The sequence below is a fragment of the Streptomyces sp. NBC_00259 genome (assembly GCF_036181745.1).
Classification (GTDB): Bacteria; Actinomycetota; Actinomycetes; order Streptomycetales; family Streptomycetaceae; genus Streptomyces; species Streptomyces pratisoli.
The window spans coordinates 4,920,503-5,376,575 of the sequence record NZ_CP108080.1; the positions used below are offsets into that span (position 1 = coordinate 4,920,503).

General features: G+C 70.8%; 403 protein-coding genes, 3 tRNA genes, 6 pseudogenes and 1 riboswitch (1 of these 413 only partly in view). Of the genes and pseudogenes, 237 read left to right on the plus strand and 175 right to left on the minus strand.

Features of this window, described 5'->3' with window-relative positions:
• Both OG766_RS22405 and OG766_RS22410 read right to left on the minus strand, forming a co-directional pair.
• Nucleotides 1–149, minus strand: the start of a protein-coding gene (locus tag OG766_RS22405) for a DUF4097 family beta strand repeat-containing protein (RefSeq protein ID WP_328726051.1). 523 nt of this gene lie to the left of the window's left edge; only the first 149 of its 672 coding nucleotides appear in the window; the start codon lies at nucleotides 147–149; the stop codon falls past the left edge of the window.
• A 445-nt stretch (nucleotides 150–594) separates the two neighbouring features.
• Complete coding sequence (locus tag OG766_RS22410) at nucleotides 595–1,248, minus strand: DUF4291 domain-containing protein (RefSeq protein WP_266382130.1); 654 nt, start codon at nucleotides 1,246–1,248, stop codon at nucleotides 595–597.
• A 191-nt stretch (nucleotides 1,249–1,439) separates the two neighbouring features.
• Between OG766_RS22410 and msrA (OG766_RS22415) the strand changes: the two genes are divergently transcribed.
• Nucleotides 1,440–1,952 carry a peptide-methionine (S)-S-oxide reductase MsrA gene (msrA, locus tag OG766_RS22415; protein ID WP_328726052.1) on the plus strand — a complete coding sequence of 171 codons (513 nt, stop codon included), beginning with the start codon at nucleotides 1,440–1,442 and terminating at the stop codon, nucleotides 1,950–1,952.
• A 144-nt stretch (nucleotides 1,953–2,096) separates the two neighbouring features.
• On the opposite strand, the gene OG766_RS22420 is transcribed toward msrA (OG766_RS22415), so the two are convergent.
• The 6 genes from OG766_RS22420 to OG766_RS22445 form a co-directional block, all read right to left on the minus strand.
• The gene (locus tag OG766_RS22420) at nucleotides 2,097–2,525 is read right to left on the minus strand and encodes a VOC family protein (RefSeq protein ID WP_328726053.1); all 429 of its coding nucleotides are present in this window, start codon (nucleotides 2,523–2,525) and stop codon (nucleotides 2,097–2,099) included.
• 129 nt (nucleotides 2,526–2,654) lie between these two features.
• On the minus strand, nucleotides 2,655–2,867 hold the full coding sequence (locus OG766_RS22425; protein ID WP_328726054.1) for a DUF6584 family protein: 213 nt from the start codon (nucleotides 2,865–2,867) through the stop codon (nucleotides 2,655–2,657).
• Between the two features lie 679 nt (nucleotides 2,868–3,546).
• Nucleotides 3,547–3,813 (minus strand): DUF6959 family protein, encoded by a 267-nt coding sequence (locus tag OG766_RS22430; protein ID WP_266382142.1) that lies wholly within the window; start codon nucleotides 3,811–3,813, stop codon nucleotides 3,547–3,549.
• Between the two features lie 443 nt (nucleotides 3,814–4,256).
• Nucleotides 4,257–4,763 carry a DUF6584 family protein gene (locus OG766_RS22435; protein WP_266382144.1) on the minus strand — a complete coding sequence of 169 codons (507 nt, stop codon included), beginning with the start codon at nucleotides 4,761–4,763 and terminating at the stop codon, nucleotides 4,257–4,259.
• 308 nt (nucleotides 4,764–5,071) lie between these two features.
• Nucleotides 5,072–5,749 carry a peptide-methionine (S)-S-oxide reductase MsrA gene (msrA, locus tag OG766_RS22440; protein WP_328726055.1) on the minus strand — a complete coding sequence of 226 codons (678 nt, stop codon included), beginning with the start codon at nucleotides 5,747–5,749 and terminating at the stop codon, nucleotides 5,072–5,074.
• Between the two features lie 119 nt (nucleotides 5,750–5,868).
• Nucleotides 5,869–6,975, minus strand: coding sequence for a hypothetical protein (locus OG766_RS22445; protein ID WP_266382189.1), 1,107 nt, complete (start codon nucleotides 6,973–6,975; stop codon nucleotides 5,869–5,871).
• A gap of 95 nt (nucleotides 6,976–7,070) precedes the next feature.
• Here OG766_RS22445 and OG766_RS22450 point away from each other — a divergent pair, with 95 nt between their 5' ends.
• Nucleotides 7,071–8,216: a cystathionine gamma-synthase gene (locus tag OG766_RS22450; protein WP_266382192.1), complete on the plus strand. Its 1,146-nt coding sequence runs from the start codon at nucleotides 7,071–7,073 to the stop codon at nucleotides 8,214–8,216.
• 197 nt (nucleotides 8,217–8,413) lie between these two features.
• Here the strand turns inward: OG766_RS22450 and OG766_RS22455 are convergent, their stop codons facing one another.
• The 4 genes from OG766_RS22455 to OG766_RS22470 all read right to left on the minus strand — a co-directional run bounded on the left by OG766_RS22455 (nucleotide 8,414) and on the right by OG766_RS22470 (nucleotide 10,030).
• Nucleotides 8,414–8,605: a DUF1059 domain-containing protein gene (locus OG766_RS22455; RefSeq protein WP_266382195.1), complete on the minus strand. Its 192-nt coding sequence runs from the start codon at nucleotides 8,603–8,605 to the stop codon at nucleotides 8,414–8,416.
• A gap of 126 nt (nucleotides 8,606–8,731) precedes the next feature.
• The gene (locus OG766_RS22460; RefSeq protein WP_266382198.1) at nucleotides 8,732–8,986 is read right to left on the minus strand and encodes a hypothetical protein; all 255 of its coding nucleotides are present in this window, start codon (nucleotides 8,984–8,986) and stop codon (nucleotides 8,732–8,734) included.
• Complete coding sequence (locus OG766_RS22465) at nucleotides 8,983–9,486, minus strand: sigma factor-like helix-turn-helix DNA-binding protein (protein WP_328726056.1); 504 nt, start codon at nucleotides 9,484–9,486, stop codon at nucleotides 8,983–8,985. The genes OG766_RS22460 and OG766_RS22465 overlap by 4 nt, the downstream gene beginning before the upstream one ends.
• A gap of 31 nt (nucleotides 9,487–9,517) precedes the next feature.
• Nucleotides 9,518–10,030, minus strand: a complete 513-nt coding sequence (locus OG766_RS22470; RefSeq protein ID WP_328726057.1) for a MarR family winged helix-turn-helix transcriptional regulator — start codon at nucleotides 10,028–10,030, stop codon at nucleotides 9,518–9,520.
• 145 nt (nucleotides 10,031–10,175) lie between these two features.
• Here OG766_RS22470 and ilvA point away from each other — a divergent pair, with 145 nt between their 5' ends.
• From ilvA to OG766_RS22485, 3 genes are all read left to right on the plus strand, one after another.
• Nucleotides 10,176–11,405 (plus strand): threonine ammonia-lyase, encoded by a 1,230-nt coding sequence (gene ilvA / locus OG766_RS22475; protein ID WP_266382208.1) that lies wholly within the window; start codon nucleotides 10,176–10,178, stop codon nucleotides 11,403–11,405.
• A gap of 269 nt (nucleotides 11,406–11,674) precedes the next feature.
• Entirely contained in the window at nucleotides 11,675–12,718 is a 1,044-nt protein-coding gene (locus OG766_RS22480; protein ID WP_266382211.1) for an ATP-binding cassette domain-containing protein, read from the plus strand.
• Complete coding sequence (locus OG766_RS22485; RefSeq protein ID WP_266382214.1) at nucleotides 12,715–13,575, plus strand: ABC transporter permease; 861 nt, start codon at nucleotides 12,715–12,717, stop codon at nucleotides 13,573–13,575. Before OG766_RS22480 ends, OG766_RS22485 begins: the two co-directional genes overlap by 4 nt.
• A gap of 172 nt (nucleotides 13,576–13,747) precedes the next feature.
• Here OG766_RS22485 and greA read toward each other — a convergent pair whose 3' ends face one another.
• A complete protein-coding gene (gene greA / locus OG766_RS22490; protein WP_266382217.1) occupies nucleotides 13,748–14,245 on the minus strand; it encodes a transcription elongation factor GreA in 498 nt (165 codons plus the stop codon).
• Between the two features lie 169 nt (nucleotides 14,246–14,414).
• Complete coding sequence (locus tag OG766_RS22495) at nucleotides 14,415–14,831, minus strand: DUF4307 domain-containing protein (RefSeq protein ID WP_328726058.1); 417 nt, start codon at nucleotides 14,829–14,831, stop codon at nucleotides 14,415–14,417.
• Nucleotides 14,832–14,952: 121 nt separating this feature from the next.
• On the opposite strand from OG766_RS22495, the gene mca reads away from it, so the two are divergent.
• Nucleotides 14,953–15,840 carry a mycothiol conjugate amidase Mca gene (mca, locus tag OG766_RS22500; protein WP_266382222.1) on the plus strand — a complete coding sequence of 296 codons (888 nt, stop codon included), beginning with the start codon at nucleotides 14,953–14,955 and terminating at the stop codon, nucleotides 15,838–15,840.
• Nucleotides 15,841–15,948: 108 nt separating this feature from the next.
• The gene (locus OG766_RS22505) at nucleotides 15,949–16,191 is read left to right on the plus strand and encodes a hypothetical protein (protein WP_266382225.1); all 243 of its coding nucleotides are present in this window, start codon (nucleotides 15,949–15,951) and stop codon (nucleotides 16,189–16,191) included.
• Between the two features lie 441 nt (nucleotides 16,192–16,632).
• Here OG766_RS22505 and OG766_RS22510 read toward each other — a convergent pair whose 3' ends face one another.
• Entirely contained in the window at nucleotides 16,633–19,854 is a 3,222-nt protein-coding gene (locus OG766_RS22510) for a tetratricopeptide repeat protein (RefSeq protein ID WP_266382228.1), read from the minus strand.
• Nucleotides 19,855–20,430: 576 nt separating this feature from the next.
• Here OG766_RS22510 and OG766_RS22515 point away from each other — a divergent pair.
• The gene (locus OG766_RS22515; protein ID WP_328726059.1) at nucleotides 20,431–22,464 is read left to right on the plus strand and encodes a thioredoxin domain-containing protein; all 2,034 of its coding nucleotides are present in this window, start codon (nucleotides 20,431–20,433) and stop codon (nucleotides 22,462–22,464) included.
• 66 nt (nucleotides 22,465–22,530) lie between these two features.
• On the opposite strand, the gene OG766_RS22520 is transcribed toward OG766_RS22515, so the two are convergent.
• Together OG766_RS22520 and trhA are read right to left on the minus strand one after the other, a co-directional pair.
• Nucleotides 22,531–23,160, minus strand: coding sequence for a TetR/AcrR family transcriptional regulator (locus OG766_RS22520; protein WP_443045523.1), 630 nt, complete (start codon nucleotides 23,158–23,160; stop codon nucleotides 22,531–22,533).
• 161 nt (nucleotides 23,161–23,321) lie between these two features.
• Nucleotides 23,322–23,999, minus strand: coding sequence for a PAQR family membrane homeostasis protein TrhA (gene trhA, locus OG766_RS22525; RefSeq protein ID WP_266382237.1), 678 nt, complete (start codon nucleotides 23,997–23,999; stop codon nucleotides 23,322–23,324).
• Nucleotides 24,000–24,207: 208 nt separating this feature from the next.
• On the opposite strand from trhA, the gene OG766_RS22530 reads away from it, so the two are divergent.
• Complete coding sequence (locus tag OG766_RS22530; protein WP_266382240.1) at nucleotides 24,208–26,031, plus strand: phosphoenolpyruvate carboxykinase (GTP); 1,824 nt, start codon at nucleotides 24,208–24,210, stop codon at nucleotides 26,029–26,031.
• Between the two features lie 185 nt (nucleotides 26,032–26,216).
• Here the strand turns inward: OG766_RS22530 and OG766_RS22535 are convergent, their stop codons facing one another.
• The 6 genes from OG766_RS22535 to OG766_RS22560 all read right to left on the minus strand — a co-directional run bounded on the left by OG766_RS22535 (nucleotide 26,217) and on the right by OG766_RS22560 (nucleotide 32,545).
• The gene (locus OG766_RS22535) at nucleotides 26,217–26,837 is read right to left on the minus strand and encodes a hypothetical protein (protein ID WP_266382243.1); all 621 of its coding nucleotides are present in this window, start codon (nucleotides 26,835–26,837) and stop codon (nucleotides 26,217–26,219) included.
• Nucleotides 26,824–28,380, minus strand: coding sequence for a substrate-binding and vWA domain-containing protein (locus OG766_RS22540; RefSeq protein WP_266382246.1), 1,557 nt, complete (start codon nucleotides 28,378–28,380; stop codon nucleotides 26,824–26,826). Before OG766_RS22540 ends, OG766_RS22535 begins: the two co-directional genes overlap by 14 nt.
• The gene (locus OG766_RS22545) at nucleotides 28,377–29,561 is read right to left on the minus strand and encodes a toxic anion resistance protein (protein WP_266382249.1); all 1,185 of its coding nucleotides are present in this window, start codon (nucleotides 29,559–29,561) and stop codon (nucleotides 28,377–28,379) included. The genes OG766_RS22540 and OG766_RS22545 overlap by 4 nt, the downstream gene beginning before the upstream one ends.
• Before the next feature lie 13 nt (nucleotides 29,562–29,574).
• On the minus strand, nucleotides 29,575–30,678 hold the full coding sequence (locus tag OG766_RS22550; RefSeq protein WP_266382251.1) for a hypothetical protein: 1,104 nt from the start codon (nucleotides 30,676–30,678) through the stop codon (nucleotides 29,575–29,577).
• 173 nt (nucleotides 30,679–30,851) lie between these two features.
• Nucleotides 30,852–31,238 carry an SCO4983 family protein gene (locus OG766_RS22555; protein WP_266382254.1) on the minus strand — a complete coding sequence of 129 codons (387 nt, stop codon included), beginning with the start codon at nucleotides 31,236–31,238 and terminating at the stop codon, nucleotides 30,852–30,854.
• A 95-nt stretch (nucleotides 31,239–31,333) separates the two neighbouring features.
• The gene (locus tag OG766_RS22560; protein WP_266382256.1) at nucleotides 31,334–32,545 is read right to left on the minus strand and encodes a pyridoxal phosphate-dependent aminotransferase; all 1,212 of its coding nucleotides are present in this window, start codon (nucleotides 32,543–32,545) and stop codon (nucleotides 31,334–31,336) included.
• Nucleotides 32,546–32,657: 112 nt separating this feature from the next.
• On the opposite strand from OG766_RS22560, the gene OG766_RS22565 reads away from it, so the two are divergent.
• Together OG766_RS22565 and OG766_RS22570 are read left to right on the plus strand one after the other, a co-directional pair.
• Nucleotides 32,658–33,287, plus strand: a complete 630-nt coding sequence (locus OG766_RS22565; RefSeq protein ID WP_266382258.1) for an alpha-ketoglutarate-dependent dioxygenase AlkB — start codon at nucleotides 32,658–32,660, stop codon at nucleotides 33,285–33,287.
• A 178-nt stretch (nucleotides 33,288–33,465) separates the two neighbouring features.
• A complete protein-coding gene (locus tag OG766_RS22570) occupies nucleotides 33,466–34,695 on the plus strand; it encodes a cation:proton antiporter (RefSeq protein WP_266382261.1) in 1,230 nt (409 codons plus the stop codon).
• Nucleotides 34,696–34,699: 4 nt separating this feature from the next.
• On the opposite strand, the gene OG766_RS22575 is transcribed toward OG766_RS22570, so the two are convergent.
• From OG766_RS22575 to OG766_RS22585, 3 genes are read right to left on the minus strand one after another with little or no spacing between them, the layout of a single operon-like run.
• Nucleotides 34,700–36,070, minus strand: a complete 1,371-nt coding sequence (locus OG766_RS22575) for a cytochrome P450 (RefSeq protein ID WP_328726061.1) — start codon at nucleotides 36,068–36,070, stop codon at nucleotides 34,700–34,702.
• Nucleotides 36,067–36,309: a DUF397 domain-containing protein gene (locus OG766_RS22580; RefSeq protein ID WP_266382265.1), complete on the minus strand. Its 243-nt coding sequence runs from the start codon at nucleotides 36,307–36,309 to the stop codon at nucleotides 36,067–36,069. The genes OG766_RS22575 and OG766_RS22580 overlap by 4 nt, the downstream gene beginning before the upstream one ends.
• Nucleotides 36,306–37,100, minus strand: coding sequence for a helix-turn-helix domain-containing protein (locus OG766_RS22585; RefSeq protein ID WP_266382267.1), 795 nt, complete (start codon nucleotides 37,098–37,100; stop codon nucleotides 36,306–36,308). Before OG766_RS22585 ends, OG766_RS22580 begins: the two co-directional genes overlap by 4 nt.
• 100 nt (nucleotides 37,101–37,200) lie before the next feature.
• Here OG766_RS22585 and OG766_RS22590 point away from each other — a divergent pair, with 100 nt between their 5' ends.
• Nucleotides 37,201–38,340, plus strand: a complete 1,140-nt coding sequence (locus OG766_RS22590) for an ATP-binding protein (RefSeq protein WP_328726062.1) — start codon at nucleotides 37,201–37,203, stop codon at nucleotides 38,338–38,340.
• A 49-nt stretch (nucleotides 38,341–38,389) separates the two neighbouring features.
• Nucleotides 38,390–39,871: a polyprenol phosphomannose-dependent alpha 1,6 mannosyltransferase MptB gene (gene mptB, locus OG766_RS22595; RefSeq protein WP_328726063.1), complete on the plus strand. Its 1,482-nt coding sequence runs from the start codon at nucleotides 38,390–38,392 to the stop codon at nucleotides 39,869–39,871.
• Here the strand turns inward: mptB and OG766_RS22600 are convergent.
• Nucleotides 39,795–41,426, minus strand: coding sequence for an N-acyl-D-amino-acid deacylase family protein (locus OG766_RS22600; RefSeq protein ID WP_328726064.1), 1,632 nt, complete (start codon nucleotides 41,424–41,426; stop codon nucleotides 39,795–39,797). The genes mptB and OG766_RS22600 overlap by 77 nt on opposite strands.
• An 87-nt stretch (nucleotides 41,427–41,513) precedes the next feature.
• On the minus strand, nucleotides 41,514–42,806 hold the full coding sequence (locus tag OG766_RS22605; RefSeq protein WP_328726065.1) for an alanine racemase: 1,293 nt from the start codon (nucleotides 42,804–42,806) through the stop codon (nucleotides 41,514–41,516).
• Nucleotides 42,807–42,990: 184 nt separating this feature from the next.
• On the opposite strand from OG766_RS22605, the gene OG766_RS22610 reads away from it, so the two are divergent.
• From OG766_RS22610 to OG766_RS22625, 4 genes are all read left to right on the plus strand, one after another.
• Nucleotides 42,991–44,013 carry a sugar kinase gene (locus OG766_RS22610; protein ID WP_443045614.1) on the plus strand — a complete coding sequence of 341 codons (1,023 nt, stop codon included), beginning with the start codon at nucleotides 42,991–42,993 and terminating at the stop codon, nucleotides 44,011–44,013.
• Nucleotides 44,010–44,759 carry an IclR family transcriptional regulator gene (locus OG766_RS22615; RefSeq protein WP_266382282.1) on the plus strand — a complete coding sequence of 250 codons (750 nt, stop codon included), beginning with the start codon at nucleotides 44,010–44,012 and terminating at the stop codon, nucleotides 44,757–44,759. Before OG766_RS22610 ends, OG766_RS22615 begins: the two co-directional genes overlap by 4 nt.
• Nucleotides 44,756–45,166, plus strand: coding sequence for a RidA family protein (locus OG766_RS22620; RefSeq protein ID WP_266382285.1), 411 nt, complete (start codon nucleotides 44,756–44,758; stop codon nucleotides 45,164–45,166). The genes OG766_RS22615 and OG766_RS22620 overlap by 4 nt, the downstream gene beginning before the upstream one ends.
• 131 nt (nucleotides 45,167–45,297) lie before the next feature.
• On the plus strand, nucleotides 45,298–46,758 hold the full coding sequence (locus tag OG766_RS22625) for a GntP family permease (protein ID WP_328726066.1): 1,461 nt from the start codon (nucleotides 45,298–45,300) through the stop codon (nucleotides 46,756–46,758).
• A gap of 83 nt (nucleotides 46,759–46,841) precedes the next feature.
• Here the strand turns inward: OG766_RS22625 and OG766_RS22630 are convergent, their stop codons facing one another.
• Nucleotides 46,842–47,711: a TIGR04222 domain-containing membrane protein gene (locus OG766_RS22630; protein WP_328726067.1), complete on the minus strand. Its 870-nt coding sequence runs from the start codon at nucleotides 47,709–47,711 to the stop codon at nucleotides 46,842–46,844.
• Nucleotides 47,712–47,822: 111 nt separating this feature from the next.
• The gene (locus OG766_RS22635; protein WP_328726068.1) at nucleotides 47,823–49,166 is read right to left on the minus strand and encodes a M14 family metallopeptidase; all 1,344 of its coding nucleotides are present in this window, start codon (nucleotides 49,164–49,166) and stop codon (nucleotides 47,823–47,825) included.
• A gap of 161 nt (nucleotides 49,167–49,327) precedes the next feature.
• Here OG766_RS22635 and OG766_RS22640 point away from each other — a divergent pair, with 161 nt between their 5' ends.
• Nucleotides 49,328–50,647: an Nramp family divalent metal transporter gene (locus OG766_RS22640; protein WP_328726069.1), complete on the plus strand. Its 1,320-nt coding sequence runs from the start codon at nucleotides 49,328–49,330 to the stop codon at nucleotides 50,645–50,647.
• A gap of 22 nt (nucleotides 50,648–50,669) precedes the next feature.
• Entirely contained in the window at nucleotides 50,670–51,134 is a 465-nt protein-coding gene (locus OG766_RS22645; RefSeq protein ID WP_328726070.1) for a hypothetical protein, read from the plus strand.
• An 84-nt stretch (nucleotides 51,135–51,218) separates the two neighbouring features.
• Here the strand turns inward: OG766_RS22645 and OG766_RS22650 are convergent, their stop codons facing one another.
• The 4 genes from OG766_RS22650 to OG766_RS22665 form a co-directional block, all read right to left on the minus strand.
• Nucleotides 51,219–52,916: a chitinase gene (locus OG766_RS22650; protein WP_266382302.1), complete on the minus strand. Its 1,698-nt coding sequence runs from the start codon at nucleotides 52,914–52,916 to the stop codon at nucleotides 51,219–51,221.
• Between the two features lie 190 nt (nucleotides 52,917–53,106).
• Nucleotides 53,107–53,553 (minus strand): hypothetical protein, encoded by a 447-nt coding sequence (locus OG766_RS22655; protein WP_328726071.1) that lies wholly within the window; start codon nucleotides 53,551–53,553, stop codon nucleotides 53,107–53,109.
• Entirely contained in the window at nucleotides 53,550–54,215 is a 666-nt protein-coding gene (locus OG766_RS22660; protein ID WP_328726072.1) for a hypothetical protein, read from the minus strand. Before OG766_RS22660 ends, OG766_RS22655 begins: the two co-directional genes overlap by 4 nt.
• Nucleotides 54,216–54,240: 25 nt before the next feature.
• Nucleotides 54,241–55,782 carry a hypothetical protein gene (locus OG766_RS22665; RefSeq protein ID WP_328726073.1) on the minus strand — a complete coding sequence of 514 codons (1,542 nt, stop codon included), beginning with the start codon at nucleotides 55,780–55,782 and terminating at the stop codon, nucleotides 54,241–54,243.
• Nucleotides 55,783–56,205: 423 nt separating this feature from the next.
• On the opposite strand from OG766_RS22665, the gene OG766_RS22670 reads away from it, so the two are divergent.
• The 15 genes from OG766_RS22670 to OG766_RS22740 all read left to right on the plus strand — a co-directional run bounded on the left by OG766_RS22670 (nucleotide 56,206) and on the right by OG766_RS22740 (nucleotide 69,279).
• Nucleotides 56,206–57,084 (plus strand): hypothetical protein, encoded by an 879-nt coding sequence (locus OG766_RS22670; RefSeq protein ID WP_328726074.1) that lies wholly within the window; start codon nucleotides 56,206–56,208, stop codon nucleotides 57,082–57,084.
• Nucleotides 57,085–57,233: 149 nt separating this feature from the next.
• On the plus strand, nucleotides 57,234–57,944 hold the full coding sequence (gene cpaB, locus OG766_RS22675) for a Flp pilus assembly protein CpaB (protein ID WP_266382317.1): 711 nt from the start codon (nucleotides 57,234–57,236) through the stop codon (nucleotides 57,942–57,944).
• Between the two features lie 7 nt (nucleotides 57,945–57,951).
• Complete coding sequence (locus tag OG766_RS22680; RefSeq protein ID WP_328726075.1) at nucleotides 57,952–59,193, plus strand: AAA family ATPase; 1,242 nt, start codon at nucleotides 57,952–57,954, stop codon at nucleotides 59,191–59,193.
• A 29-nt stretch (nucleotides 59,194–59,222) separates the two neighbouring features.
• The gene (locus tag OG766_RS22685; protein ID WP_266382323.1) at nucleotides 59,223–59,609 is read left to right on the plus strand and encodes a TadE/TadG family type IV pilus assembly protein; all 387 of its coding nucleotides are present in this window, start codon (nucleotides 59,223–59,225) and stop codon (nucleotides 59,607–59,609) included.
• 3 nt (nucleotides 59,610–59,612) lie between these two features.
• Nucleotides 59,613–59,987 (plus strand): TadE family protein, encoded by a 375-nt coding sequence (locus OG766_RS22690; RefSeq protein WP_266382325.1) that lies wholly within the window; start codon nucleotides 59,613–59,615, stop codon nucleotides 59,985–59,987.
• 32 nt (nucleotides 59,988–60,019) lie between these two features.
• Nucleotides 60,020–61,360, plus strand: a complete 1,341-nt coding sequence (locus OG766_RS22695; RefSeq protein ID WP_266382328.1) for a CpaF family protein — start codon at nucleotides 60,020–60,022, stop codon at nucleotides 61,358–61,360.
• A 198-nt stretch (nucleotides 61,361–61,558) separates the two neighbouring features.
• On the plus strand, nucleotides 61,559–62,500 hold the full coding sequence (locus OG766_RS22700) for a type II secretion system F family protein (protein WP_266382330.1): 942 nt from the start codon (nucleotides 61,559–61,561) through the stop codon (nucleotides 62,498–62,500).
• A gap of 24 nt (nucleotides 62,501–62,524) precedes the next feature.
• Entirely contained in the window at nucleotides 62,525–63,415 is an 891-nt protein-coding gene (locus OG766_RS22705; RefSeq protein ID WP_266384396.1) for a DUF5936 domain-containing protein, read from the plus strand.
• Nucleotides 63,416–63,530: 115 nt separating this feature from the next.
• On the plus strand, nucleotides 63,531–64,913 hold the full coding sequence (locus OG766_RS22710) for a sensor histidine kinase (protein ID WP_443045525.1): 1,383 nt from the start codon (nucleotides 63,531–63,533) through the stop codon (nucleotides 64,911–64,913).
• Nucleotides 64,914–65,022: 109 nt separating this feature from the next.
• Complete coding sequence (locus tag OG766_RS22715) at nucleotides 65,023–66,141, plus strand: response regulator transcription factor (protein WP_328726076.1); 1,119 nt, start codon at nucleotides 65,023–65,025, stop codon at nucleotides 66,139–66,141.
• 200 nt (nucleotides 66,142–66,341) lie between these two features.
• A complete protein-coding gene (locus OG766_RS22720) occupies nucleotides 66,342–66,581 on the plus strand; it encodes a hypothetical protein (RefSeq protein WP_328726077.1) in 240 nt (79 codons plus the stop codon).
• The gene (locus OG766_RS22725) at nucleotides 66,581–67,183 is read left to right on the plus strand and encodes a pilus assembly protein TadG-related protein (RefSeq protein ID WP_328726078.1); all 603 of its coding nucleotides are present in this window, start codon (nucleotides 66,581–66,583) and stop codon (nucleotides 67,181–67,183) included. Before OG766_RS22720 ends, OG766_RS22725 begins: the two co-directional genes overlap by 1 nt.
• A 64-nt stretch (nucleotides 67,184–67,247) precedes the next feature.
• The gene (locus OG766_RS22730) at nucleotides 67,248–67,817 is read left to right on the plus strand and encodes a hypothetical protein (protein ID WP_328726079.1); all 570 of its coding nucleotides are present in this window, start codon (nucleotides 67,248–67,250) and stop codon (nucleotides 67,815–67,817) included.
• Complete coding sequence (locus tag OG766_RS22735) at nucleotides 67,817–68,485, plus strand: OmpA family protein (protein ID WP_328726080.1); 669 nt, start codon at nucleotides 67,817–67,819, stop codon at nucleotides 68,483–68,485. Before OG766_RS22730 ends, OG766_RS22735 begins: the two co-directional genes overlap by 1 nt.
• A 164-nt stretch (nucleotides 68,486–68,649) precedes the next feature.
• Nucleotides 68,650–69,279: a hypothetical protein gene (locus tag OG766_RS22740; protein ID WP_328726081.1), complete on the plus strand. Its 630-nt coding sequence runs from the start codon at nucleotides 68,650–68,652 to the stop codon at nucleotides 69,277–69,279.
• A 21-nt stretch (nucleotides 69,280–69,300) separates the two neighbouring features.
• Here OG766_RS22740 and OG766_RS22745 read toward each other — a convergent pair whose 3' ends face one another.
• The 3 genes from OG766_RS22745 to OG766_RS22755 all read right to left on the minus strand — a co-directional run bounded on the left by OG766_RS22745 (nucleotide 69,301) and on the right by OG766_RS22755 (nucleotide 72,840).
• Nucleotides 69,301–70,539, minus strand: coding sequence for a S1 RNA-binding domain-containing protein (locus OG766_RS22745; RefSeq protein ID WP_266382350.1), 1,239 nt, complete (start codon nucleotides 70,537–70,539; stop codon nucleotides 69,301–69,303).
• A 168-nt stretch (nucleotides 70,540–70,707) separates the two neighbouring features.
• The gene (locus OG766_RS22750) at nucleotides 70,708–72,030 is read right to left on the minus strand and encodes an MFS transporter (protein ID WP_328726082.1); all 1,323 of its coding nucleotides are present in this window, start codon (nucleotides 72,028–72,030) and stop codon (nucleotides 70,708–70,710) included.
• Between the two features lie 267 nt (nucleotides 72,031–72,297).
• The gene (locus OG766_RS22755; protein ID WP_328726083.1) at nucleotides 72,298–72,840 is read right to left on the minus strand and encodes an ATP/GTP-binding protein; all 543 of its coding nucleotides are present in this window, start codon (nucleotides 72,838–72,840) and stop codon (nucleotides 72,298–72,300) included.
• A 256-nt stretch (nucleotides 72,841–73,096) separates the two neighbouring features.
• Between OG766_RS22755 and OG766_RS22760 the strand changes: the two genes are divergently transcribed.
• The 7 genes from OG766_RS22760 (at nucleotide 73,097) to OG766_RS22790 (ending at nucleotide 81,560) form a co-directional block, all read left to right on the plus strand.
• Nucleotides 73,097–73,453, plus strand: coding sequence for a hypothetical protein (locus OG766_RS22760; RefSeq protein WP_328726084.1), 357 nt, complete (start codon nucleotides 73,097–73,099; stop codon nucleotides 73,451–73,453).
• Between the two features lie 216 nt (nucleotides 73,454–73,669).
• Complete coding sequence (locus OG766_RS22765; protein ID WP_328726085.1) at nucleotides 73,670–75,889, plus strand: Tox-REase-5 domain-containing protein; 2,220 nt, start codon at nucleotides 73,670–73,672, stop codon at nucleotides 75,887–75,889.
• An 81-nt stretch (nucleotides 75,890–75,970) separates the two neighbouring features.
• Nucleotides 75,971–76,699 carry an Imm52 family immunity protein gene (locus tag OG766_RS22770; RefSeq protein ID WP_328726086.1) on the plus strand — a complete coding sequence of 243 codons (729 nt, stop codon included), beginning with the start codon at nucleotides 75,971–75,973 and terminating at the stop codon, nucleotides 76,697–76,699.
• Between the two features lie 176 nt (nucleotides 76,700–76,875).
• Complete coding sequence (locus tag OG766_RS22775; protein ID WP_266382366.1) at nucleotides 76,876–78,594, plus strand: Hint domain-containing protein; 1,719 nt, start codon at nucleotides 76,876–76,878, stop codon at nucleotides 78,592–78,594.
• Entirely contained in the window at nucleotides 78,591–79,466 is an 876-nt protein-coding gene (locus OG766_RS22780) for a hypothetical protein (RefSeq protein ID WP_266382368.1), read from the plus strand. Before OG766_RS22775 ends, OG766_RS22780 begins: the two co-directional genes overlap by 4 nt.
• A 61-nt stretch (nucleotides 79,467–79,527) precedes the next feature.
• On the plus strand, nucleotides 79,528–80,652 hold the full coding sequence (locus tag OG766_RS22785) for a hypothetical protein (RefSeq protein ID WP_266382370.1): 1,125 nt from the start codon (nucleotides 79,528–79,530) through the stop codon (nucleotides 80,650–80,652).
• An 89-nt stretch (nucleotides 80,653–80,741) separates the two neighbouring features.
• On the plus strand, nucleotides 80,742–81,560 hold the full coding sequence (locus tag OG766_RS22790; protein ID WP_328726087.1) for a hypothetical protein: 819 nt from the start codon (nucleotides 80,742–80,744) through the stop codon (nucleotides 81,558–81,560).
• 62 nt (nucleotides 81,561–81,622) lie between these two features.
• Here OG766_RS22790 and OG766_RS22795 read toward each other — a convergent pair whose 3' ends face one another.
• Complete coding sequence (locus OG766_RS22795; protein ID WP_328726088.1) at nucleotides 81,623–81,997, minus strand: DUF192 domain-containing protein; 375 nt, start codon at nucleotides 81,995–81,997, stop codon at nucleotides 81,623–81,625.
• A 103-nt stretch (nucleotides 81,998–82,100) separates the two neighbouring features.
• On the opposite strand from OG766_RS22795, the gene OG766_RS22800 reads away from it, so the two are divergent.
• The 3 genes from OG766_RS22800 to OG766_RS22810 are packed head-to-tail and all read left to right on the plus strand — an operon-like array spanning nucleotide 82,101 to nucleotide 84,953.
• Nucleotides 82,101–82,949 carry an A24 family peptidase gene (locus tag OG766_RS22800; protein WP_328726089.1) on the plus strand — a complete coding sequence of 283 codons (849 nt, stop codon included), beginning with the start codon at nucleotides 82,101–82,103 and terminating at the stop codon, nucleotides 82,947–82,949.
• Nucleotides 82,950–82,974: 25 nt separating this feature from the next.
• Nucleotides 82,975–83,367 carry a cupin domain-containing protein gene (locus OG766_RS22805; RefSeq protein ID WP_266382380.1) on the plus strand — a complete coding sequence of 131 codons (393 nt, stop codon included), beginning with the start codon at nucleotides 82,975–82,977 and terminating at the stop codon, nucleotides 83,365–83,367.
• Between the two features lie 11 nt (nucleotides 83,368–83,378).
• Nucleotides 83,379–84,953, plus strand: a complete 1,575-nt coding sequence (locus OG766_RS22810) for a DUF2079 domain-containing protein (RefSeq protein WP_328726090.1) — start codon at nucleotides 83,379–83,381, stop codon at nucleotides 84,951–84,953.
• A gap of 58 nt (nucleotides 84,954–85,011) precedes the next feature.
• Here OG766_RS22810 and OG766_RS22815 read toward each other — a convergent pair whose 3' ends face one another.
• Nucleotides 85,012–86,190 carry a winged helix DNA-binding domain-containing protein gene (locus OG766_RS22815; RefSeq protein WP_266382385.1) on the minus strand — a complete coding sequence of 393 codons (1,179 nt, stop codon included), beginning with the start codon at nucleotides 86,188–86,190 and terminating at the stop codon, nucleotides 85,012–85,014.
• A 98-nt stretch (nucleotides 86,191–86,288) separates the two neighbouring features.
• Here OG766_RS22815 and OG766_RS22820 point away from each other — a divergent pair, with 98 nt between their 5' ends.
• Nucleotides 86,289–86,678 carry a winged helix-turn-helix transcriptional regulator gene (locus tag OG766_RS22820; RefSeq protein ID WP_328726091.1) on the plus strand — a complete coding sequence of 130 codons (390 nt, stop codon included), beginning with the start codon at nucleotides 86,289–86,291 and terminating at the stop codon, nucleotides 86,676–86,678.
• Nucleotides 86,679–86,968: 290 nt separating this feature from the next.
• Here OG766_RS22820 and mgrA read toward each other — a convergent pair whose 3' ends face one another.
• Nucleotides 86,969–88,006 carry an L-glyceraldehyde 3-phosphate reductase gene (gene mgrA, locus OG766_RS22825; RefSeq protein WP_266382390.1) on the minus strand — a complete coding sequence of 346 codons (1,038 nt, stop codon included), beginning with the start codon at nucleotides 88,004–88,006 and terminating at the stop codon, nucleotides 86,969–86,971.
• A gap of 110 nt (nucleotides 88,007–88,116) precedes the next feature.
• On the opposite strand from mgrA, the gene OG766_RS22830 reads away from it, so the two are divergent.
• The 5 genes from OG766_RS22830 (at nucleotide 88,117) to OG766_RS22850 (ending at nucleotide 93,966) form a co-directional block, all read left to right on the plus strand.
• On the plus strand, nucleotides 88,117–88,878 hold the full coding sequence (locus OG766_RS22830) for an isoprenyl transferase (protein ID WP_266382391.1): 762 nt from the start codon (nucleotides 88,117–88,119) through the stop codon (nucleotides 88,876–88,878).
• A gap of 452 nt (nucleotides 88,879–89,330) precedes the next feature.
• The gene (locus OG766_RS22835) at nucleotides 89,331–90,653 is read left to right on the plus strand and encodes a PhoH family protein (RefSeq protein ID WP_266382393.1); all 1,323 of its coding nucleotides are present in this window, start codon (nucleotides 89,331–89,333) and stop codon (nucleotides 90,651–90,653) included.
• A gap of 393 nt (nucleotides 90,654–91,046) precedes the next feature.
• Entirely contained in the window at nucleotides 91,047–91,742 is a 696-nt protein-coding gene (locus tag OG766_RS22840; RefSeq protein ID WP_266382396.1) for a transglycosylase SLT domain-containing protein, read from the plus strand.
• 125 nt (nucleotides 91,743–91,867) lie between these two features.
• A complete protein-coding gene (locus tag OG766_RS22845) occupies nucleotides 91,868–93,232 on the plus strand; it encodes an AI-2E family transporter (protein WP_266382399.1) in 1,365 nt (454 codons plus the stop codon).
• A complete protein-coding gene (locus OG766_RS22850) occupies nucleotides 93,229–93,966 on the plus strand; it encodes a hypothetical protein (protein ID WP_266382402.1) in 738 nt (245 codons plus the stop codon). Before OG766_RS22845 ends, OG766_RS22850 begins: the two co-directional genes overlap by 4 nt.
• A gap of 120 nt (nucleotides 93,967–94,086) precedes the next feature.
• On the opposite strand, the gene OG766_RS22855 is transcribed toward OG766_RS22850, so the two are convergent.
• Together OG766_RS22855 and OG766_RS22860 are read right to left on the minus strand one after the other, a co-directional pair.
• Nucleotides 94,087–94,620, minus strand: a complete 534-nt coding sequence (locus OG766_RS22855) for an alkyl hydroperoxide reductase (protein ID WP_266382404.1) — start codon at nucleotides 94,618–94,620, stop codon at nucleotides 94,087–94,089.
• A gap of 2 nt (nucleotides 94,621–94,622) precedes the next feature.
• Nucleotides 94,623–95,177: a peroxiredoxin gene (locus OG766_RS22860; RefSeq protein ID WP_266382406.1), complete on the minus strand. Its 555-nt coding sequence runs from the start codon at nucleotides 95,175–95,177 to the stop codon at nucleotides 94,623–94,625.
• Between the two features lie 131 nt (nucleotides 95,178–95,308).
• Here OG766_RS22860 and OG766_RS22865 point away from each other — a divergent pair, with 131 nt between their 5' ends.
• Nucleotides 95,309–96,265, plus strand: coding sequence for a LysR substrate-binding domain-containing protein (locus tag OG766_RS22865; protein ID WP_266382409.1), 957 nt, complete (start codon nucleotides 95,309–95,311; stop codon nucleotides 96,263–96,265).
• A 47-nt stretch (nucleotides 96,266–96,312) separates the two neighbouring features.
• Here OG766_RS22865 and OG766_RS22870 read toward each other — a convergent pair whose 3' ends face one another.
• Together OG766_RS22870 and OG766_RS22875 are read right to left on the minus strand one after the other, a co-directional pair.
• Nucleotides 96,313–96,582, minus strand: a complete 270-nt coding sequence (locus OG766_RS22870; RefSeq protein WP_266382412.1) for a hypothetical protein — start codon at nucleotides 96,580–96,582, stop codon at nucleotides 96,313–96,315.
• A complete protein-coding gene (locus OG766_RS22875) occupies nucleotides 96,528–97,466 on the minus strand; it encodes an SPFH domain-containing protein (RefSeq protein WP_266382415.1) in 939 nt (312 codons plus the stop codon). The genes OG766_RS22870 and OG766_RS22875 overlap by 55 nt, the downstream gene beginning before the upstream one ends.
• Before the next feature lie 300 nt (nucleotides 97,467–97,766).
• On the opposite strand from OG766_RS22875, the gene OG766_RS22880 reads away from it, so the two are divergent.
• Nucleotides 97,767–100,070, plus strand: coding sequence for a transglycosylase domain-containing protein (locus OG766_RS22880; RefSeq protein ID WP_266382418.1), 2,304 nt, complete (start codon nucleotides 97,767–97,769; stop codon nucleotides 100,068–100,070).
• A gap of 87 nt (nucleotides 100,071–100,157) precedes the next feature.
• Here OG766_RS22880 and OG766_RS22885 read toward each other — a convergent pair whose 3' ends face one another.
• The 4 genes from OG766_RS22885 to OG766_RS22900 all read right to left on the minus strand — a co-directional run bounded on the left by OG766_RS22885 (nucleotide 100,158) and on the right by OG766_RS22900 (nucleotide 106,170).
• Nucleotides 100,158–101,621, minus strand: a complete 1,464-nt coding sequence (locus OG766_RS22885) for a catalase (RefSeq protein WP_266382421.1) — start codon at nucleotides 101,619–101,621, stop codon at nucleotides 100,158–100,160.
• A 135-nt stretch (nucleotides 101,622–101,756) separates the two neighbouring features.
• Nucleotides 101,757–103,667, minus strand: coding sequence for a SpoIIE family protein phosphatase (locus OG766_RS22890; RefSeq protein ID WP_266382423.1), 1,911 nt, complete (start codon nucleotides 103,665–103,667; stop codon nucleotides 101,757–101,759).
• A gap of 356 nt (nucleotides 103,668–104,023) precedes the next feature.
• Nucleotides 104,024–104,689 (minus strand): cytidylyl-2-hydroxypropylphosphonate hydrolase, encoded by a 666-nt coding sequence (gene fomD, locus OG766_RS22895; RefSeq protein WP_328726092.1) that lies wholly within the window; start codon nucleotides 104,687–104,689, stop codon nucleotides 104,024–104,026.
• 74 nt (nucleotides 104,690–104,763) lie between these two features.
• Nucleotides 104,764–106,170 carry a class II fumarate hydratase gene (locus tag OG766_RS22900; RefSeq protein WP_266382428.1) on the minus strand — a complete coding sequence of 469 codons (1,407 nt, stop codon included), beginning with the start codon at nucleotides 106,168–106,170 and terminating at the stop codon, nucleotides 104,764–104,766.
• Between the two features lie 103 nt (nucleotides 106,171–106,273).
• Here OG766_RS22900 and OG766_RS22905 point away from each other — a divergent pair, with 103 nt between their 5' ends.
• Nucleotides 106,274–107,806, plus strand: a complete 1,533-nt coding sequence (locus OG766_RS22905; protein WP_266382430.1) for a ricin-type beta-trefoil lectin domain protein — start codon at nucleotides 106,274–106,276, stop codon at nucleotides 107,804–107,806.
• A 115-nt stretch (nucleotides 107,807–107,921) separates the two neighbouring features.
• On the opposite strand, the gene OG766_RS22910 is transcribed toward OG766_RS22905, so the two are convergent.
• Nucleotides 107,922–109,604, minus strand: a complete 1,683-nt coding sequence (locus tag OG766_RS22910; RefSeq protein WP_328726093.1) for a fumarate hydratase — start codon at nucleotides 109,602–109,604, stop codon at nucleotides 107,922–107,924.
• Nucleotides 109,605–109,867: 263 nt separating this feature from the next.
• Here OG766_RS22910 and OG766_RS22915 point away from each other — a divergent pair, with 263 nt between their 5' ends.
• Nucleotides 109,868–110,566, plus strand: coding sequence for a DUF1707 SHOCT-like domain-containing protein (locus OG766_RS22915; RefSeq protein WP_443045615.1), 699 nt, complete (start codon nucleotides 109,868–109,870; stop codon nucleotides 110,564–110,566).
• 222 nt (nucleotides 110,567–110,788) lie between these two features.
• Complete coding sequence (locus OG766_RS22920; protein WP_266382435.1) at nucleotides 110,789–111,142, plus strand: WhiB family transcriptional regulator; 354 nt, start codon at nucleotides 110,789–110,791, stop codon at nucleotides 111,140–111,142.
• Nucleotides 111,143–111,277: 135 nt separating this feature from the next.
• Here OG766_RS22920 and glpX read toward each other — a convergent pair whose 3' ends face one another.
• Nucleotides 111,278–112,309, minus strand: a complete 1,032-nt coding sequence (glpX, locus tag OG766_RS22925; RefSeq protein WP_266382438.1) for a class II fructose-bisphosphatase — start codon at nucleotides 112,307–112,309, stop codon at nucleotides 111,278–111,280.
• A gap of 124 nt (nucleotides 112,310–112,433) precedes the next feature.
• Here glpX and OG766_RS22930 point away from each other — a divergent pair, with 124 nt between their 5' ends.
• Nucleotides 112,434–113,006 carry a DUF4245 domain-containing protein gene (locus OG766_RS22930; protein ID WP_443045526.1) on the plus strand — a complete coding sequence of 191 codons (573 nt, stop codon included), beginning with the start codon at nucleotides 112,434–112,436 and terminating at the stop codon, nucleotides 113,004–113,006.
• Between the two features lie 150 nt (nucleotides 113,007–113,156).
• Here the strand turns inward: OG766_RS22930 and OG766_RS22935 are convergent, their stop codons facing one another.
• The 4 genes from OG766_RS22935 to OG766_RS22950 form a co-directional block, all read right to left on the minus strand.
• On the minus strand, nucleotides 113,157–113,747 hold the full coding sequence (locus OG766_RS22935) for a malonic semialdehyde reductase (RefSeq protein ID WP_266382441.1): 591 nt from the start codon (nucleotides 113,745–113,747) through the stop codon (nucleotides 113,157–113,159).
• Nucleotides 113,748–113,917: 170 nt separating this feature from the next.
• On the minus strand, nucleotides 113,918–114,217 hold the full coding sequence (locus tag OG766_RS22940; protein ID WP_328726094.1) for an exodeoxyribonuclease VII small subunit: 300 nt from the start codon (nucleotides 114,215–114,217) through the stop codon (nucleotides 113,918–113,920).
• A gap of 108 nt (nucleotides 114,218–114,325) precedes the next feature.
• Nucleotides 114,326–115,537: an exodeoxyribonuclease VII large subunit gene (gene xseA / locus OG766_RS22945; protein ID WP_328726095.1), complete on the minus strand. Its 1,212-nt coding sequence runs from the start codon at nucleotides 115,535–115,537 to the stop codon at nucleotides 114,326–114,328.
• A gap of 184 nt (nucleotides 115,538–115,721) precedes the next feature.
• Nucleotides 115,722–117,113, minus strand: a complete 1,392-nt coding sequence (locus OG766_RS22950) for an APC family permease (protein ID WP_328726096.1) — start codon at nucleotides 117,111–117,113, stop codon at nucleotides 115,722–115,724.
• Nucleotides 117,114–117,207: 94 nt separating this feature from the next.
• Between OG766_RS22950 and OG766_RS22955 the strand changes: the two genes are divergently transcribed.
• Nucleotides 117,208–118,200, plus strand: a complete 993-nt coding sequence (locus OG766_RS22955; RefSeq protein WP_266382453.1) for a 4-hydroxy-3-methylbut-2-enyl diphosphate reductase — start codon at nucleotides 117,208–117,210, stop codon at nucleotides 118,198–118,200.
• Between the two features lie 50 nt (nucleotides 118,201–118,250).
• Nucleotides 118,251–118,988 (plus strand): polyphosphate--glucose phosphotransferase, encoded by a 738-nt coding sequence (gene ppgK, locus OG766_RS22960; RefSeq protein WP_328726097.1) that lies wholly within the window; start codon nucleotides 118,251–118,253, stop codon nucleotides 118,986–118,988.
• A gap of 58 nt (nucleotides 118,989–119,046) precedes the next feature.
• Here ppgK and OG766_RS22965 read toward each other — a convergent pair whose 3' ends face one another.
• Nucleotides 119,047–119,697, minus strand: a complete 651-nt coding sequence (locus OG766_RS22965) for a DUF6542 domain-containing protein (protein WP_266382459.1) — start codon at nucleotides 119,695–119,697, stop codon at nucleotides 119,047–119,049.
• Nucleotides 119,698–119,880: 183 nt separating this feature from the next.
• Between OG766_RS22965 and ychF the strand changes: the two genes are divergently transcribed.
• Nucleotides 119,881–120,969, plus strand: a complete 1,089-nt coding sequence (gene ychF / locus OG766_RS22970) for a redox-regulated ATPase YchF (protein WP_266382462.1) — start codon at nucleotides 119,881–119,883, stop codon at nucleotides 120,967–120,969.
• Nucleotides 120,970–121,053: 84 nt separating this feature from the next.
• Here the strand turns inward: ychF and OG766_RS22975 are convergent, their stop codons facing one another.
• Nucleotides 121,054–121,317, minus strand: coding sequence for a type II toxin-antitoxin system RelE family toxin (locus OG766_RS22975; protein ID WP_266382464.1), 264 nt, complete (start codon nucleotides 121,315–121,317; stop codon nucleotides 121,054–121,056).
• Nucleotides 121,310–121,579 (minus strand): type II toxin-antitoxin system Phd/YefM family antitoxin, encoded by a 270-nt coding sequence (locus OG766_RS22980; protein ID WP_328726098.1) that lies wholly within the window; start codon nucleotides 121,577–121,579, stop codon nucleotides 121,310–121,312. The genes OG766_RS22975 and OG766_RS22980 overlap by 8 nt, the downstream gene beginning before the upstream one ends.
• A 112-nt stretch (nucleotides 121,580–121,691) precedes the next feature.
• Between OG766_RS22980 and OG766_RS22985 the strand changes: the two genes are divergently transcribed.
• A complete protein-coding gene (locus tag OG766_RS22985; RefSeq protein ID WP_328726099.1) occupies nucleotides 121,692–123,875 on the plus strand; it encodes a DEAD/DEAH box helicase in 2,184 nt (727 codons plus the stop codon).
• A gap of 224 nt (nucleotides 123,876–124,099) precedes the next feature.
• On the opposite strand, the gene OG766_RS22990 is transcribed toward OG766_RS22985, so the two are convergent.
• On the minus strand, nucleotides 124,100–124,681 hold the full coding sequence (locus OG766_RS22990) for a Uma2 family endonuclease (RefSeq protein ID WP_266382474.1): 582 nt from the start codon (nucleotides 124,679–124,681) through the stop codon (nucleotides 124,100–124,102).
• Between the two features lie 204 nt (nucleotides 124,682–124,885).
• Here OG766_RS22990 and OG766_RS22995 point away from each other — a divergent pair, with 204 nt between their 5' ends.
• Nucleotides 124,886–126,325, plus strand: coding sequence for an ATP-binding protein (locus tag OG766_RS22995; RefSeq protein ID WP_328726100.1), 1,440 nt, complete (start codon nucleotides 124,886–124,888; stop codon nucleotides 126,323–126,325).
• Nucleotides 126,326–126,382: 57 nt separating this feature from the next.
• Here OG766_RS22995 and OG766_RS23000 read toward each other — a convergent pair whose 3' ends face one another.
• From OG766_RS23000 to OG766_RS23010, 3 genes are all read right to left on the minus strand, one after another.
• Complete coding sequence (locus OG766_RS23000) at nucleotides 126,383–127,552, minus strand: hypothetical protein (RefSeq protein ID WP_328726101.1); 1,170 nt, start codon at nucleotides 127,550–127,552, stop codon at nucleotides 126,383–126,385.
• A gap of 124 nt (nucleotides 127,553–127,676) precedes the next feature.
• Entirely contained in the window at nucleotides 127,677–128,195 is a 519-nt protein-coding gene (locus OG766_RS23005) for a hypothetical protein (protein WP_328726102.1), read from the minus strand.
• A gap of 199 nt (nucleotides 128,196–128,394) precedes the next feature.
• Nucleotides 128,395–129,516: a threonine synthase gene (locus OG766_RS23010; protein WP_328726103.1), complete on the minus strand. Its 1,122-nt coding sequence runs from the start codon at nucleotides 129,514–129,516 to the stop codon at nucleotides 128,395–128,397.
• Between the two features lie 188 nt (nucleotides 129,517–129,704).
• Here OG766_RS23010 and OG766_RS23015 point away from each other — a divergent pair, with 188 nt between their 5' ends.
• Nucleotides 129,705–131,279, plus strand: a complete 1,575-nt coding sequence (locus tag OG766_RS23015) for a S8 family peptidase (protein WP_266382488.1) — start codon at nucleotides 129,705–129,707, stop codon at nucleotides 131,277–131,279.
• A gap of 78 nt (nucleotides 131,280–131,357) precedes the next feature.
• Here the strand turns inward: OG766_RS23015 and OG766_RS23020 are convergent, their stop codons facing one another.
• The gene (locus OG766_RS23020; RefSeq protein WP_328726104.1) at nucleotides 131,358–132,812 is read right to left on the minus strand and encodes a translation initiation factor 2; all 1,455 of its coding nucleotides are present in this window, start codon (nucleotides 132,810–132,812) and stop codon (nucleotides 131,358–131,360) included.
• The gene (locus OG766_RS23025; protein WP_328726105.1) at nucleotides 132,809–133,609 is read right to left on the minus strand and encodes a serpin family protein; all 801 of its coding nucleotides are present in this window, start codon (nucleotides 133,607–133,609) and stop codon (nucleotides 132,809–132,811) included. The genes OG766_RS23020 and OG766_RS23025 overlap by 4 nt, the downstream gene beginning before the upstream one ends.
• A 660-nt stretch (nucleotides 133,610–134,269) precedes the next feature.
• Between OG766_RS23025 and OG766_RS23030 the strand changes: the two genes are divergently transcribed.
• Nucleotides 134,270–135,361 carry a DUF4190 domain-containing protein gene (locus tag OG766_RS23030; RefSeq protein ID WP_328726106.1) on the plus strand — a complete coding sequence of 364 codons (1,092 nt, stop codon included), beginning with the start codon at nucleotides 134,270–134,272 and terminating at the stop codon, nucleotides 135,359–135,361.
• Nucleotides 135,362–135,462: 101 nt separating this feature from the next.
• Here OG766_RS23030 and OG766_RS23035 read toward each other — a convergent pair whose 3' ends face one another.
• Nucleotides 135,463–136,794 (minus strand): glycoside hydrolase family 18 protein, encoded by a 1,332-nt coding sequence (locus OG766_RS23035; protein ID WP_328726107.1) that lies wholly within the window; start codon nucleotides 136,792–136,794, stop codon nucleotides 135,463–135,465.
• 295 nt (nucleotides 136,795–137,089) lie between these two features.
• Between OG766_RS23035 and OG766_RS23040 the strand changes: the two genes are divergently transcribed.
• From OG766_RS23040 to OG766_RS23065, 6 genes are all read left to right on the plus strand, one after another.
• Nucleotides 137,090–137,842, plus strand: a complete 753-nt coding sequence (locus OG766_RS23040) for a GntR family transcriptional regulator (protein WP_266382497.1) — start codon at nucleotides 137,090–137,092, stop codon at nucleotides 137,840–137,842.
• Between the two features lie 216 nt (nucleotides 137,843–138,058).
• Complete coding sequence (locus OG766_RS23045; RefSeq protein ID WP_328726108.1) at nucleotides 138,059–139,780, plus strand: purine-cytosine permease family protein; 1,722 nt, start codon at nucleotides 138,059–138,061, stop codon at nucleotides 139,778–139,780.
• Between the two features lie 260 nt (nucleotides 139,781–140,040).
• The gene (locus OG766_RS23050; RefSeq protein WP_266382501.1) at nucleotides 140,041–140,223 is read left to right on the plus strand and encodes an SPOR domain-containing protein; all 183 of its coding nucleotides are present in this window, start codon (nucleotides 140,041–140,043) and stop codon (nucleotides 140,221–140,223) included.
• An 84-nt stretch (nucleotides 140,224–140,307) separates the two neighbouring features.
• A complete protein-coding gene (locus tag OG766_RS23055; protein WP_266382502.1) occupies nucleotides 140,308–140,736 on the plus strand; it encodes a (deoxy)nucleoside triphosphate pyrophosphohydrolase in 429 nt (142 codons plus the stop codon).
• A gap of 114 nt (nucleotides 140,737–140,850) precedes the next feature.
• Complete coding sequence (locus OG766_RS23060; RefSeq protein ID WP_266382504.1) at nucleotides 140,851–141,279, plus strand: ATP-binding protein; 429 nt, start codon at nucleotides 140,851–140,853, stop codon at nucleotides 141,277–141,279.
• A gap of 147 nt (nucleotides 141,280–141,426) precedes the next feature.
• Nucleotides 141,427–144,006 (plus strand): SpoIIE family protein phosphatase, encoded by a 2,580-nt coding sequence (locus OG766_RS23065; RefSeq protein ID WP_266382506.1) that lies wholly within the window; start codon nucleotides 141,427–141,429, stop codon nucleotides 144,004–144,006.
• 32 nt (nucleotides 144,007–144,038) lie between these two features.
• Here OG766_RS23065 and OG766_RS23070 read toward each other — a convergent pair whose 3' ends face one another.
• From OG766_RS23070 to OG766_RS23095, 6 genes are all read right to left on the minus strand, one after another.
• Complete coding sequence (locus OG766_RS23070; protein ID WP_328726109.1) at nucleotides 144,039–144,749, minus strand: PspA/IM30 family protein; 711 nt, start codon at nucleotides 144,747–144,749, stop codon at nucleotides 144,039–144,041.
• Nucleotides 144,750–144,781: 32 nt separating this feature from the next.
• On the minus strand, nucleotides 144,782–146,896 hold the full coding sequence (locus OG766_RS23075; RefSeq protein WP_328726110.1) for a TPM domain-containing protein: 2,115 nt from the start codon (nucleotides 146,894–146,896) through the stop codon (nucleotides 144,782–144,784).
• 353 nt (nucleotides 146,897–147,249) lie between these two features.
• Nucleotides 147,250–148,023 carry a succinate dehydrogenase/fumarate reductase iron-sulfur subunit gene (locus OG766_RS23080; RefSeq protein ID WP_266382511.1) on the minus strand — a complete coding sequence of 258 codons (774 nt, stop codon included), beginning with the start codon at nucleotides 148,021–148,023 and terminating at the stop codon, nucleotides 147,250–147,252.
• Nucleotides 148,020–149,990: a fumarate reductase/succinate dehydrogenase flavoprotein subunit gene (locus OG766_RS23085; protein ID WP_328726111.1), complete on the minus strand. Its 1,971-nt coding sequence runs from the start codon at nucleotides 149,988–149,990 to the stop codon at nucleotides 148,020–148,022. Before OG766_RS23085 ends, OG766_RS23080 begins: the two co-directional genes overlap by 4 nt.
• Nucleotides 149,991–150,009: 19 nt before the next feature.
• Nucleotides 150,010–150,828, minus strand: a complete 819-nt coding sequence (locus tag OG766_RS23090; RefSeq protein ID WP_266382515.1) for a hypothetical protein — start codon at nucleotides 150,826–150,828, stop codon at nucleotides 150,010–150,012.
• An 8-nt stretch (nucleotides 150,829–150,836) separates the two neighbouring features.
• Nucleotides 150,837–151,067 (minus strand): hypothetical protein, encoded by a 231-nt coding sequence (locus tag OG766_RS23095; protein WP_266382518.1) that lies wholly within the window; start codon nucleotides 151,065–151,067, stop codon nucleotides 150,837–150,839.
• Between the two features lie 301 nt (nucleotides 151,068–151,368).
• On the opposite strand from OG766_RS23095, the gene OG766_RS23100 reads away from it, so the two are divergent.
• The 12 genes from OG766_RS23100 (at nucleotide 151,369) to OG766_RS23155 (ending at nucleotide 168,975) form a co-directional block, all read left to right on the plus strand.
• A complete protein-coding gene (locus OG766_RS23100) occupies nucleotides 151,369–153,840 on the plus strand; it encodes an ABC transporter family substrate-binding protein (RefSeq protein ID WP_328726112.1) in 2,472 nt (823 codons plus the stop codon).
• Between the two features lie 293 nt (nucleotides 153,841–154,133).
• Nucleotides 154,134–156,035, plus strand: a complete 1,902-nt coding sequence (gene typA / locus OG766_RS23105; RefSeq protein ID WP_328726113.1) for a translational GTPase TypA — start codon at nucleotides 154,134–154,136, stop codon at nucleotides 156,033–156,035.
• 885 nt (nucleotides 156,036–156,920) lie between these two features.
• Nucleotides 156,921–157,958, plus strand: a complete 1,038-nt coding sequence (locus OG766_RS23110; RefSeq protein ID WP_266382524.1) for an ABC transporter permease — start codon at nucleotides 156,921–156,923, stop codon at nucleotides 157,956–157,958.
• Nucleotides 157,959–158,055: 97 nt separating this feature from the next.
• Complete coding sequence (locus OG766_RS23115) at nucleotides 158,056–159,852, plus strand: ABC transporter substrate-binding protein (RefSeq protein WP_266382527.1); 1,797 nt, start codon at nucleotides 158,056–158,058, stop codon at nucleotides 159,850–159,852.
• Between the two features lie 106 nt (nucleotides 159,853–159,958).
• Complete coding sequence (locus OG766_RS23120; RefSeq protein ID WP_266382530.1) at nucleotides 159,959–160,936, plus strand: ABC transporter permease; 978 nt, start codon at nucleotides 159,959–159,961, stop codon at nucleotides 160,934–160,936.
• A 10-nt stretch (nucleotides 160,937–160,946) separates the two neighbouring features.
• On the plus strand, nucleotides 160,947–162,008 hold the full coding sequence (locus tag OG766_RS23125; RefSeq protein ID WP_266382532.1) for an ABC transporter ATP-binding protein: 1,062 nt from the start codon (nucleotides 160,947–160,949) through the stop codon (nucleotides 162,006–162,008).
• A 14-nt stretch (nucleotides 162,009–162,022) separates the two neighbouring features.
• Nucleotides 162,023–163,138: an ABC transporter ATP-binding protein gene (locus tag OG766_RS23130; protein WP_266382534.1), complete on the plus strand. Its 1,116-nt coding sequence runs from the start codon at nucleotides 162,023–162,025 to the stop codon at nucleotides 163,136–163,138.
• A 216-nt stretch (nucleotides 163,139–163,354) separates the two neighbouring features.
• Nucleotides 163,355–164,986, plus strand: coding sequence for a peptide ABC transporter substrate-binding protein (locus OG766_RS23135; RefSeq protein WP_328726114.1), 1,632 nt, complete (start codon nucleotides 163,355–163,357; stop codon nucleotides 164,984–164,986).
• Between the two features lie 43 nt (nucleotides 164,987–165,029).
• Nucleotides 165,030–165,953 carry an ABC transporter permease gene (locus tag OG766_RS23140; RefSeq protein ID WP_266382542.1) on the plus strand — a complete coding sequence of 308 codons (924 nt, stop codon included), beginning with the start codon at nucleotides 165,030–165,032 and terminating at the stop codon, nucleotides 165,951–165,953.
• Nucleotides 165,946–166,926 carry an ABC transporter permease gene (locus OG766_RS23145; RefSeq protein ID WP_328726115.1) on the plus strand — a complete coding sequence of 327 codons (981 nt, stop codon included), beginning with the start codon at nucleotides 165,946–165,948 and terminating at the stop codon, nucleotides 166,924–166,926. The genes OG766_RS23140 and OG766_RS23145 overlap by 8 nt, the downstream gene beginning before the upstream one ends.
• Nucleotides 166,927–166,937: 11 nt before the next feature.
• Nucleotides 166,938–167,924, plus strand: coding sequence for an ABC transporter ATP-binding protein (locus OG766_RS23150; RefSeq protein WP_328726116.1), 987 nt, complete (start codon nucleotides 166,938–166,940; stop codon nucleotides 167,922–167,924).
• On the plus strand, nucleotides 167,917–168,975 hold the full coding sequence (locus tag OG766_RS23155) for an ABC transporter ATP-binding protein (RefSeq protein WP_266382568.1): 1,059 nt from the start codon (nucleotides 167,917–167,919) through the stop codon (nucleotides 168,973–168,975). Before OG766_RS23150 ends, OG766_RS23155 begins: the two co-directional genes overlap by 8 nt.
• A gap of 46 nt (nucleotides 168,976–169,021) precedes the next feature.
• On the opposite strand, the gene OG766_RS23160 is transcribed toward OG766_RS23155, so the two are convergent.
• A complete protein-coding gene (locus OG766_RS23160) occupies nucleotides 169,022–169,633 on the minus strand; it encodes a GNAT family N-acetyltransferase (protein WP_328726117.1) in 612 nt (203 codons plus the stop codon).
• Nucleotides 169,623–171,707 carry a penicillin acylase family protein gene (locus tag OG766_RS23165; protein ID WP_266382574.1) on the minus strand — a complete coding sequence of 695 codons (2,085 nt, stop codon included), beginning with the start codon at nucleotides 171,705–171,707 and terminating at the stop codon, nucleotides 169,623–169,625. Before OG766_RS23165 ends, OG766_RS23160 begins: the two co-directional genes overlap by 11 nt.
• Nucleotides 171,708–171,786: 79 nt before the next feature.
• On the opposite strand from OG766_RS23165, the gene OG766_RS23170 reads away from it, so the two are divergent.
• Both OG766_RS23170 and OG766_RS23175 read left to right on the plus strand, forming a co-directional pair.
• Nucleotides 171,787–172,527 (plus strand): siderophore-interacting protein, encoded by a 741-nt coding sequence (locus OG766_RS23170; protein ID WP_266382577.1) that lies wholly within the window; start codon nucleotides 171,787–171,789, stop codon nucleotides 172,525–172,527.
• A gap of 268 nt (nucleotides 172,528–172,795) precedes the next feature.
• A pseudogene (locus tag OG766_RS23175) lies at nucleotides 172,796–174,328 on the plus strand (alpha/beta hydrolase); the annotation flags it as partial.
• A 93-nt stretch (nucleotides 174,329–174,421) separates the two neighbouring features.
• On the opposite strand, the gene OG766_RS23180 reads toward OG766_RS23175, so the two are convergent.
• Entirely contained in the window at nucleotides 174,422–176,551 is a 2,130-nt protein-coding gene (locus OG766_RS23180; protein ID WP_328726118.1) for a S9 family peptidase, read from the minus strand.
• Between the two features lie 201 nt (nucleotides 176,552–176,752).
• On the opposite strand from OG766_RS23180, the gene OG766_RS23185 reads away from it, so the two are divergent.
• The 4 genes from OG766_RS23185 to OG766_RS23200 all read left to right on the plus strand — a co-directional run bounded on the left by OG766_RS23185 (nucleotide 176,753) and on the right by OG766_RS23200 (nucleotide 180,611).
• Nucleotides 176,753–176,947 carry a hypothetical protein gene (locus OG766_RS23185; RefSeq protein WP_266382581.1) on the plus strand — a complete coding sequence of 65 codons (195 nt, stop codon included), beginning with the start codon at nucleotides 176,753–176,755 and terminating at the stop codon, nucleotides 176,945–176,947.
• A 24-nt stretch (nucleotides 176,948–176,971) separates the two neighbouring features.
• Nucleotides 176,972–177,910: an N-acetyl-1-D-myo-inositol-2-amino-2-deoxy-alpha-D-glucopyranoside deacetylase gene (mshB, locus tag OG766_RS23190; RefSeq protein ID WP_328726119.1), complete on the plus strand. Its 939-nt coding sequence runs from the start codon at nucleotides 176,972–176,974 to the stop codon at nucleotides 177,908–177,910.
• The gene (locus OG766_RS23195) at nucleotides 177,910–178,299 is read left to right on the plus strand and encodes a DUF6113 family protein (protein WP_328726120.1); all 390 of its coding nucleotides are present in this window, start codon (nucleotides 177,910–177,912) and stop codon (nucleotides 178,297–178,299) included. The genes mshB and OG766_RS23195 overlap by 1 nt, the downstream gene beginning before the upstream one ends.
• Nucleotides 178,300–178,487: 188 nt before the next feature.
• Complete coding sequence (locus tag OG766_RS23200) at nucleotides 178,488–180,611, plus strand: hypothetical protein (protein WP_443045528.1); 2,124 nt, start codon at nucleotides 178,488–178,490, stop codon at nucleotides 180,609–180,611.
• Nucleotides 180,612–180,788: 177 nt separating this feature from the next.
• Here the strand turns inward: OG766_RS23200 and OG766_RS23205 are convergent, their stop codons facing one another.
• Nucleotides 180,789–181,628: a transglutaminase-like domain-containing protein gene (locus OG766_RS23205; protein ID WP_266382613.1), complete on the minus strand. Its 840-nt coding sequence runs from the start codon at nucleotides 181,626–181,628 to the stop codon at nucleotides 180,789–180,791.
• A gap of 17 nt (nucleotides 181,629–181,645) precedes the next feature.
• On the minus strand, nucleotides 181,646–182,653 hold the full coding sequence (locus OG766_RS23210) for a GNAT family N-acetyltransferase (protein ID WP_328726122.1): 1,008 nt from the start codon (nucleotides 182,651–182,653) through the stop codon (nucleotides 181,646–181,648).
• A gap of 139 nt (nucleotides 182,654–182,792) precedes the next feature.
• Here OG766_RS23210 and fdxA point away from each other — a divergent pair, with 139 nt between their 5' ends.
• Together fdxA and dapC are read left to right on the plus strand one after the other, a co-directional pair.
• Entirely contained in the window at nucleotides 182,793–183,113 is a 321-nt protein-coding gene (fdxA, locus tag OG766_RS23215) for a ferredoxin (protein ID WP_003985062.1), read from the plus strand.
• 115 nt (nucleotides 183,114–183,228) lie between these two features.
• Nucleotides 183,229–184,326 (plus strand): succinyldiaminopimelate transaminase, encoded by a 1,098-nt coding sequence (dapC, locus tag OG766_RS23220; RefSeq protein WP_328726123.1) that lies wholly within the window; start codon nucleotides 183,229–183,231, stop codon nucleotides 184,324–184,326.
• 152 nt (nucleotides 184,327–184,478) lie between these two features.
• On the opposite strand, the gene OG766_RS23225 is transcribed toward dapC, so the two are convergent.
• Nucleotides 184,479–184,991, minus strand: coding sequence for an ATP-binding protein (locus OG766_RS23225; RefSeq protein ID WP_266382621.1), 513 nt, complete (start codon nucleotides 184,989–184,991; stop codon nucleotides 184,479–184,481).
• 323 nt (nucleotides 184,992–185,314) lie between these two features.
• Nucleotides 185,315–186,253 (minus strand): hypothetical protein, encoded by a 939-nt coding sequence (locus tag OG766_RS23230; RefSeq protein ID WP_443045529.1) that lies wholly within the window; start codon nucleotides 186,251–186,253, stop codon nucleotides 185,315–185,317.
• A gap of 94 nt (nucleotides 186,254–186,347) precedes the next feature.
• Between OG766_RS23230 and dapE the strand changes: the two genes are divergently transcribed.
• Complete coding sequence (gene dapE / locus OG766_RS23235; RefSeq protein ID WP_266382623.1) at nucleotides 186,348–187,427, plus strand: succinyl-diaminopimelate desuccinylase; 1,080 nt, start codon at nucleotides 186,348–186,350, stop codon at nucleotides 187,425–187,427.
• A gap of 108 nt (nucleotides 187,428–187,535) precedes the next feature.
• A complete protein-coding gene (locus tag OG766_RS23240) occupies nucleotides 187,536–188,318 on the plus strand; it encodes a TIGR00730 family Rossman fold protein (protein ID WP_266382626.1) in 783 nt (260 codons plus the stop codon).
• Between the two features lie 70 nt (nucleotides 188,319–188,388).
• Here OG766_RS23240 and folP read toward each other — a convergent pair whose 3' ends face one another.
• A complete protein-coding gene (gene folP, locus OG766_RS23245) occupies nucleotides 188,389–189,261 on the minus strand; it encodes a dihydropteroate synthase (RefSeq protein WP_266384413.1) in 873 nt (290 codons plus the stop codon).
• A 62-nt stretch (nucleotides 189,262–189,323) separates the two neighbouring features.
• Between folP and OG766_RS23250 the strand changes: the two genes are divergently transcribed.
• Both OG766_RS23250 and OG766_RS23255 read left to right on the plus strand, forming a co-directional pair.
• Complete coding sequence (locus OG766_RS23250) at nucleotides 189,324–189,782, plus strand: hypothetical protein (protein WP_266382629.1); 459 nt, start codon at nucleotides 189,324–189,326, stop codon at nucleotides 189,780–189,782.
• A complete protein-coding gene (locus OG766_RS23255) occupies nucleotides 189,779–190,372 on the plus strand; it encodes a DNA-3-methyladenine glycosylase I (RefSeq protein WP_266382631.1) in 594 nt (197 codons plus the stop codon). Before OG766_RS23250 ends, OG766_RS23255 begins: the two co-directional genes overlap by 4 nt.
• A 393-nt stretch (nucleotides 190,373–190,765) precedes the next feature.
• Here the strand turns inward: OG766_RS23255 and OG766_RS23260 are convergent, their stop codons facing one another.
• The gene (locus tag OG766_RS23260; RefSeq protein WP_266382634.1) at nucleotides 190,766–191,566 is read right to left on the minus strand and encodes an enoyl-CoA hydratase/isomerase family protein; all 801 of its coding nucleotides are present in this window, start codon (nucleotides 191,564–191,566) and stop codon (nucleotides 190,766–190,768) included.
• Nucleotides 191,567–191,902: 336 nt separating this feature from the next.
• Here OG766_RS23260 and OG766_RS23265 point away from each other — a divergent pair, with 336 nt between their 5' ends.
• Nucleotides 191,903–192,070: a DUF3117 domain-containing protein gene (locus OG766_RS23265; protein ID WP_003966491.1), complete on the plus strand. Its 168-nt coding sequence runs from the start codon at nucleotides 191,903–191,905 to the stop codon at nucleotides 192,068–192,070.
• Between the two features lie 113 nt (nucleotides 192,071–192,183).
• Here OG766_RS23265 and OG766_RS23270 read toward each other — a convergent pair whose 3' ends face one another.
• Complete coding sequence (locus OG766_RS23270) at nucleotides 192,184–192,849, minus strand: O-methyltransferase (protein ID WP_266382635.1); 666 nt, start codon at nucleotides 192,847–192,849, stop codon at nucleotides 192,184–192,186.
• 212 nt (nucleotides 192,850–193,061) lie between these two features.
• On the opposite strand from OG766_RS23270, the gene sigE reads away from it, so the two are divergent.
• From sigE to OG766_RS23295, 5 genes are all read left to right on the plus strand, one after another.
• The gene (sigE, locus tag OG766_RS23275) at nucleotides 193,062–193,751 is read left to right on the plus strand and encodes an RNA polymerase sigma factor SigE (protein WP_385479595.1); all 690 of its coding nucleotides are present in this window, start codon (nucleotides 193,062–193,064) and stop codon (nucleotides 193,749–193,751) included.
• A complete protein-coding gene (locus OG766_RS23280; protein WP_328726124.1) occupies nucleotides 193,748–194,599 on the plus strand; it encodes an anti-sigma factor family protein in 852 nt (283 codons plus the stop codon). Before sigE ends, OG766_RS23280 begins: the two co-directional genes overlap by 4 nt.
• Nucleotides 194,600–194,716: 117 nt before the next feature.
• A complete protein-coding gene (locus tag OG766_RS23285; protein ID WP_328726125.1) occupies nucleotides 194,717–196,492 on the plus strand; it encodes a trypsin-like peptidase domain-containing protein in 1,776 nt (591 codons plus the stop codon).
• A 102-nt stretch (nucleotides 196,493–196,594) separates the two neighbouring features.
• On the plus strand, nucleotides 196,595–197,041 hold the full coding sequence (locus OG766_RS23290; protein ID WP_266382647.1) for a sec-independent translocase: 447 nt from the start codon (nucleotides 196,595–196,597) through the stop codon (nucleotides 197,039–197,041).
• A gap of 128 nt (nucleotides 197,042–197,169) precedes the next feature.
• Nucleotides 197,170–197,832, plus strand: coding sequence for a hypothetical protein (locus OG766_RS23295; RefSeq protein WP_266382650.1), 663 nt, complete (start codon nucleotides 197,170–197,172; stop codon nucleotides 197,830–197,832).
• Nucleotides 197,833–197,996: 164 nt separating this feature from the next.
• Here the strand turns inward: OG766_RS23295 and OG766_RS23300 are convergent, their stop codons facing one another.
• Nucleotides 197,997–199,130, minus strand: a complete 1,134-nt coding sequence (locus OG766_RS23300) for an Mrp/NBP35 family ATP-binding protein (protein WP_266382653.1) — start codon at nucleotides 199,128–199,130, stop codon at nucleotides 197,997–197,999.
• 375 nt (nucleotides 199,131–199,505) lie between these two features.
• Here OG766_RS23300 and OG766_RS23305 point away from each other — a divergent pair, with 375 nt between their 5' ends.
• Complete coding sequence (locus OG766_RS23305; protein WP_328726126.1) at nucleotides 199,506–200,291, plus strand: hypothetical protein; 786 nt, start codon at nucleotides 199,506–199,508, stop codon at nucleotides 200,289–200,291.
• 32 nt (nucleotides 200,292–200,323) lie between these two features.
• Here OG766_RS23305 and OG766_RS23310 read toward each other — a convergent pair whose 3' ends face one another.
• Together OG766_RS23310 and OG766_RS23315 are read right to left on the minus strand one after the other, a co-directional pair.
• The gene (locus OG766_RS23310; protein WP_328726127.1) at nucleotides 200,324–200,869 is read right to left on the minus strand and encodes a hypothetical protein; all 546 of its coding nucleotides are present in this window, start codon (nucleotides 200,867–200,869) and stop codon (nucleotides 200,324–200,326) included.
• Between the two features lie 12 nt (nucleotides 200,870–200,881).
• Nucleotides 200,882–202,006 carry a magnesium and cobalt transport protein CorA gene (locus OG766_RS23315; RefSeq protein ID WP_266382660.1) on the minus strand — a complete coding sequence of 375 codons (1,125 nt, stop codon included), beginning with the start codon at nucleotides 202,004–202,006 and terminating at the stop codon, nucleotides 200,882–200,884.
• 423 nt (nucleotides 202,007–202,429) lie between these two features.
• Between OG766_RS23315 and OG766_RS23320 the strand changes: the two genes are divergently transcribed.
• Nucleotides 202,430–203,014, plus strand: coding sequence for a suppressor of fused domain protein (locus OG766_RS23320; RefSeq protein WP_328726128.1), 585 nt, complete (start codon nucleotides 202,430–202,432; stop codon nucleotides 203,012–203,014).
• 81 nt (nucleotides 203,015–203,095) lie between these two features.
• On the opposite strand, the gene OG766_RS23325 is transcribed toward OG766_RS23320, so the two are convergent.
• Complete coding sequence (locus OG766_RS23325) at nucleotides 203,096–204,382, minus strand: MFS transporter (RefSeq protein WP_328726129.1); 1,287 nt, start codon at nucleotides 204,380–204,382, stop codon at nucleotides 203,096–203,098.
• A gap of 171 nt (nucleotides 204,383–204,553) precedes the next feature.
• Here OG766_RS23325 and OG766_RS23330 point away from each other — a divergent pair, with 171 nt between their 5' ends.
• The 3 genes from OG766_RS23330 to OG766_RS23340 all read left to right on the plus strand — a co-directional run bounded on the left by OG766_RS23330 (nucleotide 204,554) and on the right by OG766_RS23340 (nucleotide 207,004).
• Nucleotides 204,554–205,192, plus strand: coding sequence for a DUF6758 family protein (locus tag OG766_RS23330; protein WP_266382668.1), 639 nt, complete (start codon nucleotides 204,554–204,556; stop codon nucleotides 205,190–205,192).
• Between the two features lie 184 nt (nucleotides 205,193–205,376).
• Entirely contained in the window at nucleotides 205,377–206,240 is an 864-nt protein-coding gene (locus tag OG766_RS23335; protein WP_266382671.1) for a PHP domain-containing protein, read from the plus strand.
• A 158-nt stretch (nucleotides 206,241–206,398) separates the two neighbouring features.
• A complete protein-coding gene (locus OG766_RS23340; RefSeq protein ID WP_266382674.1) occupies nucleotides 206,399–207,004 on the plus strand; it encodes a MarC family protein in 606 nt (201 codons plus the stop codon).
• A gap of 100 nt (nucleotides 207,005–207,104) precedes the next feature.
• On the opposite strand, the gene OG766_RS23345 is transcribed toward OG766_RS23340, so the two are convergent.
• Nucleotides 207,105–207,257: a hypothetical protein gene (locus tag OG766_RS23345; protein ID WP_266382677.1), complete on the minus strand. Its 153-nt coding sequence runs from the start codon at nucleotides 207,255–207,257 to the stop codon at nucleotides 207,105–207,107.
• A 159-nt stretch (nucleotides 207,258–207,416) separates the two neighbouring features.
• On the opposite strand from OG766_RS23345, the gene OG766_RS23350 reads away from it, so the two are divergent.
• A complete protein-coding gene (locus OG766_RS23350; RefSeq protein WP_385479597.1) occupies nucleotides 207,417–208,289 on the plus strand; it encodes an NYN domain-containing protein in 873 nt (290 codons plus the stop codon).
• On the opposite strand, the gene OG766_RS23355 is transcribed toward OG766_RS23350, so the two are convergent.
• Nucleotides 208,280–209,122, minus strand: coding sequence for an alpha/beta fold hydrolase (locus OG766_RS23355; protein WP_266382683.1), 843 nt, complete (start codon nucleotides 209,120–209,122; stop codon nucleotides 208,280–208,282). The genes OG766_RS23350 and OG766_RS23355 overlap by 10 nt on opposite strands.
• Nucleotides 209,123–209,258: 136 nt before the next feature.
• Nucleotides 209,259–210,881 (minus strand): DEAD/DEAH box helicase, encoded by a 1,623-nt coding sequence (locus OG766_RS23360; protein ID WP_328726130.1) that lies wholly within the window; start codon nucleotides 210,879–210,881, stop codon nucleotides 209,259–209,261.
• 464 nt (nucleotides 210,882–211,345) lie between these two features.
• Here OG766_RS23360 and OG766_RS23365 point away from each other — a divergent pair, with 464 nt between their 5' ends.
• The gene (locus OG766_RS23365) at nucleotides 211,346–212,095 is read left to right on the plus strand and encodes a ferritin-like fold-containing protein (RefSeq protein WP_266382688.1); all 750 of its coding nucleotides are present in this window, start codon (nucleotides 211,346–211,348) and stop codon (nucleotides 212,093–212,095) included.
• A gap of 52 nt (nucleotides 212,096–212,147) precedes the next feature.
• Here OG766_RS23365 and OG766_RS23370 read toward each other — a convergent pair whose 3' ends face one another.
• The 4 genes from OG766_RS23370 to OG766_RS23385 form a co-directional block, all read right to left on the minus strand.
• On the minus strand, nucleotides 212,148–212,417 hold the full coding sequence (locus tag OG766_RS23370; protein WP_266382690.1) for a hypothetical protein: 270 nt from the start codon (nucleotides 212,415–212,417) through the stop codon (nucleotides 212,148–212,150).
• A gap of 174 nt (nucleotides 212,418–212,591) precedes the next feature.
• Nucleotides 212,592–212,819 carry a DUF3107 domain-containing protein gene (locus tag OG766_RS23375; protein WP_266382692.1) on the minus strand — a complete coding sequence of 76 codons (228 nt, stop codon included), beginning with the start codon at nucleotides 212,817–212,819 and terminating at the stop codon, nucleotides 212,592–212,594.
• A 129-nt stretch (nucleotides 212,820–212,948) separates the two neighbouring features.
• Entirely contained in the window at nucleotides 212,949–213,602 is a 654-nt protein-coding gene (locus OG766_RS23380) for a TetR/AcrR family transcriptional regulator (RefSeq protein ID WP_266382694.1), read from the minus strand.
• A 164-nt stretch (nucleotides 213,603–213,766) separates the two neighbouring features.
• Entirely contained in the window at nucleotides 213,767–214,009 is a 243-nt protein-coding gene (locus OG766_RS23385) for a hypothetical protein (protein ID WP_328726131.1), read from the minus strand.
• 139 nt (nucleotides 214,010–214,148) lie between these two features.
• Between OG766_RS23385 and OG766_RS23390 the strand changes: the two genes are divergently transcribed.
• The 7 genes from OG766_RS23390 (at nucleotide 214,149) to moeZ (ending at nucleotide 222,779) form a co-directional block, all read left to right on the plus strand.
• On the plus strand, nucleotides 214,149–215,108 hold the full coding sequence (locus tag OG766_RS23390) for an alpha/beta fold hydrolase (RefSeq protein ID WP_266382698.1): 960 nt from the start codon (nucleotides 214,149–214,151) through the stop codon (nucleotides 215,106–215,108).
• A 7-nt stretch (nucleotides 215,109–215,115) separates the two neighbouring features.
• Entirely contained in the window at nucleotides 215,116–216,450 is a 1,335-nt protein-coding gene (locus OG766_RS23395) for a DUF3152 domain-containing protein (protein ID WP_328726132.1), read from the plus strand.
• Between the two features lie 342 nt (nucleotides 216,451–216,792).
• Nucleotides 216,793–218,454, plus strand: coding sequence for a DUF3492 domain-containing protein (locus tag OG766_RS23400; protein ID WP_266382702.1), 1,662 nt, complete (start codon nucleotides 216,793–216,795; stop codon nucleotides 218,452–218,454).
• Nucleotides 218,447–219,682 (plus strand): hypothetical protein, encoded by a 1,236-nt coding sequence (locus OG766_RS23405; protein ID WP_328726133.1) that lies wholly within the window; start codon nucleotides 218,447–218,449, stop codon nucleotides 219,680–219,682. The genes OG766_RS23400 and OG766_RS23405 overlap by 8 nt, the downstream gene beginning before the upstream one ends.
• 139 nt (nucleotides 219,683–219,821) lie before the next feature.
• Nucleotides 219,822–220,793: an NAD-dependent epimerase/dehydratase family protein gene (locus OG766_RS23410; protein ID WP_266382704.1), complete on the plus strand. Its 972-nt coding sequence runs from the start codon at nucleotides 219,822–219,824 to the stop codon at nucleotides 220,791–220,793.
• Nucleotides 220,781–221,536 (plus strand): spherulation-specific family 4 protein, encoded by a 756-nt coding sequence (locus OG766_RS23415; RefSeq protein WP_266382706.1) that lies wholly within the window; start codon nucleotides 220,781–220,783, stop codon nucleotides 221,534–221,536. The genes OG766_RS23410 and OG766_RS23415 overlap by 13 nt, the downstream gene beginning before the upstream one ends.
• Nucleotides 221,537–221,600: 64 nt before the next feature.
• Nucleotides 221,601–222,779 carry an adenylyltransferase/sulfurtransferase MoeZ gene (gene moeZ / locus OG766_RS23420; RefSeq protein WP_266382708.1) on the plus strand — a complete coding sequence of 393 codons (1,179 nt, stop codon included), beginning with the start codon at nucleotides 221,601–221,603 and terminating at the stop codon, nucleotides 222,777–222,779.
• A gap of 94 nt (nucleotides 222,780–222,873) precedes the next feature.
• On the opposite strand, the gene OG766_RS23425 is transcribed toward moeZ, so the two are convergent.
• The 3 genes from OG766_RS23425 to OG766_RS23435 form a co-directional block, all read right to left on the minus strand.
• Nucleotides 222,874–224,418 carry an alpha/beta hydrolase gene (locus OG766_RS23425; protein ID WP_423247091.1) on the minus strand — a complete coding sequence of 515 codons (1,545 nt, stop codon included), beginning with the start codon at nucleotides 224,416–224,418 and terminating at the stop codon, nucleotides 222,874–222,876.
• Nucleotides 224,419–224,513: 95 nt separating this feature from the next.
• Nucleotides 224,514–226,157, minus strand: coding sequence for an alpha/beta hydrolase (locus OG766_RS23430; RefSeq protein ID WP_423247092.1), 1,644 nt, complete (start codon nucleotides 226,155–226,157; stop codon nucleotides 224,514–224,516).
• Nucleotides 226,158–226,275: 118 nt separating this feature from the next.
• Nucleotides 226,276–229,113, minus strand: coding sequence for a lysylphosphatidylglycerol synthase domain-containing protein (locus tag OG766_RS23435; RefSeq protein WP_423247196.1), 2,838 nt, complete (start codon nucleotides 229,111–229,113; stop codon nucleotides 226,276–226,278).
• Between the two features lie 197 nt (nucleotides 229,114–229,310).
• Between OG766_RS23435 and OG766_RS23440 the strand changes: the two genes are divergently transcribed.
• From OG766_RS23440 to OG766_RS23470, 7 genes are all read left to right on the plus strand, one after another.
• The gene (locus OG766_RS23440) at nucleotides 229,311–229,694 is read left to right on the plus strand and encodes an MGMT family protein (protein ID WP_423247197.1); all 384 of its coding nucleotides are present in this window, start codon (nucleotides 229,311–229,313) and stop codon (nucleotides 229,692–229,694) included.
• A gap of 251 nt (nucleotides 229,695–229,945) precedes the next feature.
• Nucleotides 229,946–233,548, plus strand: coding sequence for an ATP-dependent helicase (locus tag OG766_RS23445; protein ID WP_328726135.1), 3,603 nt, complete (start codon nucleotides 229,946–229,948; stop codon nucleotides 233,546–233,548).
• A gap of 159 nt (nucleotides 233,549–233,707) precedes the next feature.
• Nucleotides 233,708–234,493, plus strand: a complete 786-nt coding sequence (locus tag OG766_RS23450; RefSeq protein WP_328726136.1) for a hypothetical protein — start codon at nucleotides 233,708–233,710, stop codon at nucleotides 234,491–234,493.
• Nucleotides 234,494–234,564: 71 nt separating this feature from the next.
• A complete protein-coding gene (locus tag OG766_RS23455) occupies nucleotides 234,565–238,137 on the plus strand; it encodes an ATP-dependent DNA helicase (RefSeq protein WP_328726137.1) in 3,573 nt (1,190 codons plus the stop codon).
• 10 nt (nucleotides 238,138–238,147) lie between these two features.
• Nucleotides 238,148–239,545: a dipeptidase gene (locus tag OG766_RS23460; RefSeq protein WP_328726138.1), complete on the plus strand. Its 1,398-nt coding sequence runs from the start codon at nucleotides 238,148–238,150 to the stop codon at nucleotides 239,543–239,545.
• A 91-nt stretch (nucleotides 239,546–239,636) separates the two neighbouring features.
• The gene (nudC, locus tag OG766_RS23465; protein ID WP_266382719.1) at nucleotides 239,637–240,584 is read left to right on the plus strand and encodes an NAD(+) diphosphatase; all 948 of its coding nucleotides are present in this window, start codon (nucleotides 239,637–239,639) and stop codon (nucleotides 240,582–240,584) included.
• 148 nt (nucleotides 240,585–240,732) lie between these two features.
• Nucleotides 240,733–241,512 carry an oxidoreductase gene (locus OG766_RS23470; RefSeq protein WP_266382721.1) on the plus strand — a complete coding sequence of 260 codons (780 nt, stop codon included), beginning with the start codon at nucleotides 240,733–240,735 and terminating at the stop codon, nucleotides 241,510–241,512.
• A gap of 104 nt (nucleotides 241,513–241,616) precedes the next feature.
• Here the strand turns inward: OG766_RS23470 and OG766_RS23475 are convergent, their stop codons facing one another.
• The gene (locus OG766_RS23475; protein ID WP_266384426.1) at nucleotides 241,617–241,874 is read right to left on the minus strand and encodes a mycoredoxin; all 258 of its coding nucleotides are present in this window, start codon (nucleotides 241,872–241,874) and stop codon (nucleotides 241,617–241,619) included.
• 163 nt (nucleotides 241,875–242,037) lie between these two features.
• Here OG766_RS23475 and OG766_RS23480 point away from each other — a divergent pair, with 163 nt between their 5' ends.
• The 5 genes from OG766_RS23480 to OG766_RS23500 all read left to right on the plus strand — a co-directional run bounded on the left by OG766_RS23480 (nucleotide 242,038) and on the right by OG766_RS23500 (nucleotide 245,922).
• The gene (locus OG766_RS23480; RefSeq protein ID WP_266382723.1) at nucleotides 242,038–244,215 is read left to right on the plus strand and encodes an ATP-dependent DNA helicase UvrD2; all 2,178 of its coding nucleotides are present in this window, start codon (nucleotides 242,038–242,040) and stop codon (nucleotides 244,213–244,215) included.
• Between the two features lie 165 nt (nucleotides 244,216–244,380).
• Nucleotides 244,381–244,713 (plus strand): hypothetical protein, encoded by a 333-nt coding sequence (locus tag OG766_RS23485; RefSeq protein ID WP_266382726.1) that lies wholly within the window; start codon nucleotides 244,381–244,383, stop codon nucleotides 244,711–244,713.
• Between the two features lie 170 nt (nucleotides 244,714–244,883).
• The gene (locus tag OG766_RS23490; protein WP_093652527.1) at nucleotides 244,884–245,252 is read left to right on the plus strand and encodes a WhiB family transcriptional regulator; all 369 of its coding nucleotides are present in this window, start codon (nucleotides 244,884–244,886) and stop codon (nucleotides 245,250–245,252) included.
• Nucleotides 245,249–245,608, plus strand: a complete 360-nt coding sequence (locus tag OG766_RS23495; protein ID WP_266382729.1) for a hypothetical protein — start codon at nucleotides 245,249–245,251, stop codon at nucleotides 245,606–245,608. The genes OG766_RS23490 and OG766_RS23495 overlap by 4 nt, the downstream gene beginning before the upstream one ends.
• Before the next feature lie 116 nt (nucleotides 245,609–245,724).
• Complete coding sequence (locus tag OG766_RS23500; protein WP_266382732.1) at nucleotides 245,725–245,922, plus strand: hypothetical protein; 198 nt, start codon at nucleotides 245,725–245,727, stop codon at nucleotides 245,920–245,922.
• Between the two features lie 12 nt (nucleotides 245,923–245,934).
• Here the strand turns inward: OG766_RS23500 and OG766_RS23505 are convergent, their stop codons facing one another.
• Nucleotides 245,935–247,308, minus strand: a complete 1,374-nt coding sequence (locus tag OG766_RS23505; RefSeq protein WP_266382735.1) for an ABC1 kinase family protein — start codon at nucleotides 247,306–247,308, stop codon at nucleotides 245,935–245,937.
• On the minus strand, nucleotides 247,301–248,527 hold the full coding sequence (locus OG766_RS23510; RefSeq protein ID WP_328726139.1) for a ThiF family adenylyltransferase: 1,227 nt from the start codon (nucleotides 248,525–248,527) through the stop codon (nucleotides 247,301–247,303). The genes OG766_RS23505 and OG766_RS23510 overlap by 8 nt, the downstream gene beginning before the upstream one ends.
• A 235-nt stretch (nucleotides 248,528–248,762) precedes the next feature.
• On the opposite strand from OG766_RS23510, the gene OG766_RS23515 reads away from it, so the two are divergent.
• The 4 genes from OG766_RS23515 to OG766_RS23530 all read left to right on the plus strand — a co-directional run bounded on the left by OG766_RS23515 (nucleotide 248,763) and on the right by OG766_RS23530 (nucleotide 252,534).
• A complete protein-coding gene (locus OG766_RS23515) occupies nucleotides 248,763–249,359 on the plus strand; it encodes a M48 metallopeptidase family protein (protein WP_423247093.1) in 597 nt (198 codons plus the stop codon).
• A gap of 113 nt (nucleotides 249,360–249,472) precedes the next feature.
• Complete coding sequence (locus tag OG766_RS23520) at nucleotides 249,473–251,065, plus strand: TerD family protein (protein WP_266382740.1); 1,593 nt, start codon at nucleotides 249,473–249,475, stop codon at nucleotides 251,063–251,065.
• A 13-nt stretch (nucleotides 251,066–251,078) separates the two neighbouring features.
• Nucleotides 251,079–251,759: an AIM24 family protein gene (locus OG766_RS23525; protein ID WP_266382743.1), complete on the plus strand. Its 681-nt coding sequence runs from the start codon at nucleotides 251,079–251,081 to the stop codon at nucleotides 251,757–251,759.
• Between the two features lie 19 nt (nucleotides 251,760–251,778).
• On the plus strand, nucleotides 251,779–252,534 hold the full coding sequence (locus OG766_RS23530) for an AIM24 family protein (RefSeq protein WP_266382745.1): 756 nt from the start codon (nucleotides 251,779–251,781) through the stop codon (nucleotides 252,532–252,534).
• Nucleotides 252,535–252,626: 92 nt separating this feature from the next.
• On the opposite strand, the gene OG766_RS23535 is transcribed toward OG766_RS23530, so the two are convergent.
• Nucleotides 252,627–253,169: an NUDIX hydrolase gene (locus OG766_RS23535; protein ID WP_266382748.1), complete on the minus strand. Its 543-nt coding sequence runs from the start codon at nucleotides 253,167–253,169 to the stop codon at nucleotides 252,627–252,629.
• A complete protein-coding gene (locus tag OG766_RS23540; protein ID WP_266382751.1) occupies nucleotides 253,166–254,587 on the minus strand; it encodes a zinc-dependent metalloprotease in 1,422 nt (473 codons plus the stop codon). The genes OG766_RS23535 and OG766_RS23540 overlap by 4 nt, the downstream gene beginning before the upstream one ends.
• A gap of 222 nt (nucleotides 254,588–254,809) precedes the next feature.
• On the opposite strand from OG766_RS23540, the gene OG766_RS23545 reads away from it, so the two are divergent.
• From OG766_RS23545 to OG766_RS23560, 4 genes are all read left to right on the plus strand, one after another.
• The gene (locus OG766_RS23545) at nucleotides 254,810–255,922 is read left to right on the plus strand and encodes an SDR family oxidoreductase (protein ID WP_266382754.1); all 1,113 of its coding nucleotides are present in this window, start codon (nucleotides 254,810–254,812) and stop codon (nucleotides 255,920–255,922) included.
• Between the two features lie 78 nt (nucleotides 255,923–256,000).
• Nucleotides 256,001–256,462, plus strand: a complete 462-nt coding sequence (locus OG766_RS23550; protein WP_266382757.1) for a molybdenum cofactor biosynthesis protein MoaE — start codon at nucleotides 256,001–256,003, stop codon at nucleotides 256,460–256,462.
• A gap of 84 nt (nucleotides 256,463–256,546) precedes the next feature.
• Complete coding sequence (locus OG766_RS23555) at nucleotides 256,547–256,783, plus strand: hypothetical protein (protein WP_266384519.1); 237 nt, start codon at nucleotides 256,547–256,549, stop codon at nucleotides 256,781–256,783.
• A gap of 73 nt (nucleotides 256,784–256,856) precedes the next feature.
• Nucleotides 256,857–257,945 (plus strand): YlbL family protein, encoded by a 1,089-nt coding sequence (locus tag OG766_RS23560; RefSeq protein ID WP_266382761.1) that lies wholly within the window; start codon nucleotides 256,857–256,859, stop codon nucleotides 257,943–257,945.
• A 111-nt stretch (nucleotides 257,946–258,056) separates the two neighbouring features.
• Here OG766_RS23560 and OG766_RS23565 read toward each other — a convergent pair whose 3' ends face one another.
• Complete coding sequence (locus OG766_RS23565) at nucleotides 258,057–258,614, minus strand: PPA1309 family protein (RefSeq protein ID WP_266382763.1); 558 nt, start codon at nucleotides 258,612–258,614, stop codon at nucleotides 258,057–258,059.
• A 200-nt stretch (nucleotides 258,615–258,814) separates the two neighbouring features.
• Between OG766_RS23565 and OG766_RS23570 the strand changes: the two genes are divergently transcribed.
• The 4 genes from OG766_RS23570 (at nucleotide 258,815) to OG766_RS23585 (ending at nucleotide 264,274) form a co-directional block, all read left to right on the plus strand.
• On the plus strand, nucleotides 258,815–261,694 hold the full coding sequence (locus OG766_RS23570; protein ID WP_266384432.1) for a UPF0182 family membrane protein: 2,880 nt from the start codon (nucleotides 258,815–258,817) through the stop codon (nucleotides 261,692–261,694).
• Between the two features lie 58 nt (nucleotides 261,695–261,752).
• A tRNA-Met gene (locus tag OG766_RS23575) sits at nucleotides 261,753–261,826 on the plus strand.
• A gap of 215 nt (nucleotides 261,827–262,041) precedes the next feature.
• Nucleotides 262,042–264,078: a tetratricopeptide repeat protein gene (locus tag OG766_RS23580; RefSeq protein ID WP_328726140.1), complete on the plus strand. Its 2,037-nt coding sequence runs from the start codon at nucleotides 262,042–262,044 to the stop codon at nucleotides 264,076–264,078.
• Nucleotides 264,079–264,197: 119 nt separating this feature from the next.
• Nucleotides 264,198–264,274: transfer RNA gene (locus OG766_RS23585), tRNA-Met, on the plus strand.
• A 130-nt stretch (nucleotides 264,275–264,404) separates the two neighbouring features.
• On the opposite strand, the gene OG766_RS23590 is transcribed toward OG766_RS23585, so the two are convergent.
• Nucleotides 264,405–264,821, minus strand: coding sequence for a Fur family transcriptional regulator (locus tag OG766_RS23590; RefSeq protein ID WP_266382767.1), 417 nt, complete (start codon nucleotides 264,819–264,821; stop codon nucleotides 264,405–264,407).
• A 125-nt stretch (nucleotides 264,822–264,946) separates the two neighbouring features.
• Between OG766_RS23590 and OG766_RS23595 the strand changes: the two genes are divergently transcribed.
• Entirely contained in the window at nucleotides 264,947–266,425 is a 1,479-nt protein-coding gene (locus OG766_RS23595; RefSeq protein ID WP_266382770.1) for a catalase, read from the plus strand.
• Nucleotides 266,426–266,592: 167 nt separating this feature from the next.
• Here OG766_RS23595 and OG766_RS23600 read toward each other — a convergent pair whose 3' ends face one another.
• Nucleotides 266,593–267,000: a CBS domain-containing protein gene (locus OG766_RS23600; RefSeq protein WP_266382773.1), complete on the minus strand. Its 408-nt coding sequence runs from the start codon at nucleotides 266,998–267,000 to the stop codon at nucleotides 266,593–266,595.
• A 294-nt stretch (nucleotides 267,001–267,294) separates the two neighbouring features.
• On the opposite strand from OG766_RS23600, the gene OG766_RS23605 reads away from it, so the two are divergent.
• Nucleotides 267,295–268,155, plus strand: coding sequence for a LysR family transcriptional regulator (locus OG766_RS23605; RefSeq protein WP_328726141.1), 861 nt, complete (start codon nucleotides 267,295–267,297; stop codon nucleotides 268,153–268,155).
• 114 nt (nucleotides 268,156–268,269) lie between these two features.
• Complete coding sequence (locus OG766_RS23610; RefSeq protein WP_328726142.1) at nucleotides 268,270–269,136, plus strand: NAD-dependent epimerase/dehydratase family protein; 867 nt, start codon at nucleotides 268,270–268,272, stop codon at nucleotides 269,134–269,136.
• 73 nt (nucleotides 269,137–269,209) lie between these two features.
• Here the strand turns inward: OG766_RS23610 and hisN are convergent, their stop codons facing one another.
• Entirely contained in the window at nucleotides 269,210–270,010 is an 801-nt protein-coding gene (gene hisN, locus OG766_RS23615; protein WP_266382782.1) for a histidinol-phosphatase, read from the minus strand.
• Nucleotides 270,011–270,155: 145 nt separating this feature from the next.
• Here hisN and OG766_RS23620 point away from each other — a divergent pair, with 145 nt between their 5' ends.
• Nucleotides 270,156–270,782, plus strand: coding sequence for a TetR/AcrR family transcriptional regulator (locus OG766_RS23620; RefSeq protein WP_328726143.1), 627 nt, complete (start codon nucleotides 270,156–270,158; stop codon nucleotides 270,780–270,782).
• Here OG766_RS23620 and OG766_RS23625 read toward each other — a convergent pair.
• The 4 genes from OG766_RS23625 to OG766_RS23640 all read right to left on the minus strand — a co-directional run bounded on the left by OG766_RS23625 (nucleotide 270,748) and on the right by OG766_RS23640 (nucleotide 274,315).
• Nucleotides 270,748–271,071, minus strand: coding sequence for a DMT family transporter (locus tag OG766_RS23625; RefSeq protein ID WP_266382788.1), 324 nt, complete (start codon nucleotides 271,069–271,071; stop codon nucleotides 270,748–270,750). The two genes, OG766_RS23620 and OG766_RS23625, sit on opposite strands and share 35 nt — an antisense overlap.
• Before the next feature lie 116 nt (nucleotides 271,072–271,187).
• Nucleotides 271,188–272,198 (minus strand): ribosome small subunit-dependent GTPase A, encoded by a 1,011-nt coding sequence (gene rsgA, locus OG766_RS23630; RefSeq protein ID WP_266382791.1) that lies wholly within the window; start codon nucleotides 272,196–272,198, stop codon nucleotides 271,188–271,190.
• 15 nt (nucleotides 272,199–272,213) lie between these two features.
• The gene (gene aroA, locus OG766_RS23635; protein WP_266382794.1) at nucleotides 272,214–273,554 is read right to left on the minus strand and encodes a 3-phosphoshikimate 1-carboxyvinyltransferase; all 1,341 of its coding nucleotides are present in this window, start codon (nucleotides 273,552–273,554) and stop codon (nucleotides 272,214–272,216) included.
• A 68-nt stretch (nucleotides 273,555–273,622) separates the two neighbouring features.
• Nucleotides 273,623–274,315, minus strand: a complete 693-nt coding sequence (locus tag OG766_RS23640) for a M50 family metallopeptidase (RefSeq protein ID WP_328726144.1) — start codon at nucleotides 274,313–274,315, stop codon at nucleotides 273,623–273,625.
• Between the two features lie 49 nt (nucleotides 274,316–274,364).
• On the opposite strand from OG766_RS23640, the gene OG766_RS23645 reads away from it, so the two are divergent.
• The 9 genes from OG766_RS23645 (at nucleotide 274,365) to OG766_RS23685 (ending at nucleotide 282,892) form a co-directional block, all read left to right on the plus strand.
• Complete coding sequence (locus tag OG766_RS23645; protein ID WP_266382800.1) at nucleotides 274,365–275,180, plus strand: SOS response-associated peptidase; 816 nt, start codon at nucleotides 274,365–274,367, stop codon at nucleotides 275,178–275,180.
• 33 nt (nucleotides 275,181–275,213) lie between these two features.
• Complete coding sequence (locus tag OG766_RS23650; protein ID WP_328726145.1) at nucleotides 275,214–275,849, plus strand: alpha/beta hydrolase family protein; 636 nt, start codon at nucleotides 275,214–275,216, stop codon at nucleotides 275,847–275,849.
• Between the two features lie 342 nt (nucleotides 275,850–276,191).
• A complete protein-coding gene (locus OG766_RS23655) occupies nucleotides 276,192–276,839 on the plus strand; it encodes a sigma-70 family RNA polymerase sigma factor (protein ID WP_423247198.1) in 648 nt (215 codons plus the stop codon).
• Nucleotides 276,836–277,153 (plus strand): mycothiol system anti-sigma-R factor, encoded by a 318-nt coding sequence (gene rsrA, locus OG766_RS23660; protein WP_266382810.1) that lies wholly within the window; start codon nucleotides 276,836–276,838, stop codon nucleotides 277,151–277,153. Before OG766_RS23655 ends, rsrA begins: the two co-directional genes overlap by 4 nt.
• A 277-nt stretch (nucleotides 277,154–277,430) precedes the next feature.
• A complete protein-coding gene (locus OG766_RS23665; RefSeq protein ID WP_266382815.1) occupies nucleotides 277,431–278,816 on the plus strand; it encodes an HD-GYP domain-containing protein in 1,386 nt (461 codons plus the stop codon).
• Nucleotides 278,813–280,084 (plus strand): HD-GYP domain-containing protein, encoded by a 1,272-nt coding sequence (locus OG766_RS23670; protein ID WP_266382819.1) that lies wholly within the window; start codon nucleotides 278,813–278,815, stop codon nucleotides 280,082–280,084. Before OG766_RS23665 ends, OG766_RS23670 begins: the two co-directional genes overlap by 4 nt.
• A 132-nt stretch (nucleotides 280,085–280,216) precedes the next feature.
• Nucleotides 280,217–281,221 (plus strand): tetratricopeptide repeat protein, encoded by a 1,005-nt coding sequence (locus OG766_RS23675; RefSeq protein ID WP_266384434.1) that lies wholly within the window; start codon nucleotides 280,217–280,219, stop codon nucleotides 281,219–281,221.
• Between the two features lie 66 nt (nucleotides 281,222–281,287).
• Nucleotides 281,288–281,917: a peptide deformylase gene (def, locus tag OG766_RS23680; protein ID WP_328726146.1), complete on the plus strand. Its 630-nt coding sequence runs from the start codon at nucleotides 281,288–281,290 to the stop codon at nucleotides 281,915–281,917.
• Between the two features lie 237 nt (nucleotides 281,918–282,154).
• Entirely contained in the window at nucleotides 282,155–282,892 is a 738-nt protein-coding gene (locus tag OG766_RS23685) for a D-Ala-D-Ala carboxypeptidase family metallohydrolase (RefSeq protein ID WP_328726147.1), read from the plus strand.
• A gap of 80 nt (nucleotides 282,893–282,972) precedes the next feature.
• On the opposite strand, the gene OG766_RS23690 is transcribed toward OG766_RS23685, so the two are convergent.
• The 6 genes and pseudogenes from OG766_RS23690 to OG766_RS23715 form a co-directional block, all read right to left on the minus strand.
• Complete coding sequence (locus OG766_RS23690) at nucleotides 282,973–283,986, minus strand: ribonucleotide-diphosphate reductase subunit beta (RefSeq protein WP_266382828.1); 1,014 nt, start codon at nucleotides 283,984–283,986, stop codon at nucleotides 282,973–282,975.
• Nucleotides 283,987–284,042: 56 nt separating this feature from the next.
• Entirely contained in the window at nucleotides 284,043–286,397 is a 2,355-nt protein-coding gene (locus OG766_RS23695; RefSeq protein WP_328726148.1) for a ribonucleoside-diphosphate reductase subunit alpha, read from the minus strand.
• Nucleotides 286,398–286,527: 130 nt separating this feature from the next.
• Nucleotides 286,528–286,661, minus strand: a riboswitch (cobalamin riboswitch).
• A 63-nt stretch (nucleotides 286,662–286,724) separates the two neighbouring features.
• Nucleotides 286,725–287,224: pseudogene (locus OG766_RS23700) on the minus strand (GNAT family N-acetyltransferase).
• 85 nt (nucleotides 287,225–287,309) lie between these two features.
• On the minus strand, nucleotides 287,310–287,516 hold the full coding sequence (locus OG766_RS23705; protein ID WP_328726149.1) for a YbdD/YjiX family protein: 207 nt from the start codon (nucleotides 287,514–287,516) through the stop codon (nucleotides 287,310–287,312).
• 14 nt (nucleotides 287,517–287,530) lie between these two features.
• On the minus strand, nucleotides 287,531–289,762 hold the full coding sequence (locus OG766_RS23710) for a carbon starvation CstA family protein (RefSeq protein WP_266382838.1): 2,232 nt from the start codon (nucleotides 289,760–289,762) through the stop codon (nucleotides 287,531–287,533).
• Between the two features lie 202 nt (nucleotides 289,763–289,964).
• Nucleotides 289,965–290,732 (minus strand): GntR family transcriptional regulator, encoded by a 768-nt coding sequence (locus OG766_RS23715; RefSeq protein ID WP_266384437.1) that lies wholly within the window; start codon nucleotides 290,730–290,732, stop codon nucleotides 289,965–289,967.
• 294 nt (nucleotides 290,733–291,026) lie between these two features.
• On the opposite strand from OG766_RS23715, the gene OG766_RS23720 reads away from it, so the two are divergent.
• The 4 genes from OG766_RS23720 to OG766_RS23735 all read left to right on the plus strand — a co-directional run bounded on the left by OG766_RS23720 (nucleotide 291,027) and on the right by OG766_RS23735 (nucleotide 295,734).
• Nucleotides 291,027–292,310, plus strand: a complete 1,284-nt coding sequence (locus OG766_RS23720) for an extracellular solute-binding protein (RefSeq protein WP_266382841.1) — start codon at nucleotides 291,027–291,029, stop codon at nucleotides 292,308–292,310.
• A 72-nt stretch (nucleotides 292,311–292,382) separates the two neighbouring features.
• Nucleotides 292,383–293,384: a carbohydrate ABC transporter permease gene (locus OG766_RS23725; RefSeq protein WP_266382844.1), complete on the plus strand. Its 1,002-nt coding sequence runs from the start codon at nucleotides 292,383–292,385 to the stop codon at nucleotides 293,382–293,384.
• Nucleotides 293,381–294,214: a carbohydrate ABC transporter permease gene (locus tag OG766_RS23730; RefSeq protein WP_266382847.1), complete on the plus strand. Its 834-nt coding sequence runs from the start codon at nucleotides 293,381–293,383 to the stop codon at nucleotides 294,212–294,214. The genes OG766_RS23725 and OG766_RS23730 overlap by 4 nt, the downstream gene beginning before the upstream one ends.
• Nucleotides 294,215–294,222: 8 nt before the next feature.
• Entirely contained in the window at nucleotides 294,223–295,734 is a 1,512-nt protein-coding gene (locus tag OG766_RS23735) for a glycoside hydrolase family 3 protein (RefSeq protein WP_328726150.1), read from the plus strand.
• Between the two features lie 293 nt (nucleotides 295,735–296,027).
• Here the strand turns inward: OG766_RS23735 and nagB are convergent, their stop codons facing one another.
• On the minus strand, nucleotides 296,028–296,813 hold the full coding sequence (gene nagB, locus OG766_RS23740; RefSeq protein WP_266384440.1) for a glucosamine-6-phosphate deaminase: 786 nt from the start codon (nucleotides 296,811–296,813) through the stop codon (nucleotides 296,028–296,030).
• Between the two features lie 151 nt (nucleotides 296,814–296,964).
• On the opposite strand from nagB, the gene OG766_RS23745 reads away from it, so the two are divergent.
• The gene (locus tag OG766_RS23745) at nucleotides 296,965–298,044 is read left to right on the plus strand and encodes an SIS domain-containing protein (RefSeq protein WP_266382853.1); all 1,080 of its coding nucleotides are present in this window, start codon (nucleotides 296,965–296,967) and stop codon (nucleotides 298,042–298,044) included.
• Between the two features lie 352 nt (nucleotides 298,045–298,396).
• A complete protein-coding gene (locus OG766_RS23750; protein ID WP_266384443.1) occupies nucleotides 298,397–299,863 on the plus strand; it encodes a sensor histidine kinase in 1,467 nt (488 codons plus the stop codon).
• 146 nt (nucleotides 299,864–300,009) lie between these two features.
• Here the strand turns inward: OG766_RS23750 and OG766_RS23755 are convergent, their stop codons facing one another.
• The gene (locus OG766_RS23755; RefSeq protein ID WP_003953983.1) at nucleotides 300,010–300,267 is read right to left on the minus strand and encodes a WhiB family transcriptional regulator; all 258 of its coding nucleotides are present in this window, start codon (nucleotides 300,265–300,267) and stop codon (nucleotides 300,010–300,012) included.
• A 317-nt stretch (nucleotides 300,268–300,584) separates the two neighbouring features.
• The gene (locus OG766_RS23760) at nucleotides 300,585–301,553 is read right to left on the minus strand and encodes a diacylglycerol/lipid kinase family protein (protein ID WP_328726151.1); all 969 of its coding nucleotides are present in this window, start codon (nucleotides 301,551–301,553) and stop codon (nucleotides 300,585–300,587) included.
• A 71-nt stretch (nucleotides 301,554–301,624) separates the two neighbouring features.
• Here OG766_RS23760 and OG766_RS23765 point away from each other — a divergent pair, with 71 nt between their 5' ends.
• The gene (locus OG766_RS23765; protein WP_266382859.1) at nucleotides 301,625–302,056 is read left to right on the plus strand and encodes a hypothetical protein; all 432 of its coding nucleotides are present in this window, start codon (nucleotides 301,625–301,627) and stop codon (nucleotides 302,054–302,056) included.
• 31 nt (nucleotides 302,057–302,087) lie between these two features.
• Here the strand turns inward: OG766_RS23765 and OG766_RS23770 are convergent, their stop codons facing one another.
• The 3 genes from OG766_RS23770 to OG766_RS23780 form a co-directional block, all read right to left on the minus strand.
• Nucleotides 302,088–303,107, minus strand: a complete 1,020-nt coding sequence (locus OG766_RS23770) for a SigB/SigF/SigG family RNA polymerase sigma factor (protein WP_423247094.1) — start codon at nucleotides 303,105–303,107, stop codon at nucleotides 302,088–302,090.
• Entirely contained in the window at nucleotides 303,104–303,517 is a 414-nt protein-coding gene (locus tag OG766_RS23775; protein WP_254375657.1) for an anti-sigma regulatory factor, read from the minus strand. The genes OG766_RS23770 and OG766_RS23775 overlap by 4 nt, the downstream gene beginning before the upstream one ends.
• A 242-nt stretch (nucleotides 303,518–303,759) precedes the next feature.
• Nucleotides 303,760–304,020 carry a UBP-type zinc finger domain-containing protein gene (locus OG766_RS23780; protein ID WP_266382861.1) on the minus strand — a complete coding sequence of 87 codons (261 nt, stop codon included), beginning with the start codon at nucleotides 304,018–304,020 and terminating at the stop codon, nucleotides 303,760–303,762.
• Between the two features lie 43 nt (nucleotides 304,021–304,063).
• On the opposite strand from OG766_RS23780, the gene OG766_RS23785 reads away from it, so the two are divergent.
• Nucleotides 304,064–305,662, plus strand: a complete 1,599-nt coding sequence (locus tag OG766_RS23785; RefSeq protein ID WP_266382864.1) for a Na+/H+ antiporter — start codon at nucleotides 304,064–304,066, stop codon at nucleotides 305,660–305,662.
• Here OG766_RS23785 and OG766_RS23790 read toward each other — a convergent pair.
• Together OG766_RS23790 and OG766_RS23795 are read right to left on the minus strand one after the other, a co-directional pair.
• On the minus strand, nucleotides 305,641–306,555 hold the full coding sequence (locus OG766_RS23790) for a 1-aminocyclopropane-1-carboxylate deaminase/D-cysteine desulfhydrase (protein WP_266382867.1): 915 nt from the start codon (nucleotides 306,553–306,555) through the stop codon (nucleotides 305,641–305,643). The two genes, OG766_RS23785 and OG766_RS23790, sit on opposite strands and share 22 nt — an antisense overlap.
• Before the next feature lie 28 nt (nucleotides 306,556–306,583).
• Nucleotides 306,584–307,174, minus strand: coding sequence for an N-acetylmuramoyl-L-alanine amidase (locus tag OG766_RS23795; RefSeq protein WP_266382870.1), 591 nt, complete (start codon nucleotides 307,172–307,174; stop codon nucleotides 306,584–306,586).
• 239 nt (nucleotides 307,175–307,413) lie between these two features.
• Here OG766_RS23795 and OG766_RS23800 point away from each other — a divergent pair, with 239 nt between their 5' ends.
• From OG766_RS23800 to OG766_RS23825, 6 genes are all read left to right on the plus strand, one after another.
• On the plus strand, nucleotides 307,414–308,829 hold the full coding sequence (locus OG766_RS23800; RefSeq protein WP_266382873.1) for a family 2B encapsulin nanocompartment shell protein: 1,416 nt from the start codon (nucleotides 307,414–307,416) through the stop codon (nucleotides 308,827–308,829).
• Between the two features lie 101 nt (nucleotides 308,830–308,930).
• A complete protein-coding gene (locus tag OG766_RS23805; RefSeq protein ID WP_266384448.1) occupies nucleotides 308,931–309,974 on the plus strand; it encodes a family 2 encapsulin nanocompartment cargo protein polyprenyl transferase in 1,044 nt (347 codons plus the stop codon).
• Between the two features lie 120 nt (nucleotides 309,975–310,094).
• The gene (locus OG766_RS23810) at nucleotides 310,095–310,703 is read left to right on the plus strand and encodes a GNAT family N-acetyltransferase (RefSeq protein ID WP_266382875.1); all 609 of its coding nucleotides are present in this window, start codon (nucleotides 310,095–310,097) and stop codon (nucleotides 310,701–310,703) included.
• 138 nt (nucleotides 310,704–310,841) lie between these two features.
• The gene (locus OG766_RS23815; protein WP_328726152.1) at nucleotides 310,842–311,426 is read left to right on the plus strand and encodes a dihydrofolate reductase family protein; all 585 of its coding nucleotides are present in this window, start codon (nucleotides 310,842–310,844) and stop codon (nucleotides 311,424–311,426) included.
• 124 nt (nucleotides 311,427–311,550) lie between these two features.
• Nucleotides 311,551–311,829, plus strand: coding sequence for a hypothetical protein (locus OG766_RS23820; protein ID WP_328726153.1), 279 nt, complete (start codon nucleotides 311,551–311,553; stop codon nucleotides 311,827–311,829).
• Nucleotides 311,830–311,914: 85 nt separating this feature from the next.
• Complete coding sequence (locus tag OG766_RS23825) at nucleotides 311,915–312,361, plus strand: DUF6304 family protein (protein ID WP_266382884.1); 447 nt, start codon at nucleotides 311,915–311,917, stop codon at nucleotides 312,359–312,361.
• Nucleotides 312,362–312,374: 13 nt separating this feature from the next.
• Here the strand turns inward: OG766_RS23825 and OG766_RS23830 are convergent, their stop codons facing one another.
• Together OG766_RS23830 and snpA are read right to left on the minus strand one after the other, a co-directional pair.
• On the minus strand, nucleotides 312,375–313,115 hold the full coding sequence (locus OG766_RS23830; RefSeq protein ID WP_328726154.1) for a hypothetical protein: 741 nt from the start codon (nucleotides 313,113–313,115) through the stop codon (nucleotides 312,375–312,377).
• A 90-nt stretch (nucleotides 313,116–313,205) separates the two neighbouring features.
• The gene (gene snpA / locus OG766_RS23835) at nucleotides 313,206–313,901 is read right to left on the minus strand and encodes a snapalysin (protein ID WP_328726155.1); all 696 of its coding nucleotides are present in this window, start codon (nucleotides 313,899–313,901) and stop codon (nucleotides 313,206–313,208) included.
• A 194-nt stretch (nucleotides 313,902–314,095) separates the two neighbouring features.
• Here snpA and OG766_RS23840 point away from each other — a divergent pair, with 194 nt between their 5' ends.
• Nucleotides 314,096–315,064 carry a LysR family transcriptional regulator gene (locus OG766_RS23840; protein ID WP_328726156.1) on the plus strand — a complete coding sequence of 323 codons (969 nt, stop codon included), beginning with the start codon at nucleotides 314,096–314,098 and terminating at the stop codon, nucleotides 315,062–315,064.
• Nucleotides 315,065–315,186: 122 nt separating this feature from the next.
• On the opposite strand, the gene OG766_RS23845 is transcribed toward OG766_RS23840, so the two are convergent.
• Nucleotides 315,187–316,257 (minus strand): amidohydrolase family protein, encoded by a 1,071-nt coding sequence (locus tag OG766_RS23845; RefSeq protein WP_328726157.1) that lies wholly within the window; start codon nucleotides 316,255–316,257, stop codon nucleotides 315,187–315,189.
• Nucleotides 316,258–316,766: 509 nt separating this feature from the next.
• Nucleotides 316,767–317,156, minus strand: a complete 390-nt coding sequence (locus tag OG766_RS23850) for a DUF302 domain-containing protein (RefSeq protein WP_328726158.1) — start codon at nucleotides 317,154–317,156, stop codon at nucleotides 316,767–316,769.
• Between the two features lie 181 nt (nucleotides 317,157–317,337).
• On the opposite strand from OG766_RS23850, the gene OG766_RS23855 reads away from it, so the two are divergent.
• The 3 genes from OG766_RS23855 to OG766_RS23865 are packed head-to-tail and all read left to right on the plus strand — an operon-like array spanning nucleotide 317,338 to nucleotide 319,865.
• On the plus strand, nucleotides 317,338–318,714 hold the full coding sequence (locus tag OG766_RS23855; protein ID WP_328726159.1) for an MBL fold metallo-hydrolase: 1,377 nt from the start codon (nucleotides 317,338–317,340) through the stop codon (nucleotides 318,712–318,714).
• 39 nt (nucleotides 318,715–318,753) lie between these two features.
• Nucleotides 318,754–319,116 (plus strand): rhodanese-like domain-containing protein, encoded by a 363-nt coding sequence (locus OG766_RS23860; protein WP_328726160.1) that lies wholly within the window; start codon nucleotides 318,754–318,756, stop codon nucleotides 319,114–319,116.
• On the plus strand, nucleotides 319,113–319,865 hold the full coding sequence (locus OG766_RS23865; RefSeq protein WP_328726161.1) for a sulfite exporter TauE/SafE family protein: 753 nt from the start codon (nucleotides 319,113–319,115) through the stop codon (nucleotides 319,863–319,865). The genes OG766_RS23860 and OG766_RS23865 overlap by 4 nt, the downstream gene beginning before the upstream one ends.
• 37 nt (nucleotides 319,866–319,902) lie before the next feature.
• Here the strand turns inward: OG766_RS23865 and OG766_RS23870 are convergent, their stop codons facing one another.
• Entirely contained in the window at nucleotides 319,903–320,184 is a 282-nt protein-coding gene (locus tag OG766_RS23870; protein WP_010358257.1) for a metal-sensitive transcriptional regulator, read from the minus strand.
• Nucleotides 320,185–320,261: 77 nt separating this feature from the next.
• On the opposite strand from OG766_RS23870, the gene OG766_RS23875 reads away from it, so the two are divergent.
• The 6 genes and pseudogenes from OG766_RS23875 to OG766_RS23900 all read left to right on the plus strand — a co-directional run.
• Nucleotides 320,262–320,828: a rhodanese-like domain-containing protein gene (locus OG766_RS23875; protein WP_328726162.1), complete on the plus strand. Its 567-nt coding sequence runs from the start codon at nucleotides 320,262–320,264 to the stop codon at nucleotides 320,826–320,828.
• Between the two features lie 257 nt (nucleotides 320,829–321,085).
• Entirely contained in the window at nucleotides 321,086–321,319 is a 234-nt protein-coding gene (locus OG766_RS23880; RefSeq protein WP_328726163.1) for an SHOCT domain-containing protein, read from the plus strand.
• Entirely contained in the window at nucleotides 321,316–322,773 is a 1,458-nt protein-coding gene (locus OG766_RS23885; RefSeq protein WP_328726164.1) for a multicopper oxidase family protein, read from the plus strand. Before OG766_RS23880 ends, OG766_RS23885 begins: the two co-directional genes overlap by 4 nt.
• Before the next feature lie 375 nt (nucleotides 322,774–323,148).
• Nucleotides 323,149–323,397, plus strand: coding sequence for a DUF6153 family protein (locus tag OG766_RS23890; protein WP_328727521.1), 249 nt, complete (start codon nucleotides 323,149–323,151; stop codon nucleotides 323,395–323,397).
• 25 nt (nucleotides 323,398–323,422) lie between these two features.
• Nucleotides 323,423–323,530: pseudogene (locus OG766_RS23895) on the plus strand (rhodanese-like domain-containing protein); the annotation flags it as partial.
• A gap of 64 nt (nucleotides 323,531–323,594) precedes the next feature.
• Nucleotides 323,595–324,411 (plus strand): annotated as a pseudogene (locus OG766_RS23900) (tyrosine-type recombinase/integrase); the annotation flags it as partial.
• Nucleotides 324,412–324,418: 7 nt separating this feature from the next.
• On the opposite strand, the gene sodN reads toward OG766_RS23900, so the two are convergent.
• Nucleotides 324,419–324,814: a superoxide dismutase, Ni gene (gene sodN, locus OG766_RS23905; RefSeq protein ID WP_266382899.1), complete on the minus strand. Its 396-nt coding sequence runs from the start codon at nucleotides 324,812–324,814 to the stop codon at nucleotides 324,419–324,421.
• A gap of 150 nt (nucleotides 324,815–324,964) precedes the next feature.
• On the opposite strand from sodN, the gene sodX reads away from it, so the two are divergent.
• Nucleotides 324,965–325,384 (plus strand): nickel-type superoxide dismutase maturation protease, encoded by a 420-nt coding sequence (sodX, locus tag OG766_RS23910; protein ID WP_266382903.1) that lies wholly within the window; start codon nucleotides 324,965–324,967, stop codon nucleotides 325,382–325,384.
• On the opposite strand, the gene OG766_RS23915 is transcribed toward sodX, so the two are convergent.
• Nucleotides 325,288–325,917, minus strand: a complete 630-nt coding sequence (locus OG766_RS23915) for a CGNR zinc finger domain-containing protein (protein ID WP_266382906.1) — start codon at nucleotides 325,915–325,917, stop codon at nucleotides 325,288–325,290. The genes sodX and OG766_RS23915 overlap by 97 nt on opposite strands.
• A gap of 91 nt (nucleotides 325,918–326,008) precedes the next feature.
• Between OG766_RS23915 and OG766_RS23920 the strand changes: the two genes are divergently transcribed.
• Nucleotides 326,009–326,776 (plus strand): class I SAM-dependent methyltransferase, encoded by a 768-nt coding sequence (locus OG766_RS23920; protein WP_328726165.1) that lies wholly within the window; start codon nucleotides 326,009–326,011, stop codon nucleotides 326,774–326,776.
• 78 nt (nucleotides 326,777–326,854) lie between these two features.
• Here the strand turns inward: OG766_RS23920 and OG766_RS23925 are convergent, their stop codons facing one another.
• Genes OG766_RS23925 through OG766_RS23935 form a run of 3 tightly spaced genes read right to left on the minus strand, consistent with a single transcriptional unit; the run spans nucleotide 326,855 to nucleotide 329,578 of the window.
• Complete coding sequence (locus OG766_RS23925) at nucleotides 326,855–327,616, minus strand: amino acid ABC transporter ATP-binding protein (RefSeq protein WP_323137264.1); 762 nt, start codon at nucleotides 327,614–327,616, stop codon at nucleotides 326,855–326,857.
• Nucleotides 327,613–328,557 (minus strand): amino acid ABC transporter permease, encoded by a 945-nt coding sequence (locus OG766_RS23930; protein ID WP_328726166.1) that lies wholly within the window; start codon nucleotides 328,555–328,557, stop codon nucleotides 327,613–327,615. Before OG766_RS23930 ends, OG766_RS23925 begins: the two co-directional genes overlap by 4 nt.
• Before the next feature lie 49 nt (nucleotides 328,558–328,606).
• Nucleotides 328,607–329,578 carry an ABC transporter substrate-binding protein gene (locus OG766_RS23935; RefSeq protein WP_328726167.1) on the minus strand — a complete coding sequence of 324 codons (972 nt, stop codon included), beginning with the start codon at nucleotides 329,576–329,578 and terminating at the stop codon, nucleotides 328,607–328,609.
• Nucleotides 329,579–330,130: 552 nt separating this feature from the next.
• On the opposite strand from OG766_RS23935, the gene OG766_RS23940 reads away from it, so the two are divergent.
• The 7 genes from OG766_RS23940 to OG766_RS23970 all read left to right on the plus strand — a co-directional run bounded on the left by OG766_RS23940 (nucleotide 330,131) and on the right by OG766_RS23970 (nucleotide 337,084).
• Nucleotides 330,131–331,351 (plus strand): NAD(P)-dependent malic enzyme, encoded by a 1,221-nt coding sequence (locus tag OG766_RS23940; protein WP_266382920.1) that lies wholly within the window; start codon nucleotides 330,131–330,133, stop codon nucleotides 331,349–331,351.
• Between the two features lie 307 nt (nucleotides 331,352–331,658).
• A complete protein-coding gene (locus OG766_RS23945; protein ID WP_266382922.1) occupies nucleotides 331,659–332,249 on the plus strand; it encodes a phosphoesterase in 591 nt (196 codons plus the stop codon).
• A complete protein-coding gene (locus tag OG766_RS23950) occupies nucleotides 332,246–333,811 on the plus strand; it encodes an alkaline phosphatase D family protein (RefSeq protein ID WP_328726168.1) in 1,566 nt (521 codons plus the stop codon). Before OG766_RS23945 ends, OG766_RS23950 begins: the two co-directional genes overlap by 4 nt.
• Before the next feature lie 96 nt (nucleotides 333,812–333,907).
• Complete coding sequence (locus tag OG766_RS23955) at nucleotides 333,908–334,873, plus strand: zinc-binding dehydrogenase (protein ID WP_328726169.1); 966 nt, start codon at nucleotides 333,908–333,910, stop codon at nucleotides 334,871–334,873.
• Nucleotides 334,874–334,938: 65 nt separating this feature from the next.
• Complete coding sequence (locus tag OG766_RS23960; protein WP_328726170.1) at nucleotides 334,939–336,285, plus strand: cellulase family glycosylhydrolase; 1,347 nt, start codon at nucleotides 334,939–334,941, stop codon at nucleotides 336,283–336,285.
• A 32-nt stretch (nucleotides 336,286–336,317) separates the two neighbouring features.
• Complete coding sequence (locus OG766_RS23965; RefSeq protein WP_018571396.1) at nucleotides 336,318–336,527, plus strand: helix-turn-helix domain-containing protein; 210 nt, start codon at nucleotides 336,318–336,320, stop codon at nucleotides 336,525–336,527.
• The gene (locus OG766_RS23970; RefSeq protein WP_328726171.1) at nucleotides 336,527–337,084 is read left to right on the plus strand and encodes a Clp protease N-terminal domain-containing protein; all 558 of its coding nucleotides are present in this window, start codon (nucleotides 336,527–336,529) and stop codon (nucleotides 337,082–337,084) included. The genes OG766_RS23965 and OG766_RS23970 overlap by 1 nt, the downstream gene beginning before the upstream one ends.
• A gap of 165 nt (nucleotides 337,085–337,249) precedes the next feature.
• Here OG766_RS23970 and OG766_RS23975 read toward each other — a convergent pair whose 3' ends face one another.
• Both OG766_RS23975 and OG766_RS23980 read right to left on the minus strand, forming a co-directional pair.
• Nucleotides 337,250–338,173, minus strand: a complete 924-nt coding sequence (locus OG766_RS23975; protein WP_328726172.1) for a PadR family transcriptional regulator — start codon at nucleotides 338,171–338,173, stop codon at nucleotides 337,250–337,252.
• 1 nt (nucleotide 338,174) lies between these two features.
• Nucleotides 338,175–339,023 carry a DUF4097 family beta strand repeat-containing protein gene (locus OG766_RS23980; RefSeq protein WP_266382941.1) on the minus strand — a complete coding sequence of 283 codons (849 nt, stop codon included), beginning with the start codon at nucleotides 339,021–339,023 and terminating at the stop codon, nucleotides 338,175–338,177.
• 140 nt (nucleotides 339,024–339,163) lie between these two features.
• Here OG766_RS23980 and OG766_RS23985 point away from each other — a divergent pair, with 140 nt between their 5' ends.
• Nucleotides 339,164–340,027: a hypothetical protein gene (locus OG766_RS23985; protein ID WP_328726173.1), complete on the plus strand. Its 864-nt coding sequence runs from the start codon at nucleotides 339,164–339,166 to the stop codon at nucleotides 340,025–340,027.
• A gap of 18 nt (nucleotides 340,028–340,045) precedes the next feature.
• On the opposite strand, the gene OG766_RS23990 is transcribed toward OG766_RS23985, so the two are convergent.
• On the minus strand, nucleotides 340,046–340,231 hold the full coding sequence (locus OG766_RS23990) for a DUF6104 family protein (protein WP_266382947.1): 186 nt from the start codon (nucleotides 340,229–340,231) through the stop codon (nucleotides 340,046–340,048).
• Between the two features lie 227 nt (nucleotides 340,232–340,458).
• Here OG766_RS23990 and OG766_RS23995 point away from each other — a divergent pair, with 227 nt between their 5' ends.
• The 9 genes from OG766_RS23995 to OG766_RS24035 all read left to right on the plus strand — a co-directional run bounded on the left by OG766_RS23995 (nucleotide 340,459) and on the right by OG766_RS24035 (nucleotide 354,051).
• Entirely contained in the window at nucleotides 340,459–341,001 is a 543-nt protein-coding gene (locus OG766_RS23995) for a CU044_2847 family protein (protein ID WP_266382950.1), read from the plus strand.
• Between the two features lie 68 nt (nucleotides 341,002–341,069).
• Nucleotides 341,070–343,163, plus strand: a complete 2,094-nt coding sequence (locus OG766_RS24000) for a VMAP-C domain-containing protein (protein WP_328726174.1) — start codon at nucleotides 341,070–341,072, stop codon at nucleotides 343,161–343,163.
• A gap of 109 nt (nucleotides 343,164–343,272) precedes the next feature.
• Nucleotides 343,273–344,304, plus strand: coding sequence for an AAA family ATPase (locus OG766_RS24005; RefSeq protein WP_266382953.1), 1,032 nt, complete (start codon nucleotides 343,273–343,275; stop codon nucleotides 344,302–344,304).
• Nucleotides 344,305–344,311: 7 nt separating this feature from the next.
• Complete coding sequence (locus OG766_RS24010; RefSeq protein WP_328726175.1) at nucleotides 344,312–347,713, plus strand: SAV_2336 N-terminal domain-related protein; 3,402 nt, start codon at nucleotides 344,312–344,314, stop codon at nucleotides 347,711–347,713.
• A 27-nt stretch (nucleotides 347,714–347,740) separates the two neighbouring features.
• A complete protein-coding gene (fxsA, locus tag OG766_RS24015) occupies nucleotides 347,741–347,956 on the plus strand; it encodes an FxSxx-COOH cyclophane-containing RiPP peptide (RefSeq protein ID WP_266382958.1) in 216 nt (71 codons plus the stop codon).
• Nucleotides 347,957–348,104: 148 nt separating this feature from the next.
• Nucleotides 348,105–349,271, plus strand: a complete 1,167-nt coding sequence (locus OG766_RS24020; RefSeq protein ID WP_328726176.1) for an FxsB family cyclophane-forming radical SAM/SPASM peptide maturase — start codon at nucleotides 348,105–348,107, stop codon at nucleotides 349,269–349,271.
• On the plus strand, nucleotides 349,268–350,602 hold the full coding sequence (locus OG766_RS24025; RefSeq protein WP_266382963.1) for an aKG-HExxH-type peptide beta-hydroxylase: 1,335 nt from the start codon (nucleotides 349,268–349,270) through the stop codon (nucleotides 350,600–350,602). Before OG766_RS24020 ends, OG766_RS24025 begins: the two co-directional genes overlap by 4 nt.
• Before the next feature lie 55 nt (nucleotides 350,603–350,657).
• Nucleotides 350,658–353,654, plus strand: coding sequence for an FxSxx-COOH system tetratricopeptide repeat protein (gene fxsT, locus OG766_RS24030; protein WP_328726177.1), 2,997 nt, complete (start codon nucleotides 350,658–350,660; stop codon nucleotides 353,652–353,654).
• A 190-nt stretch (nucleotides 353,655–353,844) separates the two neighbouring features.
• Nucleotides 353,845–354,051, plus strand: coding sequence for a DUF6191 domain-containing protein (locus OG766_RS24035; protein ID WP_328726178.1), 207 nt, complete (start codon nucleotides 353,845–353,847; stop codon nucleotides 354,049–354,051).
• 77 nt (nucleotides 354,052–354,128) lie between these two features.
• Here OG766_RS24035 and OG766_RS24040 read toward each other — a convergent pair whose 3' ends face one another.
• The 4 genes from OG766_RS24040 to OG766_RS24055 form a co-directional block, all read right to left on the minus strand.
• Nucleotides 354,129–357,977, minus strand: a complete 3,849-nt coding sequence (locus tag OG766_RS24040) for a multifunctional oxoglutarate decarboxylase/oxoglutarate dehydrogenase thiamine pyrophosphate-binding subunit/dihydrolipoyllysine-residue succinyltransferase subunit (RefSeq protein ID WP_328726179.1) — start codon at nucleotides 357,975–357,977, stop codon at nucleotides 354,129–354,131.
• A gap of 280 nt (nucleotides 357,978–358,257) precedes the next feature.
• The gene (locus tag OG766_RS24045; RefSeq protein ID WP_266382974.1) at nucleotides 358,258–359,349 is read right to left on the minus strand and encodes a HAMP domain-containing sensor histidine kinase; all 1,092 of its coding nucleotides are present in this window, start codon (nucleotides 359,347–359,349) and stop codon (nucleotides 358,258–358,260) included.
• Nucleotides 359,346–360,089, minus strand: a complete 744-nt coding sequence (locus OG766_RS24050; protein WP_266382976.1) for a response regulator transcription factor — start codon at nucleotides 360,087–360,089, stop codon at nucleotides 359,346–359,348. Before OG766_RS24050 ends, OG766_RS24045 begins: the two co-directional genes overlap by 4 nt.
• A gap of 83 nt (nucleotides 360,090–360,172) precedes the next feature.
• Nucleotides 360,173–360,868 (minus strand): spermidine synthase, encoded by a 696-nt coding sequence (locus tag OG766_RS24055; protein ID WP_266382980.1) that lies wholly within the window; start codon nucleotides 360,866–360,868, stop codon nucleotides 360,173–360,175.
• Between the two features lie 130 nt (nucleotides 360,869–360,998).
• Between OG766_RS24055 and OG766_RS24060 the strand changes: the two genes are divergently transcribed.
• Nucleotides 360,999–361,748 (plus strand): rhomboid-like protein, encoded by a 750-nt coding sequence (locus tag OG766_RS24060; RefSeq protein WP_328726180.1) that lies wholly within the window; start codon nucleotides 360,999–361,001, stop codon nucleotides 361,746–361,748.
• Here OG766_RS24060 and OG766_RS24065 read toward each other — a convergent pair.
• Nucleotides 361,721–362,374 (minus strand): GNAT family N-acetyltransferase, encoded by a 654-nt coding sequence (locus tag OG766_RS24065; RefSeq protein WP_266382986.1) that lies wholly within the window; start codon nucleotides 362,372–362,374, stop codon nucleotides 361,721–361,723. The genes OG766_RS24060 and OG766_RS24065 overlap by 28 nt on opposite strands.
• A 132-nt stretch (nucleotides 362,375–362,506) precedes the next feature.
• On the opposite strand from OG766_RS24065, the gene lon reads away from it, so the two are divergent.
• Nucleotides 362,507–364,909 carry an endopeptidase La gene (lon, locus tag OG766_RS24070; RefSeq protein WP_266382987.1) on the plus strand — a complete coding sequence of 801 codons (2,403 nt, stop codon included), beginning with the start codon at nucleotides 362,507–362,509 and terminating at the stop codon, nucleotides 364,907–364,909.
• A gap of 151 nt (nucleotides 364,910–365,060) precedes the next feature.
• Here lon and OG766_RS24075 read toward each other — a convergent pair whose 3' ends face one another.
• Entirely contained in the window at nucleotides 365,061–365,885 is an 825-nt protein-coding gene (locus OG766_RS24075) for a trypsin-like serine peptidase (RefSeq protein ID WP_266382989.1), read from the minus strand.
• An 18-nt stretch (nucleotides 365,886–365,903) separates the two neighbouring features.
• Nucleotides 365,904–366,908, minus strand: a complete 1,005-nt coding sequence (locus OG766_RS24080; RefSeq protein WP_266382993.1) for a helix-turn-helix domain-containing protein — start codon at nucleotides 366,906–366,908, stop codon at nucleotides 365,904–365,906.
• 153 nt (nucleotides 366,909–367,061) lie between these two features.
• On the opposite strand from OG766_RS24080, the gene OG766_RS24085 reads away from it, so the two are divergent.
• Entirely contained in the window at nucleotides 367,062–369,944 is a 2,883-nt protein-coding gene (locus OG766_RS24085; RefSeq protein ID WP_328726181.1) for a M4 family metallopeptidase, read from the plus strand.
• Between the two features lie 313 nt (nucleotides 369,945–370,257).
• On the opposite strand, the gene OG766_RS24090 is transcribed toward OG766_RS24085, so the two are convergent.
• The gene (locus OG766_RS24090) at nucleotides 370,258–371,097 is read right to left on the minus strand and encodes a lysozyme (RefSeq protein WP_328726182.1); all 840 of its coding nucleotides are present in this window, start codon (nucleotides 371,095–371,097) and stop codon (nucleotides 370,258–370,260) included.
• A gap of 202 nt (nucleotides 371,098–371,299) precedes the next feature.
• Between OG766_RS24090 and OG766_RS24095 the strand changes: the two genes are divergently transcribed.
• The gene (locus OG766_RS24095; protein ID WP_385481511.1) at nucleotides 371,300–371,791 is read left to right on the plus strand and encodes a MarR family winged helix-turn-helix transcriptional regulator; all 492 of its coding nucleotides are present in this window, start codon (nucleotides 371,300–371,302) and stop codon (nucleotides 371,789–371,791) included.
• Between the two features lie 37 nt (nucleotides 371,792–371,828).
• Here the strand turns inward: OG766_RS24095 and OG766_RS24100 are convergent, their stop codons facing one another.
• Nucleotides 371,829–372,728, minus strand: coding sequence for a hypothetical protein (locus OG766_RS24100; protein ID WP_328726183.1), 900 nt, complete (start codon nucleotides 372,726–372,728; stop codon nucleotides 371,829–371,831).
• Nucleotides 372,729–373,101: 373 nt separating this feature from the next.
• Here OG766_RS24100 and OG766_RS24105 point away from each other — a divergent pair, with 373 nt between their 5' ends.
• The 5 genes from OG766_RS24105 to OG766_RS24125 are packed head-to-tail and all read left to right on the plus strand — an operon-like array spanning nucleotide 373,102 to nucleotide 379,119.
• Nucleotides 373,102–376,341 (plus strand): nitrate- and nitrite sensing domain-containing protein, encoded by a 3,240-nt coding sequence (locus OG766_RS24105; RefSeq protein ID WP_443045616.1) that lies wholly within the window; start codon nucleotides 373,102–373,104, stop codon nucleotides 376,339–376,341.
• Nucleotides 376,338–376,820 carry a roadblock/LC7 domain-containing protein gene (locus OG766_RS24110; RefSeq protein WP_266383010.1) on the plus strand — a complete coding sequence of 161 codons (483 nt, stop codon included), beginning with the start codon at nucleotides 376,338–376,340 and terminating at the stop codon, nucleotides 376,818–376,820. The genes OG766_RS24105 and OG766_RS24110 overlap by 4 nt, the downstream gene beginning before the upstream one ends.
• Nucleotides 376,817–377,230 (plus strand): DUF742 domain-containing protein, encoded by a 414-nt coding sequence (locus OG766_RS24115; RefSeq protein ID WP_266383012.1) that lies wholly within the window; start codon nucleotides 376,817–376,819, stop codon nucleotides 377,228–377,230. Before OG766_RS24110 ends, OG766_RS24115 begins: the two co-directional genes overlap by 4 nt.
• Nucleotides 377,211–377,834, plus strand: a complete 624-nt coding sequence (locus OG766_RS24120; RefSeq protein WP_266383015.1) for a GTP-binding protein — start codon at nucleotides 377,211–377,213, stop codon at nucleotides 377,832–377,834. The genes OG766_RS24115 and OG766_RS24120 overlap by 20 nt, the downstream gene beginning before the upstream one ends.
• Nucleotides 377,835–377,883: 49 nt before the next feature.
• On the plus strand, nucleotides 377,884–379,119 hold the full coding sequence (locus OG766_RS24125) for a styrene monooxygenase/indole monooxygenase family protein (protein ID WP_266383017.1): 1,236 nt from the start codon (nucleotides 377,884–377,886) through the stop codon (nucleotides 379,117–379,119).
• 201 nt (nucleotides 379,120–379,320) lie between these two features.
• On the opposite strand, the gene OG766_RS24130 is transcribed toward OG766_RS24125, so the two are convergent.
• Nucleotides 379,321–380,265, minus strand: a complete 945-nt coding sequence (locus tag OG766_RS24130; RefSeq protein ID WP_328726185.1) for an AraC family transcriptional regulator — start codon at nucleotides 380,263–380,265, stop codon at nucleotides 379,321–379,323.
• Nucleotides 380,266–380,411: 146 nt separating this feature from the next.
• Here OG766_RS24130 and OG766_RS24135 point away from each other — a divergent pair, with 146 nt between their 5' ends.
• Both OG766_RS24135 and OG766_RS24140 read left to right on the plus strand, forming a co-directional pair.
• Entirely contained in the window at nucleotides 380,412–380,696 is a 285-nt protein-coding gene (locus OG766_RS24135) for an SDR family oxidoreductase (protein ID WP_328727522.1), read from the plus strand.
• Between the two features lie 27 nt (nucleotides 380,697–380,723).
• On the plus strand, nucleotides 380,724–381,050 hold the full coding sequence (locus OG766_RS24140; protein WP_266383023.1) for a nuclear transport factor 2 family protein: 327 nt from the start codon (nucleotides 380,724–380,726) through the stop codon (nucleotides 381,048–381,050).
• 105 nt (nucleotides 381,051–381,155) lie between these two features.
• On the opposite strand, the gene OG766_RS24145 is transcribed toward OG766_RS24140, so the two are convergent.
• From OG766_RS24145 to OG766_RS24170, 6 genes are all read right to left on the minus strand, one after another.
• Nucleotides 381,156–382,271, minus strand: coding sequence for a hypothetical protein (locus tag OG766_RS24145; RefSeq protein ID WP_328726186.1), 1,116 nt, complete (start codon nucleotides 382,269–382,271; stop codon nucleotides 381,156–381,158).
• 195 nt (nucleotides 382,272–382,466) lie between these two features.
• Complete coding sequence (locus tag OG766_RS24150) at nucleotides 382,467–383,147, minus strand: hypothetical protein (RefSeq protein ID WP_266383029.1); 681 nt, start codon at nucleotides 383,145–383,147, stop codon at nucleotides 382,467–382,469.
• A gap of 221 nt (nucleotides 383,148–383,368) precedes the next feature.
• Nucleotides 383,369–386,194 carry an outer membrane protein assembly factor BamB family protein gene (locus OG766_RS24155; RefSeq protein ID WP_328726187.1) on the minus strand — a complete coding sequence of 942 codons (2,826 nt, stop codon included), beginning with the start codon at nucleotides 386,192–386,194 and terminating at the stop codon, nucleotides 383,369–383,371.
• A gap of 40 nt (nucleotides 386,195–386,234) precedes the next feature.
• Nucleotides 386,235–386,510, minus strand: a complete 276-nt coding sequence (locus tag OG766_RS24160) for a hypothetical protein (RefSeq protein ID WP_328726188.1) — start codon at nucleotides 386,508–386,510, stop codon at nucleotides 386,235–386,237.
• A gap of 31 nt (nucleotides 386,511–386,541) precedes the next feature.
• Nucleotides 386,542–387,273, minus strand: a complete 732-nt coding sequence (locus OG766_RS24165) for a TetR/AcrR family transcriptional regulator (protein WP_328726189.1) — start codon at nucleotides 387,271–387,273, stop codon at nucleotides 386,542–386,544.
• Between the two features lie 82 nt (nucleotides 387,274–387,355).
• Complete coding sequence (locus OG766_RS24170) at nucleotides 387,356–388,291, minus strand: AurF N-oxygenase family protein (protein ID WP_266383041.1); 936 nt, start codon at nucleotides 388,289–388,291, stop codon at nucleotides 387,356–387,358.
• Between the two features lie 129 nt (nucleotides 388,292–388,420).
• Here OG766_RS24170 and OG766_RS24175 point away from each other — a divergent pair, with 129 nt between their 5' ends.
• A complete protein-coding gene (locus OG766_RS24175) occupies nucleotides 388,421–389,527 on the plus strand; it encodes a ferritin-like domain-containing protein (protein WP_266383045.1) in 1,107 nt (368 codons plus the stop codon).
• Between the two features lie 61 nt (nucleotides 389,528–389,588).
• Here the strand turns inward: OG766_RS24175 and OG766_RS24180 are convergent, their stop codons facing one another.
• The 5 genes from OG766_RS24180 to OG766_RS24200 form a co-directional block, all read right to left on the minus strand.
• Nucleotides 389,589–391,061 (minus strand): penicillin-binding transpeptidase domain-containing protein, encoded by a 1,473-nt coding sequence (locus OG766_RS24180; RefSeq protein ID WP_266383047.1) that lies wholly within the window; start codon nucleotides 391,059–391,061, stop codon nucleotides 389,589–389,591.
• The gene (locus tag OG766_RS24185) at nucleotides 391,058–392,461 is read right to left on the minus strand and encodes an FtsW/RodA/SpoVE family cell cycle protein (RefSeq protein WP_266383050.1); all 1,404 of its coding nucleotides are present in this window, start codon (nucleotides 392,459–392,461) and stop codon (nucleotides 391,058–391,060) included. The genes OG766_RS24180 and OG766_RS24185 overlap by 4 nt, the downstream gene beginning before the upstream one ends.
• Before the next feature lie 26 nt (nucleotides 392,462–392,487).
• On the minus strand, nucleotides 392,488–393,933 hold the full coding sequence (locus OG766_RS24190) for a HAMP domain-containing sensor histidine kinase (RefSeq protein ID WP_328726190.1): 1,446 nt from the start codon (nucleotides 393,931–393,933) through the stop codon (nucleotides 392,488–392,490).
• Nucleotides 393,930–394,637, minus strand: coding sequence for a hypothetical protein (locus OG766_RS24195; RefSeq protein ID WP_328726191.1), 708 nt, complete (start codon nucleotides 394,635–394,637; stop codon nucleotides 393,930–393,932). Before OG766_RS24195 ends, OG766_RS24190 begins: the two co-directional genes overlap by 4 nt.
• Nucleotides 394,638–395,011: 374 nt before the next feature.
• A complete protein-coding gene (locus tag OG766_RS24200) occupies nucleotides 395,012–396,985 on the minus strand; it encodes a HEAT repeat domain-containing protein (RefSeq protein ID WP_328726192.1) in 1,974 nt (657 codons plus the stop codon).
• Nucleotides 396,986–397,510: 525 nt separating this feature from the next.
• Here OG766_RS24200 and OG766_RS24205 point away from each other — a divergent pair.
• A complete protein-coding gene (locus OG766_RS24205; RefSeq protein WP_328726193.1) occupies nucleotides 397,511–397,909 on the plus strand; it encodes a hypothetical protein in 399 nt (132 codons plus the stop codon).
• A gap of 43 nt (nucleotides 397,910–397,952) precedes the next feature.
• Here the strand turns inward: OG766_RS24205 and OG766_RS24210 are convergent.
• From OG766_RS24210 to ligD, 3 genes and pseudogenes are all read right to left on the minus strand, one after another.
• Nucleotides 397,953–398,382 (minus strand): annotated as a pseudogene (locus OG766_RS24210) (nuclear transport factor 2 family protein).
• Nucleotides 398,383–398,448: 66 nt separating this feature from the next.
• Entirely contained in the window at nucleotides 398,449–399,393 is a 945-nt protein-coding gene (locus OG766_RS24215) for an ATP-dependent DNA ligase (RefSeq protein ID WP_266383067.1), read from the minus strand.
• On the minus strand, nucleotides 399,390–400,274 hold the full coding sequence (gene ligD / locus OG766_RS24220; protein ID WP_266383070.1) for a non-homologous end-joining DNA ligase: 885 nt from the start codon (nucleotides 400,272–400,274) through the stop codon (nucleotides 399,390–399,392). Before ligD ends, OG766_RS24215 begins: the two co-directional genes overlap by 4 nt.
• A 49-nt stretch (nucleotides 400,275–400,323) precedes the next feature.
• On the opposite strand from ligD, the gene ku reads away from it, so the two are divergent.
• From ku to OG766_RS24255, 7 genes are all read left to right on the plus strand, one after another.
• On the plus strand, nucleotides 400,324–401,352 hold the full coding sequence (gene ku / locus OG766_RS24225) for a non-homologous end joining protein Ku (RefSeq protein WP_266383073.1): 1,029 nt from the start codon (nucleotides 400,324–400,326) through the stop codon (nucleotides 401,350–401,352).
• A 225-nt stretch (nucleotides 401,353–401,577) separates the two neighbouring features.
• The gene (locus OG766_RS24230) at nucleotides 401,578–402,843 is read left to right on the plus strand and encodes an ABC transporter substrate-binding protein (RefSeq protein ID WP_266383075.1); all 1,266 of its coding nucleotides are present in this window, start codon (nucleotides 401,578–401,580) and stop codon (nucleotides 402,841–402,843) included.
• Nucleotides 402,840–403,817, plus strand: coding sequence for a carbohydrate ABC transporter permease (locus OG766_RS24235; RefSeq protein ID WP_323137323.1), 978 nt, complete (start codon nucleotides 402,840–402,842; stop codon nucleotides 403,815–403,817). Before OG766_RS24230 ends, OG766_RS24235 begins: the two co-directional genes overlap by 4 nt.
• Complete coding sequence (locus OG766_RS24240) at nucleotides 403,817–404,650, plus strand: carbohydrate ABC transporter permease (RefSeq protein WP_266383078.1); 834 nt, start codon at nucleotides 403,817–403,819, stop codon at nucleotides 404,648–404,650. The genes OG766_RS24235 and OG766_RS24240 overlap by 1 nt, the downstream gene beginning before the upstream one ends.
• Nucleotides 404,647–405,396 (plus strand): amidohydrolase family protein, encoded by a 750-nt coding sequence (locus OG766_RS24245; RefSeq protein WP_328726194.1) that lies wholly within the window; start codon nucleotides 404,647–404,649, stop codon nucleotides 405,394–405,396. Before OG766_RS24240 ends, OG766_RS24245 begins: the two co-directional genes overlap by 4 nt.
• Entirely contained in the window at nucleotides 405,393–406,193 is an 801-nt protein-coding gene (locus OG766_RS24250; RefSeq protein ID WP_328726195.1) for an amidohydrolase family protein, read from the plus strand. The genes OG766_RS24245 and OG766_RS24250 overlap by 4 nt, the downstream gene beginning before the upstream one ends.
• A 37-nt stretch (nucleotides 406,194–406,230) precedes the next feature.
• Complete coding sequence (locus tag OG766_RS24255) at nucleotides 406,231–407,352, plus strand: DegT/DnrJ/EryC1/StrS family aminotransferase (RefSeq protein WP_328726196.1); 1,122 nt, start codon at nucleotides 406,231–406,233, stop codon at nucleotides 407,350–407,352.
• Here OG766_RS24255 and OG766_RS24260 read toward each other — a convergent pair.
• Entirely contained in the window at nucleotides 407,342–408,310 is a 969-nt protein-coding gene (locus OG766_RS24260) for an LLM class flavin-dependent oxidoreductase (RefSeq protein WP_328726197.1), read from the minus strand. The two genes, OG766_RS24255 and OG766_RS24260, sit on opposite strands and share 11 nt — an antisense overlap.
• A 94-nt stretch (nucleotides 408,311–408,404) precedes the next feature.
• Between OG766_RS24260 and OG766_RS24265 the strand changes: the two genes are divergently transcribed.
• Complete coding sequence (locus OG766_RS24265; RefSeq protein ID WP_328726198.1) at nucleotides 408,405–409,370, plus strand: dihydrodipicolinate synthase family protein; 966 nt, start codon at nucleotides 408,405–408,407, stop codon at nucleotides 409,368–409,370.
• Nucleotides 409,371–409,404: 34 nt separating this feature from the next.
• Here the strand turns inward: OG766_RS24265 and OG766_RS24270 are convergent, their stop codons facing one another.
• The 3 genes from OG766_RS24270 to OG766_RS24280 are packed head-to-tail and all read right to left on the minus strand — an operon-like array spanning nucleotide 409,405 to nucleotide 412,045.
• Nucleotides 409,405–410,139, minus strand: coding sequence for an amidohydrolase family protein (locus OG766_RS24270; RefSeq protein WP_266383099.1), 735 nt, complete (start codon nucleotides 410,137–410,139; stop codon nucleotides 409,405–409,407).
• Complete coding sequence (locus OG766_RS24275) at nucleotides 410,139–410,915, minus strand: hypothetical protein (RefSeq protein WP_328726199.1); 777 nt, start codon at nucleotides 410,913–410,915, stop codon at nucleotides 410,139–410,141. The genes OG766_RS24270 and OG766_RS24275 overlap by 1 nt, the downstream gene beginning before the upstream one ends.
• Nucleotides 410,912–412,045: a DegT/DnrJ/EryC1/StrS family aminotransferase gene (locus OG766_RS24280; protein WP_328726200.1), complete on the minus strand. Its 1,134-nt coding sequence runs from the start codon at nucleotides 412,043–412,045 to the stop codon at nucleotides 410,912–410,914. The genes OG766_RS24275 and OG766_RS24280 overlap by 4 nt, the downstream gene beginning before the upstream one ends.
• Nucleotides 412,046–412,217: 172 nt before the next feature.
• Here OG766_RS24280 and OG766_RS24285 point away from each other — a divergent pair, with 172 nt between their 5' ends.
• Both OG766_RS24285 and OG766_RS24290 read left to right on the plus strand, forming a co-directional pair.
• The gene (locus tag OG766_RS24285; protein WP_328726201.1) at nucleotides 412,218–413,468 is read left to right on the plus strand and encodes a hypothetical protein; all 1,251 of its coding nucleotides are present in this window, start codon (nucleotides 412,218–412,220) and stop codon (nucleotides 413,466–413,468) included.
• 153 nt (nucleotides 413,469–413,621) lie between these two features.
• On the plus strand, nucleotides 413,622–414,707 hold the full coding sequence (locus OG766_RS24290; RefSeq protein WP_266383108.1) for a mandelate racemase/muconate lactonizing enzyme family protein: 1,086 nt from the start codon (nucleotides 413,622–413,624) through the stop codon (nucleotides 414,705–414,707).
• A 107-nt stretch (nucleotides 414,708–414,814) separates the two neighbouring features.
• Here OG766_RS24290 and sbnA read toward each other — a convergent pair whose 3' ends face one another.
• The 10 genes from sbnA to OG766_RS24340 form a co-directional block, all read right to left on the minus strand.
• Entirely contained in the window at nucleotides 414,815–415,933 is a 1,119-nt protein-coding gene (gene sbnA / locus OG766_RS24295; protein WP_266383111.1) for a 2,3-diaminopropionate biosynthesis protein SbnA, read from the minus strand.
• 125 nt (nucleotides 415,934–416,058) lie between these two features.
• Entirely contained in the window at nucleotides 416,059–417,132 is a 1,074-nt protein-coding gene (gene sbnB / locus OG766_RS24300) for a 2,3-diaminopropionate biosynthesis protein SbnB (RefSeq protein ID WP_328726202.1), read from the minus strand.
• Nucleotides 417,129–418,136, minus strand: a complete 1,008-nt coding sequence (locus OG766_RS24305; protein WP_266383117.1) for a TauD/TfdA family dioxygenase — start codon at nucleotides 418,134–418,136, stop codon at nucleotides 417,129–417,131. Before OG766_RS24305 ends, sbnB begins: the two co-directional genes overlap by 4 nt.
• A gap of 30 nt (nucleotides 418,137–418,166) precedes the next feature.
• A complete protein-coding gene (locus tag OG766_RS24310) occupies nucleotides 418,167–421,505 on the minus strand; it encodes a non-ribosomal peptide synthetase (protein WP_328726203.1) in 3,339 nt (1,112 codons plus the stop codon).
• Between the two features lie 18 nt (nucleotides 421,506–421,523).
• Nucleotides 421,524–424,100, minus strand: coding sequence for a Pls/PosA family non-ribosomal peptide synthetase (locus OG766_RS24315; RefSeq protein ID WP_328726204.1), 2,577 nt, complete (start codon nucleotides 424,098–424,100; stop codon nucleotides 421,524–421,526).
• A 677-nt stretch (nucleotides 424,101–424,777) separates the two neighbouring features.
• Nucleotides 424,778–425,194, minus strand: coding sequence for a PIN domain-containing protein (locus OG766_RS24320; RefSeq protein WP_328726205.1), 417 nt, complete (start codon nucleotides 425,192–425,194; stop codon nucleotides 424,778–424,780).
• Nucleotides 425,191–425,484 carry a CopG family transcriptional regulator gene (locus OG766_RS24325; protein WP_328726206.1) on the minus strand — a complete coding sequence of 98 codons (294 nt, stop codon included), beginning with the start codon at nucleotides 425,482–425,484 and terminating at the stop codon, nucleotides 425,191–425,193. The genes OG766_RS24320 and OG766_RS24325 overlap by 4 nt, the downstream gene beginning before the upstream one ends.
• A 51-nt stretch (nucleotides 425,485–425,535) precedes the next feature.
• On the minus strand, nucleotides 425,536–425,766 hold the full coding sequence (locus tag OG766_RS24330; RefSeq protein WP_266383133.1) for a response regulator transcription factor: 231 nt from the start codon (nucleotides 425,764–425,766) through the stop codon (nucleotides 425,536–425,538).
• Between the two features lie 340 nt (nucleotides 425,767–426,106).
• The gene (locus OG766_RS24335) at nucleotides 426,107–426,523 is read right to left on the minus strand and encodes a VOC family protein (RefSeq protein ID WP_266383135.1); all 417 of its coding nucleotides are present in this window, start codon (nucleotides 426,521–426,523) and stop codon (nucleotides 426,107–426,109) included.
• Between the two features lie 5 nt (nucleotides 426,524–426,528).
• On the minus strand, nucleotides 426,529–426,954 hold the full coding sequence (locus OG766_RS24340; RefSeq protein WP_266383138.1) for a helix-turn-helix transcriptional regulator: 426 nt from the start codon (nucleotides 426,952–426,954) through the stop codon (nucleotides 426,529–426,531).
• Between the two features lie 299 nt (nucleotides 426,955–427,253).
• On the opposite strand from OG766_RS24340, the gene OG766_RS24345 reads away from it, so the two are divergent.
• A complete protein-coding gene (locus OG766_RS24345) occupies nucleotides 427,254–428,144 on the plus strand; it encodes a CorA family divalent cation transporter (protein WP_328726207.1) in 891 nt (296 codons plus the stop codon).
• A gap of 88 nt (nucleotides 428,145–428,232) precedes the next feature.
• Here OG766_RS24345 and OG766_RS24350 read toward each other — a convergent pair whose 3' ends face one another.
• Nucleotides 428,233–430,710, minus strand: coding sequence for a SpoIIE family protein phosphatase (locus OG766_RS24350; protein WP_328726208.1), 2,478 nt, complete (start codon nucleotides 430,708–430,710; stop codon nucleotides 428,233–428,235).
• 824 nt (nucleotides 430,711–431,534) lie between these two features.
• Between OG766_RS24350 and OG766_RS24355 the strand changes: the two genes are divergently transcribed.
• From OG766_RS24355 to OG766_RS24365, 3 genes are all read left to right on the plus strand, one after another.
• Entirely contained in the window at nucleotides 431,535–432,017 is a 483-nt protein-coding gene (locus tag OG766_RS24355; protein ID WP_328726209.1) for a hypothetical protein, read from the plus strand.
• A 239-nt stretch (nucleotides 432,018–432,256) separates the two neighbouring features.
• The gene (locus OG766_RS24360) at nucleotides 432,257–433,087 is read left to right on the plus strand and encodes a hypothetical protein (protein WP_328726210.1); all 831 of its coding nucleotides are present in this window, start codon (nucleotides 432,257–432,259) and stop codon (nucleotides 433,085–433,087) included.
• Nucleotides 433,084–435,309, plus strand: coding sequence for a UvrD-helicase domain-containing protein (locus OG766_RS24365; protein WP_328726211.1), 2,226 nt, complete (start codon nucleotides 433,084–433,086; stop codon nucleotides 435,307–435,309). The genes OG766_RS24360 and OG766_RS24365 overlap by 4 nt, the downstream gene beginning before the upstream one ends.
• Nucleotides 435,310–435,336: 27 nt before the next feature.
• Here the strand turns inward: OG766_RS24365 and OG766_RS24370 are convergent.
• Nucleotides 435,337–435,474 (minus strand): annotated as a pseudogene (locus OG766_RS24370) (NAD-dependent deacetylase); the annotation flags it as partial.
• A 492-nt stretch (nucleotides 435,475–435,966) separates the two neighbouring features.
• Between OG766_RS24370 and OG766_RS36760 the strand changes: the two are divergent.
• On the plus strand, nucleotides 435,967–436,335 hold the full coding sequence (locus OG766_RS36760; RefSeq protein WP_443045532.1) for a DUF6959 family protein: 369 nt from the start codon (nucleotides 435,967–435,969) through the stop codon (nucleotides 436,333–436,335).
• A 100-nt stretch (nucleotides 436,336–436,435) separates the two neighbouring features.
• Here OG766_RS36760 and OG766_RS24375 read toward each other — a convergent pair.
• A tRNA-Arg gene (locus tag OG766_RS24375) sits at nucleotides 436,436–436,507 on the minus strand.
• 297 nt (nucleotides 436,508–436,804) lie between these two features.
• On the opposite strand from OG766_RS24375, the gene OG766_RS24380 reads away from it, so the two are divergent.
• From OG766_RS24380 to OG766_RS24455, 16 genes are all read left to right on the plus strand, one after another.
• A complete protein-coding gene (locus OG766_RS24380; protein ID WP_266384459.1) occupies nucleotides 436,805–437,230 on the plus strand; it encodes a response regulator in 426 nt (141 codons plus the stop codon).
• Between the two features lie 55 nt (nucleotides 437,231–437,285).
• Entirely contained in the window at nucleotides 437,286–438,413 is a 1,128-nt protein-coding gene (nrtL, locus tag OG766_RS24385) for an ArgS-related anticodon-binding protein NrtL (RefSeq protein WP_328726212.1), read from the plus strand.
• A gap of 13 nt (nucleotides 438,414–438,426) precedes the next feature.
• Nucleotides 438,427–439,818 carry a diaminopimelate decarboxylase gene (gene lysA, locus OG766_RS24390; protein ID WP_328726213.1) on the plus strand — a complete coding sequence of 464 codons (1,392 nt, stop codon included), beginning with the start codon at nucleotides 438,427–438,429 and terminating at the stop codon, nucleotides 439,816–439,818.
• Nucleotides 439,819–439,915: 97 nt separating this feature from the next.
• Nucleotides 439,916–441,205 (plus strand): homoserine dehydrogenase, encoded by a 1,290-nt coding sequence (locus OG766_RS24395; protein WP_266384462.1) that lies wholly within the window; start codon nucleotides 439,916–439,918, stop codon nucleotides 441,203–441,205.
• Nucleotides 441,206–441,211: 6 nt separating this feature from the next.
• Entirely contained in the window at nucleotides 441,212–442,279 is a 1,068-nt protein-coding gene (thrC, locus tag OG766_RS24400) for a threonine synthase (protein ID WP_266383220.1), read from the plus strand.
• Nucleotides 442,280–442,590: 311 nt separating this feature from the next.
• A complete protein-coding gene (thrB, locus tag OG766_RS24405; protein ID WP_328726214.1) occupies nucleotides 442,591–443,508 on the plus strand; it encodes a homoserine kinase in 918 nt (305 codons plus the stop codon).
• 394 nt (nucleotides 443,509–443,902) lie between these two features.
• A complete protein-coding gene (gene rho, locus OG766_RS24410; protein WP_328726215.1) occupies nucleotides 443,903–445,918 on the plus strand; it encodes a transcription termination factor Rho in 2,016 nt (671 codons plus the stop codon).
• 323 nt (nucleotides 445,919–446,241) lie between these two features.
• Entirely contained in the window at nucleotides 446,242–448,023 is a 1,782-nt protein-coding gene (locus OG766_RS24415; protein ID WP_266383229.1) for a trypsin-like serine protease, read from the plus strand.
• Between the two features lie 225 nt (nucleotides 448,024–448,248).
• The gene (locus OG766_RS24420; protein WP_266383232.1) at nucleotides 448,249–449,337 is read left to right on the plus strand and encodes an LCP family protein; all 1,089 of its coding nucleotides are present in this window, start codon (nucleotides 448,249–448,251) and stop codon (nucleotides 449,335–449,337) included.
• 156 nt (nucleotides 449,338–449,493) lie between these two features.
• Nucleotides 449,494–449,718: a 50S ribosomal protein L31 gene (rpmE, locus tag OG766_RS24425; protein WP_138053108.1), complete on the plus strand. Its 225-nt coding sequence runs from the start codon at nucleotides 449,494–449,496 to the stop codon at nucleotides 449,716–449,718.
• 106 nt (nucleotides 449,719–449,824) lie between these two features.
• Nucleotides 449,825–450,901, plus strand: coding sequence for a peptide chain release factor 1 (gene prfA / locus OG766_RS24430; protein ID WP_266383235.1), 1,077 nt, complete (start codon nucleotides 449,825–449,827; stop codon nucleotides 450,899–450,901).
• A gap of 42 nt (nucleotides 450,902–450,943) precedes the next feature.
• Nucleotides 450,944–451,825: a peptide chain release factor N(5)-glutamine methyltransferase gene (gene prmC, locus OG766_RS24435; protein ID WP_266383238.1), complete on the plus strand. Its 882-nt coding sequence runs from the start codon at nucleotides 450,944–450,946 to the stop codon at nucleotides 451,823–451,825.
• Between the two features lie 43 nt (nucleotides 451,826–451,868).
• Nucleotides 451,869–452,516, plus strand: coding sequence for an L-threonylcarbamoyladenylate synthase (locus OG766_RS24440; RefSeq protein WP_266383243.1), 648 nt, complete (start codon nucleotides 451,869–451,871; stop codon nucleotides 452,514–452,516).
• A complete protein-coding gene (locus OG766_RS24445; RefSeq protein WP_266383245.1) occupies nucleotides 452,513–453,154 on the plus strand; it encodes an arsenate reductase/protein-tyrosine-phosphatase family protein in 642 nt (213 codons plus the stop codon). The genes OG766_RS24440 and OG766_RS24445 overlap by 4 nt, the downstream gene beginning before the upstream one ends.
• 114 nt (nucleotides 453,155–453,268) lie before the next feature.
• Nucleotides 453,269–454,552, plus strand: a complete 1,284-nt coding sequence (glyA, locus tag OG766_RS24450) for a serine hydroxymethyltransferase (RefSeq protein ID WP_266383248.1) — start codon at nucleotides 453,269–453,271, stop codon at nucleotides 454,550–454,552.
• A gap of 123 nt (nucleotides 454,553–454,675) precedes the next feature.
• Nucleotides 454,676–456,010, plus strand: coding sequence for an MraY family glycosyltransferase (locus OG766_RS24455; protein WP_266383251.1), 1,335 nt, complete (start codon nucleotides 454,676–454,678; stop codon nucleotides 456,008–456,010).
• Nucleotides 456,011–456,073 lie beyond the last annotated feature (63 nt).

Consider the following 456,073-nt stretch of genomic DNA (forward strand, 5'->3'; position numbering starts at 1 on the left):
TCCGCCGCCGCCACGTCGCGGCTCTCGGCGGCGTCCGCGGGCAGGACCTCGACCGTGGTGTCGGCCCGCTCGGCGGCGATGAACCGGATGCGCCCCGCGGGGATGTCGAGGACGGCGGAGACCGGGGCGGGGGTGTCGAACTTCTGCATCGTGCTCTCCTTCTTCAGTAGCGGGCGCTCCTTCGGCCCGCTGTTTCTGATGAAGGAAAAGCTACGTTGCGTTCATGAATCTGGCAACAGAGTCGTTGCGCATGATTGCTGTTATTGCAGCTAGAAGCCGCTAAATCATTGCAATGGTTTCGCGCGTAATGCAACGACCCTCATCTCGTGCGTTGCAATGGATGGAGGTGAACGCTATGCCGGACACACCACCGACCACGAAGGAGACCGTGATGTCCGGGCCCGCGGACCAGGCCCGCGGAGTCGTCCATGCGAAACCCGAAACGACCTCGGGCGGCACTGCCGGGCCGAGTTCAGACCACTGACGGACAGCCGTCCCCGTCCCGTCCTCGTCAATGTCGCGGTCCGGGTACCGCTGTGACTGGCTGCTCCCGCTCTGCGGGGCAGGTGTTCATGGCCAGGTGTTCGTGGCTGTTCAGCCAGCGGTCTCGGCCACACCGATCGGACGCGAGTCATCCGGGCTGCCGGGCCGTTGGGCGCCGAGCCGGTGGGCGAGGTCTTCGTCCCCAAGGGGGTACGGGCGTTCCTGGGGCAGCAGTCGGGCGGCGGAGTCCAGGTCACCACCGCTCACGAGGGCGTGGATCTCGTGGGCCAGTGGGGTCACGTCGCGGATGGAGACCGTCCACTCGTCGGCGTAGCGTCGTACGGCCTCACCGGAGAGGCCGAGTTGCAGGGACCGGTACGGCAGGGGCTGCAGGCGCAGGTCCCGCTCGGGGTCCCACTGTGCGCGAGTGGGTGCACGCTTCAACTGACGTTGCCAGGTGGCCCGGTCGGGATGCACCCCGCGGACGTAGCCCGACAGGCACGCGTGGCGCAGCGCCCACTCGAAGCCGTCACGGCCGATCTCGACGGCGAGGACGGTCTCCTGCCCCGCTTTCGTGCCCCAGCCGCAGCGGTACATCATCCACAGGAACGACGGCTTGATCCACGTCATCCTGTCCCGTTTCCACGCGGCAGGGAAACGGCCCTCCCGGGCGGCGGGCTGACCGATTTCCGGGCGGTACGCCTGGTAGACGGTGATCGTGGAGTCCGAGTAGGCCGCACGGATCCCGCGCTGCGGTTCTTCCATGGCGTACAGCGTGGGGTCGGCCGGTTCAGGCGGCCACTGATTTTCGACCGCCGACCACTGCGACGCAGAGCACCCCGCCCGTGCGGAATCGCGTGGCAGCCTCTCGTGTTGCAGCAGGTGCGTGAGGGATGCCGGTGGTGTGTGAACCGAGCAGCCCGAGCGACCGAGCCGACACATATTGGAGGGCTGTAATGGCGTCGCAGACGCAGAGGGCCGTGCTCGCGGGCGGATGCTTCTGGGGGATGCAGGACCTGATCCGCCGGCTCCCGGGGGTGACGGCGACCCGGGTCGGATACACCGGGGGTGATGTGCCGAACGCGACGTACCGTAACCACGGCACGCACGCGGAGGCCATCGAGATCCTTTTCGACCCCGAGAAGACCGACTTCCGCGCGATCCTGGAGCTCTTCTTCCAGATCCACGACCCGAGCACCAAGAACCGCCAGGGCAACGACATGGGCCTCAGCTACCGCTCGGCGATCTACTACGTGGACGACGAGCAGAAGCGGGTCGCCGAGGACACGATCGCGGATGTGGACGCCTCCGGACTGTGGCCGGGCAAGGTCGTCACCGAGGTCGAGCCGGTCGGCCCCTTCTGGGAGGCCGAACCCGAGCACCAGGACTACCTGGAGCGTTACCCGGACGGATACACCTGCCACTTCCCGCGTCCGGGATGGCGGCTGCCTGCCCGCACGGAGGGCTGACCGGCGCGACGCGGCCCGGCCGCGGGCGCAGGCCGGCCCGGCGGGGTCCGCGCCGGTCCGTGCTTGCGCTCCGCGGGGCCGGTGGTGCCCCGCGGTGGATGACGGGTCTCAGCCGCCGGCTCTGGTTCGCCGACTCGGGGATGCTCAGTCGAGACAGAACTCGTTGCCCTCGATGTCCTGCATCGGGATGCACGCGTCATTGCCGTCATACAGCGTTCGCACGTGTACCGCGCCGAGCGGGACCAGTCGTGCGCATTCGGCCTCAAGTGCGGCGAGGCGCTCTTCACCCACGAGTCCGGTGGCGACCCGCACGTCGAGATGCAGCCGGTTCTTGGCGGCTTTCCCTTCGGGGACGCGCTGGAAGTACAGTCGCGGGCCCACACCCGACGGATCACTGCAGGCGAACCATGAATCCCGCTGCTCAGGTGGCTGCGAGCACGTGAAGTCGTCCCAAGTGGCAAACCCCTCCGGTGGCGGCGGCACGACGTACCCCAACACCTCGCACCAGAAACGAGCGAGGCGCTCAGGTTCTGCGCAGTCGAAGGTGACTTGGAACTGCTTGATCGCGGACATCGGCGCACCCTAGCAGGGGCTCTGTTGCTCATTTCCCGGTGTGGAACCACATGTTGTCGGGAGGACGGCCCTTGCGAGCGATGCATTGGCTGGGCGCTGCCATCGTAGGGATGTCTCACGTGACCTGAGTCAGTCGAAGAGGGCGATGAGTCCGTTGACCCAGATCGCGAGGAACGCAAGGACTGTTACCAGGCATCCAGCCCCTGCCAGACAGCCGGGGAACGAGCTTCCTCTGCTGTCTTCCTTCGAGCCGGACGGCACCGTGTCCCAGTCGACGGGGCGTCCCACGGCTTCCGAGCGGGCCGGCGCCCCGGACCAGGCAGGAGACCAACCCCTCTCCACCGCCCTGAGTTGATCCTCAGTGCTGGACCACGACGCAGGTGAGCGTCGTGCTGCCTGACTTGACGACGAATTGGGACCCGCTGAGGCCGCCGATGTCAAACCTGCCCCCTTCGTCCGTTGGGACGGTGTCCGAACTGGACCCCGAGTAGGTCACCTTCGTGCCGCCAGGGAATCCCTCACCCCAGAGGTGATACTTGCCGTTCGACTCTCTTTCGACATTGCACGTCGCGCTGGGTGCGGCGCCGGGCGCTGTGGTGGTCGACGCGTATGCGGCGACCGCAGGGCCCAGCGCGAGCGCGGGGACGATCAGGGATGCGAATGCTGCGAGACGACGATTTCGGTTCATCGTTCTACCTCCCTTGGGGCGACCAGATGGGCCGGTCGAGGGTGACAGCACCGTCACCGGCGGTATCGGTCGCACAGGACGCCGATGAGTAAAGCCTCACTCCGCTCCACGGTGGGTACATCACCCCGCATGGGCGATATGTCCGGCTTGTTCATCGACGTGTTTTCCGTGGGGATGCGAGCCACCGTGTCGTCCTTGAGTCGGGCAGCCGGTCCGCCGCTGTACAGCAACGAAATACAGCAACCCCAGTAACCGCCCGGGTCGGGAGCACCTCTCCAGAGCCTTGACGCCACCGGAGCGACCATCGCCGAGCGATCCGGCTTGAGCTACGGATCAGAAGGGTCGAGGGACCCCGTGAGCTCCGAGCGCATCGATGTAACGCTGAAGCTTCGAGCTCAGCTCAGCCTGAAGGAGGCTTGCCGCGTGTCGAGCTGCCTCCAGGTCGCCGGCGGTGCACAGGTCGACCAGCTCGGCCACGTCCGACCGGAGAATGCTGAGAGTGTCGCCCTGGATCAAGACTCCGGGGAAGCGGCGACCTGGAAGGCGGACCATCGCGTCGTTGCCGCCGTCGGTGAACAGCTCGGCCTCTACCCGTTCCATCGGAGCCCCTCGTCTCAGTTTCCGTCTCATTCAGCGTGGTTCACGACGGTTCAGGCCAGGACCGGAGAAGGTACCCCACGGGCTGCGAGCCGCCGCAGCCTGCCCTACCCAATCGAGCAACCGCCCGTACCAGTGTTGCCACGTCATGAGCCGCTGCCGCCGGCAGCACCACGCGCAGACTCCCGCCGTCCGCAGCTGTACTTGCCTGACTCCTCGGTCGGGTCCGGGTCCGGGTCCAGCCCGGTCGGGCAGGACGCTCCCGAGTTGGTTTCGATTAGCTTGACGCCCGTCCCGGCAAACCTGCGCTGCCATGTGCCTCGTCCCGGGAGGGCGGTTGGTCGTCGAGCATCACCAGGCGGTGGGTGAAGAACGACTGTCTCCACCGTGGCGGCTACCTCCGGGCCTTAGCCGCCCACTCGATGTCCTGTCTCGCGTGACCTGAGTCAGTCGAAGAGGGCGATGAGTCCGTTGACCCAGATCGCGAGGAACGCAAGGACTGTTACCAGGCATCCAGCCCCTGCCAGACAGCCGGGGAACGAGCTTCCTCTGCTGTCTTCCTTCGAGCCGGACGGCACCGTGTCCCAGTCGACGGGGCGTCCCACGGCTTCCGAGCAGGCTGCTCGTACTGCTGCTAGTTGCTCTCTGGCGAATGCCGTTCGGGCAAGCGACTCAGGACCACGCCAGGCAAGTGCGTGCATGCGCTGCTGAGCCGTGCGGTACCTCGCCTCGAAGGCCTCGGTCTCAGCTGCGTTTTGGTCCTCTTCGAGGTACGTCCAACGGCCGGCTTCCGCGTGCTCTCCGTACAGGCGGTAGACCTCGGCCAGGCGGCGACGAAGCATCAGGTCGTTCGGGAAGGACGACACCAGTCCACGCAGACGCTGGCGCGCGACGGGAACCCGGCCGGCAGTCAGATCTGCATCGACTCGGGCAAGGGTGTCTCTCAACGGCATGGGTGCATGATCGGGTACTGCAGCCACTGCCGTCGACCTGGTTTCCTCGCTCAGTAAGTCGCCTGTTGTGGTTGCCCAGGATCGCGCTGGGCGTCGGTGTACGGCGTGCTTGCGAGCGGCCGCGTGTCGTGGCCGCAGACCGGAGAATCCCTCTTCCTCCTGCGTTGTAGCCGTTCAGGTACGACACGTAGTCGCCGCAGGAGGTGTCCAAGCCGTACGTGCCGGGCCGTGTCCGGATCAGCCCCGAGTGCTCTCTGAAGCCGAACTCGCCGATACGGCGATCTCCGAACACGGACACCGGCGTGTGGTCAGCCTTCCCTGGGATCCGGGGCCGGAGCGACGCCGATCGGGCAGGACACACCCGTCCCGCCGATGCCGCAGTAGCCCGCGGGGTTCTTGTCCAGGTACTGCTGGTGGTAGTCCTCCGCCGGGTAGAAGGGGCGGCCATCCGCCGGGAGGAGTTCCGTGGTGATCGTGCCGTGGCCCGAGCCCGTCAGGGCCCGCTGGTAGGACTCGCGGGAGGACTGGGCCGTGGTGGCCTGGGACGGGGTGTGGGTGTGGAGCGCCGAGCGGTACTGGGTGCCGACGTCGTTGCCCTGGCGGAAGCCCTGGGTGGGGTCGTGGGACTCCCAGAAGACCTTCAGGAGCTGTTCGTAGGTGACGACGGACGGGTCGAAGACGACGCGGACGGCCTCGGTGTGGCCCGTCAGGCCGGAGCAGACCTCTTCGTAGGTGGGGTTCTCCGTGTAGCCGCCCTGGTAGCCGACGAGGGTGGTCCAGACGCCCTTCGTCTGCCAGAACTTGCGCTCCGCGCCCCAGAAGCAGCCCAGCGCGAAGTCGGCGACCTCGAGGCCCTCGGGATAAGGGCCGAGGAGGGCGTTGCCGAGGACCGTGTGGTGGGCGGGGACGTCGAAGGCCGGGGTTTCGCGGCCGCGCAGCGCCTGGGTGGCGGTGGGCAGCTCGGGGACGCGGCGGTTCAGGAACATGCGGGGGACTCCTCCTGGAGTGAAGGGTGCAGTGTCCAGAACGCGGACGGGGCCCGCGGGATTCCCCCGCGGGCCCCGTCCGGAGCGCCTGTCGGTACTGCGGCATCGGTGCGCCGGCGTCAGTGCGACAGCGTCGCCGGGCTGCCGCCGTTCGCCTCGTAGCCCGCCACCGCGAGCGCCCGGTAGACCGCGTACTCCGCCGCCGGGTCGCCGCCGTGCGTCCACGGCAGGGCACCGACGTGGCCGTCCACCCGCAGCAGCTGGTGCATGGCCTCGGCCCAGCGCTCGGACCTGACCAGGAAGAAGACGAGCAGATGGCGGACGTGGGGGAGCACCGGGTCGTCGGCCCTCGCGGTGTGCGCCGCGTGCAGTGCGCCCTCCACCGCCTTGGTGACCACCGCGCTCTGGTAGAAGCCGGTCACCAGATTGACCTCGGGCAGGTGCTCGAACACCGCGAACAGCGGCAGTGCGGCCAGCAGCGAGCCCTGGGGTGCGCGGGCCGCCGAGGTGGTCGCGAAGTGGTCGGCCTCCTCGCGTGAGCCGTGCCACTTCTCGCACCAGTAGTGCAGCGCGGCGAGATGGGCGCCCATGTGCGTGGGGGCGCGGTCGATCACCTTCGCCCAGAGCTGGTCGAACTGCTCGTGGGAGTAGCCGAGTCCGCGGGCCACGGCCAGTTCGACGATGTACGGGACGGGGTCGCCGGGTGCCAGCAGGGCCGCCTCGCCGCAGACCGTACGGGCCTCCTCCAGGATGATCCGGAAGTCGTCGCTGCCGACGCCGCCGGAGGACCGCCACGCCTGCTGCACCAGGAACTCCGCGTGCACGGCCGCGCCGCCCGCGTCCTTCGGGGACTCCGCGCGCCAGGTGCGCAGCCACGAGCCTCCGGTCCCGGGCTGCTGCTGCAGCTCCAGCGATGCCGCGCCCGCGAACGCCTGCACCCGCTGCCAGCGTCGCTCGCCCTCCTTCTCGGTGCCGGAGAGCAGCTGGGACGCGGCCCGCCAGTCCTGGGTGCGCTGCACCAGGTCGAGCACGTCGAGGAGGTCCTGGTCGGGCCCGGGCAGCCGCAGGTCGAGCTCCTCCTGGCGTACGAAGCCGTACGCGGCGGGGTCGGCGGCGTCCGGTGATCCGGGTGCGACCTGACGGACGGCGTGGCGGCGGCGCAGCATGTACGGGCCGATCGCCGCGGCCAGCAGGCCCAGCGCGAGCAGGAACCAGAGAATCTCCATACGGCCATTGTCCCGGACGGCCCAGTGACGGGAACCGGTCAGGGGGCCGGGTACGAGGCCGGGTAAGCGCCGGGTGGGGACTACGCTCGGGTCGCATGAGCGACCAGCACAGCTTCGAGACCATCGCGATCCACGCGGGCAACAGCGCCGACCCGCTGACCGGCGCGGTCGTCCCGCCCATCTACCAGGTGTCCACCTACAAGCAGGACGGTGTGGGCGGACTGCGCGGCGGCTACGAGTACAGCCGCAGCGCCAACCCGACCCGTACCGCGCTGGAGGAGAACCTCGCGGCGCTGGAGGGCGGCCGCCGGGGCCTCGCCTTCGCCTCCGGCCTCGCCGCCGAGGACTGCCTGCTGCGTACGCTGCTGGTGCCCGGCGATCACGTGGTGATCCCGAACGACGCGTACGGCGGCACCTTCCGGCTCTTCGCCAAGGTGGTGCAGCGGTGGGGTGTGGAGTACTCCGTCGCCGACACCTCGGACCCGGCGTCGGTCAGGGCCGCCCTGACCGACCGTACGAAGGTGATCTGGGTCGAGACGCCGTCCAACCCGCTGCTCGGCATCACCGACATCGCCGCCGTCGCGGACATCGCCCGCACCGCCGGGGCGAAGCTCGTCGTCGACAACACCTTCGCCAGCCCCTATCTGCAGCAGCCGCTCGCGCTGGGCGCGGACATCGTCGTGCACTCGCTGACCAAGTACATGGGCGGCCACTCGGACGTGGTCGGCGGTGCGCTGATCACCGGCGACGCCGGTCTCGGTGAGGAGCTGGCGTACCACCAGAACGCGATGGGCGCGGTCGCCGGTCCCTTCGACTCGTGGATCGTGCTGCGGGGCATCAAGACGCTGCCGGTCCGTATGGACCGGCACAGCGAGAACGCGACGCGGGTCGCGGAGATGCTGACCAGCCACCCGAAGGTCACGCGGGTCCTGTACCCGGGGCTGGAGGAGCACCCGGGGCACGAGGTCGCGGCGAAGCAGATGAAGAGCTTCGGCGGGATGGTGTCGTTCCAGGTCCAGGGTGGCGAGGAGGCGGCGGTCGAGGTCTGCAACCGCGCGAAGCTCTTCACCCTCGGTGAGTCGCTGGGTGGTGTCGAGTCCCTGATCGAGCACCCTGGCCGGATGACGCACGCGAGCGTCGCCGGGTCCGCGCTGGAGGTTCCGGCGGATCTGGTGCGGCTGTCCGTCGGGATCGAGTCGGTGGACGATCTCCTCGCGGACCTGCAGCAGGCGCTGGGCTGACCTTCGTGGGGCGCTGCCCCGGGCCCCGGTACCGCCGCCCGGCGGGCCGGGGCCCGTTGTCGTACGGGCTGTGCGGGCAGTTCGGACGGGCTGTGCGGGGCGTGCGGGCAGTTCGTACGGGCCGGCCGGGTCGTACGCGGGCGGGGGCAGGGGCGTGCGGGCGGGGGCGAGCAGATCGCAGCGAGCGGACGGGCCGGTCAGGTGCTGACCTTCTCGTCCTCCAGCATGCTGTGTATCTGTTCGCGGAGTTCCGCGGTGTCGGTGTGGCCGTGGACGGATACGGCGTGTTCCGTGGCGGCCTGGAGGACTTCCTCCTCCTGGCCGGAGATGGTGAGCGTGCAACCCGTCTCGCTCGGGAACCTGCGGCAATCGGCAACTTTTCTGGTCATGACGACCTCCTGTCTGATGCGTTGCGCCGCTCGTTCCAGGATAGGTCCGGCCTCACGAGCTCTCACCAGCCGGCCGTGTCACCGACCGACCGTGTGTCAGCAGCCCTCGTGTCAGCAGCCCTCGTGTCACCAGCCCTCGACCTCCGGCGTCGTCGTCGACGGCGGTACGACCCACGGTTCGGCGGCCGCCGCCCACACCGCGAACGCGATCGCGGCCGCGAGCAGCAGCGCACAGCCCACGCGGTGCAGTGCCCTGCGGCGGCGTCGCAGCCGGGCGCCCCGGTGGGCCGCGCGCAGGTGCAGGTCGCCGGGGACCAGCGGATGCGGGGCGTCGAGCATCCGCCGTACTTCTTCCTCCTTGCGGCCGCCCTGCCGGGTCATGACGCATCCCTCCAGGTCGGGGCGCGCAGCCGCGGCGGGCGGGTGCTGCGCAGGACGGAGACGGCACGGGTGCCGATCGCCCGGACCCGTTCCACCGGCAGTCCGAGCAGCGCCGCGGTCTGTTCCTCGGGCACGCCCTCGTACAGGCGCAGTACGACGACGAGCCGCTCCTGCGGGACGAGCCGGACCAGTACCCCGGCGTCCGCGCCGGCGTCCCAGGTCCTGGCCCGTCGCCGCAGCCGCCAGGCGCTCCGGGCGAAGCGGGTGACGAGTTCCTGGCGGGTGCGGTCGTACGGGTCCTCGTCGTGGCGCCGGTCCCACTCCGCGTACATCTCGGCCAGCGCGCCGACCAGCAGCCGCTGTGCCTCGGGGCTGTGCCCGGGCGACTCCGCCGTCAGCAGCGTCGCGACATGGAGCAGCCGGCCACCCGCGCCCGCGACGAATGCCTCGAATTCCCGGGCGCGGCGGTCGGCGAGCGTGGACTCTCGCCTCTCGCGCACGTCCTCATATCAGAGCAGGCGGCGGCTGCGGTCAAGAGGTCGGGGACGGCTCCGTCGCTTCACCGGGGAGCCCGGCCTGCCGGGCGGAGAGCGCCGAGTTGAAACGCGTGAGCAGCGTGCAGAACGATTCCCGCTCCTCGGGCGTCCAGCCGTCGGTCACCTGGGCCATCAACTCGCGCCGCGAGGAGCGCACTTCCTCCAGTCGGGACTGGCCGCGCGGCGACAGCTGCAGGACGACGGCACGGCCGTCCTCCGGGTGCGAGGTGCGCTTCACCAGGCCCGTGTCGACGAGCGGCGCGACCTGGCGGGTGACGGTCGAGGAGTCGATGCCCATTCCGGCCGCGAGGGCCTTCACGCCCATCGGGCCTTCCTGGTCGAGCCGGTTGAGCAGCAGATAGGCGGCACGATCCATCGAGTTGCGGACCTGACCGACGCCGCCGAGCCGGGTCTGCTCGGCTCTGCGCGCGAAGAGGGCCACCTGGTGCTGGAGGGCATCGAGGAGACCGGGGTCTAGATCAGTCGTCATGTCCTGAGATGTGGGCATGGCTGCGGGCTCTCTCGTGCGGTGGTCAGTTGGTGGGGGACAGAGTACGCGGAGCCGGGCGAGTGCGTACGGGCCCTGCGAAATCCTGTGGACAACTGTGTGACCGGGGCGGCCGTCACCCCGCTGAGCTGCGAGACTTGCTGTCATGAGCTTCCGCACGCCTGGCCCCTTTCACCCGCTCATCCTCGACGACGTCCGAGGGGCCCAGAAGATGCTCGCCGGTGTGGCCCGCATGACGCCGATGGAGGGCAGTCGGTATCTGTCGGGCCTGGTCGGAGCCCCGGTGCACCTCAAGTGCGAGAACCTCCAGCGGACGGGCTCGTTCAAGCTGCGCGGCGCGTACGTACGGATCTCCGGGCTGCGTCCCGAGGAGCGCGCGGCGGGCGTCGTCGCGGCGTCGGCGGGCAATCACGCGCAGGGCGTGGCCCTGGCGTCCTCGCTCCTCGGCGTGCACTCCACGGTGTTCATGCCCCAGGGGGCGCCGCTGCCGAAGATCGCGGCGACCCGGGACTACGGCGCCGATGTGCGGCTGCACGGCCAGGTCGTCGACGAGAGCTTGGCCGCGGCGCAGGAGTACGCGTACGAGACCGGCGCGGTCTTCATCCACCCCTTCGACCACCCGGACATCATCGCGGGTCAGGGCACTGTGGGTCTGGAGATCCTGGAGCAGTGCCCGGAGGTGCGGACGATCGTCGTCGGGGTCGGGGGTGGTGGTCTGGCGGCGGGTATCGCGGTCGCGGTGAAGGCGCTGCGTCCCGATGTGAAGGTGATCGGGGTCCAGGCGGAGGGCGCGGCGGCGTTTCCGCCGTCGCTGGCCGCGGGCCGGCCGGTGGCCGTCGAGGCGCCGGTGACCATGGCGGACGGCATCAAGGTGGGCTGCCCCGGCGATGTGACGTACACGATCGTCGAGGAGCTGGTGGACGAGGTGCGCACGGTGTCGGAGGACGCGCTCTCCTCGGCGCTGCTGCTGTGCCTGGAGCGGGCGAAGCAGGTCGTCGAACCGGCGGGGGCGAGTCCCGTCGCCGCGCTGCTCAGCGAGCCCCGGGCCTTCCAGGGGCCGGTCGTGGCCGTGCTGTCGGGCGGCAATGTGGACCCGCTGCTGATGCAGCGCATCCTGCGGCACGGCATGGCGGCGGCGGGCCGCTATCTGTCGCTGCGGCTGAGGCTGGCGGACCGGCCCGGGGCGCTCGCGACGCTGCTGGGGGTGTTGTCAGTGGTGGATGCGAATGTTCTGGACGTGGGGCATGTGCGGACCGATCCGCGGCTCGGCCTGACGGAGGTCGAGGTGGAGCTCCAGCTGGAGACGAAGGGGCCGGAGCACTGTGCGGAGGTCGGTGCGGCGTTGGAGGAGGCGGGGTACCGGGTCATCGGCTGAGGCCGAGCCGCCCACGACACTGCCCGCGGCACTGCGGACGACACCGCCCGCGGCACTGCCCGCGGCACCACTCACGACACTGCCCGCAGAACTGCTGACGACAGCCTTACGGCAGGGCTTGTGTATCGCGATGTATCGCGTTACCTTGTGGCCCGCGCCGCTATTTTCGGATGCGTCGGTCGACGGCAATACCTAAGCTTGCGCGGCAATCGCCTGAAGTAAGCGGTCCATAAGTCATGACCTCATCCTCTGCCACTGGGAGTACCCACATGCCAGGCGCCATTTACGCCGAAGGTCTGGTGAAGACCTTCGGCGAGGTAAGGGCTCTGGACGGAGTTGATCTCGACGTTCCCGAGGGCACCGTCCTCGGGCTCCTCGGCCCGAACGGCGCGGGCAAGACCACCGCCGTGCGCGTCCTGACCACCCTGCTCCAGCCCGACAGCGGCAAGGCGGTCGTGGCGGGCATCGACGTCCTCAAGAATCCCAACGAAGTCCGGCGGTCGATCGGGCTCTCCGGCCAGTTCGCCGCCGTCGACGAGTATCTGACGGGGCGCGAGAACCTGCAGATGGTCGGGCGGCTGTACCAGATGAACGCGAAGGCGGCGAAGGTCCGGGCCGGCGAGCTGCTGGAGCGGTTCAACCTCGCCGACGCGGCCGACCGCCCGGCCAAGACATACTCCGGCGGTATGCGCCGCCGTCTCGACCTCGCGGCCGCGCTGGTCGTCTCCCCGCCCGTGATGTTCATGGACGAGCCGACGACCGGTCTCGACCCGCGAAACCGTCAGGCGCTGTGGGAGGTCATCAAGGAGCTCGTCGGCGGCGGTACGACCCTGCTCCTCACCACCCAGTACCTGGAGGAGGCCGACCACCTCGCCGACGCCATCTGCGTCATCGACCACGGCAAGGTCATCGCCCGTGGCACGTCGGACGAGCTCAAGGCCCGTACCGGCGGCGAGCGCGTCGAGGTCGTCGTCCACCGGCCCGAGGAGATCGCCCCGGCCCGTGACGTCCTCCTCCGCTTCGGCATGGACGGCGCCGAGGCCGCCGACGTCGCCGTGGACGCGCACACCCGCAGGCTCACCGTCCCGGTCGCGGGAGGCGCCAAGCTGCTCGCCGAGGTCATCCGCGAGCTGGACACCATCGGCATCGAGATCGACGACATCGGTCTGCGCCGGCCGACCCTCGACGACGTCTTCATCTCCCTGACCGGCCACCACGCCGAGGCGGCCGCGGAGGACAACGGCGAGGTGCCGGCGGCCCGGCAGTCGAAAGAGCGCAAGGACCGCAAGGCCGGAAAGGAGGCCGTGAAGTGACCACCGTCCAGGAAGCGGCGGACCGCGTCGCGGCCCCCCGTCCGCGCGGCGGCATCGCACAGTCGGTGAGCGATTCGCTCGTCGTCGCCAAGCGCAATCTGATCCGTATGACGCGGATCCCGGAGATGATCATCTTCGGCATGATCCAGCCGATCATGTTCGTGGTGCTGTTCACGTACGTCTTCGGCGGCTCCATCCAGGTCGGCGGGTCCACCTCGACGCAGGCCTACCGCGAGTTCCTGATGGCCGGCATCTTCGCCCAGACCGTGACGTTCGCCACGGCGGGTGCCGGTGCGGGCATCGCCGACGACATGCACAAGGGCCTCATCGACCGCTTCCGGTCGCTGCCCATGGCGCGCGGTGCGGTCCTCACCGGCCGTACGCTCGCCGACCTGGTGCAGACGGCGCTCACGCTCGTCGTCCTCGCCGTCGTGGCACTGATCGTCGGCTGGCGCGTCCACGAGAACATCGGCAAGGTGCTGCTCGGCTTCATGCTGCTGCTCCTGCTCGGGTACGCGTTCTCCTGGATCGGCGCGCTGATCGGCCTCTCCGTGCGTACGCCCGAGGCGGCCACCTCCGGCGGACTGATCTGGCTGTTCCCGCTGACGTTCATCTCGAACGCCTTCGTGGACGCCAACCAGATGCCGACGTTCCTGCGGACGATCGCCGAGTGGAACCCGTTCAGCGCGACCGTGCAGGCGTGCCGTGAGCTGTTCGGCAATCTGCCGCCCGGCTTCAAGGCGCCCGAGGCATGGCCCATGCAGCACCCGATCCTGGCCTCGGTGCTCTGGTCGGTGCTGATCCTGCTCGTCTTCCGCACCCTGGCGGTCCGCAAGTACCGCTCGGCGACGGTCTGAGCCCGCGGGCTCACATCAGTCGCTCACATCAGTCGCTCACACTGGGCGCTCACATCAGTCGCTCACACCGGGCGCTCGCGCACACAGCAGGCGCTCACACAGACAGAAGGTCCCCGGCACCACACGGTGCCGGGGACCTTCCGTATACGGCCTGCTGGCGGGGACGGGCGGCTCAGCCCTGGTACGGCTTGGCCTCGACGATCCTGACCATGGCGGTCTTGCCGTTGGGCAGCTCGTACTCCGCGTCCTCGCCGATCTTCTTGCCGTTGACGCCCGCGCCGAGCGGGGACTGGGGCGAGTACGTCGAGATGTCGCCCGACGCGTACTCGCGGGAGGCGAGCAGGAAGGTCTCGGTGTCGCTCTCGTCACCGTCGAAGGCGACGGTCACGACCATGCCGGGGGCCACCGTGCCGTTGTCCGCCGGGGCCTCACCGACCTTCGCCTTCTCCAGGAGCTGGGTCAGCTGGCGCACACGGAGCTCCTGCTTGCCCTGCTCCTCCTTGGCCGCGTGGTACCCGCCGTTCTCCCGCAGGTCGCCCTCCTCACGGGCCGCCTCGATCTTCTTCGCGATCTCGACGCGTGCGGGACCAGACAGGTACTCCAGCTCGGCCTTGAGCTGGTTGTACGCCTCCTGGGTGAGCCAGGTGACGTTCTCACTGGTCTGGGTCACAGGTGCTCCTCGTAGGTACTGGGGATACAAAGCATCGCCCTACCCAGAAGGATGTGCCTTCACGAGTGGGCGAAACCACGAGCCTAACAATTGGCGAAGGAAAGGGGGAGGACCAAAAGCCATCAAAAATCTGTCAACGCAGGTCAGCGCCGACGCGGCGGAGAAAACGTCAGCCCTTCGGCCCGTCGTCCGCGACACAGCCCGCCAGCTCGGCACTGGTCGCCCTCTCCGTGGTACGCACGGTGACGACCTCGTCGATCCGGCTCTCACGGGCATCGAAGCGGACGTCGCGCCTGCCGACCTCGCTGCCGTCCTCCGCGCGCGAACGCAGGGTGCAGGAGCCCTGGGCGTCCGCGTCCTTGCGGACCTCGAGATGGACCTGGACCCGGTCGTCCGCCGTGACGTCGAACTTGATGATCTCGGCGCTGATCCGCTGGCCGCTCACGTAGTCGTAGCCGAACCAGCCGATCATGGCGATCAGGCCCGCACCCAGCACCGCGCCCACGATCTTGAGCTTGCGGTCGGCGCGCTCGTCCGCCGAGCGGCCGTAGCGGCCCTCGGGAAGCTCTTCGCGCACCGCGCTCATGATCGTCCTCTCACGGTCGGAGACGCCGGAATTTTCGGCCCGCCGATTCCGTCACTATAGAAGCCGCCCGATGCCCTACACCGCTGAGGGCCCGATGCCCTACATCACTGAGGATCGAGTCTTGACTGAGCAGCTGCGACTGATGGCCGTTCACGCCCACCCCGACGACGAGTCGAGCAAGGGCGCGGCCACGATGGCGAAGTACGTGTCCGAGGGGGTGGACGTGCTGGTCGTGACCTGCACGGGAGGCGAGCGCGGCTCCATCCTCAACCCCAAGCTCCAGGGCGACAGATACATCGAGGAGAACATCCACGAGGTCCGCCGCAAGGAGATGGACGAGGCCCGGGAGATCCTCGGCGTGAAGCAGGAATGGCTCGGCTTCGTCGACTCCGGCCTGCCGGAGGGCGACCCGCTGCCCCCGCTCCCCGAGGGCTGCTTCGCCCTGGAGGACGTCGACAAGGCGGCGGGCGAGCTGGTGCGGAAGATCCGCTCCTTCCGCCCGCAGGTCATCACGACGTACGACGAGAACGGCGGGTATCCGCACCCGGACCACATCATGACCCACAAGATCACGATGGTGGCCTTCGACGGTGCGGCCGACACCGAGAAGTACCCCGAGTCCGAGTACGGGCCGGCCTGGCAGTCGCAGAAGCTCTACTACAACCAGGGCTTCAACAAGCCGCGTACGGTCGCCCTCCACGAGGCGCTGCTCGCGCGTGGCCTGGAGTCTCCGTACGGCGAGTGGCTGGAGCGCTGGAAGGAGTTCGAGCGCGCCGAGCGGACGCTCACGACGCATGTGCCGTGCGCCGACTTCTTCGAGACCCGCGACAAGGCGCTGATCGCTCACGCGACGCAGATCGATCCGGACGGCGGCTGGTTCCGCGTGCCGATGGACATCCAGAGGGAGGTCTGGCCGACGGAGGAGTACGAGCTGGCCAAGTCCCTCGTCGACACCTCCCTGCCGGAGGACGACCTCTTCGCCGGTGTGCGGAGCGTCGTCACCGTCTGACCGGCCCCGTTCGCGCTGTTCTCCCGGCCCCGGGCGGCCCCGGGTGGGCCGGGAGAACGCGTTCGGAGCGCCCGGGTATGGTCGGTACATCCACACAAGGAGCGTTCGATGAGCAGCACTGGCCTGGCGATGACGCATCTCGTCCCTCTCGCCGCGGAGCTCGACAAGAACAAGGTGACGCCCGGCGTCCTCGGGTTCGTCGTCTTCGCGGTGATGGCGGCTGGGGTATGGCTGCTGATGAAGTCGATGAACCGGCACATGGGCCGCGTGAACTTCGAGGAGTCGCCGACGGCGACGGGCACGAAGGGCACCGCGGGCGCGGAGGCGTCCGGGCCGACGAAGGGCGCGTAACCCTTCGGCCCGCCCCGCCCGCGGGGCGGGGCGCACCCGAGCGGCGGGCCCGCCCGTGCTCGTGGGCCGGCGGCCCGGTGCCACGCCGCGCGAACCGCGACCGTGGCCCGTACCGCACGTTTCCGGTGCCGGACGGGCTCGGAAGGCGCCTGCGCCTGCCGGGGCCTGTGCCGGACCTTCGTCTTCGGCCCGGCGTTGCTGCGGCCGTTGGCCGCGCCGGGACGTAGCGCTGCGACCATGGCCGCTACCGGACGCGGCCCGTATCTGACGGGGCCGGTACTGACCAGGCCACCGGGCCTGTACCGACATGGCCACGGGGCCTCTGCCGACCGGCCCGTGCCGGACGGGCTCCGAACGTCTCCCGTGCCGGACGAGCTGCGACCGTGGCCCGTGCCGGACGGGCTGCACCCTGGCCCGTACCGAGCCTGTCCCCCCGCGGTGTCAGGTCACCGGGACCCCCATCACCTCGCGTGCGTGGCGGCCCGGCGTCATCCCCAGCTGCCAGGCCTGCCAGCCGTCCTCCAGGCGTACTCCGCGCTCCAGGACCAGGGCGAAGGCCTCCGCGCAGTCCTCCAGCTTTCCGTCGCGGGCCGGGTGGGGGCCGCCGCGCAGGCCGGTCAGTTCCTCCTGGGCGACGACCGTGCCGATGTCCACACCTCCCGGTGAGGCGTACGGCAGCAGCGTGCAGCGCAGGAAACCGGCCCAGTCGCCGCCGCGGCGGTCGCCGTAGGAGGCGAACAGCGCGGCCGCCTCGTCACACAGGCCCAGTGCCTGGGCCGGGCGGTTGTTGCCGGCGTCGATGACGGCGAGTTCCAGGCAGGTCCAGGCCTCGCCGTGGGCCACGCCGATGCGCTGGAAGTCGGCGCGGGCGTCGACGAGGAGCTGACGGGCGAAGCCGGAGTTGCGGAGGTTGCCGGTCTGGGCCGCACGCTGGTCGCGGGTGGCGCGGCCCGAGTGGTGGCGGGCGCAGGCCAGCCCGTACACGTCCCGCATCCGGGAGAACATCGTGCGGGCCCGCTCCAGTTCACGCACCGCCTGGTCGCGGTCGCCCTGCTCCTCCAGCGCCTGGCCCAGGTAGTACAGGGTCCACGCCTCGCCGCGCGCGTCCTCGTTGTCGCGGTGCCGGGACAGGGCCTGGCGCAGCTCGTCGACCGCGGGTGACGGGTCGCCGTCCACCAGCCGGGCCCGGGCCAGCTGGGTCAGCGCCCACGCCTCGCCGCGCTCGTCCTGGGTGCGGCCGTACAGGTCGAGCGCCTCGCGCAGCGCGGACTCGGCGTCCGGCACCTGGCCCAGGCGCAGGTACACCTGGCCGAACTGGAAGCGGGACCAGGCCTCGCCGTGCAGCGACTCGCTGTCCTGGTGGAGCCGGACCGCGGTCGTCAGCAGGGTCATGGCCTCGGCGATGTTCGCCCGGTCCCGCTCCACCGCGGCCAGCGCGTGCAGGGTCCAGGCCCGGTCGGCGGCCAGTTCCTCGGACGACTGCAGCTCGATCGCCTCGCGCAGCTTCGCCGACGCCTCCGCGAGATTGCCCTGGTGGTGCAGCGTGATGCCGAGCGAGCACAGCGCACGGGCGGCACCCGCGTCGTGCTGTGCCTCGCGGTAGAGGTCCACCACGGACGACAGGGTGGTCCGCGCCTTGTCCAGCTCGCCGAGCTGGCGGGCGGCGATACCGGTGCGCCACTGGACCGAGCGGACCAGCAGGCCATGGTCGACGGCCTGTGTCAGCTCGTTGATCTCGCCGAGCCGGTAGAGGTCACCGCGCAGCAGGCAGTAGTCGCACAGCGCGCCCAGCAGATTCAGCACGGCCTGCTGGTCGACGCCCTCCGCGTGCCGCAGCGCCGCCGTGATGAAGCTCGACTCGTCGTCCAGCCAGCGCAGCGCCGCGTCCAGCGAGGTGAAGCCATGACCTCCGGCCGGGCCCTTCGCGAACGTGTCGGCGCGCGTCGACGTCTTCCCGTCGACCAGCCGGATCACCGAGTCGGCCAGTTCCGCGTAGCCGATGATCAGCCGCTCCTGCGCGGCCGTACGCTCCGACGGCTCCTCCTCGTCCAGCAGCCGCGCCAGCGCGAAGGCCCGTACGGCGTCGTGCAACCGGTAGCGCTCTCCACGCACATGGACCAGCAGCCCGGCCCGGGACAGCTCCAGCAGCAGTCGCAGGGCCTCCGTCTCGTCGGTGGCCAGCAGCGCCGAGGCCGCCGCCGCGCCGAGCGATGCCCGCCCCGCGAGCGCCAGCCGGCGCAACAGCCGGCGGGCCTGCTCGGGCTGGTCCGTGTAGCGCAGCCACAACACCCGCTCGACCGGCGCCACCGGCCCGTACGCGCCGAGGTCCAAGGCCAGGCCCTGGGGGGTCCGGGCGCCGAGCGAGGAGCCCGCGATGCGCAGCGCCAGCGGCAGCCCGCCGCACAGTTCGCGCACGTCGTCCATCGAGCGGGAGTCGTACGGGCCCTCCAGAGGTTCCTGCGCGGCCGCCGCGAGCAGCTCCTCCGCGCCCGCCCCGTCCAGCGCGTCCACCGGCAGCTGGTGCACCCACGCCGGAACGTCGTCCGGCAGGGTCAGCGGCTCGCGCGCGGTCACCAGCACCAGACTGTCCGAGCGCTCCGGGATCAGCGTCCGCACCTGCTCGGGGTCGCTCGCGTCGTCCAGGACGACCGTGACCGGCAGCCCGGTCAGGTACTGGTGGTACAGCTCGCCGAGCCGCCGCACCTGCTGTTCCGCCGACGACCGCTCGCGGAACAGCAGCTGCTCACGGGGTGCGCCGAGGCGGTTCAGCAGATGCAGCAGCGCGTCCCGGGTGGGCAGCGGCTGCTCGTCCGCCGAGCCGCCGCGCAGATCCACCAGGCATGCGCCCCGGAACTGGTCCTTCAGATGGTGCGCGGCCCGCACCGCGAGCGTTGTACGCCCCGACCCCGGCGCGCCGTGCAGCACCACCACCGTCGGCCTCGTCTCCGTCGAGGCCCGCGCCGCGTGCACCCACTGCGCGATCTGCGTCATCGCCTCCCGGCGGCCCGCGAACGGCCCAGCGGGCTCCGGCAGATGGCCGAACGACTGCTCCAGCACACTGCGCCGGCGCGCCGCCTGACTGCGGTCCGCCCCGCGCAGCGGCGGCCCCGACGGGGACTTCTTCACCGGGCGCGCCGTGGAGGCCGTCAGCATCCGCTGCTGGTCCAGGAACGGCCGGATGCCCCGTACCTCCACTGCCGTCAGCCACTGCAGTCGCAGCTGCTCGGGCCCGCCCGGCTGACCGAGCGCCCCGGCCCTGCGGTGTGCCGCCGGCCAGTGCGCCGCGGTCACCTTGAGCACGGTCGCGGCGGCCCCGGCCACGGCGACCACCGCACCGGCGCCGAGCGCCGTGCCGGTCGCCGTGCCCAGCGCCATGTCCGCACCGATCGCAGCCGCAGCCGCAACGGCAGCGACGAGCATCGGAGTGGACATGTCCTGCCGGCTGAACCGCTGGGCCAGCGACAGTCGTCCGGCCTCGGCCTCCTCCAGCGCGTGGAGGTAGGTCGTGTACTCCTCGTCCGCACTCGCCGCCAGCGTCTCCAGCGCCGCCCGCCCGCGCGCCAGCAGCGCCGCGGAGTCACTGCGCCCTCCCGAGCGGCGCACCTCCTCCTCGACGGCACGTACCAACAGCCGCTCGGCTTCCGCCCGATGGCTGTCCCGCATGTGGTCCCCCTCCGAGAGCTTCCGCTTCCGTGTCGGCGTCAAGTGTCCTGCGAGACGCGCGTGGACGCGAGGGAGTCCGGCGATCAAGCCCGTCCGGTATCGAGGGCGGGACGGCACCGCAGGAGGAGCCCGCTCACAGCATCACCCGAAAAGAGGGCGTTTGTCGGGAATGGCGGTGGGCAGTCGGTCGATAGCGGAGACAACGACAGGGAAGGGAGGTGTCGCTGCGACTCGCCGAAGTTCCCGTCGACGACTGGGAGGAGAGGACCTGGACCGTCATCTGCGGGGCGGCGGAGGGTGGTTGTTCCCGAATCGCCTGCTACGCCTCTTCCTGCCGGAACGCCACCCGGAAGCCGCCCGTCCCCCGACCGCCGGACCACGAGGGAGGTGACGATGCGCTGAACCAGTGAGCTGTCCGAAGTCCCGGAGCGGGGAGAGACCGTGTCTCTCCCCGCTCCGCCGTGCGGGGACCGTGTCGCCGAAGACCTGCCCGCCGCCGGCCCGCGGACCGTCGCCACGGCCGCCGCACGCGGGTGTGCGCGCGGCTTACGGGGCCGGGTGCGCGAGGATGGGGGCATGCCGAACCGCCTGGCCCAAGAGACGTCCCCCTATCTCCTCCAGCACGCCGACAACCCCGTCGCCTGGTGGCCCTGGTCCGCCGAGGCGTTCGAGGAGGCGCGCAAGCGCGGGGTGCCCGTGCTGCTCAGCGTCGGGTACAGCAGCTGCCACTGGTGTCATGTGATGGCGCACGAGTCCTTCGAGGACGACGACACCGCCGCGTATCTGAACGAGCACTTCGTCAACGTCAAGGTCGACCGCGAAGAGCGCCCCGACGTGGACGCCGTCTACATGGAGGCCGTGCAGGCCGCCACCGGGCAGGGCGGCTGGCCCATGACCGTGTTCCTGACGCCGGACGCCGAGCCGTTCTACTTCGGTACGTACTTCCCGCCGGCTCCGCGGCACGGCATGCCCTCGTTCCGGCAGGTCCTGGAGGGCGTCGCCGCCGCCTGGAGCGGGCGGCGTGACGAGGTCGCCGAGGTCGCGGGGAACATCGTCCGGGATCTGGCGGGGCGGTCGCTGGCCCTCGAGGGGCAGGGGCAGCCGGGCGAGGAGGAGCTCGCGCAGGCGCTGCTGGGGCTGACCAGGGAGTACGACGCGCGGCACGGCGGGTTCGGCGGGGCGCCGAAGTTCCCGCCGTCGATGGTCGTCGAGTTCCTGCTGCGGCACCACGCGCGCACCGGGGCCGAAGGGGCGCTGCAGATGGCCGCCGACACCTGTGAGGCGATGGCCAGGGGCGGGATCTACGACCAGCTCGGCGGCGGTTTCGCGCGGTACTCGGTGGACCGTGAGTGGGTGGTGCCGCACTTCGAGAAGATGCTGTACGACAACGCCCTGCTGTGCCGGGTGTACGCGCATGTGTGGCGGGTGACCGGCAGCGATCTGGCCCGCCGGGTCGCCCTGGAGACCGCGGACTTCATGGTGCGGGAGCTGCGCACGCCGGAGGGCGGGTTCGCCTCCGCGCTGGACGCGGACAGCGACGACGGCGCGGGGAAGCACGTGGAGGGCGCCTACTACGTGTGGACGCCGGCCCAGCTCACCGACGTGCTGGGCGAACAGGACGCGGAGTTCGCCGCGCGGTACTTCGGGGTGACCGAGGAGGGCACCTTCGAGGAGGGGGCCTCCGTGCTCCAACTGCCGCAGGACGCGGGAGTGGTGGACGCGGCCCGGGTCGCGTCCGTACGGGAGCGGCTGCTCGCCGCGCGGGAGCAGCGGCCGCGGCCTGGCCGGGACGACAAGATCGTCGCGGCGTGGAACGGGCTGGCGGTCGCCGCGCTCGCCGAGGTGGGCGGGTACTTCGACCGGCCGGATCTGGTCGAGCGGGCCACGGAGGCCGCCGATCTGCTCGTACGGCTGCACATGGACGCGGGCGCACGGCTGGCCCGCACCTCCAAGGACGGGCACACGGGCGCGAACGCCGGGGTGCTGGAGGACTACGCGAATGTCGCGGAGGGGTTCCTCGCGCTGGCGGCCGTCAGCGGCGAGGGCGCGTGGCTGGAGTTCGCGGGCTTCCTGCTGGACATCGTGCTGGATCAGTTCACCGGTCCCGAGGGGCAGTTGTACGACACCGCCCATGACGCCGAGCAGCTGATCAGGCGCCCGCAGGACCCGACCGACAACGCCGCGCCCTCCGGCTGGACGGCCGCCGCCGGCGCCCTGCTCTCGTATGCCGCGCACACCGGTTCCGAGGCCCATCGCACGGCCGCCGAGGGCGCGCTGGGTGTGGTGAAGGCGCTCGGCCCGCGTGCGCCGCGGTTCATCGGGTGGGGGCTGGCCGTGGCCGAGGCGCTGCTCGACGGTCCCCGGGAGGTGGCCGTGGTCGGGGCACCGGACGATCCGGAGACGCGGAAGCTGCACCGGGCCGCGCTGCTGGGGGCGGCGCCCGGGGCCGTGGTCGCCGCGGGGGAGCCGGACGGCGGTGAGTTTCCGCTGCTCGTGGACCGTCCGCTGGTGGACGGGCGGCCCGCGGCGTACGTCTGCCGGCACTTCGTCTGTGCCGCGCCCGTCACCGAGGTGGAGGATCTGCGGCGGGAGCTGACGCCGGGGCGGTGAGGAGACCGGTGAGGAAACCGGTGAGGAGACCGATGAGGAAAGCCGGGCGGCGCCGACGGGGCCTCGTCAGAGGCCCGGTCCGCCCTTGAGCGTGTCGAGGGTGCGGTTGACGAGCGCGACCAGATCGTCCTGCTGGTCGTGCTCGGCCCAGTAGAGCAGCGCCTCACGCAGCGCGCCCATGACCGAGGCGGCGAAGACCCGCACCTCCAGGTCGTCGGGGTCGCGTCCGGCGCGGTCGGCGAGCGGGCGGGCGAGCGACTGCGAGGTCTCGGCCATGGTCTCGGTCATCCGCGCCCGGAGGGCGGGGACTTCGGCCATGAGCTTCGTGCGCAGGTGCATCTCCTGCGGCTCGTTCTCGAGCATCCGGGAGACGGCGGCCGTGAGGATGGCGCGCAGGGAGTCCAGCGGCGGCTCGTCGACGGGCCTGGTCCGCAGCGCCCGCTCGATGGCCTCGTCGTACTCGTCGGCCAGGACGATGTCTTCCTTGCTGGGGAAGTAGCGGAAGACGGTGGAGGGGGAGACCTCTGCCGCCGCGGCGATCTGCTCGATGGTGGTCGCCTCGTAGCTCTGCTCGGCGATCAGCCGGTACATGGCACGGCGGATCGCTGTGCGTGTCTTGAGTTTCTTGCGCTCGCGCAGCCCCAGCGGGGGCCTGCGCTCTTCGAGCGGGGTGTGTGCGGCGGCCATGCGGCTCATTGTCGCCCGGATCGCCGTGGCCGTACGGTCCGCTGCGTCCTCTTCGTAAGAGTGGGTCTCAAATGAGAGTGACTCTCAAAAGCCATCGCGTGTCGATACGGCGGTCGTCGCGGCGAGAAGGCCCGTGGCGGCTGCCACGGGCCTTTTCGAGGGCGTGCGGGTCAGGCGTGCTGGTAGGCGACCAGCGAGATCCCGACGTAGTGGACGACGAAGGCCGCCAGCGTGAAGGAGTGGAAGACCTCGTGGAAGCCGAACCAGCGCGGTGACGGGTTCGGCTTCTTCATGCCGTAGATCACACCGCCCGCGCTGTAGAGCAGTCCGCCGATGATCACCAGCACGAGCACCGCGATGCCGCCGGTGCGCATGAAGTCGGGCAGGAAGAAGACCGCCGCCCAGCCCATCGCGATGTAGCACGGGGTGTAGAGCCAGCGCGGAGCGCCGACCCAGAACACCCGGAACGCTATTCCCGCAACCGCTGCCGCCCAGACCGCCCACAACAGCACTCGCCCGGTGGAGTCCGGGAGGAGCAGCAGGGTCAGCGGGGTATACGTACCGGCGATGATCAGGAAGATGTTCGCGTGATCGAGCCGACGGAGCACGGCTGTTGCGCGGGGTCCCCAGTTGCCCCGGTGGTAGAGCGCGCTCACGCCGAAGAGCAGGCAGGCGGTGAGTACGTAGATGCCGCACGCGATCCGGCCGCGCGTCGAGTCCGCGAGTGCCGTCAGAACGATTCCCGCGACGAGCACGGCGGGAAACATCCCCGCGTGCAGCCACCCCCGCAACCGCGGCTTCACCGGCGGTGGGTCGATCTCGGTCACGTCGGGCGAAGGTGCAGTCATGGCGGCATGCTACCTACGCGACCGTAGGTCGGGGTCCTGAGTGGCCATGCTCACGTGAGGGGTCCTCTGGACATATGGGCGGAGTGCACGGATGATCAGATGAGTGCGGTCGGCACCGGATGAGCGCCAACGAGATCGAAGCTGTGAAGCATCCGGGTCGCAGCCCCCACGGGGCAACCAATTACAAACCCCTCACTTAGGAGCAATCGTGGCGCGCGACATCGCGGCTCCCAGCACCGTCCCGACCAATCACCAGGAACTGATCGCCTGGGTCGACGAGATCGCAGCTCTGACGCAGCCGGACAGGGTGGTCTGGTGCGACGGGTCCGAGGCGGAGTACGAGCGGCTGTGCGAGGAGCTCGTCGCCAAGGGCACGTTCAGGAAGCTGGACCCGATCAAGCGCCCGAACTCGTACTACGCCGCGTCCGACCCGACCGATGTCGCCCGGGTCGAGGACCGCACCTTCATCTGCTCCGAGAAGGAGGAGGACGCCGGCCCGACGAACCACTGGAAGGCCCCCGCCGAGATGCGGGAGATCTTCTCCGGTGAGAAGGGAGTCTTCCGCGGCTCGATGAAGGGCCGGACGATGTACGTCGTCCCGTTCTGCATGGGCCCGCTCGGCTCGGACCTCTCCGCGATCGGCGTCGAGATCACCGACTCCGCCTACGTCGCGGTCTCCATGCGGACGATGACCCGCATGGGACAGCCCGTCCTCGACGAGCTGGGCAGCGACGGCTTCTTCGTGAAGGCCGTCCACACCCTGGGTGCGCCGCTGGAGCCCGGCCAGGAGGACGTGCCGTGGCCCTGCAACAGCACCAAGTACATCTCGCACTTCCCGGAGTCCCGCGAGATCTGGTCGTACGGCTCCGGCTACGGCGGCAACGCCCTCCTCGGCAAGAAGTGCTACGCCCTGCGCATCGCCTCCGTCATGGCCCGTGACGAGGGCTGGCTCGCCGAGCACATGCTCATCCTGAAGCTGACCCCGCCGCAGGGCGAGTCCAAGTACGTCGCCGCCGCCTTCCCCTCCGCCTGCGGCAAGACCAACCTCGCCATGCTGGAGCCCACCATCTCGGGCTGGACCGTCGAGACCATCGGCGACGACATCGCGTGGATGCGCTTCGGCGAGGACGGCCGGCTGTACGCGATCAACCCCGAGGCCGGTTTCTTCGGCGTCGCGCCCGGCACCGGTGAGCACACCAACGCCAACGCCATGAAGACCCTGTGGGGCAACGCGGTCTTCACCAACGTCGCCCTCACCGACGACAACGACATCTGGTGGGAGGGCATGACGGAGGAGACCCCCGCCCACCTGACCGACTGGAAGGGCAACGACTGGACCCCGGAGTCCGGCACCCCGGCGGCCCACCCGAACGCCCGCTTCACCGTCCCGGCCGCGCAGTGCCCGATCGCCGCGCCGGAGTGGGAGGACCCGAAGGGCGTGCCGATCTCGGCGATCCTCTTCGGCGGCCGCCGCGCCTCCGCCGTCCCGCTGGTCACCGAGTCCTTCACCTGGCAGCACGGTGTCTTCCTCGGCGCGAACGTCGCGTCCGAGAAGACCGCCGCCGCCGAGGGCAAGGTCGGCGAGCTGCGCCGCGACCCGTTCGCGATGCTGCCGTTCTGCGGCTACAACATGGGCGACTACATGGCCCACTGGATCAAGGTCGGCGCGAACGCGGACGCGGAGAAGCTGCCGAAGATCTACTACGTGAACTGGTTCCGCAAGAACGACGCGGGCAAGTTCGTGTGGCCGGGCTTCGGTGAGAACAGCCGCGTCCTGAAGTGGATCGTGGAGCGTCTGGAGGGCAAGGCCGAGGGCGTCGAGACCCCGATCGGCATCCTGCCGACGCGCGAGGCGCTCGACACCGACGGCCTGGAACTGGCCGACGAGGACCTGGACTTCCTGCTCAAGGTCGACGCGGACGTCTGGCGCGAGGAGGCCGCTCTGGTCCCCGAGCACCTCAACACCTTCGGTGACCACACCCCGAAGGAGCTGTGGGACGAGTACCGCTCGCTGGTGGCCCGACTGGGCTGAGCCGCGCCCGGTTTCCCGGCCGGGGCCCGCACCGTACAACGGCGTACGGAGCGGGCCCCGGCGCCCTTTCGCGTTCGGCCCTTTTCGCGTTCGCCCCTTCCTCGCGGTCGGCCCCTTCTTCGCCTTCGGCCCCCTCTTCGCGTTCCGCGAGGGAACGGCCGAGGAGCCCCCGGCGGGCGGCGCGGTCAGCGTCCCCGGTCCTCCAGGTACCGCGTGTGGGTCTGCTGCCGGCGCGCCTCCGCCTCCCGCAGCGCGGAGGCGATCGCCTCCGCCTCCCCGTGCAGCAGCCCCAACTGCCGATCCAGTTCACGCTCCGGCGGTGCCGCGCCCGGGTTGAGGCGGGTCCACCAGCGGGTGCGGGTGTAGGTGTCGACCGACTCGGGGATGTCCTGGCGGACCGTACGGGACAACGCGTGCACCGCCTCCGGGTCCAGGGCCAGAGCCTCCGCGACCCATCCGGGTTCCAGCAGCGCCGCCAGCAGGGCGTCCAGCTCGGTGAGCCGGCCGGCCGCGGCGGGCGGCAGGTCGACCGCCGCCAGATACTCCCGCAGCCGGCCGAAGTCGCCGCGGAGTTCGTCGAGCTGCTCGGCGGGCTCCGCGAAGCCGGGCGCCCGCGGCCGCTCGGGCGGCGCGATCAGCGCGCCCGCGGCGTACAGCCCGGCGACGACGACCGGCCAGTAGGCGCCCGCGACACCCGCGAAGGTCAGCCCGAGACCGGCCAGCCCGCAGGCGCTGCCCGTCAGGTTCTTCCTGGACTCGAGGAAGCCGAGCACCCTGCCGGGCGCCCCGCTGTCACTGGTAGCCACGGATCTCCTCGAAAGCACCGTCCAGGGACCCCTTCTGCGCGTCGAACAGCCGCCCGCCCGTCAGTTCCGCGATCCGGGTCAGCTCCCCGCGGTCGGAGTCGCCGAAGAGAATCGGGAACACGGGCGTGTGCCGCTGCGCGGCCGGCAGGGCCCGGTAGTAGGACTCGAACATCCCGGCCGAGGCACCCGTCGTGTTCTCGCCGTCCGTCATCAGCACAACGGAGGTGAACGTGTCACCGGAGGGCCCGCGGCCCAGATACGCGTACGCGTCCCGCAGACTGCTGAAGATCGCCGTCTCGCCGTCCGCCGAGAGCCCTTCCGCGTCCTTGCGGATCGCGTTGCGGCCCGTGTCCGGGTCCGCCGGGTCGAGCGTGTGCGTCAGCTGCGCCTTGACCTGGGAGCCGAACGGCATCAGCGTCACCTCCTCCCGGTTCCGGAAGTCCCCGGTCAGCTCCGTGAGCGCCTTCTTCAGCCTCTCGATCCGGTCACCGGCCATGGACCCGGAGGTGTCGAGGACGTACACCGTGCGCGAGGGCCTGCGGAGCGTGTTCTCGTACGCCTCCAGGAGTCCGTCCGCGACGGACCGGCTGCCGGGGAAGGGGAGTTCGCGCCGCTGGTCGGTGGCGAGGCCGGCCGCCGGCCGTACGGACGGGACGACCGGCCGCCGGAACGTCTTCTCGGTGATGGCCCGCTGCGCCTTCGGCCCGCGCAGGTACTCGGTCAGCCTCCGGCCCGACTCCCGGGCCTCGCGCGGCGCGGAGGTGAGCAGCGTCAAGGGATAGTCCGCCGTCACCACCCCGTCCTTGGGCCGGATCACGGTCAGTCCGGTGGACATCAGCACCGACTCGTAGTTGACGATCGCGTCGACCGTCCCGCGCCGCTTGTACGCGGAGGCCAGCCAGCCGGAGGAACCGGAGGTCAGCTTCTGCCCGGCGAAGAACTCCTTGAGCCTCGGCGTCGCCTCGGCGACATCGGCGTCGCTGAGCGCGGACTGGGCTCCGGACAGCCCCGAGGCCACCGAGACCAGCGCGGAGAAGCCCGAGTTGGACCGCTCCGGGTCGGTCATGCCGTACGTCAGTTTCCCGTCGGCGACGGCCCGGTGCAGCTGGGACCAGGTGACGGAGGCCGGCTGCCAGCCGAGCCGGCGGACCGTCTGCGGCTTCACGCCGATCGCGACCGGCGACGTCATGATGGGCGTCTCGCTGCTGATCCGCCCCGCGCTCCCGGGCCGCAGCCGCAGATAGTCGTTGGACGAGAGCCAGACGGCGTCGTAACGCCCGTCCGTACGGCCCGACATGATCTGCTCGACGGCGTCCAGCGTCCCGGTCCAGGTCGGGCGCACGGTCACCCCGGTCTCCTTCGCGGCGGCGTCGAGCACGGGCTTCATGTCGCTCAGCTCGCTGCTGGCGAGCACCCGGAGCGTGCCGGTGCGGTACGCGTCGTCCGGGCCCGCGGCGGGCTTCGCGCCCGGCTCGGTGCACCCGGCGGCGCCGGCCACGAGGAGGGCGGCGAGCGCGGCCCCGATCACGGTGCGCGGTCTCATGCCTGCCCGCCTTCCAGCGCGTTCGCCGAGCGCGTGCGCGCCAGGTGCGCGCTCGCCGCCTGGAGTTCCGTCGTCAGGGACTCCACCGTCGCCGCCATCGACTCGGTCGCCTGGACCTTGTACGTGTCGATCGCGTCCAGCGTCCGGTAGATCTGCTGGAAAGCGGCCCGGAGGGTCTCGGCGCCGACCGCGGGGTCCGCGGCGATGCGCTGGATCTCGCCGCTCTGGCCGGCGAGCATCTCGGCGTTGCCGCGGATCAGGTCCTCCGTGGTCGCGCGCAGCGTGTTGACCTGCTCGGTCACCTTGCGCTGGTTCTCCAGCGCGGAGGACAGCATCACCGCGATCCGCAGCGCGGACACGGTCGTCGTCGCGGCCCGGTCGACGCCCTTGATGAGCTCCTCGTTGTTGCGGCGGACGACGTCCATCGCGAGGTAGCCCTGTGCGCACACCGCGAGCTGGGTGAGCAGGTCCTGGTGCTTCTGTCGGACGGGGAAGAGGACGTCGGCGCGCAGCGCGTCCGCCTGGGCCGGGTCGGCGGTCGCGCCGATGCGCTGTTCGACGGCCGCGTCGAGGGCCTCGGTGAGGACCGCGTACTCCTGGAGCTTGCCCATCGTCTCCCAGAGCCGCGTGCGTTCGGTGTGCAGGGCCGCGTTGTCGCGGCGCAGTTCGTCCTGGCCGCCGCGCAGGGCGCCCACGATCCTGTTCAGCGTGGCCTGTGAGGAGGCGTACTTGGCGACGTGGTCGCGGAACCTGTTCCCGCCGGGCAGCCGGGACAGGAACTTCCGCGCCCCCTTGCCCGGCGTCTCGCGCGGGTCCAGGTCCTCCACGGTCCGCCGCAGTTCGACGAGCGAGGAGGCGACCCGTGCCTGGGCGTCCTGGCCGCCGCCGGCGTCGGTGAGCGAGCGGACCGTGCGGTCGAGCATCCGGTTGGACTGCTGGGCCGCGCCGCGGATCTCCCCGGCGCCGAGCCCCGCGATCTCGCCGATGCGGTGCGCGAACTCGGGGGAGCGGGCGTCGAGCCCGGACAGCGACCCCACGTACTCGCCCGCGCGGCGGGTCATCTCCTCCCGTACGGAGTCGTCGAGCGGTACGAGCCCTGCCGCCTGCTCGCTGCGCACCGGCGCCACGGACTCCGGCGGGGTCAGGACCAGCGCGTCACCGCTGTTGCTGTTGTCGGTCATCTGTGAACTCCCCCTACGACCGGGCCCGCTGCGCCATCGCGTGCAGCACCGCGGAGGTGGGCACGGGCGCCTGGCGGACCCCGGTCAGCTTCTGGTTGAGGTACGCGGTGTGCGGCGCGGTGGCCGAGACGAACTCGGCCGCGGCGCCCTGCGGCCGGAAGCCGTGGCGTACCGCCAGCTCCCGCAGCCGCCTGTCGGTGCCGAGCAGTTCGCCCAGCCGCCGTCCCTCCGTGGTGAGGGGTACGAGCGTGTGGTCGCTGGAGACGGTGGTGTCCGGGTACAGCACCACCAGGTCCCCGACGTCCTGCTTCTGCAGCAGCAGCGAGGCGACCTGTGACTCGTAGACGAGCACCAGAGGGTTGCCGACACCGCTGATGAAGTCGCGGAAGGGCGCGTCGGAGTTGGTCTGCTGGGCGCCCTGTACGGCGATGAGCTTCTTCATCAGCGGCGCGGTGCGCGCGACGGCGGCGTCGTCGGTGGCGACCTTTCCGCCGTCGGCCACGTACGAGGCCGCGGCCAGATACAGCGCGCCCGAGCTGGACGCGACCGGATCGGTGCTGGTGATGAACACCGTCCCGCCCAGCTCGGCGTGGGCCGTGGCCCCCTTGAGCTGCTGCCAGGTCCGGTCGGCCTTCGCCGCGTCCAGATACGGGCCCATGCGCAGGGTCCCGGAGGACTTCCCGCCGAGGGTGGCCAGTCCGTTGCCGGCGAGCACCTCGGCGGCGCCCCGGTGCGCGACCACGACGAGCGGCGAGTAGAAGGGCCGTGGCGGCGCGCCCTGGATCGTCGACTTCTTCCGCAGCCCGTCGGCGGGTGCCTTGGCGGAGGGGAAGGCGAAGTCGTAGTCCGCCAGCGGAAGGTGCTCCATGTCCCAGGAGCCGGACGTTTCCGTCTTCACGGTGAGGCCCTTGGCAGCCAGGGCCTTCACCACCTCGGGATCGGCGAAGAACTCCGCCTTCTCCGATCCGATCACTCCTCGCACGGTCTTCGTTGCCGTGCCCGGGTCCTGACTGTCTCGGCCTGCGACGACGGCGACTGCCACACCGCCGATCAGCAGCACCGCCAGGACGATTCCCACGATGCGTCTCACGGCTGCAGCGTGCTCGCGGAATCCCACATTCCAGGCGGAGTTGGGTGTACGTGGAGTGAAGCGCCGGTCGCAGTACGCCGACGGGCCCGAGGTGTGCCCACGGGCGGGGGACCCCCGGGACGGGTGTGTCCCAAAGGGCCGGGGGTTTCAGAAGGTGGCACCCGGGCCGCGCGCCTCCTCGGCACGCGGACCGGGGCCGGTCAGGAGGCGCCGACCAGCTGCGTGTCGCGCAGGGCGGCGGTGTGGGCGTCCATGCACTGGGCGGCGAGGATCGCGGCCGCGGTGTCGGCGCGCGAGGCGGCGACGACCAGGGCGCGTCCGGCGAGGGCGAGGGCGCGGCGGTGCAGGGCGGCCGGATCGGCGCCGCTCAGTCCTGCGTGGCGCACGGGCGGGGCACCGCGCAGCCGGGCGACCTGCTCGGCGATGCGCCGGGCCTGGGCGTCGAGCCCCAGCTCGTCGGTCGTGGCGAGCAGCGCGGCGAGATGGCCGGCGAGCTGGATGTCCAGCTCCTCCTCGCGGCTGCGGTGCGGGAAGTCGGTCTCGCATGCCGACGAGTGCACCGACTTGGAGCGGATCGGTTCGTACATGGGACGGCCTCCTGCAGTAGCTCTGCGGCCATCCTAGCTTAGATCCGGTCTAAAGTTGAGTGGAGTCCGAAAGTCTGGGGTCCGGGCCCCGTGGATCATGGCTGGCTGTAGCCGTCCAGGAAGTTCCCGATCCGTGTCACCGCGTCCGCCAGGTCCTTCGCGTTGGGCAGCGTGACGATCCGGAAGTGATCCGGCTCGTGCCAGTTGAAGCCCGTCCCGTGCACCACCATGATCTTCTCGGCCCGCAGCAGGTCCAGCACCATCTGCCGGTCGTCCTTGATCTTGTAGACGTCCGGGTCGAGGCGCGGGAAGAGGTACAGCGCCCCCTTCGGCTTCACGCACGTCACGCCCGGGATCTGCGTCAGCAGGTCGTACGCCGTGTCCCGCTGCTCCAGCAGTCGCCCGCCAGGCAGCACCAGGTCCTCGATCGACTGGCGCCCCTGGAGCGCGGCGGCGACCGCGTGCTGCGCCGGCATGTTCGCGCACAGCCGCATGTTCGCCAGGATCGTCAGGCCCTCGATGTACGAGGAGGCGTGCGCCTTCGGGCCGCAGACCGCGAGCCAGCCGCTGCGGTAGCCGGCCACCCGGTAGTTCTTCGACATCCCGTTGAACGTCAGCACCAGCAGGTCCGGCGCGATCGAGGCGGTCGGGGTGTGCGTGGCGCCGTCGTAGAGGATCCTGTCGTAGATCTCGTCGGAGCAGACCACCAGACGGTGCCGGCGGGCGATCTCCGTGAGGCCGCGCAGGACCTCGTCGTCGTAGACCGCGCCCGTCGGGTTGTTCGGGTTGATGATCACGATCGCCTTGGTCCGATCGGTGATCTTCCGCTCGATGTCCGCGAGGTCCGGCATCCAGTCGGACTGCTCGTCGCACCGGTAGTGCACGGCCGTCCCGCCCGAGAGCGACACGGACGCCGTCCACAGCGGATAGTCCGGCGCCGGTACGAGCACCTCGTCGCCGTCGTCGAGCAGCGCCTGCATCGACATCTGGATCAGCTCGGATACGCCGTTGCCGAGGTAGATGTCCTCGACCGAGAGCGGAACGCCCTTGGTCTCGTAGTGGCTCATGATCGCGCGCCGTGCGCTCAGCAGGCCCTTCGCGTCCCCGTAGCCGTGCGCGTCGCCGACGTTGCGGAGGATGTCCTCGAGGATGGCCGGCGGGCACTCGAAGCCGAACGCGGCCGGGTTTCCGGTGTTCAGCTTGAGGATGCGATGACCGGCAGCCTCCAGCCGCATCGCCTCCTCGAGCACCGGGCCCCGGATCTCGTAACAGACGTTGGCGAGCTTCGTCGACTGGATCACCTGCATGACGTGAGCTTACGGGCCCTCCGGAATGCGCGCTTCGTGTTTTGGGCCACGCCGGACCCCCGCGGAATCACTCAATCGTTCATACGTTCGGTTTCGTGGGTACTCTGGAGGCATGGCAGGCCATCTGCAGGGTTCGCTCTTCGACCAGACCGACGAGATCCGTCCCGGTCCGCTGACGGGCATCCGCCGCACCGTGCTCGGGCAGGGCGCCTGGCTCGACGTCCTGCCGGGCTGGCTCAGCGGCGCCGACGCGCTGTTCGAGGAGCTCGCCGAAGTCGTCCCCTGGCGCGCCGAACGCCGCCAGATGTACGAGCGCGAGGTCGACGTGCCCCGCCTGCTCGCCTACTACGGCGACGGCGACCCGCTGCCGCACCCCGTCCTCACCGAGGCCCGGGACGCACTCTCCGCGCACTATGCCGCCGAACTCGGCGAACCCTTCGTGACCGCCGGGCTCTGCTACTACCGGGACGGCCACGACAGCGTCGCCTGGCACGGCGACCGCATCGGGCGCGGGGCACGCGAGGACACGATGGTGGCCATCCTCTCCGTCGGCACCCCGCGCGACCTCGTCCTGCGCCCGCGGAGCGGCGGCCGCGAACCGGTCCGCAAGGCCCTCGGCCACGGCGACCTCGTCGTCATGGGCGGCTCCTGCCAGCGCACCTGGGAGCACGCCGTGCCGAAGACGACGCGGGCGGTGGGAGCGCGGATCAGCATCCAGTACCGCCCGCGCGGCGTGAACTGACGGACGTACCGCTGTGAACTGACGGACGTACCGCGCCCGGAGCGATGCTGCCGGGATCACGGCAATGGGCGACTCGCGGCGCTGTCGACGCGGCCCCGCGAGGCGTCCGCCCTAGGCTCTGTGCGATCCGGGCGATCCGGGCGATCCGGGCGATGCGCGAAGCGGAGAGCGGGGTTGCATGCTTGCCGTCACGGTCATCGCGGGAGTTCTGTTCGTCTGGGCGCTGCTGGCCCACAGGCTTTCACGCTGGAGCATCACCGCGCCCATCGCGATGATGGGCGCCGGCATCGCGCTGACCGCCGGGTCGGGACCCCCGCTCCATTTCGAGCTGGAGACCTCCGTCTTCGAGCACGCCGTCGAGGTCATTCTGGCCCTGCTGTTGTTCGTGGACGCCATCGAGCTGCCCGGCGGTGCTCTCGGACGTGAGAAGGGTCCCGTCACCCGTCTGCTCGCCGGCGGCCTGCCGCTGACCCTGTGCGCCGCGTTCCTGACCGGCTTGCTCCTCTTCCCCGGCCAGTCGGGATGGCTGCTGGCGGTCCTGGCGACCATCGTCGTACCGCTGGACCTGGCCCCCACCGCCGCCGTCGTCCGTGACCGCAGGATCCCGGCCCGGCTACGGGAGCTCCTCAACGTCGAAGGCGGCCTCAACGACGGCATCGTCTCGCCGGTCTTCCTCCTCTGCCTCGCCGCGGCCGTCGAATCGCACGGCGCCCACGCCGACTACGGCCAGGCGGTGCTGGAGGCGGTCGGGGCGGCCGGCTGGGCCCTCGGGGCCGGTCTCGCCGTCGGATGGGTGGCCGGCCGTCTGCTGCGCCTGTCGTGGTCGCGCGGGTGGACCGAGCTGTCGGCGATGAGGCTGGGCGTCCTCGCCGTGCCGCTGGCGGCGTACACCCTCTCCAGCGCCCTGGGAGGAAACGGATTCGTCGCTTCCTTCGTGGCCGGCGTGGTGATCGGCCCGGCGGTGAGGCAACTTCCCAAGGGCGTGGCGGAGCTGACCGACGATCTGGTCGTCCTCCTCTGCCTCGGGCTGTGGTTCCTCTTCGGACAGATCGTCAACGACGCCTTCGGCGACAGCTTCCAGGTCTCGGTGATCCTCTACGCGCTGCTCGCCGTCACGCTGTTCCGCATGCTGCCCGTCCTGCTCGTCCTCATGAGGACGGACATCGCGCCGGCGGACAGGCTGTTCCTGGGCTGGATGGGCCCGCGAGGCATCACATCCATCGTCTTCGGATCGCTGGCGGTCATCGAGCTCCCGGACGCCAACGCGGACTTCATCGCGCGCGTCATGGTGATCACCGTGATGCTCAGCATCGTCCTCCACGGGCTGAGCGCCGAGCCGATCGCCCGCTTCTACGCCCGGCGCTCCACCGCCCGGCAGGCCGAGAGCCCACCGGCGACGGTGGAGTGATCCGCTAGGAGGCGCCGACGGGCCGCAGCAGACAGCGCGCGGGGGCGTCCGCGCGCAGCGTGATGCCCGCGTGGACGGGGACCTCCTGGTGCACGGCCTCCAGCTCGTACTCCCGAAGGATCATGGAGAGCGCCAGCACCGACTCCAGCATCGAGAAGTGCTGCCCGATACACGCGCGCGGGCCGCCGCCGAACGGGAACCAGGCGTACCGCGGACGTTCCTTCTCCGGCTCGGGCAGGAACCGCTCAGGATCGAAGCGCTCCGGCTCCTCCCAGTACCGGGGATGCCGGTGCGTCACCCACGGCGCCACGACCACATCCGCACCGGCCGGAATCGCGAACCCGCCGATCTCCGTGGCCTCGACCGCTCGCCGCCCGATCGCCGGCGCCGCCGGATACAGCCGCATGGCCTCCTTCAGCACCCTGGTCAGGTACGGCAGCGCGTCGAGGTCGTACGCCTCGGGGGTGCGCCCCGCCAGTACGCGCTCGGCCTCCGCCCGCGCCCGCGCCTGCTGTTCGGGATGGCGGGCGAGGAGATGGAGAGCGAAGGCGAGCGACGTGGCCGTCGTCTCGTGCCCCGCGAGGAGGAAGATCAGCACCTGGTCCCTGATCTCGGTGGCGTCCAGGCTGCCGTCCTCCGCGCTCTGCGCCTGCGCGAGCAGAGTCAGCAGATCGTCGCCCTTCGCCGCGTCCCCCTCCGCGCGCCGCTCCTCGACGATCCGGTCGCAGACGGCGTACAGCTCGTCCATGGCGGACGCGGCCCTGCGGTTGTCCGGAATCGGCCAGTGGCGGGGCGGGTTGACGGGCGAGAGTCCGCGCCGGAGCGTATAGCTCCCGATGACGGGGAAGCACCGCTCCACGACGAAGATCGCGTCCTCGACGCCCGTACCGAACAGGATCCGGGCCACGGCGCGCAGAGCGAGCCCCGTCATCTCGTCGATGACGTCCACGGTGCCGCCCGGGGCGCTGCCCCAGCGGGTGAGGAGAGCGGAGGTCTCGTCGGTGACGGCGGAGGCGTAGCCGTCCACGCGCTTGCGGGTGAAGAGCGGCTGCACCAGCCGCCGCTGCCGGAGGTAGTCGTCGTCCTGGCTGGTCAGCAGACCGTTCCCGAACGACTCCCGGACCTCCTGGTAGAACGCGTTGTCCTTGCGGAAGTTGGCCGATTCCGTCGCCAGGACCTGCTGGGCGCCCTCCGCCGAGAACACCCCGTACAGCTCCATCCGCAGCCCTGGCGGGCCCGCGGTGAACCGGACGACGTCTCCGTGCTCCCGCTGACCGGCGAGGAACGTGCCGAGCGAGTCCCGCTTGAGGTCGAACATCGAGCCCAGTAAGGGCAGTCCGGCGGGTCCGGGTACGCGTGTGCCGGCAGACGTCATGCGGTGACGCCTCCCAGGAACGCGGTCCACGCGTCGCCGGCGACGGCGAAGCGGGGGCTGGTGTCGCCGAGCTTGGAGTCACGGACGTGAACGGTGTGGGGGCAGGTGGCGACCTCGACGCAGGCGCCGCCTTCGTCATCGCTGTAGGTGGACTTGTGCCAGTCGAGGGCGACTTCTATGCAGGCACTGCCCTGGTCGTCGCTGTAGCTGGACTTGAACCACGTGAGTCTGTCGCTCATAGCTCTTCGGCCACCTTTCTGAGGGACCCGGCTGAGTCCTCGACGCAGAGGGCGTGCCTGCGGATCATGTCATGGCGCTGAGTTAGTTCACTGACCTTGGCTGGTTCAGCGTAAAGCGCACTGGTCGTCTGCCCTTCGGCGAAGGCGTAGTGCTCATGGTCAGGAGTCTCCAGCAGAACGATCGAGCCCGCCAGCGCGAGGCCGCTGCAACGGCCCATAGGCAGCACCTGGACGGATACGTTCCGCAACTCGGCTGCTTCAAGGAGGGTTTGTAGCTGGCGCTTCATTGCTTCACGTCCGCCGACCATGGTGCGCAGTGACGCCTCGTACAGCACGAAGCTGAACAGAGTGCTCGCCCTGCGTGTCAGTGCATCTTGCCGCTGCAATCGTGCACTTACGCGCTCATCCACCGTCTCGTCGTCCAGCGGAGGGCAGCTCTCGCTGATCAGTGCTCGCGCGTACTCCTCGGTCTGGAGCAGCCCAGGGATCAGCAACGGCTCGTACCAGTGCAGCGCGATCGCTTCCGCCTCGATCGCCATGTACTCCTGCGATCGTGCTGGAAACGGCTCCGGCTTCAAGAACTCCTGCGCCGCCAGTAACTTCCCCTGCGCCCCGCACATCTGGTCCGCCACCTGAAGCAGCCGCACGCTGGGCTTGCGGCGGCCCTGCTCCATGGACTTGACCGTCTCGTACTCGTAGTTCGCCTCCTTGCCCAGCTCCTCCCTGCTGATTCCCGCTTCCGTCCGCCAGAGCTTGATCTGGTTGCCGCAGTACCGCCAGGTCTCCGTCACGGGTCCGCCCTCCCCGGTACAGGTACGCGTGGGGTACAACCACCGTGCGTACTCAGGTCGTTACTTCATGAGGCTAGGGCGCGCCAGCAGCGTAGGAGCCATGAATCAGCACATCGAGTGGCGGCTGCCCCGCAGCCCACGCAGTGCGGGCCGCGCCCGCGCGTATCTGGTCGGGCAGGCGCGGGAGTGGAAGCTCCCGGACGACACGACGGAGACCGCCGTACTGCTGCTCAGTGAGCTGGTCACGAACGCCTGCCGGCACGCGCGGGTGTCGCCGGGCCGTGAGGTGTGGACGCGGTGCGTGCTGCGGGACGGGGTGCTGCGGATCGAGGTCTCGGACGCGAGCGACGTGCTCCCGTGCCCGCGGTCGGCCGCGCCCGACGACGAGTCGGGGCGCGGGCTCGCGCTCGTGGAGGCGCTCGCCGACGCGTGGGGTGCGTATCCGCGGGAGTGCGGGATCGGGAAGACGGTGTGGTTCGAGGTGGGGGCGGGTGTCACCGGGGACGGGGTGCGTGTTCACCGTGGGTGTGCTGCGCTTGGGGGTGTGGACGGTGTGGACGAACCGCGAGGAGGCGCCATGACCCACACGACGAAGCCGACGCGGGAATCCCGGCACCTGGAGGGAATGCGGGGCCGGCGTTACGGCGAGGTCCTGCTCATCTCGCCCACCGAGGACGGCGGACTCAAGGGGGCCGTCTACAACACCTTCGGGCTCAACGACTGCCCGCTCGACAAGTGGAACGCCCTCGACGGGGTCGCCCTGGCGGAGCGCTTCCAGGTGCCGATGGTCTTTCTGAACGGCCCGCGCTTCTGGACGATCGACGAGGTCACGACCTACGCGTGGGGAGACGTCGAGAAGTTCGACGGACTGGAGGCCCGCTGGGCCGCCGACGTGCGTATCCCCACGGAGATCGACGTGTCCGGCGCCACGCCCAGGAAGTTCTACGTCGACACCACGGTGGAGCGGGACACCGAGTACGTCCTGGACGCCGGGAAGCCCGTGTACGCGCTGGTCGGCCCGGGCGGGCGGACGTACATCCTCCAGGCGTACTCGCACACCGTGGACGACAGCCAGACCATCGATTCCCTGTCCACGCTCGGCGAGCGCCTGGAGCTGCCGCAGGGGTGGCGCTTCCGGGTGCACACACCCGACGAGGACATGCACGTACGGACGGCGGACAACAAGGCCACCGTCCTGCAGGACGAGCTGGAGAACACGTACATGCTCAACATCCCCTGAGGTCAGGTCCCCCCCAGGGCCCGGGGCCGGGCGCTGTAGGCTCGGCCGGGTGCAGAGTGTGACCGGGGTGCGCCGGCTGGGGGCGAGCGGAGCGCTGGCGATCGCCGCCGGAGGCACGGTCGCAGGGGCCCTGCCGGTTCGCGATCCGTGGGGGCTGTGGGTTCCGCACGGGTCCGTGGTCACCGTCGCGGGCGCCGTTCTCGCGTACGCCGGGCTGACGCTGCTGGTCCTCGCCTGGTGGGCGTACGGAAGGCTCCTGGCCAAGGGGGAGGGGCCCGGGGTGCGGGACACCCTCGTCACCCTCGGCTGGTGGGCCGCGCCCCTCGTCCTCGCGCCGTCGCTCTACAGCGCGGACGTCTACAGCTACATCGCCCAGGGCGCGATGGTCCTCGACGGCCACGATGTCTACACGCACGGGCCGTCGGTCCTCGCCGCGGACTCGCGGGGCGCCGACGCGGCGGCGAGCGTGGGCGGCCACTGGACGGACACCCCGGCGCCGTACGGGCCGGTGTTCCTCGTCCTGGCGAAGGGCGTCGTGTGGGTCACGGGCGGGACCCTCGTCCCCGCCGTCCTCGGAATGCGGCTGATCGCCGTCGCCGCGCTCGTCCTGATCGCCTGGGCGGTGCGGCGGCTCGCGGTGGAGTGCGGGGCGGACGAGAGCCGCGCGCTGTGGCTGGCGGCCCTCAACCCGCTCCTGCTGATGCATGTCGTGGGAGGGGCGCACAACGACGGGCTGATGATCGGCCTCATGCTCACCGGGCTCGTTCTCGCCCTGCGCGGACGCTGGGTCGTGGGCAGTGCGGTCGTCGCCCTCGCCGTGCTGATCAAGTCGCCGGCGGCGCTGGCCCTGCTCTTCATCGGCGTGATCGTCGTACGGCGCGGCGAGGGCTCCCTGGCGCAGCGCCTGCCGAAGGCGCTGCTCGGTCCCGGGCTCGTCGCCGCGGCCGTCGCGGTCGCCGCGACCCTGCTCGGCGGCACCGGATTCGGCTGGCTGCGGACGCAGAGCGTCGCCGGGACCATACACACGCCGCTGTCGCTCTCCAGCGATCTCGGTCAGGGACTGGGCGCGCTGGCCCACGCTCTGACGGGAGCCGAACTCCTCACCGTGAAGGAGGCGGTGCAGAGCCTCGGCCTCGCCGTCGCGGTCGCCGCGATCGCCTTCTTCGCCCTCGGTGCGCTGCGCGGGCGGCTGCACCCCGTGCGCGGTCTCGGCCTGTCGCTGCTGGTGCTGGTCGCGCTCTCGCCGATGGTGCAGCCGTGGTACCTGCTGTGGGGGACGGCGGTGGTGGCGGCGACCGTGTCCGCGTGGGACGACCGGATCGTCCCGGTGCTGATGGTGCTGTCCGCGGCGCTGGTGTACGAGACCGCGCCCTCGGGGCACACGCCGCTCTACGGATTCGTCCTCGCCGCCGTCGCGTGTGCGACGGCGGTCGTGGTGGTCCGGCGCGGGCCGCTTACGGAGCCGGGCGGACCGGGGTCCGGCGGACCGCCCGCCCCGCCAGCACGTCCGTACGCTTCCCGTCCTCGATGACGAACCTGCCGTCGATCAGGACGTGCGGGATGCCCGTCGGGAGCGTGCGCGGGGCGTCGAACGTGGAGCCCGCCGCGACCGTGTCCGGGTCGAACAGCACCAGGTCCGCGCGGTAGCCCTCGCGCACCAGGCCGCGGTCGGGCAGGCGGAGCCGGGCGGCCGGGCGGGAGGTGAGATGGGCGACCGTCTCCTCCAGGGACAGGACGCCGAGGTCGCGGGCGTACCGGCCGAGGTACTGCGGGAACGTGCCGTAGGCACGCGGGTGGGGCTTGAAGCCCTGGAGGATGCCGTCGCTGCCGCCGGTGTGGACGCGGTGGCGCATGATCTCGCGGACGTTCTCCTCGTGTCCGACGTGCTGGAGGATCGTCGAGCCGAGCCGGTCGGCGAGCAGCAGCCGGCGTGCGGTGACCCACGGCTCCTCGCCGCGCGCGGTCGCGCTCTGCGCGATCGTCCTGCCGACGCAGGACGCCAGGCCGGGGTCGGAGACGCCCGAGATCTCGATCGTGTCCCACTCGATGGGCACACCGTGGCAGCCGTCCGAGCCGACGACCTCCAGATGGTGGCGGATCCGCTCGGCGGTGGCGTCGTCGGCGAGGCGCGCCAGGGTCGCCTCCGGGCCGCCCTCGCTCGCCCAGCTGGGCAGGGTGGCGACGAGCGTCGTGCAGCCGGGGGTGTACGGATAGGTGTCGAGGGAGATGTCGGCGCCCGTGTCGAGGGCCTCGTCGAGCAGGGCGAGCAGTTCGGGGGCGCGGCCCTTGTTCACGCCGAAGTTCATGGTGGCGTGGGCGAGATGGAGGGCGCAGCCGGCGTCGCGGGTGAGGCCGACCATCTCCTCGTACGCCCGCAGGGCGCCGGCGCCGTAGCTGCGGTGGTGGGGGCAGTAGTAGCCGTCGTAGCGGGCCACGACCCGGCACAGCTCGGTGAGTTCGGCGTCGTTCGCGTACATGCCGGGGGTGTAGGTGAGGCCGGAGGACATGCCGACGGCGCCCTGCTCCAGGCCCTCGGCGACGAGCTGCTTCATGCGCACGAGCTCGGCGTCGGTGGCGGGGCGGTCGTCCCAGCCGACGGCGTACATGCGGACGGTGCCCTGGGGGACGAGGTAGGCGGCGTTGACGGCGATGCCCTGGCCGCCGTGGGAGCGGTCGAGGCGGTCCAGGTACTCGCCGACCGTGCGCCAGTCGAAGTCGATGTCGGAGCCGTCGCCGTTCCAGCCGGTGATGGACCTGCGGACCTCGGCGAGCGTGCGGTCGTCGACGGGCGCGTACGACAGGCCGTCCTGGCCGAGGACTTCGAGGGTCACGCCCTGGGCGGCCTTGGCGCCGTGGTCGGGGTCGCGAAGCAGCGCGAGGTCGCTGTGCGCGTGCATGTCGATGAAGCCGGGGGCGAGGGCGAGGCCGTCGGCGTCGATCGTGCGCCGGGCCGTGGGGCGGGGGCCGCCGCCCTCGCGCTCCCGGGTGATGGTGGTGATCCGGCCGTCCTCGACGCCGACGTCGGCGCGGTAGGAGGCACCGCCGGTGCCGTCGATGACGCGTACGTCGCGAATGACGAGGTCCATCGGGGTGCCTTTCTGGCTGCGTCGGGGTGTCGGACGTGGGGAGGCCGGGTTGTCGGGCAGCCGGGAGGCCGGGCTGCCCGACGTCGGTCAGAAGAACGTGCGGATGTAGTCCGTGACCGTGCCGTCCGACTCGGCCACGGGGATCAGCTGCCACTTGTCGAACGACGTGCACGGATGCGACAGCCCCATGCCGACCCAGTCCCCGACCTCCAGGTCCGCGTCCTCCTCCGTGCGGATCCAGGCGTGCTGGTCGGACAGCCCGGTCACCGTGATGCCCGCGGCCGGCCGGACCGACCCGTCCCGGGCGTCGCGGACGACCTGGGCCTGCGGCAGGTCGAGGTCGTACGCGGCGTCGCGCTTGCCCGCGTTGGCGAAGGCCTGCTCCCGGGTCGGCCGGGAGACGACCTGGGCCCAGAGGCGGAACGCCGGTTCCAGGGCGCCCTCCTCGGGGACGCGGTTGAACGGCGTGAGGTGCTTGTAGTGGCCGTCGTCGTGGGACACGTACGCCCCGGAGCGCAGCAGTTTCAGCACCGGACGGGACAGTTCCGGGATCTCCGCGAAGACCTCGGCGACGGAGTCGAACCAGGCGCTGCCGCCCGCGCTGACCACGACCTCCTCCGCGTCCGCGAACCGGCCGTCCTTGTCGAAGGAGGCGGCGAGCGCGACGAGTCGGCGCAGCCAGTCGCGGACCCGCTCGGGCGTCGCGTCCGGGACCTCGCCCTCGTAGCCCGCGACGCCGACCAGCCGCAGCGTGGGTGCCGCGGCGACCGCGTCGGCGACGGCGGCGCAGTCGGCGTCGGTGCGGGCGCCGGTGCGGGCGCCCTCGCCCGCGCCGAGCTCGACCACGACGTCCACCGGCCGGGTCTCGCGGCCCGAACTCCGCAGCGCCTCGTCCATCAGCTCCACGCCGCGCACGGAGTCGACGTAACAGACGAACCGGAAGTCGGGGTCGCGCTCCAGCTCGCCGGCGAGCCAGCGCAGCGCGACCGCGTCGACGAGTTCGTTCGCGAGGAAGATGCGCTTGATCGCGTGCGCGCGGTAGACGCGGACCTGGTGGGGGACCGCGGCGGTGATGCCCCACGCGCCGCGCTCCAGCTGGCGCGCGAAGAGCTGCGGCGACATGGAGGTCTTGCCGTGCGGGGCGAACGCGAGGCCGTGGCGCTCGGCGTAGGTCTCCAGCAGGGCGAGATTGTGCTCCAGGGACTCCGCGGAGAGCGCGAGTACGGGTGTGGTGAAGCCACCGGTGAAGAGGTTGCGCCGCTGGGCGGCCAGCTCGCCGACGGTGAGGCCCTCGGCGTCCGGAGGGAGCGCCTTGAAGCGATGGTCGACGGTCTCGCGGTCCAGCTCCGCGAGCCCTTCGACGGCGTTGTCGGCGGGCATGGTGTGCCTCCTCCAGCTGTGGTTGCAGCATGTGCAATGGTCGTTGCGTATAACGCTTAACGCTGTCTAACATCCGAGCCGACACCGGGTCAATGGACCCGTACGACCAGCGAGGAGCGCCAGGGTGACCGGAACCGCAGCAGTGGACGGTGACGTCGTGGACGTCGTCTGCCTCGGCGAGTCCATGGTCACGTTCCTGCCCTCCCGGCCGGGCCGCCTCGCCGACGTACCGTCCTTCGCCCGCACCATCGGCGGCGCGGAGTCGAACGTCGCGTGCGCGCTGGCCGCGGCGGGGCACGCGGTGAAGTGGGTCAGCCGGGTCGGCGCCGACGGCTTCGGCGACCATCTGATCGCGGCGGTCGCGGCCTACGGCGTCGACACGAGCGGTGTGCGGCGGGACGCGAACCGGCCGACCGGCATCTACTTCCGCACGGCGACCGACCGGGCGACGGACGCGCACGAGGTGCTCTACTACCGGGCCGGGTCCGCGGCGTCCGCGATGTCTCCCACGAACGTTCCCCACGAGGACCTCGACGGTGCGAGGGTGCTCCATCTGTCCGGCATCACCGCGGCGTTGTCGCCGGAGTGCCTGGGGCTGATGCGGGTGCTCACCGCTCGGCGGGCCGGGCGTCCCCTGGTCTCCTTCGACGTGAACCACCGGCCCGGACTGTGGCGCGAGGACCCGGCGGTGCTGCTGGACCTGGCACGCGGGGCGGACGTCGTGTTCGTGGGCGAGGACGAGGCGGAGGAGGCGTGGGGGCTGCGCGGCGCCGCCGCGATCCGGAGCGCGCTGCCGGAGCCGGCGGTGCTCGTGGTCAAGCAGGGGGCGCGGGGCGCCGTGGCGTACACCCGCCCCGCCCGGACCCCTTGTGCCTCCGAGGCCGACGAGGCCGGGCACCCCGAGGACACCGTCACTCACGTTCCCGCGCCGCGGGTCGATGTCGTCGCCGCCGTCGGGGCCGGTGACGCCTTCGCCGCCGGCTTCCTGTCGGCGAGCCTGCGCGGACTGCCCGTGGAGGCGCGGTTGCGGCACGGGCACCTGACGGCCGCCGCCACGCTCACCGTCGCCGGTGACCTCGGCACGCCGCCGCCCACCGCGTACGCGGACCGTCTCGCCGCCCTGGACGACGAGCGCTGGGGGACACTTCACCTCGGCCCCGGCTGGACCGCAGCCGACCAGGCCATGGAGGAGGTACGTACGTCATGAGCCAGACCGTCGACCGCGCCCTCAGCATCCTGCCGCTGCTCGCGCAGGGCCCCGCGGACCTCGGACAGGTCGCCGAGCGGCTCGGCGTCCACAAGTCCACCGCGCTGCGTCTGCTCCGTACGCTCCACGAGCACGGGCTCGTCTACCGCCAGCAGGACCAGCGCTACCGCCTCGGCGCCCGGCTCTTCGCCCTCGCGCAGGAGGCCGTCGAGAACCTCGACATCCGCGAGATCGCCCACCCCCACCTCGTCGCCCTCAACGAGCAGTGCGGGCACACGGTCCACCTCGCCGTCCACGAGGAGAACGAGGTCCTCTACATCGACAAGGTGGAGAGCCGCTACCCGGTCCGGATGTACTCCCGGATCGGCAAGCCCGTCGCGATCACCGTCGCCGCCGTGGCCAAGCTGCTCCTCGCCGACCTGCCCGAAGCCGAACGCCGCGCGATCGCCGAGCGCCTCGACTTCCCCATGTACACGCCCCGTTCGATCCCGAACGCCGTCGCCTTCCTCAGGGAGCTGGCGACCGTACGCGAACAGGGCTGGGCCACCGACCTCGGTGGCCACGAGGAGTCCATCAACTGCATCGGGGCCCCGATCCGCGGTGCGGACGGCCGTGTCGTCGCCGCCATGTCGGTCTCCGCGCCGAACGTGGTCGTCACCGCCGAGGAACTCCTCACCCTGCTCCCGCTGGTGCGCCGCACCGCCGACGCCATCACCCGTGACTACTCAGGCAAGGACACCGTATGACCGAGAAGACCGCGATCACCCCCGCCACCCACACCACCCCGCCCGCCAAGTTCTCCCACGGCGTGCGCAAGGGCAACATCCTCCAGGTCGCCGGACAGGTCGGCTTCCTCCCGGCCGTCGAGGGCCAGGCGCCCACCGTCGTCGGGCCGGCCCTGCGCGAGCAGACCCTCCAGACCCTCGCCAACGTCAAGGCGATCCTGGAGGAGGGCGGCGCGAGCTGGGACGACGTGATGATGATCCGTGTCTACCTCACCGACGTGGACCACTTCGCGGAGATGAACGCGATCTACAACGCGTACTTCGAGGAGCAGGGCCTCAAGGAGGCCCCCGCCGCCCGTACGACCGTGTACGTCGGCCTGCCCGCCGGACTGCTCGTCGAGATCGACGCCCTGGCGGTCCTGAGCTGAGCCGGGCCGAGCTGATCCCGTTAGCGCTTCCCCACGAGCTGATCCCGCTGCACCAGCCGCTCCACGGCACGGCGCCCTCCGCACGGCGCCGTGCCGCGCTCCCCCCTACCCGAAAACGAGGTCCCCCTGCCATGCTGCTCGCCGCAGACGCCCCACCACCGCCCACACCCCACACGGGCGGACTGCTCCTCCTCATACCCGGGACCGCCGGGCTGCTGACCGTCGCCGCACTCGGTATCGCCCTCCTCCTCGTCCTGATCATCAAGATCAGGCTGCAGCCGTTCGTCGCGCTGCTCGCCGTCTCCATATCCGTCGGCCTCGCCGCCGGGCTCTCCGTCACCGAACTCTTCGGCACCATCCAGAAGTCCGCCGCCGTCTCCGTCATCGAGACCGGCATGGGCGGCATCCTCGGCCATGTGGCGATCATCATCGGCCTCGGCACGATGCTCGGCGCGATCCTCGAAGTGTCCGGCGGCGCCGAGGTGCTGAGCAGCCGTCTGCTGAACCTCTTCGGCGAGAAGCGCGCCCCGCTCGCCATGGGCCTCACCGGCCTCATCTTCGGTATCCCCGTCTTCTTCGACGTCGGCATCTTCGTCCTCGCGCCGATCGTCTACGCGGCCGCCAAGCGCTCCGGCAAGTCGATCCTGCTGTACGCGATGCCGCTGCTCGCGGGCCTGTCCATGACCCACGCCTTCCTGCCGCCCCACCCCGGCCCGGTCGCCGCCGCCGGTCTGCTGCACGTCTCGCTCGGCTGGGTCATCCTCATGGGCATCGTCGTCGGCATCCCGGCCGTCCTCGCCGCCTGGGTCTACGCCTCCTGGATCGGCAAGCGCATCTTCGTCCCCGTACCGGAGGACATGGTCGAGGCCGCGGAGGACGCCAAGGCCGCGGTGGCGGCCGACCGCAAGGGCGCCGACGAAGCCCCCGTCCCGCTCGGCACGGTCCTGGCCATCATCGGTACGCCGCTGGTCCTCATCCTCGCCGCGACGTTCTCCTCCATCGCGCTGGAGGAGTCCACGCTGCGCTCGGTCATCGAGTTCTTCGGCAACCCCTTCGTCGCCCTGACGATCGCCCTGTTCCTGGCGTACTACCTGCTGGGCATCCGGCGCGGCTGGTCCCGCAGGTCGCTGGAATCGGTGTCCACCCAGTCCCTCAAGCCGGTCGGCAACATCCTGCTCGTCGTCGGCGCGGGCGGCGTCTTCGGCGCCGTCCTGAAGGCCAGCGGCGTCGCCCAGGCGCTCTCCGACACCTTCAACGACGTCGGTCTGCCGGTCATCGTCCTCGCCTATCTGATCTCGCTCGTGCTGCGCGTCGCCCAGGGCTCCGCGACGGTCGCGATCGTGACGACCGCGGGCATCGTCCTCCCGCTCGTCGAGGGCGGCGGCCACTCGCAGGCCTTCCTGGCCCTCGTCATCATGGCGATCTCGGCCGGCTCGATCTTCGCCTCGCACGTCAACGACGGCGGGTTCTGGATCGTTTCCAAGTACTTCGGCATCTCGGAGCGGGACACGCTGAAGTCCTGGACGGTGCTGGAGTCGGTGCTCTCGGTGGCGGGCTTCGCGGTGGCGGCGGCACTCAGCCTCGCGGTGTAGCGGCCGGCCGTCGCGCGGCAGGCTCGTACGGACCCGCTTCCGGCTCCCGGTTCCCGGTTCCCGGCTTCCGGTTCCCGTACGGGTCAGCCGCCGCAGCCCCCGCCACAGCCGCCCCCGCAACCGCCCCCGCCTCCGCACCCGGAACCCTTCGTACCGTCGGGGGCGATGCGGCGCCGTATCTTGGCGTCCGCGATGGCCTTCGTGCCGAGGAGGGCGACGCCCAGGCCGTTCGCCTCCGTACCCAGGTGCAGTCCGGGCCGGTCCAGGTTCGCCCAGTGCGAGCCGGACCGGCCCTCCTGCTCGTCCCGGCTCTTGTACTCCGCATGCAGTTGGCGCAGGGCCGCCTGCCCCGCCGGGGTGAGCCGGTCCAGGCGTACGACGCACAGCCTCAGGGCGATCCCGGTGCCGGCGACGATGCCCAGGGCCGCGGCGGACGGCTCGAACAGGCCGCCCGACGCCGTGAGCGCGATGCCCAGGGCCGCGATGCAGAGGACGGTGTGCGCCACGGACCACGCGTTCCAGCGGCGGGTCGTCCCCGTGTCCCAGAGGAAGGCGTCCTTCACCAGCCGCGAGGTCAGTTGGTCCACCGGCCCGGCGGTGGCGAGCGCCTGCCGGGCCTCGGCGGAGGTGATCCTGAGGCCGAGGCCCTTGGCCAGGAGGATCCCGTCCACCGCCGTCGACGCCGCGGCGCCGTCCGCCGCGGGCTGGATCGTATGGCCGCGCTTCGTGGACCGGATCCGGCCGGCGGCGTGCAGCCGGAACAGGACGGTGTGGGTGAGCCGCGGCACGCCGCCCGCGAGGACGGCGACGGTCAGCGGATCGTGAGGCAACGGCGCGGGCGGCCGTTGCGCGTTCTCCCGAACGGCCCGGCGCCGGAAGCGGATCAGTACGGTCAGCGAGGCGCCGATCAGCAGCGCCGCCGTCACCGTGGCCAGGGTCATGATGACCGTCATGTGGCACTCCCCCCGTCGTGGCACACGATGGTGTTGTGCCACGACGGGAGAAGATTCAACCACCTTCTCGGTCATCTGTTTCCGGACAGATTCAGGTGGGCTCGGAGCGGCTCAGGAGCAGTACTGCTGCTCCTTGCCGATCGACCGGTACATGCAGTCCGAGTTCTCCAGCAGCTGCAGCACCGCGTCGCGGTTACGGCTCGTCTCGCGCTCGATCACCTCGTCGGGCGGGTAGAAGCCGCCGCCGCCGAAGCCCGTCGGGTACATCTCGAAGGTGTACGCGAAGATCTTCTGGTTGCCCCACAGCCAGTCGTCGATCGACCCGTCCGTGATGTACAGGTCGCTGGACTGCTCGGGCGTGTAGCCGTTGCTCGCCGCCATCTTCTGGCCGACGGTGGCGAAGGCGTCCCGGTCGTCCTGGGTCAGGCCCGGGGCGGTGTTCGCCGTCGTGTAGCCGTACGGCCAGAGCACCAGCTCGCTGTAGGTGTGGAAGTCGATGCCGGTCTTGATCTGCTGCTTGCCGCCGACCACGCGGGAGCGCACGAAGTCGGCGACGACCTTCACCTCGGGCGCGGACTCGGCGGCCCGGCCGCGGTAGGTCTCGGAACCCGTGGAGCCCGAGGAGCCGCCGCAGCAGCCCCACTTGTAGTTCCAGTTGCGGTTCATGTCCGTACCGACCGACGAGGAACCGGAGTTGGGCTGCCGGTTCTTGCGCCAGCTGCGGTAGGAGCCGGTGGCGATGTCGTACTCGCCGCCGTCCGGGTTGAGGTCCGGCACGATCCAGATCTCGCGGCCGTTGACCGCGTTGGTGATGCGCGAGTCGCTGCCGTAGTCGTCGCCGAGCTCACGCAGCAGGTACAGCGCCATCTCGACCGTGAGGTGCTCGCGCGCGTGCTGGTGGTGGGTGAAGAGGACCTCGGGCTCGTTCTCGTCCGTGCCGACGTTGTCGCTGATCTTGATGGCGACGATGTCCCGGCCCTGGTACGACTTGCCGATCACCCGCTTGCTCATGATGCTCGGGTGGGCGGCGATGCGCTGGTCGATCTCCGTGGTCATCTCCGCGTAGTTGTGGTAGCGGGCGTCCGCCGACGGGAAGTCGAACGGTTCGGCCGCCGCGCCCGCGGCCTTGCGCGCCGGCGGTGCGGGCAGGGCTTCGAGGACATGGCCGAGGGCGCGGAGCCGCTTGGCCTGGGCGGCGTCCGCGCTGATGACGACCGTGTGGTCATGGGCCTCGTCGATCGAGACACCGGTGGCGGCGATGGCGGTGCGCTCGGCGACCGTGGACGGGCCGTGGATCTCGTACTGCCTCGTCTGCTCCTCGGCAGGGGCCTGGGCGGTCGGGGCGTTGTCCGGCGCGGGCGAGGCGGTGGCCGTGAACGGGACCGCGACGGCGAGCGCCAGCAGAGCCGCGAGGGTGACCGACCTTCCGCCGCTGCCGCGAATACGAAGTCGCATGCTGTCTCCTGGGTAGGGAGTGTGGGGGTGGCTGAATGCGACGTGCGGGTGATGCGGGTGTGACGGGCACATGGTCGGGGTATGGCATGGCCCGGTCAAGAGCGAGCTTCGGCCACGAGTTCTGATGACGCTCAACGTTGAGCGGAAAGGCGGCGGCAACCATGGCGGACACGGCAGGCACAGTAGACCCGGGAGGCGCGGTGGGCGCAGGAGGCACGGCGGCGGACGGGGCGGGCACACCGGCCACTCCCCTCCGCAAGGCGAGTTGGCGCCACATCGGCCCCGGCATCGTCGTCGCCGCGACCGGCGTCGGCGCCGGTGACCTCGTCGCCACGCTGATCGCGGGCAGCAAGTTCGGCTACACCCTGCTGTGGGCCGCGGTCATCGGCTGTCTCGTCAAGATCTCCCTCGCGGAGGCCGCGGGCCGGTGGCATCTCGCCACCGGCCGCACCCTCTTCGACGGCTGGCGCAGCCTCGGCTCATGGACCACGGTCTACTTCGCCGGGTACGTCGTCGTCTGGGGCTTCGTCTACGGCGCGGCCGCGATGTCCTCCAGCGCCCTCCCGCTCGGCGCCCTCTTCCCCGACGTCATGGACCTCAAGTTGTGGGCCGTCGCGTGCGGTCTCGTCGGACTGGTCTTCGTCTGGTTCAACCGGTACGCCGTGTTCGAGAAGGTCATGACGGTACTGGTGGGCGTGATGTTCGTCGTCACCGTCTATCTGGCCGTCCGTGTCACCCCGCACCTGGGCGACGCGTTCGCCGGCCTCGTGCCGGTCCTCCCGGACGGTTCCCTCATCTACACGCTGGGGCTCATCGGCGGCGTCGGCGGCACCATCACGCTGGCCGCGTACGGCTACTGGGTCAATGCCAAGGGCTGGAAGGACGCCGGCTGGATGAAGGTGATGCGGCTCGACAACCGTGTCGCCTACCTCACCACCGGCATCTTCGTGGTGGCGATGCTCTTCGTCGGTGCCGAACTGCTGCACTCCTCGGGGGTCGCACTCGCCAAGGGCGACAAGGGCCTGCTGGACCTCGGCACCGTCCTGGAGGACCGCTACGGCGCCACCACCGCCAAGGTCTTCCTGATCGGCTTCTTCGCCACGTCCTTCACCTCGCTGATCGGGGTCTGGCACGGCGTCAGCCTGATGTTCGCGGACTTCGTCGCCCACTACCGTCCGTCACTCGTACCGTCCGGCACCCCCCGTGAGAGGTCCCTCCCGTTCCGCGCGTACCTGCTGTGGCTCACCTTCCCGCCGATCGCGCTGCTCTTCCTCAACCAGCCCTTCGGCCTGGTGATCGTCTACGGCGTGATCGGGGCCTTCTTCATGCCGTTCCTCGCGCTGACCCTGGTCTGGCTGCTCAACTCCTCCCGCACACCGAGGGAATGGCGCAACGGCTGGCTCAGCAACGGCATGCTGGCCACAGCCGGGCTGCTTTTCATCGTGCTGTGCGTGCAGCAGGTGCGGGAACTCCCGTGGTGAACCGCCCGCCATACTGGCGTACATGACATACGGCCCGCCGCCGCCGTCGTACGGGCCGCAGCCCGGCTTCGGCCCTCCGATACCGGTGCCCGCGCAGCCTCCGTACGGGCCGCCGCAGCCCTCGTACGGTCCGCCCCAGGTCCCGTACGGGGCGCCCCAGCCTCCGTACGGTCCGCCGCCCCCCGCGGTGGACCCCGAGTTCGTCGCCCACGACCGGCACAACTCGGTCATCGTCGACGGGTCGGGTGTGGCCCTGGAGATCCAGGGCCACGCCCTGGAGTTCCCCTGGGCCCAGATCGCGACCGTGCACTACGCCCCCGCCCCGTACGGCACCGTGCTCATGGTCGCCGTCGCCCACGCCGGCGGCATGCTCTACGAGTGCCGGGTCACCGCCCGCCGCAAGACCGTGCTCCGGGAGTGGCTCGAGGAGATCGCTCCCGTCGTCCACTTCTACCTCACCCTCCCCGGCCGTCCGCAGACGTACTGACCGGCCGCACGCAAGCGGCAGCGCCGCCGGTGGGGACGACGGCGCTGCCTGTCGCGGGGAGGGTGAGGGGTGGGGCAGGTCGGGTTACGGCAGGTTGTGGACGTGCGGTCCGACCGCGTTGGACCAGGCGTTTCCGGCCGTCGCGTCCCAGTTCGTCGACCAGGTCATCGCACCGCGCAGCGACGGGTACGTCCGCGAGGGCTTGAACGAACCGCAGTTGGTGCCGCGGGTCAGGCAGTCCAGCGCGTTCTTCACGATCTGCGGATCGACGTACCCGCTGCCCGCGCCTCGGGTGGACGCCGGGACACCGAGGCCGACCTGCGACGGGTCGAGACCGCCCTCGAGCTGGATGCAGGCGAGCGCGGTGAGGAAGTCCACCGAGCCCTGGGAGTAGACCTTCTGGTCGCAGCCGAGCATCGAACCGCTGTTGTAGTACTGCATGTTGACGACCGTGAGGATGTCCTTCACCGCGAGCGCGGTCTTGAAGTACTCCGTGCCGGTGTTCTGCATGTCGATGGTCTGCGGCGCCATCGTCAGGACGAGCGAGGAGCCCGCCTTCTGCGACAGCTGGCGCAGCGCCTTCGTCAGATAGGTGGAGTTGATGCCGTGCTCGAGGTCGATGTCGACACCGGTGAAGCCGTACTGCTGCATCAGTGACCAGGCGCTGTTGGCGAAGGCGGTCGCGGAGGCGTCACTGTTGATGGTGACGTTGCCCTTCTCGCCGCCGACCGAGATGATCACCGACTTGCCGGCGCTCTTCTTCGCGCTGATGTCGCTCTTGAACTCGTCCACCGAGCCGTAGCCGACGGCCGGGTCCAGATTGAAGGTGATCTCACCGGGCGTCGCCGTCGAGTCGGCGAACGACACCGCGATGATGTCGTACTGCGACTGCACGTCGCGCAGCTTCTGCACGGTGGCGCCGTTGTTGAAGTTCTGCCAGTAGCCGGTCAGCGCGTGCCTCGGCACGGCCGGGTTGCCCGTGCCGCCGCCGTTGGTCGTCGTCCCGGTCACCGCCGCGGACTTCGGTGACTCCCCGGCGGCGTTCGTCGCGCTCACCTGGAACTGGTACGACGTCGACGCCGCCAGCCCCGTCACGGTGGACGAGGTCCCGGTCACCGACTGGACCTTGGCGCCGTTGCGGTACACGTTGTAGCCGGTCGCGCCGGAGGCGCCGTTCCAGCTCAGCGCCACGGACGACGAGGTCACCGCACCGACGGCCAGCCCACCGGGGGTCGGCGGCACCACCGGGTCGGGGTCACCGCCGCCGCCCCCGTCCGGCCCGAACACCGAGACGTCGTCGGCGTAGTAGGCCGCCTGTCCGTACCAGCCGTGGGTGTAGACGGTCACCGACGTCGTGCTCGCGCCCGTCGTGAAGCTGGTGCTCAGCTGCGACCAGCCGGAGCCGCCAGGTGTCCAGGTCGACACGTCGGACGTCCCGGTCCCGCTCGCGCCGAGGTACACGTACGAGCCCTGGACCCAGGCGCTCAGCTGGTACGTCGAGTTGGGCTTCACCGTCACGGTCTGCGAACACTTCGCGTGGTCCTGGCCGCTGGGCGTGCCCCTGAGCGCCGAAGTCCCGCTGCGCACGGGCGAGGACACCGCGGCCCCGCTCCCGGCGGAACAGGTCCAGTTGGCGAGTCCCGACTCGAACCCGGCGTTCTTCGCGTTGTTCACATCGGCGGCCACCGCGGTGCCCGCGCCGCCGGCCAGCCCGAGTCCGGCGCCCACGGCCAGCGCCAGGACTCCGCCGAGCCATCTCCGTCTGCGTGTGGTGCGTTCCACTTTGCTGCCTCCGTGGGGGAGTTGGGGGAGAGGAGAGAGGGGAGGGAGGACGTACGGGAACGGTGGCCACCGCTTGGCGTAAAGCTGGTCCAGACCAATCCGGTTGTCAAGACCTCTGGCGGAAGGTCGTATACGAAAGGGCCCGGTCCCCACCGGACCGAGCCCTGCCCGTCGAGCGTCCCTGCGGCGCTCAGCCGTCCTCCTGCAAACGGTCCGCCGCGCACCCCACCACACACCCCACGACCAGCACCGCGTTCGACATCAGCAGCCCCTCGAACGCCAGTTGCTCCCACTGCACCGCCATGTTCAGCAGCTGCGCCGCCACCGGCACGGTGAGCGCCGCCGTCAGATGCCGCGGCGTGGAGTACCGGTACGGGTCCCCGTGGATGCGGGCCGCGGCCCAGGCGGCGAGTGCGATGCACACGGCGTTCGGCAGATGGATCAACAGCAGACGGCCGCCGAACGTCTCCATCCGCGATGCCGTCGCCACGTGCTCGTACACGACCGTGGCCTGTACGTACTCGGTGAACACCAGAACGACGACTCCGGCCGCCCAGGCGCGCACGAGCGCGAGCACTCCCGCTCCGCGCCCCTCGTCCCGCCGGGCCGGTGCCCCGGGATAGCCGTACCTCGTCATCCGCGCACCGTGACCGACTCGATGATCCTCTTCAGGTCGTCGTCCCCGAGCCGCCCCTGCACCGCGTCGACACGGACCGCGTACGCCTTCCTGTCCGCGTCGAGACCCGCGACGATCACGCCGCCGACCCGGTCCCCCTTCACCGTGAACGCGAAGTCGATCCGCCGGGCCTGAGACCTCCCGCCCTCCGGGCCGGCGACCGTGATCTCCTTCTGGCCCTTGAGCGTGGAGCCCAGCGCGATCCCGGCCTCGGCGCCGATCGCCGCCTCCTCGGCCGAGTCGGCCTCGGTGAAGCCCAGCTGCACGGTGATCGTGCCGACCACCCGGCCGCCCTCGCTCAGAGTGGCCGCCGCCGCGTTGAACCTGCTGCGGCCGGCGTCGCCCTGCTCCTTGAACGCGGGCGGATGGGCGACCGTGACGGCGGCGGTCTCCAGGACCCCCCAGCCCTCGGGTGCCGTCCCGGCCCGCGCCCCCGACCCGCACGCGGCGGTGCCCAGCAGGGCCACGGTCAGGGATGCGGTCAGGGACGCGGCCGAGAGCAGCCGCCCGGCGGTTCTTCTCGCGGTGCTCAGGGCCCCGGCGTTCGTGGCGTGGGTGCTCGTCGCGCCGGGGTTCGTGGCGCGGGTGCTCGTCGCGTCGGCGCTCATGGCGTCGGTACCCATGGCCTCGGTGCTCCTGTCGCCGGGATCAGCTCGCACAGTAGCTGTACGGGACATAGCTGCGGCCACCTCCCTGTGGCGCGCCCAGGAACTCCGCGTCATCGAGGATCTCCTCCCTCTTCTCGGTGGAGACCGAGAAGCCGAGACTCAGTCCCAGGTTGAGCTCGAAGCCGTACTCCGCCGCATCGGTCAGGCCCGTGTACGTCGTCCGGCTCGACAGCCCCTCGTCGAAGAGCAGCTGTCCGAACGGGTCGTCGTTCCCGGGCCGCTTCGTCGGCGAGTGGTCGCCGAACATGTAGCTGAAGGGCGCCGCGTACTGCCCGTTCCCGTCCAGCCACTGCTGGGCGATCGCGCGCTGCTTCGCGCCCTCGGCGCCCGGCGGGAGGACGACGGAGTCGGTGACGACCTCGATGCCCGTCTCCTGGTCGCTGCCCTTGGCCGAGCCGCTTCCGCCGCGTTTGTCGGAGCCCTCCTTGCCGTTGTCTCCGCCGACCTTCACCCCGTCCTTGGTGGCACCCTTCTCGACCGTCCGCGTCATGTCGATCCGCAGCAGCTCGCCGGTCCTCTTGTCGTGGGTGACGGTGATGGTCCCCGTCCGGGTCGTCGTCGCGGACGCCTCTCCGCCGAGGGGGCCTGCCTCGTACCCGGCCTTGGTGCCGTACTCGACCGACGCGCTGTAGGTGTACGACTTGGTGCCCTTGAACTCGTTGTCGGTCCAGGTCGCCTCGGGGGAGAACCTGAAGTTCCCGCCGAGCGTGGCGCTGAGCTTCCGTTCGTCGCCGGCCGACAGCTTGAGCCCGCCGGCCGCACCGGCCTCGATGCCGACCTTGCCGTAGCTGATGTGCCGGTTGCCGAGCTGCTCGTCGATGCGGTTGCGCAGCTTCTCCTCCTCGGCCATCGGGCCCTTGCCGAAGAGGTAGAGGATGCTGTTCCCGAGCCCGCCGCCCCGGGCGCCCGCGTGCCGGTTGGTCAGCTCGTAGGTCTTCAGGCTCTCGATGTCGTCGCGGAAGGACTTCGCGTCCGCCTCGCTGTCGAACACCCAGGTGTCCCCGTTGGTGACCTTGATCCCGGCGCCCAGCTCGACCTTGTCGGAGCCGAACCTGCCGACCTTGGCGCCCGGCTTCCAGTCCTTCTTGGCGGCGATCGAGGCGGCGTCGGTGAACGTCATCAGGACCTGCTGGTCGTTCTCGTCGACCGTTCCGTCCCTGTTGACGTCGGTCTTGGCCCGGTACGTCTGCTGCTGGAAGCCGTACTCCTCGCCCCACTCGATGAACAGCAGCTTGCCCTTGGCGCCGGCCTTGTCGCTGACCGACGAGATCTGGCACAGCGCGGGCTCGTAGTCGGCGTCGGTCCTCGGGGCCGCCTCGTCCTGGCCGCTGCCGTCGCCGGTGCCGCAGGAGCCGCCGAAGGTGACCAGGCAGCGCAGCTTCTCGGCGATGGTCCCGTCGATCCCGGTGCCGACGAGTGCACCGATCACGGCGGCGGAGACGACGATGACGCCCACGTACTCCGTGGCCGTGGCGCCCCGGTCGCGTCTCGGGTGGCGTCTGCGGGCGGACCCCTGCTCCATGCCGTACCCCCTCGGACCGTCGAGCCCGTTCCTGTCACCGATGCCGCTTTCGGCACCGACCGGATTCGGACGCTACGGAAGGCCGGCGGCAGCGGCGTGGGTCCTGGGGCCCCATTCCGGGCCCAGAGGGCCTGTTGGGCCCTTGTGAGGGTGAACCCGGGAGGAATTCGCAGAATCGAAGGAACGATTCCTGAAATCCCTTCCCTGATACGGGAGTTAACCTCTGGCCGCTTCGTCCGGTTTGGCCGGTGAGTATTGCGTGAGGGTTGGGGCACTGCGTCTCGAAAGCTGTTCTCTGCCCTGTAGGACGTGGATAAAGTGCTGGTGCAGGAGGAGTACGCAGACCAGTCACGGAGCAGTACGGAGCAGTAGGGATCTGCGGTCGCCGTCACGACGGCGACCGAAGCTGAACGGGGAATCAGCGTGCCGACCGCAATTGCTGTGACCAGCGCCGATCTGGTGCTACCGCCGACCGACCGCCAGACGCCCACCGCGGCGCTGCTGCACTCGCCGGACGCCCAGCCGCTCGATGCCGCGCTCGCCGACATGCAGGTCCTGGTGGAGCAGAACGGCTATGTGATCGCCCTCTACCCCGCCTCCATCCCCGCCGCCCACGAGCGCAGACTGCACACCGTCCGCTCGGTCCTGGAGAGCGACCGCATCGCGCTCCTCAAACTCGATCTGCCGCCGCTCGGGGTGTCCGTCCTGGTCCGCCAGCTCAGGCAGCTGTCCATCTGTGACTTCAGTGCGGGGGTCGTCGCCTCCGCCGCACGGCTCCTGTCGCACTACATCTACGCGGGCGCGCTGCTCAACTCGGTCACCAAGCTCGACCGTGTACCGGTGAGCCTCAAGTCGCACGCCAAGTCCTGGGTGCCGGGCTCGCAGTTCGGGGTCGTGGCCAACCCCACCCCACAGCTGATCAGAATCGGCAACGGAGACCTCACCGGGCCCGAGTTCGCCACACAGCTTCTGGTGGCAAAAGGGCATCTGCAGTCGGAATGGGTGAAATCCACCCTGGCTCCCGCGTGGCAGGTCCAGGGAATGCAGGAGACGGCGTTGCCGGCCGATTCACCGCGCTGGTGGGGAACGCCCCGGATGGTCGAATTCGCCGCCTTTCTCCCTGATATCTCCGTCATCTATCAGCTGGTTTCCTCGGTACGACGGGAGGTGTGCACCTGGTGCGGCATCGAACTCATCGGTGACCGCTGCGGATTCTGCTCGGCACCGCTCGCGGCAGTCGAGAACCGAACGCACGCCACGGGTGTCCTAGGCCAAGGAACACCGATGAACCACGGGTCGTAAGGCGCCGCCGGGGCGGTACGCACGGACCGATGGCGGCCCGGCTGCCCCGGCCGTACGCGCCCGCACCGCACCGCACCTACCGGTCCGCCCGCCAGTCCGCGTATCCGTCCGCTCGTCAGCCCACGTCTCCCAACGAGGTTGCCCCGCTCATGAATTCACGCCAACGCCGCGGCATCATCCTTCTGCTCCTCTCGGTCCTGTGCGCCTTCGGCGCGTTCGCCGGTGTGCTCTCGGTGATCAGCGACGTGAATTCCAAGGTCGGGCCCGAGGTGGACGCCTACCGGGTCAAGTCGGATGTCGCCCCGTACCAGGCCCTGCAGCCCGGCCAGTTCGAGAAGATAAAGATCCCCAAGCGCTGGCTCTCCAAGAACGCGGTGACCGATGTGTCGGTCGTCGGCGGCAAGGTGGCGGTCACCCAGCTCAAGAAGGGCTCGCTGCTCCAGGACGACATGTTCGTCAAGCGGCCCGAACTCGACCGGGACGAGCAGGAGATCGCCATCATGATCGATGCCGCGACCGGTGTCGCGGGCAAGATCAGAGCGGGTGACGCCGTCAACATCTACGCCACGTTCCCGGCCGACGACCAGGGTGGGGTCAAGGCCCAGTCGCGCGTCATCGTCCCCAACGCCCGGGTGCTCGACGTCGGCCGGCTCACCGCGCTCGAGCCCAAGGAGGACGACCGCCGCGGCACCCTGCGCGAGGCCGTCCCGATCACCTTCGCTCTGACGACCAAGGATGCCCAACGTGTGGCGTACGCCGAATCGTTCGCGGTGAACGTGCGGCTCGCGCTGCTCGCCGCCGGCGGTTCGACGCAGCTGCGCCCGGGAGAGGGCACCTACACCCTCGAAGGGGACAAGTGAGAGCCGGATGACGACCAGAATCCTCCCGGCCGTCGGTGACGCCGACGCCGTCCGATCCATCACCACCCTGCTCGGCCAGCTCCCCGAGGCGGAGCCGGCCGGGCCGGTCGGTGACTCCACCTCGCTGATCGACACCCTGGCGCGGCTCGCCACCGAGTCGATCGACGAGCTCCCGGAGGTCGTCCTCGTCCACGAGCGGATCGGACCGGTACCGGCACTCGAACTGATCCGGGAGGTGGCCCTCCGCTTCCCTGCCGTCGGCGTCATCCTCGTCACCGCGGACGCGAGCCCCGGCCTGTACTCGGCCGCGATGGACTCCGGGGCACGGGGCCTCGTCGGCCTGCCGATCTCCTACGAGGAGCTGGTCCAGCGCGTACAGGCCGCAGCCGCCTGGTCCGTCGGCGTGCGACGCCATCTGGGCTCCGGCGGCGACGTGTTCACCGGCCCGGGCGGCACCGTCGTCACCGTCAGCGGCGCCAAGGGCGGCGTCGGCACCACCGTCACCGCCGTACAGCTCGCCCTCGCCGCCAGGGCCTCGGGCAGGACCGTCGCCCTGGCCGACCTCGACCTGCAGTCCGGCGACGTCGCCTCGTACCTGGACGTGCAGTTCCGCCGCTCGATCGTCGATCTGTCCGGCATCCAGGACCTCTCGCCACGGGTCCTCCAGGACGCGGTCTACGCCCATGAGAGCGGGATAGGGCTGCTGCTGGCACCGGGGGAGGGCGAACGCGGCGAGGAGGTCACCGACCGGTCGGTGCGGCAGATCGTCAGCGCCCTGCGCAACCGCTACGAAGTGGTGATCGTCGACTGCGGCAGCTACATGAACGGCGCCAACGCGGCGGCGATCGAAATGGCCGACACGACGCTGCTCGTCACGACCCCGGACGTGGTCGCGGTGCGGGCGGCCAAGCGCATGGTCCGGCTCTGGGACCGCCTCCAGATCCGCAAGGCGGAGGAGACGGTGACCGTCGTCAACCGGTACGTACGCAACACGGAGATACAGCCGGCACTGGTCGAGAGGATCACCTCGACCCGGGTGTCCAAGGTCGTGATCCCCGCCAACTTCAAGGAACTGCAGGCCCTCGTCGACGCGGGCCGGATGCAGGACCTGGAGGCCAAGTCCACGGTCAAGCAGGCGCTGTGGGGGCTGGCGGGAGAACTGGGACTCGTGAAGACGAGTGAAGCACCGCAGAAACAGGGCAAGTTGAGGAGCGACCGGGGTGCGCTGGGCATCCGGCGCCGGACCTGAACGACGAAACGAGGGGGCGAGTTGAAGCGATGCGCATCGCGGTGGTTACCGACTGGCGAGATGACCGCGGGCAGACCGCGGTGGAGTTCACCGGGATGGTGCCGATCATCCTGGCGACCCTGATCCTGCTGTGGCAGGCGGCCCTCGTCGGGTACACGTTCTCGCTGGCGGGCAACGCGGCGGACGAAGGCGCGCGGGCCGGCGCCGTGGCGGGCTTGGGCTCGGGCCCGGCGTGCGAGGCGGCGGCGCGGAAGAAGCTTCCCGACGCGTGGCAGGCCGGCGATACCGAATGCCAGAGGAAGGGCAACGGCCTCTTCGAGGCCCGGGTGGACCTCAAAGCGCCCTTCCTCTTCCCCGGCTTCGTCGACATCCCGATCCCTGTCGATGGGCGGGCCTCCGCCGTGTGGGAGGACTGAGCCATGCGGAAGCGCATACTCCGGCTTCGTAAGGAAGGCGACCGGGGCCAGACCGCCCTCGAGTACGTCGGCTGGATCCCCTTCCTTCTCCTGATCGCGCTCGCGGCCATCCAGCTCGGCCTCGCCGCGTACGCCGTTCAGCAGGCGGGTACGGGGGCGCGGGCGGCGGCTCGCAGCGAATCGATCGGGAACGGTGGCGGCGGGCAGGCGGGCAAGGAGGCGATGAGCGACTGGGTGGCCGGTAGAACCCAGATCGACCGCAGTGGTTGGGGTGAGGAAGTCACCATGACCGCCCGCGTCACCATCCCGTCCATCATCCCCGGCATCGACGACTTCGGCGAGGCCACTCGTTCCGCGACCATGCCCGTCACCGACTGACCACCCGAGCACATCCGTAAGGAGTCGAGCACATGAGCCTCCGGGCGCGCATCAGCAATCCCGAACCGAGCAACGGGCAGGGCTCCGACAACCAGCTCGTCGGGATCTACCGCGCCAAGCTCCTGGAGGAGATCGACCTCGCGGAGATGTCCGCCCTTCAGGCCGCCGAACGCCGTGCCCGCCTCGAACGCGTGCTGGGCCACATCATCAGCCGCGAGGGACCGGTCCTCTCGTCGATCGAGCGCTCGCAGCTCATCCGCCGCGTCGTCGACGAAGCCCTCGGCCTCGGCATCCTGGAGCCCCTGCTCGAAGACGCCTCCATCAGCGAGATCATGGTCAACGGCCCCGAGCAGGTCTTCGTCGAGCGGCGCGGCCGGCTGGAGAAGCTGCCGATGCGCTTCAGCTCCCACGAACAGCTGATGCAGACCATCGAGCGCATCGTCTCCACGGTGAACCGCCGGGTGGACGAGGCCACTCCCATGGTCGACGCCCGGCTTCCCAGCGGCGAGCGCGTCAACGTGATCATCCCGCCGCTCTCCCTCTCCGGACCGATCCTCACGATCCGACGCTTCCCGCGGGCCTTCACGCTGCGCGAGATGATCGAGCTCGGTTCGCTCGACGAGCAGATGACGGTGCTGCTGTCCGGGCTCGTCCGCGCCAAGTTCAACGTGATCGTCTCCGGCGCCACCGGTACGGGAAAGACCACCCTGCTCAACGCGCTCTCCGGGCTGATCCCGGACGGGGAGCGCATCGTCACCATCGAGGACTCGGCAGAGCTCCAGCTCCAGCAGAGCCATGTCATCACCCTGGAGAGCCGCCCGGCGAACGTCGAGGGCAAGGGCCAGATCACCATCCGCGACCTGGTCCGCAACTCGCTGCGAATGCGCCCCGACCGCATCATCGTCGGTGAGGTCCGAGGCGGCGAGACGCTTGACATGCTCCAGGCAATGTCGACCGGTCACGACGGCTCCCTCGCCACGGTCCACGCCAACAGTGCCGAGGACGCGCTGATGAGGCTCCAGACCCTGGGCTCCATGTCGGACGTCGAGATCCCGTTCGTGGCGATCAAGGACCAGATCAACAGCGCCGTCGACGTCATCGTCCAACTGACCCGCCACGCCGACGGCTCCCGACGGATCACGGAGATCGCCATCGTCGACTCCCATGGAAGGGAGGAGTACCGGATCGTCACCGTCTGCCGGTTCGACGCCCAGCCCATGTCCGCCGACGGCCGGATCCACGGCGTCTTCGAGTACCTCCCGCTGCCGCGCCGGGTCGCCGAACGCCTGTACATGAAGAACGAGCCGATCCCACCGGCCTTCGGCGTCGCCGAGTCGGAGGAACAACTGGCGTTGCGCGAGGCGGTGGCATGAGCGCGATGGCCCCCGTGACCCCTGTGAGCCCTGTGAACTCTGTTGGTCCCGTGGATCTCGGCAGTCGAAGTCCCGCGAGTCCTGTGCGTTCTGTGAGTCCCGTGCGTTCTGTGAGTCCCGTGAGTCCTGTGCGTTCCGTAAGCCCCGTAGGCCGTAAGGCGGAGGCAGTGTCCCCGACCGCGACAGAAGGTTCAGCCCGTGGCTAATCTCCCGCTCCTGACGATCGGCGTCACCCTGCTCGCCTGCGTCCTCGGCGTCGTCGGCGTCCACATCTACTCCTCGGGCAAGGCCCAACGGCAGGCGATCGTCGACCGGATGTCCCAGACCGGCCAGATCGCGCTCCCCAGCAGCCGCCGGCGCCGCTTCCGTGGCGTGGACCGACGCCTGCGCGGGACGGGGATCGGCAAGCGGATCGAGCGGAAGATCGCCACGACCGGGCTCGACCTCACCCCGGGCGAGTACCTCGTGTACGTGATCGGCGCACTGCTCGCCATCTACTTCACCGTCGGCGCGATCTTCGCACCCTTCTTCGGCGTCCTCGCGGCATTCGTCGGACTGTGGGGAGCCAACGCCTTCCTCAACTGGCAGCGCGCCAAGCGGACCGAGGCGTTCATCAACCAGCTCCCCGAGTTCACCCGCGTCCTCGCCAACGCCACTCACGCCGGACTCGCCATGCGCACCGCACTGGCCATGGCGGCCGAGGAACTCGACGACCCGGCAGGCGAGGAACTGCTGCGCGTGGCCGACCAGCTCTCCGTCGGCCACTCCCTCGACGTCGCCCTCGGCGAACTCGCCGACCGTCTGCCGTCCCGCGAACTCGTCGTCCTCGTCTCCACGCTCGTCCTCTCCAACCGGGCCGGCGGCCAGGTCGTCACCTCGCTGCGCAACCTGACCGAGACCCTGGAGGAGCGCAAGGAGACGCGGCGAGAAGTGACCACGATGCTCTCGCAGGTGAAGGTGACCGCCTTCGCCGTCCCGCTCCTCGGCCTCGGCTTCCTCCTGATGATCAACGCCATGACCCCCGGGGCCCTGGACAAGATGACCGGCTCGGTGATCGGCCAGCTGGCCGTGGTCGTCGCCTTCGGCCTGTACGCCGTCGGCTTCTTCCTGATCCGCGGCATGTCCCGGATCCGGGTCTGAACGGGAAGGACACGAGGACACATGATGGGACTTCTGCTCGCGGTCGCCTTCGGTCTCGCCGTGTACGGCGTGTTCCACGGCATCCGGATGTACCGCGCCGAGGCCAAGCTCCCCAGCGACCTCGCGATCGCCCTCGAAGTGGGCTCCACGCGCACCACCGCGGTCGGCTCCGGCGTCGACCGCATGGGCATGCGGTACGCCCCGACCGTGCTCTCGATGATGGGGCCCAAGCGCGTCGACGCCCTGCGCCGCAGGCTCGACATGGCGGGCAACCCCGGCGGTATCACCGTCGACCGCTACGCCGCGCGCCGCGCCGTCTACACGATCCTCGGCGTGGCCGCCGCCCTGGCCCTCCTCGCTCGGGGACAGGCGGTGATCGCCGTCATCGCCCTCGTGTACGGACTCGTGTGGACCGACTTCCTGATCCGGGTCGCCATCACCCGCCGCCGCCAGGACATCGAGCGCACCCTCCCCGACTTCCTCGACGTCCTCGCCGTCGTCGTCTCGGCCGGCCTCGGCTTCCGCCAGGCACTGGAGCGGGTCGCCGAGAAGTACAAGGGACCGTGGTCGGACGAGCTACGGATCACCCTGCGCCAGATGGACATGGGCGTCAGCCGCCGCGAGGCCTTCGAGCAACTGCGGAAGCGGAACGCGTCGGAACAGGTGTCGATGTTCGTCACCGCCCTCCAGCAGGGCGAGGAACTGGGTGCCCCGATCGTCGACACCCTGATCCAGATCGCCACCGACATGCGCCGTGCGGACGCTCAGAACGCCCGTCGTACGGCGGCCAAGGCCGTTCCCAAGACCACGCTCGTCGTGACCATGGTCATGCTCCCCGCGACCCTGATCCTCATCGTCGTGAGCTTCTACTACGGCTCCGGCGTCGACTTCACCAACGTCCTCAACGGCGGCTGAGACCTGGAAGGAAGCGCAACCGGAACAGGAGCGAAACGCGAACGCGAACGGGAACCGGACCGGAACCGGAACTGGGACTGGAGCTGGAACCGAACTCGGACAGGAGGTGACCACCATGGCCCAGCAAATCGCCGCCCTCGGCGGCGGAGCCGGCGCCGGCATCACCGGCGGCATCGGCGGCGGTATGAACGGTGAACTGCCCCCGCAGGCGACAGCCACCGCCTCCCAGCACGTGCCCTCGCTCCCGATCCAGGTCAACGCCCTGCAGGCGCTCTGCCGGCAGGTGTTCGGCTTCCGGCTGGCGGTGATCGGCCTGGCCACGCCGTTCGCCCTGGACAACACCGCACCGGGGCTGGCCGTATGGCTCGTCGGCGCCGCCGTGATCGTCACGGTCATGGTGTCGTACATCCCCCTGCGCGACTGGGAGCGCTTCGGGCCCATCCTGCTGCGGCACCCGACGCTGCTCGCCGTCGACTCCCTCTTCGGCGCACTGCTGCTGGCCGTCGCCTCTCCCGAGTCCCTCCTGGCCTACGTCACCATCTGCACACCCCTGCTCGCCGGGCTGGTCTACAGCTGGCGCGGGGCCGCGGTCTTCGCCGTGCTCCAGTCGCTCATCCTCGCGGGCGCGTACGCCGTGAACCCCACCGTGGAGGCGGGAGTCAGCGATCTGCTCCTGCCGGGCCTGTGCGTCATCGCGGGAGCCGTCGGCAGCACCCTGCGCAACCTGATGCTCGGCTTCGGCGCGGCGAGCCAGGCCCTCACCGAGGCCCGCGCCCGGCTCGCCGTCAACGAGGCCGTGGAGGAGGAGCGCGCCCGCCTCGCCCGGGAGATGCACGACTCGGTCGCCAAGACCCTGCACGGGCTGGCGCTGGCCGCGGACGGACTGGCCGGCACGGCCGACCGCATGGACCCGCTCACCATCAAGCACCAGGCGGACCTCGTCGCCCGCTCCGCGCGCCGTGCCGCCGCCGAGTCGCGGGAGCTGCTGTCGGACCTGCGCCGTGAGTCGGGGCTCGACGGCGGAATCGACGTCCTCGACGAACTCACCGCCCGCACCGAGGACTTCGCTCGGCGGCACGAGGTCCGGGCCACCTTCCGACGGCTCAACCAGGCCCCCGTACCGGCCGTGCCGCAGGTCGTCGCACGCCAGGCCCTGACCATCGCCTCGGAGGCCATGGAGAACGCCCACCGCCACGGCCGACCGAGCTACTTGGACGTCTCCGCCGGCGTCGTCGGTGACGTCCTCCGTATCAGCGTGTACGACGACGGAACGGGCCTGCCGCCCGGCACCACCCTGGACGACCTCCGCCGCGCGGGCCACTTCGGTCTCGTCGGCATGGTCGAACGGGCCGCGTCCATCGGCGCCCGCATCCGCATCGGCCGCGGCCGCCACGCGCGGGGTACGGAGGTCCGGCTCGAACTGCCGCTGATGGCGATCGCGCCGCCGCCGCTGGGCGCGGTGCCGCGACAGCAGCGAACGGCGCCGCTCCTGAACTGACCGCCGCGTCCCCGACCCGATCCCCACCCGTCTCCCGTCCCCACCCCGTCCCCCACCACCCCGTCCCCCACCATCCCGTCCCCCACCATCCCGAGAGGAGGCCGCATCCATGCCGGACGACATCTCCCGTAGCTCAGGGCAGCAGTGGACACAGCATCCCCACGTGTCCCAGCACACGTCCTCGCATGCCACACCGCTCACTTCCGACCATTCCTCCGGATCGTCCGCCTTCCCCGCTCCCCAAGGGCCGGCGGCAGCGGCATCCGGCGAATTCCCCGCCCTCCCCGGCTCCATGGCACCCGCCCCGACGCTCCGGGTCGTGATCGCCGACGACAACCCGGTCGTACGAGCGGGCCTGACCGTGCTGCTCCAGGGCCGTCAGGACATCCACGTCGTCGCGGAGGCAGCCGACGGCCGCCAGGCCTACGACGCGGCGGTCCAGCACCGGCCGGACGTCATCCTGCTGGACGTACGCATGCCCGGGGTCGACGGCATCTCCGCTCTGCCGCACCTCGTCCGGCTCGCGCCGGTGCTGATGATGACGTACAGCCGGGAGAGTGAAATCGTCCACGAGGCCCTGCGGCGCGGAGCGGGCGGCTACCTGGTCCATGGCGAGTTCACCGCGGACCAGCTCGTCGCCGCCGTGAGGGACATCAAGGAGGGTCGTGCCTCCTTCACCGCCTCGGCATCCAGCGCGCTCCTCGCGACCGTACGGGGCACTGGTCAGGCGCACCCCGAGCCGACGGGTCCACCGCTGCCGGAGGGTCTCGGGACGGCCTTCCACGGTCCCGGATACCAGCCCGGAGCATCTGCAACCGCACACGACACGAGCGTCGGTCGTGTCAACTCATCGTCAACAAATCAGCAGGTGGGCCCAGTTAGGGCGGAGACTCCTCCGCAACAATTCGATGCGCCCTCTTCGCTTTCGCAAGCGAATATGGCACATTCTTCAGCAGAGTCGGTCACGCCAGGGGCCAACCCTGGCGCCAGCGGTGCCGGAGGGCTGCTGACGGAGCTGAGCCAACGGGAGGTGGAAGTGATGGACCTGATCGCGTCGGGCATGACGAATCAGCAGATCGCCGCCACCTGCTTCATCAGCCAGAAGACCGTCAAGAACCACATCAACCGCATCTTCGCCAAGCTCAACGCCGGCAGCCGAGGCGAGGCCATCGCCCTCTGGCACAGCCTGAGGCGAGGTTCCCGAGGGGGGCCGACGAGTCATGGCTGACATGTCCGGACAGGAACGGGCCCAATCCGTGGAATGGGCCCGGAGTTGGGCCCTGAGGCCCATGCCGAGGGGTGTTCTCCCCCCGTACGTTTCTCATGTCGCCAGCGAGACCGGCCAGGAGGAAGCCGGAAGCGCGAGCGACACCAAAGACTCGTACGAGTCGGCCGGCACGCGGCCGGCCGGACCTGGAGGGGAACACCATGTCGAACATCACGCTGAAGGCCGCGTCCAACGCCCGCGTCTACATCGGTTCCTGGGCGAAGACGACCGTCGAGGCGATCCAGCGCCGCAGCGACAAGGGCCAGGGTGCCGTCGAGTACGTGGGTGTGATCGTCCTGGTTGCGCTGATCATCGTGGCGGTCGTCGGGACGGACATCGACACCACCATCGCAGACGCCCTGACCACCCGGGTCGGCGAGATTCTGCGTGGCGACGGCTAGTGATCACCTCGTTCGCTCGCGAGAAAGGGCAGGCCTCTCCCGCCTATGTCACGGTGGTAGCGGGCCTGCTCTTTCTCGCGCTCGCGTTCTTCGCGGTCGGCCAGGCCGGTGCCACACGCAACGGTACGCAGACAGCGGCCGACGCCGCCGCACTCGCGGCGGCGAAGGAATCTCGGGACAAGTTCAGGCTGGAACTTCTTGCTGTGCCCAACCCTGCGATCCTGGCAGCAGTCTTCAACCTGGGCCAGATCGGATCCTGGTGGGGGTGTCACGCGGCTTTCCCCATGGCTCAGAAGAACAATGCCGTGGTGGATATGACGAAGGGCGGCGGCTGCTCTCCGGCCTTCAACGGGCGTTGGGGCTTCACCGTCCACACCAAGTCGCAGAAACCGGTGGGTGACACGGTCCTGCCGGGGACCGAGGGCGAGAAAGGCAAGGGTACGGCACAGGCGACGGCCGAGCTCGAATCACGGTGCGTCTACACGCCGGTACCCAAGCCCTTGGGGACGTTGACCTGCAAGGGGGTCGCCCCCTGGCTGGTGGGCGAAGGCCCGCCGCCGGACGGGCCGGACCTCTTCGACATCCGGCTGGCCGAGAACTGACCGAGAACGAATGCGAAGGAATTCACCAATCATGCATGTCCGGTACGGAGTGACGACTCGCAGGGTGGCCACCGCCGCTCTCCTCGCGACAACGCTGACTCTGTCGCTCACCGCATGTGGCGGTGACGGCGAGGGGGCGGCCAAGGATCAGGGGAGCAGCTCCGCCCCCGCCGCTTCGGGAAACAGCAAGCCCAAAGAAGAAGAGGGCGGCGGTAACACCGTGCCGGACACCAGCCAGACTCTGGCAACGATCAACGGCAGTAACGGATTCCAGTTCGTCATCCACAGCGCAGTCCGGGACGACGGCGGTTTCCTCACTGTGACGGGCACCGTCAAGAACACGTCGGGCAAGGTGGCTTATCCACCTGTCGCGTGGAACGGCCAGGAGAGCAATGTCAAGCGTGCTGGGCGCTCCTTCGCAGGGATCACTCTCGTCGACAAGGCGGAGAAGAAGCGTTACTACGTGCTGCGCGACACTGAAGGTTATCCGCTGACCACGACAGGCGTCACGAGCATCGAGGCAGGCGACGCTGGGGTCCCCTTCTTCGCTCAGTTCCCGGCTCCTCCCGACACGACGTCACAGGTCGCCATCCAGATTCCCCTGATGCCCACCGCCATGATTGAGATCTCCTGATGAGGGCCGCCACGACACCCCGCTCCCGCCGGGCCGCGGCGTCGGTCTTCACCGCCGCCGCGCTCGTCGTGAGCCTGCAGTTCACCGTCGTCGGGGGCGCATGGGCCGACGAAACCCCGAGCCCCGGCACGCCACCGGGCACGGAGTCGACCTCCCCACCACCTGAGGTCGACGGGAACGCGCCCGGTCTCAAGCTCCGCGACGGCGCGACGCTCGCCCCCGCCCGGGTGCTCGACATCGTTTCCGTCGTCGAGTCCGAGGGTGGTGAGGAGCGCCGCGAGGAGACCAGCTCGAACCTGAAGTTCGCGCTCCAGGCGGAGGTGCTCTTCGGCAAGGACAGCGCCAAGCTGTCCGGCGCCGCCAACGCGCGGATCGCCGAGATCGCGGCGGAGATCACGAAGCAGGGCGCCAAGAAGGTCCGCGTCTTCGGCTTCACCGACAACCTCGGGTCCTCCGCACACGGTGACGTCCTCTCCAAGCAGCGGGCCGACGCCGTGCACGGCGTGCTGTCGAAGCAGCTCTCCGGCGCCGGGATCAGCTACGAGATCCGCGGCTACGGCGAGCAGTACCCGATCGCCGACAACGGCAGCGAGGAAGGCCGCAAGAAGAACCGCCGGGTGGAGGTCTCCTTCCCGCGCGGCGAGAAGGGCGGCGGCTCCCAGAGCTGACGCCGCTCCACGCGGAGTCTCAGATCGCGCCGCATGGTCTCAGCAGAGATGGCGGACGGCGGCGGCATCCATGCCGCCGCCGTGACACTCGAAGGCCAGAGCCGTCACACCGGTGATCGGAACCGCTGTCCAAACCGATTGACGCCGGGTGCAGAATCTCTGCCATGGGGACGGACGCCAGCGGCTTTGTCGAATGCCGAGCTTGGCACCTCCACCAGGACGGCCGGGAGTCGGTTTGGCGAGCCGCGATCGACCTCTTCCTCCTGAACATCACCCGGAACTATGACGCGTTCGGCTGCCTCTTCGGTGTCCGCAACTACGCCAACTTCCGACCGCTTGCCGCAGATCGTGGGTTGCCGGCCGATGCGTCCGAGACTGTGCGTGGCGAACTCGACAAGCTCGCCCAGTGGCCGGATCAGGCGTACGGCACCACGTGGATCACCTGGGCCGAGCTGAAGGCAGTCGACTGGGACGAGCCTGCGGAGAAGACCGACAGCCGACTCCATGAGTACCGGCAGACCTCGGACGGACTCAGGTTGACGGGGAAGTCCTCCTGGAGCCCTCGGTTCGCGCAGGCCGTCGGCCTTTCCGAACTAGGGCCGGACCATGCTCAGGAGTGGCCCGAAGGAAGCGAATGGCTGATCGACGACACTCTCTACAGATCCGTGAAACTCCACCGCCGGGAGGCTGTTCCGGATGACGGCGAGTGGAAGCCGGTCTGGACTGTCATGGAGGCACTCGCCTCGCAGCACGGTGACGACAACGTCCGACTCGTGGTCTGGTTCGACAACTGAGCAGACCCTGCGGTGAGTCGATCAAAGGTCGCGCAGGGCCCTGAGGGACAGCGACAGGTGTTCGCGGACCGGGTCGACATCGACGATCTCGGCGCTGATCTCCTGACCGACACAGACGACGTCGGACGGGTGGTTGATGGGGCGCCACGACAGCTCGGGGATATTGATCATCGTCTCAAAGCCGCCGACGTCCACGAAGGTGACGCCGGAACCGGCGATGCGGGTCACGGTGCCGGTGACGACCTCACCTCGGTGAAGGGTCTTGAGGAAGGCCCAGATCCGGTCACTCGGCGTCGACTCGGTCCGCCAGCGAGCCCGCACCACTCCGTCGCTGTCGGGCATGACAGCGGTGAACAGAGGCACACGCTCATCGGCGTACACGGACAGGAGCGCTGCGGCGCCGGCACCGGAGATTCTCGCGGCCAGCTCCGGGAGCTCCTCCTCGTCGGCGACAACGCTATGGAGCCGACCGTCCCCGTCCTGCCAGACACACTCGACGAGGCCCTCGGCGGGGAGGGTACCGAGGACCGCGTCGATGTCGGAGGACAGGTCCGGCCAGACGGCCAGCCGGGCGCGGGGAGCGATCCCGGCGCGCACCGTATGAATGGTGTCGCAGGTGAGGCGGTGCCACCGAGAGGCGCCCTCGGCGTACAGCTCCTCCAGGACTCCGGCGCGGCACGAGGCGACGGCCCAGTGGACTCCAGCCCAGAAGTCGTCGTCACCGGGCCGTTGGACGTCTTCCCCTTCGGTCTCCATGTCGTAGGGAGATGCGTCCAGGCGTTCCGGGAACAGCCCGATCGCGCGAGTCCGGGCCAGCGCCTCCTCGCAGGGCGAGTTGCTGCCGATGTAGAGGTACTGGTCCCATCCCACGTGCACTGTGAAGGTGTCCTCCACCTCCAACCGGCACCAGGCGCCACTTTCGCGCAGCATGACCCGCACCAGTTCCAGACCGATGCCGAGGGGTACCTCTGCTCCGTCGTGGAAGCCTGTCAGGCCGGCCGGGAAGAGTCCGTCCAGTCCGAATCCGTCCAGTGCCTGCTCGACGCCGAAGTGTGCGAGGGACGTGACGTGCGGCTCGCGTACGACCAGGTGGTCGACGCTGGTGTCCGCCGCGAAGGCCTCGACCGCCTGAAGACAGGCAGCCTCCACCCGTCCGTGATCGCTGACTGTGTCCTCGGAGCCGGTGTAGTGGCCGTGCTCGTCGCGGTCGGCGGGGTCGTACTTGGTGACGCGGTAGACGTAGGGCAGCACGTCGCTCATCCTCCCGTGCGCATGTCAGTCGGCGCGCGGAGGATTCCCGTCCGTTCGACGAGGAGTCGTCGATGGCGACGCTCGAGATCGGTCGCGGACTTGCATGGCCCGCGACCTTGAACCGGTCCATGCCGGTCCGGCTCGGGGACCTGCCCGTCGACCGGTGAGGCATGGTGCTCAGCGTTCCGCTCCGGTGTCTTGATTGCCGTCCCCAGATCCCAGTGCGGCCGGAAGTATCCGGCCCAGGCGTGCGAGCGGGGACAGCGTCATCAGCAGTGGGGAGAGCATCATGCCCGCGGCTGTCACCAGGAGGCTGGTGCGCAGCCCCCACTCCTGTGCGAGGAATCCGCCGAGCAGTGAGCCGAGTGGGGTCAGTCCCATACCGACGAACGTGATCGTCGCGGCCGCGCGGCCTTGCATCCCGTCCGGAGTGACGGCCTGCCGGACGGCCATGACCGTGACGTTCACCAGCTGCCCGCCCGCCCCGAACACGAAGTTGACCGCCAGCAGCACGGGAAGGGTCGTCGCGGGGGAGCCGTGCAGCGCGGGCACGCACAGGAACACGCCGTCGGCCAGTGCCGCCGCGGACACGAGTACCGCGCCATGGCCGAACCGGCCCGGCAGGCGGGCCGCCAGCATCGAGCCCAGGAGCGCGCCCGGGCCCGTCGCGGCGAGCGCAAGCCCGACGGCGGTGCCCGACAGATGCAGTTCACGCGGCAGGAAGAGCAGGTAGACGGTCATCATGGCCGCGAAGGAGGACTGGAACGCAGCCGAGGCGAGGCACACGGTCCGCAGAGAGGTCTCCATGACGACGAAACGGACGCCGTCATGGATCCGCCGCCACACCCGGGAGGGACGTTCCGAGTGCTCCGGCATCGATTCGCGCCGGCGGATCCGCCGGATCGACAGGAACGACAGCGCGAAGAACAGCGCGCTGGAGGCGGCAGCGGCAGCCGCCGACAGCAGGGACACCAACGCACCGCCGAGGGCGGGACCGACGATCTGCGCGGCGGACCGGCTGCCCTCGAGCGCGCTGTTGCCTCGCACCAGTTGATCGCGTTGCACCAGCCTTACGAGAGACGCCTGGTAAGCCACGTCGAAGAACACGGACAGGGCTCCGACGGCGAAGGCGACCACGAGCAGCGCGGGCAGGCCGAGCCAACCGAGGAGACCGGCCACCGCGGCGGCGCCCAGGGCCAGGGTCCGGCCGATGTCCGTCACCACCATCACCGTGCGGGCCCGCCACCTGTCCACCCACGCACCGACGAAGAGCGAGAGCAGCAGGATCGGCGCCTGTCCGACCGCACGGAGGACACCCAACTCGCCGGCACCGGCGTGGAGCGTCAGGACGGCGAAGAGCGGCAGGACCACCAGAGACGCGTGTTCGCCGAGTTGGGAAGCCGTCTGGCCCACCCAGAGGCTGCGGAAGTCACCGTCCCGCCACAGGCTTGACGGAACAGGCCGGCCGGAATCGGATACGGCAGAGGCAGCGGACGGCACGAAGACCCCTTGGGTTGCCGACGACGAGGGCCCGCCAACCGGCGCACAAGGGCGCACCTACGGTGCAGGCGGGGAAGGCTCGCTGTGCCGCAACATCAAGGCAGCACGCGATGACAGGCCGATACGGCCTACGACGTCAACGCGCGCTCGGACGACCGACGATCATGTCTCAGCTCCTCGTGGGCTCCTTGCTGCACCCGGACCCTAGACCTCGTCGTCCCGGCGCGAAAGCCGATTTCGAACCCATGGCCAAGCGCGACCCGCTCACTAGGCGGGGCCTGCGATCACTGAGCTGACCGCGGCGACACGGCGGGCCAGGTCGTCAGCAGGAATGTCGATGAGCTCATAGCCGAACGCACGGTAGCTCTGCTCATGGATCCTCTCGAACACCAGCGACTCCTCGAAACTGATCCGTCGGGCCGCGGTGGGCTCACAGAAGCCCAGATTGCGAACGAAGAACACCTGCCGCTCGTAGATCCCCTCGGAGGTGATCCGTTCGAGCTCCATGATCAGCGACCGGGACACCGGCCACCCCAAGTAGGTGGCGAGCGCGTGGGTGCAGACCGGCGATCTGTCGAAGACGTGGACAGGGGCTGCCGCAGACGCCTCCAACTGTCGCTGCCGCTGCAGAACCACGATGTCGTCGATGAAGGACGTCCGCGTCCATGGCTCGTCCTCGCCCCGGGCCTGAGCGTGTGCGATGACCGCTGTCGCCGCCTCCTCGACGACCCCGTAGCCGAGATCATCCAGGCACCGCAGGATCGATGTCTTGCCGGCACCCGGAGTGCCGGTCAGAACGTACCGTCGCATGATCGCAAACCTTTCGTGCATGTCGGACACGCTGGCCGGCCGGGACCGGCTCAGCGCAGCTCAGCGAGGCGTACAGGGAATGGTGCACATCGCACGGCACATCACCACGTGCAGATCGGGAGCGCCGAGGGCGGATACGGGGTCATCCCATCGCGCAACCGTTGTGAACAGCCCTAGCCTTACGGGGCTTACGTCCTGGAGCGTTCGAGGGCGATCCAACTGCAGGCAATCACAGTTCCCGACGGGAGGAGGCCGGGTGACGCTGAACAAGAAGGGCTCGCGTCGCATCGTCGTCGACGGGATCGCGTACCGCTGGCGGATTCGCCGGAAGCCCTCCTGCACGCAGGGGCTGTGCTGGACGCCGTTGGTCTACGCAGTGGGGATCACGGACTCCGATCGTCCGGGCAGAGCCTTGGTCGTCACCACGGGACTGCCGCACCCCGGCAACTGGGTGGGCGTAGAGGCTGAGCCTGTTCCGCCTGCTCATGTCGCCGCCGCCATCAAGGAGGCGCGAGCGCAAGGCTGGGATCCGAGCGCTCCCGGGTCGCCCTTCCTGCTCAACCAGGCTGCAGGATTCGTGCGGCTGGGACTCGGGGCGGAGGCCGGTGGATAACCCCTGAACGGCATCACCTCCAGGGCCCAGTCCAGGGGCCCGCCCGCCCCCTGTGGACATTGGGCCCAGGGGCCCATGACCTCCTGCCCCAGGGCGCCTAGCCTCCGAAGTATGGCTGCAACGGGTGGGGGATTCGCGGGAGTTGAGCCGCAGAACGCGGCCGGTGGCACAGGTGCGGGGACGCTGCCACCCGTGCCGGGACCTGGCAGGCAGCCCATGCCGCGACCGCTTCAGGCGGTCCTCGTACTGCTGCATCTGCTGTTCGGCCTCACCGTCCTCGGGGCGCTGGGACTGCTCATCGTCGCCTCGGCCGTGGGCGGTGCGGACGGCGAGCTGTTCGGGCTGCTGCTGTACGCCGCGGCCCCGGGCATCGCCGGGTTCGTGCTGGCGCTGCGGGTGTGGACCGGCGGAGTGTGGGTACGCCGTGCGCTGCTGGCCGTTCAAGCCTGGTTGCTGCTCGGCGCGTTGCACTCGCTGACCGACGGCAACGGCCGCGGCGTCACCCAGATGGTCGTCCCGATCGCCGTCATCGTGCTGCTGTGCCGTCCCGCGACGCGCGCCTGGTTCCTGCTGCCCGCGTCCGAGCGGGTCGCGCGCCGGCCGTTCCGCGCGGCGCGCCTGATCAAGTGGCGCAGGGACGGCGGGCAGACGGCCACGGAGTACGTCGGCCTCATCGTTCTCGTGGCGGCCATCGTGGTCGGGCTCGTCGCGACCGGGGTCGGAAGCCAGATCGCGGGCGGGCTCAGCTCCGCCGTCTGCGAGATCACCGGCAGTTCCTGCCCCGCAGGTGACGGGGACGGCGACGGATCGACGGACGTCGAGGCCGGTGACGGTACGGACGGCGGTACGGACAACGCCCCCGACACGGGTACTGCCGCGGGCACCGACGCGGGCACCGACACCACCGGCGGCGCCGACGACCCCAGCACCGGCACGAGCACGGGCACGGGCACCGAGGACACCACCGCCGCCGACGAAGCCGTCTACGACGAGGACGACGAGACCGATGAGACCGGCCGGCCGGGCGTCCCGGACGACGGCCTCGACGAGGACGACGACGTCGATGACGGCGACGGCGAGGACGGGAGCGGCGACGACGGCGAGAGCTGCACCTCCGGCATCGGCGCCTTCCTGTCCTGCGGGGCCAGTCAGGTCGGCGGCTTCTTCGAAGGCGTCGTCGTCGACGGCCTGTGGGGCGACATCACCGGAACCTTCGAGACGATCTTCCACCCCATCAAGGCGTGGGAAGGCATCAAGGACTACGGATCGACCCTCGGCGACCAGTGGCTCAAGGACTCCGAGGGCGCCGGGGACAAGTGGTCCAAGGGCGACTACCTGGGCGCGATCTGGGACTGGGGTTCGGCATCCGTCAACACCGGTGTGACCGTCCTCGACGACGTCTTCGTCGGCGACGACGTCCGCGACATGTGGAACCGGGGCGACGAGGGCCAGGCCATCGGCACCGTCGCCTGGAACATCGGCTCGCTCTTCATCCCCGGCTACGGCGAGGCGAAGCTCGTCGGAAAGCTCGGCAAACTCGGAAAGCTCGGGAAGCTGGGCAAGGTCGGCGAGCTCGCGCAGAAGGCCTCCGAGGCGGCCGCGAAGGCCCGTAAGGCGGCCAAGGCGGGCGATGTCGAAGGCGCCGAGCGGGCTGCCAAGGAAGCCCAGCAGCACGCCGACGACGCCGCGAAGGACGCGGGTCTCACGGGCTGCACCATCGGGATGGGCGGCCGGGTCCGTGTCCCGTACGGCGGCGGGCCGGCCGTGTCCGGCAGCGGTACCGGTGTCGTCGCGGGGCCGCGTGCCGTCGTACCGGTCCAGTTGTTCGCCGACAATTGCGACGAGGTCGATCCCGAGAAGAAGCAGGCCGCGGAGGACGCGGCGAAGCAGGCCGAGGAGGCGAGGAAGGCCGCCGAGGCGGCGAAGCGGAAGGCCGGTCTGGAGCGGGCGCAGCAGCAGCCGAAGCCTGCCTGGTACGAAGACCTGACCAACCCGCGCGCGGGCACGAAGGACGGCGGCGCCGGCAAGTGGGAGCGCATCAAGCCCGCGCTCTTCAGCTACGAGTCCGAGATGGGCGCGCGCTACCAGGAGCAGATCTCGGGCGTGAACCGGGGCAAAGAGTACCAGGTCCCGCTCGACAAGCTCGACGGCAAGCCGGTGAACTTCGACGGCTGGGACGCCGCGTCGGGCAAGTACCTCGAAGCGAAGTACGGCTACCGGAGCCCGAAGTACTACGACGCCGACGCCGGGGCGCTGAAGCCCGACATCGCCGACCGCTGGGCCAAGCAGGCGCAGCGACAGGTCGACGCGGCCCGGGGCAAGCCCGTCGTGTGGCACTTCTCCGATCCCGACGTGGCCGAAGCGGCCCAGGAGATGTTCGAGACCAGGGGTATCGAGGTTACGGTGGAGAAGACCGCGAGTGACGTTGTCGGCTGAGGCCAGGACCGGGAGCATGACCCACGGCCAGGGACACGACCGTGACCAGGCGCCGGAGCCAGAGGGCGGAGGGAGCACGTCGTGCTGAACGTCGTTGTCAACGGATTCTGGGGGCGACGGCAGGAGAGTGCCGCGCAGGTCGCCGGGCGCTGGGCCGACAGCCTGAACGCCCTGGAGGCGCTGGACCGCGCGGCGTTCAGCGGATGGCGCGAGGCGACCGGTGACGTCGCGTCCGCCCCGGAGCTGCCGGCCTCGGCCGCCGCGCTGACCGACTACATCGAGCGGACGAACCAGGAGCCCGACGCCGGGCGGATCGGGTTCACGACGTCCGTTCTGACGAACAACCCCGGGATGCCCCGGGTGACCGTCGCGATCCACGCGGGCGGAACGTCGGAGTACGTGACGAACTCCGTCGCCGTGTCGTTCCGTTCACGAGAACTCGACGAGTCCGTGGCGGTGATCCGCCGCACCGCCGACATCCTGCGGATCGTCGCCGAGGCGTGGGACATCGACGCGGGCCAGGCCGCCGGCCGTACCCAGTTCACCGCCGTGAAGGACGCGTTCGGCCTACCGAACTCCGCGCCCCGCTGCGGCCGCTCCGTCTACCTGTCCGCGAAGCGCGCGGCCCTCGCCCCCGAGGGGCTGCCGGGTACGTACACGCGTACCGCACATGACGGACTGGTCATCGATCTCACCCGGGGAGGGTCGGAGGACCCCTCCGTCGAGACGATCATCGCGGCCCATCGGGCACTTGGCTCGGCCGGAGCCCTGGAAGCACTTCCCGTGCCGTTCGACCGCCCCACGTGGTGACGTCCTCACGCACGCCGTGAACGGCCCGCCCCGCACTTCGTGAACGGCCCGCCCGGCACGCCTTGAACGGCCCACCTCGCATGCCGTGAACGGCCGGTCCCGCACGGCGCTTTGAGCCCGGCTTTGGGTCCATGGGCCCACGACGCCCGGCCCGCACCCGCCTTAGCGTCGCAAGCATGTCAGCATCGGGGGTTGCGCGCCGAGTTCGCCGTTGGGCGCGGAGGGTCGTACCGGGCACCGACGCACGGCTGCTGGGACTGCGCGCGTCGCAGTCCGGACAGTCGGCGCTCGAGTACGTCGGTCTGGTCGTCGTGGTCGCGGCGATCGTCGGTGCCCTGGTGGGTACGGGCATCGGCCCGACGCTCGCCGAGGGGCTCAGCACGCAGGTCTGCCGCATCACGGGAGGCGGCGACTGCGGAGGCGGTGACGGGACCCAGGCGCAGGACGGCGCCGGCGGCCAGGACGCGGGCGGCTCGGACGGCACGGGCGGGGAGCAGAACGCCTCCGACGACGGCGACACCCCCAAGTCCCAGGAGCAGCTCGACTACGAGAAGGCCCTCAAGGAGCTCCAGGACGCCCAGGCCGCCGAGCAGAGCGACTCCGACAAGGCGAAGGAGGCCGCCAAGGAGCTGGCCAAGATCCTCGCCGAGGAACTCGGCATCACCGACGCGCTGGACTGCATCACCAAGGGCGACATGGGCGCCTGCACCGAGACGCTCGTCAACATCCTGCTGAGCCTGGTCGGCGGCGCGGTCGGCAAACTCGCCGCGAAGTACGGGGCGCCGTGGAAGTGGAAGAAGGCGTACGAGCTCATCCAGAAGCTCAAGAAGCACGGCGGTGACCTGTACGACGGACTGACCGGGCTGCTGAAGAACCGCAAACGGGTCAAGGACGCGGAGAAGGCGCTCGACGACGCCAGGAAGAAGTACGACCCGGAGAAACAGAAGAAACCCGACGAGAAACCCGGCGACAAGGATCCGGACGAGAAGAAGCCGGACGACACGCCGACGAACTGCCCGGTCGCCCACAGCTTCCCGCCGGGGACGCGGGTGCTGCTCGCCGGCGGCTGGAGCATCCCGATCGAGTCGGTGCGCCTCGGGGACCAGGTCGTCGCCACCGACCCGGCGAGCGGGCTGACCACGGTGCGCCAGGTGGTCCGTACGTTCGTCACGCACGACGACAAGGACTTCACCCGGCTGGGCACGACCGCGGGACCGGTCACCGCCACCGACACGCACCCCTTCTGGCTCACCGGTGAACGGCGCTGGGCGGAGGCCGGTGACATCGGGACCGGTGACACGCTGCGGCTGCCGGACGGCGGCTCGCTCCAGGTCACGTCCGTCACCCGCTACGCGCAGCGGCAGACGACGTACGACCTGGCGGTCGACGGCCTCCACTCGTACTACGTGGGGATCGGCAGCGCCCACGCGCTCGTCCACAACACCAACGGGTGCAAGGAGTTCGAGACCGATCCGAGCGTCAAGGGACCCGCGGCCGGCAAGAAGCTCAAGCCGCCGCACGACCGCCACACCGTCGCCGGGGCCAAGCACGGGCAGGTCAAGGAGAAGAACACGGTCATCCTGAAGGGGCGCGAGGCCGAGGTCGAGGCCGATATCAAGGGCATCGCCGAGGGCAAGGGCAAGCTCGTCGACAACGGCAGCGCCTACGAGATCAACGGCCGCAAGTACGGTGTCGAGGAGAATGGACGGACGTACCCGATCTCCGGCAAGGGACTCGTGGACATGAACCGCACCGAGTACGCGGCGCTCAAGGAGATCGCCAGGGCCGGCGGCGATCCGTCCAAGGTCAAGGCCTTCCAGTTCGACCCCAAGTTCAAGAACAACCCCGCGGCCGTCGAGAAGGCCAAGCAGGTGTACGACGGGACCTACCAGTGATCTACAACTTCCTTACGGTGCACCGGCCGGCGCCGGACGCCATGGCGGCGGCGCTGGCGAAGGTGCTCGGCGTGCCGGTGCCGGCGGTCGACGTCGCCGACCGGGACGGCGAGCAGGACGGCCGTGACTGGGAGGCGCCCGTGCTGTGCGGTTACGAGGCGACGGCCGGCGATCTGGCTCTCTCCTGGGACGTGTGGGTGTCCGAGGACGTGCCGCAGCCGCCGGACGAGGCGACGGCGGCCCTGCGGCTCGCGGCCGCCACCGGCACGACCGTGCTGTATCCGGCGCCGGACCTCCAGGCGCCGTCCGCGTACTGTGCCGCCACGCCCGGGGGGACGCTCGCCCGCGCCCGGGTGTACGTGTCCGACGACGGCGACGTACCGGTCCACACCGTCGACGCCGTCGACACGCCGGTCCCGCAGCTGCCCGGGGCCCGGGTGGAGCCGCTGCCCGAGGTCTTCCGGGCGGAGCACATCGACCTTCCCGCCACCGAGACCTTCGTGGCCGCCACGGATCCGGACGGGACCGCGCCGGCCCGGGGCGCGGCCAACCGGGCCCGGGAGGAGCTGCTGCTGTGGGAGCGGCTGGTGCGCCGGGTCGCCGCGGACTGGGCGCCGACCGGCCGCTATCCACAGCAGTCGTACGTGGAGGACCTGTGCGCCCGTGACGCCCTGGCCGAGCGGCTGGAGACCGCTCCGGCGGCGGTCCGCGAGCCGCTGGCCCGCGCGGCCGACGGGCTCGACGAGCTGTTCCGCAGCCATTCGCGGGACGACGACGGGGAGCTGCTGGGGCGGTTGACCAGATCGGGGTCGGCGGTGCGGGAGCGCGGCTGGTGGTGGCGGCGCCGGCCTGACCGGCTGCCGTGGGACTGAGCGGCCTGAGCGGGGATTCCCGCTTCGGGTGATCGTCGGCGGTACCGCCATAATCGACCGCATGTCCCAGCCCCACACCGCCCACCTGCGCGGACTCCACCCCGCGGCCCCCGCTCTCCTCGGGTACGCGGCGGTACGGCTGCTGGGGATGGCGATCCTCGCGCTCGTCGCCGTCGTCCAGGGGAAGGACGGGCTGCACCGCCTCAGCGGGCGCTGGGACTCCGTCTGGTACGTCCGGATCGCGGAGAACGGCTACGGGTACGAGACGACGCTCCCCGACGGCAGCGTCCACTCCGATCTCGCCTTCTTCCCGCTGCTGCCCGCGCTGGAGCGAGGTGTCTCGGAGGTCCTGCCCGTCAGCCCCGCCACGGCGGGGCTGGTGATCGGCTGGGTCGCGGCGTTCGCCGCCGCGTGGGGCATCTACGCGGTCGGGACGCGGGTGGCGGGACAGCGGGCAGGGGTGCTGCTGGCGGTGCTGTGGGGCGTGTACCCGACCGCGTTCGTGCAGTCGATGGCGTACACGGAGACGCTGTTCACGGCGCTCGCCGCCTGGTCGTTGTACGCCGTGCTCACCGACCGCTGGATCGTCGCAGGAGCGCTGTGCGCGGCGGCCGGGCTCACCAGGCCCTCGGCGGCGGCGCTCGTCGCGGCCCTCGGGATCACGGCGCTCGTCCGCGTCTTCCGCGGCGGTCTGACGTGGCGGACGGCCGTGGGGGTGGTGCTCGCGCCGCTGGGCTGGCTGGGCTACGTGATCTTCGTGGCGGTACGGCAGGGCAGCCCGACCGCGTACTTCGAGGTCCAGGCCGCCTGGGGCAACAACATCGACGGCGGGGTCGCCCTCGCCCGCTTCGTCGGTGGGCACCTCACCGGGCCGAACCCGCTCGCCGGGATCGGGCTGATCGCCGCGCTCGGGCTGCTGTTCTGGGTGGTGTGGCTGTGTGTGAAGCAGCGTCAGCCGCTGCCCGTGCTGGTGTACGGCATCGGGATCGTCGTCATCTCCCTGATCGGCGCCGCGTACTTCGGCTCCCGACCGCGGCTGATCATGCCGGCCTTCCCGCTGCTGCTGCCCCCCGCCGTGGCGCTGGCACGGCTGCGGCGGCGGACGCTGGTCCCGGTCGTGGGTCTGCTCGCCGTCGCGTCAGGGGTGTACGGGGCGTTCACGCTGCTCGGGTCGGGGCCGCCCTGACCGGTGCGGAATGGGTCCGTGGGCCCATGCGTCGTGCCGGACGGCGTTGTTAGCGTGCCGTGGACGACACGATCGAGGTGGGGGACGGCATGACCACGCGCACCGCGGGTACGGCACGGCGCATCGCGATCGCCGCGGTCGCGGCAGCCCTGACGACGGTGCTCGCGACCGGGTGCGAGGGGGACGACAAGGGCGGGAAGGCTGGGAGGGACGGGAAGGACGACGCGAGGAAGGCGTCCGCCGCGCCCTCTCCGGGGACAGCGGCACCGTCCGCCCCGACCGAGCCCACTCCGGCCGAGCCCACTCCGGCCGATTCCGCTCCCAGCAGCGGCAGGACGCTCACCAAGGCCGAGTTGGCCAAGGTCGCGCTCGTGACCGGGGACGTGCCTGACTTCGTCGTCTCGCCCATGCAGGGCGGCGAGGAGACCGGCACCGAGCAGGCCGACGAGCAGGAGTGCCGGCCGCTCGCCGCCATGATCAACGGAGCGCCCGAACCGGCGGCCACGGCCACCGTCTTCCGCACGCTCGTCGACGCGTCCGAGGAGGGCAAGGAGACCCAGACGGTCGTCACCGAGATCCTCACCTCCCACGCGAACGGCTCCGCGGCGGGCGTGCTCAGAGCGCTGCGTACCGCCGTGGAGGCGTGCGCCGGCGGCTTCAGCACCCATGGTGGCGAGGGCCCTTCCACCTACTCGGCGGTGAAGCGGCTCCCGGCGCCGCGGGCCGGTGACGACGCCTTCGCCTACCAGGTCACGGGAGCGGTGGGCGCGGCGAAGGTGCCGCTCGTCTTCCACGTCGTACGCCGAGGGGCGAGCGTCGCGACCTTCTACGCCGCCAACTTCGTCGACGCCAGGACGCCCGAGGTCCCGGCCGCCCTGGTCACCGAGCAGGCGGCGAAGATGCCGTGACCGCGTAGCCGACGCAACCGGTGGCTACGTCCCGTCGACAGACGCCCCTTCGATCGACCCGATCAGGCCCCGTCGATCGACCGGATCGACCCGATCGACAGCTGTACGCCCGGACGCACACCCCACCGCGCCATCGCCCCCACCTCCGCCTCCAGCACGTGGCGGCTCCGCAGCCGCGGCAGACCGAGCCTGCCCGGCGGCAGCGTATGGACGTGCAGAACCCGCAACTCCCTGTCGAGGTAGGCCACATCGATGGTGAAGCGCATCCTGAAGGTGTGCACGCTGGTGCACGGGGTCAGCATGATCGCGCCGTCGAGCCCGTCACGGCCCAGCAGCCCGCGGGCCCGTGTCCGGTACGACGCGGCGATCAGGAGATCCACCGGCTCGTCCCGGCCGGGGACCGTCAGCGTGCCCTGTCCGTCCTGCCATCCGCCCATGGGACAGGACCGTAGCGGGAGTTGACCCCCCGTGGGCCCCTGATGGCGCGGAGTGGGCCCGTGGGCCCATGACCCGGAGACCCGCCGGCCCTAGGGTCGGAGCGTGGAGTACGGGTACGTCACGCTGATCGCCGTCGCCGCCCTGTGGGGGGCCGCCGCCGGGGTGCTCGTGCCGCGCCCCGCGTACCGGCTGTCCGTCGAGCCGGAGCAGGGGTGGCGGGACGTGTGCCCGGCCGGGCATCCGTTCACCGGGCGGGCGGGCGGCTGGCTCGGGGCCGCGCGGTGTCCGAGCTGTGCGGTCGCCGCTCCGGCACCGGCGCCCGTGGCGGCCACCACGGGCCCCGCGTCGCCGGACGCCCCCGAGGACGCCGCGCCCGGGACACCGGGCGATGCCGGCCGTGCGCCCGTGCCGTACCGGCCCTCGCTCGTCGTGGCCGCGGTCACCGCGCTCGCCTGCGCCGCGCTCGCCGCGGCCGTCGGGCCCCGGCCGGAGCTCGCCGTATGGGTACTGCTCGCCCCCGTCGCCGTGCTGCTCGCGATCGTCGACCGCAACGTCCACCGGCTCCCGGACCGACTGACCCTGCCGCTCGCCGTCGCGGCCGCGGTCCTGCTCGCCGTCGCGGCGCTGCTTCCCGAGGCCGCCGGATCGTGGCGGACGGCGCTGCTCGGCGGGCCGGCCCTCGGTGCCGCGTACCTCGTGCTCTTCCTGATCAACCCGAACGGCCTGGGGTTCGGTGATGTGAAGCTCGCGCTCTCGCTCGGGGTGGCGCTGGGCTGGTACGGCTGGCCGGTGCTGTTCGTGGGCGCCTTCGCCGGATTCGCGCTGGGGGCGGTGTACGGGCTCGGGCTCGTCGTGCTGCGCGGGGCGGGCCGCAAGACGGCCATCCCGTTCGGGCCGTTCATGATCTCGGGGGCGCTGATCGGGCTGCTGCTGGGCGGCCTCGCGGCATAGCGCGGACGCGCGGCAGACTCGGTGCATGGACACCAAGCCCGTCAATCTCGCTGAAGCGCTCGCCTCCTTCGACGACATCTACAGCCCGCGCATCGTGGCCAGGATGAACGACTACGACGTCCGTGTGGCACACGCCGCCGGGGACCACGTCTGGCACGTTCATGAGGACACCGACGAGTTCTTCCTCGTTCTCGACGGCCGTTTCGACATCGCGATGCGCGACGCCGACGGTACGGAGACGACCGTCGAGCTCCACAAGGGGGACACGTTCGTGGTGCCGAAGGGCATCGAGCACAAGCCGTCGTCGCCGGGCGGCTCGATCCTGATGTTCGAACCGAGCGGCACGAAATCGACCGGGGACCGCCACGAGGGGGAGATCCCCGCTCATGTGGACAGCACCACCGGTCACGCCCTCTAGCATGCGGACGCATGGGGACATTCTCTGACAATTCGACGGTCTCGCGTGCGCAGACGAGGACGATTCCGGCTCCCACCGTCGCCCGGCCGGCGGATGGCCTTCCCGCCGCCCTCCTCCCCTGGGGGTGGGCGGCGGTGCTGTTCCTCCTCTACGCGACCGTCGCCGTGCGCCGCCATCAACTGCTGCGCACCACGGGCTACGACCTCGGCATCTTCGAGCAGGCCGTACGCGCCTACGCCCAACTCCAGGCGCCGGTCGTCCCGTTGCGCGGTGAGGGCTTCAACCTGCTCGGCGACCACTTCCATCCGCTCGTCGCCGTCCTCGCCCCGCTCTACGGGCTCTGGCCCTCCCCGCTCTGCCTGCTGCTGGCCCAGTCCGCGCTCCTCGCGCTCGCCGTCGTGCCGCTCGCCCGCTGGGCCGTGCGCTCACTCGGCCGTCGTGCCGCGCACGTCGTCGCCTTCGGATACGGCGCGAGCTGGGGCATCGCCTCGGCCGCCGCCTTCGACTTCCACGAGGTCGCCCTCGCCGTACCGCTGCTCGCCTTCGCCCTCGAAGCACTCGGCCGGCAGCGCTGGCGACAGGCGGTCGCCTGGGCCGCGCCGCTGCTGCTGGTCAAGGAGGACCTGGGGCTGACCCTCGCCGCGCTCGGCGGGTACGTCGCGTGGAAGGGGCCGCGCAAGCTGGGGCTCGTGACCGCCGCCGCGGGGCTGATCGGCAGCGCGATCGAGATCAAACTGCTGCTGCCCGCGTTCAACCCGGGCGGCGGATACGCGCACGGCGGCAACCTCGCCGAAGCCCACGGCTCGCTGCTCGCCACCATCGCGTTCGCGCCGCTCGACTCGCTCCGCCCGGACGTCAAGGCCATGACCCTCGTCCTCGTCTTCGCTCCGAGCGCGCTCCTCGCCCTGCGCTCACCGCTCTCGCTGATCGCCGTACCGACACTCGCCTGGCGGATGCTGTCGGACAACGGCTTCCACTGGGGCACCGCGTTCCACTACAGCGCCGTCCTGATGCCGGTCGTCTTCGCCGGGCTCATCGACGTCCTCGCCCGCCACCGGCAGTCGGACCACCCGCTCATGGCGCGCCACGTCCGTGCCTCGCTGCTGATCGTCCTCGCCGTGACGGTGGTGATGCTGCCGTCCTTCCCGCTCGCCCAGCTGGCGCAGCGGGCCACCTGGCGCACCACCCCGCACATCGAGGCGGCACGCGACCTGCTGCGACGCATCCCGGACGGGGCGACGGTCGCCGCGTCCAACCGGCTCGTTCCCCAGCTCACTTCACGCTGCGACGTCGTGCTCTTCCCGACGTGGCCGGTCGAGGGCCATCTGTACGAGTACGACAGGAAGCGGCTGCCAGGGCCCACCGCGGAGTGGATCATCCACGACAGCCGGGCCCCGGAGGCCTGGCCCTACAAGACCGGCCACTGGCCCTATCCCCCGGAGCAGCAGCAGGCCGAGCTGGACGCGGCGCGGCGGACGTACGGCTACCGGCTCGTCGCCGCACGCGACGGCATCACCCTGCTGAGGCGCGACGGTCGAGAGGGGGAGGGCCGAGGCGCCAAGGCCGAGGGGCGAGGGCTGCGGTGAGAAGGGTGAGCCGGCCGAGGAGGAGGGTGAGAGGGCCGGCTGAAGCGTCCCGGAGGGCTCACGCGTGGGGGCCCACCGTCACCTCTCCCACCGTCAGCTCCGCCCGGCCCTCCAGCACCTCGCCCACCCGCTCCGCCTGTTCCTCCAGCGCCCGCAGGCGGGCGGGCGTCAGGGTTGCGGGCGCGATCGGCTCGACCGTGACCGCGATCCGGCGGCCCGAGCGGCGCTGGTGCCAGACACCCGCGACGGTGCCGTCCACGAGCAGCACCGGGAAGTTCCCCGCCTGCCCGCCGGCCAGCGCACGCTCCTCGGCGCGACCCGGGAACAGCAGGTCGCGGGGCTGCGAGGCGATCGCGAACGCGTCGAAGTAGGGGAGCAGCCGCACACCCCGGACAGGGCCGTCCGCGAAGTCGGTGTCGCCCGCCACGACCCATCCCGGTGCATCCTCGAACAGCACGTCCTCGATCTCCCCCTGCTCCGCCAGCGAGGCGAACAGCTCGGCCGCCCAGGTCCCGGGCGCCGCGAGCCACCGCGCGAAGTGCTGCGGGGTGGCGGGACCGTAGGCGTGCAGATAGCGGCGTACGAGTTCGGTGTGCGCGGCGGCGCCGTCCATCGGGGTGAACCCGGGCAGGGCGTGGTGGGGATTGGTGTACGTGACCTTGCGGCCGCGGTTGGGGCCGAAGCACAGCACGCCCCGGTGCGCGGCCCGGTGCGTCACCTGCCGCCAGCGCGGCCACAGGTCCTGGAACGCCTCCATGACCCGCTCCCCGGCCCAGGGGCCCGTCCGCTCCACGATCGCGTCGGTCAGCTCGTCGACGGTCAGCGCGGTCTCCGCGAGCACGTCCCCGATGGCCGTGAGCACCTCCTCCGTCTGCTCGTCCGTCATCCGGGACGCGGGCGGCATCGGGTTCGGCCCGGCCGGGATCGCGGAGAGCGCCCCCGTCCACAGCGGAAGATCGACAGCCGGCAGCAGATGAACGGTGCCACGCGGCCCGTACGTCTTCACCAGCGTGCCGTCCGTCCACAGCGCCTCGCGTACGTCCGCTCGGGTCGAGCCCGCCAGACGCAGCGCGATCGACAGCTCGGCGGCGGACAGCACCTGGGCGTGCGCGCCGAGGATGGCGCCCGTGATCGCGGCGGGGGAGGAGCCCTTGGCGGAGGCCGGAGCGGCGAGATGCTGCCGGCCGATGCGGCGGGCGTTGGCTTCGGCCCAGGTCACACGGCGCGTCGTCGTCATACGGGCGACCCTAGGTGGCCATCAGGCCGGAAACTGTCCGCTTTCATCCCGCTTTCACGCGCGGCGCATGCAGTACTGTCGAATCGGAAAGTGACCAAATGTCGGGACGGAACGGGGAGTTGACGGTGGCGAAGGACAAGATCTCCTACACCTGCGGTCTCGACGCGGCCGTGGACGTCGTCGGCGGCAAGTGGAAGCCGATGATCCTCTGGGCCCTGCACGTCGCCGGGACACGGCGCTTCGGGGAGCTCAGGCGGGACGTGCAGGGGGTGAGCGAGAAGATGCTGATCCAGCAGCTCCGTGAGCTGGAGGCGGACGGGATCGTGCACCGCGAGGTGTACCGGGAGGTCCCGCCGCGTGTCGAGTACTCGCTGACCGAGCTCGGCAAGGCGCTGAACACGGCGCTGCTGCCGCTGGGGCAGTGGGGCGACGACTTCATGAGCCAGATCCTGCGGAACAAGGAGCACCCGAAGGGCAGCGCCGCCTGACCCGGGCGGCCCGCCGCACCGATGGCGTGTGCGTCAACCGGGTGCCCGGCGCCGTGCGTCCCCCGTGCGGAGTAAGGGGCCGGATCGGCCTTCGAGGCCCCGTTCTCCCGGGAATCCCGGGAGTTTCCGCCTCCGCGCCGCAGTCCGGCGAATTCGGAGAGTAGTTATGGCATGGCGTGGCACGCGCCGGCCCTTACGAAGGGTTATGGTGGAAACCCCCCCTCGGGCCGGTCCGTATCCCCCCCACGGACCGGCCCGTTTTCTTTGCCCGGCCGGGACCGGGCGAGGGTTCAGCCGCGGCCCGCCCAGATGTTCGTCCCCGCGGTGTCCACCGCGAAGGTGTCGATCTCCTTCAACTCCTCGTCGGAGAGCGGCGGTCCGGCCAGCGCCGCCACGTTCTCCTCCAGCTGCTTCACGCTGCTCGCGCCGATCAGCGCGGAGGTCATCCGCTCGTCGCGCAGCACCCACGTCAGCGCCAGCTGGGCGAGCGACTGCCCGCGCCGCTGCGCGATCTCGTTCAGCCCGCGCAACCGGCGGAGCACCTCGTCGGAGAGCAGACCGGGGTCGAGGGACTTGCCCTGCGTGGCCCGCGAGCCCTCCGGGATGCCGGTCAGATACTTGTTCGTGAGCAGCCCCTGGGCGAGCGGCACGAAGGAGATGCAGCCCATCCCGGCCGACTCGAGGGTGTCGAGGAGCGCGTCGTCCTCGATCCAGCGGTTGATCATCGAGTACGACGGCTGGTGGATGAGCGCCGGGACACCCATCTCCTTCAGCAGCCGGGCCGCCTCGGCGGTCTGCTCCGCCTTGTAGGAGGACACGCCCACGTACAGCGCCTTGCCCTGCTGGACGGCGGACGCCAGCGCGCCCATCGTCTCCTCCAGCGGGGTGTGCGGGTCGAAACGGTGCGAGTAGAAGATGTCGACGTAGTCGACGCCCATCCGCTTCAGGGACGCGTCGAGCGACGACATCAGGTACTTGCGGGAGCCCCACTCGCCGTAAGGGCCGGGGTGCATCAGATAGCCGGCCTTGGTGGAAAGGATCAGCTCGTCCCGGTACGGGGCGAAGTCCTGGGCGAAGAGCTTCCCGAAGTTCAGCTCGGCGGAGCCGGGGGGCGGCCCGTAGTTGTTCGCCAGGTCGAAATGCGTCACGCCGAGATCGAAGGCGCGGCGCAGGATCGCGCGCTGCGAGTCGAGCGTGCGGTCGTCACCGAAGTTGTGCCAGAGGCCGAGGGAGACGGCGGGAAGCCTGAGTCCGCTGCGGCCGGTGCGGCGGTACTCCATCGAGTCGTAGCGGCCCTCGGCTGCGCGGTAATAGGGGGAATCAGTCACGCTTCCCTCCTTATCACGGACTTGTGACAGGCCGGGTTGGGTGCCCGTGGCCCGACCGCAGTAGTGTGACGGACTCGGGGGTCAGCCACGCACACGGAGGGGTTAGTACGGTGAACCTGCGCGACCTGGTGTACGGGCTCTACGCCCGCCGCGTGGAAGGCCGCCTCGACCACGCCCAGGTGCCCAAGCACATCGGTGTCGTCCTCGACGGCAACCGCCGCTGGGCGAGGGCATCGGGCGGCACGGCGGCCGAGGGTCACCAGGCCGGGGCCGACAAGATCTCCGAGCTGCTGGGCTGGTGCGCCGAGACGGACGTCGAGGTGGTCACGCTGTGGCTGCTGTCCACGGACAACTTCGACCGCCCGGAGGAGGAGCTGCGACCGCTCCTCGGCATCATCGAGAACACCGTGCGCAATCTGGCGGCCGACGGCCGCTGGCGGGTGCACCACGTGGGCACCCTGGACCTGCTGCCGCCGCAGACCCAGTCCGTCCTCAAGGAGGCGGAGCAGGCGACGGACGGCAACGACGGGATACTCGTCAATGTCGCCGTCGGCTACGGCGGCCGCCAGGAGATCGCGGACGCGGTGCGCTCGCTGCTGCTCGAGCACGCCTCCAAGGGAACGACGTTCGAGGAGCTCGCGGAGATCGTCGACACGGACATGATCGCGTCGCACCTCTACACGCGCGGTCAGCCCGATCCGGACCTGGTGATCCGTACGAGCGGTGAGCAGCGGCTGTCGGGCTTCATGCTCTGGCAGAGCGCGCACTCCGAGTACTACTTCTGCGAGGTCTTCTGGCCGGCCTTCCGCAAGGTCGACTTCCTTCGGGCCCTGCGCGACTACGCGGCCCGCCACCGCCGCTACGGCTCCTGAACCGAGGCCGGCACCCCCGCCACCTCCGCGACCCCCGCCTTCAGGGGACTTCGCCCCGGGCCCGCGTCTTGCGGGTCCGCCCGTCACCCGGGTGGCGGAATCGCGTTGATCCGTCCCGGGGCCGCTGTGCGCCGGGGCGCGGGCCCACCGCGGCCTTCCCGGGCGTGGTCATCGGGTGTTCATCGACGCGTCGTCATATGCCATGGCATGGCCTCGCTTGTTCGAGGGAATATCCCTGACAGGTCGACATCCGGACACCCGCTCCGGATGCCGTTCTACAGCGCGCGGCACCGAGCCGCTCGCCCGGGAGGCCCTTTGCGCCAGGACGACCGTGCGATCAGCACGGAAGGAACGGAGGGCCGGTGCCCGGCCCGTGCATCGTGGCCGGAGACCGGTCCTTCCGCCCGCGACGTCGTCGCACCCCGATCTCAGCCGAGGGGGTACGTCCTTCCGTGGTGAACAGCACAAAGCGCCGCATGCCCGACAGGCGCACCTACGTTCTCGACACCAGCGTCCTGCTGGCCGACCCGAACGCCGTGACACGCTTCGACGAGCACGAGGTCGTGCTCCCGATCGTCGTGGTCACGGAGCTGGAGGCCAAAAGGCATCATCCGGAGCTCGGTTACTTCGCCCGGCAGGCGCTGCGCCTGCTGGACGACTACCGCGTCCGGTACGGCCGTCTGGATGCACCCATTCCGATGGGCGACCTCGGCGGCACCCTCCGCGTCGAGCTCAACCACTCGGACCCCGGGGTGCTTCCCGCCGGCTACCGGCTGGGTGACAACGACTCACGGATCCTCGCGGTGGCGCGCAATCTGCAGGCGGAGGGGTACGACGTCACCGTCGTCTCCAAGGACCTGCCGCTGCGCATCAAGGCCTCCTCGGTCGGCCTCCTCGCCGAGGAGTACCGGGCGGAGCTCGCCATCACGGACTCCGGCTGGACCGGAATGTCCGAACTGGCCCTCGCCGGGGAACAGGTGGACATCCTCTATGAAGAGGAGAGCCTGTACGTTCCGGAAGCCGCCGAGATGCCCGTCCACACCGGGCTCGTCCTCCAGTCCGAGCGGGGTAAGGCGCTCGGCAGGGTCACGGCCGAGGGAAATGTCCGGCTCATCCGTGGTGACCGCGAGGCCTTCGGCATCCGCGGCCGCAGCGCCGAGCAGCGCATCGCCCTCGATCTGCTGCTCGACCCGGACATCGGCATCATCTCCATGGGCGGCAGAGCCGGCACCGGAAAGTCCGCGCTCGCGCTCTGCGCCGGCCTGGAGGCGGTGCTGGAGCGCAGGCAGCACCAGAAGGTGATGGTCTTCCGGCCGCTGTACGCCGTGGGCGGGCAGGAGCTCGGCTATCTGCCGGGCACCGAGGCCGAGAAGATGAGTCCGTGGGCGCAGGCGGTCTTCGACACGCTGTCCGCGGTGGCCGGCCGTGAGGTCATCGAGGAGGTGCTCGGCCGCGGCATGCTGGAGGTGCTGCCGCTCACCCACATCCGTGGGCGGTCGCTGCACGACGCGTTCGTCATCGTCGACGAGGCCCAGTCCCTGGAACGGAATGTCCTTCTGACCGTTCTGTCCCGTATCGGGGCCAACTCGCGGGTCGTTCTGACCCATGATGTGGCGCAAAGGGATAATTTGCGGGTCGGCCGGTACGACGGAGTCGTCGCCGTCGTCGAGAAGTTGAAGGGCCATCCGCTCTTCGCGCATGTCACGCTCACCCGCTCCGAGCGCTCGCAGATCGCCGCGCTGGTGACCGAAATGCTGGAGGACGGTCCGATCTGACGTCCGTTGTCCGGCTCGAGAGTTGGCGCCGCCCGGCGAAGCGCAGGAGCCTAGCCGGGCGGCGTCGTGCTGCGCGCCTCTTTCCGTAAAACTGCCGAGACAAACGAGGTGTGAGCTTTCACACGCAGCGATGAATTGCCTTGCGGTGTCGGCATCCGGCAGAGTCTGGGTTCCGTCAGGCCCCGCATGCGGCACATGCGCACCTCCAGAGGTGCGGCACCACACAACTCCACAGATGCCGCCGTATGCCGCCCGAGCACCACGCGGCACTCCCGCAAGGGAGTTGCCCACCGGGCCCGTGCCTCCCGTGACCTAGTAATGGGGAGTGCCAGTGCCAGGGGCACGATTGCGTCCGCGAGGTCACCTGTGCGGGCGATGCTGGAAGGAAACCGTGTGAGCCGGATCTCGGTCCGGGGATTCGCAGTGGCGTCCGCCACCGCAGTCACCACAGTCGGCGCTGTCGTGGGCGTTGCCTCGGGCAACCCCGTCAACGGCGACAACCTGGAGACGACCGCGGCAGACGCGACGCTCCTCGCAGACATCCCCGTCGGTGAGCAGGCCCAGGTTCAGGTCGCATCCCTGACCCAGCAGGCCGACGCGCAGGCGGCTGCCGCCGACGCGGCCGCGAGGAAGTCCGCCGAGGAGGCGGCTCGGGTCCAGGCCGCCAAGGACGCCCAGGCCAAGAAGGAAGCCGCTGACGAGAAGGCCGAGCGTGAGGCCGAGGCGAAGGAGGCGGAGGAGCGGGCCAGCCGTTCCGCCGTCCGTGACGCCTCCAGCTTCGCGACCCAGGCCTCCTACAGCGTCTCCGAGGTCCAGGCGATGGCACGCCAGATGATCCCGGGCGACCAGTTCCAGTGCTTCAGCAACATCGTGGACCACGAGTCCAGCTGGAACTACCGGGCCCAGAACCCGTCCTCGGGTGCCTATGGTCTGGTGCAGGCCCTTCCCGGCTCCAAGATGTCCTCGGCGGGTGCCGACTGGCAGACCAACCCGGCCACCCAGATCAAGTGGGGCCTCAACTACATGAACGACCGCTACGGCAGCCCCTGCGGCGCCTGGTCGTTCTGGCAGGCCAACCACTGGTACTAGTACCGGGCCCCCGGGTCCCGGAACGTTCCGGGCGCTCAACTCCGCGCAGCCCCTCACCGTCCTACGGTGAGGGGCTGCGTGCGTGTACGGTCGTGGCGGACCCGGGGGGAGAGGAAGAAAGCACCATGTCGAACATGCCAGGGTGGCTCGGCCGGCTCGGGGCCCGACTGACCCGGATGGAGGAGCGGTTGGCGCAGCGCCGGGCCGAGGCCGCCGGCAACGGCAACGGCGACGAGGAGTCGCCGGCCGGCCGGCAGCCCGGCACCGTCCCCCTGCCGCCCTCGTACGCTCCCGCCGTCCCGGCCGTCGTCGACAGACCCGACCCCGCCTCCGCGGTCCCGTGGGGGATGCGCGTCGCGGCCGAGGCCGGCTGGCGGCTGCTCGTCCTCGCCGGCACCCTCTGGGTGCTGATGAAGGCGATCAGCGCGGTGCAGCTCGTCGTTCTCGCCTTCGTCGCCGCCCTGTTGATCACGGCCCTGCTCCAGCCCACCGTGGCCCGGCTCAGGAGGCTCGGGCTGCCGCGCGGGCTCGCCACCGCCGTGACCGCGATCCTGGGCTTCGTCATCATGGGCCTGGTCGGCTGGTTCGTCGTGTGGCAGGTTCTGGACAACCTGGACAATCTCGCGGACCGGGTCAAGGACGGCATCGAGGAGCTCAAACGCTGGCTCCTGGACAGCCCGTTCCATGTCACCGAGCAGCAGATCAACGACATCGCCAAGAACCTGAGCGACACGATCGGCACCAACACCGAGGAGATCACCTCGGCCGGTCTGCAGGGCGTGACCGTCATGGTCGAGATCCTCACCGGCATACTGCTCACGATGTTCTCCACGCTCTTCCTGCTGTACGACGGCAAGCGGATCTGGCAGTGGACGCTGAAGCTGGTGCCGGCTCACGCCAGGCCAGGCGTGGCAGGCGCGGGGCCGCGGGCGTGGCGGACACTGACCGCGTATGTGCGGGGCACGGTGGTGGTGGCCCTCATCGACGCGATCTTCATCGGTCTCGGGGTCTACATCCTCGACGTCCCACTGGCCGTGCCGCTGGCCGTCTTCATCTTCCTCTTCTCCTTCATCCCGCTCGTCGGCGCGGTCGTGTCGGGAGCCCTCGCGGTCGTCGTCGCGCTGGTGACCCAGGGCGTGTTCACGGCGCTGATGGTGCTGGTCGTGGTGCTCGCCGTACAGCAGCTCGAGGGCCATGTGCTGCAGCCGTTCATCCTCGGCCGCGCGGTACGGGTCCATCCCCTGGCGGTGGTCCTCGCGGTCGCCGCGGGCGGCCTGACGGCGGGCATCGGCGGTGCCGTCGTCGCCGTACCGCTGGTGGCGGTGACCAACACCGTGGTCGGCTATCTGCGCGCGTACGGACAGCGGTACCCCGTGCACATGGGCCCCGCGCCGCACGGCGTGACAGCGATCGAGGTGGCGCCCAGCGCGCCGCCTCCGCCCCTGCCCTCGCCCCCGGCCTCGCCCCCCGAGGGAGACGAGCCGAAGTGATATCCGAGCCGGAGCTGGTGGGCGGCACCGTCGTCCCGGCGCCGCGCACCGGTGACGTCGTGGCGGGCGGAGCCGGATCGTCCGACAGGCCGCCGCCGACCGCGCCCGCGCGGTCCCGGCGCCCCTGGCTGTGGGCGCTCGGCGGAGCGGTGGCCGCCTCGGCGGTGTGGGCCGGGGGACTGTACGCGTACGAGCACCGGGCCGCCGACCTCGGGGGCTACCGCGTCAGCCGGAATCTGTGCCTGGACGCGGAGTTCACGGCCCTCGGCGGGGCGCTCGGCAGCAAGAACAAGAAGGAGATCACGACGTCGGTCGCCGAGCACGTCACGCTCGACCGTTCGTACTGCGACTTCCAGCTCGGCCGGAAGAGCGACGGCCTCGACTACGGGGTCTCGATCACGTACAAGCTGCACAAGGAGACCGACCCCGAGGCGGAGTTCGACGCCCTGCACCTTCCGGCCGCGGGTGACGGCGACCTCCGCAGGGCCGAGCGCGTCGAGGGCATCGGAGAGCGTGCCTATGTGCTGGTCCCCGCCGAGGAGTTCCCGGTGCTCGAACTCGTGGTGCTCGACGGCCGCGCCGTGTTCCGGGTCGACGTCAGCTTCCCGTACGACGACACGACGATCGAGAACGGTGAGGAGCGGCAGCGGGGCGTCCAGGCACTCCTGTCGCTCAAGGACCATGTCATGGCGGACACGCAGGCGCTGATGGACGAGCTCCGGCGCCCCGTGTGAGCGGTGAACGGACACGCCCCGTGCGAGCGGTGAACGGACATACGGACATACGGGCATGACGAAGGCGCCCGCGCCCGGCACGGAGCCGGGCGCGGGCGCCTTCGTCATACGTGTGCGGCGTCAGCCGCCCAGGGCGGCCTCGGCCTCGAGCGTCGTACCGACCGCCTGGATCACCGAAGCGATCTTGAAGGCCTCCTGGATGACGTCGCGCTCGACGCCCGCCTTGCGGAGGACCTGCTCGTGCGAGTCCAGGCACTGACCGCAGCCGTTGATCGCGGAGACGGCCAGCGACCACAGCTCGAAGTCGATCTTCTCGACGCCCGGGTTGCCGATCACGTTCATCCGCAGACCCGCGCGCAGCGTCCCGTACTCCGGGTCCGACAGCAGGTGCCGGGTCCGGTAGAAGACGTTGTTCATGGCCATGATGGCGGCGGCCGACTTGGCGGCCGTGTACGCCTCGGCGGACAGGTTGGCCTTGGCCTCCGGCTCCAGCTCGCGCAGCACGATCGGCGAGCGGGAGGCGATCGCGCAGGACAGGACCGTGCCCCACAGCTGCTGCTGCGGGAGGTCGCTGTTGCCGATCACCGAACCGAGATTCAGCTTCAGGTCCTTGGCGTAGTCCGGGAGCGCGGACTTCAGCTCATCGAGAGCCATGCTCACTCACCGGCCAGCAGCTTGACCGGGTCGAGGGTCGTCTCGCCCTTGGTCCAGTTGCAGGGGCAGAGCTCGTCGGTCTGCAGGGCGTCGAGGACCCGCAGGACCTCCTTGGGGTTACGGCCGACGGAGCCGGCGGTCACCATCGTGAACTGGATCTCGTTGTTCGGGTCCACGATGAAGACGGCGCGCTGGGCGAAGCCGTCCTCGCCCTCGATGCCGAGGTCGCGCATGAGCTCGTGCTTCGAGTCGGCCATCATCGGGAAGGGCAGGTCACGCAGGTCGTCGTGGTCCTTGCGCCAGGCGTGGTGGACGAACTCGGAGTCGCCGGAGAAGCCGAGGATCTGGGCGTCACGGTCGGCGAACTCCTCGTTCAGCTTGCCGAACGCGGCGATCTCGGTGGGGCAGACGAAGGTGAAGTCCTTGGGCCACGCGAAGACGACCTTCCACTTGCCCTCGTAGGACTTGTGGGTGATCTCCTCGAACTCCTTGCCGCTCTCCAGCGAGACGCAGGCGGTCAGTTCGAAGGTGGGGAACTGGTCACCGACAGTGAGCACACGCTCTCCTTGCAGGGGGGAACGCCCCTTGTGGGGGCTTCCGGGGGGTTGGACGGATCTCCACCCTGGCACAGAGTGCATTGATCACAGAAATAGCTAGACTTGGTCGCCGTGATCGGAGGAGGTTATCAGTGGCCGTGACGAATGCGGTGAACCGGGGCAAGCAGCCCAGCCTGGCGCAGCTGCGTGCCTTCGCGGCCGTGGCCGAGCATCTGCACTTCCGGGACGCGGCATCCGCAATCGGGATGAGTCAGCCCGCGCTCTCCGGCGCCGTGTCGGCGCTGGAAGAGGCACTGGGTGTCCAGCTCCTGGAGCGTACGACCCGCAAGGTGCTCCTGTCGCCCGCCGGTGAGCGGCTCGCGGTCCGGGCGAAGGCGGTCCTCGACGCGGTCGGCGAGCTGCTGGAGGAGGCCGAGGCCGTACGGGCGCCGTTCACCGGGGTGCTGCGGCTGGGTGTGATCCCGACCGTGGCGCCGTATCTGCTGCCGATCGTGCTCCGGCTGGTTCACGAGCGCTATCCGGAGCTGGACCTCCAGGTACACGAGGAGCAGACGTCGTCCCTGCTGGAGGGGCTCGCGGCGGGCCGGCTGGATCTGCTGCTGCTCGCCGTGCCGCTCGGCGTGCCGGGAGTGACCGAACTGTCCCTCTTCGACGAGGACTTCGTGCTCGTCACCCACGGCGACCACTGGCTGGGCGGTCGCCAGGACATTCCGCGCGACGCGCTCAAGGAACTCCCGTTGCTGCTGCTCGACGAGGGTCACTGCCTGCGTGACCAGGCCCTCGACATCTGCCGGGAGGCGGGCCGCACCGACGGGACGCCGGTGACGACCACCGCCGCCGGGCTCTCCACGCTGGTGCAGCTGGTCGCGGGCGGCCTCGGGGTGACGCTGCTGCCGCGCACCGCCGTCGAGGTCGAGACCGGCCGCAGTCCCGTCCTGGCGACCGGGTACTTCGCGGATCCCGCCCCGGCACGGCGGATCGCCCTGGCGATGCGCACGGGCGCGGCCCGCCAGGGCGAGTTCGAGGAGTTCGCGGTCGCGCTCCGGGAGGCCCTGGCGGACCTTCCGGTACGCGTCCTGGCCGGCTGACCCACTCCGTCCGCAGGTCGTGCCGGGGCTCCGTGCCGAAGCCGCGGTCAGGAGTCGCCCGGCGGCGGGGTCTTCGGGGGCCGGCCGCGCCGGGGGATCGGGTTGACGCCCCCCGGCAGGCGCCCCGTCTCCGACAGGGCCCGCCGCAGCACGAACTCGATCTGCGCGTTGGTGCTGCGCAGCTCGTCGGAGGCCCAGCGCGCGAGCGCCTCGTACACCGCCGGATCGAGCCGCAGCAGCACCTGCTTCCGTTCGGGACGGGTCACTGGTAGAGCGTGCCCGTGTTGAGCACCGGCTGTGCGGCGCGGTCCCCGCACAGCACCACCATCAGGTTGGACACCATCGCCGCCTTGCGCTCGTTGTCCAGTTCCACGAAGCCCTCCTCCGAGATCCGCGCCAGTGCCGCCTCCACCATGCCGACCGCACCGTCCACGATCTGCCGGCGGGCCGCGACGACGGCCCCCGCCTGCTGGCGCTGGAGCATCGCGGAGGCGATCTCCGGAGCGTATGCGAGATGCGTGAAGCGGGACTCGATGATCTGGACACCCGCGGCCGCCACCCGGGCGTGCAGTTCCGTCGCGAGCTTCTCGGTGATCTCCTCGGCGTTGCCGCGCAGCGACAGCCCGTCCTCCTCGTGGGCGTCGTACGGGTACTCGATCGCGATGTGCCGTACGGCCGCCTCGGTCTGGGTGGAGACGAACTCGCGGAAGTCGTTCACCTCGAACATGGCCTGCGCGGTGTCCTCGACCTTCCACACGACCACCGCTGCGAGTTCGATCGGGTTGCCGTACGCGTCGTTGACCTTGAGGACGGCCGTCTCGTGGTTACGGACCCGGGTCGAGATCTTCTCGCGCGTGGTCAGCGGGTTCACCCAGCGCAGGCCGTCCGTGCGGATCGTGCCGCGGTAGCGGCCGAAGAGCTGCACGACGCGGGCCTCGCCCGGCGCGATCATGTTCAGTCCGGTCATGGCGATGCCCGCGGCTATCACCGTGAGCAGTCCGACCACGATCAGAGCCGTCTTCGCGGCCGCCGAATCCAATGTGCCGCCCGTCACGCCCAGGGCGGCGCCGAGTGCCACGCCCGCCAGTCCCATCAGCAGGGCCGGGCCGCCGCCGATGCTGCCGGCCGCGAACTCCCGGATCCCCGTCCCGTACGTCCCGTCCGTGTCCTCGTGATGAAGGGATGTGCTGGTCGCAGGCATGATGCCTCCCCCGTTCCGCGGGTCGCCCGCTGCGACCCGATGGCTATCAATGTGATTACACATTATCGCGGCTGGCAACCCTCCGCACCTCTCGTGAGTCGGTTCCTTTTGAGACGGGTGCTGATTGTCACGTCCGGAAAAGACCGGATCAGTTGTCCTTTGTCTGTACGAGCGGTGTTAGTTTGCTGAGCTGATCTGGCGACGACCGCCGGCGCACGAACCACGACGAACCCCGAACGACGTACGACGAACGACGACGAACGACGACGAGCGCGGAACACAGAGCGGAGCAACGGAGCGATGGGCCGAGCGGAAGCGCGACGAGCCCGGCAGCGCGGTGCGCGCCGGGCGGGCAAAGCCGGAGGCGGAGGCATACGGCGCTTCTTCACCTGGAAGAAGCTGCTGGGTGCGTTCTTCACCTTCTGCCTGCTGGTGATGGGCGCGTTCTTCATCATCTATCTGCTCGTGCCGGTGCCCTCGGCCAACGCACAGGCCGAGATGGAGAGCAACGTCTACAAGTACAGCGACGGCACCGTGCTCACCCGTTCCGGCAAGATCAACCGTGAGATCGTCGGCCTGGACAAGATCCCCACAGAGGTCCAGAACACGTTCGTCGCCGCCGAGAACAAGACCTTCTACAAGGACTCCGGCGTCGACCTGAAGGGCACGGCCCGCGGTGTCCTCAACACCCTGACCGGCAAGGGCAAGCAGGGTGGTTCGACCATCACCCAGCAGTACGTCAAGAACTACTACCTGAACCAGGAACAGACGGTCACCCGCAAGCTCAAGGAGCTGGTGATCTCCCTGAAGGTGGATCAGGAGAAGGAAAAGACCGAGATCCTCGCCGGGTACATCAACACCAGCTACTACGGACGCGGCGCGTACGGCATCCAGGCCGCCGCCCAGGCGTACTACCGCACGGACGCGCAGAAACTGACCGTGGCTCAGGGCGCCTATCTCGCCGCGCTGCTCCAGGCCCCGAACCAGTACGACTGGGCGATCGCCTCGCCGACCAGCAAGAAGCTGGTGACCGAGCGCTGGCACTACGTGCTGAACAACATGGTCGAGGAGGGCTGGCTGGACGCCTCCGAGCGCGCGAAGCTCACGTTCCCCGAGCCCAAGCCCCCGAAGGCCGCACCCGGCATGGAGGGCCAGACCGGCTACATCGTCGAGGCGGCCAACGCCGAGCTGGCGCGCAGGGGCGTCAGCGAGGACCAGATCAAGGCCGGCGGCTGGACCATCACGCTGAACATCGACAGCAAGCGGCAGAAGGCGCTGGTCAAGGCCGTCGACGAGCAGCTGGAGAAGAAGCTCGACCGCGAGGGCGACAAGCGGGACGCGACCGTCCAGGCGGGCGCGACCTCCATCGACCCGAAGACCGGCAAGGTCGTCGCGCTGTACGGCGGTGTCGGAGCGACCGAGCACTGGCTGTCCAACGCCACCCGGCGGGACTACCAGCCCGCCTCCACCTTCAAGCCCATCGTCCTCGCCTCGGCCCTGGAGAACAGGTCGGTGACCCAGGACGAGCGGCCGATCGGCCTGGGCACCGTCTACGACGGCACGAGCAAGCGTCCGGTCGAGGGCAGCGACGTCGCCTTCGCGCCGGAGAACGAGGACGACCGCAGCTACGGCCCGGTCACCGTCCAGCGCGCCACCAACAGCTCGATCAACTCGGTGTACGCCCAGATGATCGTGGACGTCGGCCCCGACAAGGTGAAGAAGACCGCGCTCGCCCTCGGCATGCACGACGGCGAGGGCTGGCCGGTCCGGCCCGCGATGTCGCTCGGCACGATGGGCGCCTCGCCCTGGGACATGGCCAGGGTGTACGCGACCCTCGACAACCACGGCAAGGAGGTCGTGCCGTCGATCGTGAAGTCGGCCGAGCACCGGACCCGTTCCGCGGAGCCCGCTGAGGAGGGCGGCGACCAGGTGATCAGCCGTGAGGCGGCGGACACGGTGACCCAGGCCATGACGGGCGTCGTGAAGAACGGCTCGGGCCAGAACGCCCGTGGCGACTACTTCGCGGCGGGCAAGACCGGCACGTCGGAGAACAACCGCTCCGCGTGGTTCGTCGGCTACACGCCCCAGCTCGTCACCGCCGTCGGACTCTTCGGCGAGGACCCCAAGGGCAAGCAGGTCACGCTGACGGACACGATCAACGAGGGCCGTGCCAACGGTGGCGGCGTACCCGCCCAGATCTGGCAGCACTACACCACCGGTGCGCTCGGCGGTGGTTCCGACGAGGAGTTCGACCTGGAGGCCGCCGAGCCCGTGGTCGAGGAGACCCCGTCGACCCCGACCGGGACGCCGTCGGAGACCGAGAAGCCCGACAAGCCGGACGACAAGCCGACGAAGACGAAGGACCCGGACGACCGTCCGAGCCGTCCGACGGACCCGACCCCGTCGGACGACCCGCCGACCAAGCCGGGCGACAGCTCCGGCACCGACAACGGCGGTACGGACAACGGGGGCACCGACAACGGCGGTACGGACAGCGGTGGCACCGACAGCGGCGGTACGGACAGCGGTGGCACCGACGACGGTGGCACCACGGACGGCACGACGAGCGGCACGACGGCAGGCATCCGGCCACCGCAGTCGTAACCTCCCGGCACCCCCGGGGTGGACGTGGGAAGGGCCCGGCGCCTCGGCGCCGGGCCCTTCCGCGTGTCGGCCGCCGGCCTCAGGCCGTCAGCCTCCGTTGACCTCCTTGGAGATCCGGTCGCCGATCTCCTTGTCGATGTTGCGCCAGTACTGCACCGCCCGGTCCAGCACGGGGCGCGACACGCCCTGCTTCAGGTGACCGCTGACGTTGGACACGAGCCGGTCGCGGGCCGCGTCGTCGAGGACCTTGCGGACCATCGTGCCCGGCTGGCCCCAGTCGTCGTCCTCGCTGTGCGGCTTGTACGCCTCGCGCACCATCTCGCCCGCCGCGGCCCAGCCCGCCGGGTCGCCGAACTGTCCGAAGTCCGCGGCCGGGCCGCCGTAGGAGTTCGGGGCGTACGGCACCGACGCGTTCGACGGCGTGTACCGCATGGGGCCGTCCTTCGCATACGAGTTGACCGCCGCGCGCGGCCGGTTGGGCGGCAGCTGCGCGTAGTTGGGGCCGATCCGGTAGCGGTGGGTGTCCGGGTACGAGAAGAGCCTGCCGAGCAGCATCTTGTCCGGCGAGGGGCCGATGCCCGGCACCATGTTCGACGGCTCGAAGGCGGCCTGCTCGATGTGGATGAAGTAGTCCTCCGGATTCCGGTTCAGGGTCATCCGGCCGACGTCGATCAGCGGGTAGTCGCCGTGCGGCCACACCTTGGTCAGGTCGAACGGGTTGAACCGGTAGTCCGCCGCGTCCTCGAAGGGCATGATCTGGACCTTCAGGGTCCACGACGGCGCGTTCCCGGACTCGATGGACTCGTACAGATCACGGCGGTGCTTGTCCCCGTCGGAACCGGCCAGCTCGTCGGCCTCGGCCTGGGTGAGGAAGTCGATGCCCTGGTCGGTCTTGAAGTGGTACTTCACCCAGAACCGCTCACCCGCGCCGTTGATCCACATGTACGTGTGCGATCCGTACCCGTTCATGTGCCGGTACGTCTTCGGGATGCCCCGGTCGCCCATCAGCCAGGTGACCTGGTGCGCGGACTCGGGGGACAGGGTCCAGAAGTCCCACTGCATGTCGTTGTTGCGCAGCCCGGTGGCCGGGTGGCGCTTCTGCGACCGGATGAAGTCCTGGAACTTGATCGTGTCACGGACGAAGAAGACCGGCGTGTTGTTGCCCACCAGATCGTAGTTGCCGTGCTCGGTGTAGAACTTGAGTGCGAAGCCGCGGGGGTCGCGCCAGGTGTCGGGGGAGCCCTGCTCACCCGCGACCGTCGAGAAGCGGGCCAGCATCTCGGTGCGCCTGCCCGGCTGGAAGAGGTCGGCCTTGGTGAACTGGCTGACGTCATTGGTGACTTCGAAGGTGCCGTACGCTCCCGACCCCTTGGCGTGCACCACCCGCTCGGGGACCCGTTCACGGTTGAACTGGGCCATCTTCTCGATCAGGTAGTGGTCCTGGAGCAGGATCGGGCCGTCGGATCCCACGGTGAGCGAGTGTTCGTCGCTCTCCACGGGGATGCCGGCGTTGTTCGTCGTGTACGGAGCCTTGGGGCGTGACTCGGTCACGAGCGTCCTCCCATCGATCGAGGGGAAATCTGGTCGCTTCGGCCGTGTACCCCAGTCAACGCCGCAGATGCGAAGTCGGCAACTTTCGGACTGGGTCCAGACTCGGACTCCCCATGGGCCGATGGTCACATAGGGTCACGCGTGGGTGGGCAGTTCGAACCAGACGACCTTGCCCGTCGACAGCCGCGTGGCGCCCCACCTTCTGGCCAGCCGGTTCACCAGGAACAGCCCACGGCCGCCCTCGTCGGTGTCGCGAGCCCGCCGCTGCCGGGGCAACTGAGGAGAGTCGTCACCGACCTCGCAGCGCAGGACGTCGGTACGCAGCAGCCGCAGCGTCACCGGCCGCTCCGCGTACCGCACGGCATTGGTCACCACCTCGCTGACCAGGAGCTCCACCGAGTCCGACAGCTCCTCCAGGCCCCAGCGGGCCAGTGCCCTGCGGGCCAGCCTCCGGGCCCGGCCCGGTGCCGCGTCCTCCGGCTCCAGGAACCAGTACGCGACATCGCTCGGAGCGATCCCGTCGAAACGGGCCGCGAGCAGGGCGATGTCGTCGTCCCGGTCACCCGGGCCGAGCACGTCCAGCACGTCGTCGCAGAGGGCCTCCAGCGGCGGAGGGTGATCGGGCCCGGTGAGCTGCGCGGTCGCGGCCAGCCGCTCGCGCAGCTGCTCGATGCCGGTCCACACGTCCCGCAGCCGCGATTCCACCAGCCCGTCGGTGTACAGGAGAAGCGTCGCCCCGGCGGGCGCGTCCAGCTCGACGGCCTCGAAGTCCACCCCGCCGACGCCGATCGGGGCGCCCGGCGGAACCCGCAGCACCTCCGCCCGGCCGCCGAGATGGAGGAGTATCGGCGGCGGGTGGCCGGCGTTCGCGATCGTGATGCGGTGCGAGACCGGGTCGTAGACGGCGTACAGGCAGGTCGCCATGCGGTCGCTGCCGAGCCGCTGCGCCTGCTCGTCGAGATGGTGCAGCACTTCCTGCGGCGGCAGATCCAGCCCCGCCAGGGTCTGGGCCGTCGTCCGCAGCTGGCCCATGATCGCGGCCGAGGTCATGGAGTGGCCCATGACATCGCCGACGACGAGCGCGACCCGGCTGCCCGGCAGCGGGATCGCGTCGTACCAGTCGCCGCCGACCCGGGCCGTCTCCGCGGCCGGGAGATAGCGCGAGGCGAGCCGCACACCGGTCGGCTGCGGCAGGCCCTCAGGGAGCATCGTGCGCTGCAGCTCGTCCGCGATGTACGCCTCACGGCCGTACAGCACGGCCTTGTCGATGCCGAGCGCGGTGTGCGTGGCCAGCTGGGCCGCGACCAGCAGATCGTTCGGCTCGAAGGCGGGCCGGTCCGGGCGGCGCAGGAAGATCGCGGCACCGATGACCCGCCGGCGGCCGCGGAGCGGAGCCAGGATCGAGCGGTGTCCCGTCGGCAGCGTCTTGCCGTCGCCGAGCAGCTCGGGCAGGGCGGCGCGGGCGGCGGCGGAGTCGCCGAAGACGGGACGTACGCCCCGCAGCACCTCGGCCAGCGCCCCTCCCGTCACCACCTCGCACAGCTCCGCGGCCGGCGCCACGTCGGCCGGAGTGCTGAGCACCGGCACTTGGAGGGCCCCGCTCATGAAGGCGCCCTCGGAGTCCTCGTCGGTTAAACGCAGCCGGTCGGTACGGCGCAGCCGCAACACGAACGGCGCGACCGGCCGTTCGTCGCCGACCGGCAGCGGATCGCGCAGATAGACCAGGATCGCGTCCGAGAACGTGGGCACCGTGGCCCGGCACAGCCCGAGCACGATCTCGTCCAGGTCTATCCCGCGCGCGATCCTGCGGGTCGCCGCCCCGACGAAACGGAGCCGGTCGCCCTCGCGCCGCGCCACCCCCGCGGGGTCCTGCGGCGGCCCCGGGGGACCGGGCGGCTGTGGCGGGACCGCGCCGCCCGCCGCCGGCACCGGGGTATGGGCGGCGGCCTCCTCGCGCGGCCGCGTGCGTTCCTGCGGCCGGGTGCGTTCCTGCGGCCGGGCAGCCACGGGCTGCCGGCCTTCGTGGGAGGTGGGATGCTCCGTCACGCCTGGGATTCCGTCCGTCCGGGCCGGTGGTGCGAGGCGATTGCCTCGGGTGCCGCTGTACGCGTCCGGGGGCGGTGACGATCGTGGCTGCGCCGCGGTTCCCCGGGCCGCCGGGCGGAGCCGCCCGGTGTCCGGGACGGCAACGCCCCTGGATGGTCGATATAGCCCATACCCAATCCGGGCGAGCCGTCGACAGAACGAGGGCGATCCGGGCGCACATTCGGCACGGTTCAGTCCCCCTCGTGATGACTTACGGTCAGTTCCTGCGCTGTGCTCATTCGTTGATGCGAAGCAGCCTTGCGGAGGACGATCCTACGTTTGAACCCCGGGGGCGCATCAAGGGTCTCACGGCGTCGTCATGCGGACGTGCGCTCCGGAGTGCGATTCCAGTCGACGGGCAGCTGCGGTACTGGCCAGCGGGGATCGGGCCGCCAGTCCTCCCAGCCGTCCGAGTACGGGGCGCCCCAGGCGCTGATCACGTCGACCGCGTCACGCCCGGCCGCCCGTACCCGCCGGGCCAGGCCCGCGTCCATCAGACCGGCCGCCCGGGCCTGGGCGAACTCGTCCTCGTCCAGCCAGCGCCAGCTGCGGTCCGGCTGCACCGCGATGTCCAGAAAGTGATCCTCGGAGTCGACGCCGCCGGACCAACGGAACTGCGGCTCCTCCAGGTTGACGTACCAGTTCCTGAACTGCCAGCCCGGCTCCCAGAACAGCCACACCGACCAGGGCTCGCCGGGTCTGGCCAGCTTCAGCACCCCCGTGCCCGACCAGTGGGCCCGCACGGTGGTGCGGGGCACGGTGTACCGGGTCTCGAGCGGCTCATGGTGCACGGGCGTGCCGTCGGCGAGCACCGGCTTCACGCACTCGGTGCCGGGTGCCATCCACACCGCGAGCAGTTCCTCGGTGTCCCGCACCACGGTCACCGGCCTGCAGATGTGCACATCGGCGGAGCCGTTGCCGCGATACCGCCAGAGAATCTGCTCCCCCGGCGCCCAGTGCCGAAAGCCCGCCGATGCTGTCATGCGCAGATCTTAGGCGCGGGGGAGTCCCGGCGCTGCGGTGCAGATCACGGCGGGGCGTGACCTCGCCGAACCGTTCAGGGGCGGGTCATCCGGAGCACGTCGAGCGCCTCGTCGAGCTGTTCCAGGGTCAGCGCGCCGCGCTCCACGTAGCCGCCCTCCAGCACCACCTCACGGATCGTCTTGCGCTCGGCCAGGGACCTCTTCGCGACCTTGGCGGCCTCCTCGTACCCGATGTACTTGTTCAGCGGGGTGACGACGGACGGCGACGACTCGGCGTACTCACGTGCCCGCTCCACATCGGCCGTGATCCCGTCCACCGTCCGGTCCGCCAGCAGCCGGGAGACGTTCGCGAGCAGCCGCACCGACTCCAGCAGGTTCTTCCCGATCACCGGCAGCATGACGTTCAGTTCGAAGTTCCCGGCCGCGCCGGCCACCGCGACCGTCGTGTCATTGCCCGTGACCTGCGCGGCGACCATCAGGACCGCCTCCGGGACGACCGGATTGACCTTGCCCGGCATGATCGACGAACCGGGCTGCAGATCGGGCAGCGCGATCTCGGCGAGCCCGGTGCGCGGGCCGCTCGCCATCCAGCGCAGATCGTTGGAGATCTTGGTGAGCGAGATCGCGATCGTACGGAGCTGACCGCTGGTCTCCACCAGCCCGTCGCGCGCGCCCTGTGCCTCGAAGTGGTTCCGCGCCTCGGTCAGCGGCAGTCCGGTCGCCCGTGCCACCTCCGCGATGACCGCCGCCGGGAAGCCGGGCGGTGTGTTGATGCCGGTGCCCACCGCCGTACCGCCGAGGGGGAGTTCCGCGAGCCGTGGCAGCGAGGCGTTCAGCCGCTCGATCCCGTAGCGGATCTGCGCCGCGTAACCGCCGAACTCCTGGCCGAGCGTGACCGGGGTCGCGTCCATCAGATGGGTGCGGCCGGACTTCACCACGTCGGCGAACTCGTCCGCCTTGCGTTCCAGCGCCGCGGCGAGGTGATCGAGCGCGGGGATCAGGTCCCTGGTCACGGCAGCCGTCGCCGCGATGTGGATCGACGACGGAAAGACGTCGTTGGACGACTGCGACGCGTTGACATGGTCATTGGGGTGGACGTCGCGGCCGAGGCGTTCACCGGCCAGGGTCGCCAGGACCTCGTTCGTGTTCATGTTGGAGGACGTCCCCGAGCCCGTCTGGAAGACGTCGACCGGGAAGTGCTCGTCCCAGCGGCCCAGGGCGACCTCCTCCGCCGCGTCCTGGACGGCCCGCGCGATGTCCTCGTCGAGGACGCCCAGCTCCGCGTTGACCTTGGCGGCGGCCGCCTTGATCCGGGCCAGGGCCTCGATATGGGCGCGTTCCAGCCGTTCTCCGGAGATCGGGAAGTTCTCCACGGCGCGTTGGGTCTGGGCACGCCATTTGGCGTGTTCCGGCACCTTCACCTCGCCCATGGAGTCGTGCTCGATCCGGTACCGGCCTGCGTTGTCGCTCGTGTCGGACATCTCCAAACCTCCTGCAAAGGTGAGCACTTGTCTTGTTCTGCGTATTCCCAAGTGCGCTACCGGCCAGTAGAAACCGTCGGTAACACCGAACCGGGGAGGCGCAATGAGGCGCACTGGACGAAGACTTCGCCGCACGGTCGCGGCCGCCGCGGCCCTGGCGGCGACTCTCGGCACCATGGCAGCCACGACCCCCGAGCGTGCGCACGACACGGCCCGCTCGGCCGCATCCGCACCGTCGGTACCCCTTCCGCCGGAGCTGGAGAGGATCCGGGCCGCCGAGGCGACGGCCCTCTACGGCGACCCCGCGGAGCGCCCGTTCGACCAGCGCAGGACCGGCCTGATCTCGCTGGGCGACAGCGAGATCTCCGGCGAGGGCGTCGGCACCTACGAACCCGGCACCGACGGCCCCGGCAACTGGTGCCACCGCTCACCCGACGCCGCCATCCACCGCACGGGCATCGCCGCCGACGTCACGTACAACGTCTCCTGCTCGGGCGGATACAGCGGAAACATCGTCATCGGCGGATCGAAGCAGTACCCCGACGAACTGGTGCAGAGCGACAACCTCGCCGTCAAGGCCCGCAACACCCGTATCAAGATGGTGCTGCTCGTCGCGGGCGCCAACGACGACCTGCAGTTCGGGCCCGTGATGACCGACTGCGTGGTGCGCTGGTTCACCTTCCAGGGGCCCTGCGAGACGAAGTACGCGAGCGGCTGGCAGGCCCGTGTCGACGGACTCGTCCCCAAGGTCGAGCGGACCGTACGCGATCTGCGGACGGTGATGCGCGACGCCGGGTACGCCGACGGCGACTACAAGCTCGTCGTGATGGGCTACCCCAGCCCCATCGGTCCCGACTTCCCCGACAACCCGAACTTCCCCGGCAAGCTGATCTGCGGCGGCACCGGCTACGACTCCGACACCGTCTGGGGCCGCAACACCGCCGTCCCCGCCTTCGAACGCGGCATGCGTCGGGTCGCCCGCGCCACGGGCGCCGTGTACCTCGACAACTCCCGGCTCTTCCACGGCCACGAGGTCTGCATGGAGGACACCTGGGCGCGCGGGCTGTCCATCGATCTGTCCAACCCCTTCCCGCCGGACTCCAACTCGGTCCGCCAGTCCTTCCACCCCAACGCCCGGGGGCACGCCGCCTTCGCCTCCTGCCTCACCCAGCTCTACGATTCCGGGCTGAACGAGGCCGGTTGCGCCGACCCCGCGTCCACGGGCAGGCCGGTGCTCTACCCGTTCGCCTGGGACGACGTCTACAAGCCGCTGAAGAACGAGGCCACCGGCAGCTGCCTCGACGCCGAGGCGGCGAAGTCGTCCAACGGCACCGGGGTGCTGGGCTGGGACTGCCACGGCGGCCGCAACCAGGGCTGGTGGTACGACACCACCCGTGGCTCCCTCCACACCGAGCTCACCCAGGACCGCTGCCTGGACGTCCCCCGGGGCGACTACCGGGCCGGCGCGCCGCTCACCCTGTGGAACTGCCACGGCGCCGCGAACCAGCGCTTCGTCCGTGACGCCGGCACGCTCCGGCCCACGTCCGCGCCGCACCTGTGCGCGACCCTGTCCGCGGCGAAGGACCCGCTGCGGCTCCAGCCGTGCGACGGGTCCGCGAAGCAGCGCTTCGCGTAGCCGGACGCGCGGCACGTTTCGTGTGACCGGGCGCAACATGAGCGGGGCCCCGCCGCTGGGGAGCGGCGGGGCCTTTCGCCCGTGTCCCGGGCCGGGACGACTGTGCGTCCGGTGCCTAGGCGAGCCCGGGCCCGCGCACCGGGATGCTGGTGAAGGTCGGGGCCGGGGCCGGGTCCTGGAAGAAGTCGTTGCCCTTGTCGTCCACGACGATGAACGCGGGGAAGTCCTCGACCTCGATCTTCCAGACCGCCTCCATGCCGAGTTCCTCGTACTCGACGACCTCGACCTTCTTGATGCAGTCCTGGGCCAGACGCGCCGCCGGGCCGCCGATCGAGCCGAGGTAGAAGCCACCGTGCGTGCCGCAGGCGTCCGTGACCTGCTTGCTGCGGTTGCCCTTGGCCAGCATGACCTTGGAGCCGCCCGCCGCCTGGAACTGCTCGACGTAGCTGTCCATGCGGCCGGCCGTGGTCGGGCCGAAGGAACCGGAGGCGTAGCCCTCCGGGGTCTTCGCCGGGCCGGCGTAGTAGACAGGGTGGTCCTTCAGGTACTGCGGCATCTCCTCGCCCGCGTCCAGCCGCTCCTTGATCTTGGCGTGCGCGATGTCGCGCGCCACGACGAGCGGGCCGTTGAGCGACAGCCGGGTCTTGACCGGGTAGCGGGTCAGCTCCGCCAGGATCTCGTCCATCGGCTGGTTGAGGTCGATCTTGACGACGTCGTCCTGGCCCTCGGACTCCAGGTGCTCGTCCGTGGTCTCCGGCAGGAAGCGCGCCGGGTCCGTCTCCAGCTGCTCGAGGAAGACACCCTCGGCCGTGATCTTCGCGACGGCCTGGCGGTCGGCCGAGCAGGACACGGCGATCGCGACCGGGCAGGAGGCGCCGTGCCGCGGCAGGCGCACCACGCGGACGTCGTGGCAGAAGTACTTGCCGCCGAACTGCGCGCCGATGCCGATCCGCTGCGTCAGCTCGAAGACCTTCTCCTCCAGCTCCTTGTCCCGGAAGCCGTGACCGAGGGCCGAGCCCTCCTCCGGCAGCTCGTCCAGGTAGTGCGCGGAGGCGTACTTCGCGGTCTTCAGCGCGTACTCCGCCGACGTGCCGCCGACGACGATCGCCAGGTGGTACGGCGGGCAGGCGGCCGTGCCCAGCGAGCGGATCTTCTCCTCCAGGAACTTCATCATGGAGGCCTCGTTCAGGACCGCCTTGGTCTCCTGGTAGAGGAAGGACTTGTTGGCGGAGCCGCCGCCCTTCGCCATGAAGAGGAACTTGTACGCGCCGCCGTCGGTCGCGTACAGCTCGATCTGCGCGGGCAGGTTCGAGCCGGTGTTCTTCTCCTCCCACATGGTGAGCGGAGCCATCTGCGAGTAGCGCAGGTTCAGCCTGGTGTACGCGTCGTAGATGCCGTGGCTCAGGGCCTCTTCGTCGCCGCCCTCCGTCAGCACGTTCTGCCCGCGCTTGCCCATGACGATCGCCGTGCCGGTGTCCTGGCACATGGGCAGGACGCCCGCGGCGGCGATGTTCGCGTTCTTGAGCAGGTCCAGCGCCACGAACTTGTCGTTCGACGACGCCTCGGGGTCGTCGATGATCTTGCGCAGCTGGGCGAGGTGCGCCGGGCGGAGGTAGTGCTGGATGTCGTGGATCGCCTCCTCCGCCAGCTTGCGCAGCGCCTCCGGCTCGACCTTGAGGAACGTACGGCCGTCGGCCTCGAAGGTGGTGACACCCTCGGCGGTCACCAGGCGGTAGGGCGTGGTGTCCTCTCCCAGCGGGAGCAGATCGGTGTACGAGAATTCCGGCATTACGGCCATTCCTCACTCGGCAGACGGCGGCTGGCATCCATTGGCAGCGCGCCCATAAGCGTAAGACGCCCTCCGTCGTCCGAGCTTGTGAGGTAAGGCTCAGTTGGAGGCGGGCCGTCGGGCGCGGACGGACGGGTGGCCGACGGGCGTGCCGCCACTAGTCGCGATCTATCGCGTTTCGCTACGCTGGGTCCGTGGACCTCGACAAGCATGATTCAGCCGACTCCGGCCGCGGACGGCCCCAGCAGCCGGTCGCCTCCGCCGCACCCGTCGTGCCCGCGGAACCCGCCGTGCCCGCGGAACCCGCCGTGCCCGCCGCACCGGCCGTGCCCGCGGACCCCGCCGGCGCGATCCGCGCCTCCGACGCCGATCGCGACAGGATCGCCGACATCCTCAGGGAAGCCCTGGCCGAGGGCCGGCTCGACGCCGAGGAGCACTCCGACCGTATCGACGCGGTCTACCGCGCGAAGACCGTCGGCGAGCTGGAGCCGATCGTGCGCGACCTGCCCGCCGGCGCGTCCGACGCGCGCCCGCCCCGGCGGCAGCCGGCGTCGTACACGTACGGCCCGGAGCTGCCCGACGGCCCCACCGAGAACCTCGTCGCCGTCTTCTCCAGCTCCACCCGCAAGGGCCGCTGGCGCGTGGGTGGGCGGACGCAGGCGTTCTCCCTCTTCGGGAACATCGAGATCGACCTGACAGAGGCGATGTTCGGCCAACGTCTCACCGTCATCAACGCGACATCGATCTTCGGCAACGTCGAGGTCCGCGTGCCGGAGAACATCTCGCTGCGCGGAAGCGGCACCGGAATCTTCGGCAACTTCGAGGTCGACACGCTGGAGGCCGCAGACCCGGAGGCCCCGGTCGTCGTGGTCAACGGGTACTCCGTGTTCGGCAACGTGGAGGCCAAGCCGAAGCGGGGCAAGCGCATCGCCGACCTTCACGACCGGCTGCGCAAGCACCTGGGGCGCTGAGCGGGGTGCGGAACCGGGGCACTGGCCGGGGCGTGGGATCGGGGCGTGGGCAGCGGCGCTGACCGGGGCACTGGCCGGGGCGCGGATCGAGGCGTCCCGGGCGTGGCCGACCGTAGTTCCGTCCTCCGGAACTCAGTGCCACTCAGTGCATAGGCACGCGCACAGCGGGTAGGGCTTGCTGCATCGTCTCTCGCTCGCGAAAGCCGTCGTCAGGAGTAGACCGTGCTGCAACTGCCGCATCAGTCCCTGCAGGTAGCCGCCGTTCCGGCCCAGCGCACCGCCGCTCGGGAAGATCAGGACGGACCCTGGCACACGGAGGCGGTGTGCCGCCGCGACGAAGCCGGACTCTTCTTCGCGCCATCCAAGGAACCGACGGCGGCGCGGCTCTCCAGGGAGGACGCCGCCAAGCGCGTCTGCGCCCGCTGCCCGGTCATGGTGGAGTGCCGGGAGCACGCCCTGCTCCAGCCCGAGCCGTACGGCGTGTGGGGCGGGCTCACCGCGGCCGAGCGCCGTGTCGTCCTGGCCCGGCGCAGGCGGCGTGAGATGGAGCTGAAGAAGTCGGCGTCGGCGGCCTGACGTTCCGCGGCACGCGGCACTCCGGGCTCGTACGGACGGACGTACGGAGAGGGGCGCTCCCACCGCACATGGGAGCGCCCCTCTCCGTATGGCGTCAGGCCGTATGCCGTGAGGCCGCGTGCCGACGTCTGCGGGCTACTGCGCGCGGTCGAAGTCGACGGCGCTGTAGGCGCGCAGCTTCGACAGACGGTGGGTCGAGTCGATCTGCCGGATCGTGCCCGACTTGGAGCGCATCACGAGCGACTGCGTGGTCGCCGTCTCCGCGCGGTAGCGCACACCGCGCAGCAGTTCGCCGTCCGTGATGCCGGTCGCGACGAAGAACACGTTGTCCCCGCTGACCAGGTCGTCCATGAAGAGCACCCGGTCCAGGTCGTGGCCGGCGTCGAGCGCGCGCTGCCGCTCCTCGTCGTCCTTCGGCCACAGCTTGCCCTGGATCGTGCCGCCCAGGCACTTGATCGCGCACGCGGTGATGATGCCCTCCGGCGTACCGCCGATGCCCATCAGCATGTCGACGCCGGTGCCCTCGCGCACGGCCATGATCGCGCCCGCGACGTCGCCGTCCGAGATGAACTTGATGCGCGCGCCGGTCTCGCGGATCTCCTTGACGATGCCCTCGTGCCGGGGACGGTCCAGGATGACGACGGTGACGTCCTCGGGCGAGGAGTTCTTCGCCTTGGCGACCCGGCGGATGTTCACCGGGACCGGGGCGTTGATGTCGACGAAGTCGGCGGCCTCGGGGCCGGTGACCAGCTTGTCCATGTAGAAGACCGCGGACGGGTCGAACATGGTGCCGCGGTCGGCGGCCGCGAGCACCGCGATCGCGTTCGGCATGCCCTTGGCGGTGAGCGTCGTTCCGTCGATGGGGTCCACGGCGATGTCGCACTCCGCGCCGGTCCCGTCGCCGATGCGCTCCCCGTTGAACAGCATCGGGGCTTCGTCCTTCTCGCCTTCGCCGATGACGACGACGCCGTTCATCGACACGGTGCTGACCAGCGCGCGCATGGCCTTGACGGCCGCGCCGTCCGCGCCGTTCTTGTCGCCGCGGCCCACCCAGCGGCCGGCGGCCATCGCGGCGGCCTCGGTGACCCGGACGAGCTCCAGGGCGAGGTTGCGGTCGGGAGCTTCGGGAGAGACCTCGAGCTGTGACGGCAAGTTGTGCTCGGTCATCGGAGCGCACCTTTCTGTACGACGACGGCCGGATGAAGAGGGTGCTGTGACTCTATCGGTACGTCGACAAAATGAGCAGAGGGGCCCACGTTTGAGCAAACAACCTTGATGCGACCATAGTGCGGTGGCAGGTATGCGAGGCAAGCAGACAGTGCGCGGAATGATCCAGTCGATGGCGGTCATCTGCGCATTCGCAGGCGTGATGTACATCTTCGTTCCGCACGACGACTCGGCGGACCCGACCAAGGCCGTGGACTACCGCGTCGAACTGTTGACGGCACGGCGGGCGGCTCCGTACCCGGTGGCGGCCCCGACCGGCCTGTCCGCGGAATGGAAGCCCACGTCCGTCACGTACAAGCGCCAGGACGCCCATGCCTGGCACATCGGCTTCCTCGACCCGGACGGCCAGTACATCGCGGTCGAGCAGTCCACGGCGCCGCCCGGGAAGTACGTCCCGCAGGTCACCCAGCGGGCGACTCCGACCGAGCAGACCCAGCGGGTGGGCGAGGAGACCTGGCAGCGCTGGGAGGGCCCGAAGTACGACGCGCTGGTGCGTACGGACAAGGGCTCGACGACGGTCGTGACGGGCACGGCCTCGTACGAGCGGCTGGCTCAGATGGCGGCGGCGCTGGAAGCCGCGTCCGACTCCGCCTCGACGCCGAGCCCCGCCGTGACGCCGCCCCCGGCCACGTCCTGACCTTCCGCGAGCCGGCCGTGGTCCCGATCCCGGCCGGCGCGGACAGCACGCCGGCAGCACAAGGCCGCCGCACCCGGAACGAAACGGGTGCGGCGGCCTTTGTCGTGCCTGTGTGCCTGTGTGAGCCCTGCGACTCGGCGGGACTGGGACTCAGACGGTGGTGACGACCTCGTCGTACGACAGGCGCGGCGAGCGCGGGAACCACGCGTTCTCGCCCGGCTTGCCGATGTTGATCACCATCAGCGGCGTGTGGTCGTCGTCCAGGAACTCCTTCTGCACGCCGGCGTAGTCGAGCCCGGTCATCGGGCCCGCGGCCAGACCGGCGGCGCGGATGCCGACGATGAAGTAGGCGGCCTGCAGCGCGGCATTGAGCGTGGCCGACTGCTCGCGGACCGGACGCTCGCCGAAGAACGCGTCCTTCGCCTGCGGGAAGTGCGGGAACAGCTCCGGGAGCTCCTCGTGGAACTCGTTGTCGGCGGCGAGGATCGCGACCAGGGGGGCGGTGGCGGTCTTCGGCTGGTTGCCCTCTGACATGTGCTGCACCAGACGCTGCCGGGCCTCGGCGGAGCGGACGAGGACCACGCGCAGGGGCGTCTGGTTGAAGGCGGTCGGGCCGTACTTGACCAGGTCGTAGATCGCCTGCACCTGCTCGTCCGACACCGGCTCGTCGGTGAAGGTGTTGGCGGTACGGGCCTCGCGGAACAGGAGGTCCTGGGCGGCGGTGTCGAGAACGAGGGACATGCTGTGCCTTCCGGGTGGAACAGGGGGATCAAGCTGTGACCTCACGGTACGACCAGAGTGTGTGAACGTTCAACCAAATCCGGCCACTCGTGAGCTAAGTCACGCAACTTTCAACTAATCAACTTTCAACTAAACGGTACGTCCGTTTAGTCCGCCCCTGCTCCGGCGTCTCACAGAGCCCTGCCGCCCCTGTCCTCGACCTCGTCGTCCGAGTCGTTCGAGCCGTTCGTGGCCTTCGCGCCTGCGTCCCCGCCCTCGGCCGCGTCGCGGCCCGACAGTGCCGCGTCCAGCCGGGCCCGGGCGCCGTCCAGCCAGCGGCGGCACACCTTCGCCAGCTCCTCGCCGCGCTCCCACAGCGCGAGGGACTCCTCCAGCGTCGTGCCGCCCGCCTCCAGCCGGCGCACGACCTCGATCAGCTCGTCCCGCGCCTGCTCGTAGCCGAGCGCGCCCTCGTCCGTCTTGGCTGTCATCTGATCCACCCTAAGTTCGCCTGTTGTCAGTGGGGCCGGAGGCCTCGGCGGGCCGGGCCCCGGAGCCCGGGAAGTGAGCCCGGACATCGCCCCCGGGACCGAGCCGTGTCAGTCGCCCGCCACCCGCACCGTGAATTCGCCCTCCGCGACACGCGCCCGCAGCTCCTCGTCCACGGTGACCTCGCCGGCTGCGCGCACCACCGCGCCGTCCGCGCGCTGCAGCACGGCGTACCCCCGCTCCAGCGTCGCCGCGGGCGACAGCGCGACGACCCGCGCACGCGTGTGGGACAGCTCGGAGTCCGCGCGGTCCAGCAGATGCCCCAGCACCCGCCGGCTCCGGGCGACCAACGCGTCGGTCTCGTGCTCGCGCTCCTCCACCATCCGGTGCGGATGCTCCATGACGCGCCGGTGCAGGGCGTGCGCGAGCCCGCGCTCCTCGCGCTCCAGCACTCCCCGTACGGTCCTGAGGGCCCGGTCCCGCAGCGCCTGCACCCGGTCCAGCTCCTCGCCCACGTCCGGGACGACCTTCTTCGCCGCGTCGGTCGGCGTCGAGGCACGCAGATCCGCCACCAGATCGAGCAGGGGGGAGTCCGGCTCGTGACCGATCGCGGACACCACCGGCGTACGGCAGTCGGCGACGGCACGCACCAGCTGTTCGTCCGAGAACGGCAGCAGGTCCTCCACGCTGCCGCCGCCCCGCGCCACGATGATCACGTCCACGTCCGCGTGGTCGTCCAGCTCCTTCACGGCCTGGAGGACCTGCGGCACCGCGCGCACGCCCTGCACGGCCACGTTGCGCACCTCGAACCGGACGGCGGGCCACCGTCGCCGCGCGTTCTCCAGCACATCGCGCTCGGCCGCCGACGCGCGGCCGCAGACCAGACCGATCAGCTGCGGCAGAAACGGCAGCGGCTTCTTGCGGGCGGGTGCGAAGAGCCCCTCCGCGCCCAGCGACCGCTTGAGCTGCTCCAGCCGGGCGAGCAGCTCGCCGATGCCGACCGGCCTTATCTCGGCGGCCCTGAGCGAGAGCTGCCCGCGCGGGGCGTACCACTCCGGCTTGGCGTGCACGACGACCCGCGCGCCCTCGGACACGGCGTCGGCGACCGCGTCGAACACCTGGCGGTAGCAGGTGACGCTCACCGAGATGTCGTACGAAGGGTCGCGCAGCGTCAGGAAGACCACGCCCGCGCCCGGCCGACGTGACAGCTGGGTGATCTGCCCCTCCACCCACACCGCGCCGAGGCGGTCGATCCATCCCCCGATGAGCCGTGACACCTCGCCGACGGGCAGGGGAGCTTCGGCAGACGTAGTGAGACCCATGCCCGCGAGCGTATCGGCACCCTCCGACAACCCCGGGCCGACGGGACGGCAGCACCAGGCGCGCAACGGCAGGCCGGGCTGTATCCGGCTCAGCTGCAACGGACCCGCGATCCCGGCCCGGGAGTGCCGTACTACGAGCACCGGAGCGGCATCACCGGCCCGGCATCACCGGCCCGCCGCGTCGTCACGAAGCGGGCGGTGCCTGCGCCTCGTGCCGCTCCCGCCGCCCTCGCTGCACCGTCAGCACCACCAGCCCCACCGCCAGCCAGATCACGCCCACCACCTGCGCGGCGCGGGAGGCCTCCAGAAGCACCGCGACCGTCACCGCCGCGCCCAGCACCGGGATCAGCACATGCCGCCACCAGCTCGGCGGACCGCCCGCCCGCCGCACCACGAACCAGCCCACCACGCTCGCGTGCAGCAGCGTGAACGCCGTCAGCGCCCCGACGTCGACGACGGAGACGAGATGCTCCAGCCCGTCGTCACGCCGCGCCGCCCACAACGCCGCGATCATCGTCACCGTCGCCGCGACGACCAGCGCCACGCGCGGAACACCCCCGTCCGTACGGGACAGCGCACGCGGCAGCCGCCGGTCCCGGCCCATGGCGAAGAGGAGCCGCCCCGCCGCCGCCTGCCCCGCCAGCGCCGCGAACGCCGCCCCGATCGCCTTGCCGGCGGCGACCAGATCGTGCAGCCAGGTCCCGACGGACGCGTCCACGGCGTCGTAGAACGCCGTCCCCTGCCCCTTCGGATCCGCCGCCAACTGCGCCGACGAGACCGGCTCCAACAGGGCCACCAGATAGGTCTGCGCCACGAACAGCGCCCCCGCGACGCCCAGACAGAACAGCACCGCCCGCGCCACCTGCCGGGAACCCCCCGTGACCTCCTCCGCGAACGACGCGATCGCGTCGAAGCCGAGATACGACAGCACCGCCACCGACACCGCCCCGAGCACCGCGCTCAGGGCGAAGTCCCCGTCCCCGGTCAGCGGCGACGCCCAGTCGCGGCGCGGCCCGTCCTGCGCCAGCACTGACACGGCCGCGACCAGGAAGACCGCCAGCACCACGATCTCCATCGCCAGGACCGCGAACCCGACCCTGGCCGCCGCCCGTACGCCCCAGAGGTTCAGCAGCGTGGTCACGACGACCGCGATCCCGGTCCACACCCACCGGTCCACCTGCGGAACCAGGGCTTCCATGGCGATCCCGGAGAAGAGGTACGCGACGGCGGGGATCAGCAGGTAGTCGAGCATCGCCATCCACCCGGCGATGAAGCCGGGCCCCTCGCCGAGCCCCTTGCGTGCGTACGCGAAGACCGATCCGGCCAGCGGCGCGACCCGCACCATCTGGGCGTAGCTGAACGCCGTCAACGCCATCGCGACCGTCGCGACGACGTAGACGAGGGCGACCGCGCCGTGCGACCTCGCGTCCAGGGTGCCGAAGACACCGACCGGGGCCATGGGGGCGATGAAGAGCAGCCCGTACACGACGAGGTCCCGGAATCCGAGGCTCCGGCGCAGCCGGGCGTGCGCATCCATACCGGTCCCCGGCCCGGTCCCGGTGCCGGTGCCCGTCATGGGCCCTCCGTCCTCGTACGTACGACGTTGATCACATACGAGCACCAGTCTCAGTCCTGTGGGCGATCGTTGGGCCGTCCGGCGCGCCTTTACGATGGGTGCCATGACTGCAACGAACGCCCGCCGCGTCCTGCTCGCCGCTCCCCGTGGCTACTGCGCGGGCGTGGACCGCGCCGTGATCGCCGTCGAGAAGGCTCTCGAGCAGTACGGCGCGCCCATCTACGTCCGTCACGAGATCGTCCACAACAAGTACGTCGTACAGACCCTGGAGAAGAAGGGTGCGATCTTCGTCGAGGCGACGGCGGAGGTCCCCGAGGGGTCCATCGTCATGTTCTCGGCCCACGGTGTCGCGCCGATCGTGCACGACGAGGCCGCCGAGCGGAAGCTCGCCACCATCGATGCGACCTGCCCCCTGGTGACCAAGGTCCACAAGGAAGCCATCCGGTACGCGAACGAGGACTTCGACATCCTCCTCATCGGCCACGAGGGCCACGAGGAGGTCATCGGCACCACCGGCGAGGCCCCCGACCACATCACCCTGGTCGACGGCCCGGACGACGTCGAGAAGGTCGAGGTCCGCGACCCGTCGAGGGTCGTCTGGCTCTCCCAGACCACGCTGTCCGTCGACGAGACCATGGAGACCGTCGACAAGCTCAAGACCAAGTTCCCGCTGCTGGTCTCGCCGCCGAGCGACGACATCTGCTACGCCACCCAGAACCGCCAGATCGCGGTCAAGCAGATGGGGGCCGAGGCGGATCTGGTCATCGTCGTCGGCTCGCAGAACTCCTCGAACTCCAAGCGCCTCGTCGAGGTCGCCCTGGGCGCCGGCGCCCGCGCCGCCCACCTGGTGGACTACGCGAGCGAGATCGACGAGGCCTGGCTGGAGGGGGGCGTCTCGACCGTCGGCGTCACCTCGGGTGCCTCGGTGCCCGAGGTGCTGGTCGAGGAGGTCCTGGAGTGGCTGACGCAGCGTGGCTTCGAGGACGTCGAGATCGTCAAGGCGGCCGAGGAGTCGATCACGTTCTCACTGCCGAAGGAGCTCCGCCGGGACCTGCGTGCCGAGGCGACGTCGCTCGTCGAGGACTGAGAGCGGCCTTCAGGGAGTGACGGTGAGCAGTTCCTCGTAACGTTGTGTCCATGAACGTCTTCGGAGTGGACATCGGCGGATCGGGGATCAAGGGCGCTCCCGTGGACCTGGACCGCGGCGACCTCGCAGAGCCCCGCCACAAGGTACTCACACCGCATCCGGCCGCGCCCGACGGCGTGGCCGACTGCGTCGGCGAGGTGGTGGAGCACTTCGGCTGGTCGGGCCCGGTCGGAATCACCTTCCCCGGGGTGGTCACCGGCTCGGTCGTGCGGACGGCGGCCAACGTGGACAAGAGCTGGATCGACCTGGACGCGGGCAAGCTGCTCGGCGACCGGCTGAACATGCCCGTGACCGTGCTGAACGACGCGGACGCGGCGGGTGTGGCCGAAATGACCTTTGGTGCCGGCCGCGGCCGCAAGGGCGTGGTGATGCTGCTGACGTTCGGTACGGGCATCGGGAGCGCGGTCTTCATCGACGGCAAGCTCGTGCCGAACACGGAGCTCGGGCATCTGGAGCTGAACGGCCACGAGGCGGAGAAGCACGCGTCGACCAAGGTCAAGGACGACGAAGAGCTGAGCTGGGAGCACTGGGCCCACCGGGTCCAGAAGTACCTGGCCCATGTGGAGATGCTGTTCTCGCCCGAGCTCTTCATCATCGGGGGCGGGGTGAGCCGCAAGGCGGACAAGTTCATTCCGCTGATCAAGCACATCCGCGCGGAGATCGTCCCTGCGGAGCTGCAGAACAACGCGGGGATCGTCGGCGCGGCGATGGCCACGGCGGAGCACTGAGCGACACCCTCCCTCGACCTTCCTCGGCCCGGTGCCGGGGGAGGGCGCTACGAGGGCGTCAGGCGCGGCGGGGCGGGGCGGAGGGCCGGCGGGAGCGGCGGCGGGTCATCAGCCGGATCTTCCGGACGCTCGCGATGACGCCGGCGATGAGCGTGCCGCCGTACAGCCAGCCCGCATGCACGGCCAGCGCGGTGACGAGCGCCATGATCTGGACGCCGATCCCCCCGCTGCCACCGGTCCCGGTCGCACCGCCCGAGATGGGGACGAGCCCGGTGGCGAAGGCGATCGGCACACTGATCGGCGCGGTGACCAGATCGGCGTCGCGTACCCAGAACGCGGTCAGGGCGCTCAGCGGCAGGAACAGCACGCCGTACACGATCGCCGAGCCGTCGAACAACAGCTCGTCGAGCGAGCCGAGGACCAGCATCACGGAGCACGCGAACAGCCCGGCGCCGAGTCCGGTCAGCCGGGGATTGGGCAGCCGCCGCAGGGCGGCCAGCACCGGTGGCCCCGGGCGGACCGGCCGCAGGGTGGGCCGCTTCCCGGGCCGCGCCGGGGCGTCCACCTGACCGGGCCGCCCGGGCCGGGCGGTGACCCGGTACACCGCGGCGCCCTCGATCAGCGAACCCTGCGAGACAGGGGCCTGCGGTGAAAGAGGGGCCTGCGGCCGCGGCCGCCTCGACGGGGTACCAGTCCTTTGCTGCTCCACGTGACCAACGTAGGTCGCCATGTGCGACGAGTACGTCACAGGACACGCCCTTTGGGTGACCTTGGTCGTGAGTTCGAGACATCGCACGCGTGACGTACTGCGGCGGGCCGCCCGTAAACTGGGGGATCGGCCCACTCCCGGGCCCCGGCCACCAGCCAGCCCTCACTCCAGGAAGTCGCCAACGTGTCGCTCACGATCGGAATCGTCGGTCTGCCGAATGTCGGCAAGTCGACCCTGTTCAACGCCCTGACCAAGAACGACGTGCTGGCGGCCAACTACCCGTTCGCCACCATCGAGCCCAATGTGGGCGTGGTCGGCGTTCCCGACGCCCGGCTCACCAAGCTGGCCGAGATCTTCAGCTCCCAGCGGATCCTCCCCGCGACGGTCGACTTCGTCGACATCGCCGGCATCGTCCGCGGCGCGAGCGAGGGCGAGGGGCTCGGCAACAAGTTCCTGGCGAACATCCGGGAGTCCGACGCGATCTGTCAGGTCATCCGGGCCTTCAAGGACGAGAACGTCGTCCACGTCGACGGCAAGGTCTCGCCGAAGGACGACATCGAGACGATCAACACCGAGCTGATCCTCGCGGACCTCCAGACCATCGAGAAGGTCCTTCCGCGCCTCCAGAAGGAGTCCCGGATCAAGAAGGACGTGGCGCCCAAGGTCGCGGCCGTCGAGGCAGCCCAGGCCATCCTCGAGGAGGGCAACACCCTCTTCTCCGCCGGCATCCTCCAGGGCAGCGAGAAGGCCGAGCTGCTGCACGACCTGCACCTGCTCACCACCAAGCCGTTCCTGTACGTCTTCAACGTCGACGAGGACGAGCTGGTCGACGACGACTTCAAGAACGAGCAGCGCGCCCTGGTCGCCCCGGCCGAGGCGATCTTCCTCAACGCCAAGCTGGAGCAGGACCTCGCCGAGCTCGACGAGGAGGACGCCATGGAGCTCCTCCAGTCCGTCGGCGCCCAGGAGCCGGGCCTGGCCACCCTCGCCCGCGTCGGCTTCGACACCCTCGGCCTGCAGACCTACCTCACGGCCGGCCCCAAGGAGTCCCGCGCCTGGACGATCAAGAAGGGCGCCACGGCCCCCGAGGCGGCCGGTGTGATCCACACCGACTTCCAGAAGGGCTTCATCAAGGCCGAGGTCATCTCCTTCGCCGACCTCGTCGCCACGGGCTCGGTCGCCGACGCCCGCTCGGCGGGCAAGGCGCGCATGGAGGGCAAGGAGTACGTGATGCAGGACGGCGACGTGGTGGAGTTCCGCTTCAACGTCTGAGTGGACGTGGACAAACGGCCTGACCTGCGAGAAAGCAGGTCGGGCCGTTGTGCTGTCCGCAGCAGTCCGCAGAACCTGGAGCAGCTACGTGTCGTAGACCGTGGAGCGGTGTCCGACGTGTACGACCCACACCACCAGCTCCCCGTTGTCGATCGTGTAGACGACGCGGTAGTCGCCGACCCGTAGGCGGCGGCGCTCAGGCTGGGATACGAGTGCGGTGGTGTTGAAGCCGAAGGGGTCGCTCTCCAGCTCTGCCAGTTTGGCCAGGATGCGAAGCGCCATGTCACGCGGGATCTTGCGCAGCTCGGCCTGGGCCTCGGGCCGGAATACCGTGCGGTAGTCACTCACTGCGTGCCAGCGTCTCCTTCATCACGTCCTCGATCGGGACGCCGGCGGCCGGGCTCGCCATGCGCTCGTCGATGATGCGGTTGATCTCGCGTTCTTCCCATTCCTGGTACCTGCGCAGCACCTCGATCGAGACCACGGCGGCGACCTGCTTGCCGCGACGGGTGATGACAGTGGGCACGTCGTCGCGGTCGGCCCGTTCGACGACTTCGGCCAAGTGAGCGCGTACGTCGCGGATGGACTCTATGGGCAGCGGCTGAGTCATGCTTCAAGGGTACCGAGTGTGCCATGTGTACACAACGCCTGTGGGTGCCGGTCGGTGCCCGAGGGTCAGCGGTGGCACTATGCGGGGACACAGCGAGAGGGGCCGGGGCGGGATGGGGCGCAGGGAGCGGGAGGCGGTTGCCGCGGGCGCGCGGCTGTACGAGGCGGCGCAGGCGGTGGCCGGTGACCACGGGCGGGCTGTCGAGGCGGTTCGGGCGGCGCTGAAGCCGATCTGCGATACGGCGGCGGAACAGGCGCTGGACGCCATCCCAGTGGCCCGGTTGAAGGAGGTCACCGAGGGTCGGCTGAGGCTCGGGGAAGTCGAGGGGTGCGGGCTTCGGTCGGTCCGGCAGGTACTCGATGCCGGTTCCTACCGGTTGCGACAGATTCCTGGCGTGGGGCAGCGGACCGCCGATCAGGCCATCGCGGCGGCACGTCAGATATCTGATGCCGTTCGGGAGACCATCGCCGTCCACATCGACGTCGATCGGCCGGAGCCGCGAACCACCTCACTCGTCATGGCCCTACACGTGCTGGTGGAAGCGGGCCCGGATGTGCGGCGAGCCGTCGACATGGCCGTGGCTCTCTCGAAGCGGCTCGGTCCGCTGCTGGCCGAGGCCAAGCCCGCCGCTGGGCGGCTACGGATGCTGCTGGTGGGTCAGGCCAAACGAGCTCGGGCGCTGGAGGCCGTTGCAGAGGTCCGCAGGCTGACCGAGGAAGCAGCGCAGGGCGGTGTGCCGGAGCTGCTTGCACAGGCCTCGGTGGATCTGCTGCGCGGTACCTCGACCGAGGTTGCGGCCTGGGTCGACTTCGAGCTGCGTTCCGCCGAGTACTACAGCCTGCTCGCGGAGATCTCCGGCCGCAGACCCGACACTGCCGCTGCCGAGGGGTTCCTGCCCGACGAAGTCGCCGAGCGGGTCCGCGACCAGATGCTTGATGAAACTCACCGGCGAGTGTCGCTGCGCGGCTATCAAACCTTCGGGGCGCGCTTCGCCCTGGCGCAACGCAAGGTGATTCTTGGAGACGAGATGGGGCTCGGCAAGACCATCCAGGCCATCGCTGCTCTGGCTCATCTCGCTGCCGAGGGGCACAGCCACTTCATGGTCGTCTGCCCGGCCAGCGTCCTGATCAACTGGACACGCGAGATCGAGGCCCGCAGCAAGCTGCGCGTGATGCCTCTTCACGGCCCCGACAGGCAGGAAGCGTTCGCCGATTGGAAGGGCCGGGGCGGCGTAGGTGTGACTACCTTCGACGCCTTGCGTGGTTTCCCGTCCCCCGGAGGCGGCGAGCTGGGGATGCTGGTCGTGGACGAGGCGCACTACGTGAAGAATCCGAAGACGCGTCGCTCCCAGGCCGTGACTGAATGGTCCGGGCGCTGCGAACGCGTTCTCTTCATGACCGGCACGCCCATGGAGAACCGAGTCGCCGAATTTCGCAGCCTTGTGCACATTCTCCAGCCGAGCCTGGCAGGGGCTGTCGATGACCGTGACGGAGTGGCCGGTTCCAAGGCCTTCCGGAAGGCTGTCGCCCCGGTCTATCTGCGACGCAACCAACAGGATGTTCTGACCGAACTGCCCGCGCTCCAGCAGACGGACGAGTGGGAGGAGCTGAGCGCGTCGGATGAAGATGCCTACCGCGAGGCCGTGCGCGCCGGCAACTTTATGGCGATGCGCAGAGCGGCGTACGCGCGCCCCGAGAAGTCAGCCAAGCTGAACCGGCTGCGCGAGATCGTCGAGGACGCCGCCGAGAACGGGTTGAAGGTGGTGGTGTTCTCCAACTTCAGGGATGTCCTTGGAGCGGTGAAGAACACGCTGGATGGTGCGCGGAGCAATGGTGGCGGTCAGGTGTTCGGTCCGATCTCGGGAAGTGTGCCGCCCGCGCGCCGTCAGCAGCTGGTGGACGAGTTTGCTGCCGCGCCGGGTCATGCGGTGCTGGTGGCGCAGATCGAGGCGGCGGGCGTGGGGCTCAACATGCAGGCCGCGTCCGTCGTGATCATCTGCGAGCCTCAGATCAAACCGACCATTGAACACCAGGCGGTGGCGCGGGCCCACCGCATGGGGCAGGTGCGTTCGGTCCGGGTGCACCGGCTGCTCACCACCCGCGGGGTGGACGAGCGGATGGTGGAGATGCTGAAGAACAAGACCCGCCTGTTCGACGCATACGCACGTCGCAGCGCTGTCGCCGAGTCGACGCCGGAGGCGGTCGACGTTTCGGACACGGCGATGGCCCGCCAGATCGTCGAGGAGGAGCAGGCGCGGCTGGGAGCGGTCCGCGGAGAGTCCGCAGGACACCCGTAAACAGCCGTCGGGACCCAACGCACACAAACGGAGAAATGCCTGGCCAGGGCGGCACATGCGGTTCCGCCGCAGGTCAGGATCGGTCCGCAGGCATTCCGCTTCAACGTGTAGCCGCCTCGTTGCTGCATGTTAGGCATCCCTCGTCAAGTGTGCAGGTCAGAAGGGGTCGGACTCTGACGAGTCCGACCCCTTCTGCATTCCCGTACTGACTTGGGGCCGACTCTTCAGCTGCTTCGCGGCGGCGTGAGCTTGTCGAGGTCCAGGCTGACCTCGAAGGGCACCGGACGCTCGAGGGTTCCCCGGAAGATCCCGGCGGGCGCGTACGCACCGGTGGGTTCGTCGAGCTCGTAGACGTGGACGACGGGTGCCCCGTCCTCGTCCTCGATGCACCAGTAGTGCGGGATGCCGGCCTCTGCGTACTTGCGAAGCTTTACGTTGCGATCGCGGTGGGCGGACTCGGGGGAGACGACCTCGACGACGAGTCGGACTTCGTCCGGCGAGAACCAGGTGCGGTCGTCGTTGTAGGCGGCAGTGGTCACCAGGAGGTCGGGCTCGGGGCGGTTGCGCGGGTCCAGCTTGATGGTCATCTCGCGGCCGACTCTGGCATCGGCGGGCACCTGATCCATGAGCGCGACGGTCAGCATGGTGACGAGGTGGCCGTGCCACCACCTCTGGGGCGACATCATGAAGACGAGGGCTCCATCGATCAACTCGGTATGGCGGGGTGCCTCGGGGAGGCGGTCGAGGTCCTCCGCGAACCAGCCTTCCGCGCGCGGCGGGCGCATCCAGTCGGGCAGTGCGGTCATGGCTTCACGGTAGCGGCTGCAGTCACCCCAGGTGAGGTGCTCTTGGGCGTCCCGATGGTTCGGATCGGGTGCGACCTCTTCTGAGGCGGGCCCCTGGCTTTGTGCCCGTGGGATCGAGTAGCCGCGCCGCCAGGCCGCCCGAGATGAAGTAAGATTCAATCTACGTAAGAATCTATCTACGTTAATTGCCCTGGGGGGTGTGCCGTGGAGTTCCAAGGTCGGGTCGGAGATCTTGAACTGCTGGCCGAGCAGTACCGGACCGTGGCAGACGGCGCTGGTGCCACGCGAGGGCGGGCCGTGATCATGACGGGTCGGCGCCGAGTGGGGAAGTCGCGACTGGTCCAGGAGTTCTGCGATCGGTCGGGAGCGCCGTACGTGGTGTTCCAGGCCACCCGGGGGCGTAACCCTGTGGCTGAGCGTGCCGACTTCGCCGCGACCCTCGCGCAGTCGCCACTGCCGGGCGTGGAGCTCGTCGCCGGCCTCCAGGCACAGGACTGGAACCAGGCCCTGCGCTCGTTGGCGCTCGCGGTGCCCGATGACGCACCCAGCATCGCGGTGATCGACGAGGTGCCCTGGCTGGTCGAGCAGGATCAGGAGTTCGAGGGCGCCCTCCAGACCGTCTGGGACCGTCACCTGTCTTCCAAGCCCGTGCTTCTGCTGCTGGTCGGCAGCGATGCGTCGGTGATGGAGGCGCTCCAGTCGTACGGGCGCCCGTTCTACGGCCGGGCGGCGAAGATGACCGTCCATCCCCTGAACCTGGCCGACGTGCAGGCGATGACCGAACTCGATGCCGCCGAGGCCGTCGACGCCCAGTTGATCACTGGAGGGTTCCCCGAGATCGTGCAGTCATGGCGGCCCGGGATGGGGCGTACGGCCTTCCTGCAGGCTTCGGTCGCCAATCCTCTCTCGCCCCTGCTGGTGGCCGGCGAGCTGTCTCTGCTGGGCGAGTTTCCGGAGGCTTCGCACTCACGGGCGGTACTGGAGGCGGTGGGCAGCGGTGAGCGCACGTTCAGCGCGATCGCTGCCCGGGCCGGCGGCGCCGGCTCGCTGCCGTCCGGCACGCTCTCCCCTCTGCTGGCCACTCTGCAGTCCAAGCGAGTCCTGGCCGCTGATCTCCCTCTGTCCGTGAAGCCGGACAGCAAGAACAAGCGCTACCGGATCGACGACCCGTATCTGCGGTTCTGGCTGGCGTTCCTGGCACGCTCGATCCCCCTCATCGAGCGCGGCCGCGGCGACTTGGCACTGGAACGGATCGAGCGGTCATGGGCCACCTGGCGCGGGCGAGCGGTCGAGCCACTGATCCGTGACTCCTTGCTGCGTCTGATGCCCAATGACGAGTGGCCCGAGACCGACGCCATCGGCGGTTGGTGGAACCGTCAGAACAACCCCGAGATCGACCTCGTTGGCGCAGACCGCGAGCCGGTGGCCCGGCAGGTGCACTTCGTCGGGTCGGTCAAGTGGCTGGAGACCCAGCCCTTCGGCCGTCATGACTACGACGCCTTGGTACGCGACATGCTCGCTGTCCCCGGAACCGCCCCGGACACTCCGTTGGTCGCGGTCTCTCGCTGTGGGGTGGCTGATGATCTGCCACTGACCGCCCACTGGGGGCCGGAGGACCTCGTACGGGTGTGGCAGCCCCGATAGCCGCGGAGGGCTGGGACGGCCCCCGTGCCGGGTTCTCTTCAGGGGTTCGCGGGAGCCCTACTCGTCACGTGGTTCGAGCATCGGTTGGAAGGCGGAGTCCTCCTCATCGGGAACGTGCGGGAGGAAGCCGTCGGGGACGGTGCGGGCGGCGGTGGCGAGGAGGCGGTCCAGGACTTCCCGGTCGGTGGCCGAGGGGAGCCGAAGGGCGGAGAGCAGGCGGTCGCGGACGGCGGGGTGGTCCGGGTGGTCGTCGAGGTAATCGGAGTTGAGGGCCGGGGGACGGAAGCCGGCCAGGGCGTCGTGCCACGATGGGAGGACGACGGCGAGGGTCAGGGCCTCGGCGAGGGACTCGGCGATCAAGGAAGCCTGGCCCTCGGAGTCGGTGTAGAGGACGGGGCGAGAGCCGCCGGGGACGGCCGGCCCGCAGAGATAGTGGGTGCCGCCCGCGTTGCAGCCGGCAATGGGCTCCACCGGGAGGCCGTTGGGCAGGGCGATCGATTCGATCGGGTCGGTGCGGGCGAGGTCGAACTCGCCGTCGCAGGCCAGGTAGGAGGCGACCTCGGGATGCTCGGCGATCCTGCGGAGGAGGGCGCTGTCCGAGAGGGCGGCCGGGTTGAGGGCTGCGGCGATCGCCGGGGTGAGGGTGCGCCCGGCCAGGACGTGGCGGATGGCGTCGAGCGGGACGGGGCGCTCGTAGTAGTCCTCGAAGTAGGCCTGGACGGCCTCGGGGGAGCGGTCGGTGAGGAGAGGGAAGAGGAAACCGGAGCCGTCCGGGTCCTCGCTGCCGGAGGGGAAGGCGATGGCCGAGCCGGTGCGCCAGGCGGTGTCGCCGGTCTCCCGCCACAGGCAGGTGGTGACACGAGGGGCGTCGATGCCCTCGTCACAGAAGGCGGGTTCGTCCAGGAGCGGGCGCAACGCGGCGGGCACTTCGTCGATGACACCGGGCCAGACCTGCTCGTCGTCCGTCGCGTACGGGCTCATCTCCGACTCGTGGTCGAAGCCGCGTATGAGCACGCCGGCGGAGGTGAAAACGACGGAGAAGTCGTCCCCCGAGCCGTTCTCCATCAGCGCGGCCTCCTCGCCCGGGCCCCAAGCCGCGTCGAAGGTGTAGCAACAGAACCGTGGATCGCTGCCGATCGCGGCGTCCAGGACGGCCAGCGCGCGCAGATGGGCGCGGAGTTCGGCGGGCTCAGGGAGGAGGGCGGCGGTCTCGTGCACAGTGCTCATGGCGATATGGAAGCAGCGGCCACTGACAATCCGGCCGGCTGGTCCCGACGAAGGCGCCGTGCCTCAGCGGCCCGGCAAGCGGCTCGATCTGCTGCTGCAGTGCACAGGACTCTCGGGCGACGGGTCAGCGACATGCCCTGCGCAAGGAGTGGCAGGCGTAACGAGGGTCGGGCGTCGTGAAGGACAGGCCGTTCTCGTCGAGTGCGTTGAAGACAGTGACCCGGCCGTGGGGAAAGACGAATCCGACGGCCACCATTCCGCGTGCCAGATCGTCGCCACGCCACTCCAGCAGCTCGACTTCGTGCAGTACCTGGCCGTGGAGTGAGCTCAAGGCCGGCACCCCGTCGTCACGCCAGCGGACGTCGAACTCCAGCCGGTGGGCGGGCCCGCGGGGGTTGAGGGAGTTCCAGCTCACCGAGAGGTCGTCGAATTTGTGGTGCTGGATCTCGACCTGCTCCCCGTCGAAGTCGAGCAGAACGGGGCCGTTGGCGAACCACGTGTCGTCTGCGACATCCCACAGCAGCCATGCCCGTGTCAGCGTCTTGCCGACGAGCGCGCGCAGGCGATCGCCATGGCAGGCGGTGATCGCGGTATGGCTACGCAGCCACACGGGGGCGTAGGTCTCGATGTTGAAGTCGGACACCTGGGCATTGTGCCGGGTGGGTGGCCGGCAGCTCAGCGGGCCGGGCACTCGGTGGTTGGACGGATCGGCGTCGAGTGCCTCATCTTCGGATCCGCATCAGGAGCAGTTGGTCGGACATGGAAGGCACTGGGGGTCTGCGACGGCAAGTGCCATCGCGCGCCTCTTTCGTCCGGCCGACCGCGACTGTCGAGCGCGCCCGTCACTCGCGCAGTGCCAGTCCCGTCTTCGCTCCCGCCCCGCACAGCGGTACGACGGTGGTGCGGTCGTCCAGGCCGTGGGCGCCGATCGCCGCCCAGCAGGCGACGCCTGTGGGCTCGACGAAGAGGCCGCGGCCCGCGAGGTCCAGTTGTGCGGCCCGGATCTGGTCCTCCGTCACCGTGAGGATGGTGCCGCCGGTGGCGCGTACGGCGGTGAGGATCTGGCGGGCGCGCGGTGGGTTCGGGATCGCGATGCCCTCGGCGAGGGTGGGGGTGGTGGCCGCGGGGGCGAGGATGTCGTCCGCGCCGGCCCGGAAGGCGAAGGCGAGCGGGGCGACCGCCGACGCCTGTACGGCGATGAGGGCGGGACGCTCGGCGATCAGCCCGTGGGAGTGGAGCTCCTCGATGGCCAGAGAGGCGCCGAGCAGCAGCGTCCCGTTGCCGGCGGGCACGACGAGCGTCTCGGGAAGCCGGCCGCCGAGGTCCTCCCAGATCTCGTACACATAGGTCTTCGTGCCGTGCAGGAAGTACGGGTTGTAGACATGCGAGGCGTAGAAGACGCCGTCCTCGTCGGCGGCGGCGCGGGCTGCCAGTGCCGCCTCCTCGCGGCCGCCCGGCACGATGTCGAGACGGGCGCCGTGCGCCGAGATCTGTTCGACCTTCTTCTGCGAGGTCGTGGCGGGCACGTACACCGTGCAGTCCAGCCCGGCCCGGGCGCAGTACGCCGCGATCGAGGTGCCGGCGTTGCCGCTGCTGTCGGCGATGACGCGCCGCGGCTTCAGATGCCGGGCCAGTTCCGCGAGCATGACCGCGCCGCGGTCCTTGAAGGACAGGGTCGGCATCAGGAAGTCGAGCTTCGCGGTGACGGTCTCGGTGAGCGGCACGAGCGGGGTCCTGCCCTCGCCGAGCGAGACGGCCTGCGGGCCGCGCGAGGCGTCCGCGGCCGCGAGGGGGAGGGCCTCCTCGTAACGCCAGAGTGAATTGGTCCGTCCGGACAGGGAGTTGCGGGGGACGGGGCCGGCGGCGAAGTCGAGATCCCAGGGACCTCTGCATTGTGGACAGCACCAGGTGAGCGTCTCGACAGGGGACCGCACCTCGCACATCGCGCACTGATAGTCCGTCATGTGATCCACCATGGCAGTTGTGTGGCGCACGTGTTACGGGATGTCCCGGACTCTTGTGGGATTCCTATGGATCGGTCAATCTTTCGGACGGCAGCGGCACGGCAATCGCGCGGACATCCCCTCCGCGTCATTGTCATGCCCCTGTCGAAACCCCCACAGAATGCACCACCAATGAGGAGGATCCTCACATGTCCGTGATGCGTAATTCGCGGCGAAGACTGTCCGCGGCCAGCGCCATAGCCGTCGCCGCCCTGGCGCTCGGCGCCGCGTCCGCCCTTCCGGCCACCGCGGCCGAGTCCGCCCCGGTAGGCGTCATCCAGAACGCGGGCGCCCCCGGCGCCATCGCCGGCAGCTACATCGTCACCCTTGACGAATCGGCCGCCGACGCCGGCTCCAAGGCGGGCAAGGACCTCGCCGCGGAGTACGGAGCCAAGATCAAGAAGACGTACAACGCCGCTCTCAACGGATACGCCGTCGAACTGTCCGAGGCGCAGGCCAAGAAGTTCGCCGCGGACCCGGCCGTCGAGTCCGTCGTGCAGAACCGTGTCTTCACGATCTCCGGCACCCAGCCGAACCCGCCCTCCTGGGGCCTGGACCGCATCGACCAGAGGGCACTGCCCCTCAACCAGAGCTACACCTACCCCGACTCGGCCGGTGAGGGCGTCACCGCGTACGTCATCGACACCGGTGTACGGATCACCCACAGCGACTTCGGTGGCCGGGCCTCGTACGGCTACGACGCCATCGACAACGACAACACGGCGCAGGACGGCAACGGCCACGGCACGCACGTCGCCGCCACCGTCGCCGGATCCTCGTATGGTGTCGCCAAGAAGGCCAAGGTCGTCGGCGTCCGGGTGCTCAACAACGCCGGCTCCGGCACCACCGCGCAGGTCGTCGCGGGCATCGACTGGGTGACGCAGAACGCCGTCAAGCCGGCCGTCGCCAACATGAGCCTCGGCGGCGGCGTGGACACGGCGCTGGACACCGCCGTACGCAACTCCATCGCCTCCGGCGTCACCTACGCCATCGCGGCGGGCAACGACGGCGCCAACGCGTCCAGCACCTCGCCGGCCCGGGTGACCGAGGCCATCACGGTCGGCTCCACCACCAGCACCGACGCGCGCTCCAGCTTCTCCAACTACGGCAGCGTCCTGGACATCTTCGCCCCGGGCTCCTCCATCACCTCGGCCTGGAACACCAGCGACAGCGCCACCAACACCATCTCCGGCACGTCGATGGCCACCCCGCACGTCGCCGGTGCCGCCGCGCTCTACCTCGCGGACAACCGCACCGCGACCCCCGCACAGGTGTCCTCGGCCCTGACCACCGCCGCGACCCCGAACGTCGTCGGCAACCCCGGCTCCGGCTCGCCCAACCGGCTCCTTTACGTCGGCGGCGGCTCGACCACGCCGCCCGGACCGAGGTTCGAGAACACCGCCGACTTCGCGATCAACGACAACACCACCGTGGAGTCGCCCGTCACCGTCAGCGGTGTCACCGGCAGTGCCCCGGCCGCCCTGCAGGTGCCCGTGAGCATCGTTCACACCTACATCGGTGACCTCCAGGTCCAGCTCGTCGCCCCGGACGGCACCGCGTACACGCTGAAGTCCTACGGCACGGGCGGCAGCTCCGACAACATCAACACCACGTACACGGTGAACGCCTCTTCGGAGACCGCGAACGGTACGTGGAAGCTGCGCGTGAGCGACAACGCCAACTACGACACCGGCAGGATCGACTCCTGGGCGCTGCAGTTCTGAGGCCTCGTACGCCCATGAGTCGGGCACCTGACGAGCAGTGACAACGAGGGGCGGTCGCGCCGAGCGGCCGCCCCTTCCTCATGCGTCGAGCAATCCGTACATCACGGCGAGCGGAAGCACGGGATTCGCCGCACCGTCCCCAGCCAGTTCCTCGTCGTCGAGCAGGGCGAGCAGCCGCCGCGGCGGAAGCCGGGGGTGACGCGCCGCGGCTGCCCGTACGCCCGGGTCCGGATCGCGGGTGAGCGCATCCGCACACGCCGGCTGCAGCTCCGGATCGAGAGTGGCGAGCCGGCGCACCGAGGGGTCCTCCGCGTCGGCGAAACGGGCGGCGAGCCCGGTGACCGGAAAGCCGGGCCGCGTCGTCAGACGGTCACGTTCCCGCCCCGTGTACTCCAGATGGCAACGCAGCAGCAGTTCCGGCGGCGGGGCGGGGTGGTTCTGGGCCAGCAGCACCCGTACGCCGAGGTCGTCGTCCTCCGCGAGGAGTGCGACCAGAGCGGCGGGGAGTGCCGGGTCGGTGGCGGCGTGGCGGCGCAGGAGCGGGTGCGCGGAGTTCGCTCGCGACGTGGTCACCGCGGGGTCGCGCGGGGGACGGGTGTGGTGCGGAATGGGCAAGAAGTCCTCGTCCTGGTCCACGACGTAGTCGATCGCGGCGCGCTCGGCCTCGGTCAGCTCGGGGCGTACGGAGACGGCGGTCCGTACGCCGGGGTCGCGGTCGTGGGCCAGGAGTTCCACCACCTCCCGCGCGAGGACGGCACGGCCGGCGACCTCCAGTCGGACCCCGGTGTCCGGTGACGCGGCCATCAGCGCGACGACATCGGGCGGGGTGCTGTGGTTGTGGGCGAGCACCCAGTGGTCTTCCTCGTCGGTGCCGTGCAGGAGGGAGTCGACGACCGCCCGGGTGAGGGGGCGGTTCACCAGGATGTGGCTGCGGGCGTGCGAATTGTGCGGGGGCAAACGGTTCAGCTGCCGCTCGTTCTCCTCCGCGTCCTCCTCCCGCATCCGCCGCTCGAACGCCGCGCGGACGGCCGGGTGGGGATCGGCCGGCAGGGCGGCGCGCCTCTCCTCCGACAGACCGGCCCACATCTGCACCGCGGTCGACCGGATCGACGCCATCGGATGGGCCGCGTGACCGAGAAGGGTGCGGTAAGGCACCTGTCGGGACGTGATGAGCTGCCCCAGCTCCTCGTTCCCGTACGTCGTGTACATCCGGTCGACGACCCAGTCCGGAAGCGGCTGTGGAAGCCATTCATGCCCCGGCCCGCCGGCGAAATGGGCTCGTACGATCCATTCCGGATCGTCCACCAGCCGCCCGCGCACCTCACCGTCCACGTAGGGGTTGCGGACGAAATCCGCCCGGACCCGTGGCTCGGGATGGGTGACGATCGCGTCGACGACGGCGTCGGGGAAGTCTCGCCTCTGGCGGCACAGCGGGCTCCACGCCTCCTTGTGGCGAGATGTCAGCAGCCGTAGGAGGACGTCTGTGGGCGCGGCGGGGTTCACCGCGACGCCATGGAGCAAGGGCGCCGTCATGAGGCGGGCTCGCTGTCGAACTCCGGACACGGCGTCGGCTCGGCGACCCAGCCCGCCGACAGGACCAGGCGTGAGGTGCGGTGGACGGCCAGGAAGCCGAAAGGGCGGTCGAATTCGGCCTCGATGTACTTGGTCGTGTGACGCGGTGGCGGGCCGAGCCCGGCCGCCATGGCACCGATCGCGGTCACGGATGCCGCCTCGAAGCCCTCAGCGTCGAAGACGGCCGTCGCCGACTGCCGGGCGGAGGCGACGGCCAGCGGGGCGGCGCTCATCCGGGGGAAGTGTCCATGGCTGCCGTCCATGGCCGTCGACAGACCGAAGAGCGCGGGCCGGTGCAGCAGATCGTGGTCTGCCGACAGGCGAAAGGGACTGGTGAGGACGGCCAGTGTGGGATCGGGAGTACGGCTTCCGACCGTCCCGACGGTCAGACCGGGCCCCGGTCCGCCGAAGGGAAGGCGGTCTCCCGGGACGATCCGGTACGTACCCGTGAGCGTCCCGATGCCGGCCTGGAGGACGTCGCCGGGGGCCATGTCGGGGGCGCCCAGCAGCAGGTGGACATCGACGCCGGTGTCGCCGAGGACCTTGAGGACGGTCAGCGGGCCGTGGTCCGTCCCGGCCACGCCGATCCGGTCCAGCAGCGAGGTCGACCGGCACAGAGCGAGGAGTTCACGCCCTTGCCAGGGACCGGTTTCGGGAGTCATCCCGCTGTCCCGGAAGGGCCGAAGCCACTTCAGTCGCACGACCTGCGCGGCAGCCAGGACCAGAAGGACGGCGTCGTCGTCAAGGTCGATCGGCATCGAACGGATCAGTCCGTCCGTGTTCTCCGACGCCCAGGTGTCCAGCGTCCTGCGGTCGGAATCGGAGTCCCCGCTGAGCGAGCACGCTCAGGCAGTCCGCGGGCACTCCGGCCGTCCACTCCGGTCGCAAAGGCAGTACACGCCTGACCCACAGGCCGACGGCGGATCGTGAGCCGCGTACGGTCGCGAGCGCCGCGAGCAAACGCCGTGCGGCGTCGGCGGCGTGGTCGCCGCGCATGCCCACGGCGTCTTCGAGCTCGGCGCGGGCTGGGCCGTCCGCCGCGTCCGCCGGGAGGGCGAGAAGGGGCCAGACGCCGGTGGCCGAGAAGACCGTGTCGTCCGGTCCGGCGGTCGCCGCCCACCGGCTGGTGAGGCGGTTGACCGCACGTACGGAATCAGCTGTTGCTCGCATGGCGCCCCCCGTATGATCCGCTGATCGCCGATCCGCGCACATGTTCGCATGATCTCTGCTCATCCCCGCTGATCCCCACCGATTCTTCCGAGGAGCACGCACCCGTGGAACCGTCGTCGCAGGGCTGGACGCCTCCGGGCGCGTCCGGCCCGGCGCAGCCGCCTTCGCAGCCTTCGTCCTCGTCCCCACAGCCGTACCCGTATCCGTATCCGACACCCACGGGGTCGCCGACGGGGATGCCGGCAGGGATGCCGTATCCGGCCTACGGGATGCCTCCCCGCCCCGCGACCAACGGCTTCGCCGTCGCCTCCCTCATCACGGGAATCGTGTGCTGTCTGCCGCCGCTCGGGCTCGTCCTCGGACTGATCGCCCTTGCGCAGATCAAGAAGAAGGGGCAGGACGGGCGCGGGCTGGCGATCGCCGGGACCGCGCTCTCCGTCGTCAGCACGATCCTCATGACCGTCGCGTTCGCCACCGGCGGCGCCGCCGCGTTCTGGGACGGCCTCCGCGACGCCGCGGACGAGAGTGCCAGGTCGCGCTCCACGCTCGATCTGCGCACCGGGCAGTGCTTCGACACGCCCCATGGGGTCGAGGACGAGAAGGAAACCGCGTCCGTCGCGGTCGTCGACTGCGAGAAGCCGCACGACGGTGAGGTCTCCGGCGCCTTCCCGCTGCACAAGTTCGACAGGTGGCCGGGAGATCCGGCCATCGAGTCCGAGGCGGAGACCCGCTGCGAGGACATCAACAGCGCGTACGCGCTGGACCGGTGGGCCGTTCCAGAGGCGGCCGAGACGTACTACTACATGCCGACCAGGGACAGCTGGCGGCTCGGGGACCGGACCGTCGTCTGCACGTTCGCGGCCACCGAGGCGAAGCTGAAGTCCTCCGTCCGCAGTGACCGGACCACCCTGAACCCGGCGCAGCTCGCGTATCTGGAGAGCGAGCAGGCGATCGAAGAGACGCGGTGGGAGGAGCCGGAGGACCTCTTCGAGGACGATCCGGACGCCAACCGCGTCTGGGCCGCGCAGATGTCGTTGACGCTGGAGGAACAGGCCCGCGCGCTGCGTGCCGCGGACTGGCCCGCGGTCGCCCGGAAGGACGCCCTGGCGCGTGCGAAGGAGTACGACGCCGCCCGCAAGCACTACGACCGGGTGACCGGGGCGCTGGAGGAGGACGAGTTCTGGGAGGGCTGCGGCAAGGCCGAGGAGGCGTTCCGGCAGGAGACGGAGATCGCCGTTCGCTCCGCCCTCGGGCTCTCGACGAAGCCTCCCGCGGAGCCCGGGGACGAGGGAACCGGGGACCCGGACGCCGAGGAGACGCAGCCGGGCGAAGCCGTGTGACTGTGAGCGGGCCGCTGCGCCCGGCGGGGCTCCGGCATCCTCGCCGGGGCCCCGCCGGCCCGTCTTCCGACCGCTGACCGCCCGGATGCTCCGGCAGTCGCTCAGCGGCCCTTCAGGCCCTTGTCGATCGCCATGATCAGCTCCCCGTCCGGGGTGTCCCCGTCCAGGGACCAGAACATCGCGCCGCCGAGCCCGCGGTCGCGGATGTACGACGTCTTGGTCCGCAGCACATGGGGATCGTCGTACGTCCAGAGCGTGGTGCCGTCGAAGAGCCACGCGTGGCCGTTGTGCCGGTCGCGGTGAACGGTGTACGTGCCCGAAGCGGCGAGCTTCTTCAGGGCCTTGTAGTCCTCGTACCCGGCGGCCCAGGTGGCCGGTGCGGGTCCGCCCGCCGGCTGCCCGAGGCCGTCGCCGCCGCCGGTGACACCCGTCCAGCCCTGGCCGTAGAACGGCACGCCCAGCACCAGCTTGCGGGCGGGCGCGCCGCGCCGCAGCCAGTCCCGCACCGTCTGGTCGCCGCTGAAGTCGTCGCGGGCGAACAGCGCGGACTGCTGGGCGGTGGTCTTCTCGCCGGAGACGTGGAAGTCGTAGCCCTGGAGGGTCACGAAGTCCAGGTCGCGCATGATCTTTCGGACGTCGAAGCCGGCGTCGATCTTGGCGGGCGCGGCCGGGACGAAGGCCGTCAGCTCGTAGTGCTTGCGCTTCTTCAGCGTTCTGGCGTACGCGTCGAGCTGGGTGCGGAACTCCCGTACCAGCGCGGTGAAGTTCTGCTTGTCCTCGGGACGGAAGACGGTGTCGGTGTCGCCCTCGGAGCCGGGCCATTCCCAGTCGAGGTCGATGCCGTCGAAGAGCCCGGCCGCCGCTCCGGCGCCGCCGCGGGTGCCGTCCTCGGGCAGATTGCCCTTGATGTAGAGATCGAGGCAGGAGGCGACGAAGGCCTTGCGCGAGGCGGGGGTGCGGGCGGCGTCGGAGAAGTGGGTCGACCAGCTCCAGCCGCCGAGGGAGATCAGCACCTTGAGGCCGGGGTGCTTGGCCTTGAGCTCGCGCAGCTGGTTGAAGTTGCCGGCGAGCGGCTGCCCGTCCGTGTCGGCGACGCCGTCGACCGAACCGGCGGCGTCCAGCGGACGGACGTAGTCCGCCCAGGCGTCGGCCTCTCCCGGGACGTTGCCGGTGAAACACTTCCCGTCCGGACCGACGTTGCCGAAGGCGTAGTTGATGTGCGTGAGCTTGTCGGCCGTGCCGCTGGTGTCCAGATCCTTGACCTGGAAGTCGCGTCCGTAGACGCCCCATTGGGTGAAGTAGCCGACGCGTTTGTACGCGTGGTGGCCGCCGCCGTCCGCCGTGGCGGCCGGTGCGAGCGCGGCGGGAAGCGCCGCGAGGAGCGAGAGCGAGGTGGCGGCGATGGTCAGCCGGGCAAGGGTTCTTCGGCGCATGAGGCTCATTCCTGTGCGTGTGCCGGGCGAGTGACTGAGCGGGTGCCGGGACGTGTGCCGGAGGTCTTCCATGAGCGGTGCTTGCTGCCGTGCGTGGTACGGATAGGAAGGTATTGGTCTGGACCATTGTGGTCAAGGATTCGGTGAACGCCTGCACGAAGCGCGAGTCCATACCTGGGGTAACTGCCTGCGTAAAGAGCGGTCATCACTTCGGGTGAAACCCTGGCCCATGCTTGCGGCGCGCAACCGTCGGTTGCCACGCTGTAGCTGTCTGTCAACCTGTTGGGAGTGGCCAGTGACATTCGGTGAGCAGCCCGCCTATCTGCGCGTGGCGAGCGATCTTCGCCAGAAAATCGTCAATGGTTCGCTCCCGCCGCACACCCGCCTTCCCTCGCAGGCCAGGATCCGCGAGGAGTACGGCGTCTCGGACACCGTCGCGCTGGAGGCGCGGAAGGTGCTGATGGCGGAGGGCCTGGTCGAGGGCCGATCCGGCTCCGGGACGTATGTGCGCGAGCGGCCGGTGCCGCGGCGCATCGCCCGCTCGGGGTACCGCCCGCCGACCGGTGCCAATCCGTTCCGGCAGGAGCAGGCGTCGGAAGACGCCCGCGGCACCTGGGAGTCCAGCAGTCAGCAGGAGCCGGCGAGCGTGGCGATCGCCGGACGGCTGGGTGTCGCCCCCGGCGAGCGCGTGATGCGTACGCGGTACGTGTTCCGGGACGCCGGCGAGGCGATGATGCTCTCCACCTCCTGGGAGCCCCTCGTGATCACGGGACGGACCCCGGTGATGCTGCCCGAGGAGGGGCCGCTCGGCGGCTGCGGCGTCGTCGAGCGGATGGGCGCGATCGATGTCGTCGTGGACAACGTGGTGGAGGAGGTCGGCGCGCGGCCGGGTCTGGCGGAGGAGCTCCTGACCCTCGGTGGAGTCCCCGGCCATGTGGTCATGGTCATCCAGCGGACGTACTACGCGTCGGGGCGCGCGGTGGAGACGGCGGACGTCGTGGTCCCGGCCGATCGCTACCGCATCGCCTACCACCTTCCCGTACGGTGACGGCCGGGTCGCCGTGCCCTCGGGGGCGCCTGACGCACCGTCGGGCGCCCGGCGCGGTGACCGCTGGGCGGACAGTCCGTCCGCTTGTCGTGATCACGAGTTAACGCCCACCCCGGACCCGTAACGCGCGGGCAATCGCGTGCGGTGCCGAGTCGTCATGGCCCGCTTCTACTTTGCTCGTCCCTCCCGCAATCCGGTCGGACGACAGGAAGCCTCATGACGGACACGGTCAGTCGTGACACGCAGGCGGTGACACCGCCGCCAGAGCGCAGTTACGCGAAGCTCGCCGCCGACGAGAGCCGCGAGGACTACTCGCTGCGCTACGCCCCCCACTCGTTCCGGCGCTGGTCGCCCTCCATGGTCGCGGGCACCGCGCTCGGCGGGATCGCCTATCTGGCCGACTTCGCGATCGGCGCCTCGATCGTCTTCACCTACGGCTTCACCAGCGGTCTCGCCTCCATCCTCACCGCCGCGGTGATCATCTTTCTGACCGGCATCCCGATCGCCCGGGCCTGCGCCACCTACGGCCTGGACATGGACCTCGTCACGCGCGGCGCGGGCTTCGGCTACTTCGGCTCGACGCTGACCTCCCTCATCTACGCCTCCTTCACCTTCATCTTCTTCGCGCTCGAAGGCTCGATCATGGCGCAGGCCATGCACCAGGCGGTGGGACTGCCTCTGGAGATCGGCTATCTGGTCACCACGCTGATCGTCATCCCGATCGTCTTCAAGGGCATGGGCGCGCTGGCCAAGGTCCAGGCGTGGACCCAGCCGGTCTGGATCATCGGCCTGGTCCTGCCGTTCCTGGTGCTCGCCTTCGAAGCCCCCGACGCCTGGGGCGCGTTCGCGTCCTTCGGCGGCACGGAGGGGGCCGGCTCGGGCTTCTCGTGGATCGGCTTCGGGCTCGGCACGGGCGTCGCTCTCTCGCTGATCGCCCAGATCGGCGAACAGGCCGACTACCTACGCTTCATGCCGGCCAGGACGGAGCAGAACAAGCGGCGCTGGAATCTCGCGGTGCTGGCCGCCGGACCCGGCTGGGTGATCATCGGCGCGGCCAAACAGCTCGGCGGTGCCTTCCTCGCCTTCGTCGCGCTGGAGGCCGTCGGCAAGACACACGCCCTGGAGCCGATCGCTCCGCAGATCGAAGCGCTCAAGCCCTGGCTCGGATCGGTGGCCCTGCCCGCCGCGGCGCTCTTCGTGATCGTCTCCCAGATCAAGATCAATGTGACCAACGCCTACAGCGGCTCGCTCTCCTGGTCCAACTTCTTCTCACGGATCACCCACAGGCACCCCGGCCGGGTCTGGTACATCTTCCTCAACCTCGCCATCGCGCTGACGCTGATGGAGATGAACATGTTCGCCGCGCTCGGCAAGCTGCTGGGCTTCTACTCGAACGTGGGCATCGCCTGGATCGCCGCCGTGGCCGCCGACCTCGTCATCAACAAGCGGATCGGACTCAGCCCTCCGCACATCGAGTTCAAGCGCGCCTATCTCCACGCCGTCAACCCGGCCGGCTTCGGTGCGATGGTCATCGCCTCGACCGTCTCCATCCTGGCCTTCTTCGGGCTGTTCGGGGCGTACGCGGAGGCCTTCTCGACCTTCATCGCGGCCGGACTCGCCCTGCTGCTCTGCCCGTTGATCGCCTGGGCGACGAAGGGCAGGTACTACCTGGCCCGCCCGAATCCGGTATGGGGCTACACCCGGGCGGAAGGCTCCGGGGGAGGTGCTGACGCCGTCGGGGACATCACCGCCACCCACACCTGCGCCGTCTGCGAGACCGCGTACGAACTCCCCGACATCGCCGACTGCCCGGTCCGGTCGGGCCCCATCTGCTCGCTGTGCTGCTCGCTGGACGCCGAATGCGGCGATGTCTGCCGCAAGGATCCCTCGGCCTCCGTCCCGGTCCCCCTGCCGCTGCCGACGGTGCGTACGGACTGAACGCACCGTCCGATCCTGCCGGTCCCCCACAGGGCTCGTTCCCGGGAGGACCTCGGTCTCCGGCGGAGCCCGGACTCCGGTGAAGGGGGCGCACTCGGCCGTGTGCGCTCCCTTCGCCTGCCGCCCTCCTGGCCGGATCCGTCTCTCTTTGTGAAAACACGGATCCGCTGAGTAAAGGTCAGGCGTAAGCTCGGGCATATGCAGACTGCGGTTTCCTGGGGATCGTTAGAGATGTGCAGGCCGGCGGAGGGGGAGGCGCGATGAGCGACGGTGGCGGGGTGCTGCCCTGGCTGGTGATCCGCCAGGACGACAACGGCAATCGCTATCGCGTCGGAAGGTACGCCACACGGGACGAGGCGCAGACGGTCGCCGACGGCCTCGGTGACCGCGGCAACGAGCAGCTCTACTGGGTGGAGCACGTCGGACAGACCGCGCCGTCCTGACATGCTCCGGTCGCGGCCATCCGGGCGAACGCGCGGACGGCCGCGCGCGCGGAGCGCCCCGCCTCGCGGGTTACGCTCCGGCGCATGACAGATCGCGTGACCGCTCGGGTCGTGGTGGCCGGGGCGCTCTATGACCAGGGGCGCTTGCTCGCCGCGCGCCGCAGCGCACCACCCGAGTTCGCCGGCCGCTGGGAGCTGCCCGGCGGAAAGCTCGAACCCGGCGAGACCCCGGAGCAGGCCCTCGTTCGCGAACTGCGCGAGGAACTCGGCGTGGAGGTCGAGCCGATCGAGCGCGTCCCCGGCGAGTGGCCTCTTGGGCCCGGTTATGTGCTCCAGGTCTGGACTGCGCGGCTGATCTCCGGCCTGCCCCTTCCGCTGGAGGATCACGACGAGCTGCGCTGGCTGGCCGTCGACGAACTGGACTCGGTGGACTGGCTGCCCCAGGACCGCCCCGCCGTCGAGGAGGCGGTGCGCCGGTTGCCCCCGCATCACTCGGGAAGCGCACGCGGCTGACGCTCTACGCCGTTCGTGCCACCGTGCGCCCCTTCTGGAGATAGCCCGCCTTGATATCGGGTATGGGGTGGTTAACCGTCCCAAAGTGGACAGGTTCTGTGGCTGGTCTGGGAAGTGGTCGGCGTGATCGACACCGACGGCGCATGCGTCGAGTGGACCTTCCCTGCCGAGCCGGACGCCGTACGCTCCGCCCGTCATGCGGTCCGTGACGCCCTGCGCGGCTGGGGTCTGGACTCCGTGGTCGGTGATGTGACGGTGCTCCTGGTCAGCGAGCTGGTGACCAATTCCCTTCGGTACGCCTCCGGCCCCATCGGGGTCCGGCTGGTCCGGCCGACCGTCGACGGATCGGCTCCACCACGACTGCCCGCTCTGCTGGTGGAGGTCTCCGATCCGCTTCCGGAGCCACCGCACGAACGCCCCGCGGGACCCGATGACGAGGGTGGACGCGGACTGCAGCTGGTGGCATGCACCGCCCGGCGCTGGGGGACACGGCGCGGAAGAACGGGTAAGACCGTGTGGTTCGAGCTGCCCCTGCCGGGTTAGGAGTGTGGGGGGAGAACGATCATTACGTGCTCGGCTCAAAACGAACGAGACCGTGCTGTGATCGTGAACGCCGTGCCGCCAGGGCCCGTAGTGCTGAATACTGCGGGCATGGCCGGTCCGGTGCGGTGAGCTGGAGGGGACGGTCGCGTGAGCGAGATACCTGAGACGGCGAGCGGCGTGGTCTGGCAGAGCAGCCCGCCCGGCTCCATCTACGACTACATCAAAGTGGCGTCGTTCTCGATCGGCCCGGACGGGCTGGTCGACCAGTGGAGCCGACGTGCCGCCGAGCAGTTCGGTATCGAGGCCGACGAGGTCAGGGGCAAGGACCCGGTCGAGGTCTTCATCCCGGCCGATATGCGCACGCGAGGTCATCGCAAGGTCGCCGAGATCCTGGACGGCAAGGAGTGGACGGGCCTCGTGCCCTTCCGGCTGCCCGGAGAGGGCGGCGCACACGGGCTGGCCGAGGTCTATGTGATGCCGAGTGAGACGGAGCGCGGCGAGCGCGCCGCGCTCTGTATCGTCGTCGATGTCCGTGCCCTGCGACAGATCGAGACGGATCTTGCCGCGTCGCAGGCGATTTTCGGCCAATCTCCTTTTGGCTTCCTCCTGTTCGGAACCGACCTCACCGTGCTGCGCGCCAACCAGCGCTTCGCGACCGTCTTCGGGGGCGTGGCGGAGGACCACCGCGGACGCACCGTGCACGACTACCTGTCCCGGCCCGAGGCGGAGCGGATGACCGCCGCCCTTCAGCGCGTCCTGGAGACCGGGGAGTCCGTCACCGATCTGCAGCTCGTCGGCGTGGTCCCCGGCGGCACCGAACGCCGTCACTGGTCCATCAACCTCTACCGCGTGCACAGCGGGTCCGGCCGGCCGGTCGGGGTGGCAGGGCTCGGCACCGATGTCACCCGTCGCCAGATAGCCGCCCGAGAGGCGGCCAGCGCCCGCCGCAATCTCGCCCTGCTGAACGAGGCCAGCGCCCGGATCGGCAACTCCCTGGATCTGGAGACCACCGCCCGGGAACTCCTCGACGTCGCCGTCCCGGGCTTCTGCGACCTCGCCTCCGTCGACCTCTACCAGGGGCTGCTCACCGGAGACGAGGCCCCGCCCGGACACTGGGGCTCCGGGCGGTCCGAGGGCTACGGCGGCAGCGCCGAGCTGCGCCGGGTCGCCTTCGCCAGCACCGTCTCCGAGGACCTGCTCGGTGCCTCCGGCGCGGGGACGCCGGCCACTCCCCAGGTCGGCGCCGTCCACCGGTACCCCTTCAGCTCGGCCTGCGCCGACGCGCTGCGCACCGCGCGCGTCCGCGCCATCCCGGGCGAGGACGGCACCCTGCTCCAGTCCACCCTCGCCGTGCCGATGGTCGCCCACGACACCGTCGTCGGACTCGTCCAGTTCTCCCGGGCGAAGGGGAGCGAGCCCTTCGGGGAACGGGACCGGGCGCTCGCCATCGAGCTCGCCGCCCGCGCCGCGGTCTGCATCGACAACGCCCGTCTCTACCGCCGCGAGCACGAGCGCGCCCTGATCCTCCAGCGCAGCCTCCTGCCGCCCGGGGACCCGGAGGCCGCGGGCCTCGACATCGCCTGCCGCTATTTGCCGGGCAACACCGCCACCGAGGTGGGCGGTGACTGGTTCGACGTCATCGAACTCCCCGGACACCGCACCGCACTTGTCGTCGGCGACGTCATGGGCCGCGGCCTTCGGGCCGCCGTCGCCATGGGCGAACTGCGCACCGCAGTACGCACCCTGGCCCTGCTGGACCTGGAGCCGGCGGAGGTGCTCTCCGCGCTCGACGAGATCGCCCGCGGACTGGGCACCCCCAGCGGTGCCCAGCAGGCGTCCCGGGTCGCCCACAAGTCCCGCGGCCCCGAGCTCTCCGAGGTCTATCTGGCGACCTGCGTCTACGCCGTGTACGACCCGGTGACCAGACGCTGCACCTTCGCCAACGCCGGCCATCTGCCGCCCGTCCTCGTCGAGCCCGGCGAGGAGGCCCTGATGCTCGACGTGCCGCCCGGGATGCCGCTCGGAGTGGGCGGCGAGCCGTTCGAGGAGGTCCAGGTCGAGCTGCCGGAGGGCGCCCTGCTCGCCCTCTACACCGACGGGCTCGTCGAGTCCCGTGACCATCCCCTCGACGAGGGGCTCGGCGCCTTCCGCAGGGCACTCACCGAACCGGCCCCCGCTCCCGCCGAGGGCGGAACTCCCGCCCGCTCGCTCGAGGACGTCTGCGACCACGTCCTGGCCACCCTCGACACCCGGCACGGCGAGGACGACATCGCCCTGCTGATGGCCCGCATCCAGGGGCTGACGACCGAGGCCGTGGGGGACTGGCGGCTGCCCAGGGAACCCCGCTCCGTGGGCCGCGCCCGGGAGCTGGCCCGGGCCCAGCTGGTCGCCTGGGAACTCGATGCGCTCGTGGACACGGTCGAACTGCTCGTCAGCGAACTCGTCACCAACGCCCTGCGCTATGGCGAGGGCGAGATCCGGCTGCGGCTGCTGCGCGACCGCACCCTCGTCTGCGAGGTGTGGGACGCCGGCCTGGTCCAGCCTCGCCGGCGGCGGGCCAAGGACACCGACGAAGGCGGCCGCGGGCTCCAGTTGGTCGGTCTGCTGAGCGCGGCCTGGGGCTCGCGCCGCACCCACCGGGGCAAGACCGTCTGGTTCGAACTCGCCCTGCCCGACGGGGACTCGACGGCCGAGCCCAGTGTGGAGCAGCTGCTCAGCATGTTCTGACCGAGGCTCAGGCGCCCGCCCGCCACGAGCAGCTACGCGGCCTTCAGCGCGGCGAGCCGTGCCTCGATCTCCGCGCTGTCGCCCATCGCGTCCAGCTGCTCGAACTGGGCGTCCAGCGAGGAGGCCGCGAGCTCCTGCTTGCCCATCGCCTTCGCCTCCTCGCGGCGCACCTTGTCCTCGAAGCGGTTGAGCTCGCTCGTCGGGTCGAGCACATTGACGTTCTTGACCGCGTCCATCATCTGGTTCTGCGCCTGCGCCGACTTGGCCCGCGCCACCAGTTCGTCGCGCTTGGCCTGAAGCTCCGAGAGCTTCCCCTTCATCTGGTCGAGACCGGTCTTGAGCTTGTCCACGACCTCCGTCTGGGCGGCGATCGTCGGCTCGGCGGTCTTCGCCTCCCGCTCGGACTGCAGCTGCCGCTGCAGCGCCACCTTGGCGAGGCCGTCGAACCTGTCGGCGTCCGCGCTCTGCCCGGACCCTCTCAGCTCGTCCGCCTTCCTGCTCGCCGCCAGGGCCTTTCCGCCCCACTCCTCGGCCGCGCGCACGTCCTCCTGATGATCCTGCTCCATCAGGCGCAGATTGCCGATGATGCTCGCCACGGCCTGCTCGGCCTCCGAGATGTTGTTCGTGTAATCCCGGATGAGCTGGTCGAGCATCTTCTGCGGATCCTCGGCCTGGTCCAGGAGCGCGTTGATGTTGGCCTTCGCCAGCTGGGCGACACGGCCGACAATCGTCTGCTTGGTCATGGCACTTCTCCTTGCGTAGGAAGACAACCGCGTCAGAAACGGCCACCGCCGCCCAGGCGGCCACGCGTGCCCCCACCGCCGAAACTGCCCGGACCACCGCCGAAGCCACCGCCCCCATGACCCCCGCCCCCATGACCCCGCCCAAAGCCCCCGCCTCCTCCATATCCGCCTCCGCCGCCGAACAGGCCGCCGAGGATGATCCCGCCGAGCACGGCACCGCCGAGCCCGCCTCCTGCTCCTTGTACACCGCCCGGCCCGAACGGGTTCCGGTACGCACCCACCTCCTGCTCGGCGATGCTCTGCGCCTCCCGGGCCAGGGCGTCCGCCTGCTGCGCCTCGACCAGCGCGCCCTGCGCGTCGTCCGACTCCGCCAGCACCCCCGACCGTTCGAGCCGCCGCTGCGCCTCGGCGAGCCGGGTACGGGCCCGCGCCCCCACCGCGCCGCGGTGTGTGGTGATGAAGTCCGAAGCCGCCCCGACCGAGGAACGCGCCGTGAGAGTCGCCTGATCGAGCAGCGTGCGGGCCCGCCGTGTGCCCTCCTCGCGCTGGCGGGCGCCCGCCAGCGCCTCGTCCAGCGCCGCATCCGCCTCCTCGACCCGGCGCAGCGCGTCGATCGGGTCGTACGGGCCCGCCTCCGTCGCCTGTCGCACATCGGCGAGCACCGACTCGGCCCGGGCGATCCGGCCCTGGAGGTCGGCGGTCGAGACCCCCTCCGCCGTCCCCTTCAGCAGTCCGCGGGCATCGGCCAGGTCGGCCTCCGTCTCGGTGAGCGCGCCGGGCAGCTTCCCGGCCGCCTCCGCGAGTTCCTGGGCCCGCCGGTCCACGGCGTCGATCAGCCGCGCCGCCTGGTCGACCGCGCCCTCCGCGGCTCGGATGTGCACGGCCGCGGCCGCGTTGTCGCCGGCGCCGATCGCCTCCCGGGCCTGGTCCAGGGCGGTCGTCGTGAACAGCAACCGGTCCTTGGCCTGGTCGACGTCGCTCACGACGGGCGCGGCCGCCGACTCGGCGTACCGCTGCCGCATGACGGTGAGCGTGGCCTCCGCCGTGCCGACCCGACCGGTGAGCTCCTGGTGAGCGGACCCGGCCGTGGCCAGGGCCTGGGGCGCGTTCTGTTCCAGGGCGCGCAACTGGTCGAAGTCCTCCGACTCCTCGTCCAGGCGCCGATTGGCCTCCGCACACCGGGAGATGATCTCGTCCAGCATCCGCCGTCGGGTCGCGTCGTCCTCCGGAAAGGCGTCGTCGAGCGCCTGTCGCAGCCGGAAAGCGGCCGTCAGCTCGCTCTTGGCGTAGGCAACGGCCTCCGTGAAGGGCTTCGCGGCCTCGTCACCGAACTCCGCGGTGGCGAAGCCGAGTTCCTCCTGGCTGGTACGCAGGGCGTCGTCGGTCGCGACGAGTGTCCGCTTGGCCTGGGCGTCCAGCTCTGGCAGCGGGGTCGGCGCCGGCTCCGGCGTCTCCTCCGGCGTGCCCCAGCCCTGCCGGCCGCCGCCCGGAGTGGTCCGGTTCGCGGTCCGGCTCCTGCGCTTGCGATACGTGTACGCGGCGAGGGCGCCCGCTCCGCCGAGCACCGCCAGCGGCAGGACCAGGTCGGTGGCGGAGGCGCCGTCCCCGCCTCCGCCGCCGGGGTCGGCCGGGCCGGGAGTGATCACCGGCGTGGGCACGGGCTGCCCGCCGAGCACCGCGGCGTAGCCGTTGGCCGCCCCGATCGCGGCGCCGGCCCAGTCGTTCTGCCTGAGCGCGGGCTCGACGGCGGTTCGTGCGACCTCGTCGAGCTGGGTCTGGTTGAGCGGTGAGTCCGCGTCCGCGGAGTAGGCGTACTGGCGGTCGTGCGTCGCGACGGCGAGCAGGACGTCGTCCTGCCTCAGCCCGTTCTTCGCCGCCGTCTCGTCGGCCCAGCTCTGCGCAGGACGCCCGGAGAAGTCGCGTACATACACGACGAAGAGCTGGACGCGCCGTTCGTCGTACAGCCGGTCCAGGGCCTGCGCCACCTGGGGCTCCTGGGCGCCGAGCGCCCCGACACGGTCGGTGATCTGGCCCTGGCGCGACAGTTGCACCGGCTCCTCGGCGAGGGCGTTGCCGGCGGCGGGCACGATCAGCCACCACGCCGTCACCAGCACGGCGAGGAGAGCCCGGATGGCTATTCGTGTCACGTTTGGGAGGCTATGTCCGGCCTTCGGTCCGCGCGACCGGACGCCCGCCTGCCCAGATGCCCGACGGGCGGCGCGCCCTCACGAGCCGTGCGTCACGGTCCGTAGCCGTCACTGTCAGTGGCGTCACCTAGAGTCAGGACGCACATGGGAAGTGGCGCTGTAGGGGGGTGGACGTCGTGAGCGGGATCCGGGACGGGGCACGTGAGCGGGTACGTGGGCGCGTAGGCGCACCGAGGCAGGCATCGAACCGGCAGGGAGCGTCCGGGGCGGGGGACGGCCCTGGCCCGGGACCTGTACTGGCTGGACAGGGCCGAGCGCACGGCCCTGTCCACCCTTGTACCGGACCGCGTCGTCTAGTCCGCCGACCGCCGCCGGATCTTGCTGCCCAGCCACACCAGCGGGTCGTACTTCCGGTCCACCGCGCGCTCCTTGAGCGGGATCAGCGCGTTGTCCGTGATGTGGATGCCCTCGGGGCACACCTCGGTGCAGCACTTGGTGATGTTGCAGTAGCCGAGACCGTGCTCGTCCTGGGCCGTGCGCTTGCGGTCCAGACCGGCCTCGGCGGCCGCGTCCAGCGGGTGCATGTCCAGCTCGGCCACGCGCATCAGGAAGCGGGGCCCGGCGAAGGCCGGCTTGTTCTCCTCGTGGTCACGCACCACATGGCAGGTGTCCTGGCACAGGAAGCACTCGATGCACTTGCGGAACTCCTGCGAGCGGTCCACATCGACCTGCTGCATGCGGTACTCACCCGCCGCGACCCCCGGGGGCGGGACGAAAGCCGGGACTTCCCGGGCCTTGGCGTAGTTGAAGGTGACGTCCGTGACGAGATCACGCACCACCGGAAAGGCCCGCAGCGGGGTCACGGTGATGGTTTCGCTCCGGTCGAAGACCGACATCCGGGTCATGCACAGCAGCCGTGGACGGCCGTTGATCTCCGCGCTGCACGAGCCGCATTTGCCCGCCTTGCAGTTCCACCGCACCGCCAGATCGGGCGCCTGGGTGGCCTGCAGCCGGTGGATGATGTCGAGGACGACCTCACCGTCGTTGACCTCGACCGTGAAGTCCGTCAGGCCCCCGCCGTCCTGGTCTCCCCGCCAGACCCTGAACCGAGCGTCGTACGTGCTCATTCGTACAGCTCCTCTTCGGCGAGGTACTTGACCAGCTCCTCCTTCTCGAAGAGAGCGAGCAGGTCGTGGCGGATGGGTTCGGTGGTCTTGCGTGCGAGGTCGATCTGGCCGCGCACGGGGTCGGTCGGCGCGGGTCCGCCCGAGTCCCCGAGACCGAAGGCCAGGGCGCGGTCGGCGAGCCGGCACAGCAGATTGATGCGGCGCCACTCGCGTTCCATGGTGGGAAAGTCCTCGCGGGTGTGGCCGCCGCGGCTCTCGGTGCGCTCCAGGGCCGAGCGGGCGATGCACTCGCTGACCAGCAGCATGTTCCGCAGGTCGAGGGCGAGATGCCAGCCCGGGTTGAACTGCCGGTGGCCCTCGACTCCCGCCCGCCGGGCCCGGGCCCGGAGGTCGCCGAGCTTCTTCAGGGCCTGCGCCATCTCGGCCTCCCGCCGGATGATGCCGACCAGGTCGTTCATCGTCTGCTGGAGTTCCTGGTGCAGGGTGTACGGATTCTCCGGAGCCGCGCCGGGTTCGGGAGACTCCGCGCTGAACGGACGCAGTGCCTCCGCCGCGGCCGCGTCGATCTGGACCTCGTCGATGAGGGGCCGTTCACCGGCGAGCCCCGCGGAGTACTCGGCGGCGTGCAGACCGGCGCGCCGCCCGAAGACGAGCAGATCGGAGAGAGAGTTGCCGCCGAGCCGGTTGGAGCCGTGCATACCGCCGGCGACCTCGCCCGCGGCGAACAGGCCGGGGACGCCGACCGCGGAGGCGGTGTCCGAGTCGACCGCGATGCCACCCATCACGTAGTGGCAGGTCGGTCCGACCTCCATCGCCTCCGCCGTGATGTCCACGTCCGCCAGCTCCTTGAACTGGTGGTACATGGACGGCAGTCGGCGCTTGATCACCTCGGCCGGCATCCGGGTCGACACATCGAGGAACACCCCGCCGTGCGGCGAGCCCCGGCCGGCCTTCACCTCGGAGTTGATCGCCCGGGCGACCTCGTCACGGGGCAGCAGCTCGGGAGGACGCCGGTTGTTGTCCGGGTCCTCGTACCAGCGGTCGCCCTCCGCCTCCGTCTCGGCGTACTTCTCCTTGAAGACGTCCGGGATGTAGTCGAACATGAACCGCTTGCCGTCGGAGTTGCGCAGCACCCCTCCGTCGCCGCGCACCGACTCGGTGACGAGAATGCCCTTCACGGACGGCGGCCAGACCATGCCGGTCGGATGGAACTGCACGAACTCCATGTTGATCAGCGGTGCCCCGGCGAGCAGCGCCAGAGCGTGCCCGTCGCCCGTGTACTCCCAGGAGTTGGACGTCACCTTGAAGGACTTGCCGATGCCGCCGGTGGCGAGGACGACCGCGGGCGCCTCCAGGACGAAGAAGCGCCCGGACTCGCGCTCGTAGCAGAAGGCGCCAGAGACGCGGTCGCCGTCCTTGGAGCCCTGTTCCTTGAGGACACGGGTCACCGTGCACTCCTGGAAGACCTTCAGTCGTGCCTCGTAGTCGCCGAACTCGCGCTTGTCCTCCTGCTGCAGTGCGACGATCTTCTGCTGGAGGGTCCGGATCAGCTCCAGGCCCGTCCGGTCGCCGACGTGTGCCAGCCGCGGATACTCATGGCCGCCGAAGTTGCGCTGGGAGATCTTCCCGTCCTTGGTGCGGTCGAAGAGCGCACCCCAGGTCTCCAGTTCCCAGACCCGGTCGGGTGCCTCCTGGGCGTGCAGCTCCGCCATCCGCCACTGGTTGAGGAACTTCCCGCCGCGCATCGTGTCGCGGAAGTGGACCTGCCAGTTGTCGTGGGAGTTCACATTCGCCATGGAGGCGGCGATTCCGCCCTCGGCCATCACCGTGTGGGCCTTGCCGAAGAGCGACTTGCAGATCACGGCCGTACGGGCGCCCCGCTCACGCGCCTCGATGGCGGCCCGCAGTCCCGCGCCGCCCGCGCCCACGACGACAACATCCCACTGCTGCCGTTCGAGCTCAGTCATCTCTGAGCACCTTTCCTCTCTAGAAGAAGCGCGGATCCTCGAAGGCGCCGGTGGCGAGCAGATAGACGTAGAAGTCCGCGAGCGCGACGCTGATCAGCGACGACCAGGCGAGCAGCATGTGACGGTCATTCAGCTTGCCGACGAGGCCCCAGAGCCGGTAGCGCACGGGGTGCTTGGAGAAGTGCCGCAGCCGGCCGCCGATGATGTGCCGGCAGGAGTGGCAGGACAGGGTGTACGCCCAGATCAGCCCGATGTTGACGAGGAAGACCAGCGTGCCGAGGCCCATGTGGCCCCAGGCGTAGGTCTCGTCGCGGAAGGCGAGCACCGTGTCGTAGGTGAGGATGCCCGCGACCGGCAGCGCCGCGTAGAAGAAGTAGCGGTGCATGTTCTGCAGGATCAGCGGGAAGCGGGTCTCGCCCGTGTACTTCGCGTGCGGCTCGGCGACCGCGCAGGCCGGGGGCGAGGCCCAGAAGCCCCGGTAGTAGGCCTTGCGGTAGTAGTAGCAGGTCAGCCGGAAGCCCAGCGGGAAGATCAGGATCAGCAAGGCGGGGGAGAGGCCCCACCAGCTGCCGAAGATCTCCCAGTTGGGGCCGCCCTTCATCGGGGCGCAGTTCTCCGCGAGGCAGGGCGAGTAGAACGGCGACACATACGGTGCCGCGTAGTAGTCGCTGTTCGCGAAGGCCCGCCAGGTCGAATAGACGATGAAGGCGAGCAGTCCGCCGGCGGTCGCGGCCGGCGCGAGCCACCAGCGGTCCGTCCTGAGATGGCGGGGGGCGATGGCGGCGCGCGAGGCGCCGCGTACGCCTGTGTCGGTATGAGGTTCGGTGCCAGTGGCCAACGAAGCTCCTAGGGCGCGTGCCGGTCGCGCGCACCCAGGCCTTCGTCGTCCGAGTCCGTCCACAGCGAGCTGTCGTACGGGGTGTCGGGAATGGTGACCAGGTCTTCGGGGCGGCCGGCCGGCTGGGTCCGGGATGCGTCCTCACGCTTGTGCGTGAGGCTCCGCTCCAGCCGTTCGACCGTTCGGGCCAGGTCGTCGAGACGGCGCTTGACGTCCGTCAACTCGTCCTGCAGGGACATGAACTGCCCTCACTTCCGCGGTCGCGGTGGCATGCGGGTGTCTGGGGCTGTCCCCCAGAGGGCTCTGTGTGCGCCTGCGAGTGTCGCGCGTCACATCCCTGCTTGTGAAGGCGTGTGCACCGATTCGCGGTACGCGCCACCCGTTAGGGGCTCCTCAATGGGCCGTATGGGTGGGGTTTACGGGCCGCTGCGTCGTGTCGGCGTCACACCCCGCCCTCCGTCCTTTTCAGTGTGGCGCAATAGGTGTGATCATCTCTAAAGATCATCAAATGGCTAACTGAAGGACGAAGGGGTACAAGTCATGTCCAATGTCGACGCCCCAAGCGGGAGGACATGCTCCCGTACACCTTGCTTCCGCACGACCCGCCTCCGGACGTCCGTCGCACTCCTGACCAGCGGTGTGCTCGTCCTGCCCGTGCTGGCCGGCTGCACCTCGGAGGAGACCGGCACCGAGGCCGTGGTGGTTCCCATGGACATCGGCCACGCCGCGCGCAACAAGATCGAGCAGGGGGGCACGCTGCGCTGGGCCGTCGACGCCGTACCCGCGACGCTCAACACCTTCCAGGCCGACGCCGACGTCGCCACCTCGCGCATCGCCGGAGCCGTGCTCCCCTCCCTCTTCCGCCTCGACGAGCGTGGGCGCCCCCAGCACAACCCCGACTATCTGGAATCGGCCGAGATCGTCGACCGCGAGCCCAGGCAGGTCGTCCTCTACAAGCTCAACCAGGAGGCGGTCTGGACCGACGGCCGGGAGATCGGCGCGGCCGACTTCCTCGCCCAGTGGCGGGCGCTGAGCGGCAAGGACTCGGCGTACTGGACCGCGCGCAACGCCGGCTACGACCGGATCGAGAAGATCGAACGCGGAAAGAGCGACCTGGAGGTCAGGGTCACCTTCGCCAAGCCGTACGCCGACTGGCGATCGCTGTTCACCCCGCTCTACCCGAAGGAGACGATGGGCAGCCCGGCCGCCTTCAACGACGGCGCCCGCTCGGAGCTGGCACAGACCGCCGGGCCCTTCACCCTCCAGAGCGTCGACCGCGAGGAGGACACCGCCACCCTGGTCCGCAATCCGCGCTGGTGGGGAGAGCCGGCCAAGCTCGACTCGCTCGTGCTCCGGGCCGTGCCGCGCGACCGGCGTGCCGCCGCGCTGGCCACGGGCGCGGTCGATCTGGCCGAGATCGACCGCAGCGTCGCGGACCGTATCGCCGTGGCCTCGCGGGAGACGGGAAACCAGAACGGGGACAGCGGTCCGGGCACCGCGCTGGAGGACTCCGGCGAGGAGCAGGAGCAGGAGCAGGCCGAAGAGCAGGGTGAGGAGCAGGCGCAGGCGCAGGACGAGGACGAGCTGCTCGCCGGTGAGCGGAACGACGCCGGCTTCGCGCGGTTCGCCAGTGAGCAGACGGCACTGCGCGGGTTCGTGGTCCGCAAGTCCCTGGAGCCCGCCTACACCCAGCTCGCGCTCAACGGTGAGTCCGGGCCGCTGGCGGACGAGCGGGTACGGCGTGCCGTGGCCAGGGCGCTGGACCGCGAGGAGCTCGCGGAGGCCGTGCTGAAGCCGCTCGGTCTGCCCGCCGAGCCGGTCGGCAGTCATCTCGCCCTCGCGGGGCAGCCGGCGTACGTCGACAGCAGCGGTGCGCTCGGCGATCAGGACACCCAGGAGGCCCAGGCGCTGCTCGCCGACGCGGGCTGGACCCGGGAGGGCGCCACCGCGAAGCAGCCCGGGACGAAGGCGGGGCCCGAGAAGAGTGCGGCGGCCGGCAGCCCCGGGGTACAGAGCCCGTCGGCCGGTGGCCCGGCCGCGAGCAGCCCGGCAGCCGCCGGACCGGCCGCGAAGAGTTCCGCGCCCAGCGGCGCGGTCCCGAGCAGCCCGGCCGTGAAGAGCCCCGCGCCGGGCAGCCCGGCCGCGAGCAGCCCGGCAGCCGCCGGACCAGCCGTGAAGAGCCCCGCCCCGGGCGGCCCGGCCGTCGGGAACGGGCCACGAGCGGGCGCGCCGGCGCACGGCGCCGCAGGTGAGGGCCGCTCCATCGCCGGAGACGACAAGCCCGGCCGCGACGGCCTGGCCGGCGGCGAAGGGGACAAGGCGATGCCGAAGGCACAGAAGAGGGAGGGCGGTGTCGCCGGGGCCTACGCGCCGGTGGGCACCAGGGCTCCGCTGGCCCCCAAGGCTCCCGCCGGCAGCAAGGCCCCGGTCGCCGGCCCGCTGGGCAAGGACGGCAAGGCGCTCACCCTGCGCTTCGTCCTCCCCTCGGGCCCGGGTTCCGAGCCGCTGCGCACCGTCGGGGACCGGATCCGCCGGATGCTGGACAAGATCGGCATCCGTACGGAGATCACCAAGGTCGCCGAGGACAGCTTCTTCAAGGACCACATCGCCTCCGGCCACTACGACCTCGCCCTCTACTCCTGGCCGGCCTCGGCCTACCCGGCGACCGACGCGCGGCCGATCTACGCCAAGCCCGAGCCGGCCACCGACGGCTCGCTGCTGGTCGAGCAGAACTACACCCGGGTCGGTACGGACCGCATCGACCAGCTCTTCGACCAGGCACTCTCCGAGCTGGACGAAGGAGCGGCCCGCGAGCTGATGAAGCAGGCCGACGCCCGGATCTGGGCCGCCGCCGCGTCCATCCCGCTCTACCAGCGGCCCGAGCTGGTGGCGGCCAAGCGTGAACTCGTCAACGCGGGCGCCTTCGGGTTCTCGACGCCGCGCTACCAGGACATCGGTTTCGTGAAGGCGAAGGCGCCGGCACATGGCGCAGGGACGAACGAAAGGGACTGATCCCGGAAGGGATGCCGGCCCCGGAGGGGACCGGCCGCGGGACCGAACCGGCCACGGAAGGAAGCCGCCCCCGGAAACCACCAGCTCCTGAGGCCCTCGGACCTCAGAATCAGCTCAAGTCACTTGCCCGCCGTCGCCCACGGCGGGCAAGGTCGTTCCAGGCCTCCGATCGGGCCGGGAAGCCGCTGTCGCGACAGCCCCGTACCATAGGACACAGCCGTGGCGCGTCCGCCCGGCGGGCGTACGAGGAAACAGACGCCGCACCCACGATCCGAGAGAAGCGCAAGCAACCCATGCCCACGCGCCACGACATCCGTAACGTCGCCATCGTCGCCCACGTCGACCACGGCAAGACCACCCTGGTCGACGCCATGCTGAAGCAGGCCGGAGCCTTCGCCGCCCACCAGCAGCTCGACGACCGCATGATGGACTCGAACGACCTGGAGCGTGAGAAGGGCATCACGATCCTCGCCAAGAACACCGCGGTGAAGTACCACCCGAAGGACGGCGGGGACCCGATCACGATCAACATCATCGACACCCCCGGCCACGCCGACTTCGGCGGCGAGGTCGAGCGCGGTCTGTCCATGGTCGACGCGGTCGTCCTGCTCGTCGACGCCTCCGAGGGCCCGCTCCCGCAGACCCGCTTCGTGCTCCGCAAGGCCCTCCAGGCCCGGATGCCGGTCATCCTCTGCATCAACAAGACGGACCGCCCGGACTCCCGCATCGACGAGGTCGTCAACGAGACGTACGACCTCTTCCTCGACCTGGACGCCGACGAGGACCAGATCGAGTTCCCCATCGTCTACGCCTGTGCCCGTGACGGCGTCGCCTCGCTGACCAAGCCGCAGGACGGCACCGTCCCGGCCGACAGCGACAGCCTGGAGCCCTTCTTCTCCACCCTCCTGGAGACCGTCCCCGCCCCGGAGTACGACGAGAGCGCCCCGCTGCAGGCCCACGTCACCAACCTGGACGCCGACAACTTCCTCGGCCGTATCGCGCTGCTCCGCGTCGAGCAGGGCGAGCTGCGCAAGGGCCAGACCGTCGCCTGGATCAAGCGCGACGGTTCGATCTCGAACGTCCGCATCACCGAGCTGATGATGACCGAGGCGCTCACCCGCAAGCCGGCCGAGGTGGCCGGCCCCGGTGACATCTGCGCGGTCGCCGGTATCCCCGACATCATGATCGGCGAGACGCTGGCCGACCCGGAGAACCCGGTCGCCCTCCCGCTGATCTCGGTCGACGAGCCGGCGATCTCCATGACCATCGGTACGAACACCTCCCCGCTGGTCGGCCGCGGCGGCACCGGAAAGGGCGCGGACGCCAAGTCCGCGGTCAAGGACCGCAAGGTCACCGCCCGCCAGGTCAAGGACCGCCTCGACCGCGAGCTGATCGGTAACGTCTCGCTGCGCGTCCTGGACACCGAGCGCCCGGACGCCTGGGAGGTGCAGGGCCGCGGTGAGCTGGCGCTGGCGATCCTGGTCGAGCAGATGCGCCGTGAGGGCTTCGAGCTGACCATCGGCAAGCCGCAGGTGGTCACCCAGATCGTCGACGGCAAGGTGCACGAGCCGGTCGAGCGCATGACGATCGACGTGCCCGAGGAGCACATGGGCGCGGTCACGCAGCTCATGGGCGTCCGCAAGGGCCGCATGGACAACATGTCGAACCACGGCTCCGGCTGGGTCCGCATGGAGTTCGTCGTTCCGTCCCGTGGCCTCATCGGGTTCCGTACGGAGTTCCTGACGAACACCCGCGGTACCGGTATCGCCCACTCGATCCACGAGGGCCACGAGCCGTGGTTCGGCCCGCTGGTGACGCGCAACAACGGCTCCCTGGTCGCCGACCGCTCGGGTGCGGTCACGCCGTTCGCGATGATCAACCTGCAGGAGCGCGGCGTCCTGTTCACCGAGCCCGGCACCGAGGTGTACGAGGGCATGATCGTCGGCGAGAACTCGCGCTCCGACGACATGGACGTGAACATCACCAAGGAGAAGAAGCTCACCAACATGCGTGCGGCTTCCGCGGACAACACCGAGAACGTGGTGCCGCCGCGGAGGCTCTCGCTGGAGCAGTCGCTGGAGTTCTGCCGCGACGACGAGTGCGTCGAGGTCACGCCCGAGGCGGTTCGTATCCGCAAGGTGAACCTGGACGCCCGCGAGCGCGCCCGCGCCGCGTCCCGCGCCAAGCACGGCTGAGCCGAGTGCGGCTGAAAAGCGCCTACTACGGCTGAGCCGCCCGGCATACGCGAACGGCCCGGACAGTCCCCCTCCGCGGGGACCGTCCGGGCCGTTCGCGTATGCCGTTCGCGTCGTTCGGCAGCCTCGAGGGCTGCCGTGACGGGGCCCACACGCTCCTCGTGACGGCTGCCACACGTCCCTCGTGACGGCTTGTCCGTCAACAGGATTTCGTACCCCGAAGGTTCGACTATCGGACGTAGCGCACCGGAAACCTGTATTAACAGTCCGTTTCGGGGGTGTCTGTCTGCGATCCCTTTGTCCGAATTTTGGGCCTCTGGGGTGGAGTGATGTTGCCAAAACGAGATGCTTTAAGTGTGGTTTACAGCCCGAACTTACCTAATAGTTGGCTTCACTGAGCTCGGGTCAACGGGTCACGCGCTGTGGGGAGCGCCGACTCACGAGCACACGGGACACGGATCTTCGCCGTCAGGGGTGTCGGCGTCGTCATGTGTTCAGCCTTGCAGTGAATACGTGGACTCATGAGGAGGAACCCATGCGCGGTGCCACGAGCGCCAGTGGGGTCGGGTCGTCACAGATGGCTCGTGCGGCCATTTTTCAGCGCACATCATCCGGTCCGGTCGCCGGCAGCGGCCGGCACTTCTGAGACCCGGTCAACCGCTCGGCTCGCGTTCCTCGGGAGGAATCCTCCCGAATGACGTCTTTCCGGTCGTAGCGCCTACGGGGTGATCCCGTCAGGCGTGCGGTTGCGCCGCCGTACCCGTCCAGGGCGACGGCAGGCACCGGAGGATCGTCAGGCAGCCGTGGTGGAACGGACGTGAACCGTCCGGACCGTCGCAGGATGCAGGATCGCGGGTCACCCGACACCCGTGAATGGACACCATCATGACCAGTCCAATTGAGATCGAGGACGAGAAGGCCTCTGTCGCCTTGGACAAAGACACCGCGGCGAAGAACGTCGGCGCGGACGGCAAATCCCTCACCGGCCGATCGCCCGGCCAGCTGATGTGGGCGCGCTTCAAGCGCGACCGTACGGGCGTGATCTCCGCCTGTGTGGTGCTCTTCTTCTTCGCCGTCGCCGCGCTCGCCCCGGTGATCTCGGCCGTGTACGGCAAGAATCCCTACACGCTGTACGCGCAGGAGCCGGACTACCCGTTCCTCCTCGACGACTTCGCGATGCCCAACGGTCCCTTCGGCGGTGTCTCGAGCGACTTCTGGTTCGGCGTCGAGCCCAACCTGGGCCGCGACGTGTTCACGATGCTGCTCTACGGCATGCGCACCTCGCTCTTCATGGCGCTGGTCCTGACGTTCCTCTGCGTGCTGACCGGCGTGATCATCGGCATGATCGGTGGCTACTTCGGCGGGCGGGTCGACTACTGGCTGGGCAGGATCACGGACTTCTTCCTGTCCTTCCCCAACCAGCTGTTCTTCATCGCGTTCATGCCCATCGTGACCGCGCTGTTCGTCTCCCCGACGGATGAGACGCCGACGTACCTGCGTGCGGTTGCGATCATCCTGGTGTCGTGGTTCCTCGGCTGGATGGGCATGGCCCGTCTGGTGCGCAGTTCGGTACTGTCCCTGCGCGAGCGTGAGTTCGTCGAGGCGGCCAAGGTCTCGGGCGCCTCCCGGGGCAGGATCGTGCGCAAGGAGGTCCTGCCGAACATCGTCACGCCGATCCTGGTGCAGGGCACCTACATGCTGCCCAGCGCCATCCTCAACATCGCGTTCCTCTCCTACGTGGGTGTCGGTTTCGTCGAGCCCACCCCCGACTGGGGCCGCATGTTCGCCATCGGCGCCAAGCTCTACGAGCAGGACCCGGCCTTCATGGTCTTCCCAGGTGTCGCGATGGTCGTCTTCGTCCTCGCCTTCAACCTCCTGGGTGACTCGGTCCGCGACGCGTTCGACCCCAAGACCGGACGGTGACGTCCATGTGCGAGGGCAGCTGCCGCCCTCGCGCCGGGCAACCGGACGGCCAGGCAGCTCTTCTGGATAACAACCGACAGGTAGGTGCACGAGCATCATGAAGCCCACCCGAGCGCGCGCCGCACGCGCCATAGTCGTCGCCACGGCGGCCGGCTCACTGGCGCTTACCGGCTGCTCCAACGACAGCGGCAAGAACTCCAAGGACCAGTCGAAGTCCCAGGCGGACGCAGCGACTCAGTCCAAGCCGGTTGTCTACGGTGACGCTGCCGCGTCCAACGGTCCGGCGGCCGAGATCCCGGGCGCCAAGCCCGGCGGCACCATCAACGTCTACGCGCAGTCGGACATGACCCACATGGACCCGGGTCAGATCTACGTCAGCGACGCCGGCCAGTTCGCCAACCTGATCCACCGTGGTCTGACGAACTACCAGGAGGACGAGAAGGGCAACCTGACCGTCGTCGGTGACATCGCCACCGACTCCGGCAAGTCGTCCAACGGCGGCAAGACCTGGACCTTCACGCTGAAGGACGGCATCAAGGACGAGGATGGCAACGCCATCACGTCCGCCGACGTGCGCCACACCATCGAGCGCATGTACGCGAAGCACATCTTCGACGGTCCGTCGTTCGTCCAGTCGTGGCTCTCGGGCAACGACTACCGCAAGGCGCTGCCGGACGGCGGGTACGGCACCAAGCACCTGCCGGACAGCGTTCTCGCGACCCCGGACGCCAAGACGGTCGTCTTCAACTTCAGCCAGCCGCGCCCGGACCTGCCGCAGGCCCTCTCCATGGCCGGTTACGCCATCGTTCCGGAGAAGGCGGACACCAAGGAGAAGTACGACAAGGCCCCCAAGGCCCTCGGCCCGTACAAGATCTCCGACTACAAGGCCGGCAAGTCCCTGACCCTGGTGAAGAACACCAACTGGGACCCGAAGACGGACGCGGTTCGCCACCAGTACGTCGACGGCTACAACTTCACCACGACCATCGACCCGGTCAACCAGACCAAGCGTCTGATCGCCGACCAGGGCGAGGCCAAGAACGCCATCCAGTTCTCGGACCAGGTCGACACGGACCAGATGCAGGCCGTCATCACCAACGCGAAGGTGAACGCGCGGACGATCAAGGGCTACCAGCCCTACGTCTGGCAGCTGACCTTCAACCTGGACCGCGTCAAGGACAAGAAGGTCCGTGACGCGATCGCGTACGCCATGCCGAGCGCGGCCATGGTCCAGGCCGACGGTGGCAAGTACGGCGGTGAGGTCGCCGGTGGTCTGTTCGCCCCGACCCTGCCGGGCTTCGACAAGAGCTACGACCCGTTCGGCAAGCTGAAGAAGCCCAACGGTGACATCGAGAAGGCCAAGCAGCTGCTGAAGGAGGCGGGTGTCAAGGAGGGCACGAAGCTCACCTACGCCTACTCCAACACCCCGCGTGGGCAGAAGCAGCAGGTCATCATCAAGGACGCGCTCGCCAAGATCGGCTTCGACGTCCAGGCCAAGGAGATCGAACGGGCCGCGTTCTACGAGACCATCGGCAAGATCAAGAACCCGTTCGACCTGTACATGACCGGTTGGGGCCAGGACTGGCCGTCCCAGTCCACGGTCGTGACCCCGGTCTACGACGGCAAGCTGATCTCCGACGGTGCCTCGAACTACTCCCACATCAACGACGCCAAGGTCAACTCCCTCATCCAGGAGGCGCTGACGCTGGAGCCCGAGGCCGCGTCCAAGAAGTGGGAAGAGGCTCACCACCGGATCGTGGAGGAGATCAACCCGGCCGTCCCGGTCTACTACTCCAAGGTCGTGCAGCTGTTCGGTTCGAACATCGGTGGCGCGAAGTACAGCACCGAGTCGAGCTACATCGACATCAACGACCTGTTCCTGAAGCAGCCGTAACACCGGCTCACGGCTGACCCGTGGGGGTGCGCGCCAGGCGGAGCGCACCCCCACGGGCACTCAACCCCTCACTTCCCGCCGCTTCCGAAGAGAGCAGCTTCCCGCCATGCTTCAGTTCCTCATTCGCAGGCTGACCGGCGCCGTCGTCATCATGTTCCTGATCGGCGCGTTCACGTTCTTCCTGTTCTACACAATCCCCCAGGACTTCGCCGCGCTCTCCTGCGGCAAGAACTGCAGCCCGGAGAACCTCGCGGTGATCCGGGAGAACCTCGGCCTCGACAAGCCGATCTTCGCGCAGTTCTGGGACTTCATGGCCGGAATCGTGACCGGCCGGGACTTCCCCGTCGGACACTGCGACGCTCCCTGCCTCGGGGTCTCCTTCCACACCGGCGACTTCGTGTGGGACTCCATCATCGACCGCTTCCCGCTGACGCTCTCGCTGACCGTCGGTGGTCTGGTCATCTTCCTGGTGCTGGGTCTCGGCTCGGGTCTGCTCGCCGCCTGGAAGCGCGGCACCCCGCTCGACAAGGCCGTCAGTGGCGCCTCCATGGTTCTCAGCTCGTTCCAGATCTACTTCCTGGGGCCGATCGTTCTTGGCATCTTCGTCTACAGCACAGGCTGGCTGGAGAGCCCCAAGTACGTTCCGTTCACGGACGATCCGGCCGGCTGGTTCATGGGTCTGGTGATCCCCTGGGCCGTCATGGCGACGATCTTCACCGCCCAGTACACGCGTATGGCGCGCTCCACCATGATCGAGCAGCTCCAGGAGGAGCATGTCCGCACCGCGCGCGCCAAGGGCATGCGCCAGCGGTACGTCTTCTTCCGCTACGCCTGGCGCGGCTCGCTCACCCCGATCGTGACGATCCTCGGTATGGACCTCAGTGGCCTGCTCGCAGGCGCGGTGGTCACCGAGTTCACCTTCGACCTGGCGGGCATCGGCCGTCTCGCGGTGGATTCGTCGCTGAGCAAGGACCTGCCGCAGACGATGGGCGTGATGCTGTTCGGAGCCTTCTTCATCCTGCTCCTGAACATCCTCGTGGACCTCGCCTACGCCTACATCGACCCGCGCGTGCGCCTCGCCTAGGAGAACGACCGTGACCACACAGACCAAGACCGAAGACACGCCGGCCCCGACCGGGCCGGAGGCCTTCCTCTCGGTCCGCGACCTGCGGGTGCGGTTCTCCACCGAGGACGGCATCGTCAAGGCGGTCGACGGCCTTTCCTTCGACGTCGAGCGTGGCAAGACGCTGGGCATCGTGGGCGAGTCGGGATCCGGCAAGTCCGTCACCAACCTGACCGTGCTCGGCCTGCACAGCCGCAAGCACACCGAGATCGACGGCGAGATCATCCTGGACGGCCAGGAGCTGACCGGTGCGTCGGAACGGGAGCTGGAGAAGATCCGTGGCAACAAGGCCGCGATGATCTTCCAGGACCCGCTGACCGCGCTCTCGCCGTACTACACGGTGGGCAGGCAGCTGTCCGAGCCGTTCATGAAGCACCGTGGCGCCTCGAAGAAGGAGGCGAAGGCCCGGGCCATCCATATGCTCGACAAGGTGGGCATCCCGCAGCCCGCCCTGCGCTTCGACGACTACCCGCACCAGTTCTCCGGCGGTATGCGCCAGCGTGCCATGATCGCCATGGCGCTGATGTGCGACCCCGACCTGCTGATCGCGGACGAGCCGACCACCGCGCTCGACGTGACCGTGCAGGCCCAGATTCTCGACCTGCTCAAGGACCTCCAGCAGGAGTTCGGGTCGGCGATCGTCTTCATCACCCACGACCTGGGCGTCATCGCCAACATGGCGGACGATCTGCTGGTGATGTACGCGGGGCGGGCGGTCGAGCGCGGTAGCGTCCGAGAGGTGCTCCAGGCGCCGCAGCACCCCTACACCTGGGGTCTGTTGAGCTCCATGCCGCGTCTTGGCGGCGACACGAGCGAGGCACTGGTGCCGATCCCCGGATCCCCGCCCAGCCTGCTGAACCCGCCCTCGGGCTGCCCGTTCCATCCACGCTGTGCCTTCGTCGACGAAGTCAGCGGCTCGCGGTGCTCCGGTGAGCGCCCGAGCCTGGGCACCGGGCGCGCTGCCGCGTGCCACCTCACGGGGGATCAGAAGCAGACCATCTTCATCGATCAGATCAAGCCCCGGCTGGGCTAGGGAGACGCAGAGACATGAGCGAGAACGTCACTCTGCCTGAACAGCAGGGTTCAACCGACAGGGTCGGCGGAGAGCCTTTGCTCACCGTCGAGGGCCTGACGAAACACTTTCCGATCTACGGCGGCTTTCCGTTCAAGCGCCAGGTCGGTGCCGTCAAGGCGGTGGACGGGGTCGACCTGACCGTGCACGCCGGTGAGGCCCTCGGTCTCGTGGGCGAGTCCGGTTGTGGCAAGTCGACCACCGGTCGGCTGATCACCCGGCTGATGGAGCCCAGCGGCGGCAGGATCACCTACGCCGGGCAGGACATCACCCGGGCCAGCCGCAAGCAGCTGGCGCCGGTCAGGTCCGAGATCCAGATGATCTTCCAGGACCCGTACTCGTCGCTGAACCCGCGGCAGACGGTCGGCACGATCATCAAGAGCCCGATGGAGGTCAACGGCATCAACCCGCCCGGGGGCCGCGAGAAGCGGGTCCGGGAGCTGCTGGAGACCGTGGGTCTCAACCCGGAGCACTACAACCGCTTCCCGCACGAGTTCTCCGGCGGACAGCGGCAGCGCATCGGTGTGGCCCGGGCCCTGGCCCTGGAGCCGAAGCTGATCATCGCGGACGAGCCGGTCTCCGCGCTGGACGTGTCGATCCAGGCGCAGGTCGTCAACCTGTTGCAGAAGGTCCAGGAAGAGCTGGGCATCGCCTTCCTCTTCATCGCCCACGACCTCGCGGTCGTCCGGCACTTCTCGCAGCGCGTGGCCGTCATGTACCTGGGCAAGGTGGTGGAGGTCGCGGACCGCGACTCGCTGTACAACCGGCCCCGCCACCCGTACACGCACGCCCTGCTCTCGGCGGTGCCCGAGGCGGACGTGGACTCCCACAAGAAGGAGCGGATCCGTCTCTCCGGGGACGTGCCCTCTCCGGTGAACCCGCCGTCCGGCTGCCGCTTCCGCACCCGCTGCTGGAAGGCACAGGACAAGTGCGCCACGGAGGAGCCGCCGCTGGTGCAGATCTCGGGGAACCGTGCCGGCCACCTGACGGCCTGCCACTTCCCGGAGGACCCGACGACCGAGGCGCGTGCCGAGGACGTCGTGCTCGACCCGGCGCTCGCGGCGCTGGAGGACGCGCACGCCGACGACTGAGATCGTCCGGCGCTTTCGTACGCAGACGCCCCGGCGTCGCGGCCACCTCATGGTGGCCGCGACGCCGGGGCGTCTGCTGTCTGCCGTCCCTGGCCTGACGCCTCCGCCGGTGTTCCCCCGGGCCTCGTCCGGGGCCTCCCGGGCGTTGCTCATATGTGTAATGCGTCTTATGTGGTGATATGGGGCCAAGCTGAACTGGACCCCGGGAGGCACTCCATGCACGGAGCCACTCACCTCACCCGGTCCGCGTGCGTGTGCGCGGTCGCCGTCGTCCTCGCGGCCACCGGCTGCGGTGGCGGAGGAGGCGCCGCCGGTGGCCCCGACGGGATCGTGACGTCCTCCTGGGGCGATCCGCAGAACCCGCTGGAGCCGGCGAACACCAACGAGGTCCAGGGCGGCAAGGTCCTCGACATGATCTTCCGGGGCCTCAAGCGCTACGACCCGAGGACCGGCGAGGCCGAGGACATGCTCGCCGAGCGGATCGAGACCGGCGACTCCACCAACTTCACCGTCACGATCAAGAACGGCTGGACCTTCTCCAACGGCGAGCCGGTCACCGCGAAGTCCTTCGTCGATGCCTGGAACTACGGCGCCCACCTCAAGAACAACCAGCGCAACGCCTACTTCTTCGGCTACATCGACGGCTACGACGACGTCCACCCGGAGTCCGGGCAGCCCACGGCCCGGACCATGTCCGGCCTCAAGGTCACGGGCGACCGCACCTTCACGGTCAAGCTGACGCAGAAGTTCTCCACCTGGCCCGAGACCCTCGGCTACGCCGCGTTCTCGCCGCTGCCCAGCACCTTCTTCTCCGACCACGCCGCCTGGCTGGCCAAGCCCGTCGGGAACGGCCCGTACGCGGTCGACTCGTACGCCAGGGGCTCGCAGATGTCCCTGCGCCGCTGGGACGGCTACCCGGGGGACGACAAGGCGCGCAACGGCGGCGTCGACCTGACGGTCTACACCGACAACAACACCGCCTACACCGATCTGACGGCCGGCAATCTGGACCTCGTCGACGACGTACCCGCGGCTCAGCTCAGGAACGTCACGGCCGATCTCGGCGACCGGTACATCAACACCCCGGCCGGCATCATCCAGACCCTGGCCTTCCCCTACTACGACCCGGACTGGAACAAGCCCGGCCAGGAGAAGGTCCGCAAGGGCCTGTCCAAGGCGATCAACCGGCAGCAGATCACCGACACCATCTTCCAGAAGACCCGTACCCCCGCCAAGGACTGGACCTCCCCGGTCCTCGGGCCGGACGGCGGCTACGACGACGGGCTCTGCGGCGAGGCCTGTACGTACGACCCCGCCGCGGCGAAGAAGCTGGTCGCCGAGGGCGGCGGCATCCCGGGTGGCCAGGTCAGGATCGCGTACAACGCCGACAGCGGCTCCCACAAGGAGTGGGTCGACGCGGTCTGCAACTCCATCAACAACGCGCTCGGCAACGACAAGGCCTGCGTCGGCAACCCCGTCGGCACCTTCGCCGACTACCGCAACCAGATCACCGCGTCCAAGATGACCGGCCCCTTCCGGGCCGGCTGGCAGATGGACTACCCCCTCATCCAGAACTTCCTCCAGCCGCTCTACTACACCAACGCCTCCTCCAACGACGGCAAGTGGAACAACGAGGAGTTCGACCGGCTCATCGACCAGGCCAACGCGGAGACCGACCCGGCCAGGGCGATCGACACCTTCAAACGCGCCGAGGGGGTCGTACGGGACCAGATGGCGGCGATCCCGCTCTGGTACCAGAACGGCAGCGCCGGCTACTCGGACCGGATCGCCAACGTCTCGCTGAACCAGTTCAGCGTCCCCGTCTACGAAGAGATCACGGTCAACTGACGCCCGCGGCCGAGCACCGGCCCCACGCCCCCAGGAGCCCTCCATGGGACGTTATGTGATCCGGCGTCTGCTCCAGATGATCCCGGTCTTCATCGGCGCCACGCTGCTGATCTTCCTCATGGTGAACGTCATGGGCGATCCCATCGCGGGGCTGTGCGGCCAGCGCGAATGCGACCCGGCCACCGCCGCCCAGCTGCGCAAGGAGTTCGGCCTCGACAAGCCCGTCTGGCAGCAATACCTGACCTACATGGGCAACCTCTTCACCGGGGACTTCGGCACCGCCTTCAACGGACAGCCGGTCACCGAGCTGATGGCCGACGCGTTCCCGGTCACCATCCGGCTCACCCTGGTCGCGATCTTCTTCGAGGTCGTCATCGGCATCACCCTGGGCGTCCTCACCGGCCTGCGGCGCGGCCGGCCGGTCGACACCGGCGTACTGCTGCTCACCCTGGTCGTGATCGCCGTACCGACCTTCGTCACCGGCCTGCTGCTCCAGCTGCTCCTCGGCGTGGAATGGGGCTGGATCAGGCCGTCGGTCTCCTCCGAGGCGACGCTGGACGAGCTGATCGTGCCCGGACTCGTCCTCGCCGCCGTCTCCCTCGCCTACGTCACCCGGCTGACGAGGACGTCGATCGCCGAGAACCGGCGCGCCGACTACGTCCGCACGGCGATCGCCAAGGGACTGCCGCGCCGCCGTGTCATCACCCGCCATCTGCTGCGCAACTCCCTGATCCCGGTGGTCACCTTCATCGGCGCGGACATCGGCGCCCTGATGGGCGGTGCCATCGTCACCGAGCGGATCTTCAACATCCATGGCGTCGGCTACCAGCTCTACCAGGGCATCCTCCGCCAGAACACCCAGACCGTCGTCGGCTTCGTGACCGTGCTGGTGCTGGTGTTCCTGCTGGTGAACCTGCTCGTCGACCTGCTGTACGCCGTACTCGACCCGAGGATCCGCTATGCCTGAGCCGAGTCACGACGACGGGCGGGCCATCGCACCGACCGGTGCCGGCGGCACGATGGACCTCGCCACCAGCGAGGCCGAGACCCTGGAGAAGGTGCCCGGCGGACCGCTCGGCACCGGCCCGGCCGGCAAGCCGCGCAGCCTCTGGTCCGACGCCTGGCACGATCTTCGACGCAACCCCGTCTTCATCGTCGCGGCGCTGGTCATCCTCTTCCTGGTGATCATCTCGATCTGGCCCTCCCTGATCGCCTCCGGCAATCCGCTCGACTGCGACCTCGCCAAGGCCCAGCAGGGCTCCCAGCCGGGCCATCCCTTCGGCTTCGACGGCCAGGGCTGCGACGTCTACACCCGCACCGTCTACGGCGCCCGCACCTCGGTGACCGTCGGCGTCTGCGCCACCCTCGGAGTGGCGCTCCTCGGCTCCGTACTCGGCGGGCTCGCCGGGTTCTTCGGCGGCGCCTCCGACTCCCTGCTGTCGCGGCTCACCGATGTCTTCTTCGCCATCCCCGTCGTCCTCGGCGGACTGGTGCTGCTGTCCGTCGTCACGAGCAACACCGTCTGGCCGGTGATCGGCTTCATGGTGCTGCTCGGCTGGCCGCAGATCTCCCGCATCGCCCGCGGTTCGGTGATCACCGCCAAGCAGAACGACTACGTCCAGGCCGCCCGAGCCCTCGGCGCGTCCTCCTCGCGGCTGCTGCTGAGGCACATCACGCCGAACGCCGTCGCACCGGTGATCGTCGTGGCCACCATCGCGCTCGGTACGTACATCTCGCTGGAGGCGACCCTCTCCTACCTCGGGGTCGGGCTGCGGCCGCCGACGGTGTCCTGGGGCATCGACATCTCCGCCGCGTCCCCCTACATCCGCAACGCCCCGCACATGCTGCTCTGGCCGGCCGGGGCGCTCGCCGTCACCGTGCTCGCCTTCATCATGCTCGGCGACGCGGTGCGCGACGCCCTCGACCCCAAGCTGCGCTGAGGAGCCACCGCATGAATCCCGAGAAGCTGCTCGAAGTGCGCGACCTGCAGGTGGAGTTCCGTACGCGCGACGGCGTCGCCAAGGCCGTCGACGGTGTCTCGTACTCCGTCGCCGCGGGCGAGACGCTTGCCGTGCTGGGCGAGTCCGGTTCCGGGAAGTCCGTCACCGCACAGGCCGTCATGGGCATCCTCGACGTCCCACCCGGCCGGATCACCGGCGGCGAGATCCTCTTCCGCGGCCAGGACCTGCTGACACTCAAGGAGGAGGAACGCCGGAAGATCCGCGGTGCCGGAATGGCCATGATCTTCCAGGACGCACTGTCCTCGCTCAACCCGGTGCTGACCGTCGGCGACCAGCTCGGCGAGATGTTCATCGTGCACCGGGGCATGTCGAGGAAGGACGCCCGGGCGAAGGCCGTCGAGCTGATGGACCGGGTCCGCATCCCCGCCGCGAAGGAGCGGGTCGGCCAGTACCCGCACCAGTTCAGCGGAGGCATGCGCCAGCGGATCATGATCGCCATGGCGCTGGCCCTGGAGCCGGACCTGATCATCGCCGACGAGCCCACGACCGCGCTGGACGTGACGGTCCAGGCGCAGGTGATGGATCTGCTCGCCGAGCTACGGCGCGAACTCGGCATGGGGCTCGTCCTCATCACGCACGACCTCGGTGTCGTCGCGGACGTCGCCGACAGGATCGCCGTGATGTACGCGGGCCGGATCGTCGAGACCGCCCCCGTCCACGACATCTACAAGGCGCCCGCCCATCCGTACACCCGTGGCCTGCTCGACTCGATTCCCCGCCTGGACCAGAAGGGGCAGGAGCTGTACGCCATCCGCGGCCTGCCGCCGAACCTGATGGCCGTTCCGCCGGGCTGCGCCTTCCACCCCCGCTGCCCGATGGCCCAGGACGTGTGCACGACCGACGAGCCGGAGGTGTTCCCCGTGAACCGCGACCGGGGCAGCGCCTGCTTCTTCTGGCGGGAGTGCCTCAATGGCTGAGCCGAACGCACCCACCGAGCCCATCATCGAGGTGCGCGACCTGCACAAGCACTACCCGCTCACCCAGGGCGTCCTGTTCAGGAAGCAGGTGGGCGCGGTCAAGGCCGTCGACGGCGTCGACCTCGACCTCTTCCCCGGAGAGACCCTCGGCATCGTCGGCGAGTCCGGCTGCGGCAAGTCCACCCTCGCCCGGATGCTGGTGAACCTGGAGCGGCCGACGCGCGGGACGATCCGCTACAAGGGCGAGGACATCACCAAGCTGTCCGGGCGCGCGCTGCGGGCCGTACGCCGCAACATCCAGATGGTGTTCCAGGACCCGTACACCTCGCTGAACCCCCGGATGACCGTCGGCGACATCATCGGGGAGCCGTACGAGATCCACCCCGAGGCGGCACCGAAGGGCGAGCGGCGCCGCCGGGTGCAGGAGCTGCTGGAGGTCGTCGGGCTCGACCCCGAGTACGTCAACCGCTATCCGCACCAGTTCTCCGGCGGCCAGCGCCAGCGCATCGGCATCGCGCGCGGCCTGGCGCTGCGGCCGGAGGTCATCGTCGCGGACGAACCGGTATCCGCGCTCGACGTGTCCGTGCAGGCGCAGGTCGTCAATCTGCTCGACCGGCTGCAGAGCGAGTTCCGCCTCAGCTACGTGTTCATCGCGCACGATCTGTCGATCGTGCGGCACATCTCGGACCGGGTGGGCGTGATGTACCTCGGGCGGATCGTGGAGATCGGCGGCGACGCCGAGATCTACGACCATCCGACCCATCCGTACACCCAGGCCCTGCTGTCGGCGGTGCCGGTGCCCGACCCTGGAGCCCGCGCCCACCGGGAGCGCATCGTCCTGTCCGGGGACGTTCCCTCACCGACCGCCATTCCCTCGGGCTGCCGCTTCCGCACCCGCTGCTGGAAGGCGCGGGAACGGTGCGCGCTGGAGGTGCCGGAACTGGCGGTGCCGGCGGAGTTCCGGCTCGCACAGGGGCCGGCGAAGCACGACTCCGCCTGTCACTTCGCGGAGGAGAAACACGTGGTGCCGGCCCCCGGGGCGCAGGGCTGAGCGCGCTCCGCCCCGGAGTCCGCCCGGCCCCGCCCCGGACCGTGTCTCAGTCCTGCGCCTGCGCGCCCTCACGGGTGAGGAACGCCAGCCGGGCCTTCTTCTCCGGGAGGAACACCTCGGGGAGGTCGATCTCCGGAAGCACGATCTGAGGACCCAGCTCGAAGCCCGTGCGCGCCAGCCGTTCGATCGCCTTCTCGTTGCGGATGTCCGGCTCGGCGACGACCCTGCGCACCTGCGGGTCCGCCAGCACGTAGTGGACGAGGACCGAGAGCATGGTGGCGGTGAACCCGGGCCGTGGTGCGCCCTTCGGGGGGCCCATCATCAGGTGGACGCCCATGTCGCCCGGCTCGACGTCGTAGCACTCGCTGACGCGGTCGGCCTCCGGCTCGTACGTCTGGAAGAGCATCGCGGGCTCGTCCCCGACGCGGATGAGGAAGGCGTGGTGCGTGGTGAGCGAGTCCAGGTGCTCGTAGATCTCCAGCACCTCGGCGCGGCTCGCCTCGGCCATGCCCCAGAAGCGCGCCCGCTCCTCGGTGACCCAGGAGTGGACGACGTCCACGTCCCGCTGCGGGTCCAGGCGGTCGACCCGTACGGTGCCCAGTCCTTCGACGGTCTCCTCGTACAGGGCCTCGGGTCTGACGGCGGGCTCAGTGGTCATGGTTCTCCTCGGTGCGGTGCTCGAGCGTGAGCTGGTCGAAGTCGGTGACGACGGGGACGAATTCGCCGCGCAGCCACCGGGGCAGCTGATCGCGGTGGTGGGGGTCGCCGGGGATGCCCCGGGCGCCCAGCGGGACCACCCAGAGGCTGTCCTCGCGCCGGGCGAGGTCCCAGACGTAGCGGGCGGCGGGACCGCGGGCGCTGTGGTCGGTGACGCCGGGGACGCTCGACGTGGCCAGCACACAGTCGTGGTCGCCGGGCAGTCCCGGCCACTCCTCGCCGGCCGTGCCGGGCAGTGCCTGCCAGGGCGCGAGCCGGTGCAGCTCGCCCCAGGTGGCCGTGTGCTCGCCGGCCGCCGCGACCTCGTCGACGGCCGCGCGGACCACGCCGGCGCGGTCGATGCCCGGCAGGTGATCGGTCGTCAGCAGGGTCTCCAGGGCGTAGGCGACCTTCACCGGCGGGTACAGCCAGGGCACGAACACCTCGGGATACCCGAACGGTTCGGTGAGCACGGCCAGTTCCGGGTGGGCCACGAGCCGCCGTACGACGGCGGAGCGCACGGCCGCGTACAGGGCGGCGTCCGTGCTGTCGGCCTCCATCCGCCGGTCCCAGGCCAGCAACCGGTCCCGCAGCGCCGAGGCCTCGGGGGACAGGGCGGGAAGTCCGGCGACCAGCTCCAGCAGCGGAGCCGCGGACGCCAGATGGGTGTCGGTGTGGACGGCCGCCATCGCGGGCGCCGTCCAGCTCTTCGACTCCCGCAGCAGGCCGGCGATCCGGTCGGCCCGGTGCGGCGGTGCGAACTCCACGCCGAGGGGGGTGGCGATCCCGCGGGCGTTCGCCATGACGGCGATGTCCTCGACGTCGGCGCGGGGCGTGTCGTGCCAGCCCTGCCACTCGTGGCCGTGCTCCCACGCGGGCACCACCCGCAGCCGGTTGTCCTCGTGCCGCACGGGTACGCGCCCGGCCACCCGGTGCAGCAGCCCGCCCTCGGTGTCCGCGGCGTGGACCACGTTGACCGGCTCGGCCCAGGCGTCGAAGGCCCGGTCCACGTCGGCGACGGTGCGGGCCCGCAGCAGCGCCGGGATCGCGTCGAACCCGAGACGGGCGGTGACACGGGGCGGGTAGCGCAGGCTGATGGCCTCCGCCACCGAGGCGGCTCCGTCGGCCGCGAGGCCGCCGATGATCACCGGGCCGCGGTCCGTCTCGATCACCTCGATCTCGACCGGCTCGCCACCCGCCACCTCGATCGTCTCGCGGTGGTGCGTGGCCGGGCGCCAGCCGTCGGGACCCTGGGCCTCGACTCCGGTGCCGGAGCGTCTGAGCCGTTCCCGGTACAGGTCCTGGTAGTCGGACATGGCGTTGGTGATCGCCCAGGCCACGGAGCCGGTGTGGCCGAAGTGGGCGAGTCCGGGGACGCCGGGGACGGCGAGGCCGACGACGTCGACGTCCGGGCAGACCAGATGGATCTGCTGGTAGATGCCCGGGTCCTCGATGAAGCGGTGCGGGTCGCCGGCGATCAGGGGCGCGCCCGTGGCCGTACGGTCACCGGTGACCAGCCAGCCGTTGCTGCCCGAGGTGCCGGGGCCGTCCGTGGCGAACAGCGTGGTCGCCCCGTCGCCGAGCCGTCGTGCGACCTCCTCGCGCCACAGCTTGGTCGGGAAGCCGGCGAACAGGATGTGGGCGGATATCCATATGCCCAGCGGCACCCAGGGATCCCAGTGGCCGGGCGTGAGCCCGGTCGCCGCGAACTCCGGCGTACCGTCCGCTCCTTCCGGGAGCCCGGCGTTGACCCCGTCCACGTAGGCGCGCACCCAGGCCGCCGTGTCCGCGTCGAGCGCCTCGAAGCAGCGACGTGCCGTGTCCGCGAGCCGGGACTGGCGGGCGAACCGGTCCCAGACCACGGCGTCCGCGCCCAGGAAGGCCGCGGTCGTGCCCTGCACGCGGTGCCGTTCGACCTCGATCTGCCAGGCCCGGTCGGTGGCGGCGTTCCGCCCCTGCGCGAAGGCCAGTTCCAGGCCGTCGGCCGCGCGCAGATGCGGGATGCCCCAGGCATCCCGGTAGACCTCGGTCGTCACACTGTCCCCGCTCTCCTGCTTGATCTGCCTTTAGGTTAGGCTGGCCTAACCTTACTGGGCGCATGGGGAGGAGACAGCGGTGGGGCATGGCTGGGAGGGCGTGGTCCTCAAGCTGATGCGGGGCAAGGACTTCGCATTCACGGTGACCGGGGCGGAGCAGGTCACCGAGCGGTACCGCCGACTGCAGCTCACCGACGGAGGCATGCTCGGCGCCACCGGAGTGCATCCCACGATGTGGGTGCGGCTCTGGTTCGAGAACGCGGGCAAGCCCCATCAGCGCGCCTACACCCTCGTCGATCCCGACCCCGCGGCAGGCACCTTCAGCCTGGAGTTCGCGCTGCACGACGGCTGCGCCAGCGACTGGGCCCGGAACGCCAAGCCCGGCGACACCATAGAGGCGACGGTCCAGGGCACCGGCTTCTCCGTGCCGGACCCGCTGCCGTCGCGGCTGTTCGTCGTCGGCGACCCCGCCTCGCTGCCCGCGATCAACTCCCTGCTCGACGCGATGCCCGGGGTCCCCGCCACCATCTGGTTCGAGACCCCGCACGGCACGGACGCCGAACTGCCCGTACGGGCCGACACCGCGCACCACGAGCTGCGCCAGGTGCCGCGGCGCGACGACGGGGCCGGTCTCGTCGAGGAGGTGCGGGCCGCGCTGCCCGGGCTGCTCGGCGACGACCGGGAGGGCGCGTTCGTCTGGATCGCCTGCGACACGGCGACCACGCGGTCCCTCACGTCGTACGTCCGCAAGGAGCTGGCCCTCCCCAAGGAGCGGGTCAGTGCCCTCGGCTACTGGCGTCCGGAGCCCGTCAAAGCATGACAAGTGCTCATCAAGTTCGTTAACAGTCAGGCAACTTGGCCGAATCGGCACCGATATACGAACACGCCACCCTGAATCGCGTACGGCCGTGCGGGTGCCGTAGACCGGCCGGAGCACGCCATGTGGCTCCGGCCGGTCGCTTGTGCCCGTGGGGCCACCCGTTCGGCGGTGCGTCTGTTGCCCGCTCCGTGCGGGGCCCGTCTGATGGCAGTGGGTACGCCGATCGGGTGTGCCGCCACACGGCCGGCCGCGACGGAGGGTTCCGCCGATGCAGGGAATCACGAAGCGCCGGTGTCGCCGTGGCTCCCTCTGCGTCGCCGGAGCCCTGCTGATCTCCTCGGTCGCGGTGGGCGGGCCGGTCGCGGCCGCTCCGTCCCGCGGGGGCCCGCCCGCGGGCGACGGGGGCATCGTGCTGGAGTGGCGGCCCTGCAAGGGCAAGGCGCAGCGGGGCTTCGAGTGCGCGACGGCCAACGTCCCGCTCGACCACACGCGTCCTCGATGGCGGACCATCGAACTGGCGGTGATCCGGGCCAGGGCCACCGCCCCCGGGCGGCGTGCCGGATCGTTGTTCTTCAATCCCGGCGGGCCCGGCGGGGCCGGCACCGTGGGGCTGCCCGGGCAGTACGCGAAGTTCCCCCGGGAGCTGCGCGAGCGGTTCGACATCGTCAGCTGGGACCCGCGCGGCATCGGGGAGAGCACCTCCGTACGGTGTTTCGGCAGCGCGAAGGAGGCCGCCGCGTGGATCAAGGACGTTCCCCCGTTCCCGGTCGGGGCCGAGGAGCGCGGAACCTTCGTCGCGGCGTACGCCGATCTCGCCCGCCGCTGCGGACAGCGCGACCCGGAGCTGCTGCGCCACATCTCGACCGCCGACACCGCACGCGACCTCGACGGGCTGCGTCAGGCGGTCGGCGAGCGGCGGCTCAGGTACTGGGGCGTCTCCTACGGCACCTTCCTGGGGGCGACCTACGCGAACCTGTTCCCGCACCGCGTCGGCCGTCTGGTCGTGGACGGGAACGTCGACCCGCGGGCCTGGGCGAAAGGCGCCGGGCCGAGGGGGACGGGACCGGGGCCGGAGCTGAGCACGTTCCTGCGTCTGGACTCGGACCTGGGTTCGGCCGACGTCCTCGGGCAGTTCCTGGATCTGTGCGGCCGCGCCCCGCTGAGCGGCTGTGCGTTCTCCGCGGGCAGCCCGGAGGCGACCCGGGTCAAGTTCGGCGAGCTGCTTGGGCGGCTGTCGGAGCGGCCCACGGGGACGTGGACGTACGCGCGGGCCGTCAGCGAGGTACGGGCCGGGCTGTACACGGTCCACCCGGGCTGGACCGACACGGCGAGGACCCTGCAGACGCTGTGGGAGGGGCGCGCACCGCGCGAGTCCTCGCCGCCGGCAGGGGTCCCGCGGTACCCCGGCTTCGAGCAGGTCTACGGCGTGATGTGCGCGGAGAGCGCCAACCCGCGGGACCCGGAACGCTACTCCGCGCTGGACGGGCTGAGTGCCGAGCGGGCGGGTGACCTCGGGCACTGGTGGGCCTGGGCCAACGAGCCCTGCGCGAGCTGGCCGGCCGAGGCCGCCGGACGTTACGCCGGCCCGTGGGACCGCCCCACCGCCCACCCCGTTCTCGTGGTCAACCCGACGTACGACCCGGCCACGCCCTACCAGGGCGGCGAGGCCATGGCCCGGGAGCTGGATGACGCCCGGCTGCTGACGCTGAACGGGTACGGACACACCGCCCTGGACAATCCGAGCAGTTGCGTGGGAGGGCACGTGGTCCGCTACGTCCTCAGCGGGGCGCTGCCCCCGGCCGGCGCGACCTGCGAGCAGGACACTCCGCCGTTCGCCACGAGGACGCCGGCCGGGGACGGCGGGGCGGTTCCCGCCGGTCCTTCCGCGACCGGGCTAGGCGACCCCGAGCGACCTCTTCAGGAACTCCACCTGGAGCAGCAGGTGGTTCTCCGCGACCTGTTCCTGGGGCGTCATATGTGTCACGCCCGTGAGGGGCAGCAGCTCATGGGGGCGGCCCGCCGCGAGCAGTGCCGATGAGAGCCGAAGGCTGTGTGCCACCACCACATTGTCGTCGGCCATGCCGTGGACGATCATCAACGGCCTGACGGGCTCTGCCGGATCGGTCAGTCCGTCCTCCGTGACCAGGGAGTTCGCCGCGTAGACCTCGGGCTGCTCCTCGGGGCTGCCGAGATAGCGCTCGGTGTAGTGGGTGTCGTACAGCCGCCAGTCGGTGACCGGGGCGCCCGCGACGGCCGCGTGGAACACATCGGGCCGGCGGAGCACCGCGAGCGCGGCCAGATAGCCGCCGTACGACCAGCCGCGGATGCCCACCCGGCCGAGATCCAGCGGGAACCGGCCGGCCAGCGCGTGCAGCGCCTCGATCTGGTCGTCGAGGGTGACCGGCAGATCATCCTTGATCGCCTTCTCCCAGCCGGGGGAGCGGCCGGGAGAGCCGCGCCCGTCCGCGACGAGCACCGCGAAACCCTGGTCGGCGAGCCACTGGGAGGTGAGATGCGGATGGTGCGCGGCGACCACGCGCTGTCCGTGCGGTCCCGCATAGGGATCCAGCAGCACGGGAAGCGGACCGTCCGACTCCTGAAAGTCGGACGGGAGCAGCACGGCGCACGGGATCCGCCGTGCGCCCCCTTCGACGAGCTGTACGCGGGCGGTGATCACCGGTTCCTCCGCATACGAGGCGATGGTGGCGAGCGGCTTCCCCTCCCGCAGCACCTGAACCGCCGTGCCGCTCACCACGCCCGGCCGCGCGGACGCGAGCACCGTCACCGCCCCCGAGCGCACCGCGGAATGCACCCCCGCACCCTCGGAGACCCGCTCGACCCCCAGCTCGTTCACCCGGTACACATGGATCTCGCCGATCTCCGGCTCGGCCGCGTCCTCGCCGGCCGACGCCGAGACCAGAACGTCCGACCCGCCGATGTCCAGCACCGCCCGCACGTGCAACTGCGGCCCCGTGAGCGGCCGGTCGCCCACGGCCAGCACCCGCGCCCCGCCCTCGTCGGCGATCCGCACCAGCCGCCCGTCCGGGGCCCACGCGGGCACCCCGTCCAGCAGCTCGATCCAGGCCGGGTCCTCGTCGACATGCACCGTGCGCGTGGCACCGCTCTCCGTGTCCACGGCGAGATGAAGCACCGTGCGCTGGTCCCGCGTCTGGACGAGCAGCAGCGGGGCCCCGGCCGTCGACCAGTGCACCCGGGCCAGATACGGGTACCGCTCCCGGTCCCAGACGACCTCGGTGCGCGCCCCGTCCAGCCCCACCAGCAGGAGCCGCACCTCCGCGTTCGCCGACCCGGCCGCCGGATACCCGATCCGCGCCGGCTCCCGGTCCGGATGCGCCGGGTCCGCGATCCACCAGCGCCGTACGGCAGCCCCGTCCACCCGCGCCACCAGCAGCCGGTCCGAGTCGGGGGACCACCAGAAACCGCGCGATCGCCCCATCTCCTCGGCCGCGATGAACTCCGCCATGCCGTACGTCGTGTGCTCGTCCTCCGGCTCGGCCAGCGCCCGGTCGCCCTCGCCGTCCGCACCGGTCACCCGCAGCGCGCCGCCCGCCGCATACGCGACGAGACGCCCGTCAGGCGACGGCCGCGGATCGATCACCGGCCCGGCGGCGGGCAGTTCACGCGCCGTCCCGGCCCGCAGCTCCGCCGTGAACAGCCGTCCGGACAGCGCGAAGGCCGCCAACTCCGCCTCGCGGTCCACGGCGTACCCGACGATGCCCCCGGATCCCTCACGGCTGCGCTCGCGCCGCGCCCGCTCCTGCGCCGACAACTCCTCGGCCGCGCCGCCGAGCAGCGCCTCCGGATCGGCGGCCAGCCGCTCGCGCACCTCCCCCTCCAGGTCGAGTACCCAGAGCCGGTGCGATCGTTCCGTCCCCGAAGGGGACCTCAGGAACACCACCCGGGAACCGTCCGGGGACACCGTGAACGCGCGCGGTGCGCCCAGAGTGAAGCGCTGCGTCCTGGCGTACTGGCGAGGGAAGGAGGGCTGCTGCTTCAACGTCATGCGACCGAACCTAGCCGAGTGGGCCGGACCTTTTCCCTGCCTCGGACCCGCTGGGCGGAGGGTGTGCGCCCCCATGTGCTGCCGTGCACCGATCGATGCGGCGGAACGGATAGTTATGATCCGTAGCGCTAGGTGGGTAGGAACCTTCCGGCACATGCTGCTGCCCGTTCCCGACCGAATATTCTGTGGAGGTGAACCGCCGTGGCACTCTCGATTTCGGCGGTGGTGCTGCTGGCGATCGTCGTCTTCCTGCTGGTCAGGAAATCCGGCTTGAAGGCCGGACATGCGGCGGTTTGCATGCTCCTCGGGTTCTATCTCGCCAGCTCCTCCATCGCACCCACGATCAGCCAGCTGACCACGAACGTGGCGGGCATGATCGGCGGCCTCAAGTTCTAGTCCGGGCCTCGTAGGCTGGGAGCCATGACGGATCTCCCAGCCCGTCGTCTGCTCCTGGTGCACGCGCACCCCGACGACGAGTCGATCAACAACGGCGCCACCATGGCCCGGTACGCCGCGGAGGGTGCCAGGGTCACCCTGGTCACCTGCACGCTCGGCGAGGAGGGCGAGGTCATCCCGCCCGAGCTCGCGCACCTGGCCCCCGACAAGGAGGACGGCCTCGGCGCGCACCGGATCGGCGAACTGGCCGCCGCGATGAAGGAACTGGGTGTCGCCGACCACCGCTTCCTCGGTGGCCCGGGACGCTTCCGCGACTCCGGGATGATGGGCGTTCCCCAGAACCGCCGGCCGGGCGCGTTCTGGAACACGCCCGTGGACGAGGCCGCCCCGTATCTCGTCGAGGTGATCCGCAGCGTCCGGCCGCAGGTGCTGATCACCTATGACCCGCATGGGGGTTATGGGCATCCCGACCACATCCAGGCGCACCGCGTCGCCATGCGCGCGGCCGACCTCGCCGCCGAGCCCGCCTTCCGGCGCGATCTCGGCTCGCCGCACACCATCGCCAAGATCTACTGGAACCGGGTGCCGCGCTCGGTCGCCGAAGCGGGCTTCGCCCGGCTGCGCGCCGCGAACGTCGAGTTCCCCGGCGTCGCGCACATCGACGACATTCCCGGCGTAGTGGACGACGCGGAGATCACCGCCGAGATCGACGGCGCCGCGTACACCGCGCACAAGGCCGCGGCGATGCGCGCACACGCCACGCAGATCGCGGTCGACGGGCCGTTCTTCGCGCTCTCCAACGATCTCGGCCAGCCGCTGTTCACCACCGAGTACTACCAGTTGGTGCGCGGACTCCCCGGCGTGCCGGCCGGCCGGCGCGAGCACGACCTGTTCGCAGGTACGGTCCACGGTACGGGCGGCACGGACGGTCCGGCCGGTACGACGACGCAGGAGGCAGTGTGATGAGCCAGTCCGGAGCCTTGACAGCGAGGCCGTCGAAGCCGGGACGCATCGCCGCGTACGTCGGATTCGCCGTCCTCGGCCTGGTCGTCGGAGCCGCGGGATCGCTCGTCCAAGCCGCCTGGTTCCCGGCCGGGTTGCTGCTCGCGCTGCTCGGTGCGGCCGGACTCTTCTACGGTGGACTGCGCACGACCGGCACCCAGCTGGGCGTCGTCGCCCCCGCCGCGGGCTGGATCGTCTCGGTGCTGCTCCTCAGCGCGGGACGGCCGGAAGGCGACGGCGTCTTCGCCGGCGGCCTCGGTGAGATCGTCTTCCTGCTCGGGGGAACGGTGCTGGCTGTGATGTGCGCCACGATTTCGCGATTGCCGCAACCCGGCGCGCCCTCAGCCTGACTTGATAAGTGACGTGTCCCATCTGAGGCCGAATTGCCCACGCCCGCAGGGTCGGCCGCGGAACGTCGCTTCCCGCAGTCGCCGGATAGAAATCGGCGACGGCCAGTATGGTGGTGCGCGCCGCCGAGCCGCCCGCAGCAACAGGAACCAGTAGGAACGGGCGGCGGAGCCAACCGGGAGAACCTGCTTTGAGCCGTGAAACTGACAGTTCGTCCTCCGGCCCCCAGGGGCGTGGCGGAGCTGCGTACCCTTCGGGGACACCGCCGTACGGATCACGCCAGTATCCGTCGCTGCACCCCACGCAGGACGCTCCGGAGGAGAGAACAGAGCCTGCGTCCACGCGACAGCCTGACGAACCCAGGACCGAGACGACGCTGACGACCCGGATCCGGATCAACATCCCGGGTTCGCGTCCGATTCCGCCCGTCGTCATGCGGACGCCTATGAGCGACCTGGACAAGAAGAACGCCGCGGCGGCGCGTGAAAGCGCGGCGGAGCGCACGGGCAGTACGCCGCGCCCGCCCGCGCCCGCGCAGCCCACCGCCGCCACCACGGACGCCGGGCGCGACGCGGGTCAGGCCGAGGCGGCGGAGAAGCCGGCCGAGGAGAAGACCAGCGACTGGTTCGCCCCCCGCAAGGCGCCCGCACCGGCACCGACGCCTCCGCCGGCTTCCGTTCCGGCCCAGGCGACGGGTTCCGGCCCGCGGCCCAACCCGGGGCCGAACGCGAATCCGGCGTCGCGTCCCGAGGACACGGGCGCGCACAGGATGCCCGGTGCGTCCGGAGCGCGGCCCCGGAGCGGTCTCGACGACCTCGCGTCGAACGCCGACGCTGCCGGCCGTGGCGCGCCCACGCCCGGGCTCAGGCCGCCGGGTGCCGCTCCCTCGGGTCCCACGACGGGACCGGCCACCGGCAGCTCGCCGTTCGCCCAAGGCGGTCCGGCCGGTGGTGTTCCCGGTGGTGGCGTTCCCGGCGGTGGGGTGCCGCGGATGAGCGACGACACCGCCGTACTCACCCCGCAGAAGCCCGCGCCCGAACACGGTGCCGGCGGCCCGGGCGTTCCTCCTGGTCCGGGTGGCGGTGTTCCCGGTGGCAATGTCTCCGGCGACACGCTGACCAGCGGCATCCCGGTGGTTCCGCCGGAGCACCGCTCGCCGTTCGTGCCCGGCGGCCCCGACGGCATGCCGTCGCCGTGGCCCTCCGATCCCAGCGGTCCTGGGCCGGGCGGTCCGGGTGGCCCTGGCGGTCCCGGTGCCGACTTCTCGGCCATGGACTTCCCCGGCCCGGCCACCTCGGCGCGCACCACGCCCGGCCCTTCGCCGGTGCCGTCCTCGCCTGCCGCCTCGTCGTCCAGGCCCGCGAAGAAGGGCCGCTCGAAGCTGGTGCTCGTCGGCGCCGGCGCGTTCGGTGTCCTCGGCGTCGCGTACTGCGCCGGACTGCTGCTGAACCACTCCGACGTGCCCAAGGGCACCACGGTCCTCGGCGTCGACATCGGCGGCGGCACGAAGGAACAGGCCGTCTCCAAGCTGGAAGGGGCCCTCGGCAAGCGCGCCGCCTCCCCGCTCCAGCTCACCGTCGGCGGCACGAAGGCGCAGCTCCCTCCGGACAAGGCGGGCCTCTCCCTGGACAGCCAGGCGACGGTCCGCGCCGCGGCCGGCAGTGACTACAACCCGGTCTCGGTCATCGGTTCGCTCTTCGGCGGCGAGCGCGTCGCCCAGCCGGTGATCCCGGTCGACGAGGAGAAGCTCGTCGTCGCCCTGACCGACCTGGCGGGCACTTCCGGTTCGGCGACCGAGGGCACGATCACGTTCGAGCCGGGCAAGGCGGTCGCCGTACCGGGCAAGTCGGGCCAGGCGCTGGACGTCCAGAAGTCGATGATCTCGGTGAAGGACGCCTACCGTGCCCAGGTCGAGACGGGCCGCGCCAACAACGTCGAACTGCCCGTCGCCACGCGCGAACCCACGATCACCCAGGCCGAGCTGCAGCGGGCGATGAAGGAGTTCGCCGAGCCCGCCATGTCCGACCTGATCACGATCAGGGCGGGCGGCAAGGAGATCCAGTTCGGGCCGTCGAAGTCCCTGCCGAAGATCCTCTCGATGAAGGCGGTCGAAGGGAAACTGGTCGAGGTCTACAACAAGCAGGCCATCACCGAGCTCCTGGACGGCACCTTCGACGGCATCACGATCACCAAGGGCGATGGCAAGGAGCACCCGCTGAGCGCGGACGACGTCGCCTTCGTCATGCGCGACGCCCTTCGCGGCAAGACCCCTGCGGAGCGAACCCGCACGATCGAGCTCAACCCTCAGGGCTGACACCCGCTCCAGGCACCGACCGCACCACGCGCGATGCCCCCGCGCCGGACTTCCGGAGCGGGGGCATCGTGCTGCCTTCAGGGCCACGATCAGAGGGACCGGCGCGGCGACGCCCTCCCCCGGCGCGCGAGCGCGTCGTGCGCGCTTCCCGGGCCCCTCACGCGCTTCCCGGGCCCCTCAGTTGAGCATCGCCCGCGCCGCGTGCGCCTTCCGTCTGATCGCCGCCGCCGTGGCCGGTTCCACCGCCGAGACGACGTCGGCGTACGCGTCCATCTCCGCCGCCCCGGAGAGGAAGTCGCCCCGCTGGACGAGGAGCTGGGCGCGGTCGAAGCGGAGACGGGCGGGATGAGCGGGGAGGAGGAGCGCCAGGTCGATGGCCCACAGGGCGACCGCCGTGTGTTCCGGGCGGGCCGCGGACCAGGCGCGGATGTTGTTGAGGATGCGCAGGACGATCTCCAGCGGGTTCGCCGGGACCAGCATCGAGGGGTCGAGCGGGGCGCCCGTCGCGCCCGCGACGAGGAGTTCCGCGTCGGGCCCGGTCAGCAGCCGGCCGCCCGCGAAGGGGTCGGCCAGCACCGGGTTCTCGGGGTCGCCGAACCCGACGACGAAATGGCCGGGGAGGGCGACGCCGTACACCGGGGCGCCGGCACGGCGGGCGACCTCCATCCAGACGACGGACAGGAGGATGGGCAGGCCGCGCCGCCGCCTCAGCACCTCGTGGAGCAGGGAGGACTCCAGCCGTTGGTAGCAGCCGGGGGTGCCGTGGAAACCGCAGCGGTCGCCGAGCAGCGAGGCCATCGCGGCCACCCAGTTGTGGGGTCCTGCCATCCCGTACGGCAGCATGCCCGCCAGCCGGTCCAGCTCGATCTGCGCGGCGTCGAGTCCCGCCTCGCCCAGCCCCGGGTCCGCCTCCGCGCCCACCAGAAGGCACAGCGTCGCGAGGTCGGGCCGCTCGGAGCGGGCCTCCTCGGCGAAGCGGCGCCGCCAGTGCGTGGCCTCGGGGTGTGGCGGGTGCATATGCGTCTCGTACCCGCTCAGGAAGATCGGGAGTATCGGAAATGGTGGTAGAGGTGATGGACCGCGAAACCCATCCCGTCGTACAGCGCCACGGCCCCGCCGTTGTCCGTCTCGACCTGCAGCCAGGCCGCCGAGGCCCCCTCGTCCAGCGCCCGCCGGGCGAGCGCCGCCATCACGGCCGTGGCCAGTCCTTGTCTGCGGTAGGCAGGGTCCACCTCCACCGCCATGAACCCGGCCCAGCGTCCGTCGACCACACAGCGGCCGATCGCCGCGGGAACGTCCGACTCGCCCGGCACGGTGGCGAACCATACCGAAGGGCCGCTGGACAGGACCTTGAGCACATGTGGGCCCGGCACAGTGGACCGCTGGTAACGCCGGAGCCAGGACTCGTCGACCGACCGGCCCAGCCGCACCCGCTCCACATCCGCGTCCAGGTCGCCGAGAGCCGCGAGCCCGCCGACGCGCAGCTCCGCCGTCACCTCGCGCTCCCAGCCGTGCTCCTCCAGCTCGGCGCAGAGCGCCTCCTGGGTGCCCTCCGCCCCGGTCGCGGTCTGGACATAGGCCGGCAGACCACGGTCCGCGTACCAGGACCGGACCCGTATCAGCGCCTCGTCCAGCGGTATCCCCGGATCCCCGAGCGTCAGCACCGAGTTCGCGCGGCGCGTGAAGCCGGACGCCGCCCGCAGCACCCAGTCACCGAGCGGAGCGCTCTCCACCGGCTGCCAGGACCGGGCCGAGACCCGGGCCAGCTCCTCGAAGGAGGCTGCCGGAAGGCCTCGCCTACGGGCCGGGGCGGTGGGGACGACCTTGCCCGCGACCAGCGACGATTCCGGAATGCGGACGGTCTCCCCGGTCCTGCGTGTGATCAGCAGCACACCCTCGTCCCATGATGTGAGAACCCCGACCGCGTCGGTGAACTTCCCCGCTTCTGACCCCGTCTCGGCGCGCCGCCGCACGGAGACACGTTTTCCCACGTCAGAGGGGGTGATGCGGACCTCCAGTCGTCCGCCTGCAGTGAATTCCACAGCTCAGTCCTCCCCTCCTGTTCGGATCATCCCCAGGAACGGAGATACTAGGTGCGGGCATCGACGACGCCGCGCTCCCGCGCAGCCCCGCGGCGAGCCGCAGACCGGACGCCGCGCCCTACCGAGGAGGAACGACAGCGTGACCTACGTCATCGCGCAGCCTTGTGTCGACGTCAAGGACAAGGCGTGCATCGAGGAGTGCCCCGTCGACTGCATCTACGAGGGCTCACGGTCCTTGTACATCCACCCGGACGAATGCGTCGACTGTGGTGCTTGTGAGCCGGTCTGCCCGGTCGAGGCGATCTTCTACGAGGACGACACTCCCGAGGAGTGGAAGGACTACTACAAGGCGAACGTCGAGTTCTTCGACGAGCTCGGTTCGCCCGGTGGCGCCTCCAAGCTGGGCCTGATCGAGCGGGACCACCCCTTCATCGCCGCACTGCCGCCGCAGAACGGCTGATAGCGCGACTCGGTCCCGTACGGTGCGTCCGCCGTACGGGGCCGTGGCGTTTGTGCCGGTCCGCCCGGCAGGCGACGCCGCAGCGCGCCGCCGTACGAACGAGAGAGTGAGCACCGTGTCCGCCGTATCGTCCCGTCTCCCCGTCTTCCCCTGGGACAAGCTGGAGCCGTACAAAGCGACCGCCGCGGCCCACCCGGACGGCATCGTCGACCTGTCCGTCGGCACGCCCGTCGACCCGGTCCCGGCCCTGATCCAGCAGGCGCTCGTCGCGGCCGCGGACTCGCCGGGCTATCCGACGGTGTGGGGGACGGCCGCGCTGCGGGACGCGCTGGTGTCGTGGTGCGAGCGCCGGCTCGGCGCGGTGTCGTTCGCCCACACCAATGTGCTGCCGGTGATGGGGTCCAAGGAACTGGTGGCCTGGCTGCCGACCCAGCTCGGCCTGGGGGCCGGTGACAAGGTCGCCTACCCCCGGCTGGCCTATCCGACGTACGAGGTCGGCGCGCGGCTCTGCGGAGCGACGCCGGTCGTCTACGACGACCCGGTCACCGACCTCGACCCCGCCGGGCTGAAGCTGCTCTGGCTGAACTCGCCGTCCAACCCCACCGGCCGGGTCCTCGGCAAGGACGAGCTGATCCGGATCGTCTCCTGGGCGCGCGAGCACGGTGTGCTGGTCTTCAGCGACGAGTGCTACCTGGAGCTGGGCTGGGAGGCCGAGCCGGTCTCCGTGCTGCACCCGGACGTCTGCGGCGGTACGTACGACGGTCTGGTCTCCGTCCACTCGCTGTCCAAGCGCTCCAACCTGGCGGGATACCGGGCCGCCTTCATCGCGGGCGACGCGGCCGTGCTCGGCGAGCTGCTGCAGGTCCGCAAGCACGGCGGGATGATGACGCCCGCCCCGGTGCAGGCGGCCACGGTCGCGGCGCTCGGCGACGACGCGCACGTCACGGAGCAGCGGGCCCGGTACGCGGCCCGGCGCGACGCGCTGCGCGAGGCACTGCTGAAGCACGGCTTCCGGATCGAGCACAGTGAGGCGAGCCTCTATCTGTGGGCGACCCGCGACGAGCCGTGCTGGGGCACGGTCGGGCACCTGGCGGAGCTGGGCATCCTGGTGGCGCCGGGCGACTTCTACGGAGAGGCGGGGGAGCGGTTCGTGCGCGTCGCCTTCACGGCGACCGACGAGCGGGTCGAGGCGGCGGTCAAGCGTCTCGGCTGAGGCCGTACGGACGCGAACCGCACGGAGGCCGCGACCGTACGGACGCCACAGCCGCGCCGGAGACGAGCCGTAGGCAAGCGGAGACCGTACGGAAGGGGCCCTCGGGAGTTCGTGCTCCCGAGGGCCCCTTCCGTGTGCCGTGGACCGGCGGATCAGGCGAGCAGATCCTGCACCGGGAGAGTGCCCGTGGGCAGATCGCCGGTGGGCAGTCCGCCGGTGGGAAGTTCCCCGGCGGGCAGCAGGGCGCCCGCGTCCGGGATGCCGCCGCCGGTCAGCCCCTCGGCCGCGGGCAGGCCGTGGGCGGCCGTGGTGGTCATGGTCCCACCCAGGAGGCCGGCGGCGTCCGCCGCGGCCTCCCCCGTCGTCTCCTGCGCGGTGGGCAGGCCCGTCCTGGCCACGCCGCCCAGGGTCGTGGCGGCGGCAGGGAACGCCGTGCCGACCACCTTGCCACCGGCCTCGTTCGCCGTGCCGACGACCTCGCGCGCGGCTCCGTCTACGGCGGAGCCGGCCACGTCGCCGTCGAGCTGGGTCAGGCCGCCGTTGCCCAGGTCCTGGGTGGGGAGGTCCACGGCGTTCGCGGAGCCGGCCGCACCGACCACGGGAGCTGCGCCGGCTGCGACGAGCAGCGCGACACGGGCGATCCGACGGGTCAGGGGGAGGGACATGATGCTCCTTCGACGAGATTGCGTTGGGTGGTGACTGTGGTGAATGTCCGGTGTCCGGACGCAGTGACAACCCCTTGTGGGCCCGGGAAGGTTGCGGTGGGGCAAGGTAAAGAGTTTGCAATGCATCGCATAATCGGCTGTGGACAAAAACGGGCGAACAATATGCGTGCGGACAGCCTGCCGAACCGTCACTTCCCTTGTGGGGCAACGGAATTGGGGACCCGTCTCGAATCGGCTCGAACAAGCCGGGGAAACATCGCCATGACGCGCGCGGCATAACTCGGGAGAGTGGCCGCTCGGACGATTGCGCGAGGAGGATTTCGCTAACGCGCGATGCGGATGCGGACCGTCCCGCCGGCCGATTCGGATTCGGATTCGGATTCGGCCGAGCGCCAGCCCTCGTCGGCCTCGTCCGCGCTCCAGACCCTGCCGCCGAACGAGACCTCCGAGATGCGCAGTTCCTCCGCCTTGGCCACCGCCCAGTGGGCCAGCTCCCAGCCGCGACGGTCGGCGCCGCCGGTGCCCGCCGCCCTCGTCGCGTTCACCGGAATCATCAGTTCGGCCGACTGCGGAGCCCCGGCCCGGCCCTTGCCGCCGATCGCGGGGAGGATCTCAGGACCGAAGGAGCGCACCAGTTCGGAGCGGACCTTCGCCGGGTCGCCGGTCTTGGTGGAGGGCGCCGCCGTGCAGGTCAGGGAGGCGGACGAGCGGCCGGTCAGCGCCGCGGAGAGGAGCGAGGCGTCCGGCTCGTGCTTCGCGTACGCCTGCGGGAAACCGCTGCGCTGGACGCGCTGCGCCGCCTCCGTCAGCGGCAGCCGCGAATAGCCCGGCACCTTGGCCAGATGGTCGTAGAACGCCCCGGCGGAGAAGACCGGGTCGAGGATCTGCTGCGCGCTGCCCCAGCCCTGGGAGGGACGCTGCTGGAAGAGCCCGAGCGAGTCCCGGTCGCCGTGGCGGATGTTGCGCAGCGCCGACTCCTGCAGCGCCGTCGCCAGCGCGATGGTGACCGCGCGCTCCGGCATGCCACGGGTCGTGCCCACCGCGGAGATCGTGGCGGCGTTGGCGGCCATCTCCGGACTGAGTTCGTACGACGTACCCGCACCGGGGCCGTCGCCTTCAGCGGTGTGCACCCGGCAGCGCGGCGCGCCGCCGCCGCTCTCGTACTGCACGACCACGTACGCGACCAGCGCCAGCAGCACGGCGAGCGCAGCCGCGTTACGGAGGGAGCGGCCGCGCCGGACGGGGGAGGCGGTCTTGGTCACGCCGCCCACCGTACTGGAGCCCCCGGGCGGCCGGGCCGGGCACCTCGGACCACGGCCCGCAGGGGTGTCCGTACGGGACGCTAGGGTCGGAGCCATGCCCGAAACCGCGCTTGATCTCACCCTTGACGGCCCGGCCCTCACCGCACGCCTCATCGACTTCCCGTCGGTCAGCGGTGACGAGAAGCCCCTCGCCGACGCGATCGAGGACGCGCTGCGCGCCCTGCCCCACCTCACCGTCGACCGGCACGGCAACAACGTCGTCGCCAGGACGAACCTGGGGCGCGCCGAGCGGGTCGTCCTGGCCGGTCACATCGACACCGTGCCGATCGCGGACAACGTCCCCTCCCGGCTGGACGAGAACGGCATCCTGTGGGGCTGTGGCACCTCGGACATGAAGTCGGGCGTCGCCGTCCAGCTCCGGATCGCCGCGACCGTTCCCGAGCCCAACCGCGACCTCACCTTCGTGTTCTACGACAACGAGGAGGTCGCCGCCCACCTCAACGGTCTCGGGCATGTGGCCGAGGCCCATCCCGACTGGCTCACGGGCGATTTCGCCGTCCTCCTGGAGCCCTCGGACGCTCAGGTGGAAGGCGGCTGCCAGGGCACGCTACGGGTGCATCTGCGCACGACCGGGGAACGCGCACACTCCGCGCGCAGCTGGATGGGATCCAACGCCATTCACGCCGCCGGCCCGATCCTGGCCCGGCTCGCCACGTACGAGCCGCGGCGCCCGGTGATCGACGGACTCCGGTACCACGAGGGCCTCAACGCCGTCGGGATCGAGGGCGGTGTCGCCACCAACGTCATCCCCGACGAGTGCACCGTGGTGATCAACTACCGCTACGCACCGGACCGCACCATGGCGGAGGCGGAGGCCCATGTCCGCGAGTACTTCGCGGACTGCGGGGTCGCCGAGTTCATCGTGGACGATCACACGGGCGGGGCGCTGCCCGGGCTGTCGCACCCGGCGGCCGCGGCCTTCATGGAGGCCGTCGGCGGATCGGCACAGCCCAAGTTCGGCTGGACCGACGTCTCGCGGTTCAGCGCGCTGGGCGTTCCCGCGGTCAATTACGGCCCCGGCGACCCGCTCTTCGCCCACAAGCGGGACGAGCACGTGGCCATCGACAGGATCACCCACTGCGAGGAGCGGCTCCGCGACTGGCTCACCACGTGAGGCCACGCATCCGGACCTCCGCGTGCCCGACCTCCGGAATTTCGCTCTTGTCCACCTGCTTCGACCTACCCTGACCTGGAACGAGCACCGCAGCGGAGGGAGCAGGTCATGGGCAACCCCGACGAAGCACGGCGGCCGGAGGAACAGCGGCTGGGTCCGGTGCTGCGCCGCAGAGAGCAGATCCAGCCCGGCACCACGGACCAGCGCCTGCTGGACACCGAAGGCGACTCCGAATGGGTGCACACCGATCCCTGGCGGGTCATGCGCATCCAGTCGGAGTTCGTCGAGGGCTTCGGCGCACTCGCCGAACTGCCCAGTGCCATCAGCGTCTTCGGCTCCGCGCGGACCGCGCCCGGCACATCCGAGTACGAGGCGGGAATCCGTATCGGCAGGGCCCTCGTCGAGGCCGGCTTCGCCGTGATCACCGGGGGCGGGCCGGGGGCGATGGAGGCCGCCAACAGGGGCGCACGGGACGCCAAGGGCATCTCCGTCGGGCTCGGGATCGAGCTGCCCTTCGAGCAGGGGCTCAACCCGCACGTCGACATCGGCGTGAACTTCCGGTACTTCTTCGTCCGCAAGACGATGTTCGTCAAGTACGCGCAGGGCTTCGTCGTCATGCCCGGCGGGTTCGGCACCCTGGACGAGCTCTTCGAGGCCCTCACCCTCGTCCAGACCCGCAAGGTGACCCGCTTCCCGATCGTGCTCTTCGGCTCGGCGTACTGGTCCGGCCTGGTCGACTGGCTGCGCGACACCGTGGTCGCCCAGGGCAAGGCGTCCGAGCGTGACCTGCTGCTCTTCCACGTCACGGACGACGTCGACGAGGCGGTCGCCCTGGTCACGAAGGAGACCGGGCCGCCCGCGCCGGTCGCCTACGAGGGCTTCGAGGCCTGAGGCCCCGGCCCGGCCCCGGACCTCGGCCCGGGGCCGGGACCCAGGACCGATGCCGGCGGTGGGGGCGGGGTCAGGCCAGTCCCCGGCGGGCGACCGCCGGGGGCCGGTGCCCGGCGATCGACGCCACCATGTCCAGCACCTGGCGGGTCTCCGCGACCTCGTGCACCCGGTAGACCTGGGCACCGAGCCACGCCGACACCGCGGTCGTCGCGAGGGTGCCGATCACCCGCTCCTTCACCGGGCGGTCGAGCGTCTCGCCCACGAAGTCCTTGTTCGACAGCGACACCAGCACCGGCCAGCCCGTGTCCACCATCTCGCCGAGCCGCCGGGTCGCCTCCAGCGAGTGCCGGGTGCTCTTCCCGAAGTCATGGCCGGGGTCGATGAGGATCCCGTCCCTGCGCACGCCGAGCTCCGCCGCCCGCTCCGCCAGTCCGGTCGTCACCCGCAGGATGTCCGCCATCACGTCGTCGTACGCGATCCGGTGCGGCCGCGTCCTCGGCTCCGCCCCGCCGGCGTGCGTACAGACGAGGCCCACGCCATAGCGTGCCGCCACCTCGGCCAGCTTCGGGTCGACCCCGCCCCAGGCGTCGTTGAGCAGATCGGCGCCCGCCTCGCAGACCGCCGCGCCCACGTCGTGCCGCCAGGTGTCCACGCTGATCACCACGTCCGGGAAGCGCCTGCGCACCTCGGCGACGAATCCGACCGTACGACGCGCCTCCTCCTCGGCCGTCACCTCCTCACCGGGACCGGCCTTCACGCCACCGATGTCGATGATGGCGGCCCCCTCTGACACCGCCTGCTCGACACGGGCGAGAGCCGGCTCGTCACGGAACGTGGCGCCCTGGTCGTAGAAGGAGTCCGGGGTCCGGTTCACGATCGCCATGATCACCGGCTCGTGCGCGCCGAATTCGCGTCGCCCCAGCCGCAGAGTCCCGTCGTGCATCCCCTGCATCCGCTGTTTCCTCCTCGCGATCGGTCGCCTGCGACCTTAACTGTCGGTGGCGCATGGCACGATCGGCAGCGGACGGTTTCCTGCTCCGGGGAGAGGCGCGCGCTGTGTTCTGGTTCTTGCTGATCGCGATGGTCGTGGTGATCGCCGCGGTCACGCTCGCGGTGGTCGGTGGCGGAGAGACCGCGGTCCTCCCCGAGGTGGCGCCCGAGCGGCTCGTGGACCCGCTGCCGGTGACACGCCCGGTGGGCCGCGCCGATGTCGAGGCGCTGCGCCTGCCCGTGACGGCGCGCGGCTACCGCATGGCGGACGTCGACGAGGTGCTCGGCCGCCTCGGCGCGGAGCTCGCGGAGCGGGACGCGCGGATCGCCGAGCTGGAGTCGATGCTCGCCGGGCGGCAGGCGACGGCGGCCGGCCGGCCGGAGCTGTTCGACAAGCGGCCCGAGGACGAGCCGAAGGAGCGGCCCGGTTTCTTCGACAAGGGGACGGAGCCGGGCGAGGAGCAGGAGCGATGAGCGGCGGTGCCGTGGCGGGGCCTGACGGGCGGCTGCGCTGCCCCTGGGGCCTGTCCACCGAGGACTACGTCACGTACCACGACGAGGAGTGGGGCCGGCCGGTCCACGGGGACGACGCGCTGTTCGAGCGGCTGTCGCTGGAGGCGTTCCAGTCCGGGCTCTCCTGGATCACGATCCTGCGCCGCCGCGAGGGCTTCCGTCAGGCGTTCGCCGACTTCAGGATCGCGTCGGTGGCGGCCTTCACCGACACCGACAAGGAGCGCCTCCTCGGCGACCCCGGCATCATCCGCAACCGCTTGAAGATCGAGGCGACCGTCTCCAACGCCCAGGTGCTCTCCGGCTGGCCGGCGGGCGAACTGGACGCGCTGATCTGGTCGTACGCGCCGGACCCGGCCGGGCGGCGGGCGCCGCGCACGATCGCGGACGTCCCGGCGGTCACGGACGAGTCCACGGCCCTCTCCAAGGACCTCAAGAAGCGCGGACTGCGGTTCGTCGGCCCCACGACGGCCTACGCGCTGATGCAGGCGTGCGGCCTGGTCGACGACCATCTGGCGGGCTGTATGGCCCGCAGGGCGACACCGGCGACCTGACGCCCGCGCCGCCCCACGTCCGCCGCGGGTCACGGCCCGCCGGGGAAGCCGGGCCGGGACCGGAGCGGTGCCCCGGCCGCCCGGCGCGGGCGGTTTGTCGGGCGGGTCCGAGTGGCGGCTTGCACGCCCCGCGTGCGGGCGCCCGCACGCGGTTGGCTTGGTCGGGGGTTCCGAGCCCGTCTGCGGCCGGGCCCGCTGCCCGGCGCCGGCCCAGGCGCCGAACGGCGGGCGGTTTGGTCGGGCGGGGTCCGAGCGCGACCGTGCTCGTCGCCCGCCTGTCTGCCGACTCCGGCGGCCTGACGCCCCGCGCCCGCCGGACGGACCGCGCCCGCCGGGCAGCCCGGGGGCGGTGGCCCGCCCGCCCGGCCGTGCCCGGTCGTGGTCGGCGGGCGCCTAGCGGCCGAGGTACTGCGGCTTCTCCTTGGCGATGAAGGCCCGTACGGCGATCTCGTGGTCCTCCGAGGCGCCGGCCCGGGTCTGGAGCTCGTCCTCCTTGTCGAGCGTCTCGGCCAGCGAGTGACCGGAGCCGTACGCGAGGGACTCCTTGATCGCGGCGTAGGCCAGGGTCGGGCCCTCGGCCAGCGCCCGGGCGACGGCCGCCGCCTCGGCCGCCAGGTCGTCGGCGGGCACGAGCTTGTTCACGAGGCCCAGCTCGTACGCCTCCTGCGCGGTGATCGAGCGCGGGAAGAGCAGCAGATCCGCGGCACGGCTCGGGCCGATCAGCCGCGGCAGCGTCCAGGAGACCCCGGAGTCGGCGGTCAGCGCGACCCCGGCGAAGGACGTCGTGAACTTCGCGGAGTCGGCGACGACGCGGTAGTCCGCGGCCAGGGCGAAGCCCATCCCGGCGCCCGCGGCGACGCCGTTGACCCCCGCCACCACCGGCTTCGGCATCTCGGTGATGGCCCGCACGATGGGGTTGTAGTGCTCGCGCACGGTGTTCATGGTGTGGCTGCTGCCCGACTCCTTGTCGGACATCAGCAGCGAGACGTGCTCCTTGAGGTCCTGGCCCACACAGAAGGCGCGGCCCGTCGCCGTGAGCAGTACCGCCCGTACGCCGGTGTCCGCGGCGGCGGCCAGCAGGGCGTCCCGGAGGGCGACCTTGGCCTCGACGTTCATCGCGTTCATGGCCTCGGGCCGGTTGATCGTGATCGTCGCGAGTCCGTCGCTCACCTCGTACAGCACGGTGTCCGCCATGGCAGGGTCCCCTTCGCACCTCGGGCAGTGATGTCGAGCCCAGCATGGCGGAGATCGAGTAGGCCCGACATACGCACCGGTATGTGACCTGCGTCAAAGAATTCACGCTGTCGGATCGGTGCCTGAGACCGGCGCGAGGGCGAAGTATCGCAGGCGGATCCCCGAAATGAGTGGTTTTGCGAAAGCGCGTTGCGCAAGCGATGCCGACTGATGTTGGTCATCGGGTCCCGCGATGCGGGATAATGGCTGGGAAGCAATGTGTTCGATGCCGGTGACGTGTGCCCACCCAGGGGGCCGTCGGCTGACGATGAGCTGGTTTCAGGAAGGGGAACGAGCATGGCGGCCATGAAGCCGCGGACGGGCGACGGCCCGCTCGAGGTGACCAAGGAGGGGCGGGGCATCGTCATGCGCGTTCCGCTCGAAGGCGGCGGTCGGCTTGTCGTCGAGCTGACTCCGGACGAGGCAGACGCCCTCGGCGACGCCCTCAAGAAGGTCGTCGGCTGACGCGGAAGCGCCCACACCTTTCTGTGCTGCCCCGGCTCGGTATGACGCTGAGCCGGGGCAGTGCCGTGTCCGCGTCGTGCCGGCGGGGCCGAGGAGGCCGTTGTTCGCGGCGGTCAGCCGCGGCGCACCGCGCACAGCAGGCCGTCGCCCACCGGCAGCAGCGACGGCAGCAGCTCCTGGCTCTCCCGCACCGTTCGCAGCAGCTCCCGCACCCGCAGCACCTCGCCGGGCTGGGCCGCCGAATCGACCGTGCGGCCGTCCGCGAAGACGCCCTCGAAGCAGACGAGGCCGCCGGGTCTCAGCAGGCGCAACGATTCAGCTAGGCATTCCAGCGATTCCATGCGGTCGCCGTCGCAGAAGACGAGGTCGTATCCGCCGTCGGCGAGCCGCGGCAGTACGTCCAGGGCGCGGCCGGGGATGAAACGCGCCCGGTTCGCCGCGAAGCCGGCGGCCCGGAACGCCTCCCGGGCGAACTGCTGCCGCTCCGGTTCGGGGTCGACCGTGGTCAGCACGCCGTCCGGCCGCATGCCCTGCAGCAGATAGATCCCGGAGACCCCGGTGCCCGTGCCGATCTCCGCCACCGCCTTGGCGCCCGCCGTCGCGGCCAGCAGCCGCAGCGCGGCACCGGTGCCCGGCGACACCGAGGGCAGCCCTGCCTCCCGGGCCCGCTCACGGGCCCAGCGCAGTGCTTCGTCCTCGGCGACAAAGGCGTCGGCGAACGCCCAGCTCGTCTGCCGGTTGGCGGTAATGACCCTCTCCTGTCCCCGTAGTTGGCGCAACCGTGACTGTATCCGCTGCACCCGGGAACCCGCAGATGGGACCGGGCGTTGTGCAAGAGCAGGGGAAAGGTGTGGACGCGCGCCACCCGTTCCCAAATTCGCGTAAAGATTCTTATCCGGAGCTAACGGGCGAGGTGGCTATGGTAGGGGCTCCACTGGACACCACCAGAGCCGACAGGGGAGGTGCGGCTGCGCCTGTGGATCGGAGAGGGCTGCTGAGGCGCCTTCTCGGGTCGGCGGGTGAGCCGAAATCCGTGACCGACACCGCTGACGCCCGTTCCAGCCAGGCCGACTCCGTGCCCACCGCGACCTTCGCACCGGATGCGGAATCGCAGGCGTGGACCCCTCCCTCCTGGGAGGACATCGTCAGCACGCACAGCGGTCGGGTCTACCGTCTCGCCTACCGTCTGACCGGAAACCAGCACGACGCGGAGGACCTCACCCAAGAGGTCTTCGTCCGTGTCTTCCGCTCCCTGTCGACCTACACGCCGGGGACCTTCGAGGGCTGGCTGCACCGCATCACCACCAACCTGTTCCTGGACATGGTCCGCCGCAAGCAGCGCATCCGCTTCGACGCCCTGGGCGACGACGCGGCCGAGCGGCTGCCCAGCCGTGAGCCGTCCCCGCAGCAGGTCTTCCACGACACCCACTTCGACGCCGACGTCCAGCAGGCACTGGACACCCTCGCGCCCGAGTTCCGCGCCGCCGTGGTGCTCTGCGACATCGAGGGCCTCTCGTACGAGGAGATCGCGGCCACGCTCGGCGTCAAGCTCGGCACCGTCCGGAGCCGGATCCACCGCGGCCGGTCCCATCTGCGCAAGGCCCTGCAGCACCGCTCTCCGGAGGCGCGTGCCGAGCAGCGCGCGCTCGCGGGCGTGGCCGGGGAGGGCGGGACGGCGTGAGCAGCATCAGTCCGACCCCCGCGGAGCAGCATCTGGGGGACCGGCTCGCTGCCCTGGTCGACGGCGAGCTCAAACATGACGTGCGCGATCGCGTCCTCGCGCATCTCGCGACCTGCGCCAAGTGCAAGGCCGAGGCCGACGCACAGCGCCGGCTGAAGAGCGTCTTCGCCACGGCCGCCCCGCCGCCACCCTCCGAGGGTCTGCTCGCACGGCTGCAGGGGCTGCCGGCGGGACCGCCCGGAGGTGATGACGACGGGCGGGGAGGTCCGTTCGGCCGGGGGCGTCCCACCGATGGCGTCTTCGGTATGACCCCGGAGAACTTCGGATACGTACCGGGCGGGCACGGTCTGCCCGACGGCGGTCCCGGTTCGGGGTTCCGCATCCATGACGTGGGGCGCCAGGAGGCGGAGCGCTCCCTGTGGCGCGGACGCAGGTTCGCGTTCGCCGCCGCCAGCGCCGTGTCCTTCGCGGCCATCGCCCTCGGCGGGACGCTGCCGCTCGCCACCACCGGCGACGCCACGGCCCGTGGGGACAACCGCGGCAACAATGTGACACCGCTGCGTGCGCAGACCCCGGCCGGCACGGGTGCGGAGGCGAACCGCCGCCGCGGCGGGGGCACCGGGCTGAGCGGCATGAGCAGCACTCCGGCGGTTGCGGTGGCCCCGCAGACGCTGGCCCAGGCACAGCCGCTGTCCCATCCGTTCGCCGCGCAGCCGCTGCTGGCCGGCGGTTCCTCACCGTCGTTGATACGGCCCACGGGCTCGGCGTTCCAGCTGGCCACGGCCCCCGGCCCGACCGCGTCCGGCACCCCGCTGCCCAGCAGGCTCGCCGCCCCGACCCGGCGCTGATCCACCGCGGTCCTCGCAGGTGGCCGGGCGGGCTGTGGGACACCAGTCGTAAACCTGGTTGAATCCAGGGACGGGGTGCCCGGCGGGGCGCACGAACCGGCCAGTAGCGGGGAGAGCATGGAGAACGGGAAGCCGACGGGTCCCAAGCCGAAGTGGTGGAGCCGGCCGGCCCGCCCCGAACCGTCGTCGGTGACCGACGCGGTGGCAACGGCCGACACGCCCGACGCCGTACATGACGCCGGACCCGGACCCGACACCGTGCGCCACGGCGCACAGGTCGTGGCACCGGCCGCTCCCGTCGACGACCAGGCGGAATACCCCCTGGCAGCGCCCGCACCCACGCCCGCACCCGCATCGGTGCCGGACCCACAGGCGCAGGCCCCGGAGCCGGACACCTCCGTCGCGGAGCAGCCGCACCCGCAGCCGGCGGGTGACGGCTGGACGGACCCGGCCGACGCGGTGCCGCACGCCCATGACGGCCTCCCGGCGGGCGACCGTACGGACGGCGGCGTACGGCCCTTGCACGAGCCCGACGAGTACCGCACGCCTCCCTACGGCGGCCCCGGGCCCTGGGCGCCGGCCCCGCCCGTGCAGCGGCCCGGAGGCGGGACGCCACCGCCGTACCCCTCCGGCAGCGAGTACGCGGCACCGGCACCGGCGCCGGGACCCCTGGCCGCCCCACCGGCCCCCGCGCCCGCACCGGTGCAGTGGAGCCAGTACGACCCCTGGAGCTCGCCCGGCGCGGCGCTCACACAAGCCGGAGAGCCTCCCAGGAAGAAGACCCGGCGTGGCATGGCCTTCGTCGGCGCACTGCTCTTCGCGCTGCTCGCCGGAGTGCTCGGCGGCGGCGTCGGCGCGTACCTCGAACGCAACGGCGGGATCAGCACCGTCGAGCTGCCGCAGTCCGGCGCCGAGGACTCCGGCCGGGCTCCGGACAGCATCGCCGGTATCGCCGCCAGCGCCCTTCCCAGCGTGGTCACGCTGCACGTCAGCGGCAGCGGCGAGCAGGGCACGGGCACCGGGTTCGTCCTGGACGCGCAGGGCCACATCCTCACCAACAACCATGTCGTCGACCCGGCCGGCAGCTCCGGCGACATCTCCGTCACCTTCAGCGGCGGCGAGACCGCCCGCGCCACTCTCGTCGGCAAGGACAGCGGCTACGACCTCGCCGTCGTCAAGGTCACCGGCGTCTCCGGGCTCAGGCCGCTGCCGCTGGGCAACTCCGACAACGTCCGGGTCGGCGATCCGGTCGTCGCCATCGGCGCGCCCTTCGATCTGCAGAACACGGTGACCGCCGGAATCATCAGCGCCAAGGAGCGCCCGATCACCGCCGGCGGCGAGAAGGGCGACGGCAGCGACGTCAGCTACGTCGACGCGCTGCAGACCGACGCCCCGATAAACCCCGGGAATTCGGGCGGTCCGCTCGTGGACTCCAAGGCGCGGGTCATCGGCATCAACAGCGCGATTCGCGCCGCGGACAGCGCGCCCGGCCCGGACGGAAGCGCCGGTCAGTCCGGTTCCATCGGCCTCGGCTTCGCCATTCCGATCAACCAGGGAAAGCGGGTCGCCGAGGAGCTGATCAACACCGGCAAGGCCACCCACCCCGTGATCGGCGTCAGCCTCGACATGCAGTACTCGGGCGACGGCGCGCGCGTCGGCGAGAAGGGCAAGGACGGTGCCGCGTCCGTCACCGCGGGCGGACCGGCCGCCAAGGCCGGTGTCCGTCCCGGCGACGTCATCACCAAGGTCGACGGCCAGCGTGTGCACAGCGGCGAGGAACTCATCGTCAAGATCCGTGCGCACCGCCCCGGTGACCGCCTGGAACTCACGCTCACCCGCAACGGCAAAGAGCAGACCAAGACGCTGACGCTCGGTTCGTCCACGGGCACGTGACGGACACCCCGCAGGTACCGCAGGGACAGATTGGCCGGGTACCGTGGAGCCGGCCACTCCTGCGCTGCGGGCACGGAGAACAAGAACACGAGGAGCAGCAAGGTGTTCAATGACATAGGCGCACTCGAGCTCGTGACGCTCGTTGTCCTCGCCGTGCTCGTCTTCGGCCCGGACAAGCTGCCCAAGGTCATCCAGGACGCCTCGCGCTTCATCCGCAAGGTCCGGGAATTCTCCGACAACGCGAAGCACGACATCCGCAGCGAACTGGGCCCCGAATTCAAGGACTTCGAGTTCGAGGATCTGAATCCCAAAGCCTTCCTCAGGAAGCAGCTGAACGAGAACGACGATCTCAAGGAGATCCGCAGCAGCTTCGACCTGAAGAAGGAGATGAACGAGGTCGCGGACGCGGTGCACGGCAGGGAGTCCGGCGACTCCTCGGTGCCGGCGGCGGTCAACGGATCGCCGGGCACCACCGCACCGGATCTGGTCAAGAAGCGCGAAAAGCCCGATCAGGGCGAGCGCCCGCCGTTCGACGCAGACGCCACCTGAGTGCCCCCGACCGCCACCAATCCCTACGAGCCGGTGCGAGGTGGCTATCCTCCATCTGTCCGGAATAGAGGACGCCCGCGGGGGGCGGGCCGTTCCGGGCCTTGGTGATCAAGGAGGCGGCCGGACAGATGGAGACGACGAGTCGGGCAGGGGCGCAGGGTTCGCCCAGCACGTCCACAGCTGAGGGGGTGCCCGCGGCCCGGCCTACGGTCGACGGCTATCTGCGGGCCCCGTTCCCCTGGTACGGACTGGACGAGGCCTTCACCGGGCAGCGCTGGCTGATGCAGGTCGGCACCGACGCGGATGGTGCGGTGCAGCACGGGTCCATGGGGCACGGCGACGAGCCGTCGATAAAGTCCGACGCGGCCGGTGCGGAGAAGGAACGCTTCGCCGTGGTCGTGACGGTCGCCGCGAGCCCGGTACGGCGCAGCGGCGACGGTACGGGTGTCCTGGACGCCACGACGGTCTCATCGGCCGCCTGGCTGGCCGGCTCGGGGCTGCTCGCGTACACCTGGCCCGCGCAGCTCGACCACTCGCTGCGGGACGACTGGCTGGCTCAGCAGACGGAGACCGCGTTCGAGCTCGCGGACGACCTGGACGGCTCGGCCTGGTCCGAGCTGTCGCTGCCGGTGGACGGGGTGCCGATGCCCTTCCACTACCGGGAGTCGGAGTTCGGGTGGGTGCTGGCCGGGTCCGCCGGGAACGGGGTGCACATCGGGGCCTACGGGCGCGGGATGAGCGCGTACGGGCTCGGCTTCGCCGTGGTGCAGGACCTCGGGGCGTACGCCTAGACGCACGAAGGGCACCGTTCTCAAGGAACGGTGCCCGTTCGGCTCTGCGCGCGGTCTGCACTCTTCGGCCGGGATGACCCCGCCGTCGGCTCGGGCCTCGACGCGGCGCTCGGGCCGTCGCGACGCTCAGACCTCGTGCCGCGGCTCGGACCTCGTCGCGCGGGTCAGAACTTGTTGCGCGGGGTGATGCCCAGGCTCATGCCCGCGAGGCCGCGCTGGCGGCCGCCGAGCTTGTCGGCGATGGCACGCAGGGCCGAGCCGGCGGGGGAGTCGGGGTCGGTGAGGACGACCGGCTTGCCCTCGTCGCCGCCTTCGCGGAGCCGGACGTCGATCGGGATCTGGCCCAGGACCGGGACCGTGGCGCCCGTCGTCTTCGTCAGGCCCTCGGCGACCATCTGGCCGCCACCCGTGCCGAAGACGTCGACCATCTCGTCGCAGTGCGGGCACGGCAGGCCCGACATGTTCTCGACGACGCCGACGATCTTCTGGTGGGTCTGGACGGCGATGGAGCCCGCACGCTCCGCGACCTCCGCCGCGGCCTGCTGCGGGGTGGTGACGACCAGGATCTCCGCGTTCGGCACCAGCTGGGCCACGGAGATCGCGATGTCACCGGTGCCGGGCGGCAGGTCGAGCAGCAGCACGTCCAGGTCGCCCCAGTAGACGTCCGCGAGGAACTGCTGCAGTGCGCGGTGCAGCATCGGCCCGCGCCACACCACCGGCGCGTTGCCCGGCGTGAACATGCCGATCGAGATGACCTTCACGCCGTGCGCGGACGGCGGCATGATCATGTTCTCGACCTGGGTGGGACGGCCGTCGGCGCCGAGCATGCGCGGCACGCTGTGGCCGTAGATGTCGGCGTCGACGACACCGACCTTCAGACCGTCGGCCGCCATCGCCGCCGCCAGGTTCACGGTCACGGAGGACTTGCCGACGCCGCCCTTGCCGGACGCCACCGCGTACACCCGCGTCAGCGAGCCGGGCTTGGCGAACGGCACCTCGCGCTCGGCGGTCGTGCCGCGCAGCGAGGACGCGAGCTCACGGCGCTGCTCGTCGCTCATCACGTCCAGCGAGACATCGACGCGGGTGACGCCCTCGACGCCGGAGACGGCGTCCGTGACGCGCTGGGTGATGGTCTCGCGCATCGGGCAGCCGGAGACGGTGAGGTAGACCGTGACGGCGACCGTGCCGTCGTTTCCGATCTCCACCGATTTGACCATGCCGAGGTCGGTGATCGGCTTGTTGATCTCGGGGTCGTTCACCGTCGCCAGTGCTTCGCGCACCGCGTCTTCCGTAACCATACGGACGATGGTACGGCGCCGGATCCCGCCCCGGGGGCCCCTGTCGGCGGTCGCCTTCGTCACGTCCGGGCGGGCCTCGGCCGGGAATAGAGCGGGCGACGCCGGACGTCATCACGCGGGCGGACCCGACGCCGGTCCCTCCGGGGCGTGGGGACGAGGACCGGGCCGCCGCCGAGGTGCGGTCGTCCGCCGCCGTGCCGAGCGCCTCCGCGGAGGCGAATTGCTCCGGAACGCTACTGTTCAGCGGCTTCAGGACGGCCCGTACCGTTCCATGACGTCGCCGCCCAGGGTCCGGACGGCTCCCTTCCGGAGAGCCTGCGCACCTTGGGTACGCTGCGGTCTGCCACCCCCACGCGTATGAGAGGCAGTGCGCTCGTGACCGCTCTCCCCCCGGGCCCGGCCGCCCGTGCCCGCCGGGCCGCGCTCCCCGTCGCGCTGTGCGCGGCGCTCGCCGCAGCCGTCACGGGATGCGGCGGCGAGGACCCGGACGCGGGGACGAACGGCGTCGGCAAACTGGAGGCGCCCGCCATCGAGGCGAGGGCCAAGGCGGCGGCGGACGGGGCGAACTCGGTACGGCTGGCGGGCACGCTGGTGTCCAAGGGCGGCACGTACAAGCTGAACATGCGGCTGAAGAAGGCCGGCGGAATCGGCTCGGTCACCTCGAAGAACTCCACGTTCGAGCTGCTGCGCGTCGAGGACGCGCTCTACCTCAAGGCGGACGCGGACTTCTGGGCCACAGCGGACTCGGACGACAAGGGCGACGCCTCCAAGCCGCCGGGTGAGGACGACGAGACCGCTGCGAACAAGCTCGACGACATGTACGTGAAGATCCCCGACGACGATCCCGCCTACAAGCAGCTGCGCGGCTTCACCGACATGGATGTGCTGCTCGACGGGCTGCTGGGGCTGCACGGAAAGCTCAGCAAGGGCGACCGCGACTCGATCGAGGGCGTACGCACGATCAAGATCCTGGGCGGCGACGGCAACGGCGGATCGCTCGACGTCTCGCTGGAGGGCACCCCCTACCCGCTCCAGTTCGCCCGGGCGGGCGGCGCGGGTGTGCTCACGCTCGCGGACTGGGGGGAGGACTTCGCCCTCGAAGCCCCTTCGAAGGAGGAGACGGTCGACTACGGCCGTCAGCTTCCCCGTAGAAGCGACTGACGCGGAGCCCGCCGCCGGTCGTCCTCTCCGGGTCAGTTCTTGCGGCGCCGGCGCAGGAGGAGGCGCGGCAGGGCCGCCGGGACCGGACGGCGGGTGGTCGCCGGGCTGGGCAGCGGCACGGCGGACAGCGAGCCCTGCGGATGCTCGGTGGTCGACTCGCGCGGCTCCAGCCGCAGCACCCGGCACTCCTGGGCCCAGCGCTCGGTCATCCGCTCGCCGTCCGGCGCGTTGAGCCGCTTGCCCTTCAGCTCGGCGACCGCGGCCTCCCACGCCTCGGAGCCGGGCGGCAGCTCGGTCACCGCGGCGGTCCAGGCCACCAGCCGGCCGCCCTTGTCCTTGCTGCGCACGGTGATCTCGGCCGTCGAGCCGTCGGCCAGCTCCGGCAGCGGCTGCTCACCGGGCCCGTCCCCGACGACATGCGCGGCGCCCTCGTGCCACACATGCCACAGGGCACGGGCCGGTCCGCTGCCGCGCACCCAGATGAGGCCCGACTTCTTGGTGGCCTCCTCGACGAGGGCCCGGCCGAGCAGAGAATCGTCGCCGGGCGCAGCGTCGTTGCCGAGAGGAGCGTCGTTCATGCCCGCAGCCTATTAGAGCCAGCCGTTGCGCTTCAGCGTGCGGTGAATGGTGAGACAGATCCCGACGATGCCGACGAGCACCATCGGATAGCCGTACCTCCAGTGCAGCTCCGGCATGTGGTCGAAGTTCATGCCGTAGATGCCGCAGACCGCCGTCGGTACGGCGATGATCGCGGCCCAGGACGTGATCTTGCGCATGTCCTCGTTCTGGGCGACCGTCGCCTGCGCCAGGTTGGCCTGGAGGATCGAGTTCAGCAGCTCGTCGAACCCGATGACCTGCTCCTGCACCCGGGCCAGGTGGTCGGCGACGTCGCGGAAGTACTTCTGGACCTCGGGGTCGACCAGCCGCATCGGGCGCTCGCTCAGCAGCTGCATCGGCCGCAGCAGCGGGGTCACCGCCCGCTTGAACTCCAGCACTTCACGCTTGAGCTGGTAGATCCGTCCGGTGTCGGTGCCGCGCGTGCTGCCCTTCGACGGCGCGGAGAAGACGTCGATCTCGATCTCGTCGATGTCGACCTGAACGGCGTCCGCGACCGCGATGTAGCCGTCCACGACATGGTCCGCGATGGCGTGGAGCACCGCCGAGGGGCCCTTGGCGAGCAGCTCCGGATCGTCCTGCAGCCGGTGCCTGAGGTTGCGCAGCGAGCCCTGTCCGCCGTGCCGGACGGTGATCACGAAGTCGGGCCCGGTGAAGCACATGACCTCGCCGGCCTCGACGACCTCGCTGGTCGCCGTCAGTTCGGCGTGCTCGACGTAGTGGATGGTCTTGAAGACCGTGAAGAGCGTGTCGTCGTACCGCTCCAGCTTGGGCCGCTGGTGGGCGTGCACGGCGTCCTCGACGGCCAGCGGGTGGAGCCCGAACTCGGCCGCGATGCCGGAGAACTCCTCCTCGGTCGGCTCGTGCAGCCCGATCCACGCGAATCCGCCGCCCTCGCGCACCCGCAGCATCGCCTCGTGCGGGTTGAGGCAGGCCTCGTCCTTGACCCGCTCGCCGTCGCGGTAGACGGCGCAGTCCACGACCGCGCTGGAGGCCGAGGGGTCACGGGTCGTGTCGTAGGCACCGTACGCGCTGTACGGGCCGCTGCTCTTGCGCAGCGTGGGGCGGACCGCTTCGCGCAGGTCACGGATCATCGACATGGCAGGCTCCTTCACGGAGAGGCCGCCGGTGCGTGGCGTGGCACAGCCCGGAATGAGGACGTGTCTCGATACGTCCGCAAAGCGGGCGGCACCGCGGGACGCGGTGACGGCGTTCGCTACAGACAGTCAGGCAGGGAAGACGTGCTCTTCCGTCATGCGCGGTGCCATGGATCCGACGGTGCGGAGAACCCTCAGCGATTCGAGGAGAGGAGTCGCGCGGAAGAGCTGTTGGTACTGCACGGTCGACTTCGATCCACCGCAGCCCCACCTCCTCCGGCCGGTCCCCCGTAGGGGATGACGTGTCGTCGGGAACTCGAGAACAATGCTTTCGGCATGTTGTCCCGAACAGGCGGCCAAGCCTATCAGCCGACAGCGGGTCAACTTCGTCCTTTGCCCGTTCCTGATGCGATCTATGCTCGCGGGATGGGAGAAGTTCTTGCTCTGGTCGAGGCCCGGCTGCGCAGCGCGCTCGGCGAACCGGACGCGCGCGCCGCGGTGACCTTCGTCGGTACGGACCGGATCGAGGTGCTCCGGTTCATCGACGGGGACATCGCCCGGTACGCCACGCTGGGCATGTCCGCCCAGCCGATGACCGACCCCAAGGACGTGCTCGCCGACCCTGTGAAGGGGCCGCGCGCGGAGCTGGTCCTGTCGGTGCGCGCCGGGCTCGCCGACACCGACAAGGTGCTGCGTCCGCTCGCCGTCCTGGCCTCGTCTCCGCAGGTCGAGGGGGTGATCGTGGCGCCCGGCAACTCCATGGACGTGGGTGGGCCGCTGTGGCCCTCCGCGCCGTTCTCGTCGGTCCTGGTCGCCGAGTCCGGCGGGCTGGTCGAGGATCTGGAGCTCGACTCGCCCATGGATCCGGTGCGCTTCCTGCCGCTGCTGCCGATGACGCAGAACGAGGCCGCGTGGAAGCGGGTGCACGGTGCGGCGCAGCTCCAGGAGCGCTGGCTGACGCAGGGCACGGACCTGCGCGATCCGTTGCGCAGGTCCGTGCCCCTGGCGTGACCACAGCTGTCGTGGGCGCGTCGTTGAAGTGACGTATCTCATGGCCGAGTTGATCGGGCGGGGCCAGCAGGCCCGCGCGGGTCAGTCGGCGAAGACCGCGACCCCGTCCCGCGTCGCGTGGACCGGCTTCAGCTCCGCCGCCTCGTGGACGAGCGACGCCCGCCGCGCCCACACGACGCCCGCGCCGCACACCGCCGCGATCCCGGCCACCACGAACGGCATATGGACGTTGCTCCACTCCTCGATCTTCGGCGCCAGGAACGGTGCCGCGGCCGCCGCGAACCAGCGGACGAAGTTGTAGCCCGCGCTCGCCACCGGGCGCGGGGCGTCGGAGACGCCGAGCGCCAGCTCCGTGAACACGGTGTTGTTCACGCCGATGAGCGCTCCGGACAGCACGGTGCAGACGACGGCCGTGGTGTGGTCGCCGTACCCGAGGACCACCACGTCCACGGCGAGCAGCAGCAGCGAGCCGCCCAGCACCCTGAGCGAGCCGTACCGCTTCTGCAGCCGCGGCGCGACCAGCACCGAGAAGACCGCGAGCAGTACGCCCCAGGCGAAGAAAACCGCTCCGGACCGGTACGGCGACATGTTCAGCACGAACGGGGTGAAGGCCAGCACGGTGAAGAAGGCGTAGTTGTAGAAGAACGCCGAGGTGGCGACCGACGCGAGGCCGCCGTGGCCGAGCGCCTTGAGCGGGTCGAGCAGCGAGGTCCTGGCGGCGGGCTTCGGCTGTTCCTTGAGGAAGGCCGCGATGCACACGAAGCCGATGGTCATCAGGGCCGCGGTCCCGAAGAACGGATAGCGCCAGCTCGCGTCGCCGAGCACGGCGCCGACGAGCGGCCCGCAGGCCATGCCGAGACCGAGTGCCGACTCGTAGAGCAGGATCGCCGCCGTGCTGCCCCCTGTGGCCGCGCCGACGATGACGGCGAGCGCGGTCGACACGAAGAGGGCGTTGCCGAGGCCCCAGCCGGCCCGGAAGCCGACGAGCTCGCCGACCGAGCCCGACATGCCGGAGAGCGCGGCGAAGACGACGACCAGCACCAGGCCCATGAGGAGCGTCCTGCGGCCGCCGATGCGGCTGGACACGAAGCCGGTGACCAGCATCGCGACGGCGGTGATCAGGAAGTACGAGGTGAACAGCAGGGAGACCTGGCTCGCCGTGGCGTCCAGGCCCTTGGCGATGGACGGCAGGATCGGGTCCACCAGACCGATGCCCATGAAGGCCACGACGGACGCGCCGGCCGTGGCCCACACGGCTTTCGGCTGACGCAGGATGCCGCCTCCGCCGGCCGTCGCTTCCGCTCCCGGGTCTCCTTCCGTAACTTCCCGTCGTTCGTCCTCGCCGGCGAACGGATCCGCTGCGCGCATGGATGCTCCTCTGTCTCTCCCATGAGGTCGTTGCTATATGCAAACACTAAGTTAGTTTGGCTAATTAGTGCAATTGACATGTAGTTTTCCCTGCTGAGGTCGGGTGAACCGCAGTGCGGGACGGGTGATCGTCCTTGACGCGGCGGCGGACGGGTAGGACCGTTGAGCGCTATGAGGGGCGAACCCAGTTGCCCGAAGTGTGGTGGCCGGGTCAGGGCGCCCGGTCTCTTTGCCGACACCTGGCAGTGCGATGTGCACGGTTCCGTGCATCCACTCCAGCCGGTGATCCCGCCGAGCGTCGAGGCCCTCAGCGTGGTGGTGGCTCGCGCCAAGGTGCCCGTGTGGATGCCCTGGCCGCTCCCCGTCGGCTGGCTGTTCACCGGCGTCGCGTACGCGGGCGACGACCGCAGCGGCGGCCGTGCCACGGCCGTCGCCTGCTCGGGGCCAGGGCCCCTGGGCGGCGTGGGGGAGCTGCTGCTGGTCGCCGAGGAGCTCGGCGTCGGCCTCGGTGCCCGCTTCGCCGGGATCGACGGGCCCGACCCCGGGCCGCACATGACCGTGGACATCTCGCCCCAGGCCAAGGTCCTCGCCAGCGGGCGGCCGACACCGCTCTGGCACGTCAACGACGCCCCCGAGGACCGTGCGGTGTTCGCGGGCGAGGCGCGGGGACTCTGGTTGTGGGCGATCGTCTGGCCCGAGTCGACCGGGCTGCTGATGTACGACGAGCTGATACTGACCGATCTGCGGGAGGCCGGCTCGGAGGTGGAGCTGCTGCCGTGCGGCGCGCTCTCGCCACGACTGCTGTCGTGACGGTGTGCGGTGACGACGCGAGCGGGACGGTGTGCGTGACGACGCGAGGTCCGGTGCCGGTACCGGCACCGGTGGGGCGGGGGTGCGTGACGGTGTTCACCTGACGCGGTGGTCCGGGTGGCGCCCGCGCCGCCGTTACGATTGAGCGTCGCCCTGTCCGCCCCGAGCCCTGGAGTCATGCGTCGTGCGTATCGATCTGCACACCCACTCCACGGCCTCCGACGGTACGGACACCCCGGCCGAGCTGGTGCGCAACGCGGCGGCCGCCGGACTCGACGTCGTCGGGCTGACCGACCACGACACCGTGGGCGGATACGCCGAGGCGATCGCCGCACTGCCCGAGGGCCTCACCCTCGTGACCGGCGCCGAGCTCTCCTGCCGCGTCGACGGTGTGGGTCTGCACATGCTGGCGTACCTCTTCGACCCCGAGGAGCCCGAGCTGGCGCGCGAGCGCGAGCTGGTGCGGGACGACCGTGTGCCGCGCGCCCGGGGCATGGTCGCCAAGCTCCAGGAGCTGGGGGTGCCCGTCACCTGGGAGCAGGTGGCCCGGATAGCCGGCGACGGATCCGTCGGCCGGCCGCATGTGGCCTCCGCGCTCGTCGAGCTCGGCGTCGTGCCCGACGTGTCCGCGGCCTTCACGCCCGACTGGCTCGCGAACGGCGGACGGGCGTACGTCGAGAAGCACGAGCTCGACCCCTTCGACGCCATCCGTCTGGTCAAGGCGGCAGGCGGCGTGACCGTCTTCGCGCACCCGCTCGCCGTCAAGCGCGGAGCGGTCGTACCCGAGGCCGCCATCGCCCGGCTGGCCGCGGCCGGCCTCGACGGCATCGAGGTCGACCACATGGACCACGACGAGCCGACTCGCGCCCGGCTGCGCGGACTTGCCGCCGACCTCGGCCTGCTGCCCACCGGCTCCAGCGACTACCACGGCAGTCGCAAGACCTGCCGGCTCGGTGACTACACGACCGACCCGGAGGTCTACGGCGAGATCACGCGCCGTGCGACCGGTGCCTTCCCGGTCCCGGGCACGGGCGGAACGCTCCGCTAGCCCGCATCCGTCCGCGGCCCCTTCCTGCCTGGTTCCGCGGCCCTCTCAGGCGCCGCCGGTGCCCCGCGCAGATGTGCGCGTGCCGATGCGCCCGCACATCCCCGCTCACCCCGCTTTCCTCAGTCCCCCGACACCCCTTCACCCCGCAAGGCCTCACTGTGTTCGACTTCGCCGTCTTCGGTTCCCTCTTCCTCACCCTGTTCGTGATCATGGATCCCCCCGGGATCACCCCGATCTTCCTCGCCCTCACCTCCGGCCGCCCCGCCAAGGTCCAGCGGCGGATGGCCTGGCAGGCGGTCGCCGTGGCCTTCGGAGTGATCACCGTCTTCGGCATCCTGGGCCAGCAGATCCTCGCGTACCTCCATGTCTCCGTCCCCGCGCTGATGATCGCGGGTGGTCTGCTCCTGCTGCTCATCGCGCTCGATCTGCTGACCGGCAAGACGGACGAGCCCCAGCAGACCAAGGACGTCAATGTGGCGCTCGTACCGCTGGGCATGCCGCTGCTGGCCGGGCCCGGTGCGATCGTGTCGGTCATCCTCGCGGTGCAGCACGCCGACGGTGTCGGTGCGCAGATCTCGGTGTGGGCCGCGATCGTCGCGATGCACGTCGTGCTGTGGCTGACGATGCGCTACTCGCTGCTGATCATCCGCCTGATCAAGGACGGCGGCGTGGTGCTGGTGACCCGGCTGGCGGGCATGATGCTGTCGGCGATCGCCGTGCAGCAGATCATCAACGGTGTCACCCAGGTGATCCAGGCGTCCTGATCGCGGCCCCGGCCGCCGCACGGGCCTGACGCCCCGTGCCCGCACAGCACTACGCCCCCGTACGGAACCGTTCCGTACGGGGGCGTCTCGCCACTGAGCGTTACGAAGCCGAGGCCTCGGCCGGGCGGATGTAGATGCGCTGGCCGATCGCGGCGGCCTGCTGGACCATCCGGTTCACGGAGGCGGCGTCCACAACGGTGCTGTCCACGGCGGTACCGTCGACATCGTCGAGTCGCATGATCTCGAAGCGCATAAAGGGCTCCTCTCTGGCCGTCTCTTCTGCTCTTCTCAACGAGATGCTGTCTGCAAACATTCCCTACGCTAAGGAAATTTTTTGGATGGCTAACTACTGGCAGGTAGAGCGTGGCCCGCTCACAATGGGGTCGTCATGAACGACGCAGAGTTCACCGAGATGAGCGCCCGCCTGGAGCGCACCAACGAGCTGCTCCAGCGCATGCTCGCCGAGGTCGCGAAGACCCCGTCCACCCACGCCATCTTCGTCGACGCCGGTTACGTCTATGCTGCGGCCGGGTTGCTTGTGACGGGCACCGAGGACCGGCGCTCCTTCGACCTCGACGCCGAAGGGCTCATCGAGGCGTTCATCGACAAGGCCCGCACCATCTTCGCGGACAGCCGGCTGCTGCGCGTCTACTGGTACGACGGCGCCCGGCGCCGCATCCACACGGTCGAGCAGCAGTCCATCGCCGAGCTGCCCGACGTCAAGGTCAGGCTCGGCAACCTCAACGCCAACAACCAGCAGAAGGGTGTCGACTCCCTCATACGGACCGACCTGGAGTCACTCGCCCGGCACCGCGCCATCAGCGACGCGGCTCTCGTCGGCGGCGACGAGGACCTCGTCTCCGCGGTGGAGGCCGCCCAGGGGTACGGCGCACGGGTCCATCTGTGGGGCATAGAGGCGGGCGAAGGACGCAACCAGGCGGAGCCGCTGCTCTGGGAGGTCGACAGCCAGCGCACCTTCGACCTCGACTTCTGCAGGCCGTACGTCACCCGCAGGCCCGTCACGACGTACGAGGACGACAGCCCGCCGCCGTCACGTGAGGACGTCCGCTTCGTGGGCGCGCAGATCGCCGCCGCCTGGCTGGTCGAACGCGGCCGGGAGCCGATGGCGGAGCTGCTGCCGGGACACCCCTATCTGCCGGGCCCGGTCGACCAGGACCTGCTGATCGAGGCGGAGAAACTGCTCAAGCACTCCCTGCGGGGGTACGCGCATCTGCGCCGGGCCCTGCGGGACGGCTTCTGGCAGCACCTCCACGGTCAGTTCTGACGCCAGAAACCGACGAGCGCCTCGGCGGTCGCCGCCGGGCGGTCCGTGTTCGGCGAATGCTCGGCGCCCTCGATCACGGTGCGGCGCGCCCCGAGCCGTACCGCCATCGCGTCGAGCAGCGGCACCGGCCAGGTGTCGTCCCGCTCACCCGACAGCACATGCACGGGCAGCGGCTGTACGGCGGCGAGCTCGTCGACCCGGTCCGGTTCGACGGTGAGCTGGTGACCGGTCGCCAGCAGCTGGGCCGGATTGTGGCGCAGCCAGCGGCGCCGCAGGTCCTCGCCGTTGACGTCGGCGTCCTCCGGCGGGTCCAGCGCCCGCATCGCCTCCCAGACCTGGTCCATGTCCATCACCGTGAGGGCGTCGCTCAGCAGTTTGACCTTGTCCTGCTGAGCGGGGGAGATCCGGGCCGGGCCGGACGACATCAGCGTCAGCGAGCGGAACGGACGCGCGTCGAGGAGGACGGCGGCACGGGCGATCTGGCCGCCGAGCGAATGCCCCACGAGATGGACGGGCGCGTCGCCGACCACCGCGGCCTGTGCGAGCACATCCTGGGCCAACTCGGCCTGAGCGTAGGCTTGTTGGTCCGCCGGGCCGTCGCTCTCGTACTGCCCGCGGCCGTCGACGGCCACGGCACGGAAACCGGCCGCGGCCAGCGGCTCCAGCAACGCGATGAAGTCCTCCTTGCTCCCGGTGAACCCGGGCAGCAGCATCGCGGTGCCGTGCACCGGGCCGCTCGGTGCGGCGTCCAGCACGGCGAAGTCCCCCCGGGCGGTGCGCAGGTGGTGACCGCGGGCGCAGGCGGGGGGCACGAAGGTGGGGGGCCGGCTCATGCGGGTGAGATTACCGGGGGCTTCGCCGTCCCGGCCCCTGGCGGGTCGGCCCCGGTCCTCCAGGCGCCGGACATGGTCCCGGGAACGACCGAGGGCCCGCCGCCCCTGGTGGGGTGACGGGCCCTCAGCGAGCGGGTCAGGCCTCCGGCTGGGCGGCCTTCACGCGAGTGCGGCGGCGGCGCGGCTTGGCCGGCTCCTCCGCCGCGACCTCGGTGGCCACGGTAACGGCCACGGCCACGGCCTCGGTCTCGGTCTTCGGGGCGGTCGACGACGCGCGCGTACGGCGGCGGCGCGGCTTCGCGGGCTCCTCCGTGGTCGTGACGGCCTCGACCGCCGGAGCGGCCTCGGTCTCGGTCGCGCCCGCGCGGGTGCGCCGACGGCGACGCGGTGTGCGGGGCTCCTCCGCGGTCTCCTCTGCGGCGGGAGCCGGAGCCGCGGTCTCGTCGCCCAGCGGCGTGCCGCTGCGCGTGCGCCGACGCTGACGCGGCGTGCGCGCCGGGCGCTCCTCCGACTTCGTACGGGACGAGTCCGCCTTCGTACGGGACGAGGAGCGTGCGCCACGGCCGCCCGGCTCGCCGAGGTCCTCGAGCTCCTCCGCGTCGAGACCGGCGCGGGTGCGCTCGGCCCGGGGGAGGACGCCCTTGGTCCCGGCGGGGATGCCGAGCTCCTCGAAGAGGTGCGGCGACGTCGAGTACGTCTCGGCCGGGTCGGGGAACTTCAGGTCCAGCGCCTTGTTGATCAGCTGCCAGCGCGGGATGTCGTCCCAGTCGACCAGGGTCACGGCGGTGCCGGTCGCGCCCGCGCGGCCGGTGCGGCCGATGCGGTGGAGGTAGGTCTTCTCGTCCTCCGGCGACTGGTAGTTGATGACGTGCGTCACGCCCTCGACGTCGATACCGCGCGCGGCGACGTCGGTGCACACCAGCACATCGACCTTGCCGTTGCGGAACGCGCGCAGGGCCTGCTCGCGCGCGCCCTGGCCGAGGTCGCCGTGGACCGCGCCGGAGGCGAAGCCTCGCTGGGCGAGCTGATCGGCGATGTCGGCGGCCGTGCGCTTGGTACGGCAGAAGATCATCGCGAGACCGCGGCCGTCGGCCTGCAGAATGCGCGAGACCATCTCGGGCTTGTCCATGGAGTGCGCCCGGTAGACGCGCTGTGTGATGTTCGCGACGGTCGCGCCCTGGTCGTCCGGCGCGGTCGCGCGGATGTGCGTGGGCTGCGACATGTAGCGCCGCGCGAGACCGATGACCGCGCCCGGCATGGTGGCCGAGAACAGCATGGTCTGACGCTTGGCCGGAAGCAGCTGGATGATCTTCTCGACGTCGGGGAGGAAGCCCAGGTCGAGCATCTCGTCGGCCTCGTCGAGGACGAGCGCCTTGACGTGGGAGAGGTCCAGCTTCTTCTGGCCCGCGAGGTCGAGCAGCCGGCCGGGCGTGCCGACGACGACGTCGACGCCCTTCTTCAGCGCCTCGACCTGGGGCTCGTACGCACGGCCGCCGTAGATCGCGGTCACGCGGACGTTGCGCACCTTGCCGGCGGTCAGCAGGTCGTTGGTGACCTGCGTGCACAGCTCACGGGTGGGGACGACCACGAGCGCCTGCGGCGTGTCGGTCAGCTGCTCGGGCTTGGCCCGGCCCGCCTCGACATCCACGGGGACGGTGACGCGCTCCAGCAGCGGAAGTCCGAAACCGAGGGTCTTGCCCGTGCCGGTCTTGGCCTGGCCGATGACGTCGGTGCCCGAGAGGGCGACCGGAAGGGTCATCTCCTGGATGGGGAAGGGGGTGACGATGCCGACGGCCTCAAGGGCTTCGGCGGTCTCGGGAAGGATCCCGAGCTCTCGGAAAGTCTTGGCCTGCGTAGTCAGGGTGTTGCCTCTTCTGTGAGACGCGGCGCGAGGCGAACGCTGGGGGTCTTACCGCACCTGGGTACGGGACGGCCGACCGTGGATTGGCCGGAAAGGCGCGGGACCACTGCCGTCGCTCGAGCGCTCATGCCGCTGAGGTCCCCTCATGTGGCGGGAATGCGCACAGAGGGCTGTCAGGTCGGAGCCGATCGGGCCACCGACCGGGCATCCTCATTCAGAGGGCCCGCCGCGATATCCGGCAGGCTTAATACCACTGTACCCCGGATTCGCGCATCTGTGTTGGGCGAATTCCTGGGAACCGTGCCGCGACGGCGGCTGACCAGGCCCTTCCGCGGTGCGGACGGCGAGCTATTGTGCGCTTCATGGAGACGCCTGACAACGCCACCGCGCCCGCCGCCGACGCAGCGGAAGAACTCACCGGGATCGCCGCCCAGGACTGGGCCGTGGCCTCCGCCGACCCCCAGTACCGCGCCGCGGTGGTGGATCTGCTCGGCGCGCTCGCCTATGGGGAGCTCGCGGCCTTCGAGCGGCTCGCCGAGGACGCGAAGCTTGCCCCGACCCTGGCGGACAAGGCGGAACTGGCGAAGATGGCCTCCGCCGAGTTCCACCACTTCGAGCAGCTGAGGAACCGGCTGACCGCGATCGAGAGCGAGCCCACGAAGGCGATGGAGCCGTTCGCCGCCGCGCTGGACGAGTTCCACCGTCAGACAGCCCCGTCCGACTGGCTGGAGGGCCTGGTCAAGGCGTACGTCGGTGACTCGATCGCCAGCGACTTCTACCGCGAGGTGGCCGTACGGCTGGATTCGGACACGCGCCGGCTCGTGCTCGGGGTGCTCGACGACACCGGGCACGGCAACTTCGCCGTGGAGAAGGTGCGCGCGGCGATCGAGGCGGACCCGCGGGTCGGCGGCCGGCTCGCGCTGTGGGCGCGCCGGCTGATGGGCGAGGCGCTGTCCCAGGCGCAGCGGGTCGTCGCCGAGCGGGACGCGTTGTCGACGATGCTCGTGGGCGGGGTCGCCGACGGCTTCGACCTGGCGGCGGTCGGTGAGATGTTCACCCGGATCACCAAGGCGCACACGAAGCGGATGGCCGCCCTGGGGCTGGCGGCGTAACGCGGTGAGCCGGGCCGGTGGCGGCGCTGGTCGGCAGGCGGTCGGACGGACGTCAGACCGCGGCTGATCGGCGCAGCCGCCGTGTCGTGGGCCGGATCAGCAGCGACAGCGTGACGGCCCCGACGAAGACCGCGCCGATGAGCGTGCCCAGCAGATTGCCCGGGCCGACGGCCATGTGTGTCAGATACGCGCCGAACAGCGCGCCGAGCGTGCCCGTCGCGAAGACCACGCGGGGGGCCGGAAGCCGGTCCGGAAGCCTTCGCACGGCTGCCCAGGAGAGCGCGAGTCCGAGCAGGACGGAACCGAGAGCTTCCAGGATCACCACGGATCACCTCAGGGACGCCGGCGGGCATATCTGGTCGTAGCCCGTCCTACCCGGACCGGCCGGAAAGCAACCCTCCGCACCACCCGATCACCGCTGGACACGACGGCCGGGACGCGATACGGAAGGGCCCGGCGGGGCAGTCCCCCGCCGGGCCCTTCCGCAAGGTGTGGTCTAGAGCGCGCCGAAGCCCACGCGGCGCGTGGCCGGCTCGCCGATTTCGACGTAGGCGATACGGTCGGCCGGTACCAGCACCTTGCGCCCCTTGTCGTCGGTCAGGCTGAGCAGCTGCGCCTTGCCGGCCAGCGCGTCGGCAATCGCGCGCTCGACCTCCTCGGCGGTCTGAGCGCTCTCCAGAACGATTTCCCGGGGCGCGTGCTGCACGCCGATCTTGACCTCCACGGCTATGTCCCTCCGAACGGTCAGCGATGCGCGGTCAGCCGCGCCGTACCCAGCACACATTAGCCCGGTGAGGCGATGTCCCACGGACCAGCCGTGCACGCCCGCAGCGAACAGAGGTGACCGGAGCGGTCAGTGACCCTCGCCCTGGCCGTCGCCCGCGTGGAGCGGGAAGCCGGCGATGCCCCGCCACGCGAGCGAGGTGAGGAGCTGCACCGCCTTGTCGCGCGGGATGCCGGAATGGCTGGACAGCCAGTACCGGGCGACCACCTGCGACACCCCGCCCAGCCCGACGGCCAGCAGCATGGACTCGTCCTTGGACAGTCCCGTGTCCTCGGCGATCACGTCGGAGATCGCCTCCGCGCACTGCAGCGAGACCCGCTCGACCCGTTCGCGCACCGCGGGCTCGTTCGTCAGGTCGGACTCGAAGACCAGCCGGAACGCGCCGCCCTCGTCCTCGACGTAGGCGAAGTAGGCGTCCATGGTGGCGGCGACGCGCTGCTTGTTGTCCGTCGTCGACGCCAGGGCGCCCCGTACGGCCTGGAGCAGTGACTCGCAGTGCTGGTCCAGCAGCGCCAGATAGAGCTCGAGCTTCCCGGGGAAGTGCTGGTACAGCACCGGCTTGCTGACGCCGGCGCGCTCGGCGATGTCGTCCATGGCCGCCGAGTGGTATCCCTGGGCGACGAATACTTCCTGGGCCGCGCCCAGAAGCTGATTGCGTCTGGCACGGCGCGGCAGGCGGGTGCCTCTCGGGCGCGCCGCTTCTGTCTGCTCGATGGCTGTCACGCCGCCTCCCACGTTCGATGTCACAAGCACAGTGTTCCGTGCGTGCGTTCTGCGCTCGCGCCCGCCATCGTACTTTTGGGTAACCGTGATGTGCGCGGTGCGAGCGCAGAATTTCACGTACCGGACGCCCGCGGTAGCTGGTGATGACCGGGAATCCGAACAAATCAGCGGTAGTCGTCCTCGTCGAGTTCCACCACCCGGGCTTGTTCCGCCGCGTCCGCCTCGTTCGCCTCGCCCGGTTCGAGGCGGTCCAGCGGCACGTCGCCGCGCTGCTGGAGCTCGGTGTGCTGCTCGGCGGCATCCGCCTCCGGGGTTTCCTCGTCGAGCTCGTCCAGCTCGTCGAGCGTGATTGACCGGCCCTGATCGTCCTCTGCGAAGGTTTCCGGGTCCGTCGGGTCGACAGCCATCTGGATCCCTTTCCTGTGCGGCATGGGACAGGGTCGAGTTCCCCATATATGAGCCTAGAAGCAAGCTCTGCCCGACGCTATGCGATCTGTGACCGCGAACACAGGATGCGCCGCGTGATCGTCTCGTAACATTGCCCCCATGTCTTCGACCGAGCTGCCGGAAACCCGGGCCGCCGCACCGGCTCCGCGGGTACGGGCCGTACGGGTCGCGGAGGGCGAGGAGCTCCGCTCCGTCACGCTCCCCGGGCTGACGCTCACCGTGCGCGCCCGCCCACCGGCGCGCGCCGGACTGCCTCCCGCGCTCTACGTCCACGGGCTCGGCGGCTCGTCGCAGAACTGGACGTCCCTGATGCAGTGCCTCGAGGACACGGTGGACGGCGAGGCCGTCGACCTCCCGGGTTTCGGGGACTCACCACCGCCCGACGACGGCAACTACTCGATCACCGCCCATGCCCGCGCGGTGATCCGGCTGCTCGACGCGCGCGGCCGCGGACCCGTCCATCTGCTCGGCAACTCGCTGGGCGGCGCCGTCGTCACCCGGGTCGCCGCCGTCCGCCCCGACCTGGTGAGCACGCTCACCCTGGTCTCGCCCGCGCTGCCCGAGCTGCGCGCCCAGCGCAGCGCCTGGCCCACCGCGTCACTGGCCCTGCCCGGTGTCGCACCCCTCTTCCGGCGACTGACCAGGAACTGGACCGCGGAGATGCGGGTCCGTGGAGTGGTCGCCCTCTGCTACGGGGACCCCGGCCAGGTGACCGACGAGGCCCTCCTCCACGCCGTGGAGGAGATGGAGCGGCGGCTGGAGCTGCCGTACTTCTGGGACGTGATGGCGCGATCGGCCCGCGGCATCGTCGACGCCTACACACTGGGCGGGCAGCACGGGCTGTGGCGCCAGGCGGAGCGGGTGCTCGCGCCGACCCTGCTCGTCTACGGGTGCCGGGACCAGCTCGTCTCGTACCGTATGGCGCGCAGGGCGTCCGCCGCGTTCCGCGACTCGCGACTGCTGACCCTTCCGGACGCGGGTCATGTCGCCATGATGGAGTATCCCGAGACGGTCGCTCAGGCCGTACGGGAACTACTCGACGACAGCACGAGGAGCTGACCGGGGCGTGGGACGACACAGCCGCAAGGGCCCCGCACCCAAGGCCGACGACCCCAGGAACGCCGCCGGCGGCAGCGCCGGCACCACGACCACGCCCGCCGGATCCGGCTCGGGGCGGCGCCGGCGGTCCGGCGCCCCGCCCGAGCAGCACGCCGGGCCCGCGGCCTACGGCACGCCGGCGCACGGGGTGCCGCAGGTGCGCGGCGGCCACCCCGAGCAGTACGAGACGGGCGGAGGCTGGGGCGGCCCGCAGGGGGCCGGCCAGCGGTACGGCGACTGGCAGGGCGCCCCGCGCGGGCACACCAGCACCACGACCGGGCAGCACCCGGTGGTTCCGCCGCCCGGGCGCCAGGGGCCGCCGATAGGCGCCGGTGCCCGGATTCCCGGCCCGCGGCGCGAGTTCGTCGATGCCTTCGACGGCCCCGGCGCGCCCGGCAGCGGCGTCGGCACCGACGAGCGGGAGCAGGACCGGGACACCCGGTCCGGCTCCGCCGGCACGGCACCCGACGAGGAAACCCCCGCCAAGCACGGCAAGGGCCGTACGTTCACCGGCATCGCGGCCGCCGCCGTGACCACCGTCCTCGCGGTCGTGGTGGCCGGACAGGTCACCGACACGGGTGCGGACGCGACGGCCAGCCAGGCGGCGCAGGGCGGGAACCGGGGCGCGCTGGAGGATGCCTCGCGCTCGCAGCAGCGGGTGATCCCGCCCCAGCAGGCACCGGTCGCACCGGCGGCGCCGCTCACGTACGCGCAGTTGATGACCCGGCAGTTCCCGCTCGATCCCAAGCTGGGCGGCACCGGGAAGTTCGAGGCGGTGGCGGGCTTCGACAAGGCGCCGGGCAAGGGGCGGAAGGTCCGCTACCGGATCGACGTCGAGAAGAACCTCGGCCTGGACGGGAAGCTCTTCGCGGAGGCCGTCCAGAAGACGCTCAACGACGAACGGAGCTGGGCGCACGGCGGCGCCATGACCTTCGAGCGCATCTCCTCGGGGGAGCCCGAGTTCGTCATCACGCTGGCGAGCCCCAAGACCACGGCGACGTGGTGCGCCAAGTCCGATCTCGACACCACCGTCGACAACGTCTCCTGCGACTCCGCGTCCACCGAGCGTGTGATGATCAACGCGTTCCGCTGGGCCCAGGGCTCGGAGACCTACGGGGCCAAGGCGATGCTCGCCTACCGCCAGATGCTCATCAACCACGAGGTCGGGCACCGTCTCGGGCACGGTCATGTGAACTGCCGGACGCCGGGCGCCCTCGCCCCGGTGATGCAGCAGCAGACCAAGTCGCTCGACATCGACGGGGTCAAGTGCCGCCCCAACCCCTGGGTGCATCCGGAGAGCTGAGTCCGGGCAGCCCGCGGGCGCCCGTCCCCGACCGTCCGGTGGCCGGGACGGCCTTCTCGGGATCGGCGACCCTGCGCGTCGGCGTCGTCCGCGCCCGCGCCCTCGCCGTCGTACGGCCGCACGGGGCCCAAGCCGGGCTTCGCCATGGTCTGACGGAACGTGACGGAAACCGCTTGTAGCGCGACCGAACGCTACGAGAGCGGGAAAGTTACGTGCATTCACCCCTTCCGGTGGCGCGATGGACAACCGTCCGTCGCGCCACCGGCATATCCGCATAACGTCTTCCCGCCGCGAGCCGCCGGACCAAGGCGGCCGCACATACAGGAGATCGGGGGTGCGCTCGTGCGGATCGGACTGCTCACGGATGGTGGTTACCCGTACGCGACGGGTGAGTCCAGGCTCTGGTGCGACCGGCTCGTACGCGGGCTCGCGCAGCACGAATTCGACATCTACGCCCTCAGCCGCAGTGCCCGGCAGGAGGACCAGGGCTGGATCGAACTGCCGCCCCACGTCCAGCGCGTACGCACCGCACCGCTCTGGGCGCCCGAGGACGACGGCCGCACCTACGGGCGGCGCGAACGGCGCACGTTCGCCGGGCACTTCACGGCGCTCGCCACCGCCGTGTGCGGTGACGGCGAGCAGGACGGATTCGCCGACGGCCTGTACGGACTCGCCGAACTCGCCCGCGAACGCGGCGGACTGTACGCCGCGCTCCGCTCCGAACTCGCCGTACGCATCCTCGAACGCGCCTGCCGCGCCCCCGGCGCACGCCGGGCCGTGCACACGGCGGCCGTCCCCGACTACCTCGCCTTCACCGACCAACTGGAGCGTGCTCTGCGCCCGCTCTCGCTCGACTGGTACGGGGACGACTCGCTCGGCGCCGTCGACCTCTGCCATGCCGCGTCCGGCGGCACCGCGGCCCTGCCCGGGCTTCTGGCCAAACGCTTCTTCGGGGTTCCGCTGCTGGTCACCGAGTACGGAGTGCAACTGCGGGCGCACTACCTCTCGGCCCACGACGCGCCCCTCGGCGCTCCCGTCCGCGCCCTGCTCGCCGCCTTCCACGGGCGCCTCGCGTCCGAGGTGTACCGGCAGGCGTCCGTCATCACCCCCGGGAACACCCACGCCAGACGCTGGCAGGAGAAGTGCGGCGCCGACCCCGCCCGGCTGCGCACCGTCTATCCCGGCATGGACGCCGAACGCTTCACCGCGGTGGGGGAGGGGGACGACAGCGGCGACCCGCACACCCTCGTCTGGGTCGGCCGGATCGAACCGGCCAAGGACCTCATCGCGCTGCTCCACGCCTTCGCCGAGGTGCGGAAGGAGGAGCCGGACGCGCGGCTGCGGATCCTCGGCGCTCCCGTACAGGGGCCGGAGGCCGGCACGTACCTCGCGCACTGCAGGGCGCTGGCCGCGCAGCTCTTCCCCGACGAGGCCGCCGACGCGCACGCGGTCGGCGACAACCCGGTCTCCTTCGAGGAGGTCGGCGGCCCCGAGGCCCCCGACCTCGCCGACGCCTACGCCGCGGGCGCCGTCATCGTCCTGTCCAGCGTCGTCGAGGGCTTCCCGATCAGCCTCGTCGAGGCGATGTTCTGCGGTCGCGCGACGGTGTCGACGGACGTCGGCGCGGTCGTCGAAGTCATCGGCGGTACGGGGCTCGTGGTGCCCCCGCGCAACCCTCGGGCGCTTGCGGACTCCTGCCTCGCGCTGCTGCGCGACCCGGAGCGCCGTGCGCGGCTCGGCGCGGCGGCGCGCGCCCGGGCACTCGAACTCTTCACCGTCGAGCAGAATCTCGCCGCCTTTCGCGGCATCTACCTGGAGCTCATCTCCCACAGCCCGGTCCACCGCGACTCGGAGGCCGTCGACGTCGACGGCGAGCCCCTGCCCTTCGCCACGCCCGCTGAGGCCCACGTCCCCGGCCACTGGACCGGCGGCCGCACCCGCCCCCGCTGGGCGGGCCCCGCTCCCATGACCGCCGCGGCCGCCCCAGGAGGCCCCGATGCCTGACTCCACCGCCGTACCCGCCCCCGGCAGAACCACCGCCGGACAGCCGCCGGCATCCGAGCGCCGGACCGTCGCCGTGGCCGACGATCCGAAGCGGCCCGCCAGCCCCGGGGCATGGGACACCCGCTCGAAGGAACTGCTGGACAAGGATCCCGCCGCCGGCGGGTCCGGACGTGACCGGAACAAGGCAGGGCGCCGCGGCCCCGCCGACCCGGTGAAGGCGCTCATACACCGCCACCGCGAACTGTGCGAACGAGCCGTCGACCCCCTGGAGATCGCCGCCGGGCTGGAGGCCCACGGCGTCACCGACCGCACCGCCGCCAGGTTCCGGCACCGCGATGTCTTCTCGCTCGCCGAGGAGTTGTACGCCCGGGTGCCCCGCGGCGAAGCGGGCCCGCGGCCCGCCGCGGACGAGACCCCCGCCGCGCGCCCCGCGCACACCGCGGCCGTGCTGCTGCCGGGTGCCGTGGCCGTCCTCACCGCGGCGGGCCTGCGGTTCACCGACGGCGGCGCGTGGATCGCGGTCGGGACCGTCGGCGCGACAGGGCTCGCCCTGGCGCTGGCGTGGAGCCTGCGACGCGGGCCCCTTCGCGCCCCGGGGCGCACCGTGCCCGCCGCACGTCCTCTGGTGTGCTGGCTGGTGGCGTACGCGCTCCTCGGCGACGGGCTGCTGACCCAGCTCCTCGGCGGCGGCCCCGAAGGCCCCTGGCCCCTGACGCCCGGCCCGCTCGTGGGCCTCGCCCTCGCCGTCGCCCCCGCGGCCTGGACCGCCGGGTTCTTCTCCGCACGGGCCCGGCGCCGGCTCGACGGCAGCCGGGGACTCGAGGAGTTCGCCGCCGGCGCACGCCCCCTGCTCTTCGTGAGTATCGCGCTCCACGCCACCGCCCTCACCGGTCTGCTCGTGCTGACGTCCCTGCTGCTGCCCGTGGCACTGGCCCCGGCCGTCGCCCTCGGACTGCTGCTCCTCCTCGCCCGGCTGCTCACCGTGCACGGCTTCCCCCACGCCGCGGCGGCCGGCCTGGCCGCCGCCTGCGCCGGCGAAGCACTCGCCCTGGCCACCGTCGTCGGCGGTCGCCTCCCCGGCTGCGGCTTCCTCGCCCGGCCCGTCGAGGCCGTGGTCACCCACTGGGGCGCCGCCGCCGTGCCCGCCCTCTGCTGCGGCGCCGCCGCTCTCGGGCTGCTGGTCCATGCGGCAGCAGCGCTCTCCCGGGCCTCGGCCCACACCACATGACGCCCCCACGCGCCCCCCACACGCACCCGCGGAGCCGACGCCGCGGGCGTACCCACCACAGCCCCATCCCATCGAGGAGACGAACGACGATGACCCCGCACCACTCAGCACCGGCCCGTCGGCCCCGAGGAGCCGCGCGATGAGGGTGCTGCTGCTCGGAGCCAATGGCTTCCTCGGCCGATTCGTCGCCGACCGGTTGCTGGCCGACCCGGCCGTGCACCTCACCGCGTTGGGGCGCGGCGACGACGCCGACGTACGGTTCGACCTCGCGGGCGGCAGCCCCGGAGCCCTCACACGGTTCCTGGACGCCGTCCACCCCGGAGTGGTGGTCAACTGCGCCGGTGCCACCCGCGGTGGCGCCCGCGACCTCACCCGGCACAACACCGTGGCCGTCGCCACCGTGTGCGAGGCCCTGCGCCGCAGCGGCTGCGAGGCCCGGCTCGTCCAGGTCGGCTGCGCCTCCGAGTACGGGCCCTCGCAGCCCGGCTCGTCGACCGCCGAGGACGCCGTGCCCCGCCCCGGAGGCCCGTACGGAGTCTCCAAGCTCGCCGCGACCGAGCTGGTGCTCGGCTCGGGACTGGACGCCGTCGTGCTGCGGGTCTTCTCGCCCGTCGGCCCCGGCACCCCCGCCGGATCGCCGCTGGGCCGGCTCGCCGAGGCCATGCGCCGTGCCATGCAGTCCGGCGACGCCGAGCTGAAGCTCAGCGGCCTCGGCGTCCAGCGCGACTTCGTCGACGTGCGGGACGTGGCGCGCGCGGTGCACGCCGCCTCGCTCTCCGCCGCCCAGGGCGTCGTCAACATCGGCACCGGCCGTGCGGTCCGGCTGCGTGACGCCGCCGCCGTACTCGCCAGGGTCGCCGGCTACGCGGGCGCGCTCCATGAACTCGACAGCTCCCCGGTCCGCCCCGGCCACCCGGTCATCGGCGCCCCGCGCGGCCCCGAGTCCCTCACCGAGCAGCTGGGCGCCACGCCGTACCCGTACCCCGACGGCTGCGGCAGCTGGCAGCAGGCCGACGTACGCACTGCCCGGGACCGGCTCGGCTGGCGGCCCCGGATCAACCTGGAGGAGTCCCTCGCGGACATCTGGATGGAGGCGGCATGCCGCATCTGATCAGCACGGACCTCGCACTCTCCGCCACGGGCGCCGACCGGCTCGGCTTCGGTGTCCCCGGCTACGCCCACCCCCTGCTCGCCCCGGTCGAATGGGCCGAGCTGACCCGGCCGGGCACCCCGCTGCACTGGGCCGTCCTCAATGTCGCGAACGGACCCGGCAGCCGGCCCGACCCGCACTGTCTCGAAGCGGCGGGCAGGCTCACCAACGCCGGTGTCCGGGTACTGGGCCATATCGATCTCGCGCACGGCACCCGCACCTTCGGCGAGATCGTCTCCGACGCCCACCGCTACCTGGACTGGTACAAGGTCGGGGGATTCCTGCTGGACAACTGCCCGGTCGAGCGCGAGGACCTGCACCACGTACGGCGCGCCACGGCCACGCTGGAGGCCGTCCTGGACGGCGGTCACCTCGTCCTGGGGCACGGCAGCCACCCCTATCCCGGGTACGCGGAAGTGGCCGACCAGCTCGTCACCTTCTCGGGGCACTGGACCGACTACCGCTGGTCGCAGGTGGCTGAGTGGACCGCCGACCATCCGCCCGAGCGCTTCGCGCACTTCGTGTACGGAGTGCCGCGGACGCATCTGGACGAGGCGATGCGGATCGCCCGCTGGCAGGGAGCGGGAACGATCTTCTTCACCGACCGCAAGGGAAGGGGGCCGGGGCAAAGCGGAGCATTCGACGCGTTGCCCGGCTACTGGGACGAAATCGTCTCGCGGATTGGACCGGGTGTCTCGGAATGAGAAGGTGCGTGGCAGTGTTACAGCGAGAACACCCGTACTGACGCAACCCACCAACGGAGTCCCCGTGTCGCTGCCACCCCTGGTCGAGCCGGCTGCCGAGCTCACCGTAGACGAGGTCCGCAGGTACTCCCGCCACCTGATCATCCCGGATGTCGGGATGGACGGACAGAAGCGGCTGAAGAACGCCAAGGTGCTCTGTGTGGGCGCCGGTGGCCTCGGCTCGCCGGCGCTGATGTACCTGGCCGCGGCCGGTGTCGGCACCCTCGGCATCGTGGAGTTCGACGAGGTCGACGAGTCGAACCTGCAGCGGCAGATCATCCACAGCCAGGCGGACATCGGCCGCTCCAAGGCCGAGTCCGCGCGTGACAGCGTCAAGGGCATCAACCCGTACGTCAACGTGGTCCTTCACGAAGAGCGGCTCGAGGCCGAGAACGTGATGGACATCTTCAGCCAGTACGACCTCATCGTCGACGGCACGGACAACTTCGCCACGCGCTACCTGGTGAACGACGCGTGCGTGCTGCTGAACAAGCCCTATGTGTGGGGCTCGATCTACCGGTTCGACGGCCAGGCGTCCGTCTTCTGGTCCGAGCACGGTCCGTGCTACCGCTGCCTGTACCCGGAGCCCCCGCCGCCGGGCATGGTCCCCTCCTGCGCCGAGGGCGGCGTGCTGGGCGTGCTCTGCGCCTCCATCGGCTCCATCCAGGTCAACGAGGCCATCAAGCTGCTCGCCGGCATCGGGGACCCGCTGGTCGGGCGACTGATGATCTACGACGCCCTGGAGATGCAGTACCGCCAGGTCAAGGTCCGCAAGGACCCGGACTGCGCGGTCTGCGGTGAGAACCCGACCGTCACCGAGCTCATCGACTACGAGGCCTTCTGCGGCGTCGTGTCGGAGGAGGCACAGGAGGCGGCCCTCGGCTCGACGATCACTCCCAAGCAGCTCAAGGAGTGGATCGACGACGGCGAGAGCATCGACATCATCGATGTCCGTGAGCCCAACGAGTACGAGATCGTCTCCATCCCGGGCGCCCGGCTGATCCCGAAGAACGAGTTCCTGATGGGCAACGCCCTCCAGGGCCTGCCGCAGGACAAGAAGATCGTCCTGCACTGCAAGACGGGTGTCCGCAGTGCGGAAGTCCTCGCCGTGCTCAAGTCGGCGGGCTTCGCGGACGCGGTGCACGTCGGCGGTGGAGTGATCGGCTGGGTCAACCAGATCGAACCGGACAAGCCGGTCTACTAGACCAGCAGCGCTTCTGAAGCAGGGGCCGGCCCGGCAGGGGCCGGCCCCTTCGCGTACGCCCGCGAAGAGGCGCACACCGGGTGCCGGAGCGGAGCTAACCGCACGTCCCGCCGTCCGCCGGAACCTTGCCGTCCAGCAGGTAGTCGTCCACGATCTTCGCGACGCACGTGTTGGACGGGCTGTAACCGCCGTGGCCCTCGCCCTTGTTGGTGAGCAGGACGCCGACGCCCTTTCCGAGGGCGTCCGCCATGCGGCGTGCCCCCTCGTAGGGCGTCGCCGGGTCGCCGGTCGTGCCCACGACCAGGATCGGCCCCGCGCCCTTCGCGCTCGCGTCGGTCGTGTCCCGCTCCCCGGGCACCGGCCACTGCGCGCACCAGCCCGCCGTGTCCCAGGCCAGGAACGGGCCGAACACCGGGGATATCTTCCTGAACTCCGGCAGCAGCGCCTTCGCCTGCGCGGGCGTCGGGCGCTGCTTGGTGTCCACACAGGAGATCGCCCGCTGCGAGTGGCTCTGCGTGCCGTAAGTGCCGCTCTCGGTGCGGTCGTTGTAGGCGTCGGCCAGGGCCAGCAGCTTGCTGCCGCGGCCGCGCCGCTCCGCCTCCTCGAGGCCCTCGGTGAGATCGGGCCACATGCTCTCCGAGTAGAGCGACAGGACGATGCCGGTGAGTGCGAGGCTCTGATTCAGCTCACGGTCGTCGTCGGCGGGCAGCGACTTCCTGTCGATCCGCGCCAGCAGCGCCGCTATGCGCGCCGTGCCTTCCGTGGCGTCCTCACCCCTGCTTTCGAGGTAGTTGTCCAGGGCGCGCTGGAAGCCGGTGGTCTGGTTGCGCGCGTGACCGAACGCGTCCGCCGTCGGATCGACCACCGCGTCCAGCACCGTCCGCCCCACGTTGCCCGGGAACAGATGGGCGTAGGTGCCGCCGAGCTGCGTGCCGTACGAGATGCCGAAGTAGTTGAGCTTGCGGTCGCCCAGGACATGGCGGACGAGGTCCATGTCACGGGCGGCGTTCGCCGTGCCGACGTGTGCGAGGAGCTTGCCGGCGCGTTGCTCGCAGCCCTGCCCGAAGTCCTTGGCGTCCTCGAAGTAGGCCGCTTCCTCGGCGGCGGTGTCAGGGGTGAGATCGACCCGGGTCGCGGCATCCTCCATGCCCGCGTCGTTGCGGCAGACCACGCCCGAACTCTCCGACACGCCCCGGGGGTCGAAACTGACCAGGTCGTAGCGGGAGTTGAGCTTCTCGTACTCCACGGAGGCGCGGGGGAGCAGACCGACGCCGGAGGCGCCGGGGCCGCCGAAGTTGAACAGCAGGGAGCCGAGGCGCCTGCCCTTCCCCTGTGCCGGGCGGCGGATCAGCGCGATGGAGATCGTCTCGCCGTCCGGGGCGTCGTAGTCGAGCGGCACCTTCACCGAGGCGCAGGTCCAGCCGTCCTCGCCCTCGCAGGGCTTCCAGTCGGGCCGCTGCTTCGCGAGCGCGTCGGGCAGCCCCCGCGCGGCGTCGCCCTCCTGCACCGGAGTGGCCGGCGGTGTGTCCCCGCCCTTGCCGCCCGCCTCGGGACCGCCGCCCGTGTCACAGGCCGTCAGCGCCCCGCCGGCCAGTGCCAGCGCGACGGCTGCCGCCACCGACCTCGTACGCAAGGACATCCCGGCCCCCCTGGAGAATCAACCGACCCGTTCCACTGATCCGCCATCCTAGGTGCCGCAACCGACAGTGACTCCGGGCCCCTGCGCAAGCGCCGCTACCGACAGACGGTCCCGGCGGCCGGAACCTTTCCTTCCAGGAGGTACTGGTCCACCGCGCCCTGCACACAGGTGCTTCCGCCGTTGTAGGCGCCGTGCCCCTCGCCCTCGTAGGTCAGCTCGATGCCGACGCCCTTGCCGAGCTCCTCCGCCATCGCCTTGGCGCCCGCGTACGGGGTCGCCGGATCCCCGGTGTTGCCGATCACGACGATCGGGGCCGCGCCCGGCGCGCTGACATCGGGCGTCTCCCACTCTCCGGCCACGGGCCACTGGCTGCAGCTCAGCAGGCCCCAGCCGAGGTAGTCGCCGAACACCGGCGAGGTCTTGCGGAACTCGGGGAGCTGGGCCTTCGTCTGCTCCAGCGTGAACCTCTCCTTGAAGTCGACGCAGTTGACGGCCGCGTTGGCCGCCTGGAGGTTGCTGTACTGGCCCTCCCTGTTGCGGCCGTTCAGCGCGTCGGACAGGGCGAGGAGCAGCGCGCCGTTGCCGCCGTCGGCCTCGTCGAGTCCCTGTTCCAGCAGCGGCCAGTACTCCTTGGAGTAGAGGGCCTGCGCGATGCCGTTGGTCGCCTGGGTCTGGGTGAGCATGCGGTCGCCCATCCCGCGGATCGGCTTCTTCTCCAGCCGGTTCTGGAGATCGATGATGAAGTCCTGGATCTCCTCGGGTGTGCTGCCCGGCAGCTGGCAGGCGTCGCCGCGCGCGACGCAGTCCTTGGCGAAGTTGGTGAGCGCCAGCTGGAAGCCTCTGGCCTGGCCGAGCGAGCCCTCCTCGTAACTGCTGGTGGGGTCGACCACGGCGTCGAAGACGGCCCGTCCCACGTTCTTCGGGAACAGGTGCGCGTAGACGCCTCCGAGTTCCGTGCCGTAGGAGATGCCGAAGTAGTGGAGTTTGTCGTCGCCGAGGACCTGGCGCATCAGATCCATGTCCCGGGCCGCGTTGACGGTGCCGACGTGCGGCAGGTCCACGCCCGAGTTCTTCTCGCAGCCGGAGTCGTACGTACGGAGGTTGTCGGTGTACGCCTTCTCCTCCGCGGGGGTGTCCGGGGTTGCGTCCTGGGCGTAGTACGTGTCGAGCTCCCGGTCGCCGAGGCATTCGACGGGCTGGCTGCGGCCGACGCCGCGCGGGTCGAAGCTCACCAGGTCGTAGCGGGCGCGCAACTTCTCGAAGTCGCCCGCCGCGGCGGGCAGGGTGCTGACGCCGGAGCCGCCGGGACCGCCGAAGTTGAAGATCAGCGAGCCGATCCGCCGGGCCTGGTCACGGGCCTTCGCCCGGATGAGGGCCAGCTCGATGGTGTCCCCGTCCGGCTGCGCGTAGTCGCGCGGCACTTCCATGAACGAGCACTCCCACTTGGTGCCGCCGGGCAGTGGCGAGGGAGCGGTGCCGCCGCCCTCCGCCTCCGAGGGGGCCGGGCACGGCTGCCAGTCCAGGGTCTGGGCGCCGAGGTCCCGGTCCCGTTCCTCGCCGCCGCTGTCGGCGTCGCCGTGGGAGCAGCCGGCGGTGACGAGGATCATGGAGGCGGTCGCGGCGGCGAGCACGGTGCCGGCGCGCCGGACGACGCCGCCGCGGCGCCACACGGCGTCTCGGCCGTCGTCGTCGCCCGCGTCGGTGCTGCCCTCGGGGCGGCCGGTGGGGGAGGTCGGCATGACCCCATCCTGCGGCGCGGCGCTGTGGTCCGCCTGTCGGCGGCGGACCGTACGGGTGAACGGCGCCCTGGACCTCGGGGACCGCCGGGTCCCGGGCGCCGTCGCGGAAGGACGGTTGCTACAGGGACCCCTTGCGGGTGAGCTGGTTGAAGGCCACCCACCCCGGCAGCACCGGCAGCCACAGCGTCATCAACCGGTACAGCAGCACGGCCGGAGCGGCGACCTCCGGCGGCAGACCCACCGCGATCAGACCGAACGTCAGCGCACCCTCCACCGCGCCCACGCCGCCCGGCGTCGGCGCCGCCGACCCGAGCGCGTTGCCCGCCAGGAAGACGACGGCGATGCTGGCGTAGCTCAGCTGCTGATTGCCGTTGTCGAAGGCCCGGATGGACGCGTCCAGACACATCACGAACGCACCGGTCAGCAGCAGCATCCCGCCGATGCCCGTGATCAGCTTCATCGGCCGCTGGAGGACGTCCAGCATGCGCGGCACCACCCCGACGAACAGCGACCTGAGCCGCGTCGCCACGAACTTCCGCATGAACGGAATCGCGGTCACCACCAGCACCAGGACCGCCACGGTCAACAGACCCGCGATGACCGTCCTCGAAGGCGTGAACGTGGACGTCTCCTCCGTACCCGTCAGGTAGCCGAAGGACAGCAGCAGCAGGATGTGCGCGCCGAGACCGAAGAGCTGGGAAGCCCCGACGCTCGCCACGGCCAGTCCTGGGCGGACGCCGGAGCGCTGGAGGAAGCGGGTGTTCAGCGCGACACCGCCGACCGCCGCCGGAGCGACGATCTTCACGAACGACCCGGCGACCTGCGCGACGACGGTCCGCAGGAAGGACACCCGCTCCGGCACGAAGCCCAGCAGGCTCATCGCGGCCGCGAGGTAGCTCAGCGCCGAGAACAGGACGGCCGCGGCGACCCAGCCCCAGTGGGCCTGCATGACCACGCTGAGGTTGGTCTTGGTGAGCTGCGACAGCAGGAAGTACGCGGCGATGGCTCCGGCGATCAGACTGACCAGGGTGCGGGGCCTGATCCGCTCCAGCCGGGCCGGCTCGACCGGTGCCTGCGGCCGGATCAGCAGCACCTGGTGCCGGATCTGGGCGAGCAGATCCTCCTCGCGGGCCTCGTCGAGGGCCTCGTCCATGGCCCGCTTCTCGGCCTGTTTCTCCGCGCGCACGGACTTGCGGGCCGTCTTCCTGTCGCCCGCGGTGCCGGTGACGGACTCCTCCGCCCTCGCCTGCCTGGTCGATTCCGCGGCCGACAGCACCGCCTCGCGCTCGCGCTGCGAACGCTCCCTGGCGAGCCGTCGCAGCGTGGCCCGGGTGGAGCGGCTGAGCGCGATCGGCTGGAGCAGCGGAAGACAGTCCGCGACCGCGTCGGGACCCAGCACGTCGACCGCCGCGGCCACCGCGCGCTCGGCTCCCACCCGCAGACCCAGGGTGGTCAGCAGCTGTGCGATGTCCATCCGCAGCACCACGTCGCCGGCCGCGATCTCCCCACCGCGCAGATCGGTCAGTACGACGGTGCCGGAACGATCCACCAGAATCGCGTCCCCGGTGAGCCTGCGGTGCGCGATACGGCGCGACTGCAGCGCCCGCACCTGCCGGAACGCCCCGTGGACCACGTCGTCGGTGATCTCCTCGTCCGCCATGGAGTCCAGGGAGCGGCCCCCGAGGTGCTCGTACACGAGCATGACGGCGTCCGGGCCGAGCTCCGACGTGGCGATCAGCCTGGGCGCGTTGGCCCCGGCGGCGATCGCCGCGTACGCGAGCAGCGCCTCCTGCTCCAGGGCCTGCCGCAGCGACTGGATGGAGCGGCGCGTGGTGATGCCCCGCAGCGTCAGCCGGCGCCACACCCGGTAGAAGTAGCCCTGCGCCTGCTGTTCACGGTCGACGACGGTGACGTCGAGCGGAGGGCCGTCCTCCAGGGTGACGAGGTAGCGGCGGCCACGATCGCCCTGGTCGGCCGAGTCCGGTACGTCCTCGGCCCGCATCGCGGTGACCGGGCGGAAACCGACGTGGCGCAGGCCCGCCAGGAGGGTCTGGCCGGTCGGCCGTACGTTCGGGGAGCCGACGGCGTAGAGCGTGCCGTAGGCGACGGTCCAGCCGATCAGCACGGTCAGAATGATCGAGAAGGGTGTGGTGTAGCCGGCGACGAGCATCGCGAAGGCGTCGAGCAGGAGCACGCCCCAGAGCGCGACGCGCCAGCGCGGCCGTCTCGCCATGCCGACCGCGGTCATGTAGGCGATCACGGGGGCGAGGTAGCCGTGGACGGGATCGGTGAGACCGCCGCCCGTGGCGGGCTGGGTCAGCGCGTCCTGGATCTGGCCCGGCGCGGCCTCGGCGACCCAGAGGTCGGTGGCGAGGGTGACTCCGTGGGCCAGCACGGCGGCGAGGACGCCGTCCGCGATCCGCAGTCCGTCCCGTTTGATCAGCCGCTCGATGGCGAAGGCGACGGGGACGAGCAGGACGGCGATGCTGGACATCAGACCGGCGACCTTGACCAGCAGGTCGGGTGCCTGGCCGGTGCCCTTGGAGATGTCCGATTCGAGACCGGTCGTGGTGCCGTGGGCGAAGGCGGCGAGGGCGAGGACGACGGCGATCGCCAGGGTGCCGGTGAGCAGCCGGGTCAGATCGGAGGGGCGGTGCACACGGGCGGGGAGGAGGGGCTCGTCCCCGGAGACGCGGTCGATGTGGGCCACGTCGTCGTCTCCGCCGTCGCAGGCGCCGTCGCCGTGCCGCCGGTCACGCTCTCCGTGCCGGTGCCCGGTGTCCGCGTGGCCGTGCTCGGGGTCCGCCTGCCGGTGCCCGGCGTCCTCGGGGTGCGAGGGGGCGGAGGGCGCCGTGTGATCCGTGTGATCCGGGTGATCCGCGCGCTCACTGTGCGGTTCGGCGGCTTCCGGGCGTGACTCGGAGCCGGGGGTGCTCGCCGCCGCGGCGGGCTGCACGCCCAGCTCGTTCGTCGTGTCCGTCTCTTCTTGATCTCGTATCACCAGTCACCGCCCGGACGATGGTGGCATGGCGAACCGGCGCACGGTGGCATCAGGGTGCGACGCGGGGGTGCGTGGTGTACACGATGCACCTCTTTGTCCAGATGTGTTCCTTGAGCAACGCTCGCGGCCCGCTGTCCGTGCCATGGTGCAAGATGGGCCGGATGAGCGAGGAAGTGCCGGAACTGCCGGAGTACGCGGAGCGGGTGCTCGAGGTCGCCGAGCACATCCCGCCGGGCCGGGTCATGACGTACGGGGACGTCGCGGAGTGGCTCGGTGAGGGCGGGCCGCGCCAGGTCGGCCGGGTGATGGCGCTCTACGGAGGGGCGGTTCCGTGGTGGCGCGTGGTCCGCTCGGACGGCGTGCTGCTCTCCGGCCACGAACTGAGCGCGCTGCAGCACTACCGCACGGAGGGCACCCCGCTGCGGCAGGCTCCGCGCGGCGCCGAGGACCATGTGCCGCGCCTCGACATGAGGCGGGCGCGCTGGGACGGCGGCGCGGCCGCATCGGCCACGACGGACGGAAGGGCTCACACCTGACAGCTTCCGCCATTCGGCGGTGCGATGAGTCGTCCGGGACTCGTTCGCGGCTTGCGGCCCGGTCCTGAGCGGACCGTCTGCGACGCGGTCGCCCGCGGGCGTAGCGTCACCACCGCCGGCGGCGCCCTCCGCGCCACCGGCTCCCTCGACCACCGGCCGTCCAGGCCGCCACCGTCGTCCCGGCCGTCCGCGCCTTCGCACCGGCCCCGTCGTCTCCACCGTCAGCACACCCACCAGGACCGGCGATCCACGTGAGCTCCTCCACTTCCACCGGGCGTACCCCGCACCGACGGGTGCGGCAAGGGGCTTCCCCGCGCCCGCAGGAGCACAGGGGGAGGATCCCGGGCGCGTACCGACTGGTGCGTACCTCGCCGGGCCCGGTGGATCCCCCTCTCCTGGACGCGTCCCAGCGCGAGGTGGTTGACCATGACCACGGGCCTCTTCTCGTGCTCGCGGGGCCCGGGACGGGGAAGACGACGACGCTGGTGGAGGCGGTGGCGTCACGGATCGCGCGCGGCGCGGATCCGGAGCGGCTCCTGGTGCTGACCTTCAGCCGCAAGGCGGCGGTCGAACTGCGCGACCGTACGGCGGTGCGGCTCGGCGGCGCCCGGGCGCCACAGGCCACCACCTTCCACTCGTTCTGCTACGCCCTGGTCCGCGCGCACCAGGACGCGGATCTGTTCGCCGAGCCGCTGCGGCTGCTGTCCGGTCCCGAGCAGGACGTGGCGGTACGCGACCTGCTGGCGGGCCAGCTCGACCTGGAACGGGAAGGCCGCGCGGGGGCGGGCTGGCCCGCCGAGCTGCGGGCCTGCCTGACCACACGCGGCTTCGCGGACGAGGTACGGGCCGTGCTCGCCCGGAGCCGTGAGCTGGGCCTCGGCCCGGACGCGCTGGCGGCCTTCGCCCGGCGTACCGGACGGCCCGACTGGAAGGCGGCCGCGGCGTTCCTCGCCGAGTATCTGGACGTCCTGGACCTGCAGGGCGTCCTCGACTACGCCGAACTCGTCCACCGCGCCGCACTCCTCGCCGAAGGGCCGGGGACGGGGGAGCGGCTCGCCGAGCGGTACGACGCCGTCTTCGTCGACGAGTACCAGGACACCGACCCGGCCCAGGTCCGGCTGCTGCGGGCACTGGCCGGGGGCGGCCGCACGCTGGTCGCCTTCGGCGACCCCGATCAGTCGATCTACACGTTCCGAGGCGCCGATGTGAACGGCATCCTCGACTTCCCGGGAACCTTCCGCCGCGCCGACGGGCGCCCGGCTCCGGTCGCGGTCCTCACGACGTCCCGCCGTTCGGGGGCCGAGCTGCTGTCCGCGACCCGCGTGCTCACTCGGCGCATGCCGCTGACCCGGCTGCCCTCGGACAAGGTCCGCGCGCACCGGGAGCTGGCCGCGGTCCGCGCGGGCGGCCGCGTCGAGGCGTACACGTACCCCACCGCCTCCACGGAACTCGACAACATCGCGGACATCCTCCGCCGCGCCCACCTGGAGGAGGGTGTCTCCTGGAACGAGATGGCGGTCCTCGTCCGCGCGGGCAACCGCAGCCTCCCCGCGACCCGCCGCGCCCTCACCTCGGCCGGCGTCCCGGTCGAGACGGACGGCGACGACATCCCCCTGCGTCACGAGCCGGCGGTCGCGCCCCTGCTGACCGCACTCCGCGTGGCCGCCACGCCGACGGCGCAGGCCGCTGCGGAAGACGCTGCCGGTTCCGCCGGGCGGTCGGTGGCCGCGGAGGATGCTGCCGGGCAGCCGGAGGCCGTGGGGGACACCCCCGGTCCGGCCGGGCAGCCGGAGGCCGCGGGGGACACCCCCGGTCCGGCCGGTCAGCCGCCCGAGGCGGGGCAGGCCGCGGGTTCCGCCGGACAGCCGGTGGACGCGGCGGCACCGGAGCCGTCGCCGCCCGTGGAGTCCACGGGCCCGGCCGCCCCGGGTGCCGTGGCGCCCGCCCCCCGGACTCCCGAGGGCGCACCGGAGCAGGAGACCCGGCTCGGTCCCGACACCGCCATCGCCCTGCTCACCTCTCCCCTCGGCGGCATGGACACGGCCGACCTGCGGCGTCTGGGACGCGCCCTCCGCGACGAGGAGCGGGCCGCGGGCAACCGTGTGCCGCCGCCCTCGGACGTGCTCATCGCCCGCGCTCTCGCCGAACCCGAGCGGTTCACCGCCCATGACCCCGCCTACGCCCGCGGTGCCCAGCGGCTGGGCGTGCTGCTGCGCAAGGCGCGCGAGCTCCTCGACGGCGGGGGGACCGCGGAGGAGGCCCTCTGGGAGCTGTGGACCGGCACCCCCTGGCCGCAGCGCCTGGAGCGGGCCGCCCTGCGCGGTGGCGCGGCCGGCCGCAACGCCGACCGCGACCTCGACGCCGTCTGCGCCCTGTTCGACACCGCCGCCCGCGCGGAGGAGCGCACCGGCGGCCGCGGCGCCCTCAACTTCCTGGAGGAGCTGGAGGCCCAGGACATCGCCGCCGACACCCTCAGCCGCCGCCCCGAACGCCCGGCCGCCGTCCGCCTGATGACCGCCCACCGGTCCAAGGGCCTCGAATGGGGCCTCGTCGTCGTCGCCGGTGCCCAGGAAGGACTCTGGCCCGACCTTCGCCGCCGCGGCTCCCTCCTCGAAGCCGACCGCATCGGCCACGACGGGCTCGCCGAACCCCTCACCCCGGGCGCGCTCCTCGCCGAGGAGCGCCGACTGTTCTACGTCGCCGCGACCCGTGCCCGTGACCGCCTCGTCGTCACCGCCGTCAAGGCACCCGCCGACGACGGTGACCAGCCCTCCCGCTTCCTCACCGAACTCGGCGTCGAGCCGCGCGACGTCACCGGCCGCCCACGCCGCCCGCTCGCCGTGGCGCCCCTCGTCGCGGAACTGCGCGCCACCACGGTCGACCCCGACGCCTCCGCCGCGCTCCGCGACGCCGCCGCCCGCCGGCTCGCCCGGCTCGCCGCGCTCACCGACGACGAGGGCCAGTCCCTCGTGCCCGCCGCCCACCCCTCCCGCTGGTGGGGCCTGTACGACCCGACGCACAGCGGTGTGCCGCTGCGCGACCGCGACCACCCCGTCACCCTCTCCGGCAGCGCCCTCGACCAGCTCGCCAACACCTGCGCGCTGCAGTGGTTCCTGGGGCGCGAGGTCAAGGCGGACGCCCCCGCCACCGCCGCCCAGGGCTTCGGCAACGTCGTCCACGTCCTCGCCGACGAGGTCGCCTCCGGCCGTACCCCCGCGGATCTCGACGTCCTCATGGAACGTCTCGACTCGGTCTGGGACGCGCTCGCCTTCGACGCCCCCTGGAAGTCCCAGCAGGAGAAGGGGCAGGCGCGCGTCGCGCTCGAACGCTTCCTCCGCTGGCACGTCATGGACCGCGACGGCCGCACGCCCGCCGCGACCGAGCACGACTTCGACGTGACCCTCGAAGCGGGCGCCTACGAAGTGCGGATCCGCGGCTCCATGGACCGCGTCGAACAGGACGAGCAGGGCCGCGCGTACGTCGTCGACTTCAAGACCGGCAAGCAGGCGCCGACGAGGGACGAGGTCGCGCACCACCCCCAGCTCGCCGTGTACCAGCTCGCCGTCCGCGAGGGCGCCGTCGACGAGGTCTTCGACGGCCGCCGCCCGGCACCCGGCGGCGCCGAACTCGTACAGCTGCGCCGGCCCGCCCCCCAGAAGGAGGGCGGGGAGAGCCTCCCGCGCGTCCAGTCGCAGGAGCCGCTCAGCGGCGAATGGGTCGGCGAGCTGCTCGCCACCGCCGCGGGCCGCGTCCTCGACGAACGCTTCACACCGAGCACCGGATCGCAGTGCGACCACTGCGCGTTCCGCTCCTCGTGCAGTGCCCGGCCCGAGGGGCGCCACGTCGTCGAATGACGGCGGACACGTCGTCGAACGACGGCGGACCGGCCTGGGAGAACACCGCTTCGCCCTATGGCGTGAATCACGCTCTTGCCGTGCATCCATTCGGGTGCCTGGTGAGTCCCATGGGTCGGCATAAGCGAGAGATAAAGCTTCAGAGGAAATGGGGACACGGTGACCAACCGGAAGATTCTGGTCACGGCGGTGCTGTGCGCGACAGCCGCCGTCGGTCTGACCGCCTGTGGTGGCGAGAAGGACAAGGGCGGCGCCGACAAGCCGGGGAGCTCCGCCCCGTCGCCCAAGGCACCGGTGGACCCGTTCGCGGGCCTCACGGCGGACCAGATCGCCGACAAGTCGCTGGACATCACCAAGGCCGCCGACTCCGTCAAGGTCAAGGGTCTCGACTCGTCGGACAAGGACCCGATGGAATTCGACCTCGCCATCTCCGAGAAGGGGGACTGCGGGGGCACCATGGGCTCCAAGGGCGCCAAGGCGGAGATGCGCAAGGTGGGCGGCCCCATGTACATGAAGGGCGACGACAAGTTCTGGGAGCAGTCGCTCAAGGAGGACGGCTCCTCGGCCGAGGAGATCGCCGCCGTGAAGGAGCTGTTCAAGGGCCGCTGGATCAAGATCCCCGCCGAGGAGGTGGACAAGGAGGAGATGGGTGCCCTGTGTGACTTCGACGCCCTCGTGGAGCCTGCGGACAGCGCCAAGACCGGCCTCACCAAGGGTGCGGACGCCGATGTCGACGGCAAGAAGGCCGTCGTGCTGACCAAGAAGGACGGCGCCGAGACGTTCACCTTCTACGTGGCCAAGGAAGGCGAGCCCTACCTGCTGAAGTTCACCAGCGAGGGCGGCAAGGAGCCCAAGTCGGCGGCCTTCTCCGACTTCAACGCCCCCATCACGGTGACGGTTCCGCCCGCCGACCAGGTCGTCGACCCCTCGAAGCTGGGCGGCTGACCCGCGGGCTGAGCACGGACGGGGACCACGGGCGGCAGGCGCTGTCAGTGGTCCCCGTTAGCCTCTCTGGGGTGTCCGCACGCATCACCGACCCCGAGCAGCTCAAGGAGCTCCTCGGCATCCCGTTCACCCCGGAGCAGACGGCCTGCATCACCGCACCGCCCGCCCCGCAGGTCATCGTGGCCGGAGCCGGTTCGGGCAAGACGACGGTGATGGCCGCACGGGTGGTGTGGCTCGTGGGCACCGGCCGGGTCGCCCCCGAGCAGGTCCTCGGTCTGACCTTCACCAACAAGGCCGCCGGAGAGCTCGCCGAGCGCGTGCGAACGGCGCTGGTGCGGGCCGGAGTCACCGACCCGGACACGATCGACCCCGACAACCCGCCGGGCGAGCCCCGAATCTCGACGTACCACGCCTTCGCCGGACAGCTCCTCACCGACCACGGCCTGCGCATCGGCCTGGAGCCGACCGCGCGGCTCCTCGCCGACGCCACCCGCTTCCAGCTCGCCGCGCGAACGCTGCGCGAGGCCCCGGGGCCCTACCCCGCGCTGACCAAGTCGTTCCCCACCCTGGTCAGCGAACTGCTCGCGCTCGACGCCGAGCTTGCCGAGCATCTCGTGGCTCCCGAGGACCTGCTCGCCCACGACTCCAGGCTCCTGCGCACCCTGGAGTCCGCCAAGCTCACCAACGCGGACCTGAGGAAGGTCCCCGAGGCCGCGGCCGCCCGCCGTGAGCTCCTCGACCTCGTCGTCCGCTACCGCGCGGCCAAGCGCTCCCGCGACCTCCTCGACTTCGGCGACCAGATCGCCCTCTCCGCGGAGCTCGCGCGCACCCGCCCCGAGGTGGGCCGCATCCTGCGCGACGAGTTCCGGGTGGTTTTGCTCGACGAGTACCAGGACACGTCCGTGGCCCAGCGGCTGCTGCTGTCAGGACTGTTCGGCGGGGGCAGCGGCCATCCCGTCACCGCCGTCGGCGACCCCTGCCAGGCGATCTACGGCTGGCGCGGCGCGTCCGTGGCCAACCTGGACGACTTCCCCGAGCACTTCCCGTACGCGGACGGCAGCCCCGCCACCCGCTACTCGCTCAGCGAGAACCGGCGCAGCGGTGGCCGCCTCCTCGGCCTCGCGAACGGCCTCGCCGAACCCCTGCGCGCACGGCACGAAGGCGTCGAGGCCCTGCGTCCCGCGCCGGGCGCCGAGCGCGACGGCACCGTACGGATCGCGCTGCTGCCCACCCACGCCGAGGAGATCGAGTGGCTCGCCGACTCGATCGCCCATCTCGTCCGCACCGGCAAGGAGCCGGGCGAGATCGCGGTCCTGTGCCGTACGGCGGGGGACTTCGCGGGGATCCAGGGCGCCCTCGTGGCCCGCGACATCCCGGTGGAGGTCGTCGGGCTCTCCGGGCTGCTGCATCTCCCCGAGGTCGCCGATCTGGTCGCCGTCTGCGAAGTCCTCCAGGACCCGGGCGCCAACGCCTCGCTCGTGCGGCTCCTCACCGGACCGCGCTGGCGCATCGGAGCCCGCGACCTGGCCCTGCTGGGGCGCCGCGCCCGTCTCCTCGTCCACCGCGCCAAGGACGACGGGGCGGACCCCGACGAGCGGCTCGCCGCGGCCGTCGAAGGCACCGACCCGGCCGAGGTGATCTCGCTCGCCGACGCGCTCGACACCTTCCTGGAGCAGGCCGGAGCGGACGACGGGCTGCCGTTCTCCGCCGATGCCCGGATCCGCTTCGCCCGACTCGCCACCGAACTGCGCGAGCTGCGGCGCTCGCTCGCCGACCCGCTGATGGACGTGCTCCACCGCGTCCTGGGCGCCACCGGCCTGGACGTGGAGCTGTCCGCCTCACCACACGCCCTGGCCGCCCGCCGCCGTGAGACGCTCGCCAACTTCCTGGACATCGCGGCCTCCTTCGCCTCGCTGGACGGCGAGGCGAGCCTGCTCGCCTTCCTCGGCTTCCTGCGCACGGCCGCGCAGTACGAGAAGGGCCTCGACAACGCCCTGCCCGGTGGGGAGAACACGGTGAAGGTGCTCACCGCCCACAAGTCCAAGGGACTGGAGTGGGACGTCGTCGCGGTCCCCGGACTGGTCGCCGACCAGTTCCCCAGCACCCGCTCCCGGGAGTCCTGGACCTCCCAGGCGAAGGTCCTGCCCCATGTGCTGCGCGGCGACGCCGACACCCTCCCCGACGTCACCTCTTGGGACGCCAGGGGACTCAAGGCGTTCAAGGAGGACATGAGGGACCATCAGCACACGGAGGAACTCCGCCTGGGCTATGTGACCTTCACCCGCCCCCGCTCCCTCCTCCTCGGCTCGGCCCACTGGTGGGGTCCCACCCAGAAGCGCCGCCGCGGCCCCTCCGCCTTCCTGCACGCCCTGTACGACCACTGCGCGGCGGGTCACGGCGAGATCGAGGCCTGGACCGAGGAGCCGGAGGAGGACGCGGAGAACCCGGCCCTGCAGGAGAAGGCGGCCGAGCAGGCCTGGCCCCTGCCCCTGGACCCGGCGGCGCTGGCCCGCCGCCGCGCGGCCGCCGACCTGGTGCTCGCGCACCTGGACTCCGCCGCGGTGCAAGCGCCGGGCCGGCTGCACGAGCCGGAGCGAGCGAACGACCCGGAGCGGTTGCACGAGCCGGAGCCGTCGCACGACCCGGAGCCGCCCCTGGACGATCTCTGGCCGGAGGACGAACAGGCGTGGGCGGACGAGCAGGCCTGGTCGGAAGAGGAGACGTGGGCGGGCGAAGAGCCGTGGGACACCGAGCCGGCGTCCGGTGCGGACCATCCTGACGCCGAGGACGCCGAGGACGCCGAGGACGCCGAGGACGCCGAGGACGGTGCAGGCGCGTTCGCGCGGCCCGGTGAGGCCGGTGCCCGGCCCCGCCTCCCCGCGCAGCGCGCCGAGCCCCTCGCGCCCGAGGACGCCAGGGTCATCGCCTCCTGGGACCGCGATCTCGAAGCCCTCGCCGGCGAGCTCCGCCGCGCCCGCGCGTCCGTGCGCGACGTGCCCGTACCGGCGTCGCTGTCCGCCTCCCAGCTGCTGCGGATCGCCGCCGACCCGGACGGCTTCGCGCAGGAACTGGCGCGCCCCATGCCCCGCCCGCCGCAGCGGGCCGCCCGCCGTGGCACCCGCTTCCACGCCTGGGTCGAGTCGCGCTTCGAGGAGCTGCCGCTACCCATGCTGGGGCCCGACGAGCTGCCCGGGAGCGATCCGGACGAGGCGGGGATCGCGGACGAGCGCGACCTCGCCGTGCTCAAGGAGGCCTTCGAGCGCACCCCGTACGCCCACCGCGTCCCCTACCGGCTCGAGGCGCCCGTCCAGCTCACCCTCGCGGGCCGCGTCATCCGGGGCCGTATCGACGCCGTCTATCGCGACGAGGCCACGGGGACGTTCGAGATCGTGGACTGGAAGACCAGTCGTGCGCGCGACGCGGACCCGCTCCAGCTCGCCGTCTACCGCCTCGCATGGGCCGAGCAGCACGGCCTCCCGCCCGAGTCCGTCGCCGCCGCCTTCGTCTACGTACGCACAGGAGAGGTCGTCCGCCCCGACGGCCTGCCCGGCAGGGCGGCCCTGGAGCGCGTCCTCCTGGGTGACCGCGTGCCCGAGCCGGTCCCCGACCGGGCGGCCGGAGGACCCGCCCCCGGAGCCGGATAGGCTCAAGGCCATGAGCGTCACCCCGGACAACGCCGTCCGTACGTACCTGGAGCAACATCGCGAGAGCTTCCTCGACGACCTCGCGGAGTGGCTGCGCATCCCGTCGGTCTCCGCCCAGCCGGAGCACGACGCGGACGTACGGCGCAGTGCGGAATGGCTTGCCGCGAAGCTCAAGGAGACCGGTTTCCCGACCGCCGAGATCTGGCCGACCGACGGCGCGCCGGCGGTCTTCGCCGAATGGCCGTCGGCCGACCCGGACGCTCCCACCGTGCTCGTCTACGGCCACCACGACGTGCAGCCCGCAGCGCTCGCGGACGGCTGGCACACCGATCCGTTCGAGCCGGTCGTCAAGGACGGCCGGATGTACGGCCGCGGAGCCGCCGACGACAAGGGCCAGGTCCTCTTCCACACCCTCGGGGTACGGGCCCATCTCGCCGCCACCGGCCGCACGACGCCCGCCGTCCATCTGAAGCTCCTGGTCGAGGGCGAGGAGGAGTCCGGCTCGCCGCACTTCCGCGACCTCGTCGAGCGGCACCGGGACCGCCTCACCGCCGACGCCGTCATCGTCTCCGACACCGGCATGTGGTCCGAGACGACCCCCACCGTCTGCACCGGCATGCGCGGCCTCGCCGACTGCGAGATCGAGCTGTACGGACCGGACCAGGACATCCACTCCGGCTCCTTCGGCGGGGCCGTTCCCAACCCGGCCACCGTCGCCGCCCGGATCGTCGCGGCGCTGCACGACGAGCACGAGCGGGTCACCGTCCCCGGGTTCTACGACGGTGTCACCGAGCTGACGGCGGCCGAGCGCGAGCTCCTCGCCGAGCTGCCGTTCGACGAGGCCGAGTGGCTGCGTACGGCCAAGTCGTACGGAACGTCCGGCGAGGCCGGACACTCCACCCTGGAACGCATCTGGGCCCGCCCGACCGCCGAGGTCAACGGCATCGGCGGCGGCTACCAGGGGCCCGGAGGCAAGACGATCATCCCGTCCTCCGCCATGCTGAAGCTCTCCTTCCGGCTGGTCGCGGGCCAGGACCCGGACCGGATCGAGGAAGCGTTCCGCGGCTGGGTCGCCTCCCTGATCCCCGCGGGCATCCGCCACGAGATCACCTTCGGCGCGGCGACCCGGCCCTGCCTCACCCCGCTGGACCACCCCGCCCTGCAGGCGGTCACCCGGTCGATGAGCCGCGCCTTCGACGGGCAGAAGATCCGCTTCACCCGTGAGGGCGGCTCGGGACCCGCCGCCGACCTCCAGGACGTCCTCGACGCACCCGTGCTGTTCCTGGGCATCTCCGTACCGTCCGACGGGTGGCACGCGCCCAACGAGAAGATCGAGCTGACGCTGCTGCTCAAGGGCGTCGAAACCGCCGCCTACCTGTGGGGCGACCTGGCCGGCGCCCTCCACTGACAGACAGCCGGTACTGACAGACAACCGCCACTGACGGACAACCGCCGCCACCGACAGACATCCGGTCATCCCGGGGGAGTGGGAAGCACCTGTGAGCACCTTCGACCATGTCGCCGACGGCCGTCCCATCGGCCTCACCGCGCCGAGCGGCATCGACCGCGCCGCGCATCACCGACTCGACGAGGCATGGCTGGCGGCGGCCTGGAGCCACCCGTCGACCCGGGTGTTCGTCGTCTCGGAGGGACAGGTACTGATCGACGACACCCCCGACGGCCGTACCGAACTCGTGATGACCCCGGCCTTCGAGGCTCCTGTCACCGAGACCCACCGGTACTTCCTGGGCACCGACGAGGACGGCGTCAGCTACTTCGCCCTGCAGAAGGACGCCCTGCCCGGACGCATGGACCAGTCCGCCCGCCCCGCCGGGCTGCGCGAGGCCGGGCTGCTGCTGTCCCCGCGCGACGCGGGACTCATGGTCCACGCGGTCGCCCTGGAGAACTGGCAGCGGCTCCACCGCTTCTGCTCCCGCTGCGGCGAGCGCACCGTCATCGCGGCCGCCGGTCACATCCGCCGCTGCCCGGCCTGCGGCGCCGAGCACTACCCGCGGACCGACCCCGCCGTGATCATGCTCGTCACGGACGAGGACGACCGCGCCCTGCTGGGCCGCCAGGTTCACTGGCCGGAAGGCCGCTTCTCCACGCTCGCCGGCTTCGTCGAACCGGGCGAGTCCATCGAGCAGTCCGTGATCCGCGAGGTGTACGAGGAGGCGGGCGTCACCGTCGGCGAGGTCGAGTACGTCGCCAGCCAGCCCTGGCCTTTCCCGTCCAGCCTGATGCTGGGCTTCATGGCCCGCGCCACCTCGTCCGAGATCACCGTGGACGGCGAGGAGATCCACGAGGCTCGCTGGTTCTCCCGGGAGGACCTGCGGGCGGCCTTCGAGTCCGGCGAGGTGCTGCCGCCGTACGGGATCTCGATCGCGGCCCGTCTCATCGAGCTCTGGTACGGAAAGCCCCTGCCGAAGCCGGGTTCGCTCGCCTGACGTCCTCGCGTCCTGAGCCCTGCCCGACCCCGGTCGGCCGGAGTTCCCGGCGGGCGGTGACGCGCCGCGCGGTGCAGTGTGTGGAGAGCGGCACATGGTGCCCTGCTGTGCCGCACGGGCGCGGCGCAGCAGAGGCGGGAGACACGGCATGGAACTCGGACTGGAAGGGCGCGTGGCACTGGTCACCGGCGCGAGCCGGGGGATCGGGCTCGCGATCGTGAAGGCCCTGACCGACGAAGGCGTGCAGGTGGTGGCCGCGGCACGGCACTCCTCCGACGAACTCGACGCGCTCGTCGGCACCGGCCGCGCGCGGCTGGTGCGGGTGGACCTGGGTGGCGCCGAGGGGGCGGATCTGCTGGTCGACGCGGCCGGGGACCGGATCGACATCCTCGTGAACAACGTGGGATCGGCGCCCGCCCGTCCCGGCGGCTTCCTCAGCGTCACGGACGAGGAGTGGGAGGCGGCCTTCAACCTCAATCTGTTCGCCGCCGTGCGCGTCACCCGCCGGGTCCTGCCGCTGATGCTGGCCCGGGGCAGCGGCTCGGTCGTCAACATCGGCTCGATCAACGCGGTGTTCCCCGACCCGCATGTGATCGACTACTGCGCCGCCAAGGCTGCTCTCGCGAACTTCTCCAAGGCCGTGTCCAAGGAGGTGGGCGGCCGCGGAATCCGTGTGAACACCGTCAGCCCCGGACCCGTCGAGACCGATCTGTGGCTGGGCGGCGAGGGAGTGGCGGCCACCGTGTCCGAGGCGACCGGGATGACTCCGGAAGAGGTCCTCGCCCGGGCCGCCGGGGTCGCGGTCACCGGCCGGTTCTCCAAGCCGTCCGAGGTCGCGGACGCGGTGCTGCTGCTGGCGAGCGACCGGGCGGGCAACATCACCGGATCGGACATCACCGTCGACGGCGGTTTCGTCAGCACCTGGTAGGCGCGCGGGCCGTCCGACGCCGGCCGTGGAACGACACCGCCCCTCGAACGACGCCGCCCCCACCGGTACTCGACCGGAGGGGGCGCAGCGCAGAGGGGGGTGCGTCAGATCGCCAGGGCCTGCTTCACCTGGGCCAGGCTGGGGTTCGTCATGACGATGTTCTCGCCACCGTTCGGCGGAACCACGAGTACGGTCGGCACGGTCTGGTTGCCGTTGTTCGCCTTCTCGACGAACGCCGCGGACTGCGGGTCCTCCTCGATGTTGACCTCGACGTACGAGATGCCCTCGCGGTCGAGCTGGCTCTTCAGCCGACGGCAGTACCCGCACCAGGTCGTGCTGTACATCGTCAGGGATCCCTGCATGTTCTTCTCCCGCTCCTCTGAGCTCGTGGGGTGGGTGCCCCATGGGGCGTGCCAGTAGTCGAACGTACGCGACCCGTCCCCCATTCCCGTATTGGTACGACCAATCCCGTCCCCCTGTGGACAACCGTGCCGGTGATCTCGCGGGACCTGGCAGCATGGCGGGGTGACAGCAGCAACGCACTCCACTCTCTTCCCTCAGGTCCCCGAGTCTGCGGACGCGGTGCTCGCCGGGCTCGACCCCGAGCAGCGCGAGGTCGCGACCGCCCTGACCGGCCCGGTGTGTGTCCTGGCGGGCGCCGGTACGGGCAAGACGCGTGCGATCACCCATCGCATCGCCTACGGAGTGCGGGCCGGGATACTCCAGCCGTCGAGTGTGCTGGCCGTCACCTTCACCAACCGCGCCGCGGGAGAGATGCGCGGCCGGCTGCGCCAGCTCGGCGCGGGCGGAGTGCAGGCCCGCACCTTCCACTCGGCAGCGCTGCGCCAGCTCCAGTACTTCTGGCCGAAAGCCGTCGGCGGTGAGCTGCCGAGGCTGCTCGAGCGCAAGATCCAGCTGGTCGCCGAGGCCGGAGCGCGCTGCCGGATCCGGCTCGACCGCAATGAGCTCAGGGATGTGACCAGCGAGATCGAATGGGCCAAGGTCACCCAGACCGTTCCTGCCGACTATCCCGCGGCCGTCGCCAAGTCCCTCCGCGACGCCCCCCGCGACCCGTCGGAGATCGGCCAGATCTATGCGCTGTACGAGCAGCTGAAGCGCGATCGCTCGGTGATCGATTTCGAGGACGTCCTCCTGCTCACGGTCGGCATCCTCCAGGACCGCCACGACATCGCCGACCAGATCCGCCGCCAGTACCAGCACTTCGTGGTGGACGAGTACCAGGACGTGTCGCCGCTCCAGCAGCGGCTGCTGGAGCTCTGGCTCGGCGACCGGGACAGCCTGTGCGTCGTCGGCGACGCCAGCCAGACGATCTACTCCTTCACCGGGGCCACCCCGGACCATCTGCTCAGCTTCCGCGCCCGCCATCCTCAGGCGACCGTGGTGAAGCTCGTCCGCGACTACCGCTCGACCCCGCAGGTCGTCCACCTCGCCAACGGTCTGCTGGGTCAGGCCAGGGGCCGTGCCGCCGAGCACCGGCTCGAGCTGATCTCGCAGCGCGACCCCGGCCCCGAGCCGGCCTACACGGAGTACGGGGACGAGCCCGCCGAGGCCGAGGGCACGGCCCGGCGCATCCGCGATCTGATCGCCGCGGGTGTCCCGGCCGGCGAGATCGCCGTCCTGTACCGGGTCAACGCCCAGTCCGAGGTGTATGAGCAGGCTCTCGCCGACGCGGGCGTGCCCTATCAGCTGCGCGGCGCCGAGCGGTTCTTCGAGCGTGCCGAGGTACGGGAAGCGGGCGTCGCGCTGCGCGGTGCCGCCCGGGCCGGGGGGAACGACGCCCTGCTGGACGATGCGGACGACCTGCCGTCCCAGGTCCGGGCGGTCCTGTCCACGAAGGGCTGGACCACCGAACCCCCGGCCGGCTCCGGTGCCGTGCGGGACCGCTGGGAATCCCTGGCCTCGCTCGTCCGGCTCGCCGAGGACTTCGCACGCGTCAAGCCGGACGCGGGCCTCGCCGATCTCGTCACCGAGCTCGACGAGCGCGCGGCCGCCCAGCACGCCCCGACCGTCCAGGGCGTCACCCTGGCCTCGCTCCACTCCGCGAAGGGCCTGGAGTGGGACGCCGTGTTCCTGGTCGGTCTCACCGAGGGCATGATGCCGATCACCTATGCCAAGACCGACGAGCAGGTGGAGGAGGAGCGCCGGCTCCTCTACGTCGGGGTCACCCGCGCCCGGCTCCATCTGTCCCTCTCGTGGGCGCTGTCCCGTTCGCCCGGCGGCCGTGCCTCCCGCCGCCCCACGCGCTTCCTGAACGGGCTGCGGCCCGGCTCGGCCGCCCCCGGCACCCGAACGGCGGGCGGTGGCGGCGGAATCGAGCGCGGAGGCGCCGGCGGCCGGCGCAAGCGGCGTGGGCCCGTGCTGTGCCGGGTGTGCGGCAAGACGCTCACCGACGCCGGCGAGATGAAACTGATGCGCTGTGAGGACTGCCCCTCCGACATGGACGAGGCGCTGTACGAGCGGCTGCGCGAGTGGCGCTCGGAGCAGGCCAGGGAGCTGGGCCAGCCGGCGTACTGCGTCTTCACCGACAAGACGCTGATGGCGATCGCCGAGACCGTGCCCGACAGCGAGGGGGAGCTCGCCGGGATCTCCGGCGTCGGCGGCCGCAAGCTGGAGCGTTTCGGCGCCGATGTCCTGGCTATCTGCGCAGGCCAGGAGCTTGGTGAGGGCGATGAGGACGACTGATACAAACTCGTCGAGAAAATAGTTTGCGCCCGCCCCAGTCATCCCCATAGGTTCTTAACCACGGGAACGGCGGCTTCTCCGAAGCCCTGTTGTCGTGCTGTACTTATCCGAATACGCGTGATCGGCCCCGGCCGGTCCCAGAGACGCCGAGAGGAGGCGATTCCAGTGATCAGCATCAACACCAGCTTCATCCGCAACACCGTCAAAATGACCGATCGCTCGGTCGTCTCCGCCTGCTCGCTCGGCCTCTCCGGTTCGGCGTTCATTGGCACCGGTCTGTCTGGCTTCGCAGGCCTTCGTCCGGTCTCTCTCCCTGCGGGCCTGCCCGTCCGGGAGCGCAATGAGCGACCGACCAAGGCACTGGAAGCAGGAGTAGTGGCGGCAGAGGCCAAGGCCTATGCCCTCGCGGCGACCAGTGCCGGAACCCAGCAGCAGACGACGCAGCACCACACGATGTGGGCCTTCCGTGGGCTCGAACCCTGGAGTGATCCAGCCTGATCCAGGATCAGGCCGGCGCCTTCAGGGCCGCGGAACCCCACCAGGGATCCGCGGCCCTTCTGTTTTCCCCGATGAGGAAACGGAGCGAAGGGGCCTCGGGACCAGCAAGACCCGGTACCAGCCGAAGCCCGGTCAACAGACCGGACCGACCAGACGAGGAAGACACCACCGTGCAACTCGAAGCGCACGCCCCGTCCGTACCGCCTTCCGAAACGATCCCCCCGCCCGGCCTCACGGAGGACTCCACCTTGACCCCGCTCACAGCGCTGACCGCGCTCGACGACGCCATCGAGAACCTCGGCGTACCCGTCCCCTGCCGCTCCTACGACCCGGAGGTCTTCTTCGCCGAGTCGCCGGCCGATGTCGAGTACGCCAAGTCCCTCTGCCGCACCTGCCCGCTGGTCGAGGCCTGCCTCGCCGGGGCGAAGGAGCGGCGTGAGCCCTGGGGCGTCTGGGGCGGAGAGCTCTTCGTCCAGGGTGTCGTCGTCGCCCGGAAGCGGCCGCGTGGCCGCCCGCGCAAGAACCCGGTCGCGGCATGACCGAGATCTCCTGGGGGACGACCCCCAAGCTCCCGAAGCACGCGGGAACCATTGACCGCCCCCTCACGCACGATCCCCAGAAGCAGGCCCCGATGACCTCTTCCGCCGCTGAGCCGTCCGGCTCCGCCACACCAGCTGTCACCACCATCGGCGCGAACGCCTCGCGTCAGAACAGGACCCGCGAAATGCAACTCATCCCAGAAGCCCTGGCTCGTGCGCATATGCACGAGCGCCTGCGGGAAGCCGACGTGGAGCGCCAGGCCATGAGCCTGGCCACCGCTCGGCGGATGCAGAGGCGCGCCGAGCGCGCGTCGATGCGCGCCCGCCGTGCGCTGGCCATGGCCGTCATGCAGTAGCCGACGACTGTCGGCCGCAGAACACAACAGTGCCTCTCGCTGGGGCCGGTCCGAAGGGACCGGCCCCAGCGGTGCGTTGTCCTGCCGTACGACACCCACGGGGTTATCGTCACGAGGTGGACCAGCAGACTCATCACCCTGCCCCGCCGGGTGCCGAGAACGTCGTGTGTTCCCGGTGCGGCGCGGTCGCCGAGGGCACTCCGCCTACCTGGACCTGCTCCGTGGAGAACGGCCGCCGCCACTACCTCTGCGAGGAGTGCGCGCGGGCCAACATCAGGGCCATCGAGGGCCGACTCGACTCGTCCTGGTGGTGACGGAGCCGGGCGTCAGGCCTCCACCGCCAGGCCGTCCGCGTCGGCCAGGAAGCCGGGCACCCAGGACTCCAGTTCGTGGCGGAGCCGCACCGTCGCGTTCAGCTGGCACAGCACACCTATCGTGCTCAGCGTCACCCGATGGATCAGCAGATAGGCCGGCGGGAGATTGAGCTGCTTGCCCAACTGGTGTGCCGGAGAGCGAGGGTCCGCGATCCGCGCCGCCTGGGCCCGCATCCAGCCGCGGGTGAACGTGAACCGGTCGGCCTGCGCGGGCTCGATGATCGGCAGCAGATACTCCAGCACCGCATCCGGGTCGAGGTCGATCGACTCCTTGACGAAGCCCTCCTCGCACAGCACCCCGTACACCTCGTCGGCCCGGCCCTCCAGTGTCATCCGGAGCGAGTCACCGATCGTCCTGGGCAGTCCGCCGGGAAGCCGGTCGACGGTGCCGAAGTCCAGCACCCCCAGCCGCCACTCACCGGGATCCTCCCCGCCCTCCGCCGCGCCGGGGGCGGGGAGCAGCCGGAAGTTCCCCGGGTGGGGGTCCGCGTGCAGCAGCCCCGTGCGCGCGGGACCGGAGAACAGGAAGCGGGCCAGCAGCTGCCCCGCACGGTCCCGCTGCTCCTGCGTGCCGTCGCTGATCACCTCGGCCAGCGGTATCCCGTCGATCCACTCGGTGACCAGCACCTGGTCCGCCTGGTGCACCACGTCGGGCACCAGCACATCGGGGTCGTCGGCGAACTCCGCGGCGTGCTCCCGCTGGGCCCGGGCCTCCAGCGAATAGTCCAGCTCCTCCGACACGCGGTCGCGGAGCTCGGTGATCAGCGGTTTGATGTCCATCCCCGGGATCAGCGGCCCCAACAGCCTGGCGAACCGGCTCAGCTGGGACAGATCCGAGAGCAGTGCCTCCCCGGCCCCCGGATACTGGACCTTCACCGCGACCTCGCGTCCGTCGTGCCAGACGGCACGGTGGACCTGGCCGATGGACGCGGCCGCCGCGGGTTTGTCCTCGAACTCCAGGAAGAGCTCCCGCCAGTCCTCGCCGAGCCGCTCCGCCAGCGCTTCATGGACCGTACGCGTCGGCATCGGGGGAGCGGCGTCCTGGAGCTTGGTCAACGCGGCCCGGTAGGGGCCGGCCACCTCCTCGGGCAGGGCGGACTCGAAGACGGACATCGCCTGCCCGAACTTCATCGCACCACCCTTCAGCTCACCCAGCACCTTGAACAGCTGCTCCGCCGTGCGCTGTTGCAGCTCGCGCGCCACGATCTCCGCGGACTTGCCGCCGATCCGCTTGCCCAGGCCCCAGGTGGCACGGCCGGCGAAGCTCAGTGGCAGAGCGGCCAACTTGGCGGTCCGGGTGACCGCCTTCCGGGGAAGATCAGACATGCGCCCCTCCAAATCCCAGCCGCCGTGCCGCGTCTGCGTGGTGGCATTGCTCCGTCGACGCCGTTACCCCGGCCATTGTGTCGTGCGGCGTCCCGGCCTTCGAGGCGCGCTCCCCCTGAGTCTGCCCAGCCGCCCCACAAGAACAGTCGCGATGGGGCCTGAACTGCTCCGATCGCCAGTCGAGCAGCGGCGACGACACCTCCCAGCGCGCTCCGGTGCTCGCCGGCAGTTCGCCGTCCAGGAAGGACAGCGCATGCGCCGCGGCCGTACCGGCCACCGCGGTGGCCAGTGCGAGATCACAGGCTCCCGGGCCCGTGGCGCGGCGCCCCGGCGTGCTCCACTGCGCCATCATCCGCGGCCACACCGGATCGCGGTCCGCCCGGTGGAGCGCCAGGCACCCCGCGCAGGCCGTGCCTCCGGGCAGCACCAGCGGTCCCACCACACCGGTCGCCTCGACAACGCCCGCATAAAGATGGGGAGTTCCGGTGGTCACCCAGTCCTCGGCCGCCCCAGGATCGGGGGCGTACGCCGCGAGCCCGTCCCGTGGAGCGACGATCACCAGCGTCAGAGGGGACTCGACCGACGGCGGGCTCCCTGCGGTCCGCCGCACCGCCCGCGGCGCCCTGCCCGGGGCGGACTGCCGCACCAGCTGCCGGGCGGCCGCGGCCCTGCGCTCACCGACCGCCTTCGCCGGCAGCCCGCCGGGTGCCACGTCCCACGGCTCCACCCGCCCTCCGTCCAGCACCTCGACCTCGCCCACCCCCGCGGCGGACAGTGCGGCCGCGAGCACCGCCCCGACCCGGCCCGCGCCCCGGACCTGGACCCGTATGGCGCTGCGGGCCGCCAACCGCCCCATCCCGCCGCCCGGTTCGGGGTGGACGACGGAGAGTGACGCGAGGTCGGAGCGCAGCCGGTCGAACGCCCCCGGCCGCTTCCGCAACGCGTCCGCCGCCGGACCGCCGCCCGTCGCGTCGTCCACCAGACCCGCCTTCGCCAGCCGGCCGAGCAGCGCGTCCACCTGACCGTCGGGCAGCCCTATGGCCCGGGCCTCGTCGCGGAGCCGGGGCAGACCCCGGGTCCCGTCGAAGAGCGACAGCAGACATCCGGTCGCCGTGTCCACCGGCCCCATCACCACGGCATGTGCCGCTGTCGTCCCGAACTGCACATGGCGAAGGTCCCGCCAGGCCTGCCGCAGCGCAGGCTTTACCACCGGATGCATACTCGCCCCCGTTCGCACGGCGTTTCTTCCGTGTTTGATACCAATCCACCCGTCGGTCGTTCGGATGGTTCGCTCTGTCACGGCATCAGAATGCACGCACCCGGCGGCGCGTGCGGAAAGTTATCCACAGGCTTGGGGCATTAGTCGTTCTTATTGGTGCACGCCGTCGAGTGGATCAAGGTGGAACCGCCTCGGGGGCGGGACTTCTCCCATGGGCAGCGGGTAACGTCGGGGCGTGTCCGCCGACCGACCGCACAGCGCCGAAAGCCAGCAGCGCAGCGTGATCAGACATTCGCCCCGCCCCTCCGCGACGAGCGCGGTCGAGGTCCGCCGCAGTGCCCGGCGCCGCAGAACGGTCTCCGCGTACCGGGAAGGTGACCGCACCATCGTTCTCATCCCGGCCCGGATGTCCGAGGCGGAGGAGCGGCGCTGGGTGACGGTCATGCTCGACAAGCTCGCCGCGCAGGAGAGCAAGCGGACTCTCGGCGACGCGGAACTGGCGGAGCGCGCAGAGCGTTTGTCCGAGCAGTACTTCGACGGCCGGGCCAGGCCGACGTCGGTGCGCTGGGTGACGAATCAGAACACCCGCTGGGGGTCGTGCACTCCGGCCGAGGGCAGCATCCGTCTGTCGCACCGCCTGCAGGGCATGCCCGAGTACGTCGTCGACTACGTGCTCGTCCACGAGCTGGCCCATCTGCTCGTACCGGGTCACGGGCCGCGTTTCTGGCGGCTGCTGGAGGCGTATCCGCGCACCGAGCGGGCCCGTGGCTACCTCGAAGGAGTGGTCGCCGCGGAGCGGCTTCCGCACCTGCCGACCGCGCGCGATGAGTGACTTCTTCTGATCCTGTACCGAATGTGTACCGGCTTGGCTCAATGTCACCGATAACGGTTAGCCTGGCGCGACGCAGTCAGATTTTTCGTCGGGATGGGGGACGGTCGTTACGCATGGCCAGGGAATTCCAACGAGGCCACAAGGCCAAGATCAGTGACCTGACACCGGGGACCGACCTGTACGTGGGTGTGCAGATCGCCGCTCCTGGGCTGACCTTCGACATCAGCTGCTTCGCCCTCGACGCGAACGAGCAGCTCTCGGACGACCGTTATTTCATCTTCTTCAACCAGCCGAAATCGCCGGAGGAGTCCATTCAGCTCCTCGGTGCGCAGGCCGGCGACACCGAGTCGTTCCGCGTCACGCTGGATCGCGTACCGGCGCAGATCCACAAGCTGTCGTTCACCGCGACCGTCGACGGCGCGGGCCAGATGTCGCAGATCGGCCCCGGGTACATCCGGATCGTCGCCGGCGGAGAGGAGGTCGTCCGGTACGCCTTCACCGGCTCGGAGTTCTCCACGGAACGTGCCGTGATGCTCGGCGACTTCTACCTCAAGGACGTGTGGCGGTTCGCCGCCGTCGGCCAGGGCTTCGACGGCGGCCTCGACGCGCTGCTGAAGAACTTCGGCGGAGAGGTGGCCGAGGAGGAGCCTGCCCCGCAGCAGGGCGTGCCCGGGTTCGCCCCGCCGGCCGCCGCCGCTCCCGCACCGGCCCCCGCGTTCGGTGCCCCTGCCGCACCTCCGGCTCCGGTCCCTCCGCAGGTGCCTCAAGCTCCGCAGCCCGCCCCCGCGTTCGGGGCACCCCCTGCGCCTGCCCCCGCTCCGGCGCCCGCGCAGGTCAACCCGCAGATGCACGCGGCGCCGACCATCGCCGCCCCGATCACGCCTCCTGGCGGGACGGTGCCGCCTCCGGCGCCGCCGTCCCCGTACGGCCAGCCGCAGCCGCCGCAGTTCGGGCAGGTCCCGGGCCAGCAGCCCGCCCCGTACGGTCAGCCGGGCATGCCCCCGGGTGTGCCGCAGGGAGTCCCTCAGGGCGCCCCGCCGGCCGGCGCGGGTCTCCAGGCGGCACTCCAGCCGTACAAGGAACTGCCCACCGGCCAGCGGTGGACCTCGCAGAACCAGCAGCTGATGCGCGTCGACCTGGGCATGGGCGGCACACCGGTGCTGGCCCGTCAGGGCAGCATGGTGATGTACCAGGGCAAGGTCGACTTCGGCTACAAGAGCGCCGGTTTCTCCGGCCGGATCGTCGGCAACGCCACGGGCCAGGAGATGCAGCTGATGCGCTGCACGGGCCGCGGCCAGGTCTTCCTCGCCGAGAACGGCGCACATCTGCACCCCATCGAGCTCCAGGGCGACGGAATCTGCGTCTCCGCGGAGAACGTCCTCGCGTTCGACGAGTCCCTGCAGCACGAGGTCCGCCGCATCGAGGGTCACGGCATTCCCGGCGGCGCCCTGTTCACGATGCAGTTCCAGGGCACCGGCACCGTCGTGGTCAAGACCCACGGCATCCCGGTGGTCCTGCCGGTCACACCCACCACCTTCGCCGACTCCAACGCCATCGTGGCCTGGTCGTCCGCGTCCCAGGTGATCCTCTCCAGCCAGGTACGGCTGCGCCGCAACGCGTACCCCGGCCACAGCGGGGAGACCGTGAATCTGCAGTTCCGGGGCGCCCCCGGCAACTTCATCGTCGTCCAGCCCTACGAGGTCTGAGGGAGCCCGGAAAGTGAACCAGCAACTCGCGGGCTACGCCCCGACCCCCGTCGTGGCCCGGATGGAGAACCACGGTCGCACGATGCTCAAGGTGGCCATGGCCGGCGGCCAGGACCTGTACGCGCGTACGGGCTCGATGGTCGCCTACGAAGGCTTCGTGCAGTACGAGCCCAACCCGCCGGCCGTTCGGCAGATCGCCTCCCAGTGGGTCACCGGTGAGGGCGCGCCCATCATGAAGTGCTCCGGCGACGGGCTGCTCTACCTCGCCGACTACGGCGCCGACGTCGTCGTCATCAACCTCAACAACGACTCCCTGTCCGTCAACAGCACCAACCTCCTCGCCTTCGACGCGCACCTCCAGTGGGGCGTCGAGCGGGTCAAGGGACTCGCCAAGTTCGCCGGGCAGGGCCTGTGGAACGTCGAGGTCGCGGGCACCGGATGGGTCGCGCTGACCTCGCGCGGCACGCCGATCGTCGTCGACTGCGGCCGCGGGGAGGACGAGACCTACGTCGACCCGGACGCCCTCGTCGCCTGGTCGCCGAACCTGAAGGTGAAGGGCAAGCGCAGCTTCAAGGCCTCCTCCCTCATCGGGCGGGGCAGCGGAGAGGCGTACCAGATGGCCTTCTCGGGCCAGGGCATCGTCGTCGTACAGCCGAGCGAGGACAGCACCGACCGTCTGCGGATCCGGGGCTGAGGGGGAGCGAGAACACACCATGCAGAGCCCGCTTTTCAGTCACGCGGAACAGCAGTCCCAGGAGCGGTACGCCGTACAGAACCCGCAGCTCCTGCGGGTCGCGCTCACCGGGCACGACGACGTCCTCGCCCGCAAGGGTGCGATGGTCGCCTACCAGGGGCTCATCGACTTCGACGGTGAGTACCAGACGAGCGGTCAGCGCCGCGCCCGCGCCCGCACCGGCGAGGGCCTCGACCTGATGCGCTGCTCGGGCCAGGGCACGGTCTACTTCGCCAACCTCGCGCAGTACGTGCACGTGGTGGACGTCGACCAGGACGGCATGACCGTCGACAGCGCCTATGTGCTGGCGCTGGACTCCGCGCTGCACACCGAAGTCATCGCCGTGGACAGCCAGTACGGAATCTCCGGCTCCGGCAAGTACCAGCTCAACATCTCCGGGCGGGGCAAGGTCGCCTTGATGACCTCGGGCCAGCCGCTGATGATGCAGGTCACGCCCGACAAGTACGTCAATGTGGACGCCGACGCGATCGTCGCCTGGTCGTCCTCGCTGCGGGTGCAGATGCAGGCCCAGACGCACTCCACGGGCGTCTGGCGGCGCCGGGGCAACACGGGAGAGGGCTGGGAACTGAGCTTCCTCGGTCAGGGCTTCGCCCTGGTCCAGCCCAGTGAGGTCCTTCCCCCGCAGAACGCGCAGGTCGGCCAGGGAGCGCGGGCCCAGTACGGCATGGGCCAGCACGGCTCCCACGCCCAGAACCAGAACAACGTCTGGAGCTGAGCGCGAAGCAGGCTGTGCAAGACGCAGGTTGTGCAAGGGGCGGACGCCTGTAGGCGTCCGCCCCTTGCACACATGGCGCTTCCCGCATCGCGCTACAGCCGCGCGCGGGTCCGCTCCAGCAGTCGCACCACGGACGCGTCGGCGACATCGGCCACCTCGGCATAGCCGAACCAGCGCAGGTCCAGTGACTCGTCGCTCATCGCCGGGGCCGCGTCCGGCGCCGCCAGAGCGGCGTACTGCACATCGAGATGCCAGTGGCACGGCGCCGGGATCGCATGCCTGTCCAGCGTCACCGGGCCGCCCGGAAGCAGCGTGAGTCCGTCGATACCGGATTCCTCCGTGGCCTCGCGCAGCGCCGCGTCGGCGAGCGTGGCGTCCCCGGGCTCGCAGTGTCCGCCCATCTGCAGCCACATGCCCAGCTTCCTGTGCAGGGTCAGCAGCACCCGGTCGCGCGAGGGGTCGACCACCAGCGCGCTGGCCGTCAGATGCCCGGCCTCGCAGGCCTTCCACATGCCGTCGGGGTACGCCGCCAGATGGTCGAGGTACGTCTGGCGCAACTCCTCCTGGCCCTCACGCCCCTCCCGGACGCCCTCGTACTCCTTCAGTACCCGGACGGCGTTGTCGTACAGGCTCACTTGTCGGTGTCGTCCTTGCCGTTCTGGTCACGGCCCTCGGCCGCCTCGCCGAGCATCTTGTCCAGCTCGGAGAAGTCGAGGTGCTCACGGTGGACGAAGCCGTCCGGGTCGTCGAGATCGGAGGCGGTCGGCAGCATGTCCGGGTGCTCCCACAGACCGTCGCGGCCGTCCAGACCGCGCGCGTCGGTGAGCGACGCCCACAGCCGGGAGGCGTCCCGCAGCCGGCGCGGACGCAGCTGGAGGCCGATGAGCGTGGCGAAGGTCTGCTCGGCGGGACCGCCCGAGGCGCGGCGCCGACGGAGGGTCTCGCGCAGGGCGTCCGCGGACGTCAGCCTGTTCTTCGCGGCATCGTGCACCACGGCGTCCACCCAGCCCTCGACCAGCGCGAGCGCGGTCTCCAGCCGGGCGAGCGCCGCCTTCTGCTCCGGGGTCTCCTCGGGCTGGAACATGCCCTGCTGGAGCGCCTCCTGCAACTGCTCGGGGTGCGTCGGGTCGAACTGGCCGACCACGTCCTCCAGCTTGGTCGTGTCGACCTTGATCCCGCGCGCATACCCCTCGACCGCGCCGAAGAGATGCGAGCGCAGCCAGGGCACATGCGCGAAGAGCCGCTGATGGGCGGCCTCGCGCAGGGCCAGATACAGCCGGACCTCGTCCTTGGAGACACCCAGGTCCTTGCCGAACGCCTCGACGTTCAGCGGAAGGAGCGCGGCCTTGCCGGCCGGGCCCAGCGGCAGCCCGATGTCGGTCGAACCGACGACCTCACCCGCCAGCACGCCGATCGCCTGCCCGATCTGCTGGCCGAACATGGCGCCGCCCATGGAGCGCATCATGCCGATCAGCGGGCCCGCCATGGCCTGCATCTCCTCGGGCAGCACATCGCCCATCGCCACGCCCACGCGCTCGGCGACCGGGTCGACGAGCTGCTGCCAGGCCGGGAGGGTCGCCTCGACCCACTCCGCGCGGCTCCACGCCACGGACGTACCGGCACCGGAGGGCAGGGACGTCGCACCGTCCAGCCACAGGTCGGCCAGGCGCACGGCCTCCTCGACCGCGGCACGCTCGGCGGGACCGACGCTCGCGTCCTTCGTGCCGTCCTGGGTGCCCTGGGAAACCGTCTGGCGGGCGATCTGCTTCGCCATGTCCCAGTTCACCGGGCCGCCCTCATAGCTCAGCATCTGCCCGAGCTGCTGGAAGGCCGCGCCGAGGTCGGTCGGGTTCAGCGAACCGAACATCGCGGCGAACGGATTGTCCGCCCCGCCTGCCCCGGCGCCCGGGAACCCGTACCCGAAGGGGTTTGCCGGGCCGCCCTGGCCGCCGCCGGAACCCTGCCCACCTCCGGCGGGGTCCTTCTTCTTGCCCTCGTCGCCGTTCTCCGGCTCCTCCGGCGGAAGGCCGAATCCGAATGGGGTGTCACTCACGGGTTTCCTCGGCTCGTAGGGCCACCGGCTTTCTGCCGGCGGCGACTGCCCGACTACACCACCAGCCTAAGCGGCGCCCGGCTGGCCGCGGCGGCGTCGACATGTCGGGTCCGGACATGGGCTCGATGCTTCACTGGCTCATGGCCTGCGGCAGGATGGACGCCACCTGGTACGTACGCGTTCATCCGCGCCCGTACTGAAGACAACCGCTGGAGACGCCCGGTGAGTTCCCCAGATCCGCAGGTTCGCGCAGCGCGAAACCATTCGGCCCCGGCCGCGGGGCGCGGCCCCGTCGTCGCGGTGACCGGCGCCGCTTCCGGCGTCGGCGACCTGCTGACCAGGCGCCTTGTCGCCTCGGACGAGATCAGACAGGTCATCGCCGTCGACGAGCGCCGCGGCGAGGTTCCCGAGGCGCACTGGCACATTCTCGACGTGCGTGACCCGGCGATCGCGGAGAAGCTGCGCGGCGCCGACGTCGTCGTGCACCTGGCGCTCGACCTCGACCTGGAGACCGATGCGGCCGCCCGGACCGCGTACAACGTGCGCGGCACCCAGACCGTGCTCACCGCGGCCGCTGCCGCGGGCGTCCACCGGGTCGTCCTGTGCACCTCGGCGATGGTCTACGGAGCGCTGCCCGACAACGACATCCCGCTCTCCGAGGACGCGGAGCTGCGCGCCACCGCCGAGGCCACCGGCGTCGGCGACCTGCTGGAGATCGAGCGCCTGGGCCGGCGCGCGCCCCGGGCCCACCCCGGGCTCAACGTCACCGTGGTCAGGCCCGCCATCCTCGTCGGCGGTACGGACACGGCTCTCACCCGCTACTTCGAGTCGCCGCGGCTGCTCGTCGTCGCCGGATCCCGCCCCACCTGGCAGTTCTGCCATGTCGAGGACCTGGTGAGCGCCCTGGAGTACGCCGCTCTGGAGAAGGTCGACGGTGAGTTCGCGGTCGGCTGCGACGGCTGGCTGGAGCAGGAGGAGGTCGAGGAGCTCAGCGGCATCCGCCGCATGGAGCTGCCCTCCGCCGTCGCCCTCGGGGCGGCTGCCCGGCTGCACCGGATCGGTCTCACCCCGTCCCCGGCGGGGGACCTCGCGTACACGATGCACCCGTGGGTCGTCAGTGTGGGCCGGCTGCACGACGCCGGGTGGCGGCCGCAGTGGACCAACGAAGAGGTGCTGGCCGCGCTGCTCGAAGAGGTCGAGGGCCGGCACACCGTCGCGGGCCGTCGTCTCGGACGCAAGGACGCGACCGCCGCCGCGGGCGCCGCGGGCGCGACCGTCGCCCTGCTCGGCACGGCCGCGCTCGTACGCCGGGCCCGCAAGCGCCGGGGCCTGTAGGACGCTCCAACCGCCGCGCTGTCCGCCCGGTCGAAAGCGCTATTCCTCGTCGTCGGTGGCGTACGGCACGATGGGGCCATGGCACGCACGAACGACCACCCCGGTGAGCAGGCCGCAGCGGACCCGATCCGGCTGCTGGCGATCCGCGACACCCCTCTCTCCGTCGACGAGGTGTTCGGCGCCGTCGGCGACTCCGCGGCCGGCGGCACGGCGCTCTTCGTGGGCACGGTGCGCGATCACGACGGTGGCGCGGACGTCGACGCGCTCGGCTATTCGTGCCACCCCTCCGCCGAGGCGGAGCTGCGTCGTGTCGCGGAGAAGGTCGCCGCGGAGTATCCGGTGCGAGCCCTCGCGGCCGTCCACCGTGTGGGTGACCTGGAGATCGGGGATCTGGCGGTGGTCGTCGCCGTTTCGTGCCCGCACCGGGGGGAGGCGTTCGAGGCCTGCCGGAAGCTGATCGACGACCTGAAGCACGAGGTCCCGATCTGGAAGCACCAGAAATTCTCGGATGGTACGGAGGAGTGGGTCGGCGCCTGCTGAGTGGCGCAGTGAGCCCGCACCCGGACGGCGGCCCATGGCCCGATTTGCGTAACCGCCCCCCTGGCACCAGCGTTGAAGCGGCGAATGGTTAATCTGCTGATCGGTCAGCTGCACGAGCAGTTGTCCAGCTCATGGGGTTGGGAGGTCGTGATGGCGGCACTCGCTTGGTTGCTGATTCCGTTTTTCGCTGCCATCGGCGCGGCGATATGGGGAAGCTGGGCCTCACGTAACCGAACCACGGGAGACGTCGCCGAGCTCGCCGGCTACGCGCGATTCCGCGACGCGATGGAGAAGTCCCACTCCGGTACGGACGCCGTCTGACCGCCCGCTGCACCGCCCCCGTACGGACCGGCCCGGCAGGTGCACTCACAGGCCGGTCCCGTACTGTCGTTCCATGCCACGCCGCACAGCGACGATGCTCGCCTCCACCTTGATCCTCATTGTGCTGCTTTGCGTGGGCGTGTTCCTGACCCCGCCGTATTCCGAGATGTCGCCCGGGCCGACCGTGAACACCCTCGGTGACTCCGGTGGCGAGCCGGTGCTCCAGATCTCCGGCCGCAAGACCTACCCGACGACCGGTCACCTCAACATGACGACGGTCCGGGTCACCGGCGCGGAGTACCGGATGAACCTGGCGGAGGTCGTCTACGGCTGGCTGGCTCATGACAACGTCGTGGTGCCGCACGAGACCCTGTATCCGGACGGCAAGACGGAACAGCAGTCCAACCAGGAGAACGCCGAGGAGTTCAGCCAGTCCCAGGAGAGCGCCAAGGTCGCCGCCCTGCGTGAGCTGGGGATCCCGGTGAAGTCCCGGGTCGTCGTCTCCTCGATCCGCAAGGAGAGCCCGGCGCAGGGGGCGCTGCACGCCGGCGACGTGATCAAGGCCGTCGACGGCACGCCGGTGGACAAGCCGGACGATGTCTCCAAGGCCGTCGTCAAGCACGCCCCCGGTTCGAAGGTGAGCTTCACCATCGTGCCGGCGAAGGAGGCGGCCGCGGCGGAGAAGGCCGGCAAGGAACTCGCCGGCGGCAAGGACGTGCAGGTCGGCACCGTCAGGTCGGAGGAGGCCAAGCGGACCGTCGTGGGCATCACGGCCGGGACGGACCACACCTTCCCCTTCCATATCGACATCAAGCTCGCCGATGTGGGCGGCCCCAGCGCCGGACTGATGTTCGCGCTCGGCATCGTCGACAAGCTCACCCCGGGCGATCTGACGGGCGGCAAGTTCGTCGCGGGCACCGGCACCATCGACGACCAGGGCGTCGTCGGGCCGATCGGCGGGATCGAGATGAAGCTCGTCGGCGCGCGGAAGGCGGGAGCGGAGTACTTCCTGACGCCCAGCGACAACTGCGCGTCCGCGGCCTCCGACATCCCTGAAGGGCTGACCCTGGTCAGGGTCAAGACCATCGACGACGCCACGAAGGCGCTGGAGAAGATCCGCAGCGGAAACACCGCGGGACTGCCCAGCTGCTCCAAGAGCTGAGACCGGCACGGCAGGATTCCCGCAGCGGACAGGATTCCCGCAACGGACGGGACTCCCGCAAAGGAGGGGGCGCACCGCGACGGCGGCGCGCCCCCTTCCCGTCGCCGGTCGCTACGCCTCGAACGTCGCCGAGAGTGCCTCCGCCAGCCCCGGCACCAGCTCGGAGCCGGTGAGCACCTCGGTCGGGGAGTCCTTCTCCCGCAGGCGCAGTGCCGACTCGCGGGCGCCGTCGCGGAGTACCGCGACCGTCATCCGGACCTCCTGCCGGCCCGGGTGGGCGGCGACCCACTCGGCCAGTCCGGCCTCGTCGAGGCCCTCGGGGACGGACGCCTCCGCGGACGGCGGCAGCATCAGCCGCTCGACGGTCAGGGCGCAGCCCGCCACCGCGTCGGGCCAGGCGATCGTTCCGAGGAACTCGTCCAGCGGGGTGCCAGAGGGGATCTCGTCCTGCTCGACCGGGGTGAGCGGAGCGCCCGCGTCCCCTTCGTCGAGACCGAGCTGGGCGGCGAGGCCCGGCTCCTGGGTGCGCAGCTGCGCGGTGTCGACGAGAGCGAAGAGCCGGGCCGGCTGGTCCCAGCCGAGGCCGGACGCGTACTCGTCGATTTCGAGCACTGCTCGTGTGAGCGGGCTCGCGGCCATCGGAGGGCCGCCGGGGGAAACGTTGGACATGCTCAACATCCTGCCTCCTTCGGCCCCGAAGTCGGGAACTAGGTAAAGCCTCAGTAAGTTGCATGAGTGGGCTCTACGATCGCGTGGACCCACCGAACACGCGCCGGACGCCTGCAGGACGCTTGCACGACGCGTGGACAACGCTTTACCCGACGCTTTACACGACCGCGAACTTCGAGGGGCGCACGTTGGCTTTCCAGATGCCGGACCGCGGCGGAGGCCCGACCGGGCCACGGATCAGAGTGGGTCGGCCGTCCCGGCGCGTCCGTACGCTGCTGATGACACTCGGCGTGCTGGCCGTGCTCGCCATGGCCTTTGTCATGTTCGCCGGGTTCTGGACCGACTGGCTCTGGTACCGCTCGGTCAAGTACTCGTCGGTGTTCACCACGACCCTGTGGACCAAGATCGGTCTGTTCGCGGTCTTCGGCCTGCTGATGGCGGGCGCGGTGGGGCTGAACATCTGGCTGGCGCACCGGCTGCGGCCGCCGCTCAGCGCGATGTCGCTGGAGCAGCAGAGCCTCGACCGGTACCGGATGGGCATCGCCCCGTACAAGAAGTGGGTGCTCCTCGGGATCACCGCGCTGGTCGGGCTGATCGCCGGAGCCTCCGCGTCCTCCCAGTGGCGCACCTGGCTGATGTGGGTCAACGGAGTGCCGTTCGGCCAGAAGGACCCGCAGTTCCGGATGGACGTGGCCTTCTACGCGTTCGATCTGCCCTGGTACCGGTTCCTGCTCGGCTTCGGCTTCGCCGCCGCCGTGCTCTCGCTGATCGCCGCCGCGCTCACCCACTATCTGTACGGCGGGCTGCGCGTCACCAGCCCGGGTGCCCGGGCGACCGCCGCGGCCACCGGCCATCTGTCCGTGCTGCTCGGCATCTTCGTCGCGCTCAAGGCCGTTGCCTACTGGCTCGACCGGTACGGCCTGGCCGTGAAGTCCAGTGACTTCAAGGCGGCCGGAAACTGGACGGGCCTGCGCTACGTCGACGCGAACGCGTATCTGCCGGCCAAGACCATCCTCTTCTGCATCGCGGTCATCTGCGCCGTGCTGTTCTTCGCGACGCTGTGGCGGCGCACCTGGCAGCTGCCCGTGATCGGCTTCGGCCTGATGGTGCTGTCGGCGATCCTCATCGGCGGGCTGTACCCGGCGATCGTGCAGAAGTTCCAGGTCCAGCCGAACGAGCAGGCCAAGGAAGCGCCGTACATCCAGAAGAACATCGAGGCGACGCGCGAGGCCTACGGCATCGCCGCGGCCAAGGCGGAGGACTACCCGGGCAAGGGCGACCCGAAGCGCAAGGCGCAGCAGCGCGAGGACGCCACCACGGCCGCCAGCTACCGGGTCGTCGACTCCAACGTGGTCTCGCCCGCCTTCCAGCAGCTCCAGCAGGAGCGGAAGTACTACCAGTTCCCCGCGACCCTGGACGTCGACCGGTACACCGGACCGGACGGAAAGCCGCAGGACACGGTCATCGGTCTGCGCGAGCTCAACATCAAGGGCATCCCCAAGCGCAACTGGATCAACGACCACTTCACCTACACCCACGGCTACGGAGCGATCGCGGCCAAGGGCACGAGCGTGATCGACGATCCCGACAAGGGCACGGTCGGCGCTCCCGACTTCACCGAGTCCGGTCTGCCCACCACCGGCCAGCTCGGCAAGTACGAGCAGCGGATCTACTACGGCGAGAAGACCGAGCAGTACTCGATCGTGGGCGGCCCGCAGAAGGAGCTCGACTACGAGAAGAACGGTGAGGAGACCACCAGCTACAAGGGCAAGAGCGGGGTCAACCTCTCCAACGCGTTCAACAGGGCGGCGTACGCCGTGTCGTTCAGCGAGCCGCAGATCCTCTACTCGGGAGCGATCGGCGAGGGCTCGCGGATCCTCTACAACCGCACGCCCAAGGAGCGCGTCGAGGCGGTGGCCCCCTGGCTCACCATCGACGGCGACGCCTACCCGGCGGTGGTCGACGGCCGCATCAAGTGGATCGTCGACGCGTACACCACGACGAACGGCTACCCCTACGCATCCCGTACGACGCTGGGGGACACCACGGCCGACTCGCTGACCGACAGGCAGCGGGCCGTCGTCGCGCAGCAGAACCAGGTCAACTACATCCGCAACTCGGTGAAGGCCACCGTCGACGCCTACGACGGCACGGTCGACCTGTACCAGTGGGACACCAAGGATCCGGTTCTGAAGACCTGGATGAAGGCCTTCCCCGACACGGTCAAGGAGAAGAGCGAGATCGAGCCGGGGCTGCTGGCCCATCTCCGCTACCCGCAGGACATGTTCAAGGTCCAGCGGGAGCTGCTCACGCGGTACCACGTGACGGACCCCGAGCAGTTCTACAGCGGCAGTGACGCCTGGCAGGTCCCGGACGACCCGACGAAGAAGGACGGCAGCGCGGTTCCGCCGTACTACCTGAGCCTGAAGATGCCGGGCGAGAACGACCAGAAGTTCTCGCTGACGACGACGTTCACGCCCAGCGGGCGGCCCAACCTCGGTGCGTTCATGGCGATCGACGCCGATGCGACCGGCGAGGGCTACGGCGCGATCAGGCTGTTGAGAGTCACCTCGACCGTGCAGGGCCCCTCGCAGGTGCAGAGCGAGCTCAACAGCGTGCCGGAGGTCGCGACGTTCGTCCGCGACCTCAGAGGCACCGACTCGGAGATCGACTACGGCAATCTCCTCACGGTGCCGCTGGACGGCGGGTTCCTCTACATCGAGCCGGTCTACGCACGAGGCGGCGCGGCGAACTACCCGCTGCTGAAGAAGGTGGCCGTGTCCTACGGCGGCAAGCCGGTCTTCAAGGACAGCCTGGCGGAGGCGTTGAACGCGGTGTTCGGGGTGGACGGGGCACAGCCGCCCACGACGACCCCACCACCGCCGACCGACACGACACAGCCGCCGGCGACGGGCAGCGCGGCGCTGAAGCAGGCCATCGCGGACGCCCAGAAGGCGTACGACGAGGGGCAGGCGGCGCTCAAGAAGAACGACTGGGCGGCGTACGGCAAGGCGCAGGCGGATCTCCAGGCGGCGCTCGAGCGAGCCGCCGCGGCACAGCCGGGGACGCCGAGCGGCTGACCCGACGGCCCGCTGAGCTGGGTCCACTCCGCACCGTGGTACTGTAGGTACACAACGGCGCGGGGTGGAGCAGCTCGGTAGCTCGCTGGGCTCATAACCCAGAGGTCGCAGGTTCAAATCCTGTCCCCGCTACTGAAGTCGAGGGCCCGGATCCTTTTGGATCCGGGCCCTCGACGTATGTCATGGACCGGCGTGTCCGAAGTGTGTGCCGAACGGGGCGAGTTGAGTCCGGCGTGTTGGGGTGAGACGTGTTTGACTTATCTCTCTGTGGGCATGTCGACAAAACGCTGAAGTGACCTCACTGGCTGCGGTATACCAGGTGTACGCGGGTTGCAGGTGGTGCGACGATGGGAATTATGGGGGACAGGGCAACTCTGTTGAAGACAGGGCGGTTTGTGCACGAACACGCCGGTACCGCGGTGGCCGCGGTGGGCGTGGCCGCCGTGATGGCCGTCGACGCCGTGGATCCGCTCGAGTCCCTGACGCCTGTGGAGCCCATGGCCGCCTCCGATTCCGAGGCGGAGACCGAGGCCAGGCACCGTCGCGCGGCCGAGACCGGGGACGTCGCGTCCATCAGCGCCCTCGGTGCGATGCTGCTGCGCCGTGGCGACCTCGATGGTGCGGAGCCGCATCTGCGCACGGCCACCGCCGAGGGCGACCGGGCCGCCGCGAACAATCTGGGTGTGCTGCTGCACCAGCGCGGTTACGCCGACGAGGCGGCCGGCTGGTGGCGTATCGCCGCCGTCGCCGGCTCCGCCGCCGCGGCGCACGCGCTCGGCCGGCACTTCCGGGAGCGCGGCGACGAGCCCGCCGCCGAGTACTGGCTGCGCCAGTCCGCCGAGCAGGGCCATGCGCTCGGCGCGTACGCCCTGGCCGACCTGCTGGAGCACCGCAGCGAGCCGGGTGCGGAGCGCTGGCTTCGCGCGGCTGCCGACCAGGGGCATCGCGAGGCCGCCTACCGCCTGGCCCGTGCGCTGGAGCGGCAGGCGCTCGCCACGGACGTACCAGCGGACAGGGACAAGGGCGGGGACGCGGATGCGGACGCCGGTTCCGGCGCCGCAGCCGTGGTCCGTGACGACGACAGCCGTGCGGTGGGGACGACGGCCTCGGACGTGTCCGGCGGTCCGGACGCGCCCATGGCGTTCGCCGAGGGCGGGACGGCCGGAGCAGCGGAAGCGCTGCGGGAGACCGAGCAGTGGTACCGGCAGGCCGCCGCGCGTGGGCACCGGCGGGCCGCGCTGCATCTCGGGGGCATCCTCGAGCGGCGGGGCGAGCTCAAGGAGGCCGCGCGCTGGTACCTCACGTCCGCGAAGGACGGAGAGGCACGCGCCGCGTGTGCGCTGGGATTCCTGCTGAGGGACGCGGGCGACGAGGAGAGCGCCGCCGTGTGGTGGCTGCGGGCCGCCCAGGACGGCGATGGCAACGCTGCCAACGCGCTGGGCGCACTGCACGCCGCACGCGGTGAGCAGCAGTCCGCGGAGCGCTGGTACCGCACCGCCATGGACGCGGGCGACGTCAACGGTGCGTACAACCTGGGTCTGCTCTGCGCGGCCCAGGGCCGTACGAGCCAGGCCGAGCAGTGGTACCGCCGTGCCGCCTACGCCGGGCACCGCGAGGCCGCCAACGCGCTCGCCGTACTGCTGCTGCAGGCCGGGGACGCGACGGGCGCCGAGCCCTGGTTCTCCAAGGCCGCGGAGTCGGGGAGCGTGGACGCCGCGTTCAACCTCGGCATCCTGTACGCGGGCCGGGACGACGACCGTACGGCCCTGCGCTGGTACGAGCGCGCCGCCGCCGCCGGACACACCGAGGCCGCCCTCCAGGTCGGCATGGCCAGTCTGCGCGACGGGGACGAGCAGACCGCCGAGCGCCATCTGCGGTGCGCGGCGGGCGGCGGCAGTGCCGAGGCCGCGTTCAGGCTCGCGACGCTGCTGGACGCCCGTCAGCCGCTGCCCGGCCCGCCGGCGCTCGGTGAGCCCGTGGGTGAGAAGACCGAGTGCGAGGAGTGGTACGAGCGTGCGGCCGAGCAGGGGCACCGGCGTGCCCAGGTGCGCGTCGGCATGCTCGCGGCGGCTCGCGGTGACATCGCCGACGCGGCCCGCTGGTACCGGGAGGCCGCCGACGCGGGCAGCCGCAACGGTGCGTTCAACCTCGGGCTGCTGCTCGCCCGCGAGGGCAACGAGCGTGAGGCCGCCCTGTGGTGGACCCGCGCCGCACGGGCCGGTCACGGCCGCGCGGCGCTGCGGCTCGCACTGCTCGCCGCGCGCCGCGGCGAGCTCACCGAGGGTCAGCGCTGGTGTGCCCGTGCCGTGGAGCTGGGGCCCGCCGAGGTCGCCAAGCGGGCCGAGGCGCTGCGGGAGGCGCTGCACCAGGAACTCACGGCGTGAGCGGACGGCCGGCGGTGACCGGATTCGCCGGTGATCGGGTCGCTGAACAGGTGGGCGAACAGGTGAACGGTTACTGATTTGCTCTGGTCAGCGCGGTGACGTACTGTTGGGTTCACCGACGCGGGGTGGAGCAGCTCGGTAGCTCGCTGGGCTCATAACCCAGAGGTCGCAGGTTCAAATCCTGTCCCCGCTACCACGCACTCAAGGCCTGGATCCATGGATCCGGGCCTTGAGTCTTTTTGGTCGACGTTGTCGGCGGCCCGTTCTGCCGAGGGTGCGCGTGAGGTGCCCGAAGGCTAGGCGCCCCGAGGCTGGGCGCCCGAAGGCTAAGCGCTCGCGCAGTCCGGGCAGAGGCCCCGGTACGTGACCTCGACGTCGGAGATCGTGAAGCCGAAGCGCTCCGTCGCCGGAAGGTCCGTGAGCGGATTGCCGGTCGGGTGGACGTCGCGGATCGAGCCGCAGTGGGCGCAGACCAGGTGCTGGTGCGGCTGGTGGGCGTTCGGGTCGTAGCGCTTGGCGCGACGGTCCGTGGACACCTCCAGGACCTCGCCCAGCGAGACCAGCTCACCCAGCGTGTTGTACACCGTCGCCCGGGAGATCTCGGGCAGCCGCTCGACGGCGCGTGCGTGCACCTCGTCGGCGGTCAGATGGACGTGCTCACCGTCGAGAACTTCGGCCACGACGCGCCGCTGCGCGGTCATACGCCAGCCGCGTCCGCGCAGTCGTTCCAACAGGTCGCTCATACGTATCAGCCTAACAGCAGGGGGCGTCTGTTCCGAACAGGTGTGACTTTGGAATCTGGCTTGACTTAGACAATGTCTATCGTAGGATCGGGAACGGCATTGGCCAAGGACAGGACTTGCACGCAATGAGGCAGGATTCGCAGGAGGCGCACGTGACGCAGGGACCGCTCACCACGGAGGCCGGCGCGCCGGTCGCCGACAACCAGAACAGCGAGACCGCGGGCGTCGGCGGTCCGGTGCTGGTCCAGGACCAGCTGCTGCTGGAGAAGCTCGCGCACTTCAACCGTGAGCGCATCCCGGAGCGCGTCGTCCACGCGCGTGGTGCGGGCGCCTACGGCACGTTCACCGTGACCGCGGACGTCACCAGGTACACCCGTGCGAAGTTCCTCTCCGAGGTCGGCAAGCAGACCGAGACGTTCCTGCGCTTCTCCACCGTCGCGGGCAACCTCGGTGCGGCCGACGCGGTGCGCGACCCCCGCGGCTGGGCGCTGAAGTTCTACACCGAGGAGGGCAACTACGACCTCGTCGGCAACAACACCCCGGTGTTCTTCATCAAGGACGCCATCAAGTTCCCGGACTTCATCCACACGCAGAAGCGCGACCCGTACACGGGCAGCCAGGAAGCGGACAACGTGTGGGACTTCTGGGGGCTGAGCCCGGAGTCGACCCACCAGGTGACCTGGCTGTTCGGTGACCGCGGCATCCCCGCCTCGTACCGCCACATGAACGGCTACGGCTCGCACACGTACCAGTGGAACAACGAGGCCGGTGAGGTCTTCTGGGTCAAGTACCACTTCAAGACCGACCAGGGCATCAATAACCTCACCCAGGCCGAGGCCAACAGGCTCGCGGGCGAGGACCCGGACAGCCACCAGCGCGATCTGCGCGAGTCCATCGAGCGCGGTGACTTCCCGTCCTGGACCGTGCAGGTCCAGATCATGCCGGCGGCCGAGGCGGCGAACTACCGCTTCAACCCGTTCGACCTCACCAAGGTGTGGCCGCACGAGGACTACCCGCCGATCGAGATCGGCAAGCTGGAGCTCAACCGCAACCCGGAGAACGTCTTCGCCGAGGTCGAGCAGTCGATCTTCAGCCCCGCCCACTTCGTGCCGGGCATCGGCCCCTCCCCGGACAAGATGCTCCAGGGCCGTCTCTTCGCGTACGGCGACGCCCATCGCTACCGCGTCGGCATCAACGCCGACCACCTGCCGGTGAACCGCCCGCACGCCACCGAGGCGCGCACCAACTCCCGTGACGGCTTCCTCTACGACGGCCGCCACAAGGGCGCGAAGAACTACGAGCCGAACAGCTTCGGCGGACCGTTCCAGACGGACAGGCCCCTGTGGCAGCCGACGGCCGTCGCCGGCGCCACCGGTGACCACGCGGCCCCGTCGCACTCCGAGGACGGCGATTTCGTCCAGGCGGGCAACCTGTACCGCCTGATGTCCGAGGACGAGAAGGGCCGTCTGATCGAGAACCTGGCGGGCTTCATCGCCAAGGTCTCCCGTGACGACATCGCCGAGCGTGCCCTCGACAACTTCCGTCGGGCCGACGGTGACTTCGGCAAGCGGCTGGAGGCCGCGGTCCAGGCCCTGCGCGGCTGACAACCAGCACTGGATCGCTTGCCGTAAGAGGGAGGGCCGGATCTCCGCAGAGGAGATCCGGCCCTCTCGCATGCGCGCGGCCAGCGGTCGGCGGTCGGCGGTCACAGGTTGGTGATCGGCGGTTTCGTCGCGGTCGGTCGAAGTCCGGTCGGGGGGTGGGGTCGGGATCAGCCCGCGAGCGTCGTCGCCGCGGCCCGGTGCCGGGCAGGCGCCCAGCAGCGGATGATGTCGCGTACGGAGACGATGCCGACGGGTCCGTGGGCGTCGAGCACGATGAGGTGGCGGAAGCCGCCGTGCGTCATGGCCTCGGCGGCCTCCTCCAGCGTCCAGGCCGGCGCGGCGAAGACGACATCGGTCGTGGTGTGGGTGCCTGCGGTCTCACGGTCCGGGTCCTGGCCCGCGCCGAGAGAGTTCAGGATGTCGCGCTCGGTGAGGATGCCGAGGCCGCTGGTGTCGGGGTCGAGGACGACGGCCGCCCCGACCCGGCGCGCGGCCATCAGCCGGGCGGCCTGTCGGAGGGTGTGTGCGGGCCCGATGGTGAGGACCACCGTGCTCATGGCGTCACGGACGAGCATGGATGGAGCCACCTCCTTGGTGAACCGTTCAACGAGAACTGATTCACAAGTTCACAAGTGGGGGGACTCTCAGAGTCGCAGTGATTCCGGATGCCAACAAGAGGGGGCGCGTCGTCCTTCGGTGGAAACGGGGGCACGCCCCCGGAGCGCGCCGCTCGGTAGTGCTGGGACCGATCGGCTCCGAAGCGGCCTGCTCCCGCGCGTCTGCGGGCGTGCCGCGCACGGGTGATCGCCCCGGCGGCACGGTCCGGAGGAACTACGCTGGGACATGGCGTCTGCACGGTGGGAGATGTCATGGATGTCGATCTGCGCAAGATGCGCTACTTCGTGGTGGTGGCCGAGGAGCTGCACTTCGGCCGGGCCGCCGAGCGGCTGCACATCACGCAACCGGTGCTGTCCCGGCAGATCCGCGCGCTGGAGCAGGAGCTCCGCGCACAGCTGTTCACCAGGAACAAGCAGACCACCGCGCTGACGGCCGCCGGCCGACAGCTGCTGGAGGACGCTCGGCCCCTGCTGGCCGCCGCGCAGGCCCTGTGCCGCCGGGTCCAGCAGGCCACCCGCGGATCTCCGGAGTTCACGGTCGGCTTCATGCCCGGGATCACCGTGACCGGCGCGGTGCGTGCCTTCTCCGCCAGGCACCCCGAGCTGAGTGTGCAGGTGGTGCGCACGTCCGGGGGCGACCAGGTCAAAGGGGTGCACGAGGGCCTTCTCGACGTGAGCTTCGTACGGCTACCGGTGGACCATCGCGGCCTGGAGTTGCGCCCGCTCTTCCGGGAGCCCCGCGTCGCCGTACTGCCGGCGGACCACCGTCTGGCGGGCAAGGAGTCCATCGTCATCGCGGATCTGGCGCCCGAGCGGCTGCTGCAGGACCCCGACGCCGTCCCCGAGTGGCGCGACCTCCCCGAGCGGACCGGCGGCGAGGAGGCTTGGCCGCGGCCGTCGTTCGCCACCGTCGAGGAGAAGCTGGAACACGTCGCGACGTCCGGGGGCGTCCTCGTCCTGCCGCTGTCCACCGCGGTCTACTACACCCATGCCGATGTCGCGCACGTGCCCATCGACGACATCGGCCCCAACGAGGTCTGCCTTGCCTGGAGCGCCGGCCGCCGCTCCCCTCTGCTCGCGGAGTTCGCCGACATCGCCGCTGCCCAGCACTGATGCCCTGGGGACATCACCGCTGACGGAAGAGGTCTTGGACGCCGGCCGCGGCACGGCGCCAGGGTGGAGGAGCGGCGGAATCCGCCGCCGCCATCGACAAGGACCGTGAGAGCGATGCAGATCTTCGTCACAGGCGGCTCCGGCTACATCGGCCGTTCCACCATCCGGGCACTGACCGGGCACGGCGTCGGCGTGACGGCGCTGGCGCGCAGTGAACACGCGGCGCGCACCGTGTCCGACCTCGGCGCCACCCCGGTTGCGGGGACGCTCACCGACACCGACGTCCTCCATGAGGCGGCCCGCGTGGCCGACGGGGTCATCCACCTCGGGGTGGACTACGCCGAGGGCACCGCGGACGTCGACCGCGCAGCGGCGGAGGCGCTGCAGGACGGCGTGGGAGGCGGCCCCTATGTGCACACGGGCGGGGTGTGGGTGTACGGCGACACCGACGGGGTCGTCGACGAGGACGCCCCGCTGAGCCCGCCGCGTATCACCGCCTGGCGGCTGGAGAACGAGAAGCGGGTGCTCGCCCGGGCCGCCACCGGAGAGCACCCGGTCGTGGTGATGCCAGGGCTGGTCTACGGCCGCTCCGGCGGACTGGCGCAGTCGTTCTTCGTCGAGCCGGGGCGCTCCGCAGGTGCGGTGCCCTGCATCGGGGACCGCTCCAACCACTGGGCGCTGGTTCACGTCGACGACATCGCCGAGCTGTACGTCCTGGCACTGAACGCCCCGGCCGGTTCCCTCTACGCCGGGGTCGGCGGCCAGAACCTTCCGCTCGCCGACGTCGCCCGAGCCCTCAGCCACGCCGCCGGATGCCCGGGCAGGATCGACGCGCTCACCCTGGAGGAGGCCGTGCGGCGGATGGGGCCGATCGCCGAGGCATTCGCCCTCGACCAGCAGTTCAGCGGCGCCCGGGCCCGTCGCGAACTCGGCTGGACGCCCACCCGTCTCGACGCCCTGGCCGAACTCGCCCAGGGCTGAACCACCCGCGTGGCCACGACGGCGCAAGGGGCCTGGGCAAGCGGGAAACGCGCAGGTCAGGCCGCAAGCTGCCTCAGTAGCGCTGGTTCAGGTAGCCCAGCAGTTCCTCGTGCAGCAGACCGTTCGAGGCCGCCGCATTGCCGCTGTGCGGCCCCGGCGTCCCGTCGAGGCCGGTGAAGCTGCCGCCCGCCTCCTGCACGATGATCGCGTTCGCGGCCATGTCCCAGAGGGACAGCTCCGGCTCCGCGCAGATGTCCACCGAACCCTCGGCGACCATCATGTACGGCCAGAAGTCTCCGTACGCGCGGGTGCGCCAGACCTCACGGGTCAGGTCCAGGAAGCCGTCGAGCCGGCCCCGCTCCTCCCAGCCGCTCAGGGACGAGTACGCGAACGAGGCGTCGGACAGCTGCTCGACCTTCGAGACGTTCATCCGGGTCGCGGAGGACAGGCTGCGGCCCGTGTACGCGCCCGCCCCCTTCGCCGCCCACCAGCGGCGGCCCAGTGCCGGAGCGGACACGACGCCGACGACCGGCTGGTAGCCGCCCTCGCCGGCCTCCATCAGGGAGATCAGCGTCGCCCAGACCGGCACCCCGCGGACGTAGTTCTTCGTGCCGTCGATCGGGTCGATGACCCAGCGCCGCGGGCCCGTGCCCTCGATGCCGTACTCCTCGCCCAGGATCGCGTCGCGCGGCCTGGCGCGCTGGAGCTGGGACCGGATCAGCTCCTCGGACGCCTTGTCGGCCTCGCTCACCGGAGTCATGTCCGGTTTGGTCTCGACCTTGAGGTCGAGTGCCTTGAACCGGCCCATCGTCGCCGCGTCGGCGGCGTCCGCGAGGACATGGGCGAGACGCAGATCATCGTGATAACCGGCCATGGTCGCACTCTATCGCCGGGTGCCGCGGCGAAAGCCTGCGGCCCTGGGGCCCAGGCCGGCGCGGGCGGTATTGACAGCGGGTGCCCGGCCGTCAACTCTGAGCGAAGAGCCGCTGGGCCGCGAAGGCCCCGCCCGGGAGGCCCCGATGCCCACAGCGCGAGAAGCCCTGCTGAACGCCGCTCTCACCGCTCTCTCCGGACTGCCCTGGTCCGGGATACGCATGGTCGACGTCGCGTCGGCGGCCGGGGTCTCCCGGCAGACGCTCTACAACGAGTTCGGCAGCAAGGACGGCCTCGCCCGCGCGCTCGTGCGGCGCGAGGCCGACGCGTATCTCCACGGCGTGGACCGGATCCTCGCCGAGCGGACCGGCATCGCCGAGCAACTGGTGTCGCTCGCCGAGTGGACCGTAAGCGAGGCTCGCGCCCGGCCGCTGCTGCGTGCCCTGCTCACCGGCGCGTGGAGTGAGCGGCTGCCCGCCCCCCGGCCCGCGCGCCCGTCCGTCGCCGGCGCCGCGGTCCCGGCCCAGCGGCGCGCGGACGCGGGACACCCGGCACCGGCCGAGCTGGTCGCGGCGGTACGGGACCGCTCGCTCGCGGTGCTGGGGCAGGTCGGTGTGCGCCGTGCCGAGGAGGAGGCGGTCCTGCTCGCCCATCGCTGCGAGCTGGCCGTGCGCCTCGCGCTCTCCTGTGTGGTCGCGCCGGCGCCCGAAGGGGTCGGTCAGCTGGTCCGTACAGCGCTCAGTGCGCCGGGCTCGAGAGCTGCAGTCCGATGACGCCCGCGATCACGAGGCCGATCGAGACGATCTTCAGGGTCGAGGCCACCTCGCCGAGGAAGATCATTCCGTAGATCGCGGTGCCCGACGCTCCGATGCCCGTCCACACCGCGTACGCCGGACCGACGTCGAGCTTGCGCAGGGACAGCGTCAGCAGCCCGAAGCTGCTCATGGCGAAGGCGGCGAACGCGATGGTCGGCCAGAGCCGGGTGAAGCCGTGCGACAGCTTCAGACAGATCGCGAACCCCGTCTCCAGGAGTCCGGCGACGACTACGAGCAGCCACGCCATGGTCAGTGCCTCCCGCGTCCCCAGTTCCGCGCCCAGTGACTGATTCAGTGACTGCTTCGTCTCGCTTGGTGCGATTATGCACTTACCAGCCGTGGTCGCCCGCAAACGTGCGCGGCTCAGTCGCCTTCGCGTCGCTCGCGCGTCGCCAGCAGTCGTCTCAACGAGTACAGACGCGCGGGATCGGCGTGTCCCTGAGCGACCCAGTCGTCCAGCGCGCAGTCCGGCTCGTCGTGCGAACAGGCACGTGGACAGCCCTCCGTGCCCGGCTGCAGATCCGGGAAGGCGTTGATGACCCGGGACGGGTCGACATGATGCAGCCCGAAGGACCGCACGCCCGGCGTGTCGATCACCCAGCCACCGGTGCCCGCCAGCGGCAGCGCCAGCGCCGAGGTGGTGGTGTGCCGGCCGCGGCCCGTGACCGCGTTGACCACCCCGGTGCTCCGCCGGCGCTCCTCCGGCACCAGCGCGTTGACCAGCGTCGTCTTACCGACGCCCGAGTGGCCGACGAAGGCGGTGATCCGGCCCCCGATCTGCTCACGCACCCGCTCGGCGGCCTCGCCGTCGTACAGCTCGTCACGCGACGTCACGACAAACGGGATGTCCAGCGCGCCGTACAGCTCCAGCAGCGCCGACGGCGGCGCCAGGTCCGACTTGGTCAGCACCAGCAGCGGCTCCAGACCGCCGTCGAACGCCGCGACCAGACAGCGGTCGATCAACCGCGGGCGCGGCTCCGGGTCGGCGAGCGCCGTCACGATGGCGAGCTGGTCGGCGTTGGCGACGACGACGCGCTCGTAGGGATCGTCGTCGTCGGCCGTGCGGCGCAGGACGGAGGTGCGCTTGCCGATCCGGACGATGCGGGCCAGCGTGTCCTTCTTGCCGGACAGATCGCCGACCAGTTCGACCCGGTCGCCCACCACGGCCGCCTTGCGGCCCAGCTCACGGGCCTTCATCGCCAAGACCGTACGGTCCTCGACAAGACAGGTGAGGCGGCCGCGGTCCACGGTGAGGACCATGCCCTCGGCCGCGTCCTCGTGCTTCGGGCGGATGCTCGTACGCGGCCGGTTGCCCTTGGGGTTCGGGCGCTGGCGGATGTCGTCCTCGTCGGTGTGCTTGCCGTAGCGGCGCATGTCGTGCCGTCCCGCTCAGTTGCCCGTGAGCATGTCGGTCCACATCCTCGGGAAGTCGGGCAGGGTCTTGGCGGTCGTCGCCACGTTCTCGATCTCCACACCGGGCACGGCGAGGCCGAGGATCGAACCGGCCGTGGCCATCCGGTGGTCGTCGTACGTGTGGAACACCCCGCCGTGCAGCGGGCGCGGCCGGATGTGCAGCCCGTCCTCGGTCTCGGTGACATCGCCGCCCAGCTCGTTGATCTCCTTGGTGAGCGCGGCGAGGCGGTCGGTCTCGTGGAGCCGCAGATGCGCGACACCGCGCAGCGTCGAGGGGGAGTCGGCCAGGGCGGCCACCGCGGCGATGCCCGGGGTCAGCTCGCCGACCTCGCCCAGGTCGACGTCGATTCCGTGGATACGGCCCGTGCCGGTGAACGTCAGACCGGCGTCGGTGAGCTCGCAGGAACCGCCCATCTCGGTGAAGATCTCGCGCAGCGCGTCACCGGGCTGGGTGGTGCGCTCGGGCCAGTCGGGGACGGTGACCCGGCCGCCGGTCACCAGCGCGGCCGCCAGGAACGGCTGGGCGTTGGACAGATCCGGTTCGACGGTCAGATCGCGGCCCAGCAGCGCACCGCTGCGGACCCGCCAGACATCGCGCTCACCGCCGGTCTCCGGCTCGTCCACCTGCGCCCCGACCGTACGGAGCATGTCGACGGTCATCCGGATGTGCGGCATCGACGGCAGGCGGGAGCCCACATGCCGCACCTCCACACCCTGGTTGAAGCGCGGCGCCGAGAGCAGCAGGGCGGACACGAACTGCGACGACGAGGAGGCGTCGATCTCGACCGGTCCGCCGTCGAGCGCCCCGCCGCCGTGCACGGTCATCGGGAGCGCACCCCGGCCGTCGTCGTCGATCCGGGCGCCCAGCGCACGCAGCGCGTTGATCACGCCGCCGAGAGGACGCTCGTACGACCGGGGGTCGCCGTCGAAGCGGATGGGGCCGTCGGCGAGCGCCGCGACCGGCGGGAGGAAGCGCATCACCGTGCCGGCGTTGCCGACGTCGACCGTGGCGGGGCCGTGCAGTCCGGCCGGGATGATCCGCCAGGCCTCGCCGCTGTCGGGACCGCCGGTGGCGGTGGAGCTGGAGGAGATCTGCTCCTCGATGCCGACGCCCATGGCCCGCAGGGCCTCCGCCATCAGCAGGGTGTCTCGGGAGCGCAGGGGGCGGCGCAGCCAGCCGGGCTCGGCGGCCAGCGCGGCCAGTACGAGCGCGCGGTTGGTGACGGATTTCGACCCGGGAACGGTGACCGTCGCATCGACGGGCCCGCTCGCGTGCGGGGCGGGCCAGAGGGCGGGGTGCACGGGGGTCTCGGTCATGGCCTTCACTTTAGTGGGCCCGTGGGGCCGCAGCCGTTCCCCGACCGGTCAGTGAGCACCCCGACCGGTCACAGACCGAGCAGCCAGCGGCCTCCGCCGATCAATGAGCACAGCGACACGGCGTGGAAGAGGAAGAACCACATCGCGGGCGGCACATGGGTCAGCCGCGCCAGCTGGTCCGCGTCCGAGTCGGGTGCGCCACCGTGGCGCCGCTTGGCCTGGAGCTCGAAGGCCGGGCGGACGCCGCCGAGCAGCAGGAACCACACCGCCGCGTACGCGAACGCCGCCTGCACGGCCGGCTCGGTCAGCCAGGACACCAGGAGGAACGCGGCACCCGTGAGGATCACGGTGAGCGCCCCGTACAGGTTGCGGATCATCACCAGCATCGCGATCAGCAGGGCCGTCGCCACCCAGAGCAGCAGCGTGATGCGGTGCGCGGCCAGCAGCCAGGCGCCGCCGAGGCCGAGCAGGGGCGGCGCGGTGTAGCCGGCGGCCGCCGTGAGGATCATGCCGAGGCCGGTCGGCTTTCCGCGGCTGACGGTCAGCCCGCTGGTGTCGGAGTGCAGCCGGATGCCCTGCAGCCGGCGGCCGGTGACCAGGGCGATGAGGCCGTGACCGCCCTCGTGGGCGATGGTGATCGCGTTGCGGGACAGCCGCCACAACGCGTGCGGGACGACCGCGACGAGGGCGAGCGCGGCCGCGGCTATGACCAGCCACTGCTCGGGCGCGGGCTGGGTGCCGAAGACTTCGGGTGTGACCATGTCCGGGGTGGCTCCTCGGGAGGCGCGGGGTCGTGGCAGTGTGGCACTTATGTGCGGACGGTATGCAGCGAGTCGTAGGCCCGAGGACCTCACCGGACTCTTCCACGTGGAGAAGTGGGAGCCGACGGAGACCCTGGCCCCCGACTGGAACGTGGCCCCGACGAAAGAGGTCTACGCGGTACTGGAGCGTCCTGTGAAGGACGCGGACGACAGTCGTCCGGTTCGCCAGCTGCGCAAACTCAAGTGGGGACTCGTCCCGTCCTTCGCGAAGACGCCCGAAGGCGGGGCCCGGATGATCAACGCCCGCGCGGAGACCGTCCACGAGAAGCCCTCGTTCCGCCGCCCCTTCGTCGCCAGGCGCTGCATCCTGCCCGCCGACGGCTACTACGAGTGGGTCACCGGCGCCGACGAGCGGGAGCTGGAGGTGCAGGGCAGGAAGAAGCGGCCCCGCAAGCAGCCGTACTTCGTCACGCCTGCCGACGGCTCGGTCTTCGCGATGGCCGGGCTCTACGAGTTCTGGCGCGACCGGACCCTGCCCGACGACCACCCCCAGTCCTGGTGGGTGACCTGCTCGGTGATCACGACGGAGGCGGAGACCAGCCCGCTGGCGGTGGCGCCCGCCGAGGGGCCGCATGCGCTGGCCGACATCCACCCGCGGATGCCGCTGATGCTCACCGAGGACCGCTGGGACGCCTGGCTGGACCCGGCCCGCACCGATACGGACGAGCTGCGTGCGTTGCTGGCACCGCCGCCGCCCGGGCTGATGCGTGCGTACCCCGTGGGCACCGCGGTCTCGAACGTCCGCAACAACGGGCCCGAGCTGCTGGAGGAGCTGGCGGCGCCCGAGGTCGGCACGCTGTTCTGAGACTTCGGGGCCGGCTGATGTGACACTGCTGACGTGACACAGAGCGAGATCATCGCGACACCCGCCGGGGACGCGCGCATCACCTGGCACCCGGCCACGACAGGGGCCCGGCTCGTGCTGGCGGTCAGCCATGGCGCTGGCGGCGGCATCGGCGCACGCGACCTGCAGGCACTCGCCGCCGAGCTGCCCGCCGCCGGGGTGACGGTGGCCCTCGTGGAACAGCCCTGGCGGGTGGCAGGGAAGAAGGTGGCACCCGCGCCGAAGACCCTGGACATCGCCTGGCGGGCCCTGTGGCCGGCGCTGGAGAAGAAGGGCCTGCCCGTCGTCGCGGGCGGGCGCAGCGCCGGGGCGCGCGTGGCCTGCCGCACCGCCCGCGAGCTGGGCGCCCGCGCCGTACTCGCGCTCAGCTTCCCGCTCCACCCGCCCGGGAAGCCGGAGAAGTCCCGCGCCGAGGAGCTGCTCGGCGCGGGCGTGCCCGTCCTCGTCGTCCAGGGAGGCAATGACCCGTTCGGGAAGCCGGAGGAGTTTCCCGGGGGCGAGTACGAGCTGATCGAGGTGGACTCCGCCGACCACGGGCTCTCCGTACCCAAGCGAGCGGCACTGAGCCAGGAGGAGGCCCTGGCCGCCGTGGTCGACGGCGTACGGAAGTGGATCACCGCGCTCGCCTGACGCCGCCTCCGGCACCGCACCCCCGCCACCGAACCCCGGGTAACCCGGGCACCGCACCCGCCGACTCCCAGGTGTCGCGCCCGTCACCCCGGTAACGGCCGCCCGGGGAATAGGGGAGGGCGGGTCTTCTGTTGTGGCTGACGTCAGTACAGGAAGCGTGGAGAGGGAGTCCAGCGCATGGGTTCGACCATCTGCCCGAGCAGGTCGCAGGCCGCCGACCTCGAGTGGACCGTGCTGTCCGCGCCGAAGGCGGCCACGATTCGGGCGGCGGGCGGAGCGGTTGGTCGTCTATCCTCCGATTCGAGCGGGTCCGGTCTCGGCCCCGCCACAGCGTTGGAGGAGGTGGGTCCGGTCACTGGGACCGACGACGGCCGTGCCGAAGAGACGGCCGGCGAGCGCAACGCCCGCTTCGAGCGGGACGCTCTCGGCTACCTCGACCAGATGTACTCGGCCGCGCTGCGCATGACGCGCAATCCGGCCGACGCCGAGGATCTCGTACAGGAGACGTACGCGAAGGCCTACGGTTCGTTCCACCAGTTCCGCGAGGGCACGAACCTCAAGGCGTGGATGTACCGCATCCTCACGAACACCTTCATCAACTCGTACCGCAAGAAGCAGCGCGAGCCCCAGCGCAGTGCCGCCGAGGAGATCGAGGACTGGCAGCTCGCCCGCGCCGAGTCGCACATGTCGACCGGTCTGCGCTCCGCCGAGTCCCAGGCCCTCGACCATCTGCCCGACTCGGACGTGAAGGAAGCCCTGCAGGCGATCCCCGAGGAGTTCCGCATCGCCGTCTATCTCGCCGATGTAGAGGGCTTTGCCTACAAGGAGATCGCGGACATCATGGGGACACCCATCGGTACGGTGATGTCCCGACTGCACCGGGGTCGCCGCCAGCTGCGCGGCATGCTCGAGGACTACGCCCGCGATCGCGGACTCGTTCCAGCGGGCGCCGGGGAGTCGACGAACGATCGGAAAGGCGCGGGCTCATGAGCTGCGGAGAGCCGCACGAGACTGACTGCGCAGAGGTGCTCGACCATCTTTACGAGTTCCTCGACCGCGAGATGCCCGACGCCGACTGCACGAAGTTCGAGGTGCACTTCGAGGAGTGCTCCCCGTGCCTCGAGAAGTACGGCCTGGAGCAGGCGGTCAAGAAGCTCGTCAAGCGCTGCTGCGGCCATGACGACGTACCGGTGGATCTGCGTGCCAAGGTCATGGGGCGGATCGAGCTGATCAGGGCCGGTGAGACCGTGCCCGACCACGATGTGACAGCGGACCCGGCCGACGCGCCGACCCCCGCGGAGTAGTCCGGCTCCGCCGGTGGACGTGGCTCCGCCGGCACGACGGACGAAGGGGCGGGCCCGCCCGGGCCACGCCCCTTCGCCGTGCCCGGGCACGTCCTTGGCCGTTCTTCGCCGTATCGGAGCACGCCCTTCGCCGTGCCCGGACACACCCTTCGCCGTATCCGGGCACATCACGCTCGTGTCACCCGATGGTGCTAATCGGCCGCTTCCGAACCTCCGGACCCGGCCAACTCGCTAGCCTTGCGCTCGATTTGGGGGCGGCCTAGGAGGCTGAGAGCGGGTGAAAGGCATTCCCGGAACGGCGCGCGTGTACATCGGGTGCGCCGTGGTGGGCGCCGGAGTGTGTGCTCTGCCTGCCGTGCGCCCCGGAGCGGGTACGCCGTGGAGCGCCCTCGCGCTGCTCGCCGGGCTGTACGCCGTCTGCGAGGCGGCCGCGCGCTGTCCCTTCCCCGGGCGGCTGCCCGGCCGGTCCGCGCCCATCGGCGCCGGATCGTTCTTCCCCGTACTGCTCGCCGCGGCGCTGCTGCTGCCGCCCGCGGCGGCCGCGCTGGCCGCGGTACCGGGGGCACTGTTCGCCCACGTCGAGCAGCGTCCCCGCGGCGTCCGGCGCGTCTGGCGGGCGGCCCAGCTCGCCCTGGCCGCCTGGGCCGCGTCCCGTACGGCCGTCCTGCTCGACGGCCCGGCCGCGCTGAGCAGCCCCGACTTCCCCTACGCGCTGCTGCCCGCGACCGCCGCCGCACTCACGTTCTGCCTCGTCGTGACCGCGCTCGACGGAGTCATCCTCGCCGGCGCCGAACGCGTCCCCTTACGGTCGGCCTGGCGGGGAACGCTGCTGCGCTCGCTCGGCCCGCATGTCGTGCACGGGCTGGCCGGGCTGATGATGGCGGTGCTGTGGCGCAGCCCCTACGGCCCGGTGTCCGCGCTGTTCGTCCTGCTGCCGATGTACATCTCCAGCTGGGTCTTCGCGCAGTACCACCGCGAGCAGGGCGCCCACCGGTCCACCATCCGCGCCCTGGTGCAGGCCGTCGACATCAAGGACAGGTACACCCGCGGGCACAGCGAGCGGGTGGGCCGTGCGTCCGTGCTGATCGCCCGCGAGCTGGGCATGGCGGAGGAGCGCCTCGAAGTGCTGCGCTTCGCCGGGATCCTCCATGACGTCGGCAAGCTGGGCGTGCCCACGCGGGTGCTGCGCAAGGACGGCCCGCTCACGCCGGAGGAGCGCCGGGTCATCGAGCTGCACCCGGAGTACGGGCACGAGATGGTCCGCGGCATCGGCTTCCTCGGCGAGGCGAGGGCGGCGATCCTGCACCACCACGAACGCCTCGACGGCAGCGGCTACCCGTACGGCCTCGTGGGCCGCCAGATCCCCGAGTTCGCCCGGGTCGTCGCCGTCGCCGACGCCTTCGACGCCATGACCTCGACCCGGTCGTACAGCAGGGCGCGGCCCGTCGCCACCGCCGTCGAGGAGCTCAAGCGCTGCGCCGGCACGCAGTTCGACCCCCGGATGGTCCGTGCCCTCGTCCGTGCCCTCGACCGCCACGGCTGGGAGACCACCGTCACCGCCGACGAACCCGCCGTACCCGCCCAGCCGCGCCGGGAGCGGCCCGCCGCCCCGGTGGTCCCCACGGTGGCACCGGCGGCGGCACGGCACAGGCGGGGCGGATGAGACCGAGGGCGGGGCGGACGGGACCGAGGGCGCCGGCCGTCGTCACGGCCGTGTACGGCGCCGCCGCCGTGCTCACCGCGGCCGGGCTCGGCAGGACCGCGTGGAGCGGGATCGAGGACCCGGGGATCGCGCTCGCGTTCGGTGTGCTCATCGCCGTCGGGGAGCTGGCCCGCTGGGGCGCGCTTCCCGGAGAGCGGGAACCCGCGCCCCTCGGGTCGGCCGGAGCGCTCGCGTACGCGCTGCTCGGCGAGAGCGGCGGGCGGCCCACCACCCATGGTGTCCTCCAGGTCGTCGCGGTCGTCACCGCGGCCGCCCTCGTCGGCGCCGTACCGCACATCGCCCGGGGCCGCGGGCCCGCCCTCGACCATGTGGCGCGCAGGGTGCTCACCGTCGCCTTCGCCGCGGTCTGCTTCCAGCCGCTGTACAACTCCGGTGCGCTGGCCGACCATCTCGGCAGAGGGCCGTACCACGCTCTCTACCTGCTGCTCCTGCTGCTCCTCACCGCACTCTGCGACGCCGTGCTCGCCGCGCTGATGCTCCGCGCCCGTACGCGGCACCCCTACGGGCCGCTGCTGCGCGACGAGCTGCGCGCGCTGCCCGGCATAGGCTCCGCCGTCTGCGCCACCGGTGCCGTGATGGCGCTCGGCACCGCCGTCGCCGGGCTCTGGGCACTGCCCGTCTTCTGTCTGCCGCTGCTGCTCAGCCAGCTCTCGTTCCGGCGGTACGCGGCGGTCCGCACCACCTACCGGCAGACCATCGCCTCACTCGCCCGGGCGACCGAGATCGCCGGCTACACCCCTCACGGGCATGCCCACAGGGTGGCCGCGCTGAGCACGGCCGTCGGCCGTGAGCTGGGGCTCTCCGGGCCCGAGCTGACCGTTCTGGAGTACGCGGCGCTGATGCACGACATCGGGCAGCTCTCGCTCGTCGACCCGGTCCCGGAAGGCGCCACCGCCCTGCTGCCGGTCGTGGAACAGCGCAGGATCGCGCTCCTGGGCGGTGCCGTCGTCCGTCAGACGGGGGTTCCCGCGGCCGTCGCCGTGGTCGTCGAGCGCCAGGCCGACCCCTACCGGGAACAGCCGCTGCCCGCCCGGATTGTCCGTACCGTCAACGCGTACGACGATCTCACCGGTGAAAGTGCGGGGAGCGCTCTGGCCGCCCTGGAGCAGCTCCGCCTCGGTACCGCCCGCGACTACCAGCCGGAAGTCGTGGAATCCCTGGCCCGCGTCCTGTCGCGTGGTGGTCTCGGTCCCGCCCGGGCTGGGTAACCCATGGGTAATGAGCGGCCGTCCGACCGGGCATGGTTGGATGCGAAAGAAGGACCACTGAGAGATATAGACACACAGACACTCAGACAAGTGTCCGGGGGCAATGACCCGAGCGACCGGCAGGCGGGAATCGTGAGGATCTTCGGGAAGGTACGGCATCGGCCCTCCGCCTCTTGGCGGCAGGCCACCGACCGCGCGTTCACGCTGATCGGCGACGGCCGGTACGAGGACGCGGGCGCGCTGCTCACGCGCGCGGCGGACCTGGAGCCCTGGCTCTCCGAGTCCTGGTTCAACCTGGCGCTGCTGCACAAGTTCCGGCACGACTGGGAGCAGGCGCGCGCCGCGGGCCTGCGGGCCGTCGCGCTGCTGGACAAGGAGACCGGCGCTCCCGACTGGTGGAACGTCGGGATCGCGGCGACCGCGCTGCAGGACTGGCCGCTGGCCCGCCGTGCCTGGCAGGCGTACGGGCTGAAGGTGCCCGGAGGCCCGCGTGCCGCGGGCGGCGGAGGGGCCGCGGCGGGCGTCGAGCCCGTCGGGATGGAGCTGGGCAGCGCCGCCGTACGGCTGTCGCCGGAGGGCGAGGCCGAGGTCGTATGGGGTCGCAGGCTCGACCCGGCGCGCATGGAGGTCCTGTCCATTCCGCTGCCGTCCTCCGGCCGCCGCTGGGGCGAGGTCGTCCTGCACGACGGGGTCCCGCATGGCGAGCGGACCACGGCCGCGGGCCACAGCTTCCCCGTCTTCGACGAGATCGAGCTCTGGGCGCCCTCGCCCGTCCCCACCTGGGTGGTGCTGCTGGAGGCCGCCACGGAGGACGACCGGGACGCGCTGGAGCAGCTGGCCGCCGACGCCGGGTTCGCCGCCGAGGACTGGTCCTCGTCGGTGCGGCTGCTGTGCCGGGCCTGTTCCGAGAGCCGGATGCCCAGCGCCGAGGGCGACGGGGAGCACTTGGACCCGCACGACCACAGCGAGCCGGGCCACCCGGGGCCGCTCGGCCACCGCACGGCCGGGGATCTGTGGGTGCCGGAGCGCGAGTGCGGTATCGCGGCGCCGGCCGCGCTGGTCCGGGGGCTGCTCGACGGCTGGGTGGCGGACAGTCCCGACAGCCGTGAGTGGCGGGATCTCGAGGAAGTCTGCTGACCACTCCGGCGGGGGCCGTAGGCTGTACGGGTCACCGGGACGGTTTTGAGGAAGGCTTACGGCGGAATGGCGCAGCAGGAGACGGACGAGCAGATCAACGACGGCTTCGTCGTCGACACGGAGGACTGCGAGGAGCGTGAGCGGGCCTACCGCGAGCGTGGCACGGCCCGTCCCATCACCGTCGTCGGCAACCCGGTGCTCCACAAGGAGTGCAAGGACGTCACCGAGTTCGACGAGGGGCTCGCGGCGCTGATCGACGACATGTTCGCCAGCCAGCGGGCGGCCGAGGGCGTGGGCCTGGCCGCCAACCAGATCGGCGTGGACCTGAAGGTCTTCGTCTACGACTGCCCCGACGACGAGGGCCTGCGTCACACGGGCGTCGTCTGCAACCCGGTGCTGCAGGAGCTGCCGCCGGAGCGCCGCGTCCTCGACGACTCCAACGAGGGCTGCCTGTCGGTCCCGACGGCCTACGCGTCGCTGGCCCGCCCCGACTACGCCGAGGTGCACGGCCAGGACGCCGAGGGCAACCCGATCAAGGTCCGCGGCACCGGCTACTTCGCGCGCTGCCTGCAGCACGAGACGGACCACCTGTACGGCTACCTGTACATCGACCGGCTGTCGAAGCGGGACCGCAAGGACGCGCTGCGGCAGATGGCCGACGGCACGCCGCGCTACGAGACCGTGCCGAACGACTGACCCCTGCGGCTGCACCTTCGGCTGATCCCTGAGCGATTGGTCCCTGCGGCTGCCCCTTCGGCCGCCGCTCGCCGTCGTGCGTGTCCGCGCCCCGCTCCGTAGACCGGTGCGGGGCGCGGCCGTTACCGCCAGTGGGCCGACAAATGACAGCTGTCCCGGCCCTGTTGACGCGCGTCGACCGTCACGTCAGTCTCTGGCGTGCACTCCCTCATCCGGTGGACTCGTCATGGAGGGCCGATGCCCCGACGCACCGCTCGACTCCTGCTGTCCTTTGTCATGCTCATGGCCGCCTCGTTGGGTGGGGTCGTGGCCACCGCCGGCACGGCGCACGCCGACGGCTGCTACACCTGGTCCCGCACCCTCTCCCAGGGCGCCAACGGCGCCGATGTCACCCAGCTCCAGATCCGCGTCGCCGGATACCCCGGCTCCGGCGCGGTCCTCGCGATCGACGGCGACTACGGTCCCGCGACCACCGCCGCGGTCAAGCGCTTCCAGTCGGCGTACGGACTCGCCGCCGACGGCGTCGCCGGCCCCGGCACGTTCAACAAGCTCTACGCCCTTCAGGACGACGACTGCACCCCGATCCACTTCAGCTACGCCGAGCTCAACGACTGCAACTCCACCTGGGCGGGCGGCGCGGTGAGCGCCGCCACCGCGAAGTCCAACGCCCTGCGCACCATGTGGAAGCTCGAAGCCATGCGGCACGCCCTCGGCGACCAGCCCATCACCGTGACCAGCGGCTTCCGCTCGCACGCGTGCAACGACGCGGTCGGCGGGGCATCGAGCAGCCGCCACCTCTACGGCGACGCCGCCGACCTCGGTGCCGGCCCCCACACCCTGTGCAGACTCGCCCAGCAGGCCCGTAACCACGGCTTCAACGGCATCCTCGGCCCCGGCTACCCGGACCACAACGACCACACCCACCTCGACCACCGTCCCAGCCGCTTCTGGTCCGCGCCGAGCTGCGGGATCTGACCGGGTCGGGCCGCGCGGACGCAACGCGCGGGGGCCCGGGCCGCAGCCGGCCCGGGCCCCCACGAAATCGACGACGGCTCCTAGAAGTCCTCGTCCAGGTCCACCGATCCCTCGACGGCCACCTGGTAGGCGGACGGACGGCGCTCGAAGAAGTTGGTCAGCTCCTGAACGCCCTGCAGCTCCATGAAGGAGAAGGGGTTCTCGGAGCCGAACACCGGGGCGAAGCCCAGTCGGGTGAGCCGCTGGTCGGCGACGCACTGCAGGTACTCGCGCATGGACTCGGTGTTCATGCCGGGCAGGCCGTCACCGCACAGATCGCGGGCGAACTGCAGCTCCGCCTCGACGGCCTCCGTCAGCATGTCCGTGACCTGCTGCCGGAGTTCGTCGTCGAAGAGCTCCGGCTCCTCCTTGCGGACGGTGTCCACGACCTCGAACGCGAAGTTCATGTGCATCGTCTCGTCCCGGAACACCCAGTTCGTGCCGGTCGCCAGACCGTGCAGCAGCCCCCGCGAGCGGAACCAGTACACGTACGCGAAGGCACCGTAGAAGAACAGCCCCTCGATGCACGCCGCGAAGCAGATCAGGTTCAGCAGGAACCGGCGGCGGTCCGACCGGGTCTCCAGCCGGTCGATCTTCTCGACCGAGTCCATCCACCTGAAGCAGAACTGGGCCTTCTCCCGGATGGACGGGATGTTCTCCACGGCGTCGAAGGCCGCGGTGCGGTCCGCCGGATCGGGCAGATAGGTGTCCAGCAGCGTCAGATAGAACTGGACGTGCACGGCCTCCTCGAAGAGCTGCCGCGACAGATACAGCCGCGCCTCGGGGGAGTTGATGTGCTTGTACAGCGTCAGCACCAGGTTGTTCGCGACGATCGAGTCACCGGTCGCGAAGAACGCGACCAGGCGGCCGATCAGATGCTGCTCGCCCGGGGACAGTTTGGCCAGGTCGGCGACGTCCGAGTGGAGGTCGACCTCCTCCACCGTCCAGGTGTTCTTGATGGCGTCCCGGTAGCGGTCGTAGAAGTCCGGGTAGCGCATCGGGCGGAGAGTCAGTTCGAAGCCCGGGTCGAGCAGGTTCTTGGAATTGGCGGTCATAGCAGTCGGCGCGAAGCGCCGTCCTCCAGGGGGAGTGGTCGGGTGGCGGGCCGGAGTTACTGGCACGCCTCGCAGGACTCGGGGTTCTCCAGCGAGCACGCGACGGCCTCTTCGGGCTTCGCCTGCGCGGGTACGGGGACGGTGGCGCCCGAGGCGGCACGGGCGATCCGGGTCGCCGGGCGCGAGCGCAGGTAGTACGTCGTCTTCAGACCCTGCTTCCAGGCGTACGCGTACATCGAGGAGAGCTTGCCGATGGTCGGCGTCTCCAGGAAGAGGTTCAGCGACTGGGACTGGTCCAGGAACGGGGTGCGGGCCGCGGCCATGTCGATCAGACCGCGCTGGGGGATCTCCCACGCGGTGCGGTAGAGCTCGCGCACCTGCGCCGGGATCCAGTTCAGGCCCTGCACCGAGCCGGCCGACTCGCGCAGCGCCTCACGGGTCTGCGCGTCCCACACGCCCAGGCGCTTCAGCTCCTCGACCAGGTAGGAGTTGACCTGGAGGAACTCACCGGAGAGCGTCTCGCGCTTGAAGAGGTTGGAGACCTGCGGCTCGATGCACTCGTACACACCGGCGATCGACGCGATGGTCGCGGTCGGGGCGATCGCGAGGAGCAGCGAGTTGCGCATACCGGTCGCGGCGACCCGCTCGCGCAGCGCGGCCCAGCGCTCGGGCCAGTTGAGCTCCACGTCGTAGTGGTCCGGGTGCAGCACACCGCGTGCGGCGCGGGTCTGCTCCCAGGCCGGCAGCGGGCCGCTGCGCTCGGCGAGGTCGCAGGACGCCTCGTACGCGGCCAGCATGATCCGTTCGGCGATCCGCGTCGACAGCGCCTTCGCCTCGGCGGAGTCGAACGGCAGCCGCAGCTTGAAGAAGACGTCCTGAAGGCCCATGGCGCCGAGGCCCACCGGGCGCCACTTGGCGTTGGAGCGGCCGGCCTGCTCGGTCGGGTAGAAGTTGATGTCCACCACGCGGTCGAGGAACGTCACGGCGGTGCGGACGGTCTCGTCCAGCCGCTGCCAGTCGATCTCGCCGGCCCCGGTCACGAACGCGCCCAGGTTCACCGAGCCGAGGTTGCAGACGGCGGTCTCCCCGTCGTTCGTCACCTCGATGATCTCGGTGCAGAGGTTGGAGGAGTGGACGACCGTGCCGGGCTCGGCGGTCTGGTTCGCGGTCCGGTTGGAGGCGTCCTTGAACGTCATCCAGCCGTTGCCGGTCTGCGCGAGGGTACGCATCATGCGGCCGTACAGTTCGCGGGCCGGCAGGGTCTTGCGGGCCAGCCCGGAGGCCTCCGCCGCGCGGTACGCGGCGTCGAAGTCGTCACCCCACAGGTCCACGAGTTCGGGCACGTCGGCGGGGGAGAAGAGCGACCAGTCGGCGTCCGCGTTCACCCGGCGCATGAACTCGTCGGGGATCCAGTGCGCGAGGTTGAGGTTGTGCGTACGCCGCGCCTCCTCGCCCGTGTTGTCCCGCAGCTCCAGGAACTCCTCGATGTCCGCGTGCCAGGTCTCCAGGTACACGCAGGCCGCGCCCTTGCGGCGGCCGCCCTGGTTGACGGCGGCGACGGACGAGTCGAGGGTCCGCAGGAACGGGACGATGCCGTTGGAGTGGCCGTTGGTACCGCGGATCAGCGAACCGCGGGAGCGGATACGGGAGTACGAGAGCCCGATGCCGCCCGCGTGCTTCGACAGCCGCGCGACCTGGTGGTAGCGGTCGTAGATGGAGTCCAGCTCGTCCAGCGGCGAGTCCAGCAGATAGCAGGACGACATCTGGGGGTGCCGGGTGCCGGAGTTGAACAGGGTGGGCGACGACGGCAGATAGTCCAGCCGGCTCATCAGGCCGTACAGCGAGGCGACCTCGTCCAGAGCGGGAACGGAGTCGTTCTCGGCGAGACCGGCGGCGACGCGCAGCATGAAGTGCTGCGGGGTCTCGATGACCTTGCGGGTGATCGGGTGCCGGAGCAGATAGCGGCTGTAGAGGGTGCGCAGGCCGAAGTAGCCGAAGCGGTCATCGGCTGCCGGGTCGATCAGTGAGTCGAGACGGGCGGCGTGGGTCCCTACGAACGCGGCGGTGCGGTCCGCGATAAGGCCCTCGCGGTGACCGACGGCGATCGAGCCGGAGAAGACGGCCGCCCCCTGCGAGGCCGCCTCCGCCGCGATCGTGAGGGTGAGCAACCTGGCCGCGAGCCGCGAGTACGCCGGGTCCTCGGAGATCAGACCGGCGGCCGCCTCGGTGGCCAGCTCCCGCAGTTCGGCCTCGTCCGATCCCGCGTGACGGCCCCGGAGGGCGGCGGCGGCGACACGTCCCGGGTCGGTGTCGGGAAGATCGGCGGTGAGGTCGGTCAGGGTCCGCAGAAGCGCGGTACCTGGCTCGTCGACGAGCTGCGTTGAAGCAGGATCGGGCGGCGCGATGGTCACGGGGTGCTCTCCCTCGCTCGGCTCGGGGCCGGCGGGGCGCGGGGCACGGATGCACGCCCTGTCGTGGGGATGCGCCGCGTCCACCGACCTGTTCCGCGAGGCCCGGACGTTCTCGGCACCCGAACCGGACGGCCCGGGCGCACCGTCGGCAGGTCCTCGGACTCGCGGGAGGCACGTGCGTAGGCACGCGCGCACCGGCACACCGTTGCGGGACAGTCCCGGATTCGCACCGGATTCCCCTGCGGCGACAGCGAGATGAGCATACATGTGGGGTGCGGTGGTTGCCGCACCCCCCACATGTTGTGTCGCGAGCCTCCGGCGGCAGCCCTAGAGCTCCAGGCCGTAGGCGAGCAGTTCGAGGCCCGGAAGCGGCTCCCAGTCGCGCTCGGGGGTACGGGCGAAGCCGAGGCGCAGGTAAATGCGGTGGGCGGAACGCATGGTGCGCTGCGTTGACAGAACGAGGCGCCGGCAGCCCGGGACGGCCCGCGCCTGCTCGACGCAGGCCCGTACGAGCATCTCGCCGGCGCCCCTGCCGCGCGCCGCGGGAGCGACGGCCAGCATCCGTATCTCGGCCTCGCCGGCCGTGCGATGTCGGCCATCGGCCCGCCGTCCGGCACGAACGTCACACCGCCGAGTATCCGCTCGTCGCTGTCGACCGCGACGAGCACCTCGGCCGCGGCGGCTCTCTTCGCCACGTCCCGCAGCGCGTCCAGATACCCGTCGTCTTCCCCGAATGCGAGGAGACCGTCCCCGAGATACGCCTGAGCGGTGATCTCGCCCAGCGTCTCGTACTCCTCCGGCTTCGCCTGCCTCCATACGATGACCATGAGGGCAGTGTGCCCGAGGGGTACGACAGCGGGCCGCTGTGCCTCCCCGGGGAGGCACGGCGGCCCGTCGTCGTAGCGGTACCGCTCAGCAGCAGCGGAAGCCCTTCCGGGGATCCGCCTCCCTCGCGTCCATGCGGTCGCGCTCGAACTCGCCGCGCGACATCACCTTCGCCTCCGGGGCGTGCGCCCGGGCGTGGGCGACATACCGGTCGTACACCGACTCGCCCGACACCTCGCGCACGTACCAGCGGACCCAGTCCACCACGCGGCGCACGCCGCTCACCGCTGTCATACCTGCCACGGTACTCACGCCTTGTCGCTTCCGGCGGTCTTCTGGTCCGAGCTGCCGGCGTCGATCGCCTCGACGTCCGGGGCGCCGGCAGGAGCTCCGATGGTCGCGAACACCGCCTTCTCCTGCTTGGTGGTGAACATTCCGGCGGGCGCGACCAGCTTCGACTCGACGTACGGAGCCTCGGCGAGCCGGATGCTCTCCGGCTTGCTGATCGCCTTGTAACAAACCCGGGCGGCGTCCGCCAGGACCACCACGATGAGGAGGGCGAACAGCGCGCAGAGAACGCCGTCGACGGTCGAGTTGGTGACGATGGTGTGCATGTCGTCCATCGACTTGGCCGGCGGCAGCACCTGGCCGGAGTCGATGCCCGTCCGGTACTTGTCGCGCTGGGCGAAGAAGCCCACCTTCGGATCGCTGGAGAATATCTTCTGCCAGCTGGCGGTGAGGGTGACCGTGACGTCCCAGATCAGCGGGACGGCCGTCACCCAGGCCCACTTGAGTCGTCCGGACTTCACCAGGAGCGTGGTGCAGACCGCGAGTGCGACCGCCGCCAGCAGCTGGTTGGCGATGCCGAAGAGCGGGAAGAGCTGGTTGATGCCGCCGAGCGGGTCGTGCACGCCGACCCACAGGAAGTAGCCCCAGCCGCCGACGACGACCGCGCTGGCGAACCAGACGCCCGGCTTCCAGCTGACCTGCTTCATCGGCTTGTAGAGGTTGCCCAGCATGTCCTGGAGCATGAAGCGCCCCACCCGGGTGCCCGCGTCGACCGTGGTGAGGATGAACAGCGCCTCGAACATGATCGCGAAGTGGTACCAGAACGCCTTCAGTCCGGCGCCGCCGATGACTGCGGAGAAGATCTCCGACATGCCGAGCGCGAACGTCGGCGCACCACCCGTGCGGGAGAGCAGGGACGCCTCTTCGACGTCCTTCGCGGCCTGGGCCAGCAGATCCGGCGTGACGGTGAAGCCGAGGTTCGCGACCGCCTGCGAGGCGGAGTCCACCGTGGTGCCGATGACACCGCCGGGGGAGTTGATGGCGAAGTACAGCCCCGGGTCGAGGATGCAGGCGCAGATCATCGCCATGACCGCGACGAACGACTCGGTCAGCATCGCGCCGTAGCCGATCATCCGGATCTGGGTCTCCTTCTGGATCATCTTCGGGGTGGTGCCCGAGGAGACCAGGGAGTGGAAGCCGGAGAGGGCGCCGCACGCGATGGTGATGAAGACGAACGGGAACAGCGAGCCGGCGAAGACCGGCCCCTGGCCGTTGCCCGCGAACTCGGTGACGGCCGGCATCTTCAGCGTCGGCATCGCGATGACCACGCCCAGCGCCAGCAGCACGATGGTGCCGACCTTCATGAAGGTGGACAGGTAGTCGCGCGGCGCCAGCAGCAGCCAGACCGGCAGCACGGAGGCGAAGAATCCGTACACCACCATCCATATGACCAGCGTGCCCGGCTCCAGCGTGAAGAAGTCCGCCAGCGAGGAGTCGGCGACCCAGCCGCCCGCGACGATCGCGAGCAGCAGCAGCGCGACCCCGATGACCGACACCTCGCTGACCTTGCCCGGCCGCAGGGTGCGCAGGTAGACGCCCATGAACAGGGCGATCGGGATCGTCATGCCGATGGAGAACACGCCCCACGGGGAGTGTGCCAGGGCGTTGACGATCACCAGCGCCAGCACCGCCAGCAGGATGATCATGATGGCGAAGACGGCGATCAGGGCCGCGACACCGCCGACGGGGCCGATCTCGTCGCGCGCCATCTGGCCGAGCGAGCGGCCGTCGCGGCGGGTGGAGAAGAACAGGGTGACCATGTCCTGGACGGCACCGGCGAAGATCACGCCGACGATGATCCAGATCGTGCCCGGGAGGTAACCCATCTGGGCGGCGAGGATCGGGCCGACCAGTGGCCCGGCTCCCGCGATCGCCGCGAAGTGGTGGCCGAAGAGCACCCGCCGGTCGGTCGGGTGGAAGTCGACACCGTTGTCGAGCCGTTCCGCCGGGGTGGCGCGGGTGCTGTCGGCCTTGAGGACGCGGTACTGGATGAAGCGTGCGTAGAACCGGTAGCCGATGGCGTACGAGCCGAGCGCGGCCGCCAGCATCCAGACGGCGGAGACCTCCTCGCCCCGCGACAGGGCGAGTACGGTCCAGCCGGCCGCGCCAACCAGCGCGACGAGTACCCAGACTGCGATGGACTGCGGAGTCATTCTCCGCCGGGTTGTGTTCGATGGTGTCGGCTCGGCCATGGTGTGGCTCCCGTCCCGTCGTGATCACCTGCAACGCGCAGGCAATCTAGGCGACCGATTCGCCGGCGTCACCCCCGGCTCGTGTATCGGTACGGCAACGACGGTTGAGGCGGTCCGGTACGGGGCCGCTCCCCTGACGCCAGGCCGTGGCCTCCCCAAGGGGTGCGGTCACGGCCTCGGCAGACGTCCGGGCGGGCGGGGCTCAGCCCGCTTCGGGCCGCTGCAGCCGTGCGACGAACTTGTAGCGGTCGCCGCGATAGACCGAGCGCACCCACTCCACCGGCTCGCCCTGCGCGTCCAGCGAGTGCCGCGACAGCATCAGCATCGGCAGGCCCACGTCCGTGCCGAGCAGTCCCGCCTCGCGCGGGGTGGCCAGCGAGGTCTCGATCGTCTCCTCGGCCTCCGCGAGGTGGACGTCGTACACCTCGGCCAGTGCCGTGTACAGCGACGTGTACTTGACCAGCGACCTGCGCAGCGCCGGGAAGCGCTTCGCCGACAGATGGGTGGTCTCGATCGCCATCGGTTCGCCGCTCGCCAGCCGGAGCCGCTCGATGCGCAGCACCCGTCCGCCCGGTGAGATGTCCAGCAGCCCGGCGAGGGTGTCGTCGGCCGTGACGTACCCGATGTCCAGCAGCTGCGAGGTGGGTTCCAGGCCCTGCGCCTTCATGTCCTCGGTGTACGAGGTGAGTTGGAGTGCCTGGGAGACCTTCGGCTTGGCGACGAACGTGCCCTTGCCCTGGATGCGCTCCAGCCTGCCCTCGACGACGAGTTCCTGCAGGGCCTGCCGCACGGTCGTGCGCGAGGTGTCGAACTCGGCGGCGAGCGTGCGCTCGGGCGGGACGGGCGTGCCGGGCGGCAGAGTCTCCGTCATGTCGAGCAAGTGCCTCTTGAGCCGGTAGTACTTGGGCACGCGCGCGGTACGGGTCGCCGTCCCGTTCTCCGACTCCGTGCCGCCCCCGTCCGTGGCCATGGCCCGCCTTCCCGACTCGTGTGCTGCTGCCGTCACCGGCTCCTCCGTCTGTTGCGGCTCACATGGTGGCACGGTCCGGTCACGGGTCGTCGCCCTCCCTCAGGTGTCGTTCCGATAACGGACACGACAGCCCTTCTTATACACCCTTGACACCCCTAAAGGTCTAGGCCAAGCTCCCGGGTACTGGTCTAAACCATTAAAGACCAGGTCCCAGCCCCACGAGCAGTACTCGGCGTATGGCTCCGTATGTCCTCGCGGTGGGCGGGGGGTTGCAGCATCCCTGAGGAGGGTGGCGTGAAGCGCAAGCTCATCGCGGCGATCGGCGTCGCGGGCATGATGGTCGGCATTGTCGCGTGCGGTTCCGAGAGCGACAAGGGCGGGGACAAGGCGGGGGCGGACGTCAAGGAGCTCACCGTCTGGCTGACGGTCGACGCCCAGAACAACTGGCCCGACCTGGTCAAGGCGGCGGACGCCGCGGTCGTCAAGAAGCACCCCGGCATCAAGATCAAGCACGAGTACTACGGCTGGCCGGACAAGAACGCCAAGCTCGACGCCGTCCTCGCCACCGACAAGGCCCCCGACGTCGTCGAGATGGGCAACACCGAGATGCTCGGCTACATGGTGAAGGGCGCCTTCGCCGAGGTCGACCCGAAGCAGTTCGAGCAGTCCGACGCCTGGCTGGACGGCCTCAAGGAGTCCGTCACCTACGACGGCAAGACGTACGGCGTCCCGTACTACGCCGGTGGCCGTGTCGGCACCTGGCGCAAGGACATCGCCGCCGAGGTCGGCGTGAAGGCCACTCCGAAGACCTACGCGGAGCTGACCGCCGCCCTGGACAAGATCCAGAAGAAGAAGGGCGCCAAGTTCAGCGCCTGGTACCAGCCTTCGCCCGACTGGTACGCCGCGATGTCCTTCGTCTACGGTGCCGGCGGCTCCATCGCCAAGGAAGAGGGCGGCCAGTGGAAGGCGAACCTCTCCTCCCCCGAGTCCATCAAGGGCCTGAACGAGTACAAGTCGATCCTCGACACGTACATGCACGGTGACAAGACGAAGGACGAGTCCGACCGTCACATCGTCTTCGGCCAGGGCAACGCCGCCACCATCTTCGGCGCGGCCTGGGAGGGCGGCGCCGCCGCAGCTCCTGAGACCGACAAGGTCGGCAAGCTCGCCGACAAGCTCGAGACCTTCGTGATGCCCGGCCCGTCCGGCAAGCCGCTCCCCGTCTTCCTCGGCGGTTCGGACCTCGCCATCCCGGTCAAGTCCAAGGCGCAGGGCGCCGCGGCCGAGTGGATCAACGCCTTCACCGGCGCCCAGGGCCAGAAGGGTCTGCTCGCCAAGGGCAACCTGCCCAACAACAAGACGGACCTCGCGACGCTGAAGAACGACCCGAAGACGGTCGTCCCGGCCACCGCCGCGGAGTCCAACTGGTTCGTCCCGATGGCACCGGGCTGGGGTCAGGTCGAGAAGGCCCAGACCCTGAAGACCATGCTCCAGGAGATCGGCACCGGCAAGAAGTCGGTCGAGGAGGCCGCCAAGGCGGCCGACGAGGCGATCGACAAGGTCATCAACACCAAGTGACCTTCCGCAGGGCCTCGTCGGTCACCGACGGGGCCCTGCTCCGTACGAGGAGAGGGACCCTGGGAGCACCCGATGAGTGCCGCAGAGACAACCACTGCCAAGGTGCCGCCGATGCGGCCGTCGAAAGCCCCCGGCGCCGGGGCCGGGACCGGGGGAGCCGGTAACCGGGGCAAGCAGCGACGCACGGGCGGGGCCGCGCTGCCGTGGGGCCTGCTCGCGCCCTGTCTGCTGATCCTGCTGCTGGTCCTCGGCTATCCGCTGGTCCGGCTGGTCACCCTCTCCTTCCAGAAGTTCGGACAGCCGCAGCTGTGGGGCTTCCAGGAGGCCGAGTCGGTCGGCTTCGCGAACTTCACCAAGATCCTCGGTGACGCCGAGTTCTGGGCCGTCGTCGTGCGTACGGTGGTCTTCGCCGTCGGCTCGGTCGTCCTCACCATGGTCCTCGGCATGCTGATAGCCCTGCTGCTGCAGCGTGTCTCCGGCTGGGTGAAGACCCTGATCAACATCGCGCTCGTGGCGAGCTGGGGCATGCCGATCATCGTCGCCACCGCCATCTTCAAGTGGCTCTTCGACACCGACTACGGCGTGCTCAACTGGCTGCTCAGCCGACTGCCCGGGGTCGACATGATCGGGCACAACTGGTTCGCCAGCGGCCCGCAGGGTCTCGCCGTCATCATGCTGCTGGTCGTCTGGGGGGCCGTGCCCTTCGTCGTCATCAGCCTCAGCGCCGGACTCACCCAGGTGCCGAAGGAGCTCGAAGAGGCCGCCCGTCTCGACGGCGCCGGCTCGTGGGGCGTCTTCCGCTACGTCACGCTGCCGGTCCTCAAGCCCCTCCTCGTGATGCTCACGACGCTCTCGGTCATCTGGGACATGGGCGTCTTCCCGCAGGTCTTCGTGATGCGCAACGGCCACCCGGAGGCCGAGTTCCAGCTGCTGACGACGTACTCGTACGACAAGGCGTTCGTGGTCAACGACTACGGCGGCGGCTCGGCGATCGCCCTGGTGACGGTCGTCCTGCTGCTCGGGGTGGTCGCCGTCTACATGCGCCAGATGCTCAGGATCGGAGAAGTCGAGTGAGCGCCGCGACAGCACAGAGGAACAGGCTCGGCTGGAACCTGCTCGGCCTGCTGGTCTTCGTCACGGCCGGCTTCCCGGTCTACTGGATGCTCAACACGGCCTTCAAGCCCGCCAAGGACGCGATCGACCCGAACCCGCACTTCTTCCCCCGGACGTTCACACTGGAGAACTTCTCGCGGGCCTTCGACATCGCCGACTTCTGGGGGCCGGTCGGGCGGAGCCTCGTCGTCTCGCTCGTCGTGGTGCTGATCGGCATCGTGGTCGGCATGCTGGCCGCGCTCGCCATCTCGCGCTTCGCCTTCCGCGGCCGCAAGATCGTGATCGTGGGCATCCTGGCCGTCCAGATGGTGCCGCTGGTCGCCATGATCATCCCGGTCTTCCTGCTGCTCAACGACCTCGGTCAGTACGACAGGCTCACCGGCCTGATCATCACGTACCTCACCTTCATCCTCCCCTTCACGGTGTGGACGCTGCGCGGATTCATCGTCAACATCCCCAAGGAGCTGGAGGAGGCGGCGATGGTCGACGGCTGCACACGCACCGGCGCCTTCGTGCGGGTGGTCTTCCCGCTGCTCGCCCCGGGCATGGTGGCCACGTCGGTGTACGGCTTCATCCAGGCGTGGAACGAGTACCTGTACGCGCTGATGCTGATGAGCCAGCAGAACCAGACCGCCACCGTCTGGCTCGGCAACTTCACCACCAAGCACGGCACCGAATACGCGCCGATGATGGCCGGCGCCACGATGATGGCCGTTCCCATCGTGATCCTCTTCCTCCTCGTCCAGCGCAAGATGGCCGCGGGTCTGACGGCCGGCGCAGTGAAGGGATGACGCCTTTCATGACAACGCTCGTGGACCGTACCGACACGCTCACGCGTGATGCCCTCGCCGTCCTTCAACCCGGCTTCGTCGGCACCACCGCGCCCGACTGGCTGCTGCGCCGGATCGGGGAAGGGCTGTCCTCCGTCGGACTCTTCGGCCGCAACATCGCCTCGCCCGGCCAGCTGGCCGCGCTCACGGCGCAGTTGCGGGCCGAGCGGGGCGACGTACTCGTCGCCATCGACGAGGAGGGCGGCGACGTCACCCGGCTGGAGGTCCGCACCGGGTCCTCCTTCCCCGGCAACCACGCCCTGGGAGTGGTGGACGACGTCGAGCTGACCCGCGCGGTGGCGGCCGAACTCGGCCGCCGGCTGGCGGAGTGCGGAGTCGACCTCAACTGGGCTCCGTCCGCGGACGTCAACTCGAATCCGGACAATCCAGTCATTGGGGTACGTTCCTTCGGGTCCGACCCTCGGCTCGTCGCCCGGCACACCGCCGCGTACGTCGAAGGACTCCAGTCCGCCGGGGTCGCTGCATGTACCAAGCATTTCCCGGGACATGGCGACACCGCGGTCGACTCACACCACTCCATGCCCCGGATCGATGTGGAGTTGGCCACTTTGCACGCCCGTGAGCTGCAGCCTTTCCGCGCGGCCATCGCAGCGGGTTCCAAGTCGGTCATGAGCGCGCATATCCTGCTACCCGCGCTCGACCCGGACCGCCCGGCAACCCTCAGCCCGCAGATCCTCACCGGTCTGCTGCGCCGGGAACTGGGCTACGACGGACTGATCGTCACCGACGGCATGGAGATGCAGGCCATCTCCTCGACGTACGGGATCGAGCGCGGCAGTGTCCTCGCGATCGCCGCCGGTGCCGACGCGATCTGTGTCGGCGGCGGCCTGGCCGACGAGGACACCGTGCTGCGGCTGCGCGACGCGCTGGTCACCGCGGTACGCCAGGGCGAGCTGCCCGAGGAGCGACTGGCCGACGCGGCCGCGCGCGTGCGCGCGCTCGCGGACTGGACCAGGGGGTCCAGGGGGGCGGCATCGGAGCCGGGCGCGGCTTCACAGGAGGGGACCGCGCCCGGCACCGACATCGGACTGACGGCCGCGCGCCGGGCGGTGCGCGTGACGGCGGGGGAGCGGCCCTACGAGCCGCTGACCTCCGCTCCGTACGTCGCCGCGTTCACGCCCGTGGCCAACATCGCCGTCGGTGACGAGACCCCGTGGGGCGTCGCGGCCGAACTGGCCCGGCTGCTGCCGGGCACCGAGACCGGTACGTACGCGGACGCCGCGGTCGACGACGTCCTCCTGGCGGCCGGTGACCGCCGCATCGTGGCCGTCGTCCGTGACGCCCACCGCCACACCTGGATGTCCCAGTCCCTGGACGCCCTGCTGGCGGCCCGGCCGGACACGATCGTCGTGGAGATGGGCCTCAACCAGGCCCCGCCGCGCGGCGCCCTGCACGTGGCGACGTTCGGCGCGGCGAGGGTCTGCGGCCTGGCCGCGGCGGAGGCGATCACTCGCGCGTAGCGCCTCCGGCACACCCCACGGACCGAGGCCCGGGCCGCCCCAAGCGGGGGGCGCCCCGGGCCTCACCCACACCCGAGGAACACCCGGGCACGCGGTGTGCATGCGTGCTGCCGGGGGCCGGCGGGCCCGAGAGCCGACGGCGCCGGGCCGTCGTCGTGCTGGATCGCCAGGGGGTTCTCCGAGCCTGCGTGGAGCCGAAGGACGGCCCGTCGACGGGGTCCCCCGGACAGCGACGGTGCCGGGCCACCCCTCGTGGGGGCGGCCCGGCACCGTCTCGTGCTTGCGGGGTGGGTCTAGAGGCCCTGCCACCCCGGCTTGTTCGCGTAGGTGTGGCGGAAGTAGTCCGCCAGCTTCAGCTTCGACGCCGCGGCCTCGTCCACCACCACCGTCGCGTGCGGGTGCAGTTGCAGCGCCGACGCGGGGCACACCGCGGCGACGGGTCCCTCCACGGTCGCCGCGACCGCCTCCGCCTTGCCCTCGCCCGTCGCCAGCAGCACCAGGTGCCGCGCCTCCAGGATCGTCCCGATCCCCTGTGTGATCACGTGATGCGGCACCTGCTCGATGTCGCCCCCGAAGAACCGCGCGTTGTCCACCCGGGTCTGCTGCGTCAGCGTCTTGATCCGGGTGCGGGAGGCGAGCGACGAGCACGGCTCGTTGAACCCGATGTGCCCGTCCGTGCCGATCCCGAGCAGTTGCAGGTCCACCCCGCCCGCCGCCGCCAGCGCCGCGTCGTACGCCTCGCAGGCGCCCTGTACGTCCTCGGCCGACCCGTCGGGGCCCATGAACGCGTCCGCGTCCAGCCCGAGCGGTTCGACGACCTCGCGCAGCACGACGGAGCGGTAGGACTCGGGGTGCCCGGCGGGCAGGCCCACGTACTCGTCCAGCTGCGCGATCCGCGCCCGGGAGGCGTCCACCCGCCCCGCGAGGACCTTCGCCGTCAGTGCCTCGTAGATGGGCAGCGGCGTCGATCCCGTGGCCACCCCGAGCAGCGCGTCGGGCTTGCGGCGGAGCAGCTCCGCGATGCCCTGCGCGATGAGCTCCCCGCCTGCGTTGGCGTCCTGGACGATGACAACTTCCACGCTGGGCCCGCCGATCGATTGAAAGGTCATGTGGTATAGACCAATCTAGCAGAAGGGGGTGGCGCCCCGGTGAATCCCGGCTGGCGGGGGTGTGGTCCCCCGTGGTCGACTGAGCCGGACGGCGCCCGGACCGTATGGGAGGCAACGAGCCATGGCCGCCACGACGCCCACCGGGCCCGGCGAGCACAGCGAGCACGCGGGCAGGATCATGTCCGCCGAGATGGCCGAGCAGCCCGCCGTGCTGCGCCGGATCCTCGACCAGGGGGCGCCGAGGATCCGCGAGGTCGCGGCCGCGATCGCCGCGAGGAAGCCCCGCTTCGTCCTGCTGACCGCCCGCGGGACGTCCGACAACGCCGCGCTCTACGCGAAGTACCTGCTGGAGATCCGGCTCGGGCTGCCGTGCGGGCTCGCCTCGATGTCCACGACGACGGCGTACGGGGCGAAGCCCGATCTCACCGACGTGCTGGTGATCACGGTCAGCCAGTCGGGCGGCTCGCCGGACCTGGTGGCCTCCACCAAGGCCGCGCGGGAGGCCGGCGCGGTGACCCTCGCCGTGACGAACAACCCGGACTCCCCGCTGGCCGCGGTCTCCGAGTTCCATATCGACATCCTGGCGGGCCCGGAGAGGGCCCTTCCGGCGACCAAGACGTACACGGCGTCACTGCTGTCGCTCTATCTCTTCGTCGAGGGGCTGCGCGGTGGCGACGGCGCCGCGGCGCACGTCCTGCCGGGGCTCGCGGAGGAGATCCTGGCCCGCCGGGCCGAGGTGAGGCAGCTGGCCGCCCGCTACCGCTTCGCCGAGCGCATGGTCATCACGTCCCGGGGCTACGGCTACCCGACGGCCAAGGAAGCGGCCCTCAAGCTGATGGAGACGAGCTACATCCCGGCTCTGTCCTACTCGGGCGCGGACCTGCTGCACGGCCCGCTGGCCATGGTCGACAACATCTCCCCGGTGATCGCCGTGGTGCCGGAGGGTCATGGGGGCGAGGCCCTCCAGCCCGTCCTGGATCGTCTGCGCGGCCGCGGTGCCGATCTCTTCGTGGTCGGGCCGAAGCCCCAGGTCGAAGCGGCGTCCGCGGGTTTCGTGCTGCCCACGGAAGGGGTGGCGGAGGAGGTCCAGCCGGTCCTGGAGATCCTCCCGCTCCAGCTCCTCGCGTACGAGGTGACCATCGCCCGCGGTCAGGACCCGGACGCGCCCCGCGCCCTCGCCAAGGTCACCGAGACCCACTGAGCGCGCGCCGGTCTCGTCCGCAGCGGCGAACCGGTCCCGGAAACACCCGCGGGCCGCGGCGCCGGGACGGGACCCTCAGCCCGTCCGGCACCGCAGCCCGGAGTTGCGCGGCCGGTGGGTGTGCGGTTCCCGCTCGGCCGTGTGGAGGGCTCGGCGCAGTCAGGGCAGAGAGCGCCGGGTCCTCGGTTCCACCTTCCTGTGCGGGGAAGGTGGAGGTCTTTACCTGGTCATTGTGGACTAGACCATTCTGGTCTGTCCATCCATCGGCAGGCATGTGTTCCGGGCCCATCCTCCACCACGGAGGGCCGTCCCGTCAGGTTCATAGCGAAGGTACGCTCACAGCGTGCCCTCCATGAACGACCTCGTACGCCAGCACACCGCTCTGAGTGAGTCCGACCTCGAGTGGCTCCACCTGCTGGTCTCGGAGTGGCAGCTGCTCTCCGACCTCTCCTTCGCCGACCTCGTCCTCTGGGTCCCCACCCTGGACGGCACGCGCTATGTCTCCGTCGCCCAGATGCGGCCGAACACCGGTCCCACCTCCTATCAGGACGACATGGTCGGCCATTTGGTTCCCCGCGGCCGCCGGCCGATGCTCGACGCGGCGCTCGACGAGGGCCGGATCGTGCGCGAGGGCGACCCGGAGTGGCGCGAGGAGGTGCCGGTACGGGTCGAGTCCATCCCCGTACGCCGCGAGGGCCGCGTCCTCGGGGTCATCGCCAGGAACACCAATCTGCTCACCGTCCGCACCCCGAGCCGGCTCGAACTGACGTATCTGCAGTCCGCCTCGGACCTCGCCCAGATGATCGCCGCCGGGACGTTCCCCTTCCCCGAGCAGCAGGTCGACATGGACGCCTCCCCGCGCGCCGGTGACGGCCTGATCCGCCTCGACGCGGACGGCGTCGTCCAGTACGCGTCCCCCAACGCCCTCTCCGCGTACCACCGGCTCGGCCTCGCCGCCGACCTGGTCGGCCAGCACCTCGGACAGATCACCGCCGAACTCGCCCCGTCCCGCGGTCCGGTCGACGAGGCACTGGTCAAGCTCGCCAGCGGATACGCGCCGCGCGAGGCCGAGGTCGAGGGCAACGGGGGCGTCATCCAGCTCCGGGCCATCCCGCTCAAGCCGAAGGGTGCCCGCACCGGTTCCCTCGTGCTCCTGCGCGACGTCACCGAACTCCGGCGCCGCGAGCGCGAGTTGATCACCAAGGACGCCACCATCCGGGAGATCCACCACCGGGTGAAGAACAACCTCCAGACGGTCGCCGCTCTGCTGCGGCTGCAGGCCCGCCGGATGGACTCGGTACGCGGCCGGGAAGCCCTCAACGAGGCCGTCCGCCGGGTCGGGTCCATCGCGATCGTCCATGAGACGCTGTCCCAGAACCTGGACGAGCGGGTGGAGTTCGACGACATCGCGGACCGGGTCCTCGCCATGGTGGCCGAGATCTCCCCGGGCAAGGTGGTGTGCCGGCGCAGCGGCCGCTGCGGAATCCTCGATGCGGAGGTCGCCACGCCGCTGTCCATGGTCCTCACCGAGGTCCTGCAGAACGCGCTGGAGCACGCGTTCGCACCGGGGGAGCACGGCACGGTCGAGGTCTCGGCGGTACGCGGAGGCCCCCGCTCCGACGAGCGGCTGCTGATCACCGTGCAGGACGACGGCCGTGGTCTGCCCGAGGGCTTCGATCCGCAGCGGGCCGGGAATCTGGGTCTGCAGATCGTGAGGACCCTGGTCGAGGGCGAGTTGGGCGGCTCCTTCGACATGAAGCCGGCCGCCGGGCGCGGTACGCGCGTGGTTCTGGACATCCCGGTATGCAGCCAGAAGTAGCGGGCCCGCACAGCAGTGAGCCCCGGACCGTATCAACACGGTCCGGGGCTCGAACGCTTGGGTTACTGCTGCGCGCTGCGGCTCGGGGGCGGTGAGTGCGTACTCTCCGTACGCGCCGCCGGGCTCAGGCTCGTAACAGGGGGCCGTCAGGCGCTGGCGTTGCGCGCCCGGTTGCGAGCGGCGCGGCGCTTCATGGCGCGACGCTCGTCCTCGCTGAGGCCACCCCAGACGCCGGAGTCCTGACCGGACTCGAGCGCCCACTGCAGGCACTGCTCCATGACGGGGCAGCGACGGCAGACGGCCTTGGCTTCCTCGATCTGCAGCAGCGCAGGACCGGTGTTGCCGATGGGGAAGAACAGCTCGGGGTCTTCCTCGCGGCAAACGGCGTTGTGACGCCAGTCCATGGCTGCTACCTCTCTTGGTATTACGTGCAGGTTGCTTGTGAATGTGAACGCTTTCACGAATCCCCCCGCACCGGAAGTGCCAACGCCCAGATGAACTGGTTGCGGTCCAGGTGTGAGGAGGGGTTCTGGCTCTCAGTGGAGGCCGGTCCTGCGGGCCGTCCCGATCGCCATGTAGAGATTCGCAAACCTCGGCGGCGGATACAACCCCTTCCGGAAAGTTTTTTTTGATTCCTCGGTGTCGACTAGGTCACAGCCGTACTTCCATGGGGTGGACCCACGCCTAAACGTTCGAGTGGAAGGACTTTTGCCCCTTCCGCTCACACAATCACACGCAGTGCACGGCGTACGCCTGTGAACGTCACGCTACTGCGGAGCCCGAGGTGGTCTCCGTCCATCTGGAAGGGCAGTGGAGCCTTCGAATGCAAGGTGAAGTCGGTCAGGTCGTGAAGGGAGACGACATGCTTTCCGCGCGGCCCGCGGTCGGGGGTCGACGTGAGCAGCTGGGTCGAATAGCGGGCCATCGCGGCGGCCGAGAGCCGGCCGAGCGCGAGGACGTCCAGGGCGGAGTCGAAGGACGCCGCCGGAGCGGCGTACACCGGACGATTGCCCAGGTAGGTCCAGGGAGAGGTGTTGCAGACTATCGACAGCGCGAGGCCCTTCACGGGCTCGGCTCCGGGGCGTTCCAGCGTGATCGCACCGCGGCGGCGGTGCGGGTCCCCGAGGAACTGGCGTGCCGCCTGGCGTATGTAGAGGGAGTGCGTCGACGTCTTGCCGCGCTCCCGCTGTTGTTCGACCCGGCCGACGACACCGGCGTCGAATCCGAAGCCGGCGCAGAAGGTGAACCAGCGGGGCGGAACGGCCTCGTCCTCCGTACCCGGAGTGCCGGCCGCCACTCCCAGACCGACCGTCCGTTCGCTGCGCAGGCTGAGCGCGTCCAGGATCGCCCCGGTCGCCTCGACGGCGTCGTTCGGCAGCCCGAGGGCGCGGGCGAAGACATTGGTCGAGCCGCCGGGCACGACCGCGAGGCGGGGGAGGGCGTCGGGGTCCGGGCCGGCGTGGAGCAGTCCGTTCACGACCTCGTTCACCGTGCCGTCGCCGCCGAGCGCCACGACCAGGTCGATGTCGTCGGAGTCGGCCGCGCGACGGCCGAGGTCCCGGGCGTGGCCGCGGTACTCCGTGGTGACGGCCTCCAGCTTCATCTCGCTGGCGAGGGCGTGGATGAGGACGTCACGGGTGCGGGCACTGGTGGTGGTTGCTGCCGGGTTGACCACGAGAAGTGCGCGCATGGCCGCCAGGGTACCTACCGCGGGGTACCCGGCCCAGTCCGGGGCGGAGCGGGCCCGGCTACCCTGCAGGGGTGAGCAGTGCTGAGCAGACCCCTGACGCGCCCGAGGCGCCCGGACCGCGCCCCGGGCGGCTGACCGCCGCGGCGGCCCTGTGCGGCCTGGAGGCCCTGGCCCTGATCGCCGGCGGCGTCTGCATGCTGGTGCTGGGGCTCACCGGTGACCCCGACAGCACGTCGCAGGCCGAGACGGGCGGCGCGACGCTGATCGCGCTGGGAGTGATCCCGCTGCTGGCGGCGCGCGGACTGCTGCTGCGGCGCGGCTGGAGTCGTGGCCCCGCGATCATCACCCAGATCATGGCGCTGCCGGTGGCCTGGACCCTGCTGCGCTCGTCGGGCGCGCTGATTCCCGCCGGGATCGTGCTCGCTGTCGTCGCGGTGACGGGGCTGGTCCTGCTGATCAACGCGGCGACGACGGAAGCACTGGGTATCCGCGGCCGGGCATAGCCCTCCGGCCGGTCCGCACCGCCCGCTCTTCTTACTCCTCGACCAGAAGCTTTTCGCGCAGTTGCGCGAGCGTGCGAGCCAGCAGGCGGGAGACGTGCATCTGGGAGATGCCGACCTCCTGCGCGATCTGCGACTGCGTCATGTTGCCGAAGAAGCGAAGCAGCAGAATCCGCTTCTCCCTCGGCGGCAGGTCCTCCAGCAGCGGCTTGAGCGACTCCCGGTACTCGACGCCCTCGAGCGCCTCGTCCTCGGCGCCCAGCGTGTCCGCGACGGCCGGGGACTCGTCGTCGGTGTCGGGGACGTCCAGGGAGAGCGTCGAGTACGCGTTGGCGGACTCCAGGCCCTCCAGGACCTCTTCCTCGGAGATGCCGAGGCGCTCGGCCAGTTCATGGACGGTCGGTGAGCGGCCGTGCTGCTGGGACAGCTCCGCGGTCGCCGTGGTCAGCGCGAGGCGCAGCTCCTGGAGCCGGCGGGGCACGCGAACCGCCCAGCCCTTGTCGCGGAAGTGGCGCTTGATCTCGCCGACCACCGTCGGCGTCGCGTACGTGGAGAACTCGACGCCGCGCTCCGGGTCGAACCGGTCCACGGACTTGATCAGACCGATCGTCGCGACCTGGGTCAGATCGTCCAGCGGCTCACCACGGTTGCGGAAGCGGCGGGCCAGGTGCTCGACCAGGGGCAGATGCATCCGGACCAGCTGATTCCGGAGCTCTGCCCGCTCGGGGGAGCCTTCCGGAAGTTTGCGCAGCTCGATGAACATCGCGCGCGCCCCGCTCCGGTCGTTCGGATCGTGGTGCTCGTGTTCCCTGGAGTCCTGCTGTTGCTCGCTCATGGCCGCCCTCCCCCAGTGCTTCGCCTGGGAGGTACCCCCAGCCTGCTTCTGCTCCGCCGCGGCCGGAAGGCCGTCACGCTCGTCCTCCGGGTGCGGCCTGGCCTGCTGCTCCGGGATGCCCGCCGGTGCGAACACCGGCTCCGCCGGAGCCGCACGACCGCCGTCCGGCGCTCCGGGAATGCGCTCCTCGTCCCGCACCGGACCGTCCCCGTCCCTCACGCCGGCCCGGGTCCCGCGCCGCGCTGTTTGTACAGGCTGATGGAGACCGTACGGTCGTCCGCCACGGTGGAGTCGACCTTGCCGGCCAGTGCGGAGAGCACGGTCCAGGCGAAGGTGTCACGCTCCGGGGCGCGGCCGTCGGTCGTCGGAGCCGAGACCGTGACCTCCAGAGAGTCGTCGACGAGCCGGAAGACGCAGCTGAGGACGGATCCCGGGACGGCCTGTTGCAGCAAGATCGCACATGCCTCGTCGACCGCGATGCGCAGGTCCTCGATCTCGTCGAGGGTGAAGTCCAAGCGTGCCGCGAGGCCGGCCGTGGCCGTACGCAACACGGAAAGGTAGGCACCCGCAGCGGGCAGCCGGACTTCCACGAAGTCCTGAGTCCCGGGCTCGCCTGCGATCTGGGACACCCTCACCTCCAAGGTGGCACAAGGTCGATCGAGGCTCCGGGAGGGCGATCCCGGAGCCGAGTGCTACGCATCGGTGCGCAGCCCGTACCTGGACTGGCGACGCTATCGCGATCCATGGTGCCGTGTCGCCGGGACCCCTACCCGACGCTGTCACTCATGGTAAGCCCATGAGTACGCACAGTGGCTAGTGTTCTGCGGACCTCAATTACGAAGAACCGGCGGAGCTTTGACGTACCCAGGCGTCAGACGATCGAACCGTCCGGGAAACACCATCGCCAGCCCTCTCCCTGCTCCAGGGTACGCAGCACCGGATGCCCCTCCTCCTCGAAGTGGCGAGTGGCGTGCCGGCTCGGCGACGAGTCGCAGCATCCGACGTGTCCACAGGTCAGGCAGAGTCGCAGTTGCACCGGATGCGTGCCGTCGGACTCGCACTCCAGGCAGGTGGCGCTCAGCGGGGCGGGTTCGGGGCGCGGCAGGTCGAGAACATGGGGACACTCGCTCATGATTGCCAGGTTACGACGCAGGTGACCGTGCAAGGGGCGGATCATGGAAGCATTGCCACTGGTGGCGCTGATCGCGGCGAGCGCCGTGATCGCCGGGGCGGCCCGAAGGACGGCGGTGCCCGCACCGCTGATGCTCGTCGCGGCGGGGCTGATCGCCTCGTATGTGCCCGGAGTCCCGGACTACACCCTCGACCCGCACATCGTGCTGCCGCTGATCCTTCCCCCGCTGCTGCACATCGCGGCCGTCGACAGCTCCTACCTCGACCTGCGGGCCAACATCCGGCCGATCGCCCTGCTGTCGTTCGGCTACGTGCTCTTCGCGACCGTCGTCGTCGGGTACGTCGCCTACCTGCTGGTGCCCGACCTTCCGCTGCCCGCGGCGCTCGTGCTCGGGGCCGTGGTGGCCCCGCCGGACGCCGTGGCCGCCACGGCGATCGCCCGCCGGCTCGGTCTGCCGAACCGCATCACCACGATCCTCCAGGGCGAGTCCCTGGTGAACGACGCCACCGCCATCACCGCCTACCGGGTGGCGCTGGCGGCGGCGCTCGGCGAGGGCCTGAGCTGGGCCGAGGGCGCCTGGGAGTTCCTCCTGGCGTCGGTCGGCGGCATCGCCGTCGGGCTGGTGCTGATGGTGCCGATCCACTGGCTGCGCACGCACCTGAAGGAGGCCCTCCTGCAGAACACCCTGTCCCTGCTGATCCCCTTCGTCGCGTACGCCGCCGCCGAGCAGGTCGGGGCCTCCGGTGTGCTCGCCGTCGTGGTCGTCGCCCTCTACCTGGGGCACCATTCCTGGCAGGTCGACTTCGCCACCCGGCTCCAGGAGGAGGCCGTCTGGAGGATGGTCGCCTTCATCCTCGAGTCCGCGGTCTTCGCGCTCATCGGACTGCAGCTGTCGTACGTCGTCGGCAAGCTCGGCGCGTACTCGATGGCGGAGGCCGCCACGTACGCGGTCGGGGTGTTCGTCGCCGTCGTCGTGGTCCGCTTCGTCTGGCTCTTTCCGGCGACCTTCCTGCCGCGGGCGCTGTCGAAGCGGATCAGGGAGCGCGAACCGAGCGTGACCTGGAAGTCGCCGGTGATCATCGGCTGGGCCGGCATGCGAGGAGTGGTCTCCCTGGCGATCGCCTTCTCCATTCCCCTCACCGCGCACAACGGCGAGCCCTTCCCGGCGCGCAATCTCGTCCTGTTCCTCACCTTCACCACGGTGATCGGCACGCTGGTCGTGCAGGGGCTGACCCTGCCGAGCCTGATCCGGGCCCTGAACCTGCCGCAGCGCGACGCGCAGATCAGCACCCTGGCGGAGGCGCAGGCGCAGAGCGAGGCGTCCAGGGCGGCCGACGAGCGCCTGGAGGAGCTTCTGGCCGATGAGCGCAATGCCCTTCCCGGGCCGCTCGCCGACCGGTTGCGTGCGGTCCTGGAGCGCCGCAGGAACTCTCCCTGGGAGCGGCTCGGGGCGGTCAATCCGGTGACCGGAGAGTCCGCGGACGACATCTACCGGCGCCTCTCCCGGGACGTGATCCAGACCGAGCGCGAGGTCTTCGTGCGGCTGCGTGACGCGCGGCGGATCGACGACGAGATGATGCGCACGCTGCTGCGGAGGCTGGACCTGGAGGAGGCCGCCGCCTACCGGGAGGGTGAGGAGTGAGGCCGCCCGGTGATCACCGCCGCGACGGTGGTCCCGGGCGCGAACGCGCCCTCCTCGGCGAGGGTGACGAGTCCGTACAGCATCTTGGCCACATAGAGACGTTCGACGGGCAGCCCGTGCCGTGTCCCGAAGTCGTCGGCGAACGTGTCGAGGGCGGGGGTGGTACGGGCGTAACCGCCGAAGTGGAACCGCTCGTCCAGCCACCAGTCGCCCGCCGGGCCGCCGAAGGCCTCCTCCTGGAGGGCGCGGATCTCCTCGCCCAGGAAGCCTCCCTTGAGCACCGGCACGCCGAGCGCCCGCCGGCCGGGCGGGAGCCCGGCGGCGAGCCCCGCGAGCGTCCCGCCGGTCCCGCACGCCACGGCGACCACATCGGCCACGCCGCTCAGCTCGCGGCCGAGCTCCGTGCAGCCGCGTACGGCATACGCGTTGCTGCCGCCTTCGGGGACGACGTGGCACTCCTCCGTTTCCCCGAAGCGACGGACGAGCTCCGCGAGCACCTCGGGGTCGGCCTTGCGGCGGTACGTCGCACGGTCGACGAACCGCAGCCGCATCCCGTCGGCCGCGCACGCGGCGAGCGTCGCGTTGAGGGGCCGCCCGGCGAGTTCGTCGCCGCGTACGACCCCGATCGTCGGGAAGCCCAGCAGCCGGCCGGCGGCGGCCGTGGCGCGCAGATGGTTGGAGTAGGCGCCCCCGAACGTGAGCACCGTGCTCCCGGCGGCCGCGCGCAAGTTCGGCGCCAGCTTGCGCCATTTGTTGCCCGGGAGGTCCGGATGGATCAGATCGTCCCGCTTGAGCAGCAGCCGCACCCCGTGCCGTGCGAAACGCTCGTCGGCCACCGGCTCCAGGGGGGAGGGGAGCCGGGGCCGCAGGATGCCGGGGTCGAACGCGTTCACCCCGCCATTCTCGCCGCCCCGGACCGTCCTACTTGAGCCGCTCCGCGATACGGGCCCGCATCGCGTTCATCGTGAAGCCCCTCGGGTCGACCTTGCCGGGCTGCCACTCCAGATGGCCGATGACCGACCGTGCCGTCCAGCCGTGCCGGCGGCACACGGCGGCCGCGGCCTTCTCGATGGCCTCCAGCTGGACCTCCGGCCAGGGGTCCTTGCCGTCGCCGAGGTTCTCGCACTCGAAGCCGTAGAAGTGCCGGTTCCCGTCGGTGTTCGCCTCGTTGTCCGGCGGGAGCAGCTTCTCGGCGATGACGGCGCGCAGGACGTCGTCGTCGCCGAGACCGGCGTGGTTGGCCCTGCCGTAGCCGACGAGATGGACCGTGCCGTCCTTGGCGATGACGCCGTGGCAGAGCGGGCCCGGCAGGCTCTCGTAGCCGTCGCGGCAGATACGTACGGTGTTGGCGGTGCCCTTGGTGACGGTGTGATGGATCATTACCCCGTGCACGGGGCCCCAGGGGCCTTTGTGGTTGCGGTTGTGTGTGCGCCAGTCGCCGACCTGGACGACCGTCAGCCCTTCGTCGCGCAGGGCGTCGAGGAAGCTGCTCGCGGACATGGGTGGGGCCATGGCCCACTCCTTCGCGGCTTGTCGTGGTCCGTACCGGGCTTCTACCCCAACCCTCGAGATCGGGCCATCCGTTCGGGCGGTGTGCGATCCGATCCGGCCATGGCGCCGATCGGGCGGAAAGCGCGTGACATGCCCCGCACGTCCCCGACTAGTCCCACTCATTTGTGTAATGGCGCGCCTACTCACCGTGCTGGAAGGCTCTCTTCTCGCAGGTCAATCCATGATTGCGAAGGAGTCCCATGTCGGTTGGTTCGGTTGGTGACGAGGTGCGCGAGGACCAGGCGTCGCCGCAGCAGAGTCTCGGTACGGCCGCCGCGCGGAACCTGGCGACCACCACCAAGTCGGCGCCGCAGATGCAGGAGATCACCTCGAGGTGGCTGCTGCGGATGCTGCCCTGGGTCCAGGTGCAGGGCGGTACGTACCGGGTGAACCGTCGGCTCAGCTATTCCGTGGGCGACGGGCGCGTCACCTTCGTCCAGACCGGCAGCCAGGTCGAGGTCATCCCCGCCGAGCTCGGCGAGCTGCCGCCACTGCGGGGGTTCGGCGACGAGGCGGTGCTGGCCGAGCTGGCGCAGCGCTGCCGGCAGGTGCGGTTCGCGCCCGGCGACGTGCTGGCCACGAAGGGCGAGACGGCGGACCGGGTGTACCTCCTCGCGCACGGCCGGGTGGAGCAGATCAGCACCGGTCCGTACGGTGACGAGGCCGTGCTCGGAGTCCTGGCCGACGGCGCCTACTTCGGGGAGAGGTCCCTGGTCGACGGCGACGCCGTATGGGAGTCCACGGTCCGGGCGGACACCGCATGCGTCGCGCTGGAGCTCACCCGCCAGGACGTGCTGACGCTCGCGGACCGCGCGGAGTCGCTCGGCGCGCATCTCCTCTCGGTGCTGTCGATCCCTCACCAGCGGACCAACAAGTACGGCGAGGCCGAAATCGATCTGTCCGCCGGCCATGTCGGCGAAGCGCTCGTGCCCCACACCTATGTGGACTACGAGGCGGCCCCGCGCGAGTACGAGCTGAGCGTCGCCCAGACCGTGCTGAAGGTCCACAGCCGTGTCGCGGACCTCTACAACCAGCCGATGAACCAGACCGAGCAGCAGTTGCGGCTGACCGTCGAGGCGCTGCGGGAGCGCCAGGAGGACGAGCTCATCAACAACCGGGAGTTCGGGCTCCTGGCCAACTGCGACTACGGGCAGCGGCTGCAGCCGCACGACGGCGTGCCCGGCCCGGACGACATGGACGAGCTGTTGTCCCGGCGGCGCGGATCCAAGCTGTTCCTCGCCCATCCGCGGGCCATCGCCGCCTTCGGCCGCGAGTGCAGCAGGCGCGGCATCTACCCGGACACCGTCGACATCGGCGGGCACCGCATCCCCGCCTGGCGCGGAGTGCCGATCTTCCCGTGCAACAAGATCCCGGTCTCGGACGCCAGGACCACCTCGATCCTCTGTCTGCGTACGGGCGAGGAGGACCAGGGCGTGATCGGTCTCCAGCAGTCCGGCATCCCCGACGAGATCGAGCCCAGCCTCTCGGTCCGCTTCATGGGCATCGACGAACAGGCGATCATCTCCTACCTGGTCACGGCCTACTACTCGGCGGCGATCCTCGTGCCCGACGCGCTCGGGGTGCTGGAGAACGTGGAGGTGAGCCGCTGGCGCTGACGCCCGGCGCCGTTCCGCCGGCCCGGATCCGGCGGGGGCGGCCCGGCGCCGCCCCTGCCCCGCCCCCTTCACCAGCTTCACCAGAGGACGTGACCGTGACCATGACCAGCACGGACGCCACCGCCACCGAAGGCCATGAGGCGGCGGCGCTCCTGGAACGCACCCGCAGCGCCGTCAATCCCCGTCTGCGGGACACCGTCGAGTCACTGCCCGGCTCCATACGCCGTGTCGCGATGTACCACTTCGGCTGGGAGCACGCCGACGGCACCCCGGCCGGGGGGTCGGCGGGCAAGGCGATCCGGCCCGCGCTGGTGCTCGCCGCGGCACGGGCGCTCGGCGGGGACCCACGGCACGCCGTGCGCGCCGCGGCCGCGGTGGAGCTCGCGCACAACTTCACGCTCCTCCACGACGACGTCATCGACGAGGACCCGACGCGCAGACACCGGCCCACCGCCTGGACGGTGTTCGGCACCCCGGACGCCATCATCGCCGGTGACGCCATGCTGGCCCTCGCGCTGCGGCTGCTGGCCGAGGACCGGCATCCCGCGTCCGCGGCGGCCTCGGCCCGGCTCGCCGCCTGTGTGATCGAGCTCTGCGCCGGTCAGCAGGCGGACTGTGCCTTCGAGCAGCGCGGGCCGCACGAGGTCTCGCTCGACGAGTGCCTCGCCATGGCGACGGCCAAGACCGGGGCGCTGCTGGGCTGCGCCTGTGCCCTCGGCGCGCTGTACGCGGGCGCGGGAGAGGAGGAGATCGCGGCGATGGACGCCTTCGGCCGGGAGGCGGGGCTGGCCTTCCAGCTCATCGACGATCTGATCGGGATCTGGGGCGACCCGGACCGTACCGGCAAACCGGCCGGCGCCGATCTGGCCGCGCGCAAGAAGTCGCTGCCGGTGGTGGCCGCCCTCGCTTCCGGCACCGGGGCCGCGGCGGAGCTGGCCGAGCTGTACGGCGGGCCGATGGACTCCAGGACCGTCCGTCGCGCCGCCGAGGCGGTGGAGCGGGCCGGTGGCCGGGACTGGGCGCAGCTCCAGGCGGCCGACCGGATGTCCCGGGCGGTGCAGCAGCTGTCGCGCGCGGTCCCGGATCTCGCGGCGGCAGGGGATCTGCTCTCGCTGGCGGAGTTCGTCACCCGACGCACCCGCTGAGCCCGGGCAGCCTGAATCCCGGGCAGCCTGAATCCGGGCGTCCGGATCACGTGCGCGAGTCCGGGCCCCAACTCTAAGATCACAGCGGCCGGTTGGCGATCACGGAGAGGCGGCCCGGACATGGGCGTACGGATACGGCAGGCGGGCGAGCGCGACCGGGAGACGGTGGTGCGGCTCCTCGACGAGGCCTTCATGCACGATCCGGTCAGCAGCTGGGTCTTCCCCGACGAGGCGCACCGCCGCAGGGTGCACGGCGTCTTCCTCGGGGTCTTCCTGGAGGCGGCGCTCGCCGAGGGCCGGGTCGACATGGCCGAGGACGGTACGGCCGCGGCGCTCTGGCTGCAGGTGCCGGCCGACCCGCCCGAGGAGGAGGACGACACCCCCGCACGGATGCGGGAGATCGCCGACCCGGACAACGAACGTGCCGAGCTCGTCGGCCGGCTGACCGGTGAGGCCCATCCGACGGGCAGGGCGCACGAGTATCTGCTGCTGATCGCCGTCTCCCCGGAGCGGCAGGGTGAGGGCCTCGGCACGGCGCTGCTCGCGCCCGCGCTGGAGCGCTGCGACCGGGAGGGCCTGCCCGCCTATCTGGAGGCGAGCAACGCCCGCAGCAGCAAGCTGTACGAGCGGCTGGGCTTCGCGTTCACGGACCGTACGGTGGTGCTGCCCGACGGGCCGACGATGTGGCCCATGTGGCGGGAGCCCGCATCGGGGCCCGCCGCGGAGTAGTCGGCCTTGCCCGGTCACGCCGCGGGCGCGCTGGAGGTCCCCATCAACATGCCTTCCGGGAAAGACGCTTGCGCAACCACTACACCTGGAGCACTATAGGCGGAGTGGTTCAGCTTCCGACAGAAACAGAGGACCGGTTTGCGCAAGCTCACCTACTTCATCGCCTGCTCGATCGACGGCTTCATCGGAGACCCGAACGGCGATGCCTCGTCCATGCTCGGCCTTCTGGACGAGGAGTACCTGGAGTTCCTGAAGACGGAGTACCCGGAGACCATCCCGGTCCACGGCCGTGAGGCGCTGGGCATCCAGGACGCCGAGAACGGACACTTCGACACCCTGATCCAGGGCCGCGCCAGCTATCAGCTGGCGCTGGACATGGGCATCACCAGCCCGTACGCGCATCTGCGGGAGTACGTCCCCTCGCGCACCCTGGAGAAGTCCCCCGATCCCCGTGTCGAGATCATCTCCGAGGATCTGGTCGGCAAGGTCCGCGAGCTCAAGGCCGAGGAGGGCGGACTCGACATCTACCTCTGCGGCGGCGCGCAGATCGCCGGTGAGCTGCTCGACGAGATCGACGAACTGGTGATCAAGACGTATCCGCAGGTGTACGGCGCCGGCATGCCGATGTTCGGCACCGATTTCGCCGTCACCGACTTCGCCCTGGACTGGGTGCGCACCTTCGGCAACGGCGTGCTCGTACGGAAATACACCAGGAAGCGGTAGCGGTAGCGGTAGCGGCAGCCGCAGCGGGCGACGGCGAGGCCGACGCGGCGACGGGCGGGCCGGGAGGGGACCCGGCGCCGCGCGAGCGCTGTTCGTCCTGCGTGCGCGGATCTATCCTGGACGCATGGGCAGCGAAGGACGTCGGACCGTCCGCCGCCCGCAGGGCGAGTACGTGTGCTCGACCTGTGGACAGCCTGTCGGCTCCGTCATCAAACGGCGCAAGGTACTCGGGGTGTTCGTTCCCGAGTGGGATCCCGGCCCCTGTCACAACCCCGACTGCGCGCGCGGCAGTGATGCCGCGCCGGGCGCGGGGCGTGAAGCGGGGCGTGAAAGGGAAGCGGACGGCACGAAGGGCACGAGCGAGGAGCCGGCCGACGGCCCGGCCAAGGGGTCGCCCGCGTAGCCCGATCCGGGCCCAATCCACGCAGAAGCGTTCGAGAGGCGACCGGATGTACGGCGGAGCCGGTCGTACCGCTACAGTCCGCGCCATGTCATCGGAGTCGACGGAAGTCTGGACCGGCTGGTACCGGGACCGCCAGGGTGCTGAAGCGATAGCCCTCACGGTCGCGGCGAGCGGGCACAAAGTACGCACCCGTATCAGGGGAGTTGAGTACGAGGGTCCGAGTTTCGGCGCCCTGGGCGCGGCGGACTCGGGCGAGGCGCTCGCCGGCTGCGTACTGGAATGGGACATGCCGTTGCCCGTCACCCTGGACGGCACGGTGGGGCAGGCGACGCTCAGCTGCCTCCTGGCGATCGGCGGACCCGGGCCGGACGGGGCGCCGGACCGGGTGGATCTGAGTCTGACCCTGCACTTCGGCGGAGCGGCGTACGAGTCCGGAATCGCCGGCGGCGACTTCGACGAGGCGCTCGGACGGATCCGGCGGCAGCTGCCGGAGGGCGCGGAGTTCGGGCAGCGACTGGCGACCAGCGCCTGACCCGCGCGGCAGGTCACTGGTGAGGCAACCCGAGCCAGCCCGCGTCCACGCCCGGATTGTCGTCCTCCACGACGAACTCCTCCTCGGTCTCGGAGGGTTCGAAGCCGGCGGCGGTGAGTGCCGCCAGCAGTCCTTCCAGCGCGGCGCGGGCGGCGGGCCGGCCGCTGCCGTGGACCCGCTGGGTGACGAACCGTTCCTGGACGCCGTCGGCGTGGACACGGCGGGCGTTGCGTGAGACATGGGCGTCGTGCCGCTCGGACACGGCGGCGAGCAACGCCGCGTCGTACCCGTACGGCAGCCGCAGCTTGACGTGGTGCTCGAAGTGACAGTGGCCGGGCAGCCCGCGGGCGTCCTCGGCGGTGCGCGGCACGCCGTCGTTCCACGGCGCGGCCTCGATCTTCGTCCGTACGACGGGGAATCCGGCCGCCGTGAGCCGCTCCGCCAAGGCCCGTGCCGTGCGCCGCTGCCCGGTGAGCGTGCCTGTGTCGGAGAGGGTGAGCATGGGCTGGGAGGGGGTACGGCCGCGGGCCAGCAGGATGTGGGTGAACTTGATCCCGTGGCTCTTCGCCCAGCGGGCCAATGCCTCGACGCTCCGTGGATCGTCCTGAGGCGTCCCGATCGTCACGTGCGTCTCGAACTCACCGGCGAAGTCGCGCGTGCCGTCGGGGCCGTCGCGTCCGTCAGGCCCGTCGCCTCTGTCGGGTCCGTCGGGTCCGTCGGGTCCGTCGTGTCGGACGGGTCTGTCGTGATCCACCGCCCGACGCTACCAAGGGCGCAGGACGGGAGAACGCCCCGTGCCCGGGTTGCGGATCCCGGGCACGGGGCGCCGTGAGGTCGCGGCGGGTCAGGAGACCTTGGCGAGGGCGGCGGCGAGGCCGTTCGCCCAGAGCTGGTCGACGCGGGCGCGCTCGGCCGCGTCGGGGTTCGCGTTCTGGCAGGACGTGCCGGGGCCGCCGCCCGACATCAGCTCGCTGCACGGGCCGGAGTAGTGGTCGGGAAGCCCGAGCACATGGCCGGTCTCGTGAGCGGTGACGCGGGTGGAGTTGTACTGCTGGTTCTGCTGGTAGTCGAGGAAGATGTAGCCGTTGCCGTGCCCGTCCGTGCTGGCGTACGAGCCGCGCGGGTCATTGCCCTCGTAGTACTGGAAGTCGGGGTTGCCGCCCTCCTGCAGCCGCACGTTGGAGACGGAGCCGTTCCATATCTGCGTGCTGCTCGATATCTGCGAGCGGAAGCTCGGCGCGTTGCTCGCGCTGTAGACGACGGTGACGGCCTGGGCGCCCGGGTTCGCGGCGCGCTTCTCGGCGACCGACTTCACGACCGCGTCGAAGAAGGCCTTGGTCGCCCTGGCGTCCTCCGACGAGCCGGCGTACGCGACTGCCGAGGAGACCGCGCCGGTGGGGACGGCAGCGCTCGTGGTGGCGGGGCTCGCGGTGGCGGGGCTCGCGGTGGCGGGAACGGCGGCGGTCAGCGCGGCGGCGATGCCGAGGCCGAGGGCGGCGGAGAGTAGCGCCCTGGGACGGCGTCGCTCGGGGTGCTTCATGGGGGGTTCTCCTCGTCCGAGTGGGGGTTCGGTTGGGGAGAGTGTCGGGGAACGCGACCCCGCGCGGATGATGCCAACTGCCGATAGCACCAGGGCATCACGGCGACGACCAGCGTCAACCAGCAAGAATTTCACGGATATTACTGCGACACGGGTGCCTGGTGTGACTCGGGGTGCCGTTCTAGGCTCGTGGTATGGAACTGGAGGTGAGGCACCTGCGAGTGCTGTGCGCGATCGCCGACGCGGGCAGCCTGCACCGGGCGGCCCGGCAACTGGGGATGAGCCAGCCCTCTCTGACGACCCAGCTGCGCCGCATCGAGAACACCCTCGGCGGGGAACTGTTCCTGCGCGAACGCACCGGCTGCCGGCCCACACCGCTCGGCCGCTCGGTGCTGAGCCGCGCCCGCCCGCTCATCGACGGGATGTCGGCGCTCCTGACGGAGACCAGGGCGGCCGTGGCCCGCGGCCTGGACGACCGCCGGCTGCGGATCGGTTCCACGGCGAGCCGCGCCCTCGCCGGCTGGCTGCGCCGCCTCAGACAGCGGCTGCCCGACGGCATGGACCTGTCCCTCCATATGAACGTGTCCGCCAACGTCCTGCTGCGCATGGTCGCCGCAGGACACCTCGACGTGGCGTTCGTCCACGAGGTCGAGGGCTGCCCGCTGCTCGTCCCCGACGGTCTGCCGCGGCGCGTACTCGTCGAACGCGAACCGCAGTTCATCTCCATGGCGCGCGACCATCCGGCCGCCGCGGACCCCGTCGTCGATCTGACCGACCTCGCCGAGGACCGGTGGATGGTCGATCCGACGGTCGACGGCGAATGGGACGGCCTGCGCCGCGTGCTGGCCGCCGCCGGAATCGACCCGCCGGTCCTGCACGCGGACTACCACACCGCCGCGTCCCTCATCGTGGTCGGCGAGGCGATCGCCCCCTGCCAGCCCACCTCCGGCCCGCGCGAGGACATGGCGATACGCCCGCTGCGGGGCGACCCGCTGGCCGTACGCCTGCTGCTCTACCGGCGCCCGGGCGCCGACACGGAGATGCACGCCCTCCTCTACGCAGAACTGGCCGCGGCCTACCGCGAAGCGGCCCTGCGCGCCGCCCCGTACCGGCAGTGGCTGCTGCGCAACAAGAGCCCGCTGCTGCACGCACCCGCCGCGTGAGCCGTCGTCCGCACGCACCGGCACCCGCCGCATGGGCCGTCCGCCGACGTGGCGCCTGCCCGTGTGCCGCCCGTGTGCTGTCCGCGTGCCGTCCGCCGGGGTGCCGCGCTCCCGAGGTGGCGTCAGCGGACCACGCGGCCGCGGAGGATGATCCGGGAGGGATGGGCCAGGACCGCGGGGTCGAGGGCCGGGTCCGTGTCGTACGCCACGAGATCGGCGGGCGCGCCGTCCGTCAGCCCCGGCAGCCCCAGCCAGTCGCGGGCCGTCCACGACGCCGCGCCCAGCGCCGCCTCGGCGGGCATGCCGGCGCGGGCCAGCCAGGCGGACTCCGCCGCGACCGTCCCGCACGGGAAGCTGTCGGTGCCGGCGAGGACGGTGACCCCGGCCTCGTACGCCGAGCGGACGTTCGCGAGCAGGCCCTCCCAGCCGGTGAGGAAGTCCTCTCGGTAGGGGGTGCGCTCACGGGCGCGGAAGGCCGCCGCCTTCGCGCCGAAGACGCCGAGTGTGGGAACGAGCGCCGTGCCCTGGGCGGCCATCCGGTCGAGCAGTCCCGGATCGAGGTGCATCCCGTGCTCCAGGCTGTCGGCACCGGCGAGCACGGCGTTGCGGGCGCCCTCGGCGGTCTGGCAGTGCACCGAGACCCGGCCGCCGGCGGCGTGCACGGCCGTCACGGCCGCGGTCAGCAGATCCAGCGGCACGGCGGGCTCGTCCCACCGCCAGTCACCGATGACCTTGCACCAGCCGGAGGACGCCGAGGCCTCCTCGACCGCCGCCACCAGTAGTTCGTCCTCGCGGATGTCGCGCCCGAACCCGGGGAAGAACCTCCCGGGCGTCGCCAGCCACCGCCCGGCCGACCGGACACGGGGCAGCTCCTCGTCGGCGTCCACCCACTGCGGCATCCGCGCCGCGGTCCCGGGCGTACGGACCAGCAGGACACCGGCGTCCCGGTGCTGCAGCAGATGCTTGCGCAGCACCGAGTCGTCGAAGGGCTCGGTACTCGTCTCCGTCCCGGGGTGCGTGTGCACATCGACGAGTCCCGGCAGCAGAAAGCCGCCGTCCACCACGAGATCGGCGTCCGCCCCCGGCGCGGGGCCGGTGCGCAGCCGGTCCCCGTCGATCCACAACGTACGCTCCTCCCGCTCGGGCAGGACCACACCCTGCACCTGCGACAGTCCCGCTCGCTCGCCGCTCATCGGGCGAAGCCGTCCCGTAGGCGGCGCAGATCGTCATCGGCCGGTGATGAACTCATGGGGCCAATCTACGAAAGCGCTCGAACGGGCAGGGAACTCACCCGGCTGTCCCAGGCGTTGACGTGTCACACGCCGCTGGCCGGGCGCCAGCGACTGCCCGACCCGAGCCACCACGCCCTCACAGGTTCGGCCCCGCACCGAAGGGTGCGGGGCCGAATCCGTGTTCCGCGTCGGAGCGGGGGACGTGAGGCCTCAGGCCTTCTTGGTCTCCTAGTAGTGGGCTGGGTCGGTGACCTGCGGCGATGGGTGCTGCAGGTCACCGACCTGGCCTTTTGATGTTGGGTGGCGATGGGGTGCGACGGTCGTGATCGGGTGTCCTGCGGACTGTGCGCGGACTGGGTGCGCTACCCGTCCCTCCAAAGGCAACGACAACGCAACCCGTGTGCGGCAGAGCTGCTCATAGGCAGGCCAGCGGCCGCGCGCTGACGCTGTCGTGGGATGCCCCGCTGGGGTTACGCGGACAGGGCGCCCAGGGCAGCGTCCAGGCGGGCGGTGGCGTCGTCGGCGACGGGCTTGAGGGTGTCGAGGCCGGTGAGGGTGACCATGGTGCCCGGGTCGAGGGCCTGGACGAGCGTGGTGTCGCCGTCGCGGCGGACGACGACGTTGCAGGGCAGGAGCAGGCCGATGCTGCGGTCGGCTTCCAGGGCCTGGTGGGCGAGCGGCGGGTTGCAGGCGCCGAGGATCAGGTAGTCCTCCATGTCATGGCCGAGTTTCGCCTTGAGGGTGGCCTTGACGTCGATCTCGGTGAGGATGCCGAAGCCCTGATCGGCCAGGGCCTTGCGTACGGCGATGACGGCGGTGTCGAAGTCGGCGTCGAGGCGGACGGTGCGGTCGTAGGACACGGACACTCCCGGATAGTGCGGAACAACTGATTCCTCTATACCCCACCGGGTACCCGCAGGGTGTCAGGCGATGCCTTGAGGGGGGGGTGCCTTCCGCCCGCGGAATACCCCCCTGGGTATAGCTGTTAGGGTGAGTGTCCGATACCCCCCGGGGTACACCGTTCGAGAGGAGTCGTGAGTCGTGTTCTTCGTCGACACCCTGGAATTCGAGGGCCTGGGCAACCGCAGCTACCTGGCCGGCGGACCCAATGCCGCGGTGGTCATAGACCCGCCGCGGGACATCGACCAGGTCATCGCCGCAGCGGCCCGTCGCGGGGTGCGCATCGCTTTCGTGGCCGAGACCCATGTACACAACGACTACGTCACCGGCGGCCTGGAGCTGGCCCGCGTCACCGGCGCCCAGTACCTGGTGCCGGCCGGGGCGCACGTGTCGTTCGCCCGCACCCCCGTCGCCGACGGCGACACCGTGACGGTGGACGAGGGCCTGGTGCTGCGCGCGATCGCCACTCCCGGGCACACCCCGCACCACACCTCCTACGCCCTGACCGAGGACGGGCGCGGTGTGGCGGCGTTCACCGGCGGCTCGCTGCTGATCGGCACCGTGGGCCGCCCGGACCTGGTCGAACCAAGGCTGACCGAGCAGCTGGCCCGCGCCCAGCACGCATCCGCCCACCGGCTGGCCGACGAGCTGGACGACGAGGTGCCGGTGCTGCCCACCCACGGGTTCGGCAGCTTCTGCTCCTCATCCCAGGCCGAGGGGGACGCGACCACGATCGGCAAGGAGCGCAAGGCCAACGACGCGCTGACCCTGGACGTGGACACCTTCGTTGCCCAGATGCTCGCCGGGCTCGACGACGTGCCCGACTACTACGCGCACATGGGCCCGGCCAACGCCGCGGGCCCCGCACCGGTCGACCTCACCCCGCCCAAGCGTGCGGACGCCGAGGAGATCGCATCCCGGCTGGCCGCGGGTGAGTGGGTGGTGGACCTGCGCAGCCGCATGGCCTTCGCTGAGGGACACGTGGTCGGCTCGTTCAACTTCGAGAGCGAGGGCAAGCTCGCCACCTACCTGGCCTGGCTGATCCCCTGGGGCAAGCCCGTCACCCTGCTCGCCGACACCCCGGAGCAGATCACCGCCGCGCAGCGGGAACTGGCGCGGGTGGGCATCGACCGCCCGGCCGCCGCCGCCACCGGTGATCCGGCCGCCTGGGTCCGTGAGGGCGAGGAACTCGCCTCCTTCCCGCGTGCCCGCTTCGCCGACCTCGCCGATGTGCGCGGCCACGGCGAGCAAGTGGTGGTGCTGGACGTGCGCCGGAATTCCGAGCGCGCGGGCGGTTTCATCGACGGCTCGGTCCACATCCCGATCCACGAGCTGCACGGCCGCATCGGCGAAGTACCGGACGGGACGGTATGGGTGCACTGCGCCGGCGGGATGCGCGCCGCGATCGCAGCCTCCCTGCTCGATGCCGCCGGCCGCGACGTGGTCGCCGTCGACGACGCCTTCGACGCGGCCATCAAGGCGGGACTGGCCCTCACCCGCCCCGACGGCACCGACTGACACGCCCTTCCGCGCCATCTGCACGAAAGTGATCAAACGATGTTCTCGCTTCTTCGCCGCGGCCCCGGCCGCCTCACCCCCCAGCAGGCACATCAGCAGACCAGCGACGGCACCGCCGTCCTGCTGGACGTCCGCGAAACACCGGAGTGGGAAGCCGGGCACGCGCCCGACGCACTGCACCTGCCGCTTTCCCGCCTGATGGCCGGGGCGCCGCTCCCGGCAGCCGCGCAGGGCAAGCCGGCGGTCACGATCTGCCGCTCCGGTCACCGCTCCCAGCAGGCAGCCAAGCTGCTGACCGGACGCGGCGTTCAGGCCACCGACGTCACCGGCGGCATGACCGCCTGGGCAAGTGCGGGCCTGCCGGTCACCGGTCAGGGAGGCAGCGGCGGTGTCATAGCGTGAGCGCGCTGATCCTGGCACTGATCGCCGGGGCCGTGGTCGGACTCGCGCTCGGCGCCCTGGGCGGGGGCGGCAGCGTCCTGGCGGTGCCCGCACTGATCTACCTGCTCGGCTTCACCCCGGCCGCCGCCACCACCGCCAGCCTGATCATCGTCACCGCCACCTCGCTCACCGCCCTGTACGCCCACGCCCGCACCGGCAACGTCCGCTGGAAAGCCGGCGCCCTCTTCGCCGCAGCCGGACTCCTGCCCGCCGCCGCCGCTGGAGCCGCCGCATCTCGCCTGCCCCAGCCCGTGCTGACTGCCGCGTTCGCCGCCATCGCCGCACTCGCCGCCGTCAATATGCTCCGCCCCGGCGACGCCGCCACCGGCTCGGCAGCCAGCGGGACGAGGCCCGCCAAGGCCGCCGGCACCGGCGCTGGACTGGGCGCGCTGACCGGACTGCTCGGGGTCGGTGGAGGCTTCCTCGCCGTCCCGGCCCTGGTCACCGTGCTGGCGTTCGAGATGCAGGCCGCCGTCGGCACCAGCCTGCTGGTCATCTCGGCGAACTCGCTGGCTTCCCTGGCCACCCGCGGCTCCACCACAGTCGGCATCGACTGGGCGGTGATCGGCCCCTTCACCGGGGCGGCGATCTTGGGCGCCTGGGACGGCAAGCGCCTGGCAGCCAAGGTCACCGGCACGCTCCTGCAGCGCACCTTCGCCGTCGTGCTGCTGGCCGTGGCTGCCTTCATGCTGATCGACGCCCTCACCTGACGAGCCAGGCGGCGATTCGGTGCCGCAGCACCACGGCTCAGGCCAGAGAGAGGAACAGTTTCTCCAGCCGGGTGCGCATCTGCTCCCGGTCACCGGAAGCGGCCATGTCCGCATCGGTCAGGCAGTGCTGCAGACCGGTGGCGATAATCGCAAAACCCGCCTTGTCCAATGCCCGGGACGCCGCCGCGAGCTGCGTGACCACGTCCTCGCAGTCCCGTCCCTCCTCGATCATCTTGATCACACCGGCGATCTGGCCCTGCGCCCGGCGCAGCCGGTTGACCACCGTCTTCAGTTCCTCAGCTGCCATCGCCAGTTCCACGACCCACACTCCTTCGAGATACCCCCTTGGGTATCCTATCGAAGGGGTAACCCCAACCAAGTAAAGGAAAATCCCCCATGGCGCCCACCACCGCCCTCACCGCCGACCAGGCCAACGCCCGCCTGCACGAGCTGACCGTCATCGACGTGCGCACCCCCGGCGAATATGCCTCCGGTCACCTGCCCGGCGCCCACAACGTCCCCCTCGACCACCTCGATACCGCCCTGCCCGCCCTGAAGACCGCTGCCGGCCGCGGCGACCTACTCGTGGTGTGCGCATCTGGTGCCCGCTCCGCCACCGCCTGCCGGCGCCTGGCCGGCCACGGCATCACCGCCGCCACCCTCACCGGCGGCACCACCGCCTGGACGCAGCTCGGCCATGACGCCCACCGCCCCGCCGGCACCCGCACCCCTTGGGTCATGGACCGCCAGGTCCGCCTCGCCGCCGGATCCCTCGTCCTGACCGGCCTCATTGCCGGACAACGCTGGAGCGCGGCGCGTTGGCTGTCCGCGGGCGTCGCCGGCGGCCTGGTCTTCTCCGCCCTGACCAACACCTGCGGCATGGCCAAGATCCTCGCCAAGCTCCCCAACAATCAGCCCAAGACAGCCGACCTGGACGCCACCCTCGCCGCCCTGACCGGCTGACGGCACCAGACCCCCGTAGCACCGCTAACGCTGCCCCGCTGAGCGGTCCGTCCCATCCACCGTCCTGTCGAGCGCATCGACCAGACGGCGATCACACAGGTCGGCGCCGCCCGGCCGTCGAGGTCGGCCTTGTTCGTTGGGTGATCCCCAAACGGACACCTACCGGGATGCGAAAAGATCCTGGCAGTAAACCTGGCGCGGCGGGCATGTCGCGACGAGCCGAGCTAGGTTGGTTCAAGGGATCTGTCTCAGGAAACGTGATTGCGAAGATGGATGGGCAGGCGATCGGCTGGATGTGGGTATGGCCGGTGCTAGTCGTGGCCGGTCTGCTGATCATCGGCTACGCCGTATTGCGGCTGGCGCGAAACGGCCGAGGAACTGCCCACGGGTCCGGTTCGGGTTCGGTGGCGCGACGGATCCTCGATGAGCGCTACGCCCGCGGGGAAATCGACAAGCGGGAGTACCAGCACCGGTGGAGGGTGCTGCGGTGACCGGCGCGCCGATCAGCCGACGCCGGGCCTTGGGTCTGATCGGACTGGGCACGGCCAGCGTCGCCGCCGGCGCGGCCGGCTGGGTCACCGGTCTGGGCGCCCCGAGCAGGGGCGCCTCGGGCCAGGACCTGGCCCAGCCGCCGGTGCTGGCCAGTCGCGACGGGGTCCTGAATGTGTCGCTGACCGCCGCTCCCGGGGTGCGCCTGGCCGGGCGGGACACCCTGGCATGGGGGTACAACGGCACCTGCCCGGGGCCAACCCTGCGGGTACGGCCTGGGGACCTGCTGCGAGTGCGGCTGGTCAACCACCTTGACCAGCCGACCAACCTGCACACCCACGGCCTGCACGTGTCCCCGCGCGGCAACGGCGACAACCCGTTCGTCACCGTCGACCCCGGCGGCAGCTTCGACTACGCGCACCGTATCCCGGCCGACCACCCGCCCGGCACGTTCTGGTACCACCCGCATCACCACGGCACCGTCGCCGACCAGATCTTCGCTGGCCTGGCCGGGGCGCTGCTGGTCGACGGCGGACCGGGCCCGGATCTGCCGGTGACCGACGACCTGGCCCTGCTGGTCACCGACACCACCATGGACGGGGCCGGCCGGGTCGCCGCGCCGAACATGATGGCCAGGATGATGGGCCGCGAAGGCGACCTGGTGCTGGTCAACGGCCAGCACCAACCCGTCATCACTGCCGCACCCGGCGATGCGCAGCGGTGGCGGGTCATCAACGGCTGTGTCTCCCGGGTGCTCGCGCTGAGGCTGGAGGGTCACCGGCTGACCCAGCTCGCCCTGGATGGGACGTTCCTGCCGGCCCCGGCCGAGCGGGACCAGGTGGTGCTGGCCCCGGGCAACCGGGCCGACCTGCTGGTGCGCCCCGTCCGCGGCGGCCGGTACACACTGGTTGCCGACCCGTACGACCGGGGCAGTATTGGCATGATGGGCGGCGGTCAGCCCACGTCCGGTCCGGTCACCCTGGCCACCCTGGAAGCCTCCGGACCGGCCGCGACACCGCCGCCGCTGCCAGGCGCGCTACCGGCCCCGCCCGCCCTGCAAGGCCGGGTGGCCGGTCAGCGTCGGCTCACCTTCGCCATGGGCATGGGCATGATGGGCGACACGGGCACGGGGATGTTCACCATCGACGGGCGCACGTTCGACCCGGACCGTGACGACCAGACCGTCCCGCTCGACACCGTCGAGGAGTGGACCGTGGTCAACACCAGTCCCATGGATCATCCGTTCCATCTGCACGTCTGGCCGTTTCAGGTGCTGACAACCAGCACCGGTGTACCCCCCATCGGGCTGCGCCAGGATGTTGTGCTCGTGCCCGCACGGGGCTGGGTACGGCTGCGTATCCCGTTCACGGACTACCCCGGCCGCAGCGTCTACCACTGCCACATTCTCGACCACGAGGACCTCGGCATGATGGCCACCATCAACGTCCATCGCTGACGGGCTGCCCTACCGACCCGGCTTCCTGCCGCGATGCCGGCATCTGCCGCATCCTCAGCCAGCCCGCTTGAAGTTACCGCCAGCAGCCCCCGACCCATCAAACAATCCACGATTCCCGACGTCCTGCTGGGTCGGCGCTCTGGGCCGGGACTCGGTCAGCGAGGCCGGTGATGGTCGTGCGGGTGATGGCGAGGTGTTCCAGACGCAGTTCGGCCTCGTGGAGTTGGGCGGAGATCGTCGGCCAGGGCCCGGGCGGTGTCTTCCTTAAGGTCGAGTGCCTGGCCGCTGCCCGGTGGGCGTTGCCCTCTACGATGGGCCCGTGACCGCGCCCGGCGCTCTGCCGACGGCCCAGGCAGGGGCGGCCACCAGATGGTGATGGCCGCGGCGGACAGCTTGCCGCACGCGGATGGGGGATGCGCGCACGCGGCCGGCGGAGCGGGTCATCTCGATCATGCAGACGCGACGTGCGCAGCCGCTGGTACGGGTTCGGCCTACACTCCGCCCGCACTGGTTAGCGCGGTGCTGGACGCGCCTCCTGCCTCTTCGACGGCTGCGGCGGCCCGAGACTCGCCCGACGGGCGGGCCCCGCCCGACCTCTCCGAGCTGCAGCTTCTGCGGATATAGAGCGGCCCGCTCGGCACCCTGATGCTCCGCCCTCACCGACACCTGCGGCATGGCCAAGATCCTCGCCAAACTCCCCCACAACCAGCCCAAGGACACCGACCTGGACGACACCATCGCCAGCCTGACCGCCTGATACCACCACCACCGCGAGGGACCGCTGGCGGTGCCACGACGAACCTCGGCGGCGGCAGGAGCACCTGTCCGACCAGCTCGGCCCCGGCAGCGTGCGGAACGTCTACGACGTCCTCGTGCGCGTCATGACGGCGGCTGTAGACGACAAAGTCATCGCCTCCAGCCCGTGCCGCAGGATCACCCTCCCGGCCATGCCGGACGAGGAGGTCACCCCACCCACGGTCGAGCATGTCGAGGCGATGGCTCGGGTGATGCCGCAGTACATCCGAGCGGCTGTCGTCACCCTCGCCGGATCAGGGCTGCGCATCGGCGAACTGCTCGGCCTGAAGGTGCCCGACATCGACTTCAAGGCTGGCACCATCCGCGTCGAGCGCCAGCGCCTCCAGTCCGGGAAGATCGGCCCGCCGAAGACCACCAAGTCCGGCGCACGGTCCCGGTCGGCGAGGTTGTCACCGACGCACTCCTCGCACACCTCGCGCACGCCCCTCAAGGGAGTGGCTGTTCACGATGGATGAGGGGGAGCCGCTCAACTACCGGCGGTGGAAGACCGAGTGGAACTGCGCCCGTAGGGCACTCCAAGCGGCCGAGAACGAGGCCGCAGAGCGCGAGAGCCGTAAGGCCGTCGAGCTGCCGCACATGGTCACCCACGACCTGCGGCACTTCTACGCCTCCGCGCTCATCGCCGGTGGCGCGAGCGTCAAGCAGGTGCAGCTGGTCCTCGGGCACGCGTCCGCCGTCATCACGCTGCGGATCTACGCGCACCTGTGGCCTGGGGAAGAAGACCGCACCCGGGCCGTCATGGACGCCGTGCTCGGCGGCCTGCGGACCGGGTGCGGACAGGTAGGTAGCCACGCCAGCGAAAGTGCAGGTCAGGCGGCCTAGGCTGAGATCAAGCCTTCTTGGTCTCCCAGAAGATGCGGTCGATCTCGGCGATGAGCTCCAGCGCCTTCTCGCCCGTCTTCGGGTCGGTCGACGCCTTGGCCGCCGAGAGCGCCTTCAGGGTCTCGTTGACCAGCTGGTGCAGCTCGGGGTACTTCTCGAAGTGCGGGGGCTTGAAGTAGTCGCTCCAGAGGACCGACACATGGTGCTTGGCGAGCTCCGCGCGCTGCTCCTTGATCACAATGGCGCGGGCCTGGAAGTGCGGGTCGTCGTTCGCGGCCATCTTCTCCTGGACGGCCTTGACCGACTCGGCCTCGATACGGGCCTGGGCCGGGTCGTACACGCCACAGGGGAGGTCGCAGTGTGCGCTGACCTTCACCTTGGGGGCAAACAGGCGGGAGAGCATTGAGCTGTCCTTCCTCGTGATCGTCTTCTCAGGTGGGACATTACTCCGTGAGTGACTCGATTTCGCGAGTGCCCCCATGGGCTTAGGACAAAAGTCCAGGGCGAGTATGGGACCGGTGGCCGAACGCACCGAAGGACCCGGAGGTGGCCGATGACGGAGCAGGGGCGGGAGCCGAGGGCGCTCTTCGGGATCGCGGAGGTGACCGGGCCCTCCATGTATCCGACGCTGGCGCACGGTGACCAGCTGCTCGTGCACTACGGGGCCGGGGTCGGGCCCGGGGACGTGGCCGTACTGCGGCATCCGCTGCAGCAGGACCTGCTGATCGTGAAGCGGCTGGTGGAGCGGCGCGAGGGCGGCTGGTGGGTGCTGGGGGACAACCCGCACGCCGAGGGGGACAGCCGGGTCTTCGGCGCGGTCCCCGAGGAGCTGCTGCTGGGGCGGGTACGGGCGCGGTACCGGCCGCGCCCGCGAGGTCAGGCCTCGGTGACGGGAGTGCTGGCCTGGGCGGTCTCCGCGGTACGGCCCGTGCTGTCGGACCGCTCGGTCTCCAGGCGCTTGCGGGCGCGGTAGGCGGCGACGTTGGCGCGGGTGGCGCAGCGGTCGGAGCAGTAGCGGCGCGAGCGGTTGGTGGACGTGTCCAGGTAGGCGTTGCGGCAGGGTGCGGCCTGGCAGAGGCCCAGGCGGTCGACGCCGTACTCCGTGAGGTGGAAGGCGAGCCCCATCGCGGCGGTCGCGGCGTATCCGGCGGTCGCGTTCGACGGGTGGTCGGCGAGGTGCATGTGCCAGCGCGGCCGGCCCTCCTCGTCGAGGTAGTCGTGGCCGGAGATCTGCGGGCTGACCGGGAACTCGAGCAGCAGGGAATTGAGCAGGTCGACGGCCTGGGTCGGGTCGCCGGAGTCCGCCGCGGTGAAGACCGCGCGCAGCCTGCCCCGTACGGAGCGGAACCGGGTGACGTCCGCGTCGGTCGCGCGGCGCGCCATCTGGGAGGAGGCGCCGAAGAGCTCGCGGACGGCCTCGACCGACGTGAGCGTGTCCTTGCCGCGCGCCGGCTCCTCGGTGTTGACCAGGCGCACGGCGTAGTCCGAGTAAGAGGCCAGTTCCACTTGTAGTCCTTACGGATGAGGTCTAGTGTCGGCGATGGGCGAAGTAACAGATGCTGTGACTTCGAGGGTATTACGGATAGGGGAGGTTCGGATGGCGGAGACCACGGCGACGACCGGCACCGACTGGCGCGCCTGGCAGGAGAGCTGGGACCGCCAGCAGGAGTGGTACATGCCCGACCGCGAGGAGCGGTTCGGGGTGATGCTGGACATGGTCGAGGCCTTCGCCGGCCCCGAGCCGAGGATCCTGGATCTCGCGTGCGGTACGGGAAGTATCACGGACAGGCTGCTCAAGCGGTTCCCCGGAGCGCGGAGCGTCGGGGTCGATCTCGACCCCGCCCTGCTGGCCATCGCCGAGGGGTACTTCGCCGGGGACGAGCGCGTCACCTTCGTCACCGCCGACCTCAAGGACCCGGGGTGGACCGAGGCCCTGCCGTCCGGCCCGTACGACGCCGTCCTCACCGCGACCGCGCTGCACTGGCTGCACAGCGAACCGCTGGCCACGCTCTACGGGCAGATCGCCGGTCTCGTCGTGGACGGCGGCGTCTTCATGAACGCCGACCACATGAAGGACGACACCACTCCCCGGATCAACGCCGCCGAGCGCGCCCACCGCCACACCGGGATGGACGCCGCCAAGGCGGCCGGAGCGCTCGACTGGGCCGACTGGTGGGCCCTGGCGGCCAAGGACCCCGTGCTCGCCGAGCCCACCGCCCGCCGCTTCGAGATCTACGGCGAGCACGCCGACGGCGACACCCCGTCCGCCCGCTGGCATACCGAGACCCTGCGCGCCGCCGGCTTCGCCGAGGCCCGCCCCGTATGGGCCTCTCCCTCGGACGCGCTGGTGCTCGCCCTGAAGTGACCGGACGAAGGACGAACGCCGGAGGCGGCAGGGCATTCCCTGCCGCCTCCGGCGTTCGGTACGACGGTCCACCGAGCGTTACAGCACCTTGGAGAGGAAGGCTTTGGTGCGGTCGTGCTGGGGGTTGGTGAGGACGTCGCGGGGGTTGCCGGATTCGACGACGACGCCGCCGTCCATGAAGACGAGGGAGTCGCCGACTTCGCGGGCGAAGCCCATCTCGTGGGTGACGACGACCATGGTCATGCCGTCTTCGGCGAGGCCGCGCATGACGTCGAGGACGTCGCCGACGAGTTCGGGGTCGAGGGCGGAGGTGGGCTCGTCGAAGAGCATCAGTTTGGGTTCCATCGCGAGGGCGCGGGCGATGGCGACGCGTTGCTGCTGGCCTCCGGAGAGCTGGGAGGGGTAGTTCTGGGCGCGGTCGGCGAGGCCGACGCGGTCCAGGAGTTTGGCTGCGCGTTCGCGGGCGACGGCCTTGGTCTCGCCCTTGACCTGGATGGGGGCTTCCATGACGTTCTCGAGGGCGGTCATGTGGGGGAAGAGGTTGAAGCGCTGGAAGACCATGCCGATGTCGCGGCGTTTGAGGGCGACCTCGCTGTCCTTGAGCTCGTAGAGCTTGTCGCCCTTTTGGCGGTAGCCGACGAGTTCGCCGTCGACGTAGAGCCGGCCCGCGTTGATCTTCTCGAGGTGGTTGATGCAGCGCAGGAAGGTGGACTTGCCGGAGCCGGAGGGGCCGATGAGGCAGAACACCTCGCGGGGGGCGACTTCGAGGTCGATGCCCTTGAGGACTTCGATGTGGCCGAAGGACTTGTGGACGCCTTCGGCCTTCACCATGGCGGTCATGCCGCGGCTCCCTTCGGGCGGCGCACCGTGAAGAGGGTGGCCTTGATCTTCTGCAGGGGGGTGGGCGGCAGGCTGCGGCTGGAGCCGCGGGCGTAGTGGCGTTCGAGGTAGTACTGGCCGACGCTGAGGACCGAGGTCATGATCAGGTACCAGGCGGCGGCGAGGAAGAGCATCTCGACGGGTGCGCCGGAGGTCTGGCCGATGTCCTGGGCCTGGCGGAAGAGTTCGGAGAACTGGACGACGGCGACCAGGGAGGTGGTCTTGAGCATGTTGATGACTTCGTTGCCCGTGGGGGGCACGATGACGCGCATGGCCTGGGGGATGACGATGCGGCGCAGGGTCTTGCCCTGGCTCATGCCCAGGGCGTGGGAGGCCTCGGTCTGGCCTTCGTCGACGGCGAGGAGGCCGGCGCGGCAGATCTCGGCCATGTAGGCGGCTTCGTTGAGTCCCAGTCCCAGCAGTGCGGTGAGGAACGGGGTCATGAAGTCGGACCATTCGTCCTTGTAGAACGGGCCGAGGTTGATGAACTCGAAGACGAGGCCGAGGTTGAACCAGACGACGAGCTGGACCAGGACCGGGGTGCCGCGGAAGAACCAGATGTAGAACCAGGCGATGGAGGAGGTGACCGGGTTGTTCGACAGGCGCATCACGGCGAGGAGGATGCCGCCGATGATGCCGATCGCCATCGACAGGACGGTCAGGATCAGGGTCTGGCCGACGCCGTCGAGGATGCGCGGGTCGAAGAAGTAGTCGGGGACCGCGCCCCAGTTGATCTTGCCCTGGGAGAAGGCGTAGACGATCGCGACGAACAGCGCGATCGCGACGACGGCGGTGACATACCGGCCGTAGTGCCGCACCGGAACAGCCGTGATGGCTTCCGGTCCGGCCTTCGGCGTGGGTGGTGTGTCCTCCGGACCCGTCTTTTCGATGTCGACAGTCACGTGGAGCCTTTCAGTGCTTCAGTGCCGAGGTCAGGTTCCGACCGGGGGGTCAGGAACCGCCGTTGGTCTTGGCCTCGGTCACCGCGCCGGCCTGGACGCCCCACTTGGCGATGATCTTCTCGTACTCGCCGTTCTTGATGATGGCGTCGAGCGCGGCCTGGATGGCGTCACGCAGCTGGGTGTTGGTCTTCGCCACCGCGATGCCGTACGGCGCGGCCTCGACCTGCTCGCCCACGATCTGGAAGTCCTTGCCGCCGCCGGAGGTCTTCACGGCGTAGGCCGCGACGGGGAAGTCCGAGGAGCCGGCGTCCGCGCCGCCCGCACGCAGACGGGTCTGGGCCTGCTGGTCGTTGTCGAAGGCCTCGATCGTGATCTTGCCCTTCTTGGCCTTCAGGCACTTGGCGTTCTCGGCCTTGGCGAGGTCCTCGGAGACCGTGCCGCGCTGCACGACGATCTTCTTGCCGCACAGGTCGGCCCAGGTCTTGATGCCCTTGTCGTCACCCTTCTTGGTGTAGATGGAGACACCGGCGGTGAAGTAGTCGACGAAGTCGACGCCCTCGCCGACCTTCTTGCCGGTCTCGGAGTCCACACCCTCCTGGCGGTCCTTGGTGTCCGTCATGGCCGACATGGCGAGGTCGTAGCGCTTGGAGCGCAGACCCGTGATGAGGGTGTCGAAGGTGCCGTTCTCGAACTCGAACTTCACCCCGAGCTGCTTGCCCATCGCGTCGGCGATGTCCGGGTCGATGCCGACGACCTTGCCGGAGCCGTCCTTGAACTCGACCGGCGGGTAGGCGATGTCCGAGCCGACCTTGATGACACCCTTGTCGCGGATCGACTGCGGGAGCTTGTCCGCCAGCGGAGCGGCGGCGGTGGCGGTGCCGCCCGTCTCCTTGGTGCCCGAGCCCGAGTTCGTCTGGTCACCGCAGGCGGTGAGCACCAGGGTGCCGGCGACCGCCATCGCGCCGACCGCGGCGATTCGGGACCTGGCTGCGGTCGTGCGACGAGTGGTGCGTGCGGTCATGATCGTGGTCCTCCGGCAGTGTGGTGGAGTTGCCAGGCGGTCGAGCTCGTCTTCGAGTGTCGACCTTGTGTGTTTCCGGCATCTTGCCATTCGGACTAGCCCATTCAGTGGCCTCCGCATGTCAAAATCGGATAACGGGTGACCCCCGAAGTGCGACAGGCCGGTACATCAGGGCCGGACCCGCTGCAGCATCTGCAGCGTTTCCTGCTTCTGGCCGGAAGATCTCCGGTTCGTCTTGGCATACGGACGGTATTCATGGTGCTTTCAACCAGCTGTTCCCGGCGTGTCAGCATATGCCGGTATGAATCCTGTCACCGCATGGTCACCGAGCGGACTATGGACTCGTCGGCGGTGCGGTCCGTCCGGTAAGAAGGATCCTTACACCCCTCATCCGGGGCTCAGGGCGCGTTGTGCGGCGCGCCCGCGCGTACGTACCACCCCTGACGGGCGGGCCAACCGCCCAGGACAGGGAACGGACGCGGTGCCCGCCCACCCCTCCTCAACCAGGAGTGGCCACCCTCAACTGATGAAGACTTAAGGGGTCAAATCGACATGGCAGCGGAGATCGTCAATCCTCGTAGCGACGGCGGTACGGAGAGTGCACCCGGGGAGTCCGGGGAGCCCTTCGATCCGGCCTTCGCGCTGCACCGCGGCGGCAAGATGGCCATCCAGGCCACCGTGCCGGTGCGGAACAAGGACGACCTGTCCCTCGCGTACACGCCCGGCGTCGCCAAGGTTTGCACCGCAATCGCCGAGCAGCCCGAGCTCGTCCACGACTACACCTGGAAGTCGCAGGTGGTCGCCGTCGTGACCGACGGGACCGCGGTGCTCGGCCTCGGCGACATCGGCCCTGAGGCCTCCCTCCCCGTGATGGAGGGCAAAGCGATCCTGTTCAAGCAGTTCGGCGGCGTGGACGCGGTGCCGATCGCGCTCGCGACCACGGACGCCGACGAGATCGTGGAGACCGTCGTGCGGCTCGCCCCGTCCTTCGGCGGGGTCAACCTGGAGGACATCTCGGCGCCGCGGTGCTTCGAGATCGAGCGCAAGCTCCAGGAGCGGCTCGACATCCCGGTCTTCCACGACGACCAGCACGGCACGGCCGTCGTCACCCTCGCGGCCCTGCGCAACGCGGCGAAGCTGACCGGCCGGGGTCTCGGTGACCTGCGCGCCGTCATCTCGGGCGCGGGCGCGGCCGGTGTCGCCATCGCGAAGTTCCTCCTGGAGGCGGGCCTCGGCGATGTCGCGGTCGCCGACCGCAAGGGCATCGTGAGCCGCGACCGGGAGGACCTCACCCCGGTCAAGCGGGAGCTCGCCGAGATCACGAACCGGGCCGGGCTCTCCGGCTCGCTGGAGAGCGCGCTCTCCGGCGCGGACGTCTTCATCGGCGTCTCCGGCGGTACGGTGCCGGAGCCGGCGGTCGCCTCGATGGCGCCGGGTGCCTTCGTCTTCGCGATGGCCAACCCGAACCCCGAGGTCCACCCGGACGTGGCGCACAAGTACGCCGCGGTCGTGGCGACGGGCCGCAGCGACTACCCGAACCAGATCAACAACGTGCTCGCCTTCCCGGGCATCTTCGCGGGCGCCCTGCAGGTCCGGGCGTCCCGGATCACCGAGGGCATGAAGATCGCCGCGGCGAACGCGCTGGCGGACGTGGTGGGCGACGCGCTCGCCGCGGACTACGTGATCCCCTCGCCGTTCGACGAGCGAGTCGCTCCCGCGGTCACCGCGGCCGTCGCCGCCGCCGCGCGGGCCGAGGGTGTGGCGCGCCGCTGACGCGGTCGTAGGTACGCGCGGAACGGGCCGGGTCCCGCACCCCACAGGGTGCGGGACCCGGCCCGCTTCGTTCTGCCTCGCCGCGGGCGGCGGCCTGCGGGAGAGGGTCCTGTGCGGCCCGCATGCAGCGAGGTTCTCCTCGGTCTCGGCGCCGTCGCTCCGCTCGCGTTCGCGGTGCTCCGCGGCCACATCCCGCCCTGATCCAAGAGTTGTATGAACAACTCGGGCCGATGTTCTCCGGGCCGTCCTCTCCGGTTCACCGCCAACTGCTGGGATGCGTACGCCTAGTTCAAACAAGGAGGCGTGAGTGAATCTCGTAGTCAACGGTGACGCCGAGAGCGGACCCGGAGGGTCCGCCGAGCCGGTCACGGCCGTGACCGGCTGGGACATACGCGAAGGCGCGCCCGCCCTCATCGCGTACAGCCTCGGGGGCGGCTACCCGACCCCGTCCGACCCCGGACCGGCCGGCCGGCGCAGCCGGTTCTTCTCCGGCGGGAACAGCCCTCGTACCGCACTCGTCCAGGACATCGCCCTGCCGGCCAAGGGCGCCACCGGACGGTCCGCCGTCGACGCCGGCCGGGTCCGCTACACCCTCGCCGGATGGCTCGGCGGATACGCGACGCAGGAGGACGGCGCGCGGCTGTCCGTGGAGTTCCGCGATGCCAAGGGCACGCCCGTCGCGCTGTCCGTCCTCGGCCCCGTGACCGCTGCCGAGCGCCTGTCCCGTACCGCACTCGTGGAGCGCACCGCGTCCGCGACGGTGCCGCCCGGTGCGCGCACCGCGCGGGTCCTGCTCGTCTTCACCCGCAGTGGCGGCGGCACGTCCAACGACGGTTACGCCGACGCGATATCGCTCACCTTGACCGCCACGGCGAAGGCTCACGGGGGACGGAAATGACCAAGCTCAACCGACGTGATCTGCTCAAGGCGGCCGGCGCCGCCGGTGCACTCAACCTCGTCTGGCCGCTGAGCGCCGGACTCTCGCCCGCCCAGGCCCGTGAGGCCGCAGAGGCGCTCGGCGCCGACTACGACCCCGCGCCGTTCACCCTGGGCGTCGCCTCCGGCGACCCCCAGCCCGGCAGCGTCCTGCTGTGGACCCGGCTCGCGCCGGAGCCCCTCGCCGCCGAGCAGCGGCTGCCCGAGATCGTCGAGGTCGACTGGGTCGTGGCCACCGACCCGCAGCTGCGGCGCGTCGTCGCCCGCGGCACGGCTCCGGCCTCCGCCACCCTCGGCCACAGCGTCCACGTCCCCGTCTCCGGGCTCCGTGCGGGCACCCGTTACTGGTACGCCTTCAAGGCCCTCGGCAGGACCAGCCGCATCGGCCGGACCAGGACCGCGCCCGTCGGCAACGTCGCCTCCGTACGCTTCGCCGCCGCCAACTGCCAGGCGTTCCACGACGGCTTCTACGCGGCCCACCGCGGAATCGCCCGCGAGAACGTCGACTTCGTCGTCCACCTCGGCGACTACATCTACGAGCACGGCCAGGTCGGCGGCGTCCCCGCCGACCACGTCCGCGACCACGAGAGCGCGGAGATCTTCACGGTCGCCGACTACCGCCGCCGCCACGCCCTCTACAAGGGCGACCGCTCCCTGCGCGAGGCCCACGCCGCCCACCCCTGGTTCCTCACCTGGGACGACCACGAGGTCGCCAACGACTACTCCAGCACCGGGGGCGACGCCCCGTTCATGCAGCGCCGCGCGGCCGCGTACCAGGCCTGGTACGAGAACATGCCGCACCGCGACGCGGGCAACTCCGCCCTGCCCGACCCCGAGATCCACCGGGTCCGCCGCTGGGGGAACCTGCTGGAGCTCACGGTCCTCGACCTGCGCTCGTACCGCTCGGCGCAGAACCTCGCCAACGGCACGATCCTGGGCGCCGGCCAGAAGGCGTGGCTGAAGCAGGGGATCGACCGCGCGCCCGACACCTGGCACGTCTGGGCCAACTCGATCATGCTGAGCCAGCTGCGCGGCCGCCCGGGCGGCTCGTACATGTTCACCGACCAGTGGGACGGCTTCCTCGCCGAGCGCAAGGAAGTGCTCGGCCACGTCCACAGCAGCGGCATGGAGGACCTCGTCGTCATCACCGGCGACTGGCACTCGGCCTTCGTCGACGACATCCGTCCCGACTTCGAGGACACGTCCTCGCCGGTGATCGGCACGGAGTTCACCGCGCACTCCGTCACCTCGGGCGCGTACTCCGCGGACTGGAACGCCGCCAACGGCCCCCTCATGGGCGCGGCGAACCCTCACCTGAAGTACTTCGAGGGCAACCGCTACGGCTACGACGTCTACGAGGTCACCCCGCAGCGCTTCAGCGCCCATATGCGGGTCATCGCCGACCGCCGCGACCCGGCCTCGCCGGTCACGACGCTGACCACCTTCCATGTGGACCGGGGCCGGGCCGGTTCGTACGAGGACCCGGCCACGAAGAACTCGCCCGCCCAGTGGCGGCGCGACTAGGTCGTCCGGACGCGACCCGGGAAACCGGGAAAACAGGGTCCGTGTCACACCGGTGCGCGGTTCCGCCGCGCACCGGCCCGGCCTATCGTCAAGGTCATGTTCGCCGCATACGCCGCCCGCATCGACCGCGACCAGCCCCTGAACGGCCTCGAACTGGGCGAACGCCCGGCTCCCGAGGCCCGTCCCGGCTGGACCACCGTCACCGTCAAGGCCGCCTCCCTCAACCACCACGACCTGTGGTCGCTGCGCGGGGTGGGCCTGTCCGAGGACAAACTCCCGATGATCCTCGGCTGCGACGCCGCCGGCATCGACGCGGACGGGAACGAGGTGGTGCTCCATTCGGTCATCGGCCAGACCGGCCACGGCGTCGGGCCGGGCGAGCCCCGCTCCATCCTCACCGAGAAGTACCAGGGCACCTTCGCCGAGCAGGTCTCCGTCCCGTCCTGGAACGTGCTGCCCAAGCCCGCGGAACTCTCCTTCGAGGAGGCCGCGTGCCTCCCGACCGCCTGGCTCACCGCCTACCGCATGCTCTTCACCAACGCGGGCGTACGGCCCGGCGACTCGGTGCTCGTCCAGGGCGCCGGAGGCGGTGTCGCGACCGCCGCGATCGTCCTCGGAAAGGCGGCGGGGCTGCGCGTCTACGCGACGAGCCGCGACGAGGCCAAGCGGAAGCGGGCCGTCGAGCTGGGCGCGGTGGACGCGTTCGAGCCGGGCGCCCGGCTGCCGCAGCGCGTGGACGCGGTCATCGAGACCGTCGGCGCCGCGACCTGGTCACATTCGGTCAAGTCGCTGCGCCCCGGCGGCACCCTGGTGATCTCCGGTGCGACCAGCGGCGACCGCCCCTCGCACGCCGAGCTGACCAGGATCTTCTTCCTGGAGCTGAAGATCGTCGGCTCGACGATGGGAACGAAGGACGAGCTGGAGGACCTGCTCTCCTTCTGTGCGGCGACCGGCGTGCGGCCCGTGATCGACGAGGTGCTGCCGCTGGACCGCGCCCGGGAGGGCTTCGAGAGGATGGCGTCCGGCGAGCTGTTCGGGAAGATTGTCCTGACCAACTCTTGATGGTTCGTCAGATCTGTTGATGGGATCTCCGGCACTACCCGTTCGCGCCGTGCCGGAGGTCGCCCATGCGCCGTCTTCTCGCCGTCCTCGTCTGTTCCGTCGTCCTGGCCGCGGCCGCGCCGCTCCGGGCGCAGCCCCGTCCCGTGGACATACCCCGGCTCGCCGACGACCGCGGGCGGACCCTCACCCTGCGCGGCTGGAACGTCGAGGACAAGACGCACCGCGGTGAGCAGGCCCTGTCCGCGATCACCGAGCGGCACTTCCGCGACATGCGCGTACAGGGCTTCGACTTCGCCCGGCTGCTCGTCTTCTGGGACGACCTGGAGCCGGTCCGCGGCCGCTACAGCGAGACGTATCTCCGTAAGATCGAACGCGTACTGGACTGGGCCGACAAGCACCGCATCCAGGTCCTGATCGACGCCCACCAGGACGTCTTCGGCCCCGCGTTCGGGCACCGGGGTGTGCCGGAGTGGGCGACGCGGACGGACGGGCTGCCGTTCACCCCGCACCCCGACGACTGGTTCGCCGAGTACTTCGAGCCCGCCGTCCAGCGCGCCTTCACCCACCTGTACGAGGATCCCGACCTCCGGCGCGCCCAGGCCCGTATGTGGCGGGTGCTCGCCGGCCGCTTCGAGGACCATCCGGCGGTCCTCGGCTACGACCTCATCAACGAGCCGATGGGCGAACTCCGCGAGGGCGAGGACCTTCCCACGGCCGCCCGGCGTATCGAACGCGACCAGCTCACCGCGATGTACAACCGCCTCGCGGACGCGGTCCGTTCCGTCGACGACGACAACTGGCTCTTCGTCGAACCGACCCCGATCGTCGGCGAGGGCGTCCCGACCGGACTCGGGAGGATCGAGGACCCCAGGGTCGTGTACGCCCCGCACTTCTACAACGCGGCGATGGAGGCGGGCGCGGACTACGACCCCGACGCCGGATGGATCGAGTCGTACGAGGCCGCGGTCACGGCGTATCCGAGGGAGTACGGGGTGCCGGTCGTGGTGGGGGAGTGGGGTCCGCTCAACAACTCCCTGCCGAACATGGGCCGCTTCTACCGTGAGGCACTCGCCTCGCTCGCCCGCTACGGCTCCGGCTGGGCGGGCTACGTGTGGTGCTACGGGGGCGGGTACTGCGCGGTGGACGCGGACGGCCGGTTCCGCACCAACAAGGAGCAGACGGCGGCGCCCTACGCCCGGGCGGTCGCGGGGACGGTGCGGGAGGAGAGCTGGGACCCGGTGCGTGGTGTGTACCGGCTCGGGTACGAGGCGCGCGGGTCGTACGCCACGGAGCTGTCGCTGCCCTCCGGTGGGGCCGCGTGGCGGGTCACGGTGTCCGGCGGGGTGCGCGTGGGGGAGCGGGTGTACGCGTGGCCGGGCGCGCGGGTCCGCATCACTGTCAACCGTGGTTGACGCCTGCTGCGTGTCAATGTAAGTTGACAGTCATGACCGAAGCAACCGATCTCGCCGAGCGGGCGGGAGACCGTGATCCGCGCGTCGGACTGCGGGCCGTCGCCGCGCTCCGGCGGCTTCTGGAACAGCTGGAGGCGGTCCAGGTCAGGAGTGCCCGCAACCAGGGCTGGTCCTGGCAGGAGATCGCGGCCGAACTGGGCGTCAGCCGACAGGCCGTGCACAAGAAATACGGGAGGCAGTGATGTTCGAACGCTTCAGCCCGGGCGCCCGCGCCGTCGTGACGGGCGCGGTCGGCCACGCCGAACGGACGGGCGCCGCCGCGACCGCCGAGGAGCACATGCTGCTCGCCCTGCTGGACCAGGAGGGCACGAAGGCGTCCTTCGCCTTCCGGGCGCTCGGGGTCACGGACCGGCGGACCTCCGTCGAGTCGGCACTCGCGGACGCGCGGCGCCGTGCCGGGCTGTCCCAGGCGGACACCGAGGCCCTCGCGGGGCTCGGGATCGATGTCGCGGAGATCGTCGCGCGGGTCGAGGAGACGCACGGCGCGGGTGCGCTGGTGGGCGGCCGCAAGGCACCCTCCGGGGGCAGAGGGTGGTGGTCGGGGCACCGTCCCTTCACCCGCGAGGCGAAGGACGTGCTGGTGAACTCGCTGCGGATCGCGGTGGGCCGCAGCGAACGCACCATCGGCGACGAGCACATCCTGCTGGCCCTCGCGGTCCGGCCGGGGGTGGTGGCGGAGGTCCTTGCTGAGCACGGCGCGACGTACGAGACGCTGGAACGGGCGATGTTCCCGCGGTAGGGGTGTGGCTGCGCCTTTGGCGGGGCGCGGGTGACTTGGTCGGCCCGCGCCTGCGTCGGGGTGTCGGTGATGCCGGCCCCACGCGGCGCCGCGTGGCCCCGCCCTGCCCCGCCCCGCCCCGGGCCGGCTGTCGGGTGCGGGGCCCGGGGGCGTACGACGGGACCGCTACGCGCGGGCGCGGAGAAGCGCGGTGATGTGCGCCGCGGCCGTGGAGAGGTGGCGGCGGGCCTCGGACAGCTGGGCTGCCGTGACGCCGTTGTCCCGTGCCGCGTCGCGGACGTCGTCGCGGAAGCGGTCGAGGAGGCGCTCCAGATCACGCGCCGGGTCACCGGACTCCGCCGTGTCCTTGGCCCAGTCGGCCTGCGGCGGCGGCGACGCCTTGCTCCGGCCCGCCCCGCCCAGTCCGCCGAGCCCGCCCAGCTGGGAGGTGAGTTCGGCGAGCCCTTCCCGTACGCCCGTCGGCCAGTCGCCCCGCGCGAAGTGCCCCTGCACCTGGTCCTGGACCTGGCGGGCGATGCGCTGGACCTCGTCCCGCGCCCGCTCCTGCGCCTCCTTGGCCTGGCGGCGTGCGGTCTGCGCCTCCTCGCGGGCGCGGCGGGACTCGTCCTTCGCCCGGCGCGCCTGCTCCTTCCACTCCTGCTTGGCGCGGCGGAGTTCGTCCTTCGTCGCCTGCCAGGTCTCGTCGGAGGTGCCGCCGCTGCTGCGGCTCTCCGTCGCCGCCGCCCTCATCTCGCTGCGCAGCTTGCCCGCCGCGCCCCGCACGTCGTCACGGATCTCCGCGGCCAGTTCGGAGACGGACTCGCGGATCTCCAGCTCGAGATCGGCCAGTTCCCCGCTGCGGCCCGCCAGTTCCTCGCGGCCGGCGTCGGTGATCGAGTACACCTTGCGGCCGCCCTCGGTGGCATGCGTGACCAGGCCCTCGGCCTCCAGCTTGGCCAGTCGCGGGTAGACGGTGCCGGCGGAGGGCGCGTACAGCCCCTGGAAGCGCTCCTCCAGCAGCCGGATCACCTCGTAGCCGTGGCGCGGGGCCTCGTCGAGGAGCTTCAGCAGATACAGGCGGAGGCGGCCGTGGGCGAAAACGGGCGGCATGTCAGAGGACCTTCCCTGTCTCGTCCCCGTACGGATCGTCCGTCTGCGGGGGGCGCCTCAGCAGGGCGATGGACCCGGAGACGGTGGTGGCCTTGAGTGTGCCGCTGCCCGCGCCGAGCGTGCCGGTGATCTTCTTGGCGCCCCACTGTCCGCTGACCCGGAGGTCCTCGAACGCGTTCGAGACGGACCCGCTCGCGGTGTTGGCCTCGACGCGCGCGTCCGCCGGGTGCGGCAGCCGGATCGCCACCTCGCCGGAGACGCTGGAGAGGCGGATGTCCGTGGGTGTCCCGTCGACGTCGACCACCATGTCGCCGCTGACGGAGTCCGCCCGTACGGACGAGCCCGCGCCGTCGATCACGGTCAGATCGCCGGAGACGGAGCTGAAGCGCAGATCGCCGGTGACCGACTGGGCCTCCAGGCTGCCGGAGACCGTCTCGGCACGGACCGAGCCGGAGAGCCCGACGAGGGTGGTGTCGCCGTTGACTCCCCGCACGTCCGTGCGTCCGCGGATGCCGGAGACGACCGCTCCGGCGCCGACGACGCCGACCTCGACGGCCGCGTCGGCGGGGACGGCGAGGGACACCACGACGTTGCGGTGCCAGCCCTTGCGGTCGAGCAGCTTGAGGAAGCCCTTCCAGGGCAGGTCCTCATAGGCGACGGAGATCGTGGAGCCGGTGCGCGTCACGATCAGCGGCGGGCCGTCGATCTCGGAGATCTCCAGTCGGGCGGAACTCTCGTCGGTGCCGACGACGTTCACCGTCCCGTTGACGATGCGCACATTGAGGGCCGTCACGGGTTCGTCGAAGGTGAGCTTCTTCGGCTCGGCGACTTCCCACGTCGAGTCTGGCATGGTGCTGACCTCCCGAGGCCTGCCTGGACGCAACATATCGCGTCTTCTGAACAACACGATATATCGCGGCCGGGTGAAGTCAAGGGGCGATCGTGAGGGCATCACGGCATATGCGGACAAAGTGCCCTAGCGTGTGGCGCATGAACGCGACTTCCGTGGGAGCCCTGCTGCTCTGCCGGGCCGAGCCGGCCGCCGTGCGGCCCTCGGTCGCCCTGCTGCGTGAGCGGTTCCTCCTCGCCGCGGCGGGCCGGGGCTGGAGCGTGCTCGTTCCGGAGGACGCGCCCTGGCTGAGCGGTACGGAACCGGTCGACCGGGTGCTCTCCGGCTGGGCCACGGCGCTCGCGGTCGCCACGAACTCGCCCGCCCTGGCCCTGTGGTGGGACGCGGACCGCGCCGGATACACCCTCGCCGCGGGATTCCGCCGACCCGTCGGCTACGTCTGGCTCGCGGACGGCACCCCGGTCGGCGAGGACGAGGCGATGCAGACGTTCGCGGCCCGGCTCGCGCTCGATCCGGTCCTCGACGTACAGGCCCTGGAACCGCTCACCCGGGCCGACCGCGACGCGGAGGCCCGCGCCCGGCTGGTCGGTCTGATCGCGGTGCTGGCCCGCACCGGTCTCGACCTGCCCGAGGGCCTCGCCCCGGGAGCGCCCGCCGACCGCCTTCGCGGGGCCGCCCATCTCGTCGCAGGACCCGGCCGGGCGCCGGACGGCGCGGAGAACGCCGGGACCTCGGAGAGCGCCGGGACCGCGATGAGCGCCGAGACCCCGGAGAACACCGAGACCCCGGAGAATGCGGAGCACGGGGAAGCCGGGGGCGTCGCCGCCCAGCGGCCGCCGAAACCGCCGAGGCCGCATGTCCCGGCCGTGGTCCAGATCGCCGCCGGCCTGCCGCTGACCCTCTGGGGCCTGGCGCGCCGCAGCGCCGGCTGGACCGCGGCGGGCGCGATCCTGCTGGTCCACGGCATCCTCGGACTGGCCCGCGAGCGCGGCGCGGCCCCGTGAGCGCGCTCGCCGCCGCTCCTACTCCTCGTCGTCGTCCTCGTCGTCGAGCCGCGCCAGCCAGGTGGCCAGCCGCTCGACCGGCACCTCGAAGTCCGGATTGAGATCGACGAACGTACGCAGCTGCTCGGCGAGCCACTCGAAGGTGATCTCCTCCTCGCCGCGCCGCTTCTCCAGCTCCTCGATACCACGGTCGGTGAAGTACAAGACGTGCTCCTGGTGGGGACGGGTGTTCCCCTCCAGGGTATGGCGTCGGCGCCGCTGCCGGATCTCGACGGCCGCCCTCCCGCCCCGGCCGGGGCCGGCTTTCCCGGCGGTGATCGTCCCCCGTCCGGCCGGGGCGCGGGACAACTGACCCGGAACCCCGGCCGATCCGCCCCATCGGGCCGCCGACCGGGGTTAATCTGCGGGCAGTTGAGGGAACGGGGGATGCCATGGGGGACACCGAGGCTCGGATCACGCGCATCGTCCTGCCGGACGGCACACCGGTATGGGCACGGATCTCGGGCGCCGAGGAGCTGGTGCGGCCGGGACCGCAGGGGTCCGCGGGAGGGACCGCGACACCGCCCGGAGGGCTGTCGTACAGCGACACCGGATTCGCCGAACAGGTGCAGGCCAGGGTCGAGAGCCTGCAGGGAGTCGTGACCGGCGTCGCGCGCTCGCTCGCCGAACCCCTGCGCGCCGTACGGCCCGACGAGGTCAGCGTCGAGTTCGGGATCGAGCTCACCGCCAAGGCGGGAAGGGTCGTCGGACTCCTCGCGGACGGCGAGGCCAAGGGCGCCATCAAGGTCACGCTCACCTGGAACGGCGGCGGACCGCCCGTCGGCGAACCCGAGGCGCGCGCCGTGCCCGTGCAGGCGCCCGCACCGCCTCCGGTGCCGCCGCAGCCCCCCGCCCCGGTCCCGCCCTCGTGGGCGCCTCCCGGCGCGGCGGCGCACCCGGACGGCGCCGTGCCGCCGGGCGGCGACGGATCATGACCGAAGGGTGGTCGGGGGGCGCAGGGGGCGCCCAGGATCGGTCGCCCCGTGCCCTGCTGAACCTCGTGATGGCCGCGACCGTACGTATCCACGGAAGTCCGTCGGGGCATGCTCCAGACGGGTCCGGCGGCGGCTTCCTGGGGAGCGGCTTCTTCATCGCCCCGAGCTGGGTCCTCACTTGTGCGCACGTGGCGATGCAGGGGGAGGGGCGCGAGGTGAACGTGGTCTTCGAGACGGGACCCGGCAGCGGCGAGACCTCCGTCGCCGGGACGGTCGTCGCGGCCCTGCCGGAGAGCCGCCACGCCGCGCCCACGGACCCGTACGCGCCTCCCGATCCGTACGCGCCTCCCGATCCGTACGCGCCTCCCGATCCGTACGCGACGCACGACCCGTCCTCCGGCGGCTGGCCGGCCCCCGATCTCGCGCTCGTCCGGCTGCTGAGGCCCGTCGAGCACCCCTGCGTCTATGTCACCGAACGCCCCGGCGCCCTGTTCGGCGGCGGCAACGTCGTCTTCTCCGGATGGACCCTGGTGGACGGCCGGCCGACACGGCTCAGCGGCCGGTGCGAGGTGATGGGCACCTACGGCGGCTGGGCCGACGCCGACGCGCAGATCCGGCTCGACGGGGACTGGCTGATCCCGGGCGTCTCCGGGGCGCCCGTCGTCGACCCGGCCCGCGGCGAGGTCGTCGGCGTACTGAAGTCACGCCTCGGCGGCAGCACGGGCGGCACGTCCATCGGCGTCGAACGGCTCCGCTCGCTGCCGGTGCCCGCCGGAGCGGTGACCGCCGAGGCGGACGACGCGTACCAGGCAGTCTTCCACGCCCATGACCGCTACCACGCCGACCGCCACAACAGCCCCGTGGGCACCGACCGCACCTGGGCCGACGTACAGAGCGAGCTGCGCGCCGGAGCCGGCCGTGCGCTCAATCCTCAGCAGCGCATCGATCTGCTCGGCCGGCTCGCCGAGTTCCCGCCGCCGGTCAGCACCCACAGCCTCCTCGACCAGCTCGAACGGCTGCCGGGCGTCCACCCCCGCGACCACCGTCCCGCGCCACGCGGCTGGCGCGACGGCCTCGGCGCGCTGTACGAGGCACGCGGCGGGGACAGCGCCCTGGAGCTGATCCTGCGCTACTGCATGAGCGTCATCGCCGCCGAGCGGCCCTACGCCGTGCCGTCCACCATCACCGCCGAGAAGTCCCTGTGGGAGTGGGTCAAGCGGATCGCGGAGGACCGGCTCTCCCGGGAGTTCCGCAACGAACTCACCCTGCTCTGGCACACCGGCCGGTACCGCGCCGACCATGATCACCGGCGCGCCTCCGTCGCCGCGCCGGAAGCCGTCCGGCGCCCGGACAGCCGTCCGTCCGTGCTGCTGGAGCTGGAGCCCCGGGGCTGGGAGCGCGACCGCTACGACTGGCGCATCGGCGTGGCCCGGCACACCGGCGAGGTCCTGCCCGTCGCCGAGGACAGCCACGGCACCGCCCTCGACGCCCTCCCGGCGCGGATCGCCGCGCCGCTGACCGAGGCGTTCCGGCGCTGCGACGAACCGGACAGCCCCGCCGTCCTCCAGGTCGCCGTGGTCCGGGCGCTGCTCGGACTGGACGTCGACAGCTGGCGCGTACCGCCGGACGGGCCCCCGCTCGGGGTCGTTCGCCCCGTCGTGGTCCGCTGCTCCGACCTCGCGCCGCCGCAGACGGACGCCGAGGCGGTGGAGCGGCTGGCCCGCTGGAACCGCACGGGCAACGCCGTGATGCGCGCCGAGGTCGTGGACTGCGAGGACGGACTGCGGGTACCCGTACCGGAGTCGGCGGAGCTGCGCTCCCTGGCGCACGAGACGGTGCCCGTGCTCTGCCGGTACGGCGCCAGACCGCATCCGGACGCCGCCGCGGGTCTGGTGCGGGTGCTCGACGGCGGATTCGGGGTCGCCCTGTGGCGGCGGGCCGACGGCCGGGACGACACGGTCTGCACCGAGTTCCACCGGCGTGCAGCCGATGCCGTCGCCGAGTCGGGCACGGCCGACCGGCTGCCGCGCAAGGTGCTCGAACTGAGGCAGGGGGTGCACGCGGGCCGTACGGAGACGTTCTGGTCCAACGGGGTCGCGCTGTTCTACGACGACCCGCACCACCCGCTCCCCGGCTCCGGCCACCTGTTGGAGGCACCGTGAAGCGCGGCCCGGCCGGTCATGCCCTTACGGGGCGTACAACCGATCGCTACCGTAAGGCACGTTCGACGGCTGCCGCCCTCCGCGGACGAGTGACGACGAGGAACACGCTATGAGCGAACCCAGCGAGTGGCTCATCTACCGAGGGGCCGGCGAACCTCACGAGGGCATCGAGCAGCTGCCGCCACCGCCGCCCTGGCGGGACTTCGCGAGCCGGCACGAGGCCGCCGCGGACGGCGGGGACCCGGACGGGTCGGCCGACCGCAGGCTGGGGGGCCACCGGCACATGGCCGAACTGCACCGGCCGGGCGCCGAAGAGCTCGAAATGATCAACGCCGCGCTCTATCTGCGCCGTCCGCTGCTCGTCACCGGCAGCCCCGGGGCGGGAAAGAGCACCCTGGCCCACTCCGTCGCCCATGAGCTGGGCCTCGGCCGGGTGCTGCGCTGGCCCATCGTCAGCCGCTCCACCCTCCAGGACGGGCTGTACCACTACGACGCGATCGCCCGGCTGCAGGACGTCCAGATCGCCGCGCACCGCGCCGCCGCCGGCCCGGGCGACGCGGGCCCGGCCGACGACATCGGCAGCTACATCCGGCTCGGGCCGCTGGGCACCGCGCTGCTGCCCGCCGAGCGGCCGCGTGTCCTGCTCATCGACGAGCTGGACAAGAGCGACATCGACCTGCCGAACGACCTCCTGAACGTGCTGGAGGAGGGCGAGTTCGGCATTCCCGAGCTGGAGCGGATCGCCGACCGGCTGCCGGACGGCCGGGCGAAGGTCCTCACCGACGACGGCACGAAGGCGACCGTGACCGGCGGCCGGGTGCAGTGCACGGCCTTTCCCTTCGTGGTCCTCACCAGCAACGGCGAACGCGACTTCCCCGCCCCTCTGATGCGCCGCTGCATCCATCTGGAGCTGGGCCGCCCCGACCACCAGCGGCTCGCCACCTTCGTACGCGCCCACCTCGGCGAAGAGGCGGCACGCTCGGGGGAGGACCTCATCGCCCACTTCCTGGAGCGCTCCCGCAGCGAACTCCTCGCCACCGATCAGCTGTTGAACGCGATCTACCTCACCGACGCCGCCGCCCCGGCCGGCCGCGACCGGCTCGCCGACCTGCTCATCCAGCGACTCGACCGGCCGAGGTGACGCCCTGATGCCCGATGCCGGCGCCCGCCACGGTCCCGACGGCCCGCCCCGCACCGAGCCCGCCGCCGGGCCGGTGCCGCACGACGGCGGGTTACTGCCCGCCTTCGTCGCGCGGCTTCGTGCCGCCGGGCTCGATCCCGACGCCGAGCAACTCTGCGACGTCCTCTGGCTGGCACGGTGGACGGGGAGGCCTGATCAGGAGCCGGCACCCGGGGCGCGGGGCGAAGGCGTGCGCCAGGGCCCGGGGGGCACCACGTCCGTGGGGGCCGGCGTCCGGCGGGGCCCCGTGCCCGTCCCGGAGCCGCCTGAGGACGACGACCCCGCGCCCCGGCGGGCACCCGTCGGCGGTGAGCGCCGGGTCGCCCTCTATCCCGTACCGCGCCACGACGACGCCCCACCGCGCCACGACGACACCCCGTACCCGGAACGCGGGACGGGGCCGGCCGCGCTCACCGTCGGCGTACCGGCTGCTCCCGCCCTGCCCGCGCCGCTCGAACTGCAGCGCGCGCTGCGCCCGTTGCAGCGCTACCGGCCCGCCGCGCCGCCGATGCGCACGGTCCTGGACGAGAGGGCGACCGCCGAGCGGAGCGCCCGCGCCGGCGGGCTGATCATCCCGGTGTTCAAGGGAGTGTCACGGGCGGACGCGCTGCTGCAGTTCGTCATGGACGCCTCGTCCTCGATGCGCGTGTGGGACCGGCTCTTCGGCGAACTCCAGCAGATATTCGGTCAGTTGGGCGCCTTCCGGGACGTCCAGGTGCGCTATCTGCACCAGGCCCCGGACGGCTCGCCCGCCATCAGCCGCAGCCTCGACCCCGCCGCCGCCCCGCTGCACTCCGCCGACCGGCTCAGCGACCCCACCGGCCGCCGTGTCACCGTCCTGCTCAGCGACTGCGCCGGGCCCCTGTGGCACAGCGGACGCGCCCACCGGCTGCTGCACCAGCTGGCCCGGCAGGCCCCCGCCGCCGTCGTCCAGCCGCTGCCGCAGCGCATGTGGAACCGCACCAGGATGCCCGTCACCTACGGAGTGCTGTCGCGGGGTGAAGGCATCGCGGGCGCGGCCGCGCTGACGGTCACCGACGCGTCCGCCACCCTGCCGCGGCACGGCCACGGCGAGCTGCCGGTACCCGTGCTGCCGCCGGGCTCCGGGGCGCTCGGCGCCTGGGCCAGGCTGCTGTCCGGCGTGGGCGGGGGAGCGGGCCGGGTCTCCGGGGCCGTCGGCTGGGTGCGCCCCGACCATCCCGCCGCGGCCGGCGCCCGCGCCCGGCGCAGGCCCTCCTCGCTCCAACTGGTCAGCGGCTTCCGGTCGGCGGCCTCGCCCGCCGCCGGACAGCTGGCGGTCTATCTGGCCGCCGCCCCGCTGTATCTGCCGGTGATGCAGCTGGTGCAGCGGACGATGCTGCCCGACTCGGGGCCCTCCGAACTCGCGGAGGTGCTGCTGAGCGGGCTGGTGTCGCGGGCCAAGGGCGACGGCAGGGACGACGGACAGTGGTACGAGTTCGCGCCGGGCGTCCAGGAGGCGCTGCTCGGACCGCTGGGGCGGGACGAGGCCCTCCTCGTGCTCAAGCACTGCTCGGAGTACATCGAGCAGCGCTTCGGCAAGGGCGGGCCGAACTTCCCCGCCCTCGCGCTCGCCCAGTTGGACGAGGGCAGGCACGGCCCGTACGCGCCCGTCGGCGCGGACGACGACCCCGAGACCCACGGCGAGAACGGCGACAACGGCGAGAAGCGCGTCCCGCACCCCTTCGCCGAGGTCGCGGCGCGCGTCCTGGAGCGGTTCATGCCGCTCCCGGAGCGATTCGCGCCCTACGGGCCCGCCGACCGGCCCGACCCCGGCCGGCCGGTGCACGCGGCGGTGGAGCGCGCCCGCGCCCTGGTGCGGCAGTTCGAGGCCGACAGCATGGTCCAGTACCTGATGGACGCCGTACAGCTGCTGCGCGGCGCAACCGAGCGGGAGCAGCGGCCGGGCTCCGACCCGGGACTGTGGGCGGAGTTCGCGCGCTGTCTGCTGCGGCTGTGGGAGGTCCAGGGCGGCAGCGACCTGCTGAGGGAGGCCGAGCGGGCGGCGGAACGTGCCGCGGCCCATCCCGGCGCCGTACGGGAGCGGGCGGTCCTGGCCAAGGTGCTGCACGCCGCCGCCGAGGACCGCCGGCGCCGCGGCGACCGGCGCGGCGCGCTGGAACTCCTGCGCCGCGCCGACCGCGAGTACACGGCGGCCTGTGCCGCGCCCGGCCTCGACTCGGCCGAGGCCCTGCGGCTCACGCTGGAACGGGTGCGCGCGCTGGAGGCCCAGTGGCGTCTCGGCGGGGACAGCGCCCTGCTGCAGGGAGCGGTCGGCATGCTGGAGGCCTTCGCCGACGTGTGGCCCGACCAGGAGAACCGGCCCGTCGCCCTGCCACTGGCGCACGGCAGGACGCTGCTGCGGCTCTCCGGCGCGAGCACCGACGCCGAGCAGGCCCGGGTGTACGCGGGACAGGCGGCGCGTTCGCTGCGCAAGGCGTTCGCCTCGGACGGCGGCGCCCGGACCCTGGGCAGCCGGCAACGGATCCTGCTGGACCTCGTCGACGCCCTGCTGCGGTCCGGCGGGGGAGAGGGGACCGCCGATCACGTGGACGAGGCCGGGACGCTGATCGAGCAGGCCCTGGAGACGGTCGGTGATCCCCGGCTGCGTGCCTCCCTGCTGACGAGGGCGGGCCGGGTGAGCGTCCACCGCTACGAGCAGTCGGGCGATCCGGCCCGGCTGGAGAAGGCGGCCGAGTCCTTCGCGGCGGCCTCGCGCGGTGTCCCGCGCGACTCACGGGCCCATGCGGACCTGCTCGCCGAGTGGGGCGGCGCCCTGCTGCGCCGCGCCGAACTGCCCGACGGACGGGCCCACATCGGCTCGGCGGTCCGGGTGCTGCGGGACTGCCGCACGGAGACCGCGGCGGGCAGCGCACGGCAGGCGGAGCGGCTGCTGATGCTGGGCCGGGCACTGATGCTGCGGCACCGGGCCACCGAGGACCGGGTGGATCTGCGGGAGGCCGAGTACCTCTTCGGGCTCGCCGCGCAGGAGGCGGCCGATCCGCTGATCGCGGCCGGCTGCTCGCTGGAGCTCGGCCGGGCCCATCTGGCCGCCTACGAGAGCCTGGGCAGGCCCGCCCGGCTCGACGAGGCGGCCGAGGCGTTCCGCGACGCCGCGGAGTCCGCCAGGACGGCCGAAGCGGAGCTGGACAATCCACAACAGCGCGAAGAGGCCGTGGTGTTGCGTGCTAGGGCCAACCACTGGCGGGGTAGGACGTATGAGGAGGCGGGCCGGCCCAGGGCCGCGCGAGAGGCGTACCGGGCCGCCGCCCAGGACTGGCGCAGGCTGACGGACGGCGGCGGAGCGGAGGGCGAAGCCACCACGGAGCGGCTTGCGGAACTGGAACGGTGAGTGCCGTGACGGGAACGGGGAGGCGTGATGAGCGAGTCGGTACGTATGGAAGCGGCGGAAGCGGCGGAAGAGGCGCTGGGGCAGGCCGGCGGGCAGGGCGGTGAACTGCCCGATCTGCTGGGTCTCGACCTCGCGGAGCTGAGGACGCTGGAGCACCCGGTGCTCTCCGAGGTGGTCGCGGACCTGCGGGGCCGGGCCGAGCAGCCGCGGGAGTTGCTGTGGGGCTTCACCAACGCGTTCTGATCGGACGGCCGTACGGTTTCGGCCCGGCACTCCGGTGAACAGGACAACGTTGCCCGGCGCGGGTTTGCCCGGCGGACCCGACAGGGATACTCGCCTCGGACCGGCATCGGGGGCCGTACCCCGGTCCGAACAGCATGGGGGTGCCGGAGTGTCTCGTCGCGCGACGCCCCGGGTGCCCTTCGGGCAGTTCATCGTCAAGGTTCACGGCCGCTGCAATCTGGCCTGCCGGTACTGCTATCTGTACGCGGGCCCGGACCGCACCTGGCGGGACCGGCCCGCGGCTGCCTCGCCCGCGGTCCTCGACCGCACCGCCGCCCGGATCGCCGAGCATGCCGCGACGCACGGCCTGCGGGAGATCTCCCTCGTGCTGCACGGCGGTGAGCCGCTGCTCGCCGGGGCGCGACGACTGGGTGTCTTCGCCACGCTCGTACGCGACCGGGTGCCCGCGGGCTGCGTCGTCCACGCGACCGTGCAGACCAACGCGACGCTGCTCACCGACGCCCGTGTCACCACCCTCGCCCGCCACGGCATCCGCGTCGGCCTCAGCCTCGACGGCGGCCTCCCCTCCCACAACACCCTGCGCACCGACCACGCGGGGCGGCCGTCCTGGCCCTCGGCCGTGCGCGGGGCGCGACTGCTCGCGGAACGCCATCCCGAGGTCTACGCGGGCATCCTCACGGTCGTGGACGTGCGCACGGACCCGGTCGAGCTGTACGAGTCGCTGCTCACGCTCGGGCCCCCGGCGCTGGACCTGCTGCTGCCGCACGGCAACTGGACCAGCCCGCCCCCGGGGCTGGCGGCCGAGCCCTCGACGGACCCGCGCGCCACCCCCTACGGGGACTGGCTGGTCGCCGTCTTCGACCGGTGGTGGGGCGCCGGGCGGCGGGAGACCCGGGTGAGGCTCTTCGAGGAGTGCCTCGCGCTGCTGCTGGGGCTGCCCGGGGCCACGGAGTCGCTCGGCCTCGACCCCGTCAACGCCGTCGTCGTCGAGACGGACGGTGCCCTCGAGCAGGTCGACTCCCTCAAGTCCGCCTACGACACCGCCGCCGCCACCGGACTCGACGTCTTCCGGCACACGTTCGACGACGCCCTCGACCACCCGGGCATCGCCGCCCGGCAGGCGGGCGCGGACGCGCTCGCCGCCGAATGCCGCGCCTGCCCCCTGCTCACGGTCTGCGGCGGCGGCCACTACGCCCACCGCTACCGGGCGGGAAGCGGCTTCACCAACCGCTCCGTCTACTGCGCCGACCTGGAACGGCTGATCCGCCATGTGGCCGGCCGACTGGCCGGCACCACCGCGGGAGCCCTCCGGTGAGCCCCGCCGTCCCGGAACGCGCCCTGCGGGAACTCGGCCGCACGGAAGGCGGCCCCGAGACCCTCGGCCTGCTGGTCCGCGACCAGCACACACGACGGCTCGTCATGCTGCGGGCGCTTCTCGACGCCGCGCAGGCGGCCCCGGCAGCCGTCTGCCCGCCGGACCTGCTGCACCGGATGCACGACGACTGGGCCCTGCTGGAGGCCGCGGAACGCGCGGACAGGGCGGCCGTACGGACCCTGTTGCTCCACCCGCTCACCGGGCCCTGGGCCCAGCGCTGCCTGTACGGACTCACCGCACCGGAGCCGTCGCCCCAACTACGGGACGACCTCGCGCACTTCGGCGCACTGGCCGCGGCGGGGGCGATCCGCGCGGGCCTGTCCTTCAGCGCACGCCTCACCCCCGCCGGCGGCGAACTGGCGCTCCCCACCCTGGGCTCGCTGCGCACGGACTCGACAGGGCCCGTCGATATCGCCTTCACCGAAGACGAACTGACGTCACGTCAGCAGGATCCTCGCTGGCAGCCCGTGTACTGCCTGCCCGCCGTCCTGCCGGGCTCCGGGCCCGTACCCCTGGACGACCTCCACCCGTACCGCGCCGTCGGAGGGGGCCCGCAGCGGCACGGGCTGAGCGCCGCGGCCGTGCTCGACGACAGCGAGCGCAAGGCCTGGTCGGAGTCCTGGTCCGGAATGGAGCCCCTCCTGCGGATCGGCGGCGAGCACCGCGTCGCCGAGGCGACGGCCCTGCTGCGCTGTCTGGTGCCGCTCGCCCCGCCGCCCGGCTCCGGGCCCACCGGTGAGAGCGCCTCGCACTGCAGCGGCACCCGCCGCGAGGCCTTCGGCGCCGTCCTCAGCAGCCGGCCGTCCACCCCCGCCCACTTCGCGGCGACGCTGGTCCATGAGCTCCAGCACACCAAACTGGCCGCACTGGGCGCGCTCGCCCCGCTGCACCACGAGGACGCCACCCCACGGCACTTCGCCCCCTGGCGGTCCGACCCGCGGCCCTTCGACGGCCTGCTGCAGGGCGCGTACTCGCACATCGCGCTGGCCGACTACTGGCAGCGGTTCGCACTCGGCGCGGAGAACACCGCGCACCGCGACCTCGCCTGGGCCGAGCACGCCCGCTGCCGTGAGCAGGTCGGCGCGGTGCTGCCCGTGCTGGCCGGCTCCGGGGAACTCACCCGGGAGGGCCGGACCGTGGTCAACGAGATGATCGCGCTCTACCACCATCTGGCTGATCGGCCGCCCCCTTCGGGGCACTTGGCGAGGGCGGCGGCATATGTCGACACCGCGCGCGTGATCTGGTGCCAGCGAAACGGAACGCAGCGCTGAGACCACGTTCCGTTGTATGTTCGTATGGATTGTCGTGGAGCAGGGAGACGGTTGAATGCCCGCAGCGCGTAGGCACGTTGGAGCGACCGGGTCGCGTACCGTCACCATCAGTTTCGCGGGCTTCAACCGCGCCTGGGCGGCATGGATCGGCGACCGGCTCGAACGACGCGGCATGCGCGTGGTCTTCCAGCGCTGGGACCCACCCGTGCAGACCCCGCTGGAAGAGAACCTGCAGGATCTGATGCTCGCCCCGGGCCGCATCCTCGTCCTGCTCAGCGACTGGTACTTCCAGCTCGGCCCGCGCAGCCACGAGGAGTGGAACCGCGCGCTGCGCGAGGTGGTCGCGGCCGAGCCCGACCGGTTCGCCGCTGTCTCCGTCACCACCTCTCCGCTGCCCGCCGCCACCGCCGTGCTCGCCGCCGCGGACCTCACCAACGTCGGCGCGGACGAGGCCGAACGCCGCCTCCTGTCGCGGCTCGACCTGCCCGACGACCCGCTCACCGAGCCCGTCGACGGACGGCCGGGCCCCCGCTACCCCGCCGACACCCCCGAGGTCTGGGGCGGCGTGCCACGCCGCAACACCCGCTTCACCGGCCGCGAGAGCCTGCTCAACTCGGCCTACCACGCCCTCCAGGAGGCGGGGTCCGGCGCCGGCGTCGTGACCCTGTACGGCATGTCGGGCGTGGGCAAGACCCAGCTCGCCGCCGAGTACGTGTACCGCTTCGGCTCCGAGTACGACGTCGTGTGGTGGGTGTCCGCCGAGAAGCGCGTCACCTACCGCCAGAAGCTCGCCGAACTCGCCCCGGCGCTGGGCCTGTCCACCGGCGCCGAGTACGGCGAACGGCTGCGCGCCGTGCGGGACGCGCTGCGCCGCGGCGAGCCGTACCAGCGCTGGCTGCTGGTCCTCGACGGGGCCGACGAGCCGGAGCACATCTGGGACCTGGTGCCGACGGGCCCCGGCCATGTCCTGATCACCTCCCGCAACCCGGAGTGGAGCGAGCACAACAGCAACCTGCTGGAGGTGCCCGTCTACGACCGCGAGGAGTCGGTCGCGTTCATCCGGCGCCGCGCCCCGAGGCTCACCCACAACGAGGCGGACCAGCTGGCGGTGGCCCTGGAGGACCTCCCGCTGCTGCTCGACCAGACGGCCGGCTGGCTCAACGACTCCGACATGTCCGTCGACGAGTACATCGAACTCCTCGAGGGCGGCATCGACTCGGACGTCGTCAAGGTCTCCGCCGACTTCCCGCTGGCCTTCCAGACCGCCTGGTCGATACTGCTGAACAAGCTCCGCGAGACCGTCCCCGAGTCCGTCGACCTGCTGCGCCTGTGCACGTTCTTCGCACCGGGCTCCGTTCCCGTGCGGCTGCTCAAGGAGATGCCGCCGGGTGTCATGCCGGAGTCGCTCTCCGGGCTGATGAACGACCCGCTGCTGTGGAACAAGGCGATCGCGCAGCTGCGTCAGTACTCGGTGGTGCGCCTGGAGTCGCACGAGTCGCTGGCGGACGAGGCGTCGACCTCCGGCGAGTCGCTCTATCTGCACCGCATGGTCCACCAGATCGTCCGCAAGGACATGCCGGAGCGGGACCGCGGTGAGTTCATCGAGGTCGTGCGGCGCGCCCTCGCCGGTGCCGAGCCCGGCCGCCCCACCGACACCCGGCTCTGGCCGCGGTACGCGGAGATCACCCCGCACCTCAAGTACGCGGACGTCCTCGGCAGCGAGGACCCGGCGGTCCACACCCTGGTCCTCAACTGCCTGCGCTACATGTACCTCTCCGGCGAGTACCGGGCGGGCATCAAACTCGGCGAACGGGCCATGAACGCCTGGCGGGAGCTGCTCGGCGACACCCACCCGAGGATCTGGGACCTCAGCTACCACTACGCCAATCTGCTGCGCGCCGTCGGCGACTACGCCGGCACCGAGGCCATCGAGCGCGCCGCGGTCGAGCATCTGCGGACCGAACGGGGCCCGGAGGACCTGGAGCATCTGCGGGCCGCCGGCGGACTCGCGGCCGATCTGCGCGGCCTCGGCCGGTACGACGAGGCCCTGGAGCTGTCCGGCTGGATCCTCAGCGCCTATCGCGAACTCCTCGGCGACCAGGACTCCCGTACCGTCAACGCCCAGAACAACCTGGCCACGTCGATGCGGCTGCTCGGCCGGTACGCCGAGTCCCTGGAGCTCAACCGGATCACCCTGGAGGCGCGCCGGCAGCTGCTGCGGCCCCGGCACGGCTGGACGCTCTACTCGGAGATCAACTACGCCACCGATCTGCGGCTGCTCGGCCGCTACAGCGAGGCCGAGTCGCTGCAGGCGCAGAGCGTCCGCGTGCACCGCCTCACCATGGGGCGGGACAACCCCCAGACCCTGCGGGCCGAGCACAACCTGGCCCTGTGCCAGTACCGCATGGGCGAACGCGCCAGGGCCGAGGAGCTGTTCACGCGCGTCCTGGAGCGCAGCGAACGCGTTCTCGGCGAGGGCGACCCGCTCACCATGATGTTCGCGGCCAGCCAGTGCTGCTTCGCCCGCGAACACGGAGACATCGACCAGGCCAGGGACATAAGCGCACGGGTCGTCGGCGGCTACACGGACATGCTCGGCGAGAGCCATCCGTACGTGGCGGGCTCGCGCAGCAACCACGCCCTGATCCTGCGCAACGTCGGAGACCGGGAACAGGCCCATCTGCTCGTCGAGGAAGCGCTCGCCGACATGACCCGGGCCGTCGGCGAGAACCACCCGTGGACCCTGGGCTGCGCCATCAACGCCTCGGCGCTGCGCAATCTGGTGGGCGAGCCCGAGCGCGCGGCCGAGCTGACCGACGCCACGATCGGGCGGGCCACCGAGGCACTGGGCCGGACCCATCCGCTGACGCTCTCCTCGCGGATCGCCCACGCGGCCGATCTGCGGGCCCTGCGCGAGCGGCAGCGCGCGGACAAGATCGAGACGGAGGCGCTCGGCGACCTCGCGGCGACGCTGGGCGCCCAGCACGTCCACACGGTCTCCGCCCGCTCCAGGAACCGCCCCTACTGGGACTTCGAACCCCAGATGGTCTGAAGCACGAGGCGCGGGATCCCCGCACGCCGAAGGGCCCGGCCCGCGAATCCGTCGCGGGCCGGGCCCTTTCGTACGTCACGTTCGTACGTCGCGCACCGCGCGCTGTGGGCCAGAGCACGCCCTTGCCCCCTCCACGGCCGCGGAAGGATTCGTACGATGAGGGGCGAACCCCCACCAGAAAGGAGCAACCATGTTCGGCGGTGCGTTGAACGAGCTGTTCGCTCCTGGGCGGCGGCACACCGAGGAGGAGCGGCGGCGTCAGGAGCTCACCCTGGAGGAGGCCGGTGACGCCGATCCCGGGCGGGGGCCGATAGACCTCGGCAGCGGGGTCGTGCTCATCCGGCTGCCCGCGGCGAGGGCCGGAGGACCGGCCGGTGCGGAGCCCGCCGACGGCTGACCGTCGTACAACATGCCGGAGGGCCCGGCTCCGCGATCACTCGCGGGGCCGGGCCCTCCGGTTCGTACAGCCGCTGATCAGGCCTCGAAGACCTCGGCGACCAGCTGAGCCTGCTCCGCCTGGTGCCGCTTGGCCGAGCCGACCGCCGGGGAAGAGCCGTGCGGCCGCGAGATGCGGCGCAGGCGCTCGCCGTGCGGGACGTCCGCGCCGACCGCGAGGTCCAGGTGGTCGATCAGGTTGAGCGCGATGAACGGCCAGGCACCCTGGTTCGCCGGCTCCTCCTGGGCCCACAGGTACTTCTCGGCGTTCGGGAACTTGGCGATCTCCTCCTGGAGCTCGGCACCCGGCAGCGGGTACAGACGCTCGAGGCGGATGATCGCGGTGTCGGTGGAGCCGCGCTTCTGACGCTCGGCCTCCAGGTCGTAGTAGACCTTGCCGGAGCAGAAGACGACCTTGCGGACGGCCGTCGGGTCCACCGTCTCGTCGCCGATCACCGGGCGGAAGCCGCCGGTGAGGAACTCCTCCGCCTTGGACGCCGCGGCCTTCAGACGCAGCATCGACTTCGGGGTGAAGACGATGAGCGGCTTGTGGTGCGGGTTGTGGACCTGCCAGCGCAGCAGGTGGAAGTAGTTCGACGGCAGCGTCGGCATGGCGACCGTCATGTTGTTCTGCGCGCACATCTGGAGGAAGCGCTCCGGGCGGGCGGACGAGTGGTCCGGGCCCTGGCCCTCGTAGCCGTGCGGCAGGAGCAGCGTGACGCCGGAGGTCTGGCCCCACTTCTGCTCGGCCGAGGAGATGAACTCGTCGACGACGGTCTGCGCGCCGTTGACGAAGTCACCGAACTGGGCCTCCCACATGACCAGCGCTTCCGGGCGGGCCAGCGAGTAGCCGTACTCGAAGCCCATCGCCGCGTACTCGCTCAGGAGCGAGTCGTAGACGTTGTAGCGGGCCTGGTCCTCGGCGAGGTAGAGCAGCGGGGTGTAGTCCTCGTTGGTCTCCTGGTCGACGAGGACCGCGTGGCGCTGGCCGAAGGTGCCGCGGCGGGTGTCCTGGCCGGCGAGCCGGACCGGGGTGCCCTCCATCAGCAGCGAACCGATGGCCAGGGTCTCGCCCATGCCCCAGTCGATCGTGCCGTCCTCGACCGAGGCCGCGCGGCGCTGCAGCTGCGGCATCAGGCGCGGGTGGACGGTGATGTGGTCCGGGACGTTGACCTGGGACTCGGCGATCCGCTTGACGATCTCCTGGGAGACCGCGGTGGTCACCGACACCGGGAACTCGGCCTGCGCGTCCGGGACATGGGCCGGGGCGGGCTGGCTGGTGGCCTCGCGGACCTCCGCGAAGACCTTCTCCAGCTGGCCCTGGAAGTCCTGGAGCGCCTGCTCGGCCTCTTCCAGCGTGATGTCGCCACGGCCGATCAGCGACTCGGTGTAGAGCTTGCGCACCGAGCGCTTCTTGTCGATCAGGTTCACCATCTGCGGGTTGGTGAACTGCGGGTTGTCGCCCTCGTTGTGACCGCGGCGGCGGTAGCAGATGAGGTCGATCACGACGTCCTTGTTGAACGTCTGGCGGAACTCGAAGGCGAGCCGCGCCACCCGGACGCAGGCCTCCGGGTCGTCACCGTTCACGTGGAAGATCGGCGCCTCGATCATGCGGGCCACGTCCGTGGCGTACATGGAGGAGCGGGACGACTCGGGAGCCGCCGTGAAGCCGACCTGGTTGTTGATGACGATGTGGACCGTGCCGCCGGTGCGGTAGCCGCGCAGCTGCGACATGTTGAGCGTCTCGGCGACCACACCCTGGCCCGCGAAGGCCGCGTCACCGTGCAGGGCGACCGGCAGGACGGTGAAGTCCGTGCCGCCCTTGTTGATGATGTCCTGCTTGGCGCGGACGACGCCCTCCAGGACCGGGTCGACGGCCTCGAGGTGCGACGGGTTGGCGACCAGGCTGACCTTGATCTGCTCGCCGTCGAGGCCGGTGAAGGTGCCGTTGGCGCCCAGGTGGTACTTCACGTCGCCGGAGCCGTGCATCGACTTCGGGTCGAGGTTGCCCTCGAACTCGCGGAAGATCTGCGCGTACGACTTGCCGACGATGTTCGCCAGGACGTTCAGCCGGCCGCGGTGGGCCATGCCGATGACGACCTCGTCCAGGCGGGACTCCGCCGCGGAGTCGATGACCGAGTCGAGCAGCGGGATGACGGACTCGCCGCCCTCCAGCGAGAAGCGCTTCTGGCCGACGTACTTCGTCTGCAGGAAGGTCTCGAACGCCTCGGCCGCGTTGAGCCGGCGCAGGATGCGCAGCTGCTCCTCGCGCTCCGGCTTGGCGTGCTGGCGCTCCACGCGGTCCTGGATCCACTTGCGCTGCTTGGGGTCCTGGATGTGCATGAACTCGATGCCGGTGGTGCGGCAGTACGAGTCGCGGAGCACGCCGAGGATGTCGCGGAGCTTCATCATCGACTTGCCGCCGAAGCCGCCGACCGCGAACTCGCGCTCCAGGTCCCACAGGGTGAGCCCGTGCTCGGTGATGTCCAGGTCGGGGTGCTTGCGCTGGCGGTACTCCAGCGGGTCGGTGTCGGCCATGACGTGGCCGCGGACCCGGTAGGAGTGGATCAGCTCGAAGACCCGGGCGGCCTTGGTGACGTCGTCGTCGTGCGAGGCGTCGATGTCCTTGAGCCAGCGGACCGGCTCGTAGGGGATGCGCAGCGCCTCGAAGATGTCGTCGTAGAAGCCGTCCTCGCCGAGGAGGAGGTTGGCGACGATCCGCAGGAACTCGCCGGAGGCGGCGCCCTGGATGACCCGGTGGTCGTAGGTCGAGGTCAGCGTCATGACCTTGGAGATGCCCAGCTTGTTCAGGGTGTCCTGGGAGGTGCCCTGGAACTCGGCCGGGTAGTCCATCGAGCCGACGCCCATGATCACCGACTGGCCGGGCATCAGACGCGGCACGGAGTGGACCGTGCCGAGGCCGCCGGGGTTGGTGAGGGAGACGGTGACGCCGGTGAAGTCGTCCATCGTCAGCTTGTTGCTGCGGGCGCGGCGGACGATGTCCTCGTAGGCCTGCCAGAACTCGAAGAAGTTCAGCGTCTCGGCCTTCTTGATGGCCGCGACGACGAGCTGGCGGTCACCGTTCGGCTTCACCAGGTCGATGGCCAGGCCGAGGTTGATGTGCGGCGGCTTGACCAGGGTCGGCTTGCCGTCCTTCTCCGCGAAGGAGTTGTTCATCGACGGCATGGCCTTGATCGCCTGCACCATCGCGTAGCCGATGAGGTGGGTGAAGGAGATCTTCCCGCCCCGGGCGCGCTTCAGGTGGTTGTTGATCACGATCCGGTTGTCGAAGAGCAGCTTCACCGGGACCGCGCGGACGGACGTGGCCGTCGGCAGCTCCAGCGAGGCGTTCATGTTCTTCGCGACGGCGGCGGACGGACCGCGCAGCGGGACCAGCTCGGGGCCCTCGGCGGCGGCCGGAGCGGCCGCCTTGGCGGCGGGCGCGGCGGCAGCGGGCTTCGCCGGGGCCGCCGCGGGCGCGGGGGCCTGAGCGGCGCTCGGGGCCGGCGCGGCGGCCGGAGCGGCTGCCTGCGGCGCGGCGGCGGGCTGAGCCGGGGCGGCCGGAGCCGCGGGCGCCGGAGCCTGTGCGGCCGGAGCCGCGGGCGCCGGAGCCTGTGCGGTGCTCGGCGTCTGAGTGGTGCCCTGGGCAGCGGGCTTCGTGGGCTCCGCCACCCCCGCGGCGGCGGAGCCGGCGGCGGCCGTACCGCCCGGCTTGTAGTCGGCGAAGAAGTCCCACCAGGCGCGGTCGACCGAATTCGGGTCCTGGAGGTACTGCTGGTAGATCTCGTCGACGAGCCACTCATTGGGACCGAAGGCGGCAGCGGGGTTCTTCCCCTGCCCGTCTTGATCGGTCGAAGTGCTCGAGTTACTGGGGGACTGAGACGACACGGCGGCAACCGCCCTCTTCCGCTTCACAAGGTGATGGACAGCGGAAATAAAGGCTACGCCTCCGGGGCCGGGAGATGCAGGCCGGGCGTGGTCATCGTCGCCTAAGTCACACCTGACAGCCGGTTTCGGCGTAGGAAATGGCGGGAAACAAGCGGGGTTCCCCGGCGGACAGGGTACGACGCACCGCGGCTACGGCCCCGTGGACCGCACCCCTGAGTGCTTCCCGGACGCTCACTCGGATGACCCGGGCGTCCGGTTCGCTTCCGCTTCGAACCCTACGTCAACCGCGTGAGACCTGGATTCCCGGAAGAGTGACCTGGATACGGCAGCCGCGTGCCGATTCGGCCACGCCGATGCGGCCGCCGTGCAACTCGACCGCCCAGCGGGCGATCGCCAGGCCCAGCCCCGTACCGCCGTCGCTGCCGGGGCCGTGCGGCGCGGGGACGCCGCCCCGGTTGAAGCGCTCGAAGACCTTGTGCCACTCCGACTCGGGGATGCCGGGACCCTCGTCCTGCACCTCCAGGTCCAGCGACTCGGCCTGTGCGCCGCGGCGGGCCCGGACCGTGACCCTGCCGTGCGGCGGGGAGTGCTTCACGGCGTTGTCGATCAGATTGGCCATCACCTGGTGCAGCCGCTCGGCGTCCGCGTGCGCGGTCAGCTCGGGCGGCGACACGTCAAGGTGCAGATGCACGTCCTTGCGGGTGTGACTGCCGGAGGCGGAGGACAGCCTGCGCTGCGCGGCGGCCAGATTGGCCTCCTTCAGCACTCCGGAGAGATACGGCCACACCTCGAAGCGCCGTGCCTTGAGCGTGACCACACCGTTGTCGAGCCGGGACAGGTCCAGCAGGGTCTCGACCAGCCGGGACAGCCGCTCGGTCTGCTTCAGCGCCGTTCGCATCGTCTCGGGGTCGGCGGCCGAGACGCCGTCCACGACGTTCTCCAGCACCGCGCGCAGCGCCGCGATGGGGGTGCGCAGCTCGTGCGAGACATTGGCGACCAGCTCCTTGCGGTGCTGGTCCACGGCCTCCAGGTCGTCCGCCATGCGGTTGATGGTGGAGGCGAGGTCGCCCAGCTCGTCGCGGCGGCCGGCGCCGCGGACCCGGCGGGTGAAGTCACCGTGGGAGATCGACTTCGCGACCGTGTTCATCTGGTCCAGCGGCGCGGTGAGCCCGTGCGCCACGAACTGGGTGATCAGCAGCGTGGTGATGATGGCGAAGACCGTGATGTAGCGCAGCTCCGCGCCGGTCCTGAAAGCGACCAGGGCGAGCCCGGTCGTGATGAGCACCGCCACCACGACGAGAGCGCCGAGCTTGGTCTTGATCGAGATCTCGACCGACCCGAGCTCGGACCGGAGCCGGCTCAGCCGGTTCATGGCGCCGGAGTCTCCAGGGCGTACCCCACGCCATGGACGGTACGGATGCGCTCGGCGCCGATCTTCCGGCGCAGGGCCTTGATGTGGCTGTCGACCGTGCGGGTGCCGGAGGCGTCCGCCCAGTCCCAGACCTCGGCGAGGAGCTGCTCGCGCGAGAGCACCGCACGCGGCGTGTTCGCCAGGCAGACCAGCAGGTCGAACTCGGTGGGCGTGAGGTGCACGTCCTCGCTCCTGACGCGGACCCGGCGCTGGGCGTGGTCGATCTCCAGCTCGCCGAGGCGCAGGATGCCGCTGCGGGGCGTCACGGCGGCCAGCGCGGCGCGCTCCACCCGGCGCAGCAGTACGTGCACCCGGGCGGCCAGCTCACGCATGGAGAACGGCTTGGTCATGTAGTCGTCGGCGCCGACGCCGAGCCCGACCAGCATGTCCGTCTCGTCGTCGCGGGCCGTGAGCATCAGTACCGGGACGGGCCGCTGGGCCTGCACCCGGCGGCACACCTCCAGGCCGTCGAAGCCCGGCAGCATGATGTCGAGGACCATCAGGTCGGGCTGCCACGCCTCGGCGGCGTCGACGGCCGCCGGGCCGTCCGTCGCGGTCTGGACCAGGAACCCCTCGGCGCGCAGCCGGGCGGAGATGGCATCCACGATGGTGGTGTCGTCCTCGACGACGAGCACCCGGCGCTGGGCACTCGCGGTCGAGTGCGCCGCCGCGCCGTTGTTGCTGGTGTGTGTCTGCTCCATCGCCCCGCCCCTGTCGCGCACTGCGAGCTGCGTGTAGATCGGTGTGTCAGGTAGGCAGCGTAAAGGCACCGACCAGTTCCCGGCTACGCAGGGCGAACCGCGAGATGGACCACGTCAGGTACGCCTCGGGCAACCCGGATCTCTTCGGTCCTTACCCCGCTGAATCCGGCATTCCGCAATGACTCTTCGAAATCGGCGGAGGGCTTCGCCGACCATACGGCGAGCACTCCACCGGGGGTCAAACGCCGTGCACAGGCGGCCAGTCCGTCCGGTGAGTAGAGGTTGCCGTTGCCCTCGGTGACGGTCCAGTCGGGGCCGTTGTCGATGTCGAGGCAGAGCGCGTCATACGTGTCCGAAGCGTTATGGACGTGATCGACGAGGTCCGTGTGGAGAATCACGGTCCGCGGATCGGCGAGCGCCGCGTCCGAGATCCGCCGCAGCGGACCCGACATGTGCCATTCGATGATCGCCTGTTCGCGTTCCACGACGGCGATACGGGACCACGCGGGCTCGGCAGCCGCGCGCGCCAGCGAGAAGCCGACGCCGAGCCCGCCGATGAGTACGGACGGGGAGGGACGGCCGTCGAGCGCCTCGTACGCGGCGTCCAGGAGCCGTCGTTCGGAGCGGCCGTCCGATGTGTCCATCAGGAAGCAGCCGTTGGCGATGATCTCGTGGATCTCCCCGTCGGGGCCGCTCCGTTCACGCAGGACGACCTCCCCGTACGGTCCATCGCGGCGGTCGACGGTCCGGTGGCCGGTGGGGCGGCTGGAGGGCTCCATGGCCCTCAGGCTAGCGGCGGCCGTCGGGCGGTGGGCCGTGTGGCGCGGGTCATGGACGCGACGGGTGGTGATCGCGTTGCCTGGGCAGGGTTCGGGAGCCGTCGGAGCGAGGAGGGGGGGGCAGCCCGCGATGAAGGGGCTTGGCACGGCGCGCCGCGCCGGGTCGCGCGAGACCGCGGACGCGGATGCGGGCGCGGGCGCGCACGCGCGAGCCCGGTGGCTCTACCGGCTCGCGCGGCTCCTCCCGCACCCCGCCGGAACGCCCTTCACGTTCTGCTACGGGCTCGTGCTCGTCGCGACCTCCCTCTTCGCCGCGTACGGCGACCCGGCCACGGTGGCCGCCCTGCTGCGCGGCTCCAGCACGGACGTCGCGCACCTCGCCACGGCGCCGCCGCTCGTCCTGGTCGCCAGTGCCCTGTGGATCGCCGGCGGGCTCGCCTCCCCGTACGCCCTCGGGTTCGTGCTCGTCCTCACGGCCCTGGAGCGGCGCATCGGCGGCCGGCGCACGGCCGGCGTCTTCCTGGGCGGACACCTGGTGGCCACGCTCGCCACCGAGATCCCGGTCGGGCTGTGGGTCATGGCGGGCCGGCTGCCCGAGACGTCCCTGCACCGGCTCGACTACGGCATCAGCTTCGGCCTGCTGGCGAGTGTCGGCGCGCTGGCCGGTCTGTACGCCCCGGTCGCGCGGACGGCGCTGCTGGTGTGCGTCTCGGCGCTCCTGGCGCGGGACCTGCTGGCGTACGAGGACCCGCTCGGCAACTGGGGCCATGTGCTGGCCCTGCTCGCGGGCGTCGCGACCTGGCCGCTGCTCCCGGGGCGCCCACGTCCGCTTCCTCGTCCACGACCGCGCCGTCAGACGTCGGCGGGCGCCGGGTCGTAGTACACGCTGACCAGTGGGGCGACCGTGCGCCACCCCAGCGCTGTGTAGAGCGCCCGTCCGTCCGGCGTGCCGCCCAGGACGCCGACGGTGGCTCCCCGCTCGACCGCCGCGTTCTGGAGCGTGCGCATCACCAGGCTGCCGAGGCCCTTGCGGCGGTGCTCGGCGGCGGTCTCGATCTGGTCGACGACGGCCGTGGTGCCGCTCGTCGCGATCTGGCCCCGGGCCGCGAAGGCGCCGTCCGCGGTCGTGACCAGGACCCGGGTGACGCCGTCGCGCGTCCAGGTGCGCAGCCGGTGGCCGGCCCGTACGTCCGTCTCCGTCCGGGTCAGAGCCGCCGTCATCAGGAAGCCGGGCTCGTCCGGCGTCCAGTCCGGCCCCAGCCACTCCAGAACCCGCTCCTGCTCCTCGAACACCTTGAGCCACCGGCCCGGCACCCGGGCCGTCGCGGCCACCTCGCGGACGCTCCGCTCGCTGTTGTCGGTGAGGACGTGCCGGGTGGTGTGCCGGGGGAGTCCGACGTCGACGGTGACGCCCCACGGCTCGCCGACGGGTTCCGCGGCACCGCGCGACACGACCCAGCCGTCCACCCAGGCCCGTATCGTCTCGGTAATAGATGCAGATGTCATTGACCTATTACATCTGATCGGTCACGGGAAGTGACAGGGGTGATCGCTCACAGCGAACAGCCCCGGGGGAACATTGGCCGCCCCTTCCGCATTGAGTCCATGTAGCTCAACTTGACTGCCGAAGGGGAGATCATGGCTTCGACGTCCACACCGCTCACTCTGCCTGTGCTGCCGCTCGACGACGAGGTCGTGCTGCCCGGGATGGTGGTACCGCTCGACCTGTCCGACGCCGACGTACGGGCCGCGGTGGAGGCCGCCCAGGCAGCCGCCCGTTCGGCATCGGGCAAGCCACGGGTGCTGCTCGTCCCACGCATCGACGGTACGTACGCCTCGACCGGTGTCCTCGGCACCGTCGAGCAGGTCGGCCGGCTCTCCGACGGAGACCCCGGCGCCCTGATCCGCGGCCGCAGCCGGGTGCGCATCGGCGCCGGTACGACCGGTCCCGGCGCGGCCCTCTGGGTCGAGGGCACCGTTGTCGACGAGGCGCTGCCCGAAACGCTGCCCGGCTCCGTCACCGAATTGGTCAAGGAGTACAAGGCACTCGCCACCAGCTGGCTGAAGAAGCGCGGCGCCTGGCAGGTCGTCGACCGCGTCCAGCAGATCGACGACGTCTCGGCCCTCGCCGACAACTCCGGCTACTCACCCTTCCTGACCACCGCCCAGAAGGTGGAGCTGCTCGAGACCAGCGACCCGGTGGCCCGGCTCAAGCTCGCCACCGAGCAGCTGCGCGAGCACCTCGCCGAGCAGGACGTGGCCGAGTCCATCGCCAAGGACGTCCAGGAGGGCGTCGACAAGCAGCAGCGCGAATTCCTGCTGCGCCGCCAGCTCGAGGCCGTGCGCAAGGAACTGCGCGAGCTGAACGGCGAGGACGGCGAGGACGAGTCCGACGACTACCGTGCCCGGGTCGAGGCCGCCGACCTCCCGGAGAACGTCCGCGAGGCCGCGCTCAAGGAGGTCGAGAAGCTGGAGCGGTCCAGTGACCAGAGCCCCGAGGGCTCCTGGATCCGCACCTGGCTCGACACCGTCCTCGAACTGCCGTGGAACGAGCGCACGGAGGACGCGTACGACATCCGGGGCGCCAAGACGGTCCTGGACGCCGAGCACGCGGGCCTGGACGACGTGAAGGAACGGATCACCGAATACCTGGCGGTGCGCAAGCGGCGTACCGACCGGGGGCTGGGCGTGGTCGGCGGGCGGCGCGGGGGCGCGGTTCTCGCGCTCGTCGGCCCGCCCGGCGTGGGCAAGACCTCGCTCGGCGAGTCCGTCGCGCACGCGATGGGACGGAAGTTCGTCCGGGTCGCCCTCGGCGGCGTACGGGACGAGGCGGAGATCCGCGGGCACCGGCGTACGTACGTCGGCGCGCTGCCGGGCCGTATCGTCCGGGCCGTCAAGGAGGCCGGGTCCATGAACCCGGTGGTCCTGCTCGACGAGATCGACAAGGTCGGCTCCGACTTCCGCGGGGACCCGGCGGCGGCACTGCTCGAAGTCCTGGACCCGGCGCAGAACCACACGTTCCGCGACCACTACCTGGAGGTCGAGCTGGACCTGTCCGACGTGGTCTTCCTGGCCACGGCGAACGTCCTGGAGGCCATCCCGGAGGCCCTGCTCGACCGGATGGAGCTGGTCAGGCTCGACGGCTACACGGAGGACGAGAAGGTCGTCATCGGCCGGGACCACCTGCTCCCGCGCCAGCTGGAGCGGGCCGGCCTGGAGCCGGGCGAGGTCGTCCTGGACGACTCCGCGCTGCGCAAGCTGGCCGCCGAGTACACCCGCGAGGCGGGCGTACGCAACCTGGAGCGGGCGATCGCCCGGCTGCTGCGGAAGGTCGCGGCCCAGCACGAACTGGGCGACCGGGAGCTGCCGTTCACCGTCACCGACGGGGAACTGCGCGGTCTCATCGGGCGACCGCACCACGTCCCCGAGGCCGCCCAGGACCCGGCCGAGCGGCGCACCGCGGTGCCGGGCGTGGCCACGGGCCTCGCGGTCACCGGAGCCGGCGGCGACGTGCTGTACGTCGAGGCGTCCCTGGCCGACCCGGAGACCGGTGCGGCCGGACTGACCCTCACCGGTCAGCTCGGCGACGTCATGAAGGAGTCCGCACAGATCGCGCTGAGCTTCCTCCGCTCGCACGGCGCGGAACTGGAGCTGCCCGTCGCCGATCTGAAGGACCGCGGCGTGCACATCCACTTCCCGGCGGGCGCGGTCCCGAAGGACGGGCCGAGCGCGGGTATCACGATGACCACCGCGCTGGCGTCGCTGCTCTCCGGACGGCCGGTCCGTACGGACGTGGCGATGACCGGCGAGGTGTCCCTGACGGGACGGGTGCTGCCCATCGGCGGCCTGAAGCAGAAGCTCCTGGCCGCGCACCGGGCGGGGACGACGACGGTCGTCATCCCCAAGCGCAACGAGGCCGACCTGGACGACGTCCCGGCGGAGGTCCTGGACAAGCTGGAGGTCCACCCGGTCACGGACGTCCGCCAGGTCCTGGAGATCGCCCTCTCCCCGGCGGAACTGCCGGTGGCGGCCGCGGCGTAGCGGGCGCGCCGGGGCTCCGCCCCGGTTCCGGTTCCCCGGTCGCCGGGTGCCGGTCTGCGGACGCAGGCCGTCACCCGGCGATGCGGTGTGCTCGGCGTGGGCCCGCGGCCCTCGGTGAAGTGCGGACGGCCGAAGGTCCGGACGACGAAGCTCAGTGCGCCGTGCTCTTGACCGGGACGCGGGCCGCCTTGTCGTACAGGGCGCGCGCACGTGCGCCGAAGAGCACCGCCGTCGACTCCGTGTCCGTGTCGCCCCCGCTCAGGACGCCTATCACCCGGCCCGGCCGGCCCGGGTCCACGTAGTCCGCCAGCCAGGGGCTGCCGCTCGTGCCGTCCCAGAAGCCCTGGCATTCGATGCGCACCATCCGCGCGGGCTGGTCGGCGTCGTGACGGGCGTCGGTGGTACAGGTGATGGGCCGGTTGGCCGGATTGTGCTCGGGGTTGGGGTAGCCGACGACCGTGACCCGGCGGCTCGGTTTCGACGACCAGTCGGGCTCGGCCGCGCCCACCACGTCCTGCACCTGGCGGCCCCGGGCGTCCGGCTCCAGCGTCAGGAAGGCGTAGTCGGTCGTGTCGTCCTCGTCCTTGCGCCAGCGGTCGTCCACCTGGATCGCGGCGACCTTCCACGTGCCGTACGGGGCCGATCCCTTCCCGCCGCCGTGGAATCCGGGCGCGAAGGAGAAGCCGCTCGCGTACGTCCCGTACTCGAAGACACAGTGCGCGGCGGTCGCGACGACATTGCCGCGGGGGCTGTCGACCACGCTCGCCGTGCACCAGTGGTCCTCACCGTCGAGCAGCACGCCCACCGAGCGCAGCCCGCCGGACGGCACGGCCGACGTCTGCGGCGAGGGGCCCTCGGCCCGCTGTCGGGGTTCGGCGGCAGGGTGCGGCGTCGCCGAGTGGGACGGCGCCGCGCACGCGGTCGCGGCGGTCAGCACCGCGACCGCGGACCACAGCATCGGCCTGTTCCAGAGCATGGCCCCATCCTTGCTCACTCAGCCGTCGAGCCATCCCCGGAGGGTCGCCTGTGCCCCCGCCTGGAACCGGGTCTCCGCGCCCAGCGTCTCCAGCAGCCTGCTGATCCGCCGCCGCGCCGTGTGCACATGGACCCCGAGCCTGCGCGCTATCGCCTCGTCCTTGAGCCCGGCGGCGAGCAGCGCCAGCAGTTCCTTCTGCGCCGGGACCAGCGAGCCGCCCGGGCCGCCCACGGGGGTGGCCCGTTCCCACACGGTCTCGAAGAGCGGCACCAGCGCGTTGCCGAGCAGTGCGTCGCCCACCACCAGCGCGGAGGCCGTCGGATCGGCCGCGTCACTGGGCGGCAGCAGGGTGATCCGCCGGTCGACGGCGATCAGTTTGGTCGGTACGCCCTGGGCCACCCTGGCCCGCAGCCCGCGCTCCACCAGCGCGGTCACCATCCGCATCTGGTCCTGGGTCGCCAGTCCCTCGGGGTCGAGGACGGTGCGTACGACGATGCCGCGGTCCAGCAGCGCCTCGATGTCCAGTCCGGGCGACGGGGAACTGCCGTCCCCCACCCGGCCCCTGACGTACGGTGGCCGGTCGAGGATGACGACCTCGTGTTCCGCCGACGCCAGCAGCACATCCGCCCGTTCGCCGATCTCCCGCTGCCCGGTGACCACTTCGATGCCGCTTCCGGCCGTGACCGGTGGGCCGGGCGTCAGCCGGCTCGCGAGCCGGTCGGCGGTCATGCGTAACTGTTCGAGTTCGGCCGATTTCAGATGCAGCTCGGCCTGCCGGCGGTGGATGAGCGTGCGGATCGCGGCGGCCGGCGCGGCCGGGCGGGGCAGCGCCCCGCAGTCGGGCGGCGGCAGCGCGAGCCCCTGCTCGACCAGCCGGTCCAGAGCCGACTCCAACTGATCGCGCGACAGCTCCAGCAGCCGCGCCAACTCGTCCGCCTCGCCCGTGCGTTCCGTCAGCAGGGCCTCGTACGCGCGCTCCTCGGCCGCCCCCAGGCCGAGGGAGCGCAATTCCCCCTCGATCATGTCCCGGATTCTCACTCCGCGTTCACGAGACACACAAGTGTGCATGCCCACTTGTCGACGCAGTTGGCTCATTGCTGCTCCGGCGGCCCACATGTTGCATGGCCATGACCACCTGAACCGGCTCTGACCAAGCACGTGGGAGGGGTACGTACTGTGCGCAAGCCCAGCAACAACCATGGAAGACCGGCGTCCGGCACAACCAGGGGGGCGGCGACCGCCGCTCTCCTGGCGGCCGCGGGACTCCTGATCACCGCGGTACCGGCCCAGGCGGCGACCCCGCCGCCGGCACCGTCCGTCGAGGTCGTCCCCGGGGAGGACACCGCGACACCCGCGCTCGTGGAAGGCCTGCGCGAGGCCGTGGACGCAAAGGCCGCTCCGGCGGACGCGGCCCGCGGACACCTCGCCGCCAAGGAGAGCCGCTATCGCATCGCCGAACCGCGGCGCGATCTCGTGCCCGTCCAGACGCTGCAGCACGGCGCGGACGAAACGGTACGGCTCCAGCAGAAGCACCGCGGAATCCCGGTGCTCGGCGGCCAGTACGTCGTCCGCATGGAGAGCGCCGGCGGCAAGCGGGTCGTCACCGGCACCTCGGGCAAGTACTTCACCGGGCTGACGGCCGGCACCGAGGCGTCCGTCACCAAGGACGTCGCGGTGCGCCGCGCCGTGGGCGCCACCGCTGCCCGGCTCGGCCACGCACAGCTCACCAAGGCCGACGCCGTACGCAAGGAGGGCGAGAAGTCCCAGAAGGCGCAGGCGCTCAGCGGCACCGCGGGCGGCCTCGTCGTCATCCCGCGGGGCGACGGCGTGCTCGCGTACCACGTGACCGTGCGCGGCACGAACCCCGCGACCGGCGAACCCGTGCTCCAGCACGTGTACGTCGACGCGCGGTCGGGCTATCCGGTGCTGCAGTACAGCGGCATCAAGTCCGTCACCCCGCCGAAGGCGGCGGCGGACGCTCACCCGGCGGCGTCGAAGGCCGGCGCGTCGAAGGCCGGCGCCTCGAACGCGGCCGCGACGGGCAGGGCCCCGGCCGCGGAGTCCGCCGAGCATCCCGGCATCAGGGGCAGCGGTCAGCGTCTCGACGGAACCAAGGTCGGCCTCGACCTGTACCTCGACGGCACCCGCAGCGAGTACGTCATGACCGACTACGCGCGGATGGCCGACAGCAGCAAGAACACCCTCAGCACCTGGGACGCCTCGGACCGCGACGTGAGCGAGGTCTCGGGTCAGTGGCCCGCCGGCATCAAGGTGTTCGGCTCCGCGGCCGCCGACTTCGGCAAGGACGCCACCGACGCGGGCGCGGTCGACGCGCACTGGGCCGCGGGCCAGGTCTACGACTACTACAAGAAGCAGCACGGCAGGAACGGCCTCGACGGGCGCGGCTCCACCGTCAACTCGCTCGTCGGCGTCACCCTGTTCGGCGGCAGCTACGTCAACGCCTTCTGGGACGGCCAGAAAATGGTCTACGGATCGGGCGACGAGGAGTTCAAGCCCCTGTCCGCCGACCTCGACGTCGTCGGCCACGAGATGACCCACGGAGTCGTCGAGAACACCGCGAACCTCGTCTACGCCGGCCAGTCCGGGGCGCTGAACGAGGCCGTCGCCGACTACTTCGGCAACGCCATCGACGTCACCGCGTCCGGCCAGTCGATGGACGACCCGGCCGCGGGTCTGATCGGCGAGGACCTGTGCCGGACGAAGGGCCCGCGCGACTGCGCCTTGCGCAACCTCGACGACGGGGCGACCACCGCCAAGAACTTCCTCGGGGTGACCTTCGGCACCGACAACGGCGGCGTCCACCTCAACTCCACCATCTTCTCCGGCGCGTTGTGGGACATGCGCCAGGACCTCGGCGGGGAGCTGGCCGACCGGATCGTGTACAAGGCGCTGTCCGAGTACATGACGCCGCTCGACGGCTTCACCGAGGGCCGCGCCGCGGTGCTCGCCGCGGCGAAGGACCTCGGCGTCACCTCGAAGCAGCAGAACGTGGTGAAGCGTTCCTTCAGCGCCCACGGCATCGTGCCCGGCTGGGAGGACGCCCTCGGGGTCGACTCCGAGCAGCTCCTCGACAAGCTCAACATCAGCGGCACGGGGGTCCAGGCCGGCGGCGGCTGGTGGACCACGTCCCGGTCCAACGACGACGGCTCCGAGCCGTACTCCGTCTACGCCGGACGCGCGGACGGCGCAGGGGCGCCCAAGCTGATCAGCCCGAACGACGGACGCTTCCACGTCTACCCGGCGACGGACGGCAAGACCGTCGTGTGGGCCGCGTACGGCGCCACGAGCCTGGACATCCTGTCCCGTCCGGTCACGGGCGGCCCCATCAAGAAGCTGTACACGTCGTCCAGCGACATCTCGGGGCTGCGGGTCGAGAACGGTGTGGTCGTCTTCGAGACCTTCGGGATCTTCGGCGATCGCCATGTCGCCTATCTCCGTCCCGGCGACAGCCGGCCCACGTACGCGGACGGCGGCAGCTTCCTCCTCGCCACGGCGCTGCCCTCGATCGCCCAGGGCCGGATCGCGTACGCCAAGCTCTACCCGGGCGAGACCGACTACAAGCTGGGCGTCGAGATCCTCGATCTGAAGACGGGCACCAAGACGCTGACCGAGCAGCTCGGCGACCCGCAGGGCCTCGGCCAGACCGGCATCAACAGCAAGCACGTCTTCTGGCTGACCGACGAGAACGCCGGCGACGCCGGTGAGATGGGCGTGCGGCGGGCGGACCTCGACGGCCGTGGTGCGTTCGACATCAGCTCCGAGGCCAAGCCGCGGGCGCTGATCGCCTTCGACCTGACCGTCTCCGAGGACGCGGTCACCGTCAACAGCCAGCTGCCGGACACCGAGTGGCGCAACGAGACGCTGCCGAAGCTGTGGCAGCTGACCACGGACGGCAGCCGTCAGGAGCGGGTCTCCTGCAACCGCGGTGAGCAGTTGTCCCCGGCCGCGGTGTCCGGACGGCAGGTCGTCTGGCTCGACGGCACGACCGGCTTCACCGACCTGGTCACCCGTAGCCGCCCGGCGGGCCTCTGCGGCTGATCACGGCGTCGGCTGATCACGACGTCACCGCGTACGACAGGAGCCCCCGGCGTGGCACGCCCGCGCCGGGGGCTCCTTCGTGCTGCCGCGCGAGGTCCGCTGCATCTTCCGGGGGCGACCCCCGGACCCCCGGCAGGGTGGGTCAGCCGTTGGCGAGCGCCACCACGCGGTCCAGCGCTCCATTGCTGCATCTTCCGGGGGCGACCCCCGGACCCCGGCAGGGTGGGTCAGCCGTTGGCGAGCGCCACCACGCGGTCCAGCGCTCCATTGCTGCATCTTCCGGGGGCGACCCCCGGACCCCTGGCAGGGTGGGTCAGCCGTTGGCGAGCGCCACCACGCGGTCCAGCGCTCCATTGAACTTGTTGTGGTCGCCGACGATCGGGCCGGTCGAGGTGTACTGCCACATCGTGTAGTAGGACCAGCCGGCCGGAAGCGTCCCCGGGGTGGTGTTGTAGCGGGCGACCCAGAGCGGGTTGGTGGCACCGAAGCCGCTGTGGTTGCCGGTGCACTGGGTCCACCAGCTGGTGGCCGTGTAGATGACGGCGTCGCGTCCGGTACGGGCCTTGTAGCGGTTCAGGAAGTCACGGATCCAGGTGACCATCGCGGACGGCGACTTGCCGTAGCAGGCGTCCCCGTACGGGTTCCACTCGATGTCCAGCACGCCCGGCAGCGTCCTGCCGTCGCGGGACCAGCCGCCGCCGTTGTTCACGAAGAAATCCGCCTGGGTCGCGCCGGTGGTGGTGTCGGGGGTCGCGAAGTGGTAGGCGCCGCGGATCATGCCGATGTTGTACGAACCGTTGTACTGCTGCGCGAAGTACGGGTTCTCGTAGTACGTGCCTTCGGTGGCCTTGACGTAGGCCCACTTCACGCCGTTGTTCCACAGCGCCGACCAGTCGACGTTGCCCTGGTGGCTGGAGACGTCGACGCCTTCGGTCTGGACGGCGCGGCTGTCGCGCGGCAGGCCGCCCCGGCCGTCGTGGGCGACGACCCCCATGCCCATCCGGGCCGAACCGCGGGCCGGCGCGTCGGCGGCCGACGCCGCGCCGGGGAGGGTGAGGAGGAGGGCCAGGACCGCGAGGAGGGTGCCGGCCACGGTCCAGCGGGTGGTGATGGTCCGTCCGATTCCGGTCGTTCCGGATCTGTGCACGAGCATTGCGTGCCTCCGAAAGGCCTAGGTGGGGGAGAGCGGCATGGTGTGGACATGCCATATCGAAGCTAGGTGCGGGAAAGCCGCCGACGGAAGAGGGGCCGGTTCCTGCCGTTGGTCTACGCCTGCGAAATACTGGGCGAGCTGCGGCAACGGCGGCCGCAGAAAGAAACTTTCATCGCCGGGAAAGCGCGCGAGGGGTGCTGACGTGCACGGAAGCGGTACGGGGAGTGAAGCCGACCCGAAGGGAGGGAAAGGCGTGGACCACGAGTTCCGCGAGATCCTGGCCCTGGAGCGCGAGTTGGCCGTCTTCCTGCGCCGCGCACGGGCCAGCTCCGGGGAGATGGCCCGCGAGGTCCACCCCGAACTGGAACCCGCCGCGTACGGACTGCTCGTACGGCTGGAGGAGTCCGGCGCCCAGCGCGCCACCGAACTCGCCGCCTACTTCGGCGTCGGCAAGGCGACCATGAGCCGTCAGCTGCGCGCGCTGGAGGAACTCGGTCTGGTCGTCCGGGAGCCCGACCCGGCGGACGGGCGCGCCTCGCTGGTCCGGCTCACCGAGGAGGGGCTCACCCGCTTCCGGGCCGTACGCAAGGCCCGGCGCGACCGGTACGTACGCAAACTCGCCGACTGGGACCGGGGCGAGGTCGCCGAGCTGGCCCGGCTGCTGCAGCAGCTCAACACCGCGGACGAGGGGTGAGAGGTAGGGCGCATCGGTCTGAAGGCCGCGCTCCGGATCAGGCCGGTCCTTGTCGGTCCGGGTCCGGAGCGGCGTCCGGTGCCTCAGCTGGAGCTGGAGCTGGAGCTGGAGCTGGAGCTGGAGCTGGAGCTGGAGCTGGAGCCGGTGCCGGGGCCGGGAGTTCCGCGTACACCGCCGTCGCGTCGTCGTGCGTCTTCCAGCGCCTGATGCCGCCCCGCTGCGCGTCCGCGCTCTCCAGCGCCCGCACCCGCTCGATCAGGCCGTGCGGGCCCTCCTTGTGCAGCAGCCCCATCAGGTCCGCCCAGCCGCCCTCCTCGAAGAGATCCGTCCAGCGGGACGCCCCGTCGGTGAGCGCCGCCATCGCCCGCACCCTCGCGCGCGGCGTGCTGCCCGTCACCGCGCGCCCCGCCACCTCGGGGTCCGCGGCGGCCGTGAAGAAGCCGCCCTCCTGGTTGCGCAGGGCGTCCGTCGCGCTCAGCGAGCGGAAGATCTCCCGCGGAATCCGGTCCAGTCGGTCGTCCACGACGGCCCGCACGGCACCGTCCGGCGACTCGAGCAACAGCGTCGAGTCCGACAGGACGAGATGTTCGACCTCTTCCTCGTCCCAGCGTGCGACGACCACCGTCGCCTGCGGGGTGCGCACGTGAGAAAGGTCACAGGTGTCCCGGTGGGCATCGGCCGTGCGCCGGATGGAGTGCGCGAGAACCTCGGCCAGCGGCTTATCCCGCCGCGAACCGGACAGTTCGATCAGGGCTCCGCCGAGTCGTGCGGTGAACCACGGGACGCCGTGCACACAGCCGTCGTCGCCCTGGGGAGGCGTCACCCCGTCCAGGACGACCAGTGATCCGCCCTGGCCCGAGGCGGGGAGGGCGACGGAAGCCCAGTCCTCGTTGGGGCGTTCGGGAGCACCGGGGACAGTGGCCAGTTCGAAGCGCATGATCCCCAGTCTGCACGAGCCACCACGACTCCTTCACGAAGCCCGCCAGAAGGCGTGATTGGCCGAAAGCACCCGGACGACCAGCGGTTTTCCCTCGGAATGATCGACTCCGGCGAGCTGCGGGCGCGCATCTTGCCAAAGCCCGCGCGGAAGGTCCAACCGACGCACCGCGGGGGCCGGAAAAGCCTTCGCGAACGAGTTGTTTGTCAACTCCCGAGTGATGTTCACTCGTTCGCGTGGCGGAGCGGCCGATGCGCGTCCCCCTCCTGACGGCGCTGGAAAGGTCATGGGCCGTGCCAGGGGTGGGGGACTCTCGTGATGACCGGCCGTCACCTCTGCTTCATGGGCGGACGAGTCAAGAATGCGAGCACCGGTGCAGAAGAAGCGGCCTCGGGGCAAGGGCGGCATGAGCGGTACGGCTTCCGGGCCCACGGCACCTCAGGTGCCCCCGGCGCCCCAGGTTCCCTCGGCATCGCCCGAGGAATCCGCGGTCCATGCGGCTGCGGCCTTCGCGGGGCCCACGGCGCCTTCCGCGTCTTCCGCTTTCCCGGCCTCCGTACCTCCGGTGGTGTCGGCCGAGGCGCGTGCCGCCTCCGACCCGACGCTCGTCCCCGGCGGACGCCCCGTGCGGGTACGTCGCCGGCTCGTCGCCGGTGTCGCCGCCGTCTCCCTCGTCGTCATCGCCGCCGGCGCACCGGCGATCCTCCTCGCCTCCGACGACCTGACGGAGTCCCAGCGGCTCGTCACCCTCGCCGAAGTCAACCGGCAGGCCGTGACCCTCGCCCACTCCCTCGCCGACGAACGCGACGAGGTCACCGCGTACATCGCGGCCGGCCGCGAGGACCAGCAGGGCGAGAAGAAGGACCGCCGCGAGATCTCCGGCAACGGCAGCGCCCGCGTCGACCGTCAGATCGACGAGATCCGCGGCAACGTCCCGGCCGACCACGCCGACCTCGGCCGCGATCTCGCCGCCGTGCCCTCGGTCCGGCGCACCGCGCTCACCGGCAAGGGCAGCGCCCTGGAGGCGTACAAGGCGTACACCGACATCATCGCCGGGCTGCACGCGCTCGCCGACGACCTGGCCGAGAAGACCCCGGCCCGCGCCGCCGACGCCGGTCGCGCGCCGTCCGCGCTCGGCCTCGCCGTCGAGCAGGCCTCCGCCACCCGCGGACTGCTGCTCGCCGCGCTCTCCGTGCCCGGCCCCTCGAACGACGGCCCCTCCTTCGACCCGATCACCGGACTGCCCGTCGAGGACGAGGACGACGCCAAGACCGAGGCCGCCCGCAACGTCCTCAGCGGCGCCGCCCAGCAGGCCCGCGTCCGCGAACTCGCCGCGCTCGCCGACTTCGACCAGGCCGCGAGCAGCGAGGCCAGGAGCCGGCTCAGCGCCACCGTCACCGGCCCCGAGGTGAAGACCGCCGAGGCCTATCTCGGCCGTCTCACCGACCAGCCCGAACTCTCCGAGAAGGACCGCAAGTCCAACCGCGAGAAGCTCGAATCCGCGCTCTCCGCCCGGATCGAGCAGATGCGCGGCGCCGAGTCCGCGCTCGCCTCCTCCCAGGTCGAGCGCCTGGAGCAGCTCCGCGACGACGACGTCACCGACCTGGAGCTGCGCATCGCGCTGCTCGGCGGCTGCCTGCTCGTCACCATCGGCATCTCCGCGGCCGTCGCCCGGAGCCTCACCCGCCCGCTCGCCGTGCTCCGGATCGGCGCCGCCCGGCTCGCCGCGACGCCCGAGGCCGGGGAGCCGGTCCGCTTCACCGGCCGCAACGACGAGTTCGCCCAGGTCGTCCGGTCCCTCAACACTCTGCACGGAAAGCTGCTGGACCTCGGCGCCCGGGCCGAGCGGCTGGACGCCGAGCGCGGAGAACTGACCGCCACCCGCGAGGAGCTCGCCGCGCAGCGCGCCGAGCTCCAGCAGCGCGCCGCCGAGGTCACCGACCAGCTCGAGAAGATGCGGCGCACCGTCAGCCACACCTTCGTCAATCTCGCCCTGCGCACCCTCGGACTGGTCGAGCGGCAGCTCGGCGTCATCGAGAAGCTGGAGGAGCGCGAACAGGACCCGGACCGGCTCGCGACCCTCTTCAAGCTGGACCACATGGCCACGGTCATGCGCCGGCACAGCGAGAACCTGCTGGTCCTGGCCGGCTCCGAGCACGGGCACAGCCACCCGGGACCGGTGCCGCTGGTCGACGTGATGCGTGCCGCGGTCAGCGAGATCGAGCGGTACGAGCGCATCACCATCCAGTCGCTGCCGCCGCACGCCCATGTCGCCGGGTTCGCCGCGGACGACCTGAGCCATCTCGTGGCGGAACTGCTGGAGAACGCCACGTCCTTCTCGCCGCCGGACGCACAGGTCCAGCTCTCCGGCTGGCTGCTGGAGAGCGGCGAGGTCATGCTCTCCGTCCAGGACGAGGGCATCGGCATGACCGCCGACCGGCTGGACGACCTCAACGCGAAGCTCGCCGCGCCGGAGCGGCCCGGCGACCTCGAACCCGGTCTGGACGGGGAGGGCCTCGGGCTGCGGGTGGCCGGGCTGCTGTCCCGCCGCCACGGCATCCGTGTCCAGCTGCGCGAGCAGAAGCAGGGCGGCATCGCCGCGGTGGTCGTCCTCCCGCAGGCGCTGCTGCCGACCGGGCCGCCGACCGCCACTCCGCAGTCGGCGCCCGTCCCGGGCGGCGCTCCCGCGCTGAACCTCCCCGGTTCGGTCGCGGAGGCCAACTCCAACGCCCTGCCCGGCCGTCGCCCGTCCGCCGGTGACCCGTCCACCGGTGACCCGTCCACCGGTGACCCGCTCGCCGGTGACCCGCTCGTCGCTGCCGCGGAGGACGCCGTCCGCGCGGCGGAGAGCGAGCAGCCGCGAGGGGTGGACCAGGAGGCCGTGAACGAGGCGGCGCCGGCCGAGCCCGGGACGACGATTCCCGCGCCCCGGCGTGAGCCGGAGCCGCCGTTCGGGCCCGAGCCGGTGATCCCCGCGGCGCGGCAGGAGCAGGAGCCGACGGCCGAGGCCGAAGCAGGGGCCTTCGCCGACGAGGCCGAGCGCGTCTTTGAGCCGCGACCCGAGTACGTCTTCGACGATGTGTCCGGGCCGGGACCCGAGTACGTCTCCGACGACGTGCCCGGGCAGGTGTCCGAGCCGGAGGACGCGTACCTCTCCGACGACGTACCCGGGCACGACGCCGAGTCCGGGCACGACGCCGAGCCCGAGTCGGCCCCCACCCCGGAGACCACCCTCCAGGTCCGTCTGCCGCACCCGTCGCCGGAGCCCGACGCCCACGAGCGTGTGGCCGACGCCGCCGACCAGTCGGATCACGCGGACATGACCGGCGGCGATGCCGGGGAGGCGGTCACCGACAAGGGTCTGCCCAAGCGCACCCCCAAGGTCGTCGCCCCCGCCGGGGCGCCCCAGGAGCGCCCCCGGTCCGTCGACGCCGAAGATCTCCGGCGCCGCCTCGGAGGCTTCCACCAGGGTGCGAAGGACGGGCGCCGCGACGTGGAGGCGGAGTTCGCCGAGGCCACCGGCCGGACGGAGAGCGCCGCCCCCACAGGGACCACGGAACAGAAGGCTCAGAACGAGGATTCGGGGGACATCGTCGAGGAGGCACGTAGTTGACCGCGACCGGAACATTCGGGCTGAGCAGTGAAGCCCGCAACCTTCACTGGCTGTTGGGCAACCTCGTCGAGGAGGTACCGGGAGTCCGCTCCGTCGCGGTCGTCTCCTCCGACGGCCTCCTCCTGCTGTCGTCGGACCCGGCGCACACCGCCGCCCCCGCCACCACCAAGCGCCAGGACGGCCCGCGCGGTTCCAGCGCCGACCTCGCCACCATCGTCTCCGGCATCGGCAGCCTCACCATCGGCGCCGCCCGGCTGATGGACGGCGGCGGAGTCAAGCAGACCATGGTCGCGATGGCGGAGGGCAGCCTCTTCGTGATGTCCATCAGCGACGGCTCGCTGCTCGGCGTGCACGCCAACGCCGACTGCGACATGAGCGTCGTCGCGTACCACATGGCGCTCTTCGTCGGCCGCGCCGGACACGTACTCACCCCCGAAGTCCGCAGTGAGCTGCGCAAATCGTTGGAGAGCGCCCAATGACGTCCGCCGCCCAGCCCGCCCCCCGGCTTCCGATGCGCGGTGACGGCAAACGCCCGGCCCGCGTCCGCCCGTACTCGCTCACCGGTGGCCGCACCCGGTTCGGCCACGTCCTCCTCGTCGAGACGTTCGTCGCGGCGCTGGAAGCGGCCGACGAGCGCAAGGAACTGACGAACGGGAACCTCACCTCCCGCGTCATGCCGGAGATGCTGGCCATCGTCGAACTCTGCCGCCGGATGCGAACGGTCGCCGAGATCTCCGCACTGCTGAAGATGCCCCTGGGCGTGGTCCGGGTGCTGCTCAGCGACCTCGCGGACCAAGGAAGGATACGCGTGTATGGGACCGGGCACGGCGATGGCCGCCCCGACCGCGCGCTGCTCGAAAGGGTGCTGAGTGGACTCCGTCGTCTCTGACCTCCCCGCCGCCGTGGAGGACGAGAACGTCCAGGCCTGGCAGAACGACCGCACCCGCGCACCGATCGCCACCAAGATCGTGGTCGCGGGCGGCTTCGGCGTCGGCAAGACGACCTTCGTGGGGTCCGTCTCCGAGATCACGCCGCTGCAGACCGAGGCGCTGATGACCCAGGCGAGCGAGGGGACCGACGACCTCACCGCGACGCCGGGCAAACTCACCACGACCGTCGCGATGGACTTCGGACGGATCACCCTCGACGACGACCTCGTGCTGTACCTCTTCGGCACCCCGGGCCAGCAGCGCTTCTGGTTCATGTGGGACGACCTCGTCCGGGGCGCGATCGGCGCGGTGGTGATGGCCGACACCCGCCGGCTGAAGGACTGCTTCCCCGCGCTCGACTACTTCGAGAGCTGCGGACTGCCCTACGTCGTCGCCGTCAACCACTTCGAGGGGACCCCTGCCTACGAGGCCGAGGACGTCCGGGAGGCCCTGACCGTTCCGGCCCACGTCCCTGTCGTGATCATGGATGCGCGTCAGCGGATCACGGTGATCGAGTCGCTGCTCGCGCTGGTGGGCCACGCGCTCGACGCCACCCCCGAATAGCCTCCCCGCACCGCACGTCCCCGTAGTCGCGCAAGGAAAGAGCCCCGCCATGCGGAAGATCCTCATAGTCGGCGCCGGCCAGTCCGGACTCCAGCTCGCCCTCGGCCTCCAGGCACAGGGCTACGAAGTCACCCTCATGTCCAACCGCACGGCGGACGAGATCCGGTCCGGCCGGGTCATGTCCACCCAGTGCATGTTCCACACGGCGCTCCAGCACGAACGCGATCTGAAGGTCAACTTCTGGGAGTCCCAGGCCCCGAGGATCGAGGGCCTCGGTGTGTCCGTCGCCGGCCCCGAGGGCCAGCGCGTCATCGACTGGGTCGGCAAGCTCGACGGCATCGCCCAGTCCGTCGACCAGCGCGTGAAGATGGCCGGCTGGATGGAGACCTTCGCCCAGCGCGGCGGCCAGCTCGTCATCCACGGCGCCGCCGTGTCCGACCTGGACTACTTCGCCCGCACCTACGACCTGGTGATGGTCTCCGCGGGCAAGGGCGAACTCGTGTCGATGTTCGGCCGCGACGCCGCCCGCTCCCCGTACGCCGAGCCGCAGCGCGCCCTGGCCGTCGCCTACGTCCACGGCCTCGGCCCGCGCCCCGAGCACCCCGACTACGACGCGGTCCGCTGCAACCTGGTGCCGGGCGCCGGCGAACTCTTCGTCATGCCGACCCTGACCACCTCCGGCCGTGCCGACATCCTCTTCTGGGAGGGTGTCCCGGGCGGTCCGCTCGACGTCTTCCAGGGTGTGAAGGACCCCGCCGAGCACCTCTCCCTGACGCTGGAGCTGATGGAGAAGTTCACGCCGTGGGAGTACGCCCGCGCCACGAAGGTCGAACTCACCGACGCGGGCGGCACGCTGGCCGGCCGCTACGCCCCCACCGTGCGCAATCCGATCGGCCGGCTGCCCGGCGGCGGACTCGTGCTCGGTGTCGCCGACGTCGTCGTCGCCAACGACCCGATCACCGGTCAGGGCTCCAACTCGGCCTCCAAGTGCGCGGCCTCCTACCTCGCATCGATCACCGAGCACGGTGACCGGCCCTTCGACGAGGCGTGGATGCAGTCCACCTTCGACCGCTACTGGGACACCGCCCAGCACGTCACCAAGTGGACCAACGCGATGCTCGGCGTCCCGCCGGAGCACGTCCTCAACCTGATCGGGGCGGCGGGCGAACTCCAGCCGGTCGCCGACCGGTTCGCGAACGGCTTCAACGACCCGGCGGACTTCGAGAACTTCTTCTATGACCCGGAGAAGACGTCGGCGTACCTGGGCTCGGTCGCCGGAGCCTGACGGGCTTCTGCCCGGCACTGACCCCACACAGCACGAGATCAGAGGCCCGGACGCACTGTCCGGGCCTCTTCGTCCTGCGCCCCGTCCGTGCTGGTCGGGGCGGGCTCTGTCGGCGCGCGGTGAACGCTCCGGACGGTCGCGTACGACGATGCATGGAGACGGGAACGGAGACGGGAACGGGAACGGAGACGGGAACGGGCCTCAGGCAGGGAGCGCAGTGGCCTGCCGGCCTTTGCCCTGCCGCCGGTAGGCGCCCGGGCTGAGGCCGAACTCCCGCTTGAAGGCACGGTTGAAGGTGAACTCGGAGCTGTAGCCCACCCGCTCGGCCACAGCCTGGAGCGGCGCGTCGTCATCGCTGCGGAGGATCCGTCCGGCCGTGCTCATCCGCCACCAGGTCAGGTACGCCATCGGCGGGCGCCCGACGAGGTCGGTGAAGCGCCGGGAGAACGCGGACCGGGACACCCCCGCCCGTCGGCTCAGTCCCTCGACGGTCCAGGGAGCCGCGGGTTCGGCGTGCATGTCCTGGAGCGCTGAGCCGATCGTCGGGTCGGCGAGTGCCGCGGCCCAGCCGCCGGTCCCGCGCGGGGCGTGGTCCTGGTACCAGGCGCGCAGGATGTACAGCAGCATCGTGTCGAGCAGCGCGGGGATCGCCGCATCGGTGCCAGGTCTGCGCTGGTCCAACTCGTCGCCGAGCAGGTCGACGACCGAGGTGAGCGCCATGCGACTGCCCACCCGCCGCGGGAGGTGGATGACGGCGGGGAGCTCGGCGAGCAGCGGGTGCGCGCCGGCTCGATCGAGCTGATACGAGCCGCACATCAGGAGCGTGAGGTCGCCGGCACCGTCTGCGGGGCCGGGCGCCGACACCCATGTGTCGTCCATGTCGTCCGTGACGTCGACGAGTTCGCTGTCGGGCGAGTCGGCCAGCGCGATCTCCTGGCCGTGCGGTACGAGTACGACATCTCCGGCCCCCAGGGGTACCGGGCCCCGTCCCGCGAGCAGCAGCCAGCACCGGCCCTGCAGGACGACATGGAAGCCGATCTCGCGCGAGACCGGGAACCGCAGTCCCCACGGCGCCGTCCGGCGGGTGCGCGCGGCATGCGGCCGACCGGTGCGGATGGCGGCGACCGCGTCGCTGACCACGTCCATGCTCGGATCATACAGATGATCCCCAGGATGAAGACGAACGGACAAAACTTTGCCCTTCTCAAGCATGGATCATCCACGGTGAGCTTCATAGGCTGCCTTACAGCAACCCCAGTCCGGCGAGTACGGGAAGAAGCGAATGCCAGGGCCTGGCCCAAGGGGTGGCGCCGTTCGGTGTGCGGGGCAACAGCGTGACCCCGGGTTTCACGGAGAGCTCATGGGGCCGCTCGTTCGTCCAGGCGCTGGCCGAGCACGCGGGCACCGGCTACGACGAGGCGCGCGCGCAGCTCCTGGCGGACATCGGGATCCCGCTGGGCCGACCGGTCCGCCCGGAGGAGGTCGCCGAGCTGGTCGCCTTCCTCGTCTCCGGCCGCGCCTCGGCGATCGTGGGCGCCGAGCACGTCATCGACGGCGGCAGCAAGCCGACCGTGTGACCCACCGACACGAACAGGAGAAGAAGCATGACAACCACCGCGCCCCGGATCGTCCGGCGCTATTTCGAGCTCGCTCCCACACCGGACAGCGAGAGGTACTTCGCCCTGTTCGCCGACGACGCCGTCGTCGAGGACGAAGGCAAGGAGTACGTGGGCATCGACGCCATCCGAGCCTGGCGCACCGAGGTTCCCCTCGTCCAGTACACGATCACCGGCCTTGAACCGGTCGGCGATGGGCTGGTGGTGACCTGCACGGTCGCGGGGGACTTCCCGGGCAGCCCCGTCGCCGGTCTGACGTTCCACTTCGAAGCGTTCGACGAGGACCACGTGAAGATCCTCCGCATCCGCCCCTGAGCACGCAGGTTCAGTGATCCGCCGGTGGACGTCACCGGGCCGGGGATGATGGGGGATGACGTGCGACCGCCCCCGGCCGCCAGGCGGCCGGGGGCGGTAGGGGTTCTACCAGTAGATGACGGCGTAACCGGCGCCGCCGTCCCTGCCGTTGTCACCGGACTGGGCGAAGAACTCCTCGTCCTCGCCTTCACCGCCCTCACCACCGTCACCGCCGACAGCGGCGGAGTTCGGCAGGCCGACGATGCCGTCGGCGACCGCGCCGCCACCGTTGCCGGCGGTGCCGTCGGAACCGGGACGGTTCGCACCGGCGGTGGAGCACGACGAGTCCCCGCCGTCACCGCCCGCACCCGGAGAACCGGCGTCGGTGTCGTCGGTCGTCCCGCCACCGCCTCCGCCGCCGCCCTCGGCGGTGAGGAGCGCGGTGCCGTTCGGCTTGTTGAACGTGGTCGCGCCACCCTCGGTGCCCGGCTGGCCGTCCCGGCCCGCGCCACCTCCGGGGCCGCTGTCGCCGGCGGTTCCGACGTCCACCAGGTAGCTCTTGCCCGGCTTGACCGGGACAAGGCACCAGGTGAAGCCGCCACCGCCACCGCCGCCGCCGTTGCCGCCGTCGGCGGCCGGGACGTCGCCGCCACCGCCACCGCCGCCGCCACCGCCGCCGGCACCCCAGGCCTGGATGAACACCGAGGTGACACCGGCGGGAGGCGTGAAGACCGCGTCCTCGCCGAACTGCTCCAGCCCGTGGAGGACTTCGGGGTACTTCGGCTTGTTCTTGCCGTGACCCTTGCCGTGCTCCTTGCGCTCGTCCTTCTTCTCCTCGCCGCGATCCTCGCGCGAGGCGGCCTGCTCCTCGCCGCGGCCTTCGCCGTGGCCCTTGCCGTGTTCCTTCTTCTCGGAGCCTTCGTCCTTCTTCTCCGAGCTCTGGTCCGGGCGTTCGTCGCGCTGGTCCTTCTTCTCGGAGCCTTCGTCCTTCTTCTCCGAGCTCTGGTCCTGACGCTCGTCACGCTGGTCCTTCTTCTCCTCGCTCTCGTCCTCGGGCTGGGACTCCTGCACGTCGGAGGGCCGGGACTGACGGTCGCCGTGCGGTTCCGGATCGAGTGCGTGAACGGTAGGGGCCATCACCAGCAGCTGGCTGGTCACAGCGACCACGCCGGCTATGGAGGCAAGCAGGACCCGCGCGCGTCGCGCCCGGGGAAGTCCCATGGTCGGGAATCGATTGTTCATGTCTTGGCTTCCTTCCCCGCGGTCACATGACTGCCGCAGGAGTGCGAGGGGGAACAGCGTGCGGACCGACTGCCCGCACGAGGCTCATCCCAGCCGCCCGCACCGAGGCGCGCGCGCCGTCGGCGCGCTGCATGATCCGGTCAGGTGACCCTTCTACCCGACTGGTGTACGCGGGGCGTGTGCCGACGCCTCTCATCACGGGCCGTTTGTCCTGGTGGGGGGCGCCGGTGCACCGAGGGCGGCCAGTTCCCGCGCGGAGAGGGACGCCAGCATCGCTTCCACGTCCTTCAGCCGGGCGCGCGCCGTGTCGCGCCGACCACGCTCCTCCTCGGCGAGCGACTGCTGGCGGTCGAGGGCCTTGCGCGACGCCGTCGCCAGCGCGTCGACACGCAGCGCCCGGCGCTCCAGCCGGTTGATCGCGGCTCGTCTGCTGCCGGCCGCGCGCTCCAGCAGATACCCCTGGTCGAGGGCGCGCCGAGGATCGCGTGCCAGCAGGAGCCCGAGGTACGGGGGGAGTTCTGTCCTGCCCTGGTACTGCCGTCGGGCCAGCAGTCCGGCGTCGACGCGGCTGCGGGCGAGGGCGTCGCGGGCGTCGGCGAGAGCGGTGTTGAGCCGTCCGGTCTCGACGGTCTGCGCGACGAACAGGTCCTGGGCCACGTCGTACGCCTCTTCCGCCTCGGCCGACTTCCGGAACAGCCCCTGGAGCTGGGTGAGGAGGCGCGAGACCCTCGCGGGTGCGACACCGGCCGCAGGAGCGACACCGGCCGCGGGCGCGGCCGCCGGACCGGGCGCGGGTTCCGCCGCAGGACCGGGCGCGGCGGACGCCCCGAACGCCATCACCGCCGTGCAGAACGCGGCGAGCACTCTGCCTGGCACGTCATCACCTCCGGTCGTCCGGATGTCCGGATGGCTCCGGTCTGTTCCGGCCGGCTCCGGTAGCGATGATGCGGCGGCGCCCCCACGACGGCCGCAGGAGTGGCCGGACCGGCCCAACGCGGTCACCCGCGGCGGGCCGATCGGCACGCCGCCCGGCGTGGCTGCTGGATTGTCGGCTACAGGTGTCCGCCGCAGCTATCCGGCGCGGGTATCCGGCGCCGCTAGCCGCCGATGGGCAGCGCGTAGAACGCGCGGTCGCGCCACACCACGGCGGTCCGTCCCGCCATCACAGCCCGATAGCCGGACACGGGTGTCCGGCCGCCCGCGTCCTGGAACTTCCACAGCCGACCGCCGTCCGCCGTGGTGAACGCCGTGACCTGCGTCGACTCCAGGACCAGCGCGGTACGGCCGCCCGCCGACAGCAGCACGCGCGGTCGCCCGCCGTCGCCGCCGGCCTCCGTGGACTGCGTCCAGCGGCTCGCGCCGGTCGCCGCGTCCAGTGCGTACAGCCGATGACCTGGGGTCGGGACGTACAGCGTGCCGTTCCGGACGACCGCCTCGCCGGACGCGCCGGCGGCCCGCCACAGATGCTTGCCGGTGCGGGTGTCGTACGCGTGCAGGTCGTCGCCCGCCGCCGCGTACAGCCGGCCCGAGGGGTCGCCGGACACGGACGCGCCCTGGTGGACCGTCCCGAAGTACTTGCCCCACAGGCGCTTTCCGCCAGGCCGGTCGTACAGGGCGAACAGCGCGCGGCCCTTGTTCACCTTCTGCTGCTGCGGGGTCAGCGAGGCGCTGTCCTGCCGTACGAGGATGCCGTCGGGCCGGACCACGACGCCCTGGTACCGCGGGACGGCGTTGCGGCCGCGTCCGTTCGGGACCTGGGCGCGCCACAGCTCCTTGCGCGCGACGGCGTCGTACGCGAAGAGGTACGTCCGGGCGCCGGACGTGCCGGTGAACCAGACCACCGCACCGTCGGCGGCGGCCACCGCGCTGACATGGCCGGGAGCGGCGGCACGATGCCGGACGGCGCCGTCCTGCGGCGACAGCCACACGAAGTGTGTGGCGCCGATGACGAACAGCGCGTCGCCCGCCACGACGGGCGCGTGCCCGGCCGTCGCGGCGGCGGGCTGCGTCCACAGCTTCCGGCCGGTCCGCAGATCCACGCCCGTGCACTGCCGGTCGTCGGCCACGGCCAGCACACGGTCACGCCACGCGGTCGCCTGCAGTGCGCCGCTTCCCGCGTGCCGGTACGCCCACAGCGGCGTGGGCGGCACCCCGGTCAGGGGCTTCGCGCCCGGTGCGGGCGAGGGACCGGGCCGTGGTGGGGTGGGCTTCTCGTCCCCGCCCGCCAGGGCGGCCCCGACCCCGCCTCCGACCAGCAGCCCGACGGCCCCGGCCACGCCCCCGAGGACCACGGCCCGCCGCTCCGCCCCGGCCTTGGCGGCCAGCACGGACGCGGTGAGTACGGACTTGGGCGCCCCGTCGCCTTCTGCTGCGGCGGTCGCTCGGCCGGCGGCCGGCGCCTCACCCCGGCCGGGCTGCGGAGTCCCGGTCCAGCCGTGGGCGGGGACACCCGCACCGGCGTGCGGCGGGGCGGCCGGCGCGGTGCCGGGGGAGCCGGCGACGGTGGCGGAACCCGCGTGGCCCTCCGCAGGTCCGCCCGACGGTCCGGCCGGTCCCGCAGGCACGTGTGCTCCTGCCGTGGCCGCGGATCCGGCCGTTCCCGCCGTGCCCGGCGCCTGCGGCGGTGGACCCGATGCCGCCGGGGGCAGGGCGCGAGGCAGGCCCAGGGCGGCGGTGGCCCTGTCGGCGGTACGCAGCTGGACGGCACCGAGCGCCAGGGTCCTGCGGCCGTCTTCGGGCCGGGTGTCGGAGGACTCGCCGTCCTGCCGCCGCTCGCTCTCGCGCCGCGCAGCGGCGTCCGTCGCGGCGGGCTTCGCGCTCTCGGCCGGCGAGGTGTCCTGCGGCACGAAGTCGGCCGGCACGGCGTCCTGCGGCGTCGTTCCGCCCGGCGTGGCGGCGATGGCCGGGAGGTCTCCGGCCCCGGGCGTGGGACCGGCGGCGCCCGCCGCGGTGGGCGAACCGCTCGCGTCCGCCGAGGACGGCCCGCCCAGCAGGCGGGACACCGCTCCCGCCTGGTCCGCCAGGGCGGCAGGCAGAGCCTGCGGGAGCCAGCCGTCGCCGTCCTTGGCCAGTGCCGCCGCGCCCTCCAGGGCGAGCGTGGCCGCGGCGCTGCCCGCGGTGGGCCGGGCCGCCGGGGACTTGGCGAGGCAGGCGGCCACCAGGTCGCGCAAGCCGTCGGGGACACCGTCCAGTCCGGGCTCGGCGCCGGCGATGGCCGGGCCGTCGGGGAAGGGGGTGGTGCCGGTGGCGGCGTAGGCGAGCAGCAGGCCGAGGACGAAGACGTCGGACGCCGTGCCGGGCTTCTCGCCGGCGAGCTGCTCCGGGGTGAGGTAGCCGAGGCGTACGGACAGTCCGCCGCCGGGGGCCGGTTCGGCGTGGGCGGCCGCGCCCAGGGCGCCGAAGGCCGTGAGCCGGGGCCCGTCGGCCGCCAGCAGTACGGTCTCCGGCGCGAGCCCGTGCAGCACGGTGCCGGTGGCGTGGACCCGGGACAGGGTCTCGGCGAGACCCGCGCCCAGGACCCGTACGGTCCGCTCCGGAAGGGGTCCCACGAGCGCGATCGCCTCGCCGAGCGTGACGGCGGGGACGTACGCGTACGCGGTCCACAGCTCGGGTCCGTCCGTGGACGTGCCGACGGGTGCGGGGACCCAGCCCCCGGCCAGTCGCTCCGCCGTACGGGCCTCCGCCTCGAAGCGGCCGCGGAACGCCGGGAGCGCGGCGAGCCCGTCCCGGGCGAGGGACACGACGACGGCGGCGGCGCCGTGGTCGGTCTCCGCCCCGGTCCCGGCATCCGTCCCGGTCCCGTCAGCGGCGTCGATGTCCGCGGCCCTGGCGAGGTACTGGACCGTGCTCGCGGTCACCCGCAGACGGCCCAGCGTCGTGTACGGGCCGACCCGTCGCGGGTCGCCGTCCTGCAGTGGCTCCATCGGCGCTGCTCCCCCCGTGGTCGTACGCTCGCCCGTGATCCTATTCGGCCCGCTTCGGCTTCGACCAGGGCCAGTTGAGGGTGCGGCGCTCCCGGCCCTCGGGCACGTACTCGTACTTCCAGCCGCGCGGCAGACCGAGCCGTCGCGAATGGCCGGCGGGGGCGCGGCGGTACGCGTACACGGTGTGCGGACCGCCGTCCTCGTCCGGGACCGGCACCTCGTACCACTGCGGGGGACTGCCGGTGGGGCCGACGAGGACGGGCAGGACCTGTCCGTCCAGCGGTCCGCCGACGAAGGGGGTGTTCTCGCTTCTCACCCGTCCAGTCTCGCGCAGCCGGGCGCGAGGGCTACAGCAGGTGGCCCGCCTCGCCCACGAGGGGCAGCACCCGGCGCCCGAGCGATCCCACCGGGCCGGACGGGGACTCCAGGGCGAGCAGCTGCCGGACGACGTCCGCGGTCTGCCCGTCGGAGGCCGCCGTCGCCGCCAGCAGGGCGATGAGGTGGTCGACGAGCCAGTCCCGCAGTTCGCCGACCGGAGGCCGCTTGTCCTCGTCCAGCCAGATCAGTGACGCGGCCTCGACCGCGGCGATCCAGGTACGCACCATCATCCGCAGCCGGGGGCCGGGGGCCGGGACCCCGAGGTGGACCAGGATCTGCTCGGCCGCGGCGCGCCGTACCCCGTCGACGATCGCGCTGGTACGGGACGTCTCGGCGACGCTGCCGCCGCGCATCAGCGCGCTGAACCCGGCGTCGTGCTCGTCGACGAAGACGAGATAGCGGTCCAGGACCCGGCCGAGCCGCTCGGTCGGCGGCCCTGTGGGCGGCTCGGCGAAGCACAGCACGAGCGCGTCCGCGGAGCTGCGCAGCGCGGCCTCGTACAACTGCTGCTTCCCGCCGGGGAAGTAGCGGTACACGAGGGGCCGCGAGACCCCCGCCGTCTCGGCGACGTCGTCCAGCGACACGTCCTCCGGCGCCCGGTGGGCGAACAGCGTGAGGGCGGCGCGAAGAAGCTGACTGCGCCGCTCCTCCACACTCAGGCGCCGGTACGCGCGATTCGTCGCGGGAGCACTGGAGGTCATACGTGCAGCCTAACCGCCCCTTCCCGGAGCAGGGCGGCCGTCACCCGGCCCGTGGCCGGAAGGCCGTCACGGCCGCCCGCCCTCAAGCGAGCAGTCCCGAGCTCTTCCACAGTCGGCGTCCCGGGCCCCGGAGTACGCCGATGTCGTCGAGGAAGTCCGTGAGCCGCTTCGCGCCCGTCTGCATCACCTCGCGGCGGTGGCCGCTCGCCCGCACCTGGGCGACGGCCTCCCGGCGGTCGAGGCCGACGTTCTCGTAGACCTTGGGGTTGACGAAGCAGACGGAGAAGACCCGCGCCGCCTCGCCGCAGCTGATCCGCGTGAACTCCTGCTCCCAGCGCGGCGCGGTCACCATCTGGCGGCGCAGCTCCTCGCGTGCGTACCGGACATGGCGTGCCTCCTCGACCACATGGATGCGTGTCACACCCCGCACCAGGGTCTGGACGCGCTCGTCCGGGAAGGTCAGGCGCTGCATCCAGTCGAGGATCTCCTCGCCGAGCAGGGTGGCGGCGAACGAACCGGGGGTCGTGGAGACGGTCTTCAGGACGCGGGCGAGGTTGTGGTAGACCCGGGGGACCGGATAGGCCGGGGCGCCACCCTTCTGGATCATCTTCGCGAACATCATCGAGTGCCGGCACTCGTCCGCTATCTCGGTGAGGGCGTAGCGCACATGGTTGCTGGTCACCGACTTGTCGTAGATGTGCCGCACCAGCAGCTGCATGAGGATGATCTCGAACCAGATGCCGAGCGAGGCGAGCGACGCCGCCTCGTGCCGCGCCAGGTCCATCCGCTGTTCCTCGGACATCCGCTGCCACAGCGGGGTGTCGTACAGGGACACCAGCTCCGGCGGCCAGAACCACTTGCCCTCCTCGATCGGGGCCTCCCAGTCGAGTTCCTTGTCCGGGTCGAAGGAGTGCTTGGCCGAGGATTCGAGCAGGCGCGCGGCGACCTGTTCGCGGTCGCGCAGCGGCCCGAGGGCGTCGCGGAGGAGCGTGAGATCGCGTTGGGTCACAGTCGTCATGCCACTTATGAGACTGCGCGTCAGTAAGGGCGTCAATCCCTTGCGCGGTACTTGTTGACTGGGTGTCTACCAACGTGTGAGCCTGCCAACAGACCGTCAGTTCGTCAGTGCGAGGCGAGGGAGCCTTTCGTGTCGACGTATGACTACTACACCAACCCGCCCCGGGAACCCGTCTGGTCCGTCCCGGCCGCCGGCGCCGCCCGCTTCAGCTGGGAGTACGGGGACGGACGCGACCGGCTGCTCGCCCTCTACCAGAAGGGCAAGGACAAGCAGTGGGACGGCGCCAAGCGCATCGACTGGGACCTGGAGGTCGATCCGTACGACCCCCTCGGAACCCCCGACGAAGCCCTCAGCCTCTACGGCACCCGCCACTGGTCGAAGATGACCGAGAAGGACAAGGGTGATCTGCGCCGGCACTACTCCTCCTGGCAGTTCAGCCAGTTCCTGCACGGCGAACAGGGCGCGATGGTCTGCGCCGCGCGGATCGTCGAGTCGGTGCCCGACCTCGACGCGAAGTTCTACTCCGCCACCCAGACCATGGACGAGGCCCGGCACGCCGAGATCTACGCCCGCTTCCTGCACGAGAAGATCGGGATGCTGTACCCGATCAACGACAACCTCCAGGCCCTGCTCGGCGACACCCTGCGCGACTCCCGCTGGGACATGCCGTACCTCGGTATGCAGGTCCTCATCGAAGGGCTCGCCCTCGCCGCGTTCGGCATGATCCGCGACACGACCGAGAAGCCGCTGCCGAAACAGATCCTGGCGTACGTGATGCAGGACGAGGCCCGGCACGTCGCCTTCGGGCGGATGGCGCTGCGCGACCACTACAAGCAGCTCACGGATGTGGAGCTGCGCGAGCGCGAGGAATTCGTCATCGAGGGCTGCTATCTGATGCGGGACCGGATCCGCGGGATCGAGGTGCTGGAGGACTTCGGCATCCCGAGGAAGGAGGCCGAGGAATACACCGAACAGTCCGAGTTCCTGCACCTCTTCCGCAAGCTGCTCTTCAGCCGGATCGTGCCGTGCGTCAAGGACATCGGACTGTGGGGCGAGCGGCTGCAGAAGGCGTACGTCGACATGGGCGTCTTCGAGCTCGGCGACTCCAACCTCGACCTGCTGATGAGCCAGGACGAGGAACTCGCGGAGCAACTGGACCGGGAGCGCTTCGCGGCGGAGGAGGCGGAACGGGTGGCCGAGGTGACCGAGGCGATCACCGAGGGCGGCGGCACCTGACCTGCGACGGGACGCTGTCCGTCCCGCCGTTCACCCGCCCCGCCTACTGGCCGTACATCCGTCAGGGACGCCGGGCCGGCGTCCTCAGTGCCTCGATCATCACCGCTCGGGCGATCGGCGCCGCGTCGCCGCCGCCGCTGATCTCGCCGCCCGCCGCCTCAGGGTCCTCGACGACCACCGCGACCGCCACGGCAGGACGGGGCGCGTCGGGCTTCTGTGCCCAGGCGATGAACCAGGCGTACGGCGTCCCGGCGTTGCCGACGCCGTGCTGCGCGGTGCCCGTCTTCCCGCCCACGGTCACGCCGTCGATCAGCGCGCGCTTCCCGGTGCCCTTCTCGGCCGCCTCGATCATCAGCCGGCGCAGCTCCAGCGCCGTCGCCGGGAACATCGCCCGCCGGTACGACCGCCGTGGTGTCTCACGGACCGTGTCGCCGTCCCAGGTCGTCGTGCGGTCCACCAGATACGGGTGGGCCAGCTCGCCGCCGTTGGCGACGGCCGCCGCCACCATCGCCATCTGCAGCGGCGTGGCCGTCGTGTCGAACTGGCCGATGGACGACAGCGCCAGCTGGTCCACACTCATCCGCCGGTCGAAGTTGGACGGGGCCACCCCCGACGGAATCCGCAGCCCGCCGTCGTTGAACCCGAAGCGGCCCGCCGTCTCCAGCATCCCCTTCAGCCCCACCTTCACCCCCAGGTTCGCCATCACCGTGTTGCACGACCACTTGATCGCGTACTCCAGTGACGCCTTCCTGCAGCCGGGCACGGGGTTGGGCAGCGTGGTCCTGGTGCCCGGGATGGTGAAGGGGTCGGGAGTGTCGGTCGGGGTCCTCGCGTTCCTGACGGCCCGTGCCTCCAGCGCGGCCGCCGCCGTCACGATCTTGAACGCCGAGCCGGGCGGATACGTCTGCCGGACGGCCCGGTTGAGCATCGGGTGGTTCGCCGCCCCGTTGAGCCGCTGCCACGCCGCCGTGACGTCCGCGCTGTTTCCGGACAGCAGCCCGGGGTCGTACGAGGGACTGCTGACCAGCGCCAGGATCCTTCCGGTCGACGGCTCGATCGCGACGACCGCCCCGCGCCTGCCGGCGAGTCCCGCGTAAGCGGCCTGCTGCATCGGCGCCCTGACGGTCGTGACGACCTTGCCGCCGGGCCGCTCGGAGCGGGTGAACTCGTTCCAGAACGGAAGCGGCGCGAGCATCGGGTCCGTACCGGCCAGCACCGCGTCCTCGGCGTGCTCCAGGAACGTCGTGCCGTACGTCTGCGAGGAGTAGCCGGTGACGGGGGCGTAGAGCGGTCCGTGCCGGTACGTGCGCTCGTACCGCAGCTGCTGGCCGGTGTCCTTGGAGCCCGTGACCGGCTGACCGCCCACCACGATGTCGCCGCGCGGTTCGTCGTAACGCGCGATGGCCGGACGCCGGTTCGCCGGGCTGCCGTTGAGGGTGTCGGCCTGGAGGATCTGCACCCGCACGGCGTTCACGAGCAGCGCGGCGAGCAGGAAGAGGCTCAGCGCCGCCGCGCGCCGGATGTAGCGCGTCATCGGGCCTCCTCCGGCGCGGCCGGCGACGCGGCCACGGCGGTGGGCGCGATGACGCCCGTCTCGACGGGCTCCGGGTGCGGCGCGCGGGCCGAGTCGCTGACGCGGATCAGCAGCGCCACGATGATCCAGTTGGTGACGACCGACGAACCGCCCTGCGCGAGGAACGGCATGGCCATCCCGGTCAGCGGGATCAGCCCCGTCACCCCGCCCGCGATCACGAAGACCTGCACGGCGACGATGGCGGCGAGTCCCACCGCCAGCAGCCGGCCGAAGGGGTCGCGCAGGTCGAGTCCCGCGCGGTAGCCGCGCGCCACCAGCAGCGCGTACAGCAGGAAGAGCGCGGTCAGTCCGGCCAGTCCCAGCTCCTCACCGGCCGTCGCCAGAATGAAGTCGGACTTGACGGCGAAGCCGATGAGGCTCGAATGGCCCGCGCCGAGCCCGCTGCCGAGGAACCCTCCGGCGGCGAACGAGAACATCGACTGGGCGAGCTGGCTCGGGCCCTGGCCGGCCGCGATCGACGCGTACGGATCGATCCAGGCCTCGACCCGGCTGTGCACATGCGGTTCGAACGCGCCCACGGCGAACGCCCCGACGGCCGCCAGCAGCAGTCCCACCACGATCCAGCCGGTTCTGCCGGTGGCGACGTAGAGCATGATCACGAAGAGGCCGAAGAACAGCAGCGAGGTGCCGAGATCCCGCTCCAGCACCAGCACGACCACGCTGATCAGCCAGATCGCGACGACCGGGCCGAGCACCCGGCCGGCGGGCAGACGGAGGCTGCGGATCCGCCGGCCGGTGTGGGCGAGGGCGTGGCGGTTGGCCGCCAGGTACGCGGCGAAGAACACCGCGAGCAGGATCTTGGCGAACTCGCCCGGCTGGAAGGAGAATCCGCCGATCCGGATCCAGATCCGGGCGCCGTTCACCGCCGGGAAGAGGATCGGCACGATCATCAGCACCAGCGCGGCGGCCACCGAAAGGTAGGCGTAGCGCTGCAGCATCCGGTGGTCGCGCAGCAGGACGGCCACCGCGATGAAGAGCGCGACGCCGAGGGTGGACCAGATCAGCTGGGCGGGGGCGGCCCGGTCGGCCGGTGTCTCCAGATCGAGCCGGTAGATCAGCACCAGGCCCACGCCGTTGAGGAGGACCGCGATCGGGAGCAGCAGGGGGTCCGCGTAGGGAGCCCGGAGCCGTACGGCGAGATGGGCGAGCAGCGCGAGCAGACCGAGCCCGGCGCCGTAGGCGAGGGCGTCCGGAGGAACGGCGCCGTTCCTGGTGAGGCCGACGTCGACGTAGCCGTAGACGGAGACGAGGACGGCGCAGACGAGCAGCGAGAGCTCGACCCCCCGCCCATGTGCCGGGCGGGGTGCGGGCGGGGGAGTCTCCGCCGTCGTTGCGGTCATGCGACGCAACGTAGCAAGCGGGGGTGTTATGTCTGCCTATCTGTGGACTCTGCCCGCTCCATGTCGGTGTGGTCGGTGGCACGGTCGTCGTCGGCACGGTCGACGGCGTGGTCGGCGGCGGTGTCGGTCTCGACGGCGGAGTGGTCGTCGGCGGCGGTGTCGGACTCCGGACAGTCCGCGAGGTGGACGTACTCGGGCAGCGTCAGCCGGGCGACCGCCCCGCCCTCCTGCGCGTTCCCGAACTCCAGCTCCGCGCCGATCACCGCCGCCTGTCCCACCGCGATCGTGAGCCCCAGGCCATGGCCCTTGCCACCCGACTCCGTACGGAAGCGCTGCGGGCCGTGCTCCAGCAGGTACTCCGGATAGCCCGTGCCGTGGTCCCGGACCGACACCACCGGCCCGTCCACCGACACCACCACCGGCCGCTCGCCGTGCTTGTGGGCATTGGCGATCAGATTGCCGAGCACCCGCTCGAGGCGACGCTTGTCCGTCTCGACACGCGTCGCGCGGACGATCAGCAGATCCGTTTCTGCACCGGAGGAACGCGACATCCGCACGACCCGCTCGGCCAGCGGCACCAGTTCGTGGATGTCGAGATCGACCGTCTCCCCGCCCGCGTCCAGCCGCGATATCTCCAGCAGGTCCTCGGTCAGCGCCCGCATCGTTCGCACCCGGTCCCGCACCAGCTCCGCCGGACGGCCCGGCGGCAGCAGCTCGGCCGCCGCGGACAGTCCCGTCAGAGGAGTACGCAGCTCGTGCGCCACGTCCGCGGTGAAGCGCTGCTCGCTCAGCAGCTTGCCCTGCAGCGTGGAGGCCATCGTGTCCAGTGCGCCGGAGACCGTGGCGACCTCGTCCTCGGGACGCGAAGGATCCTTCGTACGGGGGTCGTTGACGCGCGCGTCCAGGTCGCCGGCGCTGATCCGCCGTGCCACTTGCGCCGTCAGATGGAGCCGGCGCGTGACCCGGGTCACCGCGAACGCGCCCATCAGCAGCGTCGTACCGATGGCCAGCACCGAGGAGCCGAGGATGGCCCGGTCGAGACCCGTGATCGTCTGCGCGCTCAGCGAGTAGTCGATCCGTACGGCGAGCGCACGGCCGTCCGCCGGGCCCGCCGCCCACATCGTCGGCCGCCCGTCGACGTCGGAGACCACCGTGCCGCGCTGTCCGCGCAGCGCGAGCGCCCGCAGCTCGGCCGGCAGGCCCGGCGGATCCACCGCGCCGAACCGGCCCATCGGCTCGCCGGCCTCGTACGCCTCGGTCATGTCCTCCAGCTTGGACAGCGCCTTCTCGCGGGCCTGGTCGACCGTCTGGCGCGTCACGGACACATGCACCAGCGCGCCGAGCAGCGCCGCGAGCGCACAGCACATGACGGCGATGAAGACGGCGGCCTTCCAGGTGAGCGTGGCGGTCCAGGCGGGCAGCCGAGGGCGGCGCGGCCGCCTACGGCGGCGGGTCACGGGGCGACGGCTCATCGGGCGTCCGCCGGCGGCTCGGTGGCTCCGGGCCTGGACGGCTTGACCCGGATGATCTCGTCGCGGGCGGGAAGCATCGCCCGCTGCTGCTCGTCCCAGGACCAGGCCGTGCGGTACTCGTACCCGGGGATCCCCGCGGAGACGGCACGCAGGATCAGGTCACGGCCCGCCAGCTCGACGCTGACGATCGGCTCCACGTCGGACATGATGCGCGTCAGCCCGCCCTTCTCCGGCATGTACACCCGGATCGCGGTCTGCTGTCCGGGCATCGTGATGCCGACGATCAGCTCGTCCTTCCCGTCGCCGGTGAGATCCCGGTAGTACGGCTTGAGCACGGGGCAGGCCTTCGGCCGCTTCTTGCAGTCGCGGATCTGCTGCGCGGTCCGCTCGTAGAGCCCGTCGGAGCCGGTGACCCGGCCGGGGTGGGCGGCGACCTCCGCCTGGACGACGGCGACCGGGTCCACCGCGTGCACATCGCCGCCCGGCGCCTGGATGCCGGGGATGTGCTCGGTGTCACTCTCGCCGTAGTCGACCGGGGGCGCGGAGATCGGCGGCAGCTCGGGCCACAGCTGGACGGGCCCGACCGCGGTCGGGGTGGCGCCGGCACTCTCCAGCTCACCCGCGTTGCCGCAGCCGGACAGCAACAGCGCGGCGACGAAGGCCGCGCCGATGACGGTGCGGGGACGTATGTGGGGGCGGGGCAAGGGAGGTCCTGGGGGATGTCGGTTCGGGCGCTGGCCGTTCCCAAGAGTACGGAAGTCTGATTTGTGCGGGTTGGGGTAGGTGGCGGTGCCCCGCCGGGACCCGGCAGGGGACAGGCCCGTCGCGGGGAAACGACTCCCGGTCGGCCCGATGGCGAGGAGTCCCGCACCGGTCGCGCCGTTGCGAGGAGTCCGGCACCGTCGGCCCGTTGTGGGGAGTCCGGCACCGGTCGGCCCGTTGTGAGGAGTCCCGCACCGGTCGGGCCCATGGCGGGGAAGCCGGCCGGGCGGGACGGTCCGCAGCGGCGGGCTGCGCAGGGCTGCCCGTGGCGGGGAGCCCTGCTGCCGTCGGGCGAGCGTGTGCCGAGAGCGGCACGTCAGTCGGTCCCGGACGCGAGCGCCGCGCGGCACAGGGACAGCAGGCGTTCGTCCTGCTCGATGTCGTGGCTGCCCGAGCCGCCGTCGAGGACGTTGTGGCGGCGCGGGCGAGAGAGTTCCGCGCGCAGGAGCGGGACGGCGGGCGCCGCGGCGGGGCCCATCTCGGCGAGGCACTCGGCGATCTCGACCCGCCCGTACCGGTTCTCCTCCCAGGCCGTACGCAGCACCGGAAGGGACTCCCCGGCCCCACCGGTGACCCGCCACAGTGCCACCGCCGCGTCCATCCGCAGCCACCGCTCCGGCGACGTGAGCAGTCCGCGCAGCGCGGGCGCCGCGTCGACCGCCGCGGGGCCCACCGCGCCGAGCGCGGCCGCGGCGGACCGGCGCTCGTCGGGGCCGTCGGCGGCCAGGAGTTCGCGGAGCGCCGGCAGGACGGCGGCGCCGTCGCCCGTGACGGCCCACAGCGCGCGGGCCGCGGCCGCCACGAGCGACGAGGACGGGCTCCGCAGCAGCGCACGCAGTTCGGGCGCGGCCGCGGCCGCCGCGGGCCCGAACGCCGTGAGCGCACGCAGCGCCGACTCGGTCACCCACTCCCCGCCCCGCGCCGGCGCACCGCGCAGCACCCGCAGCACCTCGGGCAGCGCCTCCGTGGCCCGCGCCCCGGCCAGCGCGGACAGCAGGGGCGCGGCCCGGTCGAAGAGCTGCTCGTCCAGGGCGACCTCGCCGAGCCGGCGCCGCAGCACCGGTGCGAGCGGCGCGGCCCGGGTACCGAGATACGGCACCGCGAACGCGGCGTCACGCGGCAGGTCCGGCTGCTCCAGCGCCTCGGCGAGCGCCGGAAGGGCCCGGGCGTCGCCGAGCCGGGCGAGCGCGACCAGCGCGCGGTGGTCGTCGGTGGCGCCCATCCGCGTCGCGAGCGCGTCGGCCGCGGGCAGCGCCAGCCCGAAGAGGCTCTCCAGGAGGCTGGCCGCGGCGCCCCGCAGCAGCGGATCGGGGTCGCCGAGCTGCGCTCCGACGAGCCGTACGACCTCGTCGTACGCACCGCGCCAGGCCCGGATCAGCCCGTGGCACATCCATACGGCGTCCGTGCGCTGCGCCGGGTCGGCACTGGTCAGCTGGCCGGTGAGCAGCGCGATCCGGTCGTCCACGCGGTCGCCGAGCGCCGAGTGCAGAGTCCGCAGCAGATCGTCCGCCCAGGGCGCCGCCCCCGGCCCGGAACCGCCACCGTCCCCCGACGACGGGACCCCGGGCCCGTCGGTGGCCCGCAGCAGCGCGGTCGCCGTGGACGCGATGTCGTCGGGCAGGCGGCCCGGCGCGCAGCGCGCGAGCTGGGTCAGCGCGGCCAGCCGCAGGCCCGGCGACCGGTCGGGCGCCAGCAGTGTGGTCAGCCAGACGACCGCCTCGGCACGCAGCGACTCATGGCGCAGCGCGATCCGCCCCACCGCCTCGACCAGCGCGAGCCGCACCTCCGTGTCGGGTTCCCCGGCCAGCCGGTCCCGGAGCAGGACGAGCACCTGGGCCGGGTCGCCGTGCAGCATCGCCAGCGCGCACGGCGCGGCGAGCCGCACCCCGGCGTCCGGGTCGTCCAGCAGCCCGAGGAACACGTCCGCGCCCGCGGCGACCGCGGCCGCCGCCATCGCGTAGTTCGCTGCGTCCTCGAACTCCTCGTCCTCCGGGTCGAGTTCGTCGCCGTCGAGGTCGATGCCCCCGATGCTCGTGAGCAACTCCACGACCGCGCCGCGGTCCTGGACCTCGGGGCTCGCGACCAGTTCGAGCAGGAAGGGGATGCAGGCCAGCGTCGAGTCGTACACGTCGCCCTGGTGGTGCACCGCGGCGTAGATCCCGTCGAGCGCGCTCTCCCGCTCCGCCGGATCCGCCGAGGCGAGCCCCCGCAGCAGCCCGGGGACATCGTCCGCCGATCCGTACGCATGTCCCATCGAGGCCCAGTCGACCTCGTCGATCCCCGTGAACACGCCGTTCCCTCCCGCGAGCCAGGTGCTTGGGGAGAGTGTGCACCAGGACGGCGGCAACCCACCCCGCGTGAGTCGGCCCGGGATGTTGCCCGCGCCGCCCCAGGGCTGTTCCCATGGTCGTCGGGGTGGTGATGGGGATGACCGGACTGCGCGTCACACCGGTACGGACGTACGGGCGTTCACGGCTCTACGTCAGCCTTCCCGGTGGCCGGTGCGTGGCCTGGTACGACCGGGACGCGAACCGGGTCAGTCTGGCCCTGGCCGAACTCCGCGAGGAGGCCCTCGCCGCGCTCGCCCCGTACCTCACGGGTGAGGTGAGCGTCGGCCCGCCGCCCGTGCCGACCGCCGACGATCTGGCCAGGCTGTCCCTGCACCCGGACGAGGACCTGGCGCCGAACCGTCCGGGGGGCCCTGCGGCACGCGCTCGACCGGTCCGGCCGGCGTCGCGATCCGCGGCGCGCCGAACTGGCCGCGCACGAACTGCTCGGCACGGAGCTGGAGCGTCTGGAGGACGCCGGCTGGCGGGTGCTGCATGCGGTGCCGCTGCCCGGCGAAGCCCGGATCGACCATCTGCTGGTCGGCCCGGCGGGCGTGCTGGCGCTGCGGACGCTCGCGGCCCGTGGACGGCGCCTGCGGATCACGGGGGAGTCGGCCGCGGTGGGCCGTGACCGGCCCGTACCGGAGCTGCGCCTGGCCCGCCGAGGTGCCGAGCGGGCCTCGTTCGCGCTGGCCACGGCCGTACGGCCGGTGCTCGCGGTCGTCGGGGCCGCGCGGCTCGTCGCCGAGCCGGCCCCGCCGGACGTCCGGATCCTCGCCGAGGGCGACGTGGCGGGCCTCGCCCGTCTCGGCGGCGTACTGAAACCCTCCGACATCGAGTCGCTGTACGGGCGCGCCCGCAACCGCCGTACCTGGCTGCGGGCGTGACCGTACGGCTCGACACGGAACCGCTCCAGGTCAGTACACCTGGCTAGCGGAGGTTGTCCCCCCAGCCTCCCTGGAGCATGGTCTGGAACGCCCACTGCCCGTCCCGCCTGATCAGGATGTCGGCGTACCGCAGGTGCCGGGTGGCCCCGTCCATCGTCATGGTCGAGTCGGTGAAGACGACGACCATCGCCGGGCCGAGGAAGACGGGGGTGCGTACCGAGTCGAAGGTGATGTCCTCGGACCCGTCTCCCATGACCCGGGTCATGGTGTCGGTGAACTGCTTGCGGTCCCACTGGGCGCAGGCGCCGTCGCCCGCGGAGTCGTCGCTGACCAGGTTGAGCGGGAAGACCGCCAGATCGGCCATCCGCTCGATGTCGCGGCGCGCTCGCCGCGTCGTACTCGGCGAACCACGCCTCGACGCTTTCGAGTTCACCGCGGGTCGGGGTGTAACCGGTGTCGGGCAGCTGTGTCACGCACTCTCCTCAAGACGCTCGTCAAACTTGACTACTGGGAGAAGGTATCCCCTTTCCTTCAGCTAGTCAAACTTGATTAATGGCATCGTCCCGAAGCCGCAGGACGGTCACCACGCTGTGCCGCGTCGTGCCCCGTTCGACCTCGGCCGCGAGCCCCGGTGCCACCGCGCGGAACGGCACCTCGCCCACCCCGATCGCCATGGCCGTCGCCCCTCCCGTCGCCCTCCCCGCGGGGTCCTCGGTCCCGTGCCCCGCCAGCATCCCCGCGGCGGCGGTGCGCAGCGCGGGCGGCAGCGGGCTCGACACGACCGGGGCGTCGTCGTCCGGCAGCACCAGGACCAGGGCGGCGGGGCGGTCCGCGGGTCCGGTGAAACCGACCACCGCGGCGTCGTGGACGTCCGTGTGCCGCAGTTTGCGCCAGTCGCGGGCGCCGGCCCGGTAGGGCTGTCCCAGGTGCTTCACCACCAGTCCCTCGATCCCGGACGCCGTGAGCGTCTCGTACCAGGTGGTCGCGAGTTCGGGGTCCGTCGTCATCGGCACCGGCTGGAGCGGCGGCCCGAGTGGCCCGAGCAGGGCGGTCAGCCGTTCCCTGCGGCGCTCGTACGGCGCGGGCCGCAGGTCCGTCCCGCCCTCCGCGAGGAGGTCGAAGGCGGCGTAGGAGGCGGGCATCCGGCGGGCGAGGATCCCGGCCCGCGACGTCGTGGCGGCCGCCCGGCGCTGGACGGCCGCGAAGTCGATCCGGCCGCCCGTCCAGATCACCACCTCGCCGTCGACGACGGTGCCGTCCGGCAGGGCGAGCGCGGCCTCCGCCAGATCCGGGAAGGCGGCGGTCACGATCCGTCCCGACCGTGCCTGCAGCACCGCCACGCCGTCCAGCTTGAAGACGAGCATCCGGTGGCCGTCGAACTTCGGTTCGTACGCCAGCCGCTCCCCGCGCGGAAGCGCGGACACCGGTTCCGCGAGCGCCACTTTCAGCGGGGGCCGCAGCGTGCGTCCGGTGGCCGGACTCATGGCAGGGTGCCCGCCGCCGCGGGATCCGCCAGAGGGCCGAGCAGGTCCCCGTACCGGTCGAGCCGCCCCGCCATGTCACCGAGCCGGAACACCAGGTCCCCGGCCGCCTCGCAGCCCTCCACCTCCTCCCAGGTCACGGGCGCGGACACGGTCGGCTCCCGGCGGGCCCGCAGCGTGTACGGCGTGGCGGTGGTCTTCGCCGCGGCGTTCTGGCTGTGGTCGACGAAGACCTTCCCGGGCCGCAGGGCGCGGGCCATGCGGTGCACCACCAGATCCCCGAGTTCCGCCTCGGCCTCGACCGCCAGCCCTTTCGCGTACGCCGAGACCTCCTGCGACGGGGTCGGTTCCAGCGGCACCAGCAGATGCAGGCCTTTCGAGCCCGAGGTCTTGGCGTAGGCGTCCAGGCCGTCGGCGGCGAGCCGCTCACGCAGCCACAGCGCCACCTCGCAGCACTCCACGACGGTGGCGGGCGCGCCCGGGTCGAGGTCGAACACCATCCGGTCGGCCCAGGCCGGCCGGTCCACCCGCCACTGCGGGGTGTGGAACTCCACCACCAGGTTCGCCGCCCACATCAGCGACGCCAGATCCTGGACGACCACCTGTTCGCCGCTCTCCCGGGAGGAGCGCGGCACCTCGGCGACCTCCACCCACGAGGGGGTGCCGGGAGGCGGGTTCTTGGTGAAGAACAGCTGGCCGTCGGGCCCGTCCGGATAGCGGAGGAAGGACAGCGGGCGGTCGCGGAGGTGGGTGAGCAGCGCATCCGCGATCACGGCGTAGTAGTGCAGCACCTCGCCCTTGGTGGTGCCGGTGGCGGGGTGGAGGACCTTCTCCAGGTTGCTGAGGGTCAGCCGCCGCCCCTCCACCTCTGTGATCGGCGTCATACGATGAGAATCCCATGAATCCCTACGTATCGGATGAAAGGGATGAAACGTGCGATCCATTTGGAACGGCGCGATCTCCTTCGGGCTCGTCAGCATCCCGATCAAGCTGGTGAACGCCACGGAGAGCCGCTCGGTGTCCTTCCGGCAGATCCACACCGCGGACGGCGGCCGCATCCGCTACCGCAAGGTCTGCGAGCTGGACGACCAGGAAGTCGCGCAGGCGGAGATCGGCAAGGCGTACGAGGACGCGGACGGGACGATGATCCCGATCACGGACGAGGACCTCGCCGCGCTGCCGCTGCCCACCGCGAAGACGATCGACATCGTCGCCTTCATCCCGGCCACGGACATCGATCCGCTCCAGATGGACAGCGCGTACTACCTCGCGGCGAACGGGGTGCCCGCCGCCAAGCCGTACACCCTGCTGCGCGAGGCCCTCAAACGGAGCAAGAAGGTCGCGGTCGCCAAATTCGCCCTGCGCGGGCGGGAGCGGCTCGGCATGCTGCGGGTGGTGGACGACGTCATCGCCATGCACGGACTGCTCTGGCCCGACGAGGTCCGCAGGCCGGAGGGGGTCGCTCCGGACGCCGAGGTCACGATCCGCGACGCCGAGCTCGATCTGGCCGACGCCCTCATGGACACGCTCGGCGAGGTCGACCTCGACTCGCTGCACGACGACTACCGCTCGGCGGTCGAGGAGCTGATCGCCGCGAAGGCGGAGGGTGTCGAACTGCAGCCCCAGCCCGCCCCGGAGGGCGGCGGCAAGGTCATCGACCTGATGGCCGCACTGGAGAGCAGCGTCCGCGCGGCCAAGGAGGCGCGCGGGGACGAGGCGGAGGAAGTGGCCGCGCCGGTCACCGAACTGAAGTCCCGCAAGAAGGCCGCCCCGGCGAAGAAGACGGCGGCGAGGGCGAAGGCCGCGCCCAAGGAGACGGGCGCGAAGAAGTCGACGACGGCCAAGAAGACGGCGGCGGCCAAGTCGGCGAAGTCGACGAGCAAGAAGACGGCGGCGACGAAGTCCACGTCCAAGAAGGCGGCGGCGAAGAAGACGACACCCGGCAAACGCGCCTCGGCCTGAGCGGGACCGGCTCCATCCGGCTGTGCGCGGGGTCCGTCGGCGTTCTGGAGCCGGTACTACGCCTTTCGGGCGATGCCGTAACGGCGACACGCGTAACGCACCCGTACGGAGCAGGTGTTGAGGGAGCATTGACAGCCCAAAACAGCCCGGCTACTTTCGGCCCAGGCCGAAACTGCCGGACTCTTCGCTCGTTTCCCCAGGTCCCCAGGGCTTCCGGAGGCCCCCATGAAGACAGGGTTCAAGCGCGCCACCGTTCCTCTCGCACTGCTCATGCTCACCACGCTCACCGCCGCCGGCTGCGGCGACGGTGACAGTGGCGCAGGATCCAAGAAGGTCACCGTCTGGATGTACCCGGTGATCATGGATCCGAAGGCCAACGCCGCCTACTGGGACGGGATCGAGAAAGGTTTCGAGGCGGCGGAGAAAGGCGTCGACCTCACCGTCGAGCAGCTCCCCTGGGAGAACCGCGACCAGAAGCTCGCCACCGCGTTCGGCAGTGGCAAAGGCCCGGACGTGGTCCTGCTGGGCCCCGACCAGATCCCCCAGTACCAGGCCAACGGGGCGCTCCAGCCCGTCGACCGGGCCATCGAGGACGCGAAGAGCGCCTTCCGCCCGGCCGCCCTGGAGGCCATGACCCAGGACGGCAAGGTGTACGCGGCGCCGATCTACCACACCGTCACCAGCACGCTCTACAACAAGAAACTGCTGGAGAAGGCGGGCATCACCGAGCCGCCCGCCACCTGGGACGCCATCAGGGCCGCCGCCCCGAAGCTGAAGCAGGCCGGCGCGACCACGCTCGACTACTCCGCGAGCAACGAGGCCTCGCTCAACATGAGCTTCTATCCGCTGCTGTGGCAGGCGGGCGGCAAGGTCTTCGACGACAGCGGCAAGAAGGCCGCGTTCAACAGCACCGAGGGCGTCGAGGCCCTCACCTTCCTCGTCGACCTGTACAAGGGCGGTTCCGTCCCGAAGTCCGCGATGACCAACGCCAACCTCTTCACCGATCAGGCGCTGGGCAAACAGCAGGTCGCGATGGGCTTCACCAACACTCCGGCCGACGCCGTGCTGGCCGAGCAGGCCTGGGGCAAGGGCAACGTGATCGTCGGCCCCGCGCTCACCGGCCCCCGGAAGCAGGTCTGCTTCGGCATGCCGGGCGGGCTCGGCATCAACGCCAAGTCCAGGAACGTGGCGGGCGCCGAGAAGTTCATCGCGTACATGGTCCAGCCCGCGCAGATCGAGTCCATGGGCAAGGCGGGCGGCTTCTTCTCCCCGCGTACGGACGTCACCGTCCCCAACGACAGCACCTACGCCAAGGAGTACCAGCAGGCGCTCGACCACACCTATCCCGGTGAGCCCAACCCGGCCGCCCGGCAGCTGATGGCGCTGCTCAGCCCCGAGATCCAGGCCGCGCTCACGGGCAAGAAGAGCCCGAAGGCCGCCCTGGACGCGGCGGCCGAGGAAGCCGACGACCTGCTGGCGCGTCAGCGTTGAGCAAGCTCGCCGCCGACGAGGTCGCACCGGAAGAGCCCCTGCCCGAAGCCGGCCCGGAACCCGGCGAAGGCGGGGGCGGGCCCGGCGTGACCGCCGGCCGGAGCCGGATCCTGCGACGGCGCGAGGCCCTGGTGGGCCTCGCGTTCGTCGCGCCGATGCTCGCGCTGTTCATCGTGTTCCGCTTCGGGCCGACGCTCGGCGCCGCGTTCCTCTCGCTCACCGACTACCGGCTCAGCGGCGAGTGGACCTTCACCGGTGCGGGGAACTACACCCGCCTCCTCCAGGACGACCTGTTCTGGGAGAGCCTCGGCGTCACCGCCGTCTACACCGCGCTGTACGTCCCGATGACCGTCGCGCTCGCCCTCGGCACCGCCGTCCTGCTGCACCGCACGCTCTGGCTGCGCGGCTTCTTCCGGGGGCTGTTCTTCCTGCCGTACGTCACCAGCATCGTGCTGGCCGCCGTCATCTGGAAGTGGATCTACGAGCTCGAGGACGGACTGCTCAACGCCACCCTCGGCGCCCTCTCCCTCGGCCCGGTCGACTTCCTCGGCAGCGAGTCCCTGGTCCTGCCCTCCATCGCCGCCGCCTCGGCGTGGAAGGGCTTCGGCTACTCGATGCTGATCCTCCTCGCCGGACTCCAGTCCATCCCGCGCGAGGTCACCGAGGCCGCCACCATCGACGGCGCGAACGGCTGGCAGCGCTTCCGCTGGGTGACGCTTCCCCTGCTGCGGCCCGTCCTGTTCTTCGTCCTCGTCATCGAGGCGATCACGGGCTTCCAGGTCTTCGACGCGATGTACGTCATGACCGCCGGCGGCCCCGTGCGCGCCAGCTACTCGCTCGTCTACTTCCTCTACGACTCCGGCTTCAAGTTCTTCGACTTCGGGTACGCGAGCGCCGTCGGCCTGGTCCTCTTCCTCGTCGTCCTCGTCTTCTCGCTCATCCAGCGGAGGCTCATCGGAAGGGACACGGACTGATGGCGACCCCCACCGCGCCGCGGCGGGCCACGGCCCGGCTCGGGCTCCCCGTGCTGCTGGTCCTGGTCGCGTTCGTGACCGTCACCCCCTTCGTCGTCATGGTGCTGGTGTCGTTCGCGCCCGCCGGCGGACAGACGCTTCCGGGCGCCTTCGACATCACCCGCGCCACGTTCGCGAACTTCACGGACGTGCTGGAGAACGCCGACGTCACGCGGTGGGCGGTCAACTCGCTCATCTACTCGCTCGTGTCGGTGCTGCTCATCCTGCTGTTCTCGTCCATGGCCGGCTACGCGTTCGCCAAGAAGCGCTTCCCCGGCCGCGAGGTGCTCTTCTGGTCGTTCCTCGCGACCCTGATGGTGCCGTTCCAGGCCACCCTCATCCCGTACTACATCCTCGTGTCGGAGCTGGGCGGCGTGGACACCTACTGGGGTCTGATCGTGCCGACGCTCGCCAACTCCCAGGCCGTCTTCCTGATGCGGCAGTTCATCATCCAGCTGCCCGACGAGCTCTTCGAGGCCGCCAAGATCGACGGGGCCTCGGAGTGGCGCATCTACACCACGATCGTCGTACCGCTGATCCGGCCCGTGCTCGCCACCCTCGGCGTGTTCGTCTTCCTCTGGCACTGGAACGACTTCCTGTGGCCGCTGGTCATCGGCCAGTCCGAGCAGATGCGCACGCTCACCGTGGGGCTCGCCACGCTGGAGGGGGAGAACGTGACGATCAACCAGATCATGGCCGGAGCCACCATCACCGTCATCCCCTGTCTGCTCGTCTTCGGGCTGCTCCAGCGGTATCTGACGGACTCGATCGCCACCTCAGGACTCAAGTCGTGACCATCGCCGCACCCGCCGCCGCACCTGTCGGCCCCGCCCTCACCGTCGTCGACGTCAACCGGATCCTCGGACCCCTGCCGAACGACGACGTACCGAGCCGCGACGAGGACGGACTCGTCAAGGAGCTGGAACGGCTGAGGATCGACACGGCCTGTGTCGCCCACTCCCACGCCGTGTACGGCGACCCGCGCGACGGCAACGCCCGGCTCGGCCGCATCGCCGACGAACGGCTGCGCCCCGTCCCCGTGCTCGTGCCGGGACCGCTCGGCACCGGTGACTGGACGGGCGGCGGGGCCCCGCTCGTACGGCTCTGCCCCGACCGCCACGGCTGGGCCGCGACCGGACCGTACGCCCTGGGCCTGACCGCCGCGCTGTCCCTGGCCGGCGTCACGATGCTGCTCGACTGGGGGGCCGTCACGGCGGCCGACGTGGACCTGCTGGCCGGCACCAGGCCCCGGCTGCGGATCGTCCTCACCGGCACGGGCTACCGCGGCCTGCGCGAACTCACCGAACTCCTCGACACGCACGAGCTGCTCCACGTGGACACCTCCACGCTCGCCGGACACCGGCAGGTCGAGTGGTTCGCCCAGCGGTACGGCGCCCACCGCGTCCTCTTCGGCACCGGCGCGCCCGTCAGCGACGACGCCGGCCCGCGCCACCTCCTCGACACCCTCGACCTGCCGGCCCACGACACGTCCCTCATCGCCGGCGCCAACGCGCTACGGCTCCTCGGCGGCGGGGCGTGACCCCGCTCGCGCCGGCCGCCGGCGTGCGCGCCCCCGGCGGCCTGCGCGTCATCGACGCCCACGGCCACCTCGGGCGCTGGGGCGCCTTCGCCATCCCCGACGGCTCCGCCGCCGGTCTGGTCGCCATGATGGACCGCTGTGGTGTCGCCACCGCCTGCGTGTCCCATCTGCTCGCCGTGGGCCCCGACGCCCGGGCCGGCAACGCCCTCCTGCTGAAGGCCCTCGCCGCCCACCCCGGCCGGCTCCTCGGCTACGCCGTCCACAACCCCCACGACCCCGAGGCCGCCCCACGTCTGCGCGAACTGCTCGCCGTACCGGGCGTCATCGGGGTCAAGCTCCACCCCGAGGTCCATGAACTGGCCCTCGACGACCCCGCCTACACCCCCGCCTTCGAGGCCGCGGCCGACCACGGCCGTGTGGTCCTCGCCCACAGTGAGCACGACAGCCGCTGGGCCGACGCCCCCCGCTTCGTCACCGTCGCGTCGCGCCACCCGGGTGTGCCGCTGCTCATGGGTCACTCGGGGCTGTTCCCGCAGGGTTACGGCCCGGCCGCCGAGGCCGCCGTGCGCTGCCCCAGCCTGGTCCTGGAGACCTGCGGCTCCCGGATGACGGCCCGCCACCTCACCCGGCTGGTCGCCGAGGTGGGCGCGGACCGGATCGCCTTCGGCTCGGACGCCGTCTTCCTCGATCTGCGGATCGGTCTCGGACGTGTGCTGCTGGCGGACCTCGCGGAGAACGACCGGGAGCAGGTCCTGCACGGCACCATGGCCGCCCTGCTCTCGCGGGCCACCGGGTGAACCGCCGCTGCGGAGCACGGCGGACACGGGCGGGACGGTGAACCGTCCGCAGTGGCCCGCCTGGCCGCCGCCCGCCACCGACGAGCAGCGGCGGGCACTGCTGCGGGTCCTCGACAGCGGCCGCTGGGGCGCGACCGACGGCACGGAGACCCGGGACTTCGCGGCGGCCTTCGCGGCGCGCGTGGGCGCCGCTCACGGCGTGTGCACGGTCAACGGCACGGTCGCGCTGTTCCTCGCCCTGCGCGCCCTCGGAGTCGGTCCGGGCGACGAGGTGATCGTCCCCGCCTACACGTTCGTGGCCAGTGCGACCGCCGTGGTGCTGGCCGGCGCGGTGCCGGTCGCCGCCGACGTACGGGAGGACACCCTGCACCTCGACCCCGAAGCCGTACGCCGCCTCGTGGGTCCGCGTACGAAGGCCGTCATGCCCGTGCATCTCGCGGGCGCCCCCGCCGATACGGAGGCCCTGCGCGGCCTCGGCCCCGCCGTCGTGGAGGACGCGGCGCAGGCGCACGGAGCCGCACGCCACGGCCGGCCCGCGGGCAGCCTCGGGGACGCCGCCTGCTTCAGCTTCCAGTCCAGCAAGGCGATGACCGCGGGGGAGGGCGGCATCGTCGTCACCGACGACCGCCGCACGTACGAGCGGCTGTGGGCGCTGCACAACGTCGGCCGCAGCCCGGACGGCGGCTGGTACGAGCATCCGGAGCTGGGCTGGAACCTGCGCATGACGGAGTTCCAGGCGGCCCTGCTGCATCCCCAGCTCGCCCTGCTGGACGATGGGATCGACCACCGTGCGGCCTGTGCCGGCGCGCTCGCCACGGCTCTCGGCGAGGTCCGGGGCCTCGCACTCGTCCCGCCCCCGCCGGGCACGACCCGCCACACCTGGCATCTGGCGATGCTGCGTTACGACTCCCGCGCCTTCGGCGGCCACCCGAAGTCCGCGTTCCTGAAGGCGATGGCGGCCGAGGGCGTCCCGCTCGACCCCGGCTACCGTTCGCTGACCCGAGTGCCGTACGTCGGCGACCCCGCGCCCTGCCCGGTCGCCGAGGCCGCGGAGGACACCGTCGTCTGGGTGCGTCAGGCCCTGCTGATGGCGGACGAGGCGGCGATGGGGGCCGTGGCCCGGGCCGCCCTGAGCGTCCAGCGCGCGTTCACGCGTTGAGCTCCCCGAACGCCTCGATCGCCCGCAGCGCGTCGGCCTGCGGCATCCCCGGCGGCTGGACCCGCAGCACCAGCCCGTCCGCGCCCATCTCCGCGTACCGCCCGATCCGTTCCGTGCACTCCTCGGGCGAACCGATCACCGACCGCGCCACGATGTCGTCCCACTGCTGCGCATAGCGCGCCGCGTCCATCGACGTGCGCTTCCAGTCGCCGTACGCGTCGTACAGCCCTCGCAGCGGCCTCTCCAGCGCGTCCCGCGCGCGCTGGGTCGTCGCGGCGGCATACCCCTCGCGGCAGACGACGACCTCCGCCCCCAGCGAACGAGGACCCCGCGGGTGGGCGCGGTAGGCGCGGATCTTCTCCGGCAGTTCCTCGTCGGTCTCGTTGAACGACGTCGTCCATCCGTCGCACATCCGGGCCGTGCGCTCCAGCGCGGCCGGCACCCGCCCGCCGTTCCAGATCCGCGGCCGCGGATTCTGCACGGGCCTCGGCGACAGATAGGCGCCGTCCACCTCGCTCCAGCGGCCCTTGTACGTCACCTCGTCCTCGGTCCACAGCCGGGTCAGCAGCTCCAGGCACTCCTCGAACCGCGGCACCCGCTCGCCCGGCCGCGCGCCGAACAGGGTGAACTCCTCGGGGCGGTAGCCCAGCACGAACCCGGCGGTGAGCCGCCCGCCCGACAGCACGTCGATGTGCGCCAGCGTCTCGGCCAGCCATACCGGCTGGTAGACGGGTGCGATCAGCCCGGCCGTCGCCAGCCCGATCCGCTCCGTGTGCGCGGCGAGATACGCCAGCGAGGTGAGCGCCTCGTGGTAGCCGGGCCGGTGCAGATGGCGCTCGCCCAGCACGACCCAGGCGAAGCCCGCCTGTTCCGCCAGCCGCACCTGCTCCACGGCGTCGGCGAGCCGCGGCCGGTCGGCCTTGTCCGCATACAGGTTGACGTACAGGCCGAGGCGCATCGAAGCGGAATCCCTTCCTTTACGGTCCGGACCGTAAAGGCTAGCGTAGCGGCGACGACCGCAACAGACGGGCAACGGACGGGAGAGAACGCCGATGTCTGCGACGGACCAGCTGGTGCGCCGGCTGCGCGGCACCGTACTTCCGGCAGTCGCAACCCCCATGGACGCGCGGGGAGTTGTCGACTTCGAAGCACTGCGCGGATACGCCGAACGCATCGCCGCGCACCCCGTCGGCGGGGTCGCCGTATGGGCGCACACGGGACGCGGGCTGTATCTCTCCGAGGCGGACCGCCGACGGGTGCTGGGGGTGTGGCGCGCGGCGGTCGACCGGCCGGTCGTGGCGGGCGTGGGGGTACCACGCTCGACCCCGGTCACGGGGCTTCGTGACGCGGTCGACGCCACCGTGGCGATGGCGGTGCAGGCGGCCGAGGGCGGCGCCGACGCCGTCATGGTCTATCCGCTGGCGCAGCTCGACGGCGACGAGGACGCGGCCCTGGCGCTGCACGAGGAAGCCGCCTCGGCGAGCGGGCTCCCCGTGCTCGGGTTCTTCCTGCACGGGGAGGCGGGCGGATACCCGTACCCGCCGCGGCTGGTGAGCCGGCTGCTCGCACTCCCGTCCGCCGCCGGCGTCAAACTCGCCACCCTCGACCGGGCGATGGCCTGCCAGGACGCGATCCGCGCGGCACAGTCCGGCGGGAAGCTCGTCATCACCGGCGAGGACCGGATGTTCGGACCCTCGCTGATGTGGGGCGCCGACTCGGCCCTCGTCGGCATCGCGGCCGCCCGGGTGCCGCTGACGGCCGCGGTGCTCGACGCGTGGCGCGACGGCGACCACGGTGCGTTCGTGCGGGCCTCGGCCCGTCTGGACGCCTTCGCGGAGGCCACGTTCCTCGATCCGATCGAGGGCTACGTGCAGCGCATGCTGTGGGCGGCGGTCTGGGAGGGCCTGATCCCGGAGGAGTCGGCCCATGACCCGTACGGGCCGGGGCTGCCGGCGGCGGAGCGGCAGTCGGTGGTGGAGTGCCTGGAGCGCCTCGCGAAGGACCCCGACGCGGCGTAGCCCCTCCCCGCACCCCTGGCACCCGTCACACCTGTCACACCTTCAGGTCGAACAGCTCCGCCGCGTTCCGCCACAGGACCCTGTCGAGCTCGTCCTCCGTGAAGTGCGCGTCGCGCAGGACGCCGAGGGACCAGCAGGGGTCGATGAGGGTGGCGTCGGTGCCGAAGAGCATGCGCTCGACCGGGACGCCGGCCTCGCGGGCGTAGGCGATGCGGCCCGCGTCCGCGGCCGTACGGCAGTGCTCCAGATACAGACCGTCGCAGGACGCCGCCGCGTGCGCGGCCTCGCGCCAGGCGTCGCCGCCCGCATGGCCCATGATGACGCGGAGTCCCGGCCGGGCCGTGACCATGTCGGCCAGCTGGAGCACTTCGCGCCCCCAGGTGTGGAGCAGCAGCGGCACCCCGGCCTCGGCGATGACGTCGAAGGCCTCCGCCATCTCGCGCGAGCCCGGCAGCCGCCCCGGATAGTGGGTGTGGATCTTCGCGCCGACGAACCGCCCGGAGTCCAGACAGCGGCGCAGATCGGCCGCGCTCTCCTCGATCCGGTTCGGGTTCACCACCGCGTAGCCGTACAGCCGTGGCCGGGAGGCCAGTTCCTTCAGCAGCGCCGCGTTGCCCGCGACCGCGTCGTACACCACCGCCTCCGACGCCGACACCAGCTGCAGATCGATGCCGTAGCGGTCCATCTGCCGCAGATTGGTCTCCGCGTCGCCGCAGGTCAGGTGGAACTGCCAGCGCCCCACATGGGCGTGCACATCGATGATCGGCATCAGGCGAGCAGCTCCTCGACGTTCTTGGTGGCGATGGCGGCACGGTCGTCGTCCGAGATGTCCGCGTACCGGAGCCGCAGCGTCAGCGGTGAGATGTCCATGAAGGGGGTGCGCGAGCCGAAGACGAGGTGGCGCGCGCCGACCGAGTCCACGACCCGCTCGAGGGAGTCGGGCCCGGACAGCATCCGCGTGGTGACCCGGAATCCGGGTTCCTCGCGGGCCATCAGCAGGAAGTCCGCCAGCAGATAGGCGTGCAGGTCCAGGAAGACCACGTCGGCGCCCCGGTTCATCAGCGGCGGACCGTAGCGGCGGGGGTCCCCGTCGTGGAGGAGCACCATCCCGCGGTCCAGGGCGAGGTCGACGACCCGCCGGTAGCCGGGGAAGCCGGGGTCGGCGGCCTGCTCGACCGTGAACACGCGCAGGAAGCGCACTCCGGCCGCTGTCAGCTCGTCCAGCCGGCCCTCGGCGGTCAGCGCGTCGCGTACGTCGATCGTGCCGACCGGCAACAGCTCCGGGCAGTCCGCCAGATCGCGGAGCGTCTCCTCGTTGCCCGCTCCGTCGTCGAACAGCGGTCCGCGCGTGGACAGCGCCAGCGCCCCGGACACGGGGGAGCGGTCGAGCCGCCGTCGGACCTCGGCGAGCGGGAAGTCCCGGTGGTGCCGCGGCCACGCCCCGTACAGCACGTCCACGTCCCAGCCGATGGTCTCCTCGGGGGACGGCGTCAGCCAGTCGTAGGCGCTCAGCCGCTCGTGCGCGGTCGTCGTGCTCGTGCTCATCCCGCTCCCACCTCGCCCAGCGCGCGGGCGATCCGGTCCACGTCGTCCTCGGTGTACGCCTCGTTCCACTGAAGCACCAGCAGCGTACGGTCGATCAGCGTCTCCGCACGGGGACACAGGCCGGGCGGGTGGCCGGACAGTGCCGGATTGGCGTACAGCGGCCGCTCCAGATAGCCGGGCAGCGCCGGGACGCCCACCTCCTGAAGTCCCTTCGCCCAGCGGGAGTTGTCGTCGACGAGCAGCGGCATCACCCACCAGGCGTGACCGGCGCGCCGCTCCGGCATCCGGGCCGCGGCCGACAGTCCGAGCCCGTCGAGGGCCCTCGCGAGGCGCCCGGCCCGCTCGCGCCGTACGCGCACGACATCGGCGACCCGGGTGAGCTGGACGCGGGCGACCGCCGCGACGAGTTCCGTCATCCGGTAGTTGAGGCCCATCGTGCGGTGGATGCGGCCCTCGGCGCGGTCCCAGCCCTTGTCCATGAACAGCCGCATACGGCGGGTCAGTTCCTGATCGTCGGCGATGCAGAGCCCGCCGTCACCCGCCGTGATGTGCTTGTACTGCTGGAGACTGAAACAGGCGATGTCCCCGACGGTGCCGAGCAGCCGGCCGGAGTCGTCCTCGCCCAGCCACGCCTGTGCGCAGTCCTCGATCAGCAGCAGCCCGTGGCGGTCGCAGATCTCCCGCAGCCGGCCGGCGTCCGCGGCGCCGCCGAAGAGATGGACGGCGATCACGGCCCTGGTGCGCGGGGTGATCGCCGCCTCCACCGCGTCCGGGTCCAGGTTCCCGTCCTCGGGCCGTACGTCCGCGAACACCACCCTCGCGCCCTGGGCGAGGACCGGCGCGACCGTGCCGAAGTCCGAGATCGGCGTGGTGATGACCTCGTCCCCGGGGCCGACACCGGCCGCGGCGACCGCGAGATGGACCGCGGCCGTGCCGGAGCTGGACGAGACGGCCCCGGAGCGCCCGTACAGCGCCGCCATCTCCGCCTCCAGCGCCCGGGTCTCCGTCCCGAACGCACCGCACAGGACGGCCGAGTCGAGGACCCGCAGCACCGCGGCGCGTTCCTCCTCGCCGATGGTCCTGCCGCGTGGTTCGAGAACTGTGGGCAGTGGCATTTCCCGTTGCGGCATCGGGGGATTATCCTCTCGGCAGCACACGATTATGGCCTGGGCCGAAAGTAGAACTCCCGTCGTCGGTCGTCAATCACGCGTCAACCTCGAAGGAACGTGCGTCGAACCCCGGCAGAACGTGCGTCAACCCCCGCAGGTCGTGCGTCGACCCCAGCAGAACGGAGACCGGGCCATGCCGCTCACGGTCGGCGTGATAGGCCCCGAGGACCTGGTCCACAAGGTGGTCGCCGTGGGCGGCGTACAGGCGGGCCCGGCCCAGCTGCTGCCCCTGCCGTACCGCCACGAGGACGAGACGACGGAGGTCGTCGCCGCGGCGCGCTCCTCCGCGGACGCCCTGCTTTTCACCGGAGTGGTCCCGCACTCCCTCGCCGCCGCGGCCGGCGTCCTCGACCGCCCCGCGATGTACGTCCCGTACAGCGGCGCCACCCTCCTGCGGGCCCTGGTCGAACTGCTCCGCCTCGGTCACGACGTCTCGCGCGTCTCCATCGACACCCTGCGCCGCGACGAGGTGCTGGAGACGCTCACCGAGGCGAAGCTGCCCACCGACCACGTACAGGTGCTGCCCTACCGGCCCGGGCTCACCTCCCAGGATCTCGTCGACTTCCATCTCGACGCGCGGGACACCAGGAAGTCGAGGGTCGCGATCACCTGCCTCGGCTCGGCGTTCCACGTGCTGGAGCACCGGACCCACGCGGTACGGCTCGCTCCCTCACGGCACTCGATCCTGGCGACGCTCCAGGCCCTCGTCCTGGCCACGGCGGGACAGCACAGCGGCGACGCCCAGGTCGCCCTCGGCGTCATCGACCTGCCCACCGCGGCCGGCGGACCGGCAGACGAACGACTGGCCGAGGACGTACGGATCCTCGGCGGAAGCCTCGCCGCCCTGCCGGACGGGCAGCGGCTCGTCGTCACCACCCGGGGCGTCCTGGAGAAGGCGACCGAGCAGTTCACCCGAATCCCGTTCCTCGACGCCCTCGCCGCCCGGCACGGCACCGCGCACATCGGCTTCGGGCTCGGGCGCACCGCCGCCGAGGCGGAGGCCCTCGCCCGCCGTGCCGTCAACCGGGCGCGGTCCGTCGGCGCCGTCGCCGGGGTCGTGTCGATGACCGACGACGTCGACATCGTCATCGACCCCGCGCTCGGGGACGCGGCGAGCGAACCCGCCGCGCCCGAGAGCGCGGCGCTGCTGGCCCGCCGAGTGGGCATCAACCCCCAGACCCTGGACCGGCTGCGGGAACTGGCCGCCGCGGACCCGGGGGAGGGGCTCACCGCCCATGTCGTCGCCGAGCACCTGTCCGTGCAGCAGCGCACGGCCCGGCGCATACTCAAGCGGCTGGAGCGGGCGGGCGTGGCCGTCCCGACCGGAAGCCGCCAGGAGGGACAGACCGGTCGGCCGCCGATCGTGTACCGGGTCCGGCTGTAGTCGGGACAACGAGTGGCGGGCCGCAGGGCTGCCGAGCTGCCGGGACGCGAGGGTGTGAGGGTGCCCGGACGCGGCGTGCCGTTTGCGGACGGCCGCCCGGCGGGAAGTTACGGTCCCGACCGAAACGACGTCACAGCGAAGGAGCTGAGCCGCGTGAAGATCGCCTCGTTCCACACCCGAGTCGTCCGTGCCCCCTACCGCCGCCCGTTCGCGATCAGCAGCGGCACCAGCCCCGAACTCATCAGCCTGCTCGTGGAGGTACGGACCACCGACGGCGCCTCCGGCTTCGGCGAGTCCTCCCCGATGACCGCCTACACCGGCGAGACGCTCGCCGGGCTGCGGGCCGCCGTCACCGAGCACGCCGCGCCCGCACTCCTCGGCCGCGACCCGCGCGACCTGGCCGGAGCCCACACCGCGATGGACGCCGCGATCCGCGGCCAGCACCTGGCCAAGGCCGCCCTCGACCTCGCCCTCCACGACCTCGCCGCCCGCGCCGCCGGGTGGCCCGCGCACCTCCTCCTCGGCGGCGCCGTCACCCGACGCGTCCCCACCACCTGGGTCGTCGGCCTCGGCAGCCTCGACGAGAGCGCGGAGGAGGCCGCCCACCACGCCGAGCGCGGCTTCCGCCACATCAAGCTCAAGGGTGGCGAGGACCCGGAGCGCGACGCCGAACTCGTCGCCGCCGTACGCAAGTCGATCCCCGAGTCCGTCGAGCTGTCCCTCGACGCCAACGAGGGCTACGAGCCGGGCAGCGCACTGCGCACGGTCCAACGCCTCGCCGACGCCGGACTCGACCTGATCGAACAGCCCCTGCCTCGCTGGGACCTGGCCGGGCTCGCCGCCCTGCGCGCCCACGGCGGCGTACGGGTCATGGCCGACGAGTCCCTCCAGTCGCTCCACGACGCGCTGGAGCTGGTCCGCCGCGGCGCGGCCGACGTCCTCAACATCAAGATCCTCAAGGTCGGCGGACTCCACCGGGCCCGCCAGATCGCGGCCCTCGCGGAGGCAGCCGGCCTCGCCGTGAAGATCGGCACCATGCCGGAGCTGGGTGTCGCCACCCTGGCGGCCGCCCATCTGTCCGCGGCCCTCCCGCACGCCACGGTCCCGCCGGACCTGGTCGGACCGCTCCTGGTCGAACAGGAACCGCTGGCTCCGGAGGTGTTCGCGGCGACGGCCGGCACCGGTCATGTGGAGCTGCCGGACCTCCCGGGACTCGGCCACCGGCTGGCGCCGCTGTGAGCGGCGGCCTCAGCTGCCTTCTGCACCGCCGTCGACGTGGGCTGATGGGGCATCAGCCCACGTCGACCGTTGCTGGTTCACGAACGTCCGCAGGAATCCTTCACTGCTCACGGGTCTCCGGTGCGACGCCGGTGACGCCGTCGGCCACCGCGGTCGCCGGTCCGCATATGAGGACGACGGCCGCCCGGTGACGGTGACGGTGACGGTGACGGTGACGATGCCGGTGCCGGCGGCGCGGGCTGCACCGCCCAGGACTCGGAGGCCCGCTCGTCGGCCTCGATCACGTCGTCGCCGTAGAGGCCCTGCAGCCAGTTGGACTGGTAGACGGTGTCGAGGTAGCGCTCACCGAGGTCCGGGGCGAGGGCCACCGCGGTGTGACCGGCCGTCTCGTGCTCGGCGAGCCAGCCCATCGCGCCGCTGACCACCGTGCCGGTGGAGCCACCGAACAGGAATCCGTTCCGGGCCAGCGAGTGGCAGGCGCGGATGGTGTCCTTCTCCTCGACGCGTATGACCTCGTCCACGTAGGACTCGTCGAGCAGCGGTGGACGGATGCTCATGCCGAGACCGGGAATCATCCGGCGCCCCGCCTCGCCACCGAAGGACACCGAGCCGACACTGTCGACCGCGACGATCCGCACCGGCCGGTGCCACTCGCGGAAGAAGCGCGCACAGCCCATCAGGGTGCCGGTGGTGCCGGCCCCGATGAACAGGGTGTCCAGCTGCGGGAACTGCCGCGCGATCTCCGGCGCCGTCCTGCGGTAGTGCGCCTTCCAGTTGCTCGGATTGGTGTACTGGCTGAGCCACACGTACCGGCGGTCGGAGGCACACAGGGCGCGGAGGTAGTCGATCCGCGCGCCGAGGAAGCTTCCGTTCGCCTCCTGACCGGCGATGACGTGCACCTGGCTGCCCAGCGCCTCCATCATCAACCTGGTGGTCAGGTTGCAACGGGAGTCCGTCACACAGAGGAACCGGTAGCCCTTGCTCGCCGCGATCATGCTCAGCGCCACACCCAGGTTTCCCGAGGAGGACTCTACGAGGATCGAATCCGGCTTCAGGACACCGTCCCGCTCGGCGGCCTCCACCATCTCGATCGCGGCCTTGAGCTTGATCGAGCCGGCGAAGTTGAAGCCCTCGCACTTCAGGAAGAGCGAGTGTCCGAACATCGACGCGAGGTCGACGTAGAGCTCGTCTTCGTTGAAGTCGTAGGGAGCGGATATGACAGGCACGATGGCCTCCTCATCTGCAGTGGACCACGCGGGGTCCCTGCGTCAGCGGCCGCGGTGTCGTGCGCATTGACCTGCGGCGACCTGACCGGTGATCTCTCCTGCGATCAGTCCTGCGATCAGCCTCCTCACGGGCTTCCGTCAGCTGGGCCGTAGCGGCGCAGCTCGTGGAAGAAGTTGTCGACGACCTGCAGTTCGCCGGAGCGCTCCACCTCGTCGTAGATCCATTTGCCTACCGCGAGGTCGAGCACGCCCAGGCCGAAGGGCGAGAACACCACCGGCCGGTCCCTCGGCACCGTCACCCGGTCGGACATCACGTCGTCGAGCGTGCCGGTGAGGAAGTCGCGGCCGCCGGTGAACTGTTCGGCCAGATGGGGCGAGGTGTTCGCCTGGAGGCAGTGCTCGACGTCGTCGACGATGTTGGCCGAGGCGAGCAGGATCTCCGGTGCGAGGTCACGCAGCGACACGTGCAGCACCAGCGGATTGTGCGCGAACCACGACACGTCGCCGACATGCGGCTCACCGGCCACGGTCGCGAAGACCACCAGGTCGCTGACGCGGACCAGTTCCTCGGCGCTGTCGTGCACGCTGATCCGTCCGGCGGTGCCCGACTGCTCCAGATAGCAGCGGAAGCCGGCCACGCTGTCGGCGGACACGTCATGGACGCCGATCTCGTCGAACGACCAGCCGGTTCCCGCCAGGAAGGTGTGGATGTAGCGGGCGATCAGGCCCGTACCGAAGAACCCGACGCGCAGCGGGCGCAGCCCTCCGCGGCTCAGCCAGTCCGCCGCCAGCGCGGCCGAAGCGGCCGTCCTGGTGGCGCTGATGATGGAGCTCTCCAGGCAGGCGAACGGATAGCCCGTGTCGTGGTCGTTGAGGATCAGCACGGCCGAGGCGCGCGGAATGCCCGCCGTCACGTTGGCCGGGAAGCTGGAGATCCACTTCAGGCCGTCCACGCGGACCTGACCGCCGAGCGATGCGGGCAGGGCGATGATCCGGGACGCCGGGCGGTCGGGGAACCGGAGGAAGTACGACGGCGGGTTCACCGAATCGCCGGTGCCGTGCAGCCGGTAGGTGGACTCGATGAGCTCGACGAGCTGCTTCTCGCGGCCCTGCAGCGTCCGCTGCACCTGCTCACCCGAGATCACCGCGAACGCCGGCCGCGTGGTCGGTTCGGTCGGTTCGGTCCGGATGGGGGTCATTGGTCGCTCACCTCGATGGTGGGTGAGCAGTCGGTGAGTCGTACGGGTTCGGCGAGGCCGACGAGGACTTCGCGTGTGCCTTCGTAGGGCTCTCGGCTGTGGGCCGTGCGGATGTTGTCGACGAGCATGAGGTCGCCGGCCTGCCAGGGTTCGCGGGCGGTGTGGGCCTCGTAGGTCTCGTTGAGGATCTGGACGACGTCCTCGCCGATGGGGTCGCCGTCGCCGTAGCGGGTGTTGAAGGGCAGGCCGTCCTCGCCGTAGACGTCGACGAGGTATTCGCGGACCTCTTCGGCGAGGGTCCACTGGTTGAGGAAGGCGATCTGGTTGAACCAGCAGCGTTCGCCGGTGACGGGGTGGCGGACGATGGCGCTGCGGCGCTGGCGGGTGTGCAGGGTGCCGTCGCTCTGCCAGGCGAAGTCGATGGCGTTGATCCGGCAGTAGTTCTCGATGATGGCTTTGTCGTCGGTGCCGAAGGCTTCGGCGAAGGAGGCGCCGATCTCGTCGTTGTAGCTGCGGGTGAGGAGCCAGCCTTCCTGCTCGAACCGTTTGACCAGTTCGGGGGGCAGGGCCTGGAGCACGGTGGGTGCGTCGGCGACCGCGGTGGCGCCCTGCTGGGTGGGGGCGCTGAGGCAGGCGAACATCATCAGGCCGGGGAACTCGAGGGTGTAGCTGAGTTCGTGGTGCATGCACATGGGCTGGTTGGCGGGCCAGGTGGTGGAGGAGTACACGCCGCCGGGGTAGCTCTGCCGGGCGGCGAAGGCCTCGCGTTCACTCATCAGCTCGCCGCCGGCCAGCCGGCGGAAGACACCGCCCACCTGATCGGCATCACTCAGGTTCAGGCCGCGGACCAGCACCGCACCACGCTCGGCGACGACAGCACGCAGCGCCTCACGCTGCTCCGCCGCCCAACGCGCCGCATCGGCGAGGGACTCGATCCGCAGCACGGGTGGCTTGCCCGGCTGCGACTCCACATCGAGCAGTGACGCCTGGGATGAGGACGACATCTCGTTTCCTTTCGGTCTCGGCTCACAGGCTCACGAAGAAGCCGGGAGTACGGCGGCCCGCAGCACGGCATGTGCCGCTTCGGCCGGACGGGTGCGGAGGAAGTAGTGGCCGCCGTCGGTGAGCTCGTACAGATCGACGTGCTCGGCCAGCGACTGCCAGTCGCGGTAGCGGTGTGCGGACTCCGCCGTGAACGGGTCGTCGGCCGCCACGACCACGGTGACCGGCGCGGACAGCTTCACGGCGGGTGGGGACTCCAGGGCGTCGGCGAAGTAGCGGTGCGCGCTCACGCAGTCGTGCCGGTACGCGGCACCGATGTGCTCGGCGCGCTCGGCATCCAGCTCGCCCAGCTCGGTGTAGCCGCTGTCCGTGCTCAGCCCGGCGGCGATCTCGGCGCTTGTCCGCTGCGTCAGCTCGGCGACGGCGGCGCGCCGTCCGGCGGCGTCACCGAGCAGCTGCGCGGCGAGGAAGACGCGCTGGACGTCCACCCCGCGCTCCTGGAGCCTCCTGGCCGTCTCCAGTGCAGGGGCGGCACCCGAGGAGTGGCCCCACAGGGAGACCCTGGTCAGGCCGAGCCGGATGATCTCGGCGACGACCTGCTCGACCACCTGGTCCAGCGGGGCGAAGGGCTCCCGCGCGGCGGCCACGTCGTGACCGGGAAGCTCGACGGCGTGGACCGCCGGTCCGCCGGGCGCGAGCGACCGGGCCATCGGCTGGAAGTTCACGGCGTTGCCGCCGGCGTAGGGGAAGCAGACCAGGGCACCGGCTTGTGCGTCGTACGACGCGGACGGTGACTGCGACAGCGGTTCCAGGAGGGCCGTGTCGGCCTTGGGCTGCGTGTGCTGTGGGCTTCCGCCGTCCAGTTGGGTGGCGAGGTCGGCGAGGACGGGGTGGCGGGTGACGTCTTTGAGGGTGATCTGGCGGTCGAGGGCGATGGCGAGTTTCACCGCGGACAGGGAGGTGCCGCCGCGGTCGAAGAAGTGGTCTTGCCGGCCGATCTGGTCCTGTTCGATGCCGAGGACGTTCGCCCAGGCGGCGGCCAGGCGCTGTTCCGTCGCGGTGGCCGGCGCCTTCCGCTCCGCTGCCGGGTCCGTTCCGTTGCCGGTGTGGGTGGCGAGGTGGGTGAGGGTCTTCTTGTCGGTCTTGCCGTTCGGGGTCAGGGGCAGGGCCTGCTGCCAGTGGAAGACCGGGGGCACCATGTAGGCGGGCAGGGTGGCCGCCAGGTGTTCCTGCAGGATCCGGCTGTCGAGTGGGGTGGGGGCGGTGTAGAAGGCGGCCAGTTGCTGTCCGGCACCGGTGTCGGTGACCACGACCGCGCCGTCGCGTACTCCGGGCACCCGCAGCAGCGTGTTCTCGATCTCGCCGATCTCGATCCGGAACCCGCGGATCTTCACCTGCGTGTCCCGGCGGCCCAGGAACTCCAGCTTCCCCGAAGGATGCCAGCGGCCCCGGTCCCCACTGCGATACAACCGCTCACCCGCACGATGCGGATCGGGCACGAACGCCCGCGCGGTGCGCTCGGGATCATTCACATAACCCCGCCCCACACACACCCCGGAGAACACGATCTCGCCCGGCGCGCCCAACGGCACCGGCATCAGATCGTCATCCACGACGTACACGTGCACGTTGCTCACCGGCGGGCCCAGCAGGACCCGCTCCGGGACCGTGTGCATCACCTCGTGATTGGTGTCGTCACAGGTCTCCGTCAGCCCGTAGGCGTTCACCAGAGCCACCCCCGGACGGGCCGTGAACCAGCGCTCGGCCAGCTCCCGCTTCAACGCCTCACCCGTCACCGACACACACCGCAGCCGTTCCAGTGCCTGCGGCTGCTGCTCCAGTCCCGCCAGCAGCGCCTCCAGATACGAGGGCACCACCTGCAGCACCGTCACCCCACCGGCGGACACCGTGTCCAGGAACCGGCCCACATCCAGCACCGCGTCCTGCTCCACCAGCAGCGTCCGCCCGCCCACCATGAGCGCGGACACCAGCTGCCACAACGAGATGTCGAAGCACTGCGGCGCCACCTGCGCCACCACACTGTCCTCACCGATACCGAGATCGTCGATCTTCGCGAACAGGTGATTCACCAGCCCCGCGTGCTCACACATCGCCCCCTTCGGCTCACCCGTCGACCCGGACGTGAAGTAGATGTACGCCAACTGATCCGCGTCCACGGGCAGGTCCAGATCGTGCCCGGCATGCTCCTCCGCCCAGGCATCGTCCACCAGCAGCCGCTCCACACCCCCCAGCGACCCCAGCGCCTCATCCAACGAGCCGGTGCTGCCCGCCTCGCTCAGCACCACCCCACACCCCGCCCGCCCCAGCGTCGCCGCGATCCGCCCCGCCGGGAAATGTGGCTCCACCGGCAGATACACCCCACCCGCCTTGAACACCGCCAGCACCGCCGCCAGCCAGTCCAGATTCCGCTCCATCACGACCGCGACCACACCCTCACGGCCCACCCCCCGCGCCACCAGCGCCCGCGCCAGCCGGTTCGCCCGCGCATTCAACTCCCCGTACGACACCCGCCGCCCACCGCAGACCGCGGCCACCGCACCCGGACGCTGGCGCACCCACCCCTCGAACAACTCATGCACCCGCACCCCCGGCACCTCACGCCGCCGCCCCGCCAGCCCCTGCACCTGAAACGCCAGCTCCCCACCCGACACCAACGACCCCGGCACCGAATCCACACCCGCCGCCAACTGCCCCAACCCCGCCACGTAATAGCCCGCAACCCGCTCCGCGGCCTCCGCATCCATCACCACCGTCCTGAACCACAACCGCACCACCAGACCCCGCCCGTCCTCCACCACCCCCACCCGCAACACCGACCCCTCCACCAACCCACCCACCCCACCCGAACCACCGGCACCACCGGTGATGCCAGGAGTGACCGTCGTCGTGGCAGCCGTCCCGGCCGGATCGAACTCCACCTCGAACAACGGCCCCGACAACCCCAACTCCTGAACCACCACACCCACCGGAACATCCCGATGCGCCCACAACCCCGACTCCACCCGCACCGCCCCACCCACCAGCTCACGCCACGAACCCGCCCGCCCCGACAACCGGCACGGCACCACCCCACCCCGCGCCGACACGTAACCCGTCACCACCTCGTCCTCACCCGACAACACCCCCAGCACCCGCCCATGCACAGCCAGCACCAACGAACCCACCCCCACCCCCACCTCCCCCGCCACACCCCTCAACCCCGACACCACCCCACCCGGAACCCGCACCTCACACTCACCCACACCCGCCACCACAGCCGGCGCCGACACCCACCGCGGAACCGAAGCAAACCCACCCCCACCCACCACCCCACGCCAGAACTCCCGACCCACATCCACCCGCACGTCCATGGTTTCCGTCCCCTCCTCTCACCGGCGCCGCAGCGCGACTCGCCCCTCGGGGCGGCTCGTCAGCGCTGCTGGTTGATAGGGGACCTTGCGCGACTCCGTGGCCGGGTTTCCGCCCCACCGAGCGTGATCGGGCATTTCCTCGCCTTTCATCAGGAAGGAGTCGGCGGCGAGCTGCGCGTGGTCGCCGACCGTCACGCCGTAGTGAATGTGGGCGTTGACGCCGAGCGTCGCGCCGGCACCGATCGTGCTGAGGTCGGACTTGAAGGTGCCGTCCTCCTGCGAGTGGCACTGGATCTTGCTTGCCGCGTTCAGCGTGCAGTCGTCCCCGATGGTGGTGAGCGTCCGCTCGGTGATCGAAGCGCCGTCGTCGAAGAGCCGCTTGCCGACGCGGACGCCCAGCATCCGCCAGAGCAGGCTCTTGTAGGGCGTGCCGTTGAAGAGGTTGAGGTACTCCTCCGGCACCTTCCAGAGACGTTCGTGCCACCAGAAGTACGGGTCGTAGATGGAGCACAACTGCGGCTGCAGCGACCGGAACTTCGTGATCCAGCGCTCCATCATGGTGAAGTAGACGGCCGAGAACGCCAGCGTGGCCGCCAGGTACACGGCGATCATCAGCTGCCCGAAGACGCCGTACATGTCGAGGGTCGCGAGGCCGAAGAGCGTCAGCGCGAAGACGTGCAGCCAGCGCACGAAGAGGCAGAAGACCATGGTGCGGAGGTTGTAGCGGTTCTTCGCGGAGAGGCTGCGGCGCAGTTGGTCACCGGTCCTGAGGTGGTCGAACCGGGTGTCGCGCAGCACCGTGCGGGGGATCTCGAAGGCCGGCGATCCCAGCAGGCCGACCCCTTCGCGGACTTCGCCGTCCAGGGGCACCATCACCTTGGTCGCGAGCAGGCAGTTCTCGCCCGTCCGGCCACCGGTGGGATAGGCGACGTTGTTCCCGAGGAAGTTGTGCGCCCCGATCGAGGCCCGGGACACGCGGAAGGACGTGCCCGAGAAGTCGGCGTTGATGACGGAGAGCCCGTCGGCGACCATCGTTCCGCTGCCGACCGTGCTGAGGTAGGGGGTCTCGTGCTGCACCCGGGTGCCGAAGTTCGACCCGGTCTGCTCGACCTCGGACAAGTCGTAGCCCAGGCGGCGCAGATAGTGCACGATCGCCGAGCTGTCACCGAAGAGCCAGGCGAAGAACTTGATGTTCGTCATGCGGGCGATCAGCCGGTGCAGCGAGTAGTGCAGGCCGTACAGCGGATAGACCTTGTCCGGCTTGATCGCCAGACTCAGCAGGCGCGGCACGGTGAACAGCAGGACCATGCCCAGGATGACGAAGCCGAAGAAGAGCGCGCTGGAAAGGATCAGCGCGTCCAGGTAGAGCCCGAGTGTCCTGACCCCGGTCGCCCCGGGGCCCAGCAGTTCACCGACCGCCGGGACCTCGGTCACCAGCATGTACGCGCCCCCGACGGTCAGCGGCACGTACAGCAGGAACAGTTGGAGCACGGTGGCGAGTCCGAAGCCGAACCGGCGTGGTGTGCCGCAACGCGCCGGTGCGACCCTTACGTAGTCCACGTCCGTGCGCTCTGCCGGGGACCCGTGCCAGTGCTCTCCGTCCGGGACGGCCTCGCCGCTCTGCAACGCCGACGTGTGGCCCAGCTGCGTCCGGTCGCCCATCGACGTGTCGATGTCGAGGACGGTCTTCTCCCCGACGCACGCCTCCTTGCCGAAGGTGACGCGGCCCGTCTGGATTCGTCCGGCATGGGCCCGGTAGCAAGTGAAGTACGACTCCTTGCGAATGACCGTACCGGCGCCGATCGTCAGCAGGTCGGTGCAGACCGGAATGATGCGGGAGAGAATGGTGACGCCTTTTCCGATGTGCGCGCCGAGGGCCCGCAGGTACAGCACGTACAAAGGATTTCCGACGAAGAATCTCATCGGGTTCGCGTTGACCAGTACCTTGACGATCCAGAAGCGAAAGTAAGTAAGACTCCAGATGGGGAACTCACGCGGCCGCCAGCGGCCTATGAGAATCCATTTGGCCACGACGGGAAAGACGCAGAGACCGATGAGGCCGGCGCCGCCGAATATCAGTGACCGGACATAGACGTCCACCAGGCCGGAGCCTTCTGAAACCCATTCATAGCCGCGGGCGGTCACGATGCCGACGGCGAAGCAGTAAGCAAGAAAGAACAGCGTCTGCAGCATTCCGCAGAGGATGTACTGCCCGGTGCGCGCGGGTGTCGACGCCTCGGCCGGAACCGCGACCGACGACTCGGCAGGTTCGGGCGCCTCGACCACGAGTGCCGTCACCAGGCCCCGGATCGTCGGGTGCTGGTAGATGTCCTTCATCGACACCGACGGCAGGTCGTCCCGCTTCCTGATTCGTGCACAAAAGTGCGCCATGGCCAGGGAGTTCGCGCCGAGGTCGTCGAAGAAGTGACTGTCGACCGACACCTGTTCCGCGTCCACGAGGCCGGCCAGCACCTCGGTGAACGCCTTCTCGGTGCGGGCCGCCCCGTTCCCTGTCGGCGAGCCGTTGAGTCCGTGCTCGCTGAGCGCGGACTTATCCGGATCGGGCGTCAGGACCTCGACAGACTTTTCCACCATGCGAGCTCCTTGAGGAAATGCCGGTCGCCGTCGTCCCGGGCAACCGACACTCGATGTCCTCGCGTTCCGGCGGTGGCCGGAACGAGCAATCCGGAAGTCACGTGTTCGTGAACTGTTCTCCGGTCGCAAACCACGACCCCTAGTCTCTGTCGTCCACCGCCGTGTTGCCACTCGAACTCGATCCCACCGGACCTCAGTACACCTCGACGGAGCTGCTGCTGACACGTGGCCTGCGAACCGCCGATGGCCAGCGGTCCGGCCACCGCATCAAAGTTTTGCCATCGTCGAACTGGAGCGATCGCACCGGGCGCCGGACATCGTCGGCGGCGCCTGAGCCCTCCTGGCGGGAGGGGCCTGAATCGCACCTGAGAGGTATTCGGCACCGTGGCCCGGCCGGATGGGAAATCACACGTTCAAATGTCCGCAAACTACGCGCCGGCGCTTGGGCCGGTCGGGTGACACGTGGCTCTGCGGGCATGCCGCCGACGACAAAGTCCCTGACCGGGGCCCATATCCGGCACCGGGGTACGACGGCGCCGTGGCATCGGGGGTATGACGGCGCCGCGGCATCCGGGGTGCGACGGTGCCGTGGCATCCGGGGAACGCCAGCGCCGCGTCTACTCCCGCTGCTCCCGGCCGTGGCCCTGCCGGGAGGCGGGCACGGCGACGAGGTCGGGTCAGATCTCGATGACGGTGACGCGCCCGCCGCCGCACAGGGCGGTGATGTCCTCGGGGTCGGAGGTGAGGACGGTGGCGGGGCCGGGTGCGGCGAGGGCGGTGGCCGCGAGGATGGCGTCGACGGCGTACTTCCGGCCGTGCAGGCCGGCGTCGGCGAGCAGGGCCGCGGCGTGGCGGGCGATGGGCTCATCGACCGGTTCGACGACGATCCGGGACAGGGTCCACTCCAGGGCCTGGCGATTGATCCGCGGGTGGACCACCTCCACGACGGCCGCAGCGCTGGTGATCACCCGCATGTCGTCGGCGCGGGCGAGAGCGAGCCATCCGGCGGCCGCGCGGTCGCGCAGCACCGCCTTGGCCAGCCCTTCGCTGTCGAGGACCAGGGTGCCGCCCGGTACGGCGGGGGACCGCGTCACGAGGAGTCCGCTTCGCCGCTGTCCGCTCCGTCGCTGTCCGCTTCGCCGCTCGTCCGCTGCCGGCGGGCCTGAAGGAGCCGGTCCCGCAGGGCCTGGACCTCCTCGTCGGCGACGGGTCCGTGCTCCGCCTCGGCGACCGCGACGATCTCGTTGAGGTTGTCGCGCTCGATCTGGCGGGCGACCGCCGCGGCGACGTACGCGGAGAGGCCCGAGGGGCCACTGCGAGCGCGAGCGGCTTCCGCGATGTCCCGGGGCATCGTGATCGAGTACTTCCGGGTGGGCTCGCTCATGCCCCTTATGCTACCGATCATGCCACCGTCGGGTCGTGGTCCCGGTGGGCGTCACAGCCCCAGAGAGATGGCCAGCCGGGTGAGCTCGGCCGTGTTGTTGATGTTGAGCTTGGCGCGGATACGGCGCAGATAGGCGTCGACCGTGTGCTTGGAGAGCCCCATCTGGCGAGCCGCCTGCAGATAGGTGCAGCCTGAGGCGATGAGTCGCAGCGTCTCCCGCTCACGCGGGGCCAGCGTCGGTGCGGGGGCTTCGGTCTGCGGCGCGATGAGTGTGACGCTCATGGGATGTCCTCCGACGTATCGGCTTGGTCGTCACTGCTCGCGCCCTCGGAAGCAGGGGGCTTATGCCCGAATATTGCTATTTGTCCTCTTTCGAAAAGCGTGCACGGGCGACTTCATGGCGGTGTCCCCCGACTGTCACAGGCGCGTCACAGGGCACGGTGCATCGCTGCCGGAAACGCCAGGACCCCGCTCTCGGCAGAAGTGCCGAGAGCGGGGTCTTCGGGTACGGGCACGGCTCAGGCCATGGTCAACCGCTGCCTCACGGGCATGGCGGCGAGTGACCTCGGTGGGGCGTCGTGGTCCCGACGGGCCGGCGTCGCCCGGTTCGCGGGACCGGGGCTCACTGCTTGCGGGGCTGGTTGAAGCGCAGCATGTTGCCGGAGGGGTCGCGGAAGGCACAGTCGCGCACGCCGTACGGCTGGTCGACCGGCTCCTGCAGCACCTCGCCCCCCGCCTTGCTGATGCGCTCGAAAGCGGCGTCGCAGTCGTCGGTGGTGAAGATGACGCCGCGCAGCATGCCCTTGGCCAGCAGCTCGGCCATCGCCTGCCGGTCGGCGGGTGAGGCGTTCGGGTCCGCGAGCGGCGGCTCCAGGACGATCTCCACGTCCGGCTGCGAGGGAGAGCCGACGGTCACCCAGCGCATTCCCTCGAATGCGACGTCGTTGCGGACCTCCAGACCGAGAACGTCCCGGTAGAAGGCGAGCGCCTTGTCGTGGTCGTCGACGGCGATGAAGCACTGCGAAAGCTTGATTTCCATGCGCTTCACGCTAGGGGGCGCGGGGCGGGGTTTGCTTCTCCATTCCTGACCGGCCGCGTGTGGATCTTGGCGACGCAGGCGGGGATGGCGGCGCCCTCGTCATGGCTGCGGGCCCGGTATGCGCTCGGGCTCTCCCCGACCAGTTCCGTGAACCGCGAGCTGAACGACCCCAGCGACGTACAGCCGACTTCGAAGCAGACCTCCGTCACCGACAGATCACCCCGCCGCAGCAGCGCCTTGGCCCGCTCGATCCGGCGCGTCATCAGATAGCTGTACGGCGTCTCGCCGAAGGCGGCACGAAAGCTGCGGGAGAAATGGCCCGCCGACATGAGGGCGACCCGCGCCAGCGCCGGAACGTCGAGCGGCTTCGCGTACTCCCGGTCCATCAGGTCACGGGCCCGGCGCAGCCGGACGAGGTCCTCCAGAATCACGCCACCACCATCCCACAGCGCCAGGAGCCACCGGCGTGGCTGCGGCGATCGATGGAGCGGGTGCTCCGGCCGGCCGGGGTCGCAGCAGTGGAGGCACGGCCGACCCGCTCGGCGCGCGGCGGTGCGAATGGGTGCCTCCGCATGCGTGGACGTCGGGGTTTGCGCAGGCTGGAGCGTGTGCCCGTGATCCAGAGCGAGGGGCGATGATCGTAACGGTGGTGACGATGCCGGAGGGGACCGTCGCTCGCATACCTCTGTCGCAAGCGCGGGAGCGTCTCGCGGAATCCCCTTTCCTGATCGTGGACATCGAGCTGCCCGCGGAATCACCGTCCGGCGAGCAACCGATCGCGTACCAGCTCGGTCTGGAGGGCGTGGGCTTCGCCTGGCTCGGCAGGCCGGGCGAATCCCCGCGGGCCGAGTTCCTCGGGGACAGCGCCGGATTCGTCGTACCCGTGATCGAGGACGGCGAGGTCGCTCATGTCCATGCCTTCGTGACCGAGCGGCACCTGGTCACGGTCCACCGAATGCCGAGCGGGCCGATGAAGAGCCTCGTGGTCCGGCTACCGCACGAACGGCCCGCCGACACCGTGGCCACGCTGTTCCTGCTGCTCGAAGAGGCGCTGGAGACCTTCCGCCGCTCCGCCACCCAGGCGCTCCTGGAGGTGGAGGACCTCGAGGACGACATGTTCCAGCACCGGCACCCCCAGCAGGTCTACCGCCTCTCGCGCCTACGACGGCGCGCCGGCCTCCTGCACCACGCCCTGCTGCCCTTCCTGGAGGCGACGGACGAGACCTTCACCCGGAGGATGATGAGCAACAGCTTCCCCGAGTCGCGACAGAGGCTCGCCGACTCCTACCTACGCGCCGCACGGCTCGTACTCACCGGCATCGAGTCTCTCCAGGACGCCGCCCGGCGGGCCTTCCTCAGCTACTCCTCACTCGTGTCCGGCGAGCAGAACGGCGTGATCAACCGGTTGGCCATCGTGTCGACGATCTTCCTCCCGCTGACCTTCCTCACCGGGTTCTTCGGCATGAACTTCACCTACATGACCAACGAGTTGGAAAGCCGCGCCGTCTTCTGGCTGCTCGCGGTGGGCCTCCAGGCGGTCGTCCTGCTCATCGCCCTCTACGCCCTGCACCGCACCCGCGTCTGGCGCAAGCTCCGCGAGGAAGGCCGCGACGACCGCTGACCCAGCCGGCCGCGGGTGCGGTGCGGTGCAGGGTGTAGCTGACGGACGATCCACGTTTGACCGGGCGATCAGGCCGAGGCCCCTGGAATCACAAGTGGGCACTGACCGGGGCGGGTATGCGGGGGAGGTCTTGTTCGGCCCAGATGACCTTGCCGTCCGGTGTCGAGCGGGAGCCCCACCTGCGGGACAGCTTGGCGACGAGGAAGAGGCCGCGGCCGTGCTCGTCCGTGGTGCGCGCGCGACGCGGATGGGGGGCGAAGGCGTTGGCGTCGGACACCTCACAGGTCAGGACCTGGTGACGGACGAGCCGCAGCCCGATCGGTCCGGAACCGTGGCTGATGGCGTTGCCGACGAGTTCGCTGACGATCAGTTTCGTGGTGTCCTCAAGGTCTTCCAGGCCCCATTCCTTCAGTTGACGCGCAGCCAGATCGCGGGCGCTCCAGACGGCGGACGGACCACCGGGCAGTGTCCAGGAGGCCACTTGGCTCGGGTCGAGGGAGCGGGTCCGGACGAGGAGGAGCGTGACGTCGTCGCACGTCGCGTGGTCCGGCAGGGTCTGCGTGGCGATGTCGCACAGGTCGTCCAGGGATCGGCCCGGCTGTGAAAGGGCCGCGCCCAGCCGGTGCATTCCCTCTTCGATGTCGTGGTCGCGGGTCTCGATCAGGCCGTCGGTGTACAGGGCGAGGACGCTTCCCTCGGCCAGTTCCAGTTCCACGCACTCGAAGGGGTCCCCCAGGCCGACCCCCAGGGGGGCTCCGGTGGGGAGGTCGGGGTACGTGACCCGGCCCTCCGGGTCGATGATCGCGGGCGGCGGGTGCCCGGCCGATGCCATGGTGCACCGGCGGGTGGCGGGGTCGTAGACGGCGTACAGGCAGGTGGCACCCGCCACGGTGGGGATCTGGTCCGGGAGGTCGTCGTCCTCCTCGCCCGATCGTTGCACCGTGTCGTCGAGGTGGGACATGAGCTCGCCGGGCGGCAGTTCCATGTCGGCCAGGGTGTGCACGGCGGTGCGGAGCCTGCCCATCGTCGCGGCGGCGTGAAGGCCGTGCCCGACCACGTCGCCGACGACGAGCGCCACCCGCGCGCCGGACAGCGGGATCACGTCGAACCAGTCGCCCCCGACAGAGTGGTCCACGTCGGCCGGCAGGTAGCGCGAGGCCACCTCGACCGCCATGCCGCCCCTCAACCGGCGGGGTAGCAGATGGCGTTGCAGCGCGAGGGCGGCGGTGTGCTCGCGGGCGTACTGACGGGCGTTGTCCAACGACTGCGCGGCGCGGCCGACGAGTTCTTCGGCCAGGAGCAGATCGACATCATGGAACGGAACGGGATTCTCCGTACGGGCGAACAGCGCCACGCCCAGCAGGGCGCGCCGTGCCCGGATGGGGACCATCATGATCGAGTGGATGCCGTTCTCGCGGATCTTGTGCGCGAGGCTCGGCACCACGTCGACCCAGGTGCCCGCAGCGGTGTCCACGACCGGCTCCAGGCGGGACGCCCCGGCACGCAGGACGGCGGTGAGGGGTGAGCCCGGCGGCACGGGGACCAACTCACCGCGCATCCACGGGGATTCCGGGACCCCTGGTCGGATCGAGGCCAGACCGGCACGTCGGAGACCGGGGAGGCGCTTGCCCGTCGCGCCGATGCGGACCGGTGGCCCCTCCCCGAACGAGACCGAATGCTCCAGGTCCACGGCGCAGTAGTCGGCGAGCAGTGGTACGGCAAGGTCGGCCAGTTCCTGGCTGGCCTGCATCACGTCCAGGGTGCTGCCAAGACGCGCGCCGGCCTCGTTGAGGACGGCGAGACGCTCGCGCGTCCGCCGGCTCTCGGCGGCATCGGCGCTGATGGCGCACACCCCCAGCGCTTCGCCGTCCGTACCCTGGAGGCACTGGATCGACACCGCGAACGAGCGCTCCCGGCTCAGGCTCGTCGGCAGCCACGTCCGGTACTCGTGGACCTTGGTGGTGCCGCTCTGGAGTACCTGGCGCATCACCGCCTGGAGCGCCTCGGCCTCGGGGGTGGGCAGCGTGTCGGTCAACCGGTGTCCGAGCCGTCGGTCATGGGGAATGCCGTCGTGGCCGGCGATCGTGTCGTTGGTCCAGGTGCACCGCAGCTGCGGGTCGCGGATGACGACGCCGATCGGCGCGCGGTCGAGAAGCGGTCCCCGCACCGATTCGCCCAATGCCTCCCCGGACAGCGCCCCGGCATCGGCCAGGGACGCGAGCCACCGCGCTGTTCCGTCCAGCCCTTGCAGCATCGAGATCCGCAGGCTGACGTCGAGGACACGGCCGTCGCGGTGGCGTACCGCTGTCGTACCCGACCAGCCGTTCCGGGCCCGGCACTGCTCGACGAAGTCGGACGTGGTCGGTACCCCCGCGAAGCCCGGCAGTACGAGCTCGGCGGCCCGGCCCACCACATCCCCGGTGGAGTGTCCGACCAGCTGCTCGGCGGCCTGCGTCCACCCGACCACCGTCCCCCGGTCGTCGAGCAGGGCGATCGCCGTGTCGGATATGGCGGTCGTGTGCAGCGGCATACCCAGGGTCACCAGGGTGGGGCTGACTGTGGTCATCGAGTTGTTCTCCTCGGACGGCTAGGAGACGGACGGCCTGTGGCGCGAAGGTGAAACGCACCTTTTGGGCGATTGACCGGACAGCGCCCTGCCTTGTGACAGCACCCAGCCACGGGCCGATGGCCCTCGGGTCATCCAGGCCGCCGTGAGCCGGCCAGAACACTCAGCGCCGTTCGACGGCCGGCGGCGGGGCCCGAGCGGGGCGAGGGCAGGGGGCACCGGCCCGATCGCGCGGCCGCGCTGGGCGCGACGGGTGCCTCGAAGCTGCCGGAGAACGGCTATGGAACGGCGAGCCTCGGCAAGCAGCGAACCGACTCCGACGAGCTGCGGCCTGAAGAACCGACCAGTAAACGAGGCCCGGCCCATACCGGCCCCGCCTCACCTCGTCGTCATCCTTCGTGATCACCTCGGCACCTCGGCGCCGCGGAGACGGTCGGCTCTTCACCAACGAGCGTGGGGAACCAGCGCAGATGTCTCCGGAGGGCCGTGAGTTCCAGGCATATTCACTGGTCAGCGCGGTAGGACTGCGCTCACGGGAGCCGCCAGTCCACAGATAGGCCGCGAGACTGGATCAGCGCCCTCGGGCCTACCCCCTGCGCCGGTGCTCCGCTCGTGCGCTCTTGCGACGGCTCGGACAGCCAGACACTGTCAGACCCTGGAATGTTGCCTCTGACGGTGGCAGGCGCAAGAGGGGGAACGATATGAGGGATCCGGAGCCAGAGTGGGCGCTGAGCAAGTTCGGTGAACTGGCATCGTCACTCTCCAGGTTGATACCGCAGTGCATCGTAAGGGCTCATGAGCGGGCGCGTGAGGGCCATCAAGGCGTGCATACCCAGACACTTGAGGCCTATGGGCACGGCCTCCATGCCGTCCAGTACGAGGAACTCGCAACCGGTCTGGCTGATCTCGCGACCGCATCTCCCGTCCGACTTCAAGCTCGAACAGTGATGGTGGTAGCCGGACAGGTCCTCTATCCCATCCGGTACGCGAAGACTGATGTCCCTGTCACCGTCGCGCGCCTTCGCCGTGCTGCGGGACTGCGGGCCGAGCTCATCCGCCGGCACGGGCCAGAACCGATGCAGGGGGAGCTGGACCTAGGGCTGGAGGAACTACGCATGCAGGAGATCCACAGTGACCTTGATCAGCTCGGCCCGGAAACCGGCCTGATACTCCTGGCTTACGCGTGCTCGATGGATCGGGGGGTGATGCGCCTTGAGTGGGGAGACGCGGAACTGCGCAACGATCGCTACCTGAGTTGGCACCACCACCAGGCGCTCCTCCTGCCCGGCCGACGCCGATCAGCCTAGAAAGTACGGTCGCTGACGGGTCAAGCGCTTAAAAGGCGCCTGATGCTGGGGGGCTCGAGGTGGGTGCTGACCTGCCCGGACGTCCGAACAGAGCCGTTGCAGCTTCCAGCCTCGACACGCATTCGACTGCGGTGGATAGAGAGAGGCGCTTCACTGGTCTCGTACGACTTGTTGAGGAATTGACTAAGTCGGATACGTTGGCGGCGCGAAGCGAACCAGACGGGGTGGAGGGACGCACAGTGGATGAGTCGTTCGCTGAGTACCGTGAGGTCGGCGTGGCCGATCCGCTACGACAGGGTGACGTCCTGGAGGCTGTAGACGCAGAAGTGACGATGTGGCGGCGACACCTCCTCGTCATGACGGCCGACTGTGACTTCGCCTACGCCAAGCACCAGGGCCGCGTTACTTGCGTCCCGCTGCTCGCGGCGGAGGAGTACCTCTCGGAGATGCAGATCCCCAAGATCCGTGAGCAACTCGTCAAGCCGCAGCTCAAGGAGATACGTCAGATCCTCTCGAAGGCCCCGGTGCCCACCATCAGCGACCGGCGACTTCGGGAGTGGGCGAGTGAAGAGGCGCCCGGGGACATCGTCAAGATGCTCGAGCTGCAGCAAACGGATGCACAGAAGGTCATGGCCGCTCTCGAAGCCATCCGCATGATGGACGCGCTGGCTAGCACCCTCAAGGAGGGAGTCAGCCTGCTGGTGGAGGCGCAACTCATCGGCACCAGCCCTCCGAAGCGCGACAACGCCGTGAAGAAGGTGGTGAATCAACTGCGAGGGTCCTACCAGCAGCCACCGGGAGACGCGCTCTTCCTGACGGCGATCGGCCCCGGGCAGGACGCCGGCTACTTTGCCTACCTCCGGCACATCGAGCAGGTCTGGGAGCCCGAGATCTCGCTGGGGCCGTCGCACAGGGAGGTCGTATACCGCCGGATCTCGCGTCTGCGCGATCGGTTCGCGCACGCCCTCGTGCAGAGATTCGCGATGGTGTTCATGTCGATCGGGCTTCCTGAGCAGTATGAAGAACTTCGCGATCTGCATGCAGAGATTCTGGGAGATAACTTCGCATGAAGCCGTTGGTCACGACTGTCCGTGCGCTGAGTGAGCTCGCCACCGACCTGTCTCCTGATGCCGTCTCGTCGTCAGCGATTCTCTTTGAATTCAGCACCCAGGAAGTGGACTTCCTACTCGCCGCAGATGACGACGAAGAGGTCCAGCGCATCGTCATCATGCGCGAGCAGAACGCCAGAGAGCGTTTCGTTCCGGAGCATCTCGTCAGTCTGAGAAGAGATGTTCTGAGCCGGATGAAGAGTTTCGCCGAGAGAGCGAGGACTCCCGGCCCGCTGTTTCTGCCGCGACAGTGGCACCAATACAAGTACAACAATTACATCGCTTTCCGGGCCACGCCGAAGGCCGACGCTCATTCGAGCCGATGGATTACGGAAGTCACCCCTGGCGATCGCGCCGACATCATCTTCTGGGCGACGACCACATCGGACAACAAATCGACGCTGGAAGAGTTCGACTCCAGGCGGCCGCCGGCGCCCGAGCTGGACGGCGTCTGGACACAGACCGTCGCAGCTGCCCAGGAGCACTTCGCTCAAGCTCGCTCCCAGCCCGTCGATGTCGATATGAGCCTTCCCGCGCTCGAACAGTCGACGACCAAGGGCTGGGCCTACGAGCAATGGCTGGAAGCCATCAGTAAGGAGCAGCGCGCGTTCATCGAGGCGGACACCGACAAGTCGATACGGCTCCGCGGCCCTGCAGGCTCCGGAAAGACGCTCGCCCTGTCCTTGAAGTCGATCCGGGAGGTCCTCAACGCCCGTGAAACAGGAAGGGATACACGCGTTCTCGTCGTGACCCACAGCTGGGCGCTGGCCGCTCAGATCTCGGACTCCATCGACTCGATGGGCCTCGGTCTACTACACGAGATCGACGTCCTCCCCCTGCTCGAGATCGCGAAGACGATCTCCCCTCAGTACGTCCAGGACGTGTCCTCCGGGTTCAGCTTGATCGGAGAGGACAGCCTCAGCGGCAAACAAGCTCAGCTAGATGAGATCCAGGAAGTTCTGGACGATTTCATCACTGGAGACTGGATCACCTACAAGGGAGGCGTCAGCGAAGGTCTGCGTACGAGATTCGACTCGGCCGAGAACGACGAACGGCGCGCGCTCGCCTGGGATCTGCTCATCGAGTTCGGATCCGTCATCGGTGCCGCAGCCATCTTTCCCGGGGCAGGGTCTGAGCTGCGCTATTTCCAACTGCCGCGCGCCTCCTGGATGCTTCCCATTAACACCCGGGAAGATCTGCGTGTCGTCTTCGAGTTGTACACGCGTTACTGGGCGAGCCTCGACGAGCGCTCCCTCACCACATCCGATCAGGTTCTCGCGGACTTCCTGATCCATATGTCGACAAATAGCTGGAATCGTGCGCGCCGAGTGCAGGGATATGACTTGGTGTTCGTGGACGAGTTCCATCTGTTCAGCCCGCTGGAGCGACAGGTGCTCCACTATCTCACCCGCGACACGTCAATCTACCCACGCGTGTTCATGGCCGTGGACCCTCGGCAGTCACCCTCCGAGGCCTTCATCGGACTGGCTGCCCACGAGACCAGGTCGTCGAGTGGAGTGTCGGCGGACGACAACCTCGGCGTTGTCGCGAATTTCGAACTCACGACCATCCACAGATTCACACCGCAGATCCTCGAACTGATCAAGCACGTGCACCACGAGTTCCCGACCCTCGATCTCGGACAGGAGTGGGACATCGACTTCACCCAGGTGGAGTCGGCGCAGGCCGGCGGCTGCTTGCCGCGCCTGATCTCAGCGGCTTCCCGCTCGGGCGAGGAGGATGACATCGTCCGCGCAGTGCAAGCCCTGTACCCGTCGGGCCGACTGGCGCTCGCCGTTGTCGACTTCCGCCAGTGGCAGAGATTCAGCAGGCTCGCCTCACGGATCGGGCACTCCGGCAAGTTCCATGTATCCACCGTCTCCGGCCGGTCCGACATCGAAGGTCTCGGCTATCGGCGCCGCGGGCTCGTCGTCGGGACGGCGGAATATCTCGCGGGGCTGCAGTTCGACTCGGTACTCGTGGCCGGAATACCGGATATGAACGCATCTGCTCCGACCGCCAACGAACGCATCCGGTACCTGTCGCTCCTCTATCTCGCGCTCAGCCGCGCGCAAGGAGAGGTGCGTGTCTTTGTGAACGAAGATGACGGTGGGGCTCCCGAGGTCCTTCTCCGGGCGGTCGCCAACCACCTGATGGAGTCGGACCAGGGAAGTCTCGTCTAGTCCGACAGCGGCGCCCAGGCTTCGGTCCTACGCGTTACTCTCCGCACCCAGTTGGCGCAGGAGCCTGGGCAACTCAGTGCCGATCGGTTGTCGTACGACATCGGCCTCGTGGCCGTCGTACGGCGTCGGCTCGGCGTTGATGATGATCAGGCCGCCGCCCCGATCGCGTCGGCCAAGATGTGCACCTGGGACTGCACAGTCACAACTGATCATCGGCGGCCGTGACCTGCGGCCGCCTCACCGATCGACACTCTGACCTGCTGCTGAGCTGTCATTAGTTGTCGACGTTGGTCATCGTTGAGTGCCCTTCCACGGCCCCAGTACGGCCCGAGAGGGCGCTCATGCGCTAGGCGTAGACACCTGCCTTGTAAGCCTGGTGCCGCACTCGGATGCGTCCTTTCTGGTCACCTTGCGTTCGACGGTGTCGGATCTGGTCGAGGGTGTTTGCGCCGCTCGCAGCCTCGAGTGACCGCGGTCGACCGCTCGATCTGGCACGGATCTGGCATGCGGGGCGCTGCCGACACCTGCCTTGCAAGTTCGATTAGACCGCCAACGTAGAGCCTCTGACTGCGCGCCCGTGCACTGCTTGCGGCCGCCCAACGCTTCCTGCGTCCACCGCCGTTGATGTCAGCAGGTGATGTCAGACTGGATGACTCCATGGAGCGCGTCGAAGCTGAGCTGTTCACGGACGGCGGGAACAGCGCTGTGGTCCGCCTGCCACCCCGCCGGTTCTCCGGTGTCCTGATACAGGGCGACTCACCTCTCCATCATCCACAGCGAAATTGCCGACATGGTCGAAGCCTGCGACCAGGGCGACACCGCGCGCGACTACCTCTGCGCTACGGCTTCGCCCGGCTGCGATCCTGGCCTCGCCGCGCTTCAGGACAGATCGGTGCGCGTCCTCCCTGCGTGGGGGCTCGGACCGCCGCGCGCGCATGTCGGGTGGCCCGGTGTGCGGGCGCGCGGCGGGCATCGGACGAGGCTACGGCTCATCTTGCTCGAGCGCAGGACTATCGCGATCAGTGATTGACAACGACCAAGAGCCGGACCCAGTGGGACTGGGTCCGGCTCTCAATGTCTGGCACTTCGGCTGGTCAGCGGCTTGATCACGCTGTTCCGGCTTCTGTGCCCCCGGCAGGATTCGAACCTGCGCACACGGCTCCGGAGGCCGTTGCTCTATCCCCTGAGCTACGGGGGCGTCCGCCGCTCTCGGCGGCGACGGGTAGAACCCTACCAGCTCCTATGGGGTGCCCGTGAACAGGTATTTCCAGCGCGTGACGACGGCGGACGGACGGCAGATGGACGGCGGAGCCGGTGCCCGCCCCGCCCCGGACGCCGGGTGCTTGGCGGTGGATGCCACCCGGGGCCGTGGCGTGGGTGGCACGGGTGGCGTGGTCGGGGTTTCTACGTCGCGTTCCGACCCCCGGACGGGTCGGAAGTGGGGAAAACCCGGACGCAGCCCCGGTCCGCCGCCTACTCTCGAGTTGTGTCAGGCGTGTCCGGCCGGGTGCTTGTCGTGGACGACAACAGGGTCATTCGGCAGCTGATCAGGGTCAATCTCGAGCTGGAGGGCTTCGAGGTCGTGACCGCGGCCGATGGTGCCGAGTGCCTGGAGGTCGTGCATCGGGTGATGCCGGATGTGATCACGCTGGACGTGGTGATGCCCCGGCTCGACGGGCTGCGGACCGCCGCTCGGCTGCGGGCCGATCCGCGGACCAGGCCGGTGCCCGTCGCGATCATCAGTGCCTGTACGCAGTACGAGGTGGAGACGGGCATCGCCGCCGGGGTCGACGCGTTCCTCGCCAAGCCCTTCGAGCCGGCCGAGCTGGTGCGGCTCGTCCGGCAGTTGATGCACAGGGAGGGCCCGCCGTCAGTAGACGGCAGGCATGGTGCCGGGCGGGCGGGGAGCACGCGGGGCTGACCGGATGGCGAAACCGGTTCGCGATCACACCCCCTCTCTCCCATACGCTTGTCCCGTGACCCCCGCAGAGCTCTCCCGTACCGTGCTGGGCGCCGTGCGCCGTGCGGTCGAGGAGGGCGCTCTGTCCGGTCCCGTACCCGAGCGGGTGAAGGTCGAGCGGTCCCGGCCCGGAGGGTCCGGGGACTACGCCACCAGCATCGCGCTCCGGCTGGCGGGGCCGGCCGGGCGGCAGGCCAGGGACGTGGCCGAGGTCCTGAAGGCGCGCATCACCGACAGCCCCGGCATCGCCCGGGTCGAGATCACCGGCCCCGGCTTTCTGAACTTCACCCTCGGCGACGACTCCGCCGGCGCCCTCGTCCGTGCCGTACGTGAGCAGGGCACGCGCTACGGATACGGCGACGGCCTCGCCGGGACGCGCGTCCGCTTCGCGCCCGCCGGCGAGTTGCGTGCTCGCGTCATCACCGACACCGTCGTACGGCTGCTCATCGCCCAGGGGGCCGATGCCGCCGTCGCGCCGGGAGGCGAGGAGCGGATCACCGCCGTCCCCGCGCACGACGACGGACCGGGCCACGAGAAGCACGACGGACCGCACAACGACGGGCCGGACGACGACGGACTGTTCGCGCGCGTCGGCCGGGACGCCGCCCTGTGGGCCCTCCTCCGGCCCGCCGCCCACGACCGCCCCCTCACCGGCGACGGGCTTCTCGTACAGAACGAGGGCAACGCGCTCTTCCGGGTCCGATACGCCCACGCCCGCAGCCGCGCCCTGCTCCGCAACGCCGCGGATCTGGGGTTCACAGCCCGGATCGCCCCCGGCACGGACGGGATCGCCCCCGCGCCCGCCGGCCCCGACGCCGCGACCGCCGCGACCGCCGCGACCAGCGCCGAGACCGTCCCCCCGACCGCCGCCCCCGCCGCCCCCGCGTCCGCTCTCCTCACCGCCCTCGGCGACCACCCCGCCGTCATCGAGTCCGCCGCCCGGCTGCGCGCCCCCGACCGGGTCGCCCGGCACCTCGAAGCCACCGCCGACGCCTTCCTCGGCTTCCAGCACACCGTGCTGCCCATGGGTGACGAGAAACCCTCGGCCACCCACCGTTCCCGGCTCGCCCTTGCCGAAGCCGCCGGGACGGTGCTGGCCGGTGGCCTGGCCCTGCTCGGCATCAGCGCACCCGAACACCTGTAGATGTGAGAGAAGAATGAGCCGTTCCGCACACCCCGCCGGGCCCCGCTACGCCGACGTCCTGCCCGAAGGGCACTACGCTGCTCCGCCGACCGACCTCAACGTGCTCGACGGGAAGGTCTGGTCCCGCACCGTGACCCGCAACGCCGACGGCGTCGTCACCGTCGGCGGTATCGAAGCCACCCGGCTGGCCGAGGAGTTCGGCACCCCCGCCTACTTCCTCGACGAAGCCGACTTCCGCGCCCGCTGCCGCGCCTGGGCCGACGCCTTCGGCAAGGACGCCGACGTCTTCTACGCGGGCAAGGCGTTCCTCTCCCGCGCCGTCGTGCGCTGGCTCCACGAGGAGGGGCTCAACCTCGACGTGTGCTCCGGCGGTGAGCTGGCCACCGCCCTCGAGGCCGGAATGCCCGCCGAGCGCATCGCCTTCCACGGGAACAACAAGTCCACCGAGGAGATCGAGAGGGCCGTACGGGCCGGCGTCGGACGCATCGTCCTCGACTCCTTCCAGGAGATCGTCCGCGTCGCGCACACCGCCCAGTCCCTCGGCAGGCGCCAGCGCGTCCAGATCCGGGTCACCGTCGGCGTCGAGGCGCACACCCACGAGTTCATCGCCACCGCCCACGAGGACCAGAAGTTCGGCCTCGCGCTCGCCGGCGGCCAGGCGGCCGAGGCCGTACGGCGCGCCCTCCAGCTCGACGGTCTCGAACTCATCGGCATCCACTCGCACATCGGTTCGCAGATCTTCGACACGTCCGGCTTCGAGGTGGCCGCCCACCGGGTCGTCGGCCTGCTCAAGGAGGTCCGCGACGAGCACGGTGTCGAGCTGCCCGAGATCGACCTCGGCGGCGGCCTCGGCATCGCGTACACCTCCGACGACGACCCGCGTGAGCCGCACGAGATCGCCAAGGCGCTCGGCGAGATCGTCACCCGCGAGTGCGAGGCGGCAGGGCTGCGCACGCCGCGCATCTCCGTCGAGCCGGGGCGGGCCATCGTCGGGCCCACCGCCTTCACGCTGTACGAGGTCGGCACGATCAAGCCGCTCGACGGGCTGCGTACGTACGTCAGCGTCGACGGCGGCATGTCCGACAACATCCGCACGGCGCTCTACGACGCCGAGTACAGCGTGGCGCTCGTGTCGCGCGCGAGCGACGCCGAGCCGATGCTGGTGCGCGTCGTCGGCAAGCACTGCGAGAGCGGCGACATCGTCGTACGGGACGCCTTCCTGCCGGCCGATCTGGCGCCGGGCGACCTGATCGCGGTGCCGGCGACCGGCGCCTACTGCCGCTCGATGGCCAGCAACTACAACCACGTACTCCGTCCGCCCGTCGTCGCCGTGCGCGACGGCGAGGCACGAGTGATCGTCCGGCGGGAGACGGAGGAAGATCTCCTGCGTCTCGATGTCGGCTGATGGAATATATGTCTCAGAATCCGGACAGGGGACGGAAACCCTCATCCGGTGAGTGAGACTGGTTCGCACCCTGCTTTATGAGAAACGAGGTCGGATGATGCGTACGCGTCCGCTGAAGGTGGCGCTGCTGGGCTGTGGAGTGGTCGGCTCAGAGGTGGCGCGCATCATGACGACGCACGCCGACGACCTCGCCGCTCGGATCGGCGCCCCGGTGGAACTCGCCGGGGTCGCCGTCCGCCGCCCCTCCAAGGTCCGGGAGGGGATCCCGCAGGAGCTGATCACCACCGACGCCAAGGCGCTCGTGGAGCGCGACGACCTCGATGTGGTCGTCGAGGTCATCGGTGGCATCGAGCCCGCCCGCACCCTGATCACCACCGCCTTCGAGCACGGCGCCTCCGTCGTCTCCGCCAACAAGGCGCTGCTCGCCGAGGACGGCGCGACGCTGTACGCAGCCGCCGAGAAACATGGCCGGGACCTGTACTTCGAGGCCGCGGTCGCCGGCGCGATCCCGCTGATCAGGCCGCTGCGCGAGTCCCTCGCCGGCGACAAGGTCAACCGTGTCCTCGGCATCGTCAACGGCACGACGAACTTCATCCTCGACAAGATGGACACCTCCGGAGCCGGCTACTCCGAGGCGCTCGACGAGGCCACCGCCCTCGGGTACGCCGAGGCCGACCCGACCGCCGACGTCGAGGCGTTCGACGCCGCCGCCAAGGCCGCGATCCTCGCCGGTATCGCCTTCCACACCCGCGTACGCCTCGACGACGTCTACCGCGAGGGCATGACCGAGGTCACCGCCGCCGACTTCGCCTCCGCCAGGCAGATGGGCTGCACCATCAAGCTGCTGGCGATCTGTGAGCGGGCGGCGGACGGCAGGTCCGTCACGGCCCGCGTCCACCCCGCGATGATCCCGCTCAGCCACCCGCTGGCCTCCGTCCGCGAGGCGTACAACGCGGTCTTCGTCGAGGCCGAGGCGGCCGGGCGGCTGATGTTCTACGGCCCCGGCGCCGGCGGCGCGCCGACCGCCTCCGCGGTCCTCGGCGACCTGGTCGCCGTCTGCCGCAACAAGCTCGCCGAGGCCACCGGCCCCGGCGAGTCCGCGTACACCCAGCTGCCCGTGAGCTCCATGGGCGAGGTCGTGACGCGGTACCACATCAGCCTCGACGTGGCCGACAAGCCGGGCGTCCTCGCCCAGGTCGCGACGGTCTTCGCCGAGCACGGCGTATCGATCGACACGGTCCGCCAGACGGGCAAGGACGGCGAGGCATCGCTCGTCGTCGTCACCCACCGCGCGCCCGACGCCGCCCTGTCGGGGACCGTCGACGCGCTGCGCAAGCTCGACACCGTGCGCGGTGTCGCCAGCATCATGCGGGTTGAAGGAGAGTAAGGACCCATGAGCACTCGCACCCACCAGTGGCGCGGCATCATCGAGGAGTACCGTGACCGGCTCCCGGTGACGGACACGACGCCGGTCGTCACGCTCGGCGAGGGCGGTACGCCGCTCGTTCTCGCCCAGTCCCTCTCCGAGGCCACCGGATGTGAGGTTCATCTCAAGGTCGAGGGCGCCAACCCGACCGGGTCCTTCAAGGACCGCGGGATGACGATGGCGATCACCAGGGCCAAGGAGGAGGGCGCGAAGGCCGTCATCTGCGCCTCCACGGGCAACACCTCGGCATCGGCCGCGGCGTACGGGGGCCGGGCCGGAATGGTCTGCGCCGTGCTGATCCCGCAGGGCAAGATCGCGATGGGCAAGCTGGGCCAGGCGCTGGTCCACGGAGCGAAGATCCTGCAGGTCGACGGCAACTTCGACGACTGCCTGGTGCTGGCCCGCGGTCTGTCCGAGAACTACCCTGTGGCGCTGGTCAATTCGGTCAACCCGGTCCGTATCGAGGGCCAGAAGACCGCGGCCTTCGAGATCGTCGACGCGCTCGGCGACGCGCCGGACATCCATGTGCTGCCCGTCGGCAACGCCGGCAACATCACGGCGTACTGGAAGGGCTACAAGGAGTACGCGGCGGACGAGCTGTCCACCCGCACCCCGCGGATGTGGGGCTTCCAGGCCTCCGGCTCGGCGCCGATCGTCCGCGGCGAGGTCGTCAAGGACCCCTCGACCATCGCCACCGCGATCCGGATCGGCAACCCGGCGTCCTGGCAGTTCGCGCTCGCGGCCCGCGACGAGTCGGGCGGCTTCATCGACGAGGTGACCGACCGTCAGATCCTGCGCGCGTACAAGCTGTTGGCCTCGCGCGAGGGCGTCTTCGTGGAGCCCGCCTCCGCGGCCTCGGTGGCCGGCCTGCTGAAGGCCGCCGAAGAGGGCAAGGTCGACCCCGGCCAGAAGATCGTCTGCACGGTCACCGGCAACGGCCTCAAGGACCCGGACTGGGCGGTCGCCGGAGCGCCCCAGCCGCTGACGGTCCCGGTGGACGCCGCGGCGGCGGCGGAGCGGCTCGGCCTGGCGTAAGCGGCATCCCGGGGCACCCCCGCCCAGGCAGGGGCGCCCCGGCCCATGCCCCCACAAGGCACCGCAAGCGGGAGCATGGGAAGAAGGCGACACGCATCGTGCGCCTCCCGTGCGCCCTATGTCGCCGCAGAACCTTCCTTCGATAAGCTGTAGCGAACCCCGCCGCCGCATATGCCGCGGTCGTTGCCGTCACGGCCCGTGGGTCTTCGCACTTTCCCCTGCACCACGTCATCACCACCACGCCGATCAGACCCGATCACCACAGATCACAGAGATCAGCACGGATCAGAACCAAGGAGTGTCGTCGAGCGATGGCCGGTCCCGCATTCCGCGCCGCCGCCGTCCGGGTGCGCGTGCCCGCCACCAGCGCCAATCTCGGGCCGGGCTTCGATGCCTTCGGCCTGTCGCTGGGGCTGTACGACGACGTCGTCGTCCGGGTGGCGGACTCCGGGCTGCACGTCGACATCGCGGGTGAGGGCGCCGAGACGCTGCCCCGCGACGAGAGCCATCTGCTCGTACGCTCGCTGCGCACGGCCTTCGACCTGCTCGGCGGGCAGCCGCGCGGTCTCGAGGTCGTCTGCGCCAACCGCATCCCGCACGGCCGCGGCCTCGGCTCCTCGTCGGCCGCCATCTGCGCCGGCATCATGGCCGCCCGCGCGGTGACCATAGGCGGCGACGCCCGGCTCGACGACGCGGCGCTGCTGGAGCTCGCCACCGAGATCGAGGGGCATCCGGACAATGTCGCCGCCTGTCTGCTCGGCGGCTTCACCCTCGCCTGGACCGACGCCGGCGCGGCGCGCGCCATCAGGATGGACCCGTCGGACTCCATCGTTCCGGTGGTTTTCGTCCCCAGCAGCGCGGTGCTCACCGAGACCGCCCGCGGACTGCTGCCGCGCACGGTCCCGCACGTCGACGCCGCGGTCAACGCGGGCCGTGCCGCGCTGCTCGTCGAGGCCCTCACCAGGCGCCCCGAGCTGCTGCTTCCGGCCACCGAGGACCGACTCCACCAGGAATACCGCGCCCCGGCGATGCCGCAGAGCGTGGAACTGGTGAACCGACTGCGCGCGGACGGCGTCCCCGCGGTCATCTCCGGCGCGGGCCCCACGGTGCTCGCGCTGGCCGAGGACGGTGCGGCCGACAAGGTCGCACGGCTGGCAGGTGAGGGCTGGGCGGCGAACAGGCTGGCCCTCGACGCCGCGGGTGCGAGTGTTCTGCCGCTCGCCTCGTAGCGACACGGGATTGCCGGTGAAGGAGAGGGGGAATGTTTGTTGGAGCCGGTAGTGTTAACCTCAAGTACGCAGCCCACATTCTTGTGGCGCGGTGCTTCGTGTCCCCTTCCGGGACCACCATTCTTCCGGGAGCCTCCCCAACTGCCTGAGCAGCCTGCCTGAGCAGTTTCGAGCACGCTCCGGAACCGGCACGACACCCCTCGCTTTTCCCGAAGAGAGGGCCGAGCAGGGGGAACTCGGGCCGGGCCTTGCACGTACATCTCTTCCGCCGTACCCCGGCGGGACCACCGCCCCGGCTTCGGTCCACGATCCGAAAGATCAACAGACCGCCGTCGGACAGCACAACCGGTCGCCGAGCCAGAAGGCCGACGTCCGCTCCAGGGAAGGACCCTTCGTGAGCGACACCACCGATCTGATGGGCGTGACTGCCGACAGCAGTGTCGACACCGCCGCGCCCGCCGAAGGTGCTGCCACTGGCACCACCTCCCGGCGCCGCCGTTCCGGCACCGGCCTTGAGGGCATGGTCCTGGCCGAGCTGCAGCAGGTCGCTTCCGGCCTCGGCATCAGGGGCACCGCGCGGATGCGCAAGAGCCAGCTGATCGAGGTCATCAAGGAGGCGCAGGGCGGGGGCTCCTCCCCGGCGGCGGCCTCCGGGGGCGCCGCGGCGAAGAGCGCCGACACGGGCGCGGCCGAGACCAAGCCGAAGCGCCGCGCCACCTCCAAGGCCCGTACGGGTGACGAGAGCGCAGCCGCCGAGCCGAAGGCCGAGAAGCCGGCGGCTCAGCAGCAGATCGACATCCCCGGCCAGCCGGCCAGTGACGACGCCCCGGCGGGCGAGCGCCGCCGCCGCCGCGCCACCGCCCCCGCCGGCAGCCCGGAGGGTGAGGCCGCCCAGGCCGAGCCGAAGGGCGACGTCAAGACCGAGGTCCGCGCCGAGGCGCAGACGGAGGCCAAGGCGGAGGCCGCCACCGACACGGCCGAGGGCCGGCGCGGCGACCGTCAGCGTGACCGCGGCGAGCGCGGCGGCGACCGTCGTGACCGCCAGCGTGACCGCGACCGTGACCGCGGTGGCCGGGGCAAGGGCGACGACCAGCAGGGCGGCCAGCGCCAGCAGCAGGGCGGCCAGCAGCAGCGTCAGGGCGGCGGCCCCCAGGACGACTTCGACGACGAGGCCGGTGGCCGGCGCGGACGCCGTGGCCGCTACCGCGACCGTCGTGGCCGTCGTGGCCGTGAGGACTTCGCGACCGGCGAGCCGCAGGTCTCCGAGGACGACGTGCTGATCCCCGTCGCGGGCATCCTCGACATCCTCGACAACTACGCGTTCATCCGGACCTCGGGCTACCTGCCCGGTCCGAACGACGTGTATGTGTCCCTGGCGCAGGTCCGCAAGAGCGGTCTGCGCAAGGGTGACCACGTCACCGGCGCGGTGCGGCAGCCCAAGGAGGGCGAGCGCCGCGAGAAGTTCAACGCGCTGGTCCGTCTGGACTCCGTCAACGGCATGGCGCCCGAATCCGGCCGCGGCCGCCCGGAGTTCAACAAGCTGACCCCGCTCTACCCGCAGGACCGGCTCCGTCTGGAGACCGACCCGGGCGTGCTGACCACCCGCATCATCGACCTCGTGTCGCCGATCGGTAAGGGCCAGCGAGGCCTGATCGTGGCCCCGCCGAAGACCGGTAAGACCATGATCCTGCAGGCGATCGCCAACGCGATCACGGTCAACAGCCCCGAGTGCCACCTGATGGTCGTCCTCGTCGACGAGCGTCCGGAAGAGGTCACCGACATGCAGCGGTCGGTCAAGGGCGAGGTCATCTCCTCGACCTTCGACCGCCCGGCCGAGGACCACACCACGGTCGCCGAGCTGGCCGTCGAGCGCGCGAAGCGTCTCGTCGAGCTGGGTCACGACGTGGTCGTCCTGCTGGACTCCATCACCCGTCTGGGCCGCGCCTACAACCTGGCGGCCCCGGCGTCCGGACGCATCCTGTCCGGTGGTGTCGACTCGACCGCGCTCTACCCGCCGAAGCGCTTCTTCGGTGCCGCGCGCAACATCGAGGACGGCGGCTCGCTGACCATCCTGGCCACCGCGCTGGTCGAGACCGGCTCGCGCATGGACGAGGTGATCTTCGAGGAGTTCAAGGGCACCGGCAACATGGAGCTCAAGCTCGACCGGAAGCTCTCCGACAAGCGCATCTTCCCGGCGGTGGACGTCGACGCGTCCAGCACCCGCAAGGAGGAGATCCTGCTCGGTGCCGACGAGCTCTCGATCGTCTGGAAGCTGCGCCGGGTGCTGCACGCGCTCGACCAGCAGCAGGCGATCGAGCTGCTGCTCGACAAGATGAAGCAGACGAAGTCGAACGCCGAGTTCCTGCTCCAGATCCAGAAGACGACGCCGACGCCGGGCAACGGCGACTGACGTCGTATCAGTACGCAGTTCCGTACGGAGCGGACCGCCCCGTCACCCTTGAGGTGACGGGGCGGTCTCGTTTTCACGGGATCCCCACCCGTCGCTGGTCAACCACCAGTTGACGCACGTATCATCTGCGGATCGAGGTGGGGGGATTCCACTGCGCAGCACCAGCCGAGGCCGGGGGGTCTCTTGAGGCGTGCTGCCCACAAGGCCTGCAATGCCCCACCACTGCCAGAGATTCCTCCGGTGGGGCGGTCGCGCTCTGCCGGTTCAACCCGAGGGGTTACCGAGTGCAGATACGCACGCGTGGTGGCCGGCACAAGCGCCGCATGACACTCGCACTTCCGGCTGTGGCCGCAGTCGTCGCGCTGGCCGGGGCCGGCTTCGCCTTCACCGGATCCGACTCCGCCGAGGCGGGCGAGGCGCCCACGATCAGCGTGGAGTCGCAGAAGCCGGCCGAGCCGTCGAAGAAGGAGCTTCGCAGCCGCGTGGCTCAGGCGATGAAGGCCGACGCGAGCAGCAAGAGGACGCTCGTCAAGCAGCCGCAGGCCGACGCCGCCAAGACCGCGCCGGGTGCGCGCATCATCGGTGGTGCGGAGACCACGATCTCCCAGGCGCCCTGGATGGCACAGCTCTACTTCAGCGACAGCACCGGCGCCGGCTACTTCTGCGGCGGCGCCGTGATCGCTCCGACGAAGGTCCTCACCGCGGCGCACTGCGTCAAGGGCATCAAGTGGTACGAGACCGGCACCGTTGTGGTCGGCACCGACCACGTGCCCACCGTCAACTCCGACGGCTCGGTGAACCTCCACGGCGGCGCGGAGCGCGGCGCCTACCGCCAGTGGAACCACCCGCAGTACAGCCCGTACACGATCGACAACGACGTGGCCGTCCTCACGCTGACGTCGCCGGTCCCGTCCACGGTCAAGCCGCTGCCGCTCGCGCAGCCCACCGACTCGGCGCTGTACGCGGCCGGACTCGACGGCAAGGTGTACGGCTGGGGCCGCACCAGCTCCACCGAGCCCAACAGTGCCTCGGACGTCCTGAAGGTCGCCGACGCCGACATGGTCTCGGACACCGACTGCGCCGCCGCCTACCCGGCGCCGACGGAGACCGCGGCGAAGTTCATCAATGGCCACATGGTCTGCGCCGGCGCCGCGCCCACGGGCGAGGACGCCACCACCGAGACCACCTGCAACGGTGACTCCGGCGGCCCGCTGGTCGTCGGCGGCAAGCTCGTCGGTGTCGTCTCGTGGGGCGACGTCGACTGCTCGGCCGCGGGCAAGTACGGCGTGTACGCGAAGGTCTCCACGTACTCCGCGCCGGTCCAGGCACGTGTCGACGACGCGAACTGGAACTACGACCACACGGCCGACGTGCTGGCCCGCCGTACGTCGGACAACACGCTGTTCGCCTGGACCTCGAAGGTCAGCTCGTACGCGCGCACCGAGAACCTCGGCAACTTCGCCGGCTACAACCTGGCGGTCCAGGCCGACCTCGACCGCGACGACTGGCAGGACCTGGTGGCCCGCGCGAGCAACGGCTACGTCTACTGGGACCACTTCGTTCCCGCGACCGAGCAGTGGGAGCGCAAGCTCCTCTCCACCGGCTGGGCCAAGAACAAGCAGCTCCTGATCCCCGGTGACCTCACCGGCGACGAGCTGCCCGACCTGCTCACCGTGAACTCCACCGGCTACCTGATCCTCTACCCGGGCAAGGGCAACGGCGGCTTCGCCGCCCCCGTCCAGGCCGGCGGCGGCTGGGGCCAGTACGGCGTGGTCCGCGGTCACGGTGACTTCACCAACGACGGCAAGCCCGACATCCTCGCCCGTGGCTCCGACGGTTCCACCTACCTCTACCGGGGCACCGGCAAGGTCGCGACCCCGTTCGAGGCCCGTCGGCTGGTCGGGAAGTTCACCCTCAGCAGCTTCACCGCGCTGGTCACCGTCGGTGACGTGAACAGCGACGGTCACGCCGACCTCCTGGTCCGTGACTCGACCGGAAAGCTGTGGCTCTACCCGGGCAACGGCAACAGCGCGGCGACCGGTGGGATCTTCGCCACACGCAAGGACTTCGGTGTCGGCTGGCAGGCGTACAACCTGTTCGGCTGACGCGGTCGAAAGTCGCAGGTGAAAAGGGGTCCGTGCCGACCGTGTCACACACGGTGGGTGCGGGCCTCTTCTCATGCACTTCTCACGGACCTCTCATGACCTTGTGCAACCCTTCTTGCCCCTCGGCCGTCTCACTGGTGGCGTAACAAAGCTTGACAGGGTGGACAAACCGTGCCTGAACGTCATGGCCGGGGGGTAACGGGACCTACGAGGACTTGAGGAGTTATGGCCGACCAGAGCAAGGGTCGAATACGTGGCACGGGTGCTCGTCGTAAGCCGCCCACAGCCCGGCGGAAGGCCGCGTCGCTCGCCGCGTGGACCGCGGCCGGACTGGTGCTCATCGGGGGATCGGGGCTCGGCTACGTCTACATCAAGCTCAACGGCAACATCCAGGGCGTCGACATCAACAACCAGCTCGGCACCGACCGCCCCGACAACGTCGACAACGGATCCATGGACATCCTCGTCCTCGGCTCCGACTCCCGCGCCGGCGCCAACGGCAAGTACGGCACGGACGAGGGCGGCGCCCGCTCCGACACCGCGATGATCGTGCACGTCTACGAGGGCCACAAGAAGGCCGCCGTCGTCTCCGTGCCCCGCGACACGCTCATCGACCGGCCCCGGTGCGCCGACAGCGAGGGCGGGACCGTCCCCGCCGAGAGCCGCGCCATGTTCAACACGGCGTACGAGGTCGGCGGCCCGGCCTGTGCGGTGAAGACCGTCGAGAAGATCTCCGGCATCCGCATGGACCACTACATGGAGGTCGACTTCACCGGCTTCAAGAAGCTGATCGACGAGCTCGGCGGTGTCGACATCACCACCAGCGAGGCGATCAGCGACTCCAAGAGCCATCTCGACCTCAAGCCGGGCAAGCACACGCTCACCGGCGAGCAGGCCCTCGGGCTCGTACGGACCCGCAAGTCCGTCGGCAACGGCAGCGACCTCGGCCGGATCCAGCTGCAGCAGGCCTTCATCAAGGCGCTCATCCAGCAGGTCAAGGACGTCGGGGTGTTCACCAGCCCCGCGAAGCTCTACGACCTCGCCGACACCGCCACCAAGGCGATCACGCCCGATTCCGAGCTCGACTCGGTCAAGGAACTCGTCGACTTCGCCACCGGCCTCAAGGGCCTCGGCGCCGACGACGTCCAGATGATCACGATGCCGGTCGACTACGACAAGCGTGATCCCAACCGTGTCGCGCCCCTGAAGAAGCAGGGACAGCAGGTCTGGACCGCCCTCAAGAACGATCTGCCGATCCCCGCCTCGGCGACCAAGGGCACCGCGGACGGGCAGGCCAAGGGCATCGTGAAGTAGCCCTTCCGCAGTCCCGCGGCAGCGGGGGAATACCTGAGGGCGGCCCCCGGTTTTGGGAGATACGGCCGGTCCTGGCAGACTGGTACGTCGGCCCCGGTTCACGTGCGCGCATCCCGCGAGTGCGACCCGGTGCCCTCCCGAAACTAGGAGACACCCTTGAAGCGCGACATCCACCCCGAGTACGTCGAGACCCAGGTGAGCTGCACCTGTGGCGCGTCGTTCACCACCCGTAGCACGATCCAGGCCGGAAACATCCGTGCCGAGGTCTGCTCCGAGTGCCACCCGTTCTACACGGGCAAGCAGAAGATCCTCGACACCGGTGGCCGTGTGGCCCGCTTCGAGGCCCGCTTCGGCAAGGCTGCCGGCTCCGCCAAGAAGTAGCGAGCCACTGCGCCGGTCCTCGGCTGCCCCTGCGCGGGGCGGCCGGGACCGGCGCTTTGCCGTCTCTCCCGCAGCCATCCAGCAGGACGAATCCCAGGAGCACCCGATGTTCGAAGCGGTCGAGGAACTGGTCGGCGAGCACGCCGACCTGGAGAAGCAGCTCGCCGACCCTTCGGTCCACGCCGATCAGGCGAACGCGCGCAAGCTCAACAAGCGGTACGCCGAGCTCACCCCGATCATCGGCACCTACCGCTCCTGGAAGCACACCGGGGACGACATCGAGACGGCCAGGGAACTCGCCGCCGACGACCCGGACTTCGCCGCCGAGGTGAAGGAGCTGGAGAAGCAGCGCGAGGAGCTCACCGAGAAGCTGCGGCTGCTGCTGGTGCCCCGTGACCCCAGCGACGACAAGGACGTCATCCTGGAGATCAAGGCGGGCGCGGGCGGCGACGAGTCCGCGCTGTTCGCCGGCGATCTGCTGCGGATGTACCTGCGCTACGCCGAGCGCGTCGGCTGGAAGACCGAGATCATCGACGCCACCGAGTCCGAGCTCGGCGGCTACAAGGACGTCCAGGTCGCGGTGAAGACCAAGGGCGGCAACGGCGCCACGGAGCCCGGTCAGGGCGTCTGGGCGCGGCTGAAGTACGAGGGCGGGGTGCACCGCGTGCAGCGCGTGCCGTCGACCGAGTCCCAGGGGCGGATCCACACCTCCGCCGCCGGTGTCCTCGTGACCCCGGAGGCCGAGGAGGTCGACGTCGAGATCCACGCCAACGATCTGCGCATCGACGTCTACCGCTCCTCGGGGCCCGGCGGCCAGTCCGTCAACACGACCGACTCGGCGGTGCGCATCACGCACCTCCCCACCGGCGTCGTCGCGTCCTGCCAGAACGAGAAGAGCCAGCTCCAGAACAAGGAGCAGGCGATGCGTATCCTGCGCTCCAGGCTGCTCGCCGCGGCCCAGGAAGCGGCCGAGCAGGAGGCCGCGGACGCCCGCCGCAGCCAGGTCCGCACGGTCGACCGCTCCGAGAAGATCCGTACGTACAACTTCCCGGAGAACCGGATCTCGGACCACCGCGTCGGATTCAAGGCGTACAACTTGGACCAGGTGCTCGACGGTGAACTGGACGCGGTGATCCAGGCCTGCGTCGACGCCGACTCCGCCGCAAAGCTCGCCGCAGCGTAAGCCGCGTACATCGAACAGCCCTGCCCAGCCCGGAGGACCAGCGTGCAGTCGCTCCCCGGGGGACGTCCCCCGTACCCCCGCTCCTTGCTGCTTGCCGAGGTGGCCCAGGCCACCCAGCGGCTGGCCGACGCAGGCGTGCCCTCGCCCCGCTTCGACGCGGAGGAGCTTGCCGCGTTCGTCCACGGCGTCAAGCGCGGTGAGCTGCACCTGGTCAAGGACGCGGACTTCGACGCCCGCTACTGGGAGACGATCGCCCGCCGCGAGGCCCGCGAGCCGCTGCAGCACATCACCGGGCGCGCCTTCTTCCGCTATCTGGAGCTGCAGGTCGGCCCCGGGGTCTTCGTGCCGCGTCCGGAGACCGAGTCGGTCGTCGGCTGGGCCATAGACGCCGTACGGGCCATGGACGTCGTCGAACCGCTCGTCATCGATCTGTGCTCCGGCTCCGGGGCCATCGCCCTCGCCATCGCCCAGGAGGTGCCGCGCTCGCGCGTGCACGCCGTGGAGCTGTCCGACGACGCCATCGGCTGGACCCGGAAGAACGCCGAGGGGTCCAGGGTCACCGTGCACCACGGCGACGCCCTGCGTGCCCTCCCGGAGTTCGACGGCCAGGTCGACCTGGTCATCTCCAACCCGCCGTACATCCCGCTCACCGAGTGGGAGTATGTCGCCCCCGAAGCCCGTGACCACGACCCGCAAATGGCCCTCTTCTCCGGGGAGGACGGCCTCGACACCATCCGCGGCATCGAGCGCACCGCGCACCGGCTGCTGCGGCCCGGCGGTCTCGTCGTCGTCGAGCACGCCGACACCCAGGGCGGCCAGGTGCCGTGGATCTTCAAGGAGGAGGACGGCTGGGCGGACGCGGCCGACCACCCCGACCTGAACAACCGCCCGCGCTTCGCGACCGCGCGCAAGGCAATGCCGTGATCAACCGCACTGTGTACGTGTCCATGGACCAGGAGGCCCGCTGATGGCTCGGCGATACGACTGCAACGACGCGACGGACCGCACCACCGGCCTGCGGGAAGCCGCATCGGCCGTCCGCCGCGGCGAACTGGTCGTGCTCCCCACCGACACCGTGTACGGCATCGGTGCGGACGCGTTCAGCTCCGAGGCCGTCGCCGATCTGCTGGAGGCGAAGGGACGTGGCCGCAGCATGCCCACCCCGGTCCTCATCGGCTCCCCGAACACCCTCCACGGCCTGGTCACCGACTTCTCCGAGCAGGCGTGGGAGCTCGTCGACGCGTTCTGGCCGGGCGCGCTGACGCTGGTCGCCAAGCACCAGCCGTCGCTGCAGTGGGACCTCGGCGACACCCGGGGCACCGTCGCCATCCGGATGCCGCTGCACCCCGTCGCCATCGAGCTGCTCACCGACGTCGGCCCGATGGCCGTCTCGTCCGCGAACCTCACGGGCCACCCGTCGCCCGAGGACTGCGACGCCGCGCAGGACATGCTCGGCGACTCCGTCTCCGTGTACCTCGACGGCGGCCCGACGCCCGGCATCGTGCCGTCCTCGATCGTCGACGTCACCGGCAAGGTCCCGGTCCTGCTGCGCGCGGGCGCGCTGGACGCGGACGAGCTCCGCAAGGTCGTACCCGACCTCGAGGTGGCCAGTTGACTGCCCCTGAGGGGCGTGGCATAGGCGGTACGGACGACGCCTTCCGCATTCTCCACGTCAGCACCGGCAACGTGTGCCGCTCGCCGATCACCGAGCGGCTGACGCGGCATGCCCTCAGCCGCCGCCTCGGCGACCCCCTCGCCGGCGGGCTGATCGTGGAGAGCGCGGGCACCTGGGGCCACGAGGGCGCGCCCATGGAGGCGAACGCCGCGACGGTCCTCGGCGACTTCGGTGCCGACCCCAGCGGCTTCGTCGGCCGCGAGCTGCTCGACGAGCACGTCATCCGCGCGGACCTGGTGCTGACCGCCACCCGCGACCACCGCGCTCAGGTCATCTCCATGGGCCATTCCGCCGGTCTGCGCACTTTTACGCTGAAGGAGTTCACCCGGCTCGTCCGGGCGATAGACCCGGCGACGCTGCCGGACCCCCTGGACGACGGTGTCGTCGAGCGCGCGCGGGCGCTGGTGCGGGCGGCGGCGGCGCTGCGCGGCTGGCTGCTCGCACCGAGCGCGGAGGCCGACGAGGTGTACGACCCGTACGGGGCGCCGATCACCTTCTTCCGCTCGATCGGCGACGAGATCCACCAGGCCCTGGACCCCGTCCTCACCGCGCTGACCGGAGTCCGGTCCCACCACTGACCGGAGTCCGGTCCCACGACCGACCGGCCGCCGTACGGGCGTATACGGAGCGCAGGACCCGCCTCCGGCCTACATTGGAGGGGCCGTCACCCCACGCGAGGCCGGGAGAACCCCATGCCGGTCAGTACCGCACCCAGCGCCGCCACGACCTCCACGACCCCCACCACCCCCACCACGCCCGCGGACCTCGGGCTGCTGCGCCGTCAGGACCCCGAGATCGCCGAGGTGATCCTGGGCGAGATGGCCCGGCAGACCGACAGCCTGCAACTGATCGCCGCGGAGAACTTCACCTCGCCGGCGGTCCTCGCCGCTCTCGGCTCCCCGCTCGCCAACAAGTACGCCGAGGGCTACCCCGGCGCCCGCCACCACGGCGGCTGCGAGCTCGTGGACGCCGCCGAGCGCATCGCCGTCGAGCGGGCGACCGCCCTCTTCGGCGCCGAGCACGCCAATGTGCAGCCGCACTCGGGCTCGTCCGCCGTGCTCGCGGCGTACGCGGCGCTGCTGCGGCCGGGAGACACCGTCCTCGCGATGGGCCTGGCGTTCGGCGGGCACCTCACACACGGCTCGCCGGCCAACTTCTCGGGACGCTGGTTCGAGTTCGTCCCGTACGGCGTCGACGCCGAGTCGGGACTCCTCGACTACGAGCAGATCCTCAGGCTCGCGCGTGAGCACCGGCCCAAGGCGATCGTCTGCGGCTCGATCTCGTACCCCCGCCACCCCGACTACGAGGTGTTCCGCGAGATCGCCGACGAGGTCGGCGCCTATCTGATCGCCGACGCGGCTCATCCGATGGGCCTGATCGCCGGGGGAGCGGCGCCCAGCCCCGTCCCGTACGCGGACGTCGTCTGCGCCACGACGCACAAGGTGCTGCGCGGCCCCCGCGGCGGAATGATCCTCTGCGGCAGCCATCTGGCGGAACGCATCGACCGCGCGGTGTTCCCGTTCACCCAGGGCGGCGCCCAGATGCACACCATCGCCGCGAAGGCCGTCGCGTTCGGCGAGGCGGCCACACCGGGGTTCACGGCGTACGCCCATCACGTCGTCGCCAACGCCAGGGTCCTCGCCGAGGCGCTGGCCGCGGAGGGCTTCGCGGTCACCACCGGCGGCACCGACACCCACCTGATCACCGCCGACCCCGCAGCGCTCGGTGTGGAGGGCCGCACGGCCCGCGGCCGGCTCGCCGCGGCCGGGCTCGTGCTGGACACCTGCGCGCTGCCGTACGGGGACGGACGAGGGATCCGTCTGGGCACCGCCGCGCTCACCACTCAGGGCATGGGCGAGGCCGAGATGGCGAGGATCGCTGTGCTTTTCACCACTGCGCTGCGCGCGGAGGGCGAGGACACCCGGCGCGTACGCGAAGAAGTACGTGAACTGGCCGGGAGATTTCCTCCGTATTGAGGTGAATCCGAGAAAGGACGGAACGGTGTGCAACCGTTCGGGCCGCTCGTATGTCCTCAAGCATGTGGCCAACAAAGCTAGGGTGTGGGGCTGAGATGGCCAGCGATTCCTGTGGGGCAGCCCGTGCGTGATTACCTGCTGACGCTCTGTGTCACGGCCGCGGTGACCTATCTGCTGACCGGTCCGGTGCGGAAGTTCGCCATCGCGACCGGAGCGATGCCGGAGATCCGCGCCCGCGACGTGCACCGTGAACCGACGCCGCGACTCGGCGGTATCGCGATGTTCTTCGGCCTGTGCGCGGGACTGCTGGTCGCGGACCATCTGCGCAATCTCAACAGCGTCTTCGAGCTCTCCAACGAGCCGCGCGCCCTGCTCTCCGGCGCCGCGCTGATCTGGCTGATCGGTGTGCTGGACGACAAGTTCGAGATCGACGCGCTGATCAAGCTGGGCGGCCAGATGATCGCCGCCGGTGTGATGGTGATGCAGGGGCTGACGATCCTGTGGCTGCCGATCCCCGGCGTCGGCACGGTCTCGCTCACCCAGTGGCAGGGCACGCTGCTGACGGTGGCGCTGGTGGTCATCACCATCAACGCCGTGAACTTCGTGGACGGCCTGGACGGGCTCGCCGCCGGCATGGTCTGCATCGCCTCGGCGGCCTTCTTCCTCTACGCGTACCGGATGTGGTTCGGCTACACGATCGAGGCCGCCGCGCCCGCGACGCTGTTCACCGCCATCCTCATGGGCATGTGCCTGGGCTTCCTCCCGCACAACATGCACCCGGCGCGGATCTTCATGGGCGACTCCGGATCGATGCTGATCGGCCTGGTGCTGGCCGCGTCCGCGATCTCGGTGACCGGGCAGGTCGACCCCGACGCGCTGAAGCTGTTCGAGGGCGGCACCCGCGAGGCCACGCACGCGGCGCTGCCGGTCTTCATCCCGCTGCTGCTGCCGCTGACGATCATCGCGATCCCGTTCGCGGACCTGGTGCTGGCGATCGTCCGCCGTACCTGGAAGGGCAAGTCGCCGTTCGCCGCCGACCGCGGCCACCTCCACCACCGGCTGCTGGAGATCGGGCACTCGCACAGCCGCGCCGTGCTGATCATGTACTTCTGGTCGGCGCTGATCGCCTTCGGCGTCGTTCTGTACTCGGTGCACAGCGCGTCGATGTGGATCGTCTTCGCGATCGTGGTGCTCAGCGCCCTCGGCCTGGGACTCCTGCTGCTGCCGCGCTTCACCCCGAGGGCCCCGCGCTGGGCGGAGTCCTTCGTTCCGCCCCGCTACCGGCGCCGCCCGCAGCCCGAGCACGTGCGCCCGTCGGCGTTCGGCGAGACGGTCGGCGAACGGCCGGAGGGACACCCGGAAGAGCACGTTCCGGTGCCTGCGGGCATCAACGGAGCGACCGCGATCGGGTCACGTTCACGCTTCACCGACCGGCGTAAGGCCGGGACGCCGAGTTGACGTTTCCGTGCAATACCAGACAAACCGCTATGGGATCGTGCACACACGCGCAGGGTCACTCTC

What these genes read in the sequence shown, in the direction of transcription:
- OG766_RS22410 (WP_266382130.1), bottom strand. Translation starts at nt 1,248, where the DNA reads ATGGAAGAACCGCAGCGCGGGATCCGTGCGGCCTACTCGGACTCCACG.
- msrA (WP_328726052.1), top strand. Translation starts at nt 1,440, where the DNA reads ATGGCGTCGCAGACGCAGAGGGCCGTGCTCGCGGGCGGATGCTTCTGG.
- OG766_RS22420 (WP_328726053.1), bottom strand. Translation starts at nt 2,525, where the DNA reads ATGTCCGCGATCAAGCAGTTCCAAGTCACCTTCGACTGCGCAGAACCT.
- OG766_RS22430 (WP_266382142.1), bottom strand. Translation starts at nt 3,813, where the DNA reads ATGGAACGGGTAGAGGCCGAGCTGTTCACCGACGGCGGCAACGACGCG.
- OG766_RS22435 (WP_266382144.1), bottom strand. Translation starts at nt 4,763, where the DNA reads ATGCCGTTGAGAGACACCCTTGCCCGAGTCGATGCAGATCTGACTGCC.
- msrA (WP_328726055.1), bottom strand. Translation starts at nt 5,749, where the DNA reads ATGTTCCTGAACCGCCGCGTCCCCGAGCTGCCCACCGCCACCCAGGCG.
- OG766_RS22445 (WP_266382189.1), bottom strand. Translation starts at nt 6,975, where the DNA reads ATGGAGATTCTCTGGTTCCTGCTCGCGCTGGGCCTGCTGGCCGCGGCG.
- OG766_RS22450 (WP_266382192.1), top strand. Translation starts at nt 7,071, where the DNA reads ATGAGCGACCAGCACAGCTTCGAGACCATCGCGATCCACGCGGGCAAC.
- OG766_RS22455 (WP_266382195.1), bottom strand. Translation starts at nt 8,605, where the DNA reads ATGACCAGAAAAGTTGCCGATTGCCGCAGGTTCCCGAGCGAGACGGGT.
- OG766_RS22460 (WP_266382198.1), bottom strand. Translation starts at nt 8,986, where the DNA reads ATGACCCGGCAGGGCGGCCGCAAGGAGGAAGAAGTACGGCGGATGCTC.
- OG766_RS22470 (WP_328726057.1), bottom strand. Translation starts at nt 10,030, where the DNA reads ATGCCCACATCTCAGGACATGACGACTGATCTAGACCCCGGTCTCCTC.
- ilvA (WP_266382208.1), top strand. Translation starts at nt 10,176, where the DNA reads ATGAGCTTCCGCACGCCTGGCCCCTTTCACCCGCTCATCCTCGACGAC.
- OG766_RS22480 (WP_266382211.1), top strand. Translation starts at nt 11,675, where the DNA reads ATGCCAGGCGCCATTTACGCCGAAGGTCTGGTGAAGACCTTCGGCGAG.
- OG766_RS22495 (WP_328726058.1), bottom strand. Translation starts at nt 14,831, where the DNA reads ATGAGCGCGGTGCGCGAAGAGCTTCCCGAGGGCCGCTACGGCCGCTCG.
- OG766_RS22505 (WP_266382225.1), top strand. Translation starts at nt 15,949, where the DNA reads ATGAGCAGCACTGGCCTGGCGATGACGCATCTCGTCCCTCTCGCCGCG.
- OG766_RS22510 (WP_266382228.1), bottom strand. Translation starts at nt 19,854, where the DNA reads ATGCGGGACAGCCATCGGGCGGAAGCCGAGCGGCTGTTGGTACGTGCC.
- OG766_RS22515 (WP_328726059.1), top strand. Translation starts at nt 20,431, where the DNA reads ATGCCGAACCGCCTGGCCCAAGAGACGTCCCCCTATCTCCTCCAGCAC.
- OG766_RS22520 (WP_443045523.1), bottom strand. Translation starts at nt 23,160, where the DNA reads ATGAGCCGCATGGCCGCCGCACACACCCCGCTCGAAGAGCGCAGGCCC.
- trhA (WP_266382237.1), bottom strand. Translation starts at nt 23,999, where the DNA reads ATGACTGCACCTTCGCCCGACGTGACCGAGATCGACCCACCGCCGGTG.
- OG766_RS22540 (WP_266382246.1), bottom strand. Translation starts at nt 28,380, where the DNA reads ATGAGACCGCGCACCGTGATCGGGGCCGCGCTCGCCGCCCTCCTCGTG.
- OG766_RS22545 (WP_266382249.1), bottom strand. Translation starts at nt 29,561, where the DNA reads ATGACCGACAACAGCAACAGCGGTGACGCGCTGGTCCTGACCCCGCCG.
- OG766_RS22555 (WP_266382254.1), bottom strand. Translation starts at nt 31,238, where the DNA reads ATGTACGAACCGATCCGCTCCAAGTCGGTGCACTCGTCGGCATGCGAG.
- OG766_RS22560 (WP_266382256.1), bottom strand. Translation starts at nt 32,545, where the DNA reads ATGCAGGTGATCCAGTCGACGAAGCTCGCCAACGTCTGTTACGAGATC.
- OG766_RS22565 (WP_266382258.1), top strand. Translation starts at nt 32,658, where the DNA reads ATGGCAGGCCATCTGCAGGGTTCGCTCTTCGACCAGACCGACGAGATC.
- OG766_RS22570 (WP_266382261.1), top strand. Translation starts at nt 33,466, where the DNA reads ATGCTTGCCGTCACGGTCATCGCGGGAGTTCTGTTCGTCTGGGCGCTG.
- OG766_RS22575 (WP_328726061.1), bottom strand. Translation starts at nt 36,070, where the DNA reads ATGACGTCTGCCGGCACACGCGTACCCGGACCCGCCGGACTGCCCTTA.
- OG766_RS22580 (WP_266382265.1), bottom strand. Translation starts at nt 36,309, where the DNA reads ATGAGCGACAGACTCACGTGGTTCAAGTCCAGCTACAGCGACGACCAG.
- OG766_RS22590 (WP_328726062.1), top strand. Translation starts at nt 37,201, where the DNA reads ATGAATCAGCACATCGAGTGGCGGCTGCCCCGCAGCCCACGCAGTGCG.
- OG766_RS22600 (WP_328726064.1), bottom strand. Translation starts at nt 41,426, where the DNA reads ATGGACCTCGTCATTCGCGACGTACGCGTCATCGACGGCACCGGCGGT.
- OG766_RS22605 (WP_328726065.1), bottom strand. Translation starts at nt 42,806, where the DNA reads ATGCCCGCCGACAACGCCGTCGAAGGGCTCGCGGAGCTGGACCGCGAG.
- OG766_RS22610 (WP_443045614.1), top strand. Translation starts at nt 42,991, where the DNA reads ATGGTCACGTTCCTGCCCTCCCGGCCGGGCCGCCTCGCCGACGTACCG.
- OG766_RS22615 (WP_266382282.1), top strand. Translation starts at nt 44,010, where the DNA reads ATGAGCCAGACCGTCGACCGCGCCCTCAGCATCCTGCCGCTGCTCGCG.
- OG766_RS22620 (WP_266382285.1), top strand. Translation starts at nt 44,756, where the DNA reads ATGACCGAGAAGACCGCGATCACCCCCGCCACCCACACCACCCCGCCC.
- OG766_RS22625 (WP_328726066.1), top strand. Translation starts at nt 45,298, where the DNA reads ATGCTGCTCGCCGCAGACGCCCCACCACCGCCCACACCCCACACGGGC.
- OG766_RS22630 (WP_328726067.1), bottom strand. Translation starts at nt 47,711, where the DNA reads ATGACGGTCATCATGACCCTGGCCACGGTGACGGCGGCGCTGCTGATC.
- OG766_RS22635 (WP_328726068.1), bottom strand. Translation starts at nt 49,166, where the DNA reads ATGCGACTTCGTATTCGCGGCAGCGGCGGAAGGTCGGTCACCCTCGCG.
- OG766_RS22640 (WP_328726069.1), top strand. Translation starts at nt 49,328, where the DNA reads ATGGCGGACACGGCAGGCACAGTAGACCCGGGAGGCGCGGTGGGCGCA.
- OG766_RS22645 (WP_328726070.1), top strand. Translation starts at nt 50,670, where the DNA reads ATGACATACGGCCCGCCGCCGCCGTCGTACGGGCCGCAGCCCGGCTTC.
- OG766_RS22655 (WP_328726071.1), bottom strand. Translation starts at nt 53,553, where the DNA reads ATGACGAGGTACGGCTATCCCGGGGCACCGGCCCGGCGGGACGAGGGG.
- OG766_RS22660 (WP_328726072.1), bottom strand. Translation starts at nt 54,215, where the DNA reads ATGGGTACCGACGCCATGAGCGCCGACGCGACGAGCACCCGCGCCACG.
- OG766_RS22665 (WP_328726073.1), bottom strand. Translation starts at nt 55,782, where the DNA reads ATGGAGCAGGGGTCCGCCCGCAGACGCCACCCGAGACGCGACCGGGGC.
- cpaB (WP_266382317.1), top strand. Translation starts at nt 57,234, where the DNA reads ATGAATTCACGCCAACGCCGCGGCATCATCCTTCTGCTCCTCTCGGTC.
- OG766_RS22680 (WP_328726075.1), top strand. Translation starts at nt 57,952, where the DNA reads ATGACGACCAGAATCCTCCCGGCCGTCGGTGACGCCGACGCCGTCCGA.
- OG766_RS22685 (WP_266382323.1), top strand. Translation starts at nt 59,223, where the DNA reads ATGCGCATCGCGGTGGTTACCGACTGGCGAGATGACCGCGGGCAGACC.
- OG766_RS22690 (WP_266382325.1), top strand. Translation starts at nt 59,613, where the DNA reads ATGCGGAAGCGCATACTCCGGCTTCGTAAGGAAGGCGACCGGGGCCAG.
- OG766_RS22695 (WP_266382328.1), top strand. Translation starts at nt 60,020, where the DNA reads ATGAGCCTCCGGGCGCGCATCAGCAATCCCGAACCGAGCAACGGGCAG.
- OG766_RS22705 (WP_266384396.1), top strand. Translation starts at nt 62,525, where the DNA reads ATGGGACTTCTGCTCGCGGTCGCCTTCGGTCTCGCCGTGTACGGCGTG.
- OG766_RS22710 (WP_443045525.1), top strand. Translation starts at nt 63,531, where the DNA reads ATGGCCCAGCAAATCGCCGCCCTCGGCGGCGGAGCCGGCGCCGGCATC.
- OG766_RS22715 (WP_328726076.1), top strand. Translation starts at nt 65,023, where the DNA reads ATGCCGGACGACATCTCCCGTAGCTCAGGGCAGCAGTGGACACAGCAT.
- OG766_RS22720 (WP_328726077.1), top strand. Translation starts at nt 66,342, where the DNA reads ATGTCGAACATCACGCTGAAGGCCGCGTCCAACGCCCGCGTCTACATC.
- OG766_RS22735 (WP_328726080.1), top strand. Translation starts at nt 67,817, where the DNA reads ATGAGGGCCGCCACGACACCCCGCTCCCGCCGGGCCGCGGCGTCGGTC.
- OG766_RS22740 (WP_328726081.1), top strand. Translation starts at nt 68,650, where the DNA reads ATGGGGACGGACGCCAGCGGCTTTGTCGAATGCCGAGCTTGGCACCTC.
- OG766_RS22745 (WP_266382350.1), bottom strand. Translation starts at nt 70,539, where the DNA reads ATGAGCGACGTGCTGCCCTACGTCTACCGCGTCACCAAGTACGACCCC.
- OG766_RS22755 (WP_328726083.1), bottom strand. Translation starts at nt 72,840, where the DNA reads ATGCGACGGTACGTTCTGACCGGCACTCCGGGTGCCGGCAAGACATCG.
- OG766_RS22765 (WP_328726085.1), top strand. Translation starts at nt 73,670, where the DNA reads ATGCCGCGACCGCTTCAGGCGGTCCTCGTACTGCTGCATCTGCTGTTC.
- OG766_RS22775 (WP_266382366.1), top strand. Translation starts at nt 76,876, where the DNA reads ATGTCAGCATCGGGGGTTGCGCGCCGAGTTCGCCGTTGGGCGCGGAGG.
- OG766_RS22785 (WP_266382370.1), top strand. Translation starts at nt 79,528, where the DNA reads ATGTCCCAGCCCCACACCGCCCACCTGCGCGGACTCCACCCCGCGGCC.
- OG766_RS22790 (WP_328726087.1), top strand. Translation starts at nt 80,742, where the DNA reads ATGACCACGCGCACCGCGGGTACGGCACGGCGCATCGCGATCGCCGCG.
- OG766_RS22795 (WP_328726088.1), bottom strand. Translation starts at nt 81,997, where the DNA reads ATGGGCGGATGGCAGGACGGACAGGGCACGCTGACGGTCCCCGGCCGG.
- OG766_RS22805 (WP_266382380.1), top strand. Translation starts at nt 82,975, where the DNA reads ATGGACACCAAGCCCGTCAATCTCGCTGAAGCGCTCGCCTCCTTCGAC.
- OG766_RS22810 (WP_328726090.1), top strand. Translation starts at nt 83,379, where the DNA reads ATGGGGACATTCTCTGACAATTCGACGGTCTCGCGTGCGCAGACGAGG.
- OG766_RS22815 (WP_266382385.1), bottom strand. Translation starts at nt 86,190, where the DNA reads ATGACGACGACGCGCCGTGTGACCTGGGCCGAAGCCAACGCCCGCCGC.
- OG766_RS22820 (WP_328726091.1), top strand. Translation starts at nt 86,289, where the DNA reads ATGTCGGGACGGAACGGGGAGTTGACGGTGGCGAAGGACAAGATCTCC.
- OG766_RS22845 (WP_266382399.1), top strand. Translation starts at nt 91,868, where the DNA reads ATGTCGAACATGCCAGGGTGGCTCGGCCGGCTCGGGGCCCGACTGACC.
- OG766_RS22855 (WP_266382404.1), bottom strand. Translation starts at nt 94,620, where the DNA reads ATGGCTCTCGATGAGCTGAAGTCCGCGCTCCCGGACTACGCCAAGGAC.
- OG766_RS22875 (WP_266382415.1), bottom strand. Translation starts at nt 97,466, where the DNA reads ATGCCTGCGACCAGCACATCCCTTCATCACGAGGACACGGACGGGACG.
- OG766_RS22880 (WP_266382418.1), top strand. Translation starts at nt 97,767, where the DNA reads ATGGGCCGAGCGGAAGCGCGACGAGCCCGGCAGCGCGGTGCGCGCCGG.
- fomD (WP_328726092.1), bottom strand. Translation starts at nt 104,689, where the DNA reads ATGACAGCATCGGCGGGCTTTCGGCACTGGGCGCCGGGGGAGCAGATT.
- OG766_RS22900 (WP_266382428.1), bottom strand. Translation starts at nt 106,170, where the DNA reads ATGTCCGACACGAGCGACAACGCAGGCCGGTACCGGATCGAGCACGAC.
- OG766_RS22905 (WP_266382430.1), top strand. Translation starts at nt 106,274, where the DNA reads ATGAGGCGCACTGGACGAAGACTTCGCCGCACGGTCGCGGCCGCCGCG.
- OG766_RS22910 (WP_328726093.1), bottom strand. Translation starts at nt 109,604, where the DNA reads ATGGCCGTAATGCCGGAATTCTCGTACACCGATCTGCTCCCGCTGGGA.
- glpX (WP_266382438.1), bottom strand. Translation starts at nt 112,309, where the DNA reads ATGACCGAGCACAACTTGCCGTCACAGCTCGAGGTCTCTCCCGAAGCT.
- OG766_RS22935 (WP_266382441.1), bottom strand. Translation starts at nt 113,747, where the DNA reads ATGTCCCTCGTTCTCGACACCGCCGCCCAGGACCTCCTGTTCCGCGAG.
- OG766_RS22940 (WP_328726094.1), bottom strand. Translation starts at nt 114,217, where the DNA reads ATGACAGCCAAGACGGACGAGGGCGCGCTCGGCTACGAGCAGGCGCGG.
- xseA (WP_328726095.1), bottom strand. Translation starts at nt 115,537, where the DNA reads ATGGGTCTCACTACGTCTGCCGAAGCTCCCCTGCCCGTCGGCGAGGTG.
- OG766_RS22950 (WP_328726096.1), bottom strand. Translation starts at nt 117,113, where the DNA reads ATGACGGGCACCGGCACCGGGACCGGGCCGGGGACCGGTATGGATGCG.
- OG766_RS22955 (WP_266382453.1), top strand. Translation starts at nt 117,208, where the DNA reads ATGGGTGCCATGACTGCAACGAACGCCCGCCGCGTCCTGCTCGCCGCT.
- ppgK (WP_328726097.1), top strand. Translation starts at nt 118,251, where the DNA reads ATGAACGTCTTCGGAGTGGACATCGGCGGATCGGGGATCAAGGGCGCT.
- OG766_RS22980 (WP_328726098.1), bottom strand. Translation starts at nt 121,579, where the DNA reads ATGACTCAGCCGCTGCCCATAGAGTCCATCCGCGACGTACGCGCTCAC.
- OG766_RS22985 (WP_328726099.1), top strand. Translation starts at nt 121,692, where the DNA reads ATGGGGCGCAGGGAGCGGGAGGCGGTTGCCGCGGGCGCGCGGCTGTAC.
- OG766_RS22990 (WP_266382474.1), bottom strand. Translation starts at nt 124,681, where the DNA reads ATGACCGCACTGCCCGACTGGATGCGCCCGCCGCGCGCGGAAGGCTGG.
- OG766_RS23000 (WP_328726101.1), bottom strand. Translation starts at nt 127,552, where the DNA reads ATGAGCACTGTGCACGAGACCGCCGCCCTCCTCCCTGAGCCCGCCGAA.
- OG766_RS23010 (WP_328726103.1), bottom strand. Translation starts at nt 129,516, where the DNA reads ATGACGGACTATCAGTGCGCGATGTGCGAGGTGCGGTCCCCTGTCGAG.
- OG766_RS23015 (WP_266382488.1), top strand. Translation starts at nt 129,705, where the DNA reads ATGTCCGTGATGCGTAATTCGCGGCGAAGACTGTCCGCGGCCAGCGCC.
- OG766_RS23020 (WP_328726104.1), bottom strand. Translation starts at nt 132,812, where the DNA reads ATGACGGCGCCCTTGCTCCATGGCGTCGCGGTGAACCCCGCCGCGCCC.
- OG766_RS23025 (WP_328726105.1), bottom strand. Translation starts at nt 133,609, where the DNA reads ATGCCGATCGACCTTGACGACGACGCCGTCCTTCTGGTCCTGGCTGCC.
- OG766_RS23030 (WP_328726106.1), top strand. Translation starts at nt 134,270, where the DNA reads ATGCCGTATCCGGCCTACGGGATGCCTCCCCGCCCCGCGACCAACGGC.
- OG766_RS23035 (WP_328726107.1), bottom strand. Translation starts at nt 136,794, where the DNA reads ATGCGCCGAAGAACCCTTGCCCGGCTGACCATCGCCGCCACCTCGCTC.
- OG766_RS23045 (WP_328726108.1), top strand. Translation starts at nt 138,059, where the DNA reads ATGACGGACACGGTCAGTCGTGACACGCAGGCGGTGACACCGCCGCCA.
- OG766_RS23050 (WP_266382501.1), top strand. Translation starts at nt 140,041, where the DNA reads ATGAGCGACGGTGGCGGGGTGCTGCCCTGGCTGGTGATCCGCCAGGAC.
- OG766_RS23055 (WP_266382502.1), top strand. Translation starts at nt 140,308, where the DNA reads ATGACAGATCGCGTGACCGCTCGGGTCGTGGTGGCCGGGGCGCTCTAT.
- OG766_RS23070 (WP_328726109.1), bottom strand. Translation starts at nt 144,749, where the DNA reads ATGACCAAGCAGACGATTGTCGGCCGTGTCGCCCAGCTGGCGAAGGCC.
- OG766_RS23080 (WP_266382511.1), bottom strand. Translation starts at nt 148,023, where the DNA reads ATGAGCACGTACGACGCTCGGTTCAGGGTCTGGCGGGGAGACCAGGAC.
- OG766_RS23085 (WP_328726111.1), bottom strand. Translation starts at nt 149,990, where the DNA reads ATGACTGAGCTCGAACGGCAGCAGTGGGATGTTGTCGTCGTGGGCGCG.
- OG766_RS23095 (WP_266382518.1), bottom strand. Translation starts at nt 151,067, where the DNA reads ATGTCCCTGCAGGACGAGTTGACGGACGTCAAGCGCCGTCTCGACGAC.
- OG766_RS23100 (WP_328726112.1), top strand. Translation starts at nt 151,369, where the DNA reads ATGTCCAATGTCGACGCCCCAAGCGGGAGGACATGCTCCCGTACACCT.
- typA (WP_328726113.1), top strand. Translation starts at nt 154,134, where the DNA reads ATGCCCACGCGCCACGACATCCGTAACGTCGCCATCGTCGCCCACGTC.
- OG766_RS23110 (WP_266382524.1), top strand. Translation starts at nt 156,921, where the DNA reads ATGACCAGTCCAATTGAGATCGAGGACGAGAAGGCCTCTGTCGCCTTG.
- OG766_RS23115 (WP_266382527.1), top strand. Translation starts at nt 158,056, where the DNA reads ATGAAGCCCACCCGAGCGCGCGCCGCACGCGCCATAGTCGTCGCCACG.
- OG766_RS23120 (WP_266382530.1), top strand. Translation starts at nt 159,959, where the DNA reads ATGCTTCAGTTCCTCATTCGCAGGCTGACCGGCGCCGTCGTCATCATG.
- OG766_RS23130 (WP_266382534.1), top strand. Translation starts at nt 162,023, where the DNA reads ATGAGCGAGAACGTCACTCTGCCTGAACAGCAGGGTTCAACCGACAGG.
- OG766_RS23135 (WP_328726114.1), top strand. Translation starts at nt 163,355, where the DNA reads ATGCACGGAGCCACTCACCTCACCCGGTCCGCGTGCGTGTGCGCGGTC.
- OG766_RS23140 (WP_266382542.1), top strand. Translation starts at nt 165,030, where the DNA reads ATGGGACGTTATGTGATCCGGCGTCTGCTCCAGATGATCCCGGTCTTC.
- OG766_RS23145 (WP_328726115.1), top strand. Translation starts at nt 165,946, where the DNA reads ATGCCTGAGCCGAGTCACGACGACGGGCGGGCCATCGCACCGACCGGT.
- OG766_RS23150 (WP_328726116.1), top strand. Translation starts at nt 166,938, where the DNA reads ATGAATCCCGAGAAGCTGCTCGAAGTGCGCGACCTGCAGGTGGAGTTC.
- OG766_RS23155 (WP_266382568.1), top strand. Translation starts at nt 167,917, where the DNA reads ATGGCTGAGCCGAACGCACCCACCGAGCCCATCATCGAGGTGCGCGAC.
- OG766_RS23160 (WP_328726117.1), bottom strand. Translation starts at nt 169,633, where the DNA reads ATGACCACTGAGCCCGCCGTCAGACCCGAGGCCCTGTACGAGGAGACC.
- OG766_RS23180 (WP_328726118.1), bottom strand. Translation starts at nt 176,551, where the DNA reads ATGACGTTGAAGCAGCAGCCCTCCTTCCCTCGCCAGTACGCCAGGACG.
- mshB (WP_328726119.1), top strand. Translation starts at nt 176,972, where the DNA reads ATGACGGATCTCCCAGCCCGTCGTCTGCTCCTGGTGCACGCGCACCCC.
- OG766_RS23195 (WP_328726120.1), top strand. Translation starts at nt 177,910, where the DNA reads ATGAGCCAGTCCGGAGCCTTGACAGCGAGGCCGTCGAAGCCGGGACGC.
- OG766_RS23205 (WP_266382613.1), bottom strand. Translation starts at nt 181,628, where the DNA reads ATGCACCCGCCACACCCCGAGGCCACGCACTGGCGGCGCCGCTTCGCC.
- OG766_RS23225 (WP_266382621.1), bottom strand. Translation starts at nt 184,991, where the DNA reads ATGTCCCTCCCCCTGACCCGTCGGATCGCCCGTGTCGCGCTGCTCGTC.
- dapE (WP_266382623.1), top strand. Translation starts at nt 186,348, where the DNA reads ATGCCCGAAACCGCGCTTGATCTCACCCTTGACGGCCCGGCCCTCACC.
- OG766_RS23240 (WP_266382626.1), top strand. Translation starts at nt 187,536, where the DNA reads ATGGGCAACCCCGACGAAGCACGGCGGCCGGAGGAACAGCGGCTGGGT.
- folP (WP_266384413.1), bottom strand. Translation starts at nt 189,261, where the DNA reads ATGCACGACGGGACTCTGCGGCTGGGGCGACGCGAATTCGGCGCGCAC.
- OG766_RS23250 (WP_266382629.1), top strand. Translation starts at nt 189,324, where the DNA reads ATGGCACGATCGGCAGCGGACGGTTTCCTGCTCCGGGGAGAGGCGCGC.
- OG766_RS23255 (WP_266382631.1), top strand. Translation starts at nt 189,779, where the DNA reads ATGAGCGGCGGTGCCGTGGCGGGGCCTGACGGGCGGCTGCGCTGCCCC.
- OG766_RS23260 (WP_266382634.1), bottom strand. Translation starts at nt 191,566, where the DNA reads ATGGCGGACACCGTGCTGTACGAGGTGAGCGACGGACTCGCGACGATC.
- OG766_RS23265 (WP_003966491.1), top strand. Translation starts at nt 191,903, where the DNA reads ATGGCGGCCATGAAGCCGCGGACGGGCGACGGCCCGCTCGAGGTGACC.
- OG766_RS23285 (WP_328726125.1), top strand. Translation starts at nt 194,717, where the DNA reads ATGGAGAACGGGAAGCCGACGGGTCCCAAGCCGAAGTGGTGGAGCCGG.
- OG766_RS23295 (WP_266382650.1), top strand. Translation starts at nt 197,170, where the DNA reads ATGGAGACGACGAGTCGGGCAGGGGCGCAGGGTTCGCCCAGCACGTCC.
- OG766_RS23300 (WP_266382653.1), bottom strand. Translation starts at nt 199,130, where the DNA reads ATGGTTACGGAAGACGCGGTGCGCGAAGCACTGGCGACGGTGAACGAC.
- OG766_RS23310 (WP_328726127.1), bottom strand. Translation starts at nt 200,869, where the DNA reads ATGAACGACGCTCCTCTCGGCAACGACGCTGCGCCCGGCGACGATTCT.
- OG766_RS23315 (WP_266382660.1), bottom strand. Translation starts at nt 202,006, where the DNA reads ATGTCGATGATCCGTGACCTGCGCGAAGCGGTCCGCCCCACGCTGCGC.
- OG766_RS23320 (WP_328726128.1), top strand. Translation starts at nt 202,430, where the DNA reads ATGGGAGAAGTTCTTGCTCTGGTCGAGGCCCGGCTGCGCAGCGCGCTC.
- OG766_RS23325 (WP_328726129.1), bottom strand. Translation starts at nt 204,382, where the DNA reads ATGCGCGCAGCGGATCCGTTCGCCGGCGAGGACGAACGACGGGAAGTT.
- OG766_RS23330 (WP_266382668.1), top strand. Translation starts at nt 204,554, where the DNA reads ATGAGGGGCGAACCCAGTTGCCCGAAGTGTGGTGGCCGGGTCAGGGCG.
- OG766_RS23345 (WP_266382677.1), bottom strand. Translation starts at nt 207,257, where the DNA reads ATGCGCTTCGAGATCATGCGACTCGACGATGTCGACGGTACCGCCGTG.
- OG766_RS23350 (WP_385479597.1), top strand. Translation starts at nt 207,417, where the DNA reads ATGAGCGCCCGCCTGGAGCGCACCAACGAGCTGCTCCAGCGCATGCTC.
- OG766_RS23355 (WP_266382683.1), bottom strand. Translation starts at nt 209,122, where the DNA reads ATGAGCCGGCCCCCCACCTTCGTGCCCCCCGCCTGCGCCCGCGGTCAC.
- OG766_RS23360 (WP_328726130.1), bottom strand. Translation starts at nt 210,881, where the DNA reads ATGACCCTTCCGGTCGCCCTCTCGGGCACCGACGTCATCGGCCAGGCC.
- OG766_RS23365 (WP_266382688.1), top strand. Translation starts at nt 211,346, where the DNA reads ATGGAGACGCCTGACAACGCCACCGCGCCCGCCGCCGACGCAGCGGAA.
- OG766_RS23385 (WP_328726131.1), bottom strand. Translation starts at nt 214,009, where the DNA reads ATGGCTGTCGACCCGACGGACCCGGAAACCTTCGCAGAGGACGATCAG.
- OG766_RS23390 (WP_266382698.1), top strand. Translation starts at nt 214,149, where the DNA reads ATGTCTTCGACCGAGCTGCCGGAAACCCGGGCCGCCGCACCGGCTCCG.
- OG766_RS23405 (WP_328726133.1), top strand. Translation starts at nt 218,447, where the DNA reads ATGCCTGACTCCACCGCCGTACCCGCCCCCGGCAGAACCACCGCCGGA.
- OG766_RS23410 (WP_266382704.1), top strand. Translation starts at nt 219,822, where the DNA reads ATGAGGGTGCTGCTGCTCGGAGCCAATGGCTTCCTCGGCCGATTCGTC.
- OG766_RS23415 (WP_266382706.1), top strand. Translation starts at nt 220,781, where the DNA reads ATGCCGCATCTGATCAGCACGGACCTCGCACTCTCCGCCACGGGCGCC.
- OG766_RS23425 (WP_423247091.1), bottom strand. Translation starts at nt 224,418, where the DNA reads ATGTCCTTGCGTACGAGGTCGGTGGCGGCAGCCGTCGCGCTGGCACTG.
- OG766_RS23430 (WP_423247092.1), bottom strand. Translation starts at nt 226,157, where the DNA reads ATGCCGACCTCCCCCACCGGCCGCCCCGAGGGCAGCACCGACGCGGGC.
- OG766_RS23440 (WP_423247197.1), top strand. Translation starts at nt 229,311, where the DNA reads ATGGGCCGGATGAGCGAGGAAGTGCCGGAACTGCCGGAGTACGCGGAG.
- OG766_RS23460 (WP_328726138.1), top strand. Translation starts at nt 238,148, where the DNA reads ATGAGCGTCACCCCGGACAACGCCGTCCGTACGTACCTGGAGCAACAT.
- OG766_RS23470 (WP_266382721.1), top strand. Translation starts at nt 240,733, where the DNA reads ATGGAACTCGGACTGGAAGGGCGCGTGGCACTGGTCACCGGCGCGAGC.
- OG766_RS23475 (WP_266384426.1), bottom strand. Translation starts at nt 241,874, where the DNA reads ATGCAGGGATCCCTGACGATGTACAGCACGACCTGGTGCGGGTACTGC.
- OG766_RS23495 (WP_266382729.1), top strand. Translation starts at nt 245,249, where the DNA reads ATGACCGAGATCTCCTGGGGGACGACCCCCAAGCTCCCGAAGCACGCG.
- OG766_RS23505 (WP_266382735.1), bottom strand. Translation starts at nt 247,308, where the DNA reads ATGTCTGATCTTCCCCGGAAGGCGGTCACCCGGACCGCCAAGTTGGCC.
- OG766_RS23510 (WP_328726139.1), bottom strand. Translation starts at nt 248,527, where the DNA reads ATGCATCCGGTGGTAAAGCCTGCGCTGCGGCAGGCCTGGCGGGACCTT.
- OG766_RS23520 (WP_266382740.1), top strand. Translation starts at nt 249,473, where the DNA reads ATGGCCAGGGAATTCCAACGAGGCCACAAGGCCAAGATCAGTGACCTG.
- OG766_RS23530 (WP_266382745.1), top strand. Translation starts at nt 251,779, where the DNA reads ATGCAGAGCCCGCTTTTCAGTCACGCGGAACAGCAGTCCCAGGAGCGG.
- OG766_RS23550 (WP_266382757.1), top strand. Translation starts at nt 256,001, where the DNA reads ATGGCACGCACGAACGACCACCCCGGTGAGCAGGCCGCAGCGGACCCG.
- OG766_RS23555 (WP_266384519.1), top strand. Translation starts at nt 256,547, where the DNA reads ATGGTTAATCTGCTGATCGGTCAGCTGCACGAGCAGTTGTCCAGCTCA.
- OG766_RS23560 (WP_266382761.1), top strand. Translation starts at nt 256,857, where the DNA reads ATGCCACGCCGCACAGCGACGATGCTCGCCTCCACCTTGATCCTCATT.
- OG766_RS23565 (WP_266382763.1), bottom strand. Translation starts at nt 258,614, where the DNA reads ATGTCCAACGTTTCCCCCGGCGGCCCTCCGATGGCCGCGAGCCCGCTC.
- OG766_RS23570 (WP_266384432.1), top strand. Translation starts at nt 258,815, where the DNA reads ATGCCGGACCGCGGCGGAGGCCCGACCGGGCCACGGATCAGAGTGGGT.
- OG766_RS23580 (WP_328726140.1), top strand. Translation starts at nt 262,042, where the DNA reads ATGGGAATTATGGGGGACAGGGCAACTCTGTTGAAGACAGGGCGGTTT.
- OG766_RS23590 (WP_266382767.1), bottom strand. Translation starts at nt 264,821, where the DNA reads ATGAGCGACCTGTTGGAACGACTGCGCGGACGCGGCTGGCGTATGACC.
- OG766_RS23595 (WP_266382770.1), top strand. Translation starts at nt 264,947, where the DNA reads ATGAGGCAGGATTCGCAGGAGGCGCACGTGACGCAGGGACCGCTCACC.
- OG766_RS23600 (WP_266382773.1), bottom strand. Translation starts at nt 267,000, where the DNA reads ATGCTCGTCCGTGACGCCATGAGCACGGTGGTCCTCACCATCGGGCCC.
- OG766_RS23605 (WP_328726141.1), top strand. Translation starts at nt 267,295, where the DNA reads ATGGATGTCGATCTGCGCAAGATGCGCTACTTCGTGGTGGTGGCCGAG.
- OG766_RS23610 (WP_328726142.1), top strand. Translation starts at nt 268,270, where the DNA reads ATGCAGATCTTCGTCACAGGCGGCTCCGGCTACATCGGCCGTTCCACC.
- hisN (WP_266382782.1), bottom strand. Translation starts at nt 270,010, where the DNA reads ATGGCCGGTTATCACGATGATCTGCGTCTCGCCCATGTCCTCGCGGAC.
- OG766_RS23620 (WP_328726143.1), top strand. Translation starts at nt 270,156, where the DNA reads ATGCCCACAGCGCGAGAAGCCCTGCTGAACGCCGCTCTCACCGCTCTC.
- OG766_RS23625 (WP_266382788.1), bottom strand. Translation starts at nt 271,071, where the DNA reads ATGGCGTGGCTGCTCGTAGTCGTCGCCGGACTCCTGGAGACGGGGTTC.
- rsgA (WP_266382791.1), bottom strand. Translation starts at nt 272,198, where the DNA reads ATGCGCCGCTACGGCAAGCACACCGACGAGGACGACATCCGCCAGCGC.
- aroA (WP_266382794.1), bottom strand. Translation starts at nt 273,554, where the DNA reads ATGACCGAGACCCCCGTGCACCCCGCCCTCTGGCCCGCCCCGCACGCG.
- OG766_RS23640 (WP_328726144.1), bottom strand. Translation starts at nt 274,315, where the DNA reads ATGGTCACACCCGAAGTCTTCGGCACCCAGCCCGCGCCCGAGCAGTGG.
- OG766_RS23645 (WP_266382800.1), top strand. Translation starts at nt 274,365, where the DNA reads ATGTGCGGACGGTATGCAGCGAGTCGTAGGCCCGAGGACCTCACCGGA.
- rsrA (WP_266382810.1), top strand. Translation starts at nt 276,836, where the DNA reads ATGAGCTGCGGAGAGCCGCACGAGACTGACTGCGCAGAGGTGCTCGAC.
- OG766_RS23670 (WP_266382819.1), top strand. Translation starts at nt 278,813, where the DNA reads ATGAGACCGAGGGCGGGGCGGACGGGACCGAGGGCGCCGGCCGTCGTC.
- def (WP_328726146.1), top strand. Translation starts at nt 281,288, where the DNA reads ATGGCGCAGCAGGAGACGGACGAGCAGATCAACGACGGCTTCGTCGTC.
- OG766_RS23685 (WP_328726147.1), top strand. Translation starts at nt 282,155, where the DNA reads ATGCCCCGACGCACCGCTCGACTCCTGCTGTCCTTTGTCATGCTCATG.
- OG766_RS23690 (WP_266382828.1), bottom strand. Translation starts at nt 283,986, where the DNA reads ATGACCGCCAATTCCAAGAACCTGCTCGACCCGGGCTTCGAACTGACT.
- OG766_RS23705 (WP_328726149.1), bottom strand. Translation starts at nt 287,516, where the DNA reads ATGACAGCGGTGAGCGGCGTGCGCCGCGTGGTGGACTGGGTCCGCTGG.
- OG766_RS23710 (WP_266382838.1), bottom strand. Translation starts at nt 289,762, where the DNA reads ATGGCCGAGCCGACACCATCGAACACAACCCGGCGGAGAATGACTCCG.
- OG766_RS23715 (WP_266384437.1), bottom strand. Translation starts at nt 290,732, where the DNA reads ATGGCCACGGACGGGGGCGGCACGGAGTCGGAGAACGGGACGGCGACC.
- OG766_RS23725 (WP_266382844.1), top strand. Translation starts at nt 292,383, where the DNA reads ATGAGTGCCGCAGAGACAACCACTGCCAAGGTGCCGCCGATGCGGCCG.
- OG766_RS23735 (WP_328726150.1), top strand. Translation starts at nt 294,223, where the DNA reads ATGACAACGCTCGTGGACCGTACCGACACGCTCACGCGTGATGCCCTC.
- OG766_RS23745 (WP_266382853.1), top strand. Translation starts at nt 296,965, where the DNA reads ATGGCCGCCACGACGCCCACCGGGCCCGGCGAGCACAGCGAGCACGCG.
- OG766_RS23750 (WP_266384443.1), top strand. Translation starts at nt 298,397, where the DNA reads ATGAACGACCTCGTACGCCAGCACACCGCTCTGAGTGAGTCCGACCTC.
- OG766_RS23755 (WP_003953983.1), bottom strand. Translation starts at nt 300,267, where the DNA reads ATGGACTGGCGTCACAACGCCGTTTGCCGCGAGGAAGACCCCGAGCTG.
- OG766_RS23760 (WP_328726151.1), bottom strand. Translation starts at nt 301,553, where the DNA reads ATGCGCGCACTTCTCGTGGTCAACCCGGCAGCAACCACCACCAGTGCC.
- OG766_RS23780 (WP_266382861.1), bottom strand. Translation starts at nt 304,020, where the DNA reads ATGAGCGAGTGTCCCCATGTTCTCGACCTGCCGCGCCCCGAACCCGCC.
- OG766_RS23785 (WP_266382864.1), top strand. Translation starts at nt 304,064, where the DNA reads ATGGAAGCATTGCCACTGGTGGCGCTGATCGCGGCGAGCGCCGTGATC.
- OG766_RS23795 (WP_266382870.1), bottom strand. Translation starts at nt 307,174, where the DNA reads ATGGCCCCACCCATGTCCGCGAGCAGCTTCCTCGACGCCCTGCGCGAC.
- OG766_RS23800 (WP_266382873.1), top strand. Translation starts at nt 307,414, where the DNA reads ATGTCGGTTGGTTCGGTTGGTGACGAGGTGCGCGAGGACCAGGCGTCG.
- OG766_RS23805 (WP_266384448.1), top strand. Translation starts at nt 308,931, where the DNA reads ATGACCAGCACGGACGCCACCGCCACCGAAGGCCATGAGGCGGCGGCG.
- OG766_RS23810 (WP_266382875.1), top strand. Translation starts at nt 310,095, where the DNA reads ATGGGCGTACGGATACGGCAGGCGGGCGAGCGCGACCGGGAGACGGTG.
- OG766_RS23820 (WP_328726153.1), top strand. Translation starts at nt 311,551, where the DNA reads ATGGGCAGCGAAGGACGTCGGACCGTCCGCCGCCCGCAGGGCGAGTAC.
- OG766_RS23825 (WP_266382884.1), top strand. Translation starts at nt 311,915, where the DNA reads ATGTCATCGGAGTCGACGGAAGTCTGGACCGGCTGGTACCGGGACCGC.
- snpA (WP_328726155.1), bottom strand. Translation starts at nt 313,901, where the DNA reads ATGAAGCACCCCGAGCGACGCCGTCCCAGGGCGCTACTCTCCGCCGCC.
- OG766_RS23840 (WP_328726156.1), top strand. Translation starts at nt 314,096, where the DNA reads ATGGAACTGGAGGTGAGGCACCTGCGAGTGCTGTGCGCGATCGCCGAC.
- OG766_RS23845 (WP_328726157.1), bottom strand. Translation starts at nt 316,257, where the DNA reads ATGAGCGGCGAGCGAGCGGGACTGTCGCAGGTGCAGGGTGTGGTCCTG.
- OG766_RS23860 (WP_328726160.1), top strand. Translation starts at nt 318,754, where the DNA reads ATGTTCTCGCTTCTTCGCCGCGGCCCCGGCCGCCTCACCCCCCAGCAG.
- OG766_RS23875 (WP_328726162.1), top strand. Translation starts at nt 320,262, where the DNA reads ATGGCGCCCACCACCGCCCTCACCGCCGACCAGGCCAACGCCCGCCTG.
- OG766_RS23890 (WP_328727521.1), top strand. Translation starts at nt 323,149, where the DNA reads ATGGCCGCGGCGGACAGCTTGCCGCACGCGGATGGGGGATGCGCGCAC.
- sodN (WP_266382899.1), bottom strand. Translation starts at nt 324,814, where the DNA reads ATGCTCTCCCGCCTGTTTGCCCCCAAGGTGAAGGTCAGCGCACACTGC.
- sodX (WP_266382903.1), top strand. Translation starts at nt 324,965, where the DNA reads ATGACGGAGCAGGGGCGGGAGCCGAGGGCGCTCTTCGGGATCGCGGAG.
- OG766_RS23920 (WP_328726165.1), top strand. Translation starts at nt 326,009, where the DNA reads ATGGCGGAGACCACGGCGACGACCGGCACCGACTGGCGCGCCTGGCAG.
- OG766_RS23925 (WP_323137264.1), bottom strand. Translation starts at nt 327,616, where the DNA reads ATGACCGCCATGGTGAAGGCCGAAGGCGTCCACAAGTCCTTCGGCCAC.
- OG766_RS23935 (WP_328726167.1), bottom strand. Translation starts at nt 329,578, where the DNA reads ATGACCGCACGCACCACTCGTCGCACGACCGCAGCCAGGTCCCGAATC.
- OG766_RS23940 (WP_266382920.1), top strand. Translation starts at nt 330,131, where the DNA reads ATGGCAGCGGAGATCGTCAATCCTCGTAGCGACGGCGGTACGGAGAGT.
- OG766_RS23950 (WP_328726168.1), top strand. Translation starts at nt 332,246, where the DNA reads ATGACCAAGCTCAACCGACGTGATCTGCTCAAGGCGGCCGGCGCCGCC.
- OG766_RS23955 (WP_328726169.1), top strand. Translation starts at nt 333,908, where the DNA reads ATGTTCGCCGCATACGCCGCCCGCATCGACCGCGACCAGCCCCTGAAC.
- OG766_RS23960 (WP_328726170.1), top strand. Translation starts at nt 334,939, where the DNA reads ATGCGCCGTCTTCTCGCCGTCCTCGTCTGTTCCGTCGTCCTGGCCGCG.
- OG766_RS23965 (WP_018571396.1), top strand. Translation starts at nt 336,318, where the DNA reads ATGACCGAAGCAACCGATCTCGCCGAGCGGGCGGGAGACCGTGATCCG.
- OG766_RS23970 (WP_328726171.1), top strand. Translation starts at nt 336,527, where the DNA reads ATGTTCGAACGCTTCAGCCCGGGCGCCCGCGCCGTCGTGACGGGCGCG.
- OG766_RS23975 (WP_328726172.1), bottom strand. Translation starts at nt 338,173, where the DNA reads ATGCCGCCCGTTTTCGCCCACGGCCGCCTCCGCCTGTATCTGCTGAAG.
- OG766_RS23980 (WP_266382941.1), bottom strand. Translation starts at nt 339,023, where the DNA reads ATGCCAGACTCGACGTGGGAAGTCGCCGAGCCGAAGAAGCTCACCTTC.
- OG766_RS23985 (WP_328726173.1), top strand. Translation starts at nt 339,164, where the DNA reads ATGAACGCGACTTCCGTGGGAGCCCTGCTGCTCTGCCGGGCCGAGCCG.
- OG766_RS23995 (WP_266382950.1), top strand. Translation starts at nt 340,459, where the DNA reads ATGGGGGACACCGAGGCTCGGATCACGCGCATCGTCCTGCCGGACGGC.
- OG766_RS24000 (WP_328726174.1), top strand. Translation starts at nt 341,070, where the DNA reads ATGGCCGCGACCGTACGTATCCACGGAAGTCCGTCGGGGCATGCTCCA.
- OG766_RS24005 (WP_266382953.1), top strand. Translation starts at nt 343,273, where the DNA reads ATGAGCGAACCCAGCGAGTGGCTCATCTACCGAGGGGCCGGCGAACCT.
- OG766_RS24010 (WP_328726175.1), top strand. Translation starts at nt 344,312, where the DNA reads ATGCCCGATGCCGGCGCCCGCCACGGTCCCGACGGCCCGCCCCGCACC.
- fxsA (WP_266382958.1), top strand. Translation starts at nt 347,741, where the DNA reads ATGAGCGAGTCGGTACGTATGGAAGCGGCGGAAGCGGCGGAAGAGGCG.
- fxsT (WP_328726177.1), top strand. Translation starts at nt 350,658, where the DNA reads ATGCCCGCAGCGCGTAGGCACGTTGGAGCGACCGGGTCGCGTACCGTC.
- OG766_RS24035 (WP_328726178.1), top strand. Translation starts at nt 353,845, where the DNA reads ATGTTCGGCGGTGCGTTGAACGAGCTGTTCGCTCCTGGGCGGCGGCAC.
- OG766_RS24045 (WP_266382974.1), bottom strand. Translation starts at nt 359,349, where the DNA reads ATGAACCGGCTGAGCCGGCTCCGGTCCGAGCTCGGGTCGGTCGAGATC.
- OG766_RS24050 (WP_266382976.1), bottom strand. Translation starts at nt 360,089, where the DNA reads ATGGAGCAGACACACACCAGCAACAACGGCGCGGCGGCGCACTCGACC.
- OG766_RS24055 (WP_266382980.1), bottom strand. Translation starts at nt 360,868, where the DNA reads ATGGAGCCCTCCAGCCGCCCCACCGGCCACCGGACCGTCGACCGCCGC.
- OG766_RS24060 (WP_328726180.1), top strand. Translation starts at nt 360,999, where the DNA reads ATGAAGGGGCTTGGCACGGCGCGCCGCGCCGGGTCGCGCGAGACCGCG.
- OG766_RS24065 (WP_266382986.1), bottom strand. Translation starts at nt 362,374, where the DNA reads ATGACATCTGCATCTATTACCGAGACGATACGGGCCTGGGTGGACGGC.
- lon (WP_266382987.1), top strand. Translation starts at nt 362,507, where the DNA reads ATGGCTTCGACGTCCACACCGCTCACTCTGCCTGTGCTGCCGCTCGAC.
- OG766_RS24075 (WP_266382989.1), bottom strand. Translation starts at nt 365,885, where the DNA reads ATGCTCTGGAACAGGCCGATGCTGTGGTCCGCGGTCGCGGTGCTGACC.
- OG766_RS24080 (WP_266382993.1), bottom strand. Translation starts at nt 366,908, where the DNA reads ATGATCGAGGGGGAATTGCGCTCCCTCGGCCTGGGGGCGGCCGAGGAG.
- OG766_RS24090 (WP_328726182.1), bottom strand. Translation starts at nt 371,097, where the DNA reads ATGCTCGTGCACAGATCCGGAACGACCGGAATCGGACGGACCATCACC.
- OG766_RS24100 (WP_328726183.1), bottom strand. Translation starts at nt 372,728, where the DNA reads ATGCGCTTCGAACTGGCCACTGTCCCCGGTGCTCCCGAACGCCCCAAC.
- OG766_RS24115 (WP_266383012.1), top strand. Translation starts at nt 376,817, where the DNA reads ATGACGTCCGCCGCCCAGCCCGCCCCCCGGCTTCCGATGCGCGGTGAC.
- OG766_RS24125 (WP_266383017.1), top strand. Translation starts at nt 377,884, where the DNA reads ATGCGGAAGATCCTCATAGTCGGCGCCGGCCAGTCCGGACTCCAGCTC.
- OG766_RS24130 (WP_328726185.1), bottom strand. Translation starts at nt 380,265, where the DNA reads ATGGACGTGGTCAGCGACGCGGTCGCCGCCATCCGCACCGGTCGGCCG.
- OG766_RS24140 (WP_266383023.1), top strand. Translation starts at nt 380,724, where the DNA reads ATGACAACCACCGCGCCCCGGATCGTCCGGCGCTATTTCGAGCTCGCT.
- OG766_RS24145 (WP_328726186.1), bottom strand. Translation starts at nt 382,271, where the DNA reads ATGAACAATCGATTCCCGACCATGGGACTTCCCCGGGCGCGACGCGCG.
- OG766_RS24155 (WP_328726187.1), bottom strand. Translation starts at nt 386,194, where the DNA reads ATGGAGCCACTGCAGGACGGCGACCCGCGACGGGTCGGCCCGTACACG.
- OG766_RS24165 (WP_328726189.1), bottom strand. Translation starts at nt 387,273, where the DNA reads ATGACCTCCAGTGCTCCCGCGACGAATCGCGCGTACCGGCGCCTGAGT.
- OG766_RS24170 (WP_266383041.1), bottom strand. Translation starts at nt 388,291, where the DNA reads ATGACGACTGTGACCCAACGCGATCTCACGCTCCTCCGCGACGCCCTC.
- OG766_RS24180 (WP_266383047.1), bottom strand. Translation starts at nt 391,061, where the DNA reads ATGACGCGCTACATCCGGCGCGCGGCGGCGCTGAGCCTCTTCCTGCTC.
- OG766_RS24185 (WP_266383050.1), bottom strand. Translation starts at nt 392,461, where the DNA reads ATGACCGCAACGACGGCGGAGACTCCCCCGCCCGCACCCCGCCCGGCA.
- OG766_RS24190 (WP_328726190.1), bottom strand. Translation starts at nt 393,933, where the DNA reads ATGAGCCGTCGCCCCGTGACCCGCCGCCGTAGGCGGCCGCGCCGCCCT.
- OG766_RS24215 (WP_266383067.1), bottom strand. Translation starts at nt 399,393, where the DNA reads ATGAGTCCGGCCACCGGACGCACGCTGCGGCCCCCGCTGAAAGTGGCG.
- ligD (WP_266383070.1), bottom strand. Translation starts at nt 400,274, where the DNA reads ATGACGCCGATCACAGAGGTGGAGGGGCGGCGGCTGACCCTCAGCAAC.
- OG766_RS24230 (WP_266383075.1), top strand. Translation starts at nt 401,578, where the DNA reads ATGAAGACAGGGTTCAAGCGCGCCACCGTTCCTCTCGCACTGCTCATG.
- OG766_RS24240 (WP_266383078.1), top strand. Translation starts at nt 403,817, where the DNA reads ATGGCGACCCCCACCGCGCCGCGGCGGGCCACGGCCCGGCTCGGGCTC.
- OG766_RS24260 (WP_328726197.1), bottom strand. Translation starts at nt 408,310, where the DNA reads ATGCGCCTCGGCCTGTACGTCAACCTGTATGCGGACAAGGCCGACCGG.
- OG766_RS24265 (WP_328726198.1), top strand. Translation starts at nt 408,405, where the DNA reads ATGTCTGCGACGGACCAGCTGGTGCGCCGGCTGCGCGGCACCGTACTT.
- OG766_RS24270 (WP_266383099.1), bottom strand. Translation starts at nt 410,139, where the DNA reads ATGCCGATCATCGATGTGCACGCCCATGTGGGGCGCTGGCAGTTCCAC.
- OG766_RS24275 (WP_328726199.1), bottom strand. Translation starts at nt 410,915, where the DNA reads ATGAGCACGAGCACGACGACCGCGCACGAGCGGCTGAGCGCCTACGAC.
- OG766_RS24280 (WP_328726200.1), bottom strand. Translation starts at nt 412,045, where the DNA reads ATGCCGCAACGGGAAATGCCACTGCCCACAGTTCTCGAACCACGCGGC.
- OG766_RS24285 (WP_328726201.1), top strand. Translation starts at nt 412,218, where the DNA reads ATGCCGCTCACGGTCGGCGTGATAGGCCCCGAGGACCTGGTCCACAAG.
- sbnB (WP_328726202.1), bottom strand. Translation starts at nt 417,132, where the DNA reads ATGACCCCCATCCGGACCGAACCGACCGAACCGACCACGCGGCCGGCG.
- OG766_RS24305 (WP_266383117.1), bottom strand. Translation starts at nt 418,136, where the DNA reads ATGTCGTCCTCATCCCAGGCGTCACTGCTCGATGTGGAGTCGCAGCCG.
- OG766_RS24310 (WP_328726203.1), bottom strand. Translation starts at nt 421,505, where the DNA reads ATGGACGTGCGGGTGGATGTGGGTCGGGAGTTCTGGCGTGGGGTGGTG.
- OG766_RS24315 (WP_328726204.1), bottom strand. Translation starts at nt 424,100, where the DNA reads ATGGTGGAAAAGTCTGTCGAGGTCCTGACGCCCGATCCGGATAAGTCC.
- OG766_RS24325 (WP_328726206.1), bottom strand. Translation starts at nt 425,484, where the DNA reads ATGAGCGAGCCCACCCGGAAGTACTCGATCACGATGCCCCGGGACATC.
- OG766_RS24330 (WP_266383133.1), bottom strand. Translation starts at nt 425,766, where the DNA reads ATGAGCGTCACACTCATCGCGCCGCAGACCGAAGCCCCCGCACCGACG.
- OG766_RS24335 (WP_266383135.1), bottom strand. Translation starts at nt 426,523, where the DNA reads ATGGAAATCAAGCTTTCGCAGTGCTTCATCGCCGTCGACGACCACGAC.
- OG766_RS24350 (WP_328726208.1), bottom strand. Translation starts at nt 430,710, where the DNA reads ATGACCACAGTCAGCCCCACCCTGGTGACCCTGGGTATGCCGCTGCAC.
- OG766_RS24365 (WP_328726211.1), top strand. Translation starts at nt 433,084, where the DNA reads ATGAAGCCGTTGGTCACGACTGTCCGTGCGCTGAGTGAGCTCGCCACC.
- OG766_RS36760 (WP_443045532.1), top strand. Translation starts at nt 435,967, where the DNA reads ATGGAGCGCGTCGAAGCTGAGCTGTTCACGGACGGCGGGAACAGCGCT.
- lysA (WP_328726213.1), top strand. Translation starts at nt 438,427, where the DNA reads ATGAGCCGTTCCGCACACCCCGCCGGGCCCCGCTACGCCGACGTCCTG.
- OG766_RS24395 (WP_266384462.1), top strand. Translation starts at nt 439,916, where the DNA reads ATGCGTACGCGTCCGCTGAAGGTGGCGCTGCTGGGCTGTGGAGTGGTC.
- thrC (WP_266383220.1), top strand. Translation starts at nt 441,212, where the DNA reads ATGAGCACTCGCACCCACCAGTGGCGCGGCATCATCGAGGAGTACCGT.
- thrB (WP_328726214.1), top strand. Translation starts at nt 442,591, where the DNA reads ATGGCCGGTCCCGCATTCCGCGCCGCCGCCGTCCGGGTGCGCGTGCCC.
- OG766_RS24415 (WP_266383229.1), top strand. Translation starts at nt 446,242, where the DNA reads ATGACACTCGCACTTCCGGCTGTGGCCGCAGTCGTCGCGCTGGCCGGG.
- OG766_RS24420 (WP_266383232.1), top strand. Translation starts at nt 448,249, where the DNA reads ATGGCCGACCAGAGCAAGGGTCGAATACGTGGCACGGGTGCTCGTCGT.
- prfA (WP_266383235.1), top strand. Translation starts at nt 449,825, where the DNA reads ATGTTCGAAGCGGTCGAGGAACTGGTCGGCGAGCACGCCGACCTGGAG.
- OG766_RS24440 (WP_266383243.1), top strand. Translation starts at nt 451,869, where the DNA reads ATGGCTCGGCGATACGACTGCAACGACGCGACGGACCGCACCACCGGC.
- glyA (WP_266383248.1), top strand. Translation starts at nt 453,269, where the DNA reads ATGCCGGTCAGTACCGCACCCAGCGCCGCCACGACCTCCACGACCCCC.